The 408,313-nt window shown below is 32.4% G+C and carries 397 protein-coding genes, 6 pseudogenes, 5 riboswitches and 2 other annotated features; of the genes and pseudogenes, 330 read left to right on the top strand and 73 right to left on the bottom strand.

What is annotated here, in order from left to right:
- Window positions 1-346: 346 nt before the first annotated feature.
- On the bottom strand, window positions 347-865 hold the full coding sequence (locus BN1075_RS01950) for a hypothetical protein (RefSeq protein WP_040191364.1): 519 nt from the start codon (window positions 863-865) through the stop codon (window positions 347-349).
- A gap of 366 nt (window positions 866-1,231) precedes the next feature.
- Between BN1075_RS01950 and BN1075_RS20525 the strand changes: the two genes are divergently transcribed.
- From BN1075_RS20525 to BN1075_RS01980, 6 genes and pseudogenes are all read left to right on the top strand, one after another.
- Window positions 1,232-1,675, top strand: a complete 444-nt coding sequence (locus BN1075_RS20525) for a LysM peptidoglycan-binding domain-containing protein (RefSeq protein WP_052406338.1) — start codon at window positions 1,232-1,234, stop codon at window positions 1,673-1,675.
- A gap of 139 nt (window positions 1,676-1,814) precedes the next feature.
- Window positions 1,815-2,426, top strand: a complete 612-nt coding sequence (locus BN1075_RS01960; RefSeq protein ID WP_040191365.1) for a hypothetical protein — start codon at window positions 1,815-1,817, stop codon at window positions 2,424-2,426.
- A 5-nt stretch (window positions 2,427-2,431) separates the two neighbouring features.
- On the top strand, window positions 2,432-2,917 hold the full coding sequence (locus BN1075_RS01965) for a hypothetical protein (RefSeq protein ID WP_040191366.1): 486 nt from the start codon (window positions 2,432-2,434) through the stop codon (window positions 2,915-2,917).
- On the top strand, window positions 2,901-3,296 hold the full coding sequence (locus BN1075_RS01970) for a hypothetical protein (RefSeq protein ID WP_040191368.1): 396 nt from the start codon (window positions 2,901-2,903) through the stop codon (window positions 3,294-3,296). Before BN1075_RS01965 ends, BN1075_RS01970 begins: the two co-directional genes overlap by 17 nt.
- Before the next feature lie 10 nt (window positions 3,297-3,306).
- Entirely contained in the window at window positions 3,307-3,564 is a 258-nt protein-coding gene (locus BN1075_RS01975) for a hypothetical protein (RefSeq protein WP_148315442.1), read from the top strand.
- Between the two features lie 833 nt (window positions 3,565-4,397).
- Window positions 4,398-5,477: pseudogene (locus BN1075_RS01980) on the top strand (oleate hydratase); the annotation flags it as partial.
- A gap of 327 nt (window positions 5,478-5,804) precedes the next feature.
- Here BN1075_RS01980 and BN1075_RS01985 read toward each other — a convergent pair.
- Window positions 5,805-7,397, bottom strand: coding sequence for an ABC transporter permease/substrate-binding protein (locus tag BN1075_RS01985; protein ID WP_040191370.1), 1,593 nt, complete (start codon window positions 7,395-7,397; stop codon window positions 5,805-5,807).
- Entirely contained in the window at window positions 7,398-8,525 is a 1,128-nt protein-coding gene (locus tag BN1075_RS01990; RefSeq protein WP_040191371.1) for an ABC transporter ATP-binding protein, read from the bottom strand.
- A gap of 739 nt (window positions 8,526-9,264) precedes the next feature.
- Between BN1075_RS01990 and BN1075_RS01995 the strand changes: the two genes are divergently transcribed.
- Entirely contained in the window at window positions 9,265-9,654 is a 390-nt protein-coding gene (locus tag BN1075_RS01995) for a hypothetical protein (protein WP_052406339.1), read from the top strand.
- 78 nt (window positions 9,655-9,732) lie between these two features.
- Here BN1075_RS01995 and BN1075_RS02000 read toward each other — a convergent pair whose 3' ends face one another.
- Window positions 9,733-10,362 carry a GntR family transcriptional regulator gene (locus BN1075_RS02000; protein WP_040191372.1) on the bottom strand — a complete coding sequence of 210 codons (630 nt, stop codon included), beginning with the start codon at window positions 10,360-10,362 and terminating at the stop codon, window positions 9,733-9,735.
- A gap of 417 nt (window positions 10,363-10,779) precedes the next feature.
- Between BN1075_RS02000 and BN1075_RS02005 the strand changes: the two genes are divergently transcribed.
- The 7 genes from BN1075_RS02005 to BN1075_RS02035 all read left to right on the top strand — a co-directional run bounded on the left by BN1075_RS02005 (window position 10,780) and on the right by BN1075_RS02035 (window position 19,833).
- Window positions 10,780-11,475 (top strand): polyphosphate polymerase domain-containing protein, encoded by a 696-nt coding sequence (locus BN1075_RS02005; protein WP_040191373.1) that lies wholly within the window; start codon window positions 10,780-10,782, stop codon window positions 11,473-11,475.
- 23 nt (window positions 11,476-11,498) lie between these two features.
- Window positions 11,499-12,206 (top strand): DUF4956 domain-containing protein, encoded by a 708-nt coding sequence (locus tag BN1075_RS02010; RefSeq protein ID WP_040191374.1) that lies wholly within the window; start codon window positions 11,499-11,501, stop codon window positions 12,204-12,206.
- Between the two features lie 7 nt (window positions 12,207-12,213).
- Window positions 12,214-13,716 carry a CotH kinase family protein gene (locus BN1075_RS02015; RefSeq protein WP_042386827.1) on the top strand — a complete coding sequence of 501 codons (1,503 nt, stop codon included), beginning with the start codon at window positions 12,214-12,216 and terminating at the stop codon, window positions 13,714-13,716.
- Window positions 13,716-15,854, top strand: a complete 2,139-nt coding sequence (locus tag BN1075_RS02020; protein WP_040191375.1) for a hypothetical protein — start codon at window positions 13,716-13,718, stop codon at window positions 15,852-15,854. Before BN1075_RS02015 ends, BN1075_RS02020 begins: the two co-directional genes overlap by 1 nt.
- A gap of 44 nt (window positions 15,855-15,898) precedes the next feature.
- Window positions 15,899-17,074 (top strand): hypothetical protein, encoded by a 1,176-nt coding sequence (locus BN1075_RS02025; protein ID WP_040191376.1) that lies wholly within the window; start codon window positions 15,899-15,901, stop codon window positions 17,072-17,074.
- 18 nt (window positions 17,075-17,092) lie between these two features.
- Window positions 17,093-18,505, top strand: coding sequence for a glycosyltransferase family 2 protein (locus tag BN1075_RS02030; RefSeq protein WP_052406340.1), 1,413 nt, complete (start codon window positions 17,093-17,095; stop codon window positions 18,503-18,505).
- 464 nt (window positions 18,506-18,969) lie between these two features.
- A complete protein-coding gene (locus BN1075_RS02035; RefSeq protein WP_040191377.1) occupies window positions 18,970-19,833 on the top strand; it encodes a hypothetical protein in 864 nt (287 codons plus the stop codon).
- A 331-nt stretch (window positions 19,834-20,164) separates the two neighbouring features.
- Here BN1075_RS02035 and BN1075_RS02040 read toward each other — a convergent pair whose 3' ends face one another.
- Window positions 20,165-20,800 carry a manganese efflux pump gene (locus BN1075_RS02040; protein WP_235777739.1) on the bottom strand — a complete coding sequence of 212 codons (636 nt, stop codon included), beginning with the start codon at window positions 20,798-20,800 and terminating at the stop codon, window positions 20,165-20,167.
- Between the two features lie 169 nt (window positions 20,801-20,969).
- On the opposite strand from BN1075_RS02040, the gene BN1075_RS02045 reads away from it, so the two are divergent.
- Entirely contained in the window at window positions 20,970-21,638 is a 669-nt protein-coding gene (locus BN1075_RS02045) for a helix-turn-helix domain-containing protein (RefSeq protein ID WP_040191379.1), read from the top strand.
- Window positions 21,639-21,762: 124 nt separating this feature from the next.
- Here BN1075_RS02045 and BN1075_RS02050 read toward each other — a convergent pair whose 3' ends face one another.
- Both BN1075_RS02050 and BN1075_RS02055 read right to left on the bottom strand, forming a co-directional pair.
- Entirely contained in the window at window positions 21,763-22,866 is a 1,104-nt protein-coding gene (locus BN1075_RS02050; protein WP_040191381.1) for a GGDEF domain-containing protein, read from the bottom strand.
- 78 nt (window positions 22,867-22,944) lie between these two features.
- Entirely contained in the window at window positions 22,945-24,045 is a 1,101-nt protein-coding gene (locus BN1075_RS02055) for a GGDEF domain-containing protein (RefSeq protein ID WP_040191386.1), read from the bottom strand.
- 307 nt (window positions 24,046-24,352) lie between these two features.
- Here BN1075_RS02055 and BN1075_RS22065 point away from each other — a divergent pair, with 307 nt between their 5' ends.
- The 7 genes from BN1075_RS22065 (at window position 24,353) to BN1075_RS21365 (ending at window position 29,623) form a co-directional block, all read left to right on the top strand.
- Window positions 24,353-24,661, top strand: coding sequence for a hypothetical protein (locus BN1075_RS22065; protein ID WP_235777740.1), 309 nt, complete (start codon window positions 24,353-24,355; stop codon window positions 24,659-24,661).
- 36 nt (window positions 24,662-24,697) lie between these two features.
- Window positions 24,698-25,381, top strand: a complete 684-nt coding sequence (locus BN1075_RS02065; protein WP_040191387.1) for a response regulator transcription factor — start codon at window positions 24,698-24,700, stop codon at window positions 25,379-25,381.
- Window positions 25,382-25,565: 184 nt separating this feature from the next.
- A complete protein-coding gene (locus BN1075_RS02070) occupies window positions 25,566-26,930 on the top strand; it encodes a sensor histidine kinase (RefSeq protein WP_040191388.1) in 1,365 nt (454 codons plus the stop codon).
- Window positions 26,931-26,962: 32 nt separating this feature from the next.
- Window positions 26,963-27,577 (top strand): DUF2318 domain-containing protein, encoded by a 615-nt coding sequence (locus BN1075_RS20530; RefSeq protein WP_052406341.1) that lies wholly within the window; start codon window positions 26,963-26,965, stop codon window positions 27,575-27,577.
- A complete protein-coding gene (locus BN1075_RS02080; protein ID WP_052406342.1) occupies window positions 27,577-28,962 on the top strand; it encodes an urease accessory protein UreH domain-containing protein in 1,386 nt (461 codons plus the stop codon). The genes BN1075_RS20530 and BN1075_RS02080 overlap by 1 nt, the downstream gene beginning before the upstream one ends.
- A 114-nt stretch (window positions 28,963-29,076) precedes the next feature.
- Window positions 29,077-29,373, top strand: a complete 297-nt coding sequence (locus BN1075_RS02085; protein WP_040191389.1) for a hypothetical protein — start codon at window positions 29,077-29,079, stop codon at window positions 29,371-29,373.
- Window positions 29,374-29,446: 73 nt separating this feature from the next.
- A complete protein-coding gene (locus BN1075_RS21365) occupies window positions 29,447-29,623 on the top strand; it encodes an LDCC motif putative metal-binding protein (RefSeq protein ID WP_156132718.1) in 177 nt (58 codons plus the stop codon).
- Window positions 29,624-29,938: 315 nt separating this feature from the next.
- Here the strand turns inward: BN1075_RS21365 and BN1075_RS02090 are convergent, their stop codons facing one another.
- The 4 genes from BN1075_RS02090 to BN1075_RS02105 form a co-directional block, all read right to left on the bottom strand.
- The gene (locus BN1075_RS02090; RefSeq protein WP_040191391.1) at window positions 29,939-30,838 is read right to left on the bottom strand and encodes a sensor histidine kinase; all 900 of its coding nucleotides are present in this window, start codon (window positions 30,836-30,838) and stop codon (window positions 29,939-29,941) included.
- A 9-nt stretch (window positions 30,839-30,847) separates the two neighbouring features.
- Entirely contained in the window at window positions 30,848-31,675 is an 828-nt protein-coding gene (locus BN1075_RS02095) for an ABC transporter permease (RefSeq protein ID WP_040191392.1), read from the bottom strand.
- A complete protein-coding gene (locus BN1075_RS02100) occupies window positions 31,668-32,582 on the bottom strand; it encodes an ABC transporter ATP-binding protein (RefSeq protein ID WP_040191393.1) in 915 nt (304 codons plus the stop codon). The genes BN1075_RS02095 and BN1075_RS02100 overlap by 8 nt, the downstream gene beginning before the upstream one ends.
- A gap of 93 nt (window positions 32,583-32,675) precedes the next feature.
- The gene (locus BN1075_RS02105) at window positions 32,676-33,338 is read right to left on the bottom strand and encodes a response regulator transcription factor (RefSeq protein WP_040191727.1); all 663 of its coding nucleotides are present in this window, start codon (window positions 33,336-33,338) and stop codon (window positions 32,676-32,678) included.
- A 451-nt stretch (window positions 33,339-33,789) separates the two neighbouring features.
- On the opposite strand from BN1075_RS02105, the gene BN1075_RS02110 reads away from it, so the two are divergent.
- The 8 genes and pseudogenes from BN1075_RS02110 (at window position 33,790) to BN1075_RS02140 (ending at window position 41,682) form a co-directional block, all read left to right on the top strand.
- A complete protein-coding gene (locus BN1075_RS02110; protein WP_040191396.1) occupies window positions 33,790-34,404 on the top strand; it encodes a hypothetical protein in 615 nt (204 codons plus the stop codon).
- Window positions 34,405-34,585: 181 nt separating this feature from the next.
- Window positions 34,586-35,251, top strand: a complete 666-nt coding sequence (locus BN1075_RS02115) for a response regulator (RefSeq protein WP_040191397.1) — start codon at window positions 34,586-34,588, stop codon at window positions 35,249-35,251.
- Window positions 35,252-35,764: 513 nt separating this feature from the next.
- A complete protein-coding gene (locus tag BN1075_RS02120) occupies window positions 35,765-38,002 on the top strand; it encodes a DEAD/DEAH box helicase (protein ID WP_040191398.1) in 2,238 nt (745 codons plus the stop codon).
- A gap of 19 nt (window positions 38,003-38,021) precedes the next feature.
- Window positions 38,022-38,425: pseudogene (locus BN1075_RS22070) on the top strand (nuclease-related domain-containing protein); the annotation flags it as partial.
- A 72-nt stretch (window positions 38,426-38,497) separates the two neighbouring features.
- Window positions 38,498-38,707 carry a hypothetical protein gene (locus tag BN1075_RS22075; protein ID WP_235777742.1) on the top strand — a complete coding sequence of 70 codons (210 nt, stop codon included), beginning with the start codon at window positions 38,498-38,500 and terminating at the stop codon, window positions 38,705-38,707.
- Window position 38,708: 1 nt separating this feature from the next.
- Complete coding sequence (locus tag BN1075_RS02130; protein ID WP_040191399.1) at window positions 38,709-39,017, top strand: nucleoside triphosphate pyrophosphohydrolase; 309 nt, start codon at window positions 38,709-38,711, stop codon at window positions 39,015-39,017.
- A gap of 306 nt (window positions 39,018-39,323) precedes the next feature.
- Complete coding sequence (locus BN1075_RS02135; RefSeq protein WP_040191728.1) at window positions 39,324-40,454, top strand: DNA cytosine methyltransferase; 1,131 nt, start codon at window positions 39,324-39,326, stop codon at window positions 40,452-40,454.
- The gene (locus BN1075_RS02140; RefSeq protein WP_040191400.1) at window positions 40,441-41,682 is read left to right on the top strand and encodes a DNA cytosine methyltransferase; all 1,242 of its coding nucleotides are present in this window, start codon (window positions 40,441-40,443) and stop codon (window positions 41,680-41,682) included. Before BN1075_RS02135 ends, BN1075_RS02140 begins: the two co-directional genes overlap by 14 nt.
- A 210-nt stretch (window positions 41,683-41,892) precedes the next feature.
- Here BN1075_RS02140 and BN1075_RS02145 read toward each other — a convergent pair whose 3' ends face one another.
- A complete protein-coding gene (locus BN1075_RS02145) occupies window positions 41,893-42,867 on the bottom strand; it encodes a restriction endonuclease PLD domain-containing protein (RefSeq protein WP_040191401.1) in 975 nt (324 codons plus the stop codon).
- A 203-nt stretch (window positions 42,868-43,070) separates the two neighbouring features.
- Here BN1075_RS02145 and BN1075_RS02150 point away from each other — a divergent pair, with 203 nt between their 5' ends.
- The 16 genes from BN1075_RS02150 (at window position 43,071) to BN1075_RS02220 (ending at window position 54,247) form a co-directional block, all read left to right on the top strand.
- Complete coding sequence (locus BN1075_RS02150; RefSeq protein ID WP_235777743.1) at window positions 43,071-43,322, top strand: hypothetical protein; 252 nt, start codon at window positions 43,071-43,073, stop codon at window positions 43,320-43,322.
- A 112-nt stretch (window positions 43,323-43,434) separates the two neighbouring features.
- Window positions 43,435-43,596: a hypothetical protein gene (locus BN1075_RS21370; protein ID WP_156132720.1), complete on the top strand. Its 162-nt coding sequence runs from the start codon at window positions 43,435-43,437 to the stop codon at window positions 43,594-43,596.
- Between the two features lie 765 nt (window positions 43,597-44,361).
- A complete protein-coding gene (locus BN1075_RS02160) occupies window positions 44,362-44,559 on the top strand; it encodes a hypothetical protein (RefSeq protein WP_235777744.1) in 198 nt (65 codons plus the stop codon).
- A 148-nt stretch (window positions 44,560-44,707) separates the two neighbouring features.
- On the top strand, window positions 44,708-44,854 hold the full coding sequence (locus BN1075_RS21375) for a hypothetical protein (RefSeq protein WP_156132722.1): 147 nt from the start codon (window positions 44,708-44,710) through the stop codon (window positions 44,852-44,854).
- A gap of 26 nt (window positions 44,855-44,880) precedes the next feature.
- Window positions 44,881-44,940: a hypothetical protein gene (locus tag BN1075_RS22475; RefSeq protein ID WP_407637961.1), complete on the top strand. Its 60-nt coding sequence runs from the start codon at window positions 44,881-44,883 to the stop codon at window positions 44,938-44,940.
- Window positions 44,941-45,340: 400 nt separating this feature from the next.
- Window positions 45,341-45,709 (top strand): helix-turn-helix domain-containing protein, encoded by a 369-nt coding sequence (locus BN1075_RS02170; protein ID WP_040191402.1) that lies wholly within the window; start codon window positions 45,341-45,343, stop codon window positions 45,707-45,709.
- Window positions 45,710-45,730: 21 nt separating this feature from the next.
- Window positions 45,731-46,492, top strand: a complete 762-nt coding sequence (locus BN1075_RS02175) for an ImmA/IrrE family metallo-endopeptidase (protein WP_052406343.1) — start codon at window positions 45,731-45,733, stop codon at window positions 46,490-46,492.
- A 107-nt stretch (window positions 46,493-46,599) separates the two neighbouring features.
- Window positions 46,600-46,857, top strand: coding sequence for a hypothetical protein (locus BN1075_RS02180; RefSeq protein ID WP_040191404.1), 258 nt, complete (start codon window positions 46,600-46,602; stop codon window positions 46,855-46,857).
- A 155-nt stretch (window positions 46,858-47,012) separates the two neighbouring features.
- The gene (locus tag BN1075_RS02185) at window positions 47,013-47,375 is read left to right on the top strand and encodes a hypothetical protein (protein ID WP_040191405.1); all 363 of its coding nucleotides are present in this window, start codon (window positions 47,013-47,015) and stop codon (window positions 47,373-47,375) included.
- A gap of 65 nt (window positions 47,376-47,440) precedes the next feature.
- Entirely contained in the window at window positions 47,441-47,977 is a 537-nt protein-coding gene (locus BN1075_RS02190; RefSeq protein ID WP_040191731.1) for a DUF2815 family protein, read from the top strand.
- 68 nt (window positions 47,978-48,045) lie between these two features.
- The gene (locus BN1075_RS02195) at window positions 48,046-50,124 is read left to right on the top strand and encodes a DNA polymerase (RefSeq protein WP_040191406.1); all 2,079 of its coding nucleotides are present in this window, start codon (window positions 48,046-48,048) and stop codon (window positions 50,122-50,124) included.
- A 33-nt stretch (window positions 50,125-50,157) separates the two neighbouring features.
- Window positions 50,158-52,566, top strand: coding sequence for a virulence-associated E family protein (locus tag BN1075_RS02200; protein ID WP_040191407.1), 2,409 nt, complete (start codon window positions 50,158-50,160; stop codon window positions 52,564-52,566).
- Between the two features lie 362 nt (window positions 52,567-52,928).
- On the top strand, window positions 52,929-53,393 hold the full coding sequence (locus BN1075_RS02205) for a hypothetical protein (protein ID WP_040191408.1): 465 nt from the start codon (window positions 52,929-52,931) through the stop codon (window positions 53,391-53,393).
- Window positions 53,394-53,545: 152 nt separating this feature from the next.
- Entirely contained in the window at window positions 53,546-53,770 is a 225-nt protein-coding gene (locus BN1075_RS02210) for a DUF1659 domain-containing protein (protein WP_040191409.1), read from the top strand.
- A gap of 68 nt (window positions 53,771-53,838) precedes the next feature.
- Window positions 53,839-54,057 (top strand): hypothetical protein, encoded by a 219-nt coding sequence (locus BN1075_RS02215; RefSeq protein WP_040191411.1) that lies wholly within the window; start codon window positions 53,839-53,841, stop codon window positions 54,055-54,057.
- Window positions 54,029-54,247, top strand: coding sequence for a DUF2922 domain-containing protein (locus BN1075_RS02220; RefSeq protein ID WP_040191412.1), 219 nt, complete (start codon window positions 54,029-54,031; stop codon window positions 54,245-54,247). Before BN1075_RS02215 ends, BN1075_RS02220 begins: the two co-directional genes overlap by 29 nt.
- Before the next feature lie 346 nt (window positions 54,248-54,593).
- On the opposite strand, the gene BN1075_RS02225 is transcribed toward BN1075_RS02220, so the two are convergent.
- Window positions 54,594-55,166 (bottom strand): folate family ECF transporter S component, encoded by a 573-nt coding sequence (locus BN1075_RS02225; protein ID WP_042386836.1) that lies wholly within the window; start codon window positions 55,164-55,166, stop codon window positions 54,594-54,596.
- A 73-nt stretch (window positions 55,167-55,239) separates the two neighbouring features.
- A riboswitch (THF riboswitch) is annotated at window positions 55,240-55,336 on the bottom strand.
- An 829-nt stretch (window positions 55,337-56,165) separates the two neighbouring features.
- On the opposite strand from BN1075_RS02225, the gene BN1075_RS02235 reads away from it, so the two are divergent.
- The 12 genes from BN1075_RS02235 (at window position 56,166) to BN1075_RS02290 (ending at window position 72,348) form a co-directional block, all read left to right on the top strand.
- On the top strand, window positions 56,166-57,953 hold the full coding sequence (locus tag BN1075_RS02235) for a flavocytochrome c (RefSeq protein ID WP_040191415.1): 1,788 nt from the start codon (window positions 56,166-56,168) through the stop codon (window positions 57,951-57,953).
- 162 nt (window positions 57,954-58,115) lie between these two features.
- Complete coding sequence (locus tag BN1075_RS20535; protein WP_197072255.1) at window positions 58,116-59,681, top strand: sensor histidine kinase; 1,566 nt, start codon at window positions 58,116-58,118, stop codon at window positions 59,679-59,681.
- Window positions 59,678-60,394 (top strand): response regulator transcription factor, encoded by a 717-nt coding sequence (locus tag BN1075_RS02245; RefSeq protein ID WP_040191416.1) that lies wholly within the window; start codon window positions 59,678-59,680, stop codon window positions 60,392-60,394. The genes BN1075_RS20535 and BN1075_RS02245 overlap by 4 nt, the downstream gene beginning before the upstream one ends.
- Window positions 60,395-60,769: 375 nt before the next feature.
- Window positions 60,770-62,206, top strand: coding sequence for a sigma-54 interaction domain-containing protein (locus tag BN1075_RS02250; RefSeq protein WP_040191417.1), 1,437 nt, complete (start codon window positions 60,770-60,772; stop codon window positions 62,204-62,206).
- Between the two features lie 210 nt (window positions 62,207-62,416).
- Window positions 62,417-63,700: a glycine/sarcosine/betaine reductase component B subunit gene (locus tag BN1075_RS02255; protein ID WP_040191418.1), complete on the top strand. Its 1,284-nt coding sequence runs from the start codon at window positions 62,417-62,419 to the stop codon at window positions 63,698-63,700.
- Between the two features lie 16 nt (window positions 63,701-63,716).
- Window positions 63,717-64,988 (top strand): glycine/betaine/sarcosine/D-proline family reductase selenoprotein B, encoded by a 1,272-nt coding sequence (locus tag BN1075_RS02260; protein WP_407637958.1) that lies wholly within the window; start codon window positions 63,717-63,719, stop codon window positions 64,986-64,988.
- Window positions 64,989-65,106: 118 nt separating this feature from the next.
- On the top strand, window positions 65,107-66,228 hold the full coding sequence (locus BN1075_RS02270) for an alanine dehydrogenase (protein WP_052406346.1): 1,122 nt from the start codon (window positions 65,107-65,109) through the stop codon (window positions 66,226-66,228).
- Window positions 66,229-66,301: 73 nt separating this feature from the next.
- Entirely contained in the window at window positions 66,302-67,711 is a 1,410-nt protein-coding gene (locus BN1075_RS02275; RefSeq protein ID WP_040191421.1) for a Na+/H+ antiporter NhaC family protein, read from the top strand.
- A 393-nt stretch (window positions 67,712-68,104) separates the two neighbouring features.
- Window positions 68,105-68,929 (top strand): RNA polymerase sigma factor, encoded by an 825-nt coding sequence (locus tag BN1075_RS02280; RefSeq protein WP_040191423.1) that lies wholly within the window; start codon window positions 68,105-68,107, stop codon window positions 68,927-68,929.
- Between the two features lie 228 nt (window positions 68,930-69,157).
- Window positions 69,158-69,316, top strand: coding sequence for a Spo0E family sporulation regulatory protein-aspartic acid phosphatase (locus tag BN1075_RS21385; RefSeq protein ID WP_148315443.1), 159 nt, complete (start codon window positions 69,158-69,160; stop codon window positions 69,314-69,316).
- A gap of 488 nt (window positions 69,317-69,804) precedes the next feature.
- Window positions 69,805-70,095, top strand: a complete 291-nt coding sequence (locus tag BN1075_RS02285) for a helix-turn-helix domain-containing protein (RefSeq protein ID WP_052406347.1) — start codon at window positions 69,805-69,807, stop codon at window positions 70,093-70,095.
- 99 nt (window positions 70,096-70,194) lie between these two features.
- Window positions 70,195-72,348 (top strand): YhgE/Pip domain-containing protein, encoded by a 2,154-nt coding sequence (locus BN1075_RS02290; protein WP_040191425.1) that lies wholly within the window; start codon window positions 70,195-70,197, stop codon window positions 72,346-72,348.
- Between the two features lie 141 nt (window positions 72,349-72,489).
- Here BN1075_RS02290 and BN1075_RS02295 read toward each other — a convergent pair whose 3' ends face one another.
- Together BN1075_RS02295 and BN1075_RS02300 are read right to left on the bottom strand one after the other, a co-directional pair.
- On the bottom strand, window positions 72,490-73,797 hold the full coding sequence (locus BN1075_RS02295; RefSeq protein WP_456151390.1) for a sensor histidine kinase: 1,308 nt from the start codon (window positions 73,795-73,797) through the stop codon (window positions 72,490-72,492).
- 1 nt (window position 73,798) lies between these two features.
- Window positions 73,799-74,488 carry a response regulator transcription factor gene (locus tag BN1075_RS02300; RefSeq protein WP_040191427.1) on the bottom strand — a complete coding sequence of 230 codons (690 nt, stop codon included), beginning with the start codon at window positions 74,486-74,488 and terminating at the stop codon, window positions 73,799-73,801.
- Window positions 74,489-74,676: 188 nt separating this feature from the next.
- Here BN1075_RS02300 and BN1075_RS02305 point away from each other — a divergent pair, with 188 nt between their 5' ends.
- Window positions 74,677-75,393, top strand: coding sequence for a TVP38/TMEM64 family protein (locus BN1075_RS02305; protein ID WP_148315444.1), 717 nt, complete (start codon window positions 74,677-74,679; stop codon window positions 75,391-75,393).
- Between the two features lie 101 nt (window positions 75,394-75,494).
- Complete coding sequence (gene pssA, locus BN1075_RS02310; RefSeq protein ID WP_040191428.1) at window positions 75,495-75,995, top strand: CDP-diacylglycerol--serine O-phosphatidyltransferase; 501 nt, start codon at window positions 75,495-75,497, stop codon at window positions 75,993-75,995.
- Between the two features lie 190 nt (window positions 75,996-76,185).
- On the opposite strand, the gene BN1075_RS02315 is transcribed toward pssA, so the two are convergent.
- Window positions 76,186-77,091, bottom strand: coding sequence for an AraC family transcriptional regulator (locus tag BN1075_RS02315; protein ID WP_040191429.1), 906 nt, complete (start codon window positions 77,089-77,091; stop codon window positions 76,186-76,188).
- 151 nt (window positions 77,092-77,242) lie between these two features.
- On the opposite strand from BN1075_RS02315, the gene BN1075_RS02320 reads away from it, so the two are divergent.
- Window positions 77,243-79,225, top strand: coding sequence for an FAD-dependent oxidoreductase (locus tag BN1075_RS02320; protein WP_040191430.1), 1,983 nt, complete (start codon window positions 77,243-77,245; stop codon window positions 79,223-79,225).
- A gap of 479 nt (window positions 79,226-79,704) precedes the next feature.
- Here the strand turns inward: BN1075_RS02320 and BN1075_RS02325 are convergent, their stop codons facing one another.
- Window positions 79,705-80,256, bottom strand: coding sequence for a hypothetical protein (locus BN1075_RS02325; protein ID WP_040191431.1), 552 nt, complete (start codon window positions 80,254-80,256; stop codon window positions 79,705-79,707).
- A gap of 387 nt (window positions 80,257-80,643) precedes the next feature.
- Here BN1075_RS02325 and BN1075_RS02330 point away from each other — a divergent pair, with 387 nt between their 5' ends.
- The 14 genes from BN1075_RS02330 to BN1075_RS02395 all read left to right on the top strand — a co-directional run bounded on the left by BN1075_RS02330 (window position 80,644) and on the right by BN1075_RS02395 (window position 95,190).
- The gene (locus BN1075_RS02330; RefSeq protein ID WP_040191432.1) at window positions 80,644-81,789 is read left to right on the top strand and encodes an ABC transporter substrate-binding protein; all 1,146 of its coding nucleotides are present in this window, start codon (window positions 80,644-80,646) and stop codon (window positions 81,787-81,789) included.
- A 133-nt stretch (window positions 81,790-81,922) separates the two neighbouring features.
- Window positions 81,923-82,819: an ABC transporter permease gene (locus BN1075_RS02335; protein WP_197072256.1), complete on the top strand. Its 897-nt coding sequence runs from the start codon at window positions 81,923-81,925 to the stop codon at window positions 82,817-82,819.
- Window positions 82,819-83,592: an ABC transporter ATP-binding protein gene (locus tag BN1075_RS02340; RefSeq protein WP_040191434.1), complete on the top strand. Its 774-nt coding sequence runs from the start codon at window positions 82,819-82,821 to the stop codon at window positions 83,590-83,592. Before BN1075_RS02335 ends, BN1075_RS02340 begins: the two co-directional genes overlap by 1 nt.
- Before the next feature lie 720 nt (window positions 83,593-84,312).
- Window positions 84,313-85,119: a LacI family DNA-binding transcriptional regulator gene (locus tag BN1075_RS02345; RefSeq protein WP_235777746.1), complete on the top strand. Its 807-nt coding sequence runs from the start codon at window positions 84,313-84,315 to the stop codon at window positions 85,117-85,119.
- Window positions 85,120-85,124: 5 nt separating this feature from the next.
- Window positions 85,125-85,880: a glucosamine-6-phosphate deaminase gene (locus BN1075_RS02350; protein WP_040191436.1), complete on the top strand. Its 756-nt coding sequence runs from the start codon at window positions 85,125-85,127 to the stop codon at window positions 85,878-85,880.
- A gap of 32 nt (window positions 85,881-85,912) precedes the next feature.
- Window positions 85,913-86,704, top strand: coding sequence for a hypothetical protein (locus BN1075_RS02355; protein WP_040191437.1), 792 nt, complete (start codon window positions 85,913-85,915; stop codon window positions 86,702-86,704).
- 94 nt (window positions 86,705-86,798) lie between these two features.
- A complete protein-coding gene (locus tag BN1075_RS02360; protein WP_235777747.1) occupies window positions 86,799-88,337 on the top strand; it encodes a sodium:solute symporter family protein in 1,539 nt (512 codons plus the stop codon).
- 22 nt (window positions 88,338-88,359) lie between these two features.
- Window positions 88,360-89,592, top strand: a complete 1,233-nt coding sequence (locus tag BN1075_RS02365) for an AGE family epimerase/isomerase (RefSeq protein WP_042386841.1) — start codon at window positions 88,360-88,362, stop codon at window positions 89,590-89,592.
- An 11-nt stretch (window positions 89,593-89,603) separates the two neighbouring features.
- The gene (locus BN1075_RS02370; protein ID WP_040191438.1) at window positions 89,604-90,857 is read left to right on the top strand and encodes a neutral/alkaline non-lysosomal ceramidase N-terminal domain-containing protein; all 1,254 of its coding nucleotides are present in this window, start codon (window positions 89,604-89,606) and stop codon (window positions 90,855-90,857) included.
- A gap of 3 nt (window positions 90,858-90,860) precedes the next feature.
- Window positions 90,861-91,622: a sugar isomerase domain-containing protein gene (locus BN1075_RS02375; RefSeq protein ID WP_040191439.1), complete on the top strand. Its 762-nt coding sequence runs from the start codon at window positions 90,861-90,863 to the stop codon at window positions 91,620-91,622.
- Between the two features lies 1 nt (window position 91,623).
- Window positions 91,624-92,802: an N-acetylglucosamine-6-phosphate deacetylase gene (nagA, locus tag BN1075_RS02380; protein WP_040191440.1), complete on the top strand. Its 1,179-nt coding sequence runs from the start codon at window positions 91,624-91,626 to the stop codon at window positions 92,800-92,802.
- A 354-nt stretch (window positions 92,803-93,156) separates the two neighbouring features.
- Window positions 93,157-93,651 carry a hypothetical protein gene (locus tag BN1075_RS02385; RefSeq protein ID WP_040191442.1) on the top strand — a complete coding sequence of 165 codons (495 nt, stop codon included), beginning with the start codon at window positions 93,157-93,159 and terminating at the stop codon, window positions 93,649-93,651.
- A 376-nt stretch (window positions 93,652-94,027) separates the two neighbouring features.
- Entirely contained in the window at window positions 94,028-94,729 is a 702-nt protein-coding gene (locus BN1075_RS02390; RefSeq protein WP_040191444.1) for a beta/alpha barrel domain-containing protein, read from the top strand.
- A gap of 305 nt (window positions 94,730-95,034) precedes the next feature.
- Window positions 95,035-95,190, top strand: a complete 156-nt coding sequence (locus tag BN1075_RS02395) for a zinc-ribbon domain-containing protein (RefSeq protein ID WP_040191445.1) — start codon at window positions 95,035-95,037, stop codon at window positions 95,188-95,190.
- Between the two features lie 196 nt (window positions 95,191-95,386).
- Here BN1075_RS02395 and BN1075_RS02400 read toward each other — a convergent pair whose 3' ends face one another.
- Window positions 95,387-95,953, bottom strand: a complete 567-nt coding sequence (locus tag BN1075_RS02400) for a 5S rRNA E-loop-binding protein (protein WP_040191447.1) — start codon at window positions 95,951-95,953, stop codon at window positions 95,387-95,389.
- A 915-nt stretch (window positions 95,954-96,868) separates the two neighbouring features.
- On the opposite strand from BN1075_RS02400, the gene BN1075_RS02405 reads away from it, so the two are divergent.
- Together BN1075_RS02405 and BN1075_RS02410 are read left to right on the top strand one after the other, a co-directional pair.
- On the top strand, window positions 96,869-98,587 hold the full coding sequence (locus tag BN1075_RS02405; RefSeq protein ID WP_197072257.1) for a sensor domain-containing diguanylate cyclase/phosphohydrolase: 1,719 nt from the start codon (window positions 96,869-96,871) through the stop codon (window positions 98,585-98,587).
- A gap of 110 nt (window positions 98,588-98,697) precedes the next feature.
- Window positions 98,698-99,381: a hypothetical protein gene (locus BN1075_RS02410; RefSeq protein ID WP_040191449.1), complete on the top strand. Its 684-nt coding sequence runs from the start codon at window positions 98,698-98,700 to the stop codon at window positions 99,379-99,381.
- Window positions 99,382-99,529: 148 nt separating this feature from the next.
- On the opposite strand, the gene BN1075_RS20540 is transcribed toward BN1075_RS02410, so the two are convergent.
- The gene (locus BN1075_RS20540) at window positions 99,530-101,467 is read right to left on the bottom strand and encodes a tetratricopeptide repeat-containing diguanylate cyclase (protein WP_052406349.1); all 1,938 of its coding nucleotides are present in this window, start codon (window positions 101,465-101,467) and stop codon (window positions 99,530-99,532) included.
- An 843-nt stretch (window positions 101,468-102,310) separates the two neighbouring features.
- On the opposite strand from BN1075_RS20540, the gene BN1075_RS02420 reads away from it, so the two are divergent.
- The gene (locus tag BN1075_RS02420) at window positions 102,311-102,466 is read left to right on the top strand and encodes a zinc-ribbon domain-containing protein (protein ID WP_040191445.1); all 156 of its coding nucleotides are present in this window, start codon (window positions 102,311-102,313) and stop codon (window positions 102,464-102,466) included.
- A 207-nt stretch (window positions 102,467-102,673) separates the two neighbouring features.
- Window positions 102,674-103,375, top strand: coding sequence for a YoaK family protein (locus tag BN1075_RS02425; protein ID WP_040191451.1), 702 nt, complete (start codon window positions 102,674-102,676; stop codon window positions 103,373-103,375).
- Between the two features lie 234 nt (window positions 103,376-103,609).
- On the opposite strand, the gene BN1075_RS02430 is transcribed toward BN1075_RS02425, so the two are convergent.
- Entirely contained in the window at window positions 103,610-103,840 is a 231-nt protein-coding gene (locus tag BN1075_RS02430) for a LexA family protein (protein ID WP_040191452.1), read from the bottom strand.
- Window positions 103,841-104,058: 218 nt separating this feature from the next.
- Here BN1075_RS02430 and BN1075_RS02435 point away from each other — a divergent pair, with 218 nt between their 5' ends.
- From BN1075_RS02435 to BN1075_RS02465, 7 genes are all read left to right on the top strand, one after another.
- Window positions 104,059-104,730: a manganese catalase family protein gene (locus tag BN1075_RS02435; protein ID WP_040191453.1), complete on the top strand. Its 672-nt coding sequence runs from the start codon at window positions 104,059-104,061 to the stop codon at window positions 104,728-104,730.
- A gap of 272 nt (window positions 104,731-105,002) precedes the next feature.
- Entirely contained in the window at window positions 105,003-106,121 is a 1,119-nt protein-coding gene (locus BN1075_RS02440; RefSeq protein WP_040191454.1) for an ABC transporter substrate-binding protein, read from the top strand.
- A 150-nt stretch (window positions 106,122-106,271) separates the two neighbouring features.
- The gene (locus BN1075_RS02445) at window positions 106,272-107,120 is read left to right on the top strand and encodes an alkaline phosphatase family protein (protein ID WP_040191455.1); all 849 of its coding nucleotides are present in this window, start codon (window positions 106,272-106,274) and stop codon (window positions 107,118-107,120) included.
- On the top strand, window positions 107,101-107,946 hold the full coding sequence (locus BN1075_RS02450; RefSeq protein ID WP_328286179.1) for an ABC transporter permease: 846 nt from the start codon (window positions 107,101-107,103) through the stop codon (window positions 107,944-107,946). Before BN1075_RS02445 ends, BN1075_RS02450 begins: the two co-directional genes overlap by 20 nt.
- Window positions 107,947-107,950: 4 nt before the next feature.
- Window positions 107,951-108,775 carry an ABC transporter permease gene (locus BN1075_RS02455; RefSeq protein ID WP_042386844.1) on the top strand — a complete coding sequence of 275 codons (825 nt, stop codon included), beginning with the start codon at window positions 107,951-107,953 and terminating at the stop codon, window positions 108,773-108,775.
- A 185-nt stretch (window positions 108,776-108,960) separates the two neighbouring features.
- Window positions 108,961-109,983, top strand: a complete 1,023-nt coding sequence (locus tag BN1075_RS02460; RefSeq protein WP_040191456.1) for an ABC transporter ATP-binding protein — start codon at window positions 108,961-108,963, stop codon at window positions 109,981-109,983.
- A 95-nt stretch (window positions 109,984-110,078) separates the two neighbouring features.
- Window positions 110,079-110,891, top strand: a complete 813-nt coding sequence (locus BN1075_RS02465; RefSeq protein ID WP_052406350.1) for a histidinol-phosphatase HisJ family protein — start codon at window positions 110,079-110,081, stop codon at window positions 110,889-110,891.
- A 133-nt stretch (window positions 110,892-111,024) separates the two neighbouring features.
- Here the strand turns inward: BN1075_RS02465 and BN1075_RS02470 are convergent, their stop codons facing one another.
- Both BN1075_RS02470 and BN1075_RS02475 read right to left on the bottom strand, forming a co-directional pair.
- Window positions 111,025-111,792: a DeoR/GlpR family DNA-binding transcription regulator gene (locus tag BN1075_RS02470; RefSeq protein ID WP_040191459.1), complete on the bottom strand. Its 768-nt coding sequence runs from the start codon at window positions 111,790-111,792 to the stop codon at window positions 111,025-111,027.
- Window positions 111,793-111,926: 134 nt separating this feature from the next.
- A complete protein-coding gene (locus BN1075_RS02475; RefSeq protein ID WP_040191460.1) occupies window positions 111,927-112,796 on the bottom strand; it encodes a radical SAM protein in 870 nt (289 codons plus the stop codon).
- Window positions 112,797-113,106: 310 nt separating this feature from the next.
- On the opposite strand from BN1075_RS02475, the gene rbr (BN1075_RS02480) reads away from it, so the two are divergent.
- Complete coding sequence (rbr, locus tag BN1075_RS02480) at window positions 113,107-113,694, top strand: rubrerythrin (protein ID WP_040191462.1); 588 nt, start codon at window positions 113,107-113,109, stop codon at window positions 113,692-113,694.
- Between the two features lie 160 nt (window positions 113,695-113,854).
- Here rbr (BN1075_RS02480) and BN1075_RS21860 read toward each other — a convergent pair whose 3' ends face one another.
- The 4 genes from BN1075_RS21860 to BN1075_RS02500 all read right to left on the bottom strand — a co-directional run bounded on the left by BN1075_RS21860 (window position 113,855) and on the right by BN1075_RS02500 (window position 117,491).
- Window positions 113,855-114,598, bottom strand: coding sequence for a sensor histidine kinase (locus BN1075_RS21860; RefSeq protein WP_197072258.1), 744 nt, complete (start codon window positions 114,596-114,598; stop codon window positions 113,855-113,857).
- A 610-nt stretch (window positions 114,599-115,208) separates the two neighbouring features.
- Window positions 115,209-115,931: a LytR/AlgR family response regulator transcription factor gene (locus BN1075_RS02490; protein WP_040191464.1), complete on the bottom strand. Its 723-nt coding sequence runs from the start codon at window positions 115,929-115,931 to the stop codon at window positions 115,209-115,211.
- 406 nt (window positions 115,932-116,337) lie between these two features.
- Complete coding sequence (locus BN1075_RS02495; RefSeq protein ID WP_040191465.1) at window positions 116,338-116,700, bottom strand: hypothetical protein; 363 nt, start codon at window positions 116,698-116,700, stop codon at window positions 116,338-116,340.
- A gap of 326 nt (window positions 116,701-117,026) precedes the next feature.
- A complete protein-coding gene (locus BN1075_RS02500; RefSeq protein ID WP_148315446.1) occupies window positions 117,027-117,491 on the bottom strand; it encodes a hypothetical protein in 465 nt (154 codons plus the stop codon).
- A gap of 301 nt (window positions 117,492-117,792) precedes the next feature.
- On the opposite strand from BN1075_RS02500, the gene BN1075_RS02505 reads away from it, so the two are divergent.
- The 7 genes and pseudogenes from BN1075_RS02505 (at window position 117,793) to BN1075_RS02535 (ending at window position 124,525) form a co-directional block, all read left to right on the top strand.
- A complete protein-coding gene (locus BN1075_RS02505) occupies window positions 117,793-117,948 on the top strand; it encodes a zinc-ribbon domain-containing protein (protein ID WP_040191467.1) in 156 nt (51 codons plus the stop codon).
- Between the two features lie 255 nt (window positions 117,949-118,203).
- On the top strand, window positions 118,204-119,019 hold the full coding sequence (locus BN1075_RS02510; protein WP_040191468.1) for a hypothetical protein: 816 nt from the start codon (window positions 118,204-118,206) through the stop codon (window positions 119,017-119,019).
- Between the two features lie 309 nt (window positions 119,020-119,328).
- Window positions 119,329-119,484 carry a zinc-ribbon domain-containing protein gene (locus tag BN1075_RS02515; RefSeq protein WP_040191469.1) on the top strand — a complete coding sequence of 52 codons (156 nt, stop codon included), beginning with the start codon at window positions 119,329-119,331 and terminating at the stop codon, window positions 119,482-119,484.
- Window positions 119,485-119,919: 435 nt separating this feature from the next.
- Window positions 119,920-120,687, top strand: coding sequence for an ABC transporter ATP-binding protein (locus BN1075_RS02520; RefSeq protein WP_040191470.1), 768 nt, complete (start codon window positions 119,920-119,922; stop codon window positions 120,685-120,687).
- On the top strand, window positions 120,677-122,680 hold the full coding sequence (locus tag BN1075_RS02525; protein ID WP_040191472.1) for an FtsX-like permease family protein: 2,004 nt from the start codon (window positions 120,677-120,679) through the stop codon (window positions 122,678-122,680). Before BN1075_RS02520 ends, BN1075_RS02525 begins: the two co-directional genes overlap by 11 nt.
- A 151-nt stretch (window positions 122,681-122,831) precedes the next feature.
- Window positions 122,832-123,506, top strand: a complete 675-nt coding sequence (locus BN1075_RS02530) for a response regulator transcription factor (protein WP_040191473.1) — start codon at window positions 122,832-122,834, stop codon at window positions 123,504-123,506.
- 12 nt (window positions 123,507-123,518) lie between these two features.
- Window positions 123,519-124,525 (top strand): annotated as a pseudogene (locus tag BN1075_RS02535) (sensor histidine kinase).
- A 111-nt stretch (window positions 124,526-124,636) separates the two neighbouring features.
- On the opposite strand, the gene hdhA reads toward BN1075_RS02535, so the two are convergent.
- From hdhA to BN1075_RS02550, 3 genes are all read right to left on the bottom strand, one after another.
- A complete protein-coding gene (gene hdhA, locus BN1075_RS02540) occupies window positions 124,637-125,422 on the bottom strand; it encodes a 7alpha-hydroxysteroid dehydrogenase (protein WP_040191474.1) in 786 nt (261 codons plus the stop codon).
- Between the two features lie 89 nt (window positions 125,423-125,511).
- On the bottom strand, window positions 125,512-126,300 hold the full coding sequence (gene hdhB / locus BN1075_RS02545) for a 7beta-hydroxysteroid dehydrogenase (RefSeq protein WP_052406351.1): 789 nt from the start codon (window positions 126,298-126,300) through the stop codon (window positions 125,512-125,514).
- A gap of 60 nt (window positions 126,301-126,360) precedes the next feature.
- Window positions 126,361-127,614, bottom strand: coding sequence for an MFS transporter (locus BN1075_RS02550; RefSeq protein ID WP_040191475.1), 1,254 nt, complete (start codon window positions 127,612-127,614; stop codon window positions 126,361-126,363).
- Window positions 127,615-127,975: 361 nt separating this feature from the next.
- On the opposite strand from BN1075_RS02550, the gene BN1075_RS02555 reads away from it, so the two are divergent.
- Both BN1075_RS02555 and BN1075_RS02560 read left to right on the top strand, forming a co-directional pair.
- Complete coding sequence (locus BN1075_RS02555) at window positions 127,976-128,683, top strand: response regulator transcription factor (protein ID WP_148315447.1); 708 nt, start codon at window positions 127,976-127,978, stop codon at window positions 128,681-128,683.
- Window positions 128,676-129,704 (top strand): sensor histidine kinase, encoded by a 1,029-nt coding sequence (locus tag BN1075_RS02560; RefSeq protein ID WP_052406352.1) that lies wholly within the window; start codon window positions 128,676-128,678, stop codon window positions 129,702-129,704. The genes BN1075_RS02555 and BN1075_RS02560 overlap by 8 nt, the downstream gene beginning before the upstream one ends.
- A 207-nt stretch (window positions 129,705-129,911) precedes the next feature.
- Here BN1075_RS02560 and BN1075_RS02565 read toward each other — a convergent pair whose 3' ends face one another.
- Window positions 129,912-130,913: a helix-turn-helix domain-containing protein gene (locus BN1075_RS02565; protein ID WP_040191477.1), complete on the bottom strand. Its 1,002-nt coding sequence runs from the start codon at window positions 130,911-130,913 to the stop codon at window positions 129,912-129,914.
- A gap of 257 nt (window positions 130,914-131,170) precedes the next feature.
- On the opposite strand from BN1075_RS02565, the gene BN1075_RS02570 reads away from it, so the two are divergent.
- The 24 genes from BN1075_RS02570 to BN1075_RS02685 all read left to right on the top strand — a co-directional run bounded on the left by BN1075_RS02570 (window position 131,171) and on the right by BN1075_RS02685 (window position 158,182).
- The gene (locus tag BN1075_RS02570; protein WP_040191478.1) at window positions 131,171-132,121 is read left to right on the top strand and encodes an ABC transporter substrate-binding protein; all 951 of its coding nucleotides are present in this window, start codon (window positions 131,171-131,173) and stop codon (window positions 132,119-132,121) included.
- Window positions 132,108-133,100, top strand: a complete 993-nt coding sequence (locus BN1075_RS02575; protein ID WP_040191480.1) for a FecCD family ABC transporter permease — start codon at window positions 132,108-132,110, stop codon at window positions 133,098-133,100. The genes BN1075_RS02570 and BN1075_RS02575 overlap by 14 nt, the downstream gene beginning before the upstream one ends.
- Complete coding sequence (locus BN1075_RS02580) at window positions 133,100-134,107, top strand: FecCD family ABC transporter permease (RefSeq protein WP_040191481.1); 1,008 nt, start codon at window positions 133,100-133,102, stop codon at window positions 134,105-134,107. Before BN1075_RS02575 ends, BN1075_RS02580 begins: the two co-directional genes overlap by 1 nt.
- A gap of 2 nt (window positions 134,108-134,109) precedes the next feature.
- Window positions 134,110-134,901, top strand: coding sequence for an ABC transporter ATP-binding protein (locus BN1075_RS02585; protein WP_040191482.1), 792 nt, complete (start codon window positions 134,110-134,112; stop codon window positions 134,899-134,901).
- Entirely contained in the window at window positions 134,901-136,241 is a 1,341-nt protein-coding gene (locus tag BN1075_RS02590; RefSeq protein ID WP_040191483.1) for an MFS transporter, read from the top strand. The genes BN1075_RS02585 and BN1075_RS02590 overlap by 1 nt, the downstream gene beginning before the upstream one ends.
- A 315-nt stretch (window positions 136,242-136,556) precedes the next feature.
- Entirely contained in the window at window positions 136,557-136,856 is a 300-nt protein-coding gene (locus BN1075_RS02595; protein ID WP_040191484.1) for a DUF2325 domain-containing protein, read from the top strand.
- Between the two features lies 1 nt (window position 136,857).
- The gene (locus BN1075_RS02600) at window positions 136,858-137,412 is read left to right on the top strand and encodes a DUF3793 family protein (RefSeq protein WP_040191485.1); all 555 of its coding nucleotides are present in this window, start codon (window positions 136,858-136,860) and stop codon (window positions 137,410-137,412) included.
- A 32-nt stretch (window positions 137,413-137,444) separates the two neighbouring features.
- On the top strand, window positions 137,445-137,870 hold the full coding sequence (locus BN1075_RS02605) for a flavodoxin (RefSeq protein ID WP_040191486.1): 426 nt from the start codon (window positions 137,445-137,447) through the stop codon (window positions 137,868-137,870).
- A 422-nt stretch (window positions 137,871-138,292) separates the two neighbouring features.
- A riboswitch (TPP riboswitch) is annotated at window positions 138,293-138,393 on the top strand.
- 42 nt (window positions 138,394-138,435) lie between these two features.
- A complete protein-coding gene (locus BN1075_RS02610; protein ID WP_042386852.1) occupies window positions 138,436-139,065 on the top strand; it encodes a YkoF family thiamine/hydroxymethylpyrimidine-binding protein in 630 nt (209 codons plus the stop codon).
- A gap of 26 nt (window positions 139,066-139,091) precedes the next feature.
- Window positions 139,092-139,685, top strand: coding sequence for an ECF transporter S component (locus BN1075_RS02615; protein ID WP_040191487.1), 594 nt, complete (start codon window positions 139,092-139,094; stop codon window positions 139,683-139,685).
- 8 nt (window positions 139,686-139,693) lie between these two features.
- On the top strand, window positions 139,694-141,178 hold the full coding sequence (locus BN1075_RS02620) for an ABC transporter ATP-binding protein (protein ID WP_040191488.1): 1,485 nt from the start codon (window positions 139,694-139,696) through the stop codon (window positions 141,176-141,178).
- 66 nt (window positions 141,179-141,244) lie between these two features.
- Entirely contained in the window at window positions 141,245-141,970 is a 726-nt protein-coding gene (locus tag BN1075_RS02625; RefSeq protein ID WP_052406353.1) for an energy-coupling factor transporter transmembrane component T family protein, read from the top strand.
- A 103-nt stretch (window positions 141,971-142,073) separates the two neighbouring features.
- A riboswitch (cyclic di-GMP riboswitch) is annotated at window positions 142,074-142,157 on the top strand.
- 115 nt (window positions 142,158-142,272) lie between these two features.
- A complete protein-coding gene (locus BN1075_RS02630) occupies window positions 142,273-145,911 on the top strand; it encodes a collagen binding domain-containing protein (RefSeq protein WP_040191489.1) in 3,639 nt (1,212 codons plus the stop codon).
- Window positions 145,912-146,365: 454 nt separating this feature from the next.
- Window positions 146,366-147,889: a sensor histidine kinase gene (locus tag BN1075_RS02635; RefSeq protein ID WP_052406354.1), complete on the top strand. Its 1,524-nt coding sequence runs from the start codon at window positions 146,366-146,368 to the stop codon at window positions 147,887-147,889.
- 13 nt (window positions 147,890-147,902) lie between these two features.
- Window positions 147,903-148,697: a response regulator transcription factor gene (locus tag BN1075_RS02640; protein ID WP_040191490.1), complete on the top strand. Its 795-nt coding sequence runs from the start codon at window positions 147,903-147,905 to the stop codon at window positions 148,695-148,697.
- Between the two features lie 223 nt (window positions 148,698-148,920).
- The gene (locus tag BN1075_RS02645; protein ID WP_235777748.1) at window positions 148,921-149,991 is read left to right on the top strand and encodes a TRAP transporter substrate-binding protein; all 1,071 of its coding nucleotides are present in this window, start codon (window positions 148,921-148,923) and stop codon (window positions 149,989-149,991) included.
- A 44-nt stretch (window positions 149,992-150,035) separates the two neighbouring features.
- Window positions 150,036-150,983, top strand: a complete 948-nt coding sequence (locus BN1075_RS02650; protein WP_040191491.1) for a sugar kinase — start codon at window positions 150,036-150,038, stop codon at window positions 150,981-150,983.
- Window positions 150,984-151,067: 84 nt separating this feature from the next.
- On the top strand, window positions 151,068-151,706 hold the full coding sequence (locus BN1075_RS02655; RefSeq protein WP_040191492.1) for a bifunctional 4-hydroxy-2-oxoglutarate aldolase/2-dehydro-3-deoxy-phosphogluconate aldolase: 639 nt from the start codon (window positions 151,068-151,070) through the stop codon (window positions 151,704-151,706).
- Between the two features lie 18 nt (window positions 151,707-151,724).
- Window positions 151,725-152,705: a Bug family tripartite tricarboxylate transporter substrate binding protein gene (locus tag BN1075_RS02660; RefSeq protein ID WP_040191493.1), complete on the top strand. Its 981-nt coding sequence runs from the start codon at window positions 151,725-151,727 to the stop codon at window positions 152,703-152,705.
- Window positions 152,706-152,809: 104 nt separating this feature from the next.
- A complete protein-coding gene (locus BN1075_RS02665) occupies window positions 152,810-153,283 on the top strand; it encodes a tripartite tricarboxylate transporter TctB family protein (RefSeq protein ID WP_040191494.1) in 474 nt (157 codons plus the stop codon).
- Window positions 153,284-153,310: 27 nt separating this feature from the next.
- The gene (locus tag BN1075_RS02670) at window positions 153,311-154,816 is read left to right on the top strand and encodes a tripartite tricarboxylate transporter permease (RefSeq protein WP_040191495.1); all 1,506 of its coding nucleotides are present in this window, start codon (window positions 153,311-153,313) and stop codon (window positions 154,814-154,816) included.
- A 111-nt stretch (window positions 154,817-154,927) separates the two neighbouring features.
- On the top strand, window positions 154,928-155,731 hold the full coding sequence (locus BN1075_RS02675) for a gluconate 5-dehydrogenase (protein WP_197072259.1): 804 nt from the start codon (window positions 154,928-154,930) through the stop codon (window positions 155,729-155,731).
- Between the two features lie 110 nt (window positions 155,732-155,841).
- Entirely contained in the window at window positions 155,842-157,029 is a 1,188-nt protein-coding gene (locus tag BN1075_RS02680; RefSeq protein ID WP_040191496.1) for an iron-containing alcohol dehydrogenase, read from the top strand.
- 169 nt (window positions 157,030-157,198) lie between these two features.
- Entirely contained in the window at window positions 157,199-158,182 is a 984-nt protein-coding gene (locus BN1075_RS02685; RefSeq protein ID WP_040191497.1) for a 2-keto-3-deoxygluconate permease, read from the top strand.
- A 204-nt stretch (window positions 158,183-158,386) separates the two neighbouring features.
- Here the strand turns inward: BN1075_RS02685 and BN1075_RS02690 are convergent, their stop codons facing one another.
- The 3 genes from BN1075_RS02690 to BN1075_RS02700 form a co-directional block, all read right to left on the bottom strand.
- Window positions 158,387-159,889 carry a UxaA family hydrolase gene (locus BN1075_RS02690; RefSeq protein WP_040191498.1) on the bottom strand — a complete coding sequence of 501 codons (1,503 nt, stop codon included), beginning with the start codon at window positions 159,887-159,889 and terminating at the stop codon, window positions 158,387-158,389.
- A gap of 11 nt (window positions 159,890-159,900) precedes the next feature.
- Window positions 159,901-161,370, bottom strand: coding sequence for a tagaturonate reductase (locus BN1075_RS02695; RefSeq protein ID WP_040191500.1), 1,470 nt, complete (start codon window positions 161,368-161,370; stop codon window positions 159,901-159,903).
- Between the two features lie 124 nt (window positions 161,371-161,494).
- Complete coding sequence (locus BN1075_RS02700) at window positions 161,495-162,160, bottom strand: GntR family transcriptional regulator (RefSeq protein ID WP_040191501.1); 666 nt, start codon at window positions 162,158-162,160, stop codon at window positions 161,495-161,497.
- A gap of 189 nt (window positions 162,161-162,349) precedes the next feature.
- Here BN1075_RS02700 and BN1075_RS02705 point away from each other — a divergent pair, with 189 nt between their 5' ends.
- The 4 genes from BN1075_RS02705 (at window position 162,350) to BN1075_RS02720 (ending at window position 166,476) form a co-directional block, all read left to right on the top strand.
- Entirely contained in the window at window positions 162,350-163,441 is a 1,092-nt protein-coding gene (locus tag BN1075_RS02705) for a zinc-binding alcohol dehydrogenase family protein (protein ID WP_407637959.1), read from the top strand.
- 153 nt (window positions 163,442-163,594) lie between these two features.
- Window positions 163,595-164,644 (top strand): C4-dicarboxylate TRAP transporter substrate-binding protein, encoded by a 1,050-nt coding sequence (locus BN1075_RS02710; RefSeq protein ID WP_081911464.1) that lies wholly within the window; start codon window positions 163,595-163,597, stop codon window positions 164,642-164,644.
- A 24-nt stretch (window positions 164,645-164,668) separates the two neighbouring features.
- Window positions 164,669-165,187 (top strand): TRAP transporter small permease, encoded by a 519-nt coding sequence (locus tag BN1075_RS02715; protein WP_040191502.1) that lies wholly within the window; start codon window positions 164,669-164,671, stop codon window positions 165,185-165,187.
- Window positions 165,187-166,476 carry a TRAP transporter large permease gene (locus tag BN1075_RS02720; RefSeq protein ID WP_040191504.1) on the top strand — a complete coding sequence of 430 codons (1,290 nt, stop codon included), beginning with the start codon at window positions 165,187-165,189 and terminating at the stop codon, window positions 166,474-166,476. The genes BN1075_RS02715 and BN1075_RS02720 overlap by 1 nt, the downstream gene beginning before the upstream one ends.
- 97 nt (window positions 166,477-166,573) lie before the next feature.
- On the opposite strand, the gene BN1075_RS02725 is transcribed toward BN1075_RS02720, so the two are convergent.
- Window positions 166,574-167,950 carry an MATE family efflux transporter gene (locus tag BN1075_RS02725; RefSeq protein WP_042386857.1) on the bottom strand — a complete coding sequence of 459 codons (1,377 nt, stop codon included), beginning with the start codon at window positions 167,948-167,950 and terminating at the stop codon, window positions 166,574-166,576.
- Between the two features lie 973 nt (window positions 167,951-168,923).
- Here BN1075_RS02725 and BN1075_RS02730 point away from each other — a divergent pair.
- Together BN1075_RS02730 and BN1075_RS02735 are read left to right on the top strand one after the other, a co-directional pair.
- Entirely contained in the window at window positions 168,924-170,123 is a 1,200-nt protein-coding gene (locus BN1075_RS02730) for a helix-turn-helix domain-containing protein (RefSeq protein WP_040191505.1), read from the top strand.
- Between the two features lie 593 nt (window positions 170,124-170,716).
- Window positions 170,717-172,132, top strand: a complete 1,416-nt coding sequence (locus tag BN1075_RS02735) for an MFS transporter (protein WP_042386859.1) — start codon at window positions 170,717-170,719, stop codon at window positions 172,130-172,132.
- A gap of 130 nt (window positions 172,133-172,262) precedes the next feature.
- On the opposite strand, the gene BN1075_RS02740 is transcribed toward BN1075_RS02735, so the two are convergent.
- The 4 genes from BN1075_RS02740 to BN1075_RS02755 form a co-directional block, all read right to left on the bottom strand.
- A complete protein-coding gene (locus BN1075_RS02740) occupies window positions 172,263-173,039 on the bottom strand; it encodes a prolipoprotein diacylglyceryl transferase (protein ID WP_040191506.1) in 777 nt (258 codons plus the stop codon).
- Window positions 173,040-173,111: 72 nt separating this feature from the next.
- Window positions 173,112-173,357, bottom strand: a complete 246-nt coding sequence (locus tag BN1075_RS02745; protein ID WP_040191507.1) for a hypothetical protein — start codon at window positions 173,355-173,357, stop codon at window positions 173,112-173,114.
- Between the two features lie 248 nt (window positions 173,358-173,605).
- A complete protein-coding gene (locus BN1075_RS02750; RefSeq protein ID WP_040191757.1) occupies window positions 173,606-174,289 on the bottom strand; it encodes a GntR family transcriptional regulator in 684 nt (227 codons plus the stop codon).
- Between the two features lie 86 nt (window positions 174,290-174,375).
- The gene (locus BN1075_RS02755; RefSeq protein WP_040191508.1) at window positions 174,376-175,398 is read right to left on the bottom strand and encodes a zinc-binding alcohol dehydrogenase family protein; all 1,023 of its coding nucleotides are present in this window, start codon (window positions 175,396-175,398) and stop codon (window positions 174,376-174,378) included.
- Between the two features lie 473 nt (window positions 175,399-175,871).
- On the opposite strand from BN1075_RS02755, the gene BN1075_RS02760 reads away from it, so the two are divergent.
- From BN1075_RS02760 to BN1075_RS02895, 28 genes are all read left to right on the top strand, one after another.
- Window positions 175,872-176,885 (top strand): TRAP transporter substrate-binding protein, encoded by a 1,014-nt coding sequence (locus BN1075_RS02760; RefSeq protein ID WP_040191509.1) that lies wholly within the window; start codon window positions 175,872-175,874, stop codon window positions 176,883-176,885.
- A 15-nt stretch (window positions 176,886-176,900) separates the two neighbouring features.
- The gene (locus BN1075_RS02765) at window positions 176,901-177,485 is read left to right on the top strand and encodes a TRAP transporter small permease (RefSeq protein ID WP_040191511.1); all 585 of its coding nucleotides are present in this window, start codon (window positions 176,901-176,903) and stop codon (window positions 177,483-177,485) included.
- 1 nt (window position 177,486) lies between these two features.
- Entirely contained in the window at window positions 177,487-178,767 is a 1,281-nt protein-coding gene (locus tag BN1075_RS02770) for a TRAP transporter large permease (RefSeq protein ID WP_040191512.1), read from the top strand.
- Window positions 178,768-178,973: 206 nt separating this feature from the next.
- The gene (gene uxuA / locus BN1075_RS02775) at window positions 178,974-180,044 is read left to right on the top strand and encodes a mannonate dehydratase (RefSeq protein WP_040191513.1); all 1,071 of its coding nucleotides are present in this window, start codon (window positions 178,974-178,976) and stop codon (window positions 180,042-180,044) included.
- 27 nt (window positions 180,045-180,071) lie between these two features.
- Window positions 180,072-181,670, top strand: coding sequence for a mannitol dehydrogenase family protein (locus tag BN1075_RS02780; protein ID WP_040191514.1), 1,599 nt, complete (start codon window positions 180,072-180,074; stop codon window positions 181,668-181,670).
- A 323-nt stretch (window positions 181,671-181,993) separates the two neighbouring features.
- Window positions 181,994-183,250 (top strand): D-alanyl-D-alanine carboxypeptidase family protein, encoded by a 1,257-nt coding sequence (locus BN1075_RS02785; RefSeq protein WP_052406355.1) that lies wholly within the window; start codon window positions 181,994-181,996, stop codon window positions 183,248-183,250.
- A gap of 316 nt (window positions 183,251-183,566) precedes the next feature.
- Window positions 183,567-184,715: a 1-propanol dehydrogenase PduQ gene (locus BN1075_RS02790; RefSeq protein WP_040191516.1), complete on the top strand. Its 1,149-nt coding sequence runs from the start codon at window positions 183,567-183,569 to the stop codon at window positions 184,713-184,715.
- A 172-nt stretch (window positions 184,716-184,887) separates the two neighbouring features.
- On the top strand, window positions 184,888-185,712 hold the full coding sequence (locus BN1075_RS02795) for a MerR family transcriptional regulator (protein WP_040191517.1): 825 nt from the start codon (window positions 184,888-184,890) through the stop codon (window positions 185,710-185,712).
- Between the two features lie 465 nt (window positions 185,713-186,177).
- Window positions 186,178-187,260: a membrane protein gene (locus BN1075_RS02800; RefSeq protein WP_040191759.1), complete on the top strand. Its 1,083-nt coding sequence runs from the start codon at window positions 186,178-186,180 to the stop codon at window positions 187,258-187,260.
- A gap of 61 nt (window positions 187,261-187,321) precedes the next feature.
- The gene (locus BN1075_RS02805) at window positions 187,322-188,434 is read left to right on the top strand and encodes a membrane protein (protein ID WP_040191519.1); all 1,113 of its coding nucleotides are present in this window, start codon (window positions 187,322-187,324) and stop codon (window positions 188,432-188,434) included.
- A complete protein-coding gene (locus tag BN1075_RS02810) occupies window positions 188,421-188,687 on the top strand; it encodes a hypothetical protein (protein WP_040191520.1) in 267 nt (88 codons plus the stop codon). Before BN1075_RS02805 ends, BN1075_RS02810 begins: the two co-directional genes overlap by 14 nt.
- 336 nt (window positions 188,688-189,023) lie before the next feature.
- The gene (locus BN1075_RS02815) at window positions 189,024-189,320 is read left to right on the top strand and encodes a BMC domain-containing protein (protein WP_040191521.1); all 297 of its coding nucleotides are present in this window, start codon (window positions 189,024-189,026) and stop codon (window positions 189,318-189,320) included.
- A gap of 24 nt (window positions 189,321-189,344) precedes the next feature.
- The gene (locus BN1075_RS02820; RefSeq protein WP_040191522.1) at window positions 189,345-189,650 is read left to right on the top strand and encodes a BMC domain-containing protein; all 306 of its coding nucleotides are present in this window, start codon (window positions 189,345-189,347) and stop codon (window positions 189,648-189,650) included.
- A 36-nt stretch (window positions 189,651-189,686) separates the two neighbouring features.
- The gene (locus BN1075_RS02825; protein WP_052406356.1) at window positions 189,687-191,177 is read left to right on the top strand and encodes an aldehyde dehydrogenase family protein; all 1,491 of its coding nucleotides are present in this window, start codon (window positions 189,687-189,689) and stop codon (window positions 191,175-191,177) included.
- Between the two features lie 43 nt (window positions 191,178-191,220).
- The gene (gene cutC / locus BN1075_RS02830) at window positions 191,221-193,761 is read left to right on the top strand and encodes a choline trimethylamine-lyase (protein WP_040191523.1); all 2,541 of its coding nucleotides are present in this window, start codon (window positions 191,221-191,223) and stop codon (window positions 193,759-193,761) included.
- A gap of 103 nt (window positions 193,762-193,864) precedes the next feature.
- Window positions 193,865-194,818 (top strand): choline TMA-lyase-activating enzyme, encoded by a 954-nt coding sequence (gene cutD, locus BN1075_RS02835; RefSeq protein ID WP_040191524.1) that lies wholly within the window; start codon window positions 193,865-193,867, stop codon window positions 194,816-194,818.
- A gap of 39 nt (window positions 194,819-194,857) precedes the next feature.
- The gene (locus BN1075_RS02840) at window positions 194,858-195,211 is read left to right on the top strand and encodes a BMC domain-containing protein (RefSeq protein WP_040191525.1); all 354 of its coding nucleotides are present in this window, start codon (window positions 194,858-194,860) and stop codon (window positions 195,209-195,211) included.
- On the top strand, window positions 195,208-195,654 hold the full coding sequence (locus BN1075_RS02845) for a EutP/PduV family microcompartment system protein (RefSeq protein WP_040191526.1): 447 nt from the start codon (window positions 195,208-195,210) through the stop codon (window positions 195,652-195,654). The genes BN1075_RS02840 and BN1075_RS02845 overlap by 4 nt, the downstream gene beginning before the upstream one ends.
- Before the next feature lie 7 nt (window positions 195,655-195,661).
- Complete coding sequence (locus BN1075_RS02850; RefSeq protein ID WP_040191527.1) at window positions 195,662-196,336, top strand: ATP--cob(I)alamin adenosyltransferase; 675 nt, start codon at window positions 195,662-195,664, stop codon at window positions 196,334-196,336.
- A complete protein-coding gene (gene eutJ, locus BN1075_RS02855) occupies window positions 196,318-197,163 on the top strand; it encodes an ethanolamine utilization protein EutJ (protein ID WP_040191528.1) in 846 nt (281 codons plus the stop codon). The genes BN1075_RS02850 and eutJ overlap by 19 nt, the downstream gene beginning before the upstream one ends.
- 14 nt (window positions 197,164-197,177) lie before the next feature.
- The gene (locus BN1075_RS02860) at window positions 197,178-197,477 is read left to right on the top strand and encodes a BMC domain-containing protein (RefSeq protein WP_040191529.1); all 300 of its coding nucleotides are present in this window, start codon (window positions 197,178-197,180) and stop codon (window positions 197,475-197,477) included.
- A complete protein-coding gene (locus BN1075_RS02865) occupies window positions 197,477-197,740 on the top strand; it encodes a EutN/CcmL family microcompartment protein (RefSeq protein ID WP_040191530.1) in 264 nt (87 codons plus the stop codon). The genes BN1075_RS02860 and BN1075_RS02865 overlap by 1 nt, the downstream gene beginning before the upstream one ends.
- A gap of 32 nt (window positions 197,741-197,772) precedes the next feature.
- A complete protein-coding gene (locus BN1075_RS02870) occupies window positions 197,773-198,432 on the top strand; it encodes a cupin domain-containing protein (RefSeq protein WP_040191531.1) in 660 nt (219 codons plus the stop codon).
- A 22-nt stretch (window positions 198,433-198,454) separates the two neighbouring features.
- The gene (locus BN1075_RS02875) at window positions 198,455-199,108 is read left to right on the top strand and encodes a BMC domain-containing protein (RefSeq protein ID WP_040191532.1); all 654 of its coding nucleotides are present in this window, start codon (window positions 198,455-198,457) and stop codon (window positions 199,106-199,108) included.
- A gap of 29 nt (window positions 199,109-199,137) precedes the next feature.
- Window positions 199,138-200,721 carry an acetaldehyde dehydrogenase (acetylating) gene (locus BN1075_RS02880; protein WP_040191533.1) on the top strand — a complete coding sequence of 528 codons (1,584 nt, stop codon included), beginning with the start codon at window positions 199,138-199,140 and terminating at the stop codon, window positions 200,719-200,721.
- Window positions 200,721-201,374: a phosphate propanoyltransferase gene (locus tag BN1075_RS02885; protein WP_040191536.1), complete on the top strand. Its 654-nt coding sequence runs from the start codon at window positions 200,721-200,723 to the stop codon at window positions 201,372-201,374. The genes BN1075_RS02880 and BN1075_RS02885 overlap by 1 nt, the downstream gene beginning before the upstream one ends.
- Before the next feature lie 67 nt (window positions 201,375-201,441).
- Window positions 201,442-201,729: an ethanolamine utilization microcompartment protein EutM gene (gene eutM / locus BN1075_RS02890; RefSeq protein ID WP_040191537.1), complete on the top strand. Its 288-nt coding sequence runs from the start codon at window positions 201,442-201,444 to the stop codon at window positions 201,727-201,729.
- Window positions 201,730-202,138: 409 nt separating this feature from the next.
- Window positions 202,139-202,690, top strand: coding sequence for an FAD-binding protein (locus BN1075_RS02895; protein WP_040191538.1), 552 nt, complete (start codon window positions 202,139-202,141; stop codon window positions 202,688-202,690).
- A 299-nt stretch (window positions 202,691-202,989) separates the two neighbouring features.
- Here BN1075_RS02895 and BN1075_RS20545 read toward each other — a convergent pair whose 3' ends face one another.
- The gene (locus BN1075_RS20545; protein WP_052406357.1) at window positions 202,990-204,213 is read right to left on the bottom strand and encodes a helix-turn-helix transcriptional regulator; all 1,224 of its coding nucleotides are present in this window, start codon (window positions 204,211-204,213) and stop codon (window positions 202,990-202,992) included.
- Window positions 204,214-204,398: 185 nt separating this feature from the next.
- Between BN1075_RS20545 and BN1075_RS02905 the strand changes: the two genes are divergently transcribed.
- The 6 genes and pseudogenes from BN1075_RS02905 to BN1075_RS20550 all read left to right on the top strand — a co-directional run bounded on the left by BN1075_RS02905 (window position 204,399) and on the right by BN1075_RS20550 (window position 211,769).
- Window positions 204,399-206,684 carry a glycoside hydrolase family 2 protein gene (locus BN1075_RS02905; protein ID WP_040191539.1) on the top strand — a complete coding sequence of 762 codons (2,286 nt, stop codon included), beginning with the start codon at window positions 204,399-204,401 and terminating at the stop codon, window positions 206,682-206,684.
- 139 nt (window positions 206,685-206,823) lie between these two features.
- Complete coding sequence (locus BN1075_RS02910) at window positions 206,824-207,756, top strand: hypothetical protein (protein WP_052406358.1); 933 nt, start codon at window positions 206,824-206,826, stop codon at window positions 207,754-207,756.
- Between the two features lie 172 nt (window positions 207,757-207,928).
- Window positions 207,929-208,661: pseudogene (locus BN1075_RS02915) on the top strand (AAA family ATPase); the annotation flags it as partial.
- Between the two features lie 74 nt (window positions 208,662-208,735).
- On the top strand, window positions 208,736-208,867 hold the full coding sequence (locus tag BN1075_RS22320; protein WP_268871531.1) for a hypothetical protein: 132 nt from the start codon (window positions 208,736-208,738) through the stop codon (window positions 208,865-208,867).
- Between the two features lie 153 nt (window positions 208,868-209,020).
- Window positions 209,021-209,215 carry a hypothetical protein gene (locus BN1075_RS02920; protein ID WP_040191540.1) on the top strand — a complete coding sequence of 65 codons (195 nt, stop codon included), beginning with the start codon at window positions 209,021-209,023 and terminating at the stop codon, window positions 209,213-209,215.
- A 208-nt stretch (window positions 209,216-209,423) separates the two neighbouring features.
- Window positions 209,424-211,769, top strand: coding sequence for a sensor histidine kinase (locus BN1075_RS20550; RefSeq protein WP_052406359.1), 2,346 nt, complete (start codon window positions 209,424-209,426; stop codon window positions 211,767-211,769).
- Window positions 211,770-211,937: 168 nt separating this feature from the next.
- Here the strand turns inward: BN1075_RS20550 and BN1075_RS02930 are convergent, their stop codons facing one another.
- Window positions 211,938-213,005 (bottom strand): PTS sugar transporter subunit IIC, encoded by a 1,068-nt coding sequence (locus tag BN1075_RS02930; RefSeq protein ID WP_040191541.1) that lies wholly within the window; start codon window positions 213,003-213,005, stop codon window positions 211,938-211,940.
- 493 nt (window positions 213,006-213,498) lie between these two features.
- On the opposite strand from BN1075_RS02930, the gene BN1075_RS02935 reads away from it, so the two are divergent.
- The 11 genes from BN1075_RS02935 (at window position 213,499) to BN1075_RS02985 (ending at window position 225,159) form a co-directional block, all read left to right on the top strand.
- A complete protein-coding gene (locus BN1075_RS02935; RefSeq protein WP_040191542.1) occupies window positions 213,499-214,200 on the top strand; it encodes a GIY-YIG domain-containing protein in 702 nt (233 codons plus the stop codon).
- Between the two features lie 684 nt (window positions 214,201-214,884).
- On the top strand, window positions 214,885-216,195 hold the full coding sequence (locus BN1075_RS02940; protein WP_040191543.1) for an MATE family efflux transporter: 1,311 nt from the start codon (window positions 214,885-214,887) through the stop codon (window positions 216,193-216,195).
- Window positions 216,196-216,265: 70 nt separating this feature from the next.
- Window positions 216,266-217,429, top strand: a complete 1,164-nt coding sequence (locus BN1075_RS02945) for an iron-containing alcohol dehydrogenase (protein WP_040191544.1) — start codon at window positions 216,266-216,268, stop codon at window positions 217,427-217,429.
- 148 nt (window positions 217,430-217,577) lie between these two features.
- A complete protein-coding gene (locus BN1075_RS02950) occupies window positions 217,578-219,827 on the top strand; it encodes a glycoside hydrolase family 3 protein (RefSeq protein WP_040191545.1) in 2,250 nt (749 codons plus the stop codon).
- A gap of 181 nt (window positions 219,828-220,008) precedes the next feature.
- On the top strand, window positions 220,009-220,857 hold the full coding sequence (locus BN1075_RS02955; protein ID WP_040191546.1) for a metallophosphoesterase: 849 nt from the start codon (window positions 220,009-220,011) through the stop codon (window positions 220,855-220,857).
- Between the two features lie 392 nt (window positions 220,858-221,249).
- Window positions 221,250-221,429 (top strand): hypothetical protein, encoded by a 180-nt coding sequence (locus tag BN1075_RS02960; protein WP_040191547.1) that lies wholly within the window; start codon window positions 221,250-221,252, stop codon window positions 221,427-221,429.
- 14 nt (window positions 221,430-221,443) lie between these two features.
- Window positions 221,444-221,692 carry a spore coat protein gene (locus tag BN1075_RS02965; RefSeq protein ID WP_040191548.1) on the top strand — a complete coding sequence of 83 codons (249 nt, stop codon included), beginning with the start codon at window positions 221,444-221,446 and terminating at the stop codon, window positions 221,690-221,692.
- Window positions 221,693-221,895: 203 nt separating this feature from the next.
- Window positions 221,896-222,447, top strand: coding sequence for a UBA domain-containing protein (locus BN1075_RS02970; protein ID WP_040191549.1), 552 nt, complete (start codon window positions 221,896-221,898; stop codon window positions 222,445-222,447).
- 211 nt (window positions 222,448-222,658) lie between these two features.
- Window positions 222,659-223,228, top strand: coding sequence for a UBA domain-containing protein (locus tag BN1075_RS02975; RefSeq protein ID WP_040191550.1), 570 nt, complete (start codon window positions 222,659-222,661; stop codon window positions 223,226-223,228).
- Window positions 223,221-223,904, top strand: coding sequence for a response regulator transcription factor (locus tag BN1075_RS02980; RefSeq protein WP_040191551.1), 684 nt, complete (start codon window positions 223,221-223,223; stop codon window positions 223,902-223,904). Before BN1075_RS02975 ends, BN1075_RS02980 begins: the two co-directional genes overlap by 8 nt.
- The gene (locus BN1075_RS02985) at window positions 223,897-225,159 is read left to right on the top strand and encodes a sensor histidine kinase (RefSeq protein ID WP_040191552.1); all 1,263 of its coding nucleotides are present in this window, start codon (window positions 223,897-223,899) and stop codon (window positions 225,157-225,159) included. The genes BN1075_RS02980 and BN1075_RS02985 overlap by 8 nt, the downstream gene beginning before the upstream one ends.
- A 70-nt stretch (window positions 225,160-225,229) precedes the next feature.
- Here BN1075_RS02985 and BN1075_RS21390 read toward each other — a convergent pair whose 3' ends face one another.
- On the bottom strand, window positions 225,230-225,391 hold the full coding sequence (locus BN1075_RS21390) for a hypothetical protein (protein WP_156132724.1): 162 nt from the start codon (window positions 225,389-225,391) through the stop codon (window positions 225,230-225,232).
- 560 nt (window positions 225,392-225,951) lie between these two features.
- On the opposite strand from BN1075_RS21390, the gene BN1075_RS02990 reads away from it, so the two are divergent.
- The gene (locus tag BN1075_RS02990) at window positions 225,952-228,216 is read left to right on the top strand and encodes a LamG-like jellyroll fold domain-containing protein (RefSeq protein WP_052406360.1); all 2,265 of its coding nucleotides are present in this window, start codon (window positions 225,952-225,954) and stop codon (window positions 228,214-228,216) included.
- 161 nt (window positions 228,217-228,377) lie between these two features.
- Here the strand turns inward: BN1075_RS02990 and BN1075_RS21060 are convergent, their stop codons facing one another.
- A complete protein-coding gene (locus BN1075_RS21060) occupies window positions 228,378-230,012 on the bottom strand; it encodes a M20/M25/M40 family metallo-hydrolase (protein ID WP_081911465.1) in 1,635 nt (544 codons plus the stop codon).
- A gap of 189 nt (window positions 230,013-230,201) precedes the next feature.
- On the opposite strand from BN1075_RS21060, the gene BN1075_RS03000 reads away from it, so the two are divergent.
- The 6 genes from BN1075_RS03000 (at window position 230,202) to BN1075_RS03025 (ending at window position 236,717) form a co-directional block, all read left to right on the top strand.
- Complete coding sequence (locus BN1075_RS03000; protein WP_040191553.1) at window positions 230,202-230,627, top strand: rhodanese-like domain-containing protein; 426 nt, start codon at window positions 230,202-230,204, stop codon at window positions 230,625-230,627.
- A gap of 346 nt (window positions 230,628-230,973) precedes the next feature.
- Window positions 230,974-231,148: riboswitch (Lysine riboswitch) on the top strand.
- 287 nt (window positions 231,149-231,435) lie between these two features.
- Window positions 231,436-232,977, top strand: a complete 1,542-nt coding sequence (locus BN1075_RS03005; RefSeq protein ID WP_040191554.1) for a Na+/H+ antiporter NhaC family protein — start codon at window positions 231,436-231,438, stop codon at window positions 232,975-232,977.
- Window positions 232,978-233,110: 133 nt separating this feature from the next.
- Window positions 233,111-233,728 carry a TIGR03943 family putative permease subunit gene (locus BN1075_RS03010; RefSeq protein ID WP_040191555.1) on the top strand — a complete coding sequence of 206 codons (618 nt, stop codon included), beginning with the start codon at window positions 233,111-233,113 and terminating at the stop codon, window positions 233,726-233,728.
- Between the two features lie 73 nt (window positions 233,729-233,801).
- Entirely contained in the window at window positions 233,802-234,419 is a 618-nt protein-coding gene (locus BN1075_RS03015) for a TIGR03943 family putative permease subunit (RefSeq protein WP_148315449.1), read from the top strand.
- A 291-nt stretch (window positions 234,420-234,710) separates the two neighbouring features.
- Window positions 234,711-235,670, top strand: coding sequence for a Gfo/Idh/MocA family protein (locus BN1075_RS03020; protein ID WP_235777749.1), 960 nt, complete (start codon window positions 234,711-234,713; stop codon window positions 235,668-235,670).
- Window positions 235,671-235,751: 81 nt separating this feature from the next.
- Window positions 235,752-236,717 carry a tRNA dihydrouridine synthase gene (locus BN1075_RS03025; RefSeq protein ID WP_040191557.1) on the top strand — a complete coding sequence of 322 codons (966 nt, stop codon included), beginning with the start codon at window positions 235,752-235,754 and terminating at the stop codon, window positions 236,715-236,717.
- A gap of 44 nt (window positions 236,718-236,761) precedes the next feature.
- Here the strand turns inward: BN1075_RS03025 and BN1075_RS03030 are convergent, their stop codons facing one another.
- From BN1075_RS03030 to BN1075_RS03045, 4 genes are all read right to left on the bottom strand, one after another.
- The gene (locus tag BN1075_RS03030; protein ID WP_407637962.1) at window positions 236,762-237,100 is read right to left on the bottom strand and encodes a DUF6897 domain-containing protein; all 339 of its coding nucleotides are present in this window, start codon (window positions 237,098-237,100) and stop codon (window positions 236,762-236,764) included.
- Window positions 237,101-237,257: 157 nt separating this feature from the next.
- Window positions 237,258-238,640 carry a Glu-tRNA(Gln) amidotransferase subunit GatD gene (gene gatD / locus BN1075_RS03035; protein ID WP_040191559.1) on the bottom strand — a complete coding sequence of 461 codons (1,383 nt, stop codon included), beginning with the start codon at window positions 238,638-238,640 and terminating at the stop codon, window positions 237,258-237,260.
- Window position 238,641: 1 nt separating this feature from the next.
- Window positions 238,642-240,588 (bottom strand): Glu-tRNA(Gln) amidotransferase subunit GatE, encoded by a 1,947-nt coding sequence (gatE, locus tag BN1075_RS03040; protein WP_040191560.1) that lies wholly within the window; start codon window positions 240,586-240,588, stop codon window positions 238,642-238,644.
- A gap of 211 nt (window positions 240,589-240,799) precedes the next feature.
- Entirely contained in the window at window positions 240,800-241,063 is a 264-nt protein-coding gene (locus BN1075_RS03045) for a cysteine-rich small domain-containing protein (protein ID WP_042386863.1), read from the bottom strand.
- A gap of 139 nt (window positions 241,064-241,202) precedes the next feature.
- Between BN1075_RS03045 and BN1075_RS03050 the strand changes: the two genes are divergently transcribed.
- The 3 genes from BN1075_RS03050 (at window position 241,203) to BN1075_RS03060 (ending at window position 243,416) form a co-directional block, all read left to right on the top strand.
- On the top strand, window positions 241,203-242,033 hold the full coding sequence (locus tag BN1075_RS03050) for an aldo/keto reductase (RefSeq protein ID WP_040191563.1): 831 nt from the start codon (window positions 241,203-241,205) through the stop codon (window positions 242,031-242,033).
- Window positions 242,034-242,184: 151 nt separating this feature from the next.
- Window positions 242,185-242,952, top strand: coding sequence for a PHP-associated domain-containing protein (locus BN1075_RS03055; RefSeq protein WP_040191564.1), 768 nt, complete (start codon window positions 242,185-242,187; stop codon window positions 242,950-242,952).
- A gap of 92 nt (window positions 242,953-243,044) precedes the next feature.
- Entirely contained in the window at window positions 243,045-243,416 is a 372-nt protein-coding gene (locus BN1075_RS03060; protein WP_040191565.1) for a hypothetical protein, read from the top strand.
- A gap of 77 nt (window positions 243,417-243,493) precedes the next feature.
- On the opposite strand, the gene rbr (BN1075_RS03065) is transcribed toward BN1075_RS03060, so the two are convergent.
- On the bottom strand, window positions 243,494-244,084 hold the full coding sequence (gene rbr, locus BN1075_RS03065; protein ID WP_040191566.1) for a rubrerythrin: 591 nt from the start codon (window positions 244,082-244,084) through the stop codon (window positions 243,494-243,496).
- 194 nt (window positions 244,085-244,278) lie between these two features.
- Between rbr (BN1075_RS03065) and BN1075_RS03070 the strand changes: the two genes are divergently transcribed.
- The 14 genes from BN1075_RS03070 to BN1075_RS03135 all read left to right on the top strand — a co-directional run bounded on the left by BN1075_RS03070 (window position 244,279) and on the right by BN1075_RS03135 (window position 256,048).
- Entirely contained in the window at window positions 244,279-244,719 is a 441-nt protein-coding gene (locus tag BN1075_RS03070) for an Hsp20 family protein (RefSeq protein WP_040191567.1), read from the top strand.
- A gap of 189 nt (window positions 244,720-244,908) precedes the next feature.
- Window positions 244,909-245,484 carry a YeeE/YedE thiosulfate transporter family protein gene (locus BN1075_RS03075; protein WP_040191568.1) on the top strand — a complete coding sequence of 192 codons (576 nt, stop codon included), beginning with the start codon at window positions 244,909-244,911 and terminating at the stop codon, window positions 245,482-245,484.
- Window positions 245,485-245,500: 16 nt separating this feature from the next.
- Complete coding sequence (locus BN1075_RS03080) at window positions 245,501-246,061, top strand: YeeE/YedE family protein (protein WP_040191569.1); 561 nt, start codon at window positions 245,501-245,503, stop codon at window positions 246,059-246,061.
- A gap of 275 nt (window positions 246,062-246,336) precedes the next feature.
- Window positions 246,337-246,648, top strand: a complete 312-nt coding sequence (gene trxA / locus BN1075_RS03085) for a thioredoxin (protein ID WP_040191571.1) — start codon at window positions 246,337-246,339, stop codon at window positions 246,646-246,648.
- Window positions 246,649-246,698: 50 nt separating this feature from the next.
- A complete protein-coding gene (locus tag BN1075_RS03090; RefSeq protein WP_040191572.1) occupies window positions 246,699-248,075 on the top strand; it encodes an FAD-dependent oxidoreductase in 1,377 nt (458 codons plus the stop codon).
- A gap of 73 nt (window positions 248,076-248,148) precedes the next feature.
- The gene (locus BN1075_RS03095; RefSeq protein ID WP_040191573.1) at window positions 248,149-248,481 is read left to right on the top strand and encodes a winged helix-turn-helix transcriptional regulator; all 333 of its coding nucleotides are present in this window, start codon (window positions 248,149-248,151) and stop codon (window positions 248,479-248,481) included.
- Window positions 248,482-248,502: 21 nt separating this feature from the next.
- The gene (locus BN1075_RS03100) at window positions 248,503-249,759 is read left to right on the top strand and encodes a cytochrome c biogenesis protein/redoxin (protein WP_040191574.1); all 1,257 of its coding nucleotides are present in this window, start codon (window positions 248,503-248,505) and stop codon (window positions 249,757-249,759) included.
- Window positions 249,760-249,932: 173 nt separating this feature from the next.
- Window positions 249,933-251,729 carry a peptidoglycan-binding protein gene (locus BN1075_RS03105; RefSeq protein ID WP_235777750.1) on the top strand — a complete coding sequence of 599 codons (1,797 nt, stop codon included), beginning with the start codon at window positions 249,933-249,935 and terminating at the stop codon, window positions 251,727-251,729.
- 66 nt (window positions 251,730-251,795) lie between these two features.
- Window positions 251,796-252,038, top strand: coding sequence for a DNA polymerase thumb domain-containing protein (locus tag BN1075_RS03110; RefSeq protein WP_040191575.1), 243 nt, complete (start codon window positions 251,796-251,798; stop codon window positions 252,036-252,038).
- A 73-nt stretch (window positions 252,039-252,111) separates the two neighbouring features.
- Window positions 252,112-252,720 carry a TetR/AcrR family transcriptional regulator gene (locus tag BN1075_RS03115; protein ID WP_052406361.1) on the top strand — a complete coding sequence of 203 codons (609 nt, stop codon included), beginning with the start codon at window positions 252,112-252,114 and terminating at the stop codon, window positions 252,718-252,720.
- Window positions 252,721-252,732: 12 nt separating this feature from the next.
- A complete protein-coding gene (locus tag BN1075_RS03120; RefSeq protein WP_040191576.1) occupies window positions 252,733-253,977 on the top strand; it encodes a cation:proton antiporter in 1,245 nt (414 codons plus the stop codon).
- 216 nt (window positions 253,978-254,193) lie between these two features.
- The gene (locus BN1075_RS03125; RefSeq protein WP_040191577.1) at window positions 254,194-254,526 is read left to right on the top strand and encodes a single-stranded DNA-binding protein; all 333 of its coding nucleotides are present in this window, start codon (window positions 254,194-254,196) and stop codon (window positions 254,524-254,526) included.
- A gap of 383 nt (window positions 254,527-254,909) precedes the next feature.
- Window positions 254,910-255,314, top strand: a complete 405-nt coding sequence (locus BN1075_RS03130) for a hypothetical protein (protein WP_040191578.1) — start codon at window positions 254,910-254,912, stop codon at window positions 255,312-255,314.
- 272 nt (window positions 255,315-255,586) lie between these two features.
- Window positions 255,587-256,048 (top strand): hypothetical protein, encoded by a 462-nt coding sequence (locus BN1075_RS03135; RefSeq protein WP_040191579.1) that lies wholly within the window; start codon window positions 255,587-255,589, stop codon window positions 256,046-256,048.
- Window positions 256,049-256,174: 126 nt separating this feature from the next.
- Here the strand turns inward: BN1075_RS03135 and BN1075_RS03140 are convergent, their stop codons facing one another.
- Window positions 256,175-256,687 (bottom strand): DUF5698 domain-containing protein, encoded by a 513-nt coding sequence (locus BN1075_RS03140; RefSeq protein ID WP_040191580.1) that lies wholly within the window; start codon window positions 256,685-256,687, stop codon window positions 256,175-256,177.
- Window positions 256,688-257,193: 506 nt separating this feature from the next.
- On the opposite strand from BN1075_RS03140, the gene BN1075_RS03145 reads away from it, so the two are divergent.
- The 3 genes from BN1075_RS03145 to BN1075_RS20555 all read left to right on the top strand — a co-directional run bounded on the left by BN1075_RS03145 (window position 257,194) and on the right by BN1075_RS20555 (window position 267,314).
- A complete protein-coding gene (locus BN1075_RS03145; protein WP_040191581.1) occupies window positions 257,194-258,906 on the top strand; it encodes an FAD-binding protein in 1,713 nt (570 codons plus the stop codon).
- 324 nt (window positions 258,907-259,230) lie between these two features.
- Entirely contained in the window at window positions 259,231-260,760 is a 1,530-nt protein-coding gene (locus BN1075_RS03150; protein WP_040191582.1) for an AbgT family transporter, read from the top strand.
- 323 nt (window positions 260,761-261,083) lie between these two features.
- The gene (locus BN1075_RS20555) at window positions 261,084-267,314 is read left to right on the top strand and encodes a 5'-nucleotidase C-terminal domain-containing protein (protein WP_052406362.1); all 6,231 of its coding nucleotides are present in this window, start codon (window positions 261,084-261,086) and stop codon (window positions 267,312-267,314) included.
- 58 nt (window positions 267,315-267,372) lie between these two features.
- Here BN1075_RS20555 and BN1075_RS03160 read toward each other — a convergent pair whose 3' ends face one another.
- Entirely contained in the window at window positions 267,373-267,693 is a 321-nt protein-coding gene (locus BN1075_RS03160; protein ID WP_040191584.1) for a (2Fe-2S)-binding protein, read from the bottom strand.
- Window positions 267,694-267,990: 297 nt separating this feature from the next.
- On the opposite strand from BN1075_RS03160, the gene BN1075_RS03165 reads away from it, so the two are divergent.
- Window positions 267,991-268,794, top strand: a complete 804-nt coding sequence (locus tag BN1075_RS03165) for a glycerophosphodiester phosphodiesterase family protein (RefSeq protein WP_040191769.1) — start codon at window positions 267,991-267,993, stop codon at window positions 268,792-268,794.
- 339 nt (window positions 268,795-269,133) lie between these two features.
- On the top strand, window positions 269,134-269,424 hold the full coding sequence (locus BN1075_RS03170; protein WP_040191585.1) for a hypothetical protein: 291 nt from the start codon (window positions 269,134-269,136) through the stop codon (window positions 269,422-269,424).
- Window positions 269,425-269,479: 55 nt separating this feature from the next.
- On the opposite strand, the gene BN1075_RS03175 is transcribed toward BN1075_RS03170, so the two are convergent.
- The gene (locus BN1075_RS03175; protein WP_040191586.1) at window positions 269,480-270,175 is read right to left on the bottom strand and encodes a YjjG family noncanonical pyrimidine nucleotidase; all 696 of its coding nucleotides are present in this window, start codon (window positions 270,173-270,175) and stop codon (window positions 269,480-269,482) included.
- A 157-nt stretch (window positions 270,176-270,332) separates the two neighbouring features.
- On the opposite strand from BN1075_RS03175, the gene BN1075_RS03180 reads away from it, so the two are divergent.
- Complete coding sequence (locus BN1075_RS03180) at window positions 270,333-271,259, top strand: TRM11 family SAM-dependent methyltransferase (protein WP_040191587.1); 927 nt, start codon at window positions 270,333-270,335, stop codon at window positions 271,257-271,259.
- Between the two features lie 113 nt (window positions 271,260-271,372).
- On the opposite strand, the gene BN1075_RS21065 is transcribed toward BN1075_RS03180, so the two are convergent.
- From BN1075_RS21065 to BN1075_RS03190, 3 genes are all read right to left on the bottom strand, one after another.
- Window positions 271,373-271,609 carry a hypothetical protein gene (locus BN1075_RS21065; protein ID WP_081911468.1) on the bottom strand — a complete coding sequence of 79 codons (237 nt, stop codon included), beginning with the start codon at window positions 271,607-271,609 and terminating at the stop codon, window positions 271,373-271,375.
- A gap of 283 nt (window positions 271,610-271,892) precedes the next feature.
- Window positions 271,893-272,093, bottom strand: coding sequence for a hypothetical protein (locus tag BN1075_RS03185; RefSeq protein WP_040191588.1), 201 nt, complete (start codon window positions 272,091-272,093; stop codon window positions 271,893-271,895).
- Between the two features lie 274 nt (window positions 272,094-272,367).
- Window positions 272,368-272,847, bottom strand: coding sequence for a metal-dependent transcriptional regulator (locus BN1075_RS03190; protein ID WP_040191589.1), 480 nt, complete (start codon window positions 272,845-272,847; stop codon window positions 272,368-272,370).
- A gap of 188 nt (window positions 272,848-273,035) precedes the next feature.
- Between BN1075_RS03190 and BN1075_RS03195 the strand changes: the two genes are divergently transcribed.
- Both BN1075_RS03195 and feoB read left to right on the top strand, forming a co-directional pair.
- Window positions 273,036-273,293 (top strand): FeoA family protein, encoded by a 258-nt coding sequence (locus tag BN1075_RS03195; RefSeq protein WP_042386865.1) that lies wholly within the window; start codon window positions 273,036-273,038, stop codon window positions 273,291-273,293.
- A gap of 100 nt (window positions 273,294-273,393) precedes the next feature.
- On the top strand, window positions 273,394-275,574 hold the full coding sequence (feoB, locus tag BN1075_RS03200) for a ferrous iron transport protein B (RefSeq protein ID WP_040191590.1): 2,181 nt from the start codon (window positions 273,394-273,396) through the stop codon (window positions 275,572-275,574).
- Between the two features lie 135 nt (window positions 275,575-275,709).
- Here feoB and BN1075_RS03205 read toward each other — a convergent pair whose 3' ends face one another.
- Together BN1075_RS03205 and BN1075_RS03210 are read right to left on the bottom strand one after the other, a co-directional pair.
- Complete coding sequence (locus tag BN1075_RS03205) at window positions 275,710-276,258, bottom strand: flavodoxin family protein (RefSeq protein ID WP_040191591.1); 549 nt, start codon at window positions 276,256-276,258, stop codon at window positions 275,710-275,712.
- 123 nt (window positions 276,259-276,381) lie between these two features.
- The gene (locus BN1075_RS03210) at window positions 276,382-278,805 is read right to left on the bottom strand and encodes a GxGYxYP domain-containing protein (RefSeq protein ID WP_040191592.1); all 2,424 of its coding nucleotides are present in this window, start codon (window positions 278,803-278,805) and stop codon (window positions 276,382-276,384) included.
- A 201-nt stretch (window positions 278,806-279,006) separates the two neighbouring features.
- On the opposite strand from BN1075_RS03210, the gene BN1075_RS03215 reads away from it, so the two are divergent.
- Window positions 279,007-279,564, top strand: a complete 558-nt coding sequence (locus tag BN1075_RS03215; protein ID WP_040191593.1) for a sigma-70 family RNA polymerase sigma factor — start codon at window positions 279,007-279,009, stop codon at window positions 279,562-279,564.
- A 4-nt stretch (window positions 279,565-279,568) separates the two neighbouring features.
- Complete coding sequence (locus tag BN1075_RS03220; RefSeq protein ID WP_040191594.1) at window positions 279,569-280,663, top strand: DUF4179 domain-containing protein; 1,095 nt, start codon at window positions 279,569-279,571, stop codon at window positions 280,661-280,663.
- A gap of 119 nt (window positions 280,664-280,782) precedes the next feature.
- Here BN1075_RS03220 and BN1075_RS03225 read toward each other — a convergent pair whose 3' ends face one another.
- Window positions 280,783-281,649, bottom strand: a complete 867-nt coding sequence (locus BN1075_RS03225) for a LysR family transcriptional regulator (protein WP_040191595.1) — start codon at window positions 281,647-281,649, stop codon at window positions 280,783-280,785.
- 121 nt (window positions 281,650-281,770) lie between these two features.
- Here BN1075_RS03225 and BN1075_RS03230 point away from each other — a divergent pair, with 121 nt between their 5' ends.
- Together BN1075_RS03230 and BN1075_RS03235 are read left to right on the top strand one after the other, a co-directional pair.
- Window positions 281,771-283,162 carry an MATE family efflux transporter gene (locus BN1075_RS03230; protein ID WP_040191596.1) on the top strand — a complete coding sequence of 464 codons (1,392 nt, stop codon included), beginning with the start codon at window positions 281,771-281,773 and terminating at the stop codon, window positions 283,160-283,162.
- A gap of 288 nt (window positions 283,163-283,450) precedes the next feature.
- Window positions 283,451-284,833, top strand: a complete 1,383-nt coding sequence (locus BN1075_RS03235) for a dicarboxylate/amino acid:cation symporter (RefSeq protein WP_042386869.1) — start codon at window positions 283,451-283,453, stop codon at window positions 284,831-284,833.
- A 61-nt stretch (window positions 284,834-284,894) separates the two neighbouring features.
- Here the strand turns inward: BN1075_RS03235 and BN1075_RS03240 are convergent.
- Window positions 284,895-285,362, bottom strand: a pseudogene (locus tag BN1075_RS03240) (glycosyltransferase); the annotation flags it as partial.
- Between the two features lie 207 nt (window positions 285,363-285,569).
- Between BN1075_RS03240 and BN1075_RS03245 the strand changes: the two are divergent.
- Entirely contained in the window at window positions 285,570-286,172 is a 603-nt protein-coding gene (locus BN1075_RS03245) for a hypothetical protein (protein ID WP_040191597.1), read from the top strand.
- Between the two features lie 98 nt (window positions 286,173-286,270).
- Window positions 286,271-286,819, top strand: a complete 549-nt coding sequence (locus tag BN1075_RS03250; protein WP_040191599.1) for a hypothetical protein — start codon at window positions 286,271-286,273, stop codon at window positions 286,817-286,819.
- Window positions 286,820-286,898: 79 nt separating this feature from the next.
- Here BN1075_RS03250 and BN1075_RS03255 read toward each other — a convergent pair whose 3' ends face one another.
- Entirely contained in the window at window positions 286,899-287,093 is a 195-nt protein-coding gene (locus tag BN1075_RS03255) for a DUF2179 domain-containing protein (protein ID WP_040191600.1), read from the bottom strand.
- 283 nt (window positions 287,094-287,376) lie between these two features.
- Here BN1075_RS03255 and BN1075_RS03260 point away from each other — a divergent pair, with 283 nt between their 5' ends.
- The 3 genes from BN1075_RS03260 to BN1075_RS22480 all read left to right on the top strand — a co-directional run bounded on the left by BN1075_RS03260 (window position 287,377) and on the right by BN1075_RS22480 (window position 289,792).
- Entirely contained in the window at window positions 287,377-288,507 is a 1,131-nt protein-coding gene (locus tag BN1075_RS03260) for an acyltransferase family protein (RefSeq protein WP_040191601.1), read from the top strand.
- Between the two features lie 387 nt (window positions 288,508-288,894).
- Window positions 288,895-289,524: a cation:proton antiporter gene (locus BN1075_RS03265; protein WP_407637960.1), complete on the top strand. Its 630-nt coding sequence runs from the start codon at window positions 288,895-288,897 to the stop codon at window positions 289,522-289,524.
- Between the two features lie 109 nt (window positions 289,525-289,633).
- Window positions 289,634-289,792 carry a transposase gene (locus tag BN1075_RS22480; RefSeq protein ID WP_081911471.1) on the top strand — a complete coding sequence of 53 codons (159 nt, stop codon included), beginning with the start codon at window positions 289,634-289,636 and terminating at the stop codon, window positions 289,790-289,792.
- 168 nt (window positions 289,793-289,960) lie between these two features.
- Here the strand turns inward: BN1075_RS22480 and BN1075_RS03275 are convergent, their stop codons facing one another.
- Window positions 289,961-290,152 (bottom strand): ferredoxin, encoded by a 192-nt coding sequence (locus tag BN1075_RS03275; RefSeq protein ID WP_040191602.1) that lies wholly within the window; start codon window positions 290,150-290,152, stop codon window positions 289,961-289,963.
- 386 nt (window positions 290,153-290,538) lie between these two features.
- Here BN1075_RS03275 and BN1075_RS03280 point away from each other — a divergent pair, with 386 nt between their 5' ends.
- The 3 genes from BN1075_RS03280 (at window position 290,539) to BN1075_RS21395 (ending at window position 293,820) form a co-directional block, all read left to right on the top strand.
- On the top strand, window positions 290,539-292,620 hold the full coding sequence (locus BN1075_RS03280) for a hypothetical protein (protein ID WP_040191603.1): 2,082 nt from the start codon (window positions 290,539-290,541) through the stop codon (window positions 292,618-292,620).
- Between the two features lie 663 nt (window positions 292,621-293,283).
- Entirely contained in the window at window positions 293,284-293,529 is a 246-nt protein-coding gene (locus BN1075_RS03285; protein WP_040191604.1) for a hypothetical protein, read from the top strand.
- A gap of 117 nt (window positions 293,530-293,646) precedes the next feature.
- On the top strand, window positions 293,647-293,820 hold the full coding sequence (locus BN1075_RS21395) for a hypothetical protein (protein ID WP_156132728.1): 174 nt from the start codon (window positions 293,647-293,649) through the stop codon (window positions 293,818-293,820).
- Between the two features lie 272 nt (window positions 293,821-294,092).
- Here the strand turns inward: BN1075_RS21395 and BN1075_RS03290 are convergent, their stop codons facing one another.
- Window positions 294,093-294,512 (bottom strand): hypothetical protein, encoded by a 420-nt coding sequence (locus BN1075_RS03290; RefSeq protein ID WP_040191605.1) that lies wholly within the window; start codon window positions 294,510-294,512, stop codon window positions 294,093-294,095.
- 410 nt (window positions 294,513-294,922) lie between these two features.
- Here BN1075_RS03290 and BN1075_RS03295 point away from each other — a divergent pair, with 410 nt between their 5' ends.
- The 5 genes from BN1075_RS03295 (at window position 294,923) to BN1075_RS03315 (ending at window position 298,248) form a co-directional block, all read left to right on the top strand.
- Window positions 294,923-295,477 (top strand): hypothetical protein, encoded by a 555-nt coding sequence (locus BN1075_RS03295; protein WP_040191606.1) that lies wholly within the window; start codon window positions 294,923-294,925, stop codon window positions 295,475-295,477.
- A gap of 181 nt (window positions 295,478-295,658) precedes the next feature.
- Window positions 295,659-295,958 (top strand): DUF2087 domain-containing protein, encoded by a 300-nt coding sequence (locus tag BN1075_RS03300; protein ID WP_042386871.1) that lies wholly within the window; start codon window positions 295,659-295,661, stop codon window positions 295,956-295,958.
- Window positions 295,959-295,989: 31 nt separating this feature from the next.
- Window positions 295,990-296,904, top strand: a complete 915-nt coding sequence (locus BN1075_RS03305) for a serine hydrolase domain-containing protein (protein WP_052406364.1) — start codon at window positions 295,990-295,992, stop codon at window positions 296,902-296,904.
- 64 nt (window positions 296,905-296,968) lie between these two features.
- Window positions 296,969-297,460: a GNAT family N-acetyltransferase gene (locus BN1075_RS03310; protein WP_052406365.1), complete on the top strand. Its 492-nt coding sequence runs from the start codon at window positions 296,969-296,971 to the stop codon at window positions 297,458-297,460.
- A gap of 98 nt (window positions 297,461-297,558) precedes the next feature.
- Window positions 297,559-298,248 (top strand): pseudouridine synthase, encoded by a 690-nt coding sequence (locus tag BN1075_RS03315; protein WP_040191607.1) that lies wholly within the window; start codon window positions 297,559-297,561, stop codon window positions 298,246-298,248.
- A gap of 29 nt (window positions 298,249-298,277) precedes the next feature.
- Here the strand turns inward: BN1075_RS03315 and cysK are convergent, their stop codons facing one another.
- The 3 genes from cysK to BN1075_RS03330 all read right to left on the bottom strand — a co-directional run bounded on the left by cysK (window position 298,278) and on the right by BN1075_RS03330 (window position 300,678).
- Window positions 298,278-299,201 (bottom strand): cysteine synthase A, encoded by a 924-nt coding sequence (gene cysK, locus BN1075_RS03320; RefSeq protein ID WP_040191609.1) that lies wholly within the window; start codon window positions 299,199-299,201, stop codon window positions 298,278-298,280.
- Between the two features lie 16 nt (window positions 299,202-299,217).
- The gene (epsC, locus tag BN1075_RS03325) at window positions 299,218-299,775 is read right to left on the bottom strand and encodes a serine O-acetyltransferase EpsC (protein ID WP_040191610.1); all 558 of its coding nucleotides are present in this window, start codon (window positions 299,773-299,775) and stop codon (window positions 299,218-299,220) included.
- 54 nt (window positions 299,776-299,829) lie between these two features.
- Window positions 299,830-300,068, bottom strand: a binding site (T-box leader).
- 82 nt (window positions 300,069-300,150) lie between these two features.
- A complete protein-coding gene (locus BN1075_RS03330; protein ID WP_040191611.1) occupies window positions 300,151-300,678 on the bottom strand; it encodes a flavodoxin domain-containing protein in 528 nt (175 codons plus the stop codon).
- 339 nt (window positions 300,679-301,017) lie between these two features.
- Between BN1075_RS03330 and BN1075_RS03335 the strand changes: the two genes are divergently transcribed.
- The 6 genes from BN1075_RS03335 (at window position 301,018) to BN1075_RS03360 (ending at window position 306,557) form a co-directional block, all read left to right on the top strand.
- Entirely contained in the window at window positions 301,018-302,787 is a 1,770-nt protein-coding gene (locus BN1075_RS03335; protein WP_042386872.1) for an FUSC family protein, read from the top strand.
- A 142-nt stretch (window positions 302,788-302,929) separates the two neighbouring features.
- Window positions 302,930-303,403 carry a peptide-methionine (S)-S-oxide reductase MsrA gene (gene msrA / locus BN1075_RS03340; protein WP_040191777.1) on the top strand — a complete coding sequence of 158 codons (474 nt, stop codon included), beginning with the start codon at window positions 302,930-302,932 and terminating at the stop codon, window positions 303,401-303,403.
- A gap of 22 nt (window positions 303,404-303,425) precedes the next feature.
- A complete protein-coding gene (locus BN1075_RS03345) occupies window positions 303,426-303,989 on the top strand; it encodes an NUDIX hydrolase (RefSeq protein WP_040191612.1) in 564 nt (187 codons plus the stop codon).
- A 156-nt stretch (window positions 303,990-304,145) separates the two neighbouring features.
- Window positions 304,146-305,162 carry an ABC transporter substrate-binding protein gene (locus tag BN1075_RS03350; protein WP_040191613.1) on the top strand — a complete coding sequence of 339 codons (1,017 nt, stop codon included), beginning with the start codon at window positions 304,146-304,148 and terminating at the stop codon, window positions 305,160-305,162.
- A 44-nt stretch (window positions 305,163-305,206) separates the two neighbouring features.
- Window positions 305,207-305,965, top strand: a complete 759-nt coding sequence (locus BN1075_RS03355) for an ABC transporter permease (protein ID WP_040191614.1) — start codon at window positions 305,207-305,209, stop codon at window positions 305,963-305,965.
- A gap of 19 nt (window positions 305,966-305,984) precedes the next feature.
- Window positions 305,985-306,557: an ATP-binding cassette domain-containing protein gene (locus tag BN1075_RS03360; RefSeq protein ID WP_040191615.1), complete on the top strand. Its 573-nt coding sequence runs from the start codon at window positions 305,985-305,987 to the stop codon at window positions 306,555-306,557.
- A gap of 24 nt (window positions 306,558-306,581) precedes the next feature.
- Here BN1075_RS03360 and BN1075_RS03365 read toward each other — a convergent pair whose 3' ends face one another.
- Window positions 306,582-307,070 carry a DUF5658 family protein gene (locus tag BN1075_RS03365; protein ID WP_040191616.1) on the bottom strand — a complete coding sequence of 163 codons (489 nt, stop codon included), beginning with the start codon at window positions 307,068-307,070 and terminating at the stop codon, window positions 306,582-306,584.
- A gap of 185 nt (window positions 307,071-307,255) precedes the next feature.
- On the bottom strand, window positions 307,256-308,596 hold the full coding sequence (locus BN1075_RS03370; protein ID WP_040191617.1) for an aminotransferase class V-fold PLP-dependent enzyme: 1,341 nt from the start codon (window positions 308,594-308,596) through the stop codon (window positions 307,256-307,258).
- Window positions 308,597-308,750: 154 nt separating this feature from the next.
- Between BN1075_RS03370 and BN1075_RS03375 the strand changes: the two genes are divergently transcribed.
- Genes BN1075_RS03375 through mnmA form a run of 4 tightly spaced genes read left to right on the top strand, consistent with a single transcriptional unit; the run spans window position 308,751 to window position 311,971 of the window.
- Window positions 308,751-309,191, top strand: coding sequence for an RrF2 family transcriptional regulator (locus BN1075_RS03375; RefSeq protein WP_040191618.1), 441 nt, complete (start codon window positions 308,751-308,753; stop codon window positions 309,189-309,191).
- Window positions 309,184-310,386, top strand: a complete 1,203-nt coding sequence (gene nifS / locus BN1075_RS03380; protein WP_040191619.1) for a cysteine desulfurase NifS — start codon at window positions 309,184-309,186, stop codon at window positions 310,384-310,386. The genes BN1075_RS03375 and nifS overlap by 8 nt, the downstream gene beginning before the upstream one ends.
- Before the next feature lie 58 nt (window positions 310,387-310,444).
- Window positions 310,445-310,876: a Fe-S cluster assembly scaffold protein NifU gene (nifU, locus tag BN1075_RS03385; RefSeq protein ID WP_040191620.1), complete on the top strand. Its 432-nt coding sequence runs from the start codon at window positions 310,445-310,447 to the stop codon at window positions 310,874-310,876.
- 12 nt (window positions 310,877-310,888) lie between these two features.
- Window positions 310,889-311,971 (top strand): tRNA 2-thiouridine(34) synthase MnmA, encoded by a 1,083-nt coding sequence (gene mnmA / locus BN1075_RS03390; RefSeq protein WP_040191621.1) that lies wholly within the window; start codon window positions 310,889-310,891, stop codon window positions 311,969-311,971.
- A gap of 91 nt (window positions 311,972-312,062) precedes the next feature.
- Here the strand turns inward: mnmA and BN1075_RS03395 are convergent, their stop codons facing one another.
- Window positions 312,063-312,467 (bottom strand): hypothetical protein, encoded by a 405-nt coding sequence (locus BN1075_RS03395; protein ID WP_040191622.1) that lies wholly within the window; start codon window positions 312,465-312,467, stop codon window positions 312,063-312,065.
- Between the two features lie 425 nt (window positions 312,468-312,892).
- Between BN1075_RS03395 and nifU (BN1075_RS03400) the strand changes: the two genes are divergently transcribed.
- The 56 genes and pseudogenes from nifU (BN1075_RS03400) to BN1075_RS21870 all read left to right on the top strand — a co-directional run bounded on the left by nifU (BN1075_RS03400) (window position 312,893) and on the right by BN1075_RS21870 (window position 370,663).
- Window positions 312,893-313,294, top strand: coding sequence for a Fe-S cluster assembly scaffold protein NifU (nifU, locus tag BN1075_RS03400; protein WP_040191623.1), 402 nt, complete (start codon window positions 312,893-312,895; stop codon window positions 313,292-313,294).
- 204 nt (window positions 313,295-313,498) lie between these two features.
- On the top strand, window positions 313,499-314,017 hold the full coding sequence (locus BN1075_RS03405; protein WP_040191624.1) for a PRC-barrel domain-containing protein: 519 nt from the start codon (window positions 313,499-313,501) through the stop codon (window positions 314,015-314,017).
- Window positions 314,004-315,038 (top strand): AI-2E family transporter, encoded by a 1,035-nt coding sequence (locus BN1075_RS03410; RefSeq protein WP_040191625.1) that lies wholly within the window; start codon window positions 314,004-314,006, stop codon window positions 315,036-315,038. Before BN1075_RS03405 ends, BN1075_RS03410 begins: the two co-directional genes overlap by 14 nt.
- Before the next feature lie 152 nt (window positions 315,039-315,190).
- Window positions 315,191-315,364 (top strand) — a binding site (T-box leader).
- Between the two features lie 96 nt (window positions 315,365-315,460).
- A complete protein-coding gene (alaS, locus tag BN1075_RS03415) occupies window positions 315,461-318,106 on the top strand; it encodes an alanine--tRNA ligase (protein ID WP_040191626.1) in 2,646 nt (881 codons plus the stop codon).
- 61 nt (window positions 318,107-318,167) lie between these two features.
- Window positions 318,168-318,419: an IreB family regulatory phosphoprotein gene (locus BN1075_RS03420; protein WP_040191627.1), complete on the top strand. Its 252-nt coding sequence runs from the start codon at window positions 318,168-318,170 to the stop codon at window positions 318,417-318,419.
- A 196-nt stretch (window positions 318,420-318,615) separates the two neighbouring features.
- Window positions 318,616-319,029: a Holliday junction resolvase RuvX gene (ruvX, locus tag BN1075_RS03425; RefSeq protein ID WP_040191628.1), complete on the top strand. Its 414-nt coding sequence runs from the start codon at window positions 318,616-318,618 to the stop codon at window positions 319,027-319,029.
- 103 nt (window positions 319,030-319,132) lie between these two features.
- Window positions 319,133-319,396 (top strand): DUF1292 domain-containing protein, encoded by a 264-nt coding sequence (locus BN1075_RS03430; protein ID WP_040191629.1) that lies wholly within the window; start codon window positions 319,133-319,135, stop codon window positions 319,394-319,396.
- 40 nt (window positions 319,397-319,436) lie between these two features.
- Window positions 319,437-319,880 (top strand): Fur family transcriptional regulator, encoded by a 444-nt coding sequence (locus BN1075_RS03435; RefSeq protein ID WP_040191630.1) that lies wholly within the window; start codon window positions 319,437-319,439, stop codon window positions 319,878-319,880.
- A 226-nt stretch (window positions 319,881-320,106) separates the two neighbouring features.
- A complete protein-coding gene (locus tag BN1075_RS03440) occupies window positions 320,107-321,774 on the top strand; it encodes a ribonuclease J (protein WP_040191632.1) in 1,668 nt (555 codons plus the stop codon).
- Between the two features lie 337 nt (window positions 321,775-322,111).
- On the top strand, window positions 322,112-323,938 hold the full coding sequence (gene typA / locus BN1075_RS03445; RefSeq protein WP_040191633.1) for a translational GTPase TypA: 1,827 nt from the start codon (window positions 322,112-322,114) through the stop codon (window positions 323,936-323,938).
- A 28-nt stretch (window positions 323,939-323,966) separates the two neighbouring features.
- Window positions 323,967-324,965, top strand: coding sequence for an endolytic transglycosylase MltG (gene mltG / locus BN1075_RS03450; RefSeq protein ID WP_040191634.1), 999 nt, complete (start codon window positions 323,967-323,969; stop codon window positions 324,963-324,965).
- 82 nt (window positions 324,966-325,047) lie between these two features.
- Window positions 325,048-325,731, top strand: coding sequence for an O-methyltransferase (locus BN1075_RS03455; RefSeq protein WP_040191635.1), 684 nt, complete (start codon window positions 325,048-325,050; stop codon window positions 325,729-325,731).
- Window positions 325,697-326,923 carry a peptidase U32 family protein gene (locus BN1075_RS03460; RefSeq protein ID WP_040191637.1) on the top strand — a complete coding sequence of 409 codons (1,227 nt, stop codon included), beginning with the start codon at window positions 325,697-325,699 and terminating at the stop codon, window positions 326,921-326,923. Before BN1075_RS03455 ends, BN1075_RS03460 begins: the two co-directional genes overlap by 35 nt.
- Entirely contained in the window at window positions 326,923-327,549 is a 627-nt protein-coding gene (gene udk, locus BN1075_RS03465; RefSeq protein ID WP_040191638.1) for a uridine kinase, read from the top strand. Before BN1075_RS03460 ends, udk begins: the two co-directional genes overlap by 1 nt.
- 54 nt (window positions 327,550-327,603) lie before the next feature.
- On the top strand, window positions 327,604-329,280 hold the full coding sequence (locus BN1075_RS03470; protein ID WP_040191639.1) for a penicillin-binding transpeptidase domain-containing protein: 1,677 nt from the start codon (window positions 327,604-327,606) through the stop codon (window positions 329,278-329,280).
- 114 nt (window positions 329,281-329,394) lie between these two features.
- A complete protein-coding gene (gene sigK, locus BN1075_RS03475) occupies window positions 329,395-330,099 on the top strand; it encodes an RNA polymerase sporulation sigma factor SigK (protein WP_040191640.1) in 705 nt (234 codons plus the stop codon).
- A 171-nt stretch (window positions 330,100-330,270) separates the two neighbouring features.
- Window positions 330,271-331,263, top strand: a complete 993-nt coding sequence (locus BN1075_RS03480; RefSeq protein ID WP_042386876.1) for a type IV pilus twitching motility protein PilT — start codon at window positions 330,271-330,273, stop codon at window positions 331,261-331,263.
- Window positions 331,264-331,558: 295 nt separating this feature from the next.
- Window positions 331,559-332,806, top strand: a complete 1,248-nt coding sequence (gene ftsA / locus BN1075_RS03485; protein ID WP_040191641.1) for a cell division protein FtsA — start codon at window positions 331,559-331,561, stop codon at window positions 332,804-332,806.
- Window positions 332,803-333,906 carry a cell division protein FtsZ gene (ftsZ, locus tag BN1075_RS03490; protein WP_040191642.1) on the top strand — a complete coding sequence of 368 codons (1,104 nt, stop codon included), beginning with the start codon at window positions 332,803-332,805 and terminating at the stop codon, window positions 333,904-333,906. Before ftsA ends, ftsZ begins: the two co-directional genes overlap by 4 nt.
- 294 nt (window positions 333,907-334,200) lie before the next feature.
- On the top strand, window positions 334,201-335,004 hold the full coding sequence (spoIIGA, locus tag BN1075_RS03495; RefSeq protein WP_040191643.1) for a sigma-E processing peptidase SpoIIGA: 804 nt from the start codon (window positions 334,201-334,203) through the stop codon (window positions 335,002-335,004).
- A 45-nt stretch (window positions 335,005-335,049) separates the two neighbouring features.
- The gene (gene sigE, locus BN1075_RS03500) at window positions 335,050-335,757 is read left to right on the top strand and encodes an RNA polymerase sporulation sigma factor SigE (RefSeq protein ID WP_040191778.1); all 708 of its coding nucleotides are present in this window, start codon (window positions 335,050-335,052) and stop codon (window positions 335,755-335,757) included.
- Window positions 335,758-335,830: 73 nt separating this feature from the next.
- On the top strand, window positions 335,831-336,604 hold the full coding sequence (gene sigG / locus BN1075_RS03505) for an RNA polymerase sporulation sigma factor SigG (protein WP_040191644.1): 774 nt from the start codon (window positions 335,831-335,833) through the stop codon (window positions 336,602-336,604).
- A 95-nt stretch (window positions 336,605-336,699) separates the two neighbouring features.
- Window positions 336,700-336,954 (top strand): YlmC/YmxH family sporulation protein, encoded by a 255-nt coding sequence (locus BN1075_RS03510; RefSeq protein WP_040191645.1) that lies wholly within the window; start codon window positions 336,700-336,702, stop codon window positions 336,952-336,954.
- An 83-nt stretch (window positions 336,955-337,037) separates the two neighbouring features.
- A complete protein-coding gene (nrdR, locus tag BN1075_RS03515) occupies window positions 337,038-337,493 on the top strand; it encodes a transcriptional regulator NrdR (RefSeq protein ID WP_040191646.1) in 456 nt (151 codons plus the stop codon).
- Window positions 337,493-338,224: a peptidoglycan editing factor PgeF gene (gene pgeF / locus BN1075_RS03520; protein ID WP_040191647.1), complete on the top strand. Its 732-nt coding sequence runs from the start codon at window positions 337,493-337,495 to the stop codon at window positions 338,222-338,224. The genes nrdR and pgeF overlap by 1 nt, the downstream gene beginning before the upstream one ends.
- Before the next feature lie 8 nt (window positions 338,225-338,232).
- Window positions 338,233-338,937, top strand: coding sequence for a response regulator transcription factor (locus BN1075_RS03525; RefSeq protein ID WP_148315452.1), 705 nt, complete (start codon window positions 338,233-338,235; stop codon window positions 338,935-338,937).
- Window positions 338,938-339,013: 76 nt separating this feature from the next.
- A complete protein-coding gene (gene pnpS / locus BN1075_RS03530; RefSeq protein WP_407637963.1) occupies window positions 339,014-340,657 on the top strand; it encodes a two-component system histidine kinase PnpS in 1,644 nt (547 codons plus the stop codon).
- 333 nt (window positions 340,658-340,990) lie between these two features.
- Window positions 340,991-341,845, top strand: coding sequence for a phosphate ABC transporter substrate-binding protein (locus BN1075_RS03535; protein WP_040191649.1), 855 nt, complete (start codon window positions 340,991-340,993; stop codon window positions 341,843-341,845).
- A gap of 120 nt (window positions 341,846-341,965) precedes the next feature.
- Window positions 341,966-342,835 (top strand): phosphate ABC transporter permease subunit PstC, encoded by an 870-nt coding sequence (gene pstC / locus BN1075_RS03540; RefSeq protein WP_040191780.1) that lies wholly within the window; start codon window positions 341,966-341,968, stop codon window positions 342,833-342,835.
- Window position 342,836: 1 nt separating this feature from the next.
- Window positions 342,837-343,658, top strand: coding sequence for a phosphate ABC transporter permease PstA (pstA, locus tag BN1075_RS03545; protein ID WP_040191650.1), 822 nt, complete (start codon window positions 342,837-342,839; stop codon window positions 343,656-343,658).
- A 58-nt stretch (window positions 343,659-343,716) separates the two neighbouring features.
- Window positions 343,717-344,466, top strand: coding sequence for a phosphate ABC transporter ATP-binding protein PstB (gene pstB / locus BN1075_RS03550; protein ID WP_040191652.1), 750 nt, complete (start codon window positions 343,717-343,719; stop codon window positions 344,464-344,466).
- Between the two features lie 62 nt (window positions 344,467-344,528).
- Window positions 344,529-345,182 (top strand): phosphate signaling complex protein PhoU, encoded by a 654-nt coding sequence (gene phoU / locus BN1075_RS03555; protein WP_040191653.1) that lies wholly within the window; start codon window positions 344,529-344,531, stop codon window positions 345,180-345,182.
- A gap of 280 nt (window positions 345,183-345,462) precedes the next feature.
- Window positions 345,463-346,797 (top strand): radical SAM protein, encoded by a 1,335-nt coding sequence (locus BN1075_RS03560; protein ID WP_040191654.1) that lies wholly within the window; start codon window positions 345,463-345,465, stop codon window positions 346,795-346,797.
- Between the two features lies 1 nt (window position 346,798).
- The gene (der, locus tag BN1075_RS03565) at window positions 346,799-348,118 is read left to right on the top strand and encodes a ribosome biogenesis GTPase Der (protein WP_040191655.1); all 1,320 of its coding nucleotides are present in this window, start codon (window positions 346,799-346,801) and stop codon (window positions 348,116-348,118) included.
- Window positions 348,119-348,252: 134 nt separating this feature from the next.
- Window positions 348,253-349,254 carry an NAD(P)H-dependent glycerol-3-phosphate dehydrogenase gene (locus BN1075_RS03570; RefSeq protein WP_040191657.1) on the top strand — a complete coding sequence of 334 codons (1,002 nt, stop codon included), beginning with the start codon at window positions 348,253-348,255 and terminating at the stop codon, window positions 349,252-349,254.
- A 169-nt stretch (window positions 349,255-349,423) separates the two neighbouring features.
- The gene (locus tag BN1075_RS03575; RefSeq protein ID WP_052406367.1) at window positions 349,424-350,290 is read left to right on the top strand and encodes a D-alanyl-D-alanine carboxypeptidase family protein; all 867 of its coding nucleotides are present in this window, start codon (window positions 349,424-349,426) and stop codon (window positions 350,288-350,290) included.
- A 158-nt stretch (window positions 350,291-350,448) separates the two neighbouring features.
- Window positions 350,449-351,927, top strand: a complete 1,479-nt coding sequence (gene spoIVA / locus BN1075_RS03580) for a stage IV sporulation protein A (RefSeq protein ID WP_040191658.1) — start codon at window positions 350,449-350,451, stop codon at window positions 351,925-351,927.
- Between the two features lie 239 nt (window positions 351,928-352,166).
- On the top strand, window positions 352,167-353,150 hold the full coding sequence (locus tag BN1075_RS03585) for an asparaginase (RefSeq protein ID WP_040191659.1): 984 nt from the start codon (window positions 352,167-352,169) through the stop codon (window positions 353,148-353,150).
- Between the two features lie 85 nt (window positions 353,151-353,235).
- Window positions 353,236-353,335, top strand: a riboswitch (purine riboswitch).
- Window positions 353,336-353,419: 84 nt separating this feature from the next.
- Window positions 353,420-354,775 (top strand): NCS2 family permease, encoded by a 1,356-nt coding sequence (locus tag BN1075_RS03595; RefSeq protein WP_040191661.1) that lies wholly within the window; start codon window positions 353,420-353,422, stop codon window positions 354,773-354,775.
- 239 nt (window positions 354,776-355,014) lie between these two features.
- The gene (locus BN1075_RS03600; protein ID WP_040191662.1) at window positions 355,015-355,893 is read left to right on the top strand and encodes a YicC/YloC family endoribonuclease; all 879 of its coding nucleotides are present in this window, start codon (window positions 355,015-355,017) and stop codon (window positions 355,891-355,893) included.
- Between the two features lie 14 nt (window positions 355,894-355,907).
- The gene (gene remA, locus BN1075_RS03605; protein ID WP_040191663.1) at window positions 355,908-356,198 is read left to right on the top strand and encodes an extracellular matrix/biofilm regulator RemA; all 291 of its coding nucleotides are present in this window, start codon (window positions 355,908-355,910) and stop codon (window positions 356,196-356,198) included.
- A gap of 1 nt (window position 356,199) precedes the next feature.
- Window positions 356,200-356,799, top strand: coding sequence for a guanylate kinase (gene gmk / locus BN1075_RS03610; RefSeq protein WP_040191782.1), 600 nt, complete (start codon window positions 356,200-356,202; stop codon window positions 356,797-356,799).
- A gap of 5 nt (window positions 356,800-356,804) precedes the next feature.
- Window positions 356,805-357,038: pseudogene (gene rpoZ, locus BN1075_RS22085) on the top strand (DNA-directed RNA polymerase subunit omega); the annotation flags it as partial.
- Window positions 357,039-357,129: 91 nt separating this feature from the next.
- Window positions 357,130-358,314 carry a bifunctional phosphopantothenoylcysteine decarboxylase/phosphopantothenate--cysteine ligase CoaBC gene (coaBC, locus tag BN1075_RS03620; protein WP_040191664.1) on the top strand — a complete coding sequence of 395 codons (1,185 nt, stop codon included), beginning with the start codon at window positions 357,130-357,132 and terminating at the stop codon, window positions 358,312-358,314.
- Window positions 358,315-358,369: 55 nt separating this feature from the next.
- Entirely contained in the window at window positions 358,370-360,565 is a 2,196-nt protein-coding gene (gene priA, locus BN1075_RS03625; RefSeq protein WP_040191665.1) for a primosomal protein N', read from the top strand.
- A 160-nt stretch (window positions 360,566-360,725) separates the two neighbouring features.
- Entirely contained in the window at window positions 360,726-361,166 is a 441-nt protein-coding gene (gene def / locus BN1075_RS03630; protein WP_040191666.1) for a peptide deformylase, read from the top strand.
- A 31-nt stretch (window positions 361,167-361,197) separates the two neighbouring features.
- Window positions 361,198-362,130 carry a methionyl-tRNA formyltransferase gene (fmt, locus tag BN1075_RS03635; protein ID WP_040191667.1) on the top strand — a complete coding sequence of 311 codons (933 nt, stop codon included), beginning with the start codon at window positions 361,198-361,200 and terminating at the stop codon, window positions 362,128-362,130.
- 35 nt (window positions 362,131-362,165) lie between these two features.
- Entirely contained in the window at window positions 362,166-362,867 is a 702-nt protein-coding gene (locus BN1075_RS03640) for a zinc metallopeptidase (protein WP_040191668.1), read from the top strand.
- Window positions 362,868-362,896: 29 nt separating this feature from the next.
- Window positions 362,897-364,225, top strand: a complete 1,329-nt coding sequence (gene rsmB, locus BN1075_RS03645) for a 16S rRNA (cytosine(967)-C(5))-methyltransferase RsmB (RefSeq protein WP_040191669.1) — start codon at window positions 362,897-362,899, stop codon at window positions 364,223-364,225.
- Window positions 364,226-364,237: 12 nt separating this feature from the next.
- Window positions 364,238-365,305, top strand: coding sequence for a dual-specificity RNA methyltransferase RlmN (gene rlmN / locus BN1075_RS03650; protein WP_042386882.1), 1,068 nt, complete (start codon window positions 364,238-364,240; stop codon window positions 365,303-365,305).
- A gap of 6 nt (window positions 365,306-365,311) precedes the next feature.
- Window positions 365,312-366,043: a Stp1/IreP family PP2C-type Ser/Thr phosphatase gene (locus BN1075_RS03655; protein ID WP_040191670.1), complete on the top strand. Its 732-nt coding sequence runs from the start codon at window positions 365,312-365,314 to the stop codon at window positions 366,041-366,043.
- Entirely contained in the window at window positions 366,040-368,040 is a 2,001-nt protein-coding gene (gene pknB / locus BN1075_RS03660; RefSeq protein WP_042386883.1) for a Stk1 family PASTA domain-containing Ser/Thr kinase, read from the top strand. The genes BN1075_RS03655 and pknB overlap by 4 nt, the downstream gene beginning before the upstream one ends.
- Before the next feature lie 70 nt (window positions 368,041-368,110).
- Window positions 368,111-368,983, top strand: a complete 873-nt coding sequence (rsgA, locus tag BN1075_RS03665; protein ID WP_040191671.1) for a ribosome small subunit-dependent GTPase A — start codon at window positions 368,111-368,113, stop codon at window positions 368,981-368,983.
- Window positions 368,980-369,630, top strand: a complete 651-nt coding sequence (gene rpe / locus BN1075_RS03670; protein ID WP_040191672.1) for a ribulose-phosphate 3-epimerase — start codon at window positions 368,980-368,982, stop codon at window positions 369,628-369,630. The genes rsgA and rpe overlap by 4 nt, the downstream gene beginning before the upstream one ends.
- On the top strand, window positions 369,631-370,260 hold the full coding sequence (locus BN1075_RS03675; protein WP_040191673.1) for a thiamine diphosphokinase: 630 nt from the start codon (window positions 369,631-369,633) through the stop codon (window positions 370,258-370,260).
- A gap of 244 nt (window positions 370,261-370,504) precedes the next feature.
- A complete protein-coding gene (locus BN1075_RS21870; protein ID WP_197072263.1) occupies window positions 370,505-370,663 on the top strand; it encodes a hypothetical protein in 159 nt (52 codons plus the stop codon).
- A 159-nt stretch (window positions 370,664-370,822) separates the two neighbouring features.
- On the opposite strand, the gene rpmB is transcribed toward BN1075_RS21870, so the two are convergent.
- On the bottom strand, window positions 370,823-371,014 hold the full coding sequence (gene rpmB / locus BN1075_RS03680; protein WP_040191674.1) for a 50S ribosomal protein L28: 192 nt from the start codon (window positions 371,012-371,014) through the stop codon (window positions 370,823-370,825).
- A gap of 233 nt (window positions 371,015-371,247) precedes the next feature.
- Here rpmB and BN1075_RS03685 point away from each other — a divergent pair, with 233 nt between their 5' ends.
- Genes BN1075_RS03685 through BN1075_RS03710 form a run of 6 tightly spaced genes read left to right on the top strand, consistent with a single transcriptional unit; the run spans window position 371,248 to window position 376,968 of the window.
- A complete protein-coding gene (locus BN1075_RS03685) occupies window positions 371,248-371,598 on the top strand; it encodes an Asp23/Gls24 family envelope stress response protein (RefSeq protein WP_040191676.1) in 351 nt (116 codons plus the stop codon).
- Window positions 371,599-371,611: 13 nt separating this feature from the next.
- Entirely contained in the window at window positions 371,612-373,264 is a 1,653-nt protein-coding gene (locus BN1075_RS03690; RefSeq protein WP_040191677.1) for a DAK2 domain-containing protein, read from the top strand.
- Window positions 373,265-373,310: 46 nt separating this feature from the next.
- On the top strand, window positions 373,311-375,344 hold the full coding sequence (recG, locus tag BN1075_RS03695; protein WP_040191678.1) for an ATP-dependent DNA helicase RecG: 2,034 nt from the start codon (window positions 373,311-373,313) through the stop codon (window positions 375,342-375,344).
- Between the two features lie 14 nt (window positions 375,345-375,358).
- On the top strand, window positions 375,359-375,913 hold the full coding sequence (gene rsmD, locus BN1075_RS03700) for a 16S rRNA (guanine(966)-N(2))-methyltransferase RsmD (RefSeq protein WP_040191679.1): 555 nt from the start codon (window positions 375,359-375,361) through the stop codon (window positions 375,911-375,913).
- A gap of 3 nt (window positions 375,914-375,916) precedes the next feature.
- Window positions 375,917-376,414, top strand: a complete 498-nt coding sequence (coaD, locus tag BN1075_RS03705; RefSeq protein WP_040191681.1) for a pantetheine-phosphate adenylyltransferase — start codon at window positions 375,917-375,919, stop codon at window positions 376,412-376,414.
- Window positions 376,411-376,968: an ATP synthase F0 subunit B gene (locus BN1075_RS03710; protein ID WP_040191683.1), complete on the top strand. Its 558-nt coding sequence runs from the start codon at window positions 376,411-376,413 to the stop codon at window positions 376,966-376,968. Before coaD ends, BN1075_RS03710 begins: the two co-directional genes overlap by 4 nt.
- Before the next feature lie 2 nt (window positions 376,969-376,970).
- Here BN1075_RS03710 and ylbJ read toward each other — a convergent pair whose 3' ends face one another.
- Together ylbJ and BN1075_RS03720 are read right to left on the bottom strand one after the other, a co-directional pair.
- Window positions 376,971-378,167, bottom strand: coding sequence for a sporulation integral membrane protein YlbJ (gene ylbJ, locus BN1075_RS03715; RefSeq protein WP_052406368.1), 1,197 nt, complete (start codon window positions 378,165-378,167; stop codon window positions 376,971-376,973).
- A 317-nt stretch (window positions 378,168-378,484) separates the two neighbouring features.
- Complete coding sequence (locus BN1075_RS03720) at window positions 378,485-379,705, bottom strand: nucleotidyltransferase (protein ID WP_040191684.1); 1,221 nt, start codon at window positions 379,703-379,705, stop codon at window positions 378,485-378,487.
- A 189-nt stretch (window positions 379,706-379,894) separates the two neighbouring features.
- On the opposite strand from BN1075_RS03720, the gene pta reads away from it, so the two are divergent.
- The 19 genes from pta (at window position 379,895) to BN1075_RS03815 (ending at window position 397,591) form a co-directional block, all read left to right on the top strand.
- Entirely contained in the window at window positions 379,895-380,893 is a 999-nt protein-coding gene (gene pta, locus BN1075_RS03725) for a phosphate acetyltransferase (RefSeq protein WP_040191685.1), read from the top strand.
- A 105-nt stretch (window positions 380,894-380,998) separates the two neighbouring features.
- Complete coding sequence (locus tag BN1075_RS03730; RefSeq protein WP_040191686.1) at window positions 380,999-382,192, top strand: acetate/propionate family kinase; 1,194 nt, start codon at window positions 380,999-381,001, stop codon at window positions 382,190-382,192.
- 255 nt (window positions 382,193-382,447) lie between these two features.
- Window positions 382,448-382,948, top strand: coding sequence for a YceD family protein (locus tag BN1075_RS03735; RefSeq protein ID WP_040191789.1), 501 nt, complete (start codon window positions 382,448-382,450; stop codon window positions 382,946-382,948).
- A gap of 2 nt (window positions 382,949-382,950) precedes the next feature.
- Window positions 382,951-383,133 (top strand): 50S ribosomal protein L32, encoded by a 183-nt coding sequence (rpmF, locus tag BN1075_RS03740; RefSeq protein ID WP_040191687.1) that lies wholly within the window; start codon window positions 382,951-382,953, stop codon window positions 383,131-383,133.
- A gap of 195 nt (window positions 383,134-383,328) precedes the next feature.
- Window positions 383,329-384,342: a phosphate acyltransferase PlsX gene (gene plsX / locus BN1075_RS03745; RefSeq protein ID WP_040191688.1), complete on the top strand. Its 1,014-nt coding sequence runs from the start codon at window positions 383,329-383,331 to the stop codon at window positions 384,340-384,342.
- 117 nt (window positions 384,343-384,459) lie between these two features.
- A complete protein-coding gene (acpP, locus tag BN1075_RS03750) occupies window positions 384,460-384,690 on the top strand; it encodes an acyl carrier protein (RefSeq protein ID WP_040191690.1) in 231 nt (76 codons plus the stop codon).
- Between the two features lie 111 nt (window positions 384,691-384,801).
- Window positions 384,802-385,500, top strand: a complete 699-nt coding sequence (gene rnc, locus BN1075_RS03755; protein WP_040191692.1) for a ribonuclease III — start codon at window positions 384,802-384,804, stop codon at window positions 385,498-385,500.
- Window positions 385,493-386,581, top strand: a complete 1,089-nt coding sequence (locus BN1075_RS03760) for an elongator complex protein 3 (protein ID WP_040191693.1) — start codon at window positions 385,493-385,495, stop codon at window positions 386,579-386,581. The genes rnc and BN1075_RS03760 overlap by 8 nt, the downstream gene beginning before the upstream one ends.
- Window positions 386,582-386,723: 142 nt before the next feature.
- Window positions 386,724-390,278, top strand: a complete 3,555-nt coding sequence (gene smc, locus BN1075_RS03765) for a chromosome segregation protein SMC (RefSeq protein WP_040191694.1) — start codon at window positions 386,724-386,726, stop codon at window positions 390,276-390,278.
- A 15-nt stretch (window positions 390,279-390,293) separates the two neighbouring features.
- On the top strand, window positions 390,294-391,205 hold the full coding sequence (gene ftsY / locus BN1075_RS03770; protein WP_040191695.1) for a signal recognition particle-docking protein FtsY: 912 nt from the start codon (window positions 390,294-390,296) through the stop codon (window positions 391,203-391,205).
- A gap of 91 nt (window positions 391,206-391,296) precedes the next feature.
- Entirely contained in the window at window positions 391,297-391,644 is a 348-nt protein-coding gene (locus BN1075_RS03775; protein WP_040191696.1) for a putative DNA-binding protein, read from the top strand.
- A gap of 11 nt (window positions 391,645-391,655) precedes the next feature.
- Window positions 391,656-393,026, top strand: coding sequence for a signal recognition particle protein (ffh, locus tag BN1075_RS03780; RefSeq protein WP_040191697.1), 1,371 nt, complete (start codon window positions 391,656-391,658; stop codon window positions 393,024-393,026).
- 38 nt (window positions 393,027-393,064) lie between these two features.
- A complete protein-coding gene (rpsP, locus tag BN1075_RS03785; RefSeq protein WP_040191699.1) occupies window positions 393,065-393,307 on the top strand; it encodes a 30S ribosomal protein S16 in 243 nt (80 codons plus the stop codon).
- 28 nt (window positions 393,308-393,335) lie between these two features.
- Window positions 393,336-393,563 carry a KH domain-containing protein gene (locus BN1075_RS03790; RefSeq protein ID WP_040191700.1) on the top strand — a complete coding sequence of 76 codons (228 nt, stop codon included), beginning with the start codon at window positions 393,336-393,338 and terminating at the stop codon, window positions 393,561-393,563.
- A gap of 213 nt (window positions 393,564-393,776) precedes the next feature.
- The gene (rimM, locus tag BN1075_RS03795) at window positions 393,777-394,274 is read left to right on the top strand and encodes a ribosome maturation factor RimM (RefSeq protein ID WP_040191701.1); all 498 of its coding nucleotides are present in this window, start codon (window positions 393,777-393,779) and stop codon (window positions 394,272-394,274) included.
- Window positions 394,274-394,993 carry a tRNA (guanosine(37)-N1)-methyltransferase TrmD gene (gene trmD / locus BN1075_RS03800; protein WP_040191702.1) on the top strand — a complete coding sequence of 240 codons (720 nt, stop codon included), beginning with the start codon at window positions 394,274-394,276 and terminating at the stop codon, window positions 394,991-394,993. Before rimM ends, trmD begins: the two co-directional genes overlap by 1 nt.
- A gap of 185 nt (window positions 394,994-395,178) precedes the next feature.
- Complete coding sequence (gene rplS / locus BN1075_RS03805; protein ID WP_040191703.1) at window positions 395,179-395,523, top strand: 50S ribosomal protein L19; 345 nt, start codon at window positions 395,179-395,181, stop codon at window positions 395,521-395,523.
- Between the two features lie 390 nt (window positions 395,524-395,913).
- On the top strand, window positions 395,914-396,777 hold the full coding sequence (gene ylqF, locus BN1075_RS03810; protein WP_040191704.1) for a ribosome biogenesis GTPase YlqF: 864 nt from the start codon (window positions 395,914-395,916) through the stop codon (window positions 396,775-396,777).
- 67 nt (window positions 396,778-396,844) lie between these two features.
- Window positions 396,845-397,591 carry a ribonuclease HII gene (locus tag BN1075_RS03815; protein ID WP_235777751.1) on the top strand — a complete coding sequence of 249 codons (747 nt, stop codon included), beginning with the start codon at window positions 396,845-396,847 and terminating at the stop codon, window positions 397,589-397,591.
- Window positions 397,592-397,677: 86 nt separating this feature from the next.
- Here the strand turns inward: BN1075_RS03815 and BN1075_RS03820 are convergent, their stop codons facing one another.
- On the bottom strand, window positions 397,678-398,043 hold the full coding sequence (locus tag BN1075_RS03820) for a YraN family protein (protein ID WP_040191706.1): 366 nt from the start codon (window positions 398,041-398,043) through the stop codon (window positions 397,678-397,680).
- Window positions 398,044-398,193: 150 nt separating this feature from the next.
- Here BN1075_RS03820 and BN1075_RS03825 point away from each other — a divergent pair, with 150 nt between their 5' ends.
- Window positions 398,194-399,237 (top strand): YifB family Mg chelatase-like AAA ATPase, encoded by a 1,044-nt coding sequence (locus tag BN1075_RS03825; RefSeq protein WP_040191790.1) that lies wholly within the window; start codon window positions 398,194-398,196, stop codon window positions 399,235-399,237.
- On the opposite strand, the gene BN1075_RS03830 is transcribed toward BN1075_RS03825, so the two are convergent.
- The gene (locus BN1075_RS03830) at window positions 399,136-400,767 is read right to left on the bottom strand and encodes a recombinase family protein (RefSeq protein ID WP_052406369.1); all 1,632 of its coding nucleotides are present in this window, start codon (window positions 400,765-400,767) and stop codon (window positions 399,136-399,138) included. The two genes, BN1075_RS03825 and BN1075_RS03830, sit on opposite strands and share 102 nt — an antisense overlap.
- A 13-nt stretch (window positions 400,768-400,780) precedes the next feature.
- Window positions 400,781-401,149 carry a helix-turn-helix domain-containing protein gene (locus BN1075_RS03835; protein WP_042386885.1) on the bottom strand — a complete coding sequence of 123 codons (369 nt, stop codon included), beginning with the start codon at window positions 401,147-401,149 and terminating at the stop codon, window positions 400,781-400,783.
- Window positions 401,150-401,431: 282 nt separating this feature from the next.
- On the opposite strand from BN1075_RS03835, the gene BN1075_RS03840 reads away from it, so the two are divergent.
- The 4 genes from BN1075_RS03840 (at window position 401,432) to BN1075_RS21405 (ending at window position 402,287) form a co-directional block, all read left to right on the top strand.
- Window positions 401,432-401,653, top strand: a complete 222-nt coding sequence (locus BN1075_RS03840) for a helix-turn-helix transcriptional regulator (RefSeq protein ID WP_040191707.1) — start codon at window positions 401,432-401,434, stop codon at window positions 401,651-401,653.
- Window positions 401,631-401,753, top strand: coding sequence for a hypothetical protein (locus BN1075_RS22325; protein ID WP_268871532.1), 123 nt, complete (start codon window positions 401,631-401,633; stop codon window positions 401,751-401,753). The genes BN1075_RS03840 and BN1075_RS22325 overlap by 23 nt, the downstream gene beginning before the upstream one ends.
- 195 nt (window positions 401,754-401,948) lie before the next feature.
- The gene (locus BN1075_RS21400; protein WP_156132730.1) at window positions 401,949-402,101 is read left to right on the top strand and encodes a hypothetical protein; all 153 of its coding nucleotides are present in this window, start codon (window positions 401,949-401,951) and stop codon (window positions 402,099-402,101) included.
- Window positions 402,102-402,113: 12 nt separating this feature from the next.
- On the top strand, window positions 402,114-402,287 hold the full coding sequence (locus BN1075_RS21405) for a hypothetical protein (RefSeq protein WP_156132732.1): 174 nt from the start codon (window positions 402,114-402,116) through the stop codon (window positions 402,285-402,287).
- Here BN1075_RS21405 and BN1075_RS03845 read toward each other — a convergent pair.
- Entirely contained in the window at window positions 402,271-402,477 is a 207-nt protein-coding gene (locus BN1075_RS03845; RefSeq protein ID WP_040191708.1) for a hypothetical protein, read from the bottom strand. The genes BN1075_RS21405 and BN1075_RS03845 overlap by 17 nt on opposite strands.
- Before the next feature lie 65 nt (window positions 402,478-402,542).
- Between BN1075_RS03845 and BN1075_RS03850 the strand changes: the two genes are divergently transcribed.
- The 14 genes from BN1075_RS03850 to BN1075_RS03895 all read left to right on the top strand — a co-directional run.
- Window positions 402,543-403,271 (top strand): phage antirepressor KilAC domain-containing protein, encoded by a 729-nt coding sequence (locus tag BN1075_RS03850; RefSeq protein WP_040191709.1) that lies wholly within the window; start codon window positions 402,543-402,545, stop codon window positions 403,269-403,271.
- Window positions 403,272-403,662: 391 nt separating this feature from the next.
- Window positions 403,663-403,821 (top strand): hypothetical protein, encoded by a 159-nt coding sequence (locus BN1075_RS21410; protein ID WP_156132734.1) that lies wholly within the window; start codon window positions 403,663-403,665, stop codon window positions 403,819-403,821.
- Window positions 403,822-403,905: 84 nt separating this feature from the next.
- Complete coding sequence (locus tag BN1075_RS21415; protein WP_156132736.1) at window positions 403,906-404,082, top strand: hypothetical protein; 177 nt, start codon at window positions 403,906-403,908, stop codon at window positions 404,080-404,082.
- Window positions 404,075-404,740, top strand: a complete 666-nt coding sequence (locus BN1075_RS20560; RefSeq protein ID WP_052406370.1) for a hypothetical protein — start codon at window positions 404,075-404,077, stop codon at window positions 404,738-404,740. The genes BN1075_RS21415 and BN1075_RS20560 overlap by 8 nt, the downstream gene beginning before the upstream one ends.
- A gap of 2 nt (window positions 404,741-404,742) precedes the next feature.
- Window positions 404,743-405,588 carry a RecT family recombinase gene (locus BN1075_RS03865; RefSeq protein ID WP_042386887.1) on the top strand — a complete coding sequence of 282 codons (846 nt, stop codon included), beginning with the start codon at window positions 404,743-404,745 and terminating at the stop codon, window positions 405,586-405,588.
- Window positions 405,589-405,590: 2 nt separating this feature from the next.
- Window positions 405,591-405,758 (top strand): hypothetical protein, encoded by a 168-nt coding sequence (locus BN1075_RS21420; protein ID WP_156132738.1) that lies wholly within the window; start codon window positions 405,591-405,593, stop codon window positions 405,756-405,758.
- Window positions 405,751-405,906: a hypothetical protein gene (locus tag BN1075_RS21425; protein WP_156132740.1), complete on the top strand. Its 156-nt coding sequence runs from the start codon at window positions 405,751-405,753 to the stop codon at window positions 405,904-405,906. Before BN1075_RS21420 ends, BN1075_RS21425 begins: the two co-directional genes overlap by 8 nt.
- Window positions 405,891-406,697: a phage replisome organizer N-terminal domain-containing protein gene (locus BN1075_RS03870; RefSeq protein WP_052406371.1), complete on the top strand. Its 807-nt coding sequence runs from the start codon at window positions 405,891-405,893 to the stop codon at window positions 406,695-406,697. The genes BN1075_RS21425 and BN1075_RS03870 overlap by 16 nt, the downstream gene beginning before the upstream one ends.
- A gap of 2 nt (window positions 406,698-406,699) precedes the next feature.
- On the top strand, window positions 406,700-406,930 hold the full coding sequence (locus BN1075_RS03875) for a DUF6877 family protein (protein ID WP_040191711.1): 231 nt from the start codon (window positions 406,700-406,702) through the stop codon (window positions 406,928-406,930).
- Window positions 406,887-407,447: a replicative helicase loader/inhibitor gene (locus BN1075_RS03880; protein ID WP_040191712.1), complete on the top strand. Its 561-nt coding sequence runs from the start codon at window positions 406,887-406,889 to the stop codon at window positions 407,445-407,447. The genes BN1075_RS03875 and BN1075_RS03880 overlap by 44 nt, the downstream gene beginning before the upstream one ends.
- Window position 407,448: 1 nt before the next feature.
- The gene (locus tag BN1075_RS21430; RefSeq protein ID WP_156132742.1) at window positions 407,449-407,601 is read left to right on the top strand and encodes a DUF6906 family protein; all 153 of its coding nucleotides are present in this window, start codon (window positions 407,449-407,451) and stop codon (window positions 407,599-407,601) included.
- A 21-nt stretch (window positions 407,602-407,622) separates the two neighbouring features.
- Window positions 407,623-407,850: a hypothetical protein gene (locus BN1075_RS03885; protein WP_040191713.1), complete on the top strand. Its 228-nt coding sequence runs from the start codon at window positions 407,623-407,625 to the stop codon at window positions 407,848-407,850.
- 36 nt (window positions 407,851-407,886) lie between these two features.
- Window positions 407,887-408,066, top strand: a complete 180-nt coding sequence (locus tag BN1075_RS03890) for a hypothetical protein (protein WP_040191714.1) — start codon at window positions 407,887-407,889, stop codon at window positions 408,064-408,066.
- A 35-nt stretch (window positions 408,067-408,101) separates the two neighbouring features.
- Window positions 408,102-408,313, top strand: a 212-nt coding sequence (locus tag BN1075_RS03895) for a hypothetical protein (protein WP_040191715.1), incomplete at its 3' end; no start/stop codon positions are given.

The following is a 408,313-nucleotide window of genomic DNA, read 5'->3' on the forward strand; positions in this document are numbered from 1 at the left end:
GAGATTTGATTTACCAGGTTACAAAATTAGATATCGTGCAATGTGCAATGGTTGTTGGTTAGATTGGGTTGAGAATGGAAATTCATATATGGAAGGTCACAATGGGTATGCAGGATTAGGAGATGGAACACCTATAACTGCAATAGAATGTGAAATTGTGGCTAGATAATTAAAAGGCTAGTGGGTTAATTCCCAACAGGTTTACTTTTGAGTTGCAAAAAAGATTTTCACATGGAAAATCACAAATAGTTTCACAGTAAAATTCACACAAAGAAAACCAGAAATATTTAAATCAATATTTCTGGTTTTTGCTTTAGTTATATTAAATATATGGATAACCCTTGATTTATTTATTTAATTCTTCTATGAATACAGATAAATCTCCATGTAAATTACTAATTAGATTACTATTATTAAGTTTCCAATTTCCCTCTTCTTCACTAAGGTTGAAGTAATATGAGAATTCTTTTTCAATATTAGTATTCTTTTCAGTCAAAATAAAAGTTACATCATAACTATGGACATCTTCATCAGATGATTTTTTAGTATTAATCTTTAAGTCCTTTATTTCCATATCTATCTTCGAACCAAACCTGTCATTTTCTCCACTTTGAGTAGATTCACCAATACGATATACTGGACCATACCATCTATTATTGCAAAATGATGTATAAGCATCCTCAGTAAAGTATTCTTTGTAAAGTTCACTATCAGGACGTGAATCTGTAAAGAATGTTTCGATAAAGTTTGTAATTAAGGTTATTTCTTCAGAATTCTTTTTGCTACCACAACCTGAGAATATAAATGGTACAGCTAATGTAATTACTACAATGCTCATAATAAAGTTAGATAGTTTTCTTTTCATACTTTAGATTCCCCCTTAAATTTTATTAATTTTATTTATAATTCAATATAAAATATTGAATTATACTTAATTATACATCAAATATAATTTAACTTCCACTATTTACAATTTTATCTAAAATAAAGAATATCCTTGTAGGTATATACTTTATTTGCTATTCCTATTTTCATAGCTGGTGTTTTCCTATCCTCCTTAGGTCCGCTACCTTGAAGAGTACAGAAGTTATATACAGTTCTAAATATAGTTATTATCTGTTGAGCGTACTTTGGGTTATAATTTGCTGATACATGTACCTATGACGGTAAATATGAAATTTGGCAGTATACTAGTTCAGGAAAAGTAGCTGGAGTAAGTGGAAATTGTGATATGAATATATCATATACAGATTTTCCACCTATTATGGCTAAGTTAGGCAAGAATGGGTATTCAGCAAATGATAATAAACCAGTTGAGCCATCTAAACCAACTCCACCACCTGCAGCATATAACACATACACAGTTCAACTAGGGGACACATTAAGTGGTATTGCTAGTAAATATGGAACTACTTATCAGAGACTGGCTGAGATTAATGGAATTACTAACCCTAACATCATTCATGTAGGACAAGTTCTTAAAGTATACGGAACTACTGCATCTATATCAGTAGGTTCAAGAGTTAAAATTGTTGGGTCTAACTATGCAACAGGACAAACTGTACCATCGTGGGTTAAAAATAATGTTTACACAGTACAACAGATAAGTGGTAGCAAAGCTCTTATTAAAGAGATTGTAAGTTGGGTATATATAAAAGATTTAATTTTAGTTTAATTTTAAGGCTAGTGGGGTAATTCCTGCTAGCTTTTTTATTTTTTTGAAGGAGTTTTATTGTTTTTGTCGAACATTTACTGTAAATAATACCTTAACTTAATATATATTATATTTTAGAGGTTATTTTAGGAGGAAAATAATGAATACTCAACAAATAAAAGAAACTATAGTTGAAAATCTTAAGATATACTTGCAAGAACTTAAAGATAATAAAACTATTTATAAAGTTAATTTATTGCCCAATATTGTTCAACTATATATTAACACTTATGAAAAATCAACTGTTTTTTCAAGTCTACAACAACATTTAATGGAAGTTTATTTAAGTGATCCAAGCATAATTCTAGATTATATTCAATTACCAATATGGATTAATGATGGTGAATTAGGTCCGGATTTTAAAACAGCAATGAAGCATATTAATACTACTAAAAATACATATGGGGGTATATTGAAGGAATATAAGGAGTCTTGGAAAAATCCATTTTTAATAACAACAGTAGAAGCAAATGTTGAAAATAACGAATCTGTACATAATTTAACAATAAGTAGAGCTGATGGTGTTCATGTTAAAGGTCAGTTTAAACCACAATCGATTCTACCTATAATACAAATGTTGATGTCTGCAACGCAAGTTTCTATTGAAAAAGGTATATATAACTTGGATCTTGAAACAATACAAAATTATATTAAATCAAGTTCAGAATTTAATGAGTTTCTATTAAATCTTATCAGTTCTGGAAGGGATTAATATAAATGATTAATTTAATTGATGGATGTATTGTTGAAAATATAGACATGTCATTAAATATTATTTTAAAAGCGATTGATGAAATAAGTTATAGAGGGAGCTCTAATTTAGATTGGATTAACTATTTAACAGGGGCAGCTTTACCCATTATAGGATTTTATATAAATAATAAATTTAGAAAAAAAGATGAAATTAGAAATATAATAGTTATGTTATTACAAAATAATCAAAAATTAATAGCACTTATATATAAAGGTGCATATGATGAGAATAAAATAGATCATAAAGAGATGAGAAAAGAATTAAAAACCTATAATATAACTATGATAATGCCAAAAGAATTAAGGGATGAGTTTAATAAATTATATTCCATATATTATTTAGAAGGTATAGAATTTGAAAAACGTATGAATGAAGTACATGGTGTATTATGTAATTTGAAAAAGTTGCTTGATAAGTATGGGGAGGATATTAGTGGGGAGTATAAGTAATGCGCATAAAAGTGTTATTAATAATGGTGAAGAAGCATATAGTAGCAGTACAACAACTATAAATACAAGCTCATACAGTTCATATTTTTGTGAAAAGTTTAATTCAACAAATAATGAGTTAATGAAATTGTCATCGTGTATACCTGATGTATATGAAGAAATGATATATCGTTTTAACGACTTAAGAACACTAGGGATTATTGACACAGAAGATGAACTTGATTTTAAGGCTAAAATGATTATAAGCAATATGGATCAAGCTAGGATAATTGCCGAGAAAAGAGTTAAGTCATTTGAAGAGATTCACGACTTTAACTATATCTGCAAAAACTTTATGGATACATATAATAAACTAAAAGGTGGTGATGATTGTGCTTAATAAAATTTATATGCCAATAAGACGTTATAGTATTGATTTCAATGTTATAAAACAAGAAATTAAAAAAGAGTATAATGCTGTTGAAGATTTTGGGAGCATAATCATGCTAACTTTAAATAATAAAAAATGTGCAATAAGTGTAAATAGTATGGGCAAGGTCGAAACATTTTTACAGGATGAAAATGATATAAGTGTAGTTAGACCTGACATAGAGTTTATTCAAAATGTATTTAAAAAAGAGATACATGAATTCCAATTGATTAAATAATTTAAAAGACTAGGAAAACCCTAGCCTTATTTTTATGCAAAAATATAAGCCTAGGAAGGGTTGCCCAGGCTCATAAATATATAATTTGAAGAATATTTTATAGAAGAGATAACAAATGGAAGTTTTTAATGTAATATGTAGTAGGACTTTAAATTCCATAAATACTCTTCAAATATAAACATTAAGATGTCATGTATTTTAAATTATTTTAAACCAAAACTCAACACTTTTCGGTGAAAAAACAATAAGTTTTTAAATATTATTAATATAATATTAGTTCAAAATAAAAGTTTGATTTTTGATAAATAAAAAGAGCCAGGCACAAAGCCAAAGCTCTTTTAAGGAGTTAAAACATAGGATTTTAAGATATGATTAATACCTAAAGTATCTTACAAACTTAAAGTATAAACATTTTAACTTAATTTATTCATTTTCAATATAAAAAGACAGTACCATAGATACTGCCTTAAGTGGATTAAAGCTAACTTTAATCCACACTAATATGAAAGAGATTATTAAACAGATGTCTTACAGATATATAATATACTATTTTATAAATAATATTCTCAATAATAAAAAAGCTAGTAGAAATAATAAGTTCTTACTAGCTTTTTATGATGGATTTTATAGTAATGGGTTTTTGGATATTGTTTATATTTAAAGTATAGACAGTTTTGGGTTAGTTATACATATGGAGGCGTCAAAAATTCGTCAAAAATATAAATCAATTTATTTCAAAAATATTCATTTGAAAAATAGTTACGAACTATCTGAAACATAGAAATATCAAGGACACTAGTATAATTGTTCAAAAATTTTCTCGTTAAAATAAGTTTGCCTTCCAAAAGTGGTCTTCCTTATTTGAATTTAAGCGTTACATGGAGCGTATGATTCTTGAGTTTTCAAGGATTGAAACTCTTGAGGGAGTAACACGTACGCCATATAATCAATATGATTCAGTTATCCTTCCACTTAAGAAATACTTGAAGGATAATGGAGTTGATTTTGATATAAATGCTAGAGTAACAGATATAGATTTCAAAGATGGCTTAGGAATTACTGCTACAGCAATTCATCTTGAAGGTCCAGACGGAAGAGAGAGAATTATTGAACTTAAGGAGGGGGACGCCTGCTTTATGACTAATGGCTGCATGACAGATAATGCAACCCTTGGTGATTTTAATACTGCACCAAAGTATAAACCAGAGAATCCTATGTCAGGAGACCTTTGGAGAAGAGTTGCAGCGAAAAAGCCTGGCCTTGGAAACCCAGAGCCTTTCTTTGGGAATCCGCAGCAGACAAACTGGGAAAGCTTCACTGTAACCTGCCGAGGTAATATGCTACTTAAAATGATTGAGCAGTTTTCAGGCAATGTTCCAGGAAGTGGAGCTCTAATGACTTTTAAGGATTCCAGCTGGCTAATGAGCATCGTTGTTGCTGCACAGCCACACTTTAGAAATCAACCAATGGATGAAACAATTTTCTGGGGTTATGGTTTGTACACTGATAATATTGGAGATTATGTTAAGAAACCAATGAGGGAGTGTACTGGTGAAGAAATTTTAATTGAACTTTTACATCATCTTCACTTTGAACATAGCCAGGAGGAAATCTTGGATACAATAGTAAATGTGATTCCTTGTATGATGCCTTATATAGATTCTCAGTTTCAGCCACGAAAAAAAGCTGATAGGCCACAGGTGGTGCCAGAGGGCTCAACTAACTTTGCAATGATAAGTCAGTTCGTTGAGATTCCAGAGGATATGGTATTTACAGAAGAATATTCTGTACGTGCTGCAAGGATTGCGGTTTATAAACTTCTTGGAGTGAAAAATAAAAAAGTTTCTCCTGTTACTCAATATAAAAAAGATCCAGGGGTGCTTTTGAAAGCTTTAAAAACCTCCTTTAGATAGTTGCTAATTAGTAAAAATGTTCTTTGGGAGTTGAAGATAAAGCCTATCTTCACTTGAAAATAAGATTTTGAAAATTATATCAAAAAATATCATAAATAAAAGAAAAAAGACCACAGGGGCGTGGTCTTTTTCCTTTGAGTATTAATCAACTTTTATTCGTATATCACCTTTTGGGCAAAGGTATTTAAGCATTGGGGTTTGTGGGGAGCCTAAATACCTTATTTAAGATATATTTTATTGAATAAAAGGGGATATAAATATTATACGTTATTGGTAAATAAAAGTTTAGTATTTTAAGAAAATTTAAGAAATAGTTATAAAGAAAATTTAAATAAGCCCTATTGACATTAAGAAATCTTTTGCTACATCTTCAGGTTTCTCCTGAAGCTCATCCACACGGTAGTTAAGCTCCATCATTATTTCATTTGTAAGATGTGTGCCAAGGTCTTCTACTAAAGGTTTGATTTCAGGATACTTTTCAAGAGTTTCAGAGCGGATTATTGGGATTGCGTAGTATGGAGGGAAGAAGTTTTTATCATCCTCAAGAACTACTAAATTAAGTTTTTTTAGTAAACCGTCTGTTGAAAAGGCATCTGTAACCTCAGTTTCCTTGTTAACTAAAGCTGTGTATTTAGGAGAACCATCAATTCCTATGGATTTTTTAAATTTAAATCCGTAGATCTTTTCTATGCCAGGAAGTCCATCGCCACGATTTAAAAACTCAAGGCTTGTTCCAGCAGTTAACTGGCTTCCAACTTTAGCTAAGTCACTGATAGTTTTAAGATTATATTTTTCGGCTGTTTCCTGGGTAACAGCTAATGCATAAGTATTATTAAAGCCCATTTGATTTAAAACCTCTATGTCAAATTGATCCTTAAAATCTTTTTTAACGGTTTCGTAAACCTGATTCATATCTGAAATTGGAGGATACTTTAAGGTATCTCCATAGGCTGTTCCACTATATTCAATATACATATCAATATCTCCAGAGTTTAAAGCTGTGAAGCATATTTGCGTTCCACCAAGGTCAAGGTTTCTTTTAACCTCAATATCGGTTTTAGTTTCAATTAATTCAGCCACCATGCTAGCGACGATGCTTTGTTCTGTGTAATCCTTTGAACCAATGGAAATTGATTTATCAGCTGTTTTCATATTTCCAAAGGCTGTGGTAGTCATAAGACAAACTACAGCAAGGGTTGAAGCACCAACCACAAGCTTTTGTCTTTTCCTGGATTTAAGAAGAGATTCCTTAGAAAGATTATTTACTTTCTGTAGGCTTATTGGGGTAACTAGCTTTTCAATGTTTGCAACTACATAGTCAACGGTTAAAGCTAAAAGACATGCTGGAATGGCTCCTGCTAGAATCTGATATGGGTTCATGGTTCTGATACCAGAGAAAACTAAAAAGCCTAGCCCGCCAGCACCAATGAAGGCAGCAATGGTCATAAGTCCAACGGCAGTTACTGAGGAAATTCTCACACCAGCCATGATAACCGGTAAAGCAAGGGGTATCTGTACCTTGGTTAAAATCTGGAACTTGGTAAGACCAATTCCCTTAGCTGCTTCAATGGTCTGTGGATTTATATTACTGATCCCAGTATAGGTATTTTTTATGATTGGCAGTAAACTGTACAGGATAACTGCAGCTACTGCAGGAACTGTCCCAATTCCTAAGAGTGGAATGGCAAAACCAAGGAGTGCCATGCTTGGGATAGCTTGTATAACATTGGCTGTGTTAAGGATAGGCTTGTGAAGCTTTTTAACATAGCACACAAGAATTCCAAGGGGTACACCAATTAAAATTGCACAGCCCACGGATAAAAAGGTAAGCTGTAAATGCTCTAATAAAAGAGTTAAAATCTGATTCCAATTGGTCATTATATATTCAGCAAATTTCATTAAAGATTCAATAAAATTCATTTAGGACACCTCACTTTCAAGATACTGTTGGCTTAAGGTTGTAATAAGACTACTCTTGGTGATAAGTCCAAGAAGAATACCCTTGTTATTTAGTACAGGAATGTCTGAAACATTGTGGGAATCAACCGTCTTAAGAACCTGAATAATGTTGTCATCATTACTAACAGAAGGGAATCTGGTTCGCATAACAGTATTGACAGGCTTAGATTTATCAGCAACACCTTGAATTTCTTTAGCGGTGATAATACCTTCTAGGAAACGGGTTTTTGTATCTATAACCATAAGGCTGTCAACCTTGGAATGTCTCATGGTTTCAATGCACTTAAAGAGCTCCATGTTTCTGTGACAGGTAACAGGATTTTCAATCATAATATCCTCAGATTTAATGAATTCAGGAGATGTCCAGATTCTATTTTTACCAACGAACTCTGCAACAAAGCTATTGATTGGATATTTTAAAATGTTCTCTGGAGTGTCATATTGAACGATGTTACCTCCATCCATGATGCAGATCATATCAGCGATTTTTATGGCTTCACTCATATCATGGGTAACAAAGACAATGGTCTTTTTAAGCTTGCTTTGAAGATTTAACAGCTCGTCCTGAAGACCGGTACGGGTGATGGGGTCAAGAGCTGAAAAAGGCTCATCCATTAAAATAATCTTTGGATCTGTGGCAAAGGCGCGGGCAACCCCGACTCGCTGCTGCTGACCACCGCTTAGCTCTGTAGGATATCTATCAAGGTAATCCTCAGGATTCAGGCCAACCATGTCCATTAGTTCTAAGGTGCGGGCCTTAATTTTTTCAGAGTCCTGCTTTTGAACCTTTGGAATAAGCTCAATGTTTTCTTTTATAGTCATATGTGGGAAAAGTCCAGTCTGCTGGATAACATATCCCATATTTCTACGAAGCTCAATAACGTCTTTTGTGGCAATATCTTCACCGTCAATATAGATGTGACCTGTGGTTGGCTTAATAAGTCTGTTAATCATCTTTAAGGTGGTGGTTTTACCGCAACCGCTGGCACCGATAAAAGCAACCAGCTTTCCTTCCTCAATTTCAAAGGAAAGGTTTTTTATAACTGAAGTATCTTTAAATTTTTTTGTAATGTTTTCGAACTTTATCATAATATTACCTCCTGTTTAATTTTGAATGTCGCATATTTTAATTTAGAATGTCGAATGTTTCAAATTAAAATATCGAATATTTTAGTTTAGAATGATAGATGTTTCTCATCACTGCGTTTGGAGAAACTTCATATTGGTTTAGAGTAGTAAATTTATTGGAGCTTATGCTATTTTTGTATTGCTCAAAATAGCTAGGCTTTAATTTAGAATGCCGAGTGGTTTAATTTAGAATGCCGAGTGGTTTAATTTAGAATGCCGAATGGTTTAATTTAGAATGCTGAATGTTTTAATTTAGGATGTTGAATGTAGAATTTAGAATTAAAGATGTGTCTCCTAAATGTGTTCGAAGAAACTTTATTTCAAGTTTAGATTTAGCAAATTAAATAGATTCGAAAAATTAAATATGACTAAAAGTTAAACATAGCTGAAAATCAAACATAGCTGAAATTTAAGTAGATTTGATGATGGTCTATGATGTAATAAAATAGCTGCAATCTGAATTAAAAATTGGTGATGCTGCGTTATTTCGACAAAGTGACAACTTAAGTTTAAGAATAAGTTGTTACTATAGTATAACACTAAAGTCTAGATTTGGAAAGCTAAAAAATTCAGAAAAGTTAAGTTGAGAAGGAATACAACATATGGAAATGCTTATAAATCAATGTTTAAGGTGGGGTTTATTATTTTCATAATATATTTTATACTGTTTAAGAATGAACAGTAGATGGAGGTGCCAACAATGGATAAATTACGTAAGTATGTTCAAGCTCACAAGGGAGTAGCCTTGGCAATTATAATAGGTTATATAGTCTTTTTTGGAGCTTGTGTTTTTCCTTTTTCAAATGAATTATTTCCTTTTGAAGTACAGAAGGGATTTATGGTTATATTCGTATATGGAATGATAGGATATCTTTTTTCAACAGTTTTAAAAGATGGACAATCTATTAAAGTGTTAGGATTAACAGCATTATTCACAGTAATCGGAATGGGGTGTAGATATTTATTAGAGTATGGTGAAGTTTCAAACACCATGAATTTTACGCCTTTAAACATAGCTTTATTTATAGTTATAATTCCGTTATATACAGTGTTAGTATATTGGTTTATGGATAAGGTAATAAAAAAGTAAAGTAGAAAAATAAAGCAGAAAAACCTGTAGAAATTAAATCATTATTTCTATAGGTTTTTAATTTATAATTATTAATTTTTACGTTGGATACATAAAGTTCTTCACTCTTTCAGGGCAGTCTTCGTCACCTAGGAAATAGATAATATCATCTTCCTTGAAGGTTGCATAAGGTCCTGGAGAGATTAGAAGTTCACCTGCTCTTTTGATGCCGATGATGGTTGCTGAGGTGTGATGCCAGAAGTTTACCTCTGCAATGGATTTTGAAAGGTAAGGTGTACTTTGTGTGATTTCTATTTCAAAGGGTACAAAGGGATTTAGGGAGCGAAATCTATCAGTTTTATCAATTAGATCTGATAAACAGTTATAAAAGTATTCAAGCTCCTGTTTTTGCCTTTCTACACTATCAATTATGTTTTTTCTTAAGTTATTAACGCTTTGAATGTCTGTATACTGCTTTATGAATTTTAAGGCGTTTTCAACGGAAGTTATGATTACTCCACTGCCTGGATTTGAGGATACAATCTGCAAATCGGATAAAACGCAGATGGCACGCCTTGCTGTTTCAGAGGATACTCCGTATTGGCTTGCGAGGGAAGAACGGGCATAAATTTTGTCTCCTACCTGATACTTACCTTCTGCAATTTTAGAGGCAATGTCTGCAGCAATTTGCTGATATTTTGGTCCGTTTACTCTTAGCTTGTTCTCCATTTTATTACTCCTAAATTAAAAAATATTTAAGTTTGTATTAATTTATTATAATTTTTGCCGATAATAATAATATAATTAACAACTTTATTATATCACAAGTCTTTATTAGGTTTTACTCAAGAGGTAAAAGTTAATACTCAAAAGAATGTTGTGGAAAGCTAAATATAAGTTATTAATTATAGTTAAAAATAACCCTGAATATTATGTAAAAAAGATGCCAGCTCCTTCTTTGAAGCTGACATCTTTTTTAGGATGGAATCAGGTTTAAGAAGGGGAATATGTTAACTTATGGGAAGGGACAGAGATGTAAAATAAATGAAAGGAATTGTGATGAGAATTTGTATTGTATTAAAAAAAAGTGTAAAATAAAAATGAATTATGTCAGAAGTTATAAAGGGTTGAAATAAGGAGAGTTTTATGTATACGGTTTTGAGAAAAGAGGAAAAATATTTAGTTGATTTAACTGAAGCTGCACATTTTAGCAAGATGTTTAATCAAGTTTTAGAAAAAGATAACTTTTCTAAAAATGGAAGTTATACTGTGCGTTCCTTATACTTTGATACAGTAGATGATATAGATTTTTTTGATAAAATCAATGAACAGGAACTTAGAAGAAAAATTCGTTTGCGTATTTATAGTCCTAAGGATAAAACAGCTAAGCTTGAGTTAAAGCAAAAGCAGAATGTTTATCAAAAAAAGAGGTCAATGACTATTTCAAGGGAAGATGCAATGGAGCTGATTAATGGAAATGTATCGGTTTTATTGAAATATGGAAATGATTTTGCAGATGAAATGTATAGCATTATGTCTATGAATTGCTATAGACCTAAAACAATCGTTGAGTATCAGCGAAGCGCATTTATGGCAAAGGAGAACAATATAAGAATTACTTTCGATAGTAATATTCAGGCTACTGAAAGTAGTTTCGATTTGTTTGATGAAAATCTATTACTATACAATGTTTTAGATTTAAATAGCACCATAATTGAGGTTAAGTATGACAAGTTTATGCTTGGATATATTTCTGAAATTATTAGCTGTATCAATCGTAGAAGTGTGTCATCAAGCAAGTATTGTTTAGCTAGGTCAATTGGATATCCATTATATTTATAAGTTTATTATACAAGGAGGACTTTATGAACAAGTATTTATATGATGTAATTAATAGCTCTGGAAATTTAAGCGTAGAAGATATTGCTTTGCGCATAGGATTTTCAGTAGTGATGGGAATGATAATTTTTTTATCTTATAGGCTAACTCATAAAGGGACAATCTATAGTCATAAATTTAATATTACATTAGTAACTCTTACAATTTTAACTACAACGGTTATGACGGTTATAGGAAATAACGTTGCGCTATCCCTTGGTATGGTGGGTGCGTTATCAATCATACGTTTCCGTACCTCAATTAAAGATAGCAGAGACACGATTTATATATTTTGGACAATCATTGTAGGGATTTGCTCTGGAGTAGGAGATTATGCAGTGGCATCAATAGGAAGTGGGGCTGTATTCTTAGTATTACTGGCATTTGGATGTGTAATAAATAATAATCGTATTTTATTGATTGTAAAGGGTTCACGCTTCTTAGAACAAGATATTAGAAAGGCCATTTTTGAATATTTTCCTAAGGCACCAACTTTAAAGGTTCAAAACAGTACATATGAAAAGATTGAACTAATTTATGAAATAAATAAAAAGATACTAGATAATGCCCAAAAGAGAGAGAGTCAGGCTGCAATAGCTGCGGAACGTCCAAGTCGTACAATTCTTGAGATTTTATACGGCTTAGGTGATGTGGATTATGTAAATATCGTAGTTCAAAGTGACGAAATAACGTAGGTGACTTATGAAATATAAAGTCATATATATATCAGCAATTATTCTTATGATAATAACTGCTTTTGCCTTTGAAAGGGTTCCATTAAAAAGTAATCGCTATCATCAGCATAAGGAGGCAGAGGTAAAGCCAGTCTGTGATGTACATGGTGAAGAAGTGTTTTGTACTCATCTCCCACTGATGAACATTACAACAGAGGCTCCAATGCCGAATCCATATATAACAGATGAAAACGGAAATGTTTTAAAAGATAATTATGGAAGCAGTATTAAGAATGATGAAATGGTAGCTGCAAAGATAGAGTATTTTGATGCGAAGACAGAAAACAATCATTTGACAGACACTCCAGCAGTTTTGGAAAAAGCATTAATTCGTACAAGGGGTAGAAGTTCACGTGCTCATGATAAAAAAGGGTATTATATAAAGTTTAAGGAAGAAAACTTGATTGATAATAAGGATATTTCTCTTTCAGGTATGACGAAGGATAGTGATTGGGTTTTACATGGACCATATCTAGATAAAACCTTAATTCGTAACTATCTGAGCTACAACCTGGCAGGGGAAATTATGGAGTATAGCCCTAATGTTCGTTTTTGTGAAGTATTTTTAAATGGTGAATACCAGGGGGTATATGTATTAACTGAAAAAATTGGATATAACGATGAAGGTAGAATAAATCTTACAGAAACTGATCCGGATATGACTAGTACATCCTATATTCTTGCTTTAAATACAGGTAGTAAAGATGAACTTCACAAGTTAGAAACCTTCACCTATTATACGGGGAGGCATGGACGTATAAGTAAATTAAATGAACAGCTTGAAATAATATATCCTTCAACAACCTTAACAGAAGTTCAAAGGTCATATATTGAGGATGATATTTCAAAGTTTGAAAAGGCTCTGTATTCCTTTGATTCAGCTGATAAAAAATTAGGATATCCGAGCTTTATTGATGTAAAATCCTTTGTGGATTATTTTATCATCAATGAATTTACAATGAATTCTGATGCAGCTAGATTATCCACATATTTTTACAAGGATATTAGAGGCAAAATGAAAGTTGCCGTGTGGGATTTTAACTCTGCTTTTGATAATTATACTCCATCAATGTCAGAGCCTCATACATTGATGATGGCTAACAAATTTTGGTATGAATACTTGTTAAAAGATAAAAAATTTGTAGATACTGTAGTTAAAAGGTATAGGCAGCTAAGGAAAACCTTCTTAAGTGATGAATATTTACTAAATTATGTTGATGAAACCATTGCATACTTAGGACCTGCCATTGACAGGAATTATGAAATATGGGGATATACTTTTTTAGAGGAGAATGATATATTAGAACCTTCTGAGCGTAATCCTCGAAATTATGAAGAAGCAGTAAAACAATTAAAAGATATGATTGTAGAGCGTGGGGCATATTTAGATGAAAATATTGAGACATTGTATGCTTTGGCTCATAATTCAATAAATAAAAAATTTAAACATGGTACAGGGGAGTTTGAATAATGAAGAAATATTTAATATTAGTTTTTACCTGTATTATTTGCTATGTGCTGTATGACTACACAATATATTACAATGGTAATTTATATATTTCTCATGAAGGAGAAGTAGAAAGTTTCTCAAAGGCGGAAGGGGAAAATCTGTGGATAGATAAAGGTAATGGATATGAAATTTTCGACCTCCGTGGGGTAAATTTAGGACTTGGAAAACCAGGTAAATTTGCAACGGAATATGGTATATCTAAAGAGGAATATCTACGTTGGTTTCAGCAGATACAGGCAATGGGAGCCAATGTAATTCGTAACTATACCTTAGCCCATGAAGAATTCTATGAAGCTTTTTATGAGTACAATGTGAATAATGATAACCCTCTGTATCTCATTCATGGAGTATGGGTTGATGATTATATGTTAAATTCTCATAGAAGTGCTTTTGATGATGAATTTTATAAGGGTTTTTTAAATAGCTGTAAAGAGGTAGTAGATGTTATTCATGGACGATTTAAAAATTCAGGTTTACACCATATAGGGTCTCAAAAATATAATAAAGATATTTCACCTTGGGTATATGGTTATATAATTGGTGTTGAGTGGGAGAGTGACATAGTTGCATTTACAAATGAAACAGGACCGAAGCTTCCACAATATAAAGGTGAGTATATGTACACTGAAAATGCTAGAAATTTTGAGATTTTTTTATCTATGATTGGGGATGAAATGATAGGCTATGAAACAAAGAAGTATGGTACACAGCGTACGTTAGCCTTTGCAAACTGGCCAACAACTGATCCCTTTGAATATCCAGAAAAGATTTTGATAGAGGCAGACAAATATGCACAAATTGATGTTGAAAATATAAAGTCAACGGATAAATTTTTAAGTGGTGAATATGCGTCTTATCATATTTATCCTTACTATCCTGATTTTATGAGATATGTTGATCCAACTATAGAAAATACATATCTAGATTATTTGACAAAGATCAATGAGCATCATGATATACCAGTGGTAATTTCCGAATTTGGAGTTCCATCCAGCCGTGGTATGGCAGCTCATGAAATTAATGGAGGTCTTGATAGAAATCAAGGTAGGATTAGCGAGCAGGAGCAAGGTGAGGCAATTATATCCATGTATGAAGACATTAAAGCTTCTGGTTCTGCTGGAGGAATTGTATTCATATGGCAGGATGAATGGTTTAAAAGAACTTGGAATACCATGGAGGGCGTGGATTTAGAGAAGAGCGCATTTTGGAGTAACTATCAAACAAACGAGCAGTACTTTGGACTTCTATCCTTTGATCCAGGTAAAGAAAAGAGCATTTGTTATGTTGATGGTGATAAATCGGACTGGAAAAAGGAGGATGTGGTATTGAAGAGGGATGACTATAAGTTGTCTATGAAGTATGATGAAAAGTTCATTTATTTCTTAGTTGAAAAGGATGGCTTTAATATAAGCACCGATAAGCTTTATATTCCAATTGATACTACACCTAAAACAGGAACAACAACAATAAGCTCACCCTATGAATTGAAGACGGATAAAGGAACAGACTTTGTAATTGCAATTAATGGGGAAGAAGACAGTAAAGTTTTAGTACAAGATCGATATGATTTTATAGAAATCATGTATGGAGATTCAAAAGGAACTACAGCTTATGAGAATCCACCTAAGAAGGATTCTTCTACCTTTTCATCAATACGACTTCCGCTATATGAATTAAGTTATTTTAATGATGGTATACCAATTACTTTTAATGAATTTGATTTAGCTAACGAAAAACACACATTAAGGTTTAAAACTTATGAAACAGGAAAATTAACCTATGGTAATGCAAATCCAAGTTCAGAGGACTTTAACTCTTTAGCTGATTTCTGCGGTGGTGAAGGATTTGTGGAAATAAAGCTGCCATGGCAGCTTTTAAATTTTTCTGACCCTTCTGATATGAAGATACATGATGACTATTATGAGCGTTATGGGGTTGAATATATTAAAATCCATGAGATGAATGTTAGTGTTGGAGATGGTACAAACCTAATAGAAATGAAACCTTTTAAGCTTAAAAAGCTAGGTAGAAATCCAGAGTATCATGAAAGATTAAAAGAATCTTATTATATGCTGAAGGAATATTGGACAAGAAACTGAGTTTTCAGTAGATTAATAAGTCTTAAGGAGAAGGGGGAGTTATTATGAATGCTATTATTGAAGTTTATATCTTTGTATGTGTGATGTTATTGCTTTTTGATATTGTATTTTTAATAGTTAAGAATACCAAAAATAAAAGGTATCATCCTCAAGCTAATAAGTTTAAAGAACTTGTACAAAAGGAATTTGAAAACTATGACAAATCAAAGGGCTTAAGTAATACTTTTAAGGCACAGTTACCTAAAAAGATAAAGAAAACACGATATTTAGTTATACTACAAAACGAATTAGAAGAGGTAAAAGAAGGCAAGGAACAGCTGTCTTTGGAGCTGCGTCCATATATCTTTAATGAGCTTGAAAACTACAAAGAAAAATCAGATTATGAACAGGCTTATTACACCTATGTTGTTTCAAAATTTGATTATAGCAAACATAAAGCAGATAATTCCTTCTGCTCAAAGTTTATAACTTTTTTAGATAGTAAATCACTTTATACATTTACAAACACCATGAATGCAATTTATAGCTTTGGAGATCACAATCTTATGTGTTTAGCAATTGAAAAGATTAGTGAGAGAAATGGGTTTTATCATAAAAAGTTATTTGTTGATGGGGTATTGACATTTAATGGTGATTTTAAGCAGTTAAATAAGTTGATTGAGGAGAAGTTTTATAAGTACTCTCCAATGGTTCAAGAAAGCTTACTGGATTATTTTAGATTGAAAAATGCTAATGCTTCAGAGCTATGTATAGATATTTTGAGAAATAAGAATGTGGGTTCACAAGTTTTATATTCTGCTATGAGATATTTTGCAAAATATCCAGATGCAAAATCAAAGCAAGAGTTTTTGGAGATTTTACAAAATGACAATGCGCTGTGGGTTGAACAAATGCTTGCCATACAGGGATTAAAACACTATAATGATGCTTCACTAAAAACTTTAATTGGAAGAAAAATTACTAGTCCAAACTGGTATGTGAGATTAAATGCAGTTGCTTATCTCCATGAGCACAATATGAGTAAAGAGGATATTTTTGGAATTTTATCAATAAAGGATAAGTATGCAAATGAAGCTTTGCTATACCAATATAAAGATGATGAAGAAATATCAAAATATATCACGGATGTAGTACAAAGATTTAAGGATGAGGAACTTGAAAGCAAGGATAACAAGCAAATCAAAAATAAAGAGTATGAAGGTGATTTTGTATCAGTTTAGTGCATAAGGGGGAAAACTATGTTTAGCTTTTTACAAGAAATTTTTACTCTTGAAACGGTAAAGACAATTTTAACCTATGTTGAAATATTTTTTGTTATCTATCTTTTAGGATATTCAACATTTTTGTTTGTATCGGTTGTTTCAGGAGGAAATGAGTTATTTGAAAGTATAAAAAAGAAGAAATTGAGAAATGAAATTAATCATGACTATTATGTACCAATAAGTGTCATTGTTCCCGCATATAATGAGGAGTTAACCATTGCAGAAACAGTTAAATCACTTTTAAATCTAGATTATAAGATATATGAAATTATTGTTGTTAATGATGGTTCAAAGGACGAAACTTTAGATAGGGTTATAAAAACTTTTAATCTTCATGAAGTTAAAAGGCCAATAAGAAGACAGCTTCAGTGTGAAGAGATAACTGCAATTTACGAAAGTGAGGCAGGAAGTAAAGTGCCAATTACACTTATAAATAAGGTTAATGGAGGAAAGGCAGACTCCATTAATATGGGGATTAATGCATCTAAGTATCCTTACTTTGTTTGTATGGATGCAGATTCTATTCTTCAGTCAGATTCTCTTACAAAAATAGCTATACCTGTGCTTGAAAACCAAAATATTATTGCTGTAGGAAGTATGATTAGAATTTCCAATGACAGTGTTTTTGAAAATGGGAAATTAGTTCAATCACGTCTGCCTAAGAAGCTGATTCCTGCACTACAGGTGTTAGAATATGAACGTTCATTTTTGGCTTCACGTATTTTATTAGATAAATTTAATGCAAATCTGATTATTTCAGGAGCCTTTGGTTTATTTAAAAAAGATGCCGTTATTTCAGTAGGTGGATATAAGGTAAGCTCCATGGGAGAGGATATGGAGCTCATTGTAAAGCTTCATTCTTACTATCGTTCAAATAAATTACCATATCAAATTAAGTATGCTTACGATGCAGTATGCTGGACACAAGCACCAGAAAGGCTTCGTGATTTAATAAAGCAAAGAAAGAGATGGCATATTGGACTTTTACAAAGCCTTACCCAGCATAAAAGCTTATTTACCTCAGGAAGCTATTGGTACTATTTGATTTATGAGCTGTTATCTCCATTTATAGAGTTAATTGGTATGGCAGTAATGCTTCTTGCTACTGCCTTCGGCATATTAAATATAAAGTTTATGATATTATTCTTGTTAGTATATGCTTTATTTGGTTCGATGCTTACGGTAATTTCCTTCCTAACAAGGAACTTCTTAAGTGATTCTAAAGTAAGGTTTATAGATGTTATTAAAGCATTTTTATTATGTATTCCTGAAAATATTGTATTACGTTCTATAATGTCATGGACAAGAATATTTGCTATTTTATTTTATAGAGGAAAGAAAACTAAGTGGGGATCTATTAAACGTGTAAAAATTAATTATAATGCATAAAGAAGCGAGCTGTTTGCTTAAAAATTTAAGGTTAAGATGGCTTTTATTCAGGAGTTGCTAAGCTTAAGAAGGCAGAAATACAAATTTGTATTTCTGCATTTTTATTAATTATTTTGGAATAAGTTAACTGTAAATTACTAAAAAATATGGTATACTTAAAAATTGAAGAATTAGTTAAAGCAGAATTACAAGAGGTAATATTTTGTAAAGATATTATTTGTAGAAGAAAATTATTATAGCTGCAATTAATTACTTTATTTGTAAAATGATTTGAGATATAATAGTAATAATAATTTGATAATTCTGCATTTGAAAAGGAAGGACATTAGTTAGGGAAGCTATGCTGGTGTTAAATTGGTGTTTGTTTTTAAAGCATCATTTTGAGCATTATTTTGTTAGGGTGGCGCTGGTTTTTAAGGCATCATTTTAAGCATTGCTTTTATACTCACTTAGGGGGAAAGAAGATGAAAAAAAGATTATTAATTGGATTCCTAAGCTTCATGATGATGTTTGGAATCACCACTCAGGCTTTTGCACAGGGGGGAACTTTTGAAATTAAAGAAGCGGAAATGACTCTGGATATTCCTGAGGAATTTGTAGTCTTTGAGCGTATTGTTGATGAATTTGATCCTAACTTGGAGTTGATAAACTCAACAAAAGCGCAGTTAGAGGAAGTTTTTGAGAAGGGGAATATCTATCTTAATGCAGTAATGGTACCACCAGATAATGAAATCGTGGTTACATTGACAGAGAATGCTGGAAGTCAGGATATATTTAACTTTAAGTATTTTTCAGAGAAAGAGATGGATACCTTAGGAAGTAAGCTTGTAAATGATGCACAAGAAAATAGCAATGGTGTTGACTACACAGGGTATGAGACTTACAAAACTAATCAGGGATCGTTTATAGTTCTTGATTTAATTCAAAATAGCTCTGCAGGGCAGGTTTATGGAAAGCAGTACTATACAATTGTTAATGGACAGGCCATCTACATAACTCTTCACAGCTATAGTGGTGAAATTTCTGAAGATACTTCAGAGATGTTTAAGGGAATCATTGATAGTGTTAAGTTTGAGGAAATTTTAGAGAAACCATCTGAAGGATTAATGGAAAAAATCACAGGAATGATAACAATAAAAACTATTGCAATAGCAGGAGGAGCAGTTGTAGTTATTGCAATAATCTTAATCATTGTTGGTTTAAGAAAGAGTCATGATGATGAGGATGAAGAAGCTTTCGATAAGTACGATGAAGAAGATGATGAGTACGAGTGTGAAGATGCTGAAGGAAATCATCAGGAAGATGAAGAAAAGGACTTAAAGCTTTAGGCTGGAAAATCATTAAAGGTAAATAAGATTAAATTTTTATCTGGTTTAGTTCTATATTTAAAGCGTGCTAATACTAATATAGGGTAATGTTAATTTAATTGAGATAATAATCTAGGGAAGAACCCCTGGATTGTTTAAGCATGGGAATTTTACAAAGAATCCAATGGTAAGCATATTATATTATCAAAGAAGCTTCCTTTGTTACAAGGGAAAGGTCTAAATTAAATTTTAGAACCTATGCTGAGGGGAATATAGCTTTTTCCATTGGGGGTAAAAACCCAGTGTTTATATAGATAGAAGGCTGCAGTAAACTGCAGCCTTCTCATTTTGATTAAATTACCTTTAAGAAGGCTATGGTCATTAGGGTTACTCCGGTTATCCAGGATAGGTTGAAGTCTATTTTATGGGAGAGTACTCTTCCAAGATAAGAACCACAGACTATGGCAGCGATGGTTGAGAATAAGGACAATCCAATTATTAAAAAAGGATTTACGGAAGTAAGCCCAACTCCAAAACCAACAGCTAATCCATCTAGACTACAGGCAAGAGCGATGGCTGCAGCTTCACTGGCGTTTAGTACTCTGTCATGGGTGGTGTCAAGAACTTCAGGGCATACCCCTAGGTTAAGGTCAAACTCCAAATCAAAGATTTTAAAGTGTATTTCTTTAAAAGTTAGATTTCTCTTTTTTAAGTAACCTTTGAAAAGACTTTCAAATAAGCGTAGGATACCAAGGGTTAGTAGTAAAACAAAGCAGATTAAAAGAGTAAGGTGTGGGGTTAAAAAGGCTGAAATTGCTTTACCAGCAAAGAGGGAAACTCCGAGAACTGAGGAGCAGATTACAGCTATTATCATCATTGAGTAGTAAGGCATTTTTATTTTATTAACACCATAACCGAAGCTGGTGGCAAAAGCATCTATGGAAAGGCCTATTACTAATAATAGAGCCTGTAATATTGTCATTAACATAAGCATTACCGTCCTATAAGTTATATATATTTATATTACCATAGTATCGAAGTTGTCAAGTTTGTTGACAAATTCTCAACGAATTATTTGAGAAAACCTCAAATAAACGTTTCACATTTTATCTATTAAAAGCATATATATAATTAAGTAGAGCTAAGAAGGTGAGATTATGAAGGAGGAGGCTAGAAGTTTTGGACAGACTCTTAAGATAATGCTGCAGGGGAAAGGTTATACAATGACAAAGCTGGCGAAAGAGTGCGGCCTTGATAAAGCAACAGTGTCTAGGATTGCTAATGATAAACAACAGCCCAATATAAATCAGTTAAAGAGTTTTTCAAAGGTCCTTGGAGTACCATTGACAAAGCTGCTTAAAGCTGCAGGACATGAAATTGTTGAGGAGCCATCAACACTAAAAGAAGAAAATGCTATGTATGATTTTAGTAATGATGAGGATATCTTGAACTTTACTAATTTGATTAAAAGTGATGAATTGGTGGCAAAGGTTGAAAAGGAGTTTAACAAGTGCATTGACTATATACAAACGGATGAAGGAAAAAATGTGCTTAAGGAAAGCTTTGATAAGAAGGTTAATAATGTGGAGAGCAAGGGTAAATTTGTGGACAAAATCAATGAGCTCTATGCAATATTCTGCAAGTCACAGCTGAACTCACAAACCTATATAATTGTTGGAGCGGCTTTATTGTATTTCGTTATTACCCTGGACATAATTCCTGATTATATCTTTCCGATAGGCTTTATTGATGACATGATTGCTATTAATCTTATATATAAATATCTTGGGAAGGTTAATATGGAGGACATAAATAGTGCTTTATAAATTTAAAGCTTTAAGTTTTAGAATTTATAAATGAAAGGGGCTCACTTTTATGAGTTCCTTTTTAAAATATAGAATTACATAATGAAATAGGAAAGTGAAAAAGCAGCCTTTGAAGGCTGCTTTTTTATATGTTTATTAACTTTCTTTTATAATGTTTTTTGTAGTTGTACATGTAGTTGTCTGCTTCCCTTACAGCCGCGTAGATATCTTTTTCCTCCTTATGATTGTAGAAGAAGTAGCCATAGGAGAGAAGTTTTGACACGCCCATTTTTTTCTTTTCTGGAATGAGTTCTTCCTCAAGGGCAGTAAAGGCTGCTGCGATGGTTACTGGCAGTTTTTTGTTCAGAATTACACAAAATTCATCTCCTCCTATTCTATATGTGTAGCCATAGGGAGCAAAGTGATTCTGCAGCAGCTCTGCAGCCTTTTGAAGAACCTCATCGCCGTAATAATGGCCAGAGTTATCATTTATTTCTTTAAAGTCATTTACATCTATATTAATGATGGTTACAGAATGCTTTTTATTAAAGTAGGTTAAATCTCTTTCATACATATGCCTGTTAAACAGGTTTGTTAGGGTGTCACGTCTTAGATTCTGATGTAGATGAGTAATGTAGTAGAACATCAAACATACAGATACTGACGACCACACCAAAATCAAATCAGCATGACGAAATTGCATACATATAGCAGTTAACATCACCACAAAATTTACAATAAAGCATATGGTATCATCAACCTGAAATCTTCTTGCTTTTGAAAATTCTAAGGCAAGAAAGCTTAAAAAATATAACAGGCTTAGTGCAAATTGCAGGATAAATAATGGACCACGAAAGTACACATTAGCTGCTGTTACTGAGAAGATTAAGCCTGTCCATAAACTTGAGATACTAAGACCTGCATTAATGATCAAAGGCAGCTTAAGAAGACTTTGATACTTCTCAAGAGAAGTGTTTATCATTGAAATAACCAGCAGATTATAGCCAATAAAAGGTGCAAGGGTAAAGGTTGTACATCTGCAAATCAGGGTTATTTGGTAAGAGGGTGCAGCACTAGCTGCATTTATGGCAATAATTATATCTAATATTGATTGTAAAGCAGTTATTCCAAGAGCAAAAAGAAAATGCCTTGATGATTTGCGTTTAAGATTTCTTTTATCGAAACTTATAAGAAATATAATTAATATTAGAGGAATTAAGGTAAGCATATTTCCACAAACTGAACTCATATTAACAGCCCTCCTTACACGTTTGATTTTTAAAGCTTACTTAAAATATTTTACAATAAAATTACAAAAAATTCAATATTAAGTAATATAATACTTTCTGCTTTTGTTTTTTTCTTTGCAAATATACATATTATTGTCTGCTATCTTTATGGCATCATAGATATCCTTATGAAGCTTTGGATTATATTCACAAAGGCCGTAGGATAAAATCGGGGAAATACTAAGCCTGTTTTTGGTGTGTAGGAATTCTGCTTCAATGTTGTTGAAGATTTCATGGACTTTGCTTTCTTTAATATTTGAAGCAATTATTGCAAATTCATCTCCACCAATTCTATAGGTATAGCCATAGGCTTCAAAGTGTTTTCTTAAGGTTAGTGCAATGGAGCATAACATTTTGTCCCCTGTCATATGACCAAAGGTGTCATTAACCTTTTTAAACTGGTTTACATCGATAATGATTAAAGTTACACCTTCCTTATCAATAGACTTCAGAAGGAGGTTGTCATAGCATAAGCGATTGTAAGCCATGGTTAGAGGGTCACGACGCAGTTGCATGCTTTGGACGCTTATAAAGTAAAAAATAAGACAAATGGAGATTGTACCCCATATTAAAAGTAAATCAGGGAAGAAGACTTGAGCTATTATGCTGCCAAGGATTAAGCAATAGATAGCACCCTTGCAGATTAAATCCTCAAGCATATAATCTTTGATTTTAGTAAGGTCTATGTACACAAAGGCTATTATGTAAAATAAACTTACAAGAAATTGAACGTGAAAAAGTGGTCCACGGAAGTATTGATTAAGTGGAGTAACAATGAATATCCAATCAAACCAGATGCTTCCAAAACTTAAAAAGGCATTGCAAATAAGTGGTATTCTGATGATGTTTTTATATTTTTCATACTTAGTATCTTTCATAATGATAGTAAGCATTAAGTAAGCAACTAAGGGTGCAATTGCAAAGCCAAAGGCATTGGCAAAGGCTGAAATTATTGCTGCCATAAAGGTATTGGCTTTGTTTAAAATAGTAACTATCTCCAGCGAGGATTCAAGAGCAGTTGCTGAAAGAAGATAAAGAAAATTACGCTTTTCTTTGAATTGAATAGGATTTATTATAACTAAAGTTATTATCAACAATAAAGGCAATAAGGTTATTAAATTTGCTGAAATCGATGGCATGGATTCACTCCTATCTAGAAAATTAAAACTTAAAAACTTTTTCTAAAGTTTCCATAAGTGTATTATTAAAGGTTATATTTATATTAAATACTGAAATTTAAAATTTTTTATACTAATTTAACTAGCTAGAATATTTTATCATGAAACAGGGGCATGGACAATGGACTGAGGAAAAGTACAACATAGCATATCCTTAAGCCTGAGTTTTTTCAGATTTAAGGATAAAGGTTTGAGGAAAAGAGTGTATCTCCATAATATCTTCACATTTAAAGATTATGATAAGTGTATAAAAGGCAGGGAGGTAATTATGGTGATAAAGGATGAAAGAGAAAATAAAAATGAAGGTGCAGTAATAAATGACAGTGGGGCTGTGGTATATGAAGAGCATAAAGGGCATAGCTGCTGTAGAGGAAAGGACGGACAGTTAAATATGAAAAAACATTTCCTTCATATGATATTGTGCTGTGGTATTCCAATAGTAATATTACTTATGTTACCATTTATTGCGAGGGTAAGTCCTTGGGGTGCAGGAATTTTAAGTTTAATTGCACCATTTATATGCCCGTTGATGATGGGTGGAATGGTATTTATTATGTTTAGAAACACTAAGAAGTAGTGAAGAAATATAGAAAGGTTTAGGTGAGGTGAAAGGATGAAGGAAAGGATACTTGTTGTAGATGATGAGCGTAATCTATTGATGGTGGTGAAGGATTATCTTCTCATTGAAGGCTATGAGGTCTATACGGCAGAGAATGGCAGAAGGGCACTGGAAATTTTCCAGGAAGTAAAGCCTGATTTCCTTATCTTAGATTTGATGCTGCCGGATATTTCGGGAGAAGAGGTTTGCAAGAAAATAAGAAGTGAAGGAGATACACCAATTTTGATGCTGACAGCTAAGACCAGTGAGGATGATAAGGTGGAAGGCCTTTATATTGGTGCCGATGATTATATGACAAAGCCCTTCAGTCCAAGAGAGCTTGTTGGAAGAGTTAGAGCGATATTAAGGAGAACTAAGGGCAGTGGTGTTTCAGATATATTAGAGTTTAATGAGGGTGATTTAAGTATAGATATACCAAAGCATCTTGTGAAAAAAGCAGGGGCTGAAGTAAGTTTAACTCCTAATGAGTTTAAAATTCTCCTTACTTTGGCACAAAATCCAAGGCGGGTTTTCACAAGGGCACAGCTGACAGAGCTGGCCTTTGGGTTTGACTTTGAAGGCTACGACAGAACTGTGGATACCCATATTAAGAATTTGAGGCAGAAAATTGAGGATAACTTGAAGGAGCCTAAATATGTGGTGACGGTGTATGGAGTGGGATATAAGTTTTTGAATTAGAAAAATTAAGATAAAAAGTTGAAAACTAAAAATTGAGAATGAGAAATTAAAGAGTAAAGATTAAAGAATAAAAAATAAGAAATATGAATTAAGAAATATGAATTAAAAGGTAAGAATTAAAAAATAAGAAGTAAGAAGTAAGAAGTAAGAAGTAAGAAGTAAGAATGAGGAAAGGTGATTGCTGATGAGTGAAAGACAAGGGCTTAGAGAAGAGCTGAGAAATAACTTCATATTAATTGCGGTGCTTTCCATTGTTATTGTGGCAGTAATTTCTAATTTGAGCATTAACATATTCTTCTCTAAGTACCTTAGGGAAGCCAGGGAGCGGGATGATGAAAAGGTTCTTGGGTATGTTCAGAAGGTTTATGGGGATTACGAAGGTTTAACCCCTGATGCAATTATGAGTATGGTTCATTATGCCTTTAGTGAGTCTGTGACTATAGTTTTGAAGGATGAAGCTGGAGGAGTTGTATGGAGCAGTAATTCTGGAGATATGATGCACTGTTTAGACGGAACAGTGGTGGAGGAAAGCACTCTGAAGTTTCGCAGTTACCCAGTGGACTTTATGGGTTCTGACATAGCTTCAGTGGAAGTTGGAAGGATTAAAAGTATAGTGGGTTCCGTGGAGGATAAGAGGTTTATTGGAGCTATTAATCTGGCCTTTGGCTTAGCAGTTATATTATCAGTGCTTATTGCCTTGGTGACAAGCTCTAGGGTTGCAGGGCGATTCCTTAAACCTATCTATTCCATCAGAGAGAACATTGGCCTCATTGATAAAGGAAAGTATAAGGCACTGGTACCTGTGGACACAAATACTCATGAGCTTTATGAAATGTCAAAGTCCATTGAGGAGTTATCCCTTAGACTTTATCAGCAGGAAGCCTTAAGAAAAAGGATGACAACGGATATGGCTCACGAGCTTCGAACACCGTTGGCGACACTTCAAAGTCATATTGAAGCCTTTATGGATGGAGTTTGGAAAACAGATATGGAGAAGCTGTCCATTGTTCACGGAGAAGTGCTTCATTTAACAAAGCTCATTAAGGCCCTTTCGGATTTAGCAATTATTGAAAATGATGAAATTAAGATAAATAAGAAAACCATAGATTTATCAAAGCTAATGAAGGAAATTGGAGAAAGATTTGAGCCTTTAGCAGCAGGGAAGAATATTGCAATAAAATATGAGATTGAAGATGGAATTATCATGGAGGGGGATATGGACCACCTAGAGCGAATCTTCATCAACGTATTATCCAACAGTTATAAGTACACCAATGAAGAGGGTGAGATTTTCCTTGGATTAAAAAAGGAAGGTCAGAGAGCTAAGGCTGTGATAAAAGATAATGGAATTGGAATACCAGAAGGTGATTTAAAGCTGGTGTTTGAGAGATTTTACAGAAGTGATATTTCAAGAAGCAGAGGTACTGGAGGTACTGGAATTGGACTTACCATAACAAAGACCTTGGTGGAGGCTAATGGAGGAAATATCACCATTGAAAGTCAGGTAGGACAAGGAACTTCTGTAATCTGTGAGTTTAGTGTTAATTAAGAATTTAGAATTTAGAATGGAGAATGAGAAAAGTGAAGAAGAAAAAGAAAAATATACTTCCAGTGGTGGCGGGGGCTGTGGCAGTTACAGCCCTGGTTATCACCTTTGTTAATAAGGAAAAGGCTCTGGAGGAAGAGCGATTAAGTGCTAATGAGTATTATAAAGATGTTAATGAACTTTATAAAGAAAATGAAAATAAGGATGGCTTTACTGCGGAGGTAGTTCCAGGAAGTGATGCGGGTTCTTCAAGCAAAGAGGTTGAGGGAACTTTAAATGAGGCAGGAGATTTAGTGATTAATCCTGGTGATATTGGAGAAGGAGCAACCTTCTTTCAATTAAATGTAAAGGGTACGGATATGGCAGTAATGGCAGTTAAGGCTGAAGATGGAACTATTAGAACAGCTTTTGATACCTGTCAGATTTGTAATGGAAGTCCGTATGCTTATTTTGAGCAAAAGGGAGATAAATTCCAGTGTCAAAACTGTGGTAATGTATACAGCAGGGATATGATTGAAACTGAGCGTGGAGGTTGTAACCCAGTGCCGATTATGGCAGAGGAAAAGACAGAAACAGAAAATGAAATTATTATACCAGCAAAGGTTCTTGAAGAAAACTCAGGACGCTTTAGGAATTGGAAGAAACTATAATGGCCAAGAAAACTCAATCAAATAAGGAAAATACTAATAAGCTAAAGGTGGAAAACACCGAGCAGTTTAATAAGGAAAATAAAATTAAGCTTAAGGTGAAGGGTATGACCTGCGCCCATTGTGAGCTCACCATAGAAGAAGGCCTAAGGGAATTACCGTCAGTTAAAGATGTCCAAGCCTCCTTCAGTAAGGGAACAGTGATTGTTGTATATGAGGATAAGGAGCCTTCCAAAGGTGATCTTGAAGAAACCTTGAAAGATTTAGGATATTCCCTAGAGAACAATGAGGAAAACTCAAGGGAGTTAAAGGAGAAAAGAGGAGAAGTTCTATATGTATTAATAATCATTTTGGGTGGTTATATGATTTTAAAGGAGCTGGGACTTTTAAACTTCACAGATTACTTCCCACAGGTGGAGAGCTCCATGGGTTATGGCCTCCTCTTTGTTATAGGCCTTTTAACCTCTCTTCACTGCATTGCCATGTGTGGAGGAATAAACTTGGCACAAAGCATAAACTCCATTGAAAAAAGCACCTCCTCCTTGAAGCCCAATGCCCTTTACAATTTAGGAAGGGTTATATCCTATACTATTATTGGAGGATTGGCAGGAGCTTTAGGATCAGTGGTGACGGTAGGTGGAACCTTCAGAGTCACTGTCGCTATCCTTGCAGGGGTGTTCATGGTTATCATGGGAATAAACATGACTGGAATCTTTCCAGGGCTAAGAAGGTTTAATTTAAAAATGCCAAAGTTCATAGGAAAAAGGATTAATGGAGCAAAAAGAAAAAGCACCTCCTCCTTTTACATTGGCTTATTAAATGGATTAATGCCCTGTGGTCCACTTCAAAGCATGCAGCTTTATGCTCTATCCACAGGAAGCTTTGCAGCAGGAGCATTATCTATGTTTTTATTCAGTCTTGGAACGGTACCGCTAATGTTTGGGCTTGGAACCTTAACTAGCAAGTTAAGTAAGAAATTCACGGAGAAAATCATTACAATAGGAGCAGTATTGGTGGTGGTATTAGGAATTGGAATGCTTAATAATGGCTTAGCACTATCAGGAATTGTGGTATCAAAAACCAGCAGTAATGTGGAGGCAATGAACACAGCCACAGTGGAAGGCAATTATCAAAGCATAAACACCAGCCTTGAATTCAGAGCATATCCAGTGATTAAAGTAAAGGCAGGAATTCCTGTTAAATGGACAATAACAGCAGAGGAAGGAAAACTTACAGGGTGTAACAATGAAATCATAATACCAAAGCTAGGAGTGACAAAGGAGCTGAAGGAAGGTGAAAATGTTATAGAGTTTATGCCATCAGAACCAGGTCAATATGGATATAGCTGCTGGATGGGAATGATAAGGAGCACCATTATAGTGGAATAAGATTAAAAGCAATGAAAAATAGAAGATGAAGTATTAATGAGGGAATTCCTTAGGGATTCTTATCATTTAATAATATAAATAAAAAGTAATGAGGCTCATTTAGGAGGAAGAACAATGAAAAAATACACAAAGGTTTTAACATTATTATTAGGAGTAGGAATAGGTATTGGAGCAAGCAGCTTCATGGGAAACACAAATAACACGCAAACAGCTTACGCAAACAATGGAATAGGATACACACAGTTAAGCGGAAATTATGAAGAAGGACCAGAAGATAATGATGAATACTATTATAATGAAGAGTGTTACAGAGACGGTGGCTCAAGAGGCTGTGGAAGAGGTTCTAGAGAGAGTTATAGAAATCAAAACTACAGAAACAACATGATGAATAGAAATGATGGAGACCTTTAAAAGAATAGCTATGTACAGAACCAGAAGGTAAAGCATAGGGTAGTAGTATAATAATAATCTATAAGGTGATGAAATGAGTAAAAAACTAAAGGTAGAAAAATCACTAAAATCATTTGAAAAATCTATGAAATCCATGAAAAAATCTATAAAAAAATTTCTTAATGACATTGAAAAAGCAAATGAAAAAGAATTTGGTAAAAGTGGTCAATTAGATTGCTGTAAATTAAATAAATCACATAAGAAAAAATAACATATAAAGCTTAAAGTAATAAAAAAATAAGATGAAATTAAGGTTATCTTCATAAAATCCTCACAATTGAGGAGTAATATAAGGATAAGCTTAATGAACTAAAAAACAACCCCTGTTATTAGGTGAATTAAGCTTAAAAAAGTGAAGGCTAAAACAAGAGAACAGTTAATCCTACATAAGGAAGCTGTTCTCTTTTTTAACTAAAATAAAAACAAAATGTTGATTATCTGCTAAAACACTGTGCTAATTGGTGTTTATATAAGATTTAAGGGCTGGTTTTACCACTGATTTACCACAAATATATTGAGTCACCTTTTAATTGTCCGAAACATCTGGCAACTGAATGCAGATACTTAATATACTATTTGTATATTGTGCAACAATTTTTCCGTTCATTTGTTCCATTAATATCTTGGCAATAGACAATCCTAAACCTGTTGACTTTCTAGCGTCCTCTACTGTATAGAAGCGGTCAAAAAGTTTTGCGACTTGTGTTTCAGTTAATCCGGAAGCATGATTTGAAAATACTATCTGTCCATTTTCGGATAGGATAATATGCAAATCTCCATCGCTATACTTCACTGTATTACTCAATATATTTTCAAAAACACGAGAGATTGCGTTTCTGTTAAGAGAACACACCACATTTTTCTCTGGAATCACTATATCCGGAATAATATTACAATTCTTTATTACTGCATAATAAGATGCAATACTTTCTTCCAAAAGATTATTCACAATTACAGATTCAACAGAAATATGCTCCACGTTAGAAGTAGTAACTGTGTAGTGAAACAATTCTTCTGTTAGATTCTTTAATACCATTATGCGGTTCTCAATTTTGCTTAAGTATTTATTTATTAAATCAGATTTTTCCTCGTGCTTTAGTAAATCTAAATACGCATAGATTGCAGTCAATGGGGTTCTTAAATCATGCGAAATATTTGTGATTGCATCTTTAAGCTCTTTGTCACTTTGATAAAAATGCTGACGTTGCTTATAAAGTTCTTCCAGTTGCATATTGACGCTAATTGCTAATTCTCGCATACAATTATCATGACTAGATATGTCTATTATTGTATTTGTTTCATGCTCTGCTTTTTCTACTAAACCGATTCTAATTTCTTTGGCTGATTTTCTCAAAAGATAAATTCTTATTGCAAAAAAAATATTTATACTCAGACTTACAATTAACAAACATATCTTGATTTCCATATTTGACCTCTATTTAATATCTTTTTTCTTAAATGATTTTATTCCAATTCCAGTTGTGATGACAAGAATAATACTTGAATATATAGACAGTTTATAGGGGGTTGATACTTGCATACTAGCATATTGAACCATTTGCCCACCGGGAAGAAAATCATATAAGAATTCATAAGCACCACGTTCCAATCCATCTACATAACTTGGATTTGGTGTATCTACGTCATACACAGGCGAACCATTTGTACTTGTGTTAGCAGGAATCATCTCTGGTTCGGCTAATTTAGCATATATTGCAGTTCCTAACATAAAAAAGACTAGTGTGCTAAGAATACAAATCACTGCTACCAAGGCTTTATTTTGGTTTAGCATAGAAATCAGAGTAAAAATAGATGAATAAGCAATTGTTAATATATACATATTTAAGATTAATGCTATAACAAATCTCAAGTCTGTTTCAAAAGTTCCGTGTAAAAGCAATCCGATACCTAAACTTATAATAAAATAGATAGTACATAAAATGCATACTACAATAATATTAGTAAACCAAAATGAATAATAAATTGTTGCTCTTGAATGTCCAATTATAATTTTATTTCGGATTGTACCATCACTGTATTCTGTTCCAAGAAACAGAGAACAAAAAACAGCCAGTAAAATTGCTAAAATGATTGAACAGGCAGAAAATGTCCCCTCTAAGAAAAACGTATTTGAAAAATTCTTCGCACTATTATAACGCAGTAGTGGAGTAAGTATTCCTGTGATTATTGTAATAACCACACAGGTAAAAAACACTTTATCCTTTGACAGGCGAGAAAGGTTTGCATATATCAGCTTATTCATATTTGCGACCTCCCATCAGATTTATATAATAGCTTTCTAAAGACTCCTCAATATCATGTATAGAAAGAATATCGCACGCTACTTTTGACAGTTCAAGAGATAATTTGGAAATAGGTATTTCGCCATATATACTCACTTTTTCATCTGAAAGAATGTCATATTTGTATTCCATTTTATCTAGTACAAGTAAAAGCTTTTCCACATCAGAGACAACCAACTCAACACGCTTCTGGCGGGATGCTTCCAATTCCTTTGCCGTGATTTCTTTTACCATAACTCCTTTATCTATAAATCCATAATGCGTTGCAAGACGAGAAAGTTCGTCTAAAATATGACTGGAAATGATTACGGTAATCTGCTTTTCGCGATTAAGTTTCAAAATTAGCTCTCTTATTTCTATAACTCCCTGTGGGTCAAGTCCATTAGTAGGCTCGTCTAAAATAAGCAAATCCGGGCTTCCTACTAAAGCAATAGCAATACCTAATCTTTGTCTCATACCTAATGAAAAATTTTTCACCTTCTTCTTTCCAGTATTTTCGAGACCAACAAGCTTCAATAAATCAGAAACAGAGTCAAAGGACGGTAAGCCAATAATACTACATTGCTGTCTCAAATTATCTGTTGCTGTCAAATCAAGATAAATGGACGGCGTTTCTACAACTGCACCTATTTTTCTTTGTGCCTTTAAAATAGCACCATTTGTATTATTCACACCATACAATGTGTAATCGCCAGAAGTAGGCTTGTGCAAGCCACATATCAATCTTATTAAAGTGGTTTTTCCTGCACCGTTTTTTCCAATAATTCCGTAAATAGAACCTTTGGGAACGTGCATAGATAGATTGTTCAGTGCTTTATAGTTCTTGTATATTTTACTCAAAGCATTTGTTACTAAGACATACTCCATGTATAACACCTCTCTTTTCTTTGATAAATTTATTCTAATGTAAATCTGTTAAGAAAGCTGTTAAGAAAAGTGTTAAGCATTTGTAAAGATTTATTATTCTGACATTTTAAATCCGATTCCCCAAATCGCTTCAATATATTCTCTACCATTAACTTCACGCAATTTTTTACGTAAATTACTGATATGCACCCTCAATGAATTTTCCATACAGTCGGGTGTATCTTCGCTGATACGGTCAAGTATCATTGTTTTTGTAATTACTTGTGTAGGATTTTGCATGAGAAGTTTCAATATAGCATACTCTGTTCTTGTCAGTTTCACGGTTTCTTTATCTACCGACACAAAATGAGTATCTGTATTCATCTGAATATCTTTAAATTCCAAAAATACTTTTTCATCAGAACTGGTTGCTTTTCTAAGCTGAACAGTAATTCTTGCTAACAGTTCTTCCGTATCAAATGGTTTCGTTACATAATCAACTGCACCACCAAGCAAAAGAGCAACTTTATCTTTTACATCTACTTTTGCACTCATAATGATAACAGGAGTTCCCGTTATTTTAGTAAGAACTTCCTCCCCATTCATTCCTGGTAACATTAAATCCAATAATATTAAATCGGGTTTGTTTGAAGAAAGAACATATAATGCTTCTGTACCCGAATAAGCATGAGATACCGAATAACCAGCATTTACTAATATATCGTCAAGTGCTTCGCTGATATGAATATCATCATCTACAATTAAAATATGTTTCATATTAAAATCCTTTCTAGTTATAAGCAACATATAGTTGTTCTTATTCATTATAATAGATTTATTCTCATTCCTCAATTAAACTTTAAAGGCTTTCGGTAAAGGAAATTCTGTAAGCCTTTAATTATTCTATCCTAAAATCTTCCAGTAGCTATCCTTATGAAGCATCAACTCAAACTGTGAAATCTGTGTCGCTTTTAGAAATCAGAGATAGTGTAAGCACTCGTTATATTTCTCCTTTTGATTACCATTCACGAGAAACAAAACGCCTATCAAGAACTCGCCACGAAGTGGTATATCGTATTCTTGGTCAAGCTTTTTTGTATCTTCAAAAAATAGTTTTAAATAATGGAAAGAAATGGTTTTAAGTGAAAAATAAAGAATTGAAGAGAATTAGAATACAATTTATTTTTTTACTTAAACTAAAGGTATAAACTATAAGGAGGTAAAGGAAATGAAAAAGTATTTATCTGTTTTAACCATTTTAGGGCTTTCCTTAGCAATGGTAGCTTTCACAGGGTGTGGCAAAGATGGTGTGACCGACACACCAAATACTCCATCTAAGGTTGAGGACAACACAGCAAATAAGGATACTGCAACAAAGGATACTCCAACAACAAAGGAAGAGTACGGAAAGTATATATCAGAAAGATATGATTACTACTTTAAAAACGATACTCTTGGTGAAGAGTATAATAGGTATAACATATATAATGATGAATTTACCTATAATGGTACATATGATGAATTTGTAACTGGCTTTAATGATTTTTATGCAAAGGACAGAGCAAACCTTGAAGCTTTTAAGAAGGATATAGAAGCTAATTACAGAAAAGGTGACCCAGAGGTTGATAAATATCATAATGAAGTTATAACTTCAATCGATAAAGCTATAGCTGCAAGTGATGAATATGGCACAAGTTTTACAGAGAAAACTAAGGATTATGGAACATTAGCTAAAGATGAAGTAGTAAAAGGCTTAAGAGACCTTGGCAGAGTTCCTCATGAAGCAAGAATGGAATTTAACAAATTAGTGAATGATGCTAAGGATAGAATGGGAATTAAATAGGTAAAAGAAAGCAGCTGAACTCTTGGAGGGAGGCTGCTATTTTAATGTAAGGAATTAAAATAGAGTTTTAGACAAAATATTAATTCATAATACAATATCTTGAATAAAAATACATATAATGTTAAAATAATTCAAAAGAGAGAAATTTAATTAATATTCCAGTTAGAAATGAGGTGGGAATATGATTAGAGTATTAATTGTTGAAGACGATCCAATGGTAGCAGAATTAAACAGAGGATACATAAACAGGATGGATGGGTTTAAGGTAGTCGGAATTAAAGCTGATGGGAAGGAAGCCTTAGAATACATAAGTAAAAAACAAGTGGATTTATTGGTTTTAGATGTGAATGTACAAAAGATAAACGGTTTAGAGGTTTTAATCCAAATAAGAAAAAGCCAGAAAGACATAGATGTAATTTTTATAACTGCTTCCAGGGAAAAAGGTGTGGTTGGGAAAGCGTTGAAGCTTGGAGTAATTGATTATTTGATTAAACCTTACACCTTTGAGAGACTGCAAGAAGCCTTAGAAAAATATAAAAATCAATATCTGCTTTTAAATAGTAATGCTGAAATAGGTCAAGCGGAAATAGACAAATTGTTTAAACGTACAGTGTCAGTGGAAGTGCCTAAGGGAATTCATCGTAAAACTTTAGACAAGATTAATAAGTACCTAAGCACTGCCTCAAGGGAAATAAGGGTAAAGGAAATGTCAACAGCTCTAAAAATTTCAGAGGTAACAGTACGTCATTACTTAGACTACTTAACGGAAAAAGGATATCTTTATAAGGACTTAGAATACGGGTCCATGGGACGACCAACTATTTTATATGTAATGAGAGAACATTAAACTACAAAAAACATTTTAAAAACTTAAAAAAGTATTAAAAAACTTAAAAAACAACAAAATTTTTAAAGTTCTTGTTATACTTATCATAGGAAGTCTGTTTGCCACTTTAGTTTCTAGTCCTATCAAAATTAATCACCTGATAGCAACCCCTGCTTCCTAGGGTGATTTAAAAGGATAACACAGTACAGAAAGTCGCAGAGGACTTGTTAACTGAACTGCTTAAGGAACAAAAGATTTTGAGAAACAAAAGATAAAAACAACAAAGGATTTTAAAGAACAAAAGATAAAAAGAACAAAAGATAAGTAACACACATAAGCTTAAAAATATAAAATTATGAGATTATAACCGAGTAGAGAGCTGCTCGGTTATATTTTTTTGCATTCATTAGATTTTTCTTTAAATAACAAAAGGAATACCACTGAAATATAGTAAAATATTTACATAAAACGATATTGTTGATAGAATTAGTATGTATGGAATTGTAGAAATACACCTTATCAGGAGGAATTGTGGTGAAGGAAGAAAAAATAAAATTAGCCAGCGGGGCTGAAGATAAATTTGTAGAATTGTTTAGTGAGGTATTTGGTCCAGAGAAAACAAGCAACCTATTAATTCAATATGGAATAAATGATATATACGGAAAAAGCAGATACATAGATTTTGCAGTTTTAACGGAGAAAGAAAAAATTGCGATTGAGATAGATGGAGAAGGGATACACGAACCTGGAAAGGTATCCCATGAAAAGTATTATGATGACCTTTTAAAGCAGAACAGTATTATATTTCAGGACTGGAAGCTTTATAGGTGGACAGATGGGCAGCTTAAAAGATTCCCAGACCTAGTTAAGGATCAGATGATGACCTTCTTAGGAGATGCCATTGAAGAAAGCATTGAAGATTACCTGCCACAGCCTAAGGGAGCTGTTTTAGAGCTTAGGGAACATCAAGAGGAGGCTTTGGAAAGCTTAAGAAGAATGAGAAGTGAAGGAGATACCATTGCACTTTTATATCATGCCACAGGAACAGGGAAAACTGTAACAGCGGTGGAGGATGCAAGGAGTATTGGAGGTAAAACTCTATTTATTGGACATACTCAGGAACTTATTGAGCAGGCTAAGGGAACCTTTGAAAAGCTTTGGAGTGAAGCTACTTGTGGAGTTTACATGGGAGAGGTAAAGGAAAAGGAAGCTCAAGTTATTTGTGGCTCTGTTCAAAGTGTAAGTAGAAATATTGAGGAATTCAAGGAAGAGGAATTTGATTACATAATAATAGATGAGGCACATCATGGAGCAGCAGACAGCTATAAGAAGATATTATCTCACTTTAAGCCAAGGTTTACTCTAGGTCTAAGTGCCACACCAGAAAGAGCTGATGGAGAAGATGTTCTGGAGCTGTTTAAAAATGTGGCTCACAAGATAGACTTAGAAACAGCAGTAAAGCAGGGAATTCTGGCAGAGGTAAGATGTATAAGGGTTAAGACAAATGTAGATATATCTGACGTTAGAATTAGAGGAATAAAATACGACTCAAGAGATTTAGAAAGCAAGCTCTTTGTACCAGAGAGAAATAATCTTTTAGTAGATACCTATATCAATTATGTTAAGGGAAAAAGAACAGTGGTATTCTGTGCTTCAGTTCACAATGCAGAACAAGTGGCAGAAGCTTTCAAGGAAAAAGGAATAAAAGCAGAAGCAGTATCAGGAGGTCTTAAAAAATCCAAAAGAGACAGAATTTTAAAGGATTATGAGGAAGGCAGAATAACTGTCCTTTGTGCCTGTGATTTATTAAATGAAGGCTGGGACAGTTCACGTACAGAAGTACTGTTCATGGCAAGACCAACCATGAGTAAAACCATATACATGCAGCAACTGGGAAGAGGAACAAGAAAGGCAGAGGGGAAGGATTATCTTTTAGTCTTTGACTTTATAGATAACTCAACCTTATTTAATGCACCACTTTCTACCCATAGAATGTTTAATATGGAGCAGTATGTACCAGGAGCGTTAGTACTTGGCTTTGGAGACAGAAAGTTCAAAGAAGCAGACTTCTTAAGAAAAGGTGAAAAGCCAGTGGAGCTCATTGACCTTCCGGTGGACATCATGGATTTAGAGCACATCAATCTTTTTAACTGGCAAGAAGAAGCTAAGAATATGATATCTCAAATAGAATTTGTAAGAAGAGTAGACGTGCAGGCAGAAACTATAGGACGATACATTAAAGAAGGAAAAATTGTAGCAGATTTAGAAGTGCCATGTGCTAGCACAGCCTTTAAATACTTTAAGGAAGAAACAGTACTGAAATATGCGGAGAAATTTGGCTGGGATATAATAGACGACTCAAACATCTGTGAAAAGTTCATTGCATATGTGGAGAAAATGACCATGTCAGCCTCCTATAAACCCGTACTTTTAAAAGCCATGCTGGCCGAAGCAGACAGTAAAGGTAGAGTTTTAGTGGAGGATTTATTAGACTTCTTCATTGATTTCTACGAAGACAGGAAAGCAAGAGGACTTGTAGCTGAAAAGAAGAAGTCACTTTACAATGATGAAGTTATAGATAGAAGAAAAGCTAAAGCAAACATCTTCTCAAATCCTTTCAAACGCTTTGAAGATATGAGGTTCATGGAGAAATGCAGGGACATTGAATATGTTCAGTTTAATAAAAAGATATGGAAGAAGCTTACCGTGGAAGAAAAGGTGAGATTGGATGGGGTTTGTGAAGAAAAGTTGAAAGGGTATTATGGGGAGTAAAATAAGATAGGGGATATTTATGGGGATTATAATTTTAGTATTGGTTATTATTGGAATCAAAAGCTATTTTATTAGAAGAGAGTTTAATGATTCACTGTATGGAATTGTTAGTGGAAACAGCTTGAAAAGTACTATTTATGATAAGGGGAACTATGGAGAGTATCTAACATTTTTACAACTAGAGAAACTGGAAGGAAATAATAAAGTGCTTTGCAATTTATATATTCCTAAGCAAGATGGAAGTACTACTGAAATTGATTTGATAATGATTAATAAATCGGGGATTTATGTATTTGAGTCGAAAAATTATAGTGGCTGGATATTTGGAGATGAAAAAATAAAAACTGGACTCAAACTTTTAAAGGTGGAAAAAAGAATCATTTTTTTAATCCAATATGGCAAAACAAAAGCCATATTAGTGCATTAGCTAGCGTCATAAGTGATATAGATAGTACATGCTTTTATTCTTACATAATATTTAGTGAAAGATGTACCTTGAAGAAGGTAGTAGCTACATCACCAAGGACATTTATATTAAAAAGAAATGAGTTATTATCTAGATTAAGAATGGAATTAAGTATAAACTATGAGATTTTATCTGAGGAAAAGATAAATAAAATCTACTATGATTTAGTGAAATATTGTAGAGTCAATGAAGCGGTTAAGGAAGAACATATAAAAAGTATAAAAGCAAGGAAGGCGTAAGATGAAAGTATACGATAAATTAGTAAGAGATAAAATTCCAGCAATAATAGAAGCTGACGGAAAGAGCTGTGACGTTGTCATAGCTTCGAAGGAAGAAATGGGAGAATTATTAGAGAAAAAATTAATGGAAGAGGTTAATGAGTATTTAGAGGATAAGAACTTAGAAGAACTGGCAGACGTAATGGAAGTTCTGTTTGGATTGGCTAATCATCTGGGGTATTCACAAGAAGAATTGATGGAGAAGAGAAGAAAGAAGTTTGAGGAAAGAGGAGGATTTAAAGAGGGGATTGTGTTGAAGGGGGTAAGGTGAAGGATTAGTTAGAAGGATGCAGATCATGCTTCGCCTCCACCATGAAACCCTCGACAATACAGAAATGTGTTGTCGAGGGTTATTTATTTTAAAACAGAGAATATTTAATAGTGGTGTAAGTAAGTTTAGTTTTTACTAAAATTATAAATTAGGTTAAAAATTAATAGATAGTCTTGAATTAAAAGGAAGTATTAAATATTGTTAAAAAGTGATATAATAAATAAGAAATTTAAAAAAAGTAGAACGTATGTTTTGAATAAAATCGGAAAGTATTATATAATATACAATAAAGTTAAGGGGGAAAATATGAGTACAGAAGATAATAGAAGTTTAAAAGTTATTGATTTATTTTGTGGATGTGGTGGATTATCACATGGATTTTTAGATGCAGGATATAATGTTGTAATTGGTGTTGATCATGATGAAGCAGCTTTGAAAACTTATAGTGAGAATCATAAAGATTCTATTGCTTTAAAAGCGGATTTATTTAAAGATGAGGCTATAGATGAAATAAAAGAAAAATATATAGATAAAACAGGATCGGAAGAAGTTGATTTAATAATAGGGGGACCGCCATGTCAGGGCTTTTCATTAACTGGTTCTAGAGATATTAATGATACTAGAAATACATTGTATTTAGCTGTAGTTAAGAGTGTAAATAAATTTAAGCCAAAGGCATTTTTGATTGAAAATGTTCCAGGAATTGCAACATTATATGGAGGAAAAGTAAAAGAGCAAATAATAAATACTTTCGAGGATATGGGATATATGGTAAGTGTTACAGATAAACCATTAATAGCAGCAGACTATGGAGTGCCACAAATTAGAAAGAGAATGTTTTTTGTAGGAATAAGAGAAGATATAGCAGAAATAATAGGTAAAGAATTCACTTTTCCACAACCAACACATATACCAATTAATCATGTAACATGTAAAGAAGCGTTAAGTGACTTACAATCAAGAGAAGATGAACTAGGAGCTGAGATAGATGAATATATAAATGAGCCGAATAGTGAGTATCAAAGAATGATGAGAAAAAACAGCTTTAAGCTATATAATCATGTTGCAACAAAACATACAGAGCTAGTTAAAAATACAATTGCATTAGTACCAGATGGAGGAAACCATAAAGATTTACCAGAGGGTGTGGGTGGAAGTAGAAAATTTAATGAAGCTTGGACTAGATATGCGTCTAATAAACCTTCTAGAACTATTGATACTGGACATAGAAATCACTTCCATTATAAGTATAATAGGGTTCCAACAATACGTGAAAATGCAAGGTTACAATCTTTTCCTGATGATTTTATATTTTTAGGGACAAAAACTCAACAGAATAGACAGGTTGGTAATGCAGTACCACCTCTATTAGCTTATAATATTGCGAAAGAGCTTAAGACATATCTTGAAAAAGGTGATAATAATGATAAGAAATAAGCTTAATACTATTGAATTATTTGCAGGATGTGGAGGGTTAGTCGATGGATTTGAGAAGACAGGAAAGTATAAAACTTTATCTTGTGTTGAATGGAATGATAAACCTCATGAGGTATTAAAGAAAAGATTGAAAAATAAATATGGTTATGTAGATACAGATAAAACAGTTTTGAGGTTTGATATTCAACGAACTGATGAATTAATAAATGGATGGAAAGATGATTTAGAATATGGAACTAACGTAGGATTAAAAAAAATAATTGGTCCAAAAGAAGTAGATTTAATAGTTGGAGGACCACCATGTCAAGCGTATTCAATGGCAGGTAGAGTTCAAGATGAGAATGGGATGCATGATGATTATAGAAATTACTTATTCGAAAGTTATATTAAAGTAGTAAAAGTATTTAAGCCTAAAGTTGTTGTATTTGAAAATGTTGAGGGGATATTATCTGCTAAACCAGGAGGAATAAATATTATTAAAAAAATAACTGAGGAGTTTTTTAAATCAGGTTATATAATTACCAATAATATTAGGAAAGATGCCTTATTGGATATGAGTGAATTTGGGGTAAGTCAAAGAAGGAAAAGAGTTATATTAATAGGCTTAAATAAAGAGGTTTTTGGAGATAACTGTTATGAGATTTTAGATGAATTTTATAATAAGAGGCTACATAAATTTAAATCATCAAAGGTAAATACTGTTAAAGATGCAATTGGTGATTTACCAAAACTTATGCCAAGAGAGCAAGAAGAGAAAATCGGTACGAGGAAATATTCACATTCTCCTGATATGACAGAATATAAAGATCATTATCCTAGATATCATAACAAAAGGGATATTGATATATTTAGAGAGTTAGCTTTAGATATAGAGAGTGGTAGAAATAACTATAAATCTATAGAAGCTTTAAAGAAATTATATACAGAGAAGACCGGAAAAGAATCTAATATACATAAGTATAATGTATTAAGATGGGATGAACCAAGTAATACAATTCCAGCACATTTAAAGAAAGACGGATTAAGACATATACATCCAGATTCTCAACAAGCTAGAAGTATAACAGTACGAGAAGCTGCTAGATTGCAAAGTTTTGATGATGATTTTGAATTTTCAGGTAGTATGTCTTCAGACTATGAAATGATAGGAAATGCAGTTCCACCAGAGTTTTCAAGAAGATTAGCAGAGGCTCTATATGAAGTATTTAAAGAACATGGGTTAATATAAACCTATGTTCTTTTTAAAATAAAAAAAGTAACAGAAAATATCTAGATGACACAATATGTATTTTCTGTTACATTAACGAATTATAAGGCACAATAGCGTAAATAATAACATTAAAGATTTTATAATTCAATTACTAATTATATCAATAAATTAGTAGTTATAGTAAAATTAGCTATTTAAATTATATAAAAACTTGTCCATAAAATAGGTTTATTTTATAGAGAAATCAGCATAATAAGTTCCATTTTCTAATAAGGATAACTCTATATCATCTCTACCATATCTATCTAGATCAGATTTAGTTACCAAACTTCCAGATGGCAAACCTAACCTATGTCTAATATAGGAACCTAATATATTTTTACTAGGAAATGATGATAGATTTTTAGGGTGAATTACACCATCAACAGGTTGACTTCCTTCTAAAAGAGCTTCCATTATTGTTCCATCATCCCAAATTAATTCAATAGAATCATTTTGACGATTAGCTTTTCCTCCATTTGTTCTTGTTGCAACCATTTGTTTAGGTGGGAATAGTTCAGGGTATTCTCTAATATAGGAAGTACGAATAGGAATATATCCATCATCAATGCTTGTATGACCTTGTGAACTATGACACCAATTTAAGCCACTTGCTGTAGGAACTTCACCAGTTCTAGGGTCATATAAAACCATACTACAAGTATGAGTGTTAGTAGAAGCAACTGTATTAACAGTAGTTTTGCTATTAGGTATTAGATTAACTTCAGTGCAAGGTGTAGAATTAGAAAGTATTTGGTTTAAATATTGATTTAATGGTAAAAAGGTATCTTGGGTAGTCTCAGCTAATGTTTCTCTGAATGGTATAGTTAATCCACTTGTACTAAAGTTTGCAGAACCAATTAGAGCATGGATTATTTTGCCTTTGTTTTTCCATATGTAGCACTTAGAATGAACTGGTATGTTAGAATATAATATAGTTGTATTTTGAGATAAAGTTTCAAGTTTTAATAAAGTAGAATGAAGTTTTGGCGATATAGAACTATTACCATACATTCCATAGATAACAGTACATGTAAGCGGAAGGTTATGTAATTTTTCTACAGGATTAGGTCCGATGTAGCCAGATATAATTATTAGCTCATCAGATTCAAATAATTGATGTCTGTTAAAAATTATTTCATCTAGATTTTGATTAAATAGCATTTTAAATCCTCCATTAGTGATTTTAATAAATTATTACATATATATTATACTGCATAATATAGGTTAATAGGAGTATAATTATATAGCTAATTATATAGCTAATTATATAGCTAATTATATAGCTAATTATTATATTATTAGGAACTAATATTAATTTAATTAAATCTTTAAAAAGGATAATAAATATATATAATAATAATAATGTGTATGGGTTAATTATATTTAAGGGGGATGGTAAAGTAGAAGACGATATTAAAAGAATTAAATTAACACAATTTCTTCAATGGAATGATAGAAATGGTTGTTATACTGATGAAAATTGTGATTTAGAAGATATACCAAGAATGAGTTATAAAGAAATAATTAAGTATGCTAAATATAATAATTTCTATGAAACAACATATGAAAAGTTAAATCTAGTAATAAATAATGATAAACCAACTATAGAATTCTAAAAAGCTTAGTTTAGTATAGCTCTTACTTGTATTAAATTTACAGGTAAGAGTTTTTTATATTTAGAGAGGAGAAATGTAAAATGAAAAAGATTTATTTAACTGAGCAGTTAGAATGATTAAAGGAATATCCACCAGAAGTTATTATAATATATCTAAAATAATTGAGGTGCTTGAAGAAAATTATGGGGAAAGATTTATGGAAGAGGATTTAGGTGTATATGTAGATTTGTTAGAAAATTCTAATGATATTGTTGAATTAAAGAAAGAGAAGTAAAAAGGATTAATTCTATTTAGATATAAAGAAGTTGGATTCATACAATTAGGAATATATATATTAGGTATGTTTGTTTTTGCACCTATAATATTTGTAAGTTATGCTTGGGCTATATTATGATGCAGTTCAAATATTCACAGGAAAATTAAATAATGCTAATGGAGAAGCATTAGTATAATGTTATCATTCAAAATAAACCTTAAGCTAATAAAATAGCTTAAGGTTTATTTTTTTGAATGATTTTGTTAAAAAAGGAGAGGCTTAATTAGAAATATATTCATCTTGAAAAGATATCTATACTATACAGATAATTCCTATAGGTTTATAAAAAATTATGGAGGTAATATTAGTGAGAAAGATTAGTAAAATAAGTGACTTAATTGTAATGGAGCTAGAAGTTAATGTAGTAAATTCTATTGAAGAGCAACTAAATATTTTATAAGAGAATTATGGAGTTGAAAGAGATATTGATACAAATTTAGGTGGTTATGTATTAGTTTTAGAAACTAAAGAGGATATTATTGTAGAATAGGTTGCTGATATTGAATGTGAAGGAGATAAGCAGTATTGTTTATATCTTTTTCTTTTGTATTCAGATTATGCAATAAGTGGAGTTGCTACTAAAGAGATAATGGATATTCTAGTAGAAGAGTAGGAGGTGGGGAGGCGGCAAAGAAGGCTATTAAGGAAACTAAGTAGCGTACATTACTTTCTCAAAGCATTATAGTAGATGCGGAATATACTTATGCTTTAGAAAAGATTGTAGTGAAGGAACAGGGGAATCGTGAGGAGATAAGATTTAGTGTTTACAAAGACAAAGTTAGATATGGGATGAAGTTATTAGTAGGATCATTAAATCTACAAGAAGAATTGTTTTTAGAGCTACTAGAAAAAGCTTTTGAAGATAACTTATTTAGTAAGAAGTTTATAACACAATTAAAGAATTTAATTAATGAAAAATAAGACTTAGTTATCAGTATTAATTGTAATTGAGTCTTTATTATTTTAGGAGGATTTATGAGGTATTTACTACGTGTAGGAAGTATTAAAAAGGGTAAATTTACAGTGAAAATTAATGAGGAAGTAAAGAAGATTTATGGAAGGTAAAAAGGTGTCAAAAAGAGTTAATTTAGTATCAGGAAAGCTTATAAAAGAAGGTTCAATTTTGTATGAGCCAAGAAGAGTTTCTAGTCCAAAGGATACTTTTAAATTAGGAAAAGAGTTTTTGATAGATAATGATGAGAAAAGCTTATACTGATATGTTTATATAATAAGAATCAGCTTATTTCTATTAATACAGTTAGTGTAGGAAGTTTAAATTCATCTATAGCACATCAAAGATAAGTGTTTAAGGTATCTATAAAATAATAATTGATGAAAATAAAAAGATTGGATTAATTAAACATTTGAAAAGGTTAGGGAGTACAAAAGCTACACTACATCCAGAATTATATACGGTCGTAGAGTACAGAAAAGAATATTATAAGAGTAAATAAAAATTTTATTGAAAAAGTAAATAAAAACATCTGTATTCCAAACTTAAGGAGTAAGTATCTCAAAATACCTACTCCTTTTTCAATCCACAACTAACAAACAAATTCTATTAAATGTAAAAACTTCCAAAATACTATTGACTATTTAATGTATATAAATTACAATAATTACATAAAATATATCAGTAAGCTTATATGCTTACAAGCAAACCAAGGAAGATTTTAAAATCTTAAGAAAGGAGAATGCTGTTATGTGTGGAGGTTATTTGAATTTTGGTGACTTTATTGCCAGGAAGAGGGAACAGAAGAAAATAACATTAAGAGAGATGGCAAAGCTTTTGGAAATTACTGCTCCTTATCTTAGCGATGTGGAGAAGGATAGACGTAATCCATTTGATATGGACAAGCTTCAGAAGCTTAATAGTATCTTAGAGCTTAATGATGAGGAAATGGATTTAATGCTGGATTTGGCAGGAGAGAAAAGAAATGATATTGCACCAGACCTTCGCAGCTATATTAAACAGGACCATAATATTACTTTGGCCTTGCGAACAGCAAGAAATAAGAAGATAAGTTCAGAGACTTGGAGTGAATTTATTAAAATGCTCAATGAAGAGTAGGTATTAAGGAGGCAAGCTTTTATGTATTTTCCTAAGTTTGTGATAAAAAACAATGGAGTTCCAATTCTCTCGAAAAAGGAATTGGAGATTATGGCGGAGAACTTTTTAAAAGATTTTAAAAGGGAAATTTTAATAGAACCACAGGCTATAGATATAGACGATTTTGCTTTTAATTATCTTGGGTTAAAGCTTGATTTTCATCATTTATCCCACGATGAATCAATCCTTGGAGCAATGGTTTTTGATGATACAGTAATTCCGGTATATAATCCTGAAAGCAACAAGGCAGAATACTCAGTGATTGATAAAGAGACTGTTGTAATTGATTCAAAGCTTGCTGAGGAGCATCAGGAAAGAAGGTATAGATATACTGTTGGACATGAAGTGGGACATGCTATTTTTCATAGAAAGTATTTTAAGCATAAATCACATATAAGCTATTATGATGAGAAGAATCTTAAGCTAGTTCAAGAAGCAGAGGAGACTTTTAGCGGATATAAGTCAGTGGGGCTATGGGAGGATAAGGATTTTGTTGAGTGGCAGGCAAATTATTTTTCAGCAGCTTTATTAATGCCGAGGTCAATGATTGTAAAGGTTTTAATGGAACTCCCTTTAAAGGATAAAGATTTGAAGGAAGAGGAATATGTTTATGCGGTAACTAAAATCTTTCAAGTTTCTTGGGAAGCGGCAGCAAATAGGTTGAACTCCTTAGGAATTATAAAAAATGCAGATAGGATTAAGTCACGCAAAAGTATTTTTTTAGATTTTGCAGTAGACTTTTAATAGGAGAGTACTTAATTATAAGCACTTTTTTTATGGTTTAAATGTATATATGTAAGCTAACAAGCTTATAAGATAATGAGCGGAGAATAGAACCAGGAGGGGGAAGTATGCTAACAAAAATAGAGTGTCCAAAGGACAAGCAAAGACTTTTTGATATGTACATAAAACAAAATAACTCAGTGAGTTTAGAACCTTTATCAAAGTTAATTAATGAAATTGAAATTAAGTGTCCTAAGTGTGGAGGTATTGTTTCCATAGACTTAAGGAGTGAAAATATAAATGTTATAATGAAGACTTTAGGAAATACAGGTAAGAAGGTTAAGGAAAACAGAAGGAGATTGCATACCGAGCAACGGAGTCAATGAAGAACTACCAAATAGCCGGATGATAGCTAGTAATAGCATATCATCTGGCTTTTTATATTTTAGCTTAAATCTTCTATAGGCTTAGGTAAATAACTTCACTAAGCATGGAAAATGAAGTTTCGATAAAAAGATGGATATATAAAGGAGGAAAGGAAATGAAGGAGTTAAAGGTTGCTTTAAGAATTGCCAGAGAACTGAGTGAAATAGCAGATACCCTAAGGAAGCTGACTAAGGAAATTGAAAGTCTAGAGGAGCAGAAGGGAGAAGATAAGGAGGTTACGGAGAAGGCAGTGCATATTAGTGATAAACAAGTTTCTGAATGTAATGGTTCTGAAAAGGAGGCTTCAAAGGCGGTTGAACTTGATATTGATACTGTGAGAAATATTCTGGCTGACATCTCAAGGCGAGGGAAAAGGGATAAGGTGAGGAGGTTAATTTTGGAGTTTGGAGGTGAAAAGCTTACGGATTTAAAGCCAGAGTGCTATGAAGCGTTAGTGGAAAGAGCTAAGAGGATATGAGGCTTAGAAGAAAGTTGACAAATAAAAGGTTAAGAGAGGTTATTTTCAGTAAGGGGGAAGATGAAATGATAGGAAAAAGTACAAAGGTTATTACAGGTCTTGTGAGGTTTGCTTATGCTAATGTCCATAAGCCAGTGGCTGTCTATAATGGGGAGGAACGCTATAGTGTTACTCTTCTTATTTCTAAGGAGGATGAAGGTACTATTGATTCAGTGATTTCAGCAGTGGACGCTGCCATGGAGAAGGGCAGGGAAAAGATAGAAAAATCAAGATTTGAGGACATGAAAATGCCAGTGAGGGATGGGGACGTTGAAAGGCCAGAGGATAAGGCTTACGCAGGCTGCTATTTTATTAATGCTTATTCTAAGACGCAGCCTCAAATTGTTGATAAAGATTTGAAGCTGGTTCTAAATGAGGAGGAGTTTTACAGTGGCTGCTACGGGAGAGCAAGTATCACTTTTTATACCTTTAATCATGAGGGGAGTGCTGGAGTGGCCTGTGGACTTGGAAATCTTCAGAAGCTTAAGGATGGCGAGGTTTTAATTGGATATAGTGATCCAAGGGTAGAGTTTGGAACCTTTATTGAGGATTATTTAGAATAGATTTTTAAAGCAATTGTAGATGAAAGAAATTTTTATGAAATTCCTAAATTTATTAAGGGAGAATGAAAATGAAAAATTATAAAAAGATTAGCACCTTATCCATAGATTTAGAGACCTACTCCAGTGTTGATTTAGTAAGAAGTGGTGTGTATCCCTACACCGCTTCTTCGGATTTTGAAATACTTCTGTTTGCCTATGGTGTGGATGAGGAGCCTGTTGAGATTATAGATTTGACAAAGGGTGAAGAAATTCCCTGGGAAATTATTGAGGCTATAAGGGATAAGAAGGTTATTAAGAGAGCTTTTAATGCAGCCTTTGAAAGGGTGTGTCTTAGTACATATTTGAAGGAAGAGTTGAAGGCAGAGAGCTGGAGATGTACTGCAGTTCAGGCTGCAGCAATGGGGTATCCCTTAAGTTTAGAGGGAGCTGCAAAGGCCTTAGGACTTCAGGTTCAGAAGATGACTGAGGGAAGGGAGCTCATTAAGTTTTTTACCATGCCTTGTAAGGGGACAAAGTTTAATGGGGGAAGAACCAGAAATAGTTCTTTTGATAATGAGGAAAAGTGGAGAACTTTTAAGGAATATTGCAAGAGAGATGTGGAGGTTGAAAGAGCTGTAAATGCAAGGTTAAATGCCTTCCAGTTAAGTGAGAGAGAACAGCAGCTTTATGAATTGGACCAAAGGATAAATCAACGAGGAGTGCTGGTGGATTTAAAGGTAGTTCATCAGGCTGTAAGATGTGATGAGCTTTATGGAGCGGGACTTTTAAGGCAATGGAAGGAGCTTACTCAGGAAGTGAATCCTAAATCACCGGCACAGGTTAAGTTGTGGCTTAAGGAAAGAGGAGTTATGGTTGAAAGTTTATCCAAGAAGGTTGTGGAGGAGCTGATAACGGAAGGTACAGGTTTGAATCAGGACACTGAATTCGTTAGAGGGAGAGAAGTGCTTATTGAGAATATCTCAACTGATAGGAGGACTTTGAATATTGAGAGTGGCTCGGCAGTTCAAGCTACTTCAAAAAGGAGATGTGATGAGGTTTCAAAGCTTTTAAAACTAAGGCTTAGTCTTTCAAAGACCTCAATTAAAAAGTATGAAGCAATAAAGAGGTCGGTGTGCAGGGATAACAGAGTGAGGGGATTGTTTCAATTTTACGGAGCAAGCAGAACAGGAAGATGGTCAGGAAGGTTAGTTCAGGTTCAGAATCTTCCTCAGAATCGGGAAAAGGATATTGAACTAGCAAGAGACCTTATTAAGAAGGGAGCCTTTGAAGAAGTAGAAATGCTCTATGAAAATTCAGCAGATATTTTATCACAATTAATTAGAACGGCTTTCATTCCAAAGGAAGGACATAAGTTTATTGTGGTGGATTTTTCAGCAATAGAAGCCAGGATTCTTGCATGGCTTTCTGGGGAAGGCTGGAGGCTTAGAGTTTTCGAAAGGAGCGGAAAGATATATGAGGCTAGTGCAAGCCTTATGTTTGGAGTGCCAGAGGAAGCTATTACAAAGGGCTCAGCTTTAAGACAGAAGGGGAAGATTGCAGAGCTTGCATTAGGATACGGTGGTTCAGTAGGAGCACTTACAGCCATGGGAGCACTGGAAATGGGCTTAAAAGAAGAGGAACTTAAGCAGCTAGTAAGAACCTGGAGAAGCTCCAATCCACATATCACAAGATTTTGGTGGAGCATTGGCTTGGGCGTTATAAGAACTATAACCACTGGCAACAGTACTCAGGTTGGGAGAATTAAAATGTTTTTAACTAGGGAAAGGCTTCTTATTGAATTGCCTTCTGGAAGAAGGTTATCCTATGTGAAGCCTAAGGTTGAAACGAATAAATGGGGAAGCACTGTGGTTTCCTATGAAGGTATCACCACGGGGAAGAAATGGGGACGAATTGAAAGCTATGGACCTAAATTTGTGGAAAATATTGTTCAAGGAATAGCAAGGGACATATTAGGTGAAGCAATGCTGAGGCTGGAGGAAGCAGGACACAGGATAGTGATGCACATACACGATGAGGTTATCATTGAAGAACCACTCAAAAGTTTAACCCTTGAAAGAATTTGTGAAATTATGAAGGAGCCTCCCCAGTGGGCAAAGGGGTTACCTCTTGAGGTGGACGGGTTTCAATGTGACTTTTATAGAAAATAGGGTGAAAAAGTAAGTATAAAGGGGATAGAGGAAATGATTATTTCTACAGCAAAGTCGAGAAAGGTTAGTAAGTTAAGGGAGGAGAATTTATCCTGGAATCAGATAAAGAACAGGCTTAGTGGTACAAGGAGAACAGCTGAAACCGTGGAAGAGTATTTCAGCTTTGCAAAGGAGAAGCAGGATGAAATTAAGGATGTGGGAGGCTTTGTTGCAGGAAAGCTAAGGGACGGAAGAAGAAAAAGAGGGTATGTTGAGTATCGCTCAATGATTACTTTGGACATGGATTATGGGGATATGAATGTTTTGAGGCAGCTTAAGGAATTTTATGATTTTACCTACTGTATTTATTCTACTCATAAGCATACCAAGGAGAAACCAAGATTAAGGCTTATAATTCCTCTTTCAAGAGTGGTTTGTTGTGATGAGTATATGGCAGTTTCCAGAAAGATTGCTGAGAAAATTGGCATTGAGCAGTTTGATGACACCACTTATGAGCCATCCAGGTTAATGTATTATCCTTCTACATCTAAAGATGGTGAGTTCGTTTTTCAGTATGAAGACCGAGAGTTTTTAAATCCTGATTTAGTCCTTGAGGAGTATGATAGCTGGCAGGATTGCAATCAATGGCCAGTGTCTTCAAGGCAGAAGGCAGTTGATGAGAGGAGGGTTTCAAGACAGGCTGACCCTCTTGAAAAGGAGGGTATCGTTGGTATCTTCTGCAGAACTTACTCCATTTCAGATGCTGTTGCAAGGTTTTTAAGTAATATTTATAGTTTAAGTCTTATTGATAATCGGTTTGATTATATCCCTGCTGATTCTACTGCAGGCTTGGTGGTGTATGAGGATAAGTTTGCATATTCCCACCATGCCACGGACCCGGTGTGTGGAAGGCTCTGTAATGCCTTTGACCTGGTAAGGCTTCACAGGTTTGGAACTTTGGACGAGGGCTGTACTGATAAAACTCCAATAATAAAAAGACCTTCCTTTAAGGCCATGGAGAATCTGTGTGTTAATGATGAGAGGGTTAAGAAGAGGGTTATGGAAGAAAAAATAGGCCAGGCAGTTTTTGATTTTAAAAAGGAGGATGGAGAAGAGGGAGAAGAACAGGATGAGGTAGACAGCAGCTGGATGGATGAGCTTTACATAGATAATAAGGGAAAACTTATGGAGAAACTCAGCAATATAGTTCTCATCGCACAGAATGATAAAAATCTTAAGGGAATAGCCTACAATCAGCACCGGTATGGAATTGATGTTAAGGAGGGCTATGACCTTCCTTGGCTTCGAGTGAAAAGTGGTTGGAGTGATACAGATATTGAATCCCTGAAGGTGTATTATGATAAGATTTATAGTTTATGGTCTCCAGCAAAGATTAAGGCGGCTTATACGGCAGTAGCTTCAGAACGGGCTTATCATCCAATAAAGGATTACTTTTCTGAACTGCCTAAATGGGATGGTGTTAAGAGGGTGGATACTCTCTTGGTGGATTATTTAGGGGCAGAAGATAATATATACACCAGACAGGTAACAAGAAAGACTTTAATTGCGGCAATTGCAAGGATATACGAGCCAGGGAAGAAATTTGATACTATTTTAGTTTTAAATGGACCACAAGACAAAGGAAAAAGTACTATTTTTAGAAAGCTTGGACTTAAGTGGTTTTCAGATAGTTTAACGGTGACGGATATGAGAGATAAAACAGCTGCTGAAAAGCTTCAAGGTTATTGGATTGTGGAAATGGGAGAGCTGGCAGGGCTTAGGAAGGTGGACATTGATACCATCAAAGGATTTATCACTAGGACAGATGATAAATACAGGGAAAGCTATGGGGTTGCAGTTGAGGACCATCCAAGGCAGTGCATCATTGTTGGAACTACCAATAATGAAGGAAGGTTCTTAAGAGATATCACAGGGAATAGAAGATACTGGCCAGTGAATGTTACAGGGGATACAAAGAAAAAGCCTTGGGATTTGGAAGAGGAGTGCATTGATCAGCTCTGGGCAGAAGCAAAGGTTTATTATGATGAGGGAGAGGATATCTATCTTAAGGATGAGGTGGCTGAAATGGCAACCATAGAACAGGAAAGAGCTATGGAGACTGATGATAGAGAAGGAATTATAAAAGAATATCTTGAAACTCTGCTTCCAGAAAACTGGGATAGAATGAATCTTTATGAAAGAAGAAGCTTTCTTGCAGGAGATTTTGAAAATGTAGTTGGGACAGTCCAGAGAAGATATGTGTGCCCTATGGAAATCTGGTGTGAATGCTTTGGAAAAGATAAAGGCAGCATAAAAAAGCGAGATTCTACTGAAATAAATGCAATGATGATTAAAATTGAAGGGTGGAGAGATTATGAGGGAAATAAAAATGGCAATAGAAGATTTAAGATATACAACTCACAAAGAGCTTATGAAAGAATTTGTGATGAGGAAGAAATTTAGGTAAATATCAGATATTCATAAAGGATAATAACAGAGAAAAGAAGGAGTGGATTTTGAGGAAAGTGTGGCAAAACAATGATGAAAGCATGAAGTCCACATAATCTCCACAAAGTTTGCCACAGGGTGAAAGTCAGTGATAGTGCAGGGTTCAAGGAAAATGTGGCAAAGTTATTAAAAATTCTCTATAAAGTGTACAGAAGTGGTAGGAAGGATATTAATAGCTTTTAGCTACTATATTTTAAGAAAATAAGTAAAAAAAGCTCTTCTCCACAAAGTTTGCCACAAAGTACTAATAATTTGATTTATGAGATAAAAATCTTGATAAGGCATAACAGGAGAGTGTTATAGAAGGAGATGGAAGGTTGGAAAGCAAAGAATATGTGGAATATCTTTTGAAGAATTATCACCAGATAAAAAGAGAGATTGAAGTATCAAAAGCTTTACTGAAGATAGCAATCTATGAATCTGAGGATGAAATTATAGAAGTAATGAATTTTGAAGCCTTCAAGGGAGAAAAAGTGAAACATAGTAGCATTGCAGACAAAACAGCCAACATAGCCATGAGATATAAAGATAAAAAAGAAAAACAGGAATCAAATAGGGTTAAAGAGTTAAAAAAAGAAATTAGAAAAAAAGAAGTGGAATTATTAAAACTTGAAACCTCTGTAGGCGTACTTGAAACTCCTATGCAAAGAGTTATTAAGGGATTATATTTTGAGGGGAAATCAAGGGCTCAATTATGCAGGGAGCTGTATATAAGCGAAGGCACTTTGGGGAGATGGAGGAAGAAGGGCGTAGGAAAAATTGTGGACTTGATAAGCGAATAATTGAAAATATACAGCATTCACGTGGAGAGCAACCTAAAAGGATAGTTTTTAAGTTTAATTCAGATTAAGTTACTTTTTTTATATAAATTTTAAAGAAAAATTACACTCCCCTTCCACTTATGCATATTTACTATTGAAGGGAGTTGATGAACATGGCAGTATCAAACATTAAAAACAGTACAGCTTTAGTTTTAAGATTTGAAAAGGGGCAGAATTTAGATGGTACCCCTAAGGTTGTTAGTCAGAAGTTTTCAAAGATCAATAAGTCAGCTACTGATGAAGAGTTATTTCAGGTAGGTGCAGCAATTGGTGAGGTTTTAACTAGCTATCCAGTTGAGCTTAAAAGAGTTGATGACTTCTCATTAATAGAGGAGTAGGAGCTTCAAAGTAGTTAAGAGGGACTCTCACAGGTAAAAGAAAGAGTTTCTTTAAGGAGGTGGATTTTATGAAAAGAATTTTCACCTTTATAGATGAGCTACTGAATTTATGTAACAGTCTTTTTCAGGTTTTAACTTTGATTAACAGTAGGGTAGGTCTTTCTAACAAAGGGAGAAGAACCTTCCTTTTGAGGGTTTATCATAGGTACCGTGGAAAAGACTTTGAGATAATTATAGTTGAAAAAAGGAGTGGAGATCATGGAGAGAAAACTAGTAATGAGTTTTAAGGATATAGCAGGAGCTAAGTTTAATCTTATTGTTAACTCAGTTAAAGATGAGGTAACAGCTGAGGAGATTAATGGAATAATGGATGCAGTTTTAGAAACTGGTGCCATTGTTAGCAAGAATGGGGCTTTGATTGAGAAGCTTACTGCAGTTATAGTTGACACTACTGAAACTGACTTTGATGTTCAGTAAGTGATTGAGGGAGGAGCTTAGGCTCTTCTCTTTTTTTATAGATATTCTTAGTAGAACTATAATATTAAACGTGGAGCTCCATCTAAGATTCATTTCATATTTAATGTTGGAGGATAAAGCTTAAGGGTAGTAATAATGGCATTAAAGCTTAAGACTTATATATTTAATGGTTATACAATAGAGAAGCTAGTTAATCTGAAATAAAGCGGTAGGACATTGCAAAGTTCATGAGTGCGATAAAGTAGGTAGTTGTTAATAGGAAATAAATAAAAAGTGCTGCATGTATATTAGATGCGGCACTTTTTATTTACATTTATTTTGGGAGTATATTTATACTTTATTTAAATTATAGTTTTACAGTTTTGTTTAAATTTGGAACATTTCTCTTTATTGGTGCCAGTACAAATTTTATAAAGCCATATAATATACCTATTTCTATAGGGATAGTGATGACGTTTTTAATAATTCTAGCTGAAAGCAGCGGCCAATATGGAGAGCCATAGGTCAGGTGAATCCATAATGCATTTAACAGTATATTGACTATTACTGCAATGAGCACCTTAGCTAAAATGCAATGATAAAGCTTTACTTCTTTTTTATAAAAGAACATTCCATAAATAAATCCCCCTATAAAGGCACTTAGTGTCCAACCTGGGAAAAATGGTCCAAAAGGGAAGAATAGAGCTTTAATTAAATCGCATAGTGCTGCAGTAATACCTCCTGCTATGGGACCATAGAAATAGGCAGCTGCGGCAATGGCAAGAAAGCCAAGGCCAATAGAGAATTCTGACCCTATTTTAATAGAAAGGGTTTGACTCATAACTATGTTTAAGGCCATTAGCAAAGAAAGGGTTGTTAAAGTACTTAAGGACTTTAACTCCTTTGAAGATGATGATAAGATTTCCAATTGTTTTTTCATACGAAAAAACCTCCTTTTAACTGTGCTAAAATAGCTTGTTACAATAAAAGAAGGAAACACCTTTTTTGGTTGTAACAGCGGGATGCGAAAGTAAAACCGCAAGAGAACTTTTCGCCCAGATGTCAACTCCCCGTTCATCTGATACTTAACGCTTTACTTCCTACTCTGTACATGAATTAGAATATATAAATAATTCCAATTCATATTATATATTACATTATATAGGTGTTATGTGCAAGTAGAACCTTTGGGATTAAGAAGTAATATTGGATAAGTTAGAGATATTATCACAATTAGTAGAAGATGAGTATGCTTGAAACTTATGGAAACCTGTATGATCTAATTTAAACAATTTAAAACTTATAGGTTTATTTTTATGGAAAGTTTGATATAATAGTAAATAAGAAAAAGCTTAGTGCGTCAACACTAAGCTATCCTGAAACGTTTATTTTGTTTTAGGGCTATTGGATAAAATTAATATGTTTAATTAAGAGTTGAAAGCACTATTCTTTGTCGGGTAGGTGCTTTTTCTCTTTGCTCTGGATTTCTACATCTAGACCGATTACTTTAACTTTAATTTTTATACAATCAAAATATATATTGTTTTTCATATGTATTTTAACAAAGATAATCACTAATACAGCTACGAATAAAAAATTTAGCATATCCAATACCACCCCATAGCTATGATGAAATATCACCAATAGTCCAAGGGGGATAAAGCGTTCAAAACCCCCGCAGCCACCCACTGCGGATTTTTTTATTTATCAACTTGGATATTATACCAAAATTTGTTGGTGGAAAATAGAGGGATAAAATTGGTAAATTAATTGAACTACTTATTCAATAATAGGCACCGACATAAGTAGTCACCTATGGGATTAAATATCATTTAAGAACTCTGTACTGAATTTTATACAAAAGAACTGAAAAATATAAATACTCACACAATAGACATTGTTATAATATTAACAAATCATTAAGTTGGAGGGGTTACTTATGAAAAAATCGATTAAAAGAATACTTGCAATAGCTTTAGCTGCAGGAATGATGTTAAGTGCTACAGCTTGTTCTAAAGGTAATGATAAAGGAGCAGGTGAAGGCTATACAGCGGGTACATATGTAGGAAAAGCAAAGGGAAATAACGGTGAAGTAAAGGTAGAAGTTACAGTAGTTGAGGGAAAAATAAGTGAGGTTAAGGTTGTTGAGCACTCTGAAACAAAGGGTTTAGGGGATAGTGCTATGGAAACTATAGGCTTAGTAATAAAGGAATCTAATAGCACCAATGTAGAGACTGTTACTGGTGCTACAGTAAGCTCAAATGCCATGATGGAGGCTGTGAAGGATGCATTAAGACAAGCTGGTGGAACGGATGCCATGTTTGAAAAACATAAAAAACAGCCTTTAGCTTCAAAGGAAATTCAAGATGAATATACTTTTGATGTAGTTGTAGTTGGAGCTGGTGGAGCTGGACTTTCAGCGGCTGTTGAGGCAGCTCAAAATGGAGCAAAGGTTGCGGTTCTTGAAAAGACAGTTTTCTCAGGGGGGAATACTTTAGTATCTGGTGGAGGTCTTAATGTACCAGGAACAGAGCAGCAGAAGGCTCAAGGTATTGAGGATTCTGTAGAGTTATTTACAGAGGATACCTTAAAGGGTGGAGATAACGAGAATGATCCAGAACTTGTTAAGGTTATGGCAGAAAATGCTTTAGACGCAGCTAACTGGCTTATTGATGAAATGAATGTTGAGTTAATGCCAGATAGACTTCAGCAATTTGGAGGTCACTCTGTACCTAGAGCTATAATTCCACAAGGAAATAAAGGAACTGAGCTTATTAATAAATTAGAAGCTAAGGCTAAGGAACTTGGAGTAGAATTCTTCATGGAGACAGAAGGTAAGACTATTATAGAAGAAAATGGTGCTGCTAAGGGAATTGTTGCTGAAAGCAAAGGTAAGGAAGTAAAATTTAATGCAGATAAGGGAGTTATATTAGCAACAGGAGGCTTTGGAGCTGATGTTGAGATGAGAAAGAAGTATAACGACCACTATGATGAAAAGTATAAAACAACTTGTACTAATGCAAGTACAGGAGATGGAATAAAGATGGCAGAAGCTATAGGTGCTAACCTTGTGGATATGGAGTATATTCAGGTTTATCCAACTTGCAGCCCTGTTACAGGAATTATCTCTTACGTTGCTAACTCAAGATTTGATGGAGCTATCCTTGTTAATCAAGAAGGAGATAGATTTGTTGATGAAATGGGTAGAAGAGACGTTATATCAAAGGGAATTATAGAGCAGACAGATTCAGTGGCTTATTTAATTTGGGGACAAGAAGTTGAGTCAGTAGGTAACATGGTAGATGTTCACAGCAAAGAATATGAAACTATGGAGAAGGATGGAGTAATCTTTAAAGCTGATACTATAGAAGAGGCTGCTGAGCACTATGGAATAAGCCCAGAGGTTCTTAAAGCTACAGTAGAAAAGTTCAATGGCTTTGTTGCTGAGGGAAAAGATAGTGACTTTAACAAGGGCGGTACCCTTAGAACAATTAATGAAGGACCATTCTACATTCAAAAGGTAACTCCTTCTACACATCACACTATGGGTGGGATTGATATAAATACTCAGGCAGAAGTGTTAAATAAAGAAGGTAAGGTAATAGAGAATTTATATGCTGCAGGTGAAGTGGTTGGAGATATCCATGGAACAAACCGTTTAGGCGGAAATGCAATTACTGATATAATTGTTTTTGGTAGAATTGCAGGACAGAATGTAGTAAAATAGTAATACAATTTAGAATTTATTGATAAAGTCTACTGCTAAGGCATGTAGACTTTATTTTATATTTGAAAGGACAAAGTAATGAGGAGCTTATATTCTAAAATTATTATACCTATAACTACTTTAATAAGTATTTCGCTTATTTCAATAATGATATTTTCCGTTATGAACATAAATATGTTTATATCTCCAGACATTAAGAAAACAACCATGGATTTAATTGAGTCAAAATCTAATGAAATCAGTTATTGGCTTAATATGAGAATAAGTGAAATGAAACAACTGGCAGGTGAAATAAAGGAAGACGATATAACTAAAGATAATATAGAAGAGTATATTATGAAGTTAAAAGAGTATCAGGAGTCCAATAGCGACAACTATGAATCTTTTGGATTGGTTACTACCAATGGACTTAAATATTTAACCTCAGGGGAAGTTATTGAAGTAGGAAATAGAGAATATTTCAAGAAAATAAGTGAGGGTAGTGAGGAATTTATAGTAAGTGATCCTATTATTTCTAAAGCTAATAATAAGAAAATAATTCTTATTGTAATGAAATTACAAAATAATTCAGGGCAGATTAAGGGATATTTAAGTGGAGCGGTATCCATTGATTATCTTCAACAGGTAGTTGATGGGGCTAATATTTATAACTTTCCACTTAAGCTTTATAACAGGGATACGAGGGAAATATTAGTATCAACCATAGCTACGGATATAGAGTATGAAGGGGAGAAAAAGTTCACTCACTTTGAAGCACCTATAAAAGATAGCTTAAATTGGGAGATAATGATGCTTGTACCAAATAGTTTTATTAGTAGAAAGCTTGATGTTACAGGTTATATAATACTTAGCTTTGGAATTCTAATACTTCTAACAACAATTTATATATTAAATAAATATGTAAAATCAATAGTAAGGCCAATTGAAAATTTAAAGGTTCAGATGAGTTTGGTGGAGAATGGGAAATTAAACCCCATGGAACCAGATACTAAGAGCAAAGAGCTTAACAGCTTGGGCAATAGCTATAACGCCATGATACATAATATTGAAACCTTAATAAATAAATTAGAGTACGAAGAAAGGTTAAAGAAAGAGGCGGAATACAAAGCCTTATACAGTCAGATAAAGCCACATTTTTTATATAATACCTTAGAAACCATACAAGCTATGGCCATCGAAAAGGATGATGAGGATGTTGAAACTGCTATTGGAGATTTAGCTACTTTATTCAGAATAGGCTTAAGCAGCGATAAAACCTTTATCAATATTGAAGATGAATTAAAGCATTTAGAGAGCTATGTTAATATTCAGCTTTTAAGATACAAGAGTAAATTTACTTACACCATTGATGAAGGAGACATAAAGAGAGGCAGTAAATTTATGAAGTTTACGCTGCAGCCTTTAGTGGAAAATGCCATTTATCATGGAATAAAGCTTATGGAGAAACCTGGCTTTATATCAGTGAAGATAGATATATCAGAAGATAAGTATGTAATTAAGGTTATCAACAGCTGTGAGAATGTTGATACGGAGAAAATAAACCAAGTAAATTACCTCTTGGAAAGTAGATTTGAGGAAGAAAATGGTGGAGACGGATATGGATTATATAATGTAAATCAAAGGTTGAAACTGAACTTTGGAAAGGAATATGGGGTTAAACTTGTGAACGGTGAAAATCAAGTTACTGCAATAGTGACACACCCAATTCTTAAGGAGGAAAATCGATGAATAATGTTTTGATTATTGATGATGAAGAATTAATAAGACAAGGTATTAAGAAGAGAATTATCAGCTATGAATTAAATATTGGAACAATATTTGAGGGAAGCAATGGAATACAGGCCTTGGAATTGTTGAAAAACAATAAAATTCATATTGCACTTGTGGATATAAATATTCCCTTTATAAATGGATTAGAGTTTATAAAGGAAGGGATTAAGTTATCAAGGGATACAATTTTTATCATTATCAGTGGGTATGATAATTTTTCCTATGCTCAAAAAGCTATAGAATATGGTGTGTTTAGATATATCTTAAAGCCCATAAATAAAAACCAGCTTAAAGAAACCTTGATTGAGGCTATAAATCTTTTAGGTGAAAAAGCTGATGAAAGTGATGATAAGCTAAATCCATTAACCAAAAGAATCTTAACGGAAGTGAACAATAATTATAGCAATTGTGAGTATAGTTTATTAGACCTAGCAAAGAGTGTAGGTTTTAGTGAAAGTTATATAAGCAAAACTTTAAAGAAGGATATTGGGATGACTTTTAATGAATACTTAACTAGTATTAGAATTGAAATGGCAAAGAAAATCTTAATGACGGAAGGAAAACTTACTACAGTTAATGAAGTTGCCAAGAGGGTAGGGTATAGTAATCAGCATTACTTTAGTCAGGTTTTCAAAAAGCATATAGGATCAACGCCCTCTGAGATTATGTGAAAGTTGTAGTAATTAGATTACTTAATAGACTATAAATATGAAAATTATATGGCAACAAGAGATGACTTCACTAGATTAAAGATTAGTGGAGTCTTTTTAATTATATGAAAGATTAGGAGGTTTGTAATAAAATGAAAATACAAGCCTATGCTAATAAAGGATATAACCAAGGTTTAGAGAATATTACATATAAGGTATAAGAGGATTTCTAAGTTATAGATTATAAGATATTTTATTTGGGGGAAAAGGGTGAATAAAAATGAGAAGATAGCTGTGGCTCTAGGGGTTGCAGGTATGATTATTTTAAATATATATATCAATGGTAAGTGTTAATTTAGGATTAAGTTGATAATATTTATTGGTTGGAGGGAATTTATGATTAACATAAATGGATTAAAGCTAAATAGTGTAGACTATATTTTAATTGTGGATAGAGAGTTTTCAATAATATATAATACTCGATATGATAACAGATTAAATGTATCAACTGATAAATTAGATAAAAGTGAGTATATAAATAAAAACTTTTTTGAGATATACCCATCAATAGAAAAAGAAACTAGTTCTATAGTGAGATGTATGACAAGTGGAGAGATTATTGTAAAGAAGTATCAAAAATTCGAAGATTTTAAAGGTAGAATATATTGTACCCATAATATTACCATACCTATAATCATTAAAGGGAAAATAAATGGAGTTATTGAGTTTGTTAAGGACGTTACTACAATTGATAATATAGAGAATGAAAAGGGTTCATGGACAAGTGGAGAGATTGAAAATAGTGGTGTGAATTTTAGGAACATAACTTTTGATAATATCATAACTAATAGTCAAAGTATGAGGTCAGTTATAGAACAAGCTAAAATTTTTACTAATACACACAATCCTACCTTAGTATATGGAGAAACAGGAACAGGAAAAGAAATGTTGGTACAAGCTATGATTAGTTATAGTGGGATACCAAGGAGAAAAGTAATCATACAAAATTGTGCGGCTGTTCCAGAAAATTTAATTGAAGCTATATTATTTGGTACATCTAAGGGAGCCTATACAGGTTCGGAAAATAGGAAAGGTTTATTTGAAGTGGGTGATGGGGGAATTATATTTTTAGATGAAATTAATTCTATGCCTTATGGGGTACAAGGAAAATTACTAAGGGTACTTCAGGATGGTAGTTTTAGACCTGTTGGCTCCAATGAGGAAAAGTTCGTTAATGTTAAGGTTATTGCAGCAATGAATATAGACCCGATGATGGCTATTGAAAAGAATGAATTAAGAAGAGACTTATTTTATAGGTTTAGCAGCAGTATGATTAAGATACCATCGCTAAGAGAAAGAAAAGAAGATATACAATATTTTGTGGATTATTATATACAAGAATTCAATAAAATATATTTAAAAGATGTTAAGAGAATAAGCACTCGATTAAAAAAGATATTTATGGATTATGAGTGGGAAGGTAATGTACGAGAATTAAAACATATTATTGAGTCCATGATATGTATAACCGATGATGAAATATTAGATATACACCATTTGCCAGCATATATGTATGATAGGATTTATCAAGAAGATTCATATACTCCACAAAAAAGCTCAATAAGAGATGAATCAACAATAGAAAATACAGAGAATTTAAATGAGGAAGAGTATAATTTAAATAAGATTTTAAAGGCTAAGGAAAGGGAAGTAATAGAGAAGGCATTAAGAATTACAAAAGGTAATAAGACAAAAGCAGGAGAGTTATTAGGAATTCCAAGGCAAACTTTAAAGTATAAAATGGATAAGCTAGGTATAGATAGTAAAATATAGACAGAAAATTGGCGTAATCTTAAAAACGACAGCTTTTTGGCACAAAAAAAGAGTTAACAGACAAGAAATTGTCGGTTAACTCTTTTGTATTTTAATGAAACCTTGTAATTAGGAGATTTATAAAGTGGCATGGAAATTGCTATATTTATATACAAATAGCTTTACAGTTAAGCACTAATTATTTTATAAAATTTGCAAAGGAGAGAAGATATGAATTTAGAAGTGAGAAATATTGATATTAAGGATGCTGTTTTTGCTGATACAGAGAAGATTGAAAATGGTATCTTATATATCAATAAAAATAGTCTTATAAGTTTAGTTAAGGAAGATAAAAGGGTAAAAGATGTTGAATTTGACATTGCAAGACCAGGAGAGTCCGTTAGAATTTTACCAGTAAAAGATGTAATTGAACCAAGAGCAAAAGTGGATGATGAAATATTTCCAGGAACCTTTAAGGAATATATGCTTGAAGGCGGAAGTGGAGTTACTTATGCTTTGAAAGGCTGTGCAGTTGTTACAACAGGACCAATTGTAGGATTCCAAGAAGGCTTAATAGATATGAGTGGTCCGGGAGCAGAATACAGTATATTTTCTAAATTAATAAATATAACAATGAGTATTACCAAAGAAGATTTTGTAGATCAGCATGAACAAGAAGAAACTATAAGGTTAGCTGGATTAAAGGTTGCAGCTTATATAGGAAGTATAGGTATTGGTTATGAAGAATTTAGAAGTGAGAGCTTAGAGTGGAAAAGTATAGGGGAAAAATATGCTGAGTTTAAGGAGTTACCTAAAGTAGTGTATGTATATAATTGCATGAGTCAAGGGCTATTACATGATACATATTTCTATGGAAGAGATTCAAAAATAATTGTACCCACATTAGTTACACCACTTGAAGTTATTGATGGAGCCATAGTAAGTGGAAATTGTGTATCACCTGGTTCAAAAACGACCACCTATCATCATCAAAATAATGCTGTGATAAAAGAGTGTCTAGAAAAGCATGGTAAAGAGATGAATTTCATGGGAGTAATTTTAAACCCATTAATGGTTACTTTAAAAGAAAAATATAGAAATTGTATGCTAACAGTGAGATTAGCGGAGATGCTTGGAGCTGAAGGTGCAGTAATATCACAGGAGGGATTTGGAAATCCTACAACGGATTTAATGATTACTTGTGAATCCTTAGAGAAAAAGGGTGTAAAAGTAGTAATAATAACAAATGAAGATGCAGGAGTTGACGGTATGTCAGAATCCCTTCCGGATAGTGTTACTGAAGCTAATGCTATAGTTTCTACTGGAAATAGTAATGCTACTATAATGCTTCCTAAGATGGATAAAGTTATAGGTAAACTTTCAGAAATAGCAAGGGTTACAGGCGGAAATGTGGATTCAATACAGAGTGATGGAAGATTATTGGTTGAAATACATGGAATCATGGGAAGTCACAATCTTCAGGGAAATACTAAATTAAGTGCAATTACTATATAGCGAGGAGGGGAATATCTTGAAAAAGGTAATTTTTTATACTAATCAGTTTTTTGGACAAGTAGGTGGAGAAGATAAGGCATATTATGAACCAACTTTTCATGAAGGTCCAGTAGGAAATGCTAATGCTTTTGCATCAAAGTTAGAGAATGCAGAAATTGTTGGAACTATAATCTGCGGTGATAATTATTATGTAGAAAATATGGAGAAGGTTAAAGAGTTTATTAGTAGTAAGGTTAAGGAGATAAATCCAGACTTAATAATTGCAGGACCAGCTTTTAATGCAGGAAGATTTGGAATTGCTTGTGCAGATGTATGCAAGTTTATTAAAATTGAATTTAATATTGAAGCTATTACGGGTTTATACTGGGAAAACCCTGCAGTTGAGATGTATAAAAAAGATATATATATTATGGAAGTTGCAAAGTCAGCAGCTGGAATTAGAAAGGCTGTTCCATTAATGTGTGGCTTCGCCAATAAACTTTTAAATGGAGTTCAAATTGGTACACCTAAAGAAGAACAATACTATGCAAAGGGTAAAAGAGTAAATGTATTTAAAGAAAAGAATGGAGCTGAGAGAGCTATTGAGATGCTTCTAAAAAAGATGAAAAATGAACCTTATGAAACAGAACTTGAAATTTCTGCCTATGATAAGGTTGAACCAGCAAAGCCATTGAAGGATTTAAAGAGTGCTAAGATTGCATTATGTACAACTGGTGGAATTGTATTAATGGGAAATCCTGACCATATGCCAGCCGCTACAGCAAAAACTTTTAAAATGTATGATATTTCAAACATGGAGTCACTAAGACAAGGTGAGTTTGAGTCAGTTCATGCTGGGTATGATCCAGTTTATGCAAATTTAGATCCAAATAGGGTGGCACCGCTAGATATACTTAGGAAGCTGGAAAGAGAAGGGGCTATAGGAAGTGTATATGGTTACTTAACTACAACCACAGGGAATTCTACTTCGGTTTCAGATGCAACTAGAATGGGGCAGGAGATTGCAAGTAAGTTTTTAGAAGATGGTGTTGATGGAGTTATATTAACGAGTACGTGAGGAACTTGTACACGTTGTGGAGCAACGATAGTAAAACAAATTGAAAAGGCTGGTATCCCAGCAGTTCATATTTGTACTGTGACACCAATATCTAAGACTGTAGGTGCACCTAGAATATCAGGGGCACAAGCAATTCCGTATCCTACAGGAAATCCTCAGATAGATGAGAAAAAAGAAAAAGTTTTAAGTGAAGAGATTGTTTGTAGAGCATTGGAAAAATTGTTAAGGTAATTAAAAGTTTAAATTAAAAATCCAGTCGCTAAAAATAACTTAGCTTTAATAAGTACAGCGTGCAATTTAAAGCTAAGTAGATTTTAAATTTTATTTATAATAGAAGGGGTGAATATTTATGATAATAGGAGTACCAAAGGAAATTAAAAATAATGAATATAGAGTAGCGATAACACCAGATGGAGTAAAGGAATTATGTGCAAGAGGCAATAGAGTATATATTGAGAACAATGCAGGCTTAGGTAGTGGATTTTCAAATGCTGAATATGAGGATATGGGAGCAGAGATACTATATTCACCAAAAGAGTTATTTGAAAAATCAGAAATTATCTACAAAGTAAAGGAGCTTTTTCCAGAGGAGTTTGACTATTTAAAAGAAGGACAAATTATTTTTACTTATATTCATTCTAATGCATTTAGGGAGCAGACAGATGCATTGTTAGAGAAGAAGGTAATTGGTATTGCCTATGAAGATATAACAGATAAAAATAATGAGTTTCCATTATTAAAACCAATGAGTGAGATTGCTGGAAAAGGCGGATTTTTAATGGCAGTTCAATGTGTTCAAAAAATTAATGGTGGAAATGGCTTAATGCTTGCAGATGTTTGCGGTGTTAAAAAAGCTGAAATTGTTGTAATTGGAGCAGGAAACTCAGGATTAGGAGCAGCTGAACTTGCAGCTAGTCTTGGAAATAAAGTTACTGTGCTGGATATAAATACAGTAAAACTTGAAAGAGCAAAGGAAGTTTTACCTAAGGGTGTAGAGTTCTTATATTCAAATAAGAAAAATATTGAAGACTGCATAAAAAAATCAGATGTCTTAATTAATTGCATTCTTTGGCCAAAGCACAGAACTGATCATTTAATTACAAGAGATATGTTAAAATTAATGAAACCTAATAGTTTAATAGTGGATGTTTCTTGTGATGAAGGTGGAGCTATTGAAACCTGTAGAAGCACTTCCCATGATAATCCAGTTTATTCTGAAGGTGGAATAATCCATTATTGTGTTGATAATATACCTTCTGCATTTTCACAAACTGCGACAACATCATTATGTAATGCAACACTTCCATACTTAATAGAGATTGCTAGTAAAGGGGTGCGCAAGGCCTTATGTGAAAATGAACACTTAAGAAGAGGCTTAACCTGCTATGATGGTGTTCTTACCTTAGAGGAAACAGGACTAAAGCAGAAGAGACCTTATAGTTCTCCGGAAGAAGTGTTGAATATAGTATAATAATTATATAAATGAGAAAATAAAAAAAAGAATTTACAGAAAACTTTGAAAATATAAGATGGGGGAGATTGAAATGAGTGAACTAACAAGTATGGGTATAATTTCATTATTGCCAGCTACCATAGCCATAGTATTATCCTTTATAACGAGAAATACAGTAATATCTTTAGCGGTAGCTTGTATAGTTGGTACTTTAGTAGCGGGACAAGGTATATTTGGATTTCCAATTTTATTAAAAGAGAGTATAGGTTCACCAGATTTTGCTTGGATAATGCTTTTAAATTCATTTATAGGAATTTTAGTTGCATTCTTTCAAAAGACTGGAGCAATACAAGGCTTTACTCAGTATATGAAAGATAAAAAAATGACTAGAAATAAGGTACAATTATCAGCATGGCTTTTGGGAATGGTTTCATTCTTTAGTGATTCCTTTGCTCCACTTTTTGTTGGTACAACCATGAGAAGTGTTTCAGATGATGCAAAAGTTTCAAGGGAAAAGTTAGCATATATTGCGGACTCTGCAGCAGCACCAGTAAGTATACTTGTTCCAATAACTGCATGGTCAACATTCTTGAGTGCATTAGCAATAGGTATCGGTCCAATTATTACTCAAGAGGATGCAGCAAACCTATTTTTGAAAGCTATCCCATTTAATTTATATGCAATAATTTCTGTAGCATTAGTAGGATTAATAGCTTCAGGAATAGTTAAAGACTTTGGACCTATGAAGAAAGCAGAATTGAGAGCAGAGCGTGAAGGTAAAGTAATTAGAGATGGAGCTATTCCACTTATAGGGAAAGAGTTAACTGAGATGAAACCTTATGAAGGATTAAAGCCTAGAATCTTCTTAAACTTTATTTTACCTATATTACTAATTGTTATCATAGCTCTGGGCACATATATAACATTAGGTTCTGCGAAAACTATGGAATCCTTCTTATTTGTAGTTATATTCATGGGGATAAGTATGTTTATACAAGGTATACCATTTCAAGAAATAATGGATACTTTAACAACTGGAATTAAGGGAGCTTTACCTGCGATTATTTTACTTGCATTAGCATACTCTGTTAACGGGTTAAGTAAAACTATGGGTACAGCTAACTATATTATTTCTATAAGTGAAGGATTTTTAAAACCAGAATTTTTACCAGTAGCAATATTTATGATAGCGGCATTAATGTCATTTTCAACAGGATCATCTTGGGGAACCTTTGCTATATGTATGCCTATAGCATTACCATTGGCATTTCAATTCTCAGGTGGAGAAGTAACTACATTGGTATATCTTGCATTTGCAGCAGTAGCAGGTGGAGGAGTTTTCGGAGACCATTGTTCACCGTTATCTGACACAACGGTTTTAGCGTCTACAGGAGCTGCCTCAGACCATATCGATCACGTTAAAACTCAGTTACCATATGCATTGACTTGTGCAGGCATAGCATTAGTAGCTTATTTAGTTATAGGTTTTATATTTGTATAGATAGGGAAGTTGTAAGCATATTAATTTAATATTAAGAGATTAGCAGGTACAAATGCTACTATATATTAGCACAGAATAAAATGTAAATATGTAATGTCAGAGCTAAAAGCATTTAGGCTTTTAGCTCTGCTTTTATTTCACTGGAAATTTAATTTTACGTGGGTGTTATAGCCTCTATTATTATGAATTTATATTAGTGGTAGCTTTATTTAAAACAATATTACTTGTAATATGCAAAAATACTTGAGAAAATATAGGTATAGGGAGGGATTAGTGCTATGACAGTTAAAGAATGAAAAAAATTCTGTTTACCTTTATGTTATCATTGGATGTGATTATAATTGTGAAGCTTAATTAAATTAGTTCAGTTCCTATTGTAACAGAGTATAAATAATGTTTAGATGGGAGGGGTTTAGTATTAAATTTAATGAACAAGAGTTATTAAAAGCCGTTAGAGATTTAAAATCAGGCGATAAATCTGCTTTTGATGTGTTATATAAATTAACATATAAAAAAGTTTACTTTTTTTCATTGAGTATTACAAATGACCCTGAGATGACGAGTGATATAGTGCAAGAGGTATACCTTTTAGTCCTTAAATATATTAACTCCTTAAAAGATGAAAAATTATTTATTGCTTGGTTAAATAGAATTACTTATAATACAACAATGAAAGAACTAAGTAAAGCAAATAAAAGACCAATTAATATCACAGACGAAGAATTACAATTAAAATTAGTTGATGAAAACAATCCAATGGTTAGATATATTGAGGATGAAAGTAAAATGGAAATAATTAAAATTATATTAAGTTTAAAAGCAAAACATAGAACTGTATTAATACTGAAATATTTTAAAAATTATTCCATTAAACAGATGGCGGAAATATTAAATTGTCCTGAAGGAACTGTTAAAAGTAGATTAAATGCAGCTAAAGTAGCGTTGAAAAAAGAATTAAGTAAAAATTACAGTAAGAGTTTATTTATTTTAGCTTTGAGTATATTGGTGTTAACTATATTAATTAAATCTGTTATTGCTGGAATTAATGATATAAATAGAAGTTTATCTTTGAATAATTATTTGTGTAATATAATTTATATAATTATTCTTACAATAGTACTAGTCAATATAATTCCAATTACGAATTATATTGATAATAATAGAACTATTTATGGTATACAAATTATTGAGAAAAGTATTGAATTTAAATATGATTAATTATTTATGAATGAAGAAAATCAAGTATTTTACTAATACTTGATTTTTTTTTATTACAATGAATTTGAAAATTTTGATATAAAAAATATGTATTATTTTACATTATATTACAATTAAATGTTAATAAATAGTAAAAAATAAGAAATAAAAATAAAAAAATGAACTTTTATATAGATAAACTTATCTTTAATAATATAAAATAGAAAAATGTGAATAGGAGGAGGTTTTATGAGTAAAATTAGCGATTTTACTGAAATACAAGAAAGATTAGTTGAATTATATGAAAAAGATGGACTTACACCTGAGGTGTTATTTTTAAGTCAATTAATGGACAACTTAATTGTGGATGAGCAAAAAAGGCTAATGGAAGAGAAGTTAAGACTATAATATATATTTTAATTTTAAAGGATTAATCACATGGTATTTTGTACAATGTTCTGTATAAGTTAATCTCTTTTCAATGCTTTCTACAAAATGATCTTGAAGTTTATATGAAAAAATTTCATATAAACTTCAAGAATGATTTGTACTGATTTTCCATGAATCTATCTTTGCTTCATATGCTAATACAGTTATGGTTGATACTACTGAAACTGAATTTTAGGTTCAGTAAGTGAATGGTGAGGAGTTTAGGCTTTTCTTTTTTTATAAATAATTAATTATATATTGATTATCTTCAAAAGCACTTTTGACATAAAATTCAAGCCGGAATGTAGCTGATAAGAGAAAATGATGAGATCATGATTTAAAAATAAGATGATTAAGTGTGTTAAAGTAAGTCAACTTACTATTAAATTCAGTTAAGGCTTGTCAGACTTAAAAAAAGGAGTATAATAATAATTTGATTGTACTAGCTATAGGGAGGCATGGTTTTGATGAAGGAAATATTAAATATGCAAGAAGTTTGCGAGTTGTTAAGTGTAAGTGAAAAGACTATGATAAAGCTTTTGAAGGAAGAAAACATACCGGCGAGAAAGATTGGCAGGGAGTGGAGGTTTAGCAAAACCGCAATAATTGAGTGGCTTGGCAGTGGAGATTCAATGGATTATAGTGCACAGGAAGAAGGGGGAGAAATATATAAGTATGAAAAGGAGACTAGCAAATTGCTAGAACTATTGGATAAGGTCCATGATAGAGTAAATACAATTAAGATGAATATAAGATAAAGAACAAGATAAAACTAACATAAATTAGTTTGAGAATAACAGAAAAATAATATGAAATAGGAAATACAAAAAGATAAATGTAGAAAGAAGAAGAGCCCAATGAAGAATATATTTAAAATTTATATAGATGATTTAAAAAGAATATTTTCTAGTTATGCAGCGGTAATTGTACTTTTAGCATTGTGTATTTTACCGTCCTTGTACGCCTGGTTTAATATAGCGGCATCCTGGGACCCCTATTCAGAGAGTGCTACAAGTGGAATAAAAATTGGGGTTGTTAACAAGGATGTTGGAACCACCTTAAGGGATAAAGAGATTAATATTGGTGATCAGGTTATTTCGGAGCTTAAAGAAAATAAAAGCTTAGGGTGGCAGTTTGTTAGTGAGGAGAAAGCTAAAAAGGCACTGGAAGAAGGTAAGTATTATGCAACAATAACCATTCCAGAAAATTTCTCTAAGGAACTAACATCCATAGTGACAAGTGAGATTAATAAGGGCGAGATAGAGTATTCAGTTAATGAAAAAATAAATGCCATAGCACCAAAGCTTACAGATAAAGGAGCTACAGGAGTACAAGAGAAGGTTAGCAAGGCTGTTGTGGAAACTGTTAGTGAAGCTATATTTGGAGCTGCAAATGAGATTGGTATAGAGCTGGAAAATCAAATGCCTAAGATATCACAAATACATAATCTATTAGTAGAGCTTCAAGGAAAATTTGGCAGTATAAATGACACTACAGATTTAGCTTATGATGGAGCACTGAAAATGGAAGATTTGATAAAAGGAATTCAGGGTGATATACCTTTAATTCAAAGTACCATTAAAAACGCTCAGGGTTTAAGCAGCAGTATGAAGGAGTTTTTAAGTGAATCTAAGGATGGAGTAAGTAAAGTTGCTCCAATAATAAAAAATGATATAAAAATAGTAAATGACATAGCTAGTGAAATTTCGAAATTCACAGAAGGCGTTATTAACGCAATAAACTCTGGGTCTGAAAAGGTTCCAGAAATGATAGACAGTTTAACAGCTAAGGTTAATACTGCACAGGACATGACAACTTCCTTAATAAGGATTTTAGAAAAGCTTAATAAATTAGCACCAGGAAAGCATCTGGATAAACTTATTGGGGATTTAAGTAATGTTAGCAATAGGTTAAATACTGCCTTACAAAGTTTAAATGTGATAAAGGACAATGTGGCAAATGGCGTTAAGCCGGATTTAACTTTATTAAACAATGTCATAACTGTTACAAATGATGTGGCTTCAATAACTTCGGGCATATATGAAAACTTTGATTCTGCAATCATACCAAAGTTAAACGAAATTTTTGATAAGGGAAATGAAGTGGCAGCAGGTGCCATTGCAATACTACAAGAAGCTGAAAATAAACTACCAAAGGTTGAAGAAATTTTAACTCTTGCTTATGAAGGCGTTGGTAAGGGTGTTGAAGGCTTAGATTATGTGAAAGAAATTCTTCCAAAATCAGAAGAGATGATTAATGAGTTAACAGATAAAATAGGAAAAATAAATAATAATGAAGAATTACAAGCTGTTATTGATTTATTAAAAGCAGATGTAACAAAGAGAAGTGACTTCCTGGCTAACCCTGTAAACATAGTAGAGAACAAGGTATTCCCTATAGCAAACTACGGTACAGCAATGACACCATTTTACTCAGTGTTATCTCTATGGGTAGGTATTCTACTATTAGTTTCTATATTAACAGTAAATGCTAAGGGAGAATATAAACCTCATGAAGTGTACTTTGGAAAGTTGTTGTTATTTATGACTGTTACAGGAATCCAAGGTTTAATAGTAGCTTTAGGAGACTTATATCTTCTAAAAATAACTTGTTTAAATCCAGTACTCTTTGTCCTTGGTAATATCTTTACCAGCTGGGTGTTTACCTTTATTGTATACTCTCTGGTATCTGTATTTGGAAATGTTGGTAAGGTAATAGGAATAATATTACTAGTACTTCAAGTGGCAGGTTCAGGTGGAACCTTCCCAATACAATTAACTCCACATATGTTCCAAGTGATAAATCCATACCTTCCATTTACCTATGCCATCTCCTTTGCAAGAGAAGCAATTGGCGGAGTAGTACTAAGTGTACTATATAAAGATATATCAGTGCTGCTGATTTATATAGCTGGAGCTATTGTAATGGCAATGCTTTTAAAGAAACCTATAAATAAACTTTTACATGGATTTGTGGAGAACTTTGAGAAAAGTTCCATTGGAGAGCATTAGAAGCTTAAAATAAATAAACCCTGTCCTTTAGTAAAAGAGGATAGGGTTTATTTTTATTAATAATCTGCCAATGCTATTTATAAGGTGCCTTGGGAAGAGATAAATGGTAAATAATATTGCTATAGTTAGACTATAAAAGTTTTAAGGTGTGATTTTTACAGGTAGCTTAATAGTAATTGTAAAGGAATCATTAGTTTTTTTAGCATAGAATTTACCTTTATGCATTTCTATAATTTTTGTGCAGGTTTTTAAGCCTATACCTGTACTGCTTACAGCGTTTAGGTTTTTATTTATTTTATTCTGAATTATAATAATTAAATTTTCGTCTTTAATGTAATATCTTATGTTAATGGGCCTTGATTTATCGGCATATTTTATAATATTTGAAAATACATTATCTAAGACACGTCTTATTGAAATTAAATTCATATCCAAAGAGGCTGCAGTATTGCATGGGGTGAAATCAAAGGTGAAGCTTTCATCATTTAACATAAAAAGTTCTTCTTGAAATAGCTGGTCCAGTATTTCAGTTACATTAAAGGTTTCTAAATCTAAGTCACTTTTTTTATTGAATACTAGAAAATATTCAAAGAGTTTATCTGATAAAGATTTAATTTGATAAGCTTTTTCACGACTGTTATGGATATACTGCATAAGGTTTTCTGTAGTCTTATATTTTTTATATTCTATAATATCAAGATAGCCTAACAATGCAGTGAGTGGGGTTCTTAAGTCATGAGATATAGCAGTAATTAGCTCACTATTAGCTAATTTTGCTTCATCTTCACTTTGTAATCGCTCAATAAAAGATTTCCTCATTTCGTTGATGCTTTCTGCAAGGTAGCTTAATTCATCATTTCCTTCTATGGTTATGTCATAGTTTAAATCTCCACCCTCTAATATCTTAATTTCATTTTCAAGAGTTCTTATATAGGAGATTTTTCTTCGAATTATAGTAAGCATAATAAGGATAAAGCAGATTAATCCAGTAGCTGAGGATAAAAAAAGCGTTACGTAATAATATTTATATTCAAAATAACATTCTATATAAACTTTGGCATCTGCATCATAAAAAGAAACGTCATCAAAATTATCTGATATGTTTGGTATTCTTGTTAAATTTTCATCGCCATAGTAAGATAAATATCTATTTGAACTGTACACTAAATTATTATTTTGAAATATATAAATATCTACATATTTATTATCACGAATCCAACTTTCAATTTCAGTTTCATCATTTATTGAAATCTTATTATTAGATACATAAGACCTAAAGTCAGATAGCGCTTGGATACTTTTCTTCTTAAGCAAAGCACTTTCATCATAGTATTTGTATAGAATGTTTTCTCCAAGAAAATTTACTAGGAACCCTATTGCAACAGAAATAATTAGTGAAACTATTATAGAAACAGTTAATTTCTTTTCAAGCTTTGTGGAAAAAAACATTTTACTCAATTCTGTACCCCTTTCCCCACACTGTTTTTATATATTTTGGATTTTGAACATCCGATTCTAATTTACTTCTTAAATTTCTGATATGTACCATAACTGTGTTGTTATTGGAGTAAAAGTATGGTTCATTCCAGACACTTTCATATAAATTCTGGGCAGAAAAAATTTTGCCTCTATTGGAGGCCAGTAATAAAAGAATTCTATATTCTATTTCCGTAAGAATAACTTCCTCATTATATATAGAGACCTCATTGGAATTTGTATTTATTTTCAGGCCATTTATCTCTAGAGAATCAGAGGTTTCAGGTAACTCTTTTCCTTTATACACGTAGTATCTTCTAAGGAGAGCTTTAACTCTTGAAATTAATTCAGTGTATGAGAATGGCTTTGAAAGAAAATCATCACTTCCAGCAGAGAAGGCCATGCACTTATCTGAGTCTTGAGATTTAGCAGTAAGAAATAAAATAGGAGCACTGGATTTTTCTCTAATCTCTATACAAGCCTTAAAACCAGATTTTATGGGCATCATAATATCAAGAATTATTAAATCCGTATTGTCATTAACTTTGTTTACAGCATCTTCCCCATTAATGGCTTCGGATACGTTAAAGCCTTCACTTTCTAAAAGAATGCGTACTATTTCTCTGATTTCATCGTTATCATCTGCAATTAAAATATTTTTCATATATGGAATCCACCTCCTTCGTTACTTAGTATATATTTTAAATGAATTTTTATCTATATTTTATTAGTCACTTAAGAATTCTTAAGATTTTATATAGGAAAAACTTAAGATACTGATTATAAACTATATATTGTAGATAAGAAGTTTATAAATTGCGAAAATGTATATTTGCGGGGAGACGAGTAATATTGAAGAATAAACGAACAATGAAAGTTTTAGCAATAGTTGTTGCGGTTTTATTAGTTATATTGTTAATAAAATATATGCCAAAGTTACTTTTAATTACTGTATCACTTGAAGAGTTTAAGAAATATATTTTATCAATGGGTCACTTTGGAGTGCTTATGATTATACTATTTCAAGGGTTGCAGACTATAATTGCGCCCATTCCTGGTGAGGTTATTCAAATAGCGGGAGGATATCTTTACGGTATTCCTTTAGGTACAATATACAATCTAATAGGTCTTATTATAGGTTCAGGTATGGCTTTTTACTTTGCACGATTAATTGGAAGAGATTTTGTAGAAAATCTTATTAAAAAGAAAAATTTAAAGTGGATAAATAATATTATGGAGAGCAAGAAATTTGAAATTATATTATTTATAATTTTTATAGTTCCAGGGCTGCCTAAGGATTTTATGATATATGTAGCTGGACTTACAAACCTAAAGCCCATAAAATTCTTTGTGATTTCTGTAATAAGCAGACTTCCATGGATAATGATATCAGCAAGTGTGGGAGCTAATATTAATGCAGGAAATTATGGGATGACTATAGTAATATTAGTTATAGCCATTATTGGATTTTTACTAGGCGTGCTTTATAAGGATTGGATTATAAAAAAGCTGTCTAAGGAGCAGGATGAAGATATTTACCATGAGGAAAAGCTAGATAAATTTAATTAAAATATTTCATCTAAGGAAAAGTTAGATAAATTTAATTAAAGTATTTCAGATGGGGAAAGGTTATATAGATTTAATTAAACTATTTAAAGAGGAGAAAATATATGTTTAAGAAATACATTCCTAATATACTTACATTTTTAAACTTGTCCTTTGGGGTATTGTCAATAATTGAAGTAATAAAAGAGAATTATTTTTTTGCAGCAATGCTTATAGTTGGAGCTGCTATAGTTGACAGGTATGATGGACGGGTTGCAAGACTACTTAAGGTTTCTAGTGATATTGGTAAGGAACTTGATTCACTAGCAGATATTGTTTCCTTTGGGGTTGCTCCAGGAATTCTTATGCTTTTCAGATATGGACTAAATAATTATATAATAGGGATAGGTACCATGTTATTTTATATTATATGTGGCTGTTATAGGCTTGCAAAGTATAACATAAGTGAATTTGAAGGTGTGTTTACAGGGATACCAATAACTGTATGTGGATGTGCCTTAGCAATAATATCCTTAATAAATATAAATAATATGTTTATACCAATGGGCTTTTTAATCTTTTGTGGATATCTTATGATTTGCAAATTGAAATTAAAGAAAATATAAGGTGGAAAATAAAGACAAGCTTTATAGGAGTTTGTATTGAAGGACGTAAATGAAGAGAAAAGAACTTGTTAGGGAAAAAATGAGGAATTTAATAAGAATAGAATATAGGAAACAAGGGCTTGCCAGTGGCAAGCCTTATTTTTTTCTTGTTTTTAATATCTTATCACTAGAAAATGCCTGAAGACTTATTTTATATGTTATTCTCTGAATTAAACTGCTCTGCATGTTTTTGTTTATAAGCCGTCGGAGAGCAGCCATAGTACTTTTTAAACACTGTACTGAAGTGATTTGCAGAGGAGAAGCCGTAGCTATCTGCAAGTTCTTGCAAAGGTGTATTTTTAGATAGAAGCTCTATGCTTATTCTTCTCAGCTTATGCTTTTGTATAAAATCTTTAGTGGATACCCCTAGAACACCTGTAAAGCATTTATAAAGGTAACTTTGGGATACATTAACATGGTTACAAAGGTCATCCACAAGGATTTGCTCATGGATATGAGCATCAATATATTGAGCGCAGTTTTGTATAATAAGTTCCTCATTAGTTGCAGCTATTTCACTGGCTAGTCCCAATAAATCACTAGGTTCAGAGGAGTTTAGAGCAGCAAAAATTGTGCTGTGCAGTAGGTTGCTTATATTGTAATAAACACCAGGCTTATGGTCCATGGCCTGCTGATTAAGACGTTTAAGGTTAGCTACAGAAGCAGAAGTCATTAATCGCTTATATATGGCAGGGCCATGCAAGTCTAGGAGCATTATTAGGAGATTTCTTTTATCAACAGGAGCCACATCAAAGTGTAAAAAATAAAATTCAAGGTCTGAGTCTGCCTCACACATTACACTATAGGTTACAGCTGGAGGAAACAATAGGGTATCTCCACTTTTAATTTCATAGTCTGCACCATTGACAGTTAAGGTATAGCTGCCCCTAGTTATGTATAAAAATTTGAAGTGTCCAAGGATTTCATGCTGAATATAGAAGTCTTCAGTTTGCTGCCATAATCCAAAGGAAATTAATTTATATTTAAGGGCTGCTAAATACCTGGATACACGGTCTTCCTCAAGGACAGGGATATAGTTTAATTTATTATTACTCATGATTCACCTCATCTTCAAGTTTCATTCTAATTATATCATTATTTAACATAATTTAGTTATGATTTGTATAAGTTTTAAAATGGAAAGATGGTTGTTAAAAAAAATACAATAATGTTATAGTATTAACATACTGATTAGGGGGAATGATTATATGAAGAAAAAAGCATTATTACTACTGTTATCAGTAGCAATAAGTATGGGTTCTTTTGCTGGATGTACAACATCAACAGGCAAAGGTGATAAGAATCCACAAACACAGGAAATTAAATTTGATGAAGAAAAATCTGCAGACCTTGTTGTCGTTGGAGGCGGAGCTGCAGGTATGTCAGCAGCTTTAGAGGCTGTAGAGAGTGGGGCTGAGAAGGTTATTATCCTTGAAGCTACTAGCAAGACAGGTGGATCACTAAACTTTACAAGCGGATCAATGTCTGCAGCTGAAACAATTGTTCAAGAAGAAGATGGTATTGAAGATACCCTTGAGTCATTTGTTGAAGATATAATGAAGACTGGAAGCGATTTTGGTGGAAAACCTAACAGAGAAATGGTTGAAATGTTTGTTAAAGAAGACAAAGATGCCTTCCAATGGCTTTGGGATAATGGTTTAAGTGAATATGAATTGTTAAAAGATGCAGAAGGAAAACGTGCTGTATTTGCTCCAGAGCATGCACTTTATTCTATTCCACGTACATATAAGGCACAACCAAAGGATAAAGCTAATTACAAATCTCCTACACATGAAATATTAGATAAAATGATTGCTGAAGAGAGCAAAATTGAAATTGAATACTTAACAAAAGCTACTGATTTAATTGCTAATGATAAAGGTCAAGTAATGAGTGTATGTGGTGAAAATATCCAATCAGGAAAAGTTACTCGTTACAACTCTGAAAAAGGAATTATCGTAGCTACAGGTGGTTATTCTGCTAACCATAAGCTTATGGCAGAGTACACAGAGCATGGTGGAAGCTACCTTGCTGGAGGACCAGCAGGAGCTGATGGAAATGGTTTATTAATGATGCAAAAGGTTGGGGGAGCTTTACATGATGATGATGTAATGGGATATATACCAACATTCCCAATGGGACTTCAAGGTAAGGATGATCCAACAACTGGAATTATAGCTTCAACTTACACTTGGAAAACAGGTGGTATAGTTGTAAATAAAGAGGGAGAGCGTTTTGTAAATGAAACAGAAGCTAACCCATCAATCAGAGAAGTTGCCCTTGAAGAGCAGCCAGAAGCAGTTCAATTTGATATATTCACAGATAAGATACTTGAAGATTTACGTGCTAAAAAAGCAGCAGGTATGTATGATATGAGATTTGGTGCAGAAGGTGCTCCAGGAAAACACGTACTTTATGAAGCTGATTCTTTAGAAGAGTTAGCTGAAATGATAGAAGTACCAGTTGAAAAATTACAAGCTACTGTAGATTCATATAATGCTTCAGTTGAGGCTGGTGGAACTGATGAATTTGGACGTAGCTATGATGAAAACTATAATGCCTTTAAATTAGCTAACAATAAAATAGAAGGCGAAAAATATTATGCTGTACGTCTTCACGCTTTATGTGTAATGACTTTAGGTGGGATAGAGACTAACACAGACTTACAAGTATTAGATGCAGAAGGTACTGCAATCCCTGGATTATATGCTGCTGGAGAAGTTATCGGTGGTGTTTGGGGTAAATTCGTATCTGGTGGTACAGGAGTTATGGGACCAGTAGTATTTGGTCGTTTAGCTGCTAGAAACGCTATGGCAACTGAGCCAGCAGAAGGATATACAGTTAAGCCAGCAGAAAATATGTTAGATGCTGATTTGTTTGTTAAAGATAAAACTAGCTCAAATGAATTTGATATGAGTAAAGAGCTTAAAGATGGAAAATATGAAGCAACAGTTGATGGACAAGAAGGCCCAATGACTGTAAATGTAACAATTGCTGATGGTAAAATATCAGAGGTTGTTGTAGGAGAGAATAAAGAGACTGAAGCAATTGCTTCTGGAGCTATTAAGGATATTCCTGCAAAAATAGTTGAAACAAACTCTGTAGAGGTGGATTCAGTATCTGGAGCTACTTTAACTTCAGAGCGTATTAAGAAGGCTGTTGTTCAGTGCTTAACTGAAGCAGCAAAATAAGCAAGCAACAACCCCATATAATATAGATAAAGAAAACTCTAAGCCATGTAATGTGGCTTAGGGTTTTCTTTTTTGATATTGAGCTATTTAAATATTTTTTTATTCATATGATATTAGTAATGATATTATAATTCAAGCATTATGCTTAAGAATAGACTACTCACTCTTTATTGGGGAATTTTTCATTTAAGAAAGTTATAAAATTATCTACATTTTTAATTAAATCTTTTCGCACAATTGGTACTATAAATTCAGTTGTAATTGGTTTTATAATAATGAGGTTGCTAGTCGTTAAATAGTTCTTAATATCGGAATAAAATATAATATCTTCTTTTATTTTTTATATTAATTTGCATAATATATTTTTTGCAGTTCTATTATATCTTTCAACTTATTATTTCCAATGGAAAATTGAAAGAAAGCTTTCGCTTAATTCATGCTAATGCTCCTTTATTTTAGTGGAAAATTTAGCGTTAAAATTAATTTTTTACTTTAAATTTAATAAACTTAACAAAATCATCAAAATTACCTATTTCAAATGAATCTTTGAAAACCGAAAATCTAAGCTTTGGGGAATCTAGTAAAATTGAATTATCTATTACAATGGATTTATCAATTAATGAGTACGGCACATTAAGTTTCGAATATGCTTTTGAGTCTACTTCAGTGAAAAATATACATTCCGACTCATAAAAGCATACATAAGAATATCCAATACAAAGATTTTTTCTCATAAACAATATTCTTATCCAACTCTCCACATAAGCTATTTTAAAAATAACAATTATTACTATAAGGTTCATAAAAGCACGTGCAATATTTGTAAAATATTCCAAAGTAGCAAATTTAAAAGATACATAATAATGATTCATTTCAGAAAAAGTGAAAGACAGAAAAGTAATAATTAGAATAAGTGATAGAATAATTTGAAATACTAGGTATCGTTTAGAATAAATAATTTTATTATGTTCAATAAAATCCTCTACAGAATCATTTAAAATGCATTTAAATAAAATCCTATCTTCAGCCATATTAAACCTCCATTGCTCCATAAATTTATAATTATGATAATATTTACTTAAATCTTAGCATGTAATACTTATTATATAAATATATACCTTAACTTTATTTTATAAAAGCTATGTCATTTTATAGACATAGCTTTTGTTTGCTCTATTTATTAATAATCAAAGCTAACACTAGTCGCGTTATTTTTTAACTAATAAAATGAACTTGTATATTATGAGAAAAGTGTTGAATGTATATGTGTGATTTTCTTGAAAATTTTAATAAGTCAGTAAAGTTCTATAGAAAAAAGTAATAATTATTGAAAAATTTGTATTTTAAATGCTACAATGATGTGGCGTAAAGGCAAATTGTATTTAAAATAACAAAGTTTAAAAGGGGGAGAAATTATTATGAAAAAGATTTTGTCTATTCTTCTTACAGCTGTAATGATCCTTGCTATGACTGCTTGTAGCACTGGTGGATCAGATAAGAAGGAAGAAACAAATACTGCAGGAAAAAAAGAAACTAAAGAGGTTCCAACCATCAATTTATCATGGGGTAACGAAATGCATACTGGTATTATGTACCTTCCATTTCTTGCGCCTGAATTGTTTGAAAAGGAATCTGTTCGTATCAATCCATTGTCTCAAGATATGGGGGAATTGCAGGTAAATGGTGAAACCATTGCTATGATTAAACGTATCGTTACTAAAGGCGGTAGTGAATGTGCAACAATGATGAGTCAGAAAAATCTTGACATCGCACTGACATCTTCTACTGCAATGATGACTGCATACGACGTTGACACTGAACTGAGCATTCTGTCACCAATCCAATGTGATGGTGTTGCCATTGCTGCAAAAGCAGATGCTCCTTATAATACATTCCTTGAATTTATTGAATATGCGAAAAATGCAGATCAGCCTATAAAAGCTGGTTATCACTCTGCAATCAGCAGTCCTCGTGTTGTTCTTGAAGCAGCTATGAAAGATGCTGGTCTGAAAGTAACAGAAGATGCTTCTGACTTTGAAGCTGATGTTGTTATGGTTGACTTAAAAGGTGTACAAAATCTTGTTCCTTCTTTATCTAGTGGTCAGGTTGAAATATGGGCTGGTCCAGCGCCTCATCCACAGAATGCAGAGGAAAGTGGAGTTGGGAAAATTATCTCTACTCTTAATCAACTGCCAGAAGGTAAGTGGGAAAACTTCCCATGTTGCTGCTATGCTGCACGAAATGAAATCGTAGAAAAGTATCCAGAAGTAATTGAAGCTCTAGGTGAAATTATTACTTATACCTGTGATTATGCAAACAATAACCAAGAAAAAACAGGTGAAATGCTAGCTGACATTGTTGGGGTAGAAAAAGATATTCTACCAAAATCTTTAATCGTTTATAGCACTCTTCCAGATGATACTTTTGTAAATGGTATAAACATTTATTACGATGCCATGAAAGAAATGGGTAAATTCAGTGGCAAATTAATTGAGAATGATTTTGAAACTGCAAAAGAAACTCTTTTCAATTTTGAGATTATGAAAAAGGTAAATAAAAAATAGTATTTACCATCATAGAGGTTAGTAATTCCATCTCTGTCTGAGAGGAAAGCAATTTTGGTAGAGGTATAAATGAAAATTAGTTTTACTGGAATCCAGAAGGTTAAAGTGTAGTTAATAGATGGGGTGAATACAAATGAAACTTAATTTAAATGAAATGAAAGTAGAGGAGAAGGCAAGTTTAGGTGAGAAAAAAAATTTGATGAATGAAATGAAGTGGATTACGCCATTTTTACTTCCAGTACTCTTGATTATCACATGGATCTTTGCATCCAAAATAATCAGCAATCAGGCAGTGCTGCCATCTCCTGGCAAAATCGTCTACAACTTCATCCATTCAACTGACAACTTCATTGGTCTGGGCTCTTTACCCAGAAACATTGGATACAGCCTGATTCGAGTTGTTTTGGGATATGGACTGGGTGTGCTTGTGGCAGTTCCACTAGGCCTTCTCATGGGGTATTTTAAAGTAATCAGCAATCTTTTTGAAAATTTCATCAATCTGTTTAAACCAGTTCCACCTTTGGCATGGCAGCCTTTGGTTCTGGGCTGGTTTGGTGTTTCCAGCCTTGCCACCATGGTTCAACTTGGCTATGGCAAATCTTTCGTCTTCTGGGATAACTTTAAGCTGTCTATGATATTTCTCATTGCACTTGGCAGCTTCTTCCCAATTGTCAATAACGTTGTTTTTGGAGTACATAATGTGCGCCGTACCTTGATTGAATCTGCAATGGTACTTGGTGCAAGTAAGAAGGATATATTCTTTAAAGTCCTGCTTCCAGGTGCTGCACCAACAATTCTTAACGGCATGAGACTTGGTCTTGCCACTGCATGGGGATGTCTGGTTGGGGCTGAAATGCTGCCGGGATCTGTTAGTGGGATAGGTTATCTTATCACTCATGCCTATGAATTGGCACGTATTGACCTTGTTATTACTGGGATGATATGCATCGGTGTTGTAGGAGCACTTCTCGATGCTATTTTTAAAGTGATTTCTAGAAGATACTTTTCTTGGGAGAGTAAAATCAGATAATGAGAAAGAAAGGCAGGATACTTATGGATTGTATTACATTAAAAAATGTAAAGAAAGACTTTATTACGGGCAAAGGGGACAAGGTTGCTGCATTGGGCAATGTAAATCTTTCTGTACCTGAATCTGAATTTGTATGTATTCTTGGGCCATCTGGCTGTGGTAAATCTACTTTGCTTCGTATCATTGCGGGGCTAGAAAGTGCTACTGAGGGAGAAGTAATCTATCGTGGAAAGCCAATTACAGGTGCACACAAGGAAATTGGAATGGTATTTCAAAATTATTCTTTGATGCCATGGCTTAATGTGCGTGATAATATTGCATTAGGTTTGGATTTTGCTGGCATTGGAAAAAAAGAACGATTAGAACGAGCTGAATATTATATGGAAATGATTCATATGCAGGAGTTTGCAAAAGCTTTTCCCTATGAACTTTCTGGCGGTATGCAGCAGCGTGTAGCCATTGCTCGTGCACTAGCCAATGACCCAGACGTGCTTTTAATGGATGAACCTTTTGGAGCATTGGATGCTTATACTCGTATTGTTTTGCAGCAGGAGTTACTTAGTATCTGGGAAAAGCACAAGAAAACTATTCTTTTCGTAACTCATAGTGTTGATGAGGCTATATATTTGGCAGACCGTGTTATCTTCATGGCTCCAAAACCAAGTAGAATTGAAAAAGAGTTTTTAATTGATATGCCACGTATTCGTCAGAGAAATAATCCTCGCTACGGTGAACTGACAGAAGAAATGCTGGCATTGTTCGAAAAGCATTAAATATGGACAAAACAGGGAGCATGGTTTAGATTGCTCCCTGTTTTTTATCGTCTTAAGGTGGGAAAGTTATATTTAACTAATCGTCTCTATTTTTATATCTTTTTAATATATTTAATAAGTTTAACGTTAAAATTAACATTGGGGTGGTAGATTATATTAATTTGTAGTGGAAAATATGCTAAGAAAATGCGTGGAAAACTACTTAATTATTACAATGTTATTTTAGAAAAATTATTTTATTTAAATAAACTTTTTTATTTTTATGATTTATTAATAGTATATGCAGTGGCGTTTGAAGCTATAAATTATATTTAGTATATATATTGTAAATATAATGGAAAAAATGGAAAGCGATTGACTGTTAATTTTAGGCGTTATAAAATTAAGAAAAGGTTTTCTAGAAAAGGTTTTCTGCTAAAAGTTTGAAAATTAAAAATTTTTCAAAAGCTATAGGAGGGGAGACAAATTAACGAGCAATGCGTAACAATACATGATGTAGCAAAAAAAGCTAAAACATCTATTACAACTGTTTCACGAGTAATTAACAATACAAATTACCCAGTTAAGGAAGAAGTCAAATTAAGGGTAATTGAAGCAGCTAAAGAGCTAAACTATAAACCTAATATTTTTAGCCGTAGACTGAGAGGGGTACCAAGTAGAGAGATTGGAGTTATTATTCCAAGTATAACAAACCCTTTCTATGCACAGATAGTGTCTGGAGTGGAACATGAATGTATAAAATGTGGATTTATACCTATTATTTGTAGTTCATATAACGATACTGAAATAGAAAAAAGGCATATTGAGATGTTTAAAGAAAAAGATGTGGCTGGCATTATGTTATCAAGTATTAGTAATCAAGATGAATATTTTATTGAACTTTTGGATTCTGGAATTAAGGCTGTTATGTTTGACCAAAATTTTATGAATGTTGGTTATGATGCTGTTTCTTTTGACTTTTACAAAGGTGGAAGAATGGCAGTGCAATATCTAATAGATAATGGTCATACAGAAATTGCTCTTTTAGCAGGTGTTGTGGATAGAAAAAGTAGACAGGTTATTAAGCAAGCATATCAGGATACGTTAAGATATAACCGAATCAGACTAAAGCAAAGTTTAATAATAACTTTATCAGATCCCTTAAATAAAGATAATAAGAGTGGAGACTATGAATATGAAGAAGGCTGTAAGTTAGCAGAAGAATTGCTGAAACAAGAAAAATTGCCAACAGCGGTAATTGCTATTAACGATATCATGGCATTAGGTATTATAAGTCGTTTAATGGACCAAGGAATTAAGGTTCCACAGGATATATCTGTTATTGGCTTTGATAATATTTCAGTATCGGGTATGGTAACACCAGCATTAACTACAATTAATCAGCCATCATATGAAACAGGGGTAATTGCAACACAGATGTTATTAAAGCGTATAAATGGATTAGAAGTTGAAAGTAATCAGGTTTTATTACAACCAACACTAATAGAAAGAAAATCAGTTAGAAATATCACTATGAAGAGGAGATAGCAAAAATGAAGGTATTAAATTATGACAATGTAGAATTAAAGGTTTTTGAAACTAGAGAGGAAATGGGCTTAGTAGCTGCAAGAGAAGCTATAGAGTGCATTAAAGAACTTTTAGCTAAAAAAGATGAAATTAACTGTATTTTTGCAGCAGCACCATCTCAAAATGATTTTTTAAATAGTTTAATTACTTCAAATGAAGTAGAGTGGAAAAGAATTAATGCTTTTCACATGGACGAGTATATAGGTTTTGAGATAGGGGATAGTAGATCTTTTACAGGATTCTTAAATGAAAAAATATTTGAAAGAGTGCCATTTAAATCAGTTAACTTACTAAATGGTATGGCTGATCCAAGTGAGGAATGTGAGAGATATTCAAAACTACTTAAAGAAAAGGACATAGATATTGTATTTATGGGGATTGGTGAAAATGGACATATTGCATTTAATGATCCAAGTGTAGCTGATTTTAATGACACAGAAGTAGTTAAGGTTGTAGAGTTAGAGGAGTCATGTAGAATACAACAAGTTAATGATGGATGTTTCCCTACAATGGATGATGTACCTAAAAAGGCACTTACCCTTACTATTCCAACTCTTATCAATTGTGAAGCTATTTTCTGTATAGTTCCAACTATTAACAAGGCAGCAGCGGTTGAAGCAGCATTAAAAGGTGATATTAGTGAAAAATGTCCTGCATCTATATTAAGAACAGTGAAGAATGTAAGAATGTATATTGATGGGCCTTGTGCATCAAGGTTATAGATAAAATGATTACTTGAGAAGAGGGGATAGGGTTGAAAGTAAAAAGTATTAACAAATATTACTTAATAGGGATTATACCTTTATTATTACTGAATATGGTTCTTGGACTTATTTTAACATATGAAACTAAGTGGATATTTTATAGCATACTTGCTATTTCGTTAGCTATTATCTACAAAATTTTTATGAAGTTTAGTTGTTTACCAAAGAGAGCTACAGAGTATAAGGATTTTAGACCATTAGATTTAAAGATACCTATCCCTTATGATGTGGAACTGTATATCTCTAGTGATTTAGATAAGTATGATTTCCTTAATAGGGTTGTGGAAGTTATATCACCATTGCATCAACAAAAGGGTGAGAAGTTGCGTGTAGTTATTAGTGAAAAATTTTTAAAGACTTATAGAAAACGTTTTATGGAAATTGCTGTATGTAGGGAAATAGAAAAGTTTCGTACTAAAAGTACTTTAAAAATAGTATTAGCGCTAATTATTCCAATTTTAACTGTTACAGCAATAGTTATGTATGGATGTATTATCGAAATAAATATTTTGAAGCATTTTAGTTTATTTGTTGGATACTTCCTATTACCATTTTTTACTGTTGTGTTAATTTTAACTTATCTTTGGTTTTGGAATAAATATATGTCAAGGGAAGAGATGAGGCTAGATAGATTTTTAATGTCACATTTTAAAACAAGTGATATTGAGGAATATATAATTACTATGGAAAAAATAGAAGGAGGTGAGGAAGCACCTAAAAATAAGGAGTTTAATGAGTTTTATGCCAAGAAAAGATTAGAAAAGTTAAAAGAAAAACACTAAAGAAATAATTGTAAATAGCTAAAGAAAAACAAAGTTCATTTGGGGATTAAGGGAAATTTAATGAGCAAATAAAAAAATAAGGAGGGTTCTTATTATGCAAATGCATTGGTTAGATTATTTAATGGTAATTTTATTCTTTGTAGTAATGTTAATTATTGGTTTCTATTCTGTAAAATCGGTTAAAAGCTCAGAAGACTTTTTCGTTGGTGGTGGTAAAATTCCATGGTGGTTATCTGGTATTTCACATCATGTATCTGGTTATTCAGGGGTTGTATTTGTAGGATATGCTGGGATTGCATATGCTAAAGGTATATCAATTTATTTTTGGTGGGCAGTAAATATTACAATTGCAATTATACTAGGATCTATATTGATTGTTCCAAGATGGCCTAGATTAAGACGGGCACTAGGAATTCAATCTCCAACGGAATATTTAAAAATGCGTTATAATACAACAGCTCAATTAATAGTAGCTATCTCTGGGGTAATCGTTAAACTGCTAGATGTAGGTGCAAAATGGGCTTCAATGGGTATTTTATTATATGGATTTACAGGGATTCCAATATGGGTTGGTATAGTAGTATCTAGTTTAGTTTCATTAGTATATATATCTATTGGTGGATTAATTGCAGACCTTTGGACAGATTTTGCACAATTCGTAGTTCAAATAATAGCTGGACTTGCTCTATTTATTGGGGTGCTTATGCACCTATCAGAATATGGATTAAACTTCTTTACTGTATTTTCAAGTTTACCAGAGGCAAATACACAAGTATTTTTATCTGGTAGAGGACAAGGTTCATTATCGTGGACATTATTATATTTCTTCGTAATATTCTTTAGTTACAACGGTGGAACATGGAACTTGGCGGCAAGATTTATATCTACACCTGATGATAAGGATTCTAAGAAAGCGGCATATTTATCAGCAGGACTTTACTTGATTTGGCCATTTATCTTATTCTTCCCAATGTGGTGTGGACCATTTATATTCCCAGGATTAACACAATTAGAAGCAGAGGCAAATTTATATGCCATGCTAACTAATAAGTTCTTACCAGCAGGATTAGTTGGTTTAGTTTTAGCATCAATGTTTGCAAATACACTATCAATGTGTACTTCAGATGCAAACACGATATCATCAGTTTTAACTCGTGATATATTACCAATATTTAAACCTTCGCTAAGAAACATGAATGATAAGGAGTCATTACACTATGCACGTCTTACAACAATTATATTTACTGCATTAACTATTCTTGTAGCTTTATTCAGAGATCAATTAGGCGGAGTAACAGGATTAATTTTAACTTGGTTTGCTGCATTACTTGGACCAACAGCTATACCTTTATTATTAGGATTAATGCCACAGTTTAAATATGCAGATGCTAAAGCAGCTATAGCATCAATGATAGGTGGATTGGGTGTATTCGTATTAACTAAGATGGGCTTACAATTAGAAGCTGATGTAGCTCTTATTGCACCACTTGCAACGTCATTTATAATCTTTGCTGGAATGGCACTTCTAAATAAATATGTACTTGGATATAAAGTTCCAGAAGAAATTGAAAATTTAATGCATGATTTAGGTGGTAGTCACGAAATAAAAGAGCATACAGCAGGATTAAATTAATAGATTAAGGAAGGTATATAATATGAGGTCTGATATATTAGAGTTTTATAAGGCCCAGATTGAAGATGACTTTGTTCCTTATTGGAAAAAGTTTGAAGATTCTGAAAACGGTGGGATATTAAATTGTATAAATAATTATGGTGATAAAAAAATCAGTGATAATAAATTTATTTGGTCACAAGGAAGATATTTGTTTATTTTAGGTAAGCTGTATGAGCTTGAAAAGAATAAGCTACTTGAGAATATAAATTCTAAGCATATCAGGGCTCATATGGATAAAACCTACAACTTTATAAGTAAGTACGGCATTTATGATGATAAATGCTGTTACCTGGTAGATTATAAGGGTAATAAATTAATTGATGAAAAAACAGGGAGATATGATGCAAGCATTTTTGCAGATTGCTTTGCTGTTATAGGTATGGCACAATATGCTAACATTATAGAATCTAGGGAAGCGGCTTTAGAAGCTTATAGATTGTATAAAAGTGTAGTAAAAAGAATAGGTGAAAATAATTATCTAACAGAGCCATATCCTATTCCAGATGGGTATAAAGTTCATTCTATACCTATGATTTTAATAAATACAACTTACGAAATTATTAGAATGTTGAAAAAAATAGGTTTTGATTTTGAAGATGAGATTCAGTTTGGCCTTTCTCAAATTGATACTATAATGACGGTATTTTATGATGATGGATTGATAAGAGAACATGTATCTACAAGTGAAAACTATGAAACAAGACTTCTTGATAGACATATAAATCCTGGACATACACTAGAAGACTTATGGTTTATTATTGAGTTTTTAAAAGACTATGATGATGTAGAGCCATACCTTGAAAAGATTATATACATTGCAAAGAAAACCTTTGATTTAGGGTGGGACAAAGAGTATGGTGGTTTATTAAGATTTGTAGATAAGGAAGGTGGTGTACCAAAGGGTGAGTACAATGGCAGCGATTATGAAAAGCTAATTCTTGATACTAATGACATGAAACTTTGGTGGCCTCACTCTGAAATATTATATTTATTCTTATTTTTATATGAGTTAAGTGGCGATGAGGAAATGATGACTTATTATGAAAAGGCATCAAATTATGTATTTGATACATTCCCTAATAAGGAAATTGGGGAATGGATTCAAATAAGAAAAAGAGATGGTTCACCAGAGGATAAGCTTGTAGCATTGCCGGTTAAAGACCCATTCCATATATTACGTAATTACATTAAAATTGTAGAGCTTGGTAAATAGGAGAGTTACAAATGAAATTAGGGGTTGGAAAGATAAAAATAACACCGGAATGTAAGGTAAGACTTTGTGGATATGCTACTAGGGCAGAGACACTTACGGGTGTTAAAGAAGATATTTATGTTCGAGTTCAGATTCATGAAGATAAAGGTAATAGAATAGTTTTTATTTATGCTGATTTACTTTGGTGGGGCTCTGATTTTGTCTTTGAAATGAAGAAACAGATTAAAGAAATCTTTGGATTTTCTACCTATGAAGTATTTATGGTAGCATCTCATAATCATTCAGGTCCTCCAACAAGTAATAGATTTACTGCTACATTGGAAACTTTTGAGCCTAAATATTGTGAATTCTTAAAAGTTCAGGTGTTAGAGTGTATAAGAGAGGCTATGGGTAATATGGAAGAAGTTCATCCAAGGCTTTATAAAGGAACATCAGAGCTAAATGTGTTTAGAAGAGTTATTGAAGATGGAAAGGTTAAAATGGCACCTAACTATGAGGTGGAAGCTGATAGAGTATTAACTCTTGTTGGGTTTTATAGACCAGATGAAACTCTTAAGGCTACATTAATTCATTATCCCTGTCATGCTAATTTATCAGATGAGAACTTTATTCAACCAGATTATCCAGGAATAGCTTTAAGACTATTAGACGAAAAGTTTGAAGGAAGTAACTCATTATTTTTACAAGGATGTACGGCAGATTTAAGACCTAATTCCGTATTAGGCAAAAAGTTTGTTCCATGTAATTATGATAGGGTTAAAGATTTTGCAGTTAGCTTCTATGAAGATTGTTGCAAGATATTAGATGATGAAGGTGTAGAGATAGATGTGAACTTAGATTCAAAGGTGAAAGAAGTTCCTCTTTATATGGAAAATTTAAAGGATATATCAAGCATAGAAGAAATGAAAGATTCCAATGATAAAGTTGAAAGAGAATGGGCTGAAAAAGTTCTAGAAGTTGAAAATAGAGATTTTGAAGTTTTAGAAATTGGAATGATTGATTATGCTAAGGAAATTTCATTTCTAACTTATAATTGTGAACTATCACAGTACTATGCTTTATTTGCAAAGGAATTAGATGCTTCTGCAATTTCGGTATCATACACTAATGGAATGATAGGGTATGTTTGCACTAAGCAACAGATATTAGAGGGTGGTTATGAACCAGAGGGCTCTGCATTATATTTTGCTTTATCAGGAACATATAAACCAAATATAGAAGAAATAATTAGGAAAGCTATAAAAGAATTAGTAGAGGAGAGATAGATCATGAAACAAGGATTAGTTATGGAAAGTTATTATAAAGAGGTTGTTGGCATCATTGATGATATCCATGTTAATGAAAAAGAGCGTATATTAACAGTTGCTAAAGTAATTGCTGAGCATGTTAAGAAGGATAAACTAGTATATATTTGGGGACCAGGTGGGCATTCTAATTTAGCTGCTATGGAGATTTTCTTTAGGGCAGGAGGACTTATGCATGTTAATGCTATTTTAAATACAGAAACAATGCTAAGTGGTGGTGCTTTAAAATCTATGCAGGTTGAAAGGCTTCCTGGCTATGGAAAAATAATAATCAACGATTATGGAATTGGTGAAGGAGATCTTATAATTGTTGTTAATGCTTATGGAATAAATTCAGCAACTATAGATGCTGCTTTAGAAGCTAAAGCTAAGGGGGCAACAGTTATTGGAATAAGTTCCCATGAACATGCTAATAACTCTCCAGCTAACCATGTTGCTCGTCATCCATCAAAACTAAATCTTCATGATATAGTAGATTATACAATTGACTGTAAAGTAAAAGTGGGAGATGCAGTAATTAAGCTTCCAGATTTCGAGCAGAAAATAGGAGCTTTAAGTACCTTTGCAAATGCATACGTATTAAATTGTGTAGTAATTGAAGCAATTAATATGTTAGTAGATGAAGGAATTAAACCACCAGTTTGGATGAGTGGCAATGCTGAGGGTGGAGATGCATGGAATAATCAATTTATCAGTCGTTTTAAAAATGAAATAAGAGGATTATAAGATGAAAAAGGTATTATTCAAAAATGCTAGAATAGTTTTACCTAATGAAATATCATTGGGAGAGGTTTTAGTTGTTGATGATAAAATTGAAAAGGTAGTTCTAAATGAAGCCATTAATGATAGCGTTGATGAAGTTATAGATGTTGAAGGAAAGTATTTATCTCCAGGATTTATAGATGTTCATACTCATGGTGCGGGAAATGCAGATTTTATGGATGGTGATTTAGAGAGTATATACTTAGCTTGTAAAACTCATATGAATTATGGTACTACATCTATAGTCCCAACAACAATTACAAGTACTAAGGAATCACTTATAAATTTTGTTAAGTTATTTAATAAATTAGATTTAAATAAAGAGGGATTACCTAATATATTAGGATTACACCTAGAAGGACCTTATTTTGCAGCGTCACAAGCGGGAGCTCAAGACCCTAGATATTTAAGAAATCCTTCAAAGGAAGAATATGAAGAAGTTCTAAAAAGCACAGACCGTATTATTCGTTGGTCTTTTGCCATTGAATTAGATGGGTCTAAAGAGTTTCTTAAGACTTTGAAAGAACATGGAATTATATCTTCTTTAGCTCATTCTGATGCTACATGTGAAGAGGTTTTTGAAGCCTATGATAATGGATTATCAGCATTAACCCATTTCTATTCTGCTATGTCAGGAGTGAAAAGAATAAATGCTTATAGAGTAGCTGGAGCTATAGAAGCTGGATATTTAAATGATGACTTATTTGTAGAAGTAATAGCGGATGGAAAGCATCTACCAAAGGAACTATTACAACTTATTTATAAAATTAAAGGTTCAGAACGAATATGTCTCGTAACAGACTCCATGAGAGCAGCAGGAATGTCTGATGGAGAGTACATCTTAGGGGCTAAGACGACAGGTATGAAGGTACTTGTAGAGGACAATGTAGCGAAATTACTTGACCGTACTGCTTTCGCTGGAAGTGTAGCAACAACTAATAGGTTAGTAAGGGTGTTTAGAGAAAGTACTAATGCGCCTCTTCATGAAGTTGTAAAAATGATGTCACTAACTCCAGCAAATCTTCTTAAAATTGAATCATGTAAAGGGTCAATTGAAGAAAATAAAGATGCTGACCTAATTATATTTGATGAAGATATTAATGTAAGCTTAGTTATGGTTATGGGAAAAATATATATAAGATAAATGGCACCCAAGTAGAATAATTACGTATTTTACTTGGGTGTTATTATTTTAATGTAGAAATATTTCTTTATAAAGAGAGTGTATATTTGATAAAGGGTAGCACTTAAGGAATGTTTAGATGAGGCATTATATTTATAAAATGTAGTAGGGTTTTCTAAACCATAATTATTGGTTGAAAGTGTTAGTTTGGCACTAGAGTCATATTTTTTCAATAAAAACTAGCTTATAAGTTTTCTAAAATATTTTGGAAAATACAACCAACAAATAGTTCGACAAAAATCACTATAATAAATATGTTATACTAACAAGGCATTATAAAAGGTTAATTAATATACATCAGGGGGACACATAATTATGGGAGTGGTATTTGACTTAAGAGAAGAATACATAAAGAGTATTGAAAAGAAAGCATTTGAAAAGTTAAGAGCTTTTCCGATAGATGAAACAGGGCGGGTTTATGCTATCCCAACCAATGCAACAAACACTTTTAACATTGATGAAGCCTTTAAGAAGGCAATGTTTCTAAGAGATAATGAAGTCATTGAGGCAATAAAGAATTTTAAGATTAATTTTAGAGATAATATAGTGGTAGCTATTAATGACTGGGATGAAGAGGGAAATATGACCTTATTTCTTACTAATGGACCTAATCCTTCGCCAGGATCTTTGAATATAACAGTGCACAGTGAAATAGATCATGATGATAGAGAAATGATTATTAATATGATTGCTTATTATCAAAAGCACAATGAAGTTACAGTTATATTCTTAATTAATTACCCCTTTGAGCAGATTGAAGAGATGGTTAAGAGTGATGAAGACTATTATATTCCAGAACTTTTGAGATAAATAAGATTTATAAATTGGGGAGTTGAAAGGTAGTAAATAAACTTTTCAGCTCTATTTTCGTATGCAAGAATAAAAAGAAAAGAATTAACGGAAGTATTAGAAGTTTGTGAGTGTGAAATAATATTGTTGCAAAGTGTCTAAATATTATTTAAATTATATATAATGAAACTCATTTAAGACGAATTTAAAGGCGAGCTCTACTAAGTAAGTTCTACTTACAAAATCAAAGATTCTGAGAGTCACTTAAGTTTACATATACCAAATCAAAGATGCACACTGTGAAAGTTCCACTAACCAAATCAAGATTTGGAGTGTCACTTTTGGAGGTTCACTTAAGGAAAACTAAAAAGTAGTATTAATAAAAGAGGTGAAAACTATGAAAAATTCTAAAGTAAAATATGTACCGGAATTAACATCAGCGTTAAGAAGCCATTATGTACCAGTACCTAATGTTATTGCAAATGCATCAGGTATAAGAGTGTTTGGGAAAAGACTTAAGTCTTTTATTTTTACAACGGATGTTGCCATCATTAAAAATACAAATGCTGATGCTGTGATAGCTGTATATCCATTCACACCACAGCCAACAATTACACAAGCTATATTATCGGTTTCAGATATACCAGTTTTATGTGGTGTTGGTGGTGGATTAACTCATGGAACTAGGTCGGCAAACATTGCACTGCATGCTGAGTTTCAAGGAGCAATAGGAGCCATACTTAACTCACCGGCCCCTGATGAAACTATAAGATTCGTGAAGGATTCAATTGATATTCCTGTAATTGTAACGGTGGTATCTGAGCTTACGGATATTCAAAGTAAGATTGATGCAGGAGCAGATATATTAAATGTAAGTGGTGGAGCAAATACGGCAAATATTGTTCGCAAGATAAGAGAGAAATTTCCACTGATACCTATAATCGCTACAGGTGGACCAACGGACGAATCAATTTTAGAAACAATTGAAGCTGGTGCTAATGGAATTACTTTTACACCACCTACAAATGCACAGTTATTTAAACATAAAATGCATGAGTATAGAGAAATTGAAAATAAGAAGTATGAGAATCAGTTATAAAATTTAGAGCTGCAAGAGTCTGAATTTTTAAGGCGAAGAAGCGTATTTTTAATAAAGATTTAATCAAAAAAAGAATAAAAATTTAGTCAAAACAACGGTTTGATCCATGAGTTTACTGGATATTTTAAAAATAATTTATAAATTTTAGAAAAGGTGTTGCATCTTGGTGAAATACGTGTTATTATAAGAGAGTAGCAAAGATGCTAACAAATAAATTAAAGATTTAAGTTCAATTAGATAAATAGTTTCTCGTGAATTAGAAAATATTATATCCAGTTTAGACCTTAAGTTCAGGAGGAATTATTATGACAGATAAAACAATAACATGTAGAGATTGCGGAAGCGAGTTTGTATTTACAGTAGGAGAGCAAGAGTTCTACAAAGAAAAAGGATTCGATAACGAGCCTACAAGATGTGCAGATTGCAGAAGAGCAAGAAAACAACAAAATAATAGAAGATAATTTTAGAATTTATAGTCTGTAGTGAAAACTACAGACTTTTTTTATACCCAGATACTCTTTCAATTGTTCTGGTAACATCTTAAAACAATATATTAAAAATACACTACTAAAAAGCAGAAAAGAGCTTTTACGGTATTTACACAAAAGTGCACAACCGTAAAGGCTCTTTCTATAATTCTGCGTTATTTATTTTTGCTTAATTTGCTTCAGGAACCGGAACATAGTGCTTTCTAGCACTTGTACGCAATACTATACTTTCTGGATCGACAAGCAACTCAATTTTGTCACTCTTAAGCTCAGGAATTTCTCCAACAGTGAGAATAGTACCTTCCGCCATTCCATCAAGGTCAATAGTTATTGTATCAATCATATCTTCAGGTAAAGAAGCATATGGGATTTCAAACTGCATTTGATCTAGTACCCCTTTGACTTTATCCTCATTAACAAGAATAAGGTGAATTATACTGTTTACTTTTTCGTCTGCCACTAAGGCTTGGAAGCTGATGTGTAAAATATCATTATTAACTGCATCTAAGGATTTTTCCTTAATTTGCACTGGTATTGTTTGGCCTTCAATATTCAGCATAAGTTTACTACCTTCACGTTTCAGTCGAACCAGTTTACGTGCAGTAGTTTCATCCATTTGAATTGAGATTGAATCAGGAAAAGATTTACCGGATACACTTCCTGGAATTATTCCTAGTCGTCTCATCTTTTTTGCCTTTAAATTAAAATCACGTTTTTGAACATTAATGTTTTCCATTTTGTTTCCTCCTAATAGTCTTATAATATATGCTTAATTGCAACGTCTTGCGCTGCAAAAAACAATCGATAAAAGTGAGGCTATTTATTACTAATTATCACAGTTTACCTACCCTTTCTTTAAGTAATGGTGTTGTTTTTCTCCAGTTACTTTATTTAATCAATATTAAACTCGATTTACGAATAGGTTTAAGGTAAAAGTCTGGTTATTTTAAGATGTTCCCATTGGTTGATTTTAACTTAATATTGATTATTTGGGTTATGATTACAAAAATAGTAAATATTTTCTCTAGCCTATAATAAAAAAGAAGGGCTCTTCATATAGCGCGATAAGCGCAATACCAAAAGCCCTTCTTTTAAGACGGTTCTTTTTATCTTCAATTGAGTTAAGTATAACATAGTTTCAAATGAAAAGCAAAGATATGAATAAGAATAATAAGAATAGTAAGAAAATAAGCATCTTTCTCTCGTGATGATTTAATAGATCAGCTACAGTTTGAAGGCTTTACTTACGATCAAGAGGTATACGGGGTTCAAGCAAACAGATATTAATAAGTAGTTTTACTTAATTTTTAAAGTGGACTGCTCTTGCAATTCAAAGAACAATCAAAGGTTAATATATCTGCGGATTTATTATAGAGGTCTTATAAGTGAAAAGCTTATGAGGCCTTTTTTAATAGTGAGAATTATGATGTTTTTATGTAATTTCATCCAATATAATGTTCGATGGGATTTTATAAATGCAATATGATATACTTTCTTATTGGCGACACATAATCTAGATAAATGGGGGAAGTGATAATAAGTAAAGAACATACTAATTTGTAATGGATAATAATAAAAGAGGTATTTGAGTTTTGCTATTATAAAAGAGTAGAGTTAGAAACGGAGGTAGCTTATAAGGATGCTTCAAGATATGAGACGAATTTTTGAGAAGATGAATAATCCCATATGGATTATGGATAAAGATAATAAAGTTATATTTTTAAATGGCAGCTTTAAAAGCTGTTTTAATATAGATAACACTTTAGATTTGGATATGGTTTTGGAGTATATGGAAAAAGAGGACGAATATAAACTGCTGTTAGAAAACTTTAAAGGTTGGAAAGACAACAGTAAAGATATATTTATTTTTAAGGAGAAGATTTACAAGTATGAGGTAAGTCCTATAAAGGAAAATAATGAGGAACTTTACGTTGGAACAATTTTAGAGGTATTCGGGATTGAAAAATCTAATGAATATATGATGTTAAAAACTATAATTGACAATGTTCCTTCCCTTATTTTTTATAAGGATGAGAACTTAAGATATGTAGGATTAAATAAGGCTTGTGAAGAATTTTATAAAGCAAAAGGGGTAAGTGAGATTATAGGTAAAAATGATTTAGAACTGCCTTTAGAAAGAGAGTTTGTTGAGACTTGTTATGAGCATGACAAGATTGTTTTAGCATCTAAGGAGACACTTCATATTGAAGAGAAGGTGTTTATCGACGAAAACCAGGGGTATAAGATTTTTCAAACCATTAAGACTCCTGTATTTAATAAAAATAATAAGGTGGTTGGCTTGGTGGGGGTTGTTCGTGATATGACAGAGTATAAGTTAGAGGCAGAAAGATTAACCTACCTAAGTTACACAGATTCATTAACAGGGCTTTATAATAGATTTTATTTTTACAAAAAAATAGAAGAGCTGAAAGCTGAAGAGGAGCAATCTATCGGAATAATTTTTGGAGATGTTAATGGATTAAAACTGGTAAATGACATTTTAGGTCACAATGACGGAGATAAATTTCTTATTGAGATTGCTAATTGTTTAAAGCAATGCTGCGATGGGGTGGGAATTCCCGTAAGGTGGTCTGGTGATGAGTTTTGCATTATCATACCGAAAGCCTCTCCTGAATTATGCAGAGAGTTGATTGATGCAATAAAAAAGGAGTTCAGTGGGAAGCTTTATAAGAATTTTAATCTAACCATAGCCCTTGGGCATTCTATTATGAATAAAAACGATAATATTGATAATGTACTTGCTAATGCAGAAGTAGAGGCTTATAAGCAGAAAACTTTAAGCAGTAAGGCCATTAGCATTTCAACTATAGAGAGCTTAAATCAAAGTCTTCAAAAGAAAAACCTTGAAACTAAGGAGCATACAGAAAGAGTAGCACAGTATTGTGAAAGAGTTGGCCGTATTATGAATTTAAATGAAGAGAGCATAGAAAAATTAGTTTTAGTAGGAAGGCTTCATGATATTGGAAAAATAGGAATTTCAGAAGAGCTATTATTAAAGCCTGGAAGATTAGATGAGGATGAGCTGGAGATTATGAAAACTCACACAGAAAAGGGCTATAGAATGGCACTTATACTACCGGAGCTTAGTTATGTTGCAAGGGAAATTCTTACACACCATGAGAGGTGGGATGGCACTGGATATCCCCTAGGTTTAAAGGGTGAGGAGATTCCATTAATATCAAGGATTGTAGCTGTTGTTGATGCATATGATGCCATGATTAATAGAAGGAGTTATAGAAAGGTCATGACTTTCGAAGAAGCTGTTTTAGAATTGAAAAGCTGTGCTGGAAAACAGTTTGATCCACGAGTTGTTGAGATTTTCTGCAATATAGTTGAAGTGGAAAGATAATGCTTCTATGAGCTGAGTGCATACTCAGCTTTTTTATGTAATTTTACCTGTTAAGTTAACTTATCGGAAAAATTGTATAATTAAAGTATGATAAATAGTAGGAGAGAGAAATGAATAAGAAGATTATATTAGGAATTGTTGCTGGAATAATGGTTTTAGGTTTAGGTGTAATGGGAGTTAACTTTTATAATAAGGAAGTTGCAAACAAGGATACACTTGAAGGACAGGACATAGATAAAGAAGCCGGTGCTGAAGTTGAAGATAAGGAAAGCATATTAAAGTTTCTTGAAGCTATAGCAGGGTTAAAAGCAAATAATATTGAAATAATTGATAATCCAGTTGGCTTTAAGGGAGAGTTTTTTGCGTCTGATGAGACTATAGTTAGTGGCTTAGATTACTTTTTGAAAGAAACTAAAAATGATAAGATGGAAAATCTTAATATAAAGTCTGAAGAGGGGATTTTAAATATTAAGGTGGATTATAAGGTTACAAATACTATCATCACACCTATAGAGGTTAAGATTAAACCCATCCTAAATGAAACCAAGGATTTAGTTATCAATATTGAAGAGGTAAGATTTCTAGATTTAAAGATTGCTAAATGGATAGTGAACATTGCCTTAGATAACTTTATTGAAGACTGGTTCCCAGACAATGGAGCTTTAAATGTGGGCTTCAATAAGGGGAATGTAATCATATATAAGGATAACTTTAAAGGTGTTGAGATAAGTGAAATTTCCTTAGAGAATGGCCTTAAAATAAGGGTAGTTATAGATTTGGAGAAGGTATTATAAGCTGCTTTCAGAGTTAAATATTAAATTTAAGCCACCGCCACCTTAGAAAATGATTTCTTAGGGTGAGGGTGGCCTTTTTTATGGCTTTAAATGTATCATACTACTTTAGTGTTATATTAATTTTTTAGTAACTACTTGGTTTATTAAATTAGTAGGTATACCTATTTCTGCCTGCTTTTTTTGATTTATACAGATTTTCATCTGCTAGGTTTGTGAGCTCTAGTAAATCATCTTCTGTTTGTATTTGTTTTGATGCAAGCCCAATGCTTAAGGTTATTCTATCACTTACCTTAGAGTATTCATGAATTATATTTTCACTATACAGCTTTAAGTTCAATTCTTCTAAATGTTTAATGACTTCCTCTTGGGTTTTATTGGAGATTACTGAAAACTCTTCTCCACCGTATCTAAACACCAAGTCATCCTTAAATACATAGCTTATAATTCTGGCAACTTCAATTAACACCTGGTCTCCTTTAATGTGACCATAATTATCATTGTATAGTTTAAAGAAATCTATATCTATCATCATAAAACTTATGTGTTCTTTATTCTTTTGAATATCTATAAATTTTTCATTTAAATAGCCTCTGTTATAAAGTCTGGTTAAGGGGTCAAGAATACTTAATTCCTTAAGCTGAGTATTAAGTTTTTTTATCTTTTTATTTTTAATGTTGCTATTTATAACTGCACCGATGCTAAGCAAAGTAAGGATAAAAAGAATTGTGGTTCTCATCTTTGATTTAATTAACTCTCTTTCCTTAATAATGTTGTTTAAGCCTGAATAAATACTATCGGTATAGGTTTGTGAGGAGTGCTTTTTATTGAAAGGATTTGAGACTTGTATACATTGTTTAAAGGTTTTAAAATCATCATTTTGAAGTGATATATTTAATACTTCATCTATAATTACGCTGTTTATATCGGATTTAATTCCTCGAAGGTTTAGTTTTTTTAGCAAAATCCCATAATTATTTAAGGTTGTATTGTAATCTTTAGTCTCGAAATAATTTATTTTATTTTTTACAAAGTCCAGCATTATATCGATATTGGGATACATAGTATCTATGTTTTCACTATGAAGGAGCTGAGCTTTATTTAAGTACTCCTTAGCAGTATCTAAGTTTAAAAACTCCATTTCTGCTTCTGCACAAACTGCATATATCCACACCATGCTCCTAATATCATTTATTTCCTTTGCTAATTCCAAATAATTATCCTTGTATTTTTTATAGTTAGAATAGTCACCTTCTTTGGAATAGCATTCAGCAAGATATCCGTATACAGTTAGTTTGTTTTGAACATCTTGTAATTTATTTTCTGTAAAATAACTTTCATAGATATATATGGTTTTTGAATAATTCTTTTGAACATAATAATTTTCACCCAGGTTAATTATGCATTTATTAATAAGCACAGTATCGTTTAAATTCATAGATATTTCCAAGGCATTTATTATGTATTCTAAGGCTAAATCAAAATCTTCAATTAACTTATATAGAGTAGAGAGATATAAATAATTTCTTACTTGATGACTCTCTAAATCTGTATATTCTAAGGATTTCCTCAATAAATCAATAGCTTCATTAATGTTATAGCCTGAAGAAACTATGGATTTTGCTTTACCGTAATATAACTCACACAATAGGTGTTTTTGATTGTTTTTCAAAGCAAGTGACTTTGCTTGTGTGAAAAATAGCTCTGATTCTTCTAATTTTTTTTGTGAAATACAGTTACTTGAAAGAGCACTATATATCCTTATATCAAGTTCTAGGGTTTTCATATTAGTTTTATCGAAAGTTCCATATTCCAAGGCTTTTTTCATGTAATCTATTGATTGAGAATTTTCATTTTCTAAGAATTTAATTGCACCTAAAGCATAGTAGCATTGTTTAAGTTTAAAGCTGTTATCTTTTGAGTTTAAATATTTTTCTATTTCCTTATTTATCTCTTTTTCAAAAAAGTTCAGGTTTTTTCTGCTTAACTTAGCCTCTTCATCCTTATCTATAATATCAATTAACCTAACTGAATAGGGTTTGTTTTTTTCTCTATAATTGTCTAATAATGTAAAGAAAATAATTGTCACTAGAATTATACAACTTAATACAGAGATAATTTTTATTATTTTACGACTGTTTAAATTTGAAATTGCTTTCTTTATAATAGTAACACTTCCTTATTTATATGATTAGTAGGGATTTAGTTTAATACAATTAAAGGAAATTATATTCTTCTTAAAAGTACATCTGAATTTAGTTTTTGTTATAGCTTCATCAGTTAATCATTTTTTATTTCATCAGCACTAACTTATTTAAACTATGACAAAATTAAAAACCACATTGAAAGTTAATTCAATGTGATTTTTCCATTTAAATAGTGCAGATAAAAAACATCAACACACTAGCTTAAGACTTTAAATTTAAGTCTCGCTGGATGCAAATACTGACACTTATTCATGGAAAATATTGTCATATTTGGTCGATATACTAATTATATCACTATTATTTTCTTATTGCAACAACAATTGTTAAACAATAATCAATATTCACAGAGTGAGGTTAAATAATTACTATAAAAATTCCTGTATTTGCTCATCAGTATAATTTTGAAAATAATCTTGAGGGGAGAGGCAAGATTTATCTTTATGAATCTTGTTAGAAAACCTATGAAGTTGATGAATTTGGATTAAGATTTCTCGAAATTTGTCGTTGAATTTGTTAATTTTAAATTGAGGTTTGATTGGAAAATTTAAAAATAATTTATAAATTTTAGAAAAAGTGTTGCATCTTGGTGAAATACGTGTTATTATAAATGAGTAGCAAAGATGCTAACAAATAAATTAAAGAATTAAGTTCAATTAGATAAATAGTTTCTCGTGAATTAGAAAATATTATATCCAGTTTAGATCTTAAGTTCAGGAGGAATTATTATGACAGATAAAACAATAACATGTAGAGATTGCGGAAGCGAGTTTGTATTTACAGTAGGAGAGCAAGAGTTCTATAAAGAAAAAGGATTCGATAACGAGCCTACAAGATGTGCAGATTGCAGAAGAGCAAGAAAACAACAAAATAATAGAAGATAATTTTAGAATTTATAGCCTGTAGTGAGAACTGCAGGCTTTTTTTATGTTTTCATAAAATATTTATTAAGAGAGGATCTAATTGAGATATCTATAGGTAACAGTAGCAAATAAGAGTTAACAATGTAAGTTTTAGACAAAGGGGATTACATAATCTGTATCATTTTTTCATTTAAGGGTATTCTAAAATAAAAATGGAATGGTGAAGAAATGTTTTCAAAGATATTTAAATACAACAGCTTGGCAGAATCCTTACTTACAGCTTTAATAATGGCCTTAGTTGGAGGCTTATTGGATATATACACCTATTTGTGTAGGGGAAAGGTCTTTGCTAACACTCAAACGGGGAATCTGGTACTCCTTGGACATAATATAGCAGAGGGAAATCTTAAAAAAGTTGTTTATTATGCTTTTCCAATTGTGTTTTTTATGCTAGGAGTAGCTGTGGCAGAGCTACTGGAGCATCAATGGAAGGGGAGAAATTATATAAGATGGGAGCAAGCTGCTATAATAATTGAAATTGTAATTTTGCTTCTGGTAATGGTGATTCCCTTAGGAACTTATAATTTGTTTGCTAATATTCTTGTATCCTATAGTTGTGGGTTACAGGTTCAGACCTTTCGAAAGGTAAATAAGCTAAGCTATTCCTCTACTATGTTTACAGGAAATGTAAAAAATGCTGCTGAAAGGCTTTCTAATTTTGCAATAACAAAAGAGGTTGAGGCTTTAGAAAGTGCCATAGTGTATTTTAGTATTATTTTTATGTTTATTTGTGGAGGCGTAGTAGGTGATTTACTAATCAGATATTTTGAGGGGAAAGCAGTAGGCTTTGCACCTTTAATGCTTATTTTAGTATTTATTATGCTTCACAGAGAGAAAGTAAAGTCTTCCATTTCAACAATGGGACGTTGATTAGTTATAACTTTATATATTAAAGTTAATTTGAATTTTCCATAATTTTTATAAAGTTTATAGCCTTATGGGTCCGACTTTAGGATTGGAAAGATCCGTAATATGTAAAATCAGAGAGGATAATAAATATTTCATGTTAAAAGCTTTAAGGCTATGGTTAATCATTTAGGAATTTCAAGGTTTGTAGTTGTTTAAACATTAAAATGTTTTAGGAAGGAGCGTATGCTCCTCTTTTTATTTATCTTTAGGTCTTTCAAGGACCTGAATGCCCCTTGGCACTGCTTTAAAGATCTTTATGTAGCCTAGTCTTTCTAAGGAGTGTAAATGTTGATGTACAGTGGAAGTGGATTTTATATTAACCTTATCGCCAATTTCTCTTACGGAAGGGGGAAATCCATATTCATCTCTGTATTCTACTATAAAGTTATAGATTTCCTCTTTTCTTTTAGTAAATGTTAAAGCCATAAAAATCACTCCTGTAATACATATTTGTTAAATAATTATACACGAACTGATGTTCAGAAGCAATGGGAACATGGTAAATTTTGTTGTGTTTAATAGCTAAATTCACTGATTAATTCTAGGTTGAATAATAAAGGTTGCTTTAGACCGTATTTTTAAATGAAATTAAGTTTATACTAAATTAGGAGTAAATAACGTATAAAACAAAGGAGGAATTATTGGTGTTTAAACATGAGAAAAAATTATTACATGAGGTTAAGGTTGAAAAGCCAAATCCACAATATGCAGTATTAATGCAAGAACAATTAGGTGGAGGTAACGGTGAATGTAAGGCTGCAATGCAGTATATGTCACAAAGTTTTAGAATCAAGAATCAAGAGATTAAAGACCTATTCTTAGATATTGCTGCAGAAGAGTTAAGCCATATGGAAATGGTTGCACAAACTATTAACTTATTGAATGGTCATGATGTAAATAATTCAGCAGTTACTAGTGGTGAGATTCAAACCCATGTGCAATGTGGTTTATCTCCAGTATTAATTAATTCTTCAGGGGCTCCATGGACCGCAGATTATGTAACTGTTACTGGAGACTTAGTTGCAGACTTGCTATCTAATATAGCATCAGAACAAAGAGCAAAGGTTGTTTATGAATATCTGTACAGACAAATTGATGATAAGGAAGTAAGAGCTACAATAGATTTCTTATTAAACAGAGAAGAAGCACATAATGCGTTGTTTAGAGAGGCTTTAAATAAGGTTCAGAACTCAGGCTCTAATAAGGATTTTGGAGTTACTGAAGATTCAAAAATATACTTTGATTTATCTTCACCTGGACCTGATCATGAGGCACCTAACCCAACACCAGTGTCTTTTGAAAATCCTAGAAAATAATAGTTAAGTATATATACATAATTAGTTTCAAATAAGAAGTAATCTTCTAATAAATGAGAAGGTTACTTCTTATTTATTATGAAAATACAACATAAAAATAATAAAAAGCCACATTAAAACCACAAAATTTAAAATAAAGCTTTGTTTTAACCTCAAGTTTTTACATGTGCTTAATACTCTCTTAACAATGGAAATTTATAATCTTACTTGTAAACAGAAAATACTGAAATTTAAGGGTCATAAATTAATTAGATTTAAGGAGAGATTATTGTATGAAGAAAAATTCTATTAAAGTACTATTATCACTTGCTATGGTTACAGTTATGGGAATGAGCTTTGTGGGATGTGGAAACAAAAACGTTGCTGGAGGAAAGGTTGACCTTGATTTAAACAGCATGTCAGTGGAAGACATCATGGCTAAAGCAAAAGAGGACGGAGTTGTTAACTCCGCAGGAATGCCTGATTCTTGGGCAAACTGGATTGAGACTTGGAAAGAGATAGAAGAAACTTATGGAATTAAACATTCAGACGTTGATATGAGTTCTGCAGAGGAACTTGCACTATTTGAAGCAGAAAAGGATAATGCCACAAAGGATATTGGTGATGTTGGAATGACCTTTGGTCCTATCGCAGAGGAAAAAGGACTTACAATACCATATAAGACAAGCTATTGGGATGACATTCCAGATTGGGCAAAGGACGATGATGGTGACTGGGTTGTTGGATATTACGGAACAATTTCCATATTAACAAACACTAATAATGTTGAGAAGGCGCCAAGATCCTTCGAGGATCTTTTAAATGGAGATTACATTGTTTCTGTGGGAGATGTTACAAAAGCTAGCCAAGCTCAAAATGCTGTGTTGGCAACAGCTATTGCCTTCGGTGGAGATGAGTCAAACCTACAGCCAGCCTATGACTTCTACAAGAAGCTAGCTGAAGAGGGCAGACTTGATAAGGGAGAGCTAAATCTTTCAAGATTAGAAAAAGGTGAGGTTGATGTTGCTCTTTTATGGGACTTTAATGCTTTAGGATATAAAGATCAAATAACTTCAAACAATCCAAAGATGAACTTTGAAGTTCATATACCAAAGGAAGCTTCAATAAGTGCAGGATATGCAACTATTATCAATGCTTATGCAAAGCAGCCTTATGCAGCAGCTCTTTCAAGAGAGTACATTTTAAGTGATGAAGGTCAAATTAATCTTGCAAAAGGTTTTGCAAAGCCAATCCGTGAAAATGTTGTGTTACCAGAAGAGGTAAAGGCTAAGATGATCGATAACTCAGAGTATGCTAATATAAGAACTGTACAAGATACAAAGGCTTGGGAAGAGTCTACTAAAAACATCGGTAGTGACTGGCAGGAAAATGTTCTGTTCTATGCAAAATAGAAGGTTTAATAGAAAATATTTAGTTTCATAAATTAAGTATTCACATAGATAATCATATAGGAGATATATAAAATATAGAAATAAAAGATATTGATTAAACAGCATAAGGGATTATTATCAACTCCTTGTGCTATAAAAGGAGACGTGTAAATGAGTAAAACTATATTTGTGCTGTTAGATGGCTGTACCTATGAGGGCGCGAAGGAGAATTTAGGGTACTTAGAGCATCTGATTGAAAGTGAAAAAGGAATAAAGCTTAAGATAAAGGGAGAGCTGCCATCCATGTCAAGGCCAATGTATGAAACTCTTTTTACAGGTCTTCCAGCTTCGGAACATCTCATTGTGAATAACACTGTTAGAAGAAGGTCAAAGGAGGAGAATATTTTCTCCTTATGTAAGGAAATGGGGATGAAAACTGCAGCAGCAGCTTATCACTGGGTTAGTGAGTTATATAACCTAGGGCCCCACAATTCCCTTGAGCACAGGATTCAGCTAAACACAGACAGGAATATTGGCAGCGGAATCTTTTATCATGTGGACCATTACCCTGACAGTCATTTGTTTGCAGATGGAGAATTTTTAAGAAATTACTGTGACCCAGAGTTTTTACTGATACATTCCATGAATATTGATGATGCCGGACATAAGTTTGGAAGTCACAGTGATAAATACGCAGATGCAATAGCAACTGCAGACATTATCCTTAGCAACTATTTACCAAAGTGGCTTGCAGAGGGCTATAACGTCATTGTTACTTCAGACCATGGCATGAATGAGAAGAAGCTCCATGGTGGGAACACAGAAATTCAAAGGCTTGTACCTTTATATATGTTTACAACTGAGAGTCATAAAATTAAAAAAGGTGAGTTCACAGACTGTGAGATTTCACAGCTTTATGTTGCACCTTTAATCTGCAGATTGCTTGGAATGAGCAAATCAAAAAAAATGAAGAGCCTTGAAGAAGTTGGAGGATATATTTTTGAAGAAGATAAAATTTAAATCATACTTATTTGCTTTAATCCCCTTTTTAATACTTGTTTTACTATTTGAATTATTACCTTTGGCTTCAGTGGTTACAAAAAGCTTTTTATCTGATAGCGGAGCTGGGTTTACATTAGAAAACTATATAAATGTTGCGGTGAAGCCTTTTTACAGACAGGCCATAATTAACAGTATAGTAATTTCAGTGGTGTCAGCTTTGGTGGGAATCTTTGTTGCCTTCATTGGTGCAAAGGCGGTTCATGGAACTGAATCAAACCTAAAGCGTGTTTTCATGGCTATACTTAACATGACTTCAAACTTTGCAGGGGTGCCCCTTGCCTTTGCGTTTATCATCCTTTTAGGGAAGACAGGAGTTCTTGTTATTTTAGCTAAGGCCTTTGGAATAGAGAGTATTGCTAATTTTGATTTATATTCTAATCAAGGATTAACTCTAATATATATCTACTTCCAAATTCCTTTGGCAACCCTATTATTAATACCATCCTTCAATGCTCTGAGAGAGGAGTATAGGGAGGCCGCAAAGCTGTTAAAGGCAAACAGCTTTCAATACTGGAGATATGTGGGCTTACCAATTTTAATGCCAAGCCTTCTGTCTACCTTCAGCGTTCTATTTGCAAACTCTTTAGTTGCCTTTGCCACAGCTTATGCTCTGTTATCTGGAAATGCATCACTGCTTCCAATAAGAATTTCAGAGATGTTTGTGGGAGACCTTACTCAAAGAGTTGGACTTGGATCAGCTTTATCGGTGATTTTATTACTTCTGATGGCTTTAGCCTTCTGGATAAACAATATTGTGACTAGCAAATTAAGAAAGGATGTTTAAGCTAATGAAAGAAAAGAAAAAGATAAGAATTGGAGCTCCAAGTATTATAGTTCTAATAAGCTTATATTTAATATTACCTTTAGTCCTAACATTCTTTTACTCCATCTTCACAGAGTGGAATAACATATTACCAAAGGGCTTTACTTTAAAATACTATGTACAGCTGTTTTCTGATGGGGTGTTTATTCAATCCTTAGGCAGAACACTTTTAATTAGTATTCTGCCAATTTTAATTACTGGTGCCATAATTCTTTTGGCTATGTATGTTATTGTGGTTCATAATCCTAAGCTTGAAAAATACATTCAGCTTTTATGTATGATACCTTATGCACTTCAGGGAATTATCCTTTCAACTAGTATAATTTCCTTGTACGTAGGTTCAGGTTCCATTCTTTCTAATAGAATTCTGCTCCTTACTGGGGCTTATTGCATCATAACCCTGCCTTACATGTATCAGGGAATCAGAAACAGCTTAACAGGAGTGGATGCCATAAGTCTTATTGAAGCGGCACAGGTTCTTGGAGTTTCAAAGCTCTATGCTTTCTTTAGAATTATAGTACCAAACATTCTTCCTGGGATTACAGTTTCAGCCATGCTTTCTATGGCAATGATCTTTGGTGACTTTGCCATTGTAAATACTTTAGCAGGAAGTCATTATGGAACTGCTCAGGTTTATCTTCAAAAGAAATTATTCCAGTCAGGGCAGCTTTCCAGTGCAACCATCATGGTATTATTCTTATGCACCTTAGGTATTTCTTTACTAGTATTCTTAATTAAGAAGAAGGAAGCTCCTTCTCATATTCATTCGAAGGAGTGCTCTGATAGGTAAGTTCGAGTGACTAAATCAAAGATTTAGATTCTCACTTAACTTCCATTGTCCAAATCAAAGATATGGATGTTCACTTAAAAAACAAAAGTGAGGTTGTTGAGTTGGAAGAGGAATAAGTGATTTAAGTGACAGTATAAATTAAGGGTTAAAAATTATTTCTACAGAAGGAAAATAGGAGGCAAGCTATGTCATATATAGAGTTTAAAGGAATATCAAAGTTTTACGGTGAGAATGAAGTTTTAAAAAATATGGAGCTTAGTATAAACAAGGGAGAGCTTATAACTCTTCTTGGTCCATCAGGCTGTGGAAAGAGTACTCTTTTAAGATGCTTATCAGGACTTGAGGAAGCAACAAAAGGAACTATTCTGCTTGATGGAAAGGATATTACCCACCTTGAGGCAGCAAAGAGACAGATGGGAATGGTGTTTCAAAAGTACAGCCTTTTCCCGAACATGACGGTTAAAGAGAATATCGGCTTTGGTCTTAAGGTTATGAAGGTGGACAAAAAGGAGATTGAAGAGAAAACTAAGAAGATGATAGAAATAGTTGGGCTTGAGGGTAAAGAGAATCAGTACCCAAGACAGTTATCTGGTGGACAGCAGCAGAGAGTTGCTTTAGCCAGAGCCATCATTACACAGCCAAAGGTTTTACTTCTGGATGAACCTTTAAGTGCCATTGATGCTCTTCTTAGAAAAAAGCTTCAAGCTCAAATAAGAAGAATTGTTAAGGAGCTGGGCATCACAACAATCTTTGTTACCCATGACCAAGATGAAGCCATGGTAATGTCTGATAGAGTATACTTATTTAACAATGGTAAGATTGAGCAGTTCGGAACTCCAGTGGAAATGTATACCCATCCTAAGACTTACTTTGCAGCAAGATTTATGGGGAACTACAATATTGTTGAAGGTCAGGACTTTAATAAATTAACGAATAATAACTTTAAATCTAAGTTTATTGCCATAAGACCAGAGGTAATTGAAATTTCAACGGAGAAGCCTTCAAATGAGGAGCGTCAGGTGGTGACCTTTAAAACTAAGGTTACGGATAGCATCTCCCATGGAAATGTATTAAGATATACCCTTGAAGCAGATAATGGAATGAAGCTTAAGGGTGAGGTTTTATTTAGAAGTTTTAGATTATATGATATTGGACAAGAATTATATGTTACAATAGAGAAGAAAAACTGCTTAGAGATTGATGAGTAGTAAAGATATATAAATTAGATAACCAAAGAAAAGAAATAAGTTAAATAGGACAAGAACATTGAGTGTGACATTTTTTAAGGAAAAGGAGAATGGATTTGAATAATTACATATTTGATAGTCACGTTCATTCAAATAATTCCTTTGATGCCAAAGACAGCGTTAAGGAGCTTTGTGAATGGGCTGTTAAAAATGAAATTCAGGGCTTTTGTATTACGGACCACTTGGACATTAATGATTGTGATGAAGTCATGGAAAGAAGCATCATTAAGTCTCATGAGGAAACCAGAGAGGCCAGTGAAATTTATGGAGATAAGCTTAAATTAAGGGTTGGCATTGAGCTGGGGCAGCCTCTTCAAAACCAGCAGTTATCTGAAAGAATTTTAAGGGGGTTTCCTTGCGACTTTATTATAGGGTCAATGCATAATGTAAAGGGAGAGAAGGACTTTTACTTTATGGGTAAGCCTGATTTTCAGCATAGACTTGAGGAATTACTGACAAAGTATTATGAAGAATATTATGAAATGGTAAAGTGGGGAAAGTTCGATGTTATCGGGCATATAACCTATCCTCTTAGATATATTGAAGGCAACTTTAATATTAAGGTGGATATGAGTAAATATAATGAGATTATATTTGAAATGCTTAAAGTTGCGGTGGATAAAAGTGTGGGGATTGAGATAAATGTATCGGGCTTCAGACAGCCTTACGGAAAACAGTTTCCAGATTTTAATCACATCAAGGAATATAAGGAGCTTGGCGGGGAGATAGTTACTATTGGTAGTGATTCACACAATAGATTCAGCCTTGGACAGCACTTCAAAGAGGGCAAGGAGCTGCTGTTGGAAGCTGGATTAAACCACTACTGTGAATTTGAAAATAGAAAACCAAAGATGATTAGCATATTATAAAAAAAGATTAATATGTAATGAAGAAGTCAACAGAGGATTAGTTGTTGTAATAAACAAATGGGATTAGATTATTATAAAAGAAAGGGATAAATGAGAAGTTCTCATTTATCCCTTTTATGTATTTTAAAAGCTTTTACTTTACATGAATCCACTGAGTATTTGGAGCAGTTTCTTTAAGTTCCTTTGGACAAGGCTTTGAAGTGATTATGGTATTAACCATAGAAGTCTCTCCAATATTATAGAAGCTGCTGGTTTTTAATTTACTGCTATCCATTAAGAGATAGGTCTTCATTGATTTATTAATATATTCCTTAGTCAGTAAAGCCTCACGCATATTATGATAGGATAAGCCTTTAGAAACATCAAAGCCATCACAGGAGATGAAGGCCTTTGTGATATTTAGAGTTTTTAGCATGGAAATGCATAGCTCTCCATAGGAAGCCATGGAATTTTCATTGAACTCTCCACCAAGGAAGATGATTTTTCCTTTAAGATGATTCAGATTATATTGGGACAATGCCGTTATAACAGGTAAGGAATTAGTCACAATAAAAATATCCTTGTTATAAATATAATCAACCAGCTGAAGCACTGTGGTTCCAGTATCAAGGGCAATTATATCACCATCCTCAATAAAGGAGGCTGCAGTTTTAGCAAGCTGCTTTTTCTCAAGAATATTATCTGTTATACGTTTCTTAAAGAAATAGTCTGTGGAGGACATATTACTTTTTATGGCACCACCATGGATTTTCTTAATTTCACCAGTGATACATAGAATATCTAAGTCTCTGCGAATAGTCTCCATGGATACATTTAAAAGCTGTGAGAGTTTAGATACTTCCACACTTCCGTTAATATCAAGGATCTCTTCAATTTTACGTCTTCGCTCATTTGATTTCATAGCAGTCCTCCCAAATAATAGGATATTTATTTAATCATTTCATGACAAATTATCTTTCGGTATTAATAATTTTATTTTAACAGAATTGAAGTAAAAGATATAGATGAATGTGAAGTAATGTTAACCTCTATAAGCTAAAAAAGTCTAAAATTATCAGCATTGGCAAATAGCTCATCCTTTTTCAGAATTTCTTCAATGTATTGTAGAAGTTCTTCTTTTTCATCACCTAAGACAGCTCCTAGAGATACATAATTAGAGGCATGATTGCTTCTAAAAACACAATTTGATAAATCTAAATTTTTGATTAAGAGATGCGCTTCTTCTAAAACCTCTTTAGCAGATAACAGCGTTAATCTGCCATTAATTACGTCTTGATTAATTAGTCTGTTTTCCACCCTTAAAGTTAATAAGCCCAAATAATCAGGGTCAATTTCATTTATTACCTTAGCTGAATTTATAGCATGTTCAGTCCATTTTTCTTTTCCACCTAAACCACTTATAAGGGTACAAGATATTTTAATGTCCGCGTCCTTGATTCTTTTACCAGCTTCAATTAATTGTGAGGATGAAGCACCTTTATTAACAGCAGCAAGAATTGTGTCATCTCCACTTTCAAGACCTAAATAAACCATGTATAAACCATGTTCCTTTAATAAAGATAATTCTTCTGGACTTTTTAGTAAAATAGATTTAGGACTTGCATAAACTGTGATTCTTTTACACTCTGGAAATAGTGAATTTATTTCATCTAATATTAAAATTAATCTATTTGTTGGTATTATTAACGCATCCCCATCAGCAAGAAATATTTTTTCAATATAACTATATCTAGCCCTGGCTGAGCGCAAATCCTCAAAAACTTCATCTATATTTCTCATTCTAAATTTTTTATCTTTATACATTTCACAAAATGTACATTTATTATGAGAGCAGCCTATTGTTGCTTGAATAATTAAACTTCTCCCTTCGCTTGGTGGTCTATATACTGTGCCTTCGTATCTCATTTTAACTCCCCCTTGTGCTTAAATATGTGCAGATACTTACTTATCATTTTATATAAATTTATTGAAAAATTCAAATATTGCTTCAAGTTTTAATGTGCGTAGTGAGATGGTGAGAGGCTGGTTACTTAGAAATTATTATTATTTATTGATGAGGATATTCAACGTGAATATTAAGTAATATTTCACTTAATATTGACCAAAAGATACAAGTTACAACATTTAAATAGCAGTTCACAACAAATAAATACAAACCTTAAAAAATAATAATATAATTATAATATAAAGTAAATAACTAAGGAGGTTTAATTCAGTGAAAGGTTTAAAAGGAACAAAAACAGCAGAAAATTTAATGAAGTCATTTGCTGGAGAGAGCCAAGTTAGAGCTAGGTATACTTTTTATTCCAGTATGGCTAAGAAGGAAGGCTATGTTCAAATTTCTAACATATTTATGGAAATAGCAGAGCAGGAGAAAGAGCATGCTAAGATGTTTTATAAGTTTTTGAAAAATGACTTTGAAGATGAGGCAATAGAAATAACTACAGCATATACCGTAGCCTTACATGAAGATACCCTTTCAAATTTAAAGAAAGCTGCCATTGGCGAAAAGGAAGAATGGATTGATCTATATCTTGATTTTGCAAGTATAGCAAGAGTGGAAGGCTTTGAAGAAATTGCAGTTACTTTTGAGGAAATCTCAGAGGTTGAAAGAAGACATGGAGCCAGATACTCTAAACTAGCTAAAAATATTAAAGAAAATACTGTATTCAAAAAACATAAGCCTGTGTTATGGAAATGTTTGAACTGTGGTTATATCTATGAAGGTTCAGAAGCTCCTGTTAGTTGCCCAGCCTGTGCACATCCCCAAGGTTATTTTGAAGTATTTATTGAAAATTATTAAAAAGAGTCCCCCTCTTTATAAAAAACATCCTCAAGAATATTGAATATATGGTAAATTCAAAGTTCCAGGTATCCTTCATAGAAAGATACCTGGAATTTTGGCGTCCCCTTTATAATAAAAGTTAAGAGAAATTTTTATGTTTTATTGAATTAAGTCACCTTTAAGCCTCATTTAAAGGGATGGAAAAGAACACTTCAAACTTATTAGAATTAGACTTGAAGACGATATTTCCATTATATTTATTGATACTGTTTTTTACACTTAGAATACCAATACCATGAGTATATTTATTTTGTTTTGTAGTTTTTATTAAACCATTACTATTAAATATGGCTTTTTTATTTGTGGAATTAATAATTTTCACTACTAAATTGTTATTAACAATCTTTCCAGTGATAGATATATATTTTTTTATGGAAGGATTAGTAATAGCACAGCAAGATTCTATTGAGTTTTTTAGCAAATTACCAAAAATAACTGTTAAAGCTGTATTGTTGATATCTATACTTTCAGGGAAGGCAACATCGTGGATAAATTCAATATTTTTCTTTGAGCATTGAACAAGTGTATATTGTAGCACTGCATCAACTATTTTATTGTCGCATATTCTACGTTTTTTTAGGGTGAACAAATCTTTTTCAATTTCTTTTATATATTCTTGAGCTTCCTCAAATTTGTTATTTTCAAGGAGTACTTCTATGGCTAGTATATGATGCTTTGTATCATGTACAACTATTTTCGATTTGTTTAAGTATTCTTCAAAGGCTTCATAGTGATGAAGCTGAATATTTAATTGGTTTTCTAAAGTATCTAAATAAGATTTAATAGTGTACTTATCAGATAAAATTTTTGAAATAATAATAAGCAAAATAATAATGACAAAGGAAAGTGGTAGTATAAACATCAGGATCATGTGAAGCTTATCTACAGAATTGTATTTCGAAAAAACACAATACACATAAAGTAATGAATTATATATAATAAAATTTAATACGCTAAAAATTAGAAGAAATTTATTTTTCTTCAGAGTTTTATAATAAATATCAAGGTATAAATTTATATAAAAGTAGAGATAAAAAAATAAGACAATACTAAAAGTTATTTGCAATAAATTATAAAATTTAGCAATAAAATTAACCATTGGCACAAGACAGAAAAAGTCTATGCTTAAAAAATACAATATGTAATAGGCAACACTGGTTGATAGTATGGAAATCAAGAAAAACTGTATTGTTATAACTATAATTATTGATTTAAGGGGAGCAGATCCTTCAAAAATTAAATTATAGAGTATAAGCATGGCTATGGTAATTATATAAAAACTAATGAAGTTATTAAATTTCAGGTAGCTAGTCCCAATAAACAGAATAAAGCTAATTGATATAACTAGGAAATAAGAAGCAACTTTATCTATTTTGTATTGCAATTTATTACCTAAGATAATATTTGAAAATATTATCAATATGAGGAAAGTTGGAAATAGTTTTATTAATCTATGTAAATCCATCATACTCTTAAATTACACTTTCCATGAGATAATCAGAAAATAGTTTTTTCACCTCTGTGTAATGTATCCTGCTAACAGGTGCTGTTACTTCATTTAAAAATTCCACTTCTGTTCTGGAAACTGCTTTAACATTATTCAAGTTAATTAGGTAGCTTCGGTGACATCTTACAAAGTTAAATTCCTTAAGTTCCATTTTTAAATCTTCCAGTTTTTTATAAAACCTGATATTTTCTAAATTATCTTCAACAACCGTATTTATATGTACGGTTCTGTTTGTAACTTCAAAATAGTTAACGTTACTTAAGTTAATTTTATATACTTGGTGATTATGAGTTAGAGTAAAAAAAGCTTCTTTATTATATTTTTCCATGTTTTTAATAATATTTCTTATTTTATCATCTTTAGCAGGCTTTAAAAGGTAGTTAAGGGCATGTACATCATAACCTGTAAGAGCATACTCTATGGTACTCGTTAAGAATACAATAGCAACATCCTTATTAAAGGTTCTAATTTCTTTGGCTGTATCTATTCCATTTAAGGTTGGCATTAAAATATCTAAGAAAATCAAGTCATATATTTTTTCAGTAGATTTAACTGCACTTATTAAATCCTCTCCACATTTAAAGGTATCAATATATAAATCTATTTCATCCTGAAAAGAGATTTTATCAAGGGTTTGTATTATGTCATTTATAAATATTTTTTCATCATCACATATAGCGATATTCATTTTATGTCCTCCTAAACGTTTACACAATTTATACTACATGGAGATTATAACTTGTAGCACTAAATAATACAAATATACCCTTTATATTAATATATTTACAATATTTATTCAACATTTTACAATATTTTTTTAGTATATATCCACCTAGGTGTATTGTAATGAACTTAGAGGGAGTTGAAAAAACAAAAATATAAATAAAAATTATATAATAAAAAATAGATGCAAAGATAGGCAAGATGTTAGCAACTAATATAGATAAATAAGTGAAGTTTGGTATATTTCTAATTTCAATTCTAATATTTAAGAAGATGTAGAATTGAAATTAGAAATATATTCATGTGTTACGAGTGAGGTTTTTATTTATTTCAAGCATTGAATGGGTGGGATAATATAAAAGTAGTATACTTTAGTATTTATCAATTGCTTCCAAAACTAAGGCTTTGCAAGTATTCATGGCATCAATAATCTTCTTAAAGCGGGTATAGGTGCTGTGGCCGTCCTTAAACTTCTTAATTCCATTTTCAGATTTGCTGATGATAGAGGTGATTTTAGGAAGGGCATTAGCTAGGTCTTCCTTTGAATAGACTTCAGTAATATCTTCACCCTCCAACAAGGCTTTTGAGATGTATAGAGCTTTTATTCTATTTTTAAGCAGGCTGTGCTGTGAGGTTCCTTCCTCAAATTTTGGTTGCATTTTTTCACAGTTTTTAATTGTTGAAGTTACCACTTGAAGGACCTGCTTCAGTTCTTGAGTTGAGTTTTTTTCCATGATTTTTTCTTCCTCCTTGTGTTGTTTAAGGTTTTGATATGATTATCTAAAATACATATCAGGCAGGTTTAAGCGGTTATATTAGAAATCTTGCATCACTTATTATACTTTGTGGTGGAAATAAATGATAGTGTTTAACAAGGATAATCAGGCTAACATATCTTCAGTGGAGTAATAAAAAAGGAAATTCAATCTGAAAATCATAGATATGGAGATAATTTCACTTCCGTCAAATGATAAATGTGGAAGTAAATAATTTAAATTAGTGGTAAAAGTGACAAAATAAAAGACTTACATATGGTCTGTACACCATATGTAAGTCTTTTTTAATTTATAGGATGTTTTGTAGAATCCACTGATTCTTTTCCTAAATTAGCCTCAATAATTTCACCAGTTGTACCATCAAACTTTATGTCATAACGTCCTCTAATGTTAACTAATTGAAGAGTTCTGCCTGTATAATGTCCTGATATGGTTACAACAGTTTTATCTTCATTAAAACCATAGTCGTCAGTAGCTCTATTGAAAAAGTGTTTATAAACAGAACTTGTTGTGTTATCAGAAACATACTCTTTAGCCTTTTTTTCTAAGCCTTGGACAAATTTTTTATCCTTATAGGCTGTAATTGCAAGCTCTCTATCTTGCTGAAATTTTTCTATTTCTTCTTGAGAAATATCATATTTTTTTATCTCTTCTTCAGTTAAATAACAAGTATCATCAACAGATTTAGCCTTATCTATTTCTTTTGTTATCCTATACTCAGGAGATAGCACCCTTTCTCTTTTTGCCACAGGGAGGCTGGACATATTATCTCTCTTTGGTAGCTCTAGCCATAATTATTTTTATAATTTTTTTAATACCTTGACTAATCAAAGGCCAGTATGATAAGAAAAAGCAGGAGATTAATTAGATTTCACAAAAAAATAAAATTTTGTAAAAAATCAAAAAACTATTGTATATTAAATAAATGTGTGTTATTATTAAAGAATATCAAATATGTTAATAATAAATAAGTTTGAATAGATAAATAATTTCTCGTAAATTAGAAACTATTATATCAGTTTGAAAACTTAAAATTTAGGAGGAATTATTATGACAGACAAAACATTAGTATGTAAAGATTGTGGAAATGAGTTCGTATTCACAGTTGGAGAGCAAGAGTTCTACAAAGAAAAAGGATTCGAGAACGAGCCAGTAAGATGTGCTGATTGCAGAAGAGCAAGAAAGCAACAAAACAATAGAAGATAATTTTAGATTCTATACCTGTAGTGAAAACTGCAGGTTTTTTGTTTTATAAGGATAACAATAAGAATAAAAAATATATAGTTATAATAATTAAATCTAAATTGATAAGTAAATATAGTTTTGAGATAAATAATTATTGAGTAACTTTTGAATATAAAATACACATATTTACGTATAATTAAGTCTTCACAAAAAACTATAATAAATGTTAAAATGTCATTGAAATAATGATTTAAGTAAGGGTGTGTTTAATTTAGTATGCAGAAATATAATCAAGAAAGTCCAATGCTTGTTAATTCTATTGTATGTACTATAGATATATTAGGTTTTTCACAGATGATAGTAGATTCATGTAAAGATGGGTATGGAGATGATTTGCTTAAAGAAATTAATTTTATTATAAATAAGAACAAGCAGTGTATAATCAAAAATAAGTATAGTCAGGGTAAGATTAAAATATATACCGATAATATGATTATAGGTTATCCAATAAAGGATGATGGAGAAGCAGAGTTAAATGAAATATTAGATAATGTATCGGAATATCAATTCAATCTAGCATTAGAAGGTTTCTTTGTTAGAGGGGGAATCAGTGTAGGTGAATTTTATATTAATGAAGATATAGTTTTCGGTTCTGCACTTTTAGATGCACATCATGTTGAAAGTAATTTAGCATGTTATCCAAGGATTGTATTAGATGACAAAACAATAAGTAGGCTGCAAAGGTATATAAATAACTATGATGAGGCACCACAGCGTAACAAAATATTAATTGATAATGATGGCCAATGGTTTTTAAATTATCTAAATGTAATTTTCAAACACTACACTGAATGTAGCAATCAGTATGAATTTGAGCAAATGCAAATAAACTTGCTTTTAAAACATAAGGTTAAATTAGAAGAGATGTTAGAGAAGAATAAAAATAATATCAGAGTTTGGGACAAGTATGTGTGGGTTGCAAATTATCATAATTATTTCTGTGATATACACTTTGCAGAAGAAAAACAGTTAAAAATAGCTAAAAAGAATTTACTATCTTGGCCAAGGAGTATTGCTGACGGCGACATATAATATATTTTTTCTATGTGGAAATCATTCATAAATTAATATAAGGAGCTTTAGCAGTATTTTAAGAGACAGATTTTAAGCTTTAACTTTAATAATAAATAGCTGTATCATGAACTGAAAATCTTTATTTGTTGAAAAATTAAAGAAAATTTATAAATTTTATAAAAAGGTATTGTATAATGTCGAAATAAGTGTTATTATAAATGAGTAGCAGATAGCTAACAAAATATATTAAGATCAATTAGATAAATAATTTCTCATGAATAAGAAAATATATATCAAGTTAGACCTTAAAATTCAGGAGGAATTATTATGACAGATAAAACAATAGTATGTAAAGATTGCGGAAGTGAGTTCGTATTCACAGTTGGAGAGCAAGAGTTCTACAAAGAAAAAGGATTCGATAACGAGCCAGTAAGATGTCCGGATTGCAGAAGAGCAAGAAAACAACAAAATAATAGAAGATAATTTTAGAATTTATAGCTTGTAATGAAAATTACAGGCTTTTTTTATTGAGAAATAATTGAGGTATAAAAGTATTTTAAGAAAAGAAATTTTCAAAGGTAGATTCAGTTAAAAAGAAATCTATAGTTATTGGTTACATAGCAGAAATTAAAAAATAGATAGTAACATAGGCAGAGCTGAGGATATCCTCAGCTCTTTTCAACATTACAAAATTGTAATGTTAATGCAAGACAAATACATAGGTAATAAATTAAGCACACTATATAATAAACTCATAAGCTTTAAACAAGGAGATGATTTTTGTGATAAAGATATATGAGGTATTAAAAATAATGTGCTTAGTGATTTTTGCTGGATATGATGAAAAAAGTTTTGAGGTTAATGGTGCAATCTGAAAAAATTAAAATATATAGTTTCATAAATGGAGGGAAGATAAAGATGAAAAATATTTTAACGGTAGAAAAAATAGAAAAATACTATGGAAATAAGGGGAACCTGACAAAGGCTATAGATAATATAAGCTTTAGAGTTGATGAGGGAGAATTCGTTGGTATAATGGGTCCTTCAGGTAGTGGTAAAACTACTCTTTTAAATTGTATTTCAACCATAGACACTGTAACTACGGGAAATATTATTATAAATAATGAGGATATTACAAGGTTAAAGTCAAAACAATTAGATAAGTTCAGACAAAATGAATTAGGTTTTATTTTTCAGGATTTTAACCTTTTAGATACTTTAACAGCTTATGAAAATATAGCCTTAGCTTTAACTATTAAGGGAGAAAAGACGGAGGTCATTGATGGAAAAATTAAAGAGGTGGCAAAGTATTTAGAAATTGAGGAAGTTTTAAATAAATATCCTTATCAAATGTCTGGAGGTCAAAAGCAGAGGGTGGCTTCAGCGAGAGCAATTGTTACCGATCCAGCTTTGATATTAGCAGATGAGCCAACGGGAGCTTTAGATTCAAAGGCAGCAAGATTGCTCTTAGAAAGATTTGAAAGCTTGAACATGGATTTAAAGGCAACTATTTTAATGGTTACCCATGATGCTTTTACAGCCAGCTATGCCCATAGAATTTTATTTATTAAGGATGGAAGAATATTCACAGAGCTTGTAAGGGGAAGTGATTCAAGAAAAGAATTTTTTAATAGAATAATTGAGGTGATAACTCTGATAGGAGGAGATGACAACAATGTATTCTAGGATAGCAACTAAGAATGTAAAAAAGAGTTTTAAGGATTATACCATATACTTTTTAACCTTAACCTTAGCGGTGTGTATCTTTTACAGTTTTAACTCCATTGAATCTCAAAAGGCTTTTATGGAAGTATCGTCTACTAGTATGGATTATGTAGAAATGCTAACATCAATTATTTCTTATGTATCTGTGCTTGTAGCAGTAATTTTAGGTGGCCTTATCCTATATGCTAATAATTTCTTGATTAAGAAGAGAAATAAAGAGTTAGGTATCTACATGACTTTAGGTATGGGAAGGGGAAAGATTTCAAGGATATTAATTTATGAAACTATAATAGTTGGAATAATTTCTTTAATAAGTGGACTTTTCTTTGGGATTTTAGCATCACAAGGTTTATCAGTTTTAGTTTCAAAACTATTTGAGTTTGAAATGAGTGAATATAAATTTGTAATTTCAACAGCAGCCATAGGTAAGACCGTTGTTTATTTTGGGATAATGTTCTTCCTTGTAATGCTTTTTAATACTTATGTTATTTCTAAGTATAAAATAATAGATTTATTAACAGTAGGAAGAAAGACAGAGGATGTAAAATTTAAAAATCCTTTAATTTATTTGATAACTTTTATTTTATTTGTAGGTGCTTTAGGAACAGCTTATAAAATGGTTTTAGACCTTGGGTTAAATGTATTAGATATTAAATTCCGTATATCAATAATACTAGGAGTAATAGGAACTGCGTTATTCTTCTTTAGCTTAGCAGGATTTATACTTTATATAGTTAAAAGAACCAAGGGGATTTATTTTAAGGGTTTAAATATTTTCACTATAAAGCAGATCAACAGTAAGGTTAATACAAATTTTATATCTATGTCTGTTATATGTTTAATGCTTTTTATCACCATTGGAGTGTTGTCTACTGGATTTAGTTTTAAAAATGCCTTAGAGTCAGGGTTAGAGGAATCAACACCTTTTGATGCTAGTGCATATCTATATGTATACGAAGAGGATAAGGTGAAAAGTATTGAAGAATCCATGGATAACATGGGAATTACCTTTGCAGCAGATGATAAGGTTGCATATTATGATGAATATATTACTGGAGAACAGATTTCAGATATTATTCCATTAGACAGCAGTAGTTCAAATATAAAGATAAAAGCAGCCTATATTAAGGTATCAGATTTTAATGAAATAATGGGATTAAATAATGAAGGAACAGTAGAGTTAGCACAGGATGAAGTGCTGATAACCTCTAATGTTTCTAAGCTGTTACCTTCTATAGAAAAATATATGAAAGAAAATGACACAATAAATCTTAAGAATACTTCTTATAAGATTAAAAATAAAGAAGTTATTAATCTTAATTTAAAGAACAGCTATGTGAAGGATAACTTCTTAACCATTGTGATAAATGATGAATTTTGTGATGCTGCTAATTTAAGCACCAGCATAGTGAATGTAAATTTCAAGGATAATGTTAATGGAAAAGGGGAAGAAACCTTTGTAAAGAGTATAGAGGACTTTAAAAGAAACAATGACAATTATTTTGATGAAGCAGGCTTTGTTATTACTGCGTCTAGAGAGGCATTATATGAGGAAAACAAAGGTATGACGACAACCATATTATTTGTAGGAATATATTTAGGAATTGTTTTCTTAATCAGCAGTATGGCAGTTTTAGCCCTTCAACAACTAAGTGAGGCTAGCGACAGTCTTGAGAGATATGAGGCAATTAGAAAAATAGGAGCAAGTAAGAAGGGAATAAATAAAACCATTTTCGCACAAACTTTAATTTACTTTAGCCTTCCAGTAATACTGGCTCTAGTACATTCAGTGGTGGGAATAAAGGTAGCTAATGATTTTGTTGCCATGTATAATAAGCCTGATATTGGTGGGGCATCCATGATTACAGCGGGGATCTTTGTAATTGTATATATAATATATTTTTACACTACCTATACTGGATATAAAAATATTGTTAATAGTAAAATTAAATAACTTAAAGAAAATCTATTTGAAGAAGGGAAAGTTCTTCAAATAGATTTTTGTTATAATCTTTATGAAATAGTATAAGGAAAAATTAACAGGTGAAAATAGTTTATAAATAATATGAGTTTGAAGTACAACATTAGAGTTGGAGGAAAAGTAAGTGAAAAAAGTAATTATAGTTGAAGATGATAATGTTATTAGAGAAGAGCTGCAGAGCTTTTTAAGCAGATATAATTATCAGGTTATAGCACCCACAGCCTTTGAAAATATAATAGAGTTTATACTAGATTCTGAAGCTGATTTAATTCTATTAGATATAAATCTTCCAATTTATGATGGCTATTATATCTGCAGAGAAATTCGTAAAAAATCAGAGGTTCCGATAATCATTGTCACTAGTAGAGATAGTGATATGGATGAATTAATGAGCATGAATTTAGGGGCTGATGACTTTGTAACAAAACCTTATAATACTCAAATTCTTTTAGCACGAATCTCTGCTCTTTTAAAAAGAGCTAGTGGAAATATTGCAGGAAGTAATACTTTAACCTATGGGGATTTTAAGTTGAATTTATCTAATGCAACGGTTATATATGGGGAACGAGAGCTGGAGCTTACTAAAAATGAAGTGAAGATTCTATCCTACTTAATTGAAAATAAAGGAACCATTGTTTCAAGAGAAGCTTTAATGGAGTATTTATGGAAGGCTGATTACTTTGTGGATGACAGCACTTTATCTGTTAATATCACTAGACTACGTAAAAAGCTGGAGAGCATTGGCATTAAGGACACCATAGAAACAAGAAGAGGCTTAGGTGATATTATGGAAGGTTAGGGCTATGAAGATATGAACATAATAAGTTTTCTTAAGGACAAAGGAGTAATTTTAGGTGCTAATGTTATCATATATCTTATAATTGTAGGAGTTATGATACCTGCTGATATAAGTTCGGTAATAATAGTTTTTTAGTAGGGTGTATATGGTTTATTCCATTGATTAGCTATATGCTGCTAGATTATATGAAGTTGAAAAAGTATTTAAATAATATAGAAAAGATATTAGAAGGTTTAGATAAAAAGTATTTATTGCCTGAAGTTATTGAGGATGCAGAGTTTATTACAGGCGAAAGAATAAATGAAATACTTAAGGTTCTGAGCAGGGATATGCATGAAAATGTGAAGTGCTACAGAACTATCCAAGAGGAATATAGAGAGTATATTGAAACCTGGGTTCATGAGATAAAAACTCCAATATCATCAACAAGGCTTTTAATAGAAAACAATAACAATGAAATTACAAGAAAAATTGATAAGCAGGTAGATAAAATTGAGAACTTTGTGGAGCAGGTTTTATATTACTCTAGAAGTGACGAAGTAGGAAAAGACTTTATCATAAAGGAAGTTAGCCTTGAAGAAATTGTTAGGAAGGTTGTAAAAAGAAACTTTAGAGATTTCATTAATAAAGGCATAAAGCTGCAATTAGAAGCTATTGATGAAACTGTTTTTTGTGATACTAAGTGGATTGAATTTATATTAAATCAAATACTAGGAAATGCCATTAAATATTCTAAGGAAAAAGACAGTATAATCAAAATTGAAGCAAAGAAACTTAATAATTCAGTGGTGTTAACAATAGAGGACAATGGTTTTGGGATAATAGATAGAGATTTAAACAAAGTATTTGAAAAAGGCTTTACTGGTGAAAATGGAAGAAAGTTTGGTAAAAGTACTGGTATGGGATTATATCTATGCAAGAAGCTATGTGTGAAATTAGGCTTAAATATAAGTATAGAATCTAAACTTCAAGAAGGAACCAGGGTAAGTATAATATTTCCTAATTATAAATTAATATAAAAAACTATAGGGGAGTCTGCTTTTATAGACTTCTCTATAGTTTTTTATTAGATATATTTTTTTAGAATAATAAAATCTACAGCAGACTGAGTTTTTAATGCTTTAGGAATTTTATTTTCTTACGAAGTCTCCATACATTGGAGTGAATTTACCGAAGGCACCTGCAACTTCCATGATTTCACCTGTTAAATAAGAAGAGTCATCAGAAGCAAAGAATAGAACTGCATTTGCTATGTCTTCTGGTTTTCCAGGACGGTTCATAGGAACGTTCTTTAAGAAGGTGTCTAAGAATTCTTGGCTCATATTTTCTAGGGCTGCTTTTGTTGCAATGAACCCTGGTAAAACTGCGTTGCATCTGATATTGTACTGAGCACATTGAGCAGCAACGTTTTGAGTTAAAGAGTTTATTGCAGCCTTTGAAGTGCAGTAAGCTATTCCAGAAAGGTCTGGAACTGCTGAACCGATGGTTGAGATGTTGATTATGCTTCCACCGCCTGTTTCCTTCATGCTTTTAACTGCAGCCTGGCTTGTTAAGAATACGCTTTGAAGATTGTTCATTACAGCGTCAAAGTAATCCTTACCGGTAGTATCAAAAATTGTTTTATCTAGTTTAACATCATGACCGCCATAGTTGTTTACAAGGATATCGATTCTTCCTTCGTTTGTGATAACTTCTTCAACCATTGCTGTGTAAGTTTCTGCCTCTCTGGCATTAAAGTAAACGAATTTTGCGATGCCACCTTTATCCTTTATGTTTTTTATAACTTCTTCAGCTAATTCTTTGTTTCTTGCACCAATATAAACTATTGCTCCGTTTTCTGCTAATTTCTCTGCACTCGCAAGGCCTATACCTTTAGTGGCAGCTGTTACTAATGCTACTTTATTTTTTAATTTCATTTATATTCACCTCGTATTTTTAATAAGTTATTTTTAATCCAAGGCTGAAGGGCTTAAAGTTTCCAGCCTTAGATTTGAAGATTTGTATCTTAAGCCATGTGTGTAAACATCTTACCAAGTTCAGCTATTATTTCATCTCTGCTGTGCTCAGTTATTCTTCTTTGGTGGTTGTTTCTGTTTCTTTCTCCAACTAAGTAAGACATGTGAACTCCTAGTTGATCAAGACCTTCTTTTGCAACGTCTTCTGGGTACATAGCTGCTGCACAAGTGTCTTCATCGGCAGGTTTATTTTTTAACCAAGTTGGAGTAATTGTTGAACCTGCAACCATTAATAATACATCTACATTAGTGTTTTGGCATTCATAAGCTACACCTTCAGTTAAGGCCATCATGTATGCTTTTTGAGCTGCATATTCAGCACAGAATGGAAGGGATGTCCATCCAGATAAAGAACCTATTGTTACAAAGGCACCTCTGTTTCTTTCTTTAAATAATCCTATGAAGTGATGTAAAAGCTTAGAGAAGGTTCTGATGTTTACTCTATACATCTGCTCATATTTTGAATAATCCACCTTGCTGTATTGTCCCATTGCGTGAAGGCATGCAACATAGTTGATTAAGCCCATGTCTAAGTCTTTTGTTGCTTCAATTAATTTTTCAGCTGCATCGTACTCTGATAAGTCTTGAGGTAAAACTCTGATTTCTCTTCCAGTTTCAGCATTTATTTCAGTAGCTAAAGCTTCTAAAGCTTCCTTTCTTCTTCCAACTAAGATTACATCCATTCCTCTTCTTGCAAATTCAAAAGCATTAGCTTTTCCTATTCCTTCTGTTGCTCCTAATACAATTGCCCATTGTCCATATTTCTCTCTAAAATTCATTTTTCATTCCTCCTAAAATAATTGTATAATTTATCTTTAAAATTTAGTGTATTTCAATATTTAGTCAGCCTTTCTATGTTTGCTTGCTAGGTTGAAAGCAAATAAGAAAGTTGCAAAGGTTATAACTAAAAGTACTATAAAGATTATCCAAGTAATTTTATAAGCACCTGTTGTGTCATAGATAAAACCTGATAAAGTTGGTCCTACGGCTCCACCAAATTGGAAGAACATGATTACAGTTCCAAGGATAGTTCCGTAATCCTTTTTACCAAAGATTTCACTAGTTAAGTAGGATGGTCCCATTGCTGCAATGGCAACGAAAGCACCAAAGATTACTGCAAATAGGATTGCAAATAAAGCAGTTTTTCCAAGGAGTAAGCATACTATAGAAGCAATCATGGCTATCCCGATTATGGACATACCCAACTTTAAGCCTGCTTTTTCAAGAAGCATTCCAATAAGAACGTTACTTAAGATACCCATTATGGAAACTATTGAAGTTACTGTTGAAGCAAAGGAAGCGGAATGGCCGATACTTTGCATGTAGCTTGGAATATGCATTTGTACGCCTGCAAAGACAACTCCAAGTAAAACTATTGCAACTACATAAACCCAAAATACTGAGGAGCTTTTGGCTTCTTTAAAGGTATAACCAGTAAGCTCTTCAGAAGCTGTTGACTTCTTATTTACAACTTTTACTTCTTCATCACCATAAGGTTTTTGTCCAAGGTCAGAAGGCTTCTCTTTTATAACAAATAGTGAAACCAGAACTGTTACCACCAGCATTACCCCACCTAATAGGAAGTAACACTTTTCATAACCAATCTTAGGCATCAAATTTGAGATAGTTAAGATGGTGCAGAAGGCTCCAAGGTTACCACCAGAAAAGGCTATACCTGTTGCCACACCTTTTTTCTTTGATGGGAACCAGTTGGTGATGATATAAGATATAGGAATCTGAGTTATCCCTGTGGCAAAGGCACCAAGAACTGCAGATAATAAATAAAACTGCCACAATTCTCTTGCAAGTCCAAAGGCTGCAAAGGAAATTGATACAACTGCTCCGCAAAGGGCCATTATGTATCTAACATCGTACTTTCTAATGATTTTACCCATGATAGGGGACATGATGGCAGTGGCTATAGCAACAATAGTAAACACTAATGAAAACTGTGTTGCTGTAAATCCTAAAGCCTGTGTTACAGGAGTCAGGAATATTGAGTGAGATAGAAAGATTACCGCAAAAGGCATCGCTAAGATAATAAATGATCCAGCTGCAACCTTCCAACCGTAAAAGCTTTTCTTGTTTTCCAAAATTTTTCCCTCCATTAAGTTTATTTTGTAATATAAATTTTGCTGGCTGCTAAAGGGTTTTCCTCAGTGGCCATAATTAAATGGTACAATTTGAGGTATGTCAATTCAAAGGTATGATTGTGGCAATATTGTGGCAAATGTTAAATAAAGGGTTACTTTTGTGCCTGAATAAATTTAATATGATATATTATTTAAGGGAAGTACTTCTCAGATTTATTGGAAGGCGGGATATAATTAGGAGGTTCCAGGGGAATCATAGATGAATGTCATGGAAGATTTGATAACCGTAACGGAATTATGGATTTGAAGTGTAACCTTTTGGAATTTACTTAATGAATAATTACTTGAAAGGATTTTAATTATGGAAAAACTTATTTATATTGCAGATGATGAAGAAAAAATACTTAATTTAATTAAATCTTTTTTAGTGAAGGCAGGCTTCAGAGTTAATACTTATAGTTCTGCTAAAGCTCTTTTAGATGATTTTTACTGTAATCCTAGTGATTTAGTAATTTTAGATATAATGATGCCGGGAATGGACGGGTTATCTGCCTGTTCTATTTTAAGAAATATAAGTTCAGTACCTATTATCATTGTTTCCGCTAAGGATAGTGATTTGGACAAGGTTACTGGCATTAATTTAGGCTGCGACGATTATTTAACTAAGCCATTTTCACCTATTGAATTATTAGCAAGAATCAGGTCCATCTTTAGAAGGATTGAAATTGATAAGGGGGAAGAATGGGGAACTCATAATATACTATTTTATGGGGACTTAGTAATAAACAAGAATCAGCACAGCGCTCAAGTGAAGGAAGAGCCAATAAATTTAACTAAAAATGAATTCTCGCTCATGGTTTATTTAATAGAGAATAAAGACAGAGCAATCAGCAGAGAAGAACTCCTCAGGAAAGTTTGGGACTTTAAGGTGAATGAGATTGATACAAGGGCTACCGATGACACTGTTAAAAGACTTAGAAAAAAATTATTAGAAAACAATTCTAGGGTTCATATCAAAACCATAAGAGGATTTGGATTTAGAATTTTTGAGGAGAATATAGATGGATAAAATATCGATTAGAAAAAGAATGTTAAGGCCTTTATTGAGCTACCTTATAGTATTCACAGGAATTTTCTTTGTTGTTTTTAACATGATATATAAGGCGGCGTTAAATGAAAGCACCTACAGTCATAGATTTATTTTAAACACAAATATCTTTCTTTTAGTTATCTTTATAGCTTTTATTGCAGGGTTTACCTTGATGGTTATAAAAATCTGCTCAGAGATTTCCAGGGACATAAAAATGTTAGCAGAGGATGCCATAAAGCTGTCTAAAAGTATCTATAGAACAGAAGAAATTAAGGTATTTGAAACTGCTGAAATCGAAGAACTTAACTTAAGCATACATAAACTTGCAAAGAGATTATTTGATTATTATAGGGCTCAAAAGATTGCTATGGAAAATGCTTCCCATGAGCTTAGAACTCCATTGATGTCAATACAGGGATATGCAGAAGGGATAAAATATAAGGTTTTTGATGATGTTGAAGAGCCACTGGATATAATCATTAATGAAAGCAAGCATTTAAGAGATGTGGTGAAAAGCATGTTAAAGCTTTCAGAAATGGATTCCTTTAGTGTGAAGGTGTCCTATAAAAATATGAATCTGTATCACAGCTTAAACAGGATATTAAACCAGCTTCGAGGTGTAGCTTATAAAAGTAATAAGTACATCAAGCTGGAAGGAGACGAAAATTTCACCATGAATATTGATGAGAAGCTCCTCTCTCAAGCGGTGATAAATATAGTTTCCAATGGCTTAAGATACGCCAAGGAAACAGTGATAGTGAGATTCGAGAAAGCAGCTGACAGTGTAATTATCCATATAATTGATGATGGAGATGGCATTAAAAATGGTGATCTTGAAAACATATTTACAAGGTTCTATAAAGGGGACAAGGGCAACTTTGGTCTTGGACTATCTATTGCTAAGTCATCTATTGAATATTTGGGGGGAGAAATAACTGCCTTTAACCTAAGAAAAGGAGCCTGTTTTGAAATAAAACTTCAGAGAAATGGTCATATATAGGAACTTCATAAGAACTATTAAATTATCAATTTTAGTATTAGATAATTTAATGAGGGATAAAAGTAATTATAAAAGAAATGGAAGTAGTTATGAAAAGAAATAAAGGTAATTATAAAAGAAGTATATAAACAAGTATAAATATAATGGAAATATGTTGTTTTTAGGGACTGAATTTTTACAGCCCCTAAGTTTTGAAAGTTTTAGATATTACCATCTTTTTCTAAAGGCCAGTGGCGTTTTTCCATGGGCCTTTTTAAACATTTTAACGAAGTTTCCACTATGAGAGTATCCAAGGGATTTTGCGATTTCCTCAACGGATAATTCAGTAGTAGAGAGAAGGGTTTCCGCCATGGCAATTTTTAGAGAGGTAGTATACTGGCTGATGGACATGTGATATCTGGCCTTAAATCCAGCCTTTAGTTTTTGCTCATTAAGGAAAACTTCTTTACTTAGTGCCTTGATGGTTGGTGGATTGCAGGGGTCTTCCGACAGAATATCATGAGCCCTTTGGATGGCGTTAACATCGGAGGCTGTTAAAGAAATTTTTCTGCTTTTACCAATTTCTATATGTCCATAATCCAGTTGATTAGTAAAGACATTTTCAGGACTGGCGGAAAGTTCTTGATGAATTATAGCAAGACACTCTAAAAGTTTGCTTTCTAAATAAAGAGGTGTAAGAGTATGCTTTTCACCAAGACTTCTAAGCACTTCAATGATTTTTGCAATATCCAGCGGAAGGTGATGATAGGTGTAATTCGATAAAAAGCTTTGAAAATTTATTGTGTCTGGAAAGGCCGGATTTATGACCTCTTCCAGATATTTTTTATAGATAGTTATTTCAGCACCATGAAAATGCTGTCCTTTTTCCCAGACCTGATTACCTTTTAGGTGCTTTTCCACCACAAAGAAGGATGAGGGAGTAAAGGAAGATACTGGCTCATCCTCTATTCTGAATTTCGTTTCACCGGAGTACACTGTTCCAAAACGCATTAATTCCTCGGAATGTTCAAAGGACAGGGTGAAGTTATGGGGAATGGTATAATCTCCAATACCAAAGTCATAGTATCCTTCTCTGCTATATTTAATAAAATATCCTAGCTCTGGTTTTTCATGATTTTTGTATAGGATAAAGTTTGTATCTTTATAGGGAGTAAAGGACATATTTTTTAATACTTCATTTTGAAATTCTACGGTGGTTTTACATTTCATTTGGTATACCTCATTTTTAAACTTTCTAAGAGTTTAGTTATTAAATTTATCAGTTATATTCCTGTAGATTTAGTAATTATTAACCTTCCTTTTGAAAATAATATTTATAATATCAGAATTTATTATGCCGTTAATTGTTCAAAGAGATGATAAAATTATCAAATTAGATGCAAATATTGAAATGATAATGAGTATCAACTACAATTGAGACAGTAAATTGACTGCGAAATATATTATATAATAGGTGGAGGAAAATTATGAAGAGAAAGTTTTTAAAGGCGTTAGTAGTTTCTTGTATGGCTGCAATGATGCTGGTTGGATGTGGTTCAAAAGGTATTGAAGGAGAAAGCGGTAATTCAGGAAACACTATTACAATAACAGACGTTAGAGGTGAAGTGGAGATACCAGCTGAGCCTAAGAGAATAGTTGATTTAAGTGGAAATAGTGATATCTTATCACTTTTAGGATATGAGGTAATTGGAACGGCTAACAGTGATGCTTATGATTATACAAAATTCCCTGCATACCTTGAGGATACTTTAAAGGGTGCAGAAATTTTAGGATATAGCATGCAGGATACTATGGATATTGAGGCAGTTATGAACTTAGAGCCAGACTTAATTGTTATTTCTACAGTTCAAGAGAAAATGTATGATCAATTAAGTGAGATTGCACCAACGGTAATGATTCAGCTAGAAGCTTTAAACTGGAAGGATGATGTTAGAGCTTTTGCAAAGGTATTTGATAAAGAGGATGTTGCTAATCAATGGCTAGCTGATTATGAAGCTAAGGCAGCAGCAGCAGGAGATGCTATAAAGGCTGAATATGGCGAAGATACAACATATCTTTCTTTCCTTGCAAGTGGCGGACAGTTTTTTATCTTTGATGGAGCAGGATTTGGAAGTGTGTTATACGAGGATATGGGCCTTGCTAAACCAGCAGGAATGCCAGCTCAGACTGACATCAGCTTACCAGTTGTAACTTATGAGGGATTAGCATCAATTGCTACAGATTATATTTTCTTAATTGCTACAGATGAGGATTTAGCTCAGCTTGAAAGCAATGCAATTTGGAACAGCTTACCTGCAGTTAAAGAAGGAAAGGTTGTAGTATTAAACTCATCACCTTACTTTAACCAAGGCTATAGCTCAATTGGAAGAAACTTATTAGTAGATGAAATAGGTGAAATGTTAAATGAAACAAAATAGCAGACGTACCACAATATTTGTGCTTTGCAGTTTGTTATTATTAATAGGAGGACTGATTCTAGCCATAAGGCTGGGGTCTGTCCATATTAATTTTACAGACATATGGAATAGTATATTTAATTATAATGAAACCCTAGAGCTGATGCTGGTTAGAGATGTAAGAATACCGAGGGCTCTTGCTGTAGTATTTACAGGAGGGATCTTAGGAGTAACTGGAGCAATGCTTCAGGGAGTTACAAGGAATCCAATTGCTGAACCTTCTATTTTAGGAGTTAGCCAGGGAGCAACTCTGGTAATTGCAATATTTTATGCAGCAGGAATTGCTGTAACCACAAGAAATGTAATGATAGCTTCTTTTATTGGAGCTTTAATAACAGGAATCATAATTTTAGGTTTTTTATCTAAGAAGGCAAATAATAATTCCATTACAAAGATACTTTTAGCCGGAACAGCTATGAGCACTTTCTTTATTTCTTTAACTACAGTTATAGGACTTTTATCTAATCAATCACAAATGATTGGGTTCTGGGTAGCAGGAGGATTTAGAAATGCAACTTGGGCAGATTTCAGACTGGTGTTTTTTATAGGAGTTATTGGACTTATTTTAGCAATTTTATTATCACCAAAAATTAATATTTTAAATCTGGGAGACGATGTGGCAATAGGACTTGGTGAAAATCCAGAGAAAATCAGGTTTAGAGCTCTTATGATAATGATACCTATGTGTGCAGCAGCGGTGGCAGTTGGGAAGAATATTGCCTTTGTGGGGCTAATAATTCCACAGATTGTGAGAAAGCTGTTAGGTGAAGATTATAGAAAGAACATACCTTGTTCCTTCCTTTTGGGTGCAGTGCTTTTAACTTATGCAGACATTGCAGCAAGGATGTTATTTAATCCTTACGAAACACCAATTGGAATCTTTACAACACTAATTGGAATTCCATTTTTCATATCAGTAGCTAGAAAGGAGAGGGGATAATGAAGAACAAAAGATATAAAGTTACCTTAATAATTTTATTAATTCTGCTAGTTATCTCCTTTGGAGTTACTCTATGCTGGGGAACCTATAAGGTTTCACCATTAGAAGTGATAAATACACTTCTTGGAAATGGAAGTAGGTCTCAAAATACCGCAGTCCTTAGTATAAGACTGCCAAGGCTTTTAGTGGGAGCCTTTGTGGGAGTTGCCCTATCAACTGCAGGAGCAATTCTTCAAACAATTACTAAAAATGATCTTGCAGACACGGGGATAATCGGAATTAATGCTGGAGCAGCAGTGGCAGCGGTTCTATTTATTACATACCAAACTGCTGACTATTATAGTGAGCTTGAACAGTTATCCATATTTGTATTACCCTTAATGGCAATCATCGGGGCAGCAGTATCAGCCTTTGTTATATATCTTATGTCTAGCAGAGGCGGCATAAGACCAAAGAGACTTTTATTAATTGGTATTGGCCTCAATGCAGGACTTAATGCTTTTATTTCCTTCTTTACCTTCAGAGGTGGAGTAGGAGATTATAACAGAGTTTTAGTTTGGACATCTGGAAGTCTGTGGGGTGCAGGATGGAGCTATGCGAAGGTAATTATTCCTATAGTGGCAGTTATGTTTATCTTGGTTTTGATAAATCATAAGAAGCTGGATGTATTAAGTCTTTCAGATGAACTTGCCATTTCACTAGGGCTTAATCTTGAGAAGGAAAGAAAAAAGTTCTTAAGTTATGCAGTAATTCTTGCAGGGAGTGCAACAGCCTTTGCAGGAAATATTGGATTTTTAGGGCTTATTGCTCCTCATATAGCAAGGAAACTTGTAGGACCCTACCACAAAAAATTTGTAACAGTATCAGCTATAATCAGCGTTATCATAATTCTTTTAGCTGATGCAGTTTCAAGAAATCTATTTTCTCCAATTGAAATACCTGTGGGAATAACAGTATCCATCTTTGGAGTACCATATTTTATTTATTTAATGATGAAGGAGAAATAATTATGGAAGCTATAAGTGTAAAGAATCTATCAGTAGCCTATGAAAGCAATACTATAATTGAAGATATGAATCTTTCCATCCCAAAGGGAGAAATCAGTATTATTATTGGAGCTAATGGATGTGGGAAATCAACCCTTTTAAAGACCATTGCAAGAATTAATAAGCCTAAGGCTGGAGATATATTCATTAATGATAAAAATATAAAAGAAGTAAAAGAGAAGCACATTGCAAAAAAAGTGGCATTTCTTCCACAGGGACCAGTATGTCCAAGTGGTCTTACAGTTAAAGAACTGGTGGCCTATGGCAGATTTCCACATCAAAAGATTATTGGGGGACTTAACGGCCATGATAAAAAGATCATTGACTGGGCGATAGAGGAAACAGGCCTTAAGGAATTCGTAGATAGACAAGTTGAAAATCTATCTGGTGGTCAGAGACAGAGGGCTTGGATTGCCATGACTTTAGCTCAGGAAACGGACATAATAATGCTGGATGAGCCAACAACTTATTTAGACATGTCATATCAGCTGGAGGTTTTAGAGGTTCTTGAAAGACTTAATAAAGAGAAGAAAATAACTGTAGTTATAGTCCTTCATGAACTTAACAATGCCTGTAGATTTGCTAGCAATATAATCGGACTTAAAAAGGGAAAGATTGTTTGTCAGGGAAAACCTCTAGAGGTAATTAATAAAAGCACATTAAAAGAAATATATGGAATAGACGCTAACCTTCAAAGAAGTGAAAATGGTGAATATCCTATATGCATGGAATATGAGCTTCTTAGGGAGGAATAATGAAAAATAAAAATTTTATAATCATAGTAATAGGGCAGATTATATCTCTTTTCGGAAATGCTATTCAGAGATTTAGTATGTCTCTATACCTTTTAGAATTTACAGGGAGCACTGCTGCCTTTGCTAGAATTCTAGCTATATCAACCATACCGTATATTTTGTTTGCACCAATTGCAGGAATGCTTTCAGATAATGTGAACAAGAAAAAGATTATGGTGTATCTGGACTTAATATGTTCAGTTTTAATTGGGAGTTATGCCTTTATATTACTTAGGGATCATGACCATGAACTCATTGTTACTGCAGTTATGTTCATACTATCTATTTGCTATACCTTATATGGACCAGCAGTTGTATCCTCAATTCCACAGATAGTGGAGGAGGAGAAGCTGACTACAGCTAACGGAATTATAAATCAGGTGGGATCTATTGTAAACTTTGCAGGACCAATCCTAGCGGGGGTTCTTTATGGACTTCTGGGAATAAAGGTAATAGTAGTAATAAACGCTATAAGCTTTTTAATGTCTGCTATCTTGGAGCTGTTTTTAGATATTCCTGATGTGGTGAAAGTTGAAGAGGCGGACGTGCAGTTTTCCAGGGAAATATATATCGACCGAGATGAGGAATTGGAAAAGGATAAGGAAGACAATTTAAATAAGGGCAAAAGCAACAATTACAAGAAGGAGAAAAGCAATAAGCTTTCTTTAGCTTTTGTGAAAAAGTCCTTTGTAGACATGCAAGAAAGCTTTGTTTATTTGAAGAGGGAAAAGAAAATAGTTTTAGGAATTATTACATCCTATGCTCTATGTAATATATTTTTAGTGCCAATACTTTCAATTGTAGCTCCGTACTTTATAAACGTAATGCTTAATCTTCCAGCACAGGTCTATGGTATAGTTGAAGCTATCTGTGTTTTAGGAATGATTCTAGGCGGATTTTGGATTAGCATAAAGCCTGATATGTTTTCCATGAAAAAAGTACATTATACCTACATACCGATGCTAACAGGAGTTATAGTCATGGCGGTATTAGGATTTATTAAAATAAATGCCATGGCCCTAGCTGGAATTTTTGCTTTAGGTGGAATGGCGATTATGCTGTCTCTATCTCTTTCTAATGTACTAACTTTAACATTTACTCAAAAGGAAGTTCCAGGCACAATGCTGGGAAGAGTATCAGCCTTTTCAACAGCAGTAGCTACCATCAGTGTGGCTCCAGGACAGCTATTATTTGGACAAGTTATAGAATTAGGAATTCCATTAGGAATAATTCTTTTAGCAACGGCTCTATTAAATGTTGGTCTTGTTATGTTTGTTAAATGGAACGTGCGAGAGCTATAGTATTCTAGTTTATTACTTGGAATATATAATAACTCAGAGGCAGAGAAATTAGTTTAGAGTTTAAAAGGAAATAAATTGAATAAATTAAATAACCCATTTGATTAGATGAAAATTTAGTCAAGTGGGTTTATTTTTTGCTTTTAGAAAAGTACAGAAATAAAAAAAGTACTTGACCGAAAATAAAATATTTAGTATTCTATTAATATAGAAGTTGAGAATAATTCTCATTCTCAAAGAAGGGGTGAGAATTGTGAGGAGATTTATAAAAATACATATGAAGATTGAATTATGAAGGTTTAGAGAGGAGGATATTTTATGAGTATTGTAATAATTGGCGGTAATGAGTGTATGGCTTGTAAATATGAAAGCATTTGTAAGGAGTATGGATGTAAAGCTAAGGTATTCACCAAGGAAAAAGGTGGTATAAAAAAGAAAATGGGATGTCCGGATCTCCTAATACTTTTTACAAATACAGTATCACATAAAATGGTTATTAGTGCATCGCAAGAGGCTAAAAGAAATAATATTCCCATTGCTAGGGCTCATAGCAGCAGTGCTTCAGCTCTACATGGAATTCTTTCAGGTCACTGCAGTGCAGAACAAGGAGGAATATAGGATGTTAGAAAAATATTTAATTAAAAATTGTTCACCAACTTTAGCTTCAATTAAAACGGCTAATTTATTTAGTATAAATCATTTAGGAGAAGAAAATTTAAAAAAGCAGATAGAAGATTGGAATAATAAGTTGTTCAGTAAGGGGGTTTCTTTAATTCTTCTTAGAAATCGTAACAATGTTGCTTTGATATATGTCTGTCGTAAGTCTCGTCTTAGAGAGGATTTAAGTAAGACGGGAGTTGCGGAGTTTCTTAAGGGATATGGATATACAAGCATTGATGTTGATTATGCTATTGAGAGATTGAAATCTAGACTGTCAGCTCAAGATGAATTTCCTCATGAGATTGGCATTTTTCTAAGCTATCCTTTAGGAGATGTAGTTGGCTTTATAAAAAATGCAGGAAAGAATAGCAAGTGCACAGGCTGTTGGAAAGTTTACTGCAATGAATGTGAAGCTATAAAAACCTTTGCTAAGTTTAAGAAGTGTAGAGAAGTTTATTCTCGACTTTGGAGCGAAGGAAGCAAATCAGTATGGCAGCTTACAGTAGCTGCATAGAAGCAAAAATACAAGGAAAGAGGTAATTTGAAATGAGAAAAGTAGCAGTAGTTTATTGGAGTGGCACAGGAAACACAGAAGCGATGGCAGTAAAGGTGGCAGAAGGTGCCAAGACGGTAGGAGCTGATGTATCAATTTTTACATCAGATGTTTTTAACAGTGAGATTATAAACCAATTTGATGGAATAGCCTTTGGATGCCCATCAATGGGGGCGGAACAATTAGAAGAGAGTGAATTTGAGCCAATGTTCAATGAGTGTAAATCTAAATTAGGAGGAAAGAGAATTGCATTATTTGGATCTTATGGCTGGGGAGACGGCGAGTGGATGCGTACCTGGGAAGGTGATTGTGAAGATGCCGGTGCTAATTTAGTTTGTGATTATGTTATATGCCAAGAAGCGCCAGATTCAGAGACAGAGACTGCATGTATGGAATTAGGTAAAGTTTTAGCTGGATAAATAATGTATTTAAGTCTTAAGTTTGTGGATAAGCATCTTTATGAGGTTGCTTAGTTGGAAAATTAAGCAACTGATTATTGCAGATTTTTACAATTGAGCACTAACAGGGAAAAGACTAAGAATTAACTGATTAAGTTATGAAGAGGTTCATGGAGCGTGGGCGAACTTAGTTAAAAATTTCATAGGCTTAAGTGTAAGTCAACGTGAATATCTATAATAGAAAAAGCAGAGTTAAGATTTTAGAATATATCAACTTTGCTTTTTTATTTTGTATTAGAATTAATGTAAAAATAAACTTTATATAATGTATAAGTTTATAGGTTAAAAGTAAGTTAAATATCTTTGGTAAGAAAAATTATAAAAAATAGTAATATTGACAGTATATAATAATAGAACTATAATAATCCTTGAAAATAAAATATTGTTCATTCCCGGGGTGCCTTTTGGCTGAGATTGACTTTTGTCTGACCCGCATTACCTGATTCGGTTAGTACCGACGTAGGAAGTGAATCAAAGGATTTAATCTCTTTTACATTTTGGGAATGTTACAAAGGAGGTTTTTTTTATGTCTGAAAATAGTAAATATGTTACCTATGGAAGTTGTGGTTGTGGTAGCTGTGGTGCTTCAAAGGAGATAACAGGTTGTCGCTTTTCATTATCACCTATGTCTGATAAATACATAGACATAATTCTAGGAGCATTAGGGAAGGTTGATACCTCAAAGGTTTGGAAGGAAACGGATAAGCTATCCACAATTTATCGTGGAAAGAGAATTCATGTTCTTGATGCAGTTAAGGGTTTATTCATTCATTCCTATGATGAAAATGTACATACGACTCTGGAAGCAACTTTATCAAAGGGGTGTCCTGGAGATACAGATGCTGATTCTTTCTTAGCTGAAGATGATGTATTAGTAAATGAAGAAAGTATAAAAGATATACACTTTAAAACTACCTGTAAGATTTCCCTTTATCCAATGGGAGTATCCAATTACATGGGATATATTGCCAAGGTAGTTAATCATGCCATAGACATGGGGATTTACGTGAGATCAGCCCATTATGTAACCATATTAGAGGGAGATATTCATGAATTATTCCATTTCTTTAATGAGGCTGCAGAGTACTGTAATAAGGAGTTAAGCCACTACATTATGCAGATTACTTTAAGTGTTAACAGTCCTACTGCGGAGTAGAATCAATATTTTAAGGAGAGAGAGTTATGAAATTAAAATTAAAAGATATATTAATGATTGCTATTACAGCAGTTTTATTTGGAGTATTTTATTTGGGAGTTGTGTATGCAGGAAATTTTCTTATAGGAATTTTAACACCTATGGGGCTTGGGGTTTTAGGATATGAGCCTTTTTATGGAATTTGGTTTATGGCTGCAGCCTTTACAACATACATAATTAGAAAACCTGGAGTTGGAATTGTGGCAGAAATGCTGGCTGCCCTTCTTGAAGTATTGATGGGAAATATGTATGGACCAATAGTTTTTGTCAGCGGATTTATTCAAGGTCTTGGATGTGAGGTGGCTTTTGCAGTTTATAAATATAAAAGATATGATTATAAAACAATGATGCTTTCAGCTGTTGGTGCTACAGTTTTAAGCTTTATATGGACTGGCGTTCGTTCAGGATACCATACCTTTGCACCAGGAATTGTTATAGCTATTTTTGTTATACGTTTATGCAGTGCTCTTATCTTTACTGGAGTAGGTTGTAAGTTACTTGCAGATGGTCTTGCTAAAGCTGGAGTTCTTAGAGGATATGCTATAGGTGAGGAATACACAGCCATAGAAATTGAGGAATAGGTAATGCTATGGAAGAAAAGGAAATATTTCTTTTAGCAAAGGATATATCCTTTAAGTATCTTGAAAAAAATAAAAGATATGTACTAAAGGATGTTTCTTTGGAAGTTGAAAAGGGAAAGATTGTGGTGATACTTGGAAGCAGCGGTTGTGGAAAAAGTACTTTTGCATCAGTCTGCACCGGTTTATATCCATCTAATGGAGGAAAACTTTTTTCAGGAACCATTGAAATTGAAGGTAAGGATTTGAAAAATATTTCTTTAGGAGAGAGAACAAAGCTCTTAACCATGATGTTTCAAAATCCAGACCTGCAGTTTTGTATGGATACACTGAGGAAGGAGCTAATCTTTTGTCTTGAAAATATCGGTACGCCTAAAGAAAGTATGGATGAAATTATAGAAGAGTTTTCTAAAAGGTTTAATATAAAGCATCTTCTGGATCAGAAGCTTCATTCCTTGTCAGGTGGGGAAAAACAGAAGGCTGCTCTATGCTGTTTAATGCTTATTAATTCGAAGGGGATATTTCTTGATGAGCCCTTTGCAAATGTTGATGAAGCTGGTGCAAAGGAACTGATATCCATGCTGAAGCAGCAGAACAAGGAAAAGAAGACAACTATTATTGTTATTGATCATAGGCTAGACTACTGGCTTCAGACAGCTGATGAGTTTATCATTTTAGGTGAAGAAGGGAAAGTTAAAGCCAGAGGAATAACAAGGGAAAATATGCAGAACTTTAAGGGGATATTTAAAGAAGAAGGATTGCCCTATGAAAAGCCATTAAGTGAAGAAATAGCTATTGATTTTATGCAAAATGCTGTAGGGAAGGAATCTGCACTTATTTTCAAAGAGGTTTTCATTAAAAGAGGAAAAAGTAATGAATATCTTTTAAAAGCTGCATCGGGAACCTTTCCTAGAGGCGGAATAACAGCAATTCTTGGACCTTCAGGAAGTGGAAAAACAACGTTGTTTTCAGCTTGTCTTAAAGAAAAGCCCTACGCAGGCAGCATTATGGTTAATGAAAGAGATTTAAAGAAAATAAAGAATAAAGAGTTATATAAAATTATTGGTACAGTTTTTCAAAATCCAGGGAATCAATTTATCTCAACGGAGGTTTTAAAAGAGCTGGAGGAAAGTCTTAGAATCTGGAGGCCAGAGCTAAGGGAAAAGGAAAGAAGAGAAGAGGGAGAAGATCTTCTAGATAATTATGGCTTAAAGAAGTATAGCAGATATTCTCCTTATATGCTCAGCCAAGGTCAGCAAAGGCGATTGGCTGTGCTTTCAATTCTAGCTGGCAATCAAGAGATTTTGTTATTGGACGAACCTACCTATGGTCAGGATAATCGTTCAATTGAAGCTATTATGGGTCAAATTAAAGAGCTAGTTAAGGAGAGAAATTTGACAGTAATATTTACAACACATCATACTGCCTTAGCTTTAAAGTATGCAGATAAAATTTATGAGATTAAGGGAGAGAAATTAAGGTTATGGGAGCGTTAAACTTAATTTTTAGAGAAAAGGCAATCAAAAATTGTGGCAAAAAATTTTTAAAGGAGGAAGGATAAAGTGGAAAAGATAAATCCATTTATAAAGGCAATAACAATTTTAATCTGTGGTCTTATGATGTCCTTCTCCTACTCAATTGTTCTTAATGGAGTTGTCATAGCAACATGTATAATTTTTATCTTATTTTTTTCAAAAGCGAAGATTTCATCCTTGGTTAAAATTATGGTTCCTGCATTTTTAGCAGCTCTCAGTATATTTTTCACAGGTCTTTGGTTTAGCAATCCAACTCTTGAAGTAGGAAATGAAGTAGTGAAGGGTTATGTGAATTTTGGAAATGAAGTTTATTCTATGGCATCTGTATATAATGGGATTCAACTTTCCACAAGGATTTTAGCTTTTGCGTCTTTAGGGGTTCTATTTGCTTTAACTACTGACAATCAGGAGTTCGTTGAAAGCTTGATTCATCAAGGAAAACTTCCACCTAAATATGCCTATGGTGTTTTGGCAGCTCTTCACCTTTTGCCAAAAGTGAGAGAAGAGTATGCAATGACTAGGCTAGCTTATAAGGTGAGGGGAATCAAGGTAAATCCATTATCTCCAAAACCACTGTTCACCATGCTAGTAAATAGCCTTCATTGGTCTGAAAATGTGGCAATGGCCATGGAGTCAAAGGGTTTCCAGGAGGATGGAAAAAGAACCTATTATAATATAACTAAAGTTAAATGGTTTGATTTATGCTTCTTTTTTCTTATGATTATAGGTGTAATTATATTAAACTTTATTTAGTACATAGGGATAGGGATAGCAGTAAATCCTCTGGGGATTTTGCCAATATTTGATTCATGATATTTTCTAACCTACGTGTTATAATCACCTTAAATAAAAATTCATATTAAACGGATACGAAGAAGTATACTCCTAAAATGGGCACCTGGGGTATATGGAGTTAGTGGTGCAACCGGCTTTGCTTTATTCAGTGAATTTAGCAGAGCTTTTTTTTATCTATTTTAGTGGCGGATATATGTATTCACACTTGAAGTAGAAGGTTTGATTACAATTTTTATGTCACAAGCGTAGGAGGAAATTATGTGCAAAACTATAGAAAAAAGATAGCTGTTGTTACTTTTTTAATTATGATGTTTAATATGTTTTTAACAGCCGTTAGCCCATATGCAAATGCTGATGAAGTAAGCAGTTATTCATTAGAGACTAATGTTGATTTAATGGTCAACGGGAAGCTGGTATCTACAGATTCAGTAGTTGAACTTACAGTCGGTGATAAGGTTGAATTTAAGGTTACTTACAATGCAAATGGACAAGGTGACAGGGTTCAAGAGGGGGATGAGATGACCTTTAAGCTTCCTCAGGTTTTTAGTCATTTAGATATTAAGTATCCTGAGAATCATTTTAAGGATATAAAGAAGGAAGTTCATGGGGAGGAAACCTGGGTTACTTTAATCTGTGGTAAGGATATTGATACTGCTATTGGAGGCTATATATCTATTGAAGCAACTGTAAATCAAGTTGAGGTTGAAGAGGAGAAAACCATTGTTATTGAGATTAATGGACAAGTAATTAAGGTGGATACAACTATAAAGCCTGGGGATGCTGTGGACAGATTGTTTTATAAGGATATTGTAGGCGAGCCAGGGGAAAAGCCAGAGTACACCTTACAGCCAAATGAAGATGGAAGTATTGTTGGAAGAGAAATTACTTATTCAATTGCTGTTAATGAAAAATATGCCCCTATGACAGGTGTAGTTTTAAAGGATACCATTCCAATGGGAATGAGCCTTGTGGACGGATCGATTGCAATTGAAAGGTATATTAATGGTTCAAGGGTTGATGTTACTTCACAGATGGGAATTAACTATGAGGGCGGTATTATTTCCATAAATCTTGGAGACATAAATCAAAAACATGTGGTTACCTATAAGTTGAGGGTGGATAGAGAGCTTGAAAGCTATATTAACATGGCCGTGATGACTTCTAATAGTCACGAAGCAAAGGAAGACAGCGTTACTCTTCGTCCTACAGAGGATGAAAAGGATGATAATAATATAGTAAAAGTTATAAATGGAAAAAGCGATCTTTTGCCTAATAATAATGGAAGTTATGTGGGAAATAAGGTTTCTTACATGGTAGAGATTAACGGTAAAAAAGAAGAGAAAACAAATGTTTTATTTGTGGATTCTATTCCAGAAGGAATGGAGTTAGTAGTTGATTCGGTAAAAATTTACAGTGAAATTAGAGGGATAAAAACTGATGTAACTGAGAATTTTAAAGATGTTATTAAGGGATCAGCAGAGAAGCTATCTATTGATTTTGGAAGTGTTTCGAATAAATATATAGTTATGTATGAAACAAGGATTATAGAATTTAAGGAGAGCTATGTAAATGATTCTAAACTAACTTGGAATGGTACAGAAAGTGAAACTAGCACTGCAATAGCAACACCTACAAAGCATACTCCTGGAAAACGTGGAGCAGTAGATAAGTTAGTTGGTTCTAATCAGAATGGAACAGTGGATCCAAATGAAAATGGAAATATAATTGGCGGTTATTTTACCTATACAGTTCATGTTAATGATGAGCTAAAAGAGAAAACAAATGTTGTACTTGAAGATAGAATGCCTTTAGGTATGGAGGTTATGAATAATCAAGTTACCATATATAAGGATGCTGGCGGCAGATATGTAAATGTAACTGAGACCTTTAAGGATAGAATTACTGTTGACAACAGGGCTGATGGACATCAGTGGGTGAAGGTTATCTTTGGAGATTTAAGCAGTAATGATAGATATAAGGTGCAATACAAGGGGAAGGTAGTAGAAGCGGTTGAAAGTAATAGATATGAAAATGATGTTACCTTGACATGGGATGAGGGACAAGCTAAGGATAGCTGCATAGTTGATGTGAGGCAGCCACAAAAGGGTAAGGAGACTCTTAAGAAAACCGTTGATGGAAATAATGAGCAAGTTGAGGTAATTCCAAATCCAGACACAGGAAAGCTTGAAGATAAGGAGTATACACTTTTAATAAATGAAAAACTTGAAGATAAAAAGAATACAGTTTTAACAGATGTTATACCTGAGGGGATGAGACTGAAGACAGACAGTGTAAGCATCAAAAAGCATATGGGTGGAAATACTTATAAGGATGTTACAAATGAGTTTAAGGATAGAACTGAAGCTAGTGATAACTTACTAACTATAAACTTTGGTGATATTTCTGACAGATATAAGGTAACTTATAAAGTAGAAATAGTTGAAGCTAGGGTCGAGGGATATAAAAATACTGCAAAGCTTGACTATGATATTAATGGAGTTTCTAAATCAGAAGAGGATAGTGCTTTAGTAATTCCAATTCTTCCAGATAAAACTCAAAAGCCAGAGGATACAGTGATAAGTAAAGGCACTACTGAGCAAGGTATGACAGTTTCACAAATTGGAGACAAGTTCCAATATGAAATTAAAGTTAATGAAGATAAGAGAAATCTTAATGAAGTGGTAATAGGGGATATAGTACCTCAGGGAATGAGTTTTCTGCAGGAGGATTTTCAGGTTATTATGTCAGGAGACTACGGTGATCCGAGGGATATAACAGGAGAGCTTAAAAGAGTAGAGGAAAAACCAGGAGTTGGGGAGTATATCCTTACAAAGAAAAACCTTATTATAAATCTAGGAAATATTGATAGCATGTACACTATTCACTATAAAACTATTGTAGATGAAGTGAAAAATCTTTATGAAAATAAAGCTATTTTTAGTTCTACTGAAATTGTGAAAACTGCTGTGAGTCAGGTGGATTACGTAATTAGTACAGGTGGCCTAAACGCTACAAAGGAAGCAAATAAATCTGTATTGATGCAGAGTGAAAATCAAGAGGTAATTTATACAATTAAGGTGTGGAATAGTTTTCTACTGCCAGAAAAGGCTATAAAAATTTCTGATAGCCTGGATTCAAGGGTTAAGTTTGTTGAAGTCTATAGCAATGAAGCTTTTTCAGTAAGTTATGATGCTGCAACACATACAGTTACTGCTGAAAACAATGTGAATTTATCACCAGTTGAAAGGGAAAATGCCTATGAAATTAAAATAAAGGTGTGCTTTGAACAGGTTAAGGCAGGGGAAACTGTAAGAAATATTGCTAAAGTTAATGGCACTAATACAGCACCTGTAGAGGTAAAAAAGGGCTACAAATTTAAAGCTGTTAAGGTGGATGGTGACGATGAGACTATGAAGCTTTCAAGAGCCAAATTTCAATTATTAGATGAAGATAAAAAGATTCTAAAGGAACTTGTTAGTGATGATAGAGGTGTGATTGAGTCTGACATAGAAACTACTGGCACCTATTATTTAAGAGAAATTATGGCACCACAGGGCTATAAGCTTTTAATGGAGGATGTTAAGTTTGAAGTTACAGAAGCTCAGGCGGGTGAAGCAATAAATATTGGTAATATGAAGAACTATAAAATGGGGCCAGTAGAAGATGGGACTGATGAGGATAACACGGGAGTTATTCCCCCAATAGAAGAGGCTCCAGGAGATGAAGGGTTAGAGGAAAAACCATCAGTTGAAGATGAAACTGACAAGGATAATTCAGATAAGGACAATTCAGTAATAAAGCAAGAGCTACCACAAGCAGGTGGTAAAAGTGGTTCATCAGCAATTTTGCTAGGCTTCATGGCAGTAATTGCTGGACTTGCATTAAGAAAGAAAGTATAAAATTTCGGATATCGAGGGTTCAGAAAACTGCAAATGAAAGCAGATTAAAGCATTTAGGTCTTATGAGTAGAAAATACTTATAAGGCCTGTTTTTAATCTATATGGAAGTATAGATTTTTTGAAACTGAAATTAAGCAATATCAATGGTTCTCCTGTAAGAGCGGCTTATATACATTTCATGTAAATTTTACTTTGGTGAGAGTAGTGACAAAATAGGATTACATTTATCTTTATTAATTATTACAACTTAATTGTATAATATTGGATAAGAAGTGGTTAGTAAGAGGAAAATTTGATGTTGAAGTGTAGGGGAGAGAGTTATTATTATACAATAAATAATGAAAAATATTATATATAAATATTTTAATAAATAAAATCATGCTATAATTAAAAATAAATAAAATATATTGAATAATGTATCATTTATAAAGCTTATATTTAAAGGGAATTAAAAATGGAAACATCAAAAATAAAAAATGAAAAAATGAAAAAGATTACGAAGGAGAATTTAAGAAAGTATTGGTTAAGACAATCTTTAAATCAGAAAATGAAATTTTACGTAGTTGCAATTATAAGCTTATTAGTAGTTGCTATTGGAATTTCTTTTGGTCTTTTATATTCATATTTAAGTGATTTTAACACTATTTTAAAAAATAATAATTATAATCAGAGAGTAAATGCTGCCTTTGAAAAACAGGTTGAAACATATCATAATTACACTAGCTTAAAAAATGATACTAATAAGTTTGCGTATCAAGAGGCGAGTATAGAATTTAGTGAAGCTTTAGGTAAGCTGCCGGTAGACTTAACAACCATGAGTAAAGAACGATATTTGATAACTTGCGCTATTAAAAATACCTATGAAGCTTATCAAAGGCAAACATCTCATGTATTACTCATTGAAAGAGGAACTGATGTTTTTATTAGAGAGCTATATGATAGTTTGGATATGCAGGGATATCTTCAAGAATATATTCACAAACTTATCAAAGTTACATTAAGGGAGAATGATGAGATATACAGCCAAAAGCTGGAGTTTTTTTATAAGATGCCTTATGTTTTAATACTTTTAGCTTTAGCTGCGGTGATATTTATTATTGTTGTGGGGCGTTCTATTGTACAGCTTGTTTTAAATCCTGTTATGAAGTTAGCGGAGGCTGCTGAAAGAATTACTGAGGAAGAATATGATGTACCTGATGTTGTAGTAGAAAATAAAGATGAAATTGGACAACTTGTTCAAGCCTTTAATTTAATGAAACATTCGACTTTAAAATCTATAAATGCCTTAAAGGAAAAGAATGATATAGAAAACAAACTTCATAAGGAAGAAGTAAGGCGTATTAATATGGAAAAGATGGTTGACGCAATGAAGATGCGTATTTTACAGAATCAAATAAAACCGCATTTCTTATTCAATACACTAAATATAATATCGGGAATGGCAAGGCTTGAGGAAGCAGATACAACAAGGGAAATGACCATGAGTTTAAGTAAGCTACTTAGATATAATTTGAAAATGGATAGTGATGTAGTCTATCTTTCCAGCGAGTTAAGTATTATAAAAGACTACATTTATATTCAGGAAAAAAGATTTGGAGCTAGAATTAAGTTTCAACTTAAGGTGGAAGAAGAAATTGATGTCAATTCAACGTTGATACCAACCTTTACGTTGCAGCCATTAGTTGAAAATGCAATAATCCATGGAGTGGGACCTAAGGAAGAAGGTGGAACTGTAAAGATTGAAGTATTTAAGCAAAATAGAGAGCTGTATATTGTGGTGGCAGACTCTGGGATGGGCATGTCTAAGGAAAAGTTAAAGTTAATAAGTAAGGAACTTAATAATGGTGGAGGAGAAAATATAGGGATAGGAGTTGTTAATGTTTTTGAACGTTGCAAAAGTTTATTCCCAGAAAGCATCTTTGAAGTTTTAAGTGAAGAAAATGTAGGAACTACAGTAAGCATAAGATTGAAAAAGTAGGGGGTTACAGCTGATGTATAATATTTTAATTGCAGATGATGAAGTTATAGAGCGTATTATCTTAGGAAAAACCTTGAAAAATTATTATGGTGATAATTGTACAATATTTGAAGCTGAAAATGGAAGATTAGCAATTGAGATAGCAACCAGAGAGGATATTCATGTTATAGTAATGGATATATCAATGCCTGGAATTGATGGGATTGAAGCAGCAAGACAGATAAAGCTATTGAAGCCAGCTATAAGTATCATATTTCTTACAGCCCATGATGAGTTTAGTTATGCGCAAAAGGCTGTTTCAGTTAGAGCTGTTGACTATCTTCTTAAGCCTTGTGATGATGAAGAGCTTTTAAGTTCTGTGGATGAGGCCGTAAGGATTAATGAAAGAGATGTGCAGTTATATAAGCTTGAAAAAATAAATGAAGTTAAGGAAGATGAAAGTATAGTTATGGATTGTGAAGAGATCTTATCAGCAAATGATAAGAATTCCGCAATTCTTAAGGAGATTTTAGATTATATCCATGAGAATTATCAAAAGGATATTTCAATGCAGGATGCAGCAAGAAAGGTAAATTATTCAGAGGCTTATTTTTGTAAGTTATTTAAAAAAAGCTTTAATATGAACTTTACTACATATCTAACTAGCTTTAGAATTAAGCAAGCGCAGAAGCTTCTTAAGGATCCTCTTATCAATATAAAGGATATAGGGAGTGCAGTTGGGTATTCAGACTCAAATTATTTTGCAAAAGTTTTTAAGAGAACAACGGGGCTTAACCCTTCGGAATATAGAGTAAGAAATTTAGGATAGAGTTAAATTTTACTTTAAAATAATTTTGAATTTTAAGTATCTAAATGTAAAGTAAAATTAAGAAAGCTTCTCCTTATCTTGTTTGGAGAAGCTTTAATTGGTTTTTATTATTAATTTTTATATAGGATAAAATTCTACTATGAATATCAAATATTTACTATATTGAATGTAAAAGATTACAGTTATAATCATAGTAGCAAGTGTTCACAATGAAGGAGTTTTTATGAATAAAATATTTAGAAATGTGTTACTTTGCTTAAGTATATTTAGCTTGTTATTTGCAAGTGGATGTAGAAGCTTCAATAAAGAGGTTATTGAAAGCGAATATGAAAGAGATGAATTTGTGGTAATGGAAACAGCAGATTCAAAGGTGGAAATGATTTTCACCTATGCAGAAAATCAATCAGATACATATCCAACTACACAGGGAGCTGAAAAGTTTGCTGAACTTGTTAAAGAAAGAACCAATGGTCGTATAGAAATTGTTGTTAAATCAGAAGGTGATTTAGGAGATGAAACTTCTATAATAGAGCAACTTTCCTTTGGTGGAGTTGATTTTGCAAGGATATCCCTTGCAATATTAGCTGAAGAAATTCCTAAACTTGGAGTATTTATTTTACCTTTTCTTTATAAAAATAAGGAACATGAGCAAAGGGGATTAGAAGGGGAAATCGGTCAAGAGGCTCTAGATTATATTGGAACAACGAGAGCCAATATTGTAGGATTATCTTGGTATGATTCAGGAGTAAGACATTTTTATACGGTGAAGAAACCTATAAAGACTATTGAGGATTTAAAGGGCATGAAGATAAGAGTTCAGGATTCAGAGTTGATGAAATCTATGGTTCGGTCTTTGGGCGGAATACCAGTTGTAATGAGTTATGATGAGGTTTATCAAGGTCTTCAGCTAGGAGATATTGATGGAGCGGAGAATAACTGGCCATCATATGAATCTAAAAAACATTTTAAGGTTGCAAAATATATGACAGAAACGGGTCACAGCAGGATTCCAGATATTCAAGTTTGCAGTAAGAATGTATGGAATAAACTATCTAGTGAAGATAGAGAAATAATTAAGGAATGTGCTGCTGAATCTGCAAAGTTTGAAAAACAGCTTTGGAAGCAGAGAGAAAGAAGCTCTAAAGAACGGACCACAAGAAATGGAGTAGAAGTTGTTGAGATATCTGAGGAAGAAAAAGAAAAGTTTAAAGAGGCTGTAGAGCCTTTATATGAACAGTTAAGGGAAGATTATAAGGAACTTGTGGATGAGATTAAAGCTCTTGGTAGTGAATAAGTTCACGAGAAGATAAAATAGTAAATAGCTTCGGAGGATGAATAATGTTAGATTTAGTAACTTTAGGCGAAACTATGGTAGCCTTTATTCCAGAGGAAAAAGAATACATTAGATATGCAAAAACTTTTGCAAAGAAAACTGCTGGAGCAGAAAGTAATGTAGCTATTGGAATTGCAAAATTAGGTCACAAAGCTGGCTGGATAAGTAAAGTCGGAAAAGATGAGCTTGGAGAGTTTGTAATAAGAGAAGTCAGAGGAGAAGGTGTGGATACAAGTCAAGTTGGACGTTCAGAAGATGCACCAACAGGGGTTATGTTTAAACAAGTCTTAACAGGGAATGAAACTTCAGTAAATTATTACAGAAAAAATTCTGCAGCAAGTACATTATGTCCTGAAGATATTGATATAGATTATCTTACAAGTGCAAAGATATTACATATATCAGGTGTTACACCGGCATTAAGTGAGAGTTGTAAAGAAACCATAAATTATGTGGTTGATAAAGCTAAGGAAAAAGGTATGATAATCAGTTTTGATCCAAATATAAGATTAAAGCTATGGTCAAAAGAGGAAGCAAAGGAGACTTTAAAACCACTTTTAGCTAAAAGTGATATTGTTCTAACAGGGTTAGATGAAGGGGAAATCCTCTTAGGTTTAAATGATGGTCAAGCTATAATTGAGGAATTGTTAAGTCTTGGGGTAAAGCAAGTAGCCGTTAAATTAGGAGCTGATGGAGCTTTAGTTGGAGATGGAACAGGAATTAGTAAGGTGGAAGCAACAAAGGTAACTGTTGTTGATAATATAGGTGCAGGTGATGCCTTTAGTGCTGGATTCCTAAGTGGAGTTATTGAAGGTAAAGCTACTAAAGAATGTGGAGCTATGGGATGTTTGATGGGAGCTTTTGCAGTTTCAAGTTTTGGAGATATTGAAGGACTTCCAGATAGAGAAGCTTTTGAAAGAAAGAGAACCAAAACTACAGATATATATAGATAAGGAAACTCCTTATCATATAAATTCGAAGGAGTAAGTTCGAGGAGCCAAATCAAAGATTTGGACTCTCACTTAATGGAGGACACTATGAAGAAGATAAATGATATTTTAAATGGAATAAAGGAATGTGGAGTAATTTCCATTATTCGTGGAATTGATAGCAAATACCTAGAGCATACGCTAGAAGCACTTTATAAGGGTGGAATACGTTGTGTTGAAATCACAATGAATACTGGTAATGCACTAGAGATGATAGAAAAAACTAAAGAAATATATGGTGATAAATTTCTTGTGGGTGCAGGAACTGTATTAGATGAAGTTACAGCTAGACAAGCTATTTTGGCTGGAGCAGATTTTATTTTAGCACCAACCCTTTCTAAAAAGGTTATAGAAATGTGTAACTTATATGAAAAACTTGCAGTGCCAGGAGTATTAACTCCAACAGAGGTTTTAGAAGCAAAAAAAGCAGGCGCACAATTAATTAAGGTATTTCCGGTTACCACTTTGGGACCGCAGTACATAAAGGATATTCTAGGTCCTATAGACCATGTGAACTTATTGCCAGTAGGCGGAGTTTCAGAAGAAAACGCAGCAGAATATATAAAAGCTGGCGCAGTTGCCGTTGGAATAGGTTCATGCCTTGTATCTAAAAAGGATGTAGAAAATCAACAGTTCGATTTGATTTCTCAAAGAGCGAAATCAATTATTGACCAGCTTAAAAAGTAACAAAAGGGGGAATTTTTAATGAAAAAAGTATTAAGCTTAGTATTAGCAGCAACTTTATCAATGTCACTATTAGCAGGGTGTGGAAGTAAATCATCTGGAGAAGGAAGCACAGGTTCTGCTGATGGATATCCATCAAAAGCAGTAACAACAATCGTTCCATTCTCAGCAGGTGGTGGTACTGATACAGTTACTAGAGCTTTAGTTGATGCAGCAAAAGAATCATTTCCAAAGAATATATCAGTAGAAAACAGAGAAGGAGCAGGCGGAGCTACTGGAATGCTTTATGGTGCAAATGCAGCAAAAGATGGTTCAGTACTTACAACTATAACAGTTGAGCTTACAACTCTTGAGCATATGGGAACAGGAGCTGGACTTACTTATGATAAGTTTGAGCCAATAATAATGGTTAACTCTGCACCATCAGCAATAACTGTACCAGCAGATTCTCCATTCAATACCTTAGAAGATTTATTAAAAGCAGCAAAAACTGAGGACATCCAAATAGGAAACTCTGGGGTTGGAGCTATCTGGCATTTAGCAGCTGCAGGTCTTGGTAAAGAAGCTGGAGTTGAGTTCTCTCACATTCCATATGATGGAGCAGCAGGAGCTATAACTGACTTACTTGGTGGTAACATAGATGCAGTTTCAGTTTCTTACGCAGAAGTTGCTTCTCAAGTTGAAGCAGGAGCTTTAAAGGTATTGGCAGTAATGTCTGAAGAGAGATTAGATGCAATTCCTGACGTTCCAACAGCTAAAGAATTAGGATACAACTGTGTAATCGGGACTTGGAGAGGGCTTGGAGTACCAGTAGGAACAGATAAAGCTATTGTTGATAAATTATATGAAATATTCTCAAAAGCAGCAGAATCTACAGCTTTCGTAGATTTCATGAACAACTCTAACAATGCTATAGAAATCTTGGGACCAGATGAGTTTAAATCTAGAATCGCAGATAATAATGAATTATTCAAAGGACTTATCGCTGATTTAGGTCTATAATCATACTAACTATTAACTTAAAGATAAATAAAATCTAGGTGTTAGGGGAGTGAAGTATCGCTCCCCTTAATTATGAAAAACACCATGAAAATTAGGAGGTAAAGATGAAAAAAGGTAATATTTTCACAGGTATTTTCTGCTTGGTGCTTAGTGCCTTTGCCATAATTGTTGCAAAAGGTTTTCCACCTAGCCAACAGGCGGGAGTTCCAGGTCCAGCTGTATGGCCTGTTTTAATGTCGGTTTTACTTGCAGTTTGTGCAATATGGTTAATTGTTGAAACTCTAGTATCTAAGAACCCTGAAAACAATAAGCCACTTGGGTTATGGAATGATGGAAGTAAAAGAGTTTACTTATCAATGGCAGTTTTAGTGGTGTATTTCTTAATAACACCAACTGTTGGATTTTTAATTTCAACTTCAATAATGCTTTTATTATTTATTAAATGGTTCAGTAAGAAAAATATTTTCGTTTGTTTAGGAATTTCATTTGCTATTACAATAGTGATTTATTTAATATTTAAGAACTTCTTAAATGTACCATTAGATTTTGGTATCTTTGGTTCATTATTAGGTATTTAATAACAATTAACAAAGGAGGTTACAAATATGGAATTTGTCCAAAGCGTATTAGCTGGTGTATTTAATCCAGCGGTATTAATGTATATAATGCTTGGAGTTGCCGGTGGTATTTGTATAGGTGCTCTTCCAGGACTTACAGCAACAATGGGTGTTGCGCTTCTATTACCATTAACTTTTGGAATGGATGCACAAACAGGAATTTTATTACTTTTAGGTATATATATAGGTGCAATCTATGGAGGATCTATTTCAGCTATCCTTTTAAAAACTCCAGGAACTCCAGCTTCGGCAGCTACTGCTTTAGATGGATATGAGTTTTCTAAGAGAGGAGAAGGTGGACGTGCTTTAGGGATAGCAACAGTTTCTTCTTTCGTTGGAGGAGTTGTGAGCTGTATAGCTTTAATGCTTATCTCTCCACAGCTTGCTAAATTAGCCCTTAAATTCAGTTCAGCTGAATTCTTCTTACTAGCGGTATTTGGTTTAACTATCATAGCTAGTATTTCAGGAAACAAAATTTCAAAAGGTTTAATATGTGGATTTATCGGTATGCTTATTGCCACTGTTGGTATAGACAGTATAACTGGTAAGGTTAGATACACTTTCGGAAGCGTATCTTTAATGTCAGGAGTTTCTTATATTCCTGTAATGATAGGATTATTCGCTATGTCTCAGGCCTTTATATCAATTGAAGATATATGGACTAAAGAAGAGGTAGATAATAAGGTTACAAAGGTAATACCTTCAAAAGAAGACTTAAAGAAGATATTAAAAACTGCTCCTCTTACAGGTTTAATAGGAACTTTTATTGGAATTATACCAGGAGCTGGTGCAGATATCGGAGCTTTCGTTTCTTACAACACTGCTAAGAATATGTCTAAGACACCAGAAAAGTTTGGTACTGGTATAACTGAAGCTATTGCAGCATCAGAGGGTGGTAATAACGGGGTTACTGGTGGTGCAATGATACCAATGTTAACTCTTGGAATACCAGGAGATGCAGTTGCAGCTATCATGATTGGTGCTTTAACAATCCAGGGGTTAAACCCAGGACCACTGCTTTTCCAAAATGATAAAGTGTTAGTATACACAATTTTCGTAGGACTTTTAGTTGCTAACTGTTGTATGTTATTATTAGGTCTTTCTTGCTTAAAGGCATTTACTAAGGTACTTACAATTCCTAAAACTATATTAACACCAATTATCTTTGTGCTTTGCATTGTTGGATCATATGCAATAAAGAATGACTTCTTCGATGTTGGAGTTATGCTTGTGTTTGGTATCATAGGATACTTCATGCAAAAGGCTGAAATACCTGCATCACCAGCTATCCTAGGATTGATTCTTGGACCAATGGCTGAGAAGCATTTCAGAACGGCACTATTAAAATCAGGTGGAAACTATGGAATATTCTTTAGCTCTGCTATCTGCTGGTTATTTATACTTCTAGCAGTAGGTACATTAGTACTTCCAATAGTTAAATCAATGATTGCAAAATCAAAGGCGAAAAAAGCCGCGCAAAGCAGTTCTTTGTAAAATAATGAAGTTGAAGCTACTAAAGCAAAGATTTGGTGGCTAATTGGATAGAGAGGTTGTAGTAGTTATACTACAGCCTTTCTGCTTAGAAAAAGTTAAGGAGGAAGAAATATGAATGTAATGGATAGTTTTTCATTAAAGGGTAAGGTGGCATTAGTAACTGGAGGAGCTTATGGAATAGGTTTTGCTATGGCAGAGGCCCTTGCACAGGCTGGAGCAAAAATTGCTTTTAACTGCAGAAGTGAAGAAAATATGAAAAAGGCAATGGAAGCTTATAAGAGTAAAGATATAGAGGCAAGAGGATACATTTGTGATGTAACAGATGAAACAGCCGTAAAGACTATGATTAGTAGTATAGAGAAAGAAATAGGTGTTGTTGATATCCTTGTAAATAATGCAGGAATTATTAAGCGTATTCCTATGTGCGAAATGAGTGTTGAAGATTTTAAACAAGTTATAGATATAGATTTAACGGCTCCATTTATTATGGCAAAGGCAGTGCTGCCAGGAATGATTAAAAAGGGACACGGTAAGATAATAAATGTATGTTCCATGATGAGTGAACTTGGAAGAGAGACAGTTTCTGCCTATGCTGCAGCTAAGGGCGGATTAAAGATGCTTACAAAAAATATCTGTGCAGAATATGGTGAGTACAATATCCAATGTAATGGTATAGGACCAGGATATATTGCTACTCCGCAAACAGCTCCTTTAAGAGAGCTTCAAGAAGATGGAGAAAGACATCCTTTTGATAAGTTTATAATTTCAAAGACTCCAGCAGGAAAGTGGGGAGCTTCAGAGGATTTAGCAGGGCCAACAGTATTTTTAGCATCAGATGCTTCAAATTTTGTTAATGGACATATTCTTTATGTAGATGGTGGTATTTTAGCGTATATAGGGAAACAGCCATCTTAATTGAATGAAGAGTTAAAATGAAAGATGAAGAATTAGTGAAAGAATTCCTTGGGAATTCTTGTGAATTAATAAATGGACAAAGATAGAGTTTAGGGAGTGAGGGATTTTTAATGATTAATTTTGATTTTTACAATCCGACAAGAGTAATCTTCGGAAAAGAGACTGAAAACAATGTAGGGGAAATCTGTAATGGCTATGGCTATAAAAGTGTATTAGTGGTTTATGGTGGAGGCAGTGCTAAAAAAAGTGGACTATTAGACCGCATTTTCATCTCATTAAAAGAGAGTGGTGTTAGCTACTGTGAAATTGGTGGTGTTGTACCTAACCCAAGAGTTCAATTAGTTAGAGAAGCTGTGGCTTTAGCAAAGGAGAATTCAGTAGATTTCATACTTGGAGTTGGTGGAGGAAGTGTTCTTGATACAGCAAAGGCTGCTGCAATGGCACTTGCAAATGACTGTGACCCTTGGGATATATATAGTAAAAAAATTGCACCAGTAACAGCATTGCCTGTTGGAGCAGTACTTACAATAGCTGCTGCAGGAAGCGAAACCTCTAATTCTTCAGTAATAACTGAAGATGAAACAGGCTTAAAAAGAGGCTATGGACATGATTGCATAAGACCAGTTTTTGCGATTATGAACCCAGAGCTAACTTACACACTTCCAGCTTATCAAACGGCATCAGGGGTTGTTGATATAATGATGCATACCATGGAGAGGTATTTTACGCCTACTTTAGATGTAGAATTAACTGATAGATTAAGTGAAGGTCTCCTTGTAACAGTTATGGAGAATGCCATAAAGTTAGTGAAAAATCCAAAGGATTACAGTGCAAGAGCTGAAATTATGTGGGCAGGAAGTATCTCACATAATGGATTAATGGGAACAGGAAGAGTAACAGATTTTGCATCTCATCAAATTGAACATGAATTAAGTGGTATGTTTGATGTGGCTCATGGTGCAGGACTTGCAGCAATATGGGGAAGTTGGGCACGTTATGTTTATAAAGAGAATGTTGGAAGGTTTGCTCAGTTTGCTGTAAGAGTAATGGGTTGCGAAATGGATTTTCAATGTCCTGAGAATACAGCTTTAAGGGGAATTGAGAAAATTGAGGATTTCTTTAGAAGTATTAATATGCCAACTTCACTATACGAATTAGGAATTAAAGAAATTTCAGAGGAGCAAATAGAAGAAATGGCATATAAATGTACATTTAAGGATACAAGAGTTATCGGTGGATTTAAAACTCTAAAGAAGGAAGACATAATGGCTATATACAATATGGCAAAGGGGATATAGGTGAAAATATAACTATAGTAAGAAGTAGACCTTCGGAGTCCAAATTTTGGACACTGAAGGTCTAAAGTTTGGAAAAGTGTTGGAATACTAAGATAAAACGTATATAATTTAATTGTGTATCCAATGTTGTATTCTTAAATTGCTAATATTTTGAGCAGGAGGAATATACATGTTAAAGTTTATCCAGAAATTGCCAGGAGGTATAATGGTTGTTCCTATGGTTATTGGTGCAATCATTAATACATTTTGTCCGAAAATAGTACAGATAGGGTCTTTTACTACAGGGTTATTTTCAGCATCAGCAGTATCAACTCTAGTTGGGCTTATTATTTTCATTATAGGTACACAGATAAAGTTAAAAGAGGCGCCGGTGGCTCTAAAAAGAGGTGGTGTTCTCTTGGGCTCTAAGTACGTGATTGGAGCATTCATAGGAATATTAGTAACAAAGTTTTTTGGAATAGAGGGCATATTTGGAATATCTAGTTTAGCTATATTAGTGGCTTTGATCAGTACTAATAGCGGGTTGTATATGGCTTTAGTTGGAACCTATGGGGATTCACAGGATATGGCTGCTCAAGCAGTTTTAAATATCAGTGATGGTCCATTTCTAACTTTAGTTACCCTAGGGGCGGCAGGACTGGCTCAGATTCCAATTATGAGTTTGGTGGCTGCAATAATGCCATTAATAATAGGAATTATCCTTGGAAATTTGGATGAAGATATACGAAAGCTGATGGCTCCAGGGGTTGGACTTGTACTTCCCTTTGCAGGGTTTGCCTTGGGGGGAACTATTAATTTCTTTGATATCCTTAAGGCTGGACCGACAGGCTTTATCTTAGCCTTCATTGTTTTAATTATAAGTGGAACTTCAGCTTTTTTAGGAGATAGATTTCTAAATAGAAGACCAGGCTATGCGGGGATGGCAACGGCAACTACAGCGGGAAATGCAATTGCAACACCAGCGGCAGTGGCATTAATCGATCCATCCTATCAGCCTTATGTGGTTTCAGCTACAACCCAGCTTGCTGCGGTAGTAATAATAACAGCTGTGATTACACCAATGCTTACTTCATATGTGGCTAAAAAGTATGGATGTCCAATGATAAAGCAGAAAGAATGTGCAGAAAAGGTATTAAGCACTGTAGAGACTTAAGAGAGTACAAAAGTGTATATGAATAAATAATTTTAAATATAGTTTTGGTACAATAAAAAATTAAAAAGAAAAAATAAATGATTAAGGAAAGAATTCTTACGTAATTCTTATATATTAATAATATAATAAGAAAAGAGTCTGCCACTTTTCTGTGTGGCAGACTCTTTTCTTATTTAGGGGTTTGAGGTTGAATTATGGATAAGTTTATAGTATAACACCATCTCTAAAGATAGATATTTCTTTATATCCAAATTCTTCGTTACGAGTCTGGATTTTACCAGATGCAACATCTAAAAGATATTGGAAGAAATCCTCTGTTACTTCATCGAAGGTTTTACCATCTAAAAGTTGACCTGCATTGTAGTCAATCCAGTGCTTCTTTTTATTGTAAAGATTAGTGTTTGAAGAAATCTTTACAGTTGGAACTGGAGAACCAAATGGGTTTCCACGACCTGTTGTGAACAGCACCATTTGAGCACCGCTGGCTACAAGGTTTGTACAAGAAACTTGGTCATTTCCTGGTCCAATTAAAAGGTTAAGACCATTTTTATCTACATGTTCACCATAGTTAAGAACTCCTACTACTGGAGCGTGACCGCCCTTTTGGGTACAGCCTAGGGATTTTTCTTCAAGAGAAGAAATTCCACCTTTTTTATTACCTGGTGAGGGGTTTTCATATATTGTTTGATTATATTTTGTGAAGTAGCCTTTAAAGTTATTGATTAAGCTTACGGTATCATTAAATATATCTTCAGATACAGCTCTCTCCATTAATAGAGTTTCTGCTCCAAACATTTCAGGAACTTCAGTTAATATAGTACTTCCACCATGCTCAACAACAGTGTCGTTGATTCTACCGCAAAGAGCGTTGGCAGTTATGCCAGAGAAAGCATCGGAGCCACCGCATTTAAAGCCAAGGACAAGGTGCTCAGCAGAAACTTTTTCACGCTTCATAGAAGAAGCATATTCAACTAATTCATCTAAGATTTTCATTCCTTCTTCATATTCATCTTCCACATCTTGAGTTACAAGGAATTTTACTCTATCAGGATTATATTCTCCTAGGACAGGTTTGAAATCTTCAAGATGATTGTTTTCACAGCCTAAGCTTAGAACAAGAACTGCACCAGCATTTGGGTTGTTGATTAAGCCCTTTAAGATATGCTGGGTAGTTTTATGATCGTGACCTAATTGGCTACAGCCCATGTTGTGAGTGTAAGCAAATACTCCATCAACTTTATCAGCATATTTTTTAGATGCAACAGTTTCTAAAAGTTTAGCAGTAGTATTAACGCAGCCAACAGTAGGAATTATCCAAACCTCGTTACGGATACCTACCTTTCCATCAGCTCTAACATAACCATCAAAGTAAGCTTCTTTTCTTGTATTAAACTTAGCTAAAACTTCATCATTCTTTTTATATTCATAATCTAGAACGCCATCCAGATTAGTTTTTAAATTATGAGTATGGATATGCTGACCTTTCTTAATAGGGCATTTAGCATGACCTATAGGTTGTCCATACTTTATTATGTTTTCATTTTCTTCAAGGTCATAAATAGCTACCTTATGTCCAAAAGGAATGTTATCTAATAAAGTAACTTCTAGGTTGTTTACAGTATGAGTGCTGCCTGCAGTTAAATCAGTTAAAGCAACAGCAACACTATCTTTTTTAGAAATTATGATTAAATTTTTATTGTCGCTCATAGCTTTACTCCTTAGATTAATTCTTTCATTAAATCTCTTATATCATTTGTTTCCATAGCTTTTAAGTAGCTAGCAACTGCTTCTGCTAAACCATCAACTGTTGTTAAATCCTTACCGCTCCAGAAGTTAGTGTTAGAAAGTACAGCTTTAGCTATTACAGCAGCATCTTTTTCAGCCCAAACTTTTGCGAAGAACTCAAGAACTTCTGCATCGTCATTAACATTATATGAAGTACCATCTTTGCGTGTTCCAACATAGACATCTTCTGTTTTTGTTATGTTGTAGAACTTGATGAAAGATGCTAAAGCAAAGGTTAAGTACTTTGGAAGATTTCCTGTTGCTTCAACATAGCCAAGTAATGATGGCATACATCTTGCGTTGAATTTAGAGCAAGAGTTTAAAGATATATCAAGAAGCTTGTGCTTGATGTATGGGTTTGCAAAACGGTCAGATACTGCAGCAGCAAAGCTTTCTAACTCATTCTTTGGTAAATCTAAAGTTGGAATTACTTCTTCATAGATTACTTTATCTAAGAAAGTTTTAACAACTTCATCATTCATGAAATCTAAAACGATGTCATGTCCTGCAAGGTATGCTGCAAGTACTGTAGAAGTGTGAGCTCCGTTTAAGATACGAACCTTTCTCTTCTTATATGGTTTAGCATCGCTTGTCCAAATTACATTTGCATCAGTTTTGTGGATTGGAAGGATGTTAGACCATTCTTCTTTACCTTCAATTACCCATAGGTTGAATAACTCACTAGTAACGATTATGTTGTCTTTATATCCTAATTTTTCTTCAAAGTAGCTTAGCTCATCCTTTGGGTATCCTGTAACGATTCTATCTACTAGAGTGTTGGTGAATTTATTTGCTGTTTCTATCCAACTTATAAATTCAGCTTCAAGGTTCCACTCATTTGCATATTGTAGAACTATTCTTTTAAGTTCTGTCCCGTTGTTATCTATAAGCTCAACAGGTAAGAATAAAAGACCTTTGTCTTCAGCACCGTTAAAAGCTTTATATCTTTCATATAAGAAAGCAGTGATTTTAGCAGGGAAAGCTGCTGGAGGAGCGTCATTTATACTGCAGCCGCTCTTGTAAGAGATACCAGCTTCTGTTGTGTTAGAGATTATTACCTCTAAATCAGCACTTCTAGCTATTTCCATTAAAGCTTCATAGTTCTCATATGGGTTTATGCATCTTGATACAGAAGTTATTTGTTCGATTTTTTCTGTGGCGCAGCCGTTTTCAATACCTCTCATCGCAAGAGTATAGATTCCATCTTGTTCATTTATAGGGTTTGCAAGACCTGGAGCGATTGGCTGACATAAGACTATGCTTCCTTCGTAAACTCCATCTCTGTTAGCTTTATCTATCATCCAATCAGTGAAAGCTCTTAAAAAGTTTCCTTCTCCAAATTGTAGAATTCTCTCAGGATAATTTCCGTATGTTTTAGTTACTGCTTCATTTATTTTTTTCATGATTAGTTACCTCCGTTTTAGGAATTATTATAAAATCATAATAACAGATGTATACGTTGTTATATACATCAAATTTTCTAAAAAAATAAAATCTTTCAAAAAAACTTTTTGAAGATTTTATTTTTTATATTAGACCTTGAGCTCTGTTTCCTATAAATGCATCGAAAGCAGAATTTTTAGCTGTAAGTAAATGATGCTCCATGGCTTTAGCTGCACCTGAAACATCTCTTTTAGCCAGACAATCTAAAATTTTAGAATGCTCATCTATTGTCTCATTTAATCTGTTATCACCGTAGCGTCCACTTATAATACGAAGTCTTGAATTTTGATTATGAACAGTGTTAAGAGTTTGAAGTAAATAGTGATTGTTACACTGATTTAGAATTTCTTTATGAAATTCATCGTCTAATTTAAACACTTCATTATGATTATTGCTGGAAATGTACTCTCTTGACTTTTTAACATTAATATATAACTTATCTAATACCTCTGAAGTCAAGTGATTGCAATAGTTTGAAATGATATAAGGCTCAATTAAAAGACGAGCTTCAAAGGCCATATTTATTTCTCCAACAGATAAAGGAGTAACAAAGAAACCTTTTTTAGGAACTATTTTTATTAGATTTTCTTGCTCTAAACGACCTAGTGCATCTCTAACTGGAGTTCTGCTAACCTGAAGTTCTTCACATAAAAGATCTTCATTTAGAAAGGAGTTAGGCAGATATTCACAGGTAAGAATTTTATTTTTTATAGTCGTATAGGCTTGTTGTTTTAAGCTTACCTTACTCATAGAATCCTCTTTCTATTAACAAATATTATATTTTTTAAGGTTATAATACCATTCTGATGGTAAATAGTCAAATAATGATAAACGGAGAAAAAATTTTATTTAGACAATACTATAAAGGTTCCAAATAAAATTCTGATTCTTTTAAAAAATTCGAATGTAAATGTTGACATTAAAAAAACCCATGTTAATATGAGTACATTGATGGATACAACAAAGAATACAACAAAGGATACAACAATTATTGGAAAGCGGGGAATAATTATGAAACAAATCATAATAAACAATCCAGGTGAAGTAGAAATTCAAGAAGTTGCAATGCCAACACCCCAAAAAGGTGAAGCATTAATAAAGATATTATATGGTGGAATCTGTGGAAGTGATTTAGGAACTTACAGAGGAACTTTTGCATATGTTTCTTATCCAAGAATCCCAGGCCATGAATTTTCAGCAGAAATAATTGAAATTGGAGAAAATGATAAGGGGTTAAAGCCGGGCATGATTGTTACATGTAATCCTTACTTTAACTGTACAACATGCTACTCTTGTGAAAGAGGCTTAGTAAACTGCTGTACAACAAACCAAACAATGGGTGTACAAAGAGAAGGTGCTTTCGCGCAGTATATAACAATGCCAATCGATAGAATATATGATGGACAAGGATTAAGTGCTAAAACTTTAGCTTTAATAGAACCTTTCTGCATTAGCTATCATGGAGTATCAAGAGCAGATGTAAAGGCTGGAGATAAGGTGCTAGTAATTGGAGCAGGAACAATCGGAGTTTTAGCTGCAGTTGCTGCTAAGGCTTTAGGAGCTGAAGTTTACATCAGTGATGTGGCAGAGCAGAAATTAGAATATGCTTACAAAGAATTTGAATTAGATGGAAAAATCTTGAATGATAGTCCAGAAAGCTTTGAAAAGCAAGTTGCTGACCTAACAAAAGGAAATGGATTTGATGTAACTATAGAAGCCGTTGGTCTTCCATCAACATTCCAAAATTGTATAGATGCAGCAGCCTTCGGTGGAAGAGTAGTGTTAATCGGGGTAGGTAAGAAAAACTTAGACTTTAACTTCACAATGATTCAAAAGAAAGAGTTAAACGTATTCGGTTCAAGAAATGCTCTTAAGAAGGATTTCTTAGAGTTAATTGACATTGTTAAAGAAGGAAAGGTTAATTTGGATAAAGTTGTTACAAATACATACAAGTTTGATGATGCACCAAGAGCTTTTGAAGAGTTTGATAAAAATGCAGCTTCAATGTTAAAGGTTTTATTAGAATTTTAATAAGTAGCTTTCAAGGAAATCATGTTTAATAGGGTTAGGTGCAGTAGGCTTGAATTAAACTTAGAAAAATCTCACTCTATAAAAACTTTGAATACTAACTTAGAAAAATTCATTAAAAGGTCTATATACCATATATTAAAGGAGGATATTTTTATGAAAATTAAAAAATTATTATCATTAGTTATGGCAACAACAATTGCAATGACAGCTTTAACAGGTTGTGGAAGCAGTGATTCAGGAAAGGGTGATTCTACAGGAAAAGGTTCAGCAGCTGATCCAGTAGTAGTTCAAATTGGTTTTGAAAACTCTATGAGCGAGCCGATAGGACAAGCTCTTGAAAAATGGCAGGAATTAGTTGATGAGAAGGGTGATGGAAGCATAAAAATAGAGCTTTATCCAGACAGTCAATTAGGATCTAAGAGTGAGCTTATAGACTCAATGCTTCTTGGAGAGCCAGTTGTAACTTTAGCAGACGGAGCATTCTATGCAGATTACGGAGTGTCTGATTTCGGAATAGTATTCGGACCATTCTTATTTGATTCTTGGGAGCAATGCTGGACATTAATCGAGAGTGATTGGTATGCAGACCAAAGTGCTAAATTAGAAGAAAAAGGCTTAAAGATTCTTACTTCAAATTGGAAGTATGGAGAAAGACATACATTAACAACTAAACAAGTTTCAAGTCCAGCTGATTTAAAAGGGTTAAAGGTTCGTGTGCCTGGAAACCAAATTCAATCTGTAGGATTTGATACTCTTGGAGCAACTTCAACAGGTATGGACTTAGGAGAAGTTTACCAAGCATTACAAACAGGAACAATTAACGGTGCAGAAAACCCACTTGCAACTTTATACGGAAGAAAATTACATGAGGTTGCTAAATTCTTATTATTAGATGGACACGTTAAGAATTTCACTACTTGGGTAGGAAGTGCAGACTTCTTTAACAGTTTAACTAAAGAGCAGCAAGAGTTATTAGTTTCTACTGGTGAAGAAGCAGGTCTTTACAACAATGAATTACAAGAAAAATCAGAAGCAGAATACCTTCAAAAGATGAAGGATGAAGGTGTTACAGTTACTGAATTAACACCAGAAACATTGGCTCAGTTTAAAGAAGCAGCAGCACCTTTCTATGAAAAAGGAGCAACTTTCGGATGGTCAGAAGGATTATATGACACTGTAAGAGAGGCTATGGGAGCGAAGTAGTTTATAGAACATGAGGTGAATCCGTTGAAGGAAAAAAATAAATTTTTAAAGGTGATTGGCAATCTTGATATTGCCATCGCCGTAATTGCCCTAGTTATATTAATAGTATTAACTTCTTCAGGTGTTGTGTTTAGATACGCTTTAGGAAAGCCATTTACTTGGCTAGAGGAAGTTCAACTATTCTGTTTAGTATGGATTGTGTTTGCAGCAGGTGGTGCAGCCTTCCGTACAGGGAATCATGTTGCCATTGAAATGGTAGTAGAAATGTTTCCTAAAAGCATTCAAAAGATAATTGGATTTTTAGTTGATATAGTAGTTTTACTAGTGATAGGATACTTATTTAAGCAAAGTATAGGGTTTGTATCTGTGTTTGTTAAGAGTGGAAGAAGTACAAGTATGTTAAAAATTCCTTACTACTTAATGTATGGAATTGCTCCAGTATCATATGGACTTATGATAATCAGCTACTTTACAAGCAAGTATATTAAGACAAAAGATGAAGACGTTGCAGTAGAAGCAGGGGATAAGGAGGTAGTAAACTAATGGATTCAATTATTATGATTTCAGCAGTAGTAATGTTAGTACTATTGTTTATGAAAGTGCCAGTTTATATATCTGTATTAGGAGGATCAGCTATTTACTTCCTTCTTAACCCAAATGTTAACCCTGTTATCTATGCACAGCAAGCAATAACAGGAACAGAAAGTATATCACTTTTAGCGATACCATTCTTCGTATGTGCTGGTATAATTATGAACTACACTGGAGTTACTAAGAGAATCATGGATTTCTGTGAAGTTATCACAGGAAGAATGTCTGGAGGATTAGCTCAGGTTAATGTTCTTCTTTCAACATTAATGGGAGGACTTTCAGGTTCTAACATAGCGGACGCAGCAATGCAGTCTAAGATGCTTGTACCTGAAATGGAGAGAAAAGGTTTTTCAAAATCTTTCTCAACAGTTGTAACAGCATGTTCTTCTATGATTACACCATTAATTCCGCCAGGAATAGCAATGATTCTTTACGGATGTATTGCTAACGTATCAATAGGAAAACTATTTATATCTGGTATAGGAGTTGGAACTTTACTTTGTGGAAGCATGATGCTTTTAGTTAGTTACATGTCTAAAAAGAGAGGATATGTTCCAATTCGTACAGAGAAGATAACTAAGAAAGAATTTACATCAGCTTTAAAGCCAGCAATATTACCACTTTGTTTACCAATAATCATCATTGGTGGTATTCGTATGGGTATATTCACTGCAACAGAAGCTGGATCGATCGCAATAATATATGCTTTAGCTTTAGGGTTTTTCTTTAAAGAGCTTAGAGCAAAAGAATTAGCAACAGGTTTAAAAGAAACAGTTACTACAACTGCTTCAATCATGTTAATCGTTGCAGCAGCAAGTGTATTCTCTTGGATCTTAACAAAAGAGAGAATTCCACAACAATTAACAGCTTGGATGGTAGAAGTTATAAGCAATAAATATGTATTTTTAATAATCGTAAACATCTTCCTTTTAATTGTTGGTATGTTTATTGAGGGAAATGCATCAATGATAATCTTAGTTCCATTATTAGCTCCAGTTGCAGCTGCTTATGGAATTAACGAAATTCAATTTGCAATGATCTACATCTTTAACAATGCTATTGGTGCAATATCACCACCAATGGGAACTCTTATGTTTGTAACCTGTGGTATCACTAAGTGTAAAACGAAAGATTTCATTAAAGAGGCACTACCTTTCTATCTATTATTATTATTAGCAAACTTATTACTATTAACTTACGTGCCAATCTTCTCTACTGGTCTTGTAAATTTATTCTATTAGAATTTAGAAGTCAGTATTTGAAAAAATTTAAAGTTGCAACAAAAGTATTTATAAAAGAGAAAAGACCTGTCACTTTCAGTGGCAGGTCTTTATTGTTCTATTTAATAACTCTGGTATTTTTTTTAAAATTATGAGGATATATTTCCTTTGAGAATTTCTTGTATAAAATTAGAGCTGCTACAGAGGCAATAAGCTCTGCAAGAGGGAAAGCTATCCAAACCCCGTATAAGCCTATGAAGCGTGAGAATATAAAGGCTGCAGGTGGTATTATAAGTAAGGACTTTAATAAAGATACCTTTAAAGATAACATACCATGACCTAAGGCTTCAAAGGCTCCGCAAAGTACAATTGAAATTGTTGATACTACAAAGCCAACACTAATTATACGAAGGGCAGATACTCCTACCTTAAGGATTTCAGGGTCATCATTAAATAAAGAGATGATTTGTTTTGGAAGAGCTAAGAAAAGCAGGGTTCCAAAGAACATTATTATCCCAGTAATAGTTAGGGCAGATTTAACACTTTCTCTCATACGGTTGTAATTTTTTGCACCATAGTTGTAACTCATTATTGGGCGTAAGCCTTGAATTACTCCACCTGCGGGCATAACTATAAAGGTCTGCAACTTATTATAAATACCAAATACTCCTACTCCGAAATCAGAAAGTCCAATTAGAATACCATTTAAGATACCAACTAAGACAGATGGAAGAGCAATCATAAGACTTGATGGAATTGCTATTGTATAAATACTTTTTATTATATCCATGCTAAATTTAAAGTCTTTAAAATTAATTTTTACAGGGTTCTTCTTTTGGAAAAATAGTATAAAGGATACACCACAACTAATAATTTGAGCTGTAATAGTGGCAATAGCTGCTCCAGCAATACCCATAGCTGGAAGGCCAAATAGTCCAAAGATAAGGATAGGGTCAAGAATTATGTTTATTATTGCACCTAATCCTTGGATAAACATTGGAGTAATCATATTCCCTGTGGCTTGGAAGATCTTCTCCGCATATAAGTGGAATAGTTGTCCAAAGGCACAGATTATTACAATGTAAGTATATGAACAAGACATATTTAATATTTGATCATTTTGTGCAAATATACTAAGAAACGGCTTAGTTACAAAGATTCCTATAAGCATAAATAGTATTGAATGTAGGGCTGTTAGAAGAAATCCGTGAGTTGCGGTTTGTTCTACGGCCTTATAATTTTTTGCTCCTAATTTTCTGGCTATGCAGGCGTTAAGTCCAATTCCAAAGCCAACAGATAAAGCAAGAACTAAGTTTTGCATTGGAAAAGCTAAGGAAACAGCTGTTAAAGCATCAGGGCTTAAACGGGCAACGAAGATACTATCCACTATGTTATAAAGGGCTTGTATCATCATGGAAATCATTGGAGGTATAGACATTGATAATAGAAGGGGCGTTATTTTCTTTGTCCCCATTAAGTTTTCTGTAGTATTCATTTTATCTCCTTTCAAGTTGTACATTATGAAGCTGCCTTTAAGATACTAAAGTTTTAAAAGGCAAAATAAAAAGCTATAGATTTGCCTGTTTATAATCAGAAACAGAAAAACCTATAGCTGTAAGCAACATTTTATTATTTTTTTCAGTAATCATAATATCATTGAAAAAAGAAAAAATCAACGCTAAAAAGGTTAAAAGCTAAATAGAAATTGTTTTTAAAAGATTTTGTTAAATGTATATGTGAATATTTACAATACATTTATGCGGAGGCTAATCTTTTTTATGTACTTAATTGAATATGTAATTTAATACAACAAAAATTTCGACAAATTATGTCAGAGCTGCTGTGATATACTGTAGTAGCAATTATAGTAATGTTATTAAAATATAAAAGAATTAGGTTGATTTCAGTGATTTATTCTGTTGAATTTATCTGGTGAGAAACTGGAAGAAGACCTAGTAAAAGATTTTAATAACAATAAACTTGTTGAATGTAAGGGGTAAAAGATAAGTGGTTGTTTAGTTGGGGGATTAAGGAAGGGGTTATTATAGTTTTTACAATTGTACACTAATAGGGGAAAGACTAAGAATTAACTGATTAAGCTATGAAGAGCTTCATGGAGAGTGGGGGAACTGAATTAAAAATTTTATAGGCTTATGTGTCAACGTAAATATCTATAAGATAAAAAGCAAAGTTAAGATCCTCTAAAATCTTAACTTTGCTTTTTTATGTCTGAAAATAGTAATTATGTTACTTATGGAAGATGTGGTTGTGATTGTAGATTTATATATTTTAAAGGATGTATGGTAATGATATAGTTAGCAAAGGCTGATGAAATATAAATAAAATATGAGCGTTGAAGTGTTTTTTATAGTTAATAAATAATCATCTTAAAGGGGAAATCATTATTATATTTAAAATACATGTTATAATAAATAAAGTTAGAAGGTAAGAGGGGAGAATGAAGAAATATGAAACTAGAGGAAGAAAAAATTAGCTTTATTCATGAAAATGTAAGCGCTATATTTCCCTTGAATCTTATTGTTAGTAATTTTCGTAATAGTATTAGTAAAAGATTTAATACTGTTGAACTGCCTGAACTTATTAAAGAAGAGGAAAAAGAAATAGCAAAAAGATTAGTATCGATTCTGGCAAAGCGTGATAAGGAAATTGTTTATCATATTGAGAGTAGCAAGGGGCTTAGATACATGGGCTTTGGGGTTTATGACAAAGAAGGTTATCAAGGGGCTCTTGTCCTCGGGCCATATTTGGATGATATCATTCCAAGTGTTCTAATGGAAGAAGGAGAGAAGTTCTTTTACGAAAGTATCACAGTTATAAATAAATCACAAGAAAAGGCTATTGCTAATATTGTTGCAACACTTATTAATACAGGGAATATTACTAAGTCAGCACTAGAGGAAGATGATAGAAACTTAGGTGTAAGAAGATTTAACTATACCCTTGATGATTATGAAAAGAATTTAGCTTGGATTAAGAAGATGTATAAAACAGAGAGACAGCTTCTTCATTATGTGAGTCAAGGGAATAAGGATATAGCTCTTGAACTATTTAACACAGATTCCTATGAAAGAATAAATCAATTCAACAGATTTCCAGAGAAGCCTATTAGAAATGTGAAAAATTTAGCGATTGTTTTTAATACACTTCTTAGAAAATCTATAGAAAGTGAAGGAATTGATGAGTATTTTATTCATAAAACTTCTGAGAATTTTGCAATAAAAATTGAGAACTCATTAACTATCAGGGAGTTAATAAATTTAATGTCAGATATGGTAGCAGACTATTGTGACTTGGTAAATGAGTATAATACTAGGGTTTATTCAGAGATTGTTTCAAATGCTATAACTTATATTAAGCTTAATTTTAAAAAAGAAATAAGTCTTAATAATATTGCAAAGGAGCTTTTTATTCATCCAACCTATTTGGCTAAAAAATTTAAACAGGAGACTGAAAAAACTGTATCGGAGTATGTAAATGAAATAAGAATTAAAGAAGCTCAATTTATTATTATGGCAACAGAGTTTAAGATAGAGGATATTGCTTACTATGTAGGATATAATGATAAGAAGTATTTTTCAAAAACATTTAAGAAGATAACAGGGGTGTCCCCTAGTGAGTATAGAAAGTTTAATAAAGAAGAAGTATAAACTTGTATCTTAAGAGCGGACTCTTTCAATGAGAACGCTCTTTATTTTATGGATAAAGAATATGCTTTTATGCTTTTTTAAAGAAGCAGTATAGCTTATAAGAATAAATTAAAACTGTGATAGATAAAGAGCGTTGATTTGATTGTGAAATTTAAGGAAAAGTAAATTAGGGAATAAAAGGTTGACTAAATTAGTTTTTGATTAAATGAATTGGTTTTCACTGTATTGTAAATTTATCGAAAAAAGTTATAATATAAACAATAGTATGTATTTTATATAAATCCTCAATATAAAAAATATTTTAAAAATAAAATAGCTATAAATACAGCTGTTGTAATCGTTTTAGATATATTGAGATCACAAGGTTTTAGGTGTTTTTAAACAAATAAACATTGTAATTATTTAGTTTTGTTTGTAATTATTTAATTGTATTTATTAAGTAAATATAAAGACAATAGACTAAAATAATACACCTAAGACTAAAATTATACGTGTTGTTTTTGTGAATATGGAGATATAATAATGTTAACGATTCAAGAACACGTTTACATGGAATTTTACATTAACAAAAGATACGTAGGAGGAATTTTAATATGGAAGCTAGAAAATTAGAGCAACCTATAGAACAGGTTGAATCAGTAAAGCCTTTTGGAACAAAAGATCGTTTAGGGTACATGTTTGGTGACTTAGGAAACGGATTATTATTTGGATTTATAACTAGTTACTTAATGGTTTTCTACACAGATGTATTTGGAATAAGTGCAGCAGCTGTAGGAACAATGATGATTGTGGCCAGAGTTTGGGATGCTATCAATGACCCAATGATGGGAATTATTGTAGATAAGAGAAAAGCGGGTAAAAGCGGAAAGTTCAGACCATTTATACTTTGGGGATCAATTCCACTTGCCATATTTGCGATTTTAACATTTACTTCAGTACCAGGATTATCTCAAAATCTTAAATTAGTGTATGCTTATGTAACTTATATTGGATTTGGAATGGCTTACACAGCTGTAAATATACCTTATGGTTCATTATCAACAGTAATGACATCGGATTCAGTAGAGAGAACTTCTTTATCTACTTTTAGAACAATAGGTTCTATGCTTGCTAACTTAATAGCTATGGTATTAACTCCAATGCTTATCTTTAATGCAGAAGGCGGAGTTAGTGCAGAAGGATTTTTCAAGGCAGCAATAATATATGCTATAATTTCAACTGTTTGCTGCATATTAACTTACAGATTAACTACAGAGAGAGTTAAACATACAGAAAATGAAAACGCTAACGGTCCCCAAATTGGTTTATTAGGATCAATCAAAATGTTAGTTAAAAACAGAGCGTTACTAGGAATCATGATGGCTTCATTCGGAATGCTTTTAGCGTTAATGCTTCCTATGTCTTTAAACTCATACTTATTTAAGGATTACTTTAAAAATCCAGGTCTTATCACTATAGCAGGACTTCTAGGGGTTGTATCATCATTCATGATAATGCCGTTTACTGGAAAATTTGTTGCTAAATTTGGTAAGAAAGAAACAGCAGCATCAACTTTAATTTTATCAATTGGTGCATACTTAGTACTATTCTTAGTACCAATAACTAACCCATATGTTTACATGGGAATCTACTTTATATCAAGCATAGGAGCTGGATTCTTCAACATCTTAACTTGGGCTTTAGTTGGAGATGCTATTGACTATCAAGAGTACTTATCAGGAAAAAGAGAAGAAGGTATAGTATATGCTTCTTACTCACTAGTTAGAAAGCTAGTACAAGCAGTTATTGGTGGTTTAGGTGGATTTGCTCTTGCTTTTATCGGATACCAGTCAGGAGCTGCTACTCAAACTCCAGAGGTTGCTAACGGAATAATGAAGATTATAACGGGAATACCTCTAGTTGGATATGTTATAGGATTTGTATCACTATTATTCATCTATGATTTATCTAAAGAGAAATTAGCTGCTATGCACGCTGAATTAGAAAAGAGAAGAGAAGAAGCAAAATAGATTATAAGTAAAATTATAGAGATATAGTAAAATATGAATTCTAATGAAAATAACTTTTAAAACAACTCAGCCTTTAGAAAATATTTTATTATAGTAAATGCCTCAGTGATATTCACTGAGGCGTTTTTATTTATATAGTATAAGAGTTTTTGAAGGTCTTTTTAAAAACAATTATTAATAAAGAGGAAGTGAGAATCATTAAACTAATCCATTGCGAAGTTGAAAGCGCCCAAAAGCTGCCTCTTTGGATATCAAATCGATAAAACTCAAGAATGAAACGTATTACTGCATAGGTTATAAAATAAGTAATTGGCAATAAAGAAGGTGATTTTTTATTATAATACGCAAGATAGAAATAAACTATTGCTAACAAAAATAAGATTACTGCTTCAACCAATTGGATTGGAAATAACTTAATTTCACATAGGGCGTAGGGAATATTGTGATATTCTACATGGAAAGGCCCACTATAAGGCATTCCATAACAACAACCAGAGAGGTAACATCCGATTCTTCCAAAGCCGTGAGCTAAAGGTACACAAAAGATCAATTTGGTAATATACATTTTTACATCTATTTTATGTAGAAAGCTGGCTATAAAAATTCCTGCTAGCCCTCCAATTAATCCTCCATAGAATACGAACCCACCTTGAAGAAGATTTTTGGTATAACTCCAATTGAAAATTTGACTCCAGTCAATGGCATTTCGAATTATAAATAAATAAAGAAGCTTTGCTCCAAGCATACCAAAGGATAAACAGTAGGTTTCTAGCAATATAAAATTATCAAGAATTAATTGATGTTTTTTTATTACATTTAAAGCAACGATATTTGAGATTATTAAGCCTAGGATAATCATAAGACTATAACTTGGAATAGCTATATTGAAAAAGTTAATATAATTCATAGTATCTCCTTAATGTAAATAAAAGAGCTTGTGAAAAGCTCTTTTAAGTAGTTTGTATACTTGTCTAAAATATTATTGTATAGCACCCATAGAACCTATGCATGCAACACAAGCAACGTAGAAAATGAAGCAAAGAATTGTTCCGATAATAGAACAAATAAAACCAGCTTTAGCCATGCCAGCTTTGGTTGGATCTTTTTTGCCTAATACACCCATGATGATTCCAACGATACCTATAATTCCTCCAAATAGGTTGATACCACCAAAGAAACTAAGAACGATAGAGATAATCCCCAATACTAATGAAGCGACTGCCATAAAATAACCCCTTTCCTGTAAATTTATATAGTTGCATAGTTAATTTTATTATTTTAAATATAAGATTATTACACAATTGAGATGATATTTTTGTGACATTTTATATAATAATTATGTAAATCTTTCTTTTTAATGAGTAAATTTGAATGACTAATTGTAGGGAAAGGTTATAACTTAAAATTAAATTGGAAAATTAAAATGCCAAGGCATTAAGCCTTGGCATTTATTTATAATTTAATTCATAATTGTTACTTGAAGAAATGAGGGTATTTTTCTAATAAATCTTGTCTTTCGTGCTGATGTCTTGTTAAGTGTTTTGTAAGCATCATTTCACAAAGCTCTGCATCTTTATGCTCGATGGCATAAAGGATGTTTTCATGGTCTTGAATGGTACGTTCACTTTTGATTGAAGGTATAGAAGTTAAAGCTAAAGCTCTAAGTCTATCGAAGTGAACCATTTGCGTTGAAATGATACCGTAAGTCCATATCTTTCCAACTGATTCATACATGATTTTGTGAAAAGTATTATCTAGAAACAACTGTTGTGCAATGTCGTTAGTTGCGGCACATTTTTTCTCTTGTTCTAGATTCTCTCTTAAGGCATCGATGTATTTTTGTTCTACACCTTGACACATCAAAGTAAGGATTTCCTTTTCAATGACAAGTCTTAAAAAGCGAGACTCCTCAATGATGTTAAAGTTGATTTTTGAAACATAGCTACCACGTTGAGGATATATTTCAACAAGGTCAATCTTACTAAGTTCTATAAGTGCTTCACGAATTGGTGTTCTTGAAATATTTAGTGTTTCAGCAATTTCGTTTTCACTTAGTTTTTGACCTGGTTCTAATATTAAGTTGGAAATGTTATATAGTAATATTCTTAAAACATAGTTTCTAGCATTTTCCGTTGGCATTCTTTCAAGTAATTTCATAATCAATATCAATTCCCTTTGTGTATTTAATATATTAATATATTAATTATACAACAAAGAAATAGATTATTCTACACATTCTTTAATTAAAAATCGAAAGTTAAGACAACTTTTCTTATAGAAGCATCACGTGAATCTACGAAATCAAAGGCTTTTTGAGCTTCAGTTAATGGGAATGTATGAGATACGGCATTGTTTAAATCTAATTTCCCTTCCTTGATTAAAGAAATTGCTTTTGGAAACATTTTATTTTGTAAACGAGAGCCCCTTACATCTAGTTCTTTTGAAGTGATAAGGAATTGGTTTACTGAAGTTTCTGAAGTTGAAAAGCCCATTGTTATAACACGACCAGCGTTTCCAGTAGCTTTTAATAGCTGCATTAAAGAATCTTTTGTGCAGGCAGCATCGATAGAAACTGTTGAACCATGGCCGTTTGTAAGCTCTTTTACTTTTTCAACTAAGTCTTCTTTTAAAACGTTAATAGTGTGAGTAGCACCTTGTTCTTTTGCAATAGCTAGTTTATCGTCCATGATATCAGCAACGATAATTGTATCACATAAAAGTTTTGCTATTTTTAGTATTGTGCTTCCAAGTGCTCCAGAACCCATGATTAAAAGAATATCGTCCTTTTCAAGTTCTGCACGAGTGCAAGATTGAATTGCAATAGTTGTAGGTTCGATCATAATTGCATCCTTATCAGAAAGTTCATTTGGAAGTATGTAACAATCATTTTCAGGAACGGCTATATATTCACGATATCCACCATCAATATGAACTCCTCGAACAGCTAAGCTATCACAAACATTTCCACGATTTTTACTACATGGATAGCAGGTCCCACAATTCACAACTTGATTAATAATAACACGATCTCCAACTTTTAAGTTTTTAACACCTTGTCCTATTTTATCTACGATACCAACCATTTCATGTCCAATAATACGAGGATAAGTAGCAGCAGCATTAGTTCCGTGATAAATCCCCATATCGGAACCGCAAATACCTGTAGCAGTCATTTTAATTAATACATTATTTTTCTCATCCAATGTAGGCATTGGAACATCGATAATTTTTAATTCATGTGGTTTTACAATTTGTACAGCTTTCATTTTAACATCTCCTATTTCTTAAACTGATATACTAGTATATTAATTTAAGGGTGAAAATTTGTCAACAAGGTATTTATCAGAAAAATCATTATGTTTTCTTTGAGGATAGGGAAGAAAAATAAGGCATATTTAATGAAATATTTTTTTAAAAATGAGAACTTTGCTATGTTTGCAGGAAAAATATGATAAAATAATAATGAGTTGAAATCGTTTTAAATTTAAAAGATTTCATTATAGCTTTTAAAAGCACAAAGAGGGCTAAGGCGCTGTATATAAAGGGTTTGAGAGTAAAATATAATTTAAAAAATGATATTAAAATGTAGATATATGTAGAAAATTTCAAAAAAATATATACTAGTTTGAATAAAAATAAAATATTTTATTATTAAAACTATTGAAAAAAATAAACTAATATATTAGTATATAAGGGAAAGTTGTTTTAAAAGTATTTTTATTAGGAGGAGAATTTAAAAATGAAACTTCGAAATCTTTATAAGAAAGTTCTTGTATTTTTAGTTTGTGCAATAATGTTGATATCTACAACGGGTTGTACATCTAAATCAGATGGCGCACAGTTGGTAAAAGTTTCAGTTTGTGTTTCAAATCAGATGCCGGTGTCTATTGCTTTAAAAGAGGTTTTTAAGCCAATGATCGAAGAAATGACAAAGGGTAAATATGATATTCAAATTTATGACTCTGGTGTTTTAGGTAGTGAAAAGGTTACCTATGACTATACTAGAAATGGAATAATGGAAATGTGTGTTGTTGGAACACCGATGTGGTCAGAAACACCAGTAATGGCAATTCCAGATTTCCCTTTTGTTTTCCGTAATGTAGGACATGCTCGTCGTTCTTATCAAGGAGATCTTGGTGAATATATTGCAGAGGATATTGAATCTTCTCAGCCAGTTCAATTATTATCTTGGTTCCCTAATGGTGCAAGGGTGTTTACATCTAATAAACCATTAGAAGGGTTAGAGGATTTTAAAGGTCAAAAGCTTCGTATGCCAAACAACCCAATCCACGTTAAGCTTGCTGAGAGTCTTGGTGCAAACGTTGTAATCATGGATTTAGGAGAGGTATTTACTGCTCTTGAGCAAGGGGTTGCAGATGGACAAGATAACCCAATCGCAACAGTTAAGAATGAAGGGTGGTATGAAGTTCAAGATTACATATTAAACAGTAACCATATTATAGCTTCATTAGAGTTGTTTGCAGGAGATCAATTCTGGGATGCTTTACCTGAAGAAGATAAAGAAATTTTTGAAGAAGCTGCAATTAAAGCATCTCACTATGCTTGGGATTTATATGAAGAGCAATTAGATGCAGATGTTCAGATGATGAAGGATAAAGGTATTGTTGTAACTGAGCTTACAGATGCAGATCGTGAAAATATGCAGGAAAAAATTAAGCCTGTATATGATTATCTTGATGGACAATATTCATGGGCTGCTGACATTCGTAAAATGATAGAAAATATTGAATAAAAGGGGGGAGTTAACTTGTTGAATAAACTATTCAAATGGGTTGATTATTTTACTGGTATACTAACTGGTTTAATGGTGTTCTTTGTATTTTTAAATGTTGTACTAAGAATGATGTTTAATTCAGGTTTAACTTGGTCGGAAGAAATTTCACGTTATTTATTTGTTTACGTTACATATATAGGAGCAATTAGTGCTATGCACTCTAATGGACACTTAGGGGTTGATACATTAATTTCACGTGTTAAGCCACCTTTCCAGCTTGCGATGTACACTATTTCTCAAGTAATTATAGTTGCACTTATGGCTATTTTAGTTAAAGGATCTATAGCAATGGTTACATTAAATGTAGATTCTCATACTGCAGCATTAGGAATTTCTTACTCTATATTATATTTCAGTGGCATTATCACTGGAGTTGCTATAGCAATTCTTGCAGTAAGAAATATTGTTCATGCCTTTAAGAATAAGGATAAGATTTCAGAAATTGTTACAATGCAGACTGCAGATGACGATGATGTTGCTGCAAATGCACAGGAAAATGCAGAAAGTCTATCAGATGAAGAATATGCAAAACGATTAAGAGAGAAAGGAGAGGAATAGGATGACACTTGTAGTATTTTTAGTATCCTTAATAGGATCAATGCTGATTGGATTACCAATTGCTTTCTCACTATTATTTAGTGGTGTGTCAATGATGGCCTTTATGAATGGCTTTAATGCACAAATTTTATCGCAAAATTTATTCTCAGGTGCCGATTCATTTTCCATGATGGCCGTACCGTTCTTTATATTAGCAGGGGAGTTTATGAACCGTGGTGGTATCACAAAACGTATCGTAAATTTTGCTAACTCTTTAGTTGGACACGTTCGTGGTGGACTAGGATACGTATCAATCATTGCTATACTTTTATTTGCAAGTATGGTTGGTTCTGCAGTTGCATCAACAGCTGCCCTTGGAGCAATTTTAATACCTATGATGGTTAAGGCTGGCTACAGTAGGGATAAGGCAACAGGTCTTATTGCTGCAGGAAATATTCTTTCTCCAATAATGCCACCATCAGTACCGATGATCGTATTTGGGGTACAAGCAGGAGTATCAGTTACAAACCTATTCCTAGCAGGTATAGCGCCAGCAATATATTTATCAGTAGCATTATGTGTAATCTGGTTCTTTGTGGCTAAAAGGGACAAATTACCTACAGCAGAGAAACAACCTAAGAGGGTTGTTATTAAATCACTAATTGACGGTTTCTGGGCGTTACTACTTCCAGTATTTATATTAGTTGGTCTTCGTAGTGGAAAGTTTACACCAACAGAAGCAGGAGTTATTACTGCAGTTTATGCTATGGTAGTTGGAATGGTGATTTACCGTGAACTTAAAATTACAATGCTTATGGACGCTTTAGTAACAGCAGCAAAATCTTCTGCGGTTATCATGTTCTTAGCAGCAGCAGCAATGGTTTCATCTTGGCTTATGACTGTTGGAAATATTCCTCAAATCGTAACAGGAATTCTAGCACCATTTATAAATCATCCAGTTATATTAATGCTTGTAATTTGCGTTATTGTTTTATTAGTTGGAACTTCAATGGATGTTACACCAACAATTATGATATTAACACCAGTTTTATTACCAGCAGTTAAGGCAGCAGGAATTGATCCAGTTTACTTCGGAGTAGTATTTATTCTAGTTACTGTTTTAGGATTACTTACACCGCCAGTTGGAACGGTATTAAACGTTGCATGTGGTGCTGGGAAAATTAATATGGAGCGTATGGTTAAGGCTGTATGGCCATTCTTACTTGCAGAGGTTATCATACTAGTACTTATGATACTATTCCCTGCACTAGTAACTATCCCTGCACGATTCTTTGCAGGTTAAAATGAGATATAAAATATAAGCAAATAAGCTGCTTATCAATATAAATAGGGAAATTACATGGATAGGCAGCTTATTGAATTTTTTGAGAAGAATTTCAAAGTGGAAATTAAGTTACAAATATAAATATGAATTTATCTGTAAGTTTAAATAATAAATTTACATTAAAATATAATAAAAGCTTTTACAAGAAAAGGAGAAATTTAATTATGAATATGACATTACGTTGGTACGGACCAGGATACGATACAGTTACTTTAGAGCAAATACGTCAAATACCAGGGGTAACGGGAGTTGTTACAACACTTATGGGAAAACAGCCTGGTGAAGTTTGGACTAAAGAAGAAATCAGAGAATTAAAAAGCGTTGTAGAAGCTTCAGGTCTTGAAATTGCAGCTATCGAATCTGTTAATATATCTGATGATATAAAAATAGGAACAGAAAAAAGAGAAGAGCATATAAAGAACTACATTGAAACTTTAGATAATCTAGGCTCAGAGGGAATAAATATAGTGTGCTACAACTTCATGCCAGTATTTGACTGGACTCGTACCGATTTAGCACGTCCTCGTAAGGATGGTTCAACTGTTTTAGCTTACGATCAAGCAATTGTTGATCAAATTGTTCCAACAAGAATGCGTGAGTCTATGGAGAAAATGTGTAAGGGCTTTGTAATGCCAGGCTGGGAGCCAGAGCGTTTAGCAAAATTAGAGCAATTATTTGACGCATACAAAGATATAGATTCAGAAAAGTTATTTGACAACTTAGTATACTTCTTAGAGGCTATATCTGAGGTTTGTGAGAAGCACAATATAAAAATGGGAATCCACCCAGACGATCCAGCATGGCCAATCTTTGGATTACCACGTATCGTAACAAACAAAGAGAATATTGAAAGATTATTAAAGGCTGTTGATAAGCCACATAATGGTATAACATTATGTACAGGTTCTTTAGGATCAAACCCTAAAAATGATATACCAGGAATCATTAGAGCGGCAGCAGGAAGAATTCCATTTGCTCACGTTCGTAACTTAAAATACAACCATGAAGGTGACTTTGAGGAAGCTGCACATTTATCATCAGATGGTTCAATGGACATGTATGAAATCCTTAAAGCTTTATATGAAACTGGGTTCGATGGAATCATTCGTCCTGACCACGGTAGAATGATCTGGGATGAAGTTGCAATGCCTGGATACGGATTATACGACAGAGCTTTAGGTGCTTGTTACTTAAACGGAGTATGGGAAGCATTAGAGAAGAACAATAATAAATAAAGGAAACATTAGAAAGAGGTAGTAACTATGAAATTGAACATTGAATCATTAAAAAATGCTAGTCAATGGCAAGATGTAAAATTACCACAATTTGATATTGCTCAGGTTGCAAAAAATACTGATGAAAGACCAAAGTGGATTCACTTTGGAGCTGGAAATATTTTCAGAGGCTTTATTGCAAGAGTTAACCAAACAATCCTTGACTTAGGGTTAGAAGATACAGGTATAATTGCAGTTGATACTTTTGACTTTGATATTATTGATAAAATATACACACCATATGATAATTTAACAATGTTAGTTCGTTTAAGATCAGACGGTAAAATGGATAAGGAAGTAATCGCTGGGGTATCAAGAGCATATAAGGCAAGTGCTGAATTTGAAGAATATGATAAATTAGTAAAAGCCTTTGAAAATCCATCATTACAAATGATTAGTTTTACTATTACAGAGAAAGGTTATGCTTTAAAAAATCCACAAGGAGAATATTTAGGTGTTGTAGCTGAAGATATTAAAAATGGTCCAGCAGCAGCAAAGCATGCCATGAGTATAGTAACATCTTTATTACATAAGCGTTTTGAAAAAGGGGAATTAAAATTAGCTGTATGCAGTATGGATAACTGCAGCCATAATGGTGCAAAATTACAAGCTTCCATCGTTGAAATAGCTGAAAGATGGTGTGAAAATGGCTTTGTAACAAAGGAATTTGTAGCATACTTAAAGGATGAGGGAAAGGTTTCTTTCCCATGGAGTATGATTGACAAAATTACACCAAGACCAGCAAAATCAGTGGAAGAAGAGCTTTTAAAATTAGGTCTTGAAGATATGGCTCCAATAGTTACAAGTAAAAATACTTTCATAGCGCCATTTGTGAATGCGGAAATTCCAGAGTACTTAGTTATAGAAGATAAGTTCCCAAATGGAAGACCAGCTTTAGAAAAGGGTGGAGTATATGTAACAGATAGAGATACAGTTAACAACGTAGAAACAATGAAGGTAACTACTTGTTTAAACCCACTTCACACAGCTCTTGCAGTTTATGGCTGTGTTTTAGGATATACAAGAATCTTCGAAGAAATGAGAGATTCAAATCTTCGTAAATTAGTAGAGAAAATTGGATATGAAGAAGGAATGAAGGTGGTTGTTGATCCAAAAATAATCAGCCCAAAAGCTTTCATTGACGAAGTTATCAATGAACGTCTTTCTAATCCATTCATACCAGATGAACCACAAAGAATTGCAACAGATACATCACAAAAGGTAGGTATCCGTTTTGGAGAAACTATTAAATCTTATGCAAAGAGTGAAGAGCTTAATGTAGAAGATTTAACTTATATTCCGCTTGCAATTGCAGGTTGGTTACGTTACTTATTAGCAGTTGATGATAATGGAAATGAGTTTGCTTTAAGCTCTGATCCATTATTAGAGGACTTAACTTCTAAGTTGGCAACAGTTAAACTTGGTGGTACTTATAATGGAGAAATCCTAGAAATATTATCAAACGCAAACATCTTTGGAGTAAACTTAGTTGAAATCGGCTTAGCTGATAAAATTGAAGGTATGTTCAAAGAGTTAATTGCAGGAAATGGTGCTGTTAAAGCAACATTAGATAAATACTTAGTGTAAATATTTGGACCTCCTAGGTCTAGTTTCTGGAAATGGGAGGGTCTTAATATATATCCCTTAAGTTCAGTTTATTGGACTTTTAAGTTTAAAATAATTCCGTTAAATAAACCTTATTGCTTGGCTACAAGTGATAAGGTTTATTTGTGTTTTAAATAGGATAATTTGTGTGTTTGATATATAAATGAGTATGTTATGGTGAAACCATAACTTTAAATTATTACGAATCCATGACAAAATATCTAAATAGGTTGAATAGTGCATGATAGAAGTTATAATTAGTTTAGGTATATTAATTATAGTTATATGGACTGGGAGGAAAACAAGTGAATAAAAGTTTTATAAAGGGCATTATGCTGTCATTAGTTATAATGATGATGCCAATAGGTGCCTATGGAGAAACCAGCATAGAAGACATGGATTTAAGCAGTCAAAGAGCTATTGTGATGGACGTGGACACTGGTGAGGTTATATTTTCTTTAAATAGTGAAGAGAAGGTTCAGATGGCTTCTACAACGAAGCTGATGACAGGATTGCTATTAGCTGAAAATAGAAAGAAGGAGGACTTGATTACTTTTACAGAGCTTGCAATGGAGCAGCCTTCAACTTCTATATATAAGGATTTGTGGCTTCCTCTTCAAGTTGGGGACAAGTTTACGGCAGAGGATGTTATGAAGGGTCTTCTTTTAAGATCAGGAAATGATATGGCATATATGATCGCACAAGATATTGCTGATGATCCTGTGGAATTCTCAAAGCTCATGGACGAGAGAGCTGCTGAAATAGGGATGAAGAATACGGATTTCTATACTCCTACAGGTCTAGATATGGAGGAGGTTCTTAATGGTGAGAATCATTATTCCACTGCTTATGACATGGCCTTATTAACTATTGAGGCTTTAAAGAATCCTTGGGTTAAAGAAGTGGTTGGAACAAAGAAAACTGACATTGGTTTTGTGGGTGGAGCTAGATATGAGATTATCAATAGTAATGCTAACCTTGGAATTGATGGTAATATTGGCGGTAAAACTGGATTCACTTCAAAGGCTGGGAGATGTCTTACATCAATTTATGAAGTTGATGGCAGAACTTTAGTTGGTGTTGTTTTAGGAGGAGAATCACCTGACTTTTTTCAAGATATGGACAAGATAATTAAGTATGGAGTGGCTAAGGAAAAAGAGACTGTTTATTCTTCAGGAGATGAGCTGTATGTTCAGAAGGAAGAGGTAAGACCACTTAAATTCATAGGGGATTTTGAAGAAGTAGAAATACCACTTTATATAAAGGAAGATGTTCAGTGGTATAACAATGATTATAATAAAAAATATAGAACTTATGACATGAACCTTAAAGAGATAGATCCATGGAATATTGAAAAGGATGCAGTGGTGGGTGAATTTGTAATTACTGATAATAATAGTGAAAAAGTATTACCTATTTACACTAAATTCAGTACTGAGGAATATGTGAAGGCGAATAAGGAGCTATATGTTAAAGTCTTTACATTTGCAATGCTTGTATTGATAGCATTTATAATAATTACTGTGGTTCTGATTTGTAAAAGAAAAAAGGAGAGAATATAGCTTTTTGAAATTATTGGATTTACAGAGTTCAAATGTTGTAAAGATCAAAGCTTAAAAGACTGTATCAGAATGAAGTTTTTACTTCATTCTGATACAGTCTTTTTTATTTAGAATTATTAATTAACAGTGAACATATTCAATATCAGTAATTACAACAAGCAAAACTAAAAAAATTTAAATTAATGTTTAAAATTTTATAAATAGTGTGATATAATAGGAAAATAAAATTATAAACCTGTCACAAATACATAATTTTATTTGAAATTTAAATATAACTAAATCATTCATATTAAATTTTTTAAGGAGATTAAGCAATATGAAAGAATTTAGTATTAGTACAACTGTTTATTTTGGAGAAAAGTCTTTAAATAAACTAAAGGATATTAGAAACAAAAGAATATTAATTGTATGTGATAAATTCATGGAAACATCAGGAATGGCTGCGAAGGTGTTAGACAAGCTTACAGAATGTGATGCTGCTGTTTTCAGCCAGGTAGTTCCAGATCCGCCAATAGAAGTTATAGCTGCTGGTATTCAAGCACTTAAAGAATGCAATGCAGAAATGATCATTGCACTTGGAGGGGGATCTTCTATTGATGCTGCAAAAGCAATAAAGGATTATTATAATAAGCTGCAAAGTAATGATGAGAAGATTGAAGAGTTTTATGCTATTCCGACTACAAGCGGTACAGGGTCAGAAGTAACAGAATATGCAGTGATAACTAATAAAGGGGAAGGGTTAAAATATGCCCTTGCAGATAAATCCCTTTTACCAAATGTTGCAATATTAGACCCGGAGCTTGTTCTATCAGTTCCAAAGTCAATAACAGCAGATACTGGAATGGATGTAATTACACATGCAATGGAAGCTTATGTTGCAAAAGGTGCCACTGATTTTTCAGATGCTTTAGCAGAAAAGGCAATTACATTAGCTTTTAGATTTTTACCTGAAGCTTATAATGATGGAAATAATGTGGTAGCTAGAGAAAAGCTACATAATGCTTCATGCCTTGCAGGGATGGCATTTAATGCAGCAGGTCTTGGTATAACGCACAGTTTGGCTCATGCAATAGGTGGAAAACTACATATTCCTCATGGAAGAAGTAATGCAATTATTCTTCCTCATGTGGTAGAGTATAATGCTGATTTAAGTAAGAGCGGATATGTTCAGGAATATAATTTATCTGCAAAAAAATATCAAAGAATTGCTAAACTGTTAAAACTTCATGCATCCACTGTGAATATAGGAGTAAATAATTTAATTAAGAGTATTGTTGAGCTTCAAAAGAAATTAATGATTCCTACTACATTAATTGAGCAGGAAATTGACTTGAATTTAATAGAAGAATGTAGAGAAGAAATTATCAATGCAGCTTTGAAGGATATCTGTACACAAGCTAATCCAAGAGAGGCTTCCAAGGAAGATATAGCAAAGCTTTTAGATAGAGTAATAGGAAGTAAGTAATACAAATAGCCACCCTTTTAGGGTGGCATTTGACATTTTAAAGCTTAAAAAGAAAAATTATTATTTAATATTAATTAAATTTATATTCAGTATAAGTATGAATGAAAGTATAAGAAATTACTATATGCTGAAAAATGGTTATACATAGATTAAATCGAGGGGGCTATAATTTATGGAGTGTGAATTTTATTCTATTGGTAAGGTTGAAGAAATTTGCAAGATAACAAAGAAAGCATTAAGATATTATGATAAAATGGGGATTTTATCTCCAGATAAGATTATGGATGAAAATGGATATAGATACTATAGTAAGAAAAATTTATTATCTGTACCTATGATAAAGTATTATAAACAAAGTGGTTTTAAGCTAGAAGAAATGAAAGAGTTTTTAGCAGGAGCACCATATACTTTATTTGAAAATAGTTTTAGAGATAAAATTGATGAATTAAAAGAGCAAGAAAAAGAAATACATTTAAAGTTAAGATCTATTGAAGATTGGTATGGCTTAATTCGTGAAGCTGAAATGGTATTAAAAAATAATGTTTGTAATGTATCTATTAAATATATAGACAGATGTCAAATGACATTTCTAGATCAAGAATATAATTATGATTATATGGACTCTATAATAAATATAGAGTTTACTAATTATATAGAAAGTATTAAGAACGCTATAACAGGCCCGGTTATAATACAATTTCCTTCCTTCAAAGATAAGGTAGAAGGAAAGTGTAAAAATATAAGAATAATGCAGGAGACAATTTTGAAGTGTGACGCAGATAAATCTATCGAATATGGAGGAGAAATGGTTATATCCTGCTATCACATTGGATCACATAGTACTATAGATGAAACCTATAAAAAAATTCAGGATTTTATTAGTGAGTATGGTTATAAATGTGATGAGGAAGTTTATGAAAGATACGTAACTGATTACTGGACAACTCAAGATGAAAATAAGTTTGTAACAGAAGTTTTTGTTAAAATTAAAAGATAAATGTAAATAAAAAAATATTATGAAAACGTTGACCTTAAGGGGAAGGCGTTTTTATAATTTTTTGAAAAAATATTTTGTAAAATAATAATTCTTATTGCAAGTAGTTATAATGATTTTTTGATAACAATAATTATCGTCATTAGAACCTGCTTATTTTTTTATTCCAATGAATATCCAAGCTTCAAAGCTATTGAATTTACTAGTTTTACGTCTAAGAAAAGAGGAAGACATAGAATATTTTTAGATTTATATTAATATTAAAAAAATATAGCTTTAGAGGTATTGACATTACCCCTAAGGGGATAATCTATAATTTTAATATAGTTAAATTGTTAACGAATACATAGAGTGAAGTTTAGTTATCATTTAATTTCAATAAAGTGAAAATTATGACAGGTTTATCACTTTGTTAAATATTTAAATTAAGGAGGTTTATTTGTGAAGGGAGTTTCGGGAAGTCCATCTATGGAGGCTTTAACAGCAAAACAGAAGTTATCCGCTAATTTTCTTAAAAAGGGTATTTCTATAGCTCTATTTTCTGGGTTAATGTATGGATTTTATTCAGCATTTCTAACCTTGGGAATGACTAAAGGAGTATGGGGGGACTGGTTAGGACCAAATACTGCAGGATTATCGGCATTAGTTATTACTTATCTTTTAGGAGCACTTGGAAGTGCAGTTAATGACACTTGTAGTGCAATCTGGGCAATACTTTTCGCAGGCTATAAAGGAAAATTAGGTGATTTTTTCAGATGTCTTAAAACCAAACCAGGTGCAGTAATGGTTTTGGCAGCATTAATTGGAGGCCCTATTGCAGGAACTGCATATGTTGTGGCACTTCAAAAAGCAGGTTCAATAGTTATTCCAATTACAGCTCTTTGTCCAGCAATTGGAGCTATATTAGGCAAAGTGTTGTTTAAACAAAAATTGGACAAGCGTATGATGAGTGGTATTGGTATTTGTGTTATTTCAAGTTTTTTAATTGGAAGCACAAGTATTGGAGGCGATGCTCCAGAAGGATTGGTATTAGGGTTAGCTATTGCTTTAATAGCTGCCATTGGTTGGGGTTTTGAAGGCTGTGTTGCTGGATATGGTACCTCTATGATTGATTCTGAAATTGGAATCACAATACGCCAAGCTGTTTCTGGATTATCAAACTTATTAATTCTAGTTCCTATATTTGGTGTAATTTTTGGTGGCTCAATTAATTTTTCAACTGACTTAGTTGTTAAAGCATTTACAAGTGGTCCAGCAATGATTTGGTTTGCTATAAGTGGTCTTTGTGCATTTGTCTCTTATATGTGTTGGTACAATGGAAACAGTATGTGTGGTGCAGCTTTAGGTATGGCTTGTAATGGAACTTTCTCATTCTGGGGTCCATTCTGCTGCTGGATTATTATGGGTGTTATCTGTGGAATTGACGGATGGTCACTACCTCCAATAGCTTGGATTGCAGCAGTGTTAATGATGTTTGGTATATTAACCATTGCAATGAATCCAATGGATTTATTAAAAAAAAGGACAACAGTTGAAAATGAAGCTGCTTAATTATGAAATATAAAAATAGAGATTTATTTTAAACAAATGATATTAGAAAAGGAGAGATTTTATGCAAGGTACAACAAGTACAGCACAAGCAAAGGCTATGGCTGCAAAAGAGAAATTAGCTAGTAACTTTTTTAAAAAGGGAATTTCCCTTGCACTATTTTCAGGAGTTACCTACGGTCTTTATACAGCATTCTTAACAATGGCAATGACCCAAGGAGTATGGAGTGACTGGACAGGACCTAATAAAGCTGGATTATCAACTTTCGTAGTTATATATCTTCTTGCAGCTTTAGGCAATGCAATCAATGATACATGTAGTGCTGGATGGGCAATTATTAACTCAGCAATTAAGGGTAAATTCAAGGATGTTTTAAGGTGTTTTAATTCAAAGCCAGGAAGAATAATGATGCTAGCTGCATTAATAGGTGGACCTATAGCTGGTACAGCTTATGTTATATCAATTCAATTAGCTGGACCAATAGTAGTTCCAATATCTGCACTTTGTCCAGCGATAGCAGCAATATTAGGAAGGATACTTTACAAACAAGAGTTAAATAAACGTATGGCTACAGGTATAACTATATGTGTTTTCGCCTCTTTCTTAATTGGAAGTACAGGCTTTACTGGTGGAAGTTCACCAAATTTAGTTCTTGGTATAGGTGTTGCTATAATAGCTGCTCTTGCATGGGGCTTTGAAGGCTGCGTTGCTGGATATGGTTCAGCTATGATAGATCCTGAAATAGGAATTTGTATTCGTCAGATTACTTCTGGTATTGCAAACTTATTCTTTGTAGTTCCAGTAATGGGAATCATGGATGGTGGAATAAATGTTTCAATAGACCTTGCAGTTCAAGCCTTTACAAGTGGTCCTGCAATGATTTGGTTCCTATGCAGTGGATTATTAACCTTTATAACATTTATGACTTGGTATGCTGGTAATAGTATGTGTGGAGCTGGACTTGGAACAGCTTGTAATGGAACTTATTCTTTCTTTGGTCCATTATTCTGCTACTTATTATTAGGAGTATTTGCAGGAATGGAAGGCTGGTCTTTACCAGTTGTTGCTTGGGTAGGAGCAATCATAATGATGGTAGGTATATTAACTATTGCTATGAACCCATTAGATATTTTTAGAAATAAAAACGTGGAGGTTAAAATAGATGAAGCCGCTTAATTATGCTATTTTAAAATATTTTACTAAGGTAGATGAAGCTTGTGCAGATGATGTGATTGAAGCTTTGAAGGGAGAATATGGCAGCTTTAAGGCTCTTAAGAAAAATGCAGTAATAACAGCTTTAATGACTGCAGAAGCTAATGGTCTTCTTGAAGAAACAAGATTTGAACTAAATGCTAATAATGAATTAGATGTGTATTATCATGCACATGAAGAAGGGGCTGCAACAATAAACAAATATATAAGAGATTAATATTGGAGTATGATTATAAAAATTTGAAAACACTCCCCGTGGGGTAATGCTTATAGAAGGAATTTTATAAGTTAATGATATTTTAAATAACATAAAATGTATATTTCTCTCGATAAAGATAACTATTATATAGAATTTTCAATGCTTTTGAATATTTCGATTTTTTTTAAATTTATTACAAAGAAGAATATTGACTTTCCCCTAAAGGGTAGGGGATATAATTCACTTAGAGAGAAATAAACATAATATTTGTAGTTTTGTTTAGAAAAGTAATAAACATAAAAAGATTTTACAACTTTAAAGGGTGTAAGGTTTTGAGTGGAGGGAGAATTTTAAGTGAGATATTATGGTGATGAGGCATTAGGTCTTGTAGAAACATTAGGATTAGTTCCAGCCCTTGAAGCAGCGGATAAAATGTTGAAGGCTGCAAATGTAGAGTTAGTTTCTTATGAAAATATTGGTTCAACTCTTGTCACAATTATGGTAAAGGGTGATGTGGCAGCAGTAAGATCTGCAGTTGAAGCAGGTGCTGAAGCAGCAGCAGCCATTGGTAAGTTAACAGCAAAAAATGTTATGCCAAGACCAATAAGAGAAGTTGGAGATATTGTTTCAGTGCACGATATTGATGCATAAGAAGTAGAAAGGAATTGATGTAAAATGGCAAGATATGAAGCTATAGGATTAATAGAAACCTTTGGACTAGTTTTTGCATTAGAAGCAGCTGACGCTATGTGCAAGGCAGCAGATGTAGAACTTATCGGATATGAAAATGTTGCATCAGGATATATATCGGTGCTAGTTCGTGGAGATGTTGGTGCTTGTAAAACTGCAGTTGAAGCAGGGAAGAAAGCTGTAGAAGATATGGAAGATGGAAATCTATATAGTTCAGTTGTAATACCAAGACCACACCAAGACTTAGAGAAAATAATTGAACGTTACTCAATTAAAAACTTAATTTCTTAATTGAAGACAAACTATTTTTGATAAGGAGAGAGAAAGATGAAAATTATTGATAATGATTTGCTCTCCATGCAAGAAGCTAGAATTCTTGTTGAAAATGCTCGTGAGGCACAAAAAAGATTAGCAGCTTATCCACAGTGTAAGCTGGACGAGATAGTTGAAGCTATGACTAGTGAAATTAAAAAGCATATAAGTGAACTTGCAAAGCTTTCTGCTGAAGAAACAGAGTATGGAAAGTGGGAAGATAAACTTATTAAGAATTCCTTTGTATGCTCCTATTTAACAAATAGATTAAATGGTATGAATTGTGTTGGAATTATTAGTGAGGATAAAGTAAACAAGACAATGGACATTGGAGTACCAGTGGGAGTTATTGTTGCCTTTTGCCCAGCGACTAATCCGGTTTCAACAACTATTTATAAGGCGCTAATAGCTATAAAGTCAGGAAATGCAATAATATTTTCACCTCATCCACGGGCAAAAGAAACAATGAAGAAGACTCTTGACATCTTAATTTCAGCCGCAGAGAGCTGTGGACTTCCAGAAGGTGCTCTTTCATATTTACATACTATAGCAGCTAGTGGTGCTTTTGAATTAATGAATCATAAAAACACTGCATTAATTATGAATACTGGAGTTCCAAGTATGTTGAAGGCAGCTTACACTTCTAAAAAGCCAGTTATCTATGGAGGAGCAGGAAATGGACCAGCATTTATAGAAAGAACAGCTGATATTAAGCAAGCAGTTAAGGATATCATATTTAGCAGAACTTTTGATAATGGAGTAGTTTCTGCAGCAGAGCAATCTATAGTTGTTGATGGATGTATTGTTTCAGAGGTTAAGAAAAATCTGATAGATAATGGAGCATACTTCATGAGTGAGGAAGAATCCTATAACCTTGGCAGACTTTTATATAAAGATGATGGAACTCTTGATTCAGAATATGTGGGAAAATCCCCTGAACTTTTAGCGAAGAGAGCAGGATTTAATATACCTAGCGGTGTAAGGGTACTGATATCTGAACAAAAGTATGTTTCATGGTCTAATCCTTACTCAAAAGAGAAGCTTTGCCCGGTGTTAGCATTTTATATTGAAGATGACTGGATTCATGCCTGTGAAAAGTGTATTGAACTTCTATTATCAGAAAGACAGGGACACACTCTTATTATTCACTCAAAGGATGAAGAGGTTATTCGCCAATTTGCTCTTAAAAAACCTGTTGGCAGGGTGCTAGTTAATACACCTGGGGTATTTGGAAGTATGGGGTGGACAACTAACCTGTTTCCAGCAATGACACTTGGAAGTGGTTCAGCAGGTAAGGGAATGACATCAGATAATGTGTCACCAATGAATCTTATATACATCCGTAAGGTTGGCTATGGAATACGACAGTATGAAGATGTAAAAAAAGCTTTAATTGAAGACAAAGATAGAAATCTATCAAGTGAGAGCTGTAAAGGTAATCAAGAAATTGATCTTAAACTTTTAGAAAGCTTTTTAAAAAGAGTTATTAATGATTTAAACAAGTAATTAAGATAAAACTTTAAAATAATAAAGAATGTGAGGGATAAGATTGGATATACGTGAGTTTTCGAGTAAATTTATGGAAGCAACTCAAAATATGTCAGAAGCTGAACGTAAAGCTTTAATGCAAATGTTTGAGAGTGTTTCAAAAGAGATGGTTAAAGAAGAAACTGTTAGTTGCAACAATGTTTGCAATAATAATGGACAAATTCCTGAGGGAATTACAGAACGTTTAGTTAAGTTAAAAGAGAATTATTTAAAACAAGTTCCAACAATAACTATTCACCGTGCAAAGGCAATAACAAAGATTGCTAAAGAAAATCCAGGAGCACCTAAGGCAATATTAAGAGGTAAAAGCTTTAAGTACTGCTGTGAAACTGCACCACTTGTAATTCAAGATCATGAGCTTATCGTTGGGGCACCAAATGGAGCACCACGTGCAGGTGCCTTTTCTCCAGACATAGCTTGGAGATGGATGGTTGATGAGATAGATACTATAGGAACAAGACCTCAAGACCCATTCTATATCTCTGAAGAAGATAAAAAATATATGAAAGAAGAAATTTTCCCATTCTGGAAGGGTAAATCAGTTGATGAGTATTGTGAAGATCAATACCGTGAGGCTGGTGTTTGGGAGCTTTCAGGAGAATCTTTCGTATCTGACTGTTCTTATCATGCTGTTAATGGTGGTGGAGACTCAAACCCAGGATATGATGTAATTTTAATGAAAAAAGGAATGCTTGACGTTAAGAGAGAAGCTGAAGAAAAATTAGCAGAGCTTAGCTATGAAAGACCAGAGGATATAGAAAAAATATACTTCTACAAATCTGTAATAGATACTGCAGAAGGAGTTATAATTTATGCTAAGCGTATGTCAGAATATGCTGCACAGCTTGCTGCTAAGGAAACAAATCCAAAGCGTAAAGCTGAGCTTCTAAAAATATCTGAAGTAAATGCAAAAGTACCAGCTCATAAACCAGAAACTTTCTGGGAAGCTATCCAAGCAGTTTGGACAATAGAATCTTTACTAGTAGTTGAAGAAAACCAGACCGGTATGTCTATAGGACGTGTTGACCAATATATGTACCCATTCTACAAGGCTGATTTAGAGGCTGGAAGAATGAGTGACTTTGACGCTTTTGAATTAGCAGGATGTATGCTTATAAAAATGTCAGAAATGATGTGGATAACAAGTGAAGGAGGTTCTAAATTCTTTGCAGGTTACCAACCATTTGTAAACATGTGTGTTGGTGGTGTAACAAGAGAAGGAAGAGACGCAACAAACGAATTAACTTACTTATTAATGGATGCTGTAAGACACGTTAAGATTTATCAACCATCATTAGCATGTCGTATCCATAAAGGTTCACCACAAAAGTACCTTAAGAAAATAGTAGATGTTGTTCGTGCAGGAATGGGATTCCCAGCTTGTCACTTTGATGATGTTCATATAAAAATGATGCTTGCAAAAGGAGTTTCAATTGAAGATGCAAGAGATTACTGCTTAATGGGGTGCGTTGAGCCACAGAAATCAGGAAGATTATATCAGTGGACATCAACTGGTTATACTCAATGGCCAATTTGTATTGAGTTAGTTCTTAATAACGGTGTACCACTATGGTATGGTAAACAGGTTTGCCCAGATATGGGAGACATAGATAGCTTTAAAACTTATGAACAGTTTGAAGCAGCTGTAAAGGAGCAAATAAAATTCATTACAAAATGGACAAGCGTTGCTACAGTTATTTCTCAAAGAGTTCATAGAGAGCTTGCACCAAAACCTCTTATGTCTATAATGTATGAAGGTTGTATGGAAAATGGTAGAGGAGTAGAAGCTGGTGGAGCAATGTACAACTTCGGACCAGGAGTTGTTTGGAGTGGTCTTGCAACATATACAGATTCTATGGCGGCTATTAAGAAGTTAGTATTTGAAGAGAAGAAATATACATTACGTGAAATGAATGAAGCTTTAAAAGCAGATTTCGTTGGATATGAAAAGCTTAGAAAAGATTGCTTAGATGCACCTAAGTATGGAAATGACGAAGATTATGCAGATTACATTGCTGCTGAGCTTATTAACTTTACTGAAATGGAACACCGTAAATACAAAACATTATATTCAGTACTTAGCCACGGCACTTTATCAATATCTAACAACACTCCATTTGGTCAGCTTACTGGAGCAACAGCTAATGGACGTAGAGCTTGGATGCCTTTATCAGATGGAATAAGCCCAACTCAAGGAGCAGACTATAAAGGACCAACATCTATAATTAAATCTATTTCAAAAATGTCTTGTGAAAGTATGAACATTGGTATGGTTCATAACTTTAAACTTATCTCTGGACTTCTTGATACAAAAGAAGGAGAAGAAGGAATCATTACATTATTACGCAGTGCTTGTGCTCTTCAACTTGGAGAAGTTCAATTTAACTACTTAGACAACAATACACTGCTGGAAGCACAAAAGCATCCAGAGCAGTACAGAGATTTAATAGTTCGTGTTGCTGGATATAGTGCATACTTTGTAGAGCTTTGCAAGGATGTTCAAGATGAAATTATAAGCAGAACAGTGTTAACACACTTTTAAAATATATGCCTGAGATTTATCTGGAGGAATAGTAATAGGGTTATTTGATCCTATTACTGCCACCAGAGAAACTGAAGGAAAATAAAACTGGAGAATTAAGATAATGAGTAATGGAAATTTAGGAGTATTTGAACGTAAAGCAACAATATTTAATATACAAAAATATAATATGTACGATGGACCAGGAGTAAGAACATTAATATTCTTTCAAGGATGTCCATTACGTTGCCAATGGTGTGCAAACCCAGAAGGAATATTAAAAAAACATAGGGTGATGTTTAAGAGTAATTTGTGTGTTAACTGTGGAGCATGTGCTGCGGTTTGTCCAGTTGGAATACATACAATTTCTAAGGAAACCATGAACCATGAGGTTAATCATAATATTGAATGTATCAATTGTGGTAAATGTGTAGATGCTTGTCTTAAATCTGCCATCTCCATAGTAGGAGAAGTAAAAACTATTTCAGAATTACTTGAGATTGTGGAAGAAGATAGGACCTTTTACGAGGTTTCAGGAGGTGGAGTAACCCTTGGCGGTGGTGAAGTTTTAATGCAGCCTGAAGCAGCCAGCAGTCTTTTGATGGCATGTAAAAATGAAGGTATAAATACTGCAATTGAGACTTGTGGGTATGCAAAACTTGAATCTGTATTAAAGATTGCAGAGTTTACAGACTTATTCCTATTTGACATTAAACATATTAATTCTGATAAGCATTTTCAGCTAACAGGAGTAAGGAATGAACAGATTTTAGAAAATCTACAAGAATTACTTCGAAGAAAATATAATGTTCAAATTCGTATGCCTTTATTAAAGGGAGTTAATGACTGTCAGGAAGATATTGAGGCAGTTATGGAATTTTTATTACCCTATAAGGACTATAAGAACTTTAAAGGGGTTGATTTACTACCATACCATAAGATGGGTGTTAATAAATACAATCAGCTTGGAATGGAATACCCTATAAAGGGTGATCCAAGTTTAACCAATGAAGACTTAGACAGAATTGAACAATGGATTAGGAAATATGATTTACCTGTTAAAGTAATTCGTCACTAACTTAATTTGTAATAGATAATAAAGTGGAAGGTAAGGTTTATGGGAGATTTTCTTGATAGAAGTATTCAGCGTGTTATACAAGAATCAGTACCAGGTAAACAGATTACAATAGCTCATGTTATTGCATCGCCGATGCCTGAAATATATGAAAGACTTGGAATTGATGATAAAGGGGCCATTGGTATCTTGACACTGTCACCATATGAAACAGCTATTATAGCAGCTGACATTGCAGCAAAAGCTGCTGATGTTGAAATTGGATTTTTAGATCGTTTCACAGGGTCTGTAGTAATAAATGGTGATGTACAAAGTGTTGAGACTGCATTAATTGCAGTGAATGATACCTTGAAAGAAATGCTTGGATTTGAAACAGCTCCCATTACAAGAACATGAAGAGAAAACGCATAATGGTAATTGGACCTTCTGGCTGTGGAAAAACCACTTTGGTAAATTCACTTAATGATTATAAGGGTCCTTTAAGAAGGACACCAGATATGATATATGGTGATAAAACAATAGATGTACCGGGGGCTTATATAGAGAATGCTTGGATGTACAAACATCTTATAGCAGCAGCTCAAGATGCATCAAAGGTATTAATTTTAGTGGACCAATCTAAACCAACAAGTATATACTCACCTGGATTTGCAAAATCCTTTAGATGTCCTGTAATAGGGGTTGTAACGAAGTGCGACTTGAACATTGAGAATGAAGATAAATGTATAAGGCAGCTTAGGGAAATAGGAGTTACAGAACCTTATTTTCACATTAGTTTTACAAAGGAAACAGGGATTGATGCTTTGAAAAGACATGTATTTGAAAAGTGTGAGGAGTAAAGAGGTCATGATGAAATTTATTACTGAAGAGTATTTAAGAGATTTATATAGAAAAGAACCTTTTGACACCTACAAATTAAATGAAGGACAACGCCTTACACCTGGAGCAAGACAGTATTTATCCGATAAAGGAATAAAGATGCAGGATGATGTTTTTCAAGTAATTAAAAAAGTTTCCGAGAAAGAGGAAGCAACGGTGTTACATGAGGAGAATAGTAAAGCTTTAAGAAAGCTATGCTGTAGATTAAAGACCATGGAAGCTATGTTTCTTGTTACAAGTAGTGAAGTTTTAAACTTAGATATAATTTTAGCACAAAATATTTTGAGTTTAGGAAGAAGAATTTCAAACATTAGACATGTAATTGAAGGTAAGGCTGTATTAGAAAGTATCACCTTTAGACCATGTACTGGAATTGATTTAACTTGTTGTATGACGGAAATTAATGATTGTTTTGAAGTTACCGACTTTCATCTGAGCCTTGAAAGAAGCAAAGAAATATTAAAGCTTCATTACTTAAGATGTGAAATTAGAGAATTAATATATGATGTGCTGGAAGCCTATGATGGCAAAAATGAAGACCTTGGAAATAAGATAATAGAAAATGTTAATTTGATAATTAACTCACTGTCTCAAATGGTCTGCACAACAGTAGGAGGGATAAAATGTCAGAGAAAAGTTTAACTTTCGAATATTGTGATAACCTTGTTCAGGAGTTTGAAGAAGTTATAGAAAGACCAATTTTAAATGGGACGTCTACTTATTACACGGGTGTGGATTTAGGAACAGCCTGCATAGTTTTAGCAGTATTAGATGAAAACTATAAGCCAGTTGCGGGAGCATATAGATATGCAGATGTTGTTCGTGATGGTATGGTTGTGGATTATATTGGAGCAGTAAAGATTGTTAGAGAGCTAAAACAGGAAATTGAAGAAAAGCTGAATACAGAGTTACTGTACGCAGCTGCAGCAATTCCTCCTGGGACTGATGCTTTAGATTCAGGAGCTATCAAGAATGTTGTGCAAGCCGCAGGCTTTGAACTTACAAATCTTTTAGATGAACCTACTGCTGCAAATGAAGTACTAAAAATTGAAAATGGAGCAGTTGTTGATATTGGTGGAGGTACAACGGGAATATCCATTTTAAAGGATGGAAAGGTTGTATATGTTGTTGATGAACCTACAGGAGGAACTCACTTCTCATTAGTTGTATCAGGAGCTTATGGAATGGAGTTTAAGGAAGCTGATAAGTTCAAAAGAGATAACAGAAACCATAAAGAGCTTTTACCGGTTTTAAAGCCAGTGATAGAAAAGGTTGCATCAATTATTAACCAGCACATTAAAAATTACAATATTGAAGAGATTTCTCTTGTAGGCGGAACATGCTGCTTGACTGGTATTGAAGCCATTATAGAAAAGCAGACAGGAATATATACCCATAAACCTAGAAATCCTATGTTTGTAACACCTCTTGGAATAGCTTTAAGCTGTACTCAAGAAATCATTGAATAAGGAGCTGGTGAGAAGTGGATTTTAGAATAATTAAATCACCTTCAGAAGGAACCAAGGATATTCTTAAAAGAAGAATGGTGACATCCTCCAAGCTGGATATAAGTAAGGTGGGAGCCATAGGTCTTGTTCAAGGAAAGCTAATTGAGATGATATATGCAGCGGATATAGCTGAAAAGGCTGTAGGAGTTACAGTAGAAGATATTAAGGGAAGCTGTCCACAGCATATGATATTATTAGCAATTTTTGGAGATACTGCATCGGTTGAAGCTGCTATAAATGAAATTAAACTCAAAATGAAAGAGGGATTGTCTTAATGATAACAGCAAAACTTATTGATAATATTTGGGCAACCAGAAAGGCAGATGCTCTCAATGGATTTAAGCTCATGCTTGCAGAAGAAATTGGTGGAAAAGATCATGGACGTAGGCTTATAGTAGTTGACATTATTAGTGCTGGTATTGGAGACAGAGTAATTATAAGTACTGGATCAGCTGCTCGCAGAATGCTTGGTGATGATAATATTCCTGTTGATGCAGTTGTTGTGGGCATCATTGATGATGATTGTAATTTTGGTTAAAGATTAATCATCTGTTGAAGGGAAGTGAAAATATGAAAAAGTTAATATGTGCAAAGGATATGGAAGAGTTTATTGCTACTGGTAAAAGAAAATTTTATGTGGCAAAGGAAATGATTATAACACCATCCGCAAAAGATCTTGCGAAGGCTGCAGAGGTTGAGTTCACAACGGAGGAACCTGTTATTTCAAATTCTAGTGATTTAGGCTCAAAGGTTTCAGCAGATAATCTTGATATGGAAGCTATGCTTAAAGTTTTTAAAACAATGATGGATAAGGGGCTTTTACAAGAAATGCTTCAGTGTCTTAAAGGAAGTAGTTTACCATATGCAGCAGAATGCGATGCTAGTGGACTTAAGGTTGTTAGAGGAAATTCAGTTAAGATGGATGTTTTTGACACAGGAGATTCAGAGGTAAAAGCTTATTATCAAGAATTAGTAAGCAAGGAAGAGTCAAAGATGAGTGCAGGATTCCTAACAATTGAAAATTCAAGATTTGATTGGGAACTTACTTATGAAGAAATTGACTATGTAATTGAAGGAACATTAACGGTTGAAATCAATGGAAAGACCTTTACTGCTTATCCTGGAGATGTGTTATTTGTACCATCAGGTTCTAAAGTAGTTTGGGGATCTCCAGATAAGGCTAAGATATTTTATACAACATATCCAGCAAACTGGGCAGATCTCTTATAGTAGAGCTAGGAGGGACTAAGGAATGCAGGCTATAGGATTGTTAGAGACAAAAGGCTTACTTGCAGCTGTTGAGGGGGCAGACGCAATGGTAAAATCAGCGGATGTAAGTATAGTTGAAAAATCTTATGTGGGTGGCGGTCTAGTTACAATTACAGTTACAGGAGATGTGGGAGCTGTTAAGGCTGCTGTTGAAGCAGGAGTTGCAGCAGTAAGAAATTTAAGCGATAATCTTTTAATTTCAAACCATGTTATTCCTCGTCCACATGAAGATTTAGAATGTATTATAGGAAATAATTCAGATAATCAAAAGGAAGCTGTTGAAAATATAGAACAAGATAAGGTTGAAGCAGTGGAATTAACAAACCTTGAAGAAATGAGTTATAAAGATGAAAACTTTGAGGTTCAGGAAGAGAAGCAGGAGAACGTTACAGATAATGTTCAAAAAGCTGAGATTTCAGCAATAATTTTTGAAAACCTACGCAAAAAAGAGGTTGATGAGCTTTTTAGAGAGAGTGGTATGGATCAGGTGTTTAAAGTCTTAAATAAACTTAAGGTTGTTAAGCTTAGAAACTTAGCTCGTGAGTATGAAGACTTTGGAATTACAGGAAGAGCAATTTCTAAAGCTGATAAAAAACTATTGTTGATTAAGTTTAAAGCATATTATGAGAAAAAGTAAAAGGTTCTCTGTGATAAGGAGGAGATTAAATGCAAAATTTTGATAAGGATTTACGCTCAATACAAGAAGCAAGGGATTTAGCTAGACTGGGAAAAACAGCTGCTAACAACATTGCTGAATATACAGAAGAGCAAATTGATAAAATCATACGAAATATGGTTAGAGTTGCAGAAGAAAATGCTGCATGCCTTGCTAGAATGGCAGTTGAAGAAACTGGCTTTGGTAAAGTTGAGGATAAAACTTATAAAAACCATTTAGCGTCAGGAATATTATATGAGTCTATAAAGGATATGAAGACTATTGACATTATAGAGGAAGATGAAGTTAACAAAATAATGATGGTTGCTGAACCAGTTGGTTTGGTTATGGGAATAGTTCCTTCAACAAACCCAACTTCAACAACTATATTTAAATCTATAATTTCAATTAAATCGCGTAATGCAATAGTATTTTCACCACATCCATCTGCAGCAAAATGTACAATTCATGCAGCAAAATTAATGCATGATGCAGCCGTAGAAGCGGGTGCTCCTGAAAATATAGTTTCATGTATAACAATGCCTTCAATTGGAGCAACAAATGAATTAATGAAATGCCAAGAGGTTTCATTAATAATTGCAACTGGTGGTCCAGCCATGGTTAAAGCTGCATATAGTGCAGGAAAACCAGCACTAGGTGTTGGTGCAGGTAATTCACCAGCTTATATTGAAAGAACTGCTAATGTAGAAAAAGCGGTTAGAAATATCATGGCAAGCAAGACTTTTGATAATGGAACAATATGTGCTTCAGAGCAGTCTATAATTTGTGAAGAGTGCAATCATGATTTAGTAGTTGCTGAATTAAGAAGACAAGGTGGTTACTTCATGAGTGAAGAAGAAACAAATAAGGTTTGTCAGCTTCTTTTCAAAAATGGACATGCAATGAATGCCCAATTTGTAGGAAGAACACCACAAGTAATAGCTGCTGCTGCTGGTATTACAATTCCAGAAGGAACTAAAGTACTTATTGGAGAGCAAAAGGGAGTTGGACAAGGATACCCATTATCCTTTGAAAAGCTTACTACAGTTCTTGGTTTCTATACAGTTAAGGATGCTCATGAGGCATGTGAGTTAAGTATTGCATTACTTCAAAATGGAATAGGACACACAATGAGCCTTCACACAGAAGACAGAAACATTGTAATGAAGTTTGCTAAAAAACCAGCATCTCGTATTCTTGTTAACACTGGAGGAACTCAAGGTGGAACTGGAGCAAGCACAGGACTTATGCCATCATTCACATTAGGATGTGGTACATGGGGTGGAAGTTCAGTTTCAGAAAATGTAACTCCAAGACACCTTGTTAATATAAAAAGAGTTGCTTATGGAATAAAGGATTGTGCAACATTAGCTGTTGAAGATCCAACATTTAAAAATGTTAAACCAGTAGAAACTTGTACTAGTTATGAAAATAAATATTTAAACATGAGCCCTGCACAAATTGCAGCTGCAGCTTCAAAGTGTATGGAAGCAGAAAAATGCACAACTGCTACTGAAGGTGCTGGTGCAACTGGCAATGAAGAACTCTTAGAATTAGTAAATCAAATTATTGCCGCTATGAAAGGGGCAAAATAATGGATAAATATGAATCAGTATTAAAGCTTTTACTAGAAGCAGTACAAGCTAATGAGGAAAAAGCTGATATAAAAAATGATTTATCTTTTGATATACCTGTTGGAATTTCTAATAGACATGTTCACTTATCTGAAGCAGATTTAGAAATCCTATTCGGAAAAGGATATGAACTTACAAAGCTTAAGGATTTATCACAACCAGGGCAATATGCCTGCAAAGAAGTTGTTACAATTTGTGGACCTAAGGGAGCAATTGAAAAAGTTAGAATCCTTGGACCAACAAGAAGTAAGACTCAAGTAGAAGTATTAACTGGAGATTGTATAAAACTTGGAGCGGTACCCCATGCAAGATTGTCTGGAGATTTAAGCAAAACACCAGGAATAACATTAGTTGGACCTAAGAATTCTGTTCAAATTGAGGAAGGATTAATTGTTGCTCAAAGACATATTCACATGACTCCACAAGATGCAGAAATGTTAGGGGTGCATGATGGACAAGTTGTTTCAATAAAGGTAGAGGGTGAAAGAGGCGGTACTTACAGCAATGTTGCTATAAGAGCTAATGATGCTTCCAAGCTTGAATGCCACTTAGATATTGAAGAGGCAAATGCCATGGGAATGAATTCAAAATCAACAATAAGAATTGAAAATTAAAACTAAAAAAATAAAAAGCTTATTAAAAAATTAAAATATATTAATTAAAATTTAGGAGGATACAAAAATGAAATATGATGCTTTAGGAATGATTGAAACAAAAGGACTAGTAGGAGCTGTAGAGGCTGCAGATGCAATGGTTAAGGCTGCTAACGTATATTTAATAGGTAAAGAGTATGTTGGAGGCGGACTTGTAACTGTTATGGTTAGAGGAGACGTTGGAGCTGTTAAAGCTGCAACAGATGCTGGAGCAGCAGCTGCACAAAGAGTTGGAGAATTAGTTTCAGTTCACGTAATACCAAGACCACATTCTGAGGTTGAAGTAATTCTTCCAGCTTCTAAAGAAGTAAAATAATAATTTTAAGCAACCCATAATATTTATCCTAGAATGTCGCAAATTTATTTTGCGACATTTTTTCAGTTCAAATATGGACATACAATCTCAAAAAAGTATTTTTGATAGGTTGAGTGAAGTGGTGAATATAAAAACATTCAGCTTGTATAATAGCAATAAATAGTTAGTATAAGAATCTTAGATAATAAATTATTTAAAAAGTTAAATTTATATGGATTGGAAGTTGAGGTGTAAAATAAATATTACATTATACTCGATGATATATGAAGTATATAATGATATAACTAACATCAAATATATAAACTTTATTATATATATAATAAAACATATATTCACAAGAGTGTTGTGTTAAAATTATATCAATAATATAAGTATCATATAAAGGGGACATGGAAGTAACTCAGAAAAAATGAAGGAGTTAGACCCTGAGTATGCTGAGGGTGTTATTCAAACTAATGGAGGAGCAACAGGTGATGCCTATGAGTTATTAAAGGATTTTGACATTCCTTTAGTAGGGGAAGGTACAATGGGAACTATTGTTGCATCTAATAGGAGTGCATTAGTTAACTCTAATTTTTTAGTGGATATGAATGGTAAGAGATTTATAAACGAAACCAATGCTAAGTACGTTCTTCAGCATGATTTAATAAGAAAAGCTAATAGCAAAGGTGTTGTTATAGTTGATGGAACTTATGAAGATAAAGATTTCTTAATTGAAGGTATAGAAAAAGGAACAATTAAGGAGTTTGCTACATTGGAAGAACTAGCAGAAGGCATGGGAATTAATAGGGAAAACTTATTAGCTGAAGTTCAAAAATATAATACAGCAGTAGCAAATAACGATACTTTAGATTTTGGATTACCAGTAGAAAAGGTACAATATCTAGTTAAGGCACCGTTCTATGCTCAAGTTGCAGTTCCAAGAACTTTTGGTACAATTACTGGACTTCAAGTAAACTAAAAAACAGAACTTATTGATGCTGACGGTAAGGTTATAGAAAATGTTTATGCAGTAGGGGAACTTATAGCTGGAAATATATTTTCTAGTAAGTATCAAGGAGCAGGCTTTGGAATATCTCATGCTTTAAATAGTGGGAGATTGGCAGTTATAAATGCAGTAAATGAACTTTTAAAGTAAATTTAATGGATAATAGCCTAAAGAAGGTATTCAATTGGAAGAGGTTATATTTTATAGCATATGGTCTTAATTAAGATTTAGTATTTCAAGAATAAGGAGTAAGTAGTTCAGCGAGGAACTGCTTACTCCTTATTCTTTCTATATTCAGAAGGAGATATTCCCAGAAGCTTTTTAAAAACCTTTGAAAAGTAATTTACATCATTAAAGCCTACCTGTTCAGAAATTGCAGTGATAGAAAGGCTTGTATTTTTCATAAGTTTTAGGCTTTCTTCTATTCGTCTTCTATTTATAAAAGAAGCAATACTTTCATGGACTTCTTTGTTAAATTTAGAGGAAAGATAGTTTGGATTAACGACTATATTATTGGCGATGGAACTTAGGGTTAGGTTTGAATTTAAGTTCAGGTTAATGTAGTTAATTGCTTTCCTTATTAGTAGGGAATATTCCTTCAAGGATTTTTCCCTTACAATCTTGCAATAAACTGAAGGGATTTCTTTGAAGATAGTAAAAAGTTCATTTTCTGAAGCTGCATTTTCAATTCTTATTGCCAGCTCTGTGGAAGCTTCATTTATGTAAAATGGATGAACAAATCCTCTTTCTGCAGCCTTCCTAGATAAAGAGTTAAGTGTAAAACCATAGTTTTTCATATCTCGTAGGGTATTATTTGAACGAAGCTTAAATTTCATGTTAGATTTCAGGCTCCCAATTAATTTACTAAGGCCATCGATATCTCCATCAGTAATAATTTGAAGATAGAGATTTTCATTAGTGTACATTGACTCAATATTTTCTCCAACATTGGTTTCTTTTAATGGTGCAAAGGAGTCATGGATGAATAACCCATGAATATCATTCTCAGCAATAATTACTTCTTTATCATAATCAACATCAACTTCACCAAAGAAATTAAAAAACAGTAAATTACAGGCAGCATCAATCTTTGAAAAGTCTATTACTGTAACTCCAGCAAAGTAGTTTTGCAAGGATAACCTGGTACTTTCACTGATTTCATACTGGGTTTCAAATATGTCTAGAAAGCTAATGTTAAAAGGTTTGGTGGTATAGGGACCTATAACTATGGCAATGTCCATATTAGGAACTTTACAAAGGGTATATTCCATGTGTAAAAGGGAGGAAATTTTATATATTTTATTCTCACTCCAATTATTCGAAAGGAGTTTTTTCATAAAATCTTTAGAATGGGTATAAATAAATTTTTCAGCTCCAGCCTGAGGGGGATTGAAATTACTTTCTTTAGTTAGGTAATTAATATAATTTACTGGTACCCCTAAAAGGTTTCCTAGTAAGGTTGTAAAAGTATTTAAATCTTTTAATTTATTACTCATAGAACCTTCATCCTTTCTAAAGTCATATGTTAAATGATAAATAAAAACCAGTTAAAAATCAATAATTTTAGTCCTAGCAGTAAAATATTAAGGAGTTTTATAAAATTGATGAAGATTTTACTCACTATATTATTGAGGTCAATGATAAACTAATCACAAGATATAGGATTTCAGGAGGGAATAACATGCGTATTTTAAATAACTTAAGCGGAAGTTGGTTTTTTACTAAAGAAAATCATATAAATAACAGTAAAGTTGAATGTGACATTTCCAGCTGGGAAACAGTAAAAGTGCCACATACTTGGAACAACCTTGATGGACAAGGTGGGGCAAGTGAGTTTTATAGAGGAGCTTGCTGGTACAGAAAAGAACTAAATCTGGATGAAACCTTTGCTAATAAAGAAGTGTATCTAGAGTTTGAAGCAGTTAATGCTCTTGCTGATGTTTATGTTAATGGAATTCATGTGGGACATCACGAAGGTGGATTTTCTACCTTCAGATTTAATGTAACTAAGGAAGTTACGGTTGGTGAGAAAAATGTGATTGCAGTATGTGCAGATAACAGCGATATTAAACATATATACCCAACCATGGCTGATTTCACTTTCTATGGCGGAATGTACAGAGATGTTAAGGTTATAGGAGTTGAAAAGGCTCATATATCTTTAGAAGACCACGGAAGTTGTGGAGTATATGTTACACCAGAAGTTAAAGATGGACATGCTATTGTTAATATAGATGCTTTATTAGTTAACCCAGAGTGTGCAGCAAAGGTAGTATTTGCTATAAAGGATGCACAGAAAAACACTGTAGCTGAAACAGAAAACTCAATTTCTGGTAAAGCTGCTCTTAAGGTTGAGAATCCACACCTTTGGAATGGAACAATAGATCCATATATGTATACAGCGGTAGTAACAGTTATTGGTAAGGATGGCTCTAAGGTTGATGAAGTGGAAACCACTTTTGGAATTAGAATCTTCTCTGTAGATTTTGAAAAGGGCTTTGTCCTTAACGGAGAGCTTTATCACTTACATGGAGTATCAAGACACCAGGACCGTGAAAATATGGGATGGGCTATTTCCGAAAAAGAGCATAAGGAAGATATGGAGATAATTAAAGAGGTTGGAGCAAACACAATCAGACTTGCTCACTATCAGCATGCTCAAACTTTTTATGATTTATGTGATGAAGCTGGAATGGTTATTTGGGCTGAAATTCCCTTCATTTCTGCAATGACTAAGGGCAGAGAAGCTCATGAGAACTGCAGAAGCCAAATGATTGAGCTTGTAAAGCAAAATTATAACCACCCATCAATCTGCTTCTGGGGTATTTCAAATGAAATAGGTATCGGTGGAGAGAATGAGGAATTACTAGAAAATCTTAAAGACTTAAATAAATTAGTTAAAGAATTGGATAGTACAAGAATGACTACTATGGCTCAAGTTTCTTTTACTGATATGGAATCAGAGCATAATCAGATAACAGATGTTTTATCTTATAACCACTATTTTGGATGGTATGGTGGAGAAATCTCAGAAAATGCAGATTGGTTTGATGAGTTCCACAGACTATATCCAAACAGACCACTTGGAGTAAGCGAATATGGTGCTGAAGGTATATTAAAATACCATACTGAAACACCAGAGGTTAAGGATTATACTGAAGAATACCACGCTTATTACCATGAGAAAATGCTTGAAATCTTTGCTGAAAGACCTTACCTATGGTCAACTCATGTTTGGAACATGTTTGACTTTGGCAGTGCCATTAGAGATGAAGGTGGAATTAAGGGAAGAAATAATAAAGGTCTTGTAACTTTTGATAGAACCATAAAGAAGGATGCCTTCTATGTATATAAAGCTTATTGGACTGAAGAGCCAATGGTACATGTTTGTGGAAGAAGATTTATTGATAGACCAACAGAAACAACAAACATAAAGGTATACTCAAATGCAAAGGAAATTACTTTAAAGGTTAATGGAGAAGTAGTTAAAACCCTTGCTGGATACAAAGTATTCTTATTTGAAAATGTAGCTTTAAATATGGGTGAAAACACAATAACTGCGTTATCTGATGCAGGGGCTGAAGATACAATAAAGGTAAAAAGAGTAGTAGAGGCTAATCCAGAATACACTTTTGTAGATGAGGATGACGATGATTCAAGAGATGGAGCTGCAAACTGGTTCGACGATTCAGCTGCAAGACCAAAGCCACTTGAATTCCCAGAAGGACGTTTATCAGTAAAAGATAAAATGGGAGAAATATTTGCCCACCCAGAAGCAGGTCCAATGCTTATGGATGTTATGGCTGCGGGGCTTAGTGGTGAAAATGGACAACCAAACAAGGGTATGATGAAAATGCTTGCAAACATGAGCTTTGAGCAAATTGCTAAGATGGCTGGAAAGAAAATGCCTAAGGGAACTCTACAAAAAGTAAATGAAATATTAATTCAATATGAAAAAATAAAATAGATAAATCTTGGTCCTTTTAGGTCCAGAAAATTGGTAATAATTAAAGGATTAAGGTCTTATAAGTAGAAAATACTTATAAGACCTATTTTTATATTGAGTAACATAGATTGTTAATAAGAATTTATGGGAGGCATGCGATATGTTGAAGGCGATAAATGATAAAATTAATAAGGTGAAGGAAGACTTGGCTTTAAAAAAGGTTTTACAAGAAAAAAGAGAAAAATTTAGGAGCGAGTCTAGGTGGGAAAAAAAAGCTTTAGAGCAGTTGAGGATAACTTTAGCAAAAGAACTGAAGGATGTTGAGAAGTTAGAGAAACTTTCTATTTCTAATTTTATTGCAACAATAATGAATAATAAGGATGAAAAGCTAGAAAAGGAACATGAGGAATATTTTAAAGCAAAGCTTAAATTTGATGAGCAGAGTGCTAAGGTAAATATGATAGATAGAAATTTGGAAAATGTTGAGGAACGATTAAGGAATTTGAGAAATTGTGAAAGAGAATATAAGGAGATGCTTGATAAGAAGCTTGAGATAATTAAGAGTAGTGGTGATTATTATGTAAGTTCTAAATTATCAGAGCTTGAGCTGGATATTGACAAAGCTTTAAAGGCTCAAAAGGAAATTGAGGAAGCAGAATCGGTTGGAAGAAACTTGGTTGGAGCTATTGATGCAGCGCAAGATTCTTTAGAAAGTGCACAGGGATGGGGTTTATGGGACATGATGGGAGGAGAGATGTTGTCTTCTATTGCTAAACATAATAACATTAATGATGCAGAAGAATCGTATATATATATTTCTAATTTGCTTCAAAGCTTTAATAAGGAGCTGGGTGACGTTAATTTTGCAAGCTTATCCTTCTCTTCAACAGCTATAGCCTTTGATATATTTTTCGATAATATATTTACGGATTTTGCTGTTCAAAGCAAGATAAACGACGCATTAAGTGATACTTCCTATTTAAGAAAAAATGTTAGTGATGTAATGAATAAGTTGGAGCAGGAGCGTGAAGAATTGAGTCTTATTATATTAAATAAAAGAAAAGAGTATGAGGAGTTTATAGAAACATTATAATTTTATAGAGGTCAGGAAGTGATAGGAGGAATAGAAATGAGATACGAGTGATATACCATAGTTAGTGATATGGATGTAATATTATTAAAAAGTGAAATAGAACTATTAGAGGAAAATAAAAAAGCTGTTGAGACATTTGTAAATTAGGGCATAAAAACAAACAATAGAGGATGAAAGGATAGATTTTGAGCCCATAACAATTTTATAGGGAGGTAACGGTTCAGGAAAATCTACAGCCTTAAATGTAATTGCAGAAAAAAAGGTTCAGAGGGACTCTGTTTTTAATAAGTCCAACTTTTATAGTGATTATGTGGATATGTGTGAAATGCACATTGAAGAAGAAATTCCTGAAAGAAGCAGAATTATTACCAGCGATGACGTATTTGATTATATGCTGAATGTGAGAAATATCAATGAAGGAATCGATGCTCGGAGAGATGAGGTCTTTAAGGCATATTTAGATGCAAAGTATGCTCAGTTTCAAATGAAGTCATTACAGCATTATGATAGACTTAAGCAGATAAATAATGCCCGTAGAAAAACTCAGTCCAAGTTTGTAAGGGAAAATTTAATGGATAATATAAGAGAATTCGCCAATGGGGAAAATGCTTTTAAATATTTCTTAGAAAAGATAGAGGAAAATGGACTTTATATACTTGATGAACCTGAAAACAGCCTTTTACCTAAACGTCAGCTGGAGTTGGTTAACTTTATTGAGGATGCGGCACGTTATTTGGGATGTCAGTTTATTATATCAACCCATTCGCCTTCTCCATTTCTTCTTGCCATGAGAGGGTAAAATATATGATCTTGATGAGGAGCCTGTTGATGTGAAGAGATGGACTGAGCTTGAAAATGTTCGTACATATTATGAATTCTTCAAGGAAAGAGAAAGTGAATTTTAACATAATTAATTTGAAGTTAGATAATAGAAGATTTTTAAAACTATAAATTGTTTTTGAAAACAGGAGATGAAGATATGGAAGAGATAACCAATTGTGACCAGTGCTTTAATTTTTGTCCCATTGATAAGGTAAGATGTGAACGAGGCAGAAGATTAAGGGACAGTTTACAAGTTAAAGCGGAAGAACTAAGTGAAGATGATGAGTAAAAAATACTGTTGACTTTGGAAGTCAGCAGTATTTTTATTTTGATTTGGTTGAATTTATATATTTATAAATATTGTAAATATTGTAAAAGTTAGTACGAAATTAACATAATTGAATATAATATAAAATATAAAAAGTAAAACGGAGTGATTTTCATGGCAGAAAACAAAATTGATAATCTATACAAAAAAATATTTAGAATTTCATCACTTAATATGACCGATGAAGAAAAGTCTGTAGAATTACTTCAATACTATAGCTGGAAAGGTAAAGATTTTTCTAATATTGAAGAACTGCTATTATATATTAATGATGAGGAACTTTTTATTTACTCAAATTTATATGCATAAACTATATGAAAATAGCAATAAAAGTTCAACTAAAAGGAATTTATAATTAATGAAATACTTATAGTGCTATAAGTGGTGTATGAAAAATACACCACTTTTTAATTTTGATATAAAAAATATTTCTAAGGATATTGCAATGTGGTAAAATATAGTAAAGAATAACATATTTTGGGGATTGGTGGATAAAATGGAGTTTTTTTAAAATAAATTGACGGATAGTATAATTATTTTGAATGATCACGGTAAGATAAGGTTTGCAAATAAAGCTTTTATTTCTAGTATTTATAAAGATAATGAAGAGATAGATTTGGATGAAGTTAATGAAATTGTAAAACTAAATGATGATAAAGTAACTGTATACCATATGAATGAAATTTCAAAAGAAGGTGTATACGAAGTTAGTAATATTAACTTTGGAGAAGAAAATTTAAAAGTGCTTATAATAAAATGGAAAAAAACTATAAAAGAAGAAATACATGTGGAAATGCTTCTCAATTTATTGAATCAAATGGAATATATGATTTCTGTAAGGGATTTAGAAAATAATTATGTTTACGTTAACAAAACTTGTATTGATTATTTTGCTGAAAACAAAGATATTGCAAATGAAATTTTAAAAAATCAGTTATTAGACCCTAGGGTGCAAGAGAATTCTTTTAAAAATGATGATTATGTGTTATCTACTAAAAAGAAGTGTATATATGAAGTCTCATTTGAAATGGAAGGAGTAGTGTATTATTACGAAGTTTGTAAATATCCAATTTTCGATGAGTTGGGACAGGTAAAACATATTGGTTCAGTTTTGAAAAACATATCTTTAAATAAAAATATGCAGTATAAAATTCTTGATAATTTAAAATTTATAGATGAAAATATAGAAAATGGAGAGATAATAATAAATAATGTGAATGAATCTATTTTCCAAAACTTTAGAAACATGTTTAGTAAATTTTTAAATACTAAATTTTTTAATATATGGATATATGATGAGGTGGAAAAATGTTTGTACCCTAAATTTCCAGTACAAATTACTGATAATAATGATAATGAAAAGGCAGGGTATACAGGATATTTTGTAAGTGAGGCAGATTTAGAGGGTTTTGTTAATGGAACCCATAAGAGAATTATAGAAGGAAGTCATGTAGCAAAAGACGATACAGAGCAAAGGAAACCTCTTTATGTTGTAAATTATCCAATAATAGACCAAAAAGAGTTTAAAGGAATAATAACTTTAGGGTATGAAACATATCTATTTAATGAAGTTGTTGACAGCGATATTATAAGGAGTATTTGCAACCAGATATGTTTTATAATTAAGTATATTCAGATGTCTAGGAAGATTGCTGATGAATTAAAGTATAGAGACGATTTGGGGAAGGATTTAGAAGCTTTTTTAGAGATTTCTGCAGATTTTGTTCTTAAAGCTGATGCTAGTGGAATTAAGGATGTAAGTAAAAGATGTTCTGAAATCTTGGGATGGACTAAAGAAGAGTTTATGAATTTATATCCTAATGAGTTAGTACATCCGGATGATTTGAATAAAACTTTGGAATTAATGGAAAAACAATTAGAATCAACGGAAGTATTACAATGGGAAAATCGAGTTAAATGTTCTGGTGAGGGAGCTAAGTGGATAAGCTGGAGAAGTCAAAACTTAATAGATAGTAAAGGGAATATTTTTATTTGTGGTAAGGATATAACTTGTGAAAAAATAATAAAAGATACAGAAAAGGAAATGGAAAAGGTTAAACATCTGGAAGAAGTAAGAAATGAGTTTTTTGCTAATATATCTCATGAATTTAAGACTCCAATTAACATGATTATGACAACTAGTCAATTAATTGAGAAGCAATTAGATAGATATAATATAAGCAGAAGTGTTAAGAGTGATATAAACAGGCATTTAAATGTTTATAAACAAAATGGATATAGACTCATCAGGTTAGTTAATAATTTGATTGATATAACTAAAATTGATTCAGGGTTTTACAATATTAAACCTATTAATGCAAATATTATTAGTATTGTTGAGGATATAGTTTTATCTGTTGTGGATTATTGTAAGGGAAACAACATAGAACTTATCTTTGATACTGAAGTGGAGGAAGAAGTTATTGCATGTGATCCTGACCAAATTGAGAGAATTATTCTTAATTTATTATCTAATGCTATAAAGTACACTCCTGAAAATGGAGATATAAGAGTTGATATTAATTTAGAGAATAAATATGTAGTTATTCAGATTAAGGATACAGGTTCGGGTATTCCAAAGGAAAAGCTTGATGTTATATTTGAACGTTTTATACAATGTGAAGATACTCTCACTAGAAGATGTGAGGGAAGTGGAATAGGCCTATCATTAGTAAAAGGCTTAGTGGATATGCATGGAGGTAATATTAAGGTGGAAAGTATCATAGGGGCAGGAAGTACTTTTGAGGTAAGGTTACCAAGAAAGCAATTGGATTTAACTGATTCAATGCTGGAAAATTATGAAATAAAGCAAAGTAAAATAGAAAAGTGTTCTATAGAATTTGCGGATATTTATAATTTATAAATAAGTAATAAGTAATAAGTAAATGGCTAATGAATTAAATTGGAAAGAATAAAAATATGCGTAATTAATAGCTATAAAGGGTGAAAAGTAATAGGGTGAAAAGTAATTAGGAGTAAGCATTTAAAAATGAGGTGCTTACTCCTATATTTTTTAGTGTATTTAATCGGTTTATAAGTTTAAAGACATATCTCCGTATTTTATCCACTGTTTCGTACGCATATATTCTGAAACTACAAGGGTTAAAAGTGCAGGAAGGATAAAGTGCATAATTACTATTAAAAATAAAACCGTATTAGGTGCCATTGTTTCTACCATGGTTTCATAGGTCATTATCTGACCAACAAACCCAGCAGAGCCCATACCAGAACCAGTTGCATTATTAGTCATTTTAAGAACTGTGGAAGCTATTGGTCCTAAAATTGCACTTGATATGATGGAAGGCAGCCAGATTATTGGCTTTCTAATTATATTTGGAATCTGAAGCATAGAAGTGCCGATACCTTGTGCAAGAAGACCACCAAATTTATTTTCTCTGTAGCTAGCCACTGCAAAACCGACCATCTGACAGCAGCATCCAACGGTTGCAGCACCTGCAGTTATTCCGCTAAGATTTAAAATAACGCCAATAGCTGCTGAGCTTATTGGGAGAGTTAAAAGAATTCCCATGATTACAGAAACCAGTATTCCCATAATGAAGGGCTGCTGATCCATAGAAAACATAATAAGGTTTCCAAGAGAAGTCATAAATCGTGAAATAGGAGGACTCATAATAAGTCCAACTGCAGCACCTATACCTATGGTAATCAAAGGTGTAATAATTATATCAATTTTTGTTTTTCCAGAAATAATATTTCCAATTTCAATGGCTACTAAGACTGCAAGAAAAGCACCAAGGGGTTCGCCAGGACCTGAAAGAGTTATCACACCTGCTTCAGTCATTATAGTGCCAGAAAGAATTTTAGGTGCATATCCACCAATAAGACCAGAAACTGCAGCAGATATTACTACTAAAGGGCTAGACTTATATTTATAAGCAACACCAACGCCAATACCTGCACAGGTAGTAGCAGCTGCAACTTTACCAATTAGATATATGGTTGACCCTAGTGTTCCACCAAATAAATTGCCTATTTGCTGAAGGATAGTTCCAATGATTAACGTTGCAAATAATCCTAAGGACATGCCACTTAAGCCGTCAATAAAAATGTGATTTAAATAATTTTTAAGTTTCTTCATGCTGATACTCCCTTAATTAAATGCCTGTAATTATTGAATACTCCATTAGTTAAATAGATGAGGATCTTTCTTATATATTACTTTACTACATAATTATACAAGTATTTTGAGAATTAGGTCAATTATGCAGTGATAAAATGAATTTAAAATATATTGAAACTTAACGGAGTTTATAATAGTCCTTTGGTAATATGTAAATCTATCGAATGGTCATATTATTTGAAGTAATTGCTAAAAGGCAACCTTTTTGTTTATTAAAATTTATAATATAAAGAAATGTTTATTATAAGCGTAAGAAATAAGGGTATATTTAATAAATCTTTACCTTATATATTGTTTTATGTAAAATTTGGATGTAAAATGATAGTATAATTATTATAAAATGGGTTTAGCAGGAGAAGTTCAAATTAATCACTAATATAATAACAAATTAAACTTATGCAGTAATGAAAGGTATCATAGTTAGAATTTCTTATGGAGAACGGAGGTCATTATGGTATTAGTAAATAATAAAGAAGCTTCAATTTCAAAGGAAATATGTAATTTTACAACTGAAAGTATTATTCTAAGGGATAATACCATGAGGCTTCATGAATTGCTTCATCAGCTGCCAAGGTACAAGAGAGAGGATATTAGTAAAATAACCTTTGATAATGGTATATGTTTTTTCTTTGAAGAGGGAGAAACTTATAATGGATATGATAGGGTGGTAAGGGTAGGCGCTCATATAGTTAATAATAAGCTAAAGCAAAGATTAAGGGATCATTACAAGCCCAATCAAGAAGGCAGTGTTTTTAGAAAAAGCATTGGTAAAGCATTTCTTAGATATGACCAATATAAATTTGAAGAAATGTTGGATATAGAACTTTCAAGAGGGAAATTGCCTCAAGGAATTAAAAAGTATGAAAAAGAAAAAAACATAGAACAGAGAATAACTAAGTATCTAAATAATAAGTTCTCTTTCGTTTGTGTTAAAATAGCAGATAAAAAAATGCGATTGAGATTTGAAGAGGGGATTATTGCATTGTTACATAATACAGAGGATTTTAAACCAAGCAGTCAGTGGTTTGGAAGATATAGTCCCAATGAAGAAATAAGAAATTCCGGACTGTGGTTAAGAGATGGATTAAAGTATATGCCTCTTACAGCAGTAGAAGTTCAAAAATTAGAAATTTTAATTTGGGAAAGTATTTAAGAGCGTAAAAGCCAGTATCAGGAAATAAGTTTTGTAAAGTTAATTTAAGTGAAATAGTCACAAGTGAAAATTATTTTTGAGAAATTTATTAATATAAATATATAATTGGAATTTAGAAACATAGAAATTTCTAAATTCCAATTTTTTTATAAAAATATTGGATTAAGTATTGTTTATATTTATTTGATACTATAAAAGAGGGTGGACTTATATGTAACTCCTTAATAAATGGTATGACAGCATATTTAAAAACTAAAGTAAATAACATTTAACTGAACTAAAGCGGAGAAGAAGAGATACTAACAGATCATAAATTAATATTGTAAGGGGAGCGGACTACCTATAACGAAGTTATGTAAAAACTTAAAGCGGAGTTTGAAGTAAATGTACATATAGAATAGTTGAGACAGCGGAAAAGAAGCAACAGAAATAAACCTATTACTATAAATAGCGGAGATAATAAATAATATACAAAGATATAAAAGTGTAGATTTTAATACTTTTAATCTTTGGTATTTATAAAATTTGATTTACATAAGTATATATAATGCAATCATGAACTTTAAAGGAGTAAATTAAGTTCACCTAAATAATTGCAGGTGAATATTACATAACATTAAAGAAGAAAATTTATCATAAAGACATAGCTATAACAATGTGGTAAGATTTTTATGGGGTGATTAAATGTCGGAAAATATATTAGGCACAGAAAAAATACATAAGCTCTTTATAAAGTTTTGTCTTCCAGCTGTAGCTTCTATGGTTATTGCAGGAATGCAGGGAATGATAGATGGAATATTTGTAGGGAATTTTACAGGTGAATTGGGGCTTGCAAGTGTAAATATAGCTCAGCCTTTTATGCAGCTTATCTATGGTTGTACCTTTGTGGTTTGTATAGGCGCCATAAGTTCCATGGGAAGGCTTTTAGGTGAAGGTAATGAAGGAGAAGCTCAAGATGTATTTAGGACTTCTATGATTACGGTTTTAGTAGCAACTTTAGTATTAACCTTGGTTGGAACATTCTTCAGCAAACAAGTTGCCGCTGTTTTGGGAGCCAATGAAGAAATTATATCAGGGGTTTCTACATATATAAAAACTATATCCCTGTTTGCACCATTTATTGCACTGAAGGTTTTATTTGGGTTTACAGATAGGATTATTGGAAGACCAGAGGAATATTTAAAGGCAACTATTGTAAGTGTAGTTGTTCAAATTATATTAAATGTTATCTTTCTTAAGTTTTTAGGATTAGGTATTGGTGGAGCAGCTCTTGCAACGGGTATATCAAACATTGCAGGTTTCTTTGTAGTTCTTCCGTATATCTTAAATAAAAAGAATAAAATTAACTTATTTAAGGGAAAATTCAATAGTAAGATTATTTGGCCAGTATGTTATAATGGGTCATCAGAAGGGGTAACTTCCATATCCACAGCTGTTGCAACCTTCCTGTTTAATATGGCATTTATGGAGATTGCAGGACCTGCTGGAGTTGCAGCCTTCACAGCTATAACCTATATGGCTAACTTTGGAATACTATTAATGTTTGGAATATCAGATGGAGTTACACCCATAATAAGCTATAATTTTGGAGATGATAATAAAAAAAGAGTAAGAGAAAGCATGAAATTATCTATAATTTCAACCTTTATAATTGGATTAGTTATATTTTTAATACTAGTTGTTTTTTCAACACCACTGGTTAAGATGTTTACTTCCACTAATATTGAGGTGATAAACCTGGCTTCAAGTGGGGCAAAGATATATGCATTTGCTTTTCTTATTAATGGATTTAATATTGTCACTTCTGGATATTTCACGGCTATAGGAAATGCAAAAGCATCAATAATTGTTTCTGGAAGCAGAGGACTTGTATTTATAGTAGTAGGTATTTTTGTGTTACCAATGTTCTTAGGGGTTAATGGGATATGGTTTACTGTACCATTTGCAGAGATAGTGACAGTGTTCATTGGCATGTATATTTTAAAGAAGCATTAAAGTGAAAAGAAGAATTGCTTAAGTTAAGATGGAAAATTATTATTAAAAAAATAAAAAGGAGTTGATATAAATGAATAATTTCAATTATTCAATACCAACAAAGGTATACTTTGGAAAAGGAAAGATCAAGAAGCTTGGTGAGATTGCTAAGGCTTATGGTGAAAAAGCACTACTGGTTTATGGTGGTGGAAGCATAAAAAGTAATGGAATATATGATGCTGCAGTGGAAAAGCTTAAAGAAGCTGGAGTTCAATATGTTGAGTTATCAGGGGTTGAGCCTAACCCAAGAATAACATCAGTAGAAGCTGGAGTTAAGCTGTGCAGAGAAAATAAAGTTGATATGATAATTCCTATTGGAGGCGGAAGCACTATTGACTGTGCGAAGGCGATTGCTGCTGCTGCATATTATGAAGGTAATCCATGGGACATAGTTCAGGACTGTTCTAAGATAACTAAGGCATTACCTATTATTTCAATCTTAACCTTAGCAGCAACAGGTTCAGAGATGGATGCTTTTGCAGTAATTTCTAACATGGAAAGAAATGAGAAATTAGGTATGGGCCATGATTTATTAAAACCACAGGCATCAATCCTTGATCCAGAATATACCTTTACTGTGTCTAAATATCAAACAGCAGCAGGTACTGCTGATATAATGAGCCACATCTTTGAGGCATATTTTACAACAGATGAAGGGGCATACTTACCAGACAGAATGGCTGAAGCAATGCTTAAAACTTGCATAAAATATGGTCCTATTGCTATGGAGAACCCAGAAAATTATGAGGCAAGAGCAAATTTAATGTGGACTTCAAGTCTTGCTATAAACGGATTAATAAGCTTTGGTAAAACTGGAGAGTGGAGTGTTCATGGAATGGAGCATGAGTTAAGTGCCTTCTATGATATTACCCATGGAGTAGGACTTGCAATTTTAACTCCACATTGGATGAGATACGTATTAAATGATAACACTCTAAATAAATTTGTTGAGTATGGGATAAACGTGTGGGATATAGATAAATCATTAGATAAGAAGGAAATTGCTAACTTTGCAATTGATAAAACAGCAGAGTTCTTTAAAAAAATGGGTATTCCAACAACCTTAAGAGAAGTAGGAATTAATGAAGAAAAGCTGGAAGTTATGGCACAGCAGGCAGTTAGATTTGGAATGGAAGATTGCTTTGTTCCATTAACAGCAGAGGATGTACTGAATATATTTAAGGATGCACTTTAATTATATTTAAGCCAACATGTTTATTGTTGGCTTTTTTATTAAGCAAAATTAATTAAAAAGCAATATGCACAAACTTAATTTATGTTAAAATAGTCATAAATTAAAGTTAGAATTTTTTGAACAAGGTATTAGAAAGGATTTGAACAGCATGAAGAAATGGCAGGAAATTGAAAAAGATGGTTTTAATTTAATTATAAATGAAGGTGGACAAAACATTGGTTATTCACCTGATTCAAAGATCAATATTATAGAAGAAGATGGCTTTGCATTTAAGAATTTAAGCAAAAGCGGTAAACTTGAAAAGTATGAGGATTGGAGGCTTCCGGCAGAAGAAAGGGCTAAGGATTTAGCTTCAAAGATGACCGTGGAGCAGATTGCTGGCTTAATGCTTTATAGCGGTCACCAATCAATTTCAACAGGAAATGATTTTTTTTCTAAAGCTTTTTCAGGGACTTATGGTGGGAAAAAGCTAGAAGAAAGTGAAGCTAAGATTACTGATTTAACTGATCAACAAAAGGAATTTTTATTAGAAGATAACTTGAGACACGTTTTAATAACTGTAGTTGATGATGCGAAAACAGCGGCAACTTGGAATAATAATGCTCAAGCTTTTGCAGAAGGAATAGGTCTTGGAGTACCTGTTAATATCAGCACTGACCCAAGACATGGAGCAAGTGCTGATACTGAATTTAATGCAGGGGCAGGAGGGGATATTTCTAAGTGGCCGGAAAACCTTGGTCTTGCAGCAAGCTTTGATAGTGAGCTTGTAAGGGACTTTGCTGAAATAGCAGCTAAAGAGTATAGAGCTTTAGGGATTGCTACAGCCTTATCACCACAGGTTGATATTGCAACGGAACCAAGATGGATGAGATTCAATGGTACTTTAGGAGAGGATCCGTATCTATCAAGAGATTTAGGAGAAGCTTATTGTGATGGCTTCCAAACCTCTAAGGGGGACAGTGAGATTTATGAAGGCTGGGGTTATGATAGCGTTAATGCTATGGTAAAACACTGGCCAGGTGGCGGTTCAGGTGAAGCTGGAAGAGATGCTCACTACGCTTATGGAAAGTATGCCGTTTATCCAGGAAACAATTTCGAGGATCACTTAATACCATTTACTGAGGGTGCATTTAAACTAAAGGGCAAAACAAAGAAAGCCTCTGCGGTAATGCCTTACTACACAATTTCCTTTAATCAAGATACTAAAAATGGTGAGAATGTGGGAAATTCTTACAATAAGTTTATCATCAGCGATTTATTAAGAGATAAGTATGGATATGATGGAGTAGTTTGTACAGACTGGATGATAACTAAGGATAATCACGTTGTGGATGCCTTCATCTCTGGAAAGTGTTGGGGAGTGGAAAACCTATCAGTAGACGAAAGACATTATAAAGCTTTAATGGCTGGAGTTGACCAGTTTGGTGGTAACAATGAAGTTAAGCCAGTACTTAAAGCTTATGAAATGGGAGTAAAAGAATATGGCGAAGTGTTTATGCGTGAAAGATTTGAGAAGTCTGCAGTAAGATTACTTTTAAACATCTTTAGAACAGGATTGTTTGAAAACCCTTATGTAGACCCAGAGAAATCTCAAGAAGTAGTTGGAAATCCAGAGTTTATGAAGGCTGGATATGAAGCTCAGTTGAAATCTATAGTAATGCTAAAAAATAAAAACAAGGTACTTCCAATAAAGGAAAGAAAAATTGTATATATTCCTAAAAGAAGGATTAAAGAGGGAATAGACTGGTTTGGAAATGTAATTCCGGCAAGGGAGATAGATCCAGTTAATAAGTCAATAGTGGGGAAATACTTCAATGTGGCAGAGAAGGCTGAAGATGCAGATTTTGCTATGGTGTTTGTTGAATCACCAAAAACTGTGGGGTATACAAAGGAAGACGGATACTTGCCAATAAGTCTGCAGTATAGACCATACACTGCAGTGGATGCTAGAGAAGTTAGCATTGCAGGAGGAGATCCATTAGAGAGCGTCAATAATAGAAGTTACAAAGGAAAAACTAACAGAGCTGTTAACGAAGCTGATCTAGATATTATTTTAGAAACCAGAGAAGCTATGGGAGAGAAGCCTGTGATTGTATCTCTAAATATGATGAATCCTACAATTGTTAAAGAGTTTGAAGATAAGGTGGAGGTTATTTTAGCAGATTTTGGTGCACAGACGCAAGCTATCCTTGACATAGTAACAGGTAAAGCAGAATCGAGCGGATTACTTCCATTCAATATGCCTGCTAACATGGAAGAAGTAGAAGCTCAATGTGAGGATGTACCTCATGACATGGAATGTCACCAAGACGAAGAAGGCAATATTTACAGCTTTGCTTATGGCTTAAACTTTGCAGGTGTTATTAATGATGAGAGAGTGAAAAAGTATAAAAGATAAAGGGTGTATTTTTTGAACAGAAGTATGTAAAGTTATAAAATTCGTAAAGTGCTTGTAGTGCTTTACGAATTTTTTATTTATTAATGGGTGAGGTTAAATCGTAAGGTATTCTTAATATTTATCCATGGAAGATGACGTATAATGGTCATAGCTTTTAAAATAAAGACAAAGGATGATAAATATGAGAGGGATGTTTAAGTTGATAAAGATGATGATATCTTTAGGGCTAATAGTCATATTGATTATAGCAGCTTTAGGGATATATGTAACATATATAGAGAGAAAGTTATTAAGGGTTAAGGAGCATGAGGTAGTTCTTCAGGAAAATGGGGAAAATCAGCTTAAGATAGTACAGTTTACTGATACTCAATTAGGCAAATACTATAGCTTAAGGGATTTAGAAAGAGCTGTTAATAAAATCAATGAAGAGAAGGCAGATATAGTTGTATTTACAGGTGATTTGATTGACCATGCAGCTCAATATGAGCAGCTTTATGAAGTGGCTCCGGTACTTGCAAAAATTGAAGCTAAATTAGGTAAATATGCAGTGTACGGAAATCATGATATCGGAGGGGGAGCAGAAAAATATTATGAGGATATAATGAGTGAGGCTGGGTTTGAAGTGTTAGAGAATAGTAGCACAACCCTTCAAGTAGATGGGAAGACAATTAAAATTATGGGTGGAGATGAAGCGATGATAGGTTGGCATGATGCTCAAATAACAACTGAAGGAATTCAAGACGAGGATATTAACTTGTTACTTTTACATGAACCAGATTTAATAGATGATTATGTTGATTATCCAATAGACCTGGCCTTAAGTGGACATAGTCATGGTGGACAAGTATCTCTTCCAATTTTGGGGCCTATAGTTAAGAATCATTTAGCAGAGAAATATAATAAGGGATGGTATACCCTTTATTCAAAGAATGTAATTAAGTTATTTGTTAGCAGCGGATTAGGAAATACAAAGCTGCCTTTCAGATTTGGAAATATTCCAGTGATTGAAAGTCATAAGGTAATTTTCTAGATAAAAAAGGTTTGAGAAACACCTACTGAATAAAGGAGCTTCATTATGACTATTTTGAAGATAAGACTTTCGGGGCAAAGGCATCGACAGTTATATATGTAATTAATCCATTTTTATCAGGAAACCATTTTATATAGGTGGATAAAGGGCAAGCACAGCAGAAACCAATACCAGCAATTATGCTTATATGTTTAAATTGTATTATATCAAACTGTTTCTAATTTTAAATTAGTGTTTTATTGAAGTAATATAATTTCTATAAAATAATATAAAATACAAACTTATTTAGTAGTTAGAGTATATGTTTCTAATGAAAACCATAGAATATATACAAAATATTTGGCTAACAATATCTTTGAAGAAGTAAAATATTTTAGTCGGAGGTATATGATATGTCACCAAAAGAACTTTTATATGTTGAAGATGCATTAGGTCATGAGCAGCAAATGAAAACTGCTTGTAATGATTTCGCTTCTCAAATTCAAGATCCTGAGCTTAAGAATTTTGTTCAAGGACTAGCGACAAAACATGAAACAGCATTTAAAAAATTTTATAATTTATTAAATGTATAGGAGGAATAATTACAATGGAAGATAGAGTAATTATGGATAATATTTTATCAGTAACTAAAGGTGCATGTGATTTAATGATGCATGGTACAATTGAATCATCAACAACAGATGTTCATAGTGCATTTAAATCAACTTTAGATGATTGTTTAAAAATGCAAAATGAAATTTATTCTAAAATGTCTGCTAAGGGTTGGTATCCATCTCAACAGGTAGAAAAAGAGAAAATAACACAAGCTAAACAGAAATTTAGTGGACAACAATAATAAGTAATATCTTCAAAGTGAATAATTTATAAAATAGTAAAATGGCACTTCAAAAATTCTTTTGAAGTGCCATTTTTATAAAATTTAATATAAATAATTAGTTTTTAATCTGATTTTAATCTTTCTTATATTTTACCTTAATTTTCAAGACGTATTATATAACTATAGTAAACGAAGAAGTAAAATATACGGAGGTAATTAATATGGAAAGAAATGAAATGATTGAAGTTTTGATGGAGAAGGGAAAAGTAAGCAGAGAGGAAGCACAAGCAGCTTTAGAGAACTGTGATTGGGATCTCTTAGATTCAATAATTTATTTAGAAAGAAAAGAAAAAGCTGAAAAGAAAAGTGAAAAAACTATAATTGAGGTTGATATAAAAGAAAACAAAGAAAATGGTGAGGAAAAAAATACACATAACAAAAGTAGTCAAGAGCATTTTGGTGGTGTTGGAGAAGTTATAGGGAGAATTTTTAGATTCATTGGTAAGGTTATAAGAAAGGGAAATGAAAATTTTTTTGAAGTTAGAAAAGAAAATGAAAAGCCAATAAGAGTGTCCTTAACAATATCAGTGTTATTGTTAGTATTCCTAACAATTCCAAGTGTAGTTTTATTGGTTCTTGGATTATTCTGTGGATATAAATATTCAATTTATGGATCATCAATGAATTATGATGGGGTAAATACTATTTTTGATGAAGTTTCTAAATCAGCAGAATCTGTAAAAAAAGATTTTAAAGAAGGCTATGAAAAATAGCAATTTGGCAAAAAATGAAATCGTAAAGGTATAAAGGGACAAGAATATTGATGATTCTTATTAAGTGTAAATGAGAGTTATCTTAATCTTGTCCTTTTTAAAATTATGTGAAGATAAAATTAAAGAAAGGCATTTTAAGTTAAAGTTTTCAGGTTGTGCTATAATTTAATAGTTAGGTAGAGGGTAAACAAAGCTTAAAGTAGGAGGTTGTATGGATAAACTTAATCTTGTAGATAAATTAAAAGAAAATGCTGATATAAGCTATGAAGAAGCTAAGTTTGCTTTAGAGAACAATAATTGGGATATCCTTGAGGCAATGATATATTTAGAGAATATAGGGAAAGTTAAAAAGCCTGAAGTTAGCGAGTTTTATACTAATACTTATAAAGGCACATATGATAACACTTCAGCAGGTCATGTAGTTGAAAGTGTTAATTATAAAGAGAAAAAAAGTTATTACAGTAAAAATGATTTTGAAGGATTTTTTGAAGCTGTGTGTAAGGTTATAGATACAGGAAACAATATTTTTCTTGAAGTGAGTAGGAAGAGCAGAGCTCTTATTAAACTTCCTATTACAGTAATTATATTACTTTTAATTTTTGCTTTCTGGTTTATAATACCGTTAATGATTATTGGATTATTCTTTGAAATTGAGTTTTCAATTTCTTCTAAAAGATTTAGTTCAGATAAAATAGATAGAATTAATAAGATATTTAAGGAGTTATCGATAGGGGCTCAGGATATAGTTGATAAAATAAAGAAGGGGATAAATAATGGTTAAGATTTTAGTTGTTGAAGATGAAGAAAAAATAGCTAGATTTATTGAGTTGGAGCTTATACATGAAGGTTATAAGGTTATAAAAGCTGATAATGGCAGGACTGGTCTCGAGATAGCAGAAAGCGGGGAAGCTGATTTGATTATTCTTGATGTGATGCTTCCAGAAATCAATGGCCTTGAAGTTTTAAGAAGGATTCGAAGGACTTCAGAGGTACCAGTTATCATGCTTACAGCAAGAGATGCGGTAATGGATAAGGTATCGGGGCTTGATGCAGGTGCCGATGACTACATTACTAAGCCTTTTGCAATTGAAGAGCTTCTTGCAAGAATAAGAACTGCTCTAAAAAAGAGAATCGTTGTTGAGATTAAGAAGGATGATGAGGTAATAAGCTGTGGATTATTAACCTTAGATAAAATGAGACATAAGGTGATGTATGATTGCACTGAGGTTGAATTAACCAATAGAGAATTTAGTCTTCTTCAGATTTTAATGGAGAATAAAAATATAGTTATGACAAGAGATGTACTTATTGAAAAGGTATGTGGTTATGATTATTTTGGAGAAACTAATGTTATAGATGTTTATATTAGATATTTGAGAACAAAGATTGATGATACTTTTAATGTTAAAATAATATCTACAGTTCGTGGCGTAGGGTACGTAATAAAAGATGAGTAAGAGTAGAAAAAATAAAAACAAAAATGTTACATCTATTGCAATAAAGCTTAATGCTATTTCTGTTAGGGATATGTTTTTCAAATTCCTTGTGTTAGATTTATTAGTTGTTATTGTACTGGCTGTTCTGTGGTGTATTAATGCAGAAAAAACTTTTTATGGATCCCTAGTAGAAAATGCTCAAAGATCTATAGAGCTTTTTCCAATAGAAGCAGCTAAGTACACTGTAGTGTGGAACAATGGAAGAACTATGGTTAAAGAAGCGGCTTCTTTTATTAATACATTAATAGATATAATTAGCATTTTGGGGATTCTAGAGGGCTTGTTTTTGTTAGAAGAAATTATATTTGGTACAGCAAAGATCAGGAAAACTTTAAGACCCCTTAATGAAATTGCTGAAACTGCTAGCAGACTTAGCAACATGGCTTTTGATGAAGATAAGTTTCAAAATCTTGAAGCCGCAATATCAAAGCTTAGTCCAGTTGGGTCTGATGAAAGGATTACTATTGAAGATAGCGAACTTCAGGGTTTAGAGGATGCAATAAATAAACTTTTAGATAGAATGAGGGATTCCTACAGACAGCAGGCGAGGTTTGTTTCAGATGCATCACATGAATTAAGGACACCTATTTCAGTAATTCAAGGATATGCAAATATGCTGGATAGATGGGGTAAGAAGGATGAGAGTGTTTTAGAGGAATCTATTGCAGCTATAAAGTCTGAATCAGAAAATATGAAAAACTTAGTTGAGCAGCTTTTATTTTTAGCTAGGGGAATTAATGGCAAAACCCAGCTTAATATAATTGAGTTTTCTCTTAGTGAAATGATGAAGGAAGTTTTTGAAGAATCTAAAATGATTGATGAAAATCATTTTTACTCTTATATAAACGAAGAAAATATAAAGATTAAGGGAGATGAAGGTCTTTTAAAGCAGACTGCAAGAGTGTTAGTTGAAAATGCAGCAAAATACACTGAGCAGGGAGAAGACATTATTATTAAAGTTGGAAAAAATATTAATGGAGAGCCTTTATTTTCGATTCAGGATAATGGTATTGGAATGGATGCAGAGGATGTGCCTCATATATTTGAGAGATTCTTCAGGGCTGATACAGCCAGAGTTAGAAAAGACGGAGGAACTGGTCTTGGGTTATCAATTGCCAAATGGATTATAGATAATCATAAAGGTTACTTTAGTGTTTTAAGTAGAAAGGGAATTGGAACCAGGATAACAGTTCATTTACCACAAAATTTATTGTAGTAATGAAATACTTGAATAGTTATAAAATATAGGCTGTTGATAAATTCAGCAGCCTATATTTTATAATTTTTTAATTAACTACTCCAGCCATCAATAAGCCAAGTCCCTTTCTTGTAACATTACGCTGATCAAAAATACCCATAATTTTGACATCATACATTACCATGATTCTATCGAAAATTTCCATGAGTTCATCAAGTTCAGTGGGTGGTAGCTCCATGATCTCGTTCATCAATGATAAGGCTTTAAATATATTTTGTTGCGCTTTTCAATGAATTTCCAATCTAGAAAGCGGACTTTGAATATGGAGCCTTGTTGTAGCTCATTAAAATTAGATTTTCTTCAACGGTCATATTTTTAAGGGTACTGATATTTTTTTCATTTATTCAATTTAAAGCTTTCACATCTAAAACAACTTTACCAGTATTAGATTTTTCTTTAGAAGTAATTAATTCAACATTCTTTCCAATCATTAAGGCAGCAATCATTACACCTATAGGGGTATAGTTTCCAAATACAACTGTTGCAAGAGCTATTAATCCACTAAAATTAAAGTAATATTTATGTAATGTAAAGATTAAGTATTCTTAACATAAGCGGTAAATAGAAAGCTAAGAATTCTTTATATTTGACACGTAATATCTGTAGTTAGGATAAATTTTATAAAAATTTTATTGTTAATAATATTAATAGATTTTAACAATTGTATGATCAGCCTTAACACTAAAATTGAAAAAATAAAGTTAAAATGTTCTTGTACAAAGGGGAATTTTAGTTTTAGGAGGATGTATAATGAAAAACGTAAAAAAAAGACTTTTATGTGCAGTGCTTTCAGCTGGGGTTATGCTGACTAATACATTATCAGTGACAAATAAAGCTTTTGCTGACACGAAAGATGGAAGCCAGGTTATTGCAGATTGGAGATTTGACTCAAACAATGTAAAAAGTGGGTCTATCTCTGATAAGAATCTGATAATAAAAGACAGCAGTGGTAATGGAAATGAATTAAGAATGAATACCTATGGGGAGGCAGAGGATTATACTAAGTATTTGGGTTTTTCTGATGATACTATGTATGGAGCTACTAATGGAAGCTTAGTTATGACAGGTGATAGTGCAAATAAGATAGGTGCTGATTTAATAACTGTAGACGATGCACCAATTAATAAAGAGGAATTTGAAAATGGATATACAATGCAATTTATTTACAAACTTCCTACTAACTGGACAGCTGCAGATAGTTGGATGGGACTTTTAGCGAGACAAGGTAATGCTAAAAGTATGGATGAGCCTGAAGTAGGAACCATGAATGTTGCTGTGTCTAATTGCAAAGAAATTCAATTTTTGGCAGCAAATAAAGAAGATAATCATGAGATGGAATCAGCCGCTTGGTCAGTTTCAATGGATAAAGGTGGCGTTTGGTATCATATAGCAATTGTTAGTGATAATAATAGTATCCGTACCTATGTAAATGGTGCTGAAGCTTTTAGAGATTATGTAAGTGATGATATGATAGGACTATATGCAGATCATGTTGACGGTAGATTTAGGGTTGGTTCTAGCTGGTGGAAGGAAGGGGATAAAACCTTAGATAAATTTGCTAAGGGAAGCTTCCAGCAAATTAGAATATCTGAGGGGGCTTTAGATAAGTCACAGTGGCTTATTAGTAATCCAGAACAGTATGTTGGAGAATATGGGAATAATGACCCATTTAGTTTAAAAGCTGAAAATAATTATAATATGGTTTTTATGCCTGATACTCAAAATGCTATTAAATTTAAACCAGGTGTTATGGATGCAGCAATGGATTGGTTGACAGAAAATAGACATGCAGCAAACATTATATCTGTAACTCATTTAGGGGATGTTGTTGAAAATGGAAATAATGAAGAGCAGTGGAATACAACAAAATTATTTAGTAAGCTGCCTGAAGCAGAAATGAAGCTTCTTATGCAACCAGGTAACCACGATTGGCCTGAGTATTATGATAGGTACTTTGGAGCTGATAGTGAGTATGGTAAATTAACTAGTGATTATGTTGTTAGAACATCTCCTTCAGGACGTAGTACATATATGGTAACTGATGGTGGAAGCTATAAGTATATGACTTTAGCAATTGATTACCATAGCTTTGATTCAGATTTGCCGTGGGTAGAAGAAGTTTTATCAAATACTAATATGCCTACAGTAATCACAAGCCATGATTTACAAAATTGCTCTGATACTGCCCCAAGTGAAATTAAGCTAAGTAAAAAGGGGCAGCAGGTTTGGGATGTAGTAAAGAAATATAATCAAGTATTTATGGTGATTGGAGGCCACAGCCATGGAGCAGGGAATCAGATTTTAATAAATGATCAAGGGAATGAGGTACTTAGCATATTAGCGGATTATCAATTTGCTCATAATGGGGGTAATGCACTATTTAAGTTTGCTGAATTCAATGAAGCTGCAAATAAAATATATCTTTCAACATTCTCACCTTATGCAGCAACTCTAAGTAGTGAAGAGACAACTTTCTTTGATGTAAATTATTTAACTGGTGCTGGAAACTATAGTGAGTTTGAGTTTAATTTTGAAGAGAGATTTGCGGGCATGGAGAAGTCAGATGCCGTTTTACAAGAGGCTAAAAATGAATTAAAGACCTTAATTGAAGAAGTGAAAGGTCTTGATAGAGAAAAATATACTAGTGAAACATGGAGTGTTGTAAAAGAAGCTTTAACCAAAGCACAAAATGTTTCAATAAATGAAAATGCTGAGATTGAGGAAATTAAAGAAGCTTACCACGGTTTAAAAGCTGCCGTTGAGGCTCTTGTTGAAAAAGAAATAATTGATATTCCTTCAGAGGAAGATAAGGATGAAGATGTTGATAATGACGAAAACACTGGAAATGGTGGAAGTCAAGAGGAGAACAATTCGAACATCCAGGAAGAAGATGAAAATAATGGAACAATAGATAAATTACCTCAGACAGGTGGCGGAGGAACCTTTGGGTTAGCTTTTGCAGGTACAATTTTAGCAGCTAGTGGTTTTATAACCTTAAAAAAGTTTAAAAAGTAAGTGAAAAAAACAAGGACAGGAAAGATACTTGTCCTTGTTTTTATTAAGCAGAGAAGGTGTTGGAACAAGGATAACTGGCTTTCATTTAAATTCATTAAAGAGTTTAATATGAAGTAATAAAAAAATCACCAGCAGCTTGAATACTGCTAGTGATTTTTTATTTATTCCATAGAACATATTCCAGCAAAAACTGAAAGATATACAATCATTACAAAGAATATATTTGCGGCTAATGCTCCAAAGGTTAAAGCTGCATTGAATAGGTAAATCATAGGCACATATAAGATAATTATTAAAGCTATAGGAATTAATAATATAAAGGAGATTCCTTTAATGTGCAAAAAGCTTTGTTTTAAAGCAGCAAATAGAGCAATTAAAAGGGCTGGGATTACTGTTAAATAGCTTGCCCCAGGTAAAGCAAAGGTAAGAATAAAAGATAAAATTAATAGCAATATTAAAGCTCCAAGTATAAACTCACTTTTCTCATTAAAATTCTTTGATGCCTTCTTTATTGTTAAAATGAAGGTTGCAAGGACTATAAGCATAACTCCAATGAAAATCACACTTTCGAATTTAATTAGAGGTAAGTAAGTCAGTTTAAATGTTCTTCCATTTAAAGCTGCAGTTACTCTGCTTACTCCATATCCAGCGAACATCGTAATTACAGTAAAGCCTAGATTTACGAAAACATATTTAATTACTTTGTTTACAGCTTTAATTTTAAACATTTTATATAGTAAAACTATAAGTAATAGTATTACAGCTAAAAGTGCATAGTTTATGGTTTTAGAGTATTCTATAAATTGATTTCCTAGAATAAAAAAGATTGAATCATTCTTACCTTGAAGGTTTTCTGGGTTAGAGTATTTCTCATTAGAAACAAATTCAGTTACCATTGGAAGTACCTGATCACCGTAGTGCTGCATTGATTTATCACTTAAGTTATTTGGGTTATCGTTAGGAGTATGATAGTTTTCAAGTCCATCTAATACACTAATATTAACACCAGTTAAGTTGTTTTCTAAGAACACTGTGAAGTCAGTACCATTAGGTAATAATCTATAGATTTCTGGAGTTATAGAGTAAGAAAAAGGTTTAGCACTAGCCTTGTATAAATCTATTACTTTAGAGTTATCAGGGCTTGTCTCAAACATTACTGCAGGACCTTCTGTTCCTCTAGCTTCAATGTTTATAACAAAGTTAGCTCCAGCGATAATTTCTTTCTCTTTTACAGCTTCTTTTGCACCTAAAAGACCATATTCTTCACCATCAGTGAATAAAATTTTGATTCCATTTTTAAGCTGAATATTACTTTCCTTTATAACTCTTAAAGTTTCTAAAATAGTTGAAAGAGCATATCCAGCATCTGCGGCCCCTAAAGAACCATCTATTTCCGCATAACGTTCTTTTTTAGCATGAGAGCTGTCATAGTGAGTTGCGAGTAGAATATAGGAATCAGATTCACCCTTCATTTCAGCATAGATATTTTCAATAGCTACCATGCTGTCACTTCTTTTTTCATAGATGTCCTCATATCTATAAATTTGAGGTTCCATCCCTAGTGTTCTAAGCTCGTCCATTAAATAATTTTTAACCTTTTCTTTAGCATCTAGGTCAAAGATTGAATGTGGCTCCTGAGCTATATTGTTTATATGTTCCATTTGATTATTTACGCTAGTTTTTGAGTAATCATCATAATTTGGCTTTGATGGATTTAAGGAATTAAAACCAATTATACATGAAATAACAATAACTATCAGGGTAGTTATGTAAGTAAATTTTTTTCCTTGATTCATTTATAAGTCCTCCTATGTTTAATTTAATTTATGAAAAATTCGTTGGTTTAAGAATATCACAGGCAAATTACTTTGTAAATCAAAATATTTTATAATCAAAGTAATTTGGAATGAGTTTTTAATTTTTAAGTTTGCATAATGAATTTAAAGGTATTAAAATTTAAGTATATTTTGCTTTGGAGGGGAACTATGAAAAAGTATATATTTATATCATTAACAGTGGTAATTCTATTAACTGGCTGTGTGAAAAATGAAATAGACAATAAAACACAGGTGGAAAATCAAATCTCAAGGGCAGCTGAAGGGGTTATTAATATTTCTGCAGAAGAGGCTAAGAAAATTATTGATACAGAGGAACATGAAATTGTTTTAGATGTGAGGTCTGTGGAAGAGTATAAAGAAGGTCATATTGAGGGAGCAGTTTTACTTCCTAGTGATGAAATAAAAGAAAAAGTGGAAAATTTGATTCAAGATAAGAATAAGACAATTTTATTATATTGTAGAAGTGGGAGAAGAAGTGCAGCAGCAGCTAAAGACCTTATTGATTTTGGATATACCAATGTTTATGATTTTGGTGGGATTATTGATTGGAAATATGAAGTTGTTAAAGAGTAAGATTAAGGATGATGCATTTAAGTAAATACTTTAATAAAATAATTGAAGTTAAAATTCATGTCAGTTTTGCTCAGGATTAAGGAGAATCAATGCTGCATCTTATGGCTGAAAAACTTAAAGATAAGGCAAGAGTGCAAATCATATTTATGATAATTATACTTTTAAAATGCTAGAAGCTTTAATGAGTAATGAGGTTGAAATATGAGAATAAATGAAAAGAGATCATAAAGATACAACAAGCATTTTTGGTGCCATTAAATCTTAAAAACAACCCCAAAAATAAAATGTTATAAAAATGTTTACTTTTTGTTGGACATGCTATATAATAAATACATAAAATAAATAAAGTTTTGATAGAGGTTGCGGTTTTTAAGAGTATATCTGTAGAGTTAAGCACGATGAAACAGATAAAAAGGAAAAACTGCCGAAGATTGTGATTAATGCTTTAAGGTCACATTCTGGGGGTATGTATAAGATGCATATCACTGTCACAAAGCAATTTGTGGAGAGCTGTCATGATAGATATTGATGAAATTTTTTCGTGGTTTTTATTGCGTTATATTTTTGTTATTAAGTCTTGAGTGATGCTCGAGGCTTTTTTTATTTAAGTGAGACTCCAAATCTATGATTTGGTTAAGTCGAACTTACTCCACCGAACGAATGTGAGGCGGAGTTACCTTAAGTAATGATTTGATTAAGGTAAAAATACTCCTTCTAATAAATTGAAGAAGGAAATTCATTTAAATGATTGCGCAAACATTATGAATGAAAAAATAAGAATTAACAAAGATACAAGGGGGAACTTAAAATGGACGCAATTAACGCAGGGTGGTTATCAATAATACCACCAATCATAGCTATAGCATTAGCTTTATTAACAAAAGAGGTTATTTCATCACTTATCATAGGAATTTTATCAGGTACTTTAATTTATGCATTTTCAACAGGTGGAGGAGTAATAAAGGCTGTTGATGTTACCTTTAGTTTAATGGCACAAAAGCTTGGAGATAATGCAGCAATAATTATTTTTCTTGCATGCTTAGGAGCTTTAGTTACAATAATTACTATGGCTGGTGGTTCAAGAGCTTATGGAGATTGGGCAGCGAACAAGATTAAATCAAGAAGAGGAGCTCAACTTGGGACATCTTTACTGGGTGGACTTATATTTATAGATGATTATTTTAACTGTTTAACAATCGGAACAGTTATGAGGCCAGTAACAGATAAGCATGGTATTTCAAGAGCAAAGCTTGCTTATATAATTGATGCTACAGCGGCACCAATTTGTATCATAGCTCCAATTTCATCTTGGGCAGCATCTGTTATTTCTCAAATGGATGGCTTAACGGTAAATGGTGCAGCTATTAATGGAATGCAGACATTTATGGCAACAATTCCATTTAACTTATATGCAATATTAACTTTAATTATGGTTATTATACTTTGTGTTACAAATATAGAATTTGGTCCAATGGCTAAGTTTGAAGAAGCAGCAAGAAATGGTAAAGGCGATGCAGCAGCAGAGGCAGCGGCTACAGATGACGAACTTTCTTCAATGAATATTTCTTCTAAAGGTAAAGTATATGATTTAATATTACCAATCGTAGCACTTATAATTTTTGCAGTACTTTCTATGCTTTATGTTGGAGGATACTTTGAAGGTGGTATGACAATTGCTGAAGGATTTGGAAATACTGATGCAGGTTCAGCTCTTGCTATAGCAGGTTTTGGAGCTTTAATAGTTGCATTCTTCTTATTCGTACCACGTAAAGTTGTAGCTTTCAAAGACTTTATGGATGGCATAGGCTTAGGAGTAAAATCAATGGTTGGTGCTTTCATAATCTTAACTTTAGCATGGACAATAAGTGGTGTTTGTAGAGATTTATTAGGAACTGGTGAATTCGTTGGAAATTTAGTTGCAACTTCAAATATGCCAGCTGCTTTAATACCGGCAATCATATTCCTTGTAGCAGGTGGACTTGCTTTTGCTATGGGTACATCTTGGGGAACTTTTGGAATTTTAATTCCTATCGTTGTTATGATATGTTCAGCCGTTGCACCAGAGCTTGTTACTGTAAGTCTTTCAGCTACTCTTGCAGGAGCGGTATTTGGAGACCACTGTTCACCAATTTCAGATACAACAATTCTTTCATCAACGGGAGCTGGATGTAATCACATTGATCACGTATCAACACAGATACCATATACTTTAGTTGTTGCTGGATGTTGTTTTGTTGGATATATAGTTGCAGGATTTACTAATAATGTTTGGCTTACATTAGGAAGCTCAATAGCTTTATTAGCAATAGTTCTTGTAGTATTAGATAAAAGAAGTAAAAGAAATAGATAAATAGATAAAAGCCTATGAAAGAAGTGATTCTTTTGTAGGCTTTATTTTTCTTCCAATTTCTATTATTGTGTTTATTGAAGTTAAAATATATAATCTTAGTAGACTTAAGGGGAACTTCCGTAAAAAATCTAGAATGAAAGCAGGACTTAGAATGTTAAGGGATAAGAAATACATTGGAATAATGGGATTGGCATTAGTGGCAGCCATAGTAATAATTGGATATACAAAAAAAGATGAATATATTGTGGAAGCAGATAAAGAGGATGTTTATGTGGAAGATGAGTATGAAAAATTTCTTCAGGAAAAAGTGCTTCCTAATATGATTATGAATAATGAAATTCAAGGCTGTGAGTTAGGTCAGCAGGATAATCAGGAGTTAGTTCATGAAGAAATTGACTTAGGACAGGGCATTATTGAGCTAGGAGATGATGAGGGGTTTATAGAAAAATTGGATGAACTACATATTAACTTAAATAAATATGCAGGAAGAGAAATCAGTTTTGAGGGTGTTATATATAAGATTGAAGAAGCGGAAAATCCTATATATGTTATAGGAAGATATTTTGAAGAAGCTCACGAAGAGCATAGCCATGAAAACTTTTTTGGGCTTCAGGGGTTTTATGAAGGACAGTGGCCGGAAGAGGATACCTGGGTAAAGGTTAAAGGTGTAATTTCAAAAAATAATTTTAATGGTGAAGAATTGCCAGCAATAAAAGTAAAAGAACTTGTTGTTATAAATAAAGCTAAATAGTATAGGTAAGTTTTTTATTAAGTAGTGAGCACAAAAGATAAGGTTATAATTGAGAAAGTGATAATAAATGGTCATGAAAAAACAACATAAGTATTTTGTAATAATAGTAACGATAATAGTAGTTATGTTAGCAGTCGATATTATAAAAAAAGAGAATAAGATTATTCAAGTAAGTAATGAGAAAACTCATGTTAATAATGAAGTACAAGACAATAATGAAGAAAGTGAATATGATAGATTTATTCAAAGTAAGTTTAATGAGAAGATAATACTTGAAGGAGATAATAAAAATGAAAGTTATATGCAAAATAGTATAGATTTAGGTGCAGGTGTTATAGTTTTAGAAAATAATAATTATATAACAAAATTAAATGAGATAAATCGTAGTATTGATAATTATGTTGGAAGAAAAATTAGCTATGAGGGATTTGTTTATAAGATTGTAAATGAGCAAAATGAAGAGTCTTATGTAGTGGCAAGGTATTATGAGCAGGAACATAATCGAATATTTCATACTACGGTAATGGGCTTAAAGGGAGGATATAATGGACAATGGCCAGCAGTAGATACTTGGGTAAAGGTTGAAGGCATGATTGGAAAGGCTGAATTTAATGGTCAGGAGCTTCCAGCTGTTATTATTGAAAATTTAACTGTTATGGATACTGAAGGTCAAAGGCGAGTATATAATTAAAGAAAAGGTACCTCATAGAAGTATAAAATTCTATGAGGTATTATTTTTTAGAAGTTTTATTTAATTTAAGTGGAAAAGTTGGTAATATAAGTATATGACTAATGACACAACATAATGTAGACAGCTTTCTGTAAAGGCATAGAATTATTTGTTTATTAAATGATGGGGGAATTTTAAATGAGCAATATTGAATATGTGAACTTTTTACTAAAAGAAAAACCAGGTCCAGTTGTGAAACCATGGTAATTTGTTTTTGCTGCAATAGTCTTAGACCATGTACATATTATAGGCATGTGTGAAGAGCTAGTTAAGGCTGGGGCTATATTAAAATATGTATATGATCCTAACAGAGAAAAGTGCGAAAAATTTTCTGAATATTTTCAAAGTGTTAAGATTGCGGATAGTGAGGAAGAAATTTTAAATGATCCAGACATAAAGCTGGTAGTTGGAGCTGCGGTTCCTTCTGAAAGATGTGCTTTAGGACTTCGTGTTATGGAGGCTGGTAAGGATTATTTTACAGATAAATGTCCAATGACTACTTTGAAGCAGCTTGAAATGGCAAGGGCAAAGGTTAAGGAAACGGGAAGAAAGTATATGATATATTATAGTGACAGACTTCACTCTGAAAGTGCTGAATTTGCAGGACAGCTAATAAGGACTGGGGCCATTGGTGATGTTATTCAAGTTATGGGCTTAGGACCACATAGGCTAGAGGAAGAGAAAAGGCCAAGTTGTTTTTTTGAAAAAGAAAAATATGGTGGAATTCTTTGTGACATAGGAAGTCATCAAATTGAGCAGTACTTGTACTATTCAGGAGCAAAGGATGCCACGGTGGTAAGAAGTCAGGTAGGAAACTATAATAATCCAAACCATCCTGAACTTGAGGATTTTGGTGAAGCTATGTTGGTTGGAGATAATGGAACCACAAATTATTTCAGAGTTGATTGGTTTACACCTGATGGACTTGGAACATGGGGTGATGGAAGAACTATGATTTTAGGAAATAAAGGCTATATTGAAATTAGAAAATATATAGATGTTGCTGTTAGTAAAGAGCAGGACCATGTTATTTTGGTAAATAATAATGTAGAAGAAAAGTTTGATGTTGAAGGAAAAGTTGGATATCCTTTCTTTGGACAGCTTATCTTGGATTGTATAAATAGAACGGAAAATGCTATGACTCAAGAACATGCTTTTAAGGCGGCAGAGTTATGTATAAAAGCTCAAATGCAAAGTGTAAAACTTAAATAGAAATAAATTTATCATCTAGCGGACAAACTATAATATTGTTATAATGTGTGTTAGAACTTTACTTAACAAAGGAGTAATTAAATGAAATTTTATTTAGCACCAATGGAAGGAATTACAGGATTCATTTATAGAAATGCATATGAAAAAACTTTTAAGAATATTGATAAATACTTTACACCTTTTGTTGTTCCAAATAGAAGTAAAAGCTTTAAAACCAGGGAGCTTAGAGACGTGCTTCCAGAGAACAACCAAGGTCTTTATATAGTACCTCAAATACTTACAAATGATGCAGCTGGATTTATTAGAACTGCAAGAAAGCTGCAGCAGTTAGGGTATAATGAGGTGAATTTAAACCTAGGATGTCCATCAGGAACAGTGGTGTCAAAGGGGAGAGGCTCAGGGTTTTTAGCCTTCAGAGAAGAGCTTGATCAATTTCTTGAAGAGATATTTACCATAGATGATATGAAGCTGTCCATAAAGACGAGAATTGGAAAGGATAATCCAGAGGAGTTTTATGAGCTTATTAAAATTTATAATAAGTATCCAATGGAGGAATTAATTATTCATCCTAGAACTCAAAAAGATGGATATAAGAATACACCTGATATGAAGGTATTCAAAGATGCTCTTGAAATTAGTACAAACCCTCTTTGTTATAATGGTGATATATTTACTTCCGAAGGTTTTGAAAAACTTAAAGGAGAAATTCCAGATATTAATACCTTTATGGTTGGAAGAGGACTGCTTGCTAATCCAGGATTAATAAGTGAAATAAAAAATCATGCACTTATAGAAAAGGAACTAATAAGAGCCTTCCATGATGAAGTAATGGATCAGTATATGAATCTTTTTAAAGATGAGAATATTACTCTATTTAGAATGAAGGAGCTTTGGAACTACATGATATATATTTTTTCAGATAGTAAAAAGCACATAAAAAGAATAAAGAAATCTCAAAAGCTTAAGGATTATAAGGAAGCAGTGAACAGTTTATTTAATGAACAGGAAATTATTAAAGGAGCAGGACTCTTTAGTGAGCATTATTAAGACAAGGTACCAGTGCAGTAGATTGCATTGGTACCTTAATATTTTTAATCAGCAAAAATAGTTTTTTTCTTTCCATTTTTCTTTTTAGGATATTCTCGAATCCTGTTAATATAATCTATATTAACTATTTCAGTATTATTATCTTTTTTTATACAAATCCAATTGTCTTCAACCTTTTCAATTACACCAGTGACTTGGCTTTGAAAGGTATAAACAATGCATTCTTTTCCTATAAATTCTTTAATCATTTCATTCATTTTTGCACGACCTTCTTTCTGTTTTGATAGTTTTTTTAAAATCATTTTATGAAGTTCTTTTTTCTTATTTAAGGAATTAATATATATAATTACAAATAATATTATGATCGGAATGTACGTAGACATTTCCAAGGGAGCTCACCTCCTTGTAAGAAAGTTCTATAATTGTATATTAAGTATAACATAATTGTTTTAACATGTTTTAAGTATAAGGGGAGATATGAAATAAGAGTCTATAAAAAGGAATAATCTTTTTTAGACTCTCATGTTTCTATTGGTAAGATTATTTATGGAATTTTTTTATAAACTCTTCAACTTCAGGAATTCCTCCTTGATAAATTAGATATCCGTTATAAGGCTCTCTTTCTGTGATATCGCCATTTACAGGGGAAAGCATAATGTCCTTAACCTTATTTAAATCAGAGGTTTGTCCTAGAGCCCAACCAAGCTTACAGTAGGCAACTTCTGGGAGCATATTTTCTGTTGGAATGATACCTGCAGACATTAAGTCTCTACCTGTATCATAAACAAACATATTTACATATCCCCATAGAGTCTGAACAGTCATATAGATAGATACACCTCTTGCCACGGCACGTTTTATTGCAGGATAAATAAGCTTATTTACATGGCCAAGGCCTGTTCCTGCAATGACTATGCCTTTATAGCCTAAATCAACTATGGCATCGATGATGTCTGGGTTCATATTTGGATAGTAATAAAGAAGAGTTACTCTTTCTTCAAATACAGGAGTTATAGTTACAGCTTTGTCATTTCGCCTTTTATTATAGTCAGTACGAAGATGTGTAATATTATTTCGGTCCACCATTGCAATTGGAATGTCCCCAATGGTACGGAAGGTTGAACGGTAGGAAGAATGCATCTTTCTAACTCTTGTACCTCTGTGAAGCAAACCATATTCATCGGAGGTTGGTCCAAACATGCAAACCATAACTTCTGCAATGTCAGAATCGGCAGCAGTTTTTGCTGCATGAATAAGGTTTAAAGCTGCATCAGAAGATGGCCTGTCTGAAGAACGCTGAGAACCTACCATAACAATTGGAATTGGTGAATTCTGAACCATAAAGGATATGGCAGCTGCAGTATGGCTCATGGTATCAGTGCCATGTCCAATGATAATGCCGTGGGTGCCTTTTTTTATTTCCTCACCAATGGCTTTAGCGAGGGTTATATATTGTTGCGGACCCATATTTTCAGAGAATACGGCAAAGAGTTTTTCAGTACTTAGATTGCAGATATCAGCCAGCTCAGGTACTGCACCATATAATTCTCCAGGAGAAAAGGCTGGAATTACAGCCCCTGTACGATAGTCAAGGCGGGAAGCGATTGTTCCACCTGTACCAAAGAGTTTTATATTCTTCTTTTCTGGAGAGGTAGGGAATTCTCTTTCAGGAATTTTATATTGTATTTCTTTAAAGTTGAACTCCTGCATATCCTGGATGGTATCTATGGAAATTCCTATATTGTATCCTGTGGCAAGTTTTATTACAATGTGGATGTCATCATCATTTTCAGAACGAGGCAGTAAAACTCCTTTGAATTCACCACGGGTAGTTTTTATGATGGCTTCACTCCAAACACGCATATTGAAGCTTTTTAATATTTCTAAGGCTCTTCCTTTATAGCCTTTTAAACTATCACTCATTTTAATAAACCTCCTTTGTTACGACTTCAGCAAGTTCCTTAAGTGGAATATTTCCAAGAGCTTTGATACGAAGCTCTTTCATAATCCATCTGAATTTTGCTTTAGGATTCTTAGAGGTGTTTATTTTATTAAATCTATCATTTAAAGCAGGGATATCAGCGAGAATATTTTCTTTATTTGTTTTTACATAACCTATATTATTTAAAGCAGTGTTCATATCCATTTCAGGAGATTCAAAGAGTAAAGGAAGTATTGAATAAGCAATATCAAGGTTCAGCTCTTTTTGTTTTATAAAATCAAATAACTCATAAATTCTTTCATAATTAAATTGTTGGGCTCTGCTGGCATTAATGAAGCCTTGTTGGTATTTCCCCTCAAGATGTTTTAAATTGTGGCCAAGAAAGGTTCCAACAAATGCAGGATTGATGTTAAGGTCTGTATTTATTTTTTCTATGATAGGAACCAGGTTATTTCTAAGAAGATAGAAATAGGTATCTTCAGGAACATTCCAATTTTTTAGCTGCTGAATTCTAGTATTAACTTGACTTGGAAGGTGATTTTGAAGCTGATTAATCATGTCTTCATCAATGGAGATTGGAGCAGAATCGGTATCAGGGTACATTCTATCAGCACCAGGTAGCACTCTTTCAAAGATTGTGGTGCCATTTTCTAAGGCTTTTCTAGTCTCACTTGGAACACCTTCAAAAGCCATCTTGCAGCGTTCTTCAATGGTGTCTAAGGCAGTTGTAATATCCTCTGCTGGTCCCCAGAAAAGAATTTGACCATCCTCCTCTTTGGAATTAAGAAGAGTGCGGATGTGATTAAAGTTTACATTGCTATTCATGATCTCAGAATGAGTCATGTTAGGTTTTTCAATGCAGGCAATAACTTTAAGTCTATCGGAAATTTCATCAGCAAACATTCTTCCAGGCTGTGTAAAGAAGGACAATATATTTTTGAAGCCAGGAAGGTTTACAGCAATAAGTCTATAGCTTTTACTGGAAACATTTAAGCTAGGATTATGAATTTCTATGTGACTTAGACTCCATGTGTTGTAGTCTGGTATTTTCTTTAGTAAATCCGCTTTGATTTCTAAGAGGCTTTTTTGACGGAAGGCTTCATTATGAACTAATTCTGGAATATCACTTATTCTTGATACACCTTTAATTTCAATTCTTGTACCTCCTGTGATGCTAACGTTCACATCTTCACGTCCGGCACCAATGCCTGTTCGAACCTTTCCAGTACTGCGGTTAAGGAAACGGATATATTCAGCAGCTTCAGCAGCTTCATCTGGAGTTTTCATATCTGGATAGGTTACAGTTTCAATAAGAGGCATGCCAAGTCTGTCAGTGGTATAGGTTCTAACATGTCCAATATCAGAAACCTCACGACAGGAATCTTCCTCAATACTAAGCTGGATGATTCTTACCTTCTTATTCTTTAAGGGAATTTCACCTTCAATACTTACAATTGCAGTTCGTTGAAACCCTGTTGGTATACTTCCGTCAAGATATTGTTTACGGGTAATATGAAGCTCACCAACAATATTGGTTTTAAGAAGTAAAGCTACTTCCACAGCAATATTCAAAGCTTTCTCATTTATTTTAAATGGTGGAGTGTCATCAATATCATAGGTACAGGTGGTTTCATCTGCGATACGATATACAATGGTTTTCTTTGTTTTAAATTCCATTAGAGCAGTTCCATCATAGCCTCCCATTTCACTTAAGGTTGGCCTCATGTGACGTATAACCTCTGCATTATATTTATTATTTTTTTGGAATCTTCCAGCAGGGCAGTGGCAAAAAAGCTTTTTAGCAGTCTTTAACTGTTGATGAACCTCTAAACCACAGATTAAACCAAGATTTTCGTAGCTTTCTATGGGCGTTTCCTTGAGTGGTGTATAACCAATACGTTTTTGGGTTTCTAAATAATTATTCTCCATAATTTATTAATCCTCCACAAATAAAAATTCAAATCTATTCAAATATCTAGGTTAATTTCAAGGGTTTTTCGGTAAATTATCCATATAAAAATATATGTATTTGAAATTTAAATAATACTGGAAATGTAAATATGAAGTATTAGTCCTTTGATTTAAAACAGAATTTAAAACAAAAAAACATACCATCCTAAGATGATATGTTAAAAACTAATTAATCTTTTTTCTTAGAAGCTTCAACTATGTCTTGAAATCTGCTCATTATGTACTCATAGTTTTTCTTATTATGAGGCAATAAACATTGAGAGCAGTCTTTTATTCCGCTTTCGCCATACTTAGGGTTTCCTCCACAGTCAGGACCAAGAGCGTATAGCGGGCAGTAGCAGAATAAACAGTTGAATTCTTCAGGTTTATTAGTTTTGTGGCAAGGAAAGAACTCACATTCCTTATGATTAAAAAATTTATAATTATCGCCCATACTTAACCCCTCCACCATATAAATTATAAATTCATTATACTATATATTTGAAAAATAGTATAATGAAAGGCAGATAATCTTAGATTTAAAATATAAATTATATATTATGATATAAATACAATAGAAGGGATAAATTAAGATGACAGTAAAGTATATGGAACTTATCAATGAAGTTAAAATGCCAGCTATAGGTATTGGTACATATAAAACAGGAAGCGATGAGGAAACAGCACATGCAGTTAAGTTTGCCATAGAAGCAGGCTATAGACATATTGATGCTGCGGCTTTTTATGGTAATGAAATTGGTGTTGGAAAAGGAATTAAGGAAAGTGGCGTAAAAAGAGAAGACATATTTTTAGTAACAAAGCTTTGGAATGATGATCATGGGTATGACAAAACCATGGAGGCCTTTAATAAATCTTTGGAAAGATTACAAGTTGAGTATTTAGATTTGTATCTTATTCATTGGCCAACTAAACTTAATTCCGAAACTTGGAGAGCTTTTGAAGAGCTTTATGAGTCAGGAAAGGTTAGGGCTATTGGTGTATGTAATTTTAAGGAAGGTCATCTTGAGGAGCTAAAGGAAAGTGCAAAAATTATGCCTATGGTAAATCAGATGGAGGTACATCCCTTTAACACAAGAAAAAAACTGAGGGAGTACTGCAAGGTTAATAATATACAAATGGTTGCTTGGAGTCCAATAAGTAGAGGTAGAGTTTTAACTAACGAATTGTTAATTAAGTTATCTGAGAAATACAGCAAAACCATTACTCAAGTAGTGCTTAAATGGCATATTCAAAATGGCGTAGTTCCAATACCAAAGTCCTCAAATGAGGGAAGGATAAAGGAGAACTTTGAGGTTTTTGATTTTGAAATAGCTAAGGAAGACATGGAGTTAATAGCTTCATTAAATGAAGATAAATCTGTTACAGCAGGACCAGATAACACAACCTTTTGGGACTTTAAATAAAATTTATTAAAGCTTTTATGAGGTCTTAAGGAGTAAAAAAATAAATACTTAATATTTGTTGAAGAAAGCTTTTTTCATGGGAACATCTTCTGCATAGACTGCATTAACTATAATATGTAAGAACTATGAGATAAAGATAAGGAGATATATTATGAATTTAGACTTTCACGTACATGGAATATTAAGCAGAAAAAGCTGTTTTAATGAAGAGTTTTTTTTACTGGGAATAGAAAATGCTAAAGAGCAAGGGTTGGATGGATTTATTTTATGTGATCATTTTAATGCGGAAAATATTGACCAGATGTATAAGTATTTAGAAGAAAATTATGAGTATGAAGGTGATAGATATTTTGTTAATGGATTTTATGTATTTTTAGGCATAGAAGTTAATGTGAAAAATGGTGGTCATGTTATTGTTTCAGGAAATAGAGAAGATATTTATGAAATAAAAGATGTACTTATAGCATACAGTGTAAAGCCAAACTTTATACCATTAAAAGAACTATTAAATTTAGCGGAAAGTCATAATTGTTTAACTATAGGATGTCATCCATATAGAGGTTCACATAACCTTTGTTTACAGAGTAAAGAAGAGTTGAAAAGGCTAGATGCATTGGATTTAAATGCTAAGGATATATTTAACAGGGGGAAGTCTCAGGTGGAGGCAGAAGTAAAAGCTTTGTCAGAGGAATTAGAGATACCCTTTGTAACAGGAAGTGATAGCCATTTTCCTATGCAGTTAGGTAGTGTTAAATCTATATTTGAAAAAGAATTTTTAAATGTCATGGAAATAAAGGTGGAACTTAAATTAAGAAATCCTGGTATTTATGTTTCACCAGCTCTTGATTTAAAGGTTTTTTCAGCTAAAGTAGCTAAAAGATACATTAAAAAATTAGAGGTAAAGAAAGTTATAAATTAATAGTAGAAAATTTAAAGAAAAATTTAATACAAATTTCCTTAAGCTGTATTATAATTAAAGAGTATATGGATTATAAAGGCTTGGGGGATAGTATGAGAAAAATAAATTTCATGAAATTATATTCTGTAATATTTTTGTTGTTTACAATGTTTTTTTTAGTTAGCTGTGATTCAAAGAAGGATGAGAAAGAGGTTATCACTGAGGCTAAAATTATTGAGATTGATTCTAAAAGTAATACTTTAATGGTTGGTGGGAAAAATAAGTCTTCAATTAAGCAAATAGGTGATAAGTGTGTTATTTCCTGTGAAGAAGTTGAATTTTTTGGTGAAGCAGGAGAAGATATTGATTTTGAGGATTTTAGGGTTGATGATAATGTGAGTATAATGAGTGACGGTTTAGTGGAGGAAAGTTATCCAACTAAGTTAGTTAATGTAGAGTGGATTCAAATTAATAACGAGGAATAACTAAGGAATAAAAGTAGGTGTTGCAAAATGATTGAAAAATCATTTTGCAACACCTACTTTTGATATTTAAAATTATTTTATTCAAATGGAGAATTTATAAACGGAATAAAGTATCCTTGAGGGTGCTTACATACAGGGCAAGCCTCAGGAGCTTTTGGACCTTCGTAAATGAAACCACAGTTTGTGCACATCCATTGTTCAGAATTACTCTTACTAAATAAAGTATTGCTTTCTAACATATCTCCATATCTCTTGAATCTTTCAGAGTGAGTTTTTTCAATAGATGCAATATTTTCAAAAAGAATAGCAATGTCATTAAATCCTTCATTTTTAGCAGTTTCTGCAAAGGACTTATAAATTTCATCGTGCTCAGCAGATTCATGTTCTTGTGCTAATCTTAATAGGGTTAATGTATTATTTTCAACTTCAGCAGGGTAGGAGGCTGAAATACAAATTTCTTCTCCAGAGAAATCTTTTAACTTATCCATAAATTGTTTAGCATGAGCTTGCTCTTGGTTGGCTGTGTAGTTAAATAAGTCTTGGATTATAGCTAGATTTTGTTTTTTTGCAACTGAGGCCGCAAAATTATATCTGTTTCTAGCCTGGCTTTCTCCTGCAAATGCACGCATTAAATTTTCTTTTGTTTGACTATCTTTAAAGTTAATCATGATATTCCTCCTATATTGTATTCAATATTATCCTTCCTTTTGCTTATTAGTTTTATTCTAAAGATTTTACCACATAAATAGTTAAGATTTACTTTGTTTCTTTTACAGATTTGTAAGGTTGATTTAACCATTTTTATATAAGCACATATAATGTATCAATGGAAAACAAAAGTAAGTTTGAAAGGGGTTTTAGTGTGTTTAGTTTATTACCTTTAGGATTTTTAAATACAAATAATAATATGGGTTCATCACTGCAAAATATTATGCAAAGCTTTTTTAATACGGATTTTACTTCAGCATTAAATTTAAATGAAATGTTTAGAGCGAAAATAAAAGAAAGGGATGAGGATTTTATAATTTGCGCTGAACTTCCAGGTGTTAATAAAAGTGATATAAAATTTGCGTATAAGAATAATTATTTTACAATTGCTGTTATAAGAAGGGCTGGTTCAGAGCGAAGTGGGAATAGCTTTAGAGTAATTCAAGGTTGCTGTGGACAGACTTCAAGAAGTTTTTATGCGGAAAATGTAAATATTGGTTTGATGAAGGCTGGATTTAAGGGCGATATGTTAATTATAAAGCTTCCCAAGAAAGGAAAGTTAATCGAGACAAAAGAAAGGGTATTAATAAAATAAGATTTAGTTACTTAATTATAGGGGCATATGCCCCTGTTTTATTTCATGAAAATCCTTATTAAAAAATAATAAATGCATATAATATTTTAATATGTCTATTTATGTGATTATGTCACAAAAGAATATGAAAAAATAAAATACAATAAGTTTAGATAAAGGATTATGTATTAAAGTTTAGGAGGAATTACAATGAAGGAAAATTCATGGATTAAAGGAGCCTTGGTTTTAGGCTTTTCATTTTTTATAGCGATAATGCTAGTGAAACCAATAGGAGTATCAACACAATTTTCAGTTTTATCAGGAATTATCCACAGCTCAATAGACAAGGCTGTAATAGTGGAGGATTCTAGCAGAGAGTCAGGTTATAGCAGTACTAATGCTTATTATGATAAGTCAGAAGGAAAGCTTGCAAAGAGTATTAAAGAACCATTAAATTATGATTTTGTATTTGTCTTAGCTATTCCAGTAGGTGGATTCTTAGGATATATGTTGCTTAAAAAGAAGAAGGAAGAAGCTTCAAGTGAAACTGCAGAGGGTGCTTCTTGTTCAGTTGAAAATAAAAGAGGATTTATAAAAAACTATGGACCTAGTTTTGCAGGGGGATTTTTATTACTCTTTGGAGCTAGGATGGCTGATGGCTGTACAAGTGGACATATGATGAGTGGTATGATGCAGGGGAGTGTGAGCGGATATGTTTTTGCAGCAGCAGTGTTTGCTACAGCAATACCGACAGCATTACTTGTAAAGAAAATGAAGAAAGCTTAATGGAGGTATAGAACATATGGAAATATTATTAGCAATATTACTGGGTGGCTTCTTTGGATTTGCTTTATCTTATGTAGGGGCAACTGGATTTAAAAATATATTGAAGATGTTAAGATTAGAAGATTTATCATTAGCAAAGATAATTTTATTTGCAATAGGTTTTGGAAGTGTATTATTAGCATTAGCCAGCATGTTTGGATTATTTGATGTTTCACACTTAAATGTTAAGACTATGAACCTAGGAGTAATAATTGGAGGACTACTATTTGGTGTTGCCTTTGGCAGTGTTGGAACATGTCCAGGAACTTGTGTTGGAGCTGTAGGAACAAATGGTGCTAAAAGGGGTATAGTAGCTATTGCCGGAGGCTTACTAGGAGCGTTTGTATTCTCTTTAACTTATGGATATTTCAAGGATTTAGGTATGTTTGATGCATTAAATCTTGGAAAATTAACGTTGTTTAATATATCAGAAAAGTATCCAGCACTATTTAATATGGGATTTGGAGGCTTACTTATTATAGGAGTTTTATTTATGGCAGCAGGATATTTCCTTCCAAAGAAAATATTAAACAGCTAAATATAATGAAAGGTACCGCAGTTTTGCGGTACTTTTTATTATATATATTCCATTGCTTTTTCTAGATATTTTTTAATAACTATTTTTACTCAATTTTTTCTTTATACCATATAAATAATTGATCAGAGTTGTCTAGTGCAGAGAATAATTTATCTTTGAGCTTTGGAAAGGTGTTCCTTATTTTTATGATTACAAAAAAGTACCTAATTGTTGAGAAAGATTTTCGTTGATAGAATTAAGACAAGATAAAGATAAAGTATTTTGGAGGGATTAAAATGATTAAGCATATAAATGAAAATGAGTTTGAAAGAGAAGTATTAAATGAAGATAAATTAGTGGTAGTAGATTTTTTTGCAACCTGGTGTGGACCATGTAAAATGTTAGCGTCAATATTAGAAGAGATTCAAGAAGAGTTAAAGGAAGTAAAGATTGTTAAAATTGATATAGATAAAAATCCAAATTCAGCATCAAAGTATAAGGTGAGAAATATACCAACTATTAAAATTTTTAAAAATGGTGAAGAGGTAAAAACCAATGTTGGCTTTGCACCTAAGGAAGCTTTAATTTCTATGATAGAAAAGGCATAGTAAATTCAATATCAAAAGAGAAAAAGGAATATATCAGGAGGAGTTTATAAATGAAGAAATATGAATATATAATAATTGGTTTTGGAAAAGGAGGTAAAACTTTAGCTGGATTTTTAGGAAATTTAGGTAAGAAGGTTGCTTTAATAGAAAAGTCCAACAAAATGTATGGAGGGACATGTATTAATATAGGATGTATACCTACGAAAACCCTAGTAAGTAAGGCAAAGAATTCTTTAATAAAAAATCATAGCAATTTTGAGGATAAGGCTGTTGAATATAAGAGAGCTGTAAAAGATAAAGAAAATTTAATTGAAATGCTTAGATCAAAGAATTATACTATGCTTGATAGTAATGAAAATATAGATATATATAATGGAGAAGGTGCATTTGAATCAGACAGAGTGATTAAGGTTACAAATAGGAATGAAGAAGTAAGATTAGAAGGAGAAAATATATTTATAAACACTGGTTCAGAAACTATAATACCTGATATTCCAGGAATAATAAACAGCAGCAAAATATATACAAGTACTTCTATTATGAACTTAACTGAACTTCCTAAGGAGTTAGTGATAGTTGGTGGAGGTTACATAGGTCTTGAGTTTTCATCCATATATGCATCCTTTGGTTCAAAGGTTACAGTGATAGAAACTTTAGACAGAATTGCAGGGAGAGAAGATAGAGATGTTGCAGATAGTATAAAAGAAATTTTAGAGAAAAAAGGCATTTCTTTTATATTAAACGCTAAGGTTCAAGAATTTAAGGAAGAAGGTAATGAGGTTATTGTGTCCTACAAAGATACTTCAACTGGTTTAGATAGCAAGGTGAAAGGTGATGCTATACTTGTTGCCACAGGACGAAAACCAAATATTTCAGGATTAAACTTAGAAGCAGCTGGAGTAAAAACTACAGCAAGAGGAGCTGTTGCTGTTGATAATAAGCTTAGAACAAGTGTGGAAAATATATGGGCTATTGGGGATGTAAATGGAGGACCACAGTTTACTTATATATCTTTGGATGATTTTAGAATTATAAAAGATCACCTATTTGGAGATGGGAAAAGGAGTGTAGATGACAGACGCTTTGTACCGTATTCAGTATTTATTGAACCAAATTTATCTAGGGTTGGATTAAGTTCTGAGGAAGCCTTAAAAGCAGGATATGATATTAAGGTAGCTAAACTTCAGGTTGCTGCAATTCCAAGGGCTAGAACCATAGGGGAAATAGAGGGAATGATGAAGGCTGTAGTTGATGCAAAGACAAATAAGATTCTAGGATGTACTATTTTATCTGCAGAATCAAGTGAGTTAATAAATATTGTGAGTATGGCTATGAAGGCTGATTTAGAATATACCTTTATAAGAGATAATATATTTACTCACCCTACCATGGCAGAAGCATTAAATGACTTATTTTCAATGATATAAATGAAATAAAACATGTTATACTATATAATTTATATTTGTACCTTTAGTTCAAATATTATGTGGAGGTTGAATTATGTTTAATATAGATAACGAAATATACACTTGTCCAGTTGAGGCGCTATCAAGTATTTTAGGGAAAAAGTGGGTAGCTCAGATAATATGGACTATTAAAGATAGTAAAATAAGATTTGGAGAATTACAACGAGAGTTAGAAGGTTGTAGTAAAAAGATGTTAAAGCAGCAATTAGAGCTTTTAATTGAAAATAATATAATTATTAATGACAAAAAAACTATAAATAATAGTGTTGAATCTACCTACTTTTTAAGTGATTCAGGATTATTACTGCTTCCAATTATGGAGAAGATGATAAAGTGGAGCAATAGTAATCTAGCTTGTGGTGGGTAATGTTTTATAAGGAGGTCCTTAGTGGGAAATATTAATTTTTTAATTGTTTTTATAGAAGGAGTATTGTCGATTTTCTCACCATGTATATTACCAATACTGCCAATTTATTTAAGTATGCTATCTAATAGCAGTGTAGATGAAATGAAAAATTCTAAATTTAAAAATGGTGTTTTAATAAAAAACACTATCTTTTTTACCTTAGGAATATCAACGACATTTTTTATTCTTGGTTCGTCTTTAAGTTTCTTAAGTTCATTCTTTAGCACTAACAAAAATATTATAATGGTTCTTGGTGGAATTATAATATTATTCATGGGCTTATTTTACTTAGGGATAATAAAAATAGATTTTTTAAACAGAGAAAAGAGATTTAATGTTGAATATAAAAATATGTCATCTTGGTCGGCTTTTGTATTAGGATTTACCTTTAGCTTTGGATGGACACCATGTATTGGTCCTATTTTAGCATCTGTACTTGTAATGGCATCTAGTTCTAATAGTATGGTGACATCAAATTTATTAATTTTAGTGTATACAGTAGGTTTTGTTATGCCATTTATACTCTTATCTTTGTTTTATGGTAGACTTTTTAAAAGACTTGATAGTATTAAAAAGCATATGAAAGAGATAAAAAAGTTAAGTGGAATAATTATTCTTATTTCAGGATTAATCATGGTTATAAATGGTTTTGTTAATATCAACTCACAATCAATGGTGAATAAAGATGAAATAATTCAAGGTTCAGAAAGCATCACTGATGTAGAAAAACCACAGATCGATTTAAAAGAAACTCCAGAAGAAGAGCTTCTAGATGGAGCTATAAAAAATAGTGATGAGGAAGAAAAGAAAAAAATTTCTCCTATAGATTTTACCTTATATGATCAATTCGGTAACGAACATACTCTTAGTGAGTACAAGGGGAAAACTATATTTGTGAATTTTTGGGCTACATGGTGTCCTCATTGTAGAAAAGAAATGCCACATATACAAGAGTTGTATGAAGAGTATAATGATAACCAAGATGATGTTGTAATACTTGGAGTTGCTTCTCCTAAGTTGGGAAGAGAAGGGACAGAGGAGGATATTAAGGAATATCTAGCTGATGAAGGCTTTACATTTCCAACTGTATTTGATGAAAAAGGACCGCTCGTTAATGGATATGGTATAAGTGCTTTTCCTTCTACATTTATAATAGATAAAGAAGGATATATAACAAAATATATACCTGGAGCAATGAGTAAAGATATTATGAAAAGCTTAATTGAAGGTGAAAGATAGCTGGATATTTTAGGCATCATTAAGATGGGTTGCAAAATGATTAAAAAAATCATTTTGCAACACCTTTTTTTATTTGGAGAAAACTTATAAGTAAGGAGTTGTTTGTAATTAAAGAACATAAATATATGTGATTAATATAATAATTATAACAGTAAATTTAATAGGAGATATTTATGGCTTTCGGCAAATTAGAATTTCAATTGTATTTAGGAGAAGAATCTTTGCCAGTTACTGAAGCTGAAGTTCTTGTAATAAGCAAGGATTCAGAAGAAATAATCTCAGGAACATATACATTAAATGAAAGTGGAAAAACTATTCCAATCAGTCTTTACACTTATGATAAGATTCTTTCGGAAATTCCAGAAAATTTGATTCAACCCTATAAGACCTACGACGCCTTAATATTAAGTAACAGATTTCAGAACAAGTATATAAGAGATATTCCTATTTTTGAAGGAATTACATCTATTCAAATGGTTCAGATGGTTCCTAAAGCAAGAGGTGTAATGGATTTAGATATAGTCGATATTCCACCCAATGCTTTGCTTACAGATAGTCAGTCAATAAGTGATGAAGAGCTTAAAGCAGAGATCATGGCTGATTATATGCAGAACCCGAAGGTTTTAAGTAAGGTAGTTATACCAGAGTATATTACTATCCATTTAGGCTCACCATCATCTTATGCGCAAAATGTTACGGTTAGGTTTAGTGATTATATAAAAAACGTAGCCTCAAGTGAGATTTATCCAACATGGCCAAGAGAAGCTTTGAAGGCAAATATTTATTGTCAGATTTCCTTTACTTTAAATCGAATTTTTACTGAATGGTATCGCAGCAGAGGTTATGATTTTGATATTACAAATTCAACAGCTTATGATCAGTATTTTGTTAATGGAAGAAATGTTTTTGATACGGTAAGTTCAGTAGTAGACGAGATTTTTAATGAGTATATTAGCCGTCAGGCTTTTCTTGAGCCTTTACTTGCACAGTATTGTAATGGAACTACAGTAACCTGTTCAGGGTTATCTCAATGGGGTACAGTGGATTATGCTAATGCGGGAGATAAAGCATTTACAATTTTAACAAGATACTATGGAAAAAATATAGAGTTGAGGAGAGCTGAGGTTGTTCAAGGAGCTGCGGTTTCATATCCAGGTACAGCTTTAAAGGTTGGTAGTAGTGGTGATGATGTTAAGATGATTCAAAGGGAGCTCAATAGAATCAGGCAAAACTATCCGGCAATTCCTAAGATTGATAGTGAAAATGGGATCTTTAATGAGGCTACAAAAAATGCAGTTAAGAAATTTCAACAGATATTTAATTTAACTGCTGACGGCATTGTTGGTAAGCAGACTTGGTATAAGATATCACAGATATATGTAGGTGTTAAGAAACTTGCAGAGCTTCAATCAGAAGGAGAGAAGTTACCTATAACTACTACTCCGCCAATGGAAGTGTTAAGGTTTGGATCTCAAGGTGAAAATGTTAAGATAGCACAATATATGTTGTCATCTATAAGTCAATTCTATGACAAGGTGCTTCCTGTAAAGATTACAGGATATTTTGATGAAGAAACTTTAAATTCAGTTAAGTCATTCCAACAGCTTTTTGGACTTGAGGCAGATGGTATTATTGGTAAAGATACGTGGAGTAAGTTGTATAAGGTCTATAAGATGATTGAACCATATATCTTAAATTCTTCTGGAAAATTAATTAAGTATCCAGGATATTTGATTAGAAAAGGTCAAAAGGGTGAAGATGTAAAATTAATTCAAGTATGGCTTAATGGGTTAAGCAAGGTATATCCATTTATACCTAGTGTTGATCCTGATGGTATATTCGGAACAAAGACTATGGAGGCAGTTTTAATGTTCCAGACCTGGGCAGGGTTAATAGTTGATGGTATTGTTGGTCCACTAACCTGGGAAAGATTATATGAAGAATATAGAAATATAGCCCTAGGGATTTAATAAGTGTTGAAGTTACCAATTGAAAGTTCTACTTTCTCATAAAATAAAAATTAGACTCTTTATCTTATGAATAAAGAGTCTTTTTATTATTCAAATTCAGAACTTTTATATGTAGGTAGAAGTACAAAAGCAAAGCTGGCTTCTGTGAATATTAATACCATAGGAGATTTAGCAAGGGCAGAACCAGAGTTTTTAGAAAGAAGACTTGGAAATATGGGAATTATTCTTTATAGTTTTGCAAATGGAGAAGATTCATCAGAGGTGTTAAAGGAGGATTATTCTGCACCAGTAAAATCAATTTGTGGATAGAAAACAAAATATTGACCAGGTGGTTTGTAAAGTGTATAATTAATATAAAGAATATAAGCAATATGGAGGAAAGATGAAAAGAGATGAAAAAAATCAGCAAAGTAAACTGAAAATAATAAATGCAGCATTAGAAGAATTTGGACAGAATGATTATTTTACTGCATCAACCAACAATATATGCAAAAACAATGGTATATCTAAAGGGTTATTATTTCACTATTTTGGTAGTAAAGATGAAATTTTCATGGTGTGCGTAAGGGCTTGCTTTGATGAATTGAGCATATATGTAGAGGAACATATTCCTATAGATGTAGGCACTGTAGAGGAAATGTTAGGTATATATATGGAATGTAGAATGGAGTTTTTTGAAAAATATCCGTATTACAAGAAGATATTCCATACGGCTGTATATAATACACCGGATCATTTAGCAGAAGAGATTGAACAAGCAAGAAAAAAATTACATAAGGTTAATGAATTATTTTTAATAAAACTATTGGAGAGTTTTAAGCTTAAGGAAAATGTAAAGAAATCAGAAATAATCAGTGTGATTATAGATTTTGGGAATTTTTTATTGTCAAAACATAGGTTAAAAGATAATGATGAAGAATTCATGAAAGAACCAATAGAAGAGTTTATTCAAATGATGAAAATGTTGTTTTATGGAATCATTCAAGAATAGTAGGAGGAAATTATGATAAAAGGATTTATAATTGTAGCTTTTTCAATATTAATAGCTATGATGGTAGGAAAGATTGTACAAAAGTTTAAATTACCAGCTATATTGGGGTGGCTTATAACAGGGATGCTTATAGGACCTCATGCACTCAATATATTTAATTCATCAATTATGGACAGTTCATGGTTTCATATAATTGAAGGTTTTGCAGAGGTTGCAATTGGTCTTATTATTGGAACAGAATTAATTTTGAAAGAACTTAAGAAGTCAGGAAAACAGATAATTACGATTACAATTACAGAAGCTTTAGGAACTTTTTTAGTAGTAACGTTGGCATTTGGGGTTGTATTTTATATAGCTGGCGTGCCTTTAGGATTGGCTTTTGTATTTGGAGCTATAGCATTAGCAACTGCACCAGCACCATCTTTAGCAATAGTAAAAGAATATAACACAAGTGGACCAGTTACAAAAACGTTAATTCCACTTGCAGCAATAGATGATATGGTAGCTGTTGTTGTATTCTTTGTAGTGGTAGGAATTGTGGCAAGTAGTTCAGCAGGCGGTGGAATACCATTGTGGTTTGTTCCACTAATGGTAATAGTTCCGGTTATAATTGGAGCAATTCCTGGTGTAGCAGCAGGTTTTGTTTTAAGAAAAAATATGAATAAAAAGACTACATGTATAGTTACCTTTTTATTTATAATAATTACAGGAGCTATGGGATTAGGTATTAATCATCTTATGGGGAAAAGTGTATTTAATATTATGCTTATGGGAATATCTTTTTCAGCAGTATTTGCTAATATGGTTTCAATAGAAAGAGTACATGAAATAATGGATGCAGTAATGCCATTTGTTGGAGTGCTTATAGTACTACTAATTATAAATCTTGGAGCACAACTTGATTATAATCTAATTCTAGGTGCAGGCTTATATACAGCAATTTATATAATTGCTCGTGCCATTGGTAAAATAGGCGGATCCTATGTAGGAGCAGTTATATCTAAAGCACCTGTTGAAGTTAAAAAATATTTAGGTCTTACTCTTCTGCCACATTCAGGAGTATCATTAATATTTACAGGAATTGCAGTAAGTACCTTTGGAACACAATCTCAAGAAGCAGTAATAATACAAGGAACAATAGCTGCGGCTGCAGTAATTAATGAAATTATTGCTGTGTTTGTTGCAAAGCAAGGATTTAAACTAGCTGGAGAGATTGAAGAAAATAAAAATATAGAAAGCTATACTGCTTGTCAGTAATAGTTATGTAGGGATGATTGAAACAAGCAGTAGGAAGTAAGGTCTACTGCTTGTTTTTGTTATAATAAAGCCTTAATTTTTGAAATTCTAAATTAAACAAAACAAGATAATAATTACATAGTGAATATAAATTAAAAAGTTTTAAAAATAGTGTATAAGAACTTATGTTCTGGTCGAGTATTAAAATATCAAATCAGAACATAGGAGGAATTAAATATGAATAAAGTATCGTTAATAGGAAATGTAACTAGGGATTTAGAATTAAAAAATTATAATGATGGGAAAGGAACTTATGTAAGATTTACACTTGCAATAAATAGTTATAGTGGGAAGCTAAAGGGAACAAGTGTGGAATTTATTAATATTGTTGCTTTTGGAAATAAGTCAGAAGTTTTGAGCAAATATGTAACTAAAGGACGTAAGGTAGCAGTAGAGGGAAGGTTAAGCACAAGCAGTTATATTAATGCGGAAGGTGAAAAGCGATATGCAACTGAAGTAATATTAAGTGACTTTTATTTTGTGGATTATAAAAAAGAAAATGTAGGCTAATTAAAGTGTTTGGTATAAGTTTAATAATGTAAGATTAAAGTACTTAAAACTAGGAAAAGATGAATTTAAATTACTATAGTAAGCTGATTATTAGATAAAATTCAAGGAAAAAACTAAAAATCTTATTAGTGGATATGTCAAGTATTAATTTATATAAAGAGGTTCAAGGAAGGCTAAATAACTTTGAACCTCTTTTGTTATTCAAATGATAGAAAATTGAAAAAGTATTTTCAACACAAACATACTGTAAAATCAAAATGGAATAAATTAAGGTCTTGTAAATAAAGAAATTTGGCATTAAAATATTCTTGTAAACGGTTTATGTGTTGGATAGTAAGAAAAATAAAAAAGGTTATTTATTAACTTTAGGGGGATTATCTATTATGATCAACGAGGAAAAGCGAATTCAGTTGGCAAAGGAAGCTATAGGACTTATTAAGGAGTTTAGAAAAGAAGAACTTCTTGTTAGCACAGAAATAGCTATTGAAATGGAAGCAAGTGAGGATGGGAGTTTAATATTTTTCAAGCATGAAAAGGATGGAGAATATGAATATGAACTAAAGGAAATATCAGAAGAATTAGCTCATGATATGAAGGGGTTTGCAATGTTTGGCCCTGGATTTTATGAAGCTTTTGATATGGAAGTATCTGAATTAAAGGATAAGTATGAAGAGTTATCTAAAGTGGAATTTATTGAGTTTGTGGGAAAATTATATTACATGAAGTATAGATGCGAGGAAATATACGAAAAACTTAAAGATATAGAAATTAAAGCAATGCAATTATAAATTAATATTAAAAAATAATATAATATTATAAGGATCTCTGAAATTTATTTGGTATAATTTTCAGAGATCTTTATATTTAAAGGATAATTAATTTAAAAAGTAAAAAGCCTGTAATTTATTAAAAATAGGAAATATAATTACCAATAATTTTAATAAATACTATTTTAATAATCTGTTCATAATATCATTATAAATTTAAATAGCAATGAATTAAAGATAATATTAGTTTCAAGAATACTTGATTATTTATACTAGAAAGGGGTTGGTTTTACATGAATACTGTAATTGATTTTAGACAAAAGTATGTTGAAAATGTAGATAGAAAGGCGTATGAGCTCTACAATGCAGTAAGGTTTGAGGATGGTTTCTATTCTGTTGCAGATAATAATGCAACTTTTATCTGTGTAAATGAGAGTTTCAAATCATGTAAAAAATTAAATCAAAGGGAGATAATCCAAGCAGTAAAAATGCTCAAAACTAATATGTGGGATTGTTTAATGGTGAAATATGAAGATGGAGAGAATGGAGACAAGATAATAGAAGTATGTAATCTTAGCGATGTAGAAATGGATTCAGTAAAGTTTCTGTTAAAAGATGACTTAAATACTGAAATGAGAGATATGATTGTAAATATGATAGCGTATTATCATAAAGATAATAATGTAATTGTAGTATTTTATCTTCATTATGATTTTGATGTAATGGTGAAGCTTATTAAAAATAAAGCAACATAAGTATTAAGAAATATAAACTTCTGTAAATATGGAAAAGGAATAGTAATAGTACCTGAAAACCTATGTATATTTGATAGGGGCTTTTCAGGTACTAAGTTGTATCTTTTTAGTTTGTTAATATAACCTTTAGCGTCTTTTATCTAATCCATACCCACCACGTGTTCCAGCAGATTCAGTTGTAGTTATAAAGGTTTTAATATTAAGTCCATTTAATATTCCAAGGATTTCTTTTTTTCTCTTTCTAGGAATATAAGCAATGAAAATTTTATTACAATCCTTTTGACCACAAGAATCTAAGATTGTAAATCCAACCTCTAACTTTTGTAGAACTTCTACTATTTTAGGATAGTCATCTATACTACAGGTTATGTTTAAGGTTGCAATTCCAATAGCTATTTTTTCTTCTAATAAGCTGCCTAAAAATGTTCCAGCAGTATAACCTAATACATAAGCTACTGCCTTAAAAGGATCCTCAGTAATGGAGTTTAATACGTTGCTAGCTAATATAATCCATAAAGATATTTCGAAAAAGGCTATACAAGCCCCTTTAAGTCTTTCACCTTTTGAGATAAATACAATTCTAATTGTTGCGAGGGAAACCTCTATCAATTTTGCAATAAAAATTATTAAGTAAATCATATATAATATATCCTCCTTCTTCTGTCACCCTTAGGTGAATGCTAATTATATTGCTCATATAAAATAAAAAGTAGTATAAAGTTGATGATGTATATTACATATACAATTTTAGAAGGTAAATATCCTTCAAAAATTTAAAATAAAAATGTGTAATTAGAAAAAATTAAATAAAAGTTGTTTTGTAAAATATAAAAATGACATACAGTAAATAATATAGTTTGTTATTTCACAAATTTGCATATGTTAGAATAAAAGAGAGGAGCAAGGATGAAACAGAGGAATTATGGCCCCCAATTAAATATAGGGTTACAATTATCTTCTGTATAAGTTCTATGAAATTAATAATAATATTTAAATAATTAATATTGAGTTGAAAACTATGAAAACTATGTATTGACTATGTTAAAAAATTGTCATATAATGCTTGAAGTAAAGCAGAAGTAATGTGAAAACAAGCATTTACAGGTTAATTTATTCAAAAGATAAAATATTATAGGGGGATTCAAATGAAAAGATTTAAATTATTAAGCTTAATTTTAGCAGCTACAATGTCATTAACAATTGTTGGTTGTACTGCTAAAGATGAAAGTGAAAGAGCAACAGGAAAAGCTAAAGATGGAGTATATCAAGGAACAGGAAGCGGTTATGGTGGAAAATTAACTCTTGAGGTTGAAACTGAAGGAAACTCTATAAAAGATATAAGGTTAGTAGAAGAACATGAAACTGCACCAGTTATGAACAGAGCATTTCCAGTAATAAAGGAGAGAATAATGGAAGCACAATCTCCAGTAGTAGATAGTGTTTCAGGTGCAACATTTTCATCTTTTGCTGTGAAAAAAGCAGTAGCTGAAGCAATGAAGGAAGCTGGAAAAGACTTTGGTGAAATCACAATGACTACTCAAGGTCCAGCTGTTGAAAAGAAAGAATTAGAAGAAGTTAAAACACAATTAGTAGTTGTTGGTGGAGGTCCAGCTGGACTATCAGCTGCAATAGAAGCTAAGCAAAATGGTGTTGAAGATATTATTGTTGTTGAGAAGTTAGATATACTAAGTGGTAATGGTAAATTCGATATGAACTTCTACGATTTAATAAACTCTCAAGCACAAAGGGATAATGGAGTTGAAGATTCACCAGAAGCTTTAGCTGCAGATTTAAAAGAAGAGGGTGCCTGGGATACAGATGAGCGTTTAATGGCACAAGCAGAGGGTTCGGCTGAACTTGATCTATGGTTAAGAGAAATGGGAATAGAGCTTAACTACAACTATGGTGGAAGAAATCACATGGCTGAAGCTGATGCATATGCTGGTGAAGAAATCCAAGATAAAATGGAAGCTAAAGTTAATGAGCTTGGAATTGATGTTAGAACAGGAACTAAGGGTCTTGACTTAATAATGGAAGATGGAAAAGCTGTTGGAGTTAAAGTTGAATCTAAAGAGGGTACATATGACATAAAAGCGGATGCTGTTATCATGGCTACTGGAGGATTCTCAAATAATAAAGAACTGTTAGCAAAATATGCTCCAGGAACAGAGAAATTACAAACATCTAACCAAATGGGAACAACAGGAGATTTTGTATCAGTGTTTGAAGAGAATGAAATTCAATTAGGACACATGGATACAATAAGAATATTCCCAACCATTATAAGCAATAGAAGAGATTTAACAGGTGGTGGATCTACAATATTTGTTAACAAAAATGGAGAAAGATTTATTGATGAAACTAAAGGTGGATTAGAGCTTGGTAGTGCAATATTAGAGCAAGAAGGTGGAAAAGCTTACTATATCTATGACCAACAATTATTTGATGCTTCATACAGGTTACAAAAACACAATGCTTTAGGATATCATACTTCAGCTGATACTTTAGAGGAATTAGCTGAAAAGATGGGAATAAATGCTGAAAACTTAGTTAAGACTGTAGAAGAAACTAATAAAGCTGTTGATGGTGAAACTGCTGATCAATTCAGACAAAAAGCTTTAGGTAAGAAAATAGAAAAAGGACCATTCTATGCAGTTCAAATAGAGTCAGCTGTTCATATGACTAAGGGTGGCGTAGTTGCTAACGAAAAAGCTGAAATATTAAATACTGATAACGAAGTAATTCCAGGATTATATGCAGCTGGAGAAGTTGCTGATTCAAGTGCAGCATATTCTGCATCTGTAGTATTTGGAAGAATTTCGGGAGAAGAAGCAGCAAAATATATATCAAATAAGTAGTATAAAATATAATAATCTTAATATAGAAAGTTCATCTATTAACTTATTTAATAGGTGAACTTTTATTATTGAAGAGAAAATGGCATTGGTAAATTTCATATAAAGTTAAAGAAGATTAAAAAGTAATTTATAAAAATATTTCCAATAAATGTATTTTTTATAATACGTAAAAATGAATAAAAATGTAAATTGAGAACAGTTACATATATGAATAATAGGAATTGTAAATATTTAATTGTTGAAATTTTTTCAATTTGATTGTACAATAATAAATACGTATTTGTCGAAAAAGAAAGAACAATTAGTAAATAAGGGGGAAAACCAATGAAGAACAAAAGTAAAAAAGGCTTCTTGGGTACTGTAGAAAGTATCGGAAACAAGCTGCCGCATCCAGCAATAATTTTCGTAATATTAGCAGCAATTATAGCAGTAGTATCACATGTGTTAGCAAGTATTGGGGTATCTGTAACATATACAGGTCTTGATAGAGCTACAAATGAAATAAAAGAAATGACAGCAACAGTAGTAAGTTTATTAAGTCCAGAGGGAATTAGATTTATGTTTACTACAGCAATATCAAACTTTACTAAGTTTGCAGCCTTAGGAACTGTTTTAGTAGCTCTACTTGGAGTAGGTGTTGCAGAAGGGACAGGCCTTATAGGAGCTTGTTTAACAAAATTAGTTACAAGCACACCAAAAAGATTAATAACACTAGTAGTAGTATTTGCAGGTGTAATGTCTAGTATTGCATCAGATGCAGGATATGTTGTGTTAATACCTCTAGGAGCAGTAATCTTCTTAAGCTTTGGAAGACATCCACTTGCAGGTATAGCAGCAGCCTTTGCAGGGGTTTCAGGTGGATTTAGTGCAAACTTAATGTTTGGACCTACAGATGCACTTTTAAGTGGAATAACTACAGAAGCAGCAAAATTATCAAGTACTCCAGTTGTAGTAGGAATTACTGATAACTGGTACTTTATAGCAGCATCAGTATTTGTTATAACAATCCTTGGAACAATAGTTACAGAAAAAATAGTTGAACCTAGACTTGGTAAATATAAAGGTGAAATAACAGAAAAAGTTAGCACTCTTTCAGCAGAAGAGAAGAGAGGTTTAAAATTTGCAGGAATAGCTCTTTTAATTACTGCAGCGATTATGGCGTTATTAGTAGTTCCAGCTAACGGTGTATTAAGAAACCCTGAAAATGGAGCAATACTTAAGTCACCATTTATGGATTCTATAGTTATAGTAATAACAATATTATTCTTAGTTCCAGGTATCGCATACGGTTATGGATCAGGTTCAGTTAAAAAAAGCAGCACTGTTATTGATTTAATGGGTAAGAGTATGGCAACTATGGGAGGATACATAGTTTTAGTATTCTTCGCAGCTCAATTCGTTGAATACTTCACATATACAAACCTAGGAACAGTAATTGCATCTAAAGGAGCAGCCTTCCTAAAAGGAATTGGCTTAACAGGACTTCCTTTAATAATAGGATTCGTATTAGTTGCAGCATTCATAAACATTTTCATGGGATCGGCATCAGCTAAGTGGGCTATAATGGCACCAGTATTCGTTCCAATGCTTATGGAGCTTGGATATTCTCCAGCATTTACTCAAATGGCATACAGAATAGGTGATTCAACAACAAACATAATATCTCCATTAATGAGCTATTTTGCATTAGTAGTTGCATTTGCTCAGAAATATGATGATGAATCAGGAGCTGGTACAATAATATCAACAATGCTTCCATACTCAATAGTATTCTTTATTGGATGGTTATCACTTCTAATTGTTTGGTATGTATTGAAATTACCATTAGGACCTGGAGTAGGAATAGGAATGTAATTTTAACTTTAATTAATAATGAAAAAGATTATATAAAATTTTTAAGAAGAGGTGCTGGACAAGCGATACTTCCTCTTGAAACTGAAGACCTAAGGCATATAAGATATGTCTTAGGTCTTTTATTATAAGTTAATATATTTTTTATTGCAGAAGGGTTGCTTAAAAATATGATGTTTTTCTACAAGTATTGAGAAATTTCTTAATTTAAATTTAACTTATTGGAAAACTAAAAGAGAGTAATGAAGAAAATTGCTTGCAGTCTTTAAACATAATATTACATTAATGTTATATAATATAAGTAAATATTGTAAGGAGGGGATATAATGTATAAACTTTCAAAAAGTAAACGTAAACTTTTAAGTCTTTTTGTTGCTTTTACAATGGTGTTAGGATTGATATCTACGCCGTATAAAGTTGTATTGGCAGAAGGAACACAAGAAAAAATAATATTTGAGGAAGGATTTACGGGGGATAAAAATAGAATTTTTGCAAGTGAAGGATGGATTTTAAATCCAGAAGCTATGGCAGGGTATGATAGCAATACAAACTTTGGAGTGGAAAAGCCATCAGCTAAACTTGAGAAAACAGGCATGTATATTGAAAGTCCAGGATTCACACTTGAAGCGGATGGAACTTTGACATTTTGGGCAAAGGGACAAAATAATTTAGCTAATTCAGAGTTATATGTTAAAGCGTTCAAGGACGGAAGCTGGGATACATTAGATACATTAAGTGCTGAAAATGGAAAATTAACTGCTAATCAAGTTTCTAATGCGACAGTTGTAATTCCGAAACAGTATACAAAAATAAGACTAGAGTATAAAAAGGGAACTAGCAATGTATCTATTGATGATATCAAGCTTGTAGGAATTGACGGTGGTTCAGGTCCAGTAGATCCTCCTGTAGACCCACCAGTGGATCCTCCAGTAGAAGGAAATATAATTTCTATCGCTGAGGCAAGAACAAAAACTGATACTGTTAAGGTAAAAGGAATTATTACATTTAAAGAAGTTTCAGGTACATCATCATTTAATTATGCAATACAAGATGGAACAGCAGGTATTGCTTTAAGAGGAAAGGATGACTTAAAAGTAGGGGATGAAGTAACGGTAGAAGGGCCAGTAGGAGCTTATAATGGATTAGTCCAAATTCAATACTCTTCTATTAACCAAAATTCTTCTAATAATACATTACCTACACCAAAAGAGGTTAAAATAGCAGACATTATTGACAATGATGGCGGCGAAAAGTATGAATCACAAAGAGTTAAATTTACTAATGTAACTATAGGTGAAATAGTTACAGGAGGTAGTACAACAATTACAGATAATGATGGGAAAACAGCTAACATATATAAAATTCCTGAATTAACTGATATTGTAAAAAATAATAAGATTGATGTTATAGGAGTATGTTCACAATTTGCAACAAGTGGCATAGGCGGGTATCAAATTAGAGTAGCATCAGCCACAGATATAGTAAAATCAACTGTTGTGCCTGAAGTGGATACTAAAGGACCAGAGCTTGTTGTGGTTTCTCCAGGAAGCTTGACAACTACAGATGTAAGACAACCTATAAAGATATCCTATGAAGATCCATCTGGTGTAAGTATGGATAGTTTAGCAATCACATTTGATGGTACAGATGTTAAAGGAAAATGTGAAATTACAGATAAATATATAATATATAATCCAGCAGAAGATTTATCTATTGGAAAACATAAAGTAAGTATTACACTTAATGATACTTTAGGTAATGTAGGTAAATTAGAGGTTGAAATAGAAGTTAAAGAGAAGGTAAATGTGGATGGATTAAACATATATTTTGGACAACTCCACTCACATACAAATATCTCTGACGGAGAAGGTTCTATTGAAGATGCATATAAATATGCAAAGGAGTCAGCTGGAGTTGATTTCCTAGCTGTTACAGATCACTCAAACTCTTTAGAAAATGATACAAAAGCTTCTATGGCAGATGGTTCTGTAAGTCCAGAGTGGGTTAATGCAAAAAATACAGCTAAGAAATATAGCGATTCTAATTTCTTGGGTGTATATGCTTATGAGATGACTTGGTCAAATGGAACTGGTCATATGAATACTTTCAATACACCAGGATTTGAAAGCAGAAATAAGGAAGGTTTAAAAAATTCAGATGCTAAGGCATTAGAAAATTATTATAACATTCTTAAAGAGTATCCAGCTTCAATCTCACAATGGAATCATCCAGGCAAAACCTTCGGAGATTTCAATGATTTTGCTTTATATGATCCTCAAATTGATAATGTTGTTAATTTAATAGAAGTTGGTAATGGTGAAGGTCAAGTTCATGGTAGTGGATATTTCCCTTCTTATGATTTTTATACAAGAGCTTTAGATAAGGGATGGCATGTTTCTCCTACAAACAATCAAGATAACCATAAAGGTAAATGGGGGAATGCGAATACCGCAAGAACAGTTGTATTATCAGATAACTTAACAGAAGAAGGTTTATATGATGCTTTAAGAAATATGAGAACTTATGCAACTGAAGATGAAAACTTAAGCATAGTTTATACTTTAAATGATGAGGTTATGGGATCAATGCTTAGTGATAAGCCTTCAGAAGTGAAAATAAAAGTAGAGGTAAAGGATGCAGATGCTGAAAATATTGGTAAGGTTTCTGTAATTGTAAATGGTGGAGCAGTTGCAGATTCTAAGATTATAAATGCTAACGAAGGTATTGTTGAATTTACTTTACCAGCAGATTACTCTTATTATTACATTAGAGTTGAGCAGGAAGATAAGGATACAGCAGTTACTGCACCAGTTTGGGTTGGAGCAGTTGAAAAGGCTGGAATATCAAAGAGTGAAGCAAGTACTTCAATGCCTTTAAAAGGTGAAGAATTAACTATAAACACATCTATATATAATAATGAAGATTATCCAATGACAGTTAAAAGTATGGAATATTCTATTGATGGTAATGTAATTAATACTTCAGCAGAGGAGTTTGAAGTTAAGTCCTTAGGAACTAAGCAATATTCCTTTAAATATACTCCAAAAGCAGCAGGCAGTTTTAATGTAAATGTGAAGATGACTGCAGTTATTAATGGAGTTGAAAAGACTTATACAGGAGTTGTAAAGCTTAAAGTTACAGATCCTTCAGTAATTTCTAGAGTTGTTGTTGACGCAACACATTTCAATGATTATGTTGCAGGATATTATGCAAACAGTATGAACAATTTCACAAAAATAGCTAATTCAGATAATTTTGATGTAAGAATTGAAAAAAATAAAATAACTGATGAGATTTTAAAGGATGCTCAATTATTAATTATAACTGCACCAGCTAAGAAGGCTGGAAATGTAGGGGGAGTTCCATATCAGCCTCAAACTTTTAGTGATGAGTTTATTTCAACTGTTAAGAGATATGCAGACAATGGTGGAACAGTTATAGTTACAGGAATTGCTGATTATCAAGATGGTATAGGTGAATTTGCTTCATCAACTCAAGTTAATAAGCTTTTAGCTGCAATAGGAGCTACAACAAGAATTAACAATGATGAAGTTGTGGATGATGTAACCAATAGTGGTCAACCATATCGTTTGAAGTTTAAAAATATAAACACTGATTCACAATATTTAAGTGGTGTAGTAAGCGAACAAGAGTACAGCTTTTATAGTGGATGTTCCGTTGCTTTAGATAAGGCAGCAGTTGAAACAGGAAAAGCTGATTGGCTTGTTAAAGGTCATGAAACAACCTACTCCTTTGACTCAAATAAAAATACTACAGGAGTAGCAGTACCCAAGGGTGAAGTGGTTGCATTAGCCAGTGAAAAGCTAGCAAGTGGCGCTAATGTATTTGTGGCAGGAACTATATTTATGTCTAATTTCGAAGTTCAAGCTTCATTAGATAATTATGGGGATCTACAATACTCTAACTACAATATAATTATGAACGTTCTTGATTCAGTAAAAAAAGAAGTTGCAGTAACTCCGATTTCTGAAGTTAGAAATGCAGATATGGGAACTGTATTCTGTATTGAAGGTTATGTAACAGCAGGAACTAATGAAGGCAATGCTTTCTTTGACACCATATATGTTCAGGATGAAACAGCAGGAATTAATATATTCCCAGTAGCAGGAATAGATTTACAGGTTGGACAAAAGGTTAGAATTATTGGGTCTGTTAGTGCTTATGAAGGCGAAAAGCAGATTAATCAAAGTAGTATTGAAGTGTTAGACGAAGTTAAGATTATGGAACCAACTAAGATGACAACAAATGCTGCAACTTTGGAAGCTAACAAGGGACTCTTAGTATCTGTAACTGGAAAAGTTATGTCAATAGGGGAAAATAATTCTGGTGCAATGATATTAAATGATGGTTCTGGAGATGTTAGAGTATTCTTAAATGGATATGTAGGTTCTTCAGATGGAAGTATAGAAGTTGGTAAATTTAACAGCAATATTAAGGTTGGGGACACAGTAACAGCAATCGGACTAGCTTCAACAGATCCAGAGGGTCCAAGAATAAGAGTAAGGGATTCTAAGGAAGTAAGTTTAGTTCAGTCTAGAGAGTCTGAGATTACAATTCTTCATACTAATGACTCCCACGGAAGAGTTAAGGCTGATAGTTCAATAATAGGAATTGATACAATTTCAGCTATTAAGAAATCAATGCCTAATTCATTATTAGTGGATGCTGGGGACACTTTACATGGTCTTCCATTTGCAACATTAAATAAGGGTGCAGATATAGTTAACTTAATGAAGCTAGCTGGATATGACTTAATGGCTCCAGGAAACCATGACTTCAATTATGGATATGAAAGACTTCTTGAGCTTGCAACATTAGCAACAGAAGGAGAAAATGGATTTAACATTATTTCAGCAAACGTATTGAAGGATAATAATCCTATATTATTACCAAATAAGATTAAAGAAGTAAATGGAGTTAAGGTTGGTTTCTTTGGATTAACTTCTCCAGAAACAACTTACAAGACTAATCCAAACAACGTTAAAGGCTTAGATTTTGCAGATCCTATATTAACAGCTAAGCAACAAGTAGAGGACCTAAAGGCGCAAGGCGCAGAGGTTATTATTGCCTTAGCTCATATTGGAACTGATGAAGCTACTGAAATTAGAAGTGATATGGTTGCAGAAGCTGTAGATGGCATTGATGTAATTATCGATGGTCATAGCCATAGTACTTATCCAGAAGGATATGTAACTAATAATGGAACATTAATTGCAAGTACAGGTCAATATGAAGGAAGCCTTGGAAAGGTATCTTTAGTAGTTGATAATGAAACTAAGGAAGTAAAGGTTAAGACAGCAGCTTTAATTTCTAAGGATCAAGCTTTAGCTTATACTCCAGATTCAGTGGTTACAGATGAAATTAAATCTATTGATAAAGAACAAAGTGCTGGATTATTAGAAGTTGTTGGTAAAAACTTAACACTTCTAAATGGAGTAAGAGAAGATGTTAGATCGAAGGAAACAAACTTAGGTAATCTTATTCAAGATTCAATGCTATATGAAACAGGAGCTCAGATTGCAATTAGCAATGGTGGAAATATTAGAGCCAATATTGATGTTGGAGACATAACAAAGGGTGAGATTATTACTGTTCTTCCATTTGGAAACTATATTGTAACTAAGTATCTAACAGGTGCACAAGTTAAAGAAGTTTTAGAGTTTGCAGTAAGCAAGTCCCCAGCTGTAAATCCAGCATTCGCCCATGTTGCAGGTATAAAATTCAGCTATGATGAAAGTAAACCTGAAGGACAAAGAATCATTGAGATTACCATGGATGGTAAGAAATTAGATATGGAAAAGAAATACCTTGTTGCTACTAATGACTTCTTAGCAGTTGGCGGAGATAATTATCCTTGCTTTAAGGATATACCAACTGAAAATGAATTTGGAGCTATGGAAGAAGCATTAGCAGATTATATTAAATCTCTAGGTGAGGTTAATTATGAAGTAGAGGGAAGAATAACCAAAGATACTTTTGAAAATGTAGCTAATAAAGAGGCTGCAGCTGCAGTTACAGATTTAATAAATGCATTACCTGAAAGTGTAACTTTAAAAGATAAGGACTTAGTAGTATCAGCAAGAACAGCTTATGATAATTTAACAGAAGCTCAAAAGGCGTTAGTTTCAGAAGAAATAGTTCGTCGATTACTAGAAGCTGAAAGTGAAATTAAAAAGCTTGAAGAGGCTGAAAAAGATCAGAAGGCAGCTGATGCTGTAATTGAAATGATTAATAAGTTGCCAGCTAAATTAAATTTAAAGGATAAAGATTTAGTTGTTAAAGCAAGAAAAGCATATGAAGCTTTAACAGAGGCACAGAAAGAACTGGTTTCTAAAAAGCTGGTTGATAAGCTTGTAAAGGCTGAAAAAGATATTAAGAAGCTTGAAGAAGCTGCAAATAAACCAACTAAACCTGGCCTTCCACAAACAGGTGCAAGTCCAGTTAAACCATTATATTTTGGTACAGCTATATTATTAATAGGTCTTGGAGCATTAGTTTTTAAGAAAAGAAATAATACAGATAAGAAGGCTCAATAATAAATAAAAAAATAGAAGGCAGACGTTAAGACTGCCTTCTATTTTTTTGAAATTGATGTTATTTTTTTATATCTATTATGTTTTGAACTAATGCCTTGCATCTTCCGCATGCTGAACCAGCACCAGTAATTTCAGCAACCTTATCAGTAGTATCAGCTCCGTTATTTACAGCATCAAGTACTGCCTCTAAAGAAACATTTTTACATCCACATACTGAAGCAAGAATTTTTTCTATTTCTCCAGCACATCTTCCACAACCAGTAGCAGCGCCAGTCATATCTTTAATTTCATCTAAAGTACGTGCTCCGGCAATCATAGCTTTTCTAATATCAATATAACTAACGTTTTTACATCTACAAACGATTCTATCTCCAGCCATTATTAAAACCTCCGTAATAATTATTATTTGTTAATCATTATTATAATTTAAAGTTATAATAAAATCAACAAAAGAATTTAGCAAGTTCATCATTAATTAAATAGGAATTCTAAGGATAATAATTTAACAAGTTATTACCGTTAGTAGAATAAATATAATCCATACATGGAAATATATTGAAAGTAAGAGGTGATTAGATTATACTTAGAACAATGAAGTTATAAGTGAATTATATTTAAATATTTTATTATAAGGCAAAAGTTATGTAAAGGGTGTATCAAGATAATGGTGGCAATAATGATAATTTTATTTTTAGCAGCAATAATTATATTTTTAATATATCCTAAAAGGTGTACTAAAACACAAGAAATGATATTAGATGGCGTAAACTATGCTCATAGAGGGTTACATTCTAAAGATAAATCTGTGCCTGAAAATAGTATTTCTGCGTTTAGACTGGCAGTCGAAAAAGGATATGGAATAGAACTAGATGTGATTCTTTCAAAAGATGGAGAAGTTATGGTATTTCACGATGATACATTAGAAAGGATATGTGGAATATCAAGAAACTTTGAAGAATGTACTTTAAGGGAACTTAAGCAGATGAAGTTATGCAATACAGCAGAAGAGATACCAACTTTTCAAGAAGTATTGAACATAGTTGATGAGAAAGTACCAATTATAATAGAAGTTAAATCTGGAAAAAGAAATAAAGAGTTGTGTGAAAAGGTATTAGATCATGTAAGAGAGTATAAGGGTGACTATTGTATAGAAAGCTTTAATCCATTTATAGTTTTGTGGTTCAGAAAAAATTCACCACAAATTATGAGAGGCCAATTAATGATGGATAGGAAAAGATATAAAAATGTTCCTAAATGGATGGGGTTTGTAATGAGTAATGCTCTTGCTAATGTTATATCAAGACCAAACTTTATTGCATATGGGACAGGTAAAAAAAGTTTTCTATTAAGAAGTTCAGAGAGACTTGGAGCTATGAAGGTAGTTTGGACAGTGAATGATACCTTAAATTATAGAAAATATGAAGAAGAAAATCATGCAGTTATTTTTGAGTATTATGAACCAAAATCAAAATATAGATAAAATATATTAAAAACAAGCATAATAAGTTTTAGACTGCACATAATATGATTGGGAAGCTGGATTGCCCTAATATAAATAGGAAAATGTATAAAGCATATAGTTCTTTAATTCATATCTTCTATTTGTTTTGTCAAAGAATCGGGAAAAGCAGAAAGACGCGAACCTTTCTGCTTTTTATTTTTGTTGAATAAAATGTAAGCATGACCATCAATCCACTTTTGACAAGGTTATAGACAGGTGATATCATACTAAATAATCAGATAATTCTTTAATTTGATTAATTTTAAATATTTTAAATTATTTGTTTATTCGTTTGTGTTTATATGAGGGGGAAGAGTTATGGGAATGAAGGTTGAAAGAGTAAGTATCATTGGAGTAAGTGGAATAATTAGTGTTTTGGTAACATTTTTATTAGTATCAGTTTTAGCTCAAGTAATATTTATTCTGGGGATAGATGTAAATGTGCAAAATGAAATAATTCAAGTGGTATGCAATGCTAATGATTTACAAGTTCATTTATCTGGAATTATAAATATAGCAATATTTATAATTGGTTGTGTAATAGGAAATTTAATAACTAGAGAGACATATTTAAAATCATCAATTAAGAACTATAGTAGTAGTTTATAAAAAACCTCCATGAGGTACTGTAATACTTCATGGAGATTTTTTATAATAATAATTACTAATTTAGAGATTCAAGTAATTCTTTAAGTTCCTGTAAGGTTGATACTTCATAAGTAGGTATTATATTCTTTGTGTTTTGGATTTTGTTTGGATTATACCAGCAGGTATCAATTCCAAAGTTTATACCACCTTGGATATCAGAGGTTAAACTATCTCCAACCATTAATACCTTAGATTTATCAAAATGATTAATATTATTTAGTGCAAGTTCAAATATCTTAGGATTTGGTTTTGAAACTTTTGCTTCTTCTGAAATAATGATGGATTCAAAATGATTAGCAATAGCTGACTTTCTAATTCTTTTATTTTGAACATCACTAAGGCCATTAGTTACTATTGAAAGCTTATAATTGTTTCTTAAATCCTCAATTAGAGTTGAAGCACCTTCAAATAAAAATGAACCATCAGCTAAGTGATTCATATAAGCTTTTGCTAGAAGTTCAGCTTTAATATTAAGTTGAATACTTTTACGTAATCTTTCAAATCTATCAATTTTAAGCTTTTCTTGAGTAATTAATCCTTCTTCGAATTCTTTCCATATGACAGTGTTTATATCTTGATATATTTTTAAATGATAGTTTTCATCATAGCTTACGCCAAATTCCAACATTGTGTTTTTAAAGGCTTCTTTTTCTGATTTCTTAAAGTCAAATAATGTTTCATCTGCATCAAAAATTATAATTTCGTATTTCATTTTATCCCCCATAGTTAGATTATATTTTAAATTAGCTTTATTAAGTATTTTAGCATAAGTTTACTTGTAAGTATCATAAAACTTTAATCATTAACTACTTAAAAGGATTTATTTCATGTATAATGATATAAAATATAAAGATTAAGGAAATACGGATATGATAAAGAAATATTTTTATAATATAAACTATGCTGAAAATGAATGTGATATATGTAGAATGGAACTAAAATATTTGTTTGGAGAAGATATTAAAAAGAAAAATATATTATCACATGTTAATGTGAAGATGGGAAGGAGCCCTTTTCTTAAAGAAAAGATTGAAATTATTATCCGAAAAAATTCTTTGAGGGAAATAATAGACGAAATAAGTGAAACAAACTTAATTTGTGAGTCTTATAAGGTTGTTTATGTAAAACATGATGGACAAACGGTTCAATATGGGGATAGGATTGAAGCTGTAAAAGCTGTTGGTACAGCTATCACTGGCAAGGCAGAAATGCATAACCCTAAAATAGTATATGGAATTACTCAGATAGATGACAAGTGGATTTTTGGAAAATATGAAAGGGATGATTGTAAGTGGCATAGTCATGATAAGAAGTTACATTCCTATTCTAATGCAATAGGATTAAGATTATCCAGAGCTTTAATTAATATTGCTGTTGGAAATGATTTAAGTTTAACGATAATAGACCCATGTTGTGGTGTTGGGACAGTAATAATTGATGGATTATCAATGGGGATAAACATTAAAGGATTTGAAAAAAATAAACAGATTGCTCGAAATGCAAAAGAAAATTTAAGCCATTTTGGATATGAAAATGTTATTACAACAAGTGATATGAGAACTATAAAGGAAAAATTTGATGTAGCTATAGTGGATTTGCCTTATGGAGTTTTTACACCTATAACTGAAAAAGAACAAGAGGAGATTATAGAGACAACAAGAAAGATTGCTGAGAAAGTCATTTTTGTTACTTTTGATAATATGGATGAAATTATTGAAGAAGCTGGGTTTCAAATTGTTGATAAGTGTTCCATTTCAAAGGGTAACTTTACAAGGTGGATAAATATATGTGAGTAATAAAAAAGAAAAGGCGTGGTATAGAATTAGGATTTCTATGCCACGCCTGATTTATTTAATTATGATAGACTAGTCTTTTATTGAGATGCATGTAATTGTTCTAAAATTGCATTTTACCAGAAGAGGCCACCACGGTTGCCACAACAATCACGGCCTATTCCTCCAAAGCCGCCGAATAGCAATAGAAGAATTAGCCATGAGTTATTACCACCAAATCCACATCCATTTCCGCATCCAACGTTAGAACATGAATTACAACAATTGTTTGTCATTGGTGTACAGCAATAATTTGTACAGCAGTTGCAATTGCATCCGCAGTTACATCTACAAGAATTTCTATGACTACTCATATATATTACCTCTCTTTTAATAGACTTCCAGCTAGACATGGAAGCACGGGGAAAGCATACAGAACAAAAGTCCTGATAGAATATTAAGAATACATTCAAACATATATTCCTAATACCATAATATTAAACACATTAATTTTGGGAACATAATATTGATGAATTTTTAAAAAGACGGATTCTAGTATTTAATTAACTAGAATCCGTCTTAAAATATAAATTAGATTTTTAGTTTATAATGCAATTTAAAAATAAAAATAAATTATCATTTTATAACTGAAAACTTTTAGAAGAAGCAGAATCCACAGCCAAATCCAAATATAATTAGTAAAATCCATAACCAGCTGTTATCATTAAAACCACAATTACAGCCATAATTGTAAGGATTATAGTAAGAATATTGATTTGAATAATTGTATGGATTATAGTAACCATTAGTTGGATAGTTAGCATAATTGTAATTTTGATAATTATATCCACAAGACATATATAATACCCCCCAATATTATATTTTCTAAGTTGTACTTAGAAAGTATTTAAACTTGAAGATTAAACAAGTATTTGTATTGAAATATATAGAAGACTCCTCTTCGTATTCATTAAGGAGAGTAAGTTCATGTGTACAAACCTACGGTTTGGTCACTCACTTAAGTATATATTTCTAATATTATAGTATTAAGATTTATTGTTTTTGGGACAAAAATGAGGAATATATTTTGTAATTAAAGAATAAAAGCACTGCATATATTGTTGCAATGCTTTTATTGCTTATGAAAATTATCTTTAAAATCCTTAAATTTAACTGCTATATCAGGGTTTTCTTCAATGAAGTCAACAAGCAAACGGAGGTTTTCAACAGTAGAGCTGCTTATTATATGTTCAATTAACTCAGTTTCAACTAGAACATCGTTTGATGAAGTTAAGAGTTTAAGAAATCTTTCAATTGTTGAATGTCTTTGTAGTAAAAATTGACCAATTTGAGAACCTAGATCAGTTAATGTAATTAACCCATACTTTTCATAATTTATTAATCCTAAGGCTCCTAATTTTTGCATCATTTTTGACACTGATGAATCACGGACATTTAATAAATCAGCTAATTTATTTATTCTAATAAATTCTTCACCGGAAAGGGTGTGTCTATATATCATTTCTAAATAATCTTCCATAGATGCTGTAAGCAATTTTTCATCATAGGATTTTTGTTCATATCCACGAGCTGTAAGAAATTCATTACTCATTTAATCACCACACATAATTTTTATAAATTGTAACAATAAAAGGGAAATTTACATATGTTAGAGTAGGGAAAGAGTATTTCCTCCCTCTAAAAGTTATATTCATTGTAATTTATTTTTAGAACTTTAAGATTAAAATGTAGGTAAATTAGGTTAATTAAGTAGGTGCTACAAAGGTAAGGAGTGTTAAAATGATAAATGAAATAAATAAATATAATAAAATAGAGTCTTTAGACAGTTTACCATTAGGCGGAAGGTGTAGGGTTCAATATCTTGCATCTGATGGAAATATTAGAAGAAGAATGCTTGATCTAGGTATAATAAAAGATACTGAAATTGCAGCTTTAACCAAAAGTCCATCAGGAGATCCAGTGGCTTACTTAATTAGAGGTGCAGTAATAGCAATTAGAAAAGAAGATGCAGCTTTAATTTTCATTGAAACTATTTAATGCGGTTAAATATAGTGACTTATAGTTTCAAATTCTCGGATTAAATCTGAGAATTTGAAATTTTTCTCTTCAATTTTAATCAATTTATTAGGAGGAATATATGGGGTTAACTAAACAATCTACAGGAAGTAATTCCATAGATAAAGAGTTAAAAATAGTTCGTATGGATGAAACAGATAAAGTCATTGCTTTAGCAGGTAATCCTAATGTAGGAAAAAGTACAGTCTTTAATAATTTAACAGGCTTAAACCAGCATACGGGAAACTGGCCAGGAAAGACGGTAACTAATGCACAGGGAAGGTATAGGCATAAGGATAGAGATTTTATTCTTGTTGATATTCCGGGGACGTATTCATTAATGGCCAATTCAGTAGAAGAAGAGGTGGCTAGAGATTTTATTTGTTTTGGAAATCCAGATGCAACAATTGTTATAGTTGATGCAACCTGCCTAGAGAGAAATTTAAACTTAGTATTGCAAACAATAGAAATAACTAAGAATGTAGTTGTATGTGTAAATTTAATGGATGAAGCTAAACGAAAAGGAGTTAATGTCGATTTAGTTAAGCTTTCATTATTACTTGGGGTTCCAGTGGTTGGAACAAGTGCAGCAAAGGGAAAGGGCTTAGATGGATTAATGGATGTGATTTATGATTTCACATCGGGTAAACTACAAACAAAACCATTAAAGATAGTGTATAGTGAATTAATTGAAGGTGTTTTAGAAGCAATAGAAAATGAAGTTGAGAAAATTGCAGAAGTTAAGAAATGTGACGAGAAAAGATATGAAAATGAATTAAACACTAGATGGATAGCCTTGAAGTTATTGGAAAATGACCAGCAGCTATTAGAAGGAATTGATAAGTTTTTAGGCTATAATTTATCAAATGATATAGCAATTGTTAATAAGATAAAGGATGGAAAAGAGCAGTTAAGGCTTCATAATATTGATGATGAAAGCTTTAGAGATGAAATTGTAACCACAATAATAAAAAGGGCAGAAAAAATAGGCAGCAGGGTAGTTACTTATGAAAGTTCTAACTACAGTAATAAGGATAGAAAAATTGATAAGATATTAACCTCAAGAACCTTTGGAATTCCAATCATGATTTTACTTTTAGGAGTAGTATTTTGGTTAACTATCACTGGTGCAAATTATCCTTCGGCTATGCTTTCAAAAGGATTATTTTGGATTGAAAGCAAGCTTAGTGAATTTCTTATAGGGATTGGTGCACCGGCATGGATAGATGGATTATTTATTAAGGGAATGTATAGAACTTTAGCCTGGGTTGTGGCAGTAATGCTTCCACCAATGGCAATTTTCTTTCCACTATTTACTCTTTTAGAAGACTTAGGATATCTTCCTAGGATTGCGTTTAATCTAGATAATTTCTTTAAGAAAAGTTGTGCTTGTGGAAAGCAAGCACTCACCATGTGCATGGGCTTTGGGTGTAATGCTGCTGGAATAATTGGATGTAGAATTATCGATTCACCAAGGGAAAGACTTATTGCGATAATAACTAATAACTTTGTACCTTGTAATGGCAGATTTCCAACTCTAATAGCAATAATAACCATGTTTTTTGCTGGTGCGTTTATAGGTCCTGGGCAATCAATAATTTCAACAATAATATTAACAGGAGTAATTCTTCTTGGGGTATTTATGACACTGGCCATTTCAAAAATATTATCTAAAACAATTTTAAAGGGAATACCATCATCGTTTACCCTTGAATTACCCCCTTATAGAAAGCCACAGGTTGGAAAAGTAATTGTAAGGTCTATTTTTGACAGAACTCTTTTTGTACTAGGGAGGGCAATTTCCGTAGCAGCACCAGCAGGTATTGTAATCTGGGTAATGGCAAATGTAACAATTGGTGATATTAGTATACTTACTCACTGTGCAAACTTTTTAAATCCATTTGCAAAGCTTATAGGTCTTGATGGATATATCTTGATGGCATTTGTTTTAGGATTTCCAGCTAATGAAATAGTAGTACCTATAATTATAATGAGTTACACAGCAACAGGTAGTTTAATAGAGTTTGATAGTTTAACACAGCTTAGGCAGCTGTTGATAACTAATGGATGGACTTGGCTGACAGCAGTAAATGTAATGTTGTTTTCATTGATGCATTGGCCATGCAGTACTACTTGTCTAACAATAAAAAAAGAAACCCAGAGCTGGAAGTGGACTGGACTTTCTTTTCTTATACCAACAGTTACAGGAATAGTGATTTGTTTTATAGTCACATCAGTAGTACGATTTTTAGGATTAGTATAAAAGAAGACAGATGAATTAAAAGTTAACGGCACCAACATATTATTTAAGGAGCTGTTAACTTTTCATCTGTCTTTTATCAATATGAATTAATATATTTTTTATTGTTTTTAAGTTTTTAAAATATAAAACACTTATTTAGCTAATTAATTTCCAAAGATTATTTAGCTTTTTTAGTTCATCAGCATTGTTTGATAAATCATTTAATTCGTAAGCTGATATTGGGTAATGTAAGATTACCTTCCAAGCTAAGTAATCACAAATATAATCCATTTGATCAAATATTAATTTGTACTGAGGATCCTCTATATCGTTAGCACCAACGGCTAATACTGCAACTCTTTTATGCTGATCTTTAAATTTGCTATTCTTTGAATACATTTTATCAATAACCATTTTTAACTGGGAGGAAACACCCAACCAATAAACTGGAGTACCGAAGATAACAACATCAGCATTATAAATTTTATTAATTATTTCTTTGCTATCATCTGGCAGCACACACTGCCCCCCATTACGCCTACATCCATTACAGTTAATGCAGCCAGAAAGACGCTTTGTTGTAACATCACAAATTTCCACATCAATATCTGGACAATTTTTATTTATACCACTAATTATTGTATTTAAGGCTGTTTTGGTATTTCCTCTTAATCTTGGACTACCATTTAAAACAAAAATTTTCATCGATAACACCTCATTAAATTACATTAAAATATTCCATTAGTATTTTATAAGTAGAAATCCTAATATAGAGTATTTCGATGCAAACCTATAATTTCCTTTTATTGTAATTGGGATTGGCTTATTTTAAGTTGGTTTTACATTTTGCTTTATGAGTCTAATGAAATCATAAGGTGTTACGATTTTAACTTTAGGATTTGAGTCTAGTTTGTCAATTACATTCTTAACGTTGTCCATTGTATTGCTCCATACATGAACATATAGAAATGAGTAAGCATTTGGAGATGATGGGTTGGTATAACCTAAAGAGATTCTTTCTTCAATATTTTTTACGAATTTTGCTTCATCCTCTAAACCACTCCAAAGCAAATCACGGCATGAAACTATAGGCTTATTATTGGACCATCTTATCTCTCCATTGTATATATGGTGTTTTGAATAATTTAAGTAAAAAAGACCATCGATATTTGAATGACAGGTATATTTATCCCATAAATTATTGTTATAAAAAGAGTCATCATCAATTATGAGAACATTATGCTGATCTACTGATTTCATATAATTATTTAAGATATTAGTATAGGAAAACAACTTTTCAATAGGGAATTTGCTAGGATACATATAACCATTTCCAGAAGGTGGGACTAAAAAGTTATCATTAAATGTAGGAGTAGATGCACTTTTATAGTATTGGTTAAAAACTGTTGGTGCTAAATAGTAAAGTGCAGGGCTTAAAGACCATCCTAAATTAAATTGCCCGCGGACAGGAGAACCATACCATTTGTTTGAGGTATAATTGTTGCCAAGCAGCCATTGTTGGTTATCACCATCTGACATAATTATAGTTACATAATGTACATTATCATAATTAGTAAAATTAGTCTCTGTTTTTTGCTTTAGATTACATAAGGGAAAAGAACTTAATACAGATAAATTATAAGACCAATCAGCGGCTATTACATCAACACCATAGGAGGAAGCTAAGGCTACATTATTATGTTCATCTGGTCCCCATCCTAGACAGTGGGAGTTGTCATCTAAAGAAGAAAATATTGTTTTTCGTAAATCTGTTTCTTTTTCATCTTCATAGAAAATTAAAGCCTTTGCAGTTATGGCATAATCCCTTAGTGAGATCGGTTTATCGGGGGATAATTGTATTACAACAGAATGATTTAATCCAGAATTCCAAAGATTTTTAAATGCCCAGTATTTATCGGTATTCCTACAATCTTCAATTAAGGTTGTTAAACCAGCGCTAATAACTTTATTTTCTATTGATTGGTCAATAGCTATGGAGTTTTTTAAACTAGCAACGGTACATGCGTTATTAATAGATGGGGTTGTTGTACCATTATAAAGTACATACCCATCTATAAGAGAACTGAATTCAGTTAACAACTCCCAGGGACTTTCCGGGTATATCAATTCAACATTATTATTATTATTATTTTTCAAATCTAAAAGCCAAACTTTATAATCGGGCTCTTGGGAGCTGATAATATAAATCTGTTTATCAGATTTGGCAGCTACAATGCCTTGCAATGTAGCTGCCATAGTTTTTTCTTCTAGGGTTAATTTGTCTTCTGAAATAACGTATAAACTTTTGGGGATTATAGAATTTTTTATGTATGAATCTGTATAGGAATTTTTATTTGTTGAACAATAAAAATTAAGATTTGAATAACAACTTAGGGAACATTTATCATCATAACACCCATTTTTATAGTTAGTGTAGAAATTGTTTAGAAAGTCAAAGTGTTCTCCCTTATAAAATCCAGCAGCAGCTTTCTCATTTATTTTTGATAAAATTACTTGACGTGTAATAATATCATATAAGCTGACATCGTTACAGTTTTTCATTATATCATACATTATCATAAAGGTTGTTGTTCTGCCAACACCAGCCTTGCAATGAAAGTGAAGCCAAGAATTTTCGGGTTGGTTATTGACAAAGGTGATGAAATATACAATCATGTCTTCAGTTGGAAGCTTTCCATCTGTTACAGGAATGCGAAGGTAGCCAATAGAATTATCTTCAGTTAAAGAAGCTTCATTTAAAACATATTTAGGGATAATTTCTTTTTGGGTATTGAAAAGAAGTAAAGGTTCATTTAGTTTAATGGAATTTAAATCTTTATTTTCAGTTTTAATTACTTCTTCTAAAGTTAAGCCAGCATTTGCATTATTTTTTTCATTTTCTAGGCTTACTGCAGTGCCATTGATAAAACCGTGAGATTCTTGTCTTAAATCTATAGTTATAATAGAATAATTAGTTCCTATAGAGTTTTTAATCATGCCAAGGGAATTTTCAGCAAATTGACTGCTGCCAGAAATTTTCAAGGTATCAAGGCCAGTTAGATTTAATTCTGTTCCAGAAGGAATTTCAATTTCGTCTGTACATTTTCTAAAATGGTGAGGTAACTTTTTTGTGTTAGCAGCATCTTGAACCCAATGAGCGTCATTAAAAGCAGTAGCATAGTATGTAATTGAAACAAAGGAACACAAAAGTGCCAGAAGAATTACAAAGTACATTTTAAAGGATTTTTTCATAGTATACACCTCGTAAATTAATGTTATCTTATACTAGATAGAGTGAGAGAAGAAGATGATTTTTATTCTTAATTTTTAAATATTAAGTGGATGAATTTAAAATTTAAGAATAAAGTTTTTATAAAGGTGAGAATAAATTAATCAGATTGCGTTATATAGGGTGTAAAAGCTTTTACAAAATAAAGAACAGGAGATTAATTGATGAGGGCTAATGATTTAAATTATATAAAAAGACTTAAGAGCAGGAAGGAAGACGCCCTGGAATTTGTGGTGGACAAGTACCTGCCTTTGGTAAAAGGTGTGATTTATAAGGTGTTATCTTCTACTTATAATGAAACTGCAATAGAAGAGTGCATAAATGATGTCTTCCTTTCTGTATGGGAAAATATAAGTAAATTTAATGGTGATGATAATGATTTTAAAAGGTGGATATGTGCTATAGCTAAGTATAGAGCAATTGATTATTACAGAAAAGCAATGAAAAACTTAGATATAGCAGTTGAGAAGGTGGAAGAAGGTAAAACAAGTTCCGTAGAAGAAGAAGTCATTATTAAAGAAGATAAAAATGAGTTGATGGAACTTATTAATACCTTAGAACCAATGGACAGAGATATATTTATTATGAAATTCTTTTTAGGTGAGAGAAATGAGGATATTGCACGGAAATATAATGTCTCAAAGGCTGCTATAGATAATAGAATCTATAGAGGAAAAAAAAGAGTAAGAGAAGGTAGAGATAAGTTAGGGATGGAGGCGTAATAAAATGAAAGATTTATATGAATTGTTAAATGAGATAAAAATAGATGAAGAAGATTTTGAGGAAATGCCTGTGAATGAAGTTGAAATAGCCAGAGTGAAGAAGAATCTAAAGAAAAGCATAAAAGGAAAGAAGGCAAAGAAAAAGTCTATTGTAGCAGCTGGATTGTTAATAGCATGTACAGCAGTTTTAGGTTCAACAATTACAACTTATGCAGAGGATATTCCTATTGTAAGAGACATATTCAAGGCGCTGAATAATAAGGTATATAATTCCTATAAAGAAAATGCTAGTGAGGTTAATATTACTAAAAGACATAAAGAAACTTCAGTAACCATAAATGATGCAGTGTTTAATGGGAGTACAATTACGTTAACCTATACGATTAAAACGAATAAAGATTTAGGTGAGGAAATATTTCTTAATAATTATCATGTAATTAAAGAGTATGATAAATCAGGATATACTGCTAGTAGTAAATTTATTAAAGCTGATGATTTTACTTATGTAGGGCAAGAAAATATTACGTTGTTTAATTTCAATGAAGGAGCTAATAAACCTATAAATTTAGCTGTGAAGATAAATGGTATACAAGAATTAATGGACGAGGAAAACTTTATAAATGGAAAATGGGATTTTAATTTGGTTTTAGATCCTGTAGCTAGTAACAGAGTAATGGTTAATAAACAAGTTTCAGATGAAGGTTTATCAATAGCGATAAAATCTATAGATATAAATCCTATGTCTATGTTCTTAGTATTTTCAGAGTCATATGAAGAGAATTGCATCTGGGATAAAGCAGATATAGAGCTTGAGGTAAAGGATGACCTTGGTAACACTTATGAACTTCAGCAGCATGGAGGAACGGGCAAGGGCAAAGCTGTGGATTGGGGTGTAACTTTAGAACAATTAAAGGATGAAGCTTCTAAGCTGATCATTACCCCAAAGGTAACTTTGGTTAATTTGAGTGAGCCTAAGTTCATGGAGGTAGAATATAAAGATAATACTAATGGAGAAACGGGTAAAGCAAATACAGAAACTTTTGAAGCGTTAGAAGTAAAAGAAGTAATTTTAGATAGTATAGTGGTAGATATAAGATAATAGTAATACTCGAGTAATTTTTATTTTTCATTTCATTACATTTAAAGTTCTGAAAATTTACGAGGTAGTAATATTAAATAATTTAGAGCCCTATGTGACGAAAGAGCACATAGGACTTTTTACTTTATTATATCAGTTATGGATTCAATGAATTTTTTAACTGCTGGAGCAGCAGTCTGGGTTGAGCTTATTGCAATTCCAAGGGTACGAAAATATTCTTTAGATAGTTTTTTTACTACTAAATGCTCTGGAATCCTTGATAGAAATAATTCAGGCATTAGTGAAACGCCAAGGCCTTGAGATACCATTGCAAGAATGGTTTCGTCACCCTTAACACGATACTTTATCTTTGGGATTAAATTTTCTGCTTGTAAAACTCTTAACATTTCCTCATCAGAGCCCTTATAAGGAGCTATATAAGGATGTTTAATTAATTCTGAGGGTGTTACTGAGGCTTTGTTACATAGTGGATTATCTTCAGGCAGAACAGCATAAATTGGATCATTTTTTAATGGTATGAATTCAAACTCCTTTGGAGCAGGAGCAGAAAGAATACCCAAGTCAATTTTACCATCCATAAGCCAAGCGTTTATTTCCATGTAGTCACCAACAAACAGCTGAAGCTGAATATTAGGGTAAACCTCTTCAAAGGTTTTGATTATAGGTGGAAGCCAATATAGGGAAACGCTATAAAAACAACCTATTCTTATGGTACCAGTTTCTAAGCCCTTTATTTTGTTTACACTTTCAAAGAGTTTTTCTTCTCCAGTGACAATCTGTCTTAGATAAAATAATAAATCTTGTGCATTTTCAGTAGGAGATACTCCGTCCTTGTGGCGATTAAGTAATTGGAAACCAAACTCCGTCTCTAAGGACTTGATCATATGGCTGATGCCGGGCTGAGTGTAACCTAATTCTTCAGCAGCTTTAGTTAAACTTCCATATTCAATTGTAGTAAGCAGTGCTTTATATTTTGTAATACTCATATAATCTCCTAGATATAATAAAATGTAATGATATATATTACAAACATTCAGTTTATTTATATATGTTTATATAATAAGATAGTATAGGTGAAAAAACAAGTTAATTAAGGGGGGAGCTAAGGTGAAACTTGAAAATAATTTAGGAACTGATGATATAAAGAAACTGGTGCTTAAGATTGCTCTTCCAGCAATGTTTGCTCAGTTTGTTAATGTACTTTACAGTGTTGTTGATCGTATTTATGTGGGAAATATTCATGGTGTAGGAGAACTTGCACTAGCAGGGGTTGGAATATGTGCTCCAATTGCAATGCTGATTTCAGCCTTTGCATACTTAGTTGGAGTTGGTGGAGCGCCGCTTATGAGCATTAAGATGGGAGAACAGGATAATAAGGGAGCAAAGCAGATATTATCTAATTGCTTTGGAATGCTCCTCGTTATATCAATAGTTATAATGATTTTAATGCTTGTGTTTAAAGAGCCTTTATTATATTTATTTGGAGCTAGTGAAAACACTTATTTTTATGCAAATCAGTATTTTACAATATATTTAATTGGAACAGTATTTGCATTATTAGCAGTGGGAATGAATCAATTTATTTTATGCCAAGGGTATGCAAAAATTGGAATGAAGTCTGTTGTTATTGGTGCTGTGGTTAATATAGTACTAGATCCGATTTTAATTTTTGGTTTTAAAATGAATGTTGCAGGAGCAGCCTTAGCAACAGTTATCGGACAATTGTGTTCCTGTTTATATGTACTTCAATTTTTATTCAGTAGAGATGTTCATATAAAAATTGAGTTTGGGGGATATCAGTGGAAAGTCATGAAGAAAATCCTATCGGTGGGAACAACTCCATTTTTGATAATAGCTTTTGACAATATACTTTTAATATCTATAAATGCGGTGCTTCAGAAGTATGGAGGACCATCTAATGGAGATATGTTAGTGGCTTGTGCAACAATTCTTCAAAGCTTTATGCTGATTATTACAATGCCTTTGAGTGGAATTACTGGGGGAACTCAAACAATTTTAGGCTTCAATTATGGGGCAAGGAATACTAAAAGAGTTCTTGAAGCAGAAAAATATATTTTTCTCATATCAATGTGTTTTGTTGGTATTATGTTTCTGATTGCTCAAACGATTCCGCAGTTTTTTGTTCGAATATTTACAAGTAATCCAGAGTATATTAAGCTTACTACCTGGGCAATAAGAGTTTACACCATAGGTCTATTTGGGGTTGCAATTCAGTATACTGTAGTTGATGGTTTAACAGGTATGGGAGTTGTAAAAATGGCTGTTTCTTTATCCATGTTTAGAAAAATGTTGTTTCTTGTGTGTGTATTTGCTATTCCAATGTATTTTGATGTTAAAAATGTATTTTTTGCAGAGGCTATTTCAGATATTGTAGGTGCGACAGTAACATCAATTATTTACTTTACAATGTTTAAAAATATACTTCGCAGGAGAGAGTTAGAGGATCCAGAAGGAATTGAAGGTATAAGTTGTAAATGAAATATTAAAAAATATAATTGACAAGTATCGTGTTAAATGATACATTAAGAAAAAAACAATCCCTTTAAATTGATTCGGGAAATCAGTAAGGAAGTTATAATATACTTAAGAATTATATTCGAAGAGACAGAGATGTAATTTATTGCATCTTATTCGAGATAAAATAGATTTAATTATGTTAATATAGCCTTCCTTCATCAGGAAGGCTTTTTTATTTAACAATTTAAACGGTATATTAGAACCTTATGTAGTTATTTAGGGAAATGAACTAATAAGGAGAAATGAGAAATGACAGGAAAAATCAAAAGAAAAAATAGCAGCAATAATCTAGCAATGAAAATGGCAATAGCACTTTTATTAGGATTAGCAGCTGGTTTAGGATGCATTGTGCTAAGAGAAAACTTAATATCGAATGGAAATAGCTCATTATGGACGAGCATAAATAATCTTTTGTTTCAGGACATATCGGTTGAAGGGGCAACAAGTGCAGTAGGGGTATTTTATATATTAGGTCAGTTATTTGTGAACTCTTTACAGCTTGTAATTGTTCCAATGGTATTTACATCTATAGCATTAGCCATGTGCAAAATAAGTGACACTAAAAAATTAGGAAGAATTTCTTATAAAACTATATTAGGATTTTTATCAACTTCTGTTTTTGCTTTAGCACTTGCAGGTATAATAGGGTTTGTAGTTAAAAATATGGGCTTATTTACGGCAAATGTTTCTAATGTTACGGCACAAGCCGGAGTTGCGAGTTCAACAAATCCTCTTTTAATCATAGTTAAAGCAATACCAAACAATATAACAGCAGCGTTTTCAACAAATGGAAGCATATTAGCAGTAGTTTTTGTGGCAGTAGTTTTAGGACTTTGTATTAATTCATTAGGGGATAAAATTAAGGTTTTAAAAACATTACTAGAAGAAGTTAACTCAATCATAACAGTGTTCTTGAGCTTTATAATAACAAAGTTTGGGCCAGCAGCAATATTTGTGTTGATAACAAGAACCTTTGCAATATATGGTGTTGATAATTTAAAGCCAGCTTTAGTATATGTAGTAACAACAGTGTTAGCTCTATTAGTATTTTTAGTATTTGGATATGCAATATTCATAGCAGTTGGAGCAAGACTTAATCCAATGATGTTTGTTAAGAAAATAGGTAAGGTAGCTTTATTTGGTTTCTCAACATCTTCTTCAGCAGCAACATTACCTTTAAATACAAAAACGACAACAGAAGAATTAGGTGTAAGTGAGGATATTTCATCATTTGTATTACCTTTAGGGATGACAATAAATATGAATGGTACGGCTATAATGCAGGTTATAGCAGCAATATTTATTGCAACTAGTGCAGGTTATGAAGTAACAGTTGGCAATATAGTAGTAATATCATTATTAGCTTTAATTGCATCGGTTGGAACACCAGCAGCACCTGGAGCAGGAGCGGTAATACTTTTTACAGTATTAACAGGAATGGGATACAATAATGATGCAGCTATATTAGCTTATTCTTTAATACTTGCTATAAACAGACCTATTGAAATGCTAGTAACTTCATTAAATGTTGTGGGAGATGCAGCAACGTGTGTGGTGGTTGCAAAATCTGAAGGAATGCTTGATGAAAAAGCATATTATAGTGAAACATTTGTAGATGAGGAAGTAGCTTAGAATAATTATATATAATATAAAAATACCTTATCCAATAGCAATATTGGATAAGGTATTTTTATTACTTAAATTTCTCAGGAAATTGTTTTATTATTCCATCGATAAGTATGTCTGCAAATTCAATCATATGGTCTTCACCTTTATCGTAGGCAGCAATATCTGCTTTCCAATCTTTATTTAGTCTGGCTACAACTTGGTCTGTAACGAATTGCAGATGTTTATGTAACATGTCTTTTAAAGTTTTATTTGAGTAATTAGGATTTGCACTGCTTAAAAAGTCAGCGATTTCATCAGCATTCTCATACCATAGCTTAGTATACTTATCGAGATCAGTTTTGTTTCCATTTTTAGCAGCATCAACAACTTGGCCAGCGAGTTCTATGTGTTCTCTTAGTAGTTTAGCAAGGGAGTTTCCAGCTTCCTCGCCATAGACAGGTTTAATTGAATTCCCAATATCATCTTGATTTTTAAGAAGTCTTTGAGCTACATCATCTTTATCTTCAAGAGAGGCTAGAGCGCTTATAATATAGAGTTTAAAGATGAATTTATTAACTATAATAATTTAAGAAAAAGATTTTTAGATTTATCGGTTGATGCTTATGAGAAATTTGAAGCTTTATATAAAAGTAATTGTTTAAATATAGATGATGTACATAATAAAGCATATGAATTAGGATATAGTTGTATATTAAGCAATATCGATGAAGCCATAGGAATTTTAATTTCATATGGGTTGATGCATGTAGATAAAAATGTGTTTATTCATACTTATTATTCGAAATTTTTCAAGTGGGAAGATGATTTTGAAGAAGTTGATAGAGGATATAGAGAAGTAGTGCTTATCGCTGAACAAGATAAAGCTTACAGAGAAGAAGGTAAGGCTGAAAGAGGAAGATGGCAGGGGGGCTGCGGTCTAGGTGGTGCTATTGGAGGTGCTATGCAGGCTGGAGCAATGAATGCAGTAACAGGAGCAGCTTACTTAGCTTTTAACTTTGTTGGGAATATGGTAACCTCAGTAGGGGTTAATTCAAAAAAAGAAAGGCTTTTTCAAGAGCCATCTACCATGGAGGATTTAGCAAGAGGTGTTGCGATAAGTGTTTATCAAATTCATTATGCTGTGGTAAATGCCTTAAGAGACAATGATAATAATTTTATTGCCATGTATCCCATGGATAAAGAGTGCGAAATGGCAACAGCTCTTATAAATAATTTGAAAACTGGATTAATTCCGAAGGAGAAAGAAGAAGAAATAATTAAAAATGCTATATATAGTAATCCTTATGATAAAGAGATTTATCTGTTCTTAATAACTCAGAAAAATCAATTAAAGCAGCTATAGAAGCTATTGAAGCAAAAGAATTTCAATCTATTATCAAGGATAAGCATTTAAAAGAGTTAAATAAAGAACTTGAAGAAGCTATTAGATTTGAAGATCAATTGTTTTTAAATGATAATTACAGACTATCAACTATTATTTCAGAGGCAGAGGCGGATAAGGCTATTGAAGAGCTTAAAGGACTTGTTTTAAGAAGTATGGATTTGGTTGAAAAAAGAGTTGAAGAGGTTGAAGAAAAAAGAAGGCTTATAATTGAAGAAGTTGATAGAAAGTTTGTAGAGGATTACTTTAATTCAGTAGTAATCTTAAATGAAAGAGATGTTGAAAGAGAAGTTAATAATATAAGAAATTTAAATGTTAGAACCGAGGAGGTAAAAGAAGAAAAAGCAAGTTATCTACTTTTAAAAGCTGAAAAGATAATTAAAAAGCATAATTCATTATTAGAAAAAGCTTTAAAATATGAAGTAAGAATGACTTCAGTTAAAGTTGAGAAGAAAAGTGAGAACAAGGGAGTATTTGGATTTATTTCTAAGGCCATAGAAAAAGGAGCTAACATCATTGATGAGCTTCAAGAAAAAAGTGAAAAGGAGTCCTGGGATTTCATAACTAACAATGGTGAAAGAACAATAGATGAAGTAAAAAATAGATAAAAAATACTCGGCTTAGAATGATTATAGTATTCTAAGCCGAGTATTTTTATAAATGTAGCAATTGATAGAAAAACGTATGCTATTCAACTTCTAAGTCGTTGAAGTCTCCGGATTTTCTCCATACAGAAAGTACAGGAACTGCATTAATAAATGCATCCTTATCAATTGTTGCAACGAAATTTTTAATAAGTAACAGCTCTTTTGATGAACAAACACATATAAGCTTTGGATTTTCTTTGTTAGTACGTGTACCAATTACACTAGATATACTCACACCGTGCTTTAGTGTATTTAAAATGTAGTCTTTTTGTAAGAATAATTATTTTTATAAATGTAGTATCAAATATTAGAGTAAATGATAGAAGATCAAGCTAAAGGTGTAGAGCAGTGTGCAAAATACACATTAGCGTTAAAACATGAATATTGTAGATAATAAATTAAAGAACTTAAAACACTTATTCAGTTTGAATGAGTGTTTTTTTTATTAAAAAAGTATTATTTAGGGTATTAGTGTGGTAAAGTAAATAATAAAATACAGTTTAGAAATGGGGTTTGAAATGAGAAGAAATGAAATCGATTGGATCAGGAATATAGCTATTTTGATGTTATTTCCATATCATACTGCGGTAATATTTGATAATATGGGATCTTTTTTTATTAAGGCACAGTATTCTCATCAATTGGCAACTATATTTATTGCCAGCACTTTCTTTTGGTACATGCCTTTGTTATTCTTTTTAGCAGGGGCTTCTACATATCATGCTTTTGGAAAAAGAAGTACTAAAGCTTATATAAAAGAAAGATGTTTAAGGTTATTAGTTCCTTTGGTAATAGGAATATTAACAGTTGTGCCATCACAGGTGTATTATGCACTTAAATGGAGAGGGGAATATACAGGAAGTGTTTTTGAGTTTTATCGCAATTTCCTTTTTAGATTTACTGATTTTAAGGGAACTGATGGAGCGTTTACACCTGCACACTTATGGTTTATTATGTTTCTGTTTGTAATAAGTCTTATGGCAATTCCAATAATAAAGTGGATAAATACAGAAAAGGGTGTAAAGTTTATCGACTCATCTAAAAATAAGTTTTTAAACTATAAGGGATTTATTCTTGCATATGGTATTTTTATGATTGCTGAAATAATTCCAAGATTAGGTGATAAGAGCTTGATACAGAACCTTTTATTGTTTGTATTTGGTTATATATGTTATAGTGATGAGGATTTTATAAATAAAATAGATTTGAAGAGAAGAAAGTGTTTAATTATTTCTATTATAGGAACAGGTTTATCAGTAACTATGTACAGTATAGTTTCTAGGTGGATTCAGCCAAGGATGGCTTTAGTTATTTTAGTGATTTGCACAAATGCTGTAGTAATTCCAGCGATTTTAGCTATAGTTGGATATGGAAGAAGATTTTTAACAAAGCATAATTGGCTTTTAAAGAAATTAAATGCACATAGTTTTTATATTTATATTTTGCATCAGCCAATTTTAATAGCATGTGCTTATTATATATTGCCTTTAGGTATCCCTGGTTATTTAAAGGTGATTATGATTTTAGTTATAAGCTTTATTATTACATTGATTGCCTGTTATATATTAAGTTTAATTTTAAATATATATACTATAGGTATAAATAAGGTTAGTACATTAATAACAAGTGGAAGTGCAGAATCAAAGTAAAATATGAGATTGTAAGTATATGTGAATTTAAACACCACAGAATGGGAGATTTTGTGGTGTTTTATTTTGAACTTTTTTTATTAATATATCATAAAAAAAGTTAATTACGACAATATTGACCAAGTGGTTTGTTTTTAATAAAATGATAATATAAGTAATTGGTTGAAGAATTAATCATACATGTTGTAAAGTTAAGATTTCTGTAATATTAAAGCTTTTAAAGGAGGAGATACATCATTTTATTCGATACGGAATATACACTGTTGTAGCTTTTTATGTTGACAAGTTAGTTTCAAAAGTGAAATTACCGGCAATATCCATTGTAAATGAATTTAAAACAGATGGACCTGTAACAAAGACATTGATTCCAATGCAGAACTTGATGACATGGTAGGCACTGTGGTGTTTTTTACTGTAATAGGAATTGTATCAACTAAGATTTCAGAACAATCGCTACCTTATTATGTTGTTTTTCTAGTAGTATTGTTGCCTATTGTTGTGGGTATAGTAGCTGGAATTCCAGCGGGCTTTATACTAAAAAAAGAACGCTCACAAAAAAGTACAGTAGTTTTGTTAGTTGTTACTATATTAATAGCAGCAGGTATAGGGTTAATATTTAATCATATAGTATTACCAAAGCCAGTGCTTAATTTTATGCTTATTGGAATGGCATTTTCAGCTACATTCAGCAACATGATACCTGAAGAAAGAGTTGAAAAAATAATGGAGTACTTTAATTCTATATTAGGTATAGGTATGATAATTGTAATATTAAATTTAGGAGCACCATTGAATTACCACCTAATACTTGGAGCTGGATTGTTTACAGCAGTGTATATTATTTTTAGAGCTTTAGGTGAAATTGGAGGAGCATATTTTGGAGCAAAAATTACCCATTCACCGACAACGGTTAGAAAATACTTGGGGCCTATATTGCTTCCACACTCAGGGGTTTCACTAATATTTACAGGTATAGCGGTTTCAGTTTTATCAGGACCAGTTCCTGAGTGTGCTTAAATTATTCAGGGTACAATTGCAGCTGCTGCAGTTATAAATGAAATTATAGCAGTAATTATTTCTAAAAAAGCATTTAAGTGGGCAGGAGAGCTTGGAAAGAGAGACGAAGATGTTTGTATGGAAAGTAAAAGGGAATGTTGAAAGAGCATACTTGCGAGACATCAAATTCATGTGGCTATTAGAGGGAGAAGAAGTCCTTTCTTATTCTACAATTTCGAGATTTCGAACGGAAAGATTAAGAAATCGCTTAGAAGACTTATTTTCTTAATTTATAATTTTCTTAGGAAGGCTAAATGAATTAAAGCTTAAAGATACATTTGTTGATGAAACAAAAATAGAGGAAATGCAAATAAATACACTTTTGTTTGGAGAAAATCACTTAAAAAAAGGTGTTGCAAAATAATTTTATAATTATTTTGCAACACCCTCTTTTATATTATTCTTTAATATCAATTGCATCTACTGGACATTGGTCTCTTCCGTCTTTTGCTCCTTCTTGAAGGTCAGCAGGAATGTCTCCAGAAATAGCCTGTGCTTTATCATCATCATTGAATGAATAAACTTCAGGGCAAGTTCCTACACATGCACCACAAGAGATACAAGTATCTTGATCTACTATTGCTTTCATATTTTGTTCCTCCTTAGTTAATATTTAATAACGTCCTTAGTATATACAATTATTTAATTCATATGCATAATCCTTTTAAAGAAATTGATAATATTATAGGGGTAAGGTAGAAGGGGAATAGATCAGAGACAGAAACATTTAAATTAAAATTATATGTTTAAATAATATTAATTAGAATAAAAAAAGATTGTGAAGATATTACAATGTTTTGGATTTTCAGCTAACTTATTCATTTATAGTAGATAAATATAAAAAATGAGGTTTGTGTATTGATGATCAAATGAAAATAATGTAAAATATGAAATATATAGTATTAATTTATAAAAATTATAATATTATGAATAATTATGTAAATAAAAAATAATATTAATATAAGGGGGGATTTTATGAAGAAGATTTTATTAGTAGTGGCATTAACTCTAGTGATACTGTTAAGTGACTTTATATGTTTAAATCTGCTTTCGAGATATGACGGTGAACGCAATGTTGCTGAAGCCTTAGAGGAACAACATATAGATGAGGAGCCAGGTATATATTATGACACACTTTTTAATGAATTAAATCCCAAACAACTATTAACTTATAATAATGGTATATTTATTGCTACAGATGATAGTGTATTTGAATATAAAATAGAGGATAGAACCTGGGTTGACCTTAAAGTAACCAAGCCTATAGAAGAAACTATGGGGACATTGAAAGGTTTAAATTATAGTGCTTTAAAGGATGGCCTTTCAATTAAAGATTATAAAAAGGTTGTAAGTGACATAAATAATGATGGAAAACTTGTATATGAGTTGAATAAAACAAATGAAGGAAACTTTATTTGGGATAAAATTATAGAAAATGGTAAGTTTTGCAAGGATGTGGAGGGAAATGTAGAGCAATATAAGATAACAAGTTTCTACAACGAGAGTATTAATGAAAGAAAAGTTAAAACTGATAAAGCGGAGTACTATATCACAGGAAACAATTTATATGTACATGAAAAAGATAAGAATCCACAACTTATAAAAACTTATAAGAATACGTTAGGTAAAATAAGTATTACGAAATTTGGAAAAGAGATATTTGTATATGGGGGAAGTTTTGGAGTAGAAAGGATTGTAAGCTCAAAGCAATTTAAGGGTGAGGAGTATTTTACCTATACACTTGGAGATTTTAAACTTTCTTTAGGCAGTATAGTTTCATATATAGTTTCACCAGATGAGGGGCATACCTTATTTATCCTTGATAGTGAAAATAAGGTGTATAAGTTACTTTTAGCTAATACATGGATTTCACACAACGTAGATGCACCTATATCAAATGAAATGTATTGCAGCTTAGGGGAAGCAGAAAAAGTAAAAGAATTAACAGTGGGAAGTAAGGTTTTTAAGATAGTTAAAAGTGAAGAGTGGGGAAAATCTTATATTACTGTTAATGATAAAATTTTAAAGGACACTATAAGAGATAGTTTTCAATATCCAGATGAAATTACACGATTTAGTTCAGTTGATGATAGTATATATTTTTGGAGCAAGATTTCACAGCCAATAAGAGTAAATATTAATGATGAATCAGTTGAGTTTATGGGGCAAGGTAATCTTTTTAATAACAATAATCTTAATGAGAAGATAGTTAAAGATAGTAATGGAAATATATATTTAGAGAAAAGTGATAAAAAAACTTATAAGTATCTTGAAAAAAACAAGTTTTATGATAGTGGATTACCATATAAAGTTAGTGATATTAAGATAATGAATGATCAGTGTTATGCTATTAGTTCGGAGGGGTTATACCTGTTTAATGAAAAGGGGCAGTGGGAGATTCTCACTGATAGTGATATTAGTCCTAATTGTGAAGAAAAATTGATTGTGCTAGGCAATTCATTATACGCATTAGCGGAGGGGAGTTTGTATAAGCTCAATGAAAACAATAAGTGGGACTTGGTTGAAAGTAAAATAAACAAAGGGCTGACATCTATATATTATATAAATAAGGATGAAAATAAAGTATACTTTGTGGCTGAAGAAGATGGTGAAAGCCATGTTTCCATAATAGATTTTGTACAAAATAAATGGAGCAAGACAAAAACACTTCCAGATATTAAAAATATAAATTCAGTAGCTGCTGAAGGGGTAAATATTTATGTTGGCACTCAGTATATAGCGGATGGCGCTGCATATGTTTACAAAAATTGCAAATGGATATCTGTACTTCCACAATTAGAAATTGAGAATCATGGTACGATAAAAAATTCATTATTGGTTAAAGATAATAATGGAGTATATTTTCAAGTAAGTGAAAAGGGAAAAGAAGAATATGGTATTTGGCAACTTAAGGACGGAAATGCAATAAAGGTTGAAGATGTTAAAGAACAAGATAAACTTATTCCAAGATTTAATAAAGATGAAGTACTGAATATTTATAATATGGGTATTAGTTTTGAACTGAAAAATGGAAGGGTTATGAGAAAAGTAATGTGAAGATTGCAAAGGGAGGATAATCATTTTAAAATGATTATCCTCCCTTAATTTTACGAAAGCAAGTCTAAATATCGATTGATATTTTTTTCAAGATTACTGAGTATTATAAATTTGGACTCTCTAATGGATTCTTTTCCAAAAGTAAATAGTAATATAGTAGGACAAATAAAAACTGAATAAGCAGCTCCGATTTCTGGTGATTCATCAAGATCTATGTATACTGAAGAAACTTCAGGATAATTTAATAGCATATTTTCTGCTTTACAAAGCAGGTCGCTGCTCCCTCAAAAATTATTGCTATTAAAAAAACATAATACAAAGGGAGTAGATTCAATTAAATTATTTAAATTATCTATGGTTGATATTTTTCTCATGCTGATCCTCCTAAATATGTTAATAAAAATTATAAAAATATTTATTTATATAAGAATATTTTTCAATGAAAAGTATAGTATATATAAACGTTTAATTTTCTATTCAAAATATATTATACCTTAATATGTTGTATTGATTAAAAAAATTTGAAATATGAGTTTAGTTTTAGTGTGAACATATAAAGTAATAGACTTTTATTTTATTTGAAGATATATGTTTTAAGTTTCAAATTTTAACCATATAAATAAGTATAAATATATTTTGAGATTTTGGGGAGAAGTAAGGGAGATGGAAAAGTTAATGTATTGTGTAGATTGTCATAGAATATTTAGAAACTCAAGTAATTGTGAGTATTGTCATTCTCATAACGTAAAAGAGTTAAAGCGAGGAACATCAATAAATGTTATAGGAACTAAAATTAAAGGTAAGGTCTATAATTATAGAAACGACTTAGTTAGTGTTATAATTCTCACTGAAGACCACCAAAGGCTTATAAAGGTCTATGAAGCTAAGCATATAAGAAAGATATTATAAGAATTGATTTTAAGTTAAGCGGAAATACAATAAGTGTTTCCGCTATTTTTATATTGATAAAAAGGATGTAACCTTATAGATATAAAACTAAGAATTGTACAGTATGGTTGTGGACGAATGTCTAAGTGCTTAATGAAGTATGTTTTTGATAATGGTGGAGAAATAGTCGTGGCTTTTGGTAATGATAGTACTCTAATAGGAAAAGACATTGGTGAAATAATGGGATGTGAAAATAAAGGAGTTAAGGTTTCTTCCGCTGAAAAAGCTGACTTGAATCAGTGGACTATATAGGGCGAGCCGGCAATAGGTATTGGTTTAAATAATACTAATAGACTTGAGCTGCCATGTGTAATTATAGTCAATAGATTACCATATGTGATTAATAGTTACCCGGGATTTATATCTACAGATAAATGCCTGCAAGTTCATATTTAAGTAAGGTCATTAATTTTTTTATATGAAAAATAATTATAAAATATATCTTTTTTATGATTTATTTGAAGATAATTAAAAGCAGTAATTGAGTTAGTACTAAAGGTACAACTGAATTACTGCTTATTATATTATTCATTTACTAAAAAATTCATACTGAAATTTCCAACATGCTCCATTGCGTCAATTCTTATAGTATATCTTGTGCCAGCTGCTAGGGAAAGTGAAAAGAAGCCAGTTGGGATTGAAGTTTCTTTGTAGGCGATTTCACCTTTAGCATCTAAAATAGTTAAATCTAAATCCCCACTATTTGAAGTAACATTTACGTCGATATTACAGGTTTCACATTGGTCTAAATCAATAACTTTACTTCTGTAACCAGTAAAAAGACTGTAGGACATATTAATGGAATCGGAAGTGATCTCTTCTAAAGTTGAAACGAGAATTTCTTCATTAGCAGGTGCTTTTATTTGAATCTTGTTTTTACTACATCCTGATAAGGGGAAGGTTAAAATAATAGTAATACATATAAATTTAATAGCTTTTTTCATTTTATCACTCCTATGTTATAAATGTATATAAGTAATAAATATGAAATTGAAAGCAATTATATTACCAATGTAAATTTTTTTGATAAAGACAGTAAGTGAATTGGTTTAAAAGGGTATTAAGGTTATAAAAAAGAAAAAGCCTTGAAGATTAAATACTTTAAAATAAGAATTTAATCATCTTCAAGGCTAAATAGATATACAGTTATCCTAAGAGGATATACCGTTATCTTAATAGTATTATATGCTGTAAAAAGTTGAATTATACAAAAATAATGTATATGTATTTAATAAAATATGGTTAGTAAAAATTTGAGGTGATAAAATAGTAAAAAATAGAATAATATAAAAGTATCTAAATATAAGATAAGTAGTTTTTGTCTAATATTAAAAAAATGATAGGAGGCTGAATAATGAGAGAAGTATCCTTAGAAAATTTAAGGTTTAGGCGAGTATATAAATTTGTCATTTATGATAATGCTGAATTGACAGGCAATATTGTTACGGTGAAGGATAATATGATTTATATAGACAGCAGCTATCATGATGAAGAATTTGCTTTTATACAGGGATTTCATATTGATGGGATAAATCATGTGTATCTAAATAATGAAATTCCAATAAAGAAGGATTATAAGAATATTGAGGTTAATTGTGAAATGCACTACCCAAAGGAAGTGGTACCTAATGGGTATATAGTTTATGAAAGCTGTGAAGTTGAGGGGTTAAATACGGGGTGTATTTACGAGTTTTTATATAAGAATATGACTATAAGAGGAAAGGTTATAAGTGTAAATAGCAATGATTCTGATGGAAAGATGTACGTGCTTTGTGATATGGCATATAATGAAAAGAAAATATGGCTTTACGTTCTATTAGATTATAGTTTTTTGACTGATTTTGAAATACAAGATGAAATTCCAATATATAAGATTGAAAATTTTGATGAGGATATAAGAGTATTATAATAAGTAAAATTTAAGTGAAAATAATTAAAAATTTAGAATATTTAAAAATATAGTAACATATTTTGTAAAAAATGTTGTTATTCAATCGATTACATTATATAATTAAAAATATAAAATGCATCATGGCTACATCATCAGGGTTTTTATTAATAGACTAATAAATAGAAAGTGGGATGGAGATATGACTAAGTTTGGTGAACAACTAATTAATGAAATTCAAGGGTTAGAAAAATATATTGGAAGTAATGGCGTAATTAATATATGGCCAAGTGAAAAAGAGGAAAAATTAAAGGTTCTAAGATATTTAAGCACCAAGTTTGAGCATGGAAAAGAGTATACAGAAAAGGAAGTAAACTATATAATAGGAAGATGGCATAGTTTTGGAGATTATTTTCTTTTAAGAAGACATTTAGTAGATTATAAATTTTTATTTAGAACATTTGCTGATGATTTTAAATATTGCAGAGACGATATTTATTAATACATGGCTTTGAATATTTGGAGGTAACAAAGTGAAGAAAATAAATCTTAATGGTTTTATTGAAGAAACAAAAGAAGCTAATATATTTAGTGTTATTGTATTACAAGGTGGAGAAGTAGTTGGAGAATATCATAGTGAAACGGAAAGAGTAAGAAATCAATATTCTGTTTCTAAAAGTTTTACATCTACAGCAGTAGGTTTTGCTGTTGAAGAAGGCTTGCTTAATTTGGATGATAGAATATTAGATTTTTTTCCAAAGGAGGCTCCTGAAAAGCCTTCAGATAACTTGAAAGCTCTTAAGCTTAAGGATTTATTAAGGATGTCTACAGGTCAATTTAATGGGCATTTAATGGCAGATTCATCATTTGGGACAACACCTAGATTTGAAATATTAGAAGAAAATTGGGTGAAATATTGTCTTAATCAAAGTTATCCATTGAAGCCGGGTGATAGGTTTGTTTATAGCAATGTAGGAGCCTATTTAGCTGGAGTAATGGTTCAGAAAAAGTCTGGAATGGACCTGGTAGAATATTTAATGCCAAGGTTATTTGAGCCATTGGGGATAAATAAACCTAATTGGGAAAAGTGTCCTAGGGGATATAATTTTGGAGCTGGAGGTTTGAATATTTCAACTTCAGAATTAAGTAGGTTTGGACAATTTTATCTTCAAAAGGGACAGTGGCATGGAAAACAACTTCTTTCGAAAGAGTGGATTAAAGAGGCTACATCCAAGCAGATTGACACAGATAATAGAGGAGACTGGGGTTGTGGATATGGATATCAATTTTGGAGAGGTGAGCATAATTCCTATAGAGCTGATGGCAAATTTGGACAATATTGCATTGTTTTAAATGATAAAAATGCAGTAATTACTATTAATGCTCATGCTACTAGAGTGAGAAGAGTAATGGAAGCTGTATGGACTGAAATATGGACTCAATTGTAAGGTATTATTAAAAATAGCATTTATAATTTTAGCAAAGGTAGAACGGAGGTTATTGGAAATATAAATGGGTATATATGAAGAGGATTTTTTTGTTGATAATGAAAAGATTGACATCTATGAGATAAACCCGCTTAATACACCAATGAATCTATTATTGATGGCTGATCCATCTTTTAATAGTATAAATTCTTATATAAAAGCCAGCAGAGTACTTGTTGCAAGAAAAAAATCAGCAATAATAGGCTTAATAGTATTTTTAAAGAGAACACAAGAGGAATATGAAGTTATGAATCTTGCTGTTGAAGAGAATAATAGAGGTAAAGGTATTGCTAAAAGATTATTAAAGGCTGTTGACTCTAAAATGGTTCCACTGGGAGCTAAAAAACTTATAATTGGAACACGAAATTCGTCTATTGAGAAATTAGGGTTATATCAAAGGTTCGGATTTAGGATTAGTGAAATTGAGAAAGATTATTATTGCGCTAAATGTAAAGAGAAAATTTGGGAAAATGGCATTCTCTGTAGGGATAGAATTATTTTTGAAAAGAAATATTAGATAATATAAATATAAAGAAAGAGAAATCCTGAGGAAACTTTAGGGTTTCTTCCTTTGTATAAGGATAACTTAAGTGTAACGAATGAGGAGATATATGAATGAGAATAAATAAACTGCTTAGTAATTATGGATTGTGTTCACGAAAAGAAGCAAATAAATGGATAGAAGAAGGCAGAATCCAGGTTAATGGTGAACTGTGCACACCAGGACAATGGATAGAATTAAGTGATGAAATATTACTAGATGGAAATCCTATAAAAGAACAGGAAAAGGTATATTTAATTTTAAATAAGCCTGTTGGGATTACATGTACTGCGGCTAGAAATATAGAAGGTAATATAATTGACTTCTTAAATTTTGAACAATATATATTTCCAGTAGGAAGGCTTGATAAAGAATCTGAGGGGTTAATTTTAATGACAAATGATGGTGAATTAGCAAATAGAATTTTAGAAGCAGATAATCATCATGAAAAAGAGTACATAGTAACTGTAGATAAAAAAATAGATGATAAATTTATCAACGGAATGGCTCAAGGGGTTAAAATTTTAGGGGTAATAACAAGACCCTGTAAAGTTAAAATGGTAGATGACTATACTTTTAAAATCATACTTACGCAAGGATTAAATAGACAAATACGAAGAATGGTTAAGACTTTTGGGTTAAATGTAACAAAATTAAAGAGAATAAGGATTCTTTCAATTGAACTAAGCGATCTAGAAACCGGAGGATGGAGAAAACTGTCCAAGGATGAGATTCAAAACTTGAAGAGAGTTTGGAATAAATAAAAGTCAGCAAAATTGCTGACCTTTATTTTTTATATTAAAACAGATAGGTAGCGTTCTCCACCATCAGGAAGAATAACAACAATGGTTTTGCCAGCATTTTCAGGTTGTCTTGCTAACTCAGCTGCAGCAAATATAGCTGCACCGGATGAAATTCCAACTAATAGTCCTTCTGTTTTAGATAAAGCCTTTGCAGTGGTGAAAGCATCTTCATTTGAAACTGTAATTAGTTCATCATAAATACTTGTATTTAAAGTTTCAGGAACAAATCCTGCACCTATGCCTTGTATTTTATGTGGACCAGGTTTGCCACCCGATAATACAGGTGAGGATAAAGGTTCAACCCCAACTACTTTTATTAAAGGGTTTTGCTGTTTTAGATAAGCACCAGTTCCAGAGAGAGTTCCTCCTGTACCAATTCCGGACACAAGAATGTCAATGTGACCATCAGTATCTCTCCATATTTCAGGTCCAGTAGTAGTTCTATGAATTAAAGGATTTGCAGGGTTTGAAAATTGACCAGGAATAAAGGCATTTGGAGTTTCCTTTGCTAGATTTTCGGCTTTTGCTATAGCTCCTGCCATACCTAGGGAGCCTTCTGTTAATATTATTTCTGCACCATAGGCTTTGATTAGGTTTCTTCTTTCTACACTCATTGTGTCAGGCATAACTATTATAGTTTTATAGCCTCGAGCTGCTGACACAGAAGCAAGTCCAATACCTGTATTGCCACTGGTGGGTTCAATAATTACAGAGTCTTTTTTTAAGAAACCTTTTGCTTCAGCATCATTAATCATTGCTAAAGCAATTCTATCCTTAACGCTTCCAGCTGGGTTGAAGTACTCTAGTTTAGCGATAAGAGTAGTTTTGAGTAAATTTACGTTAGAGTAATTTGAAAGTTGAAGAAGTGGTGTATTACCAATGAGCTCTGTTAAATTTGAATAGATTTTTTTCATTTTATATCCTCCTTAATTAAATAACAAATTCTATTAGTGAAGCTTCTGTTAATGTCCTTTTTACTTCTTTCGCTGGGATTCCGACCACCGTTGAGTTTATATTTGTGGATTTTAATACTACAGCATTAGCGCCAACCTTAGTGCCATCAGCTATATATATATTCCCTAATATCTTTGCTCCAGCACCAATTACCACATTGTTACCTACAGTTGGGTGTCTTTTGCCCTCTTCATTTCCAGTACCTCCAAGAGTTACACCTTGATAAAGAGTAACATTGTCACCAACTTCACTTGTTTCACCAATAACAACTCCCATACCGTGGTCTATGAATAGGCCTTTTCCAATGGTTGCACCAGGATGAATTTCTATCCCTGTAAAAAATCTACCAAGGTTAGAAGCTAATCGAGCAAGAAAAAAGAGGTTTCTTTTGTAAAGTGTATGGGCAAATCTATAATAAATAAGAGCTTTTATATGAGGGTATAGTAAAAGAACCTCCAATTTATTTCTTGCAGCAGGGTCGGTTTTAAGAACAACGTCTATATCATAATTTAGTGTTTTTATAAAATTTATCATAATAATTCCTCCGTACATTGTATTTGGGTATAAAAAAACGCCTCTAAGATAACTCTTAGAGACGGCATATATCCGCGGTTCCACTCTAGTTGGCTATATAAAATAAAGCCCACCTTAATTCAAGTACTTTCATACTCTATTAATATAACGGTTAAAACCGCGATAGCCTACTTAGTTTCGGTATCGAACTCCAAAGGGCACTTCAAAGGTAACTCCAATAAATATCATTTCAGCTAATAGATATTCTCTCTGAAAATTCGTTACAATCTACTTTCCTTTTTCAATGTTTTTATAGTTTAATATTATAGTTTATTCTATGCATTTTACTTCAAATTGAAACTATAAAAAAATATTATTATTACTAATTTAATATTTTTATTCAGCCAAAGAAGGATCTAATGCATGTTTATCAATGAAATCAATAACATTTCCATAAGATGATAAAACAATTGGCTCGTTTCCATCAAAATAGTCTGGACATTTATGAGAAATTAATTTTTTAAATATTCCCCATAGTTGATTATGCAAAAATCCATTTTTTATGTGATCAGATTCACCTTTTAAATGGAATAGATGGATTTTTTCTTTCATCTCATCTGTAAATGATTTTTCTATAAAAGGCATAATATCTCCGTTTGTTGATGAACATTCCATACCTACTGTAAACACAACAATAGTTTTGTTTTTAAGTAGATCAAAGTTCTTTGTGATAGTAGAGATTCCTTCAATGGCATGATTATATATTCCACCACCATATACGATAATATCATAATTTAAAAGCGTCTCTATATCAACGTTACAACATTCTATTAAGTCTGCACCAAATTCTGCAGCTATCCATTGAGCATATGTTTTAGTATGAGCATATCTAGATTTGCATGCTACAACAACCATCCTACACATTTTAATTAGTCCCCCCGAAAATTACATAAGTTCATAGTTATAATATTAAATAAGTAAAAATAAGTGACCAGTTTTATATTCTTAATATGGTCACTTAGAGTATTATAGTACATGCATATAGTTATTACAATATTAATTAGTGCTATTTTAAGAGATTAGTTAAAAATAAAAACAATTTAATTAAGTTTTCTTGAATCTCCTTAAAAATATTTGAGGGAATATTCTACTTTTTATGACAAAGAATAATCTGTATAGATTTTATATCAATGTAGTGTCTTTAGAAAATTATAATTAAGCATAAATATAATTTATATTTTTATGAGTAAATGAGGAGGAAAAATGGTTGAAGAGATAATAAAAAAATCGAAAATAAATATCCATAGCATGTTAAGGCATGGATCAGTTGCAGTAGCCACGCTATTTATTGTAGGAATATTTTTTGGAATGAAGAATGTTATGTTAGCATTTCCTATTGCTCTTACATCAACAGTTATGGGACGGCAGAATTTCCAGGTTAAGACTTTCAGTAAAGCTTTAAGAATAATCATGTTAGATGTGATTATCGTATTATTAGCTCATATTTCATCTTTGAACTTATATTTAGGAATACCAGTAAACTTTATTAGTATTTTTATGATAATGTACACAATTGTCTCACCGTATGACTTAACTTTTTATAAGCCATTTTTGATGTTATTTATTTTTACTCAGTATGCAGCTGTTCCAACATCAGAATTGCATCTAAGAATTATGGCTGTGATATTAGGTATCGGCATAGTTATTCTTGGAAGTGTAATTAAGAAGGTAAATGAAAAATCAATTTTGGGCAATAGTTTAACTGGAGTATTAAAGGATATTGATTTTCAGTTGGAAAATATATTAATGGGTTCTTATGATAAGAGTCTTCAAGATAAATCCTCTAGAAGTATGAGGGATTTGGCATACAAAATATATATAACAAGATATAAGGAGTATTTAACTACGTACCTAGGAAAAATTCAATTTAGAATTTTTATTTCTATAGAATATTTAAATTTATGTTTAGCAGAAGTGAATAGTAAATTTGAAAGTCATATGTTGAACAGAAAAGATATTATGGAGCTTAAGGAGATTGTTAATGGTATTTTAGAGTATAAAGAAGGAAATTTAACCTATGATAATATTAATAGAAAACTTCAGACTTTTAAAACCTTAAATTTAAACAATGAAAGAAAAGATCAGTGGACTGAAGAGTATATAGATGCAAGAATAGTAAATTTATTTGATGTTCTTGAAAATATTATTAAAGCTATTGGTGAATTAAATAATTTAGGATATAAGCAAATAAACAAGGTTTATAATCAATGGGAAAGAACAGATATGGATAAACCAAAAGTTGTTTTTAAGGAGTATTTTGACAGCAATAATATAAGGATTAAGTTTGCATTGAGAATGTCAATAACAATGACTATTTCACTATTTCTTGGTGAGAAGTTAGGATATTACAAGGTCATTTGGGCAATCATAACAATTATGTCTATAATGCAGCCTTATTATGAAGATACTAAATCAAAGGCAAAGGAGAGAGTCGTTGGTAATGTATTGGCAATTGTAATAACCGGTGTAGTTATAAATTTGATAAATTCACAATGGGTAACGATAGGTATTCTTGTAATATCGCTATACCTTTTGTACGGTTTTAAAGAGTATTATAAGATATCTCTTTTTGCAGGTATGGCTTCTATGTGTATAGCATCTTTAAATCAAAATATTAATGTTTTGATATTTTATAGAGTGATATATGTATTTATAGGAGTTATAGCTGTTATTTTTATTAATAGATATGTTTTCCCTTACAAGCTTAAGGATGGAATTGACGCTCTTACAAAGAAAATTCTTCGATTAAGGGTACAACTTATTAATGATGCTAAGGCGGTAAAGAATGATAAATTTAAGGAACATGAAATAAGGGATTTAGTAATTCATTCAACACTATTAAGTCAAAAACTATATTTAAGAAACTTACAATGTAATTATGAGGAAACAGAGGAATTTATAAATCAAAATAATCGAATCGTTATTGGAGTTGCATACAACACATTAAGGTATTCTGAAATAAAGAAAAGATAAAGAGATAAATGACATGCCTTTAGTTAAAACACTAATTAGTATAGAAATAATAGTTAATATGAAGTTGTATAAATTGATAAAACTAAAACTATTATTTAATTATGGTATAATAAAAGCAGTGAATAGAAACGGAGGGGAATTTATGAAAAAGATAGTTTTAGCTGGTGGATGCTTTTGGGGAGTTCAAGAGTACTTCAGCAGAATAAATGGCATATTAAAGACTGAGGTTGGATATGCAAACGGAAAAACTTACAATCCAACTTATGAACAGGTATGTAATGATAATACAGGCTTTGCAGAAGTTTGTTATGTTGAATATGATGAGAGAATTATTACACTTAAGGATGTGTTGAGTAAATTTTGGGCCGTAGTTAATCCTACCTCATTAAATAGACAGGGAAATGATGTTGGGAACCAATATAGATCTGGAATATATTATTTTGATGAGGACGATATTGCGGATATTCAGGAAAGTATAAAGGAGCTTCAGAAAAAATATGAAAAAAAGATTGTGACAGAAGTTAAGCCTTTAGAAAATTATTTTAAGGCAGAAGAGTATCATCAGGATTATTTGAAGAAAAATCCAAATGGATATTGTCATATAAATTTAGGATAACTAGTGTAGAGGTGATACTTAAGTGGGATGGCAGGAAGATATAAGAAAATATAAACCCTTCAATGAGCAAGAAAAGAAGGATAAAGAGTCTATTATTTATGCGATAAACAACTTTAATAATTTACTTACAAGAGAGAATACTTTAGCTCACATTACAAGTTCGGGATATATTGTTAATAAAGATAGAACTAAGGTGTTAATGATACATCATAACATTTATAATACCTGGGCTTGGACAGGAGGACACGCAGATGGAGATAGTGATCTGCTAAGAGTAGCAATAAAAGAAGCAATTGAAGAAACCGGTGTGAAAAATATAAAGCCAATCACGTCAGAAATTCTTTCAGTTGATGTAATTGAAGTTCTTGGACATGTTAAAAGAGGTGTTTATGTCTCAGCACATTTACATTTAAATGTGTGCTATTTATTAGAAGCAGATGAAGCTGATGAACTTATAATAAAAGCTGATGAAAATAGTGGAGTAAAGTGGTTACCTATGGAGGAACTTCACAACTACAGCTCTGAACCACATATGGTAAAGTTATATAATAAGTTTAATGAAAAGATAAAACTAAATTGGAATTAACTTAAGTTACTTTATTAAGGTGGTATTTTCTATGGGAAGTACCACTTGATTTTGAAATTTTTAATATTTTCATGCAAAGAATAAATTATTTCAGGTAAGTTAAAAGAGAAAATACTCAATTAAGGTAAATTAATATGGATGAAAAGAGGAAGTTTTATGAAAAAGTTTTTTAAAATTTGTACAAGCTTACTGCTAAGTTCAGTAATATTTGTTGGATGTTCATCACAGAAAAATGATGATCAAGGTGCAAAGGATAATAATGAAACACCAGTTGAAAAAATCGATATCAATATAGGATCTTTAAAAGGACCTACTACCATGGGGATGGTAAAGCTTATGGAGGATTCAGAAAAAGGTGAAACAGATAATAACTATAAAGTAACAATGACTGGAACAGCTGATGAAATAGTTGCTTCAATGGTTAAGGGAGAATTAGATGTTGCTGCAGTTCCATGTAACCTTGCTTCAGTTTTATATAATAAAATGGAAGGACAAGTTAAGGTTGCAGCTATAAATACTCTTGGAGTTCTTTATGTAGTTGAAAATGGAAATGAGATAAAGTCAATAGAAGATTTAAAGGGGAAGACACTTTACAGCACAGGTAAAGGAACAACTCCAGAATATATTTTAAATTACATATTGGCTGAAAACGGAATAGATGCTGAGAAGGATTTGGCTGTTGAATATAAATCAGAGGCTACAGAAGTGGCAGCACTTTTAGCAGAAAACCCTAATGCTGTAGCAATGCTCCCACAACCTTTTGTTACAACTGCACAAGCTAAAAATGATAAGCTTAGGGTTGCATTAGATATGACAGAGGAGTGGAATAAGGTACAAGGGGATAAAGGAAGTGCTTTAGTAACAGGTGTGGTTATTGCTCGTAAGGAATTTATAGAAAAGAATCAGCAGGCTTTTGATAATTATTTGAAGGATTACAAGGCATCAACAGAATATGTAAATTCAAATGTAAAGGAAACAGCAGTACTTATTGAGAAATATGGAATTGTACCAGCTGCCGTTGCTGAGAAAGCAGTACCACTTTGTAATATAACTTTTATTGAAGGTGATGAAATGCAGGAAAAGGTATCAGGTTATTTGAAGGTTTTATTTGAGCAAAATCCAGCAGCAGTTGGTGGTAAATTACCTGGTGAGGATTTTTATTATAAGAATTAGCTTCTAATAGAACTTTATAGTTGCTGCAATGAAGGAGTGTGTGTATGGAAAAACTAAATTTAAATAGAGCTATAAGAAAAAGTTTTGCCATATTATTTTGGATAGTATTGTGGCAGCTTATAAGCAATATCGTTGGTAAGGAATTGCTTATAGCATCACCGGCATCTGTAGTGAAAAGTCTTATTAAATTATGGGGTGAAGGCAGCTTTTGGAGTTCTTTGTGGTTTACCTTTGCAAGGATTTCATTAGGATTTATATTTGCGATGATTATTGGTGTTCTTATGGCTATTGCAACAAGTCGACATGTCTTTCTGAGAGAGCTTGTAAGTGTGCCTATGTCTATAATAAAAGCAGTTCCAGTTGCGTCATTTATAATTATAGCTTTAATTTGGATCAGCTCACGAAATTTAAGTATATTTATATCATTCCTAATGGTTCTTCCTATTTTTTATACCAATATATTAAAGGGGATAGAAGGGGTTGATAAGCAGTTGCTTCAGATGACTAAGGTATTTGAAGTAGGTTCAATGAAGAAGATAAGATTTGTTTATATACCTCAGATAATGCCTTATTTTATTTCTTCTGCAACGGTTTCATTGGGGTTGTGCTGGAAGGCAGGAATTGCAGCGGAAGTTATTGGTATACCAACAGGCTCAATAGGGGAGAAGCTGTACCAGTCAAAGATATTTTTAAATACTAGTGAATTGTTTGCGTGGACAATTATTATAATTGTTATAAGTGTAATTTTTGAAAAAATATTTTTGTTTATGCTGAAGAAACTAGAAGACAGTATTTATTGTTAAAGAAAGTGAATGTGAGATTATGACCATAAAGTTGAAAAATATAAACAAAGTATTTGATGATAAGATAATTTTAAAAGATATTAACTTAAGCTTTGAAGATAATAGAATAAGTTGTATTGTAGGGCCTTCAGGCTGTGGTAAGACAACATTATTGAATATAATTTTGGGTATTCTAAAGGCAGATTGTGGTGAAGTAGAGGGGCGAAATGGAAGGCGTATAGCTGCAGTGTTTCAAGAGGACAGGCTTTGTGAGGAATTTACGGCATATGCAAATCTTAAGCTAGTATGCGATGACAAAGATTCAGATAAGGTAATTCACGAACATCTTGAACATGTTGATTTGAAAGAGGCTGCATTTCAGAAGGTATCTTATTTAAGCGGGGGTATGAAAAGGCGTGTTGCAATCGTTAGAGCTGTTATAGCAAAATCAGATATCATTATTATGGATGAGCCATTTAAAGGTTTGGACGAAAAAACAAAGGTCAAAGTAATTGATTATGTTAAGAGGTATACAAAAGAAAAAATTGTTATAATTACAACCCATAATTTAGATGAAATTAATATGTTAAAGGCTACATTAGTTCAAATGTAGCCTTTAATTTTTTATATAAGAATTTTATATAAAAAGCAAAATTATAGAGTTTATTAAATGAATAAAGTTTATTGTTATATAGAGTATTAAAATAAGATTGGCCGTTAAATTTATGCGTTTTAAATCTTTTAATGAGGAGTTCTTGGCTCTAATGGTTAGGTAAAGCAAAACTGCAATTACAACTGCTAATTTTATAAATATAGTTAAAGGTAAGTTGTGAATGAGGTTAGAAGCAAAAGGATTCAGCTCAATAAAAAAGTTATTTTTTTTAACTACAAAGAACCAAGTGCAAAATAAATCGGTTATGTTTAGAAAAAGAATTAATTTTGTTTTGAGCATAATTCTTTTTAATAAAGTGTTATATTTACTTTCTTTGGAATATTGATTTGCAAAAATCAACATTGGATATTTAAGTTTTGTTAATGATGACGCTGTATGTTCTTCTTTTGAATAATCAATATTCAAAGGGTTCTTATGGGAAGGCAAAGAAAGCGCTTTATTTTGTGAAGACATTTATATCACCTCTTTAATGTATTTTTACTGTTTTTATTTATAATTTTTATCATCAATAAAATTAATTGTGATGTTTTATTATATTTATAAAAAATAATATTATGTTCTTTTTGCATTATTTTCAAAATAAGAAATTGTTATTCACAAAAAAACTTACCTCTTAAAATTATGAGGTAAGTTTGTAGTTAAAATATTTGTCCAGATTTACCGTATTTTTTAGTATAATAATCTTTGTTTTTGGTGATGACATTTAAAGCATATAAAAAGGAATTAACTTCTCCAAGAGTATTATATAGTCCGAAGCTTATTCTTATCATTCCAGGCTGAAGATCTTTATCAATATAAGCCATTTGTTCTATAAGCTCATCAGGTAGTTTTAGAAGGCGCTGCATATATGGATGTGCACAAAAACAGCCACTACGTACAGCGATTCCAAATTCAAAAGCTAAGGCTTTAGCAACAACTGAGTGATGCATTCCTTCAATATTAAAAGGAATTATACTTACTTTATTAAGGATATCATCGTAATTTCCGTAGAGAATAACAGAATCCATATCAGTCATGTTTTCAGTTGCATAGGCTGTTAAAGTTCTTTCATAATTTTCTATTTCATTCATACCAATTTTAGATAAAAGTTTCATTGAAGAAGCTAATACTACAGAACCAATAACATTTGGTGAGCCAGCTTCTTCTTTGTCTGGTGAAGGAGCCCATATTACTTTGTTGTGGGTAACATAAGTGATAGTTCCACCACCTACATGGCCTGGATTGGTCGAATTAAAAAAGTCCTTAGGACCTATTAAAACGCCACAGCCGAAAGGGGCATACATTTTATGAGCTGAAAATGCTAAAAAATCTATTTCGCCACCGCAAGTATCTTGTCCCATGGAAAAGCTTGAGTGTGGCACAAGTTGTGCACCATCAACTAGAATTTTTGCTCCAAAGCTGTGGACAATTTTAGCAATGTCATGAATAGAGTTTTTTGATCCAGTTACGTTAGAGGCTCCTGATACAACTACTAGTGAAATTTTATTGCCATAAATATTAAATTTGTTTTTTAGATCATTTATATTTAGGCAACCATTTTTATCTATATCTATATACTTAACGTCAAAATTTCTTCTCCAAGGAAGATCATTTGAATGATGTTCCATAAAAGTTGAAAGTATTATAGAATTTTTATGATCATAGGCCCATATCTCTGCTAGTTTATTAATGGCCTCTGTACAGTTTTTGACATATATAACATCACAGATATCTTTGTAATCATCAATGAACTGTTTTACAATAAATCTTGATTTTTCATACATGGAAGTGGAATACCTTGATTTATATCCTTCTCCTCTATGGATAGATGAGTAGTAAGGAGCAAATTTAATAACATCTTCAATTACAGCCTTAAATGGAGGCGTAGTAGCAGCATTATCAAAATTTATTTCAATGCTTGTGGTGTTATTTTTTAAAGGTACTTTATTTTCGACCCCGTAGATTAACTTTCTAAAGGAATTATCATTAAAGCCACTCATTTTATACCTCCTAAAGATAGTGTTAGTATATAATATTAAGCTAAAGTTTAATGGTGAAAGATTTTTAAATTTACATAAAAGATAGTTGACAAGAATACTCGGTTTTGCTAAAATTAAATCATAGTAAAGTACTCAACATTAAGGAATGATTTTTATGAAATTATCAACAAAGGGACGATATGGAGTTAAAGCTATGGCAGACTTAGCTATTAACTATGAAAAAGGACCAATTTCAATTAAGAGTATTTCGGGAAGGCAAAACATATCAGAGTATTATCTAGAACAGCTTTTTTCAACATTAAGGAAAGCAGGGCTTATAAAAAGTATAAGAGGTTCAGGTGGGGGCTATATCTTAGGAAAAGCACCTAATGGTATAACTGTCTACGAAATTCTAGAAGTTCTAGAAGGACCTATTGAAATATCAACCTGTTTAGATAGTAATGAATGTAATAATGTAGAATGCTGTGCAACAAGGGCAGTATGGAAAAAGATTAAAGATAGTATAGACTCTGTAACACTATCTATAACCCTTCAGGATATAGTAGATGATTACAATAACATTGCGATAATTAAAGGAGTGAACATAAATGAATAAACCAGTTTATATGGATTATGCAGCAACAACTTTTACAAAACCAGAGGTATTAGAAGAAATGATACCATATTTTACAGAATTCTATGGTAATCCTTCATCTATATACTCAATTTCAAGAGAAACTAAAAAAGCAATAGATAAAGCAAGGATGAGAGTGGCAACAGCTTTAAATGCAGATCCACAAGAAATTTATTTCACAGGTGGTGGATCAGAAGCTGATAACTGGGCTATAAAAGGAATTGCTTTAGCTAATAAAAATAAAGGTAACCACATTATCACTTCTAAGATAGAACACCATGCAGTTCTTCATACTTGTGAGTATTTAGAGAAAAATGGTTTTGAAGTAACATACTTAGATGTTGATGCAGAAGGATTTATAAGATTAGAAGATCTTAAAGCAGCTATAAGACCAACTACAGTATTAGTAACAATAATGACAGCTAATAATGAAATTGGAACAATTCAACCAATAAAAGAAATTGGTGAAATCTGTAAAGCAAATAAAGTTTTCTTCCATACTGATGCCGTTCAAGCAATAGGACACATTGAAATGGATGTTAAGGATATGAATATAGATGCGTTATCTCTATCAGGACATAAGATTTATGGACCAAAAGGGATTGGGGTTTTATATTTAAGAAGAGGTATAAAAATTCACAACTTAGTTCATGGTGGAGCTCAAGAAAGAAATAGAAGAGCAGGAACTGAAAATGTAGCGGGAATAGTAGGATTAGGAAAAGCTATAGAATTAGCTATGGAAAATATGGCTGATGAAAAAGCTAGATTAACATATTTAAGAGATAAATTAATAAAGGGCTTACGTGGAGCAGTTGACTATTCTAAATTAAATGGACCTGCTGGCGACAGAAGACTTCCAGGGAATGTTAACATGAGTTTTGAATTCATTGAAGGTGAGTCAGTGCTTTTAATGCTAGACGCTAAAGGGATCTGTGCTTCAAGCGGAAGTGCATGTACATCAGGATCATTAGATCCATCTCACGTGCTTCTTGCAATAGGACTTCCTCATGAAGTTGCTCATGGTTCTCTTAGACTTTCTATGGGTGCAAGCACTACAGAAGAGGAAGTTGATTATGTAATTGAAACAGTACCAGCTATAATACAAAGATTAAGAGATATGTCACCATTATATGATAGCTTTATAAATGGAAAAGGAAAGAATTTCTTTGATAAGTAGTATTTAAAATATAAACATGAATTAAATTATAGTTTTATAATTGAGGAGGATAATTATTATGATATATAGTGAAAAAGTAATGGACCATTTTACAAACCCAAGAAACGTTGGGGAAATAAAAGATGCTAACGGTGTAGGAGAAGTTGGAAACGCAAAATGTGGAGATATAATGAGAGTTTATTTAAAGGTTGAAGACGATGTTATTGTTGATGCTAAATTTAAAACTTTCGGATGTGGTTCAGCTATAGCTTCTTCAAGTATGGCAACAGAGCTTATTAAAGGAAAAACTGTAGATGAAGCTTGGAGCCTTACAAATAAAGCGGTGGCAGAAGCGTTAGATGGTCTTCCACCAGTAAAAATGCACTGTTCAGTACTTGCTGAAGAAGCTATACACAAAGCAATCAATGATTATAGATCAAACAATGGATTAGACATGTGGGATTATGAAGAACATGATGATATCCATGATCACGTGCACGGAGAAGAATAGGTGATATAACATATGAAGAAAAAAGTTGTTATAGGTATGAGTGGCGGAGTTGACAGCTCCGTTGCCGCTTACCTTTTAAAGGAACAAGGATATGATGTAACAGGTATAATGATGAAATTGTCTCCTGATAATCCTGAGTATGCTGAAAATGAAGGCGGATGCTGTTCACTTTCAGCAGTTAATGATGCAAGAAGAGTTGCAGATGTACTAGATATACCATTTTATGTTATGAACTTTAAAGAACCCTTTAAAAAGCATGTAGTTGACAATTTTGTTGAAGAATATTTTAATGGAAGAACTCCAAATCCATGCATTGAATGTAATAGAAAAATTAAATTCGAAGAGTTTTTAAGAAAAGTTCAAGGCCTTGGAGCGGATTATATTGCAACAGGACATTATGCTACTGTCGAGCAAGATGAAAACGGAAGATATCTACTTAAACGTTCAGAGGATGATAGAAAAGATCAGACTTATGCTTTGTACAGCTTAACTCAAGATCAGCTAGCTCATACAGTTATGCCTTGTGGACAATATTCTAAAACTGAAATTAGAGCTATTGCTGAAAAAATAGGTCTTGAAGTATTTAGAAAGAAGGATTCTCAAGAAATTTGCTTTATTCCTGATAATAACCATGGTAGCTATATAGAGCGATTTAGTGGAAGAGAAGTTGTTCCAGGTAACTTTGTAGATAAAGATGGTAAAGTTCTTGGAAAGCATAAGGGAATAGTTTATTATACAATAGGGCAAAGAAAAGGTCTTGGTATTGCTCTTGGTAGGCCTGTATTTGTAACGAATATAATTCCAGAGAGAAATGAAGTTGTATTAGGAGAAGAATCAGAAATTTTCAATACAACCCTTATAGCTAAAAATATCAACTTGATTCCTTTTGATCGAGTTGAGGGTGAGATTATGGTTGAAGCTAAGGTTAGATATTCAGCTAAGCCAGCTGTGGCTAAATTAACTCAACTTGATGAAGACCATATTAAACTAGAATTTGAAACTCCGCAGCGTGCAATTACTAAAGGGCAATCCGTTGTGTGTTATCAAGGTAACTTAGTAATTGGTGGAGGAATAATAGATAAAGTTATAAAATAATAGTATCTGTTATTAATTCTTTAAAAAATTTGAATTCTTATAGTAATATAAGGAAAACACTGAAAATTCTTAGATTTTCAGTGTTTTTTTATTATAGATTTAATGTTGCTAATTCTATTTCTCTAAGCTGTTGGATTATTTCATTACAACGTAGCTCTGTATAATGAAGATTACCGATGTACTCAATAAATTCTATTTTATCTAAGTGTGAATAATATTTTAAAGCGCTAGCTTTAAGACATTCAACATCAAAGAAAAACCTATTTCCAAGCGGCCAGAAATCTATAATTTTATCCTGAAATAGATAGCTAATTTCGCTGATTGAGTATTGGATGTTATCTCCGTCATTGTTGAATATTGTAATAATTCCATTAGAATATGTAGATTGAATATGGCTTATCTGACATTCGTTAATAAAACCTGCTTCCTTAGAAAATTCACCTATAAGTTTTACTGCTTCTTCACATAGTTCCCTTTGTTTATTTATTTTGTCCATTTTAACACCCCTATTGCAAAATAATATAGTTTATGTGCTGCTATGGTTTCATTATAATATTTTTTTAGAATTTTCTGTGTCGAAATTAAAAGTGAAGTGTAGGAAATTAATGCTAATAATAGACTTAATATTATAACTAGTTCTAATAATATCCTATTGTATTGATGAAGAAGTTAATCATATTAAATTATAAAAACTAAGGAATAAATTACCTTGAATGAGTATCTCAATCTTTGATTTGGTCAATACGAACTTACTCCTTTGAATGAAAAGAGAAGGAGTTTCCTTAAGTAAGTATCCAAATCTTTGATTTGGTCAATACGAACTTACTCCTTTGAATGAAAAGAGAAGGAGTTTCCTTAATAAATGTTGGAAAATTTTCTTAGAAGTGATATCTTTAATATATATAATGAAGGGGTGATATTATGGAATATAGTGATAAGGTTTTGGAGCATTTCTACTCACCAAGAAATGTTGGAATAATTCCAGGTGCAAATGGTATCGGAGAGTGTGGAGATGCAAAGTGTGGGGATATAATGAAAATTTATCTTATAATAAAGGATGATATAATAAAGGAAGCTAAGTTTATGACTTTTGGCTGTGGGTCAGCAATAGCATCATCAAGTATAGCCACAGAATTGGTTATAGGTAAAACTATAGAGGAGGCGTGGGCAATTACTAATGAATCAGTAATAGAGGCTTTAGATGGCCTTCCATCTTCTAAAATTCATTGCTCAGTTTTAGCAGAACAAACAATACATAAAGCAATAAATAATTATAGGGAATCAATGGGGTTAGAAGTATATCCAGATAAGTGGGAGGAATAAGTTAAAAATGTTCATTATGAAATTGAAGATATTATTTTATAGAAGAGTATAATTAACTAAGAGTAAAAGTTTTAGGGGGAAGGTATTGTGGAGTATATGCTAGCACTAATGTAATATATCTTAAAATCAAGTGCTTTGTCCATAGAATAATCTTTATATAAAAGGGTAAGTATATAGGTAATATTGTTTAGGCAGGTGTAGAATATGGCCAAAAGCAGAGATTATTTATATAAGGATGTAATGAACATAAGTGGAGAAAAAATTGGATATATAAAAGATTTGCTTGTGGATTTTGGAAAGAGTGAAGTTGTTGGTTTTAAAATAAATCCATACAAAATTATGAAAAAGGGCTTCAATGTATTAAAAGACGATATTATATATCAAAGAGATCAGTTAATAGTTAAGGATACTGCAAAAAGTAAATTCATTGAATTTTCTTCCATTATGAATATGTATGTAGTGGATAAGTGCTTTAATATATTAGGCTTAGTAAGTGAGATAATTTTTGATGATGAAGAATTTACCATCAAAGGAATATCTATTAGAGATTATAATTTGTGGAGTATGTTTAAAAGTAGAAGGATTTTACTGCTTAAGGAGCTTATAATTGGTGAAGAATATATTTTTTATATAGGAGAGAATCCAAGAATAACATTGGAATGCATGCCTATTATAGGAAATAGAAAAAATCATTACAGAGACGTATATTATGAAAAAGCTTAAAGTTAACAAACAACTAATTATAAGAAGCATAATCCTTATCACATTTTTATTTTGTGTAATATTTCTATTAAATAAATATCCTATATTTAAGCAGCTAATGGGACTTGTAATAATATCATTTATTATCAGTTATAGCATGAGGCCTTTTCAGAAACTGTTAACAGAGCTAGGTATAAATCGAAAGATTAGTTCAGTTATTGTTATACTTACTATTGTTGGTTTTTTAGTACTTATAATAGCTGTCTTAGTTCCTTGGATTTATAATGAGGGAGCAACCTTTATAGATATATTAGGTAAGATTCAAGGCTACTATGAAGGGGTTACAAGAAGTTTGGTTGCTGTTTCAGAAAATTCTTTTGTTAAGGATATAATGAGTAATTTTACAGATAAAATTCAAATTATACTTGTGAATATGGCGGAGACGTTTATACAAGAAATAATAGCAATTACTGATGATATCTTTTTAATGTTTACAATACCAGTATTGGTTTATTTCTTTTTAAGTGATGGAGAAACAATTTCAAGAGGTATGATGAAATATATTCCTTTTAAAAATAAATTCTTAGTTAAAAGAATGCTGAAGCACATTGATAAGGTGATGGAGCGGTATATAATAACTCAGTTTGAGCTGTGTGGTATTATTGGGGTATTAACCTTTATCGCTTTAACACTATGCGGTATTAGGTATGCTTTTGTTTTATCATTACTAAATGCAATCTTTAATATAATACCCTATTTTGGTCCTATCATTGGGGCTATACCAATAGTCTTAATTTCTCTTATTGTATCTTCTAAAAAAGCTATAGTTGTTACAATTCTGCTCTTTATAATCCAACAGTTAGAAGGGGATATAATATCACCTAAAATTGTTGGAGAAACAGTAGATTCTCATCCAGTAACAATTCTTTTACTCCTTATTTTAGGGGGGAGTATTGGGGGCATAGTAGGTATGATATTAGTTATACCTTTATGGGTGATGGGGAAGATAGCAGTTGGGGAGTTAGAATATTATTTATTTTAAAACTCAATCATTGACATTTTAAACAATCATACATATAATTTATCTATAAGTTTCACTTATCTATACATAGAAGTTCTTTGTATATTGATGGAGTGGTGTTGTTAATGTATAACTCTGCATAGTGAAACTAATTTAGTAAATTTAAAAGTATATATAAAGCAATGATGAGAATTAGTAATTATGGGAAACCTTCAGAGAGAAAGTGGCTGGTGAAAACTTTCGGTGAAACATAGTGAAGCTGTCTCGGAGCTATAATTAATTAAGAGATATCAGCTGTATAGCTGATATAATTAGGGTGGTAACGCGGATAAACTTTCGTCCCTTGTTTAGGGGGATGAGAGTTTTTTTATATTCAAAAATAAGTTTTTTAGCTTGAAAGAATAAAAAACTAAACTATATAAAGAATTAGGAGGAATTATAACATGAAAAACATGGGTTTAAATGAAATCAGAGAAAGTTATTTGAAATTCTTTGAGGGAAAGGAACATTTAGTTTTAGGAAGTTTTCCTTTAGTTCCTAAAAATGATAAAAGTCTATTACTTATAAATGCAGGTATGGCACCGTTAAAGCCATATTTTACAGGGATTCAAACTCCACCGAATAAAAGAATTGCTACATGTCAAAAATGTATAAGAACAGGAGATATTGAGAATGTTGGAAAAACATCCAGACATGGTACATTCTTTGAAATGTTAGGAAACTTTTCTTTTGGAGATTATTTTAAGAGTGAAATAATTCCATGGGCTTGGGAGTATATCACTGAAGTTTTAGCAATTCCAAAGGAAAAACTATATGTAACTATATATCTTGAAGATGATGAGGCATATGAGATTTGGGTTTCAAAAACAGATATTGACCCATCAAGAATATTTAGATTAGGTAAAGAAGATAACTTCTGGGAGCATGGAGCTGGTCCATGTGGTCCTTGCACAGAGATTCACTTTGATAGAAGATCAGACCTTCCTCAAATTAAAACTGCAGAAGAGTTTGTTAAGGCGGGAGATGAGGATAGAGTTATAGAATTCTGGAATCTTGTATTTACTCAATTTGAAGGTGATGGAAAAGGAAATTACGAAAAATTAAGCAATACAAATATTGATACAGGTATGGGACTTGAGAGAATTGCAACAATAATGCAAGGTGTTGATAATATCTTTGAGGTTGACACAATGAGAAGCATTATTGACGAGATTTCAAAAGTATCTGGTGTTAAGTATAAAGAGGATAAAAATCTTGATATATCAATAAGAATTATTACAGACCATATTAGAAGCGTTACTTTCATGATAGGTGATGGAATACTTCCATCAAACGAAGGAAGAGGATATGTTTTAAGAAGACTTCTTAGAAGAGCAGCTAGACATGGCAGAGTTCTTGGTATTGATGGAACTTTCTTAAATAATCTTTGTGATGTAGTTATAGAATGCTCTAAATCAGCTTATCCAGAACTTATGGAGAAGGCAGATTATATCAAGAAGGTAATAGGACTTGAAGAAGACAGATTTGCTGAAACTATAGATCAGGGCATGGAAATACTTAAAGGGTTTATTGAGGAAATGCAAGAAGAAGGAACAGATACATTAAGTGGTGAAAAAGCATTTAAGCTTTATGATACTTTCGGTTTCCCTGTAGAGCTTACCGAGGAACTTTTAGAAGAAAAAGGATTAAAAATAGATTTTGAAGGATTCCATAAGGAAATGGAGAATCAGAGAAATACAGCAAGAGCTGCAAGAGGTACTTCCAATTACATGGGTAATGATGAAGGAGCTTTAAATAATATTCCTATGGAAATTACTACAGAGTTTTTAGGATATGATGTTACTTCATGCCAAGGTAAGGTTTTATCTATAGTTTGCGAGAATGAATTTATAAATTCATGTTCAATAGGACAAAAGGTTGTAATTGTTACTGATAAGACACCTTTCTATGCAGAAATGGGAGGTCAGGTTGGAGATGCTGGAATAATTAGAAGTTCTAATTTCGAAGGCAAAGTTTATGACTGTAAGAAAAGTACAAGAGGACACATTCTTCATTTTGTAGAGATGGTTAAAGGTGAACTTCAAGTTGATGAAGTGGTTGAATTAATTGTAGACACGACATTAAGAAATAATATTTGCAAAAACCATACAGCAACTCACATGCTTCATGAAGCTTTAAAAGAAGTGTTAGGTGATCATGTAAATCAAGCAGGTTCATATGTAGATGGAGATAGATTAAGATTTGACTTTACTCACTTCTCTGCAATGTCATCAGAACAGCTTAAAGAAGTAGAGAAAATGTTGAATGAAGAAATTCTTAAAGCGTATGAGGTTTCAACTGATATAATGTCAATAGAGGAAGCAAAGGCAAATGGAGCAGTAGCTTTATTTGATGATAAATATAAGGAAGATGTTAGAGTTGTTTCAGTTGGAGATTACAGTAAAGAGCTTTGTGGTGGAACTCACGTTAAAAACTCTGGAGAAATAGGATTGTTCAAAATTCTTAGTGAGACAGGGGTAGCTGCAGGGGTAAGAAGAATAGAAGCTATAACAGGTATGAAATCAGAAGCTTATGTAAATGATAAAGAAGAGCTTTTAAAAGAAGTAGCTTCAACTTTAAAATGTGGTGAAAAAGATTTATTAAATAAAGTAGCTGGATTACTAGCAACGCTTAAAGAAAAAGAAAAGGAAATCCAAGGTTTAAAAGAAAAATTAACTAGTGGTGTAGAAGATGAAATTTTAGCAAATGCTGTAGAAGTTAACGGAGTGAAAGTTGTTACAGCAGCTTTAGATGATATTGAAGGAGATGCACTTAGAAATCTTTGTGATAAATTAAGAAATAAAATATCAGAAGGTATAGTAGTTTTAGGAAGCAGAGTTTCAGGAAAAGTTCAATTTGTTGTTATGGCAACTAAAGAAGCAGTAGCAAAAGGTGCGCATGCAGGGAAAATTGTTAAGGCAGTTGCAATCATCGCTGGTGGAGGCGGTGGTGGAAGACCAGATATGGCTCAAGCTGGTGGAAAGTTTCCTGAAAAATTAGATGAAGCGATTTCTAAAGTTGGAAGTATAGTAGAAACTTTAGTAAAATAGTATACTTTTTGTCTGCGTTAATGGTATAATATAAAAAAAGTAAGGTTAAGAGGGTGATTAAATGGATAAAGAAAATACAGTTCAGTTTGATGTAATGAAGAGTAAAAAGGACATGACAAAAGTTATTTTAACTGATGTATATAATGCCCTTATTGAGAAAGGCTATAATCCAGTGAATCAGTTAGTTGGATATCTTATATCTGGTGACCCAACATATATAACCAATTATAACGGAGCAAGAGCATTAGTTAGTAAACTAGAGAGAGACGATATATTAGAAGAAGTTTTAAAATCTTATCTAGAAATAAAATAAAAATGCCTGTATAGGCATTTTTATTTTAAAGTTACACATAATAAAATGGAATATAATCCTTATAAGTAACAATTAAGTTTATTTTATAAATGGATAAATTCACATTTGAATTATCGTGAATATTTTTACGTTTTATTATGTGTATAAATTATAGTTTAAATATAATTATTCAGTTAATTATATCAAGGAGAAAAGAATGAGAATACTTGGATTAGATGTTGGAGATAGAACTATTGGAGTTGCAATTAGTGATCCATTAGGATTTACAGCTCAAGGTATAACAACAATAAGACGTAAAAAGGAAGAGCAGGATATAGAAAAAATACTAGAATTTTGTAATGAATATCAAGTTGAGACAATTATATCAGGACTTCCTAAAAATATGAACGGAACAATTGGAGAGCAAGCTGAAAAGGTTCAAAAATTTTGCGCTGCATTAAGTGAACATACTGATATTGAAATAAAATTTTGGGATGAAAGACTAACAACTATGGCGGCTCATAGAGTAATGCTGGAAGCTGATATGTCTAGAAAAAAAAGAAAAGGGTTAGTTGATAAAATTGCAGCTACATACATATTACAAGGCTATTTAGATAGTCTAAGCAAGTAACTTTATATTTTTATTGTTGATACATAGTTTATATAAATGTGAATAATAATCACTATAAAGGTGGTACGTTATAGAGAAAAAAGTTAAATTTAGGAGGATTAAAATGGACGAATTATTTGAAAACATAACACTTACAGATGAAGAAGGAAATGATGTAGAGTTTGAGGTAATAACAAAATTAGATATAGAAGGTGCTGAATATTTTATTGTTGCGCCAGTAGAAGATAACGGTGAAGATGCACTAGCATTAAAAGTTGTTGTTGATGAAGCAGGAGAAGAGTATTTTGCAACTGTAGAAGATGATGAAGAATTCAACATGGTTAATGAAGCTTTTGAAGCGTTATATGAAGAAGGATTAATAGAGTAAATCTACGGATTTCACCGAAGATAGAAAGGGGTTGTAGTTTATGTCTAGTGAAAAAATAGAGAGCTTAAAAGTATCACTAAAGGAAAAAGGTTATAAATTAACACCTCAAAGAAGATCTATACTTGATGAAATTATAAAGAATGAAGGCAGCCACCTTACAGCTGAAGAAATCTATGACCTGGTAAAGGTAAATTGCCCTGAAATTGGACTTGCAACAGTTTATAGAACTGTTCAATTGCTAGAAGAAATGGGTGTGATCTACAAACTAGATTTAGATGATGGATGTAGCCGATATGAACTTTGTGATGAGGATGAAGGTCATCAGCATCATCATTTGGTATGTCAAAATTGTGGCGCTGTCATTGAAGTTGAAGGTGATCTTTTAGAGGAACTAGAACATATCGTTGAAAACAAGTATAATTTTAAAATCAAAAATCATAGTTTGAAATTTTATGGAATATGTGATAATTGTTCTTCCAAATAAAATTAGGAAGATATTTATATAATTTCTTTAAAGAAGTGATTTGATTTGAACTTAATGCTCCTCAGCGAGCTGAGGAGCACATAATTCTATAGGAATAATTCCAAGAGTTATTGTAACTAAACTTCAAAATTAAATTTCTTCAAAAAAGGGACAAAACAATTTATGATTTTTATCGTATTATAATAATGATAAAAATCAAGAATTATAAGAAAAGGAGGGTAGAATTTTGAAAAAAGAAAAAGATAAAATTAAAATAATTCCACTTGGTGGATTAAATGAGATAGGGAAAAACCTTACGGCTATTGAGTATAAAGATGATATAGTTGTAATAGACTGCGGACTTAAATTCCCAGATGATGAGATGTTAGGAATTGACGTAGTAATACCGGATGTAACCTATCTTGTAAAAAACCTTGAGAGAGTTACAGGAATATTTTTAACTCATGCTCATGAAGACCATATTGGAGCGCTTCCATATGTTTTAAAGCAGATTAATGTACCTATATACGGAACCAAGCTTACATTAGGAATTGTTGAAAGTAAGCTGAAGGAACACGCCTTATTGGGTGTAGTAGATATGAGAGAGGTTAAACCTAGAGATATTGTAAAGCTAAATAATGTATCTGTAGAGTTCATTAAAACCAATCATAGTATTGCAGATTCCGTAGCTATTGCCATACACACACCACTAGGGGTTGTGCTTCATACAGGAGATTTCAAAATTGACTTTACACCTATAGATGGTGAAGTAGCTGATTTAGCTAGATTTGCCGAGTTAGGCAAGAAGGGTGTTACAGTGCTTTTAGCTGATAGTACTAACGTTGAAAGACCAGGATATAGTATGTCAGAAAGTATAGTTGGTGAAAGTTTTGAGAAAATTTTTCATCGTGCAAAGGGTAGGGTAATAGTTGCAACCTTTGCATCTAATATTCATAGGGTTCAACAAATTATTACTGCAGCAAGAAATTATGGAAGAAAAGTTGCACTTTCAGGAAGAAGTATGGAAAATATTATAGCTGTTGCCATTGAGCTTGGATACATTAATATTGATGAAGATGCTTTAATAAGTATTGATGCAATAAATAAGTATCGTGATGATGAAATAGTTATGATAACTACAGGAAGCCAGGGAGAGCCTATGGCGGCACTTTCGAGAATGGCTGCTTCAGAGCATAAAAAAGTAAATATACAAGAGGGCGATTTGGTTATTATTTCTGCATCGCCAATACCTGGTAATGAAAAGCTTGTTTCAAAAGTAATCAACCAGTTATTTAAAAAGGGTGCAGATGTAATATATGAGTCATTAGCAGAAGTCCATGTTTCAGGGCATGCTTACCAAGAAGAGCTTAAACTTATGCAGACTTTAGTTAAACCAAAATTCTTTATCCCTGTACACGGGGAATATAGACATTTAAAACAGCATGGAGAATTAGCTGTTAAGCTGGGCTTACCAGAGAAAAATGTTTATATAGGGGAGATTGGTGACGTTATCGAAGTTAACAGGTCATCTATAAGAAAGTCAGGAACAGTAGTTTCAGGGCAAATTTTTGTGGATGGACTTGGAGTTGGAGACGTAGGAAATATAGTTCTAAGAGATAGAAAGCATTTATCTCAAGATGGAATATTAACAGTAGTAGTTACACTGGGTAAAGGCACAGGTACTGTAGTAGCAGGGCCAGATATAATATCTAGAGGTTTCGTATATGTTAGAGAATCAGAGGACTTAATGGAGAAAGCTAGAGAAGTTGTAAGAGATGCATTGGAAGAATGCGAAGAAAAGAGAATTACTGAATGGCCTACTATTAAATCGAGTATTAGAGAGGCTCTTAGAGTATATCTATATGAAAAAACTAAGAGGCGTCCAATGATATTACCTATAATTATGGAAGTTTAGTAAGTATAAATCTAATAGAAAATTAAAGTTTTAAGCTTCAGTAAAAACTTTAACTGAAGCTTAAAGCTTAATATATAAATGGAATAAACTAAAAACTTAAATTATATGAGTTAGGAATATTATAATAAGATAGCCAAAAAGATGATATCCTGTATGCAATTAACAGGAATTAATGTTAAATCTATTCTATGTTGGAATTGAATAAACTTTTAATTTCATTGACTTTTATTCAACATAATATTAGAATTGAAATAGTTGATTTTGATTGGATACCTTAGTATCCAATTTTATTTTGTAAAAAATAAGACATATGATAAAAAAATTTTGGAGGAATAATATGAATTTATATACAAGAGAAGATATAAGAAACATTGCTATCATTGCCCACGTTGACCACGGTAAAACTACACTAGTTGATGCTCTTTTAAAGCAAAGTAAGGTTTTCAGAGAGAATGAAGCTATTGAGGAAAGAGTAATGGACTCTAATGATTTAGAGAGAGAAAGAGGAATTACAATTCTTTCTAAAAACACTGCAGTAATGTACAATGATGTTAAAATTAACATTATAGACACTCCTGGACACGCTGACTTCGGTGGAGAGGTTGAACGTGTACTTAAAATGGTTGACAGCGTTCTACTTGTTGTTGACGCTTATGAAGGTGCAATGCCACAAACTAAGTTCGTTCTAAAAAAGGCTCTTGAGCTTGGATTAGAGCCAATGGTTGTTATCAATAAAATAGATAGAAAAGATGCTAGACCAGAAGCAGTTATTGATGAGATATTTGACTTATTCGTTGAGTTAGGGGCTACTGATGAGCAGTTAGACTTTAAGGTTATCTATGCTTCAGCAAGAAATGGTGTTGCTACAGCAGAGCTTGAAGACGAGCCAGTTGATATGGTTCCATTATTCGAGGCTATAATTGAAACAGTTAACCCACCAAAAGGATATGTTGATGAGCCATTACAAATGCTTGTAACTTCATTAGACTATAATGAGTACGTTGGTAAAATTGGAATTGGTAAAATCGAAAGAGGAGTAATTAAAAAGAACCAGACTGTAGCGCAAATTGCTAAAGATGGAACTAAGAAAAATGTAAAAATATCTAACGTTTATACTTATGATGGATTAAAGAGAGTGGAAGTAGAAGAAGCTAAGCTTGGAGATATAGTTGCTATATCAGGAATTCCAGCTATTCACATAGGAGAAACTATAGCTGATGCTGCATGTCCGGAAGCTCTTCCATTTGTAGAAATTGACGAGCCAACACTAAACATGAACTTTATTGTTAACAATTCACCATTTGCAGGTCAAGATGGAGAATTTGTTACATCTAGACATTTAAGAGATAGATTAATGAAGGAGCTTGAAACAAACGTAAGTTTAAGAGTTGAAGAAACTGATTCTGCAGATTCATTCAAAGTTAGTGGAAGAGGAGAACTTCACCTTTCAATTCTTATAGAAACAATGAGAAGAGAAGGATATGAGTTCCAGGTTTCTAAACCAACAGTTATATACAAGCATGAAAATGGTGAGCTTTTAGAGCCGATTGAAAACTTAACAATGGACGTACCAGAAGAGTACATGGGTGTTGTTATGGAGAAAATGGGACCAAGAAAAGCAGAAATGGTAAACATGACAAGTGCAGTTAATGGATATACAAGACTTGAATTCAGAGTTCCTTCAAGAGGATTAATCGGTTTAAGAAACGAATTCATGACTGAAACAAGAGGAAATGGAATCATGAACCACGTATTAGATGGTTATGAGAAATATAAAGGCGACATAGTAGAGAGAAGCAGAGGTTCATTAGTGGTATTCGAATCTGGTGAATCAGTAAGTTATGGTCTATTTAATGCACAAGAGAGAGGTAGATTATTCATAGGACCTGGAGTTCCAGTATACCAAGGTATGGTTTGTGGAGAGTGTTCTAGAAATGAAGACATAGAAGTTAACGTATGTAAGAAAAAACACCTTTCTAATACAAGAGCATCTGGTTCAGATGATGCTTTAAAATTAATACCAGTACCAAATATGTCTCTAGAGCAATGTATTGAATTCATTGGTTCAGATGAGCTTGTTGAGGTTACACCAAAAACTATCAGACTTAGAAAGAAAATCTTAGATCCAACTATGAGAAAAAGAGCGGCTGCTTCAAAGAAGTAAGTGAAAGTAGATATCATGGGGGTATAGTATGAAGAAGATATTAGGAATAATTGCATGGTCCATAGTTGCATTATTTTTCCTTGCCATTGTTTCATCATTTTTTTATTATGGTTATGCTACTAAAAAACCACTCAAGGGTAAAGGTGAGATTGAAGTTGTAGTAAATGAAGGAGACTCTTTATACGGAGTTGTTGAAAGACTAGATGATGAAGGTAAGCTTAAGAATAGAGTATGTATGAATATATACATGAGATTAAAAGGACCTTCAGCTAATATTTTACCAGGAACTTTTGAGGTTCCTGCTGATTCCTCTTTTGAAGAGATGATTTCAATTTTAGAGAAAGAGCCAGAAGGAAGCAGTAGTTCAATTACCATTCCAGAAGGTTATGATATTGAGGAAATGGGAGACTTATTTGAAAGTAAGGGACTCTTTACAAAAGCAGAATTTATTGAAGCAGTAAAGGCTTATCCTGTTCCTAGCTATATACCTGAATCAACAGAAAGAAGGTATGATTTAGAAGGGTTCTTGTTCCCAGATACATATAAATTTAATTTAAATGTATCACCAGAAGAAGTAATAAGAACAATGCTTAATGTATTCGAACAGAAAGTTGTAAGTATTGTTGGAAATAAAGAAGATATATATAAATACGTTACAATGGCTTCAATTATTGAAGGTGAAACTATGGCAGATGATGAAAGAAGTATCGTTGCTTCTGTAATAAATAACAGAATTGCAAAGGGTATGATGCTTCAGATTGATGCGACTGTAATATATGCGTTAGGTGAACATGTGGATACAGTTTTATATAAACATTTAGAGATAGATTCACCTTATAATACGTATAAAAACTATAATTTACCTGTAGGACCTATTGGTAGTCCAGGATTAGAGTCTATTAAGGCTGCAATGAATCCAGCACAAACGGATTACTTATTCTATGTGTTGACTGAAGATGGAGTACATCACTATTTTACGAATGATTATCAAGATTTCTTGAATAAACAGGCAGAATTAGGATATTAAATTAAATAATAAAGTTATAAGCTCAGAAGGGTTTTGGGCTTATAACTTTATATTGAAATTAAGATATTAAGTGGAGGAAGATATGAGCGGAATTACCTATGATTATATGGAAAAATATCTAAGAGAACTTATTGGAGACTCGAAAGGGATTATTAAAGAACTAGAAGAGTTTGCAGAAGCTAATGGAGTTCCTATTGTACAAAAAGAAGCAGCTAGGCTGTTAGAATTTATGGTAACTGTAAAGAAACCAAAAAAAATATTAGAGCTTGGAACAGCCATAGGATATTCCTCCATATTAATGGAATTAGCAGCAGAAAATAATGTTGAAATTACAACTATCGAAAGAGATGATAAGATGGTTGAATATGCAACTGAAAATATAAAAAAAGCAGGGTTTGAGGATAAGATTACTATTCTTCATGGAGATTGTTTAGAAATTCTAGAAACTTTAGATGATGAGTATGATTTAATTTTTATGGATGCAGGAAAAGGGCATTATAGTCACTTCTTGCCACATTGCTTAAGAATGTTAGCAAAAGACGGAATGATCATAGCTGATAATGTTTTATTTAGGGGAATGGTTGCTTGTAAGGATTTAATGATTAGAAGAAAGATAACCATTGTTAAAAGAATGAAAAATTATATGGAAACCATATCTCAAGATGAAAATTTACTTACAACAGTATTACCAATGGGAGATGGTATAGCATTAACAGTTAGGAGGAATGAAAATGAAAAGACCGGAACTGCTGGCACCAGCAGGTAACTTAGAGAAATTAAAGGCAGCTATCAATTTTGGAGCTGATGCAGTATATTTAGGAGGAAGCAAGCTTAACCTTAGAGCTTTTGCTGACAACTTTACAAACGAACAATTAGTAGAAGGTGTGGAGTTTGCACACTCTAAAGGAAAAAAGGTTTATGTTACCTTAAACGTATTCCCTCATAATGAAGATTTAGAAGGAATTGAAGAATATCTTGTAGAGTTATATGAGTCAGGTGTTGATGCTATTATAGTATCTGATCCTGGTATTATAATGATCGCAAGAGAGACCGTTCCTAATATGGAAATACACTTAAGTACTCAGGCTAACACTGTAAACTGGAAAACTTGTGAGTTTTGGTACAAGATGGGTGTTAAGAGAGTTGTATTAGCTAGAGAACTTTCTTTAGAAGAAATAGCAAAGGTTCAAAAGAAAATTCCAGAAGATATGGATCTTGAAATATTTGTACACGGTTCAATGTGTATGGCTTATTCTGGACGATGTGTTATTTCAAATTATATGGTTGGAAGAGATTCAAATAGAGGATCTTGTGCACAACCATGTAGATATAAGTATCATTTAGTGGAAGAAAAACGTGAAGGCGAATACTATCCTGTTATTGAAGATGATAGAGGAAGTTACATAATGAACTCTAAGGATTTATGCATGATTGAGCATATTCCAGAGCTTATGAGCACGGGAGCTTTATCATTTAAAATTGAAGGAAGAATGAAAAGTGTATATTATGTTGCAAGTGTTGTTAAAGCATACAGAGAAGCAATTGATGAATATATGAAATCTCCTGAGGATTATAAGTTTAATCCAAGATGGTTAGAAGATTTAAATAAGCCTAGTCATAGAGAATATTATACTGGATTCTTCTTTAATGAGGAGAATAAGCAAATACAAGAAAGCTCTGCTTATATCAGAAGCTACGATGTAGTTGGTGTAGTTAAAGCTTATGACAAAGCAACTGGGATAGCTACAATTGAGCATAAAAATAAGGTTGTTGAAGGCGATAAGGTAGAAGTTATGAGACCTATTGGAGCAAATGTTGAAATTACATTAAATGACCTTCATGATGAAAAAGGAAATAAGATTCCAACAGCACCAAGTTCAAAGATGATTTATACTGCTAAGGTTGAATTAGACCTTGAAGAAAATGATATTTTAATTAAGGCTAAGGAGGAAGTTTAATGAAACGTCCAGTTATAATTGGGATAACAGGGGGTACTGGTTCAGGAAAGAGTACCATTGCAAAGGAGATTTGTTCAAGTTTTGACAAAAATCGCATAACAATGATAGAGCAAGATGCTTATTATAAGGATCAAAGCCATTTATCTATGGAGGATAGAGTTAAAACTAATTATGATCATCCTTATGCCTTTGACACTGAATTATTAGTTAAACACCTAAAGAGCTTAATTAATGGAGAGTCTGTTGAAAAGCCACAATATGATTTTGAAGTTCATAATAGAAAAACAGAAACTATTAAGGTTGAGTCTAGAGAAATTATAATTGTAGAAGGAATTTTAGTTCTTGAAGATGAAGCTTTAAGAGAATTATTAGATATTAAAATATATGTTGATACAGATGCAGATGTAAGATTTATCAGAAGACTTGTTAGAGATATTAATGAAAGAGGCAGAACAATGGATTCTGTAATAAATCAATATCTTGGCGTTGTTAAGCAAATGCATGAGCAATTTACAGAGAATACTAAGAAGTATGCAGATATTATTATTCCAGAAGGCGGACATAATAGAGTTGCAATAGATATAATAAAAGGAAATATATATCAAATTTTATCAACAGAAGAATAAACTGTATGAAACACCTTTCTTTAGTCAAAGATTTACTAAAGGAGGTGTTTTTTATTGAATTTAAATAATAAAAATGAATTTAAAAATAAAATTAAAAAAAGAAATTATACTGCATTTGGATGTGTAATAATAATATTTTCATTTTTAATAGTAAGATTAGCATATTTGCATTTAGCGGAAGGCCCGGATTTGGCAGTTTCAGCTAATAAACAATATTATTATGAAGAGTATACTAATAATTTAACTTTTAACCTTTTAGATAATGAGGGTGAAAATTTATTTGATTATATTTCCAAGTATTATGTAGTTGTTGACCCTATAACTTTTTATACACTAAATGAAGAAAGTGCATTTGTTGATATGAAGAAGGTTTTATATATTCTTAGAGATTATGATAAGAATTATGATATATCAAAGCTTATGGATGAAATGGACAAGGGCAGTAAAAAGTATGAGGTGGATAAAGAAACTTATAGTAAAATCAAGGAGCTGAACAAGGTTAAGGGGATTTATGCATATGAATTTGATGAGTATGATAAAGAACAAAACTGGAATATCAAAAATGTTTTATCCACACCAGTTAAGTACTCTGATAATAAAGAAATGAAGGATGAAGGCACCTTAGAGATGGAAATTTATAATTATGTAAAGGGTAATTATAAAGATAAAATAAGGTTTGAAAAGGATGTTAGTGAAAATATAATTGAAGAAGAAGAAGTTATTGATCCAGCTAATAAAAATATTAAAACTACATTAAATAAAAAGCTTCAGGAAAAAGTAGAAGAAGTTTTGAAGAGTGAGAAATATAAAGCTTATGACCAGATTGGAGCTGTACTTATGGAAAGCTCAACAGGAAAAATTTTATCCATGGCACAAAAGAATGATTGGATGTCTAATCCTAATATAGCTGTAACAAATCCTAATGGATACTTAGTGGGATCTATTTTTAAGACTATAGTATATGAAGCTGCACTTGAGAAAGAATTAGTTGATGAAAATGAAGTCTTTGATATTTCAGATGTTCAGTTTTTTTCAGAGAGTATAGAAAAGCAGAGTAAGTATACAATCGATGAGGCTTATATAGCTTCTTCTAATAAAGCTTTCAGCAAAATTGGGTTGAAAGTAGGGGTGGATAACATGTATAGGATGGCTAAGCTTCAAGGACTTTTTGATCCTGTGTTAGGATTGCAAAATGAAGCGATAGGTACAATGGAAGGGTATGGTGAAAAGAAAAATATAGAGATAGTTACAAATACGTCTATAGGTCAGACAACACGAACAACACCTTTAGGAGCGTTGGCTATAGCAAATACAGTTGTAAACAATGGGATCTATGTTAAACCTCAAATTATTGACTCAGTTATACAAAATGATGGAACTATAGTGGAACAATTTACAACAGAAAATAATAGAGTAATTAGTGAGTATACTGCAAGTGTGTTGAAGGATGCAATGTTATCAGTTGTAAATACAGATTTAGGGACTGGTGGAAATGCAAAAGTTGAAAATGTTGAAGTTGGTGGCAAAACTGGAACCACTGAATATATAGAAGGTAAAAAGGCATTATCAGATGTTTGGTTTAATGGATTCTTCAATTACAATGGAAAGTATTATACTATGGTAGTATATATTCCACACAGTGATAAAGTAGAGAAAATGTATAGCACTGTAGCTTGTTCTGTATTTAAGGATATTGTAGAAGGTATAACACAAAATGAGTTTTTAAAGTAAAAAACTTAATATTCATGTGAACATAAAATAAAATTATTAAAATTTAATGAGAAAAAGCACTTTTTTAACTTTTAAAACATATTATATTAGTAAGCATTATTAGGGGGAGCATAAATGTTTTGCTTGAGTTGGCTTTTAAATATAATTAGCGAATATGCTTTACTAACAGGATATGTTTCAGGAAATAATTCATTTCCACAACCGCTGTCGGAGGAAGAGGAAAAAGAGTGTTTACAAAGGCTGAAGGAAGGTGACCCTGAGGCTAAGGGGATATTAGTTGAGAGAAATTTAAGATTGGTAGCACATATAGTTAAAAAATACACCTTTCCAGGAAAAGAAGTAGATGATTTGATATCTATAGGTACAGTTGGATTAATTAAAGCAATTGATTCATATGATATGGATAAGGGAACAAGGTTAGCAACATATGCTGCGAGATGCATTGAAAATGAGATTCTCATGCTTATAAGGAATAATAAGAAGACCAAAGGAGAAGTGTATCTTCATGACCCTATTGGGCTTGATAAAGAGGGAAATGAAATATCATTAATGGATATACTAAGCAGCGAAAAAGATTCGATTTTAGATGCAGTTGAAAATAAAATACAAGTGAAAAAGCTCTATAATGTCTTGGAAACAGCGTTACAAGAAAGAGAGAGAAAAATTATAAAGATGAGATATGGTTTAGTTGATGGTAAACCTAAAACTCAGCGCGAAATTGCTGAAATATTAGGTATTTCTAGATCTTATGTTTCAAGAATAGAAAAAAGGGCTTTGAAAAAACTATTAAAAGAGTTTAATTCAGGTGAGACTCCTTAAAGTAGTTATAAAATAAAGCAAGATTGATAAAACATATTCATTTGAAGTGATGAAAAATTTATTTTTCATCACTTTATTTTGTTGAAGCATAAATATTCGTGAAAATGTTGGAAAAAGTTTGAATTTATAGTAAACTGAAAAAGGGCTAATTAAAAATGAGGAGTTTTAGTTATGAGATTGTCAGAACTTTTAAGATATGTTGTTAATGAAGGTGGGTCTGATTTACATTTATCAGTGGGGGTTCCACCGATTCAAAGAAAAAACGGTGAATTAATTAAGATTACGGATATTAATTTAACTAAAGAAGATATGGTTGAATACAGTAAAGAGATTTTAGGAAATAACTATGAAGATTATATGAAGGTAGGGGAATGGGATATACTATATAGTCTTGAAGATGTAGGAAGGTATAGGATTAATGTGTATAGGGAAAGAAATTATGATACTATCGCAGTAAGGGTTATTCCATATATTATACCTTCACTGGATGATTTAAATCATCCTGAAATAATAAGAGAGCTAACAAATTATAAAGATGGATTAATATTAATAACTGGTCCTACAGGTAGTGGTAAAAGTACAACAATGGCGGCGATGATCAATGAGATTAATATGAATAAGAAAACTCATATAGTAACGTTAGAGGATCCTATAGAGTATCTACACTCACATAAGAAGTCGATTATAAATCAAAGAGAAATTGGACGCGACACAAAAAGTTTTGATAATGGATTAAGGGCGGTACTTAGAGAAGATCCAGATGTAATATTGGTAGGAGAAATTAGAGATTTAGAAACTATGTCAGCTTGTCTTTTGGCGGCAGAAACAGGACATCTAGTAATTTCAACATTACATACAATAAATACATATAAAACCATAGATAGAATTATCAATTATTTTCCAGCAGAGCAGCAGCTGAGAGTAAGAAATCAACTATCAACTGTATTGAGGGGAGTAGTCAGTCAAAGGCTCTATAAGAGAAAAGATAATAGTGGAAGAATGGCAGCTCTAGAGATAATGGTTAGTACTCCTGCAATTCAAAACTTAATAAGAGAGGGGAAAATTCATCAAATTCCTTCGATGATGGAAACTTCTTCTAAGTTAGGGATGCAGACTATGGAGATGGCAATAAATAAAATTAATCATTTTATAATAAATGATTAGTAAGTTTACTTATAATAAAATTTAAATATAATAGAAAAAGTATAAAAGTATAGCAGATATAAGCAAATAGAAGGATTTTACTATTGTATTTTTATTGAAGAGGTTTTATACTATAATTATAAAATTAATGATTTAATGGCATATTTATAATCTTCAAAGAATTTATAGACATGTTTCACCAAAGTTATTTATGAATTATTCCACAAATTTGAAGGAATTTGAGCTTTTATGTTGAATATAGCTTTGTAACACGATAAACTTCTTTTGAAGTTAGAAATGTTGGGGGAATAGTAAGATGAATGAGTACATTGTTGGGCTAGATATAAGTTCTTCAAAGATATGTGGAGCAGTTGGCAGTCTTGCCAGTGATAATAGTATACAGTTACTTGGAATTACTACATCAGATTACAGTGAAGTAAAGACCGAAGTAGAAGAAGCTGATGTTTCTGCTACAGTAAATAGTGTGATAAGCCGATTAAGGGACATTATTGGTGAACCTTTAAGTGAAGCTTATGTATCTATACCTATTTCAATGTGTGAAGTTGTAAATACTAAGGGAGTTGTGTCGTTTCCTGTTTCAAAAGAGATTATTTTAGAAGATGTGATAAATGTAGGTGAGGTTGCAAAGTTTTGTGTTAACAAAAATCAAGAAATTGTACAAGTTGATATAGAAGAATACATAGTCGACAGGATGAGAAATATAAGGAATCCTATTGCTATGAAGGCCACACTCCTTGAATCAGAGGGGAATGCATTTATAGTTAATAATAAATATGTTAATGAATATAAAAAAATATTAAATGAAGCTGGAATTAAGGTTAAAGGTTTTATAGTAAACTCTATAGGCATGTCTAAAGATATTTTAAATGAAGATGAACTTCATAAAGGAGTTGCTTTGATAGATATTGGAAGTACTAATTCAGAGATTTCAGTGTTCAAAGGTGGCAAGTTTCTTGACTTCTTTTCAATACCTTTAGGAGGGGATACAATAACAAATGATATATCCATTTGTTTGAAATTGTCACGAGAAGAAAGTGAAAAATTAAAGTTTAAATGTAACACCTTGTTAAAGGGGAATTCTAATAATAAACATACCATTAGAGTTACTACATTGAATGATGAGAAAAAAGAAATTGACTATTTAATGCTCGAAGAAATAATTTGCGAAAGAGTTAAAGAAGTTCTAGAGCTGATTTCAAAGCAATTAGAAGCTGAAGAGTTAAGTAATCAAGTTGAAAGTTATGTATTAGTTGGAGGGGGGATATCTCAATATAGAGATATATTAAATGTTGCAGAAGATATATTAGGAAAACCAATAAGAATTGGTGTACCTGAATATGTAGGTGCAGCAAATCCGATTTATTCAACTGCCACAGGCATAATTGGTTATGTTTTAAGTAAAAAGCTAGATTTACTAATTGAAAATGAAAATTCACAAGGTGATATTTTAGAAGAGAAGAGCATAGGTAAAGGCGAAAACAAGTTTATAGTAAAGCTAAAAGGACTATTAAAAGGTTTTTCTAATGAGGAGGTAAAAAAGTGATAGATTTCGATGTTCAAAACGAAGAGTTATGCAAAATTAAAGTAATAGGCTGCGGTGGCGGTGGAAATAATGCTGTAAATAGAATGATAGAAGCAGGATTAAAGAATGTAGAGTTTATTGGGATCAATACTGATAAGCAAGCTCTATTTCTTTCAAAAGCAGATACAAAAATACAATTAGGGGACAAGCTTACAAGAGGTCTTGGAGCTGGTGCAAATCCTGAGATTGGAAGAAAAGCTGCAGAAGAAAGCAAAGATGAAATTACTGAAGCTTTAAAGGGTTCAGATATGGTATTTATCACTTGTGGAATGGGTGGTGGAACTGGAACAGGTGCTGCTCCAGTAGTAGCTGAAATAGCAAAATCTATGGGGATTTTAACCGTAGGTGTTGTTACAAAGCCATTCCCATTTGAAGGAAGAAAAAGAATGATCCATGCAGAAGGCGGAATCAATTCATTAAAGCAATCAGTAGATACTTTAGTAACAATTCCAAATGAGAGATTATTAGCTTTAGTTGATAAGAAAACAACTTTAGTAGAATCATTTAAAAAGGCTGATGATGTGTTAAGACAAGGTGTTCAAGGTATATCAGACCTTATTACTATCCCTGGTCTTATAAACTTAGACTTTGCAGATATCAGTACAATAATGGTAAATAAAGGTCTTGCACACATGGGTGTTGGAGTTGGAAAAGGTGATAATAGAGCACAAGATGCTGCTAGAGAAGCTATTTCAAGCCCTCTATTAGAAACATCTATTATAGGAGCAACTGGAGTTCTTTTAAATGTAACTGGTGGTTCTGATTTATCTCTTTTAGAGATTAATGAAGCAGCACAAATAGTACAAGAAGAAGCTGATCCAGATGCAAATATTATATTTGGTGCAGTTATAGATGAAAGTTTAAATGATGAAATAAGAATAACTGTAATAGCAACAGGTTTTGATAGTGAAGTTGGTAAGGTTGCAAATAGCGCTGCTGAAACAGTAACTAAAGCTACTGCTAAAGATGAGGCTGCTACAACTAGGAATGAAGTTCAACCAGCTAAGTCTAATAGTGATGATTATACAGTACCGACATGGTTAAGAAAAAACATGAGATAATATGATTGAAGTTTTGAAGGCAATAGAAAGGAATTTCTATTGCCTTTTTTATTATATTAACTTACTAAAAAAAATAGATTGAATATTCTGTAATTTAATTATATTTATAGGTAAAATTAAAAAAATATATGTAAATAAAATGGTATTTGTAATATCCATTACCTAAAAGGAAAACTTAGGAAGATTCCATCGCAAAATGGAATAAAATTAAGGGAATAATATTTGAATTGATAGTATAATTTTACAAATTTTACTTGAAGAAGTATATATAATATCTTGTAGGGAGGTTAGGTCATGGTAGTTTACTTGGATATACTTTTGTTAGAAAATTTTCTGATAAATTTATTTTTGCTAAGGACCACAGTTCAAACTATTAAGAAGAAAACTTCAACTATAAGGCTTATAGTATCATCGGTTGTTGGAAGTCTATATGTTATAACTGCTGTGATGCCGTGGCTTAAATTTTTAACTATTGTTCCTTTTAAAATATCTATAGCATTTATTATGATTTTAATTGCATTAGGAACTAAGGATTTTATAGCTGCAATAAAGGGAAGCTGCATATTTATTTTGTATTCAATGCTATTAGCTGGTGTAGCATTTTACATGGCAATACAGGATAATCCAGCTTTAAGTCAAGATGCTGTAATTTATAGTTTTTCATATAAAAATCTTATTTTGGCTTTAATGGCTTTATATTTGGTGGTAAATAGAATTGTAATTTACGTTAGGGAAAGAAAGCAGTTAACTAGCTATATTTATAATATAGAGATATGTATTAATGGAGTGAAAACAAAAGTTAAAACTTTTTTAGATACAGGCAATGAACTCAGAGAACCAGCAACTAACCTGCCAGTTATAATAGTTGAAAGACAATTATTTCAGGATATGAACCTTGATAGTTATAATGTTTACAGTATTCCATATTCTGTGGTTAGTGGTTATGGTGGAAATTTAATGGGTATAAAGCCAGATAGCATTAAGATTGACGTAGATGGAAACTTGAAGGATGAAAAAGCAATATTGGCATTTAGTGATAAAAAGCTAAGTAAACATAATGATTATAACGGACTTTTACCAAGGGGGATTATAGAATAGGAGGGTATTATAATGAATAAGATATCTAATATATTAAATAATGTTATGGATAGGCTACAAAGTTTATTAAGTAGATTTTTAGGTAGATTTAGAATCTTTGCGAAAAGAATAGACTATATCGGAGGCAATGACGCCCTACCACCACCCCTTACCAAGGAAGAGGAAGAAGCTCTTGTTGAGAATTTGGAAATGGGAGATGAGAGTATTCGCTCTATACTTATTCAAAGAAACTTAAGGTTAGTAGTTTATATTGCAAGAAAGTTTGAAAATACTGGAGTAAATGTAGAAGATTTAATTTCAGTAGGAACTATTGGCTTAATAAAGGCTGTAAATACTTTTGCACCAGAGAAAAAAATAAAGTTAGCTACTTATTCATCAAGGTGTATAGAAAACGAAATTCTTATGTACCTTAGAAGAAATAATAAAATAAAGACGGAGATTTCATTTTATGAACCATTAAACATAGACTGGGATGGCAATGAATTACTTCTTTCAGATATTTTAGGGACTGATAGTAATGTTGTATATAATTATATTGAAGAAGAAGTTGACAAGCAGCTTTTAGGGATAGCTATGGGAAAATTGAGTAATCGAGAAAGAGAAATTATTGAGCTTAGATTTGGAATAAATGGAGTAGACGAAAAGACTCAGAAAGAAGTCGCTGACATGCTTGGGATATCTCAATCTTATATCTCAAGACTGGAAAAAAGAATAATAAAAAGATTAAAAAAAGAAATAAATAAAATGTTGTAAGGTTGTCTTTAGTATAAAAAATACCCTTGGGGAGATAATTCTAATGTAATTATTCTGAAGGGAATGAGACCTTATGATGATTAATAAAGTCGAAATATGTGGTGTCAATACTTCCAAATTGCCTGTTTTAAAAGAAAAGGAAATGCGAGAATTGTTAATTAAGATAAAACAAGGTGACAAGAATTGCAGAGAAGATTTTATAAGAGGTAATTTGAGATTAGTATTAAGTGTAATTCAAAGATTCAATAACAGAGGGGAAAATGTTGACGATTTGTTCCAGGTTGGCTGTATAGGACTTATGAAAGCTATTGATAACTTTGATTTAAGTCAGAATGTAAGATTTTCTACTTATGCAGTCCCTATGATTATTGGGGAAATTAGGAGATACCTTCGGGATAATAATTCCATTAGAGTAAGTAGATCCTTAAGGGATATAGCCTACAAAGCTCTACAAGTTAGAGATAAACTAGTTAGTAAAGATAATAAAGAACCAAGTATATCTCAAATTGCTAAGGAATTAGAAATGCCTAAGGAAGAAGTCGTGTTTGCACTAGATGCAATACAAGATCCAATATCACTTTTTGAACCTATATATCATGATGGTGGTGATGCCATTTTTGTTATGGATCAAATAAGCGATAGTAAAAATTTGGATGATGGATGGCTTGAAAATATTTCTATTAAGGAAGGGATGAAAAAACTTACAGATAGAGAGAAATTAATTTTAAACTTGAGATTCTTTCAAGGAAGAACTCAAATGGAAGTGGCAGATGAGATAGGGATATCTCAAGCACAAGTATCTAGATTAGAAAAAACAGCATTAAAGCATATGCGTAAACATGTGTAAATAAAGAGCCTTAGGGCTCTTTTTTTATTTGTGAGTTCTATTAAGTAAAATAAAGAATATAGATTAAGAGATATAATTTTTAAGGGGGAAGAGTTATGGAAACATCAATGTTTGCAATAAGCAGCTTAAGGTCAATGGAGATTATTGATATAAATACAGGTGCAAAGTTGGGATATATAAAGGATTTAAAAGTTAATTGCGAAGACTATAAAATTGAAGCGATAACCATACCTACACAAAAAACAGGATGGTTTTCTAAAGGGGAAGACCTTGAAATACCATGGGATAGAATTAAAAAGATAGGGATAGATGTAATACTAGTTGACGGTGATGAGACTTTTGAAAAGTAGAATCCTTCAAAGTTTTTATATACAAATAGTAAATGTATTGTGTATAATCATAATATATAACTAAAAAAAGGATGTGGTAATTTATGAAGTGTCCTTATTGTAGTGGAGAAGAAAGCAAAGTTGTTGATTCAAGAGCAACTGAGGATGATGGGGCAATAAGAAGAAGACGTGAGTGCTTAGGTTGTAATAGAAGATACACTACCTATGAAAAAATTGAGGATATACCAGTGTTTGTCATTAAGAGAAATCTTGCAAGAGAAATATTTAGCAGAGATAAAATTATAAATGGTGTAATACGTGCATGTGAAAAGAGACCTGTTTCTAGAGCGGATATCGATCATTTAGTTAATGACATTGAAAAAACACTTAATAATACTATGACTAGTGAAGTTAGTTCAGAAACCATTGGAGAAATGATTTTAGATAAATTAAGAAGTATGGACGAAGTAGCTTATATAAGATTTGCATCAGTATATCGAAAATTTGATGATATTAATAGTTTTATTGAAGAAATACAAAGATTAAGTGGTGGAAAGTAATGAATGTTTCTACGTGTGAAAACAATAAGTTTTTAATCTATACAGTTAAAAATATGACTATAGGTTTTTCAACTGCAGAAAATAATTTAAATTTTAATAAATTCCTGCCAGAAGGTCACGAGAACTTAGAAAAATTAAAAAAATGGTTTAATGTTGAGAAAGTAGTTTTTCTTAATCAGGTACATGGAATTGACATTCATTGTTTTGATGGAGAAAAAGAAATTACAGATTTAGATGGTGATGGTGTTATTACTAATAATAAAAAATCGCTTATCGGAGTTTTTACTGCTGATTGTGTGCCGGTAATTATTGTGGATGAAGCCATAGGAGCTATGGCAGCTATTCATAGTGGATGGAAAGGTACATTAAATAATATTGTACTGAATGGCATTAAAGAGATGATGAAAATTTATGGGAGTAAACCAGAAAATATGAAGGCTTTCATTGGGCCTCATAATAAGGTTTGCTGTTATGAAGTTAGTGAAGATCTTATCGAACTATTTAAGCAGTGCGAGATTTTTAAGGGAGAGAATATAAATGAAGGGAGAAACTTAAACCTTCAAAGATGTGTGGAGATTGAACTTGTAAAAGCAGGAATAATCCAAGAAAACATTATAGCTGTGAATTTATGTACTTACTGTAGTGAGGAAACAAAGCTATTTTCCTACAGAAAAGAGGAGGAGTCAAAGGGAAGATTATTTTCTTTTGTGTTTGCTAATGAGGAGGATTAATAATGTCTATGATGAAAACAATTTTAGTAGTAGATGATGAAGCTAATATACAAGAACTTATTAAGTTTAACTTAGAAAAAAGTGGGTTCAATGTTATTACAGCAGATAATGGCATTGATGCATTAAAGCTGGCAGAAACTAAAAAACCAGATTTAATATTTTTAGACTTAATGCTTCCAGGAATGGATGGTCTTGATGTATGTAAGAATATCAGAAAAAATCCTGGTATTGAGAGTATTCCAATAATAATGATTACTGCTAAGGGTGAAGAATTAGATAAAATTTTAGGCTTAGAACTAGGTGCTGATGATTATATAACTAAGCCATTTTCAGTAAGAGAATTAGTAGCAAGAGCTAAGGCTATTTTAAGAAGAAGTGGATTTAAACAGGATGATGACAGCTTTAAATTTGGAACTGTTACAATTAACTTCCGTGAACATGAAGTAATTAAGGGTGAAAGTAAAGTAGACCTTACGTTAAAGGAGTTTGAGCTTTTAGAAATATTGATAAAAAATAAAGGCAGAGTTATGACTAGAGATTTCTTACTTGAAAAAATCTGGGGCTACGAATATATGGGGGAGACTAGAACTGTAGATGTACATGTAAGACATCTAAGAAAAAAGATAGAAGATGATGACAAGAATCCAGTATACATACAAACTATAAGAGGTATTGGATACAAATTTAATTATGGGGAAAGTTATGAAAAATAAATTTAAAGGTACAATGAAAAGAAAACTAATGCTATACATTTTTGGAGCATTAGTTTTTATGCTAATATTTACAATTATGCTGTTTTATGCGATTTCTACCTATGAAGCAGATTATACCATAAAAAAAGATTTGAGCTTATATACATATATTCTAAAGGGTTATATTGAGGATAGGGATTTAGATAAAACAAAAGATATAATAGATAAGTTTAAAGAAAGAAATGTAAGAGTTACAGTTATAGATGAGGATGGTAATGTTAAATATGACTCATTTACAAAAGCCGAATTATTGGAAAATCATAATGATAGGGAAGAAGTAGAAGAAGCTAGAAAAAAGGGGGAAGCATGTGTTACTAGATATAGTATGACAGAAAAAAGCTCAACAATGTATTATGCATTGGGTTTGCCTGATGGTGATGTTATTAGGGTAGCAAAGGCTATTGATGGGGTAAATGCTTTAAGAAGTACATATTTTCTTTGGTATGGAGGCGCTATAGTTATAATGCTGTTTTTATCCCTTTGGATTGCTAATAAGCTTTCCTATATATTTGTAAAACCTATAGAAGACTTAGATTTTATAACATCAAGAATCAGTAATGGTGAATTAAGCAGAAGAGTCAAGGTGACTTCAAAAGATGAGCTTGGTAAGCTTGCGCAAAGCTTTAATAGTATGGCAGATAAGGTTGAGAGCAGTTTGAACGAAGCAAGTGAAAAACAAAACAGGTTGTCAGCTATACTTGAAAGTATGGAAAGTGGCGTTATTGCCATTGATAATAATCGAAATATAATTATGATAAACAATTATGCAAAAAGTTTTTTTAACATCAGTGAAGATGTTGTAGGGAGCAATGTTGAAAATATATGCACAGATATTGATTTTAAAGATATGTTTTCTATGCGTGAACATGAACTTCAGGAGTATAAAATAAAATCTCCTACAGTGAAGTACTTGAGAGGGCGAAGTGCAGATATCATTGTTAATAACCATCAACATATTGGAGCCGTTGCTGTATTGCAGGATATTACTGAGGTTAAGAATCTTGAGAACATGAGAACAGAATTTGTGGCCAATGTATCTCATGAGTTGAAAACGCCATTAACTTCTATAAGAGGCTTTGCAGAAACTTTGAGAGATGTTGATGATGATGCAACTAAAAATAAGTTTTTAGATATAATTGATGAAGAAGCAGAAAGGCTCACAAGGTTAATTTCTGATATATTACTATTATCCCATATTGAGCAGAACCAGGAATTCAAACAAGAGGAGTTTTCTACTGAAAGAGTTATTGATGATGTTGTAGATATAATGAAGCATATCGCAGATAAGAAAGAAATTGAGTTGAGAGTATTTGGTGATGAGCTTCCAATTATAGCTGGAGATAAAGATAAGTTTAAACAGATGTTGATTAATTTAATTGATAACGGAATAAAATATAGTGAAGCAGGAGATAAAGTTACTGTTAATAAAATTTCAAAGAAGAAAGAGTTTATTATTATTGTAGAGGATACTGGAATTGGTATTGAAGAATCTGCTATTCCTAGATTGTTTGAAAGGTTTTACAGGGTTGATAAAGCTAGATCGAGAGCTAAAGGGGGAACCGGATTGGGGCTTGCCATTGTAAAACATATAGTCATTGGTTTCAATGGAAGTGTTAAAGTGGAAAGTAAAGTAGGAATAGGAACTAGGTTTATTATAACTTTTCCAAAGGGGAAATTATAATTCAATGAATCAATTTACTCTTTGAGTACAACTTGATTAACTAATAATATAAAAATATTAAGCACCAGAAAGTAATACTTTCTGGTGCTTTTTTCATATTGTCATTGTTAGTTATGGATTAACTTAATTTGTTTGGAGGGTTAACTGACATGAGGGATTGATGTAGTAGAAGTTTTTCCTTATAAATCCTTCCTTACAAATTGTAAAGTTTAATTAACATAGGTAAAGTTTTTTTAATATTAGTATAATAATACCTTAACTAACAGAGACTATAATAAGTCTTGTAAGGAAGAAATTAAATAAAAAGAAATAAAAGAATGTGGGGTAAAGAGTATGAAAAAGAAGTCAATCAAAATTATAATAGCAGCAATGGTAGCGACAATGTCCATGGGGATTTTTGCAGGATGTGGTTCTAAGAATACGGGAGATGGAGCTTCAAGTGAAGGATCTAAATCAGCAACAATAACAATTTCTGGTTCAACTTCAATAGGACCATTAATGGAAAAAGAAGCAGCGGCTTATAAAAAAGAAAATTCTAATGTAAATATAGAGATTCAGCAAATAGGTTCATCTGCAGGAATAAAAAATGCGATTTCAGGTGTTAGCGAAATTGGAATGGCATCAAGAGAGTTAAAAGATGAAGAAAAGGCTGAAGTTAAAGAAACAGTAATTGCTTTCGATGGAATAGGACTTATAGTACATCCAAATAATACAGCAACAAACTTAACAATGGATCAAATTAAACAAATATATACTGGAAAGATTACTAACTGGAAAGAGGTTGGAGGAAAAGATGCTCCAATAGTTGTAGTATCAAGGGATGAAAGCTCAGGTACAAGAAGTGCGTTCCAAGAATTAGTAGATTTTACATCAGAGGAGTTAGAAAAATCATCAACTATAGCAGATGGTAACGGAAGTGTTAAAACAACAGTTGCAACTAATGAAAATGCAATAGGTTACGTTTCTTTTGAAACAGTAGATACAAGTGTTAAGGCACTAACAGTAGATAAAGTAGAACCAACACCAGAAAATGTACTTGCTAAAATATATCCATTATCAAGACCATTTATATTAGTTTATAAAGATGCAAAGATAACAGAAGAGGGTAAAAAGTTTATAGATTATATCTTAAGTGATGCAGGTCAGACTATAGTTGAAGAAGCTGGCGGAATTAAATTAGGTAAGTAGTACCTTGAAGTGACACAGGCATTTGAGAGAATATGATCTCAAGTGCCTGTTGTGCTTGAATTGGAGGTTAATTATATGGCAAATAAAACAGTAAAAAAAGCACACAACAAGCCAAAGAGAATGAAGGGAGCTAAATATGCAATAGATGCAGCTTCTGAAAATATATTTAAATTATGCGCTTTAGTAGCGGTAATAAGTTTATTAGTAATTATAGGTTTCGTGTTTTACAAAGGGTTAACACCTTTCATATCTAAAGGATATTCTTTCTTTGATTTCATTTTTGGCAGAGAATGGGTGCCGAGTGCTGATAAGTTTGGAATTCTACCAATGATATTAGCATCAATTTATGGTACATTAGGTTCTTTGATTATTGGAGTTCCAGTTGGAATAATGACAGCTGTATTTATTGCTGAAATTGCTCAAAAGAAAGTTGCAAAAGTGTTATCTCAAGGTGTAGAACTATTAGCAGGAATACCATCTGTTTTATTTGGTGTATTTGCATTAGGAGTTATAGTACCTGCAATTCAAGATAAGCTTAATCTGCCAAAAGGTCAAAGTTTGCTTGCAATTATAATAGTACTTTCAATAATGATGCTACCTACTATCATTTCAGTAGCAGAAACGGCTATTAGGGCAGTGCCAAATTATTATAAAGAAGCTTCCTTAGCTTTAGGGGCATCTAAAATCGAAACAATATTTAAAGTTATACTTCCAGCAGCAAAATCAGGGATTTTAACTGCTGTTGTGTTAGGAACAGGAAGAGCTATTGGAGAAACTATGGCTGTAATATTAGTAGCAGGTAATAGTCCTGTTATACCAAAGAGCATAACAGATGGGGTAAGACCATTAACTACAAACATAGCGTTGGAGATGGGATATGCATTTGGTACTCATGAAGAAATGTTATTTGCAACAGGAGTAGTTTTATTCTCTTTTATACTTCTTCTAAATTTCATATTAGCAAAAATTTCAGCAAAGGCAGGTAATTAGGATGAGAAAGTTAAAAGATAATATCTTAAAATCAATTCTATGGTTATCTGCAGCTATAACCATAGCAATTCTTTTGATTATCATAGGATATATATTTAAAGAAGGTATGGGACTTATTAATTTTAATTTTATATTTGGAGATTATTCACCGACGGAAGGCGGAGGAATTTTCCCGATGATAGTAACAACGTTACTAACAGTTTTAGTATCACTTGTAATATCCATTCCTATTGGAATAGGTGGGGCTATCTACCTTCAGGAGTATGCAAAGCAAGGTGCTATTGTTAAGGTTATAAGGTTTGCAACAGAGAGTCTTGCAGGTATTCCTTCTATTATTTATGGATTATTTGGTACAGTATTCTTTGTAACAGCATTAAAGCTCCAGTTTTCTATATTGGCAGGTTCTTTGACTTTAGCAATTATTGTTCTGCCAGTAATAATTAGAACAACTGAGGAAGCTTTAAAAACGGTACCAATAAGTTATAGAGAAGGAGCAATTGGGTTAGGATCAACTAAGTTTGAAGTTCTCTATAAAATAATAGTTCCGAGCGCTATGCCGGGAATTATATCAGGAGTTATTTTATCTATAGGAAGAATAATTGGTGAATCAGCAGCTATGCTTTTAACAGCTGGTACAGTGGCTTCCATGCCAAAGGGATTAATGTCTAGTGGTAGAACACTTACAGTTCACGCTTACTTGGTAACTAAGGAAGCAGGAGATATAAGGCTGGCATGTGCAATTGGTATAATTTTAATATTTGTAATTTTAATTTTAAGTATTGCAGCTAAACTCATAACAAGAAAAATAAATAAAGCTAACTAGCATATTTGTAATAAGAGGATTGGATATTTAGTTGTTAGAAGAAGCAGGAGGAAATAGTATGTCAGTAATTTCTACAAAGAATTTGGAGCTTTATTATGGTAATAACAAGGCTTTAAAGGGAATAAATTTAGAAATAGATAAGAATAGTGTTACAGCGCTAATAGGGCCATCAGGCTGTGGTAAATCAACATTTTTAAGGACATTAAATAGAATGAATGATTTAATTGATGGAGTTAAAATTGAAGGCCAGGTTTTCTTTGATGGAAATGATGTATATCAAGATTTAAATGAAATTGAGCTTAGGAAAAGAGTAGGAATGGTTTTCCAAAAGCCAAATCCATTCCCTATGTCTATCTATGATAATGTAGCTTATGGTCCTAGAATCCATGGAATAAAGGATAAGAAGAAGCTAGACGAAATAGTTGAAAAATCACTTAAAGGAGCGGCTTTATGGGATGAAGTAAAGGATAGATTAAAGAAAAGTGCCATGGGATTATCAGGAGGACAGCAGCAAAGACTTTGTATAGCGAGAACTATTGCAGTTGAACCAGAAGTTATACTAATGGATGAACCAACTTCAGCTCTAGATCCAATTTCTACAGCTAAGGTGGAAGAGTTAATTGATGCTTTGAAGGAAGAATATACTATAATAATAGTTACTCATAATATGCAGCAAGCTGGACGTATAGCAGATAAAACAGCATTTTTCTTAAGTGGTGAAGTCATTGAATATGGGAAGACAGAAGATATGTTTGAAAGACCACAGGATAAGCGAACAGAGGATTATATTACAGGTAGATTCGGTTAAAATATTTGAAGTGAAATGACTTATATAGGGATGAAGTAAAAAAAATATTAGAGGTGAATAGTATGGTTAGAAGTAGTTTTGACATAAAGCTAAATAAACTGCATGAAGACTTGAGAAACATGGGAGCACAAGTTGCAATACAAGTTAAGGATAGCATTGAGGCTTTAAAAAATCATGATGCAGCTTTAGCTGAGGATATTATAAATAGAGATGACGTAGTAGATAATTATGAAGCTGAAATTGAGAATAACTGTATTAAACTAATGGTTACAGAAAATCCATTAGGCGTGGATTTAAGAAATATCTTTATTGCTACAAAGATTATAACTGATTTAGAGAGAATAGCGGACCACGCTGTGGATATCGCAAAAATAACTATTTTACTGAAGGATGAAGAGTATGTAAAAAAACTTATTCATATACCTAAAATGGGCGAAATTGTAGAAAAAATGATAGAGGGAACTTTAGAAGCATATTTAAATATGGATGTTCCTTTAGCGCGCCAGATTTGTGATATGGATGATGAAGTTGATGACTTACATGAGGGGATTTTTGATGAGGTTCAAGAAATTATGAGAGTTAAACCAGAAGCCATAAAACAGTGTTGCAGATTCTTAATTGTCAGTAGGCTTTTAGAGAGGATGGCAGACCATACTACTAATATATGTGAAAGAATAATCTATTTGCAAACAGGTGAAAGAGTAGAGTTAAATTAATTTTATAAAGTGGATTATTATATTGAAAGTTGTCTATTATTTGTATAGTCAACTTTTTTTATGTTAAGAAATAAAATTTTAGGATAATATGGTGTTTTTAAAAGAGTAACATTGACGAGGGCATATAATTAAGATAATATAACATAATAGTGGTATAATGTGTTTCCATAGAACGAATAAATGGAAAACTAATTGTAAAAACTCAAAACTTCTATTTGATAATTAAGAGGAGTAGTGGGAAAATATAAAAATAACTTGTGCAAAATAAAGGAGCTAAGAAATGAAAAATGAGATAAAGGAAATTGTTCCAGGCTCTATTGCTGAAGAAGTAGAATTAGAAGTTGGAGACAGATTGCTAAGTATTAATGGCAATGATGTTAAAGATATTATTGATTATAAATATCTAGTAACTGATGAAGAGCTTGTAATAGGGGTTGAAAAAAAAGACGGAGAAATTTGGGAGATAGAAATAGAAAAGGATTATGACGAGGATTTGGGTTTAATATTTAAAGAGGGAATTCTTGATAAGCCAATGAGTTGTCATAATAAATGTATATTCTGCTTTATAGACCAAAATCCTAAAGGAATGAGAAATACGCTTTACTTTAAGGATGATGATTCAAGATTATCATTTCTTCAAGGTAATTTCTTAACATTAACCAATATGAAGGAAGAAGAAATTGAAAGGATAATTAAGTATAAAATTAGTCCTATAAATGTATCTGTTCATACTACAAATCCAGAGCTAAGAGTGGAAATGTTAAAGAATAGATTTGCAGGTAACATATATGATATACTTAAGAGGCTTGCAGCGGGTGGCATTGAGATAAATACCCAGGTAGTTTGCTGTCCAGGAATAAATGATGGTAAAGAGCTTCAAAGAACTATTGAAGACTTATATGAGATTTATCCAAATGTTAAAAGTGTTGCAGTGGTTCCTATTGGTGTTACAAAGCATAGACAGGGTCTAACTATACTAAAAACCTTTACTAAAGATACTTCGTTAAAGCAAATAGAAGAAGTTGAAGAGTTGCAGAAAAAATATGTTAAGGAATCAGGAAGTCCTTTCGTTAGATTATCTGATGAGTTTTATATTGTAGCAGGTAGAGAACTGCCGGGACCGGACCATTATGAAGGTTTTAAACAAATTGAAGATGGAATTGGAATGGTGACTCTTTTAAGAGATACCATAAATGCTACCATAACAGAATTAAAGGAAAGTGGAAAAGGTACATTTACCTTTGTTACAGGAGCATTAGTTTATCCTGAAATTCTAAAAATAAAAGAAATCATTGAAGGGAAAAACCCTAATATAAAAATTTCGGTAGAAATGATTCCAAATAAATTCTTTGGAGAGACTATAACAGTGACAGGACTTTTAACTGGAACAGATATAGTTAATACTTTAAAGGAAAGAGAAGTTAATGAATTTGTAATTCTTCCTAATAATATAATAAGGAAGGGTTATGAACTAGCAGACAATGATGAACTCATTCTGCTTGATGATTACACAATAGGTGATTTATCCAAGGAATTAAACAGAAAAGTTATTCTTTGTGATTATACAGGAGATGATTTAATTTCCATAATCAATGAACATTTAAGGGAGGATTAATATGGGAAAACCAGTAGTTGCAATTGTTGGAAGACCAAATGTAGGTAAATCTACACTTTTTAATAAATTAGCAGGAAAAAGAATTGCCATAGTAGAAGATACACCAGGAGTTACAAGAGATAGAATTTATGCACAGGCTGAATGGCTTAGACATAATTTCACAATTATTGACACAGGTGGTATTGAGCCAACTAATGAAGATATCATTATGGTTCAGATGAGAAGACAAGCGAATATCGCTATCGAAACAGCAGATGTTATTATATTTATAGTTGATGGTAAAGCAGGACTTCATCCTGCTGACTATGAAGTTGCTCAAATGCTTAGAAAATCAGGAAAGCAAATAGTTTTGGTTGTAAATAAAATTGATAGAAGAGAATTAGAAGATAATGCGTTTGAATTCTACAACTTAGGAATAGGAAATCCTATCACAATCTCTGCTACACAGGGATTAGGTCTTGGAGATATGCTTGATGAAGTAGTAGCTCATTTTGATGAGATTGTTTCTGAAGACGAAGATGAAGAATACATAAAAATAGCTATGGTTGGTAAGCCCAATGTAGGTAAATCTTCACTTATCAATAAGCTGTTGGGCGAGAATAGAAACATAGTAAGTAATATTCCAGGAACTACTAGAGACGCAATTGATAGTAAGCTTGAAACAGCAGAAGGAAAGTTTATTTTAATTGATACCGCAGGGCTTAGAAGAAAAAGCAAGATTAAAGAGGAAATCGAAAGATATTCTGTAATTAGGACATTAACAGCTGTAGAGAGAGCTGACATATGTATCCTTATGATTGATGCGACAGAAGGCCTTACAGATCAAGATGAGAAGATTATAGGATATGCTCATGAGCTTAATAAAGCTATCATGGTTATAGTTAATAAGTGGGACTTAATAGAAAAAGATGATAAGACTATGAATGAATATAAAGCTAACATAAGTTCAGGATTAAAGTTCATGCCTTATGCATCATTCTTATTTATTTCTGCTCTTACAGGTCAAAGAGTTAATAAGGTTCTTTCAATGGCAAATGAGTGTTATGCTAATTATTCTAAGAGAATTTCTACAGGAATATTAAATGACGTTGTGAGCAAAGCAGTACTTATGAATGAGCCACCAATAGTAGCTTTAAGAAGAATGAAAATATTCTACGTGACTCAGATTGGAACTAAGCCACCAACATTTATATTCTTTGTAAATGACCCAGCTCTTTTACATTTCTCTTATGAGAGATATCTTGAGAATAAATTAAGAGAAAGCTTTGACTTTAAAGGTACTGGAATTAAACTTATATTTAGACAAAGAAAAGAAGAATAATTATATAATGCTAAATAGAAAGGCTTAAATTTATTTTTAAGCCTTTCTATTTAAATATACATACAATTGATTATTTGAGTTAATTAAATTTAGACATAGATGAGTTTATGAATGTTTAAGGAAGAAGGGGTAATATGAGTAAAGTCGCATTTGTTGGCGGAGGCAGTTTTGGTACAGCTTTAGCTGTTCTGTTATCTAAAAAAGGAGAAGAATGTACCATTTGGTGTCACAGCCAAAGCTCTGTAGATGAAATAAATAATAAAAGAGAAAATGAGAGATATCTTAAAGGAATAAAGATTCCGGATAGTATTACTGCTTATAGTGATTTGAAGGAAGCAGTAGAAGGTGCTGATGTAATAGTACTTTCAGTACCATCAAAAGCTATTAGGGAAGTTTCTAAAAAGGTAGCACCGCTTCTTAAAGGTCATGAAATTATTGTAACTGTTGCAAAGGGGATTGAAAAGCAGACCTTGAAGAGAATGTCTGAAATAATTGAAGATGAAATAAAGAATCATCCTATAGTGGTTCTATCAGGACCTAGCCATGCAGAGGAGGTTGCAAGGGATATACCTACAACTGTTACAGCTGCATCAAAAGATATGGAGGCTGCAAGAAAAATACAAAAATTATTTAGCAATAATTCCTTTAGAGTTTATACTAATAGTGATTTGATTGGAGTAGAGATTGGTGGAGCTTTTAAAAATATAATTGCATTAGCTGCAGGTATTTCAGATGGAATAGGTTATGGAGATAATACAAAGGCTGCATTGATGACAAGAGGAATGAGTGAAATAATCAGAGTTGGAACTAAGCTTTCAGGAAGACCAGATACTTTTTATGGGCTTACAGGCATGGGAGATTTGATTGTTACATGTACAAGTATGCATAGTAGAAACAGAAGAGCAGGAATTCTAATCGGAAGTGGTATGACAGCTGAAGAGGCTGTTAAGGAGATTGGAATGGTTGTTGAAGGGATTGAAGCAGTTAAAGCTTTTTATGAATTAAAGTGCCAGACAAATGTTGATATGCCTATAACCGCTGCATTATATGAAGTACTGTTTAGTGGTTCAAATCCAAAGGATAAGGTTACAGAATTAATGGCGAGAAGCCATAAAGATGAAGGCTTATTTATTTAAGCAGTATGATTTTTTAAGCTATTCTTAAAGTTGAAACTTAAGAATAGCTTTGCTATGCTATTAATTGTGTGAAAGTTTAGCAATAGGTTTAAAGGTGTATATATTTGTTTTTTTATGGTAACTATTTTAATAAAGACTAGAGAGACACTTGCTAGGAGGTAAGTTAAACATGTATGAAAAAAGTAATTCCAAAGTAAAAAGTGGACAAAAGAAAAATGATAATAAAATACTTCTAATTGTTGGATTAGTGTTTCTGATAGGTATTCTTGTTACTTTTATAATGAGAGATGGTGGAAATTCAGCTGCTCCTAATCAAGGAAATAGTATAGATAAGACGGAAAATGGAACAGGTCAGAATGGTTCTAGTGAGGCTAGCGAAGGATTAAACACAGTGCCTGATGTTGAAGGAGTTGGACCGTTAACGGCAGAAGAAGTTCAAATGGTCAAAAATGCAATCTCAGCTGATGCTGAAGGGTATTTTAAAATAGTAAATAAAGTGAATACCGTTGATGAAAATTATAAGCCAGAAAATATGGTAATACCTAATGTTGGTCTTACAAAAGATAGAAGTAATGAGCAGAACTTGGTTAGAGCGGATATTGCTGATGATGTGGAAGCTTTTTTTAGAGCTGCGAAAGAAGCTGGACATGAAATGTTCCTTAGCAGTGGATATAGAAGCTACAATCTTCAATCATTATTTTACAATAATGATTTGCAAAGTAATGGTGGGGTAGAAACAGGTTATGTGGCAGCTCCAGGAACTAGCGAACATCATTTAGGGCTAGCAATTGACCTTACAAGCCATAATGTGAATCTGGATCTAACTGATGAGTTTGAGAATACACCAGAAGGACAGTGGGCTCTAAATAATGCTTACAAATATGGTTTTATTCTTCGATATAAGGCTGACAAAGAAGATATAACTGGATATAAATATGAACCATGGCACTATAGATATATTGGAAATAAAGAGATTAGTAAGCTTTGTCATGATAAGGATATTACATTAGAAGAATTATTGGATTATGTAAAATAATTTTAAGTAAACATAATATAGAATAAATAAAAGCTATTTTAAAAACTGTCCATTTTTAAAATAGCTTTTATTTATAATTTTTTTTCATGGATAATGCATAATGTGGAATAGAGGCAATATATATATAATGTTAATATTTAGATGTGGGAGGGTAGCCTTTGGAAAATTTTGATATATATAAAGATATAGCAGAAAGAACTCAAGGGGATATTTATGTAGGGGTAGTAGGGCCGGTTAGAACAGGTAAATCTACTTTTATTAAGAAGTTTATGGAACTTATGGTTATACCGAACATAGAAAATCCTCACAAAAAGGAACGAGCAAAAGATGAGTTGCCACAAAGTGGATCAGGGAAGTCAATTCATACTACTGAACCTAAATTTGTGCCTAATGAGGCAGTAGAGATTGGATTTGGAGATGGAACAAAATTCAAAGTAAGAATGGTAGACTGTGTTGGATATATTGTTAAGAATGCTTTAGGATATACAGAAGAGGAAATCCCTAAGATGGTATCAACTCCATGGCATGATTACGAAATTCCATTTGAACAGGCTGCAGAAATTGGCACAAAAAAAGTTATAACAGATCATTCTACAATAGGAGTGCTTGTTACTACTGATGGAAGTATTACGGGTATAAGCAGAGATGATTATGAGGAAGCTGAAGAGAGAGTTGTAAATGAGTTAAAGGAAATTAATAAGCCATTTATAATTCTTTTGAATAGTGTTAATCCTGAATCAGAAGAATGCCAAGAACTTTTAAGGGATTTAGAAGACAAGTATGATGTTCCTGTAAAAGCAATGAATGTTATGAACCTAGACAATGATGAAGTGACAGATATATTTGATTCAGTTTTAAAAGAGTTCCCATTAAAGGAAATCACTGTTGATATGCCATCATGGATTGAGAATTTAAGTGCAAATCATTGGTTAAAAGTTAACATAATGACTATCCTTAAGGCTATGTGTAAGGATATATATAAGGTTAGAGATGTTAAGAAGTGCCTGGATGCATTTAAAGGAATTGAATTCTTATCAGACATAAAAATTAAAGAGATGAATATGGGTGAAGGGACTTCAGCAATTGATATTAATCCTAAGCATGAATTATTCTATAAGATTTTAGGAGAAATCTGTGATAAAGATATTAACAATGAAAATGATCTTCTAAGTATAATGGAAAACTTCTATAAAGCTAAGGTTGAATACGACAAGATTGAAGAAGCACTTAAGGAAGTTAATGCAACAGGCTATGGTTTAGTTGCACCACAACTTTCTGAAATGAAGCTTGAGGAGCCTGAAATTGTTAAGAAAGGCACCCAATATGGCGTTAAGCTTAAAGCATCAGCACCATCACTTCATATTATTAAGGCTGATATTGAAACTGAAATTCATCCTATAATGGGAAGTGAAAAGCAAAGTGAAGAGTTCTATAAATCAATTCTTGAACAATTTGAGAATGATCCATCTCAAATCTGGCAAAGCAATATGTTTGGTAAATCCTTAGAAGAATTGGTTAAAGAGGGCTTGCAAAATAAATTATATAAGATGCCTGAAGATGTTCAAGTTAAGTTACAAAAAACACTTCAAAAAATTATCAATGAAGGCAATGGTGGCCTAATATGTATAATAATTTAGTTAAGTACTTTATATGTAATTTAATATTATTTTATCCAGCATAAGGTGGTTACTTTATGAATAATTATATTGCAAGTGTGTTACCGAGGGTATAATATGAAAAAGATAGGTTTAAGTTCTATTATGAATTTAAAGCCTATCTTTTCTTTTTATTTAAAAGTATAATATATATTTGAAGACTGAAGAAAATATTAAAGAATCAGTTTTAGTGTTGAATTATTAAGTGGAGGTATAGAAGGGTGAGTAAGGTAGTAGTAATTTTTAATGGCGGAACCATATCAATGAAGGTCGATGAGAAAATAAAGGCGGCAGTACCTAATCTGACAGGTGAAGAAATAATGTCTATGGTAACGGGGATAGAATCCTATGCTGAAGTAGAATCGTATACTTTTTCAAGTCTTCCAAGTCCTCATGTAACTCCGGAGATTATGCTTGAATTATCAAATTATGTTAAAGGTTTTCTGAATAGAGATGATGTTGATGGAGTTGTAGTTACACATGGAACTGACTCTTTAGAAGAAACGGCATATTTCCTTCAATTAACTATAAAAAGCGAAAAACCGGTTGTTGTTACCGGTTCTATGAGAAATAGTTCGGAATTAGGATATGATGGGCCAGCAAATTTAGCAGCCTCAATTTGTACTGCAACTTCGAAGGCGGCAAGAAATAAAGGCGTAATAGTATGTCTTAATAATGAGTTGAATTGTGCCAGTGAGGTGACTAAGTCTCATTCAATGCACTTAAATACGTTCCAAAGTCCCGAGTTTGGACCAATAGGTATAGTGGATAGTAATGAAGTTAGATTTTACAGAGAAAGTCTTGCAAAAGAGTACATAGGCACAGATAAAATTGAGACAAATGTTCAGCTTATAAAGGCTTGTACAGGAATGGATGGCACTTTAATTGACTATTGTGTAGAGAAGGGCGCTAAAGGAATTGTAGTGGAAGCTATGGGGAGAGGAAATTTGCCTCCAGAAATGGCAAAAGGTGTACAAAGAGCTATTAATAAAGGTGTTGCTGTAGTATTGGTTTCAAGGTGTTATAAGGGAAGAGTCCTTGACAGTTATGGGTATGAAGGCGGAGGAAAGCAGCTTAGAGAAATGGGAGTAATATTTGGAGATAGTATGCCAGGACAAAAGGCCAGAATAAAATTAATTATCGCTCTTGGGAAAACGAACTCTATGGAAGAAATAAGAGATATTTTTGAAAAAGATAAGTATTAAATCCGAACATTTTTTGCAAAAATATAAAAAATATACGCAAAATTGTTGACATAGGTGGAGAATCTTGTTATTATTAACTCATAAAGATAAGAACGCCACTAATTTTCATATATATCTAATGAGATGGATTAGATGTTTCTACTGGGCACCGATATTGTCCGACTATGAGAATTCCTATGTTGAAGCAGTTAGCCACTGGGAATTTTTCGTCCAGTGGCTATTATTTTTGGGAAAATATAAAGAAAATTTCGAAAATGGGGGAGAGTTTTATGGAGAAGTTTTTCAAGTTGAAAGAAAATGGAACTGATGTAAAAAGAGAAGTTGTGGGAGGTTTAATTACATTCCTGACAATGGCATACATAATTGCAGTAAATGCTAACATGCTAGGAGATCCAGGAGTTGGAATGGATCCAGGTGCTGTAGTAACAGCAACATGCTTAGCTGCTGGTGTAACAACTATATTAATGGGTCTTTATGCAAACTTACCACTTGGGCTAGCTTCAGGAATGGGATTAAATGCATTCTTTGCGTTTAATGTTGTTATGGGAATGGGAATTTCTTGGCAAGTTGCTCTTACAGCTGTATTTGTAGAAGGTATCATATTTATTGTATTATCATTAACAAAAGTAAGAGAAGCAATCGTTAACTGTATACCAGCAAATTTAAAGTATGCAGTAACTGCAGGAATAGGTTTATTTATAGCTTTCATTGGTTTTGCAAATGCAGGTATTGTAGTTGCAGATCCAGCTACAAAGGTTGCAATGGGGAATCTTTTAAGCCCAACTGTTTTAATAGCAGTGTTAGGAATTGTAATAATAGTTGTTTTATCTAAAAAAGGTGTTAAGGGAGCAATCCTTTGGGGAATAGCAGGTAGTGCTTTAGCAGCATGGGGTTTTGCATTAATTAATCCAGAGGCAGCGGCAGAAATGATGATTTTTTTACCAGATGGAATTTTCGAATATAAATCAATTTCACCAGTATTATTTAAATTAGATTTTTCAGTTTTTGGTAACGGAAGTGCCTTGGCAGAATTTATGACAGTAGTATTTACTTTCTTATTTGTAGATTTCTTTGATACAGCAGGAACTTTAGTAGGGGTCGCATCTAAGATTGGAATGGTAGATGAAGAAGGAAGAGTCAAAAATGCAGGAAAAGCTCTTTTAGTTGATGCCATTGGAACAACTTTCGGAGCTATGGTTGGAACTTCTACAGTAACAACTTATGTTGAAAGCTCTGCTGGAGTAGCAGCAGGTGCAAGAACAGGTCTTTCAGCAGTAGTAACAGGGGTATTATTCCTTTTAGCAATGTTCTTAGCTCCATTATTCATAGCTATACCAGGATGTGCAACAGCGCCAGCCTTAATCATAGTTGGATTCTTTATGATGGATGCAGTAAGAAAAATAAACTTCGAAGATTTTACAGAAGGTGTACCAGCATTTTTAACAATAGCATTAATGCCTTTAACTTATAGTATTGGTGATGGATTAATGATAGGTATGTTATCTTATGCAGTACTTAACTTCATACCAAATTTATTAAGCAAGGCAGAGGAAAGAAAGAAAGTTTCTGGAGTTATATATATTCTTGCAGTAGTATTTATTGCTAAAATAATATTTATACCATAAAGTTAATTTTAATATAACTTAGTAAAAACCATAAATAAAATCACCTAAAAATGTAGCTGGCATTTTTAGGTGATTTTGATTTTTGAAAATAATTTTTGAGAATATAGTTGATTTTCTACGATTTCCTTAGAAATATTTCTGTTTTCTTTAAAATTCTTTAGCTTATGGGTTGAAATAAGTGATACACTTTATGTATAATAGATAAAGAATTTATCAAGGGCCAGAAGGGTGAGTTGTATATGATAAAAAGTATGACTGGTTTTGGAAGAGGAACATCAGAGGGTGAAATATCTAGTTTCGTAGTGGAAATGAAGACAGTTAATCATAGATATTTTGAATTGAATGTTAGAATGCCTAGAACATTAATTTCATTAGAAGATAATATCAGAAAATATGTTAATGAAAAAGTTAAGAGGGGTAAGGTAGATATTTTCGTTACTCAAAACCAAGGTGATAAAGATAGTATGGAGGTTGTACTTAATGAGCAGATAGCAGAGAGCTATTTGGGTGCTCTTCATAAGCTAAAGGATAAATATGGCTTAAGAGATGATGTTTCATCATCCACATTAGCTAGATTTCCAGAGGTTTTAACTTTGAAACAAAAGGAAGAAGATATGGACCAAATTTGGCAGGAGTTATTACCGTCACTTGAAGCAGCTGTATTAAACTTATGCAGTATGCGAGAAGAAGAAGGTAAAAAACTTTTAGCAGATATTACTAGCAGATGTGAATGTATTTCGGCAAATGTTGAAATAATAAGTACCAGAGTGCCAGAAATATCAGAAGAATATAGAAAAAGACTTCTTAAAAAGGTTGAAGAGATTCTTACAGAAAGAAATTTTGATGAAAGTCGTATTGCTATGGAAGTAGTATTACAGGCTGATAAAACCTGCATTGATGAAGAAATCGTTAGACTTAAAAGTCATGTGAATCAAGTTCTCGAAACTTTAAAGATGAATGAGCCAATAGGCAGAAAACTCGACTTTATCGTTCAAGAGATGAATAGAGAAGCAAATACAATTGCATCTAAGGTTAATGATTTAAAATTAACTAATGTTGCTTTAGATATAAAGAGTGACATTGAAAAGATTAGAGAGCAAGTTCAAAACGTAGAATAATTAGGAGGTCAGCCATGGGCGTAAAACTTATAAATGTTGGATTTGGTAATATAGTTTCAGCAAACAGAATAGTAGCTATAGTAAGTCCTGAATCAGCACCAATAAAAAGAATAATTCAAGAAGCAAGAGACAGAGGTATGCTTATAGATGCTACTTATGGAAGAAGAACAAGAGCTGTAATAATTACAGATAGTGATCATATCATATTATCTGCGGTGCAGCCGGAAACTGTTGCACATAGACTATCATCTAAGGATGGGCTTACAGCTAAGGAAGAAGAAAATATTGACGAGGTTGATGAATAATATGGGTATTAAAGGACAGCTATTAGTTGTATCAGGACCGTCAGGTGCGGGAAAAGGAACTATATGTAAGGCTTTAATTGAAAAAAATCCAATATGGATATCGACTTCTTGCACTACTCGTAAACCAAGAGCAGGAGAAGTTGAGGGAGTTAACTATTTCTTTATAGAAAGAGAAGAATTTCTAAAGAGAATAGACAATGATGAATTCTTAGAATATGCTGAGGTGTATGGGAATTTTTATGGAACTCCAAGATCAGAAGTATTAAGACTTCTGGAAGAAGGAAAAGATGTAATATTAGAGATAGATATACAAGGAGCATTGAAAATTAAGTCTTCTTATCCTGAGGGAGTGTTTATCTTTATTATGCCGCCGTCTATGGAAGAGCTTAGAAATAGAATAACTAACAGAGGAAGTGAAACTCCGGAGTCACTTAAAACTAGATTAGAGGCTGCTTATGATGAAATAAGCTTTGCTTCTAAATATGACTATGCTGTTGTTAATGATGAAGTTGACAAAGCAGTGAAGAAGATTGAAAGCATAATAATTGCTGAGAAATGCAGAGTATTTAAAATAAAAGATGAACTATTAGGGAGGTTCTAATTAATATGAATAAGAATAATTCAATGATAAACCCATCTATTGTAGATTTATTAAAAAAAGTTGACAACAGATATTCATTAGTTGTAGCAACTTCTAGAAGAGCTAGACAGCTTATTGATGGTGTAGAGCCACATATAGCTGATAAAGATGGTAAGCCATTAACAATTGCTATAAACGAAGTTAATGAAGGTGCTATAGATGTAACTGAAAGATCTGAAATGGAAACTATCGAAGAAGGAGCTCTTGAAGGTGCTGAGGCTATAGCTGAAGAACTAGAAGAGGTTGAAGTTCCAGGAAATGCCGAAGGTGTGGAAGAAGGATTAGTTTAGTATGAGTAAGAATGTTGTAATAGGAGTAAGTGGTGGAATTGCAGTTTATAAGGCGCTTGATGTGGTTAGTAAACTAAAGAAGCATGACATAAATGTTCATGTTATAATGACAAAGTCAGCACAGGAATTTGTTACTCCATTAAGTTTTCAATCATTAAGTCAAAATATGGTTATTAAAGATATGTTCGAAGAGCCTAAGGCTTTTGAAATTCAACATATATCTTTGGCTAAGAAAGCAGATCTACTTGTGGTAGTACCTGCTACTGCAAATATTATAGGCAAAGTGGCTGGTGGCATTGCAGATGATATGCTGTCTACAACTATTATGGCAACAAGAGCAAGGGTTATTTTTGCTCCAGCAATGAATACTAATATGTACACAAATCCAATAGTTCAAGATAATATTTCTAAGCTAAAGGGACTTGGATATGAATTTATAAATCCAGCTAGTGGCAGATTAGCCTGTGGGGATGTAGGCGATGGTAAATTAGCAGATACAGAAGTAATTGTAGATTATATTTTATCCAGCCTTCATGAACCTAAGGATTTAATTGGAAAGAAAGTTTTAGTGACAGCTGGACCAACAAGAGCTAATCTTGACCCAGTTAGATTTATCAGTAATAAGTCTACTGGAAAGATGGGTTATGCAATTGCAGCTGAAGCAAGAGATAGAGGTGCTGAAGTAGTTTTAGTTAGCGGTCCTAGTAACGAGAAAGCTCCAGCAGGGATAAAGTTTATTAGTGTTGAAACTAATGAAGAAATGCTTAAAGCTGTTCTTGAAGAATTTGATACTAGTGACATAGTGGTTAAATCTGCGGCAGTTGCTGATTATAAGCCTAAGGTTTATTCCAAGGAAAAAATAAAAAAAGGTTCAGGGGATTTAGTATTAGAACTAACAAGGGACAATGATATATTAAAAACTTTAGGTGAAAATAAAAAGCATCAAATTTTGGTTGGCTTTGCAGCTGAAAGTAATGATGTATTGAAAAATGCTCATAAGAAGCTGGAAGGTAAGAATCTAGATTATATAGTTGCAAACAATATAACAGAGAAAGATGCAGGCTTTGGAACGGATACTAATAGAGTTATAATTATCAAAAGAGATGGAACAAGTGTCTCACTTGATAACATGAGCAAAAGATTAGTTGGATATGAGCTTTTTAATATGATATTAGAAAATAAGTAAAAAAGCGACTAAGTCGCTTTTTTTATTACATAAAGAAATGAAGGGAGGTAAAAGCATGGAAATGTATCTTGGAGTTATAGTAAATAATGAAGCTGTAAAGGTAGATAATATTTTTACTTATAAAGTGCCAGAAAATCTTCAATCAAAGGCAAAAGAAGGTCGTATGGTAACTGTTCCCTTTGGAAATGGTAATAAAAAGATATATGGGTTTATAGTGGATATATTTTATAAGGTTGAAGATAATACTAAGCTTAAGAGTGTTACCTCTATTGACGATACTATGGAGTATCTTACCAAGGAAAATATAGAATTAATAAAGATAATGAGAAGAAAGTATCTTTGTACATATTTAGAGTGTATAAAAGTTATGATTCCTAGTGGGATAACTAAAGGTGCAACCTTTAAGACTAAGAATGTCATTACATATCTAAAGCCTTTAGATGAAAAATATAGTAAAGAAAATTACATAAAAATTATTGATTTTATTGAAAAAAATAATGGAATGTACAGCAAAGCTGAACTAAGCAATAATTTTAATATATCAACTTCAACTATTAATACCCTTATTAAGCACGGTTTTTTAGGTGTTGAGAAATCTATTGTAAATAGATTTAATGTAGATGAATACAAGGTTTATGGTGAAAAGGAATTGAATCCGATACAGAAGAAATGTGTGAATAAAATATTGGTTCATAGCATGAAAAATAAGTTTCTTATTCATGGTATAACAGGAAGCGGAAAAACTGAAATATATATGAATCTTGTAAAGAAAACTATGGAATCAGGTAAAGATTCAATAATTTTAATCCCAGAAATAGCTTTAACTCCACAAATGGTTGAAAGATTTAAGGGCAGATTTGGAAGGGATGTAGCAATATTTCACAGCAGATTATCCAGTGGTGAACGTTTTGATGAGTGGATGAGGGTTAAGATGGGAAATGTTAAGGTGGCCATAGGGGCAAGATCGGCAATATTTTTACCATTTTCTAACCTTGGACTTATTGTAATAGATGAAGAGCATGAAACCAGTTATAAGTCTGATAGTGACCCTAAATACAATGCAAAGGAAATTGCAGATTTAAAATCTCAGCTAGAAGGCTGTAAGGTTGTATTAGGTTCAGCTACACCATCCATAGAAACTTATTATGCTGCTGTACAAGGTGAATATGAACTTATAACTTTGAATGAGAGAGCTGATGGGGCTAAACTCCCACAAGTAGAAGTTGTGGATATGAGAGAAGAGCTTAAAGTAGGAAATAAAACTATGTTCAGCAGAAGTCTACATGAAGCCATGTGTGGTGTTTTAAATAGGGATGAGCAGGCAATAATGTTCTTAAATAGAAGAGGGTTTTCGACCTTTGTTTCCTGCAGAGAATGTGGATATGTATTTAAATGTGAAAGTTGTGATATATCTTTAACTTATCATAAGGATAATAATTTAAGTTGTCACTATTGTGGAGCTCGCCAAAGAGCTATTAATTCCTGCCCTAAGTGTAAAAGTAAATATGTAAAATATTTTGGAGTAGGAACAGAACAGTTAGAGCAAAGTGTGAGAAAAACCTTTCCAGGTAGCAGACCCTTAAGGATGGACTTTGATACAACAAGGGGAAAAGATGCATATGAAAATATATATAAAGCTTTTGCGTCTAAGCGTTTTAATGTTTTAATTGGTACTCAGATGATTGCCAAGGGATTAGACTTTAAAGATGTTACCTTGGTTGGAGTAATTGCAGCGGACCTATCTTTAAATCTTCCAGATTATAGAGCTGCAGAAAAGACATTTCAGCTTGTTACTCAGGTTGCTGGAAGAGCGGGAAGAGGAAAAAAAGAGGGGAAAGTTATCTTACAGACCTATAGCCCAGAAAATTATAGTATAATTCATGCATCTAAAAGTGACTATGAGAGCTTTTTTAATGAAGAGATAGTAATACGAAGACTTAGAAATTATCCACCATTTTCAAAGATTTTAGCAGTTAATTTAAGTAGTGAGGACGAAAAAAAGTTAATAAAAAATATACAAAGTTTATCTGATAAAATAAAGATAAAAATACAAGAAAATGATAAAATTGAAATGTTAGGACCATGTCCCTGCGGTGTTTCTAAGATAAAGAACTCATATAGATGGCAGATTATTCTTAAAGGGGACTTTAGTGAAGATTTTGCCTTGAGTATTAAAGAAATAGTTTATGATAGTGTTGACTATAAAAGCGTAAGGATAGGAATAGATATAAATCCTAATAGTTTATTGTAAAGGAAACTCCTTTTCAAAAACAGTCAAAGGAGTAAGTTCACATTATCCAAATCAAAGATTTGGATGTTCACTTAAGGAAACTCCTTCTCGAAAGCAGTCAAAGGAGTAAATTCGCGTAAACCAAATCGAAGATTTGGACGCTCATTTAAGGAGAAGTGTTATGGCAATTAGAAATATTAGAAAAAATGGAGATCCAGTTTTGAGAAAGATAAGTAAGGTTGTTACAAATTTTGAAGATAGAACACAAATACTTATCGATGATATGATAGAAACAATGAATGATGCAAATGGAGTGGGCTTAGCAGCACCACAGGTTGGAATTTTAAAGAGGATAGTAGTTATCGATATTGGAGAAGGACCTATAATTTTAGTTAACCCAGAAATCATTGAGGTTAAAGGTGAAGTTAATGAAAAAGAGGGATGCTTAAGTATTCCTGGAAAAGAGGGGAACGTAATAAGACCTCAATATGTAAGGGTTAAGGCTCAAGATAGGAGAGGAAACTCTATTGAGTTAGAAGGAGAAGATCTCCTTGCGAGAGCTTTCTGTCATGAGATTGATCATTTAAATGGTATTTTATACATTGACAAATTAGAAAAATAATTTACTGAAGACAATATGAGGAGTTGAGTGAATGAATATAGTATTTATGGGAACGCCTGATTTTGCAGTTCCTTCATTAAAAGAAATCATTGAAAGATTTGGAGTTAAAGCTGTTTTAACACAGCCAGATAGACCAAAGGGAAGAGGAAAGGCTATGGCCATGTCTCCAGTTAAAGAGGTGGCAGTACAGCATAACATACCAGTATATCAACCAGAAAGGTTAAGAAAAGATCCAGAGCTTATTGAAAAATTAAAATCTATGGATTTAGATTTTATAATTGTAGTTGCATATGGACAGCTATTATCTCAGGAGGTTCTGGATATACCTAAGTATGGATGTATAAACTTACATGGTTCATTACTTCCAAAGTATAGAGGGGCTGCACCTATTCATCATGCAATTATGAATGGTGAAAAGGTTAGCGGAAATACTACAATGCTTATGGATATTGGTTTAGATACAGGAGATATGCTTTTAAAGAACGAAGTTGTAATAGAGGAAAATATGACTACTGCAGAGCTTTATGATATTTTAAAAGATACTGGTTCAGAACTTTTAGTTAAGACAATTGAGGGTGTATACAAAGGTGAAATTGAAGCTGTAAAACAAGGTGAAACTGAAACTTGCTATGCCAGCATGCTGAATAAGGAAATGGCTAAGATTAATTGGAATCAAAATGCTCAAGATATTCATAACTTTGTAAGAGGATTATATTCTTTCCCTATAGCTCATACAACTTATAAGGAAGTACTAATGAAGGTTATTGAAACTAGACTTACAGGGGAAAATGCTAAACAGGAGCCAGGTACTATAGTAAAAGTTGATAAGAGTGGTATTTTAGTTGCGGCTAAGGATGAAAATATATTAATAACTAAAGTGCAATTCCCTAATAAAAAACCATTGCCAGTAAGTGAATATATAAAAGGAAATACAATTGAAGAAAAGGTTGTTTTAGGAATTTAAAAGTAAGTTAGTACAATGTGAAAGGAAGTTTTAGTATGTATTTTACACCTTTTGGGGTTAGATTTGACCCAACTTATGTAATATTAATTCCAGCTTTGATAATTTCAATGTGGGCTCAGTTTAAAATAAAAAGTAGTTATGCTCAATATTCAAGGGTTTTCAGCCGTAATGGTTATACAGGGGCCCAGGTGGCAAGAATGATATTAGATGCTTATGGCCTTTACGATATTCCAATATACTCTATTAGAGGTCACTTAACAGATCATTATGATCCATCTAAAAGAGTTGTGAACTTATCATATGATGTGTATAACGGTACATCACTTGCATCGATAGGTGTTGCGGCCCATGAGATAGGTCATGCAATTCAGCATAGTGTTGGATATGCACCTATAAAAATAAGAATGGCATTAGTTCCAATTGCTAATATTGGATCTCAAGCATCCTGGATTTTATTTTTTCTAGGTATAGTAATGTCATTTACACCATTAGTTAACTTTGGTATTATTTTATTTTCAGCAACAGTGGTGTTCCAACTAGTAACATTACCTGTGGAGTTTAATGCTTCTAAAAGGGCATTAGAAATATTGCAGGCTAAAAATATTTTATATGAAGATGAAATAAAGGGAGCAAGAAGTGTGCTTACATCAGCGGCATTAACTTATGTAGCTGCAGCAGTGATGGCTATTTCACAGCTTTTAAGATTAATTGCTATAAGAGATAGAAACAACGGTTAAAAATAAAGAAGTTAGATAGGATGATATAAATGACAAGTGCTAGAGAAGTAGCAGTTAATACAGTAATGCAGGTATTTGAGAATAAAGCTTATTCCAATATTGCCTTGAATAGGAATTTAAATGAAAGTAATCTCATTGATAAGGATAAGGGATTAGCTACAGAGCTTGTCTATGGTACCATTAAATATAAGTATTCCATTGATAAAATATTAAAGACTTTTTTAGATAAGAAGTTTGATAAAACGGATAAATACGTACTTAATCTTTTAAGAGTATGTATTTATCAGCTTAGATATTTAGATAAAATTCCGGAGTTTGCAGCGGTGAATGAAGGGGTTAATCTAGCTAAAAAGCATGTATCTGTAGGAGCCTCAAAATTAGTTAATGGAGTTTTGAGAAATTATTTAAGGGATAGGGATAAAAAGTATTATGATGAAAATAACTTCAGTGAGAAGTTAGCATTTATTTATTCTTACCCTCAGTGGATGGTTAAATTATTTGTTTCCCAATATGGTGAGGAAATAGGTGAAAAAATATTAGAAGGTTTAAATAAAAGACCATCAGTTACTTTAAGGGTTAACAGCACCAAGACTGATTATGAACAGGTTGCTGACGAGTTAATAAAAAATGGATATAATGTAGAAGAAGGAGTTATATGCCCAGAGGCAATTAGAATAGTAAAAGGCAGCAGTGTAGAAGATAACCCGTTATTTAGAGAAGGGATTCTTACAGTTCAGGATGAAAGTGCAATGCTTGTTGCACCAGCTATGGATCTAGAAGAGGGGATGACTATTTTAGATTTATGCAGTGCTCCTGGGGGAAAGACTACACATATAGCTGAACTGATGAATAATACAGGAAAAGTATATGGCTTTGATATATATGAACATAAATTACAATTAATAAAGAATAATTGTGACAGATTAGGACTTAATACAATTGAATTAGGGATATTAGATGCAACAGAGAGGTCAGAAAAATTGAAGGAATCAGGAGACCGAGTGCTTATAGATGTCCCGTGTTCAGGTCTTGGTATTATAAGAAAGAAACCAGAAATTAAATATACAAAAAGAGAAAAAGAATTAAAAGAAATAGTAGCTATCCAAAGAAAAATTATGGAGAATGCGGCAGGGTATGTAAAAAAAGGTGGTATACTTTTATACTCAACTTGTACCATTAATAAAGATGAAAATGAAAATAATATTCAATGGTTTTTGAAAAAATTCCAAGGGTTTCAAGTTGAACCTTTAAATTTTGGAAAGGTTGAAAATGTTATTTACGATGAAAAAGGTTGTGCAACAGTACTGCCCAATGAATATATGGATGGCTTTTTTATAGCCAAACTAAAAAGAAAATAAACAGGAGATAAGATGAAAAATACATTAAAGATAGATTTAAATGGTAAAAAAAATATATTAGATTTTGATTTGAAGCAATTAAAAACTTGGATGAAGGAGAATGGTGATAAGGAATTTAGAGCTAAACAGGTTTTTTCTTGGCTTTATAAGAATGTCACAACTTTTGATGAAATGATTAATGTTCCCAAAGCTACTTTGGAAAGGTTAGAAGAAAATTTTTATATCGGAATTCCGGAAATTGTTGAGACTTTTAAATCAAAAAATAGTGAAACTAGGAAACACCTTTTCCTATTAAGAGATGGGAATGTGGTTGAAGGTGTAGTTATGCAGTATTCACATGGTAACTCTATATGTATATCAACCCAAGTAGGATGCAATATGGGATGTAAATTCTGTGCATCTACTTTAGGTGGAGCTGTAAGAAGTTTGACTAGTGGAGAAATGTTAGGTCAGATTATGGCTTCACAAAGAGAGTTAGGTGAAAGGATTTCTAATATAGTTTTAATGGGAAGCGGAGAACCTTTAGATAATTTTGAAAATGTGATAAAATTTATAAAGGATGTTAATTCTGAAGATGGATTAAATATAGGTCAAAGGCATATAACACTTTCAACTTGTGGTATTGTTCCGAAAATAAATGAATTAGCTGATTTGAATTTCCAAATTACATTAGCTATTTCTCTTCATGCACCTACAGATGAGTTAAGAGTTAAAACAATGCCGATTGCGAAAGTTTATTCAATCGCGGAATTAATTGACAGCTGTAATTATTATATAAAAAATACAGGAAGACGTATTACCTTTGAATATGCCTTAGTTAAGGGAGTTAATGATTCAAAAGAAGATGCGGAGAAGCTTGCTAAATTAATTAAAGGAATGCTATGTCATGTTAATCTTATTCCAATAAATGAAATTAATGAAAATGAGCTTAAAAGGTCAAATGAGGAAGCTGTAAAAATATTTAAAGATATACTAACGAAGCATGGAATTGAAACCACTGTTAGAAAAGAGATGGGATTAGACATAAATGCAGCCTGTGGACAGCTGAGAAAGAGTTATATAGAAAAAAGGGAGTTGTAGCTTTATATGGGGAGATTATTGGGAATCGGAACCGATGTGGGGAACAAAAGATCATTTAATGAAGACTCTGTTGGATATTATGAAGATGAGAATTTTGGAATATATATCGTAGCCGATGGAATGGGAGGCCATAATGCTGGTGAAGTTGCAAGCAAAATGGCTAAAGATGTGGTGATTAATTATGTGCTTAATCATAGAGATGAAGAATCACCAGAGGAGATTTTAAATGAAGCTCTACAAAATGCGAACAGAAGAATCTACAGAGAAGGGCTTTTAAATGAAGAATGTAATGGTATGGGTACAACTATTACGGGTGCTTTATTAAGAGGAGATGAATTGACTGTAGTCAATGTTGGTGATAGCAGGGTATATGTATTAATGGATGGACAGCTAATTAAAGTTACGAAAGATCATTCCTTAGTTCAAGAGCTTTTAGATAATGGAACCATTACAATTGAAGAGGCGAAAAACCACCCCAATAGAAATGTAATAACAAGAGCTGTTGGAACTAATCCGGTTGTTAGAGCTGATTATTATGATCTAAATTTAAAAAATGTGGAGAAGGTACTTCTTTGCAGTGATGGCTTAACAAACGAGGTTAGTGAAGATGAGATATTAGAAGTCTTAAAATCAAATGAGGAAAATCCATGTCAACAGTTAATAAATATGAGTAAGGAAAATGGTGGTAGAGACAATATTTCTGTTATCATTTTTAAAGGAGAGTGGCGAAGCAGATGATAGGAAGAATATTAGGAAACAGATATGAACTTTTAGAAAAAATCGGCGAAGGCGGAATGGCCATTGTATATAAGGCTAAATGTACTATTTTAAATAGATTTGTTGCCGTTAAGATATTAAAACCAGAGTACTCTAATAATGCAGATTTTATGGACAAATTTCAAAGGGAAGCATTGGCGACTGCTAGTTTTTCTCACAATAATATAGTTAGTATATATGATGTTGGTTCAGAAGATAACATTAACTATATAGTAATGGAGCTTGTAACAGGAAAGACTCTTAAAGAGTACATAAGAGAAAATGCACCACTGGATGTAGAGACTACTCTTAAGATTTCTATTCAGATAGCTAAGGCTTTAGAGTGTGCTCATAAAAATAAAATAATTCATAGAGACATAAAACCGCATAATATCTTAATTACTGAGGAAGAAATAATTAAAGTAACTGATTTTGGAATTGCTAAGGCAGCATCAGCAGAAACAATTACCCATACTAATAAGGTAATTGGATCAGCTCATTATTTCTCGCCAGAACAGGCTAAGGGGAAAATTGTTGATAACAGAACGGATATTTATTCTTTTGGTATTGTAATTTATGAGATGGTTACAGGTCGAGTTCCTTTTGATGGTGAAACTGCAGTAGCTGTGGCTTTAAAGCATATTCAAGAGGAAATAATACCACCAATCAACTTGGTGCCGAGTCTTCCTAGAAGCATTAATAACCTTATTTTAAAGGCAACTCAAAAGGAAGTATCAAAGAGATATAACAATGTAACTGATATGCTTATAGATTTAATAAGAATTGAAAAAAATAAGGGATATATTGTTACTCCAGCAAATGTGGAGAATGAATATACAACAGTAATGGATGCAACACAAATTCAAAATACTTTTCATGTGGATAAAAAAGATATTAAATCTGCTTTAGATGAAGAGGATGAAGAAGATTTTGAAGAAGATGAAGAAGATGAAGAAGATGATGACAATGAAGGTACTAGTGTGTGGAAAAAGGTTCTCCTAATTGGAGGGGCTTTAGTTATTTTTATAGTGTTAGGTGTATTTGCAGGGAACCTTATCTATAATAATACTAGTGGAGATAAACCTAGCAAAAATGAAAATCCTAAGGTTCCAGCAATAATGGGACTTAAGGAAGCTGATGCTAAAGCAAAAGTTGAAGAATTAGAGTTAACTTTTGTTGTATTAGGGAAAGAAAAAAGTGATGAACCAGCAGGAACAGTAATAGCTGTATTCCCTAATGAAGGAACTGAAGTTAAAAAGAAAAGTGAAGTAAGAGTTAGAATAAGCAATGGTCCTGAAGAAAGAAAAGTACCAGAAGTTTTAGGACTAGGAAAGAGTGTAGCTCAGAATCAGCTTGTAAATGAAGGATTTAAAGTTGGAACAATAACTGAAGAGTATGATGATGAGGTGCCAGTTGATGCAGTAATCAGCACTGACCCAGCTCCTGGTACAATGGCTAAAAAAGGCTCAACGGTAAATATAGTTGTTAGTAAGGGGTCAAAGGTGAATTATTCTAAGGCACCAGATTTGACAAACAAAACCTTGAGTGAAGCAGAATCAATATTAGCTGTATCTAACCTCGTGCTTGGAAATCAGAGTCCAGTACAAACTGATGATAAGAGTAAGGATGGAAAGATATTTAATCAAAGTATAGATAAAGGAACTAAAGTACAAGAGGGAACTGCTATAGATGTAAACTACTATCAGTATGTTGATCCTGATGCTGGTAAAATAGAGGTTAAAAATGTTACTGGTAAAACAGTGGCTGATGCAATTAGTGAGCTTAAAGCATTAGGCTTTACTAATGTTACGGCGAAGTATCAAAGTGCTTCGGGTTCGGTAATAGATAGTGATATTGTTATATATCAAAGTCCTTTAAGTGGAAAAATAAATCCAGAGGATCCTATCACACTAACTGTTAAGGATCCAGCACCAACAGGAAACCCTGATGGCGAAGAAGAGAAGCCATCAAACCCATAACAAAAGAAACGATTAATCCTTAGACAAATTTACTGTCTAAGGATTATTTAAAATTATTTAGGAGGCTTTTATGCAAGGAGTAATCGTAAAAGGTATTGGAGGATTATATTACGTAGATTGTGAAGAACGAGTAATAGAGTGTAAAGCAAGAGGAAAGTTTAGACATAAAGGACTTTCACCAATGATCGGGGATGAAGTTGTTGTTGAAGATGACAATGATCATGAAGGTAAGGGAGTAATTACCAAAATATTGGATAGAAAAAATCAGCTTTTAAGACCAGCTGTAGCAAATGTTTCTCAAGCGTTTGTAGTTGTCAGTAGCAAAAATCCAGATTTAAATGTTACGCTTCTATATAAGTTTTTACTTTTATGTGAATATAACAAGGTGAGGCCTATAATATGTTTTAATAAAATGGATATAGAAAGTGAAAATAGCAAAGCTATTGGAGAGATGCTTGAGAAATCAGGTTATGAAGTGCTATATCTTCAAGGAAAGCATGGTGTAGGAATTGAAGGGTTAAAGGCTAAAATCCATGATAATATTACCGTGTTTTGTGGACCTTCAGGGGTTGGTAAATCAACTATTTTAAATAAGGTTTTAGGCAGAGAAGTCATGAAAACTGGTGATATTAGCAACAAGCTAAAGAGAGGTAAACATACCACTAGGCATAGTGAGCTTGTGAGGGTTGAAGGCGGATTTCTAGTAGATACTCCTGGGTTCTCCTCCTTAGAACTGGATTTTATTGAAAAAGATGAACTTAAATATCTGCTTCCAGAATTTGAACCTTTTAATGAAGAGTGTAAATTTAATAATTGTGTTCACTTCAAGGAACCAGGATGTAAAGTCAAAGAGATGGTTGAAGTGGGAAGAATTAACGAAAGCAGATATGAATTTTATATAAGAACATTAGAGGAAATTATTAATAGGGGGAATAGAAAATGATTAAATTATCACCATCAATTTTATCAGCGGATTTTTCAAGATTAGGAGAGCATATTTCAGCCATTGAGAAATATGGAGCTGATTGGGTTCATATAGATGTTATGGATGGTATGTTTGTGCCTAATATATCTTTTGGGGCACCTATAATGAAAGCTATAAGACCATTAACTAAAATGGTATTTGATGTACATTTAATGATTGAGGATCCTGGAAGATATATTAAGGATTTCGTTGATGCAGGAGCTGATATGATAACTGTTCATTATGAAGCAGATAAGCATATTCATAGAACTATAAAATATATAAAAAGCTTTGGAGTAAAAGCTGGTATAGCATTAAATCCAGGTACGCCGGTAGCTTTAATAGAAGACTTAATTGAAGACATTGATATGGTGCTTATAATGTCTGTTAATCCAGGTTTTGGAGGGCAAAAGTATATTGAGTTCTCAGGTAAGAAGGTTGCACAGGTAAAGGCCTTAAAGGATATGTACAATAAAGAACTTTATATACAGGTTGATGGTGGAATAGATTCATCTAACGTTAAAAAGGTTATAGAGTGTGGAGCTAATTCTATTGTTGCTGGTTCTGCAGTGTTTAAAAATGATGAAATAGAGAAAAATATTAAAGCTTTGAAGGGAAATTTCTAAATGAAAGCTATAATTGTGGGGGGAGGAGTACCTCCTCAAAAGAGCTTAATTAAGAAGTATATGTCAGGGGAATACATTATTTTTGCTGCAGACAGTGGTGCTGATATTCTTGATAAATATGATATTGAGCCAGATTATTTGCTGGGTGACTTTGATTCTATTAACGGAGAAGTTTTAGAAAAGCTTGAAAGAGGGGTTAATACTACAAAGCTTCCTAGAGAAAAAGATTTTACAGACACTCATATAGCGGTTTTAAATGCAATAAGTATGGGTGCAAGTGAAATAGTATTACTAGGGTGTACAGGGAAGCGTATAGACCATTTTATGGCTAATCTATGCTTGTTAAAGCTTATGCTTGAACGTGGAGTATCGGGTTGTATTGTAGATGAAATGAATGAAATTTATTTAATTGATAAATCAACATCAATTAATGGAGAAATAGGACAGGTGTTTTCTTTGTTCAGCTATTGTGAAGATACAATAGGATTAACAATAAATGGAGCTAAATATCCTTTGGAAAATTATAATCTTCAGCAAGGTGATAATTTAACTGTTTCAAATGAGTTTTTTAAGGAACAGGTAGATGTTATTTTTGAAAAAGGATGTTTATTAGTATTTAAAAATTTATAATTTATATATTTAAGAGAAAGATGAAAAGAAATCTTTCTCTTTTGTTTTAGAATTATTTTGTAATTATTAAGAATAAAACAATTAAAAAATTATATGAATATATTATAGTAAACTTTATATTACATTGCTTTGACGAAATAATACTTATAAAGCTGAACTAAATATTTGGAGTAAACATATAAATATTTTTGAACAATTACTTATATGTTACATATACTGATAATGAAAGAATGGGGGGGTGTCGATGGGTAGAAGACGTCCTATAAGAGGGATAGGAATGATTATTTGCTCCGTGGGTGTTGGAATAGTTTTGGCTGTGTTGGTTCCAATTTGGGGGTGGCTTATTATAGGGGGCTGCACCATAATAGGTATTGGTTGGTTTATTATGAATAAATTTTGTTGATGAGTAATATCTAAGGGGGTTGTAGAGTGACAATTAAAGTAATAAAATTACCAAAGTTTTTATCTAAAATTGTTCGTATTTTTGTTAGGAAAAAACATATCGATTAATATTGCACATAAAAAAATGCAACTAAATTAATAGTTGCATTTTTTTATTACATTAAACAGCACGTTGTACTTTACCAGAACGTAAGCATCTTGTACATACGTGTACAGTCTTAGGTGATCCGTTTACTACAGCTTTAACTTTCTTTAAGTTTGGAGCCCATTTTCTTTTTGATTGACGGTGAGAGTGAGAGAATTGTACTCCTGAAACTACACCTTTATCACATATTTCACATCTTCTTGACATATATTACACCTCCTCGAAATTCCAACATACTGCTATAAATCAAACATAAGTTATTTTAACACAAGTAACATGTTCGTTGCAAGTATTAAGAAAAATAAACATATACCCCTATTATTATACATATAACCGTGGTAAAATTCAATAATAGATATGAATATATTATTATATTGGTTGAATTAAATCATAAGTTAATATAAAATATTTAGTAAGGTATAATTAAGGAGGAATTGATTATGAAAGCTAATATAACAACTGAAATAGGAAATATATATTACTCTGAAGATGTAATAGCTAATATAGCAGGTGTCTCCACTATGGAATGCTACGGAGTTGTGGGTATGGCTTTGAAGAATGCTAAAGACGGACTTTGGGAATTGTTAAAGGCTGAGAATTTAGCTAAAGGCGTAAAAATTACACAAAAAGATAATGCAGTGTCCATTGAATTATATATAATTGTTGAATACGGAACTAAGATTGCGGTTATAGCTAATAATATAATACAAACAGTTAGATACAATCTTGAAAACCTAACGGGTATTAAAGTTTCTCAAGTAACAGTTAATATTCAAGGCATAAGAGTCTAGGGGGGAACGAACAGTGACTTATACAACTATAAATGGTCGTGATTTTTCTAATATGATTAAAAGTGCTTCAAATGCACTAGAAAAGCAGAAGGAATATGTAAACTCCTTAAACGTTTTTCCAGTTCCAGATGGAGATACAGGAACTAATATGTCTTTAACTTTTAAAGCAGCAGCTAAAGAGATTGAAGGATTAGAGAATAAGTCTATTGGAGAAATATCAAAGAAACTAGCAAAAGGTGCACTTATGGGTGCAAGAGGAAATTCTGGAGTTATTCTTTCTCAGATTTTAAGAGGAATAGCAAAAGGTCTTGAAAACAAAGAAGAAGCAACTGTAGATGAAGTTAAAGAATCTTTTGTTCAAGGTTCAAACTTTGCATATAAAGCAGTTATGAGACCTACAGAAGGTACAATACTAACAATCATAAGAGCTGCTGGAGAGGCTGCTACATGTAGTGAAGCTGAAGATATGATTGAGCTTTATGAAGAAGTTTGTGAAGAAAGTAAAAAGATGTTGGATAAAACTCCAGAAATGCTTCCACAATTAAAACAGGCTAAGGTTGTTGATGCTGGTGGAATGGGCCTTTTAATTATTTTAAGAGGAATGTTAGAAGCATTAAAATTTGGTGAGGATATAGCGCTTAACAAAGATGGTGAAGTCATCAGCAGTGGAGAGGAATTTGAAGTTCCTGGGGCTGAAATTGATCCTGCAGACATTAAATTTGGATATTGTACAGAGTTTATTATAATGAATGAAGTTAAAGATATTCCAAACTTTAAAGATTTCTTAGAGAGTTTAGGAGATTCTTTAGTACTTGTTGGATTAGAAGACATTACTAAGGTTCACGTTCATACAAATGATCCAGGAGCTGTTTTATCAAAAGCAGTAACTTTTGGACCACTTTCAAAAATTAAAATAGAGAACATGAGAGAGCAGCATGAATCTTTATTAGGTATTGATGGAAACAGCAATGAACAGGCAGCAGTAGAAGAAATTAAAGAAGAACCAAAACCATTTGGCTTTGTAACTGTAGCTAGAGGTAACGGTATAGCTTCAATCTTCAGAGACTTAGGTGTTGATGAAGTTATTGAAGGCGGACAGACAATGAACCCTAGCACAGAGGATATTGTTAATAGTATAAATAAGGTTAATGCAGAAGTAGTATATGTACTACCAAATAATAAGAACATAATAATGGCAGCAGAGTTAGCTGTTGATTTAGTTGAAGATAAAAAAGTAATTGTTATCGGAACTAAAACTATTCCTCAAGGGATTACTGCAATAACTATGTTTAACCATGATGGAACTGCAGAAGAAAATGTTGAAACCATGAAGGAAGTTATAGAAAATGTTACTTCAGGAGAGGTTACTTATGCAGTTAAGGATACAGAGGATAATGGCAGATCTATTAAAGAAGGCGATATTCTTGGTATAAAAGAAGGTAAAATAAGTAACATAGGTAATGAAGTTTATAAAGTTTGCAAAGATTTAATAGCTTCAATGGTAAATGAGGACAGTGAACTTATCACTATATTCTATGGTGAAGACTGTGAAGAAGAAAAGGTTGATGAGTTAGTTGGAGAATTAGAAGAGCTATACCCTGAAATGGATGTACAATGTTTCAGTGGAGAACAACCATTATACTATTTTATTACATCAGTAGAATAAAAGCCTTAGGGCTTTTTTTCTATATTACGGAGTATGGAGTGATAATGTGAATATTTATAGCAGTGTTACAGCGATTAAAGGGGTAGGTCCTAAGATGGCTGAAAAACTAGGGCAATGTGGAATATATAGTGTTTTAGATTTGCTATTATATTTTCCGAGGGATTACGAAAGTATATTTATTGTTGATGAGTTAAATGATATAAACGGAAAAGAAAAGGTCATTCTTGAAGTTGAAGTAGAAAGAATACTTCCGGACATAAGAACTAAAACACGTAAGGTTATGACCACCATAAGATTTTCTCATAAAGGGGTAGCAGTTAAGGGCTTGTGGTTTAATCAACCTTATGTAAAAACAGGTTTTAGAGTTGGCTCTAAGTATGTAATTAGTGGTACATTGGAAAAGCAGGGTAGAGAATTTGTTATAATGAATGCTATTATTATGAGGAATACTACTGCTGAAAGCAGTGATATAATGGCAAAATATCCTCTGAAGGAAGATATATCAAATACATTTATAAATAAAATTGTCACTGAGGTCTTAAATTTAGTAATAATTGAAGAAAATCTTCCAAGGTGGATAGTAGAAGAGCAGAGTTTTATTTCTCTAAATGATGCAATTAGAAATATACATAATCCTAAAAGTTTGAGAATGCTTGATGAAGCAAGAAGAAGGTTAAAGTTTCAAGAGCTTTTTACATATTCATTAAAATTGATTGCACTTAAAAACAGAAATTTAAGTTCAAGGGGTATAAGCTTTAAAATTTCTCAAGAACTAAAGAAGTTCAAGGAGAAACTTCCTTTTGAGCTTACAGAAGCTCAGACAAGAACCGTAAGAGAAATTTTAAGGGATCAAAAGGCTTCTGCACCGATGAATAGATTAGTTCAAGGGGATGTTGGAAGTGGTAAAACAATTGTTGCTTTAATAGCTTTATTTAATGTGGTGAAAAATGGTTATCAAGGGGCAATGATGGCACCTACAGAAATATTGGCAAAACAGCATTTTTATGAAGCTGAAAAGTTATATAAAGATTTTAATATTAAGGTTGAGCTTTTAACAGGCAGCACAACAGAAAAAAATAAAGGACTTATTAAAGAAAGACTTTCTAATGGTGAAATTGATATTTTAATTGGAACACATGCGTTAATTGAAGATAATGTAGTCTTTAATAATTTAGGTCTTATAATTACTGATGAACAACATAGATTTGGTGTTGGACAAAGAACAAGGCTTGGAAATAAAAGAGAAGATATTGATGTTTTAGTTATGAGTGCGACACCAATACCGAGAACTCTTTGTTTATATATGTATGGGGATTTAGATGTATCTATAATTGACACACTTCCACCAGGAAGAAAGCCAATAGATACATATTATCTTTCTAAAGAAGAAAAAAGCAGGGTATACAATTTTGCTCTTCAGGAAATAGCTAAAGGACGTCAGGTATATGTGGTATGTCCTTTAGTAGAGGAAAATGAAGACCTGAAATTAAGTTCAGTTGAAAGTTTATACGAAGAACTTAAAAAAAGTTACTTTAAAAGTGTGGAAATCGCCATTCTTCATGGTAAAATGAGTAATAAGGACAAAAATTTTATTATGGGAGAATTTAAGGCTGGAAAGATTAAAGTTTTAATCTCGACAACCGTCATAGAAGTAGGGGTTAATGTCCCTAATGCCACCATGATGATAATTGAAAATGCAGAGCGTTTTGGATTATCTCAGCTTCATCAACTTAGGGGAAGAGTTGGTAGGGGAGATTTTAAATCCTATTGTGTTCTTGTGGCGAATATAAAAAGTGAGACAACTAAGCGCAGAATGGAAATAATGAAAAAAAGCAGTGATGGTTTTTATATAGCTGAACAGGATTTGCAGCTTAGGGGTAGTGGAGAAATGTTTGGTATGAGACAATCTGGAGATAATGGGCTTATACTTAGTGATTTAAGTGAAGATTTTCAGCTGTTTAAGCTTGCCAACATAGAAGCAAAAAAATTCTTTGATAAAAAAGATGATGAGAATCAACGAATTCTTAAAGAAATAATTATGAATTTAGAAAGAAGCACAAAGTACATATGCTTTAACTAAAAAGGAGAATAAAAATGAGAATAATAGCCGGTAAAGCTAGAGGAAGAAAAATTCTTTCTCCAGAAGGGTTAGGAACAAGACCAACCTTAGATAGGGTGAAGGAATCTATTTTTAACATAATACAAAATAATGTGAGAGGCAGCGTTGTTCTAGATCAATTTGCTGGGACAGGTAGTCTTGGCCTTGAAGCAGCAAGCAGAGGAGCTAAGGAGTGTCATCTAATTGATATGGGTGATGATACTTTCGGAAAGCTGAAGCAGAATATTAAAGATTTAAAGTTTGAGGATTTTTGTATAGCGCATAAGGGGGATTCCTTTAAGATGCTTGAGAATTTTGGAAAGCAAGGGAAGGTTTTTGATTTGATTTTTATTGACCCACCTTATGCAAAGGATATGATACCACCATCTTTAGAATTGATTAAAAAATATAATATTTTAAGCTCAAATGGCTTAATAGTGACAAAAATTGATTCAGAAGAGAAAATCTGTGAAGGTTATGAAGATATAATTTTAATTAAGGAAAGAAAGTATGGAAACACCACTGTGTGTTTATATGAGTTTGGGGAGTAGTATATGAGTAAGGCAGTTTATCCAGGAAGTTTTGATCCTATTACTAAGGGGCATTTAGATATTATAAAAAGATGTTCTTATGTCTTTGATGAAGTTATAGTTGCAGTTCTTGTAAATCCAGCTAAAAAAGGCTGGTTTACAACAGATGAAAGGGTAGCTATGATTGAAAGAGTTACTTCTGATCTTAGCAATGTAAAGGTGAGTAGTTTTGAGGGGCTTTTAGTTGATTTCATGGAGGATGAGGATATTGATGTTATAGTTAAAGGTCTTAGAACGATGACTGACTTTGACTATGAAATGCAGATGGCGCTTATGAATAAAAAGTTGAACAAAACTAAGGAAACTATGCTTATGATGACTAACTCTAAGTATTCATACCTTAGTTCTTCGGCAATTAAACAGGTAGCACTTTTTAAAGGGAATTTGGAAGGTTTAATACCTGGAGAACTAGAAGATGAAATAAGAGAAAGAGTAAAAATGATTGAGGGGGAAAATAAATGAAGGTAATAGAGTTAATAGATTATTTACAACAAAATATTGAAATGTCACCAAAAAATTTAGTTGGCAAGGTAGCAATTAATAAAAAAGAAGTTTTATCTACCTTGAATGAAATTAGAAGAGCTCTTCCAGATGAATTGGAGGAAGCAAAGAATTTAGTTAGACGTAGAGATACTATTCTAAGTGAAGCCCGTAAGGAAGAAGCTGCTATAATTGAAAATAGCAGAAAAAGAGCACAAGAAGAATATGAAAATTGTGATATTCTATTAGCTGCAAGAAGAGAAGCAGAAGAAATTTTAGAAAAAGCAAATAGTGAAGCAAATCAGATAAAGGCTGCTGCTGTTAAAGAAGCAAAAGAGTTAAGATATGGTGTTATGAACTATGCTGACAGCACATTAAGTACTCTTCAAAAGGATATTGATTTAATTGGAGAAGAATCTTTGAAGGTTGTACAAAATGAAATGGAAGAAATGCTTATAAGAATTTATAAGGAGATTTCTTCCACAACAACTAGAATAAGAGAAAATAATAAAGAATTAGGAAATACTAACGAATAGTTTTATCTTTGTTTTGATTTTTTACTTAATAAAGGTAAGATTAAAAAGGTTAATAGTATAATTAAAATTGGAGTTTCAGGTTTCAATAGGGTATTACTCGAAATAAAAGTTTCTTGATACATCATTGAAAATGGCAGCTTCAATATTAAAAAGGTAATGAATGCACCGATAAAACCTTGTATTCCCTTATAGAACATATATCTTTTCATGGATATTTTATAGGGATAAACAAAGGAATAAACCTGTGCTGTAATTGATAAACCGCTGAAACCTATTAAAAAGCTGCAAATGATTGTTTTTACTGTGGTTGAAAGGTTACTTAGAGCAAGAATGTTGCAGCCATTTGTGATTTCGATAAAACCTAAAAAAGAACCATTTATTGTTTCTGTTGGGATGGTAAAAGCATTACATATTTGGTTTAAGGCAGTGTAATATATTGCACTGCTTTTTATAATGTTAATAATTACAGAGAAGATTATTACAAAACTTCCAATAGAAAGACAGGTTTTAACTGCATCTTCAAGAGCTGTTTTAAGTGCAACACCTAAGTTAGGTGCATCACTTTCTAAAGCTGTAACAGCAACTGAAGGATGTGAGTAATTTTTGTTATCTTTCACCTTGTATCTTCCAGGCAGTATAAGACCCATTATAAAGCATGAAATAAGATTTGATAGTAGTAATACATAACCTAAAAATGAACTATGAAGCATTGCTGTACCAACGGTTCCAATTATAAATAACGGACTGCCGTTAGTTGCAATGTTGAGTAATCTCTGCAAAGTTTTTTTGTTGATAATATGATTTTCATATAGTTTTCCAGCATATCTAGCACCAAGAGGGTATCCGCAAAACATGCTGGCGAGTAAAACTACACTACATTCCTTTGGTAAGCCTAAAGGAGCACAGAGAATTTTTCCAAAGAACTTTGAGTATATTTCCATTCCGCCAAAAGCAAAAATTAAATTTACTATTACAAGAAAAGGAAATAATGAAGGAAATACAGAATTAAAGAATAATTTTGCACCAGTTAAGGTATATTCTATACAGCTTTTAGGATTAAGTATTATGTATACTATTAAAGCAGAAAATACTAAAGTATATATTAAGTTCTTAGTATTAGAGTTGAGGTTTAGATTCTTTATAAATAAATATAAAAGAATGATGATTATTACAATGATTAGAAATAGAAGATTAATCAAAAAAAATCAGTCCTTTCGTAAAGATATAATTAAATATATTTAAAAGGATTAGGGGTTATGATAATAAAAAGAAAAACTTCCAATATGAAATTAATACATATTGGAAGTTTGTTTATAATAAAATTACTTAATCATATTCATTTGGAAGAGTGTGTGAATAGTAAGTTAAAATAACTCAATCAAAGATGCACGCTGTGAAGGTTCTACTGACCAAATCATAGATTTGGAGTATCACTTTTAAATTATTACTTAAATTTCTCTAAATAAATTAAAGATGTATTTTTGAAAGGTCCATTAATAGTTGAAAATTCTCAGTGTCACCTGATAATAGGACTTCGCAGTCTATCTTCATTAAATCTTATTGAAGGATTAAGGATGCTGTAGCTGCGTGTACACTGTAAATCAAGATTAAAGGTAGGCGTTGTATCCTTTGGAAGCTTTGAATACAGTGGTATTGAGCAGTTATCCTTAATGGATTTTAACGCTGTAGCACCTGTAGCAGTAAAACCTAGAATTCGTGCATAAGGGCAAGGTGCTTTACGCATATTAACTATATCGTAATGCTGAAAGTCTAAGTAGTACTGGCAAAGAATTCGGCTTATTCTGGTGTAAGTGTATCTTTTGCTTTTAGCAGCAGAAATACACTCATTATAGGAAGTAGAATTTTCTAAAGCAGATAATAGTTTATTGTGAAGACCTTCAGAGGCATCAGGTAGGTTTTCAAATAAATTATGTCTGCTGGAAAGTGCCTTGTATTTTATATATGGATACATCATATTTTCAAAAGTAAAAGTATAATTATTTTTTTCTAATGTAAGAAGTTCTTGAAGAACACTTTCAGGTACATGGTGCTTTAGATTTAAGATGTCTTCATTATTATTTAATGCTTTACGTATAGATGTTGCACTAGAAAAAATGTTGTTTAAGTCTTTGCTGTTATAGGAACCACCAAGTCGTTTTATGGTATAGGGCTTTATAGAGCTGTTCAATCTTTTTAAGCTTTTTATATATTCTATACCAAGGATATTATTTGATGAATTTAATTGTTCAGATAAATAATTTCTATCATAATTCGTTTTGGTATTTAAATATTCAATTAAAGCCAAGGAACGAGCTTTAGGAAATAAAAGTCCTTTATTAAGTTCATTTTTTAACAGCTGTTTATATTCTTCAGGTTCGTGAACTAAAACTTCGGCAATGGTCTCTAGAAGGGTTATGTCTCCAGCTTCGCTTCCAAAACAAATTGAGTCAACCACACCTAAGCTGTTTAAAAGGCTTACAGCTCCGTGAGAAAAAAATTCTGCAGATGAAAGAGCGTAAACTGCAGGAAGCTCAAATACAATATCAACACCGTTTTCAAGGGCTAACTTTGTTTTTGTCCATTTATCTATAATAGAAGGTATTCCTCTTTGGTTAAAGTTACCACTCATAACGGCAATGACTAAATCACTATTTGTTAGCTCTTTTGTTTTGTTAATATGAAAAAGATGTCCGTTATGAAGAGGATTGTACTCAACAATGATGCCGGAAATTTTCATTTAATCTACCTCCTTATATAATTACAATTAATTGTTATAAGTTTATTATGTGGTAATAAAACCACGTTATATTAGCAATTATTATATACTAAATTAAAAAAAATCGCTATAAAGGTTGAAAAATATATGCGAAAAGAGGTATATTAATAAGGGATATTTTGAATTTTTTTACTGAGAGGAGAAAATATAATGAGTTTTACACAAAAAGTTTGGAAATTAGCACAACAAAATGTGAAGACAATAGTACTTCCTGAAGGGGAAGAAGAAAGAAACTTAAAGGCTGCGGAGATAATCCACACAAATAAAATTGCTGATGTAGTTTTAGTAGGAAATGAAGCTACAGTTAAAGCTAATGCTAAAGCCTTCGGAGTTAATGTTGAAGGAATCAAAATAGTGGATCCAGAAACATCTGAGAAAACAGCAGAATATGCAAAAGCTTTCTATGAGCTTAGAAAAAATAAAGGTATGACTGAAGAAAAAGCTTTAGATACAGTTAAAGATCCTGTTTATTATGGAACAATGATGGTTAAAATGGAAGATGCAGACGGATTAGTATCTGGAGCAATACATAGTACTGGAGATCTTTTAAGACCAGGTCTTCAGATAATAAAAACAGCACCTGGAATAAAAGTTGTATCAAGTTTCTTCGTTATGGAAGTTCCAAATTCACCATACGGTTCTGAAGGAACATTATTATTTGGTGACTGTGCAGTTAACCCAAACCCAACTGCAGAAGAACTTGCTTCAATAGCAATCAGCACAGCTGAAAATGCTAAATCACTTTGCGGAATTGATCCAAAAGTTGCAATGCTTTCTTTCTCAACTATGGGAAGTGCTAAGCATGAAAATGTAAGTAAGGTTGTTGAGGCTACTAAAATAGCTAAAGAAGCTAGACCTGACCTTGCTATAGATGGAGAATTACAATTAGATGCTGCTATAGTTGGAAAAGTAGCAAGCTTAAAAGCACCAGGAAGTGAAGTTGCAGGAAATGCTAACGTTCTAATATTCCCAGATTTACAAGCTGGAAACATTGGATACAAATTAGTTCAAAGATTTGCAGGAGCAGAAGCTATTGGACCAGTTTGTCAAGGATTCGCTAAGCCAATCAATGACTTATCAAGAGGATGCAGCGTAGATGATATAGTAAATGTTGTAGCTATTACTGCAGTTCAAGCGCAAAACAGCTAATATATACCAAGAAATATGATATTGATTAAAGTTAAAATATAAGGTAATCTAGTATAATATAATGATATATTATCATATTAGATAAAAGTCAGGAGGAAATAAGTAATGAAAGTATTAGTAATAAACTGTGGAAGTTCTTCATTAAAGTATCAATTAATAAACATGGAAAATGAGGAAAGTTTAGCACAAGGATTAGTAGAAAGAATAGGAATTGAAGGGTCAGTTTTAACTCAAAAGGTTCCAGGAAAAGATAAATACATAATAGAGCAGCCAATGGCAGATCACAAAGATGCTATAAAATTAGTTTTAGAAGCATTAGTTGATGAAACACATGGTGTTATTGCTTCTATGGATGAAATATCTGCAGTAGGACACAGAGTTGTTCACGGTGGAGAAAAATATGCTGAGTCTGTATTAATAAATGATGAGGTTATGGCTAGCTTAGAAGAGTGTGTTAAGCTTGCACCACTTCACAACCCAGCAAACATAATCGGAATTAACGCTTGTAAGAGCTTAATGCCATCAACTCCAATGGTTGCAGTATTTGATACAGCATTCCATCAAACAATGCCAAAAACAGCTTACATCTATCCACTTCCATATGAATTATATGAGAACCACGGAATAAGAAAATATGGTTTCCATGGAACATCTCACAAATTCGTATCAGCTGAGTGCGCTAAGATGTTAGGAAAAGATATAAAAGACGTTAAAATCATCACTTGCCACCTTGGAAATGGTGCTAGTTTAGCTGCTATTAAAAATGGTCAATGTGTAGATACAAGTATGGGATTCACTCCACTTGAAGGTATAGCAATGGGAACAAGATGTGGAAACATAGACCCTGCTATAGTTACATTCTTACAAAAAGAGTGCAACATGAGTGCAGCTGAGGTTGATAACCTAATGAACAAAAAATCAGGTGTATTTGGAATTTCTGGCGTAAGCAGCGACTTCAGAGATATAGAAGATGCAGCAGCACAAGGAAATGAAAGAGCTATACTTGCTTTAGACGTATTCAACTACAGAGTAAGAGAAATGATAGGTGCTTACGCGGCAGCAATGGGCGGAGTAGATGCAGTTGTATTTACAGCTGGTTTAGGAGAAAACGCAATTGAAACTAGACTTGATATCTGCAAAGGTCTAGAGTTCTTAGGAATCGAATTAGATGCTGAAAAGAATAATGTAAGAGGAAAAGCAAGAGAAATAAGCAAAGATGGCGCTAAAGTAAAAGTATTTGTTATACCAACTAACGAAGAGTTAGTTATAGCAAGAGATACTAAAGCTTTAACTGTTTAATTTGCATTTTCATAAAAATATTTTGAATAAAAACTAGAGTTTTCAACGTTTCTCAATAAGGAAAAAATATACATGTATAAATGTCCTTGACTTTTACTAGTATAATTTATATAATAACTTGTGTTTGAATGATACATTTGTGAACTTAAGGAGGGACGTTGGAGCTTTACTCAAGCTATGCATTTTGCATTATGTATGACTAGTATCTAGTTATATGAGGAAAATTACAGCTTGTAATTTTTCAGAGTGGATATTATGATAATAGACATAAATGAGTTAAATGATAAAAGCTATGAAAAAAAAGATATCAATATCATTATTGAAAAAGATAGTTTTTTTGATGGAAGTGAGAGTGTAACATATTCCCAACCTATTAAGTTTGATGGATATTTACGTCGTAAAAAAGGTCCGTTGGTTCTTGTTGGTGACGTGAAGACACAGGTTTTGTTAAACTGTGGAAGATGTATGCAAGTTTTTCCTTATGAAGTAAATATTCATATTGAGGAAGAATTATCAGATACTGACGATTGTGAGATTATCTCAATCAATACTGATAATATAGATATCTATGAGATTATTGAAAACTGCATTATCCTTGAACTACCTGTAAAAAGGCTGTGCAAAGATGACTGTAAAGGCTTATGCCAGACTTGTGGGAAGGATTTAAATCATGGACAATGTTCTTGTGCAGATTTTTATGTAGACCCTAGACTAGAAAAGCTGACACAAATGTTTTCTAACCATAAGGAGGTGTAATAATGGGAAATCCAGCTAGAAAATTTTCAAAAGCAAGAAGAGATTCAAGAAGAGCACAAACTTTTAAACTTGGTTTACCAGGAATAATTGAATGCCCTCAGTGTCACGAAATGAAACTTGCTCATAGAGTTTGTAAGAACTGTGGTTACTACAACAACAGAGAAGTTATAAAAACTGAGGAATAAAAAAGAAAGTCATTTGACTTTCTTTTATTTTTTTGTAAAGAATTATTTTTATGTGGAAATTATAATAAAATAAATATATAATGTACTTAAATGTTTTTTAGATGTTGAATTTATATGAGAACAAATTGCATACATAAGAAAATGTCAAAGATATTTTTGGAGACATATAAAATAAAGATACTGAGAGGGTTTGTTATGAGAGTAGTAGTAGATGGAATGGGTGGAGATAATTCACCACAAGCTATAGTTGAAGGTTGTGTTCTGGCGCAAAAAGAATATGGTGTTGAAATCATAATTACTGGGCCGAAAGAAAAGATTGAAGCAGAACTTGCAAAGCATGAATATAATAAGAATGCTATAACTATAGTTGATGCTAGAGAAGTAATCTCTACAAATGAAGCGCCAGTTAAAGCTTTAAAAACAAAAAAAGATTCATCTCTAGTTAAAGCTTTAGACCTTGTTAAAAATGGAGAGGCTGATGCGGTTGTTTCTGCTGGAAGCACAGGAGCTTTTTTAGCAGGTTGTACTTTGATTGTTAAGAGAATTAAAGGGATAAGCAGACCGGCACTTGCACCAGTTATGCCTGGTAAAAATGGACCATTTATGATTATAGATGCAGGGGCTAATGCTGATTGTAAACCTCAATATTTAACACAGTTTGCTCAAATGGGTAAGGTTTATTTTGAAAATGTTCTTGGTGTTAATAATCCAACCGTAGGACTTGTTAATATAGGGGAAGAAGAAGAAAAGGGAAATGATCTTACAAAGGCAGCATATCAGCTTTTAAAAGAAGAGGATATTAATTTTATAGGAAATATTGAACCAAGAGATATTCCAAAAGGTAAAGTTAATGTATTAGTATGTGATGGTTTTGTTGGAAATACAGTTCTGAAAATGTATGAAGGTGTTGCAGAAACTATCTTAAGTGAAATAAAGACGGAAATAATGGGAAGCTTTGTGACTAAGATTGGTGGAGTTTTATTAACTCCGGTATTTAAAAGATTCAAAAAACATTATGATTATAAAGAGTATGGTGGAGCAGCGTTCTTAGGGGTTAATGGTATTTGTATAAAGGCTCATGGTTCTTCTGATGCTCGTGCCTTAAAAAATGCAATAAAGGTATCAAAAGTATATTACGATACAGGTGTTTTAGAAAAAATGAAATCTGCCTTTGCTGAAGAAAAAGATACTTTAAAGATTGATGAATAAAATTCTATAAAATTAGTACATTATAATAGAGTATTTAAAAAAAAGTAGTTGATTATTATATAAGATGCTATTATATTAAATAGGTGTATTACATTTAAATTTTAGGAGGTAAATAAAATGTTTGGAAAAGTAAGAGCAAAAATCGCGGAGCAACTAAGTATAGATGAAAACGAGATAACTATGGAATCTGGATTCGTTGATGATTTAGGTGCAGACTCACTTGACATTGTGGAACTTATCATGGCACTTGAAGAGGAATTCGATATGGAGATTCCAGATGAAGATGCAGAAAAAATTACTACTGTAGGAGATGTAGTAGAGTACATTAAAGCTAGAGTGGATGAATAATGATAAAAGGTTCCGTAGTAATGCGGAACCTTATTTTTAGGTTTATTCTTGAATATATTGAAGAATGTAGGCAATATACTGAAGAATAAACTTCTAGGAGGAAGTAAATTAATGAAAATATTTAAAAGTACATTAGAACTTAAAGAAAAACTTAAGATAAATTTCGAAAATATGGAGGTTCTGCAAACGGCTATAACCCATAGCTCTTATGCTAATGAGAAAAATGTTGATTTTAATGAAAGGTTGGAATTTTTGGGAGATACGGTTTTAGAACTTATTATATCCGAATACTTATTTGCTAATCACGAGGAGGAGTCAGAGGGATATTTAACAAAAGTGAGAGCCCTAATCGTTTGTGAGAATTCATTGTTTGAAATTGCAAAGGGGTGGGACTTAGGAAAATATATATGCATGAGTAAAGGTGAAGAGTTAACAGGGGGTAGAAATAGAGTCTCTATTTTAGCTGATGCTGTTGAAGCTATTATTGCAGCTATTTATTTAGACCAAGGGTTTGAAAGTGTGAAAGCTTTTGTTCTTAGAAACTTTGAAGGAATAATTGAAAAAGCTGTTAAAAATAAAATTATCCTTGACTATAAAACAAAGCTTCAAGAGATTCTTCAAAAAAAAGGTGATGTGGATATTTCATATGAGCTTGTAAGTTTTGAAGGACCACCTCATCGAAGAGAATTTTTCGTGCAGGTTTCTGTTAATGGAGATGTGAAAGGTAAAGGTTCTGGGTTTAGTAAAAAAGAAGCCGAGCAAATGGCAGCAAAAGAAGTGCTTACAAGCAGAGGTGATATTAGTGAGTAAGAAACATTATATAATTCCTATTTTTGTTCCTCATATAGGGTGTCCTCATACTTGTGTATTTTGTAATCAAGATAGTATTACAGGTGATGCAGGTGTGGCAGGGAGCACTGGTAACGTGGATGGCGAATTTGTAAGAAAAACAATAGAAGAATATCTTGAGACTATAAATAATAAAGATGCAGTTGTGGAGGTTTCTTTCTTTGGAGGCACATTCACAGGTATTAATATGTGTAAACAGAGAGAGTTACTAGCGGTAGCTCAAAGCTTTAAAAGTATGGGGAAAATCGATTATATCCATATGTCTACTAGACCAGATTATATAGATGAAGATATAATGGAGCATCTTAAAAGCTTTGATGTAGATATAATTGAGTTAGGGGTTCAATCTCTTGATGAAGAGGTGCTTCATGAATCAGGTAGGGGCCATAGTGCGGAGGATGTCATTAATGCGTCAAAGCTTATTAAAAAATATGGATTTACATTAGGACATCAGCTGATGCTTGGACTTCCTGGTGATTCGAAAGAAAAAGATATTGAATCTGTTAAGAAAAGTATTTCCATGAAGCCTGATATAGCAAGGATCTATCCTTCTTTAGTTATAAAAGATACTCCTATGGAAAAAATGCTTAATAGAGGTGAGTATAAACCCTATTCTTTAGAAGAGGCTGTAGAAGTTAGTAAAGTGGTTTATGGAGTATATGAGATTAATGGAGTTCAAGTTATCCGTATTGGTCTTCAGCCAACAGAAGAAATTAATGTGGATGGAGATATTGTTGAAGGTCCCTTCCATCCAGCCTTCAGAGAGTTAGTAGAAAGCAGTATCTATTGTGATATAATAGAAGAGTATCTTAAAGTAAATAGAGATATGGAGAGTGTTTTTATAAATCCTAAAGAAATATCAAAGCTATATGCTAATAAGAAAACTTATTTTAAAAAACTCCTTAATAACCTCGGAGTGAAGAAGCTTAATATCATTCAAAGTGATGATGTTAAAAAAGGGGCTTTAGGGTTTTATAATGGGTTAAAATTAGATATAATTAATCAACAGGATTATTTGAAGTCAAAATATAATAATATATAACACTGATATAGGAGTGATATTATGAAAACATCGAAGAAAAAAAGGGAAATGTACACTAGAATATTAGCTGCAGTAGTTTGTGGTGCTTTATTGCTTGGTATTGTTATCCCTGTAATCTTTAGCATTTAGGAGTGGAAAATAAATGTTTTTAAAATCTATTGAGATAAGAGGTTTTAAATCCTTTGCTGACAAGACAGAATTAACTTTTAAGCAAGGGGTAACAGCTGTTGTAGGACCTAATGGTAGTGGGAAAAGTAACATTTCAGATGCTGTTAGATGGGTTCTTGGTGAGCAAAGCATAAGAAATCTTAGAGGAGATAAGATGGAGGATGTTATTTTTGCAGGAACTCAGTATAGAAAACCAGTAGGTCTTGCACAGGTTTCATTAACCTTAGACAACAGCGATTCGGATTTGGATATTGCTTATTCTCAAGTTACCGTGGCAAGAAGGCTTTATAGGTCGGGGGACAGTGAATATTTAATCAATAATACAGTGTGTAGACTTAAAGATGTACAAGCCTTATTTATGGATACAGGTATCGGAAAAGAGGGGTATTCCCTTATAGGGCAAGGTAAAATTGATGCTATTCTTAGTGCTAAATCAGAAGATAGAAGAAAGTTATTAGAAGAAGCAGCTGGAATCGTAAAATATAAAACTAGAAAAGAAGAAGCTGAAAGAAGACTTGAAAATACGGAACAAAATCTGTTAAGAATTAATGATATAATTTCTACCTATGAAGAAAGATTACCATCATTAGAGGCAGATTGTGAAAAAGCAAAAATATTTTTAGAAGCATCAGAACAGATAAAAGTTAAAGAAGTTAATATTATCGTTGATTTCTTAGAGAAAACTAAATTTACCATTGATAAGATTAATGGAGATATTAAATCAGTGACTTTATCACAAGAAAATTTAAATGGTGAAAAAAGTCAGTTGAAAATTGCTTTGGATGAGAAAAATCAAGAACTTGAAAAAATTAATAGTGTTGTTGATGAAAAGAAAAGATTGTATTATGAAGCTCAAAGTCAACATCAAGCAATTCTTGGAGAGGTTAAGTTATATGAAGAAAAGATTATACACTTAACTGAAACAATGGAGAGGCTGAAAAAGGAAAGTGAAGAAAAAGCTTTAATTATTAAAGAGCAGGTAAGAAGTTTTGAAGGAAAGCAGCAAAGCTTAGAGCATTTGAAGCAGAAAGAAAAGGATATAGATGAAAAGATATCATTAAAGGAAGCAGAGATTTCTAGTGTAGTAAAGAATGTAACTGAGTTTAATGATAAAATGAAGGCTTTAGAGAGTGCTAAATTTAAATATTATAATGATATGAACTCTAAAAATAACGAGGAAGGAATACTTAAAAATAATATTGATCTTTGCAATGAAAATCTTGAAAAATTAATTTTAGATGTTCAGACTTTTAAAAATTCAATTCTAATAAATACTAAGACTAAGGCACACTTAGAAGAGGAAAAGTCTGCTGCTATTGATAAGGTTGAAAAATATGAAGAGCAGGTAAAAGAAAATAGAAAAAAGATTATTAAAGCTAAGCATGAATTAGAAAATATGGAAAGACAGCTTAGAGATATGGTTAAGGTTCAAGGAAATAATGAAGCTAGGTTAAATGCTTTGGTGAATTTAGAACACTCCTATGAGGGGTATAACAAGTCTGTAAAGCTGCTTATGCAATATATTGAACAAAGTAAGAATTATAAAATAAATGAGGATTGCTTTGTCTTAGGGGATATAATAAAAGTTCCTGAAAGAGTAGAAAAGGCTATTGAAATAGCGATGGGAGCAAGCATCTCCAATATTGTAACTAAGGATGAAAATATAGCTAAGAATTTAATTAATCATTTGAAAAGCAATAAGCTGGGTAGAGCAACCTTCATGCCATTAAGTATTGTGAGAGGAAAGAATATTTCGGTTGATAGAAGTGTTCTTGAAGCAAAGGGATATATAGGAATAGCTAGTGAGCTTATTGAGTTTGAAGCGAAGTTTAAAGGGGTTGTAGACCAGGTTTTAGGTAAGACTTTAGTATGTGATACAATGGATAATGGTTTACGTATCTCTAAAATAAGCGGTTATAAATACAGAATTGTTACTTTGGATGGAGAGGTGTTTAATCCAGGTGGTTCTTTAACGGGAGGTAGCTATGCTAAAAATGCTAACGTTATTGGAAGAAAAAGAGAGATTGAAGAGCTTACAGAAAAGGTATCAGAAGCTAAAGATATAATTAAAAGAAGAACGTTCACAATTGCTGAAAAGAATGAAGAAATAAAAAGATTTGATGATGAAGGCTTAGATCTTCGTGATAAAATTCACTTTGAAAACATCAATACTACTAAGATAAATGGTGAAATTTCTAAAGTTGATGAAGAAGAAAAAAGAAATAGAAGAGAGCTTCAAAGATCAAGCGAAGGTCTGGTTAAGGAAGAAGAAAAACTTAAGGTGTTAAAAGAAAATCTTAAGAAAACTGAAGTGGAATTGGCAAGATTAAGTGAAGAAATGGTAAAAATAAATAATGAGTATGATGAAGTTAATGAAAAGACTAATGGACAAAACTCATTAATTGAAGAGCTTAGAGAAGAACTTACAACTATAAAGATTAGTAAAGCTAAAGTTAAAGAGATGATTAATAATAATGTATCTGATTTGAATAGAATAGAAGATACAATAAAGCAGGAGAAGAGTTCCATTATTAATCATGAAGAAGAAATAACAAAATCCAAAAGCTCTATTGATACATTGAAAAAGGACATTGAAATTAATTATAGTAGTGTTAAGGATATAACAGAGAGCTTTAAGGAGTTTGAGAAATTCTTTGAAGATGCAGAAATAGATAAAATAAAAATAAAAGAAAAGCTTCCTATGATTACTTCTAAAGTTGAAGATATAAACCTTCAGTTAGAAAAATTAGAAAAGGAAGTTCATAAAAATGAAATTGCTTTAGCTAAGATTGAAGCAGAAGAAGAAGCACTTCTTAAAAAACTTAATGAAGAGTATAATTTAACCTTTGCGGAAGGTTTAAGTTATAAAATTGAAGGAAGTGATATTCTTAAATTAAAGGGTGAAGTTACAGCTTTAAAGAAAAAGATCAGTGATTTAGGAACAGTTAATTTAGGAGCTATTGAGGAATTTAAAGAAGTTAATGAAAAATATACCTTTATGAATGGTCAGCGTGAAGATTTGGTAGAATCTAAATTAGAGATAGAGAGTTTTATTACTGAGATGACAGATAAAATGAGAACGGTGTTTATGAGTAATTTTAAACAGCTTAGAGAATACTTTAATGAAACCTTTAGAGAGCTGTTTAAGGGTGGAAGTGCTGATCTAACGCTTCAAGGTGATGATGAATTAACTTGTAAGATAGAAATAAATGTTGAGCCGCCAGGAAAGAAACTTCAAAATATTAATCTTTTATCAGGTGGAGAGAAGGTTTTATCAGCTATTGCTCTTTTATTTGCAATTTTAAAGATGAAACCTACTCCGTTCTGTATTCTGGATGAGATTGAAGCTGCGCTTGATGATGCCAATGTTCTTAGATATGGTGAATTCCTTAAAAAGTTCTCTGAAAAGGTACAGTTTATAGTAATAACTCATAGAAAGGGAACGATGGAAACTAGTGATATGATTTATGGTGTTACCATGGAAGAAAAGGGTGTTTCAAAGGTTGTATCCCTTGAGCTGACAAAATAATAAGGAGGGTCAAAGATGTTTGGTAAGTTTTTTGATAAAATAAAAGATGGACTAACGAAAACTAGAAATACAATAAATGATGCTGTTACTCAAGTTTTGAAGCTGGCAGTAGAGATTGATGAAGATTTATATGAAGAGCTAGAAGAAATCCTAATTACGAGTGATATCGGCGTTGAGACTTCAGTAGAGATAATTGAAAGATTAAGAAAAAAGGTTATTTCTGAAAGAATAAGTGAGCCGGATAATATACTTCCTGCTATGAAAGAAATAATCATGGAAATGATGGGAGATTATGAAACCTCTATCGTTCCAGAACACACACCAGAGGTTAGACTAATTATAGGGGTTAATGGAGTTGGAAAAACAACTTCTATTGGAAAGATGGCTGCTAGAATTAAGGAAAGCAATCATAAGGTTCTTCTTGCTGCTGCAGATACTTTCAGAGCTGCTGCCATTGATCAGCTTGAAATATGGAGTAAAAGAGCAAATGTTGAAATAATAAAGCATCAGGAAGGGTCTGACCCAGCTGCTGTTGTTTATGATGCAGTTCAAGCTGCAAAGGCTAGAAAGACAGATGTGCTTCTTTGTGACACAGCAGGAAGACTTCATAACAAAAAGAATCTTATGGATGAGCTTGGAAAGATAAACAGAGTGATAGACAGAGAGTTTGCAGAGGCTAAGAAGGAGACTCTATTAGTCCTTGATGCTACAACAGGTCAAAATGCTGTTATTCAAGCTAAGCAGTTTATGGAGGTTTGTCCTATAGATGGAATTATCCTTACGAAATTGGATGGAACTGCAAAGGGTGGAATAGTTATATCAATTAAGCATACTTTAAATATTCCAGTAAGATATATTGGAGTTGGAGAAGGTATTGATGACCTTCAAGAATTTAATTCAAGAGAGTTTGTGGAAGCGCTATTTTAGGTGTAAAGTAAAAATACTTGACTGTTAAGTAAAAATACTTGACAGTCATACTTTAATTTGTTAATATAGTTTTTGTGAGTTAGGTGATCATATGGAAAAAAGAGTTGAAATATCAATTTTACTAGAGTTTTATAGTGGATTGCTGACAGAGAAACAAAGAAATATTATGGATTTATATTATAATGAAGATTTGTCTTTGGCAGAGATTGCAGAGCTAAATAACACTAGCAGACAGGCAATTCATGATTTGATTAAAAGATGTGTGCATCTTTTAGAAGAATATGAAAGCAAACTTCACTTAATGGAGAAAACTTCATCTATAGAAATCTCTAAGATAAAGATTATTGACAAGTTAAAGCAACTTCAGAATATTGTTTCCAGACTAGAAGAAAAGGAATCAATAACACTCATAATTGAAAACATAGAGAAGGATATATAGGAGGTTTTGACATGGCTTTTGAAGGATTAGCTTCGAAATTACAAGATACCATTAAAAAGCTAAAGGGTAAAGGAAAGCTTTCAGAAAAAGACATCAAAGAGGCTATGAGAGAGGTAAAACTTGCTCTTTTAGAAGCTGATGTAAACTATAAAGTTGTTAAGGACTTTGTTAAGTCTGTAAGTGAAAAGTGCCTGGGAGATGAAGTTATGGGAAGCTTAACTCCAGGTCAGCAAGTAGTTAAGATAGTTAATGAACAGCTAACTGAGCTTATGGGTACTACTGACAAACCAATAGAGTTTGTTAACAACGGAATTACTATGATAATGCTAGTTGGACTGCAAGGTGCAGGTAAAACTACCATGGCAGGAAAACTTGCCCTTAACTTAAGAAAAAACAATAAGAAGCCGCTTTTAGTTGCATGTGACGTGTATAGACCAGCAGCAATAAAACAGCTTCAAGTGGTTGGAAAGTCAATTGACGTTCCAGTATTCACAATGGGAGATAAAAATAGTCCTGTAGATATCGCAAAAGCTTCAATTGAGCATGCTAAGAGCAATGGCTGCAATGTGGTAATTGTGGATACTGCTGGAAGATTACATATAGATGAAACTCTTATGGGAGAGCTGGAGGATATTAAAGCAGCAATAAATCCTAAGGAGATACTATTAGTAGTAGATGCTATGACAGGTCAAGATGCTGTCAATGTAGCAGAAAGCTTTAACAATACTTTAGATATTACTGGAGTTGTTGTTACTAAGCTGGATGGTGATACTAGAGGGGGAGCTGCTCTTTCTATTAAAGCCATTACAGGAAAGCCAATTAAATATGCCGGTATGGGCGAGAAAATGTCTGACTTAGAAGTATTCCACCCAGAAAGAATGGCATCAAGAATTCTTGGAATGGGAGATGTGCTTTCCTTAATTGAAAAAGCTCAAGCAGCAATCGATGAAGAAAAAGCTGCAGAGTTAGGAAATAGAATGATGAATCAAGATTTTAATCTTGAGGACTTCTTGGAAGCTATGAATCAGATGAAAAATCTTGGACCTATGGGTAAAATCATGGAAATGATGCCTGGAATGAATGCAAAGGAACTTCAAGGTGTTGACTTCTCTCAAGGTGAAAAGCAAATGGCTAAGATTGAAGCAATAGTTCATTCAATGACTACTAAAGAACGAAGAAATCCATCTCTAGTTTCAAATTCTCCTTCTAGAAAGAAGAGAATTGCTGATGGATCGGGTTCGACAATTCAAGCTGTAAATAAAGTTTTAAAAGATTTTGAAATGATGAAGAAAATGATGAAACAAATGAAGGGTATGACTGGAAAAGGCGGAAAGTTTGGCAAAATGGCTAAAAAAGGTTTATTCGGGAAATTACCATTCTAGTTTAATATACATTATCCTTTGAAGGAGGTGAAATACAAATGGCAGTTAAAATCAGATTAAGAAGAATGGGTGCTAAAAAAGCTCCTTTCTACAGAATAGTTGTTGCTGATTCAAGATCTCCAAGAGACGGAAGATTCGTTGAAGAGATTGGATACTACAACCCAACTACTGAGCCAGTTACTGTTAAAATCGATGCAGATAAAGCAGCTAAGTGGATACAAAATGGAGCTCAACCAACAGACACAGTTAAGAGACTTTTCAACAACGCAGGAATAAAATAGGAAAGTTTAGTGATTGGAGGCGCAATCCATGAAAGAATTACTTACAATTATTGCACAGTCTTTAGTTGATAACCCAAGTGCCGTAGAGGTAAAAGAAGTTTCTGGAGAGCATTCTATAATTTTAGAATTAAAGGTTGCTCAAGAGGACATGGGAAAAGTAATTGGTAAGCAGGGAAGAATAGCAAAGTCTATTAGAACTGTAATAAAAGCAGCAGCGATCAAGGAAAACAAGAGAGTTGTTGTTGAAATAGTGTAAGAGTTAGGGTAACCTAACTCTTATTTTTATATTAGTCTTTACTAGAAGTGGATTAAAGGTTAATATAATTAGGAAGTCAATTAGATAGATCGAACTGATCTTCTATTACATATAAAAGAAATTATTAGCAAAGTATAAGACTAAAGGGTAGCAAGCTGTTATAAAAAATTTCCATTAGTCAATAATATAAATGTGAGAATAAGGAGTATTAAAATGAAGGAATTTATAAGCATTGGACAAATTACTAAGCCTCATGGAGTTAGAGGTGAAGTTAAGGTTTTATCTTTAACAGACAGTTTAGAAAGATTTAAAGAGCTGGATAAGGTTTTAATAGATGGGAAGGAAGTTGCAATAACTTCAGTTAAGCTTCAAAGTGATAGAGCTATATTAAAACTTGAGGGTGTGGATACTATGGATCAAGCAGAAGATTATAGAAATAAATACCTTGAAGTGAGAAGAGAAGATGCTATGGAGTTAGAGGAAGGCTGCTACTATATAGCAGATTTATTAGACTGTGTAGTTTATGATACTGAGGGTGAAGAGCTTGGAAAAGTTTATGATGTTATAGAAACAGGAAGCAACGATGTTTACTGGGTAAAAGGTCCTGGAAAGAAGGAAGTGCTTATTCCAGCTTTAAAAACTATTGTTGAGGAAGTGGATATAGAAAACAATAAAATTGTTATTAAACCAGTAAAGGTATGGTCTGAGTAATGAAGATTGATATTTTAACTTTGTTCCCTGAGATGTTTAATATCTTCAATCATAGTATTATCGGCAATGCTATGGAAAAGGGGATTCTAAGTATAAAAGCTACTAACATAAGAGATTTTACTACTAATAAACATAAAAAGGTGGATGATTATCCTTATGGCGGTGGTGCTGGAATGGTTATGGCTCCACAACCAATAGTTGATGCTATACGTCATATTAAAGAAACTAACAAGGGGAAAGTTATATTTTTAGGACCAAGAGGAAAAACCTTAAATCAAGAGCTTTGCAAAGAGCTGGCGAAGGAGAAAGAGCTTATATTTTTATGTGGACATTATGAAGGTATCGATGAAAGATGCTTTAAACACATTGATATGGAGTTATCTCTTGGAGATTTTGTACTTACTGGTGGAGAAATGGCATGCATACCTGCCATAGATAGTATTGCAAGAATGATTCCAGGGGTTTTATCTTGTGATGAAAGTTATGAGGAGGAATCCTTCTATGATGGACTTTTAGAATACCCTCAATATACAAGGCCTTTTGAGTTTGAGGGGGAGGAAGTTCCTGGAGTGCTTATTTCTGGACATCATGAGAATGTAAGAAAGTGGAGAAGACTTCAATCACTTCTTATAACAAAAGACAGAAGAATGGACTTATATAAAAAAATTGAATTAACTAAAGAAGACAAAAAACTCTTAGAGAAACATTTTAAAAAATAGATTTTTAAAAGAAAAATATAAGTGGAAGATTAATGACGAAGTAAAGTTATCATTTGTGTTTTAATAATAAATAATGTTGCAAAATGAAATTAACTATGTTAAAATGAGGATTGTGCTAGTACGGGCGGTCCTCTGTCACGGAGTGTGTTAAGAACGTCATATTAAAATTTAGGAGGGAATGCACAATGTTAGATATAATAAGAGCTATAGAAGCAGAACAATTAAGAAATGATTTAGTTGAGTTCCAAGTTGGAGATACAATTAAAGTTCACATCAAAATTAAAGAGGGTAACAAAGAGAGAGTTCAGGTTTTCGAAGGAACTGTTCTTAAGAAACAAAACGGTGGAGCTAGAGAGACTTTCACTGTAAGAAGATTTGCATCAGGTGTTGGCGTTGAGAAGACTTTCCCTATTAACTCTCCAGTTATAGAAAAAGTTGAAGTAGTAAGAAAAGGTAAAGTAAGAAGAGCTAAACTTTACTACTTAAGAGACAGAGTAGGTAAAGCTGCTAAAGTTAAAGAGAGAATGTAAGAAAAATGGGACTGTTTAAGTCCCTTTTTTTATTATAATAACATTTAAATATGAGAATATTAGTAAAGAATCATAATTTTTAAGGTGAACTTACTACTTCAAAGTTAATAGCACGAAGCAGGTAGTTCTAATTAAGAATGATGGAATGCAGAATTAAGAATGAATGAAGTTTTTCCTTATAGTATTCCAAGAAATACCAATTAAGGTTTTTCAAATAGAAAGTAGAGGAGTTTTTCAAAGGCAATATACTAAATGATTTTAGGTGTATTAGAGACATTTAAGTAAGGTTTTAAAACTGTAAGATAAAATATAAGAAATTCCAAAGGAATTTCATCCATCATTCTACATTATTAATTATTAATTCTAAATTAAAATACAGGAGTGAAAAAAATGAGTATAAACTGGTTTCCTGGTCATATGGCCAAAACCCGCAGAGAGATAAAAGAAAATTTAAAGCTAGTTGATGCTGTTATAGAAATAAGAGATGCTAGAATTGCATACTCAAGCTCTAACCCTAACATAGAAGAAATTTGTAGTGGTAAACCGAGGCTGATTTTATTTAATAAAAGTGATCTTAGTGATGCTGGAGTTACTAAACAGTGGGTAAAAAGCTTATCTAACGAAAATACAAGAGTTTTATCTGTTAACTGTATTACAGGAGCAGGTCTTAATAAAATAAAGCCAACTTTAGATGAATTATTAAAAGAAAAACATGATAGAATGAGAGCTAAAGGTGTTGTAAATATCATAACAAGAGTAATGGTAGTAGGAATACCTAACGTTGGAAAATCTACATTTATAAATAAAATGGCTAAAAACAATATAGCTAAAACAGGGGATAGACCTGGTGTAACAAAAAATAAACAGTGGATAAAAACAAAAATAGGTATAGAAATGATGGATACTCCAGGGGTTTTATGGCCTAAATTTGAAGATGAAACAGTTGGATTAAATTTAGCGTTCACTGGTGCCATTAAAGATGAGATTATGGACATTGAGGAGTTAGCTTTAAAGCTTGTTGAGAGACTTCAAAATACCCATAGTGAAAGATTAATTGAAAGATATAAATTAAAGGAATTAGCAGAGAATCCTCTAGAGAATTTAGATGCAATAGCTAAAAAGAGAGGTGCTATAATATCTGGTGGAAACATAGATTATAATAGAGTTGCAGTAATGCTCTTAGATGAATTTAGAGGGGGTAAATTAGGGCCTATTTCATTAGAGGTACCTGATAAAGAAAAAAGGAATGAGTAATATTGAATTTTTAAATGGAATTAGCACTATGAGATTTAATGACATTAAATCAGCAGTAAGAGGTTTTATGGCTTTAAATCCTATAGTACACCATGAGAAGGATTATGAGGCAATACACAATATTTTATCTGCTGACCATAGAAAAAATGTTAGAGCATTAGGTGATACAGTGCAAAAAAGTATTACTAATCACAGGCATGAAATTGAAAGAGTTAAGGCTTTTTATGACTTTGATAAAAGTTTTGGACATAAAGTGGTAGCAGGTGTTGATGAAGTTGGCAGAGGTCCATTGGCTGGACCTATTGTTGCAGCAGCTGTAATTCTTCCAGAGGATTCTGAGGACTTAATTCTAAGAATAAATGATTCTAAAAAGTTATCTAAGGAACTTAGAGAAGAACTTAGTGAAATTATTAAGGAAAAGGCAGTAAGTTATTCTATTGCAATGAAAACCAGTGATGAGATTGATGAAAAAGGGATTGGTTTTTGCAATAATGAGATTTTTAAGGAAGCCATTGATGGGTTATCAATAGTTCCGGATTTAGTTTTATCAGATGGATATACAATAAAAGAATTTGCTTATAGAAATGAGGCTGTAATTAAAGGTGATACTAAAAGTGCTGCAATAGCTTGTGCATCTATAATTGCGAAGGTGTATCGTGATAATTTGATGGAAAAATTCGGAAAAGTATATCCCGAGTATAATTTTGATAAAAATGTGGGATATGGAACCAAAGAACATATCGAAGCAATCTTAAATCATGGCAGCTGTGAAATTCATAGAGAGAGTTTTTTAAGAAATATATTAGAAAAATAGATATATAAAAATAGACTATAGTTTTCTATAGTCTATTTTTTATATATATGTTAATTTTATATGAATCTTTACGGAGGTTATAATTGTTATGAAAATGCATTTTTTATGTGATTTATTTTGGGAAAATTAGATTTATCGGTGAAGATAACTTCTAAGGCGTCAAATCTACAAAAGTGTTTGAAGAGTTTATTTTTGCAGATAAAATATTCAGCGGTTTTTATAATTTTTCTTTGTTTAGCACGAGTAATGCTTTCTAAGGGGAAGCCGAATTTGGTGGTATACCTGGTTTTAACCTCAATAAAGCAAAGATATTTGTCGTGCAAAGCTATAATATCTATTTCACCAAATGTGCATGAAAAATTCTCTTCTATTATTAGATATCCATTTTCTACTAGATAATTTTTGCTTAAATCTTCACCGTAATTTCCTACTTCTTTATTTAAAATCTTCAATGTTAATCTCCTCTACTATAGAAACAATTTATTAATAGATTGAACAAAATATTTTGATTTTAAACACATAAATTTTATGATTTTGATTATACACAGGGTAATGGTCAATAATACAGCTATGGAAATGGAAAAAAATGTAGAGGTGATGGAATGTCGATTAAAATTAAGAGCGCAGCTTTTTCAGGTGTTGAAGGAGTATTAATTAATGTAGAGGTTGATATAACTTATGGATTGCCAGTTTTTAATATAGTAGGCTTAGGAGATATGGCGGTGAAGGAATCCAAAGAAAGAGTAAGAGCTGCAATTGTTAATTCAGGATTAGAGTTTCCGGTTGGAAGAATAACTGTAAATTTAGCTCCAGCACACATAAGAAAAGAGGGCTCCCACTATGATTTATCTATAGCGGTGGGGGTGTTAGCTGCAACCAATCAGCTTTTAATTGAGGAATTAAGTGAATTTATTTTTATTGGTGAAGTATCTTTGAATGGAGAAATTAACAAGATAAATGGTGCATTACCCATAATAATAGAAGGTAAAAGACATGGAATTAAAAACTTCATTGTATCTTTTGAAAATAGAAATGAATGTGCTTGTATAAGTGGTGTAAATATATATCCAATGGGAACCTTATCTGAGGTAATTCATTTTTTAACATATAAAGATGTTAAGCCTTATGAAAGAAGTAAGGCGATAGAGGTATCTCGTGAATATAAATATGATTTTGCAGATGTCATTGGACAAGAAGCTGCCAAAAGAGCTTTAGAAGTGGCAGTGGCGGGGAATCATAATGTAATTCTTTATGGTGCACCTGGGGCTGGAAAAACTATGCTGGCAGAAAGAATTATTTCTATCATGCCGAGCTTGAGTGAGAAGGAAGCTCTTGAAGTTACGAAGATATATAGCGTTAGTGGTGAATTAAGAGAAAATGAAATAATTAAAAATCGACCGTTTAGAAGTCCACATCATACTATTACAAATATTGCTCTTATTGGAGGAGGGAGAATTCCAATTGCGGGAGAGGTATCTTTGGCTCATGAAGGGGTATTGTTTTTGGATGAAATTTTAGAGTTTAATAAAAAGGCTCTGCAAGTTTTAAGGCAGCCTATGGAAGATAAAAAGGTTAAGTTGTCTAGGATTAATGGCAGTATAGAGTATCCTGCAAAATTTATGCTCATTGGAGCTATGAATCCTTGAGGGTTCAAGTAGTAACTCAGATGAATTCAAAATTACCTGGATATCGGGAATCTTATAACCGTCAACAACTTTAGTTGATACTACTATACTCTTAATTAATAACCTTATTATCTTTATTTTATCGTCATCAGATAAACTCTCAACTCTATCTCTATATAGTTCTAATTGAGATTTGTTTTTATTAATAACAGATTCTTTATTTTTAATAATGTCAATTTTAGAGTTTATTTCTGTCATTATACTTTCATAGCTAGTTATGTCTTTTCTAATATCACTTAATTGCTGTTCTAGTTCTTTTTCATCTATAATGTTTCGTCTAAATAGTTTTAAAATATTAGACTTCTCTCCTTCAAGCTCAACAAGTTTAATTTTGAAGTTATTTAAATCTTCATTTAAATTTTTAAGCTCTTTTTCATCATCAAGCTCAATAGTATAATCATCATAATTTAATAATATCTCTCTACAAATATCCCATATGTATTCTTCAATATCATCAGCAACTAAATTTATATTGTGACAATTAGTGTTATATATTTTTTTTATTGAACTTTGTTTACTACTACATGAATAGACAGAAGGTGATTTTCTATAAAAAACTCCATAGTAAGTTCTATCACATTCTCCACACTTAATTAAAGTTCTAAGTAAAAAAGTCCTATTAGGACTATTTCTATTAGCCATTTTCATGTTTTCTTTTCTGCTCTGAACTGCTTTTTCCCAAACCTCAATTGGTACAATTGGTGGAACTTCTCTTTTAATAGTTTCTTTCCTTTTATTAGATCTCTTACCATACTCATGTATTCCCATATACGTAGAATTAGATAACATTCTTTGAATGGAACCAGTACTCCATAAACTAGCAACTCCAGTATTTCTTTTTCCAGATTTTCTTGAATTATTAAAACATGGTACTCCTACAGTATTAAGATATACAGCTATATCAACTGTATTCATTCCTTCATTAACATACATATCAAACATTTTTCGAACAATAACAGCTTCATCTTCATTTACCTCTAAATAACCATCATTGTTCACATAATAACCATATGGAACTATACCGCCCAACCATTTACCTTGTTTAGCAGCTCTAGTTGCACCAAGAAACATTCTATCTAAGATATTATTTCTCTCTAATTCAGCCATATTGAGATAGTTAATAAATTGATACCTACCAGTAGGTGTGTTTAGATCAAAAGGTTCCGTATAACTTATAATCTCAACTTCGAATTTTCTTAATGATTCACTTGCTCGCAAGCCGCTTAATGTATCTCTTCCAAATCTATCTATTCTATATACTAAAATAGCATCAAATAGGCCTTTTTTAGCATCTTCAATCAATCTTTTACCCGCAGGTCTTTCTTCAAATGCAATGGTACCACTTATACCATCATCAAGATATTCGTTACATATAATCCAATCTTCTTTCATTTCAGAATAGGCATGTAAAATATCAACTTGGTTATCGATAGTCTCCCTTTTTCGTTGGTCATCAGAAGACACTCTGCAATATAGTGCTATTCTTTTCATGTTTCTAAATCACCTACTTTTGTCTATTTTTTCTTATAGTATTAATAGCCATATCAACAGCAAATTTAAATTGTTCCTTTTCGGATTGTGTCATTTGTATATTATCAATTGATATTTCATCATCAGATAAAATAAAATCAATTGCTTCACTTAAATCACTAATTTCATATGAATACTCATTTATGTTAAGTAAATCGTTTGTAGTAACTTCAAGTGCTATTGCTATTTTCTCTAATGTTTCACTCCTTAATCCTTGTCTTTTTCCAGTTTCTATCTGAGATATAGTTGCTACACCAACTTTTGCTTTTCTGCTTAGTTCATTAACTGATAGATTTTTTTCTTCTCTAATATGCTTTATGTTTTCTCCTAAAATTGAAACCACAATATCCACTCCTAAATCTTTATTCTATAAAAATATTATATCACTTCACGAAACGAAATAAAACAAAAACATTCCGACAACGAAACAAAAAAAGAAAATAATTTATTTTCATAATGTGAATAAAATTAAGAAAATTAAAGCAAAATAGAGCATTTACATGCTAATTTGATGTAATGGCAATAAAAGGATATAGACTATAATTGATTTTGTTTCGGAAACGAAATAGAATGTAAATATAGAGTTTCGGAAACGGAACAAGATATCGAAAGGAGGTACATGCCAATGAAGTTAAAAAAGTACATTAAAGATAAAGGTTTAACTAATTCCGAAGTATGCAGAAAAGCTGAAATTGGAGAGGCTACTTTAAGTCAATTTTTAAATAATAAAAGAGGAATAAACTTTGAAACAGCGTGCAAAATCTCTAAAGCTTTAGGAATTAGTACAGATCAATTGAAGAAATTATCGGAGGAGGGGAAAGAAAATGAAGGTAACTGCAACAATTAAAAATGGTAAAAGGAAAATTTATGTTACTCATACATTTAGCGGAGTTGATAAAAGGAAAGAAGCTGCCGATGTAGTTTTAGGAAATAAGAAAGTTTCATAGTGGACATGTAGTAAGGCATGAGCCTTATAAAAAATTTTTAAAATTGGAAATTGGACAAACACTGGTCATTATACTTTATGCATATGACTAAAGAAAAATGACTAAATTCTAAAAAATATTCAAGCGGCTCCTTCAGGAGGGTAATTATTGGAACGGCTCCAGTGAGAGGGTAAAGAAAATTAAGGAGGTGATGATTTGATAGAGGTAATAGTGGAAGAAACATTATGGTTTTACAGAACTGAGTTAATGCCACTTACTATAGGTAAGGTTCAAGATGGATATTCTTCATTAAGAAGATTAGATAGAAGTTTACCGATAGGGCATAGAGTTCGTGGAGATGTTGAATAGGAGGAAATAAAAATGAGTGAAAAAAATAAAACTACTCCTGGAGTGGAAGTCCAAGAGCAGTTCGTAGGTGAATGTGATAATTGTGGGTATGTAAATACAATTAATTTACAGTTACCTAAACACATAGTCCCTAAATTTTGCACACAATGTGGATGTGAAACTAAATACATTAAAAAGGCTCTTTAGTAGCTAATGTCGTTTCCTTTCCACATATAGGACAATATAAAGCAAATTCAGGCAGTTCAATCTTTTGACTGTTGATAAAACAGTTAGAATCTGAGCAAGTATTAAATTCTAAAAGTTTGCCACATTTCATGCAGTAAGTTGCAAGTGGACTTTCATATACAGGTGCATTGCAGTGTGGACATTTACTCATAAATATCACCCCCTTCCAATAATATTCTAACATTTACTGGGGGATAAAACAAAAGGAGGTAAAGTATGAACGATTTAATTAAAGTCACAACTACTGGTGAAGACATAACATTAAGTGCCAGAGAGTTACATGAGTTTTTAGAAATTAACTCTAATTTTACAACATGGTTTAAAAGAATGTGTGAATATGGTTTTACTGAACAGACAGACTTTATTCCAATTTTGGAAGAAAGTAATGGTGGAAGACCAGGAACAGATTTTGAAATTAAACTAGACATGGCTAAAGAAATAGCAATGATCCAAAGAAGTAAAAAAGGTAAACAGGCTAGACAGTATTTCATCCAGGTGGAAAAAGATTGGAATAGTCCAGACAAGATAATGGAAAGAGCTTTAATAATTGCTAGAGCAAGAGTTGAAAAACTTACTTTAGAAACTAAGCAACAAAAACAGATTATTGGAGAGTTAAAACCTAAGGCAGATTATACAGATACCATTCTTAAAAATAAAGGTTTAGTTACAATAACTCAAATTGCTAAAGACTATGGAATGAGCGGACAAGCCTTTAATAAGTTACTGCATGAACTAGGTGTGCAATATAAGCAGAGCGACCAATGGTTACTATATTCAGAACACCATAGCAAAGGATATACACATTCCGAAACAGTTCCAATAACAAGAAGCAATGGAACTCCAGATGTGAAAATGGTTACTAAATGGACACAAAAAGGGAGGCTGTTCCTATATGACTTACTAAAGCAGCATGAGATATTACCAACTATAGAAAGAGAGGAATAGCAATGAGCAAGAGAGTTAAAACAACAGATGCAGATATAAGAGTAAACACAACAACTATTGAGGTTATAGACATTAATGGAATTAGATTTGAACATGACGAGCAATTACCTTGTGTACAAGTTTATATGACTAGTTGTGATGGTGAGGAATTAGATTTACTTGATGAAATTGAAGTAACTGAAACAGAACCAATNTGTGAAGCTAACAATGTGCAAAATTTCAGAGGTAAGAATGTATGTCACAAATGTGCAACTGAGATTGGAAGGAAGTAAATGCAATGAAAACAGTGAGGAACATTATAGATTATTCACTAAGGATAACATTTATATATACATTCTGCTTAATATTTAATATTTTAGCAAAAAGTGTTGGATATTAGGAGGACAAGCTTATGAAGAAAGCACTAACAAAGAGTGAATTTATGGCAAAAGTAAATCATGATATTGATAAGAAAAGTATATGTAAAGATGAAGCTTTGAAATATTTACAGGCTAGAGGAAGTGAGATGAATAGAAGACATGCAATGCACCGTAAAAGGAGCCAAAGATAAGAAGAGCCTATCTGTAACCGACCAAAGTAAACAGATAGACCCATTAGTAATTATTCAAGATGATTATAACATAGGAGGATGTGAATGTTAAGAGTTGGTGAGAAAGTTAAGGTTAAAGACACTGACATGATTGGAACAGTAATTCGACATGGTGGGCAAGGATTATATAACTTAGATATTAAAACTAAACACAGCGCATTTGATAGAACTGTGTACGGTGAATGGGAATTAGAGAAAATTGGAGGTAATGAGGATGAATAAATTTGATTGGGATAAATTTAAAAATGAAAAAATAGCTGTTAATTGCAGAACAGAAGAAGCAGCTAAAGAGTTTATTGAAGAGTGTTATATCAGAGGGCTAAAGTGGATGAATGGATCAAGAAATATTACTTTTTACAACTGCTATAAAGAAGAAACAGCATATACCTTTAATTTTAAAGGTACTGGCTTTATAGGGTATTCATATACCCATTGGTATAAAAAAGAAGGTTATGAAATAGTTGAATATGAAAAGCAAACAGAGTTCACATTTCAGGAGGTAATTGCAAGGAATATTCCAGGAGTTTATGTTTGTACTGATAAAGGTTTAAGAATTGAATATGTTGTAATTAATGAAAATGGAGGAGTTTCAATTAAAGCTAATTATTCAAATTTAATAAATTCAACTATAGCAATACCGGGGTATGCAAGATTTAAATTTCAAGAACCTAAAAAACAATATACATTGTTCGAGGTTATTCATGCTGTTGGAGGTAAGCATTATACATTCAGAGCTAGTGACAATGAAAATTTAAAACCTAGAGATTTTGTTATATGCGACACACCAATGGGAAAAACATTCGGAAGAGTAGCAGGATCCATAACAAAGGAACTTACTGAAAAAGAGTATCTTGAATATAAAGAATGTTGGAGGGCTTAAGAATGGCAAATATAAATAATTTAGTCTTATCAAATACCAATAATCAGCTCATGACAATGATTGAAAAAGAAGCGAAAGCATTCCCAAAGGGATTTAACACCTTAAGATTTAAGCAAAATGCACTTACAGTATTACAAGGGGTAGACCTAAGTAAAATGGCAGGACAAGAGTTTAACCTAGCTAGATGCATTATAAAAGGAGCATATCTGGGGTTAGATTTTGCTAATAAAGAGTGTTATGTGATTACCTACGGAGGAAAGCCGGAGTTTATGACAGATTATAAGGGAGAGGAAAAGCTTGTATTAAACTTTGCAGCAAGGCCAGTTAAAAATATATATGCCCAGATTGTAAAAGAAAATGAAGAATTTTATGTTGAAACTGATGGAGAAAATAAGAAGGTTGTTCATAGACAAGGTTTATCAGATGGAAAGATATTAGGAGCCTATGCAGTTGTAATTTATAAAGATGGGACAAGCAACGTTGAGGTTATGACTAGAAAAGAGATTGAAACTGTTAGAGATAAATTTAGCAAACAACCTAAAGGTAAAGCATGGGCTGATTCCTTTGGAGAGATGTGCAAGAAAACTGTGTTGAGAAGGTTATGTAAGCATATACAACTAAACTTTGATAACTTGGAACAAATAAATGCTTGGCAAACTTCTAATGATGTTGATTTTGCCACTGATATGACATCACCTTATTACGGAAAGTCCTTAGATGAAATAAGGGATATGCGACTTAAGGAAATGAAAGAAAAGAATGCAGCTCTTGATAAGATGAAAAATGAATCTGATGAAGAAATTCCGTTCAGTGACTTTCAAGAAGCAGAAATTGTAGAGGAGGAATAAACATGGCAGTGGCGAGAACAGGGCAAGCTTGGAAAAGGAGGATAGGAGATAAAGCCTTCTATTCTCCGGATCTACAAGATGGTAAGTATTATATTCTAAAAAATGCTTTTATTACTCAAAATAAACAAGTTGAGTGCTATTCATTTGAAGAGGTTGAGATATATGACTAAGGAAGAAAGAGCTTATGACCTTCTCCTAAGGTGGGAGAATAATCCTCAAACTTGCGACAATAAGGATTGTGAAGATTGTGGGTTTTATGACTTCTGTGATGAAGTTAGAGACATAGTGAAGGAGGATAGCATATGGCGGAAGGTGTAAAGTGGATTCGAATAAATACAGATATGTTTGATAATGCAAAGATAAAGTATCTTAGGAGACTACCTGATGGCGATAAGATTATCTTAATATGGGTAATGCTACTTACGAAAGCTGGTAAGTGCAATAGTAATGGCTATATATTTCTAACTGAAAATATACCATACACACCTGAAATGTTGGCTGCTGAATTCGACTTTGAAGTTAGTACTGTTAATTTGGCACTAGGGTCACTAAGTAGATTGAATATGATTCAACAAAAGGAGGAAACCTTATTAGTTACTGGTTGGGAAGAACACCAAAATGCTGAAGGACTTGAAAGGATTAGGGAGCAAACAAGGAAACGGGTAGCAAAATGCAGAGAAAAACAGAAGTTAATACCTAGTAACGTTACAGGTAACGTTACAGTAACGGAGAGTAACGCAATAGATAAAGAAGAAGAAAGAGAAAGAGAAGAAGAAAGAGATATAGATAAGAATATAAAAAAGAAAAAGGTAACTGAATTTGATATTATTATTCAAAACTACACTGATAATGAAGAATTCCAGAGAGCTATTTATGAGTTTGTAAAGATGCGTAAGGCAATTAAGGCTCCAATGACAAGTAACGCATTGAAATTAATGCTTAAAAAGTTAGATAGGCTTGTTACTAATGAAAATGAAAAAATAGGAATACTGGAGCAAAGCATTATGAATAGTTGGAAAGGTATATTCCCACTAAAGACATCTCATAATTACAACCAAGGTGGTGGAAGTAGCCTAGATAATCTTAAATCTATGTGGGAGGAAGAGTAAAAATGGTTGAAATAAATAATATAGATGACCTTTGCAAAGTAAGCCATATGTTACCTCTTGTAATTTTAGAGGATATTAACAAAAGGATTGGTGATTGGTTAGCAGCAGGTGAAGACATTAACCATCCATATGTAATTAATCAGTGTAAATATGCAGAAAGAGTTATTAATTCACAAAGGAGGCCAAGCAGTGACGAAAAACGAGACAATTCAGTTATTAACTTTATTATCTAGCAACTATAAAAGTATTGATGACAAGCTAAAAGACAGAGATAAAGCCAAGATGTTACTAGAAATATGGCATGAGTGCTTAGGTGATCTAGATTACAAGCTATGTATGTTTGCAGTAAAGAAAGCTATTATGTCAAGTAGCTATCCACCGACTATTCATGATATTCGAAGTGCAGCAACTAGCATAGTTAAACCTCAAGAAAGTGACAAGACGGCAATAGAATACTGGAATGAAGCTTATAAGATGATTCGTAAAGGGAGTTACATGACTACAGAAGAGTTTGAAAAACATTCAGAACCAGTAAAACGATTCTTTGGAAGTGTAGCCCAGGTAAAGGAATTAGCCTTAACAGATGCGGATACTGTAAATACAGTAACAAAAGGGCAATTCTTGAAGCAGATAGATGTGATCCAGGCTAGAGAAAAGGAAATGGAGCTATTACCTGTAGCAATGAGGGAAACAATAAATCATCTAAAAATAGGACAAGCTTCAGATGCAAAACAGCTAAGGGGGAATTAAAGTGAAAAAGTTGAAAAAGTTAACGAGAAATCAGAAGGAATTTTTAGCGGAGCAAGGATATAATGCAGATGATTTCTTGCTCGAGAGAAAGGATGCATGGAACTTCGTGTTTTATAACATTCATACAAAGCAGCTTATGGAGTTTAGGTACTAGGGTGTTTAAAGGAGGAACAAAATGTTTAACGGACGAGTTAATTTAGTAAAAAGAAATAAGTTAGTACATGCTGGTATTAAAGTGTATAACGGTGGTTGGCACATCATTAGTGCATGTAACACTACATGGGATATAAAGGATAAGGTTGAAGAAGGTAATGCTTCAGAGGTTACATGTAAGAGGTGTAGAAAACTGTTGGAGAGAGCAGACGAAAACGGACATGTAGTTTTAAAGCCTAATAAAAGGTAGTCTGTAGAAATTGTGAAACCAAATCAAGGGGGAAATATGGCTAGAATAACTAGAAAATATTTAACTGAAAAATATAATGTAGACTTTTGGAAAGAATACAGTTTTCACTTAAAAACAATGACTTGGGTATGTGTTAAAGCCTATGACGGTGAGTTTATATGTGAGTGTAGAACCTTACAAGAGGTAGAAGAAAAATTAAAGGTAATTAATGCGTAATTCAACTAAAACAAGAATTTAGGAGGTAAGTAAAAATGGATACAGGGTTAATTTTAATAGCAATCGGGTTATTAGCAACTTTTCACCTCATGAGTGTTATTACTCTTAAAAAGAAGTTAGAAGCCGTGAGCGAGCGATTAGACAAGCAGAAAGGCTATTGGAAGAGTGTAGAGTATAGCAGAGAGATACAGAGTAATCAGCTTTCGAAAGAAATTCAAGAAAAGGTAGATTGTAGTACCAAAGAAAT

Source organism: Clostridium culturomicium (assembly GCF_000821305.1).
GTDB classification, from domain to species: Bacteria; Bacillota; Clostridia; order Clostridiales; family Clostridiaceae; genus Clostridium_J; species Clostridium_J culturomicium.

Coding starts and splice junctions, on each gene's coding strand:
- BN1075_RS01950 (WP_040191364.1), bottom strand. CDS start 865: ATGAAAAGAAAACTATCTAACTTTATTATGAGCATTGTAGTAATTACA.
- BN1075_RS20525 (WP_052406338.1), top strand. CDS start 1,232: ATGAATATATCATATACAGATTTTCCACCTATTATGGCTAAGTTAGGC.
- BN1075_RS01960 (WP_040191365.1), top strand. CDS start 1,815: ATGAATACTCAACAAATAAAAGAAACTATAGTTGAAAATCTTAAGATA.
- BN1075_RS01965 (WP_040191366.1), top strand. CDS start 2,432: ATGATTAATTTAATTGATGGATGTATTGTTGAAAATATAGACATGTCA.
- BN1075_RS01975 (WP_148315442.1), top strand. CDS start 3,307: ATGCCAATAAGACGTTATAGTATTGATTTCAATGTTATAAAACAAGAA.
- BN1075_RS01985 (WP_040191370.1), bottom strand. CDS start 7,397: ATGAATTTTATTGAATCTTTAATGAAATTTGCTGAATATATAATGACC.
- BN1075_RS01990 (WP_040191371.1), bottom strand. CDS start 8,525: ATGATAAAGTTCGAAAACATTACAAAAAAATTTAAAGATACTTCAGTT.
- BN1075_RS01995 (WP_052406339.1), top strand. CDS start 9,265: ATGGATAAATTACGTAAGTATGTTCAAGCTCACAAGGGAGTAGCCTTG.
- BN1075_RS02000 (WP_040191372.1), bottom strand. CDS start 10,362: ATGGAGAACAAGCTAAGAGTAAACGGACCAAAATATCAGCAAATTGCT.
- BN1075_RS02005 (WP_040191373.1), top strand. CDS start 10,780: ATGTATACGGTTTTGAGAAAAGAGGAAAAATATTTAGTTGATTTAACT.
- BN1075_RS02010 (WP_040191374.1), top strand. CDS start 11,499: ATGAACAAGTATTTATATGATGTAATTAATAGCTCTGGAAATTTAAGC.
- BN1075_RS02015 (WP_042386827.1), top strand. CDS start 12,214: ATGAAATATAAAGTCATATATATATCAGCAATTATTCTTATGATAATA.
- BN1075_RS02020 (WP_040191375.1), top strand. CDS start 13,716: ATGAAGAAATATTTAATATTAGTTTTTACCTGTATTATTTGCTATGTG.
- BN1075_RS02025 (WP_040191376.1), top strand. CDS start 15,899: ATGAATGCTATTATTGAAGTTTATATCTTTGTATGTGTGATGTTATTG.
- BN1075_RS02030 (WP_052406340.1), top strand. CDS start 17,093: ATGTTTAGCTTTTTACAAGAAATTTTTACTCTTGAAACGGTAAAGACA.
- BN1075_RS02035 (WP_040191377.1), top strand. CDS start 18,970: ATGAAAAAAAGATTATTAATTGGATTCCTAAGCTTCATGATGATGTTT.
- BN1075_RS02040 (WP_235777739.1), bottom strand. CDS start 20,800: ATGTTAATGACAATATTACAGGCTCTATTATTAGTAATAGGCCTTTCC.
- BN1075_RS02045 (WP_040191379.1), top strand. CDS start 20,970: ATGAAGGAGGAGGCTAGAAGTTTTGGACAGACTCTTAAGATAATGCTG.
- BN1075_RS02050 (WP_040191381.1), bottom strand. CDS start 22,866: ATGAGTTCAGTTTGTGGAAATATGCTTACCTTAATTCCTCTAATATTA.
- BN1075_RS02055 (WP_040191386.1), bottom strand. CDS start 24,045: ATGCCATCGATTTCAGCAAATTTAATAACCTTATTGCCTTTATTGTTG.
- BN1075_RS22065 (WP_235777740.1), top strand. CDS start 24,353: ATGGTGATAAAGGATGAAAGAGAAAATAAAAATGAAGGTGCAGTAATA.
- BN1075_RS02065 (WP_040191387.1), top strand. CDS start 24,698: ATGAAGGAAAGGATACTTGTTGTAGATGATGAGCGTAATCTATTGATG.
- BN1075_RS02070 (WP_040191388.1), top strand. CDS start 25,566: ATGAGTGAAAGACAAGGGCTTAGAGAAGAGCTGAGAAATAACTTCATA.
- BN1075_RS02080 (WP_052406342.1), top strand. CDS start 27,577: ATGGCCAAGAAAACTCAATCAAATAAGGAAAATACTAATAAGCTAAAG.
- BN1075_RS02085 (WP_040191389.1), top strand. CDS start 29,077: ATGAAAAAATACACAAAGGTTTTAACATTATTATTAGGAGTAGGAATA.
- BN1075_RS21365 (WP_156132718.1), top strand. CDS start 29,447: ATGAGTAAAAAACTAAAGGTAGAAAAATCACTAAAATCATTTGAAAAA.
- BN1075_RS02090 (WP_040191391.1), bottom strand. CDS start 30,838: ATGGAAATCAAGATATGTTTGTTAATTGTAAGTCTGAGTATAAATATT.
- BN1075_RS02095 (WP_040191392.1), bottom strand. CDS start 31,675: ATGAATAAGCTGATATATGCAAACCTTTCTCGCCTGTCAAAGGATAAA.
- BN1075_RS02100 (WP_040191393.1), bottom strand. CDS start 32,582: ATGGAGTATGTCTTAGTAACAAATGCTTTGAGTAAAATATACAAGAAC.
- BN1075_RS02105 (WP_040191727.1), bottom strand. CDS start 33,338: ATGAAACATATTTTAATTGTAGATGATGATATTCATATCAGCGAAGCA.
- BN1075_RS02110 (WP_040191396.1), top strand. CDS start 33,790: ATGAAAAAGTATTTATCTGTTTTAACCATTTTAGGGCTTTCCTTAGCA.
- BN1075_RS02115 (WP_040191397.1), top strand. CDS start 34,586: ATGATTAGAGTATTAATTGTTGAAGACGATCCAATGGTAGCAGAATTA.
- BN1075_RS02130 (WP_040191399.1), top strand. CDS start 38,709: ATGAAAGTATACGATAAATTAGTAAGAGATAAAATTCCAGCAATAATA.
- BN1075_RS02135 (WP_040191728.1), top strand. CDS start 39,324: ATGAGTACAGAAGATAATAGAAGTTTAAAAGTTATTGATTTATTTTGT.
- BN1075_RS02140 (WP_040191400.1), top strand. CDS start 40,441: ATGATAAGAAATAAGCTTAATACTATTGAATTATTTGCAGGATGTGGA.
- BN1075_RS02145 (WP_040191401.1), bottom strand. CDS start 42,867: ATGCTATTTAATCAAAATCTAGATGAAATAATTTTTAACAGACATCAA.
- BN1075_RS21370 (WP_156132720.1), top strand. CDS start 43,435: ATGATTAAAGGAATATCCACCAGAAGTTATTATAATATATCTAAAATA.
- BN1075_RS02170 (WP_040191402.1), top strand. CDS start 45,341: ATGTGTGGAGGTTATTTGAATTTTGGTGACTTTATTGCCAGGAAGAGG.
- BN1075_RS02175 (WP_052406343.1), top strand. CDS start 45,731: ATGTATTTTCCTAAGTTTGTGATAAAAAACAATGGAGTTCCAATTCTC.
- BN1075_RS02180 (WP_040191404.1), top strand. CDS start 46,600: ATGCTAACAAAAATAGAGTGTCCAAAGGACAAGCAAAGACTTTTTGAT.
- BN1075_RS02185 (WP_040191405.1), top strand. CDS start 47,013: ATGAAGGAGTTAAAGGTTGCTTTAAGAATTGCCAGAGAACTGAGTGAA.
- BN1075_RS02190 (WP_040191731.1), top strand. CDS start 47,441: ATGATAGGAAAAAGTACAAAGGTTATTACAGGTCTTGTGAGGTTTGCT.
- BN1075_RS02195 (WP_040191406.1), top strand. CDS start 48,046: ATGAAAAATTATAAAAAGATTAGCACCTTATCCATAGATTTAGAGACC.
- BN1075_RS02200 (WP_040191407.1), top strand. CDS start 50,158: ATGATTATTTCTACAGCAAAGTCGAGAAAGGTTAGTAAGTTAAGGGAG.
- BN1075_RS02210 (WP_040191409.1), top strand. CDS start 53,546: ATGGCAGTATCAAACATTAAAAACAGTACAGCTTTAGTTTTAAGATTT.
- BN1075_RS02215 (WP_040191411.1), top strand. CDS start 53,839: ATGAAAAGAATTTTCACCTTTATAGATGAGCTACTGAATTTATGTAAC.
- BN1075_RS02220 (WP_040191412.1), top strand. CDS start 54,029: ATGGAGAGAAAACTAGTAATGAGTTTTAAGGATATAGCAGGAGCTAAG.
- BN1075_RS02225 (WP_042386836.1), bottom strand. CDS start 55,166: ATGAAAAAACAATTGGAAATCTTATCATCATCTTCAAAGGAGTTAAAG.
- BN1075_RS02235 (WP_040191415.1), top strand. CDS start 56,166: ATGAAAAAATCGATTAAAAGAATACTTGCAATAGCTTTAGCTGCAGGA.
- BN1075_RS20535 (WP_197072255.1), top strand. CDS start 58,116: ATGAACATAAATATGTTTATATCTCCAGACATTAAGAAAACAACCATG.
- BN1075_RS02245 (WP_040191416.1), top strand. CDS start 59,678: ATGAATAATGTTTTGATTATTGATGATGAAGAATTAATAAGACAAGGT.
- BN1075_RS02250 (WP_040191417.1), top strand. CDS start 60,770: ATGATTAACATAAATGGATTAAAGCTAAATAGTGTAGACTATATTTTA.
- BN1075_RS02255 (WP_040191418.1), top strand. CDS start 62,417: ATGAATTTAGAAGTGAGAAATATTGATATTAAGGATGCTGTTTTTGCT.
- BN1075_RS02270 (WP_052406346.1), top strand. CDS start 65,107: ATGATAATAGGAGTACCAAAGGAAATTAAAAATAATGAATATAGAGTA.
- BN1075_RS02275 (WP_040191421.1), top strand. CDS start 66,302: ATGAGTGAACTAACAAGTATGGGTATAATTTCATTATTGCCAGCTACC.
- BN1075_RS02280 (WP_040191423.1), top strand. CDS start 68,105: ATGTTTAGATGGGAGGGGTTTAGTATTAAATTTAATGAACAAGAGTTA.
- BN1075_RS21385 (WP_148315443.1), top strand. CDS start 69,158: ATGAGTAAAATTAGCGATTTTACTGAAATACAAGAAAGATTAGTTGAA.
- BN1075_RS02285 (WP_052406347.1), top strand. CDS start 69,805: ATGAAGGAAATATTAAATATGCAAGAAGTTTGCGAGTTGTTAAGTGTA.
- BN1075_RS02290 (WP_040191425.1), top strand. CDS start 70,195: ATGAAGAATATATTTAAAATTTATATAGATGATTTAAAAAGAATATTT.
- BN1075_RS02295 (WP_456151390.1), bottom strand. CDS start 73,797: ATGTTTTTTTCCACAAAGCTTGAAAAGAAATTAACTGTTTCTATAATA.
- BN1075_RS02300 (WP_040191427.1), bottom strand. CDS start 74,488: ATGAAAAATATTTTAATTGCAGATGATAACGATGAAATCAGAGAAATA.
- pssA (WP_040191428.1), top strand. CDS start 75,495: ATGTTTAAGAAATACATTCCTAATATACTTACATTTTTAAACTTGTCC.
- BN1075_RS02315 (WP_040191429.1), bottom strand. CDS start 77,091: ATGAGTAATAATAAATTAAACTATATCCCTGTCCTTGAGGAAGACCGT.
- BN1075_RS02320 (WP_040191430.1), top strand. CDS start 77,243: ATGAAGAAAAAAGCATTATTACTACTGTTATCAGTAGCAATAAGTATG.
- BN1075_RS02325 (WP_040191431.1), bottom strand. CDS start 80,256: ATGGCTGAAGATAGGATTTTATTTAAATGCATTTTAAATGATTCTGTA.
- BN1075_RS02330 (WP_040191432.1), top strand. CDS start 80,644: ATGAAAAAGATTTTGTCTATTCTTCTTACAGCTGTAATGATCCTTGCT.
- BN1075_RS02335 (WP_197072256.1), top strand. CDS start 81,923: ATGAAACTTAATTTAAATGAAATGAAAGTAGAGGAGAAGGCAAGTTTA.
- BN1075_RS02340 (WP_040191434.1), top strand. CDS start 82,819: ATGAGAAAGAAAGGCAGGATACTTATGGATTGTATTACATTAAAAAAT.
- BN1075_RS02350 (WP_040191436.1), top strand. CDS start 85,125: ATGAAGGTATTAAATTATGACAATGTAGAATTAAAGGTTTTTGAAACT.
- BN1075_RS02360 (WP_235777747.1), top strand. CDS start 86,799: ATGCAAATGCATTGGTTAGATTATTTAATGGTAATTTTATTCTTTGTA.
- BN1075_RS02365 (WP_042386841.1), top strand. CDS start 88,360: ATGAGGTCTGATATATTAGAGTTTTATAAGGCCCAGATTGAAGATGAC.
- BN1075_RS02370 (WP_040191438.1), top strand. CDS start 89,604: ATGAAATTAGGGGTTGGAAAGATAAAAATAACACCGGAATGTAAGGTA.
- BN1075_RS02375 (WP_040191439.1), top strand. CDS start 90,861: ATGAAACAAGGATTAGTTATGGAAAGTTATTATAAAGAGGTTGTTGGC.
- nagA (WP_040191440.1), top strand. CDS start 91,624: ATGAAAAAGGTATTATTCAAAAATGCTAGAATAGTTTTACCTAATGAA.
- BN1075_RS02385 (WP_040191442.1), top strand. CDS start 93,157: ATGGGAGTGGTATTTGACTTAAGAGAAGAATACATAAAGAGTATTGAA.
- BN1075_RS02390 (WP_040191444.1), top strand. CDS start 94,028: ATGAAAAATTCTAAAGTAAAATATGTACCGGAATTAACATCAGCGTTA.
- BN1075_RS02395 (WP_040191445.1), top strand. CDS start 95,035: ATGACAGATAAAACAATAACATGTAGAGATTGCGGAAGCGAGTTTGTA.
- BN1075_RS02400 (WP_040191447.1), bottom strand. CDS start 95,953: ATGGAAAACATTAATGTTCAAAAACGTGATTTTAATTTAAAGGCAAAA.
- BN1075_RS02405 (WP_197072257.1), top strand. CDS start 96,869: ATGAGACGAATTTTTGAGAAGATGAATAATCCCATATGGATTATGGAT.
- BN1075_RS02410 (WP_040191449.1), top strand. CDS start 98,698: ATGAATAAGAAGATTATATTAGGAATTGTTGCTGGAATAATGGTTTTA.
- BN1075_RS02420 (WP_040191445.1), top strand. CDS start 102,311: ATGACAGATAAAACAATAACATGTAGAGATTGCGGAAGCGAGTTTGTA.
- BN1075_RS02425 (WP_040191451.1), top strand. CDS start 102,674: ATGTTTTCAAAGATATTTAAATACAACAGCTTGGCAGAATCCTTACTT.
- BN1075_RS02430 (WP_040191452.1), bottom strand. CDS start 103,840: ATGGCTTTAACATTTACTAAAAGAAAAGAGGAAATCTATAACTTTATA.
- BN1075_RS02440 (WP_040191454.1), top strand. CDS start 105,003: ATGAAGAAAAATTCTATTAAAGTACTATTATCACTTGCTATGGTTACA.
- BN1075_RS02445 (WP_040191455.1), top strand. CDS start 106,272: ATGAGTAAAACTATATTTGTGCTGTTAGATGGCTGTACCTATGAGGGC.
- BN1075_RS02455 (WP_042386844.1), top strand. CDS start 107,951: ATGAAAGAAAAGAAAAAGATAAGAATTGGAGCTCCAAGTATTATAGTT.
- BN1075_RS02460 (WP_040191456.1), top strand. CDS start 108,961: ATGTCATATATAGAGTTTAAAGGAATATCAAAGTTTTACGGTGAGAAT.
- BN1075_RS02470 (WP_040191459.1), bottom strand. CDS start 111,792: ATGAAATCAAATGAGCGAAGACGTAAAATTGAAGAGATCCTTGATATT.
- BN1075_RS02475 (WP_040191460.1), bottom strand. CDS start 112,796: ATGAGATACGAAGGCACAGTATATAGACCACCAAGCGAAGGGAGAAGT.
- BN1075_RS21860 (WP_197072258.1), bottom strand. CDS start 114,598: ATGTTTATACTACCACTTTCCTTTGTCATTATTATTTTGCTTATTATT.
- BN1075_RS02490 (WP_040191464.1), bottom strand. CDS start 115,931: ATGAATATCGCTATATGTGATGATGAAAAAATATTTATAAATGACATA.
- BN1075_RS02495 (WP_040191465.1), bottom strand. CDS start 116,700: ATGGAAAAAAACTCAACTCAAGAACTGAAGCAGGTCCTTCAAGTGGTA.
- BN1075_RS02505 (WP_040191467.1), top strand. CDS start 117,793: ATGACAGACAAAACATTAGTATGTAAAGATTGTGGAAATGAGTTCGTA.
- BN1075_RS02510 (WP_040191468.1), top strand. CDS start 118,204: ATGCAGAAATATAATCAAGAAAGTCCAATGCTTGTTAATTCTATTGTA.
- BN1075_RS02515 (WP_040191469.1), top strand. CDS start 119,329: ATGACAGATAAAACAATAGTATGTAAAGATTGCGGAAGTGAGTTCGTA.
- BN1075_RS02520 (WP_040191470.1), top strand. CDS start 119,920: ATGAAAAATATTTTAACGGTAGAAAAAATAGAAAAATACTATGGAAAT.
- BN1075_RS02525 (WP_040191472.1), top strand. CDS start 120,677: ATGTATTCTAGGATAGCAACTAAGAATGTAAAAAAGAGTTTTAAGGAT.
- hdhA (WP_040191474.1), bottom strand. CDS start 125,422: ATGAAATTAAAAAATAAAGTAGCATTAGTAACAGCTGCCACTAAAGGT.
- hdhB (WP_052406351.1), bottom strand. CDS start 126,300: ATGAATTTTAGAGAGAAATATGGACAATGGGCAATTGTATTAGGAGCA.
- BN1075_RS02555 (WP_148315447.1), top strand. CDS start 127,976: ATGGAAAAACTTATTTATATTGCAGATGATGAAGAAAAAATACTTAAT.
- BN1075_RS02560 (WP_052406352.1), top strand. CDS start 128,676: ATGGATAAAATATCGATTAGAAAAAGAATGTTAAGGCCTTTATTGAGC.
- BN1075_RS02565 (WP_040191477.1), bottom strand. CDS start 130,913: ATGAAATGTAAAACCACCGTAGAATTTCAAAATGAAGTATTAAAAAAT.
- BN1075_RS02570 (WP_040191478.1), top strand. CDS start 131,171: ATGAAGAGAAAGTTTTTAAAGGCGTTAGTAGTTTCTTGTATGGCTGCA.
- BN1075_RS02575 (WP_040191480.1), top strand. CDS start 132,108: ATGAAACAAAATAGCAGACGTACCACAATATTTGTGCTTTGCAGTTTG.
- BN1075_RS02580 (WP_040191481.1), top strand. CDS start 133,100: ATGAAGAACAAAAGATATAAAGTTACCTTAATAATTTTATTAATTCTG.
- BN1075_RS02585 (WP_040191482.1), top strand. CDS start 134,110: ATGGAAGCTATAAGTGTAAAGAATCTATCAGTAGCCTATGAAAGCAAT.
- BN1075_RS02590 (WP_040191483.1), top strand. CDS start 134,901: ATGAAAAATAAAAATTTTATAATCATAGTAATAGGGCAGATTATATCT.
- BN1075_RS02595 (WP_040191484.1), top strand. CDS start 136,557: ATGAGTATTGTAATAATTGGCGGTAATGAGTGTATGGCTTGTAAATAT.
- BN1075_RS02600 (WP_040191485.1), top strand. CDS start 136,858: ATGTTAGAAAAATATTTAATTAAAAATTGTTCACCAACTTTAGCTTCA.
- BN1075_RS02605 (WP_040191486.1), top strand. CDS start 137,445: ATGAGAAAAGTAGCAGTAGTTTATTGGAGTGGCACAGGAAACACAGAA.
- BN1075_RS02610 (WP_042386852.1), top strand. CDS start 138,436: ATGTCTGAAAATAGTAAATATGTTACCTATGGAAGTTGTGGTTGTGGT.
- BN1075_RS02615 (WP_040191487.1), top strand. CDS start 139,092: ATGAAATTAAAATTAAAAGATATATTAATGATTGCTATTACAGCAGTT.
- BN1075_RS02620 (WP_040191488.1), top strand. CDS start 139,694: ATGGAAGAAAAGGAAATATTTCTTTTAGCAAAGGATATATCCTTTAAG.
- BN1075_RS02635 (WP_052406354.1), top strand. CDS start 146,366: ATGGAAACATCAAAAATAAAAAATGAAAAAATGAAAAAGATTACGAAG.
- BN1075_RS02640 (WP_040191490.1), top strand. CDS start 147,903: ATGTATAATATTTTAATTGCAGATGATGAAGTTATAGAGCGTATTATC.
- BN1075_RS02645 (WP_235777748.1), top strand. CDS start 148,921: ATGAATAAAATATTTAGAAATGTGTTACTTTGCTTAAGTATATTTAGC.
- BN1075_RS02650 (WP_040191491.1), top strand. CDS start 150,036: ATGTTAGATTTAGTAACTTTAGGCGAAACTATGGTAGCCTTTATTCCA.
- BN1075_RS02655 (WP_040191492.1), top strand. CDS start 151,068: ATGAAGAAGATAAATGATATTTTAAATGGAATAAAGGAATGTGGAGTA.
- BN1075_RS02660 (WP_040191493.1), top strand. CDS start 151,725: ATGAAAAAAGTATTAAGCTTAGTATTAGCAGCAACTTTATCAATGTCA.
- BN1075_RS02665 (WP_040191494.1), top strand. CDS start 152,810: ATGAAAAAAGGTAATATTTTCACAGGTATTTTCTGCTTGGTGCTTAGT.
- BN1075_RS02670 (WP_040191495.1), top strand. CDS start 153,311: ATGGAATTTGTCCAAAGCGTATTAGCTGGTGTATTTAATCCAGCGGTA.
- BN1075_RS02675 (WP_197072259.1), top strand. CDS start 154,928: ATGAATGTAATGGATAGTTTTTCATTAAAGGGTAAGGTGGCATTAGTA.
- BN1075_RS02680 (WP_040191496.1), top strand. CDS start 155,842: ATGATTAATTTTGATTTTTACAATCCGACAAGAGTAATCTTCGGAAAA.
- BN1075_RS02685 (WP_040191497.1), top strand. CDS start 157,199: ATGTTAAAGTTTATCCAGAAATTGCCAGGAGGTATAATGGTTGTTCCT.
- BN1075_RS02690 (WP_040191498.1), bottom strand. CDS start 159,889: ATGAGCGACAATAAAAATTTAATCATAATTTCTAAAAAAGATAGTGTT.
- BN1075_RS02695 (WP_040191500.1), bottom strand. CDS start 161,370: ATGAAAAAAATAAATGAAGCAGTAACTAAAACATACGGAAATTATCCT.
- BN1075_RS02700 (WP_040191501.1), bottom strand. CDS start 162,160: ATGAGTAAGGTAAGCTTAAAACAACAAGCCTATACGACTATAAAAAAT.
- BN1075_RS02705 (WP_407637959.1), top strand. CDS start 162,350: ATGAGTACATTGATGGATACAACAAAGAATACAACAAAGGATACAACA.
- BN1075_RS02710 (WP_081911464.1), top strand. CDS start 163,595: ATGAAAATTAAAAAATTATTATCATTAGTTATGGCAACAACAATTGCA.
- BN1075_RS02720 (WP_040191504.1), top strand. CDS start 165,187: ATGGATTCAATTATTATGATTTCAGCAGTAGTAATGTTAGTACTATTG.
- BN1075_RS02725 (WP_042386857.1), bottom strand. CDS start 167,950: ATGAATACTACAGAAAACTTAATGGGGACAAAGAAAATAACGCCCCTT.
- BN1075_RS02730 (WP_040191505.1), top strand. CDS start 168,924: ATGAAACTAGAGGAAGAAAAAATTAGCTTTATTCATGAAAATGTAAGC.
- BN1075_RS02735 (WP_042386859.1), top strand. CDS start 170,717: ATGGAAGCTAGAAAATTAGAGCAACCTATAGAACAGGTTGAATCAGTA.
- BN1075_RS02740 (WP_040191506.1), bottom strand. CDS start 173,039: ATGAATTATATTAACTTTTTCAATATAGCTATTCCAAGTTATAGTCTT.
- BN1075_RS02745 (WP_040191507.1), bottom strand. CDS start 173,357: ATGGCAGTCGCTTCATTAGTATTGGGGATTATCTCTATCGTTCTTAGT.
- BN1075_RS02750 (WP_040191757.1), bottom strand. CDS start 174,289: ATGAAATTACTTGAAAGAATGCCAACGGAAAATGCTAGAAACTATGTT.
- BN1075_RS02755 (WP_040191508.1), bottom strand. CDS start 175,398: ATGAAAGCTGTACAAATTGTAAAACCACATGAATTAAAAATTATCGAT.
- BN1075_RS02760 (WP_040191509.1), top strand. CDS start 175,872: ATGAAACTTCGAAATCTTTATAAGAAAGTTCTTGTATTTTTAGTTTGT.
- BN1075_RS02770 (WP_040191512.1), top strand. CDS start 177,487: ATGACACTTGTAGTATTTTTAGTATCCTTAATAGGATCAATGCTGATT.
- uxuA (WP_040191513.1), top strand. CDS start 178,974: ATGAATATGACATTACGTTGGTACGGACCAGGATACGATACAGTTACT.
- BN1075_RS02780 (WP_040191514.1), top strand. CDS start 180,072: ATGAAATTGAACATTGAATCATTAAAAAATGCTAGTCAATGGCAAGAT.
- BN1075_RS02790 (WP_040191516.1), top strand. CDS start 183,567: ATGAAAGAATTTAGTATTAGTACAACTGTTTATTTTGGAGAAAAGTCT.
- BN1075_RS02795 (WP_040191517.1), top strand. CDS start 184,888: ATGGAGTGTGAATTTTATTCTATTGGTAAGGTTGAAGAAATTTGCAAG.
- BN1075_RS02800 (WP_040191759.1), top strand. CDS start 186,178: ATGGAGGCTTTAACAGCAAAACAGAAGTTATCCGCTAATTTTCTTAAA.
- BN1075_RS02805 (WP_040191519.1), top strand. CDS start 187,322: ATGCAAGGTACAACAAGTACAGCACAAGCAAAGGCTATGGCTGCAAAA.
- BN1075_RS02810 (WP_040191520.1), top strand. CDS start 188,421: ATGAAGCCGCTTAATTATGCTATTTTAAAATATTTTACTAAGGTAGAT.
- BN1075_RS02820 (WP_040191522.1), top strand. CDS start 189,345: ATGGCAAGATATGAAGCTATAGGATTAATAGAAACCTTTGGACTAGTT.
- BN1075_RS02825 (WP_052406356.1), top strand. CDS start 189,687: ATGAAAATTATTGATAATGATTTGCTCTCCATGCAAGAAGCTAGAATT.
- cutD (WP_040191524.1), top strand. CDS start 193,865: ATGAGTAATGGAAATTTAGGAGTATTTGAACGTAAAGCAACAATATTT.
- BN1075_RS02840 (WP_040191525.1), top strand. CDS start 194,858: ATGGGAGATTTTCTTGATAGAAGTATTCAGCGTGTTATACAAGAATCA.
- BN1075_RS02845 (WP_040191526.1), top strand. CDS start 195,208: ATGAAGAGAAAACGCATAATGGTAATTGGACCTTCTGGCTGTGGAAAA.
- BN1075_RS02850 (WP_040191527.1), top strand. CDS start 195,662: ATGATGAAATTTATTACTGAAGAGTATTTAAGAGATTTATATAGAAAA.
- eutJ (WP_040191528.1), top strand. CDS start 196,318: ATGTCAGAGAAAAGTTTAACTTTCGAATATTGTGATAACCTTGTTCAG.
- BN1075_RS02865 (WP_040191530.1), top strand. CDS start 197,477: ATGATAACAGCAAAACTTATTGATAATATTTGGGCAACCAGAAAGGCA.
- BN1075_RS02870 (WP_040191531.1), top strand. CDS start 197,773: ATGAAAAAGTTAATATGTGCAAAGGATATGGAAGAGTTTATTGCTACT.
- BN1075_RS02875 (WP_040191532.1), top strand. CDS start 198,455: ATGCAGGCTATAGGATTGTTAGAGACAAAAGGCTTACTTGCAGCTGTT.
- BN1075_RS02880 (WP_040191533.1), top strand. CDS start 199,138: ATGCAAAATTTTGATAAGGATTTACGCTCAATACAAGAAGCAAGGGAT.
- BN1075_RS02885 (WP_040191536.1), top strand. CDS start 200,721: ATGGATAAATATGAATCAGTATTAAAGCTTTTACTAGAAGCAGTACAA.
- eutM (WP_040191537.1), top strand. CDS start 201,442: ATGAAATATGATGCTTTAGGAATGATTGAAACAAAAGGACTAGTAGGA.
- BN1075_RS02895 (WP_040191538.1), top strand. CDS start 202,139: ATGAAGGAGTTAGACCCTGAGTATGCTGAGGGTGTTATTCAAACTAAT.
- BN1075_RS20545 (WP_052406357.1), bottom strand. CDS start 204,213: ATGAGTAATAAATTAAAAGATTTAAATACTTTTACAACCTTACTAGGA.
- BN1075_RS02905 (WP_040191539.1), top strand. CDS start 204,399: ATGCGTATTTTAAATAACTTAAGCGGAAGTTGGTTTTTTACTAAAGAA.
- BN1075_RS02910 (WP_052406358.1), top strand. CDS start 206,824: ATGTTGAAGGCGATAAATGATAAAATTAATAAGGTGAAGGAAGACTTG.
- BN1075_RS22320 (WP_268871531.1), top strand. CDS start 208,736: ATGGAAGAGATAACCAATTGTGACCAGTGCTTTAATTTTTGTCCCATT.
- BN1075_RS02920 (WP_040191540.1), top strand. CDS start 209,021: ATGGCAGAAAACAAAATTGATAATCTATACAAAAAAATATTTAGAATT.
- BN1075_RS02930 (WP_040191541.1), bottom strand. CDS start 213,005: ATGAAGAAACTTAAAAATTATTTAAATCACATTTTTATTGACGGCTTA.
- BN1075_RS02935 (WP_040191542.1), top strand. CDS start 213,499: ATGGTATTAGTAAATAATAAAGAAGCTTCAATTTCAAAGGAAATATGT.
- BN1075_RS02940 (WP_040191543.1), top strand. CDS start 214,885: ATGTCGGAAAATATATTAGGCACAGAAAAAATACATAAGCTCTTTATA.
- BN1075_RS02945 (WP_040191544.1), top strand. CDS start 216,266: ATGAATAATTTCAATTATTCAATACCAACAAAGGTATACTTTGGAAAA.
- BN1075_RS02950 (WP_040191545.1), top strand. CDS start 217,578: ATGAAGAAATGGCAGGAAATTGAAAAAGATGGTTTTAATTTAATTATA.
- BN1075_RS02955 (WP_040191546.1), top strand. CDS start 220,009: ATGAGAGGGATGTTTAAGTTGATAAAGATGATGATATCTTTAGGGCTA.
- BN1075_RS02960 (WP_040191547.1), top strand. CDS start 221,250: ATGTCACCAAAAGAACTTTTATATGTTGAAGATGCATTAGGTCATGAG.
- BN1075_RS02965 (WP_040191548.1), top strand. CDS start 221,444: ATGGAAGATAGAGTAATTATGGATAATATTTTATCAGTAACTAAAGGT.
- BN1075_RS02970 (WP_040191549.1), top strand. CDS start 221,896: ATGGAAAGAAATGAAATGATTGAAGTTTTGATGGAGAAGGGAAAAGTA.
- BN1075_RS02975 (WP_040191550.1), top strand. CDS start 222,659: ATGGATAAACTTAATCTTGTAGATAAATTAAAAGAAAATGCTGATATA.
- BN1075_RS02980 (WP_040191551.1), top strand. CDS start 223,221: ATGGTTAAGATTTTAGTTGTTGAAGATGAAGAAAAAATAGCTAGATTT.
- BN1075_RS02985 (WP_040191552.1), top strand. CDS start 223,897: ATGAGTAAGAGTAGAAAAAATAAAAACAAAAATGTTACATCTATTGCA.
- BN1075_RS21390 (WP_156132724.1), bottom strand. CDS start 225,391: ATGAACGAGATCATGGAGCTACCACCCACTGAACTTGATGAACTCATG.
- BN1075_RS02990 (WP_052406360.1), top strand. CDS start 225,952: ATGAAAAACGTAAAAAAAAGACTTTTATGTGCAGTGCTTTCAGCTGGG.
- BN1075_RS21060 (WP_081911465.1), bottom strand. CDS start 230,012: ATGAATCAAGGAAAAAAATTTACTTACATAACTACCCTGATAGTTATT.
- BN1075_RS03000 (WP_040191553.1), top strand. CDS start 230,202: ATGAAAAAGTATATATTTATATCATTAACAGTGGTAATTCTATTAACT.
- BN1075_RS03005 (WP_040191554.1), top strand. CDS start 231,436: ATGGACGCAATTAACGCAGGGTGGTTATCAATAATACCACCAATCATA.
- BN1075_RS03010 (WP_040191555.1), top strand. CDS start 233,111: ATGAAAGCAGGACTTAGAATGTTAAGGGATAAGAAATACATTGGAATA.
- BN1075_RS03015 (WP_148315449.1), top strand. CDS start 233,802: ATGAAAAAACAACATAAGTATTTTGTAATAATAGTAACGATAATAGTA.
- BN1075_RS03020 (WP_235777749.1), top strand. CDS start 234,711: ATGTGTGAAGAGCTAGTTAAGGCTGGGGCTATATTAAAATATGTATAT.
- BN1075_RS03025 (WP_040191557.1), top strand. CDS start 235,752: ATGAAATTTTATTTAGCACCAATGGAAGGAATTACAGGATTCATTTAT.
- BN1075_RS03030 (WP_407637962.1), bottom strand. CDS start 237,100: ATGTCTACGTACATTCCGATCATAATATTATTTGTAATTATATATATT.
- gatD (WP_040191559.1), bottom strand. CDS start 238,640: ATGAGTGATAGTTTAAAAGGCTATAAAGGAAGAGCCTTAGAAATATTA.
- gatE (WP_040191560.1), bottom strand. CDS start 240,588: ATGGAGAATAATTATTTAGAAACCCAAAAACGTATTGGTTATACACCA.
- BN1075_RS03045 (WP_042386863.1), bottom strand. CDS start 241,063: ATGGGCGATAATTATAAATTTTTTAATCATAAGGAATGTGAGTTCTTT.
- BN1075_RS03050 (WP_040191563.1), top strand. CDS start 241,203: ATGACAGTAAAGTATATGGAACTTATCAATGAAGTTAAAATGCCAGCT.
- BN1075_RS03055 (WP_040191564.1), top strand. CDS start 242,185: ATGAATTTAGACTTTCACGTACATGGAATATTAAGCAGAAAAAGCTGT.
- BN1075_RS03060 (WP_040191565.1), top strand. CDS start 243,045: ATGAGAAAAATAAATTTCATGAAATTATATTCTGTAATATTTTTGTTG.
- rbr (WP_040191566.1), bottom strand. CDS start 244,084: ATGATTAACTTTAAAGATAGTCAAACAAAAGAAAATTTAATGCGTGCA.
- BN1075_RS03075 (WP_040191568.1), top strand. CDS start 244,909: ATGAAGGAAAATTCATGGATTAAAGGAGCCTTGGTTTTAGGCTTTTCA.
- BN1075_RS03080 (WP_040191569.1), top strand. CDS start 245,501: ATGGAAATATTATTAGCAATATTACTGGGTGGCTTCTTTGGATTTGCT.
- trxA (WP_040191571.1), top strand. CDS start 246,337: ATGATTAAGCATATAAATGAAAATGAGTTTGAAAGAGAAGTATTAAAT.
- BN1075_RS03090 (WP_040191572.1), top strand. CDS start 246,699: ATGAAGAAATATGAATATATAATAATTGGTTTTGGAAAAGGAGGTAAA.
- BN1075_RS03095 (WP_040191573.1), top strand. CDS start 248,149: ATGTTTAATATAGATAACGAAATATACACTTGTCCAGTTGAGGCGCTA.
- BN1075_RS03105 (WP_235777750.1), top strand. CDS start 249,933: ATGGCTTTCGGCAAATTAGAATTTCAATTGTATTTAGGAGAAGAATCT.
- BN1075_RS03110 (WP_040191575.1), top strand. CDS start 251,796: ATGAATAAAGAGTCTTTTTATTATTCAAATTCAGAACTTTTATATGTA.
- BN1075_RS03115 (WP_052406361.1), top strand. CDS start 252,112: ATGAAAAGAGATGAAAAAAATCAGCAAAGTAAACTGAAAATAATAAAT.
- BN1075_RS03120 (WP_040191576.1), top strand. CDS start 252,733: ATGATAAAAGGATTTATAATTGTAGCTTTTTCAATATTAATAGCTATG.
- BN1075_RS03125 (WP_040191577.1), top strand. CDS start 254,194: ATGAATAAAGTATCGTTAATAGGAAATGTAACTAGGGATTTAGAATTA.
- BN1075_RS03130 (WP_040191578.1), top strand. CDS start 254,910: ATGATCAACGAGGAAAAGCGAATTCAGTTGGCAAAGGAAGCTATAGGA.
- BN1075_RS03135 (WP_040191579.1), top strand. CDS start 255,587: ATGAATACTGTAATTGATTTTAGACAAAAGTATGTTGAAAATGTAGAT.
- BN1075_RS03140 (WP_040191580.1), bottom strand. CDS start 256,687: ATGATTTACTTAATAATTTTTATTGCAAAATTGATAGAGGTTTCCCTC.
- BN1075_RS03145 (WP_040191581.1), top strand. CDS start 257,194: ATGAAAAGATTTAAATTATTAAGCTTAATTTTAGCAGCTACAATGTCA.
- BN1075_RS03150 (WP_040191582.1), top strand. CDS start 259,231: ATGAAGAACAAAAGTAAAAAAGGCTTCTTGGGTACTGTAGAAAGTATC.
- BN1075_RS20555 (WP_052406362.1), top strand. CDS start 261,084: ATGTATAAACTTTCAAAAAGTAAACGTAAACTTTTAAGTCTTTTTGTT.
- BN1075_RS03160 (WP_040191584.1), bottom strand. CDS start 267,693: ATGGCTGGAGATAGAATCGTTTGTAGATGTAAAAACGTTAGTTATATT.
- BN1075_RS03165 (WP_040191769.1), top strand. CDS start 267,991: ATGATAATTTTATTTTTAGCAGCAATAATTATATTTTTAATATATCCT.
- BN1075_RS03170 (WP_040191585.1), top strand. CDS start 269,134: ATGGGAATGAAGGTTGAAAGAGTAAGTATCATTGGAGTAAGTGGAATA.
- BN1075_RS03175 (WP_040191586.1), bottom strand. CDS start 270,175: ATGAAATACGAAATTATAATTTTTGATGCAGATGAAACATTATTTGAC.
- BN1075_RS03180 (WP_040191587.1), top strand. CDS start 270,333: ATGATAAAGAAATATTTTTATAATATAAACTATGCTGAAAATGAATGT.
- BN1075_RS21065 (WP_081911468.1), bottom strand. CDS start 271,609: ATGAGTAGTCATAGAAATTCTTGTAGATGTAACTGCGGATGCAATTGC.
- BN1075_RS03185 (WP_040191588.1), bottom strand. CDS start 272,093: ATGTCTTGTGGATATAATTATCAAAATTACAATTATGCTAACTATCCA.
- BN1075_RS03190 (WP_040191589.1), bottom strand. CDS start 272,847: ATGAGTAATGAATTTCTTACAGCTCGTGGATATGAACAAAAATCCTAT.
- BN1075_RS03195 (WP_042386865.1), top strand. CDS start 273,036: ATGATAAATGAAATAAATAAATATAATAAAATAGAGTCTTTAGACAGT.
- feoB (WP_040191590.1), top strand. CDS start 273,394: ATGGGGTTAACTAAACAATCTACAGGAAGTAATTCCATAGATAAAGAG.
- BN1075_RS03205 (WP_040191591.1), bottom strand. CDS start 276,258: ATGAAAATTTTTGTTTTAAATGGTAGTCCAAGATTAAGAGGAAATACC.
- BN1075_RS03210 (WP_040191592.1), bottom strand. CDS start 278,805: ATGAAAAAATCCTTTAAAATGTACTTTGTAATTCTTCTGGCACTTTTG.
- BN1075_RS03215 (WP_040191593.1), top strand. CDS start 279,007: ATGAGGGCTAATGATTTAAATTATATAAAAAGACTTAAGAGCAGGAAG.
- BN1075_RS03220 (WP_040191594.1), top strand. CDS start 279,569: ATGAAAGATTTATATGAATTGTTAAATGAGATAAAAATAGATGAAGAA.
- BN1075_RS03225 (WP_040191595.1), bottom strand. CDS start 281,649: ATGAGTATTACAAAATATAAAGCACTGCTTACTACAATTGAATATGGA.
- BN1075_RS03235 (WP_042386869.1), top strand. CDS start 283,451: ATGACAGGAAAAATCAAAAGAAAAAATAGCAGCAATAATCTAGCAATG.
- BN1075_RS03245 (WP_040191597.1), top strand. CDS start 285,570: ATGCATGTAGATAAAAATGTGTTTATTCATACTTATTATTCGAAATTT.
- BN1075_RS03260 (WP_040191601.1), top strand. CDS start 287,377: ATGAGAAGAAATGAAATCGATTGGATCAGGAATATAGCTATTTTGATG.
- BN1075_RS03265 (WP_407637960.1), top strand. CDS start 288,895: ATGGTAGGCACTGTGGTGTTTTTTACTGTAATAGGAATTGTATCAACT.
- BN1075_RS22480 (WP_081911471.1), top strand. CDS start 289,634: ATGTTTGTATGGAAAGTAAAAGGGAATGTTGAAAGAGCATACTTGCGA.
- BN1075_RS03275 (WP_040191602.1), bottom strand. CDS start 290,152: ATGAAAGCAATAGTAGATCAAGATACTTGTATCTCTTGTGGTGCATGT.
- BN1075_RS03280 (WP_040191603.1), top strand. CDS start 290,539: ATGAAGAAGATTTTATTAGTAGTGGCATTAACTCTAGTGATACTGTTA.
- BN1075_RS03285 (WP_040191604.1), top strand. CDS start 293,284: ATGGAAAAGTTAATGTATTGTGTAGATTGTCATAGAATATTTAGAAAC.
- BN1075_RS21395 (WP_156132728.1), top strand. CDS start 293,647: ATGTCTAAGTGCTTAATGAAGTATGTTTTTGATAATGGTGGAGAAATA.
- BN1075_RS03290 (WP_040191605.1), bottom strand. CDS start 294,512: ATGAAAAAAGCTATTAAATTTATATGTATTACTATTATTTTAACCTTC.
- BN1075_RS03295 (WP_040191606.1), top strand. CDS start 294,923: ATGAGAGAAGTATCCTTAGAAAATTTAAGGTTTAGGCGAGTATATAAA.
- BN1075_RS03300 (WP_042386871.1), top strand. CDS start 295,659: ATGACTAAGTTTGGTGAACAACTAATTAATGAAATTCAAGGGTTAGAA.
- BN1075_RS03310 (WP_052406365.1), top strand. CDS start 296,969: ATGGGTATATATGAAGAGGATTTTTTTGTTGATAATGAAAAGATTGAC.
- BN1075_RS03315 (WP_040191607.1), top strand. CDS start 297,559: ATGAGAATAAATAAACTGCTTAGTAATTATGGATTGTGTTCACGAAAA.
- cysK (WP_040191609.1), bottom strand. CDS start 299,201: ATGAAAAAAATCTATTCAAATTTAACAGAGCTCATTGGTAATACACCA.
- epsC (WP_040191610.1), bottom strand. CDS start 299,775: ATGATAAATTTTATAAAAACACTAAATTATGATATAGACGTTGTTCTT.
- BN1075_RS03330 (WP_040191611.1), bottom strand. CDS start 300,678: ATGTGTAGGATGGTTGTTGTAGCATGCAAATCTAGATATGCTCATACT.
- BN1075_RS03335 (WP_042386872.1), top strand. CDS start 301,018: ATGGTTGAAGAGATAATAAAAAAATCGAAAATAAATATCCATAGCATG.
- msrA (WP_040191777.1), top strand. CDS start 302,930: ATGAAAAAGATAGTTTTAGCTGGTGGATGCTTTTGGGGAGTTCAAGAG.
- BN1075_RS03350 (WP_040191613.1), top strand. CDS start 304,146: ATGAAAAAGTTTTTTAAAATTTGTACAAGCTTACTGCTAAGTTCAGTA.
- BN1075_RS03355 (WP_040191614.1), top strand. CDS start 305,207: ATGGAAAAACTAAATTTAAATAGAGCTATAAGAAAAAGTTTTGCCATA.
- BN1075_RS03360 (WP_040191615.1), top strand. CDS start 305,985: ATGACCATAAAGTTGAAAAATATAAACAAAGTATTTGATGATAAGATA.
- BN1075_RS03365 (WP_040191616.1), bottom strand. CDS start 307,070: ATGTCTTCACAAAATAAAGCGCTTTCTTTGCCTTCCCATAAGAACCCT.
- BN1075_RS03370 (WP_040191617.1), bottom strand. CDS start 308,596: ATGAGTGGCTTTAATGATAATTCCTTTAGAAAGTTAATCTACGGGGTC.
- BN1075_RS03375 (WP_040191618.1), top strand. CDS start 308,751: ATGAAATTATCAACAAAGGGACGATATGGAGTTAAAGCTATGGCAGAC.
- nifS (WP_040191619.1), top strand. CDS start 309,184: ATGAATAAACCAGTTTATATGGATTATGCAGCAACAACTTTTACAAAA.
- nifU (WP_040191620.1), top strand. CDS start 310,445: ATGATATATAGTGAAAAAGTAATGGACCATTTTACAAACCCAAGAAAC.
- mnmA (WP_040191621.1), top strand. CDS start 310,889: ATGAAGAAAAAAGTTGTTATAGGTATGAGTGGCGGAGTTGACAGCTCC.
- BN1075_RS03395 (WP_040191622.1), bottom strand. CDS start 312,467: ATGGACAAAATAAATAAACAAAGGGAACTATGTGAAGAAGCAGTAAAA.
- nifU (WP_040191623.1), top strand. CDS start 312,893: ATGGAATATAGTGATAAGGTTTTGGAGCATTTCTACTCACCAAGAAAT.
- BN1075_RS03405 (WP_040191624.1), top strand. CDS start 313,499: ATGGCCAAAAGCAGAGATTATTTATATAAGGATGTAATGAACATAAGT.
- BN1075_RS03410 (WP_040191625.1), top strand. CDS start 314,004: ATGAAAAAGCTTAAAGTTAACAAACAACTAATTATAAGAAGCATAATC.
- alaS (WP_040191626.1), top strand. CDS start 315,461: ATGAAAAACATGGGTTTAAATGAAATCAGAGAAAGTTATTTGAAATTC.
- BN1075_RS03420 (WP_040191627.1), top strand. CDS start 318,168: ATGGATAAAGAAAATACAGTTCAGTTTGATGTAATGAAGAGTAAAAAG.
- ruvX (WP_040191628.1), top strand. CDS start 318,616: ATGAGAATACTTGGATTAGATGTTGGAGATAGAACTATTGGAGTTGCA.
- BN1075_RS03430 (WP_040191629.1), top strand. CDS start 319,133: ATGGACGAATTATTTGAAAACATAACACTTACAGATGAAGAAGGAAAT.
- BN1075_RS03435 (WP_040191630.1), top strand. CDS start 319,437: ATGTCTAGTGAAAAAATAGAGAGCTTAAAAGTATCACTAAAGGAAAAA.
- typA (WP_040191633.1), top strand. CDS start 322,112: ATGAATTTATATACAAGAGAAGATATAAGAAACATTGCTATCATTGCC.
- mltG (WP_040191634.1), top strand. CDS start 323,967: ATGAAGAAGATATTAGGAATAATTGCATGGTCCATAGTTGCATTATTT.
- BN1075_RS03455 (WP_040191635.1), top strand. CDS start 325,048: ATGAGCGGAATTACCTATGATTATATGGAAAAATATCTAAGAGAACTT.
- BN1075_RS03460 (WP_040191637.1), top strand. CDS start 325,697: ATGAAAAGACCGGAACTGCTGGCACCAGCAGGTAACTTAGAGAAATTA.
- udk (WP_040191638.1), top strand. CDS start 326,923: ATGAAACGTCCAGTTATAATTGGGATAACAGGGGGTACTGGTTCAGGA.
- sigK (WP_040191640.1), top strand. CDS start 329,395: ATGTTTTGCTTGAGTTGGCTTTTAAATATAATTAGCGAATATGCTTTA.
- BN1075_RS03480 (WP_042386876.1), top strand. CDS start 330,271: ATGAGATTGTCAGAACTTTTAAGATATGTTGTTAATGAAGGTGGGTCT.
- ftsA (WP_040191641.1), top strand. CDS start 331,559: ATGAATGAGTACATTGTTGGGCTAGATATAAGTTCTTCAAAGATATGT.
- spoIIGA (WP_040191643.1), top strand. CDS start 334,201: ATGGTAGTTTACTTGGATATACTTTTGTTAGAAAATTTTCTGATAAAT.
- sigE (WP_040191778.1), top strand. CDS start 335,050: ATGGATAGGCTACAAAGTTTATTAAGTAGATTTTTAGGTAGATTTAGA.
- sigG (WP_040191644.1), top strand. CDS start 335,831: ATGATGATTAATAAAGTCGAAATATGTGGTGTCAATACTTCCAAATTG.
- BN1075_RS03510 (WP_040191645.1), top strand. CDS start 336,700: ATGGAAACATCAATGTTTGCAATAAGCAGCTTAAGGTCAATGGAGATT.
- nrdR (WP_040191646.1), top strand. CDS start 337,038: ATGAAGTGTCCTTATTGTAGTGGAGAAGAAAGCAAAGTTGTTGATTCA.
- pgeF (WP_040191647.1), top strand. CDS start 337,493: ATGAATGTTTCTACGTGTGAAAACAATAAGTTTTTAATCTATACAGTT.
- BN1075_RS03525 (WP_148315452.1), top strand. CDS start 338,233: ATGATGAAAACAATTTTAGTAGTAGATGATGAAGCTAATATACAAGAA.
- pnpS (WP_407637963.1), top strand. CDS start 339,014: ATGCTGTTTTATGCGATTTCTACCTATGAAGCAGATTATACCATAAAA.
- BN1075_RS03535 (WP_040191649.1), top strand. CDS start 340,991: ATGAAAAAGAAGTCAATCAAAATTATAATAGCAGCAATGGTAGCGACA.
- pstC (WP_040191780.1), top strand. CDS start 341,966: ATGAAGGGAGCTAAATATGCAATAGATGCAGCTTCTGAAAATATATTT.
- pstA (WP_040191650.1), top strand. CDS start 342,837: ATGAGAAAGTTAAAAGATAATATCTTAAAATCAATTCTATGGTTATCT.
- pstB (WP_040191652.1), top strand. CDS start 343,717: ATGTCAGTAATTTCTACAAAGAATTTGGAGCTTTATTATGGTAATAAC.
- phoU (WP_040191653.1), top strand. CDS start 344,529: ATGGTTAGAAGTAGTTTTGACATAAAGCTAAATAAACTGCATGAAGAC.
- BN1075_RS03560 (WP_040191654.1), top strand. CDS start 345,463: ATGAAAAATGAGATAAAGGAAATTGTTCCAGGCTCTATTGCTGAAGAA.
- der (WP_040191655.1), top strand. CDS start 346,799: ATGGGAAAACCAGTAGTTGCAATTGTTGGAAGACCAAATGTAGGTAAA.
- BN1075_RS03570 (WP_040191657.1), top strand. CDS start 348,253: ATGAGTAAAGTCGCATTTGTTGGCGGAGGCAGTTTTGGTACAGCTTTA.
- BN1075_RS03575 (WP_052406367.1), top strand. CDS start 349,424: ATGTATGAAAAAAGTAATTCCAAAGTAAAAAGTGGACAAAAGAAAAAT.
- BN1075_RS03595 (WP_040191661.1), top strand. CDS start 353,420: ATGGAGAAGTTTTTCAAGTTGAAAGAAAATGGAACTGATGTAAAAAGA.
- BN1075_RS03600 (WP_040191662.1), top strand. CDS start 355,015: ATGATAAAAAGTATGACTGGTTTTGGAAGAGGAACATCAGAGGGTGAA.
- remA (WP_040191663.1), top strand. CDS start 355,908: ATGGGCGTAAAACTTATAAATGTTGGATTTGGTAATATAGTTTCAGCA.
- gmk (WP_040191782.1), top strand. CDS start 356,200: ATGGGTATTAAAGGACAGCTATTAGTTGTATCAGGACCGTCAGGTGCG.
- coaBC (WP_040191664.1), top strand. CDS start 357,130: ATGAGTAAGAATGTTGTAATAGGAGTAAGTGGTGGAATTGCAGTTTAT.
- priA (WP_040191665.1), top strand. CDS start 358,370: ATGGAAATGTATCTTGGAGTTATAGTAAATAATGAAGCTGTAAAGGTA.
- def (WP_040191666.1), top strand. CDS start 360,726: ATGGCAATTAGAAATATTAGAAAAAATGGAGATCCAGTTTTGAGAAAG.
- fmt (WP_040191667.1), top strand. CDS start 361,198: ATGAATATAGTATTTATGGGAACGCCTGATTTTGCAGTTCCTTCATTA.
- BN1075_RS03640 (WP_040191668.1), top strand. CDS start 362,166: ATGTATTTTACACCTTTTGGGGTTAGATTTGACCCAACTTATGTAATA.
- rsmB (WP_040191669.1), top strand. CDS start 362,897: ATGACAAGTGCTAGAGAAGTAGCAGTTAATACAGTAATGCAGGTATTT.
- rlmN (WP_042386882.1), top strand. CDS start 364,238: ATGAAAAATACATTAAAGATAGATTTAAATGGTAAAAAAAATATATTA.
- BN1075_RS03655 (WP_040191670.1), top strand. CDS start 365,312: ATGGGGAGATTATTGGGAATCGGAACCGATGTGGGGAACAAAAGATCA.
- pknB (WP_042386883.1), top strand. CDS start 366,040: ATGATAGGAAGAATATTAGGAAACAGATATGAACTTTTAGAAAAAATC.
- rsgA (WP_040191671.1), top strand. CDS start 368,111: ATGCAAGGAGTAATCGTAAAAGGTATTGGAGGATTATATTACGTAGAT.
- rpe (WP_040191672.1), top strand. CDS start 368,980: ATGATTAAATTATCACCATCAATTTTATCAGCGGATTTTTCAAGATTA.
- BN1075_RS03675 (WP_040191673.1), top strand. CDS start 369,631: ATGAAAGCTATAATTGTGGGGGGAGGAGTACCTCCTCAAAAGAGCTTA.
- BN1075_RS21870 (WP_197072263.1), top strand. CDS start 370,505: ATGGGTAGAAGACGTCCTATAAGAGGGATAGGAATGATTATTTGCTCC.
- rpmB (WP_040191674.1), bottom strand. CDS start 371,014: ATGTCAAGAAGATGTGAAATATGTGATAAAGGTGTAGTTTCAGGAGTA.
- BN1075_RS03685 (WP_040191676.1), top strand. CDS start 371,248: ATGAAAGCTAATATAACAACTGAAATAGGAAATATATATTACTCTGAA.
- rsmD (WP_040191679.1), top strand. CDS start 375,359: ATGAGAATAATAGCCGGTAAAGCTAGAGGAAGAAAAATTCTTTCTCCA.
- coaD (WP_040191681.1), top strand. CDS start 375,917: ATGAGTAAGGCAGTTTATCCAGGAAGTTTTGATCCTATTACTAAGGGG.
- BN1075_RS03710 (WP_040191683.1), top strand. CDS start 376,411: ATGAAGGTAATAGAGTTAATAGATTATTTACAACAAAATATTGAAATG.
- BN1075_RS03720 (WP_040191684.1), bottom strand. CDS start 379,705: ATGAAAATTTCCGGCATCATTGTTGAGTACAATCCTCTTCATAACGGA.
- pta (WP_040191685.1), top strand. CDS start 379,895: ATGAGTTTTACACAAAAAGTTTGGAAATTAGCACAACAAAATGTGAAG.
- BN1075_RS03730 (WP_040191686.1), top strand. CDS start 380,999: ATGAAAGTATTAGTAATAAACTGTGGAAGTTCTTCATTAAAGTATCAA.
- BN1075_RS03735 (WP_040191789.1), top strand. CDS start 382,448: ATGATAATAGACATAAATGAGTTAAATGATAAAAGCTATGAAAAAAAA.
- rpmF (WP_040191687.1), top strand. CDS start 382,951: ATGGGAAATCCAGCTAGAAAATTTTCAAAAGCAAGAAGAGATTCAAGA.
- plsX (WP_040191688.1), top strand. CDS start 383,329: ATGAGAGTAGTAGTAGATGGAATGGGTGGAGATAATTCACCACAAGCT.
- acpP (WP_040191690.1), top strand. CDS start 384,460: ATGTTTGGAAAAGTAAGAGCAAAAATCGCGGAGCAACTAAGTATAGAT.
- rnc (WP_040191692.1), top strand. CDS start 384,802: ATGAAAATATTTAAAAGTACATTAGAACTTAAAGAAAAACTTAAGATA.
- smc (WP_040191694.1), top strand. CDS start 386,724: ATGTTTTTAAAATCTATTGAGATAAGAGGTTTTAAATCCTTTGCTGAC.
- ftsY (WP_040191695.1), top strand. CDS start 390,294: ATGTTTGGTAAGTTTTTTGATAAAATAAAAGATGGACTAACGAAAACT.
- BN1075_RS03775 (WP_040191696.1), top strand. CDS start 391,297: ATGGAAAAAAGAGTTGAAATATCAATTTTACTAGAGTTTTATAGTGGA.
- ffh (WP_040191697.1), top strand. CDS start 391,656: ATGGCTTTTGAAGGATTAGCTTCGAAATTACAAGATACCATTAAAAAG.
- rpsP (WP_040191699.1), top strand. CDS start 393,065: ATGGCAGTTAAAATCAGATTAAGAAGAATGGGTGCTAAAAAAGCTCCT.
- BN1075_RS03790 (WP_040191700.1), top strand. CDS start 393,336: ATGAAAGAATTACTTACAATTATTGCACAGTCTTTAGTTGATAACCCA.
- rimM (WP_040191701.1), top strand. CDS start 393,777: ATGAAGGAATTTATAAGCATTGGACAAATTACTAAGCCTCATGGAGTT.
- trmD (WP_040191702.1), top strand. CDS start 394,274: ATGAAGATTGATATTTTAACTTTGTTCCCTGAGATGTTTAATATCTTC.
- rplS (WP_040191703.1), top strand. CDS start 395,179: ATGTTAGATATAATAAGAGCTATAGAAGCAGAACAATTAAGAAATGAT.
- ylqF (WP_040191704.1), top strand. CDS start 395,914: ATGAGTATAAACTGGTTTCCTGGTCATATGGCCAAAACCCGCAGAGAG.
- BN1075_RS03815 (WP_235777751.1), top strand. CDS start 396,845: ATGGCTTTAAATCCTATAGTACACCATGAGAAGGATTATGAGGCAATA.
- BN1075_RS03825 (WP_040191790.1), top strand. CDS start 398,194: ATGTCGATTAAAATTAAGAGCGCAGCTTTTTCAGGTGTTGAAGGAGTA.
- BN1075_RS03830 (WP_052406369.1), bottom strand. CDS start 400,767: ATGAAAAGAATAGCACTATATTGCAGAGTGTCTTCTGATGACCAACGA.
- BN1075_RS03840 (WP_040191707.1), top strand. CDS start 401,432: ATGAAGTTAAAAAAGTACATTAAAGATAAAGGTTTAACTAATTCCGAA.
- BN1075_RS22325 (WP_268871532.1), top strand. CDS start 401,631: ATGAAGGTAACTGCAACAATTAAAAATGGTAAAAGGAAAATTTATGTT.
- BN1075_RS21405 (WP_156132732.1), top strand. CDS start 402,114: ATGAGTGAAAAAAATAAAACTACTCCTGGAGTGGAAGTCCAAGAGCAG.
- BN1075_RS03845 (WP_040191708.1), bottom strand. CDS start 402,477: ATGAGTAAATGTCCACACTGCAATGCACCTGTATATGAAAGTCCACTT.
- BN1075_RS03850 (WP_040191709.1), top strand. CDS start 402,543: ATGAACGATTTAATTAAAGTCACAACTACTGGTGAAGACATAACATTA.
- BN1075_RS21410 (WP_156132734.1), top strand. CDS start 403,663: ATGAAGAAAGCACTAACAAAGAGTGAATTTATGGCAAAAGTAAATCAT.
- BN1075_RS21415 (WP_156132736.1), top strand. CDS start 403,906: ATGTTAAGAGTTGGTGAGAAAGTTAAGGTTAAAGACACTGACATGATT.
- BN1075_RS20560 (WP_052406370.1), top strand. CDS start 404,075: ATGAATAAATTTGATTGGGATAAATTTAAAAATGAAAAAATAGCTGTT.
- BN1075_RS03865 (WP_042386887.1), top strand. CDS start 404,743: ATGGCAAATATAAATAATTTAGTCTTATCAAATACCAATAATCAGCTC.
- BN1075_RS21420 (WP_156132738.1), top strand. CDS start 405,591: ATGGCAGTGGCGAGAACAGGGCAAGCTTGGAAAAGGAGGATAGGAGAT.
- BN1075_RS21425 (WP_156132740.1), top strand. CDS start 405,751: ATGACTAAGGAAGAAAGAGCTTATGACCTTCTCCTAAGGTGGGAGAAT.
- BN1075_RS03870 (WP_052406371.1), top strand. CDS start 405,891: ATGGCGGAAGGTGTAAAGTGGATTCGAATAAATACAGATATGTTTGAT.
- BN1075_RS03875 (WP_040191711.1), top strand. CDS start 406,700: ATGGTTGAAATAAATAATATAGATGACCTTTGCAAAGTAAGCCATATG.
- BN1075_RS03885 (WP_040191713.1), top strand. CDS start 407,623: ATGTTTAACGGACGAGTTAATTTAGTAAAAAGAAATAAGTTAGTACAT.
- BN1075_RS03890 (WP_040191714.1), top strand. CDS start 407,887: ATGGCTAGAATAACTAGAAAATATTTAACTGAAAAATATAATGTAGAC.